Origin of the sequence: Enterococcus spodopteracolus (assembly GCF_030441955.1) — a bacterium.
GTDB classification, from domain to species: Bacteria; Bacillota; Bacilli; order Lactobacillales; family Enterococcaceae; genus Enterococcus_B; species Enterococcus_B spodopteracolus.
Map to the genome: position 1 here is coordinate 288,357 of NZ_JARJHD010000001.1, position 332,464 is coordinate 620,820.

Annotated in this window: 311 protein-coding genes, 3 tRNA genes, 8 pseudogenes, 4 riboswitches and 3 other annotated features (1 of these 329 running past the window's edge); of the genes and pseudogenes, 266 read left to right on the forward strand and 56 right to left on the reverse strand. The window is 38.9% G+C overall.

What is annotated here, in order from left to right:
* The 16 genes from P3R27_RS01350 to P3R27_RS01425 all read left to right on the forward strand — a co-directional run.
* Nucleotides 1–781 carry the 3' portion of an MFS transporter gene (locus tag P3R27_RS01350; protein ID WP_301356840.1) on the forward strand. 413 nt of this gene lie to the left of the window's left edge, so the window shows 781 of its 1,194 coding nt (coding positions 414–1,194); the start codon falls outside the window, past its left edge; its stop codon occupies nucleotides 779–781.
* 301 nt (nucleotides 782–1,082) lie between these two features.
* Complete coding sequence (locus tag P3R27_RS01355; protein ID WP_034686794.1) at nucleotides 1,083–1,412, forward strand: nucleotide pyrophosphohydrolase; 330 nt, start codon at nucleotides 1,083–1,085, stop codon at nucleotides 1,410–1,412.
* A 28-nt stretch (nucleotides 1,413–1,440) separates the two neighbouring features.
* On the forward strand, nucleotides 1,441–2,154 hold the full coding sequence (locus P3R27_RS01360) for a class A sortase (RefSeq protein WP_034686792.1): 714 nt from the start codon (nucleotides 1,441–1,443) through the stop codon (nucleotides 2,152–2,154).
* 593 nt (nucleotides 2,155–2,747) lie between these two features.
* Complete coding sequence (gene licT / locus P3R27_RS01365; protein ID WP_034686789.1) at nucleotides 2,748–3,596, forward strand: BglG family transcription antiterminator LicT; 849 nt, start codon at nucleotides 2,748–2,750, stop codon at nucleotides 3,594–3,596.
* A 117-nt stretch (nucleotides 3,597–3,713) separates the two neighbouring features.
* Nucleotides 3,714–5,585, forward strand: a complete 1,872-nt coding sequence (locus P3R27_RS01370; protein WP_034686786.1) for a beta-glucoside-specific PTS transporter subunit IIABC — start codon at nucleotides 3,714–3,716, stop codon at nucleotides 5,583–5,585.
* Nucleotides 5,586–5,601: 16 nt separating this feature from the next.
* Nucleotides 5,602–7,047, forward strand: coding sequence for a glycoside hydrolase family 1 protein (locus P3R27_RS01375; RefSeq protein ID WP_126134266.1), 1,446 nt, complete (start codon nucleotides 5,602–5,604; stop codon nucleotides 7,045–7,047).
* Between the two features lie 289 nt (nucleotides 7,048–7,336).
* Nucleotides 7,337–8,038 carry a GntR family transcriptional regulator gene (locus tag P3R27_RS01380; RefSeq protein WP_010734698.1) on the forward strand — a complete coding sequence of 234 codons (702 nt, stop codon included), beginning with the start codon at nucleotides 7,337–7,339 and terminating at the stop codon, nucleotides 8,036–8,038.
* 278 nt (nucleotides 8,039–8,316) lie between these two features.
* The gene (locus P3R27_RS01385) at nucleotides 8,317–9,651 is read left to right on the forward strand and encodes a PTS sugar transporter subunit IIC (RefSeq protein ID WP_034686778.1); all 1,335 of its coding nucleotides are present in this window, start codon (nucleotides 8,317–8,319) and stop codon (nucleotides 9,649–9,651) included.
* 24 nt (nucleotides 9,652–9,675) lie between these two features.
* Nucleotides 9,676–10,764 (forward strand): DUF871 domain-containing protein, encoded by a 1,089-nt coding sequence (locus tag P3R27_RS01390; RefSeq protein ID WP_034686776.1) that lies wholly within the window; start codon nucleotides 9,676–9,678, stop codon nucleotides 10,762–10,764.
* A gap of 9 nt (nucleotides 10,765–10,773) precedes the next feature.
* Nucleotides 10,774–11,886, forward strand: a complete 1,113-nt coding sequence (locus tag P3R27_RS01395) for an amidohydrolase/deacetylase family metallohydrolase (protein ID WP_034686774.1) — start codon at nucleotides 10,774–10,776, stop codon at nucleotides 11,884–11,886.
* Nucleotides 11,870–12,970, forward strand: a complete 1,101-nt coding sequence (locus tag P3R27_RS01400; RefSeq protein ID WP_034686773.1) for a DgaE family pyridoxal phosphate-dependent ammonia lyase — start codon at nucleotides 11,870–11,872, stop codon at nucleotides 12,968–12,970. Before P3R27_RS01395 ends, P3R27_RS01400 begins: the two co-directional genes overlap by 17 nt.
* A gap of 5 nt (nucleotides 12,971–12,975) precedes the next feature.
* A complete protein-coding gene (gene dagF, locus P3R27_RS01405) occupies nucleotides 12,976–13,725 on the forward strand; it encodes a 2-dehydro-3-deoxy-phosphogluconate aldolase (protein WP_034686772.1) in 750 nt (249 codons plus the stop codon).
* Between the two features lie 2 nt (nucleotides 13,726–13,727).
* Nucleotides 13,728–14,735, forward strand: a complete 1,008-nt coding sequence (locus P3R27_RS01410) for a sugar kinase (protein ID WP_034686761.1) — start codon at nucleotides 13,728–13,730, stop codon at nucleotides 14,733–14,735.
* Between the two features lie 835 nt (nucleotides 14,736–15,570).
* Nucleotides 15,571–16,146, forward strand: a complete 576-nt coding sequence (locus P3R27_RS01415) for an LOG family protein (RefSeq protein ID WP_034686759.1) — start codon at nucleotides 15,571–15,573, stop codon at nucleotides 16,144–16,146.
* Nucleotides 16,146–16,586 carry a nucleoside 2-deoxyribosyltransferase gene (locus tag P3R27_RS01420; RefSeq protein WP_034686757.1) on the forward strand — a complete coding sequence of 147 codons (441 nt, stop codon included), beginning with the start codon at nucleotides 16,146–16,148 and terminating at the stop codon, nucleotides 16,584–16,586. The genes P3R27_RS01415 and P3R27_RS01420 overlap by 1 nt, the downstream gene beginning before the upstream one ends.
* Before the next feature lie 16 nt (nucleotides 16,587–16,602).
* Nucleotides 16,603–17,319, forward strand: coding sequence for a deoxynucleoside kinase (locus P3R27_RS01425; RefSeq protein ID WP_034686754.1), 717 nt, complete (start codon nucleotides 16,603–16,605; stop codon nucleotides 17,317–17,319).
* 186 nt (nucleotides 17,320–17,505) lie between these two features.
* Here P3R27_RS01425 and P3R27_RS01430 read toward each other — a convergent pair whose 3' ends face one another.
* The gene (locus P3R27_RS01430) at nucleotides 17,506–17,667 is read right to left on the reverse strand and encodes a hypothetical protein (protein ID WP_164546247.1); all 162 of its coding nucleotides are present in this window, start codon (nucleotides 17,665–17,667) and stop codon (nucleotides 17,506–17,508) included.
* 352 nt (nucleotides 17,668–18,019) lie between these two features.
* On the reverse strand, nucleotides 18,020–18,436 hold the full coding sequence (locus tag P3R27_RS01435; protein WP_034686752.1) for a hypothetical protein: 417 nt from the start codon (nucleotides 18,434–18,436) through the stop codon (nucleotides 18,020–18,022).
* 298 nt (nucleotides 18,437–18,734) lie between these two features.
* Here P3R27_RS01435 and P3R27_RS01440 point away from each other — a divergent pair, with 298 nt between their 5' ends.
* From P3R27_RS01440 to P3R27_RS01455, 4 genes are all read left to right on the forward strand, one after another.
* Entirely contained in the window at nucleotides 18,735–20,129 is a 1,395-nt protein-coding gene (locus P3R27_RS01440) for a glycoside hydrolase family 1 protein (protein WP_034686750.1), read from the forward strand.
* Between the two features lie 192 nt (nucleotides 20,130–20,321).
* Nucleotides 20,322–20,870, forward strand: a complete 549-nt coding sequence (locus P3R27_RS01445) for a hypothetical protein (RefSeq protein ID WP_126134265.1) — start codon at nucleotides 20,322–20,324, stop codon at nucleotides 20,868–20,870.
* Between the two features lie 312 nt (nucleotides 20,871–21,182).
* A complete protein-coding gene (locus P3R27_RS01450) occupies nucleotides 21,183–23,261 on the forward strand; it encodes an LTA synthase family protein (protein ID WP_126134264.1) in 2,079 nt (692 codons plus the stop codon).
* 485 nt (nucleotides 23,262–23,746) lie between these two features.
* The gene (locus tag P3R27_RS01455) at nucleotides 23,747–24,613 is read left to right on the forward strand and encodes a helix-turn-helix domain-containing protein (RefSeq protein ID WP_126134263.1); all 867 of its coding nucleotides are present in this window, start codon (nucleotides 23,747–23,749) and stop codon (nucleotides 24,611–24,613) included.
* 179 nt (nucleotides 24,614–24,792) lie between these two features.
* On the opposite strand, the gene ndk is transcribed toward P3R27_RS01455, so the two are convergent.
* Entirely contained in the window at nucleotides 24,793–25,227 is a 435-nt protein-coding gene (gene ndk, locus P3R27_RS01460) for a nucleoside-diphosphate kinase (RefSeq protein WP_126134262.1), read from the reverse strand.
* A gap of 143 nt (nucleotides 25,228–25,370) precedes the next feature.
* Nucleotides 25,371–25,543, forward strand: a riboswitch (M-box (ykoK) riboswitch).
* 343 nt (nucleotides 25,544–25,886) lie between these two features.
* Between ndk and mgtA the strand changes: the two genes are divergently transcribed.
* From mgtA to nhaC, 15 genes are all read left to right on the forward strand, one after another.
* Nucleotides 25,887–28,535 (forward strand): magnesium-translocating P-type ATPase, encoded by a 2,649-nt coding sequence (gene mgtA / locus P3R27_RS01465; protein ID WP_034686742.1) that lies wholly within the window; start codon nucleotides 25,887–25,889, stop codon nucleotides 28,533–28,535.
* A 1,349-nt stretch (nucleotides 28,536–29,884) separates the two neighbouring features.
* The gene (locus P3R27_RS01470; protein ID WP_080693128.1) at nucleotides 29,885–34,729 is read left to right on the forward strand and encodes a beta strand repeat-containing protein; all 4,845 of its coding nucleotides are present in this window, start codon (nucleotides 29,885–29,887) and stop codon (nucleotides 34,727–34,729) included.
* Between the two features lie 31 nt (nucleotides 34,730–34,760).
* Nucleotides 34,761–35,144, forward strand: coding sequence for an EF2685/EF0750 family sortase-dependent surface protein (locus P3R27_RS01475; protein WP_034686737.1), 384 nt, complete (start codon nucleotides 34,761–34,763; stop codon nucleotides 35,142–35,144).
* Nucleotides 35,141–35,866, forward strand: a complete 726-nt coding sequence (locus P3R27_RS01480; RefSeq protein WP_034686735.1) for a WxL domain-containing protein — start codon at nucleotides 35,141–35,143, stop codon at nucleotides 35,864–35,866. Before P3R27_RS01475 ends, P3R27_RS01480 begins: the two co-directional genes overlap by 4 nt.
* A gap of 38 nt (nucleotides 35,867–35,904) precedes the next feature.
* The gene (locus P3R27_RS01485) at nucleotides 35,905–36,693 is read left to right on the forward strand and encodes a WxL domain-containing protein (protein ID WP_034686733.1); all 789 of its coding nucleotides are present in this window, start codon (nucleotides 35,905–35,907) and stop codon (nucleotides 36,691–36,693) included.
* A 17-nt stretch (nucleotides 36,694–36,710) separates the two neighbouring features.
* Nucleotides 36,711–37,448, forward strand: coding sequence for a WxL domain-containing protein (locus P3R27_RS01490; RefSeq protein WP_034687207.1), 738 nt, complete (start codon nucleotides 36,711–36,713; stop codon nucleotides 37,446–37,448).
* Nucleotides 37,449–37,603: 155 nt separating this feature from the next.
* Entirely contained in the window at nucleotides 37,604–38,695 is a 1,092-nt protein-coding gene (locus P3R27_RS01495; RefSeq protein ID WP_034686731.1) for a WxLIP family cell surface protein, read from the forward strand.
* A gap of 121 nt (nucleotides 38,696–38,816) precedes the next feature.
* On the forward strand, nucleotides 38,817–39,380 hold the full coding sequence (locus tag P3R27_RS01500; protein ID WP_034686728.1) for a hypothetical protein: 564 nt from the start codon (nucleotides 38,817–38,819) through the stop codon (nucleotides 39,378–39,380).
* Nucleotides 39,358–40,830, forward strand: a complete 1,473-nt coding sequence (locus P3R27_RS01505) for a helix-turn-helix domain-containing protein (RefSeq protein ID WP_126134261.1) — start codon at nucleotides 39,358–39,360, stop codon at nucleotides 40,828–40,830. Before P3R27_RS01500 ends, P3R27_RS01505 begins: the two co-directional genes overlap by 23 nt.
* 113 nt (nucleotides 40,831–40,943) lie before the next feature.
* Entirely contained in the window at nucleotides 40,944–41,618 is a 675-nt protein-coding gene (locus P3R27_RS01510; protein WP_126134260.1) for an HAD family hydrolase, read from the forward strand.
* 123 nt (nucleotides 41,619–41,741) lie between these two features.
* Nucleotides 41,742–41,976, forward strand: a binding site (T-box leader).
* Nucleotides 41,977–42,013: 37 nt separating this feature from the next.
* Nucleotides 42,014–42,253: a binding site (T-box leader), on the forward strand.
* Between the two features lie 62 nt (nucleotides 42,254–42,315).
* Entirely contained in the window at nucleotides 42,316–43,389 is a 1,074-nt protein-coding gene (locus P3R27_RS01515) for a methionine ABC transporter ATP-binding protein (RefSeq protein WP_034686722.1), read from the forward strand.
* A 1-nt stretch (nucleotide 43,390) separates the two neighbouring features.
* Nucleotides 43,391–44,071, forward strand: a complete 681-nt coding sequence (locus tag P3R27_RS01520) for a methionine ABC transporter permease (protein WP_034686720.1) — start codon at nucleotides 43,391–43,393, stop codon at nucleotides 44,069–44,071.
* 15 nt (nucleotides 44,072–44,086) lie between these two features.
* Nucleotides 44,087–44,926 carry a MetQ/NlpA family ABC transporter substrate-binding protein gene (locus tag P3R27_RS01525; protein ID WP_034686718.1) on the forward strand — a complete coding sequence of 280 codons (840 nt, stop codon included), beginning with the start codon at nucleotides 44,087–44,089 and terminating at the stop codon, nucleotides 44,924–44,926.
* A gap of 23 nt (nucleotides 44,927–44,949) precedes the next feature.
* Entirely contained in the window at nucleotides 44,950–46,155 is a 1,206-nt protein-coding gene (locus P3R27_RS01530; RefSeq protein WP_034686716.1) for a M20 family metallopeptidase, read from the forward strand.
* A gap of 407 nt (nucleotides 46,156–46,562) precedes the next feature.
* The gene (gene nhaC / locus P3R27_RS01535) at nucleotides 46,563–47,975 is read left to right on the forward strand and encodes a Na+/H+ antiporter NhaC (RefSeq protein ID WP_034686714.1); all 1,413 of its coding nucleotides are present in this window, start codon (nucleotides 46,563–46,565) and stop codon (nucleotides 47,973–47,975) included.
* A 72-nt stretch (nucleotides 47,976–48,047) separates the two neighbouring features.
* Here the strand turns inward: nhaC and P3R27_RS01540 are convergent, their stop codons facing one another.
* Together P3R27_RS01540 and P3R27_RS01545 are read right to left on the reverse strand one after the other, a co-directional pair.
* Entirely contained in the window at nucleotides 48,048–48,491 is a 444-nt protein-coding gene (locus P3R27_RS01540; RefSeq protein WP_034686711.1) for a DUF305 domain-containing protein, read from the reverse strand.
* A 200-nt stretch (nucleotides 48,492–48,691) separates the two neighbouring features.
* The gene (locus P3R27_RS01545) at nucleotides 48,692–50,056 is read right to left on the reverse strand and encodes an amino acid permease (protein ID WP_034686709.1); all 1,365 of its coding nucleotides are present in this window, start codon (nucleotides 50,054–50,056) and stop codon (nucleotides 48,692–48,694) included.
* A 295-nt stretch (nucleotides 50,057–50,351) separates the two neighbouring features.
* On the opposite strand from P3R27_RS01545, the gene P3R27_RS01550 reads away from it, so the two are divergent.
* The 12 genes and pseudogenes from P3R27_RS01550 (at nucleotide 50,352) to P3R27_RS01605 (ending at nucleotide 62,456) form a co-directional block, all read left to right on the forward strand.
* Complete coding sequence (locus tag P3R27_RS01550) at nucleotides 50,352–51,242, forward strand: WaaS/CpsH family glycosyltransferase (RefSeq protein WP_034686707.1); 891 nt, start codon at nucleotides 50,352–50,354, stop codon at nucleotides 51,240–51,242.
* Nucleotides 51,243–51,301: 59 nt separating this feature from the next.
* Nucleotides 51,302–52,402 (forward strand): glycerate kinase family protein, encoded by a 1,101-nt coding sequence (locus P3R27_RS01555; protein WP_034686705.1) that lies wholly within the window; start codon nucleotides 51,302–51,304, stop codon nucleotides 52,400–52,402.
* Nucleotides 52,403–52,653: 251 nt separating this feature from the next.
* Entirely contained in the window at nucleotides 52,654–54,168 is a 1,515-nt protein-coding gene (locus P3R27_RS01560) for an Lsa family ABC-F type ribosomal protection protein (RefSeq protein WP_301356802.1), read from the forward strand.
* 104 nt (nucleotides 54,169–54,272) lie between these two features.
* On the forward strand, nucleotides 54,273–54,800 hold the full coding sequence (locus P3R27_RS01565; RefSeq protein WP_034686702.1) for a histidine phosphatase family protein: 528 nt from the start codon (nucleotides 54,273–54,275) through the stop codon (nucleotides 54,798–54,800).
* 157 nt (nucleotides 54,801–54,957) lie between these two features.
* Complete coding sequence (locus tag P3R27_RS01570) at nucleotides 54,958–55,539, forward strand: polymer-forming cytoskeletal protein (RefSeq protein ID WP_019723609.1); 582 nt, start codon at nucleotides 54,958–54,960, stop codon at nucleotides 55,537–55,539.
* Between the two features lie 171 nt (nucleotides 55,540–55,710).
* Nucleotides 55,711–56,274: a hypothetical protein gene (locus tag P3R27_RS01575; RefSeq protein ID WP_080693127.1), complete on the forward strand. Its 564-nt coding sequence runs from the start codon at nucleotides 55,711–55,713 to the stop codon at nucleotides 56,272–56,274.
* Between the two features lie 29 nt (nucleotides 56,275–56,303).
* Nucleotides 56,304–57,629, forward strand: a pseudogene (locus P3R27_RS01580) (Tle-like phospholipase domain-containing protein).
* 16 nt (nucleotides 57,630–57,645) lie between these two features.
* Nucleotides 57,646–57,834, forward strand: coding sequence for a hypothetical protein (locus P3R27_RS01585; protein ID WP_034686697.1), 189 nt, complete (start codon nucleotides 57,646–57,648; stop codon nucleotides 57,832–57,834).
* A 135-nt stretch (nucleotides 57,835–57,969) separates the two neighbouring features.
* Nucleotides 57,970–58,242 (forward strand): hypothetical protein, encoded by a 273-nt coding sequence (locus P3R27_RS01590; RefSeq protein ID WP_034686695.1) that lies wholly within the window; start codon nucleotides 57,970–57,972, stop codon nucleotides 58,240–58,242.
* A 269-nt stretch (nucleotides 58,243–58,511) separates the two neighbouring features.
* On the forward strand, nucleotides 58,512–59,579 hold the full coding sequence (locus P3R27_RS01595; protein ID WP_034686693.1) for a DUF871 domain-containing protein: 1,068 nt from the start codon (nucleotides 58,512–58,514) through the stop codon (nucleotides 59,577–59,579).
* Nucleotides 59,576–60,469, forward strand: a complete 894-nt coding sequence (gene murQ / locus P3R27_RS01600) for an N-acetylmuramic acid 6-phosphate etherase (RefSeq protein ID WP_126134259.1) — start codon at nucleotides 59,576–59,578, stop codon at nucleotides 60,467–60,469. The genes P3R27_RS01595 and murQ overlap by 4 nt, the downstream gene beginning before the upstream one ends.
* A 13-nt stretch (nucleotides 60,470–60,482) precedes the next feature.
* Nucleotides 60,483–62,456: a glucose PTS transporter subunit IIA gene (locus P3R27_RS01605; RefSeq protein WP_126134258.1), complete on the forward strand. Its 1,974-nt coding sequence runs from the start codon at nucleotides 60,483–60,485 to the stop codon at nucleotides 62,454–62,456.
* A 36-nt stretch (nucleotides 62,457–62,492) separates the two neighbouring features.
* Here P3R27_RS01605 and nrdI read toward each other — a convergent pair whose 3' ends face one another.
* Entirely contained in the window at nucleotides 62,493–62,942 is a 450-nt protein-coding gene (gene nrdI / locus P3R27_RS01610) for a class Ib ribonucleoside-diphosphate reductase assembly flavoprotein NrdI (RefSeq protein WP_034690749.1), read from the reverse strand.
* Nucleotides 62,943–63,150: 208 nt separating this feature from the next.
* Between nrdI and P3R27_RS01615 the strand changes: the two genes are divergently transcribed.
* The 7 genes from P3R27_RS01615 to P3R27_RS01645 all read left to right on the forward strand — a co-directional run bounded on the left by P3R27_RS01615 (nucleotide 63,151) and on the right by P3R27_RS01645 (nucleotide 70,170).
* Nucleotides 63,151–64,575, forward strand: coding sequence for a basic amino acid/polyamine antiporter (locus P3R27_RS01615; RefSeq protein ID WP_034690746.1), 1,425 nt, complete (start codon nucleotides 63,151–63,153; stop codon nucleotides 64,573–64,575).
* Between the two features lie 343 nt (nucleotides 64,576–64,918).
* Nucleotides 64,919–65,710, forward strand: coding sequence for a TraX family protein (locus P3R27_RS01620; protein WP_271525105.1), 792 nt, complete (start codon nucleotides 64,919–64,921; stop codon nucleotides 65,708–65,710).
* A gap of 408 nt (nucleotides 65,711–66,118) precedes the next feature.
* Nucleotides 66,119–66,805 (forward strand): DUF969 domain-containing protein, encoded by a 687-nt coding sequence (locus P3R27_RS01625; protein WP_023520114.1) that lies wholly within the window; start codon nucleotides 66,119–66,121, stop codon nucleotides 66,803–66,805.
* Nucleotides 66,806–66,815: 10 nt separating this feature from the next.
* Nucleotides 66,816–67,760, forward strand: a complete 945-nt coding sequence (locus tag P3R27_RS01630) for a DUF979 domain-containing protein (protein ID WP_034690753.1) — start codon at nucleotides 66,816–66,818, stop codon at nucleotides 67,758–67,760.
* A 249-nt stretch (nucleotides 67,761–68,009) separates the two neighbouring features.
* Nucleotides 68,010–68,654, forward strand: coding sequence for a pyroglutamyl-peptidase I (gene pcp / locus P3R27_RS01635; protein WP_010734749.1), 645 nt, complete (start codon nucleotides 68,010–68,012; stop codon nucleotides 68,652–68,654).
* Nucleotides 68,655–68,682: 28 nt separating this feature from the next.
* Nucleotides 68,683–68,823, forward strand: a complete 141-nt coding sequence (locus tag P3R27_RS01640; RefSeq protein WP_161633747.1) for a hypothetical protein — start codon at nucleotides 68,683–68,685, stop codon at nucleotides 68,821–68,823.
* Nucleotides 68,824–68,904: 81 nt separating this feature from the next.
* Nucleotides 68,905–70,170: a hypothetical protein gene (locus tag P3R27_RS01645; RefSeq protein ID WP_034690739.1), complete on the forward strand. Its 1,266-nt coding sequence runs from the start codon at nucleotides 68,905–68,907 to the stop codon at nucleotides 70,168–70,170.
* Nucleotides 70,171–70,317: 147 nt separating this feature from the next.
* On the opposite strand, the gene pnuC is transcribed toward P3R27_RS01645, so the two are convergent.
* The gene (gene pnuC / locus P3R27_RS01650) at nucleotides 70,318–71,064 is read right to left on the reverse strand and encodes a nicotinamide riboside transporter PnuC (protein WP_010734751.1); all 747 of its coding nucleotides are present in this window, start codon (nucleotides 71,062–71,064) and stop codon (nucleotides 70,318–70,320) included.
* Nucleotides 71,065–71,342: 278 nt separating this feature from the next.
* Between pnuC and gloA2 the strand changes: the two genes are divergently transcribed.
* From gloA2 to P3R27_RS01675, 5 genes are all read left to right on the forward strand, one after another.
* Nucleotides 71,343–71,723, forward strand: a complete 381-nt coding sequence (gloA2, locus tag P3R27_RS01655; protein WP_034690737.1) for an SMU1112c/YaeR family gloxylase I-like metalloprotein — start codon at nucleotides 71,343–71,345, stop codon at nucleotides 71,721–71,723.
* Between the two features lie 91 nt (nucleotides 71,724–71,814).
* The gene (locus tag P3R27_RS01660; RefSeq protein WP_034690735.1) at nucleotides 71,815–72,324 is read left to right on the forward strand and encodes a hypothetical protein; all 510 of its coding nucleotides are present in this window, start codon (nucleotides 71,815–71,817) and stop codon (nucleotides 72,322–72,324) included.
* Nucleotides 72,325–72,404: 80 nt separating this feature from the next.
* Nucleotides 72,405–72,584, forward strand: a complete 180-nt coding sequence (locus tag P3R27_RS01665) for a hypothetical protein (protein ID WP_034690733.1) — start codon at nucleotides 72,405–72,407, stop codon at nucleotides 72,582–72,584.
* A gap of 53 nt (nucleotides 72,585–72,637) precedes the next feature.
* Complete coding sequence (locus P3R27_RS01670) at nucleotides 72,638–73,204, forward strand: GNAT family N-acetyltransferase (protein ID WP_034690731.1); 567 nt, start codon at nucleotides 72,638–72,640, stop codon at nucleotides 73,202–73,204.
* A 284-nt stretch (nucleotides 73,205–73,488) separates the two neighbouring features.
* Nucleotides 73,489–75,249, forward strand: a complete 1,761-nt coding sequence (locus P3R27_RS01675; protein ID WP_301399052.1) for a hypothetical protein — start codon at nucleotides 73,489–73,491, stop codon at nucleotides 75,247–75,249.
* Between the two features lie 41 nt (nucleotides 75,250–75,290).
* Here the strand turns inward: P3R27_RS01675 and P3R27_RS01680 are convergent, their stop codons facing one another.
* Together P3R27_RS01680 and P3R27_RS01685 are read right to left on the reverse strand one after the other, a co-directional pair.
* Complete coding sequence (locus tag P3R27_RS01680) at nucleotides 75,291–75,806, reverse strand: LURP-one-related/scramblase family protein (RefSeq protein WP_034690260.1); 516 nt, start codon at nucleotides 75,804–75,806, stop codon at nucleotides 75,291–75,293.
* Between the two features lie 26 nt (nucleotides 75,807–75,832).
* Nucleotides 75,833–76,702, reverse strand: coding sequence for a Cof-type HAD-IIB family hydrolase (locus P3R27_RS01685; RefSeq protein ID WP_034690263.1), 870 nt, complete (start codon nucleotides 76,700–76,702; stop codon nucleotides 75,833–75,835).
* 123 nt (nucleotides 76,703–76,825) lie between these two features.
* On the opposite strand from P3R27_RS01685, the gene P3R27_RS01690 reads away from it, so the two are divergent.
* The 4 genes and pseudogenes from P3R27_RS01690 to P3R27_RS01705 form a co-directional block, all read left to right on the forward strand.
* Nucleotides 76,826–77,506 (forward strand): uracil-DNA glycosylase, encoded by a 681-nt coding sequence (locus tag P3R27_RS01690; protein WP_034690265.1) that lies wholly within the window; start codon nucleotides 76,826–76,828, stop codon nucleotides 77,504–77,506.
* A 155-nt stretch (nucleotides 77,507–77,661) separates the two neighbouring features.
* The gene (pta, locus tag P3R27_RS01695; protein WP_010734762.1) at nucleotides 77,662–78,642 is read left to right on the forward strand and encodes a phosphate acetyltransferase; all 981 of its coding nucleotides are present in this window, start codon (nucleotides 77,662–77,664) and stop codon (nucleotides 78,640–78,642) included.
* A gap of 114 nt (nucleotides 78,643–78,756) precedes the next feature.
* A complete protein-coding gene (gene tsaE, locus P3R27_RS01700; protein WP_034690267.1) occupies nucleotides 78,757–79,230 on the forward strand; it encodes a tRNA (adenosine(37)-N6)-threonylcarbamoyltransferase complex ATPase subunit type 1 TsaE in 474 nt (157 codons plus the stop codon).
* A 112-nt stretch (nucleotides 79,231–79,342) separates the two neighbouring features.
* Nucleotides 79,343–79,750: pseudogene (locus tag P3R27_RS01705) on the forward strand (GNAT family N-acetyltransferase); the annotation flags it as partial.
* Nucleotides 79,751–79,881: 131 nt separating this feature from the next.
* On the opposite strand, the gene P3R27_RS01710 reads toward P3R27_RS01705, so the two are convergent.
* Together P3R27_RS01710 and P3R27_RS01715 are read right to left on the reverse strand one after the other, a co-directional pair.
* Nucleotides 79,882–80,415, reverse strand: a complete 534-nt coding sequence (locus tag P3R27_RS01710; RefSeq protein WP_034690269.1) for a 3'-5' exonuclease — start codon at nucleotides 80,413–80,415, stop codon at nucleotides 79,882–79,884.
* Between the two features lie 153 nt (nucleotides 80,416–80,568).
* Complete coding sequence (locus P3R27_RS01715; protein ID WP_034690270.1) at nucleotides 80,569–81,321, reverse strand: exodeoxyribonuclease III; 753 nt, start codon at nucleotides 81,319–81,321, stop codon at nucleotides 80,569–80,571.
* 105 nt (nucleotides 81,322–81,426) lie between these two features.
* On the opposite strand from P3R27_RS01715, the gene P3R27_RS01720 reads away from it, so the two are divergent.
* The 3 genes from P3R27_RS01720 (at nucleotide 81,427) to P3R27_RS01730 (ending at nucleotide 83,917) form a co-directional block, all read left to right on the forward strand.
* A complete protein-coding gene (locus P3R27_RS01720) occupies nucleotides 81,427–82,347 on the forward strand; it encodes a Gfo/Idh/MocA family protein (RefSeq protein WP_034690271.1) in 921 nt (306 codons plus the stop codon).
* A 70-nt stretch (nucleotides 82,348–82,417) separates the two neighbouring features.
* Entirely contained in the window at nucleotides 82,418–83,323 is a 906-nt protein-coding gene (gene murB / locus P3R27_RS01725; RefSeq protein WP_034690272.1) for a UDP-N-acetylmuramate dehydrogenase, read from the forward strand.
* 18 nt (nucleotides 83,324–83,341) lie between these two features.
* Nucleotides 83,342–83,917 (forward strand): GNAT family N-acetyltransferase, encoded by a 576-nt coding sequence (locus P3R27_RS01730; RefSeq protein WP_301356781.1) that lies wholly within the window; start codon nucleotides 83,342–83,344, stop codon nucleotides 83,915–83,917.
* Nucleotides 83,918–84,739: 822 nt separating this feature from the next.
* On the opposite strand, the gene P3R27_RS01735 is transcribed toward P3R27_RS01730, so the two are convergent.
* On the reverse strand, nucleotides 84,740–85,597 hold the full coding sequence (locus tag P3R27_RS01735; protein WP_034690275.1) for a DUF2238 domain-containing protein: 858 nt from the start codon (nucleotides 85,595–85,597) through the stop codon (nucleotides 84,740–84,742).
* A 280-nt stretch (nucleotides 85,598–85,877) separates the two neighbouring features.
* Here P3R27_RS01735 and P3R27_RS01740 point away from each other — a divergent pair, with 280 nt between their 5' ends.
* Nucleotides 85,878–87,389, forward strand: a complete 1,512-nt coding sequence (locus P3R27_RS01740) for a flavocytochrome c (RefSeq protein WP_034690277.1) — start codon at nucleotides 85,878–85,880, stop codon at nucleotides 87,387–87,389.
* Nucleotides 87,390–87,439: 50 nt separating this feature from the next.
* On the opposite strand, the gene P3R27_RS01745 is transcribed toward P3R27_RS01740, so the two are convergent.
* The 6 genes from P3R27_RS01745 to P3R27_RS01770 form a co-directional block, all read right to left on the reverse strand.
* Complete coding sequence (locus P3R27_RS01745) at nucleotides 87,440–88,426, reverse strand: NAD(P)H-quinone oxidoreductase (RefSeq protein ID WP_034690281.1); 987 nt, start codon at nucleotides 88,424–88,426, stop codon at nucleotides 87,440–87,442.
* A 2-nt stretch (nucleotides 88,427–88,428) separates the two neighbouring features.
* The gene (locus P3R27_RS01750; protein WP_271525864.1) at nucleotides 88,429–89,079 is read right to left on the reverse strand and encodes an SDR family oxidoreductase; all 651 of its coding nucleotides are present in this window, start codon (nucleotides 89,077–89,079) and stop codon (nucleotides 88,429–88,431) included.
* Between the two features lie 143 nt (nucleotides 89,080–89,222).
* Nucleotides 89,223–89,837, reverse strand: coding sequence for an ECF transporter S component (locus tag P3R27_RS01755; protein ID WP_301356780.1), 615 nt, complete (start codon nucleotides 89,835–89,837; stop codon nucleotides 89,223–89,225).
* Between the two features lie 16 nt (nucleotides 89,838–89,853).
* Nucleotides 89,854–90,405 carry a phosphopantothenoylcysteine decarboxylase gene (coaC, locus tag P3R27_RS01760; RefSeq protein WP_034690286.1) on the reverse strand — a complete coding sequence of 184 codons (552 nt, stop codon included), beginning with the start codon at nucleotides 90,403–90,405 and terminating at the stop codon, nucleotides 89,854–89,856.
* 13 nt (nucleotides 90,406–90,418) lie between these two features.
* Nucleotides 90,419–91,147, reverse strand: a complete 729-nt coding sequence (locus tag P3R27_RS01765; protein WP_034690289.1) for a phosphopantothenate--cysteine ligase — start codon at nucleotides 91,145–91,147, stop codon at nucleotides 90,419–90,421.
* On the reverse strand, nucleotides 91,144–92,133 hold the full coding sequence (locus tag P3R27_RS01770; RefSeq protein WP_126134255.1) for an acrylyl-CoA reductase family protein: 990 nt from the start codon (nucleotides 92,131–92,133) through the stop codon (nucleotides 91,144–91,146). The genes P3R27_RS01765 and P3R27_RS01770 overlap by 4 nt, the downstream gene beginning before the upstream one ends.
* Nucleotides 92,134–92,364: 231 nt before the next feature.
* Here P3R27_RS01770 and P3R27_RS01775 point away from each other — a divergent pair, with 231 nt between their 5' ends.
* From P3R27_RS01775 to rhaM, 8 genes and pseudogenes are all read left to right on the forward strand, one after another.
* Complete coding sequence (locus P3R27_RS01775) at nucleotides 92,365–92,907, forward strand: helix-turn-helix domain-containing protein (protein ID WP_019723760.1); 543 nt, start codon at nucleotides 92,365–92,367, stop codon at nucleotides 92,905–92,907.
* Nucleotides 92,908–92,924: 17 nt separating this feature from the next.
* Nucleotides 92,925–94,010 carry an ABC transporter ATP-binding protein gene (locus P3R27_RS01780; protein WP_034690297.1) on the forward strand — a complete coding sequence of 362 codons (1,086 nt, stop codon included), beginning with the start codon at nucleotides 92,925–92,927 and terminating at the stop codon, nucleotides 94,008–94,010.
* 11 nt (nucleotides 94,011–94,021) lie between these two features.
* Entirely contained in the window at nucleotides 94,022–94,828 is an 807-nt protein-coding gene (locus P3R27_RS01785; RefSeq protein WP_034690298.1) for an ABC transporter permease, read from the forward strand.
* Nucleotides 94,825–95,655, forward strand: coding sequence for an ABC transporter permease (locus P3R27_RS01790; protein ID WP_126134254.1), 831 nt, complete (start codon nucleotides 94,825–94,827; stop codon nucleotides 95,653–95,655). Before P3R27_RS01785 ends, P3R27_RS01790 begins: the two co-directional genes overlap by 4 nt.
* The gene (locus P3R27_RS01795) at nucleotides 95,652–96,725 is read left to right on the forward strand and encodes an ABC transporter substrate-binding protein (protein WP_034690299.1); all 1,074 of its coding nucleotides are present in this window, start codon (nucleotides 95,652–95,654) and stop codon (nucleotides 96,723–96,725) included. Before P3R27_RS01790 ends, P3R27_RS01795 begins: the two co-directional genes overlap by 4 nt.
* Before the next feature lie 232 nt (nucleotides 96,726–96,957).
* Nucleotides 96,958–98,324, forward strand: a pseudogene (locus P3R27_RS01800) (IS1182 family transposase).
* 174 nt (nucleotides 98,325–98,498) lie between these two features.
* On the forward strand, nucleotides 98,499–99,533 hold the full coding sequence (locus P3R27_RS01805) for a hypothetical protein (protein ID WP_034690300.1): 1,035 nt from the start codon (nucleotides 98,499–98,501) through the stop codon (nucleotides 99,531–99,533).
* A gap of 403 nt (nucleotides 99,534–99,936) precedes the next feature.
* The gene (rhaM, locus tag P3R27_RS01810) at nucleotides 99,937–100,260 is read left to right on the forward strand and encodes an L-rhamnose mutarotase (RefSeq protein ID WP_034690301.1); all 324 of its coding nucleotides are present in this window, start codon (nucleotides 99,937–99,939) and stop codon (nucleotides 100,258–100,260) included.
* A gap of 72 nt (nucleotides 100,261–100,332) precedes the next feature.
* Here rhaM and P3R27_RS01815 read toward each other — a convergent pair whose 3' ends face one another.
* Complete coding sequence (locus tag P3R27_RS01815; RefSeq protein ID WP_126134253.1) at nucleotides 100,333–102,273, reverse strand: ABC-F family ATP-binding cassette domain-containing protein; 1,941 nt, start codon at nucleotides 102,271–102,273, stop codon at nucleotides 100,333–100,335.
* Between the two features lie 215 nt (nucleotides 102,274–102,488).
* Here P3R27_RS01815 and P3R27_RS01820 point away from each other — a divergent pair, with 215 nt between their 5' ends.
* Both P3R27_RS01820 and P3R27_RS01825 read left to right on the forward strand, forming a co-directional pair.
* On the forward strand, nucleotides 102,489–103,145 hold the full coding sequence (locus P3R27_RS01820) for a redox-sensing transcriptional repressor Rex (RefSeq protein WP_010734798.1): 657 nt from the start codon (nucleotides 102,489–102,491) through the stop codon (nucleotides 103,143–103,145).
* Nucleotides 103,146–103,397: 252 nt separating this feature from the next.
* Entirely contained in the window at nucleotides 103,398–105,641 is a 2,244-nt protein-coding gene (locus P3R27_RS01825; protein ID WP_271525858.1) for an ATP-binding cassette domain-containing protein, read from the forward strand.
* 53 nt (nucleotides 105,642–105,694) lie between these two features.
* Here P3R27_RS01825 and P3R27_RS01830 read toward each other — a convergent pair whose 3' ends face one another.
* The gene (locus P3R27_RS01830) at nucleotides 105,695–106,045 is read right to left on the reverse strand and encodes a thioredoxin family protein (protein ID WP_126134252.1); all 351 of its coding nucleotides are present in this window, start codon (nucleotides 106,043–106,045) and stop codon (nucleotides 105,695–105,697) included.
* Nucleotides 106,046–106,324: 279 nt separating this feature from the next.
* On the opposite strand from P3R27_RS01830, the gene P3R27_RS01835 reads away from it, so the two are divergent.
* Entirely contained in the window at nucleotides 106,325–107,242 is a 918-nt protein-coding gene (locus P3R27_RS01835) for a permease (RefSeq protein ID WP_271525855.1), read from the forward strand.
* A gap of 10 nt (nucleotides 107,243–107,252) precedes the next feature.
* Nucleotides 107,253–108,092 (forward strand): TIGR03943 family putative permease subunit, encoded by an 840-nt coding sequence (locus P3R27_RS01840; RefSeq protein WP_034690814.1) that lies wholly within the window; start codon nucleotides 107,253–107,255, stop codon nucleotides 108,090–108,092.
* Between the two features lie 158 nt (nucleotides 108,093–108,250).
* Here the strand turns inward: P3R27_RS01840 and P3R27_RS01845 are convergent, their stop codons facing one another.
* Nucleotides 108,251–108,724 carry a threonine/serine exporter family protein gene (locus P3R27_RS01845; RefSeq protein ID WP_010734803.1) on the reverse strand — a complete coding sequence of 158 codons (474 nt, stop codon included), beginning with the start codon at nucleotides 108,722–108,724 and terminating at the stop codon, nucleotides 108,251–108,253.
* Between the two features lie 15 nt (nucleotides 108,725–108,739).
* On the reverse strand, nucleotides 108,740–109,492 hold the full coding sequence (locus P3R27_RS01850) for a threonine/serine exporter family protein (RefSeq protein ID WP_126134251.1): 753 nt from the start codon (nucleotides 109,490–109,492) through the stop codon (nucleotides 108,740–108,742).
* 198 nt (nucleotides 109,493–109,690) lie between these two features.
* Here P3R27_RS01850 and P3R27_RS01855 point away from each other — a divergent pair, with 198 nt between their 5' ends.
* The 8 genes from P3R27_RS01855 to P3R27_RS01890 all read left to right on the forward strand — a co-directional run bounded on the left by P3R27_RS01855 (nucleotide 109,691) and on the right by P3R27_RS01890 (nucleotide 113,326).
* Nucleotides 109,691–110,080 (forward strand): TetR/AcrR family transcriptional regulator, encoded by a 390-nt coding sequence (locus tag P3R27_RS01855; RefSeq protein ID WP_034690806.1) that lies wholly within the window; start codon nucleotides 109,691–109,693, stop codon nucleotides 110,078–110,080.
* A gap of 3 nt (nucleotides 110,081–110,083) precedes the next feature.
* A complete protein-coding gene (locus P3R27_RS01860; RefSeq protein ID WP_126134250.1) occupies nucleotides 110,084–110,464 on the forward strand; it encodes a hypothetical protein in 381 nt (126 codons plus the stop codon).
* A gap of 283 nt (nucleotides 110,465–110,747) precedes the next feature.
* Entirely contained in the window at nucleotides 110,748–111,467 is a 720-nt protein-coding gene (locus P3R27_RS01865) for a DNA/RNA non-specific endonuclease (protein ID WP_126134249.1), read from the forward strand.
* Nucleotides 111,468–111,725: 258 nt separating this feature from the next.
* Complete coding sequence (locus P3R27_RS01870; RefSeq protein ID WP_002290885.1) at nucleotides 111,726–111,992, forward strand: IreB family regulatory phosphoprotein; 267 nt, start codon at nucleotides 111,726–111,728, stop codon at nucleotides 111,990–111,992.
* The gene (ruvX, locus tag P3R27_RS01875) at nucleotides 111,989–112,420 is read left to right on the forward strand and encodes a Holliday junction resolvase RuvX (protein ID WP_034690801.1); all 432 of its coding nucleotides are present in this window, start codon (nucleotides 111,989–111,991) and stop codon (nucleotides 112,418–112,420) included. The genes P3R27_RS01870 and ruvX overlap by 4 nt, the downstream gene beginning before the upstream one ends.
* 21 nt (nucleotides 112,421–112,441) lie before the next feature.
* Nucleotides 112,442–112,747: a DUF1292 domain-containing protein gene (locus P3R27_RS01880; RefSeq protein WP_010734809.1), complete on the forward strand. Its 306-nt coding sequence runs from the start codon at nucleotides 112,442–112,444 to the stop codon at nucleotides 112,745–112,747.
* Between the two features lie 252 nt (nucleotides 112,748–112,999).
* The gene (locus P3R27_RS01885) at nucleotides 113,000–113,176 is read left to right on the forward strand and encodes a hypothetical protein (protein WP_164546246.1); all 177 of its coding nucleotides are present in this window, start codon (nucleotides 113,000–113,002) and stop codon (nucleotides 113,174–113,176) included.
* Nucleotides 113,177–113,326, forward strand: coding sequence for a GNAT family N-acetyltransferase (locus P3R27_RS01890; RefSeq protein WP_164546245.1), 150 nt, complete (start codon nucleotides 113,177–113,179; stop codon nucleotides 113,324–113,326).
* Nucleotides 113,327–113,389: 63 nt separating this feature from the next.
* Here P3R27_RS01890 and P3R27_RS01895 read toward each other — a convergent pair whose 3' ends face one another.
* From P3R27_RS01895 to P3R27_RS01905, 3 genes are all read right to left on the reverse strand, one after another.
* On the reverse strand, nucleotides 113,390–114,712 hold the full coding sequence (locus P3R27_RS01895) for a 2-hydroxycarboxylate transporter family protein (RefSeq protein WP_301356779.1): 1,323 nt from the start codon (nucleotides 114,710–114,712) through the stop codon (nucleotides 113,390–113,392).
* 238 nt (nucleotides 114,713–114,950) lie between these two features.
* Nucleotides 114,951–116,591, reverse strand: coding sequence for a malolactic enzyme (locus P3R27_RS01900; RefSeq protein WP_034687550.1), 1,641 nt, complete (start codon nucleotides 116,589–116,591; stop codon nucleotides 114,951–114,953).
* A gap of 205 nt (nucleotides 116,592–116,796) precedes the next feature.
* Nucleotides 116,797–118,191, reverse strand: coding sequence for an aminotransferase-like domain-containing protein (locus P3R27_RS01905; RefSeq protein WP_126134436.1), 1,395 nt, complete (start codon nucleotides 118,189–118,191; stop codon nucleotides 116,797–116,799).
* 92 nt (nucleotides 118,192–118,283) lie between these two features.
* On the opposite strand from P3R27_RS01905, the gene P3R27_RS01910 reads away from it, so the two are divergent.
* The gene (locus tag P3R27_RS01910) at nucleotides 118,284–119,243 is read left to right on the forward strand and encodes an ornithine cyclodeaminase family protein (protein WP_126134247.1); all 960 of its coding nucleotides are present in this window, start codon (nucleotides 118,284–118,286) and stop codon (nucleotides 119,241–119,243) included.
* A 7-nt stretch (nucleotides 119,244–119,250) separates the two neighbouring features.
* Nucleotides 119,251–120,033 (forward strand): PhzF family phenazine biosynthesis protein, encoded by a 783-nt coding sequence (locus tag P3R27_RS01915; protein ID WP_034687545.1) that lies wholly within the window; start codon nucleotides 119,251–119,253, stop codon nucleotides 120,031–120,033.
* A gap of 202 nt (nucleotides 120,034–120,235) precedes the next feature.
* On the opposite strand, the gene P3R27_RS01920 is transcribed toward P3R27_RS01915, so the two are convergent.
* Complete coding sequence (locus tag P3R27_RS01920) at nucleotides 120,236–121,339, reverse strand: alpha-hydroxy-acid oxidizing protein (RefSeq protein ID WP_301356778.1); 1,104 nt, start codon at nucleotides 121,337–121,339, stop codon at nucleotides 120,236–120,238.
* Nucleotides 121,340–121,572: 233 nt separating this feature from the next.
* The gene (locus P3R27_RS01925; RefSeq protein ID WP_034687541.1) at nucleotides 121,573–122,340 is read right to left on the reverse strand and encodes a DeoR/GlpR family DNA-binding transcription regulator; all 768 of its coding nucleotides are present in this window, start codon (nucleotides 122,338–122,340) and stop codon (nucleotides 121,573–121,575) included.
* 169 nt (nucleotides 122,341–122,509) lie between these two features.
* Here P3R27_RS01925 and ulaG point away from each other — a divergent pair, with 169 nt between their 5' ends.
* The 14 genes from ulaG to P3R27_RS01995 all read left to right on the forward strand — a co-directional run bounded on the left by ulaG (nucleotide 122,510) and on the right by P3R27_RS01995 (nucleotide 135,012).
* Nucleotides 122,510–123,571, forward strand: a complete 1,062-nt coding sequence (gene ulaG / locus P3R27_RS01930; protein WP_284592152.1) for an L-ascorbate 6-phosphate lactonase — start codon at nucleotides 122,510–122,512, stop codon at nucleotides 123,569–123,571.
* Nucleotides 123,572–123,742: 171 nt separating this feature from the next.
* On the forward strand, nucleotides 123,743–124,198 hold the full coding sequence (locus tag P3R27_RS01935) for a PTS sugar transporter subunit IIA (protein WP_034687539.1): 456 nt from the start codon (nucleotides 123,743–123,745) through the stop codon (nucleotides 124,196–124,198).
* Between the two features lie 170 nt (nucleotides 124,199–124,368).
* The gene (ulaA, locus tag P3R27_RS01940) at nucleotides 124,369–125,859 is read left to right on the forward strand and encodes a PTS ascorbate transporter subunit IIC (RefSeq protein ID WP_034687537.1); all 1,491 of its coding nucleotides are present in this window, start codon (nucleotides 124,369–124,371) and stop codon (nucleotides 125,857–125,859) included.
* A gap of 15 nt (nucleotides 125,860–125,874) precedes the next feature.
* Nucleotides 125,875–126,186, forward strand: a complete 312-nt coding sequence (locus tag P3R27_RS01945; protein ID WP_019722445.1) for a PTS sugar transporter subunit IIB — start codon at nucleotides 125,875–125,877, stop codon at nucleotides 126,184–126,186.
* Complete coding sequence (locus P3R27_RS01950) at nucleotides 126,187–126,828, forward strand: 3-keto-L-gulonate-6-phosphate decarboxylase UlaD (RefSeq protein ID WP_010734823.1); 642 nt, start codon at nucleotides 126,187–126,189, stop codon at nucleotides 126,826–126,828.
* A gap of 1 nt (nucleotide 126,829) precedes the next feature.
* Nucleotides 126,830–127,681: an L-ribulose-5-phosphate 3-epimerase gene (locus P3R27_RS01955; RefSeq protein WP_126134245.1), complete on the forward strand. Its 852-nt coding sequence runs from the start codon at nucleotides 126,830–126,832 to the stop codon at nucleotides 127,679–127,681.
* 171 nt (nucleotides 127,682–127,852) lie between these two features.
* Nucleotides 127,853–128,923, forward strand: a complete 1,071-nt coding sequence (locus P3R27_RS01960; RefSeq protein ID WP_301356789.1) for an ABC transporter permease — start codon at nucleotides 127,853–127,855, stop codon at nucleotides 128,921–128,923.
* A gap of 15 nt (nucleotides 128,924–128,938) precedes the next feature.
* A complete protein-coding gene (locus tag P3R27_RS01965; RefSeq protein WP_034687532.1) occupies nucleotides 128,939–129,607 on the forward strand; it encodes an ABC transporter ATP-binding protein in 669 nt (222 codons plus the stop codon).
* A gap of 17 nt (nucleotides 129,608–129,624) precedes the next feature.
* Nucleotides 129,625–130,200: a TetR/AcrR family transcriptional regulator gene (locus P3R27_RS01970; RefSeq protein WP_034687530.1), complete on the forward strand. Its 576-nt coding sequence runs from the start codon at nucleotides 129,625–129,627 to the stop codon at nucleotides 130,198–130,200.
* Nucleotides 130,201–130,731: 531 nt separating this feature from the next.
* Nucleotides 130,732–133,320 (forward strand): glycosyl hydrolase family 18 protein, encoded by a 2,589-nt coding sequence (locus P3R27_RS01975; RefSeq protein WP_034687528.1) that lies wholly within the window; start codon nucleotides 130,732–130,734, stop codon nucleotides 133,318–133,320.
* A gap of 343 nt (nucleotides 133,321–133,663) precedes the next feature.
* The gene (locus tag P3R27_RS01980) at nucleotides 133,664–133,837 is read left to right on the forward strand and encodes a hypothetical protein (RefSeq protein ID WP_235186284.1); all 174 of its coding nucleotides are present in this window, start codon (nucleotides 133,664–133,666) and stop codon (nucleotides 133,835–133,837) included.
* Between the two features lie 54 nt (nucleotides 133,838–133,891).
* A complete protein-coding gene (locus P3R27_RS01985) occupies nucleotides 133,892–134,038 on the forward strand; it encodes a glycosyl hydrolase family 18 protein (protein ID WP_235186283.1) in 147 nt (48 codons plus the stop codon).
* 45 nt (nucleotides 134,039–134,083) lie between these two features.
* Complete coding sequence (locus P3R27_RS01990) at nucleotides 134,084–134,368, forward strand: hypothetical protein (RefSeq protein ID WP_235186282.1); 285 nt, start codon at nucleotides 134,084–134,086, stop codon at nucleotides 134,366–134,368.
* Between the two features lie 281 nt (nucleotides 134,369–134,649).
* Nucleotides 134,650–135,012, forward strand: a complete 363-nt coding sequence (locus P3R27_RS01995; RefSeq protein WP_241234770.1) for a carbohydrate-binding protein — start codon at nucleotides 134,650–134,652, stop codon at nucleotides 135,010–135,012.
* Between the two features lie 127 nt (nucleotides 135,013–135,139).
* Here P3R27_RS01995 and P3R27_RS02000 read toward each other — a convergent pair whose 3' ends face one another.
* Entirely contained in the window at nucleotides 135,140–136,042 is a 903-nt protein-coding gene (locus P3R27_RS02000; protein WP_034687526.1) for an N-acetylmuramoyl-L-alanine amidase family protein, read from the reverse strand.
* Between the two features lie 81 nt (nucleotides 136,043–136,123).
* Entirely contained in the window at nucleotides 136,124–137,038 is a 915-nt protein-coding gene (gene rnhC / locus P3R27_RS02005; RefSeq protein ID WP_034687524.1) for a ribonuclease HIII, read from the reverse strand.
* 205 nt (nucleotides 137,039–137,243) lie between these two features.
* On the opposite strand from rnhC, the gene zapA reads away from it, so the two are divergent.
* From zapA to P3R27_RS02045, 8 genes are all read left to right on the forward strand, one after another.
* Nucleotides 137,244–137,678, forward strand: coding sequence for a cell division protein ZapA (gene zapA, locus P3R27_RS02010; RefSeq protein WP_034687522.1), 435 nt, complete (start codon nucleotides 137,244–137,246; stop codon nucleotides 137,676–137,678).
* A 29-nt stretch (nucleotides 137,679–137,707) separates the two neighbouring features.
* Nucleotides 137,708–138,256 (forward strand): CvpA family protein, encoded by a 549-nt coding sequence (locus P3R27_RS02015; protein ID WP_010734833.1) that lies wholly within the window; start codon nucleotides 137,708–137,710, stop codon nucleotides 138,254–138,256.
* A 109-nt stretch (nucleotides 138,257–138,365) separates the two neighbouring features.
* Nucleotides 138,366–140,726, forward strand: a complete 2,361-nt coding sequence (locus P3R27_RS02020; RefSeq protein WP_271526029.1) for an endonuclease MutS2 — start codon at nucleotides 138,366–138,368, stop codon at nucleotides 140,724–140,726.
* Nucleotides 140,727–140,811: 85 nt separating this feature from the next.
* Nucleotides 140,812–141,126 (forward strand): thioredoxin, encoded by a 315-nt coding sequence (gene trxA, locus P3R27_RS02025; protein ID WP_010734835.1) that lies wholly within the window; start codon nucleotides 140,812–140,814, stop codon nucleotides 141,124–141,126.
* 266 nt (nucleotides 141,127–141,392) lie between these two features.
* Complete coding sequence (gene uvrC, locus P3R27_RS02030) at nucleotides 141,393–143,171, forward strand: excinuclease ABC subunit UvrC (RefSeq protein WP_126134243.1); 1,779 nt, start codon at nucleotides 141,393–141,395, stop codon at nucleotides 143,169–143,171.
* Nucleotides 143,172–143,314: 143 nt separating this feature from the next.
* Nucleotides 143,315–144,214, forward strand: a complete 900-nt coding sequence (locus P3R27_RS02035; protein WP_034687515.1) for an ABC transporter ATP-binding protein — start codon at nucleotides 143,315–143,317, stop codon at nucleotides 144,212–144,214.
* Complete coding sequence (locus P3R27_RS02040) at nucleotides 144,207–145,469, forward strand: ABC transporter permease (RefSeq protein ID WP_010734838.1); 1,263 nt, start codon at nucleotides 144,207–144,209, stop codon at nucleotides 145,467–145,469. The genes P3R27_RS02035 and P3R27_RS02040 overlap by 8 nt, the downstream gene beginning before the upstream one ends.
* Before the next feature lie 253 nt (nucleotides 145,470–145,722).
* Entirely contained in the window at nucleotides 145,723–147,621 is a 1,899-nt protein-coding gene (locus P3R27_RS02045) for a fructose-bisphosphatase class III (RefSeq protein ID WP_034687513.1), read from the forward strand.
* 96 nt (nucleotides 147,622–147,717) lie between these two features.
* On the opposite strand, the gene P3R27_RS02050 is transcribed toward P3R27_RS02045, so the two are convergent.
* Nucleotides 147,718–148,437 carry a gamma-glutamyl-gamma-aminobutyrate hydrolase family protein gene (locus P3R27_RS02050; RefSeq protein WP_284592153.1) on the reverse strand — a complete coding sequence of 240 codons (720 nt, stop codon included), beginning with the start codon at nucleotides 148,435–148,437 and terminating at the stop codon, nucleotides 147,718–147,720.
* Between the two features lie 218 nt (nucleotides 148,438–148,655).
* Nucleotides 148,656–148,703, forward strand: a sequence feature (sodium ion sensor (DUF1646 type); this cis-regulatory element may regulate processes involved in with the transportation of sodium ions).
* A gap of 108 nt (nucleotides 148,704–148,811) precedes the next feature.
* Between P3R27_RS02050 and P3R27_RS02055 the strand changes: the two genes are divergently transcribed.
* From P3R27_RS02055 to P3R27_RS02100, 10 genes are all read left to right on the forward strand, one after another.
* Nucleotides 148,812–149,135 carry a hypothetical protein gene (locus tag P3R27_RS02055; RefSeq protein ID WP_034687508.1) on the forward strand — a complete coding sequence of 108 codons (324 nt, stop codon included), beginning with the start codon at nucleotides 148,812–148,814 and terminating at the stop codon, nucleotides 149,133–149,135.
* A complete protein-coding gene (locus tag P3R27_RS02060) occupies nucleotides 149,122–151,116 on the forward strand; it encodes a V-type ATP synthase subunit I (protein WP_034687506.1) in 1,995 nt (664 codons plus the stop codon). Before P3R27_RS02055 ends, P3R27_RS02060 begins: the two co-directional genes overlap by 14 nt.
* A gap of 23 nt (nucleotides 151,117–151,139) precedes the next feature.
* Nucleotides 151,140–151,610: a V-type ATP synthase subunit K gene (locus P3R27_RS02065; protein WP_010734843.1), complete on the forward strand. Its 471-nt coding sequence runs from the start codon at nucleotides 151,140–151,142 to the stop codon at nucleotides 151,608–151,610.
* A 16-nt stretch (nucleotides 151,611–151,626) separates the two neighbouring features.
* Nucleotides 151,627–152,211 (forward strand): V-type ATP synthase subunit E, encoded by a 585-nt coding sequence (locus tag P3R27_RS02070; RefSeq protein WP_126134242.1) that lies wholly within the window; start codon nucleotides 151,627–151,629, stop codon nucleotides 152,209–152,211.
* 14 nt (nucleotides 152,212–152,225) lie between these two features.
* Nucleotides 152,226–153,212: a V-type ATPase subunit gene (locus P3R27_RS02075; RefSeq protein ID WP_034687500.1), complete on the forward strand. Its 987-nt coding sequence runs from the start codon at nucleotides 152,226–152,228 to the stop codon at nucleotides 153,210–153,212.
* Nucleotides 153,202–153,513, forward strand: coding sequence for a V-type ATP synthase subunit F (locus tag P3R27_RS02080; protein ID WP_034687498.1), 312 nt, complete (start codon nucleotides 153,202–153,204; stop codon nucleotides 153,511–153,513). Before P3R27_RS02075 ends, P3R27_RS02080 begins: the two co-directional genes overlap by 11 nt.
* A 20-nt stretch (nucleotides 153,514–153,533) precedes the next feature.
* On the forward strand, nucleotides 153,534–155,315 hold the full coding sequence (locus P3R27_RS02085) for a V-type ATP synthase subunit A (RefSeq protein ID WP_126134241.1): 1,782 nt from the start codon (nucleotides 153,534–153,536) through the stop codon (nucleotides 155,313–155,315).
* Nucleotides 155,308–156,684, forward strand: coding sequence for a V-type ATP synthase subunit B (locus tag P3R27_RS02090; protein ID WP_301356788.1), 1,377 nt, complete (start codon nucleotides 155,308–155,310; stop codon nucleotides 156,682–156,684). Before P3R27_RS02085 ends, P3R27_RS02090 begins: the two co-directional genes overlap by 8 nt.
* Before the next feature lie 7 nt (nucleotides 156,685–156,691).
* Entirely contained in the window at nucleotides 156,692–157,327 is a 636-nt protein-coding gene (locus P3R27_RS02095; RefSeq protein WP_104871768.1) for a V-type ATP synthase subunit D, read from the forward strand.
* Between the two features lie 374 nt (nucleotides 157,328–157,701).
* Nucleotides 157,702–159,048, forward strand: a complete 1,347-nt coding sequence (locus P3R27_RS02100; RefSeq protein ID WP_126134240.1) for a TrkH family potassium uptake protein — start codon at nucleotides 157,702–157,704, stop codon at nucleotides 159,046–159,048.
* Between the two features lie 81 nt (nucleotides 159,049–159,129).
* Here P3R27_RS02100 and gloA read toward each other — a convergent pair whose 3' ends face one another.
* The gene (gene gloA / locus P3R27_RS02105) at nucleotides 159,130–159,504 is read right to left on the reverse strand and encodes a lactoylglutathione lyase (RefSeq protein ID WP_010734851.1); all 375 of its coding nucleotides are present in this window, start codon (nucleotides 159,502–159,504) and stop codon (nucleotides 159,130–159,132) included.
* Nucleotides 159,505–159,637: 133 nt separating this feature from the next.
* On the opposite strand from gloA, the gene P3R27_RS02110 reads away from it, so the two are divergent.
* A complete protein-coding gene (locus P3R27_RS02110) occupies nucleotides 159,638–160,081 on the forward strand; it encodes an NUDIX hydrolase (protein WP_126134239.1) in 444 nt (147 codons plus the stop codon).
* A gap of 69 nt (nucleotides 160,082–160,150) precedes the next feature.
* Here the strand turns inward: P3R27_RS02110 and yidA are convergent, their stop codons facing one another.
* From yidA to P3R27_RS02125, 3 genes are read right to left on the reverse strand one after another with little or no spacing between them, the layout of a single operon-like run.
* A complete protein-coding gene (yidA, locus tag P3R27_RS02115; protein ID WP_010734853.1) occupies nucleotides 160,151–160,960 on the reverse strand; it encodes a sugar-phosphatase in 810 nt (269 codons plus the stop codon).
* Between the two features lie 14 nt (nucleotides 160,961–160,974).
* Nucleotides 160,975–162,345, reverse strand: a complete 1,371-nt coding sequence (locus P3R27_RS02120; RefSeq protein WP_034687487.1) for an HD domain-containing protein — start codon at nucleotides 162,343–162,345, stop codon at nucleotides 160,975–160,977.
* Nucleotides 162,329–163,162: a lipoate--protein ligase family protein gene (locus P3R27_RS02125; protein ID WP_034687485.1), complete on the reverse strand. Its 834-nt coding sequence runs from the start codon at nucleotides 163,160–163,162 to the stop codon at nucleotides 162,329–162,331. Before P3R27_RS02125 ends, P3R27_RS02120 begins: the two co-directional genes overlap by 17 nt.
* A 253-nt stretch (nucleotides 163,163–163,415) precedes the next feature.
* Between P3R27_RS02125 and P3R27_RS02130 the strand changes: the two genes are divergently transcribed.
* The 5 genes from P3R27_RS02130 (at nucleotide 163,416) to P3R27_RS02150 (ending at nucleotide 166,035) form a co-directional block, all read left to right on the forward strand.
* Entirely contained in the window at nucleotides 163,416–163,847 is a 432-nt protein-coding gene (locus tag P3R27_RS02130; protein WP_034687484.1) for a YwiB family protein, read from the forward strand.
* Between the two features lie 76 nt (nucleotides 163,848–163,923).
* On the forward strand, nucleotides 163,924–164,538 hold the full coding sequence (gene rpoE / locus P3R27_RS02135; protein WP_034687482.1) for a DNA-directed RNA polymerase subunit delta: 615 nt from the start codon (nucleotides 163,924–163,926) through the stop codon (nucleotides 164,536–164,538).
* A 238-nt stretch (nucleotides 164,539–164,776) separates the two neighbouring features.
* Nucleotides 164,777–165,220 (forward strand): hypothetical protein, encoded by a 444-nt coding sequence (locus tag P3R27_RS02140; RefSeq protein WP_235186280.1) that lies wholly within the window; start codon nucleotides 164,777–164,779, stop codon nucleotides 165,218–165,220.
* Nucleotides 165,221–165,504: 284 nt separating this feature from the next.
* On the forward strand, nucleotides 165,505–165,744 hold the full coding sequence (locus P3R27_RS02145) for a hypothetical protein (RefSeq protein WP_235186279.1): 240 nt from the start codon (nucleotides 165,505–165,507) through the stop codon (nucleotides 165,742–165,744).
* A gap of 3 nt (nucleotides 165,745–165,747) precedes the next feature.
* Nucleotides 165,748–166,035 (forward strand): hypothetical protein, encoded by a 288-nt coding sequence (locus P3R27_RS02150; RefSeq protein ID WP_235186274.1) that lies wholly within the window; start codon nucleotides 165,748–165,750, stop codon nucleotides 166,033–166,035.
* A gap of 206 nt (nucleotides 166,036–166,241) precedes the next feature.
* On the opposite strand, the gene P3R27_RS02155 is transcribed toward P3R27_RS02150, so the two are convergent.
* Nucleotides 166,242–166,313, reverse strand: a tRNA-Arg gene (locus P3R27_RS02155).
* 59 nt (nucleotides 166,314–166,372) lie between these two features.
* Here P3R27_RS02155 and rpoN point away from each other — a divergent pair.
* The 9 genes from rpoN to P3R27_RS02200 all read left to right on the forward strand — a co-directional run bounded on the left by rpoN (nucleotide 166,373) and on the right by P3R27_RS02200 (nucleotide 178,013).
* Nucleotides 166,373–167,701, forward strand: a complete 1,329-nt coding sequence (gene rpoN / locus P3R27_RS02160) for an RNA polymerase factor sigma-54 (protein WP_126134238.1) — start codon at nucleotides 166,373–166,375, stop codon at nucleotides 167,699–167,701.
* Between the two features lie 152 nt (nucleotides 167,702–167,853).
* Nucleotides 167,854–168,945, forward strand: a complete 1,092-nt coding sequence (locus P3R27_RS02165; RefSeq protein WP_200868945.1) for a sugar-binding transcriptional regulator — start codon at nucleotides 167,854–167,856, stop codon at nucleotides 168,943–168,945.
* A gap of 40 nt (nucleotides 168,946–168,985) precedes the next feature.
* Nucleotides 168,986–169,987, forward strand: coding sequence for a type I glyceraldehyde-3-phosphate dehydrogenase (gene gap / locus P3R27_RS02170; protein ID WP_034687475.1), 1,002 nt, complete (start codon nucleotides 168,986–168,988; stop codon nucleotides 169,985–169,987).
* A gap of 105 nt (nucleotides 169,988–170,092) precedes the next feature.
* The gene (locus P3R27_RS02175) at nucleotides 170,093–171,283 is read left to right on the forward strand and encodes a phosphoglycerate kinase (protein WP_034687474.1); all 1,191 of its coding nucleotides are present in this window, start codon (nucleotides 170,093–170,095) and stop codon (nucleotides 171,281–171,283) included.
* 94 nt (nucleotides 171,284–171,377) lie between these two features.
* Nucleotides 171,378–172,133 carry a triose-phosphate isomerase gene (tpiA, locus tag P3R27_RS02180; RefSeq protein WP_019723102.1) on the forward strand — a complete coding sequence of 252 codons (756 nt, stop codon included), beginning with the start codon at nucleotides 171,378–171,380 and terminating at the stop codon, nucleotides 172,131–172,133.
* Between the two features lie 116 nt (nucleotides 172,134–172,249).
* Nucleotides 172,250–173,548, forward strand: a complete 1,299-nt coding sequence (gene eno, locus P3R27_RS02185) for a phosphopyruvate hydratase (RefSeq protein WP_010734865.1) — start codon at nucleotides 172,250–172,252, stop codon at nucleotides 173,546–173,548.
* 689 nt (nucleotides 173,549–174,237) lie between these two features.
* Nucleotides 174,238–174,732 (forward strand): hypothetical protein, encoded by a 495-nt coding sequence (locus tag P3R27_RS02190; RefSeq protein ID WP_034687472.1) that lies wholly within the window; start codon nucleotides 174,238–174,240, stop codon nucleotides 174,730–174,732.
* Nucleotides 174,733–175,276: 544 nt separating this feature from the next.
* Nucleotides 175,277–176,740, forward strand: a complete 1,464-nt coding sequence (locus P3R27_RS02195; protein ID WP_126134237.1) for a helix-turn-helix domain-containing protein — start codon at nucleotides 175,277–175,279, stop codon at nucleotides 176,738–176,740.
* 205 nt (nucleotides 176,741–176,945) lie between these two features.
* A complete protein-coding gene (locus tag P3R27_RS02200) occupies nucleotides 176,946–178,013 on the forward strand; it encodes a WxL protein peptidoglycan domain-containing protein (RefSeq protein WP_034687467.1) in 1,068 nt (355 codons plus the stop codon).
* A gap of 46 nt (nucleotides 178,014–178,059) precedes the next feature.
* Here the strand turns inward: P3R27_RS02200 and P3R27_RS02205 are convergent.
* Nucleotides 178,060–178,468 (reverse strand): annotated as a pseudogene (locus P3R27_RS02205) (hypothetical protein).
* A 644-nt stretch (nucleotides 178,469–179,112) separates the two neighbouring features.
* Between P3R27_RS02205 and P3R27_RS02210 the strand changes: the two are divergent.
* From P3R27_RS02210 to P3R27_RS02230, 5 genes are all read left to right on the forward strand, one after another.
* Nucleotides 179,113–179,505: a hypothetical protein gene (locus tag P3R27_RS02210; protein ID WP_241234769.1), complete on the forward strand. Its 393-nt coding sequence runs from the start codon at nucleotides 179,113–179,115 to the stop codon at nucleotides 179,503–179,505.
* Nucleotides 179,498–181,072: a lipase family protein gene (locus tag P3R27_RS02215; RefSeq protein ID WP_126134236.1), complete on the forward strand. Its 1,575-nt coding sequence runs from the start codon at nucleotides 179,498–179,500 to the stop codon at nucleotides 181,070–181,072. The genes P3R27_RS02210 and P3R27_RS02215 overlap by 8 nt, the downstream gene beginning before the upstream one ends.
* A gap of 13 nt (nucleotides 181,073–181,085) precedes the next feature.
* On the forward strand, nucleotides 181,086–181,379 hold the full coding sequence (locus P3R27_RS02220) for a hypothetical protein (RefSeq protein ID WP_034687461.1): 294 nt from the start codon (nucleotides 181,086–181,088) through the stop codon (nucleotides 181,377–181,379).
* A gap of 3 nt (nucleotides 181,380–181,382) precedes the next feature.
* Complete coding sequence (locus P3R27_RS02225) at nucleotides 181,383–181,709, forward strand: hypothetical protein (RefSeq protein ID WP_301356517.1); 327 nt, start codon at nucleotides 181,383–181,385, stop codon at nucleotides 181,707–181,709.
* 99 nt (nucleotides 181,710–181,808) lie between these two features.
* Complete coding sequence (locus tag P3R27_RS02230) at nucleotides 181,809–182,426, forward strand: sugar O-acetyltransferase (protein WP_034687457.1); 618 nt, start codon at nucleotides 181,809–181,811, stop codon at nucleotides 182,424–182,426.
* A gap of 167 nt (nucleotides 182,427–182,593) precedes the next feature.
* On the opposite strand, the gene P3R27_RS02235 is transcribed toward P3R27_RS02230, so the two are convergent.
* Together P3R27_RS02235 and P3R27_RS02240 are read right to left on the reverse strand one after the other, a co-directional pair.
* Complete coding sequence (locus P3R27_RS02235) at nucleotides 182,594–183,172, reverse strand: ECF transporter S component (protein ID WP_034687455.1); 579 nt, start codon at nucleotides 183,170–183,172, stop codon at nucleotides 182,594–182,596.
* Between the two features lie 6 nt (nucleotides 183,173–183,178).
* Nucleotides 183,179–184,153 carry a nucleoside hydrolase gene (locus P3R27_RS02240; protein WP_126134235.1) on the reverse strand — a complete coding sequence of 325 codons (975 nt, stop codon included), beginning with the start codon at nucleotides 184,151–184,153 and terminating at the stop codon, nucleotides 183,179–183,181.
* 23 nt (nucleotides 184,154–184,176) lie between these two features.
* Nucleotides 184,177–184,221, reverse strand: a riboswitch (PreQ1 riboswitch).
* Nucleotides 184,222–184,506: 285 nt separating this feature from the next.
* Here P3R27_RS02240 and P3R27_RS02245 point away from each other — a divergent pair.
* From P3R27_RS02245 to P3R27_RS02360, 24 genes are all read left to right on the forward strand, one after another.
* Complete coding sequence (locus P3R27_RS02245) at nucleotides 184,507–185,478, forward strand: alpha/beta hydrolase (RefSeq protein WP_034687452.1); 972 nt, start codon at nucleotides 184,507–184,509, stop codon at nucleotides 185,476–185,478.
* 91 nt (nucleotides 185,479–185,569) lie between these two features.
* Nucleotides 185,570–185,845 carry a GNAT family N-acetyltransferase gene (locus tag P3R27_RS02250; RefSeq protein WP_034687450.1) on the forward strand — a complete coding sequence of 92 codons (276 nt, stop codon included), beginning with the start codon at nucleotides 185,570–185,572 and terminating at the stop codon, nucleotides 185,843–185,845.
* A 200-nt stretch (nucleotides 185,846–186,045) separates the two neighbouring features.
* Nucleotides 186,046–186,282: a preprotein translocase subunit SecG gene (gene secG, locus P3R27_RS02255; RefSeq protein WP_010734881.1), complete on the forward strand. Its 237-nt coding sequence runs from the start codon at nucleotides 186,046–186,048 to the stop codon at nucleotides 186,280–186,282.
* Nucleotides 186,283–186,485: 203 nt separating this feature from the next.
* Entirely contained in the window at nucleotides 186,486–187,232 is a 747-nt protein-coding gene (locus P3R27_RS02260; RefSeq protein WP_034687447.1) for an alpha/beta hydrolase, read from the forward strand.
* Nucleotides 187,233–187,234: 2 nt separating this feature from the next.
* Nucleotides 187,235–189,598 (forward strand): ribonuclease R, encoded by a 2,364-nt coding sequence (gene rnr / locus P3R27_RS02265; protein WP_126134234.1) that lies wholly within the window; start codon nucleotides 187,235–187,237, stop codon nucleotides 189,596–189,598.
* 33 nt (nucleotides 189,599–189,631) lie between these two features.
* Entirely contained in the window at nucleotides 189,632–190,096 is a 465-nt protein-coding gene (gene smpB / locus P3R27_RS02270) for an SsrA-binding protein SmpB (protein ID WP_010734884.1), read from the forward strand.
* A 301-nt stretch (nucleotides 190,097–190,397) separates the two neighbouring features.
* The gene (gene atpB / locus P3R27_RS02275; protein ID WP_010734885.1) at nucleotides 190,398–191,117 is read left to right on the forward strand and encodes a F0F1 ATP synthase subunit A; all 720 of its coding nucleotides are present in this window, start codon (nucleotides 190,398–190,400) and stop codon (nucleotides 191,115–191,117) included.
* Nucleotides 191,118–191,165: 48 nt separating this feature from the next.
* Nucleotides 191,166–191,381 carry an ATP synthase F0 subunit C gene (gene atpE, locus P3R27_RS02280; protein WP_010734886.1) on the forward strand — a complete coding sequence of 72 codons (216 nt, stop codon included), beginning with the start codon at nucleotides 191,166–191,168 and terminating at the stop codon, nucleotides 191,379–191,381.
* Nucleotides 191,382–191,482: 101 nt separating this feature from the next.
* Nucleotides 191,483–192,007, forward strand: a complete 525-nt coding sequence (gene atpF, locus P3R27_RS02285; RefSeq protein ID WP_010734887.1) for a F0F1 ATP synthase subunit B — start codon at nucleotides 191,483–191,485, stop codon at nucleotides 192,005–192,007.
* Complete coding sequence (atpH, locus tag P3R27_RS02290) at nucleotides 191,994–192,536, forward strand: ATP synthase F1 subunit delta (RefSeq protein WP_034687442.1); 543 nt, start codon at nucleotides 191,994–191,996, stop codon at nucleotides 192,534–192,536. The genes atpF and atpH overlap by 14 nt, the downstream gene beginning before the upstream one ends.
* A 22-nt stretch (nucleotides 192,537–192,558) precedes the next feature.
* Nucleotides 192,559–194,115 (forward strand): F0F1 ATP synthase subunit alpha, encoded by a 1,557-nt coding sequence (gene atpA, locus P3R27_RS02295; protein WP_010734889.1) that lies wholly within the window; start codon nucleotides 192,559–192,561, stop codon nucleotides 194,113–194,115.
* A 13-nt stretch (nucleotides 194,116–194,128) separates the two neighbouring features.
* Nucleotides 194,129–195,031, forward strand: coding sequence for a F0F1 ATP synthase subunit gamma (locus P3R27_RS02300; protein ID WP_010734890.1), 903 nt, complete (start codon nucleotides 194,129–194,131; stop codon nucleotides 195,029–195,031).
* Nucleotides 195,032–195,053: 22 nt separating this feature from the next.
* Complete coding sequence (atpD, locus tag P3R27_RS02305; protein WP_034687440.1) at nucleotides 195,054–196,460, forward strand: F0F1 ATP synthase subunit beta; 1,407 nt, start codon at nucleotides 195,054–195,056, stop codon at nucleotides 196,458–196,460.
* 13 nt (nucleotides 196,461–196,473) lie between these two features.
* On the forward strand, nucleotides 196,474–196,896 hold the full coding sequence (locus P3R27_RS02310; protein WP_010734892.1) for a F0F1 ATP synthase subunit epsilon: 423 nt from the start codon (nucleotides 196,474–196,476) through the stop codon (nucleotides 196,894–196,896).
* Nucleotides 196,897–197,301: 405 nt separating this feature from the next.
* On the forward strand, nucleotides 197,302–197,532 hold the full coding sequence (locus tag P3R27_RS02315; RefSeq protein ID WP_301356519.1) for a DUF1146 family protein: 231 nt from the start codon (nucleotides 197,302–197,304) through the stop codon (nucleotides 197,530–197,532).
* A gap of 95 nt (nucleotides 197,533–197,627) precedes the next feature.
* Complete coding sequence (murA, locus tag P3R27_RS02320; RefSeq protein ID WP_034687438.1) at nucleotides 197,628–198,929, forward strand: UDP-N-acetylglucosamine 1-carboxyvinyltransferase; 1,302 nt, start codon at nucleotides 197,628–197,630, stop codon at nucleotides 198,927–198,929.
* A 14-nt stretch (nucleotides 198,930–198,943) separates the two neighbouring features.
* Nucleotides 198,944–199,120, forward strand: a complete 177-nt coding sequence (locus P3R27_RS02325; RefSeq protein ID WP_080693132.1) for a DNA-directed RNA polymerase subunit beta — start codon at nucleotides 198,944–198,946, stop codon at nucleotides 199,118–199,120.
* A gap of 212 nt (nucleotides 199,121–199,332) precedes the next feature.
* Nucleotides 199,333–199,608 (forward strand): membrane protein insertion efficiency factor YidD, encoded by a 276-nt coding sequence (gene yidD, locus P3R27_RS02330; RefSeq protein ID WP_034687566.1) that lies wholly within the window; start codon nucleotides 199,333–199,335, stop codon nucleotides 199,606–199,608.
* Between the two features lie 32 nt (nucleotides 199,609–199,640).
* The gene (locus P3R27_RS02335; protein ID WP_034687436.1) at nucleotides 199,641–200,090 is read left to right on the forward strand and encodes a GNAT family N-acetyltransferase; all 450 of its coding nucleotides are present in this window, start codon (nucleotides 199,641–199,643) and stop codon (nucleotides 200,088–200,090) included.
* 65 nt (nucleotides 200,091–200,155) lie between these two features.
* Nucleotides 200,156–201,040, forward strand: coding sequence for an ROK family protein (locus tag P3R27_RS02340; RefSeq protein ID WP_126134233.1), 885 nt, complete (start codon nucleotides 200,156–200,158; stop codon nucleotides 201,038–201,040).
* 74 nt (nucleotides 201,041–201,114) lie between these two features.
* Nucleotides 201,115–201,348: a DUF2969 domain-containing protein gene (locus P3R27_RS02345; RefSeq protein WP_010734899.1), complete on the forward strand. Its 234-nt coding sequence runs from the start codon at nucleotides 201,115–201,117 to the stop codon at nucleotides 201,346–201,348.
* Nucleotides 201,349–201,435: 87 nt separating this feature from the next.
* A tRNA-Tyr gene (locus P3R27_RS02350) sits at nucleotides 201,436–201,516 on the forward strand.
* Nucleotides 201,517–201,522: 6 nt separating this feature from the next.
* A tRNA-Gln gene (locus P3R27_RS02355) sits at nucleotides 201,523–201,594 on the forward strand.
* Nucleotides 201,595–201,710: 116 nt separating this feature from the next.
* Complete coding sequence (locus tag P3R27_RS02360; protein WP_010734900.1) at nucleotides 201,711–201,881, forward strand: hypothetical protein; 171 nt, start codon at nucleotides 201,711–201,713, stop codon at nucleotides 201,879–201,881.
* Nucleotides 201,882–201,933: 52 nt separating this feature from the next.
* On the opposite strand, the gene P3R27_RS02365 is transcribed toward P3R27_RS02360, so the two are convergent.
* Nucleotides 201,934–202,542: a TetR/AcrR family transcriptional regulator gene (locus P3R27_RS02365; protein WP_126134232.1), complete on the reverse strand. Its 609-nt coding sequence runs from the start codon at nucleotides 202,540–202,542 to the stop codon at nucleotides 201,934–201,936.
* A gap of 173 nt (nucleotides 202,543–202,715) precedes the next feature.
* Here P3R27_RS02365 and P3R27_RS02370 point away from each other — a divergent pair, with 173 nt between their 5' ends.
* A complete protein-coding gene (locus tag P3R27_RS02370; protein ID WP_284592221.1) occupies nucleotides 202,716–206,945 on the forward strand; it encodes a 2-hydroxyacyl-CoA dehydratase in 4,230 nt (1,409 codons plus the stop codon).
* Between the two features lie 237 nt (nucleotides 206,946–207,182).
* Nucleotides 207,183–207,890, forward strand: a complete 708-nt coding sequence (locus tag P3R27_RS02375; protein WP_034687427.1) for a GntR family transcriptional regulator — start codon at nucleotides 207,183–207,185, stop codon at nucleotides 207,888–207,890.
* A gap of 84 nt (nucleotides 207,891–207,974) precedes the next feature.
* Here P3R27_RS02375 and P3R27_RS02380 read toward each other — a convergent pair whose 3' ends face one another.
* Entirely contained in the window at nucleotides 207,975–208,619 is a 645-nt protein-coding gene (locus tag P3R27_RS02380; protein WP_034687564.1) for a YigZ family protein, read from the reverse strand.
* 131 nt (nucleotides 208,620–208,750) lie between these two features.
* Here P3R27_RS02380 and P3R27_RS02385 point away from each other — a divergent pair, with 131 nt between their 5' ends.
* From P3R27_RS02385 to P3R27_RS02515, 27 genes are all read left to right on the forward strand, one after another.
* Complete coding sequence (locus P3R27_RS02385) at nucleotides 208,751–209,041, forward strand: DUF7662 domain-containing protein (RefSeq protein ID WP_034687426.1); 291 nt, start codon at nucleotides 208,751–208,753, stop codon at nucleotides 209,039–209,041.
* Between the two features lie 254 nt (nucleotides 209,042–209,295).
* Nucleotides 209,296–210,621, forward strand: a complete 1,326-nt coding sequence (locus P3R27_RS02390) for a DEAD/DEAH box helicase (protein ID WP_126134435.1) — start codon at nucleotides 209,296–209,298, stop codon at nucleotides 210,619–210,621.
* Entirely contained in the window at nucleotides 210,602–211,303 is a 702-nt protein-coding gene (locus P3R27_RS02395; protein ID WP_034687423.1) for a ComF family protein, read from the forward strand. Before P3R27_RS02390 ends, P3R27_RS02395 begins: the two co-directional genes overlap by 20 nt.
* Nucleotides 211,304–211,439: 136 nt before the next feature.
* Nucleotides 211,440–211,991, forward strand: a complete 552-nt coding sequence (gene hpf, locus P3R27_RS02400; protein ID WP_010734910.1) for a ribosome hibernation-promoting factor, HPF/YfiA family — start codon at nucleotides 211,440–211,442, stop codon at nucleotides 211,989–211,991.
* A 217-nt stretch (nucleotides 211,992–212,208) separates the two neighbouring features.
* Nucleotides 212,209–214,743: a preprotein translocase subunit SecA gene (secA, locus tag P3R27_RS02405; protein WP_034687421.1), complete on the forward strand. Its 2,535-nt coding sequence runs from the start codon at nucleotides 212,209–212,211 to the stop codon at nucleotides 214,741–214,743.
* Nucleotides 214,744–215,125: 382 nt separating this feature from the next.
* Nucleotides 215,126–216,224 (forward strand): peptide chain release factor 2 gene (gene prfB, locus P3R27_RS02410; RefSeq protein WP_206437464.1). Its coding sequence is split into 2 segments (ribosomal slippage): nucleotides 215,126–215,197 and nucleotides 215,199–216,224, totalling 1,098 coding nucleotides; the frame shifts between segments, so codons are not numbered across the junction.
* Nucleotides 216,225–216,334: 110 nt separating this feature from the next.
* Nucleotides 216,335–217,021, forward strand: a complete 687-nt coding sequence (ftsE, locus tag P3R27_RS02415; RefSeq protein ID WP_010734913.1) for a cell division ATP-binding protein FtsE — start codon at nucleotides 216,335–216,337, stop codon at nucleotides 217,019–217,021.
* On the forward strand, nucleotides 217,014–217,898 hold the full coding sequence (gene ftsX / locus P3R27_RS02420; RefSeq protein WP_284592157.1) for a permease-like cell division protein FtsX: 885 nt from the start codon (nucleotides 217,014–217,016) through the stop codon (nucleotides 217,896–217,898). Before ftsE ends, ftsX begins: the two co-directional genes overlap by 8 nt.
* A 224-nt stretch (nucleotides 217,899–218,122) precedes the next feature.
* A complete protein-coding gene (gene cls / locus P3R27_RS02425; protein ID WP_126134230.1) occupies nucleotides 218,123–219,571 on the forward strand; it encodes a cardiolipin synthase in 1,449 nt (482 codons plus the stop codon).
* A gap of 346 nt (nucleotides 219,572–219,917) precedes the next feature.
* Nucleotides 219,918–220,772, forward strand: coding sequence for a phosphate ABC transporter substrate-binding protein PstS (locus tag P3R27_RS02430; RefSeq protein ID WP_034687412.1), 855 nt, complete (start codon nucleotides 219,918–219,920; stop codon nucleotides 220,770–220,772).
* Nucleotides 220,773–220,887: 115 nt separating this feature from the next.
* Entirely contained in the window at nucleotides 220,888–221,808 is a 921-nt protein-coding gene (gene pstC, locus P3R27_RS02435) for a phosphate ABC transporter permease subunit PstC (protein WP_034687410.1), read from the forward strand.
* Nucleotides 221,808–222,692: a phosphate ABC transporter permease PstA gene (pstA, locus tag P3R27_RS02440; protein ID WP_010734918.1), complete on the forward strand. Its 885-nt coding sequence runs from the start codon at nucleotides 221,808–221,810 to the stop codon at nucleotides 222,690–222,692. The genes pstC and pstA overlap by 1 nt, the downstream gene beginning before the upstream one ends.
* A gap of 14 nt (nucleotides 222,693–222,706) precedes the next feature.
* Nucleotides 222,707–223,513, forward strand: a complete 807-nt coding sequence (pstB, locus tag P3R27_RS02445; RefSeq protein ID WP_034687407.1) for a phosphate ABC transporter ATP-binding protein PstB — start codon at nucleotides 222,707–222,709, stop codon at nucleotides 223,511–223,513.
* Nucleotides 223,514–223,528: 15 nt separating this feature from the next.
* A complete protein-coding gene (gene pstB, locus P3R27_RS02450) occupies nucleotides 223,529–224,287 on the forward strand; it encodes a phosphate ABC transporter ATP-binding protein PstB (protein ID WP_010734920.1) in 759 nt (252 codons plus the stop codon).
* 12 nt (nucleotides 224,288–224,299) lie between these two features.
* On the forward strand, nucleotides 224,300–224,986 hold the full coding sequence (gene phoU / locus P3R27_RS02455) for a phosphate signaling complex protein PhoU (RefSeq protein WP_010734921.1): 687 nt from the start codon (nucleotides 224,300–224,302) through the stop codon (nucleotides 224,984–224,986).
* Nucleotides 224,987–225,332: 346 nt separating this feature from the next.
* Nucleotides 225,333–226,379 (forward strand): YibE/F family protein, encoded by a 1,047-nt coding sequence (locus P3R27_RS02460; RefSeq protein ID WP_034687401.1) that lies wholly within the window; start codon nucleotides 225,333–225,335, stop codon nucleotides 226,377–226,379.
* Nucleotides 226,379–227,137 (forward strand): YibE/F family protein, encoded by a 759-nt coding sequence (locus P3R27_RS02465; RefSeq protein WP_034687399.1) that lies wholly within the window; start codon nucleotides 226,379–226,381, stop codon nucleotides 227,135–227,137. The genes P3R27_RS02460 and P3R27_RS02465 overlap by 1 nt, the downstream gene beginning before the upstream one ends.
* A 111-nt stretch (nucleotides 227,138–227,248) precedes the next feature.
* Nucleotides 227,249–228,820 carry a daptomycin-sensing surface protein LiaX gene (liaX, locus tag P3R27_RS02470; RefSeq protein WP_126134228.1) on the forward strand — a complete coding sequence of 524 codons (1,572 nt, stop codon included), beginning with the start codon at nucleotides 227,249–227,251 and terminating at the stop codon, nucleotides 228,818–228,820.
* A gap of 153 nt (nucleotides 228,821–228,973) precedes the next feature.
* On the forward strand, nucleotides 228,974–229,279 hold the full coding sequence (locus P3R27_RS02475) for a PspC domain-containing protein (protein ID WP_010734926.1): 306 nt from the start codon (nucleotides 228,974–228,976) through the stop codon (nucleotides 229,277–229,279).
* A complete protein-coding gene (locus tag P3R27_RS02480; RefSeq protein ID WP_010734927.1) occupies nucleotides 229,279–229,635 on the forward strand; it encodes a phage holin family protein in 357 nt (118 codons plus the stop codon). The genes P3R27_RS02475 and P3R27_RS02480 overlap by 1 nt, the downstream gene beginning before the upstream one ends.
* A gap of 228 nt (nucleotides 229,636–229,863) precedes the next feature.
* On the forward strand, nucleotides 229,864–230,802 hold the full coding sequence (gene hprK, locus P3R27_RS02485) for an HPr(Ser) kinase/phosphatase (RefSeq protein WP_010734928.1): 939 nt from the start codon (nucleotides 229,864–229,866) through the stop codon (nucleotides 230,800–230,802).
* A gap of 14 nt (nucleotides 230,803–230,816) precedes the next feature.
* Nucleotides 230,817–231,647, forward strand: a complete 831-nt coding sequence (gene lgt / locus P3R27_RS02490; RefSeq protein ID WP_034687395.1) for a prolipoprotein diacylglyceryl transferase — start codon at nucleotides 230,817–230,819, stop codon at nucleotides 231,645–231,647.
* Nucleotides 231,648–231,690: 43 nt separating this feature from the next.
* Entirely contained in the window at nucleotides 231,691–232,704 is a 1,014-nt protein-coding gene (locus P3R27_RS02495; RefSeq protein WP_126134227.1) for an NAD(P)H-dependent glycerol-3-phosphate dehydrogenase, read from the forward strand.
* Nucleotides 232,705–232,726: 22 nt separating this feature from the next.
* Nucleotides 232,727–233,659 carry a UTP--glucose-1-phosphate uridylyltransferase GalU gene (galU, locus tag P3R27_RS02500; protein ID WP_034687391.1) on the forward strand — a complete coding sequence of 311 codons (933 nt, stop codon included), beginning with the start codon at nucleotides 232,727–232,729 and terminating at the stop codon, nucleotides 233,657–233,659.
* Between the two features lie 125 nt (nucleotides 233,660–233,784).
* Nucleotides 233,785–234,228 carry a DUF948 domain-containing protein gene (locus P3R27_RS02505; RefSeq protein WP_071866768.1) on the forward strand — a complete coding sequence of 148 codons (444 nt, stop codon included), beginning with the start codon at nucleotides 233,785–233,787 and terminating at the stop codon, nucleotides 234,226–234,228.
* Between the two features lie 2 nt (nucleotides 234,229–234,230).
* Complete coding sequence (locus P3R27_RS02510) at nucleotides 234,231–234,794, forward strand: YtxH domain-containing protein (RefSeq protein WP_126134226.1); 564 nt, start codon at nucleotides 234,231–234,233, stop codon at nucleotides 234,792–234,794.
* Between the two features lie 94 nt (nucleotides 234,795–234,888).
* A complete protein-coding gene (locus P3R27_RS02515) occupies nucleotides 234,889–235,329 on the forward strand; it encodes a GNAT family N-acetyltransferase (protein WP_301356494.1) in 441 nt (146 codons plus the stop codon).
* Between the two features lie 216 nt (nucleotides 235,330–235,545).
* Here the strand turns inward: P3R27_RS02515 and P3R27_RS02520 are convergent, their stop codons facing one another.
* On the reverse strand, nucleotides 235,546–236,649 hold the full coding sequence (locus P3R27_RS02520; protein ID WP_126134225.1) for an aminopeptidase P family protein: 1,104 nt from the start codon (nucleotides 236,647–236,649) through the stop codon (nucleotides 235,546–235,548).
* 213 nt (nucleotides 236,650–236,862) lie between these two features.
* Between P3R27_RS02520 and ccpA the strand changes: the two genes are divergently transcribed.
* Nucleotides 236,863–237,864, forward strand: a complete 1,002-nt coding sequence (ccpA, locus tag P3R27_RS02525) for a catabolite control protein A (protein ID WP_023520019.1) — start codon at nucleotides 236,863–236,865, stop codon at nucleotides 237,862–237,864.
* A gap of 217 nt (nucleotides 237,865–238,081) precedes the next feature.
* Here ccpA and P3R27_RS02530 read toward each other — a convergent pair whose 3' ends face one another.
* Nucleotides 238,082–240,427, reverse strand: a complete 2,346-nt coding sequence (locus P3R27_RS02530) for a transglycosylase domain-containing protein (protein WP_284592158.1) — start codon at nucleotides 240,425–240,427, stop codon at nucleotides 238,082–238,084.
* A 261-nt stretch (nucleotides 240,428–240,688) separates the two neighbouring features.
* On the opposite strand from P3R27_RS02530, the gene P3R27_RS02535 reads away from it, so the two are divergent.
* The 4 genes and pseudogenes from P3R27_RS02535 to P3R27_RS02550 all read left to right on the forward strand — a co-directional run bounded on the left by P3R27_RS02535 (nucleotide 240,689) and on the right by P3R27_RS02550 (nucleotide 243,974).
* Nucleotides 240,689–241,588, forward strand: a complete 900-nt coding sequence (locus P3R27_RS02535) for a deoxyribonuclease IV (RefSeq protein ID WP_301356492.1) — start codon at nucleotides 240,689–240,691, stop codon at nucleotides 241,586–241,588.
* Between the two features lie 328 nt (nucleotides 241,589–241,916).
* A pseudogene (locus P3R27_RS02540) lies at nucleotides 241,917–242,325 on the forward strand (MerR family transcriptional regulator).
* A gap of 74 nt (nucleotides 242,326–242,399) precedes the next feature.
* Nucleotides 242,400–242,524: pseudogene (locus P3R27_RS02545) on the forward strand (aldo/keto reductase); the annotation flags it as partial.
* A gap of 157 nt (nucleotides 242,525–242,681) precedes the next feature.
* Nucleotides 242,682–243,974: pseudogene (locus tag P3R27_RS02550) on the forward strand (MFS transporter).
* 83 nt (nucleotides 243,975–244,057) lie between these two features.
* Here the strand turns inward: P3R27_RS02550 and P3R27_RS02555 are convergent.
* Complete coding sequence (locus P3R27_RS02555) at nucleotides 244,058–245,620, reverse strand: Nramp family divalent metal transporter (RefSeq protein WP_034687375.1); 1,563 nt, start codon at nucleotides 245,618–245,620, stop codon at nucleotides 244,058–244,060.
* Between the two features lie 244 nt (nucleotides 245,621–245,864).
* Here P3R27_RS02555 and P3R27_RS02560 point away from each other — a divergent pair, with 244 nt between their 5' ends.
* The 5 genes from P3R27_RS02560 (at nucleotide 245,865) to P3R27_RS02580 (ending at nucleotide 253,117) form a co-directional block, all read left to right on the forward strand.
* Nucleotides 245,865–246,089 carry a YneF family protein gene (locus P3R27_RS02560; RefSeq protein ID WP_010734944.1) on the forward strand — a complete coding sequence of 75 codons (225 nt, stop codon included), beginning with the start codon at nucleotides 245,865–245,867 and terminating at the stop codon, nucleotides 246,087–246,089.
* A gap of 214 nt (nucleotides 246,090–246,303) precedes the next feature.
* Nucleotides 246,304–248,055: an ABC transporter ATP-binding protein gene (locus P3R27_RS02565; RefSeq protein WP_126134223.1), complete on the forward strand. Its 1,752-nt coding sequence runs from the start codon at nucleotides 246,304–246,306 to the stop codon at nucleotides 248,053–248,055.
* Nucleotides 248,055–249,833 (forward strand): ABC transporter ATP-binding protein, encoded by a 1,779-nt coding sequence (locus P3R27_RS02570; protein ID WP_034687370.1) that lies wholly within the window; start codon nucleotides 248,055–248,057, stop codon nucleotides 249,831–249,833. Before P3R27_RS02565 ends, P3R27_RS02570 begins: the two co-directional genes overlap by 1 nt.
* 449 nt (nucleotides 249,834–250,282) lie before the next feature.
* Nucleotides 250,283–251,140 (forward strand): BglG family transcription antiterminator LicT, encoded by an 858-nt coding sequence (gene licT / locus P3R27_RS02575; protein WP_301356491.1) that lies wholly within the window; start codon nucleotides 250,283–250,285, stop codon nucleotides 251,138–251,140.
* A gap of 90 nt (nucleotides 251,141–251,230) precedes the next feature.
* A complete protein-coding gene (locus tag P3R27_RS02580) occupies nucleotides 251,231–253,117 on the forward strand; it encodes a beta-glucoside-specific PTS transporter subunit IIABC (protein ID WP_301356490.1) in 1,887 nt (628 codons plus the stop codon).
* Nucleotides 253,118–253,363: 246 nt separating this feature from the next.
* On the opposite strand, the gene P3R27_RS02585 is transcribed toward P3R27_RS02580, so the two are convergent.
* A complete protein-coding gene (locus P3R27_RS02585; RefSeq protein WP_034687367.1) occupies nucleotides 253,364–254,269 on the reverse strand; it encodes a MurR/RpiR family transcriptional regulator in 906 nt (301 codons plus the stop codon).
* 305 nt (nucleotides 254,270–254,574) lie between these two features.
* Here P3R27_RS02585 and P3R27_RS02590 point away from each other — a divergent pair, with 305 nt between their 5' ends.
* The 5 genes from P3R27_RS02590 to P3R27_RS02610 all read left to right on the forward strand — a co-directional run bounded on the left by P3R27_RS02590 (nucleotide 254,575) and on the right by P3R27_RS02610 (nucleotide 260,846).
* On the forward strand, nucleotides 254,575–255,975 hold the full coding sequence (locus P3R27_RS02590; RefSeq protein ID WP_034687366.1) for a 6-phospho-beta-glucosidase: 1,401 nt from the start codon (nucleotides 254,575–254,577) through the stop codon (nucleotides 255,973–255,975).
* Between the two features lie 5 nt (nucleotides 255,976–255,980).
* A complete protein-coding gene (locus P3R27_RS02595; RefSeq protein ID WP_019724140.1) occupies nucleotides 255,981–257,414 on the forward strand; it encodes a 6-phospho-beta-glucosidase in 1,434 nt (477 codons plus the stop codon).
* Between the two features lie 143 nt (nucleotides 257,415–257,557).
* Complete coding sequence (gene trxB / locus P3R27_RS02600) at nucleotides 257,558–258,493, forward strand: thioredoxin-disulfide reductase (protein WP_034687362.1); 936 nt, start codon at nucleotides 257,558–257,560, stop codon at nucleotides 258,491–258,493.
* Between the two features lie 260 nt (nucleotides 258,494–258,753).
* Nucleotides 258,754–260,481, forward strand: a complete 1,728-nt coding sequence (locus P3R27_RS02605; RefSeq protein ID WP_126134221.1) for a phospho-sugar mutase — start codon at nucleotides 258,754–258,756, stop codon at nucleotides 260,479–260,481.
* Between the two features lie 65 nt (nucleotides 260,482–260,546).
* A complete protein-coding gene (locus P3R27_RS02610) occupies nucleotides 260,547–260,846 on the forward strand; it encodes an ArsR/SmtB family transcription factor (protein WP_034687357.1) in 300 nt (99 codons plus the stop codon).
* 83 nt (nucleotides 260,847–260,929) lie between these two features.
* On the opposite strand, the gene P3R27_RS02615 is transcribed toward P3R27_RS02610, so the two are convergent.
* Nucleotides 260,930–261,787 carry a pyruvate, water dikinase regulatory protein gene (locus tag P3R27_RS02615; protein WP_034687355.1) on the reverse strand — a complete coding sequence of 286 codons (858 nt, stop codon included), beginning with the start codon at nucleotides 261,785–261,787 and terminating at the stop codon, nucleotides 260,930–260,932.
* A 91-nt stretch (nucleotides 261,788–261,878) separates the two neighbouring features.
* On the opposite strand from P3R27_RS02615, the gene P3R27_RS02620 reads away from it, so the two are divergent.
* The 11 genes from P3R27_RS02620 (at nucleotide 261,879) to glyS (ending at nucleotide 273,011) form a co-directional block, all read left to right on the forward strand.
* Nucleotides 261,879–262,307 carry a Fur family transcriptional regulator gene (locus tag P3R27_RS02620; RefSeq protein WP_034687353.1) on the forward strand — a complete coding sequence of 143 codons (429 nt, stop codon included), beginning with the start codon at nucleotides 261,879–261,881 and terminating at the stop codon, nucleotides 262,305–262,307.
* 164 nt (nucleotides 262,308–262,471) lie between these two features.
* The gene (gene rpsU, locus P3R27_RS02625; protein ID WP_002356740.1) at nucleotides 262,472–262,648 is read left to right on the forward strand and encodes a 30S ribosomal protein S21; all 177 of its coding nucleotides are present in this window, start codon (nucleotides 262,472–262,474) and stop codon (nucleotides 262,646–262,648) included.
* Nucleotides 262,649–262,674: 26 nt separating this feature from the next.
* Nucleotides 262,675–263,121: a GatB/YqeY domain-containing protein gene (locus P3R27_RS02630; protein WP_301355966.1), complete on the forward strand. Its 447-nt coding sequence runs from the start codon at nucleotides 262,675–262,677 to the stop codon at nucleotides 263,119–263,121.
* Between the two features lie 333 nt (nucleotides 263,122–263,454).
* Nucleotides 263,455–264,426: a PhoH family protein gene (locus P3R27_RS02635; protein ID WP_010734958.1), complete on the forward strand. Its 972-nt coding sequence runs from the start codon at nucleotides 263,455–263,457 to the stop codon at nucleotides 264,424–264,426.
* Between the two features lie 21 nt (nucleotides 264,427–264,447).
* Nucleotides 264,448–266,637 carry an HD family phosphohydrolase gene (locus P3R27_RS02640; RefSeq protein WP_034687352.1) on the forward strand — a complete coding sequence of 730 codons (2,190 nt, stop codon included), beginning with the start codon at nucleotides 264,448–264,450 and terminating at the stop codon, nucleotides 266,635–266,637.
* 20 nt (nucleotides 266,638–266,657) lie between these two features.
* On the forward strand, nucleotides 266,658–267,134 hold the full coding sequence (gene ybeY / locus P3R27_RS02645; RefSeq protein ID WP_010734960.1) for an rRNA maturation RNase YbeY: 477 nt from the start codon (nucleotides 266,658–266,660) through the stop codon (nucleotides 267,132–267,134).
* On the forward strand, nucleotides 267,118–267,522 hold the full coding sequence (locus tag P3R27_RS02650) for a diacylglycerol kinase family protein (RefSeq protein WP_200868949.1): 405 nt from the start codon (nucleotides 267,118–267,120) through the stop codon (nucleotides 267,520–267,522). The genes ybeY and P3R27_RS02650 overlap by 17 nt, the downstream gene beginning before the upstream one ends.
* Before the next feature lie 17 nt (nucleotides 267,523–267,539).
* The gene (gene era / locus P3R27_RS02655; protein ID WP_010734962.1) at nucleotides 267,540–268,439 is read left to right on the forward strand and encodes a GTPase Era; all 900 of its coding nucleotides are present in this window, start codon (nucleotides 267,540–267,542) and stop codon (nucleotides 268,437–268,439) included.
* Nucleotides 268,440–268,842: 403 nt separating this feature from the next.
* Entirely contained in the window at nucleotides 268,843–269,646 is an 804-nt protein-coding gene (gene recO / locus P3R27_RS02660) for a DNA repair protein RecO (RefSeq protein WP_019724240.1), read from the forward strand.
* 376 nt (nucleotides 269,647–270,022) lie between these two features.
* Entirely contained in the window at nucleotides 270,023–270,940 is a 918-nt protein-coding gene (gene glyQ, locus P3R27_RS02665; RefSeq protein ID WP_126134220.1) for a glycine--tRNA ligase subunit alpha, read from the forward strand.
* Nucleotide 270,941: 1 nt separating this feature from the next.
* A complete protein-coding gene (glyS, locus tag P3R27_RS02670; protein ID WP_301355952.1) occupies nucleotides 270,942–273,011 on the forward strand; it encodes a glycine--tRNA ligase subunit beta in 2,070 nt (689 codons plus the stop codon).
* Nucleotides 273,012–273,071: 60 nt separating this feature from the next.
* Here glyS and yidC read toward each other — a convergent pair whose 3' ends face one another.
* Nucleotides 273,072–274,010, reverse strand: coding sequence for a membrane protein insertase YidC (gene yidC, locus P3R27_RS02675; protein ID WP_034687341.1), 939 nt, complete (start codon nucleotides 274,008–274,010; stop codon nucleotides 273,072–273,074).
* Nucleotides 274,011–274,229: 219 nt separating this feature from the next.
* On the reverse strand, nucleotides 274,230–274,505 hold the full coding sequence (locus P3R27_RS02680; protein WP_034687338.1) for an acylphosphatase: 276 nt from the start codon (nucleotides 274,503–274,505) through the stop codon (nucleotides 274,230–274,232).
* A 108-nt stretch (nucleotides 274,506–274,613) separates the two neighbouring features.
* Here P3R27_RS02680 and P3R27_RS02685 point away from each other — a divergent pair, with 108 nt between their 5' ends.
* From P3R27_RS02685 to P3R27_RS02700, 4 genes are all read left to right on the forward strand, one after another.
* Nucleotides 274,614–275,375 (forward strand): TrmH family RNA methyltransferase, encoded by a 762-nt coding sequence (locus P3R27_RS02685; RefSeq protein WP_126134219.1) that lies wholly within the window; start codon nucleotides 274,614–274,616, stop codon nucleotides 275,373–275,375.
* 123 nt (nucleotides 275,376–275,498) lie between these two features.
* Nucleotides 275,499–276,002, forward strand: a complete 504-nt coding sequence (locus P3R27_RS02690) for an HD domain-containing protein (protein ID WP_010734969.1) — start codon at nucleotides 275,499–275,501, stop codon at nucleotides 276,000–276,002.
* 277 nt (nucleotides 276,003–276,279) lie between these two features.
* On the forward strand, nucleotides 276,280–276,936 hold the full coding sequence (locus P3R27_RS02695) for a FusB/FusC family EF-G-binding protein (RefSeq protein WP_034687562.1): 657 nt from the start codon (nucleotides 276,280–276,282) through the stop codon (nucleotides 276,934–276,936).
* Between the two features lie 40 nt (nucleotides 276,937–276,976).
* Nucleotides 276,977–277,044, forward strand: a riboswitch (Fluoride riboswitch).
* Nucleotides 277,045–277,093: 49 nt separating this feature from the next.
* On the forward strand, nucleotides 277,094–278,350 hold the full coding sequence (locus tag P3R27_RS02700) for a voltage-gated chloride channel family protein (protein ID WP_034687333.1): 1,257 nt from the start codon (nucleotides 277,094–277,096) through the stop codon (nucleotides 278,348–278,350).
* 51 nt (nucleotides 278,351–278,401) lie between these two features.
* Here P3R27_RS02700 and P3R27_RS02705 read toward each other — a convergent pair whose 3' ends face one another.
* Together P3R27_RS02705 and P3R27_RS02710 are read right to left on the reverse strand one after the other, a co-directional pair.
* Entirely contained in the window at nucleotides 278,402–279,604 is a 1,203-nt protein-coding gene (locus P3R27_RS02705; RefSeq protein WP_126134218.1) for a YdcF family protein, read from the reverse strand.
* A gap of 323 nt (nucleotides 279,605–279,927) precedes the next feature.
* Nucleotides 279,928–281,235, reverse strand: a complete 1,308-nt coding sequence (locus P3R27_RS02710; RefSeq protein ID WP_126134217.1) for a serine hydrolase — start codon at nucleotides 281,233–281,235, stop codon at nucleotides 279,928–279,930.
* Between the two features lie 476 nt (nucleotides 281,236–281,711).
* On the opposite strand from P3R27_RS02710, the gene P3R27_RS02715 reads away from it, so the two are divergent.
* From P3R27_RS02715 to P3R27_RS02755, 9 genes are all read left to right on the forward strand, one after another.
* The gene (locus P3R27_RS02715; protein ID WP_034687326.1) at nucleotides 281,712–282,818 is read left to right on the forward strand and encodes a baeRF6 domain-containing protein; all 1,107 of its coding nucleotides are present in this window, start codon (nucleotides 281,712–281,714) and stop codon (nucleotides 282,816–282,818) included.
* Between the two features lie 375 nt (nucleotides 282,819–283,193).
* Nucleotides 283,194–283,394 carry a cold-shock protein gene (locus P3R27_RS02720; protein WP_005875554.1) on the forward strand — a complete coding sequence of 67 codons (201 nt, stop codon included), beginning with the start codon at nucleotides 283,194–283,196 and terminating at the stop codon, nucleotides 283,392–283,394.
* 275 nt (nucleotides 283,395–283,669) lie between these two features.
* Nucleotides 283,670–286,459: a helicase C-terminal domain-containing protein gene (locus P3R27_RS02725; RefSeq protein ID WP_206437480.1), complete on the forward strand. Its 2,790-nt coding sequence runs from the start codon at nucleotides 283,670–283,672 to the stop codon at nucleotides 286,457–286,459.
* 68 nt (nucleotides 286,460–286,527) lie between these two features.
* Nucleotides 286,528–287,031, forward strand: a complete 504-nt coding sequence (locus P3R27_RS02730; RefSeq protein WP_034687322.1) for a cell wall elongation regulator TseB-like domain-containing protein — start codon at nucleotides 286,528–286,530, stop codon at nucleotides 287,029–287,031.
* A 26-nt stretch (nucleotides 287,032–287,057) separates the two neighbouring features.
* Nucleotides 287,058–288,251, forward strand: coding sequence for a pyridoxal phosphate-dependent aminotransferase (locus P3R27_RS02735; protein ID WP_301355928.1), 1,194 nt, complete (start codon nucleotides 287,058–287,060; stop codon nucleotides 288,249–288,251).
* A 30-nt stretch (nucleotides 288,252–288,281) separates the two neighbouring features.
* Complete coding sequence (asnS, locus tag P3R27_RS02740; protein WP_301355926.1) at nucleotides 288,282–289,580, forward strand: asparagine--tRNA ligase; 1,299 nt, start codon at nucleotides 288,282–288,284, stop codon at nucleotides 289,578–289,580.
* Between the two features lie 159 nt (nucleotides 289,581–289,739).
* Nucleotides 289,740–290,375 (forward strand): SGNH/GDSL hydrolase family protein, encoded by a 636-nt coding sequence (locus P3R27_RS02745; RefSeq protein WP_126134214.1) that lies wholly within the window; start codon nucleotides 289,740–289,742, stop codon nucleotides 290,373–290,375.
* Complete coding sequence (locus tag P3R27_RS02750; RefSeq protein WP_034687313.1) at nucleotides 290,372–290,716, forward strand: hypothetical protein; 345 nt, start codon at nucleotides 290,372–290,374, stop codon at nucleotides 290,714–290,716. The genes P3R27_RS02745 and P3R27_RS02750 overlap by 4 nt, the downstream gene beginning before the upstream one ends.
* Nucleotides 290,717–290,749: 33 nt before the next feature.
* The gene (locus P3R27_RS02755; protein ID WP_034687310.1) at nucleotides 290,750–291,109 is read left to right on the forward strand and encodes a YccF domain-containing protein; all 360 of its coding nucleotides are present in this window, start codon (nucleotides 290,750–290,752) and stop codon (nucleotides 291,107–291,109) included.
* Nucleotides 291,110–291,179: 70 nt separating this feature from the next.
* Here the strand turns inward: P3R27_RS02755 and P3R27_RS02760 are convergent, their stop codons facing one another.
* Complete coding sequence (locus tag P3R27_RS02760; protein ID WP_241234768.1) at nucleotides 291,180–291,722, reverse strand: hypothetical protein; 543 nt, start codon at nucleotides 291,720–291,722, stop codon at nucleotides 291,180–291,182.
* A gap of 355 nt (nucleotides 291,723–292,077) precedes the next feature.
* Here P3R27_RS02760 and P3R27_RS02765 point away from each other — a divergent pair, with 355 nt between their 5' ends.
* The 12 genes from P3R27_RS02765 (at nucleotide 292,078) to P3R27_RS02820 (ending at nucleotide 308,888) form a co-directional block, all read left to right on the forward strand.
* Nucleotides 292,078–294,159, forward strand: coding sequence for a heavy metal translocating P-type ATPase (locus tag P3R27_RS02765; protein ID WP_284592160.1), 2,082 nt, complete (start codon nucleotides 292,078–292,080; stop codon nucleotides 294,157–294,159).
* 298 nt (nucleotides 294,160–294,457) lie between these two features.
* Entirely contained in the window at nucleotides 294,458–295,921 is a 1,464-nt protein-coding gene (locus P3R27_RS02770; protein ID WP_010734986.1) for an APC family permease, read from the forward strand.
* 102 nt (nucleotides 295,922–296,023) lie between these two features.
* Entirely contained in the window at nucleotides 296,024–296,557 is a 534-nt protein-coding gene (locus P3R27_RS02775) for a P-loop NTPase family protein (protein ID WP_301355918.1), read from the forward strand.
* Nucleotides 296,558–296,632: 75 nt separating this feature from the next.
* Entirely contained in the window at nucleotides 296,633–297,073 is a 441-nt protein-coding gene (locus P3R27_RS02780; protein WP_034687306.1) for a CopY/TcrY family copper transport repressor, read from the forward strand.
* Nucleotides 297,074–297,086: 13 nt separating this feature from the next.
* A complete protein-coding gene (copZ, locus tag P3R27_RS02785) occupies nucleotides 297,087–297,296 on the forward strand; it encodes a copper chaperone CopZ (RefSeq protein ID WP_034687305.1) in 210 nt (69 codons plus the stop codon).
* Entirely contained in the window at nucleotides 297,297–299,480 is a 2,184-nt protein-coding gene (locus tag P3R27_RS02790) for a heavy metal translocating P-type ATPase (protein ID WP_034687304.1), read from the forward strand.
* 55 nt (nucleotides 299,481–299,535) lie between these two features.
* A complete protein-coding gene (gene copB, locus P3R27_RS02795; RefSeq protein WP_404830953.1) occupies nucleotides 299,536–301,671 on the forward strand; it encodes a copper/silver-translocating P-type ATPase CopB in 2,136 nt (711 codons plus the stop codon).
* 386 nt (nucleotides 301,672–302,057) lie between these two features.
* Nucleotides 302,058–303,380, forward strand: a complete 1,323-nt coding sequence (locus P3R27_RS02800) for a hypothetical protein (protein ID WP_034687303.1) — start codon at nucleotides 302,058–302,060, stop codon at nucleotides 303,378–303,380.
* 42 nt (nucleotides 303,381–303,422) lie between these two features.
* Nucleotides 303,423–304,004 carry a prevent-host-death protein gene (locus P3R27_RS02805; protein ID WP_034687302.1) on the forward strand — a complete coding sequence of 194 codons (582 nt, stop codon included), beginning with the start codon at nucleotides 303,423–303,425 and terminating at the stop codon, nucleotides 304,002–304,004.
* Nucleotides 304,005–304,714: 710 nt separating this feature from the next.
* Nucleotides 304,715–305,185 carry a hypothetical protein gene (locus P3R27_RS02810; protein ID WP_034687300.1) on the forward strand — a complete coding sequence of 157 codons (471 nt, stop codon included), beginning with the start codon at nucleotides 304,715–304,717 and terminating at the stop codon, nucleotides 305,183–305,185.
* Between the two features lie 141 nt (nucleotides 305,186–305,326).
* Nucleotides 305,327–306,211, forward strand: coding sequence for a phosphate ABC transporter substrate-binding protein PstS family protein (locus P3R27_RS02815; RefSeq protein ID WP_034687299.1), 885 nt, complete (start codon nucleotides 305,327–305,329; stop codon nucleotides 306,209–306,211).
* A 223-nt stretch (nucleotides 306,212–306,434) separates the two neighbouring features.
* A complete protein-coding gene (locus tag P3R27_RS02820) occupies nucleotides 306,435–308,888 on the forward strand; it encodes a cation-translocating P-type ATPase (protein ID WP_126134211.1) in 2,454 nt (817 codons plus the stop codon).
* A gap of 100 nt (nucleotides 308,889–308,988) precedes the next feature.
* On the opposite strand, the gene P3R27_RS02825 is transcribed toward P3R27_RS02820, so the two are convergent.
* Nucleotides 308,989–310,731: a sensor histidine kinase gene (locus P3R27_RS02825; protein ID WP_034687294.1), complete on the reverse strand. Its 1,743-nt coding sequence runs from the start codon at nucleotides 310,729–310,731 to the stop codon at nucleotides 308,989–308,991.
* The gene (locus P3R27_RS02830; RefSeq protein WP_010734999.1) at nucleotides 310,728–311,432 is read right to left on the reverse strand and encodes a response regulator transcription factor; all 705 of its coding nucleotides are present in this window, start codon (nucleotides 311,430–311,432) and stop codon (nucleotides 310,728–310,730) included. Before P3R27_RS02830 ends, P3R27_RS02825 begins: the two co-directional genes overlap by 4 nt.
* Before the next feature lie 127 nt (nucleotides 311,433–311,559).
* On the opposite strand from P3R27_RS02830, the gene P3R27_RS02835 reads away from it, so the two are divergent.
* From P3R27_RS02835 to P3R27_RS02855, 5 genes are all read left to right on the forward strand, one after another.
* Complete coding sequence (locus P3R27_RS02835; protein ID WP_034687292.1) at nucleotides 311,560–312,012, forward strand: 2-thiouracil desulfurase family protein; 453 nt, start codon at nucleotides 311,560–311,562, stop codon at nucleotides 312,010–312,012.
* A 10-nt stretch (nucleotides 312,013–312,022) separates the two neighbouring features.
* Nucleotides 312,023–312,361 carry a putative DNA-binding protein gene (locus P3R27_RS02840; protein ID WP_010735001.1) on the forward strand — a complete coding sequence of 113 codons (339 nt, stop codon included), beginning with the start codon at nucleotides 312,023–312,025 and terminating at the stop codon, nucleotides 312,359–312,361.
* 20 nt (nucleotides 312,362–312,381) lie between these two features.
* On the forward strand, nucleotides 312,382–313,800 hold the full coding sequence (ffh, locus tag P3R27_RS02845; RefSeq protein WP_077151125.1) for a signal recognition particle protein: 1,419 nt from the start codon (nucleotides 312,382–312,384) through the stop codon (nucleotides 313,798–313,800).
* Nucleotides 313,801–313,896: 96 nt separating this feature from the next.
* Nucleotides 313,897–314,460 (forward strand): DNA-3-methyladenine glycosylase I, encoded by a 564-nt coding sequence (locus tag P3R27_RS02850; protein WP_126134210.1) that lies wholly within the window; start codon nucleotides 313,897–313,899, stop codon nucleotides 314,458–314,460.
* A 14-nt stretch (nucleotides 314,461–314,474) separates the two neighbouring features.
* Nucleotides 314,475–315,008, forward strand: coding sequence for a dihydrofolate reductase family protein (locus P3R27_RS02855; RefSeq protein ID WP_126134209.1), 534 nt, complete (start codon nucleotides 314,475–314,477; stop codon nucleotides 315,006–315,008).
* Nucleotides 315,009–315,073: 65 nt separating this feature from the next.
* On the opposite strand, the gene P3R27_RS02860 is transcribed toward P3R27_RS02855, so the two are convergent.
* Nucleotides 315,074–315,628, reverse strand: a complete 555-nt coding sequence (locus P3R27_RS02860) for an NADPH-dependent FMN reductase (RefSeq protein WP_019722768.1) — start codon at nucleotides 315,626–315,628, stop codon at nucleotides 315,074–315,076.
* A gap of 317 nt (nucleotides 315,629–315,945) precedes the next feature.
* Here P3R27_RS02860 and rpsP point away from each other — a divergent pair, with 317 nt between their 5' ends.
* The 6 genes from rpsP (at nucleotide 315,946) to rplS (ending at nucleotide 319,271) form a co-directional block, all read left to right on the forward strand.
* Nucleotides 315,946–316,221 carry a 30S ribosomal protein S16 gene (gene rpsP / locus P3R27_RS02865; RefSeq protein ID WP_010735006.1) on the forward strand — a complete coding sequence of 92 codons (276 nt, stop codon included), beginning with the start codon at nucleotides 315,946–315,948 and terminating at the stop codon, nucleotides 316,219–316,221.
* An 11-nt stretch (nucleotides 316,222–316,232) separates the two neighbouring features.
* Nucleotides 316,233–316,481 (forward strand): KH domain-containing protein, encoded by a 249-nt coding sequence (locus P3R27_RS02870; RefSeq protein WP_010735007.1) that lies wholly within the window; start codon nucleotides 316,233–316,235, stop codon nucleotides 316,479–316,481.
* Between the two features lie 104 nt (nucleotides 316,482–316,585).
* Nucleotides 316,586–317,401, forward strand: coding sequence for a hypothetical protein (locus P3R27_RS02875; protein WP_301355894.1), 816 nt, complete (start codon nucleotides 316,586–316,588; stop codon nucleotides 317,399–317,401).
* Nucleotides 317,402–317,526: 125 nt separating this feature from the next.
* Entirely contained in the window at nucleotides 317,527–318,051 is a 525-nt protein-coding gene (gene rimM, locus P3R27_RS02880; RefSeq protein ID WP_010735009.1) for a ribosome maturation factor RimM, read from the forward strand.
* Nucleotides 318,041–318,778 carry a tRNA (guanosine(37)-N1)-methyltransferase TrmD gene (trmD, locus tag P3R27_RS02885; RefSeq protein WP_200868947.1) on the forward strand — a complete coding sequence of 246 codons (738 nt, stop codon included), beginning with the start codon at nucleotides 318,041–318,043 and terminating at the stop codon, nucleotides 318,776–318,778. The genes rimM and trmD overlap by 11 nt, the downstream gene beginning before the upstream one ends.
* A 145-nt stretch (nucleotides 318,779–318,923) precedes the next feature.
* Nucleotides 318,924–319,271, forward strand: coding sequence for a 50S ribosomal protein L19 (rplS, locus tag P3R27_RS02890; protein ID WP_002286913.1), 348 nt, complete (start codon nucleotides 318,924–318,926; stop codon nucleotides 319,269–319,271).
* A gap of 151 nt (nucleotides 319,272–319,422) precedes the next feature.
* Here rplS and thiE read toward each other — a convergent pair whose 3' ends face one another.
* Genes thiE through thiD form a run of 3 tightly spaced genes read right to left on the reverse strand, consistent with a single transcriptional unit; the run spans nucleotide 319,423 to nucleotide 321,675 of the window.
* On the reverse strand, nucleotides 319,423–320,064 hold the full coding sequence (gene thiE / locus P3R27_RS02895) for a thiamine phosphate synthase (protein ID WP_034687276.1): 642 nt from the start codon (nucleotides 320,062–320,064) through the stop codon (nucleotides 319,423–319,425).
* On the reverse strand, nucleotides 320,054–320,866 hold the full coding sequence (thiM, locus tag P3R27_RS02900) for a hydroxyethylthiazole kinase (RefSeq protein WP_301355872.1): 813 nt from the start codon (nucleotides 320,864–320,866) through the stop codon (nucleotides 320,054–320,056). The genes thiE and thiM overlap by 11 nt, the downstream gene beginning before the upstream one ends.
* Nucleotides 320,867–320,871: 5 nt before the next feature.
* Nucleotides 320,872–321,675 (reverse strand): bifunctional hydroxymethylpyrimidine kinase/phosphomethylpyrimidine kinase, encoded by an 804-nt coding sequence (thiD, locus tag P3R27_RS02905; protein WP_271526064.1) that lies wholly within the window; start codon nucleotides 321,673–321,675, stop codon nucleotides 320,872–320,874.
* Between the two features lie 76 nt (nucleotides 321,676–321,751).
* Nucleotides 321,752–321,849, reverse strand: a riboswitch (TPP riboswitch).
* Nucleotides 321,850–322,075: 226 nt separating this feature from the next.
* Between thiD and P3R27_RS02910 the strand changes: the two genes are divergently transcribed.
* The 10 genes and pseudogenes from P3R27_RS02910 to P3R27_RS02955 form a co-directional block, all read left to right on the forward strand.
* Complete coding sequence (locus tag P3R27_RS02910; RefSeq protein ID WP_034687268.1) at nucleotides 322,076–322,273, forward strand: hypothetical protein; 198 nt, start codon at nucleotides 322,076–322,078, stop codon at nucleotides 322,271–322,273.
* A 163-nt stretch (nucleotides 322,274–322,436) separates the two neighbouring features.
* On the forward strand, nucleotides 322,437–323,237 hold the full coding sequence (locus P3R27_RS02915) for an SDR family oxidoreductase (protein WP_034687265.1): 801 nt from the start codon (nucleotides 322,437–322,439) through the stop codon (nucleotides 323,235–323,237).
* Nucleotides 323,238–323,253: 16 nt separating this feature from the next.
* Nucleotides 323,254–325,110, forward strand: coding sequence for a BglG family transcription antiterminator (locus tag P3R27_RS02920; RefSeq protein ID WP_301355865.1), 1,857 nt, complete (start codon nucleotides 323,254–323,256; stop codon nucleotides 325,108–325,110).
* The gene (locus tag P3R27_RS02925; RefSeq protein WP_034687261.1) at nucleotides 325,107–325,589 is read left to right on the forward strand and encodes a transcriptional regulator GutM; all 483 of its coding nucleotides are present in this window, start codon (nucleotides 325,107–325,109) and stop codon (nucleotides 325,587–325,589) included. The genes P3R27_RS02920 and P3R27_RS02925 overlap by 4 nt, the downstream gene beginning before the upstream one ends.
* A complete protein-coding gene (gene srlA / locus P3R27_RS02930; protein WP_019723990.1) occupies nucleotides 325,589–326,143 on the forward strand; it encodes a PTS glucitol/sorbitol transporter subunit IIC in 555 nt (184 codons plus the stop codon). The genes P3R27_RS02925 and srlA overlap by 1 nt, the downstream gene beginning before the upstream one ends.
* A gap of 15 nt (nucleotides 326,144–326,158) precedes the next feature.
* Nucleotides 326,159–327,166, forward strand: a complete 1,008-nt coding sequence (srlE, locus tag P3R27_RS02935; RefSeq protein WP_301355858.1) for a PTS glucitol/sorbitol transporter subunit IIB — start codon at nucleotides 326,159–326,161, stop codon at nucleotides 327,164–327,166.
* A gap of 16 nt (nucleotides 327,167–327,182) precedes the next feature.
* On the forward strand, nucleotides 327,183–327,539 hold the full coding sequence (locus tag P3R27_RS02940; protein WP_034687255.1) for a PTS glucitol/sorbitol transporter subunit IIA: 357 nt from the start codon (nucleotides 327,183–327,185) through the stop codon (nucleotides 327,537–327,539).
* A gap of 37 nt (nucleotides 327,540–327,576) precedes the next feature.
* Nucleotides 327,577–328,266 (forward strand): fructose-6-phosphate aldolase, encoded by a 690-nt coding sequence (locus P3R27_RS02945; RefSeq protein WP_034687252.1) that lies wholly within the window; start codon nucleotides 327,577–327,579, stop codon nucleotides 328,264–328,266.
* Nucleotides 328,267–328,735: 469 nt separating this feature from the next.
* On the forward strand, nucleotides 328,736–330,187 hold the full coding sequence (locus P3R27_RS02950; RefSeq protein ID WP_301355852.1) for an FAD-dependent oxidoreductase: 1,452 nt from the start codon (nucleotides 328,736–328,738) through the stop codon (nucleotides 330,185–330,187).
* A pseudogene (locus P3R27_RS02955) lies at nucleotides 330,153–332,464 on the forward strand (DUF4573 domain-containing protein); the annotation flags it as partial. The gene P3R27_RS02950 and the pseudogene P3R27_RS02955, both read left to right, overlap by 35 nt.

The following is a 332,464-nucleotide window of genomic DNA, read 5'->3' on the forward strand; positions in this document are numbered from 1 at the left end:
CGGCGCACAAGTTGGTGCAGCTTTGGCCGCCATCTTAGCAGCAGTGATCATTCCTTTGTTTGGCTGGAAAATGCTTTATGTCATCGGTGTCTTGCCGGTCTTGATGGTTTTGTTTATTCGAAGAGGGCTAAAAGAACCAGAGGCATTTGAAGAAACAAAAGAAACTGGGAAAAAGACAAAGCTGAGTCATTTGTTCCAAACGAAACGCATGGCATGGCAAACGACAGGTCTTAGTCTGATGGTTACTGTACAGATTGCTGGTTATTTCGGCTTGATGAATTGGTTGCCTTCAATCATGCAAGCACAATTAGGTCTATCAGTATCGGGTTCCTCTTTATGGATGATCAGCACGATTTTGGGGATGTCATTAGGGATGATGACGTTTGGGATCATCATGGATAAAGTTGGTCCAACCCTCGCATTTGGTTTGTTCCTGATTTGTTCCTCTTTATCTGTCTTTTTACTCGTACTTGCACACAGTCAATGGAGCTTAATTGCAGCAGCAGTAGTTGTAGGTTATTTCATCAACGGAATGTATGGTGGGTATGGAGCAATTATCAGTAGTTTGTATCCAACAGAGATCCGTGCGACGGCGAATAACTTTATCATGAACCTAGGTCGAGCAGTCGGTGGTTTTTCATCGATCGCGATTGGATTTCTAATGGATCATTATAGTTTGACGGCTGTTATTCTATTTCTAAGTGGAATTTATTTAATCAGTTTACTTGTCTTGATGACTTTATCAGGAGTAAGAGATCTGAAAACAAGTTTACAACAATAGTAAATAGATCAAAGCAATTATCTAACATATGATTAAATTGAGGCTGTGACAGAAGCGTTTGTTCTAAGTAGGAGAAGACGAATGTCACAGCCCCAGTTTTACATAAAGCACCGACCAACCAATCCAAACTACGAACTTAGCGTGGATGAGAAGTAAATGATTCTTTCCCTTGATTGAAAACCGGCGATAAGATATTTCTTTTTTCTGAAAAATAGAACAGATTATTAAAATAAGTATAAACTATTTTCTCGCTAAACATGGTATGATTAATGTGACTTGATTTAAAATTAGGAGAAGATCAATGGAAAAAAGCATGGAAAAAATCAATCAGTTTAGAGATGATCGCAATTGGCGACAATTTCATAATGAAAAAGATTTAGCAATTTCGATTTCTTTAGAAGCTTCAGAATTATTAGAGTTATTCCAATGGAAGCAACCAGAAGAAGTGACAACCACTCAGCTTGAACGAATCAAAGAAGAACTAGCAGATGTGTTGATATACTCTTATATGATGGCCGACAATCTAAATTTAGATATCGATACGATGATTGAGGAAAAATTAGAAAAAAACAATCAGAAATATCCAGTAGAAAAAAGTAAAAACAACAAAGTAAAATATACGGAGCTATGATAGATAGTGCAAGAGTGGAGGAAGATACATGAAAAAAAAAGGAAGAGTCAAAAAGTGGCTGGTCAATTTTTTATTGTTTCTACTATTAATAGTAGGATTAGCCTTGATCTTTAATGAACAGATCAAAGATTTTTTTGTTAAAAATACGGGAGATGCGTACGCTATTTCTAATGTGACTCGTGATGATATTGTCAAAAATAATCAAAAAGAGGCAAACTTTGACTTTGATTCAGTTGAATCAATGAGTTCAGAAGCGGTGTTAAGAGCCCAATTGAATCGACCGGAGCTACCAGTCATTGGAAGTATCGCCGTCCCTTCCGTCTCGATCAATTTACCGATTTTTAGAGGGTTGGATAATGCAAACTTATTGTACGGTGCCGGAACATTGGATCCAGATCAAGAAATGGGGAAAGGAAACTATGCCTTAGCAAGTCACCGTGCCAACAATCCCGAATTACTTTTTACTCCGTTAGAAAATCTAAACTTAGGTGATAAAATCTATATCGTCGATTTGGAAAACGTCTACACGTACAAAGCGACATTCAAAGAAAAAGTCGCCCCTTCGGCAACAGAATTATTGAACATCGAAGAAGGAAAAGAATTGATCACCTTGATCACTTGTGGGGATATGGACGCCATTACACGCCTAGTCGTCCAAGGAGAACTCGAAAGCATCACACCAATGAAAGAAGCCACCCAAGAAATGAAAAATGCCTTTGACATGCCAACGAGAACGTTTTAGAAGAGGTTGTGAAAAAGCCGTTCAGCTCCAAGTAATAAGGGCCTCCCTGAGAAAATAGTTTTCTATATTTTCTCAGGGAGGCCCTTATTATCGTAGGAGTTGGCTTTTGAACACCATTTGTCAAGGTTGTGAAAGCAGCGATTAGCACTAAGGCATAAGACAGAAAAATTGAAAATGGCTTTTTCATTTTTGATTTTTTTGGCTTATGATCGAAGTGTTGCTTCTTGAACACCGTTTATGGTGGTTGTGAGAAAAACGTTCTAATCTAAGCAGTATGATAGAACAAAGCTTTTCATATTCTGATCATCAACATCACAATAGAGAAAAAAGGATAGAAATGGCTCGTTCATTTTCATCCTTTTTTGTTACTCTCATCGCATGTATATTGGATTCAGTGTTACAAAATACTAAAAGTTCTTCTCCTTTTGAAAAAATAAAAACGATGAAAAGGGTTGCATAGCGAATGTAACAGTGATATAGTAAATGTAGTTAAGCAATGGATTGTTACTGTTCGGCAGGCAAAACCAGAATTCAGCTAGTAATTACGGGCGGATTCTAGGTTTTTTTATTTTTTAGTTGGGAGGTCGATGTAGATGGTCATAGAAAAAGTTTTGAATAATAATGTCGTCATCTCAAAAAATGAATTAGGCGAAGAAATCATCTGCATGGGAAAAGGTCTTGCTTTTCAAAAAAAATCAGGCGATACGATCTCTGAAGAATCGATCCAAAAAGAATTTGTGCTAAAAGATTCTTTTACTACGCATCAGTTCCAACAATTGATGGCAGATGTCCCATTAGAAGAGGTCGAGCTTGTGAAGCAGATCGTCGACCTTGCCGAAGAACAATTAAACATCCAATTATCGCCAAACATCTATTTGACACTGACCGACCATATCCATTATGCGATCAGTCGAGCAAAGGAAAACATCGAATTACCGAATCCTTTATTATTTGAAACAAAAAAGTTTTATCCTAAAGAATATCGAGCAGCCAAACAAGCCCTTCAACTTGTTGAAGAAAAGCTCGGTGTGACCTTACCAATGGATGAAGCAGGCTTCATAGCCTTTCATTTCGTCAATAGTGAGCAAGGAAATGGCGACATGCAAGTAACGATGGCGGCAACGAAAATGGTGCGAGATATCCTAAGTATCATCAGTAAATTTTTCGGCATCGCCTTTGACGAAGATTCCTTGAATTATCAACGGATCATCACACATTTACAATTTTTCACACAACGATACTTAAAAGATGAAGCTTCAGATGAGAAAGATGAATTTCTTTATGCGCTTGTCCAAGGAAAATATCCAAAAGCGTTTCGCTGTGTGGAACGGATCAATGAGTATCTTGTACAAACGCAACAAAAAGAGATGGGACCAGGGGAACAAATCTACCTGACGATCCACATCCAACGTGTAGTAACAGAAAAACAAACCCAATCATAAGGATTGTTACTGGATCAAGCAGGCAAAACCTAGATTGAAAATATGGACACGTCTAATCACGTGACCGTTTTTTCAATCTAGGTTTTTTATTTTATCAAAAAGAAAGAAGGAAAGAATATGGATAATCAAGCAGTAGGACGGAGAGTCTGGGAAGCCGTAGGTGGAGAAAAAAATGTCAATAGTTTAGTGCATTGTGCGACAAGATTACGTTTCAAATTGAAAGATGAATCGATTGCCGATACGCAGAAATTAAAAAATGACCCCGATGTCATCCAAGTCGTTCAAAGTGGCGGCCAGTATCAAGTCGTTATCGGCAGTAATGTGTCGGATGTCTACCAGGCGATTGTTGATGAGCAAGGGTTAGGAGAAGGTGCAGGAGCGGATAGTGAGGATACAAGTAAAAACCCTCTAAATCGCTTGATCGATATTATTTCAAGTATTTTCACACCGTTTTTAGGTGCAATGGCAGCTGCGGGGATATTGAAAGGTTTCTTATCCCTTGCATCAGTACTAGGTTGGTTGACAGCTGATAGCGGAGCTTATCAAATCTTGTTTGCAGCAGCAGACGGGGTCTTTACTTTCCTACCAGTGATGCTAGCTTTTACAGCTGCAAAGAAATTCAAGACTAATCAGTTTTTATCGGTAGCGATCGCTATGGCGCTAGTCTATCCAGCAATCACACAGTTAGCAGGTTCAGGATCGGCAGTAGACTTTTTTGGTCTACCAGTGATCTTGTCTCAATCAGGCTATACTTCTTCTGTTATTCCAATCATCTTAGCCGTTTGGGTACAAAGTAAGTTTGAGCCACTTGTGAAGAAAGTTATTCCACAATTTTTACAAATGATTTTTGTGCCAATGATTGTCTTGTTAGTTATGGTGCCTTTGACTTTCTTAGTATTAGGGCCAATTGGAACCGTTATCGGTAATGCCTTAGGTGGGTTGTTCAATTCGATTTATAGCTTTAGTCCATTAGTTGCTGGAGTCATCATGGGTAGCATGTGGCAAGTGTTGGTTATGTTCGGGATGCACTGGGGCTTTGTGCCAATCATCTTCTTGAATATCGAACAATATGGCTTTGATGTTTTGATGCCAATGCTTTTACCAGCAATATTGGCACAAGGTGGTGCAGCATTAGGTGTGGCTTTACGTACGAAAGATTCAAAATTACGCTCATTAGGAATTTCTTCAATGATTACTTCGTTCTTTGGAATCACTGAACCGACTGTTTACGGTGTGACTTTACCTTTGAAAAAACCATTTATCGTTGCCTGTATTTCCGGTGGGATCGGTGGAGGCATCATCGGGTTTGCTGGCGTAAAAGCATTCTCTAGTGGTTTGATCAGTTTACTGACCATCCCAACATTTATCAGTACCGATCCAGCACTGGAATCAAGTGTAATCATGGCGATCATCGGTACAGCAGTTGCTTTTGTTCTTGGTTTTGTCGGTACTTACTTGATTGGTTTTGATGAAGAAGTACAAGATGAAAAATTAGAAGCAACAGAAACTACCACAGGGGATACGATCAGCACAGCACGTCACAATTTGAAAAGTCCATTGACTGGAAAAGTCTTACCACTGACAGAAGTACCAGATAAAGTCTTCTCTTCTGGAGCAATGGGAAAAGGGATTGCGATTGATCCTGAGAAGGGTGAATTAGTTGCTCCGGCAGATGGCGAAATCACGACGATTTTCCCAACAGGTCATGCAGTTGGTTTGACAACCACAGATGGTGTAGAGATTTTGATGCATATCGGAATGGATACTGTCGAATTAAATGGTGAAGGATTTGCAACATTTGTCAAACAAGGAGACAAAGTAAAAGCAGGTGACTTGCTTGTCCGCTTTGATATTGAGAAAATAAAAGCAGCAGGCTATAGCGTGGTCACTCCTGTGATCGTAACGAATACCGATCAATTTGCAGATGTGTTAGAACTTGATCAACAAGAAATTATTGCTAATGAAGATTTTCTGGCAATTGTAAAATAAAAGGAGGAAAACAAACATGACAGCACGATTCAAAAAAGACTTTTTATGGGGTGGCGCAACAGCTGCCAATCAATTAGAAGGTGCTTTCGACCGCGATGGGAAAGGCTTATCTGTCGCCGATGCTATGCCTGGTGGTAAACAACGTTTTGCAATCATCGGGAGTGAAGAATTTGATTGGACGATCGATGAGGAGAAATACCTTTACCCCAATCATCGTGGAATCGAACATTACGATCACTTCAAAGAAGATATTGCTTTATTTGCAGAAATGGGCTTTAAAAGTTATCGTTTCTCCATTGCTTGGACACGAATTTTCCCTCAAGGTGATGAGCAAACACCAAATGAAGCGGGCTTAGCTTTTTATGATGAACTGATCGATACGTGCTTGAGCTATGACATCGAGCCAGTCATTACGATTTCTCATTATGAAATGCCATTACACTTAGCAAAAGAATACGGTGGGTGGAAAAACCGTCAGTTGATTGAGTTTTATGAACGTTTTGCTCGTACAGTGTTAGAACGTTACAGCAGCAAAGTGAAGTATTGGATGACGTTCAATGAGATCAATTCAGCTTTCCATTTCCCAGCATTGAGTCAAGGATTGGTCAAAAGCAATGGCGCAAGTGATTACCAAAATATTTTTCAAGCATGGCATAATCAGTTTGTCGCTAGCAGCAAAGCGGTGAAGATCGCACATGAGTTGCGCTCGGATATCCAAGTAGGCTGTATGATCATTTATGCAACGACCTATAGTATTGATGCAAATCCGATCAATCAAGTGGCTACATTGATCCAAAATCAAGAGTTCAACTTCTTCTGTACAGATGTGCAAGTTCGTGGCGAATATCCAGCCTATACAGCACGTACGTATAAGAAATATGGAGTTGACGCAGCAAAACTAGAACAAACAGAAGAAGATTTCCAATTATTAAAAGAGTATCCAGTGGATTATATCGGGTTTAGTTACTATATGTCATCAGCTATCGATGAAATCAATCCAGATGCCGATACATCGAATGGAAACCTACTAGGCGGCGTGAAGAATCCATTCCTTGAAGCAAGTGAGTGGGGCTGGCAAATCGACCCTGAAGGATTGCGCGTGGCGTTGAATGAATTATATAACCGCTATGAAAAACCACTGTTTATTGTTGAAAATGGCCTGGGTGCGATCGATAAAGTGGAAGAAGATGGCTCAATCAATGATGATTATCGTATCGATTACTTGCGTCGTCATATCGAAGCAATGGCTGATGCAGTTGCTGATGGGGTCGATTTGATGGGCTACACACCATGGGGCTGTATCGATTTAGTTAGCGCATCTACAGGAGAAATGAGTAAACGCTATGGATTTATTTATGTCGACCTTGATGATGAAGGGAATGGGACTTTAGCACGTACCAAGAAAAAATCTTTTGACTGGTACAAGGCAGTCATTAAAACGAACGGCGAAGAATTAGGATAAATAACGACTGGGCCATTTTTGTAGAAAGGCCTTTCACCACAAAAGTCCTTACAAATTTAATGATTGTTTGAAATTTCTGATAAAATTCTCCTTGTTTTTATAATCAGTAATTATGTTATTAAAACAAGGGTATAACAAAGGTACGAAAAAAGTAGGGTAATAAGCTTAGATGTTTTGTTATATCTAAGCTTATTATTTGTACATAGGTAGACCAATTATCAATATTTCTATTCTTTTTTTTGTTTATTTATGTTATTCTCTTACTAACATAAAGGTGAAAGGTGAAGCTATGAAAAGAACGCGTGTATTATATTTAGAAGTAGCAGACAAGATCAAAGAGGATATTTTTTCAGGAAAGTATCCGGTGGGGAGTATGCTACCGACTGAAAATGAGTTAGAAGAATTGTTCCAAGTGAGTAAAATCACTGTGCGAAAAGCTATCGAGTTATTAGCCACAGATGAATATGTCGAAAAGAAAAGTGGTCGGGGAACGACAGTATTAAGCAATCGTCCTTACAATCGTTTATCTAAAGCCGAAAGTTTTACTCAGATCTTAAAAGATTCCCAATACGAGGTTCGCAAAGAAACGATTGGTTTAGAAAAAATCAGTATCAAAAAAGATCATCCATTATATTCGATGTTTGGTTCAGCTGCGGTATGCTTCAAGCGTTTGTATTATTTAAATGACCAACCATATATCTATTTTGTTCACTATTTACCAAAAGACATGAATAAAATGAAACAAAAAGAATTTGATAAAGAATCTTTATATCGGTTGCTCACACAGAATAATCACATTATCGACTCTTTTTCAGATGACTTTTCTGCCACGTTTTTAACAGATGAAGAAAAAGCACTATTAAAGACGACTTCAGAAATCGGTATCAAGCGTGTACGTCGATCAACGACGGAAGATCGAGAAGTGGTCGAGTATTCAGAGGCAATTTATCATACGGATCTACATCCTTATCATATCAACTACGAAACATAGACAATCGCAATGAGGTCGGGGCAGAAGTGTGTAGCCTCGAGAAACAAGGCGTCATCCATGAAAATTGTTCTTCAAATTTTTGTGGATGGCGCCTTGTTTCTCGAAGAGGTTACTTCTGTTCCCGCCGTTTATTCGGTTTCAGGAGGTGGGAGAGGCCGATTGTCTCAGTCTCTTTTTGTCAGAATAATCATATATTTTAATGAAAATGTTTACATTATATCATTAATATGTTATCTTTTATTTAAACATTATAATGTTTTGGTAAGGGGGAATAACAAATGGATAAATTTGTAGGGTTGATCGAACAAAAAATCATGCCTGTTGCGAATCGGATTGGTACACAGCGTCACATGACAGCGATTCGAAAAGGAATCATTGCGACGATGCCATTAACGATCGTTGGTTCATTTTTTACGATATTATTGAACATCCCGATTGCGTCGGTCGCGGCAGTCATTGAACCATATCGTGCAATTTTAGATATCCCATTTCGATATACAGTGGGGATCTTAGCTTTATATGCCACATTTGGGATTGCCTCTTCATTAGCAAAGAGCTATCGTTTAGATTCATTAACTGCCGGTATTTTAGCCTTGATGTCCTTTCTGATCGTAGCTGCGCCACCAACTCAAGTGTTGGAAGATCTTGAAGGAATAACCGCTGGACGCTATATCAATATTGCGAATCTTGGTTCAGGTTCTTTATTTGGGGCAATCGTAACAGCAATTTTGTCTGTTGAGATCTATCGTTTCTTTATTGAAAAGAAAATCACGATAAAAATGCCAGATGGTGTGCCGCCAGAAGTGACGAATTCTTTTGTCGCATTGATCCCAGGAGCAGTGATCTTGATTTTCTTTTGGGTCATCCGACATTTGCTTGGCTTTGACTTGAATGGTTTCTTGAGTCAATTGTTGATGCCACTTAAAGGCGTGTTAGCAGGGAACAGTTTATTTGGTGGACTACTTACGGTTTTCTTGATTTGTTTCTTCTGGGTATTAGGGATTCATGGACCAGCTATCATGGGACCGGTGATTCGTCCGTTTTGGGATATCTCGATTGCTGAAAATATTGACGCATTCAATGCAGGAACCAATGCACATGATATGCCAAATATCTTTACAGAACAATTTTTACAATGGTTTGTCTGGATCGGTGGGGCAGGTACGACACTTGCATTAGTCGTACTGTTCATGTTCTCCAAATCCAAGTATCTGAAAAGCTTAGGACGTCTGTCGATCCTTCCTGGTTTGTTCAATATCAATGAACCAATGATTTTTGGGGCACCAATCGTCATGAATCCAGTATTGGGTATCCCATTTATTGTCGCACCCTTAGTAACGACAACGATTTCTTATGTCCTTACGGTAAGTGGTTTAGTGCCAATGATGGTCGCACGGTTGCCTTTCGCGATACCAGCGCCACTTGCGGCTTGGATGAGTACCAATTGGAGTGTCGCTGCGGGTGTCTTAGTCGTGTTCAACTTCTTTATCACTTTGGCGATCTATTATCCATTCTTCAAAGTATTTGAAAAACAACAGCTGGCACAGGAGAGAGAAGAAGAACAAGCAGAACAAGCCTCTGTCCAGATCACAGATGGTATCACGAACGAGTAAATAGAAAAGAAAGCAGGAGTTAATATGAAACGTTCACTAGGAATCTCTCTTTATCCTGATCACAGCAATCCGCAAGAAGATCGTGCTTATCTCGAAATGGCACATAAATATGGGTTTACTCGAATTTTTATGAGCATGTTAGAAGTGACTGAGGAAACAGAACAAATCAAACAGAAATTTCAGCAATTGATCGAATATGCTTCATCACTTGGGTTTGAAACGATTTTAGATGTCGCACCATCGATTTTCGAACAGTTGAATATTTCATATGATGACATGAGTTTTTTTCATGAACTAGGTGCAGATGGGATTCGTTTAGATTTAGGATTTGATGGCAGAAAAGAAGCGCTACTGACTTACAATCCTTACCAGTTAGCAATTGAATTGAATATGAGTAATGATGTGGCTTATTTAGAAAATATTTTGAGCCATCAAGCGAATACCCCGTTTTTATACGGGTGTCATAATTTTTATCCTCAAGCAGGAACTGGACTTCCTTATGAATTTTTTGAAACATGCAGTCGCCGATTTAAACGCCAAGGCATCCGTACTGCCGCTTTTATTACTTCTCAAACGGGCACAATCGGTCCTTGGGATGTAAACGATGGCTTGCCAACATTGGAAATGCATCGCCAGTTAGGCGTCGTTCCAGCGGCTAAACATTTATTTGCGACTAACCTTATTGATGATGTCATTATCGGCAATGCGTATGCTTCGGAAGAAGAGTTGCAAGCATTAGGTGCAGTTGATCGATACCAAACTGTTTTTGCTATTGAGTTTCTTCCTCAGACCCATGAAGTCGAACGAGGAATTGTTTTGAACGAGCAACACGTTCGCAGAGGGGATATCACGTCGCAAGTGATCCGTTCGACAGAAGTGAGAAAAATGTATCAAGCAGATGCTAATCCTCCCCATGACAATGAAGAAATGTTTCAAGTGGGAGATGTCGTCATTGGAAATGATTGCTTTGGGAAATATAAGAATGAGTTACAGATCGTATTAACGCCACATCAAGATCCAAGAAAAAATAAAGTGGGTGCCATTGTTGCGGATGAACAACTGTTACTATCTTTCGTCCACCCTTGGTCAAAATTCAAATTTAAAGAAAAGTAGGCGTTTGTCATGTTTGATTTAATTATAAGAAAAGGTCAGGAGTTAGGCAAAGAACCTGTTGATATCGCTGTGAAGAACGGTAAGATTGTCTTGATCAGTAAGCACATCGAAGAATCTGGGAAACAAGAACTGGTACTTTCAGATGAACAGTATCTCTCCGCAGGGTGGATCGATGATCATGTCCATTGTTTTGAAGAAATGACATTATATTACGACTATCCCGATGAAATTGGTGTAGATAAAGGGGTAACAACGGTCATTGATGCTGGAACGACAGGTGCGGAAAATATCCACACATTTTATGAACATGCAAAGCAAGCAAAGACAAATGTTTTTGCTTTATTGAATATTTCAAAATGGGGGATTGTGGAACAAGATGAGTTGGCAGATTTATCAAAAATCCAAACGGATCTGGTTCATCAAAAACTAACAGAATTGCCTGATTTTATTGTAGGGTTAAAAGCTCGGATGAGTAAAACAGTCGTGGGTAAAAATGGGATTACGCCTTTAAAGTTAGCAAAAGAAATCCAAAAGCAAAATGCTGGATTACCACTAATGGTCCATATCGGTTCTGCGCCTCCACGTTTAGATGAAATTTTAGCGCAGATGGGAAAGAATGATGTGATGACCCATTGTTTCAATGGAAAGCCTAATGGCATCATTGATCCAGTGACCAATGAAATCAAATCCTTCGTCAAACAAGCCATTGCTGATGGTGTGGTGTTCGACATCGGTCATGGGACTGATAGTTTCAACTTTGACGTGGCAGAAACTGCGCTCCATGCGGGAATCAAAACCGATTCGATCAGCACAGATATCTATATCAGAAATCGTAAAAATGGTCCGGTATATGATTTAGCAACGACGATGGAGAAACTCTACGTTATCGGTTATTCTTGGCAAGAAATTCTTGAAAAAGTGACCAGCGCACCAGCGAGACAGTTCAACCTAGCGACAAAAGGCAATATCAAAGAAGGCTTTGATGCAGACTTTACGATTTATAAGTTTCTCGATCAAGAAAAACAATTGACGGACTCGAATGGCAATATACGAACGACCACACAGCAAATTATTCCTGTAAGCGTTATTATTGGGGGTGTCAGTTATGACTGTGAATCATGAGAAATTTGGCTTGAATGAAGTGATCAATGCTTCTGGTCGAATGACGGTCTTAGGCGTGTCCACCGTGAGCGAATCGGTGTTAGAAGCCCAGCGTTTTGGGGGCGAACATTTTTTTGAAATGGCTGAATTGATGAAGAAAACCGGTGCATACTTGGCAAAACAATTAGAAGTAGACGATGTTCAAATCGTTTCTTCCGCATCTGCTGGAATCGCTCAATCCGTTGCTGCGGTGATCGGTCAAGGATCGATGTACCATGTGCATCACCCTTATGACGAAACAATCAAACGCAGAGAAATCATTTTACCTAAAGGTCATAATGTCGATTATGGTGTGCCAGTGGAATTAATGATCCAACAAGGAGGAGGGCATGTCATTGAGGCAGGGTATGCCAACCAATGTACACCCAACCACATCGAGGCGATGATCACCGAGCAAACAGCAGGTATTTTGTACATCAAAAGTCATCATACCGTACAGAAAAGTATGTTGGAGGTGGCAGAAGCGGTAACAGTGGCTAATCACTACGAACTGCCTTTGATCGTTGATGCAGCAGCCGAAGAAGACTTACTTAAATATACCGCATTAGGCGCTGATCTAGTGATCTATTCAGGTGCCAAAGCGATTGAAGGTCCAAGTGCAGGGATGGTGATTGGTAAAGATCCGTTCGTTTCTTGGGTTCGTCTGCAATCACAAGGCATTGGTCGATCGATGAAGATCGGCAAAGAAAATGTTTTAGGATTTGTCCAAGCAGTCGACGATTATTTGATACATGGTAGCGAATCAGGTGAATCGATGAAAAAAAGAGTTCAGCCATTTGTCGAAGCACTTGAAAAGTTGCCAGGTATCAGGGCTAAAGTCGTCCAAGATCCTGCTGGGCGAGAAATCTATCGTGCCAGTATCCAAGTCGTTACAGGCTCTGCCAGGACGATCATCGAGCAGCTAAAAGCAAAAGCCCCAGTCATTTATACCAGAGAGTACCAAGCGAACAATGGGATCATTGAGTTCGATATTCGCTCAGTGACGCAAAAAGAGATGGAACAAATCATCCAACGTTTAAATGAAATCTTACAACCAAAGGAGTAATCATGATGTCATTGACCCCAAATTATCTTGAAGATAGAATCTGTTTGAATGTGCTAGCCAATTCTGTCGAAAATGCAAAAAAATGTTATGAAGAAGCCGAAGGGCATATCTTACTAGGTGTTTTGTCTAAAAATTATCCAAGTGATGATGCAGCTATCACAGACATGAAAAAATACCAAGAAGCAACAAATAATGCCTTATCGATCGGCTTAGGTGCCGGCGATCCAAAGCAAAGCCAGATGGTGACTCGCTTGGCGAAAGTATTACAACCCCAACATGTCAACCAAGTTTTCACAGGTGTTGGCGCTTCTCGTGCGGTCTTAGGACAGTCAGACACGATCGTCAATGGTTTAGTTTCTCCAACTGGAAAAGAAGGATACGTCAATCTTGCCACTGGTCCTTTAAGTAGCCAAGGCCCTGCTGCGATGGTACCGATCGAAACAGCCATTCGTTTGTTACAGGATATGGGTGGAAGCTCGATCAAATATTTTCCAATGAAGGGATTAGCGCATAAGAAAGAATATGAAGCTGTTGCAGCAGCTTGTGCAGCGTTTGATTTTTATTTAGAGCCAACGGGTGGAATCGATTTGACGAATTTTGAAGAAATCGTTCAGATCGCATTAGATGCAGGAGTCAAAAAAATTATCCCTCACGTCTATAGTTCGATCATTGATCCAGAGACAGGTGATACTCGACCAGAGGAAGTCCGTCAGTTGTTGGATATGATGAAAAAATTAGTGAGAACAGGTGAGTGACCATGAAAATCGGTGCATTTGGTGAAGTGATGTTGAGGCTGACACCCCCTGAATATCTGATGTTGGAACAAACGCACACTTTGCGTATGGCATATACTGGAACAGGTGTGAATCTAGTTGGTAATCTAGCACATTTTGGAGTAGAAAGTTACTTGTTGACGGCACTACCAGCCAATCGTTTGGGGGATGCAGCGTTAGCTAATTTGAAGAGTTTAGGTATCAATACCTCCTATGTCATTCAAAAAGAACGACATATCGGTACTTATTTTGCTGAGATGGGCTATGGAATCAGACCAACAGAAATTACCTATCAAAATCGTAAAAATAGTTCTTTTGGTTTAGCGACAGTGGCTGATTATACCATCGAGGACTTTATCGAAACAGTTGATTTAGTCCACATCTGTGGCATCAGTTTGAGTTTAAATGAGCATTCCGCGGAAGTGGCGCTTGCTGTAGCAAAAACAGCGCATAGAAAAGGAAAAAAAGTTTGTTTTGATTTTAATTTTCGTCCGAGTCTAAACCAAGAGCCAGATAAAAAAAGAGTGATGAAAGAACGTTATCAAGAAATACTGCCCTATTGCACGATCATCTTTGGTTCTGTTCGTGATTTGTCTGAATTATTAGAGAGGCCGATCGACCTTTCCAGTCGTTCTGCCAAGATTCGCTCGTTCCAAGAATTTTTAAGTGATTATCAAATCGATTGGTTTGCTGGTACGACACGGCAAGCAACCAGTGAAAAGAAACAACTAAGTGGCTATCTGATGTCTTCGACAGAATGGATCGAAACAGAAGCGTATCCACTGGATAGTTTAGATCGTATTGGAGCAGGTGATGCCTTTGCTGCGGGGATTTTATTAGGCTATAGTGAGGATTGGTCATTGGATCGAACCGTTCAATTTGCATTAGGTAATTCACGCTTAGCCCACACGATACAAGGGGATGTGCCACTCACGACTAGAAAGCAAGTGGACCAATTATTGACGCATCCATTGATAGATTTAAACCGATAACTAAAGTTATACAAAAAACTGGGGCAAAAATGGTACAGTTTTTTGTAGCTTTTCAGATTTGCTTGACTCTCAATCTAGGAATCAGTATCATAAATGGCAGATAGAAACAGTCAAATAAAAAAGGCCCCCCAATTTTTAGTGGCAGCTAAAAATTGAGGGCTTGAGTAGTCAACGCATTGACCAATCAAGTTTGCCATAGTCAATGGAAACCATCGACCGAGTTCATTGTATCGAATCTTAAAGGAGATTGCTAGCTTTTTTGTCGATTAAATGAATAAAATGTATGGGCTTTTATTTACTGTGCCAAAAGAGGAGGGACAATCGTTCCCTCTTCTTTTTTTGTCCAACACGTATACCCAAGGACGATTGATCAAACTATAAGTCTGAAAGAACAAGTAATGATCCACAACATCGTTTATTGCTTTTTTTTATGCTTCCTTATCAATGATCAAGGCAAGTCATGCGTTTTGACCTCATGGATCGTTTGACTGTTTTCTATCTTCTATCGGATCAGCCGTTGAGAATTTGTTGATCGATATAAATAAAAATAACAAAAGAAATAAAATGGATTTCTTTCTTCAACAGAAGTCAAATGTTATTCGTAAGAAAGTCGAAAGAAAGAGAATATCACAAAGTAAGACCATACTTTTTTTAGTTTTTAGTTATTTAAAAAATAGTATTAAAACATAATTCATTGAAATGTTACCCGAAGACAAAACACTATATATAGTGTTTTTTGTTTTGTATAACACTAAAATATAACTAAATCTAGTCTTTTATTTTAAAAAAACAAGAGTAGAATAAAGGTAGATCGATTAGTAAGGATGTGTTTTTTTTGAAGTTGACTATTTTTTGCGGTTCACGTTCTGGGCAAGATCAGAAGTATATTCTGTTAGCTGAAACGATTGGAAAATATATGGCAGAAAAACAAATTGAATTGGTTTATGGTGGATCAGATTCAGGTATCATGGGTGTTTTTAGTCGCACGATCTTACAAAATGGCGGACAAGTAACAGGGATCTATCCAGTCGGGCTGTTTTCTGCAGAATTACCAAAAACAGATGTTACCACGTTTATACCAACGGAAACGATCGATAAACGTAAGGAACTACTATTCGAAAAAGGAGAAGCAGTGCTGGTCTTTCCTGGAGGACTAGGTACACTCGAAGAATTTTCGCAACTACTCTCCTGGATGGCGATCGGCCTGATACCAGAAAAACCTATTGGTATCCTTGATGTTCATGGGTATTATTCAGGATTGAAAGAATTGATTGGGAATTTCGCGAGAGAAGGATTTATGGCTGAGAAATGGCTCAACCATCTTTATTTTTCAAATGATCCTTTTGAGCTGATCAATCAATTATGTGCAACAGAAAAACAAACGAAATCAATGATGCAGGAGATTAAATAATGAGTTATATTTATTTAGCAGGACCATTCTTTTCAGATGAACAAATCGAGCGGATTGCTCAGGTTGAAACGGCATTGACTGCCAATCCAACGGTGGATAGTTTCTACTCACCAAGACACCATCAACACAGTAATTATGAGATGTTTAGTGGCGGATGGGCGCAAGAAGTCTACGAGAGAGACATGAAAGAACTTGCCTCGGCAGAGCAAGTTGTAGCAATCCTAGACTTTGAACATCAGACGATCGATCCTGGCACTGCCTATGAATTAGGTGTCGCCACAGTGATGGACAAACCGATCATCATTTTTCAAGAAGAAACGGTACCAACTAATTTGATGATCACTCAAAGTTTACATTCATATGTAAAAACGTTCGAAGCAATCCAAGTATATGATTTTAAGATGTTACCCAAAAGTACTTATAAAGGCGAATATTTATAGAATGAGAAGGGATTAGATGTCAGTGATATTGATTTCAGGAACAATTGGCGCAGGAAAGAGTAGTTTGACCGATATGCTTGCCAAAAAGATTGATTCAACACCATTTTATGAAAATGTAGAGGACAATGAGGTACTACCTTTGTTTTACTCGAATCCAGAGCAATATGCGTTTTTATTACAGATCTTCTTTTTGAATAAACGATTTTTAGCGATGAAAAATGCACTGAACCATGATGATAACGTATTGGATCGTTCGATTTATGAAGACAGTTTATTGTTTCATCTAAATGCTGATTTGGGTCGTGTGTCAGACATTGAAGTCCGACAATACGATAACCTCTTAGATACGATGCTTCATGAATTAGATGATGTTGCACCTAAAAAAAGACCCGATTTACTCGTGCATATCAAAGTCTCTCTTGATACGATGTTGGCACGAATCAAAAAACGTGGACGAGACTATGAACAATTGGATAGTGATGAAACGCTTTATCAGTATTACCGCTCATTGAATGAACGGTATGATCAATGGTACGAAGACTTTGATGTTTGTCCAAAAATCCAAATAGATGGTGATGCCTTTGATTTTGTTGAAAGACCTGAAGATGCACAAGTCGTGATAGAGCAGATCCAAGCAAAATTAGCTGAATTAGAAGAACAGCAGTCTGGAAGTTACTATACAGACAATCAACATGCTAAAGGGCAGCAATTAGATTCGTCAGGTGCTATGTAAGACAAAAGCAAAATTCGCTTATTGTTTTCAAACTAGAACCGAATAAACAGTGGAGATAAAGTTTCCTCTTCAAAAAAAGGCAACAACTACAAAAAGTGGAAGAATGATTTTTGTAGTTATTGCCTTATTTTTAGAGACTAAACACTTCGGTTCCGCGCTCTATTTTTAATTATTTGTTTCTTTATTCTACTTTTCTCGGCTTGTAAAAAACTCAAAAGGTTGATTCGAACCCTCGATCATTTTATGGCAATGGTCACAAAAATTGACTCTTCCTTGGTCGTTGATCTCTGTGTGTACATTTTGATTCGTCGTACAGGTACAGTAATCTTGAGTATTTGCTGTCTGCATAATCTTTCTCCTTAGTATATCAAGTGCTTCTTTACTATAGCAGAAACACAGGATAGAAACAAAATTAATTAAGAAAACTTAGAATTTTTAGCGATGAGCATGTGTCAAAAAATTGACTCATCATTTTGAGCTTTCATAGTGAAAAACGGCTAAAAGATGCACGATCTAATGAAAAGAAACATGAGTGGGACAGCATATTCTAAAACTGAATAAACGTCGCAATAGAAGTAATCACTTCGAAAAATAAGGCGCCATCCACAAAAATTAGAAGAACAATTTTCGTGGATGGCGCCTTATTTTTCGAGATTAAACATTTCTGTTTCGACTGCTGCTTTTATGTTATGCACTCAAACTATAACGTATAGATATTACCTTCTTCATCTTCTATACGAAAATTACCGATTTTTCTAAAATGAAAAGTCTGAGTCGAACCGTCTTTTTTACCAACGATCGTATACTCCTCATTTTCAGTTGTGATCTTGATATCGGTTAACACGATTTTCTCTGGAGTCGTGCTTGCTGTATCAGTTTCAGACTCAGCATATGTTCGTGTCCATTCCATCGTGTCATCTTTAAATTTGATCTCTGCATTGGCAAGGTCCATGTTTTTTCGGACCTTCAGTGTATAGGTGCTATTTACTATATCAGATTTATCCGCCTGAAAAGTGGTCGTATTCGTTGTTTCTTCCGTTGAGTGATTTGATTGATTACAGCCAGAAAAAGCGAATAAGGCAAAAATCAACGTAAAGTAAATCAATGTTTTTTTCAAAATAATGCCCCCAGTAGATTGGATAAAGTGATTATACCATTGAATCCAGCAACATGAAATAAATGGCTACAAAAAGTAAGTTTTTGTAGCCATTGGTGTTTCAGAGTGGTCCTATGAGAAGTTTTCTGGAAAGTAAATATTTTTAGTCTCGTGGGTTCTATTTTATTATTTACCCTAATTGGTCTAGTCTTTTTTGGGAAAACGGTTTATAATAATGGTTGTAAGTGAAGAAAACGTTTGCTATATTGTGATGTGCGACATAAAAAACTTAAATGAAAAGAATCAACGAGGTGCAAAAATGACAACATATCAATTTCCAGAAAAATTTTGGTGGGGCTCTGCAGCAAGTGGACCACAAACAGAAGGACGGATACCTGGAGATCATAAAGGAGACAATATTTTCGATTATTGGTTTTCCAAAGAGCCAGAAAAATTCTTTGATCAAGTCGGTCCGGAAAAAGCATCACAAGTCTATACAAAATATAAAGAAGATGTCCAGTTGATGAAACAAACCGGACATAATTCATTTCGGACATCTATTCAATGGAGTCGCTTGATTCCAGATGAAACAGGTGCAGTCAATCCCCAAGCAGTCGCATTTTACAATAGTTATTTTGATGAACTGATTGCACATGGTATTGAGCCATTTGTTAACTTGTATCATTTCGATATGCCGATGTACCTTCAAGAAAAAGGTGGTTGGTTAGCTCGTGAAACTGTCGAAGCTTATGAAACGTATGCCAAAACTTGTTTTGAATTATTTGGAACAAAGGTAAAAAAATGGTTCACGCATAATGAACCAATCGTTCCTGTCGAGGCTGGTTATTTATATCGTTGGCATTATCCTGAAGAGTCGGATATGAAAAAAGCAGTTCAAGTTGGTTATCACGAGGCATTATCTTCTGCTTTAGCTATCAAAGCCTATCATGAAACAAAACAAGACGGTAAAATCGGAATCATCTTAAATTTAACACCTAGTTATCCAAGAAATGAGAACGATCCTGCCGATGTGAAAGCTGCGCAAATCGCCGATGCCTTTTTCAATCGCTCATTTTTAGATCCCGCTGTGAAAGGAGAATTTCCACAAGAATTGATCGATATCGTAACCGAGCTAGATCTTCTTCCGGACATGCAGGAAGAAGATCTAGCAATTATCAAAAATAATACGGTGGATCTTTTAGGAATCAATTATTATCAGCCACGCCGTGTCAAAGCCAAAGAAACAGCAGTCGATACAACAAATGGCCCGATGCCCGAAGATTACTTTGATAACTATGAAATGCCGGGACGTAAAATGAATCCTTATCGCGGGTGGGAGATTTATGAAAAAGGTATTTACGATATCTTAATCAATGTTCGAGACAACTACGGCAATATCGACTGTTTTATCTCAGAAAACGGTATGGGGGTTGAAAATGAAGCCCGCTTTATTGAAGCTGACGGAATGATCCATGATGATTATCGCATCGAATTTGTCCAAGAACACTTAAAATATGTGCATCAAGCCATTGAAGAAGGTGCGAACTGCTTAGGGTATCACATGTGGACGTGTATGGATAACTGGTCATGGACGAATGCGTATAAAAATCGCTATGGCTTTATTTCAGTCGATCTAGCTAATGGCAAACGGACGATCAAAAAATCTGGCTACTGGTTCAAAGAAGTAGCTGATACAAGTAGTTTTTCTGTTTGATTAGAAATTTGTTCTTTTTTGAAATTTTTTAATTTAAAAAATGATCCCGAGATGCACGATGATCTCGGGATTTTCACTTTTATACATCATCGGTATGTGTTATTTTTTATCTTTTTCTTTAATTTCTTCGCTTAAAGTTTCATTTTTTGTATATAATAGAATAGGTAAATTTGAATGGGAGTGGAAGAAGGTATGCGAAAAAAAAGGCCTTTTCTTCTCTTTTGGTTAATTGGCTTTTTTATAATACTTATGTTATCCGCAGTATTTTCTGGTAAAATGACCGCTGATCTTGCGCACAAAGAACCAGAAACAACCATTGCAAATAAAGCTTCAGTAGATGAATTCAAAAAAGAATTTTCAACCTATTGGTGGGCGGACTACGAAGTTGTAGCGAACTACGAAAAGGGAGAACTAGAGATTTATCTGCCAAAAGACAAGGAAAAAAATCAATTCATCAATGTGAATGATGTATTAAGTGCCATTTCAATCAGGCAAGTCCAACACGGGGACAAGCACTTGAGCGTGCTGCTTTTGACCGAAGATAAAGAGAAAGTCGCACGATTAAAAAATGGAAAGGTATCTTCTAGTTATTCTGACAAAGTAGACCCAGAGATGGTCAATCAACGCTTGACTGAATGGCGGAAAACGACAGAAGAAATCCAAGAAATAACTGAAACCACCGCCTCTTCATCCGAAGAGACGTCCAATACGACTAATTCTAGTGTAGTAACTGGACCGTAACAGCGACAAGCGCATAAACAAGTGAAAAAAGTTCACATTTTCTAACGTAAAAATACTGAGATCAGCTCGTTGAAGAGTTGGCGCAAGAAATGTTCAACTCTGATCAATAAGACGGAATCTAGGCAAATTAAGACAATTTGCCTAGATTCCGTCTTATTTTCGAAGTAGTTACTTTCCAGAAAGTAGAAAAGCAACTATAGAACACCAGTGATTAATTTATAAAAAAGAGTAAAAAAACAGATTTTTTTAGCAAAAACTAAATGTTTAGGAGCAAAATAGACAGGAACAATAATTTAGAGAGAAGTGGTGACTTTGACACAACTAAAAAAAATTGGCCAACATCAAGTACTCATCGTTTTGATTGCTGGCTTTTTCTTTTGGATGAAAACGATTTTTGCCTACTATACTGATTTTTCTTTAGGCGTAGAAGGAAGCATCCAAACGTTTATTTTATGGATCAATCCAATAGCGACAACGCTATTATTTTTTGGTATTTCTTTGTATTTTAAGAAAGTCAGAACAAGTTTGATCGTTTTATTTATCATCGATTTTTTAAATACGTTATTGCTATATTTGAATATTATTTTCTATCGTGAGTTCACAGATTTCATTACCGTTAAATCAGCACTAGGTTTCTCCAAGGTTTCCCAAGGATTATCTGGTAGCTCTTTTTCTTTGATGAAGCCTCATGATATCCTTTATTGGATCGATATCGCCGTCTTTGCTTTTCTGCTGATTCGCGTATTTATAAAAAAGGTACCATTGAAAGCTCCTGCAGTACGTAAGCCGGTGGCGATTGCGGTGACTTGTTTGTCTGCTTTGATCTTCTCTGGGAATCTGGCAATGAGTGAGGCGAATCGCCCTCAATTATTGCAACGGACATTCGATCGTTCTTATATTGTCAAATATCTTGGACTTGATGCCTATACGATCTATGATGGGATAAAAACAGGGATTACTAGTAGTGTTAGAGCGCATGCAAGTAGCAATGGCTTAGATGAAGTCCTCGATTATACAAAATCTCATTACGCTGCTCCTGATCCAGAGATGTTTGGACTTGCAAAAGGGAGAAATGTGATCGTATTGCATTTGGAAAGTTTTCAACAATTTTTGATCAATATGAAAGTAGATGGACAAGAAGTCACTCCTTTTTTAAATAGTCTCTTTACCAATCAGGGAACAATCAGTTTTGATAACTTTTTCCATGAAGTTGGGCAAGGGAAAACCAGTGATGCTGAGAACATGTTGGAAACCGGGACGTTTGGGTTGCCTCAAGGTTCGTTGTTTACAGAATTAGGTTCAGATAATGTGTTCCAAGCTGCTCCAGCCATCTTGGATCAGACACAAGGCTATACCAGTGCGGTTTTTCATGGGAATGTCGGTAGTTTCTGGAATCGTGATCATGTATACAAAAATCTAGGGTATGATAATTTCTTTGATCGCTCATATTTCGATGAATCAGATGAGATGCTTGGCTATGGTATTTTAGATAAAAATCTATTTCGAGAATCCGCAAATTATCTCGAACATTTGCAACAACCATTTTATGCGAAGTTTCTTTCTGTCACGAATCACACACCTTATTATACAGATGACAAAAACTTTGATTTTCCTTCGCTGAATACAGGAAATAGTACCGTTGATAATTATGTGCGAACGGCCCATTATTTAGACCAGTCTCTCAAACAGTTTTTTACTTATTTGAAAGCTTCTGGGATTTATGACCATTCGATGTTCGTGATTTACGGGGATCATTTTGGTATCTCAAATACAGACAATAAAGACCTTGCTTCAGCACTAGGAAAAGATCCAGAAACATGGGGCGATTTTGACAACGCACAGATGCAAAGAGTACCACTGATGTTCCATATCCCAGGTTATACAAAAGGAACAGTCAAACATGAGTATGGTGGTGAAATCGATGTTTTACCAACGTTACTCCATTTATTAGGAATCGAGGACAAAAATTATATCCATTTTGGTACAGATTTACTTTCACCTCAACATGATCAAGTCGTGGCATTTAGAAATGGGAATTTTGTCGCGCCGGATTACACCGTACTAGGTGGAAAAATCTATGATACAAAAACAGGGGCATTACTTGAAGAAAACCAAGCAGCGGAACAAAAAGTCGCACAAGAACAAAATCAGGTAAAAACAGCTTTGAGTCTTTCTGATAAACTCAATCAAGAAAATCTCTTGCGATTCTATGTGCCAAATGGATTTACGACGATCGACCCTGCAAAGTATGACTATAAGAATCAAGTACAACGGAATCAACAAATTGAAAAAGACAAAGGTGCAGCCTCAACAAGTGTCTATTCTAAAAATCATGATCAAACAACAACCAATCTATACCCTGTAGAGGATGAATTGGCGGACAAACCATAAACATGGCTAGATGTCGGTGAAGGAGCAAGCTAGCTGAAGGCTTCTTTCACAACCGATGATAAACGGTGTTCGAAAGCCAGTTCCTTCAATATTAAGTCAAAACTTGAAAAAACATAGAAAGCTATTTTCTCAAGTTTCGTCTTAATATTCGGAGCTGAACGGCTTTCTCACAACCTTGATCAACGGTGTTCAAGTAGCTGACCTTCAACACTAAACTGAAAAATCAAAAAATATGGGGAGCTATTTTCTGTTTTTTCAGTTTGCTGTTCAGGTCAAAGCGCTTCTTTCACAACCTTACTAAACTTCTAAAAAAGTTGTAATTTCATTTTTTAGAAGTTTTTTTATTGTTCTTCAAATATTTTTTTTATTTATGCGTACTTAATTAGTGAATGCAATAAATATTTCGATAGTTATTTCTCTTTTTCGATTGTTGTTCTGACGAAGAGGATCTTATTGGAAAATGCACACACTAAAGGAGGCATATTATGCACGATGGAGAATTGATCAAAAAATTACGGGTAAGTCGCAAGTTGACACAGTCACAATTAGCAGAGGGGATCTGTTCAAAAACTTCGCTTGTGGGGATCGAGAATCGTACGATCAAAAAAATTTCTTTTTTAACACTGATGGCATTCCTTGATCGGTTGAATATCACACTTACTGAATACGAATCGCTACGAAATCAAGTGGAAGAACCACGGAAAACGAGAAAAACACGTAATCTTTTGAATAAAGTTCAGGAGGATGATTTTGATCCCTACAAAGAAATCGCCGACAATCGCAAGCAATTTAAGCGAACGGCTGATCTTTACTATCTCGTACTGAATATACATATGTATTGGAAATCAAGTGTGAAGCCAGATATCCAATTGGAATTTTTGGGATATGAGATACGAATGATCGAAGATTACTTTATGAAATTGAAAGAATTTGGCCGATATGAACTAGACTTATTAGCAGAGTTCCCCTTTATTTTCAGCGATTCCTTTATCGAAAACAATTATTTGAAAATTAAAAAAAGAATGCGTAAAGCAATGAAGTCAGGTTATGACCAGTGTTTGTTTCTTTTTTTAAAGAATTTGACTGTCTATTATATCGACAAAAGAAGATATAAAAAAGCACGAAGCATCAATGAAGATATGTATCGTTGTTTAGGTTTGAAATCAAAGACAGCAGTCATTTACGAGAGTTTGATGTCCGATTATTATCGTCGATTGATCGCCACAGCATTAGGGGAACCCATCAAAAAAGAGGAGTTTGAGACACTATTTGCAGTGATCGAGTATACCTTAGGTAAAGAAGAGCGAGATGAATTAGAAGAAAAACTATTGTCTATCCAAGCACAACGCTAGAGATTTGGTGAAAGCGGCTATTTAGTGGGCATTGACTTAATACAAAAGGAAAACCAGTCCCTCTAGTATTGAGTCAATCCTCTCACTAAACGTGTGGAGCATGACCTCGAACCGAAGGACTGGCAGATCAATAAGATAATCAAAAATTTATGCACTCAAAAAGTCAGTGAGCAAAAAAATCATTTTTTCGCAGCTTCTACTTTCTTTGTATCGAATGGCGGAAAGAAACGTGTGATCTCAGTATTGGCTGCATCTCGTGAATCCGAAGCGTGAATGATATTTTCTGTACCAGGTAAGGCAAAATCGCCTCGGATCGTCCCAGGAACAGCATCCGCTGCTTTTGTTGCACCGACCATTTTGCGTACGAGATCGATCACATCTTCACCTGTTAATACCAGATAGACGACTGGACCAGAAGTCATATAGTCGATCAAGTCATCGAAAAAGCTTCGATTAGATAGATGTTGATAGTGTTCTTTTGCTAGTTTTTCAGTCATCGTCGCGAATTTCATTTCAGCGATTGCGAATCCTTTTTCTTCAAAACGCTGGATGATTCGGCCAATCAAATGACGTCTTACCCCATCAGGTTTGATAATAACAAGTGTACGTTCCATATCCTTCACTCCGATCTGTTGTGATAAGTTCATTATACCTAGAGAAAGAAAACATGACAAACGAATCCCATATAGTTTCAATTTTTTTGAAAATGTGTTTGACATTCCAGCCAATAGTTGTTACATTAGGTGAGGAAAAACTGAATAAGATTTGTTAGGTGAGGCTCCTATACAAACATAGGCTACTGCCCAAAAATGTCGAGAGACGCCAATGGGTAGAACAGGAATTGTCGAGATAAGGCTTTTCATAAGGTAGCTAAAAGCTCTTTTGCTTTTTACGTTGTATAGTGCCAAAACTCAACGAGTAGATCATCCATGCTTTTTTTTGTGCACTTTTTTGACCTTTCGCTGAGTTTTGGCGAAAGGTTTTTTGTTTCTCACCGATCTGTTTTTTCAAATAAAAAGGTGTTAGAGGGTGATCAAGTTGGGAAGTTGAAGTATCCAGTAGTCGGCCAAGAAAGTAATTTAAGTAAACGAAAGGAGATGAGAACAAATGGATGAAAGTCCGGTGTACAAGGAGACAAAGCGTTGGTATGTTGAGACTATTATCTATCTGTTCTCAGCGCCTTTGAAACACTCTGTCTCCGTTGATTAGATAAACGATCAAGCGCACAGCAGATATCAGTGTGTGTTTGGTAAGATCAAAGGAGGAACATGAGATGGAAAAAAAGAAAGAAACAAAACAAGTCTACGCTGGTTTTGCTAGTAAAAATAAGCAACAGTTATTTGACTTATTTCAAACAACACAAAAAGGCTTGTCTTCAGAACAAGTTGAAAATTTAAGAGAAGCTTATGGAAATAACAGTATTTCATATGGAAAGAAAACGCCGTTTATTGTGGAAGTGATCAAGGCGTTTATCACCCCTTTTACATTAGTATTGATTGCTTTAGGAATTATTTCTTTTATCACCGAGTATCTATTAGCTGCTCCAGCAGATAAAGATTTGTTTGGTGTAATCATTATTTTTGCCATGGTGTTAGTCAGTGGCACGATGACCTTGATCCAATCCGTACGTTCGAACCAAGCTGCTGAAAAGTTGAAATCATTGGTGAAAGTAACAGCTGCCGTAAAACGAGATGGTGGATACAAAGAAATTCCTATGGAAGAGATCGTTTGTGGCGATCAAGTTCGTTTGTCAGCTGGTGATATGATCCCAGCAGACATGCGGTTGCTCTCTGCCAAAGATTTATTTATCTCACAAGCGGCATTAACGGGTGAAAGCTATCCTGTTGAAAAGCATGCAACTGTGTGCTCTGGAAGAACACAAAGTGAAACGAGTTATGAAAATATTGCATTCATGGGAAGTAATGTGATTAGTGGTAGTGCAGAAGGTATCATCATCTCTGTTGGAAATGACACGATGTTTGGACATGTGGCACAAAACTTGTCACAAAAACCTGTAAAAACAAGCTTTGAATTAGGCATCCAAAAAACATCAATGTTGTTAATCAAATTTATGGCATTGATGGCACCAACTGTGATCGTTATCAATGGATTCACAAAAGGTGATTGGTTAGAAGCATTCTTGTTTGGCTTATCAGTCGCTGTTGGATTAACGCCAGAAATGCTACCGATGATCGTTACAACAAATCTGGTCAAAGGTGCCAGTGCTATGGCGAAAAAAGGAACAGTCATCAAAAATTTGAACGCCATTCAAAATTTTGGTGCGATCGATGTCCTTTGTACAGACAAAACAGGTACATTGACTCAAGATAAGATTATTTTAGAATATCACATGGATTGTGAAGGAAAAGAAAATGACCGAGTATTGCGCCATGCGTACTTGAATAGTTACTACCAAACTGGATTAAAAAATCTTTTAGATGTTGCCATTATCGACGAAGCAGTTGAGACGTTAGATACAGAGAAGATTCGTTATCAAAAAGTAGATGAGATCCCCTTTGATTTTGAACGTAGAAGAATGAGTGTCGTGGTGGCTGACCCAGCTGGAAAAACGCAAATGATCACAAAGGGTGCGATCGAAGAAATGTTAAGTATCTCTTCATACATCGACCTTGGCGGTGAAGTCAAACCATTGACTACTGAACAAAGAGAAACAGTTTTGGCGAAAGTGAAGGACTTGAATGAAGATGGTTTGCGTGTGATCGGTGTCGCGCAAAAAACGAATCCAAGTGTGGTTGGAGAATTTTCAGTAAAAGATGAGTCAGAAATGGTCTTGATTGGCTATCTTGCTTTCCTTGATCCACCAAAAGAAACAACCAAACAAGCCTTGAAAGCTTTGAAAGATCATGGTGTTGCTGTCAAAGTATTGACTGGTGACAACGAGTTGGTCACACGCTCTGTTTGCCGACAAGTAGGCTTACAAATTAATGAATTGATCACTGGCGAGAAAATCGCTGAGATGTCTGATAAGGAATTAGGAAAAGTTGCTGAGGCACATGATGTCTTTGTCAAATTGAATCCACAACAAAAAGCACGATTAACCACTGCCTTACGTAACAATGGTCACACAGTAGGCTTTTTAGGCGATGGCATCAACGATGCACCAGCAATGAAAGTAGCAGATATCGGTATTTCAGTAGATACAGCAGTAGATATTGCGAAAGAATCAGCGGATGTTATCTTGTTAGAAAAAGATTTGATGATTTTAGAAAAAGGATTATTGTCAGGTAGAGAGACTTTCGGCAATATTATGAAATACATCAAAGCGACAGCTAGTTCAAACTTTGGCAATATGTTTTCTGTCTTGGTAGCTAGTACATTCCTTCCATTTTTACCTATGCTACCGTTACAAATTTTATTTTTAAATTTGATTTATGATGTATCTTGTATCTCTTTGCCATGGGATAGAATGGATAAAGAATATTTACATGAACCAAAAAAATGGGAAGCATCAAGTATTGGCAAATTTATGGTGTACTTCGGACCAACGAGTTCCGTTTTTGACATCACGACCTATCTATTGATGTACTTTGTGATTTGTCCAGCAGTAGTTGGTGGGAGTTACCATACATTGACTGGCTCACAACAAGTTCTATTTATCGCATTGTTCCATGCTGGTTGGTTTGTTGAATCTTTATGGACGCAAACCTTAGTGTTACATGCGTTACGGACACCTAAAGTGCCTTTCTTGCAAAGTAATGCCACTTTTATTATGTTTTCAATTACAACATTAGGTATTCTAGTAGGTTCTGTTCTCCCCTTTACTAATTTTGGTGAAGAACTAGGATTGTTACCATTACCTGGTAACTATTGGATTTGGTTGATCGTGACAGTTATCGCTTATTTAGGATTAGTTACATTCATGAAAAAAATCTATATCAATAAATTTGGCGAACTATTGTAAGAGAAAGTCTTTTCTGCACTTTAGTACGAGGGATTTGAGCATCCTTCGGATACGATTTCAATAAAAAATCATGAATCATTTGCATGATTCACTTATACTATAAAATTTTTGCGAATCATTGCATAGTAACATCAATAATCAAATACTGATAGATTAGGTAGTGTAAATGCCTAATCTATTTTTTATTTGGGTTAGTACAAAAGTCGAGCGTTCTCAGAAGTTATATTTAAATATAACGGAAACAAGCGTTATACAATATATTTGAACGATTGTGGAAAAGCAATCTATTATTATCTGTTGTTGGTTATTGTATTGTTTAAACGAAGAAAATCAACGATTCAATGAAGGAACAAAATGCTTGATTTAAAAACGTAAAATAGCCATAAACCATTGATATAGCAACAAGATCAAACATTGAATCAAATGGATTATTTGTGTCATGCCTTTACTTGTAACGAGATAAGGGGGCGAAGGAAGATCAATTGAAATAATCCAACGGGGAAATACTCTTGATAAACACGATCATAAGAGTATGTGGGGAATCGAAGCTTCAATAGAAGTGGGAATGATATATTGTCGTAGTTACTCTAAATAGATTTAATTGAATAAATAATTATTAGTGAGAGTAGTTGGGGTCACGGTCACGAATAATTGCACTATCGTTTATAAAAATAGCTGTTTGTTTAGATCGGTAGCTAATAATGTTGAGACAGGTAGATAAAATATTTGTTACAAAGGTTTGAGTTGAAAATAGTGGAGTCTAAAATTGATCATTTAAGGTCGAAACGTAAGTGTCCAAACAAAATAAGCCATCATTCATGAAAAATTGTATTTTACAAATTTTTATGAATGATGGTTTATTTATGATAAATGGTGTTTGGAAATAGGATGTATTCATTTTTGAAGGGATTACGCATGATCATTCGATGAGTATAAACAAAAAATAAGATTATAATGCAAAACTCGAAATAAAAAAACAACAAAACGCACTCGAAAAAATAGCCGTTAAAAAAAATGACAGGTTCTTTACTATATTATAATTCATGAAAATTTCATTTTTTTTTCATGTTAGAAAATTAAATAAGCAGAAAATAGTCGATAAAGCGAATTAGTAACACATAATTAACGTTGATATACCAGCTCTTTTTTACTTTCAATTGAATTTTAAGAAATCACTTGTTATTTTTAAAAGTCAAATAATATGCTCTAATAAAAATTAAACGTTTTTCAGTAATAAAGAAATTTTTTTTAAAAATAACTGGATTTAACATTATACAATACAAAAAGAATCAAGCAATAATAATTATCAATAAGTTAATTTTGTTGTATGAAGCAGAAGGGAAGATAAGATGAAAAAAAAATTTGTTATGTGTGTTGTCGCAATGCTTCTTTTTTCAGGAATAACTTCTCCGTTGTCAACCGTCGTACAGGCAGTGGATACTGAAAATGACTCAGTCACTCAATCACCTACAACTCAAACAGAAGAGTCGAATGATCCATCCATGCAAAGTAAAGAGACAGTCACACAGACAACAGAATCAGTAAAAGAGGAGGTGAAACAGTCAGAGGCGCAGACACAAGAATCGACGACTGAAGAAAAACACTTTACTTTAACTTTTATGACAGATAGCACTCATTTATTCGAATCAGGAGCAGAAGTTAAAGAACTGAAAGTTAAAGAAAACGAAAAATTAGCAAGTAGTGATATCCCGAGTTTTGTGAACGAGCAATCATTGAACGGTTGGGAAGTTGAAGGCAAACTCTATACGAATGAAGAAATCAGCCAATTAACAGTGACGAAGGATCTACAACTAAAAGCAGTATTTAAACAACAGGCATTCCGCTCTTTGAGAAGTATAGATGCTTCGATCAAAGATACGATTGCTACAGCGGATAAGACGAAAGTACTTGTTGTACCAAATCCCACAGATAGCACGCAAGCTTACCAAACATATGCTGCATCAGATGCCGGAGTAAAAGCGGCATTAAATGATTTGTATCATACGGGCAATATGCAAGATTACGTCATGTATATTGGATCAAACGTCACATTAACAGCTGCAACAGTCGCTAACAATATTCCAAGTACGGTCGATGCAACTAACGCTACGTTTGCCTCATTAAAAGATAAAGTAAATAAACTAGTGATCACCGGCCATTCAGATGATCCAATCACACAAGATTTAACGGTACCATCTGGTGCAAAAACACTTGCTTTTACAGCGAATGCTTACTTTGGTTCAACGATTACTTTACGAAATATTAGCTATACCGGCTCTTATTTCTATATGAATGGGCACAGCTTGAATTTGAATGGGGGAGCAAACGGTAACGGTATTTCAATTTATGGTGGAACAAATTCAGGAGATGTCGTAGGGAATCCGGTAATCACCATCAATACGACAGGTTCTTATACATGGAATATCTTTGGTGGTAATCAAAATGGTGGCACGCTGAAAGGGAATACGAGTATCGTTATCAACAATACGAATAATGGGGGAATCAATACATTAGCAGGAGGAGCTAATATTGGTACCGTTGATGGAAACGTCTCTACGATTATCAATAATACGGGTGGACGAATCACGAATTTGTACGGTGGTGGAAATGGAACCAGTCCGACAAATACAGCAAATGTTACGGGAACTGTATCTACAACTATCGGGGTTACAAATAGTGCAACAGGGTTTCAATTAAGTACCTTTTATGGTGGTGTCATCTACGGGAATATTGGTGGAAAAGTAACCAATAATATTTCAGGTTATGGTCGGTGGTATGGCAATGGCGAACGATTTATCGGGGGGTCATCTCGAGGAAATATCGGAACCAATCGTTCAACTGACGGAATCGAAACCAATTTGGATAGTAGTTTATACACTGCTGGACGGGCAGAATTTGAAGGCGGAAATCGTTATACTGGTACGGTTACTGGGAATATCACGAATACGATCAAAGCTGGAACCCAATCTGCTGGTGGAATCAATGATTTCAATGGCGGAGCTGGCAATAACGTTGTTAAATTCAATAAAAGTGGGATTGGGGCATCAAATGAAACAACCTATGATGCGTATACACCACAACAAAGAGCTGACTTAGCTAAAGCTGCGGCAGAGTTCAAAGTCTTCGGCAATATCACCTCAAGATTAGTCAGTGGTTCGTTTAATAATTCTTCTAACTATTCAACAGCAGCAGGTCGCGGTGGCTACATCGAAGGCAACACAACGATTGAAGTTGGAACGGCTAATGCAGATGGTTCAATCGGCGGAGCTGGCTTTGCCTATTCCGGATCAATGCCAACCGATTTAGCCTATTCGACCACGAAGAAGAATCGTGGGGAAGCTTCTGGTTGGGACGTTGTAGGTGGAGGTGGTTATCCTGCTTCAAATGATACATGGGATATCTACATTAAAGGAGATACCAAAACAGTTTTGAATAATACGATTGCACGTTGGACGTATGGTGGTTCTTATTCAGGGGTTATTGAAGGAAATAGTTCTAACACGCTGAATGGCGGGATCGCAGATACATTGGAAGGTACTGGCTATAATGGAGCACGCGTATATGGCAACGGACAAACGACTGTCTATAATGGGCAAGTAGACTGGTTTTTATCTGGTGGCGGTTGGAATGATGCTAAAGATGTAGGCAATGTTGGCGTCACAGTCCATGAAGGAGTCATCAATGCTTCTATGGGTGCATCCTATGGCGCAAGTGCTGGACATACTGTCACTGGAAATTCAGATAATCGCATCTATGGTGGGAACTTCTCTGGGACTCCACGAACTGGTTCTAATGGCTTTTCTGGTGGTATCACAAACTATGGGTCACTACTTGGAAATGCTAGTTTACTCATTGATTTGCGAAACTATGACGGTGAATTCAAGTTACCAGGTAACACGTATATCACAGGTGGACGACCGTATGGACAAAATACGAATTTGGGCACATCTACAGACAATACGATTACGTTGAATATCTTTACCAAACCAGGTGTGGATTCATTAAATGGTGCGAGCATTTATGGGGATGGTGGTAGTAATGCTGCGTACACCAAAAATGGCTCGATCCAGATGAATATCCAAGCGGAGGGTTCTAGTATTGGTAATCTGTATGCTACACAGTATTCCAATATCAGCAGTGGGAAAATTTTGCGTAATGTTACTGCTAATGTTCAAGGAGCTGTCAGCATCAACGGTTTATCCGGTGGTGCAGCCAGTGATAACTTTACGAATGCGATTGCTAATGCCAGTATCAACAAAGTCGTGTTCAATTTTGGTGAAAATGTCGATGGCACGAACAAGTATCAAACAGATCCACTCAACCTTACTGGCTTAGGAATCGTCAATTTTACTGAATTAAATGTCACGAACGGATTAAAGTTGATGGCAAATGGCGGAAATATCAAAAATGGTTTATCTGCGACTGCTGCCAATCATGCAACAACCTATCATTCATTTGGGAGCATCCATCTGTCAAAAAATGCTGGGATCGGCGTTTCAACTTCTAGTAACTTAATTTCAGCAGCGAAGTTAACTATTGAGGATGAAGCCACTTTAGAAACGCTTCCTGGAACAGGAAAAGTCAATATTTCAGATGTCGAGTTTCCTGATCCTGCAAAAGATGAATTAGTCTGGATCAAGTCAACTACTGGAGATTCAGCAACGCAAGTAGACAGTACCGGTACATGGTTCGGTGCAAATAAAGCCTATCAAGTTTTAACAATCAATCCAACGATTGCCAATGCAACAAAGCTAACACCTTTGAATTTCAGAGGAACTGAAAAATCAACTGGTAAAAGCTTCATCGGGGATAACGATGTCTCAAAATCCGGTAGTGGTTATGGTATCGCCATACCTGGTTCAGTTATCGATTATGAAGTAGAAAATCCTGGGATCGCTCAAGGCGAAGGAAGTATTTTTCATAACGTCAGTGAAGTGAAAGAAGGAAATGCACCATTAGTATTGAATGCTTGGGGAACAGAAACTGCAGGTACAAAAGTTCAAAAAGGACGCTTGGTAATTCCATCAGGAAAAGGTATCACACCAAAATTGAGCTTTGAGCCCGAAACACAAGCAACTGGTTCATGGTTGTACCAAGCAGAAATCATCAGTTCTAAAAAAGGAGATACTCCGATAACAATTGCTGAACAAAAGGATTCTTCAACGATCAATTGGCAATCACCAGATAGCGAATACAGTTATGAAGTCAAAGTAAAGTATTCGAATGCAGCTGAGCTTTCTGCTAAAAATGTGATCATTTCTGAAAAAGAAGCACAAGATTTACTAGATAAACAAGCGATTTTATCATTGATGGAGGCGAAGGGACGTCCATTCTTTACGGATTCGATCACCGCTGATGTGATGGACGGGATCAAGCAACCACTAGCAGCAGATGAAGTTTCCAGAAAACATGTCATTGATTACAAAGTCGGTACGACTGGGAATGAAAAGGAACAACAAGTAAACTTGATTGTTGTAAAAAATGAAGCAACGATTTCGACGGATCGCAGTTTTGCAGTCTATGCAAAAGATGTTCGGATGAGTTTAGCTGATGCCAATGCGTTGACGTCTCAACGAGAGTTGAATCAACGAACACTGGCACAAGTGATCTTAGCCGATGGCAGTGCGAATCAAGAACCAACGTTGGCAGACGCAACGTTTTCAGCAATCAAGGATACGACAGAAGCGGAAGTTTTAAAAAATGTTTCAACAACGTATAGCTATCAACTAAATGGAGTAACAACTGAAAAAACAATCAATGTAGCAATTACAGGTACATTAGAGCTTAAAGAAGTACCAAATGCGATGAATTTCGAGACGCAAAAAGTTAAGACAACGACTCAAACGTATTGGCCATTGATCGAAGGTAATTTGATCGTGAAAGATACAAGAGGTTCCGAACGAAATAGCTGGCAATTGACAGTCACTGAAAGACAACCTTTGACTTCGGGGACAACCCAACTTTCTAATACACTTTCGTTTACAGATGGTACAAAAAATACAGTACTCGGCCCCAATGCAGTGATCGTGGAAGAGAAGACCCTAACGACAAATGGTGAATATCTTGTCAATCAAGAGTGGGGACAAACGAACAACAAAGGAATCAAGTTAACTGTTCCTCCGGAAAAACAAAAAGTCGGAAGTTATCAAGGGACATTATCATGGTCATTGGTTGCAGCCCCTGGTAATCCATAGAAAACACGACGATAGAGAATAGGTGGGAAAGATGAAGAAAAAAAGGTGGAAGATCCTTGTGTTGTTAGGACTTCTTTTAACTCAAACGCCAATTGCTTTAGCCGATGAAGAGCAATCGTTCAAAAGTGAGGGTGTCACAGGATTTTATGGCACCTATGAATATCCTGAAGCAGGAAGTAGCAGTTCCGAAGAAGGAGTGGATGAGCCAACTTCCCCCAGCTTTACTAAAGAGGATCAAATGTCCTCTAAAAAAAATGGAGCAACTGTGGAACAGCAAGAGGCGATACAAGGGGATAGCAAACAGTTACCAAAAACTGGAGAATACAGGAGTAAACAATTTACGATTATTGGAAGTTTCCTTCTTTTGATCGTGTTGATAATTATTGTTATAAAAAGGAGAAGAAAAGAAAAATGAAAAAGACAACGTTGTTAACAACTGGAATTATTTTATTTAGTACACTAATGGGAACAAGCACAGTATTTGCTGCGGATGAAACTGCAAGCTATGAGACAAATGGTGTGATCGCTTTTGAAGCAGATACCGATCCAACAAACCCGGTTGATCCAACTGATCCAACAAGTCCAGTAGAACCAGTGGATCCAACTGATCCAAATGGACCAAATCCAGGGACGAACGGACCGTTATCAATTGATTTTGCTTCAAGCTTCCAATTTGGGAAACAAAAAATTACTACAGTTACAAAAGATTACTATGCGCAAGTCCAAACATTTGCAAATGGTACAGATGGACCAAACTACGTACAAGTAACAGACAAACGTGGAACACAAGAAGGATGGAGCTTATCTGTCAAGCAAGATACGCAATTCAAAACTGCCGCAGCTGAAGAGTTATCAGGTGCAGTACTATCCTTAAGTAACGGTGCAAGTGCATCGATTATGGATGATCAATACAAACCAGATCTAGTAGCACAAAACACATTGACTCCTGGAAGCGAATCAGTCTTGATGACTGCTGATGCGGGTAAAGGTATGGGAACTTGGATCTACAAATTTGGTACGGATGCCACACAAGGCGCAACTGCTGTAAAACTTAACGTGCCAGGTAAAACGGTCAAATTAGCGAAAGAGTATAGCACTACATTGACATGGAGCCTTAAATCTACGCCAGCACCATAAAAGAAAAAGATAGAAAATGAATCACTTTGGGGGATCATATGAAAAAAACAGTAAGTGGTTTAATGATCATTAGTCTTTTGACAGGAGTGACGGTTACCGTTCAAGCAGTCGATCAAGCAAAGTATGCAAGTAACGGTACGGTCAATTTTATACCTGATACGGAACCAATCGATCCAGTCAATCCAATCGACCCTGATCCAGACAAACCGGTTCATCCAACTAATCCAGATGGAACAGACCCAGAGCCAGGTACAAAAGGGCCATTATCGATCGACTTTGCTTCAAGCTTTGATTTCGGTATGAATAAGATATCGAATAAAACAGAAACCTATTATGCCAAAGCACAGACTTATGTAAATGACGATGGCACATTTTCGGATCTAGTCACACCCGATTATGTCCAAGTGTCTGATCACCGAGGAAATAATGCTGGTTGGACATTGAAAGTATGTCAAAACGGTCAATTTAAGAACGATGACACATTAAACAAAACGTTGACTGGCGCGGTAATCGAATTGCAAGATCCGGTAGTGAAATCAAATGCAGAGGGTGTAGCTGCACCGACTGCGATCACTGAAATCACCTTAGATCCAAACGGTGCAGAATCGATTGTACTAAGTGCAGGACAAGATGCAGGTTCTGGCACGTGGATCGAAGCATGGGGGGATAAAGTGGAGACAATCACAATGAAAGATCAAAAAAATAAAGACGTATCCTCAATGGTTACAAAAAGTGTTTCATTGACCATCCCAGGTAAAACGCCGAAAGATGCAGTCACGTACTCAACAACATTAACTTGGAATCTATCTGATACACCAGGAAATTAAGAATGGAGAAAATAAAAATGAAAAAATCACAAATGATCTTATTATCAACAATGTTATTAGGTGGAGTATTCAGCACAGTTAGCGTAGCAGCAGCTGATGGTGGAGAGTATACTTCAAACGGAGTCATCAATTATGTGCCAAATACAGAGACGACTGATCCAGTTGATCCACTTGATCCAGAACAACCAGTGACGCCAGTTGATCCAACAAATCCTGATGGTAAGCCAAATCCAGGTACAAATGGACCATTGTCGATCGACTTTGCTTCAAGTCTAGTTTTCGGTGAACAAAAAATCACGTCTAAAACGCAAACTTACTATGCTGCAGCGCAAAAATATAAGAATGCAAGTGATGTTGAAAAAGAAGGACCAAACTTTGTTCAAGTATCTGACAATCGTGGAACTGAAACAGGTTGGACATTGAAAGTAAAACAAAATGCACAATTCAAAACAGCGGAAGACCAAGAATTGACAGGTGCAAAAATCACATTATCAAATGGTAATGTCGTGACTGGTTCACAATCAGCAAAACCAACTGGCGTTGCAACTTTCAGCTTAGATCCAAGTGGTAGTGAATCATTGGTGATGAGTGCGAAAAATGGTGAAGGTGCTGGAACGTATTTGATGGATTGGGGAAATTCAGTGGATACTGCGAAAAATAGTATTGCACTAGAAGTACCAGGTTCAACGACAAAATACGCAAAAGCTTACCAAACAACGTTCACTTGGACGTTAACAGATGCACCAGGAAACTAATCGAATACAATCTGGTCAAGGCAAGAGTGAAAGAACTTTTTGTCTTGACTTAAAAAAAATTGGTGCAACGCAGTGATATTAGTTACCTTTGAAGGGATAGAACACTTCTGTCATAGCCTCGCCAACATCTAATTTATCAGGGAGTTAAAAATATTATGAAAAAAAGATTTATTCTTATTGTCAGCCTCATGGTTGCCATACTAAGTATGGTCCCAGTCCAATCAACTTTTGCATCAGAATTTAATTTTGCGGTTACCCCAGTGATTCCCGAAAATCAAATTGATAAAGAAAAAACATATTTCGATCTATTGATGGAACCTGACAAACAACAAACAATCGAAGTCCAATTACGCAATGACACAGACAACGACATCACGATTGAAACCACGATTAACAGTGCAACAACTAATTTGAATGGTGTGGTGGAGTATGGTGAAAATAAAATTGAACCCGATAATAGTTTAGTTTACAATTTAAAAGATTATGCGAAAGCAGAGCCAGAAGTGACGTTGCCAAAACATGCGGAAGTGACAGTGCCAATCACAGTCACTATGCCAGCAGAAAAATTTGATGGTGTCATGGCAGGTGGAATCACTTTTAAAGAAAAAACGGCTGACACACAGGACTCTTCTTCCGAAGATAAAGGATTAGCCATCAAAAATGAGTACTCTTACGTAGTGGCATTATTGATTCGTCAAAATATGACAGCGATCAAACCTGATCTCAAAGCAACGAAAGTGGAACCCGCACAAGTCAATGCGAGAAATGTGATCAATGTTCATTTGCAAAATCCTCAAGCGGTTTACTTGAATCAATTGGATGTAGCAACAACGATCACGAAAAAAGGATCAGCTGAAGTGCTGTACGAAAGCCAAGCCGAAAGTATGCAAATGGCGCCAAATTCTCACTTTGCCTACCCTATTTCTTTAAATGGTGAAAAGTTGGAAGCAGGCAAGTATACGATGAAGATGACTGCTTACGGCGAAAAAGCTGAAGATGGGGAATACAAGGTCAAAACTTCTAATGGCTCTGACGAGACCTATAAATATAAATGGGAATTTGAAAAAGACTTTGAAATCAAAGGCGAAGTTGCTAGGGAATTAAACGATAAAGATGTGACGATTGAACAAGACAATACTTGGATCTATCTATTATTCGGTGTCCTATTATTATTGCTTCTTTTACTTCTATTTATTTTTTGGAAAAGAAAAAAACAAAAAGATGAAGATGAATCTGAAGATAAATAATATCAATCCCTGATAAAAAAACGTCTGACTGATCAAATAAATAAGATCAGTCAGACAATTTTTGCTTGGAAACGTATGGTTTCACTTACTTAAAATGTCTAATCAAAAAAGGGTGAGAAAAGTGAAAAGACAAAAAATCGCTATATTAGGAACACTTTTGTTTGCGGCAGTCTATTTTGAATCTTCCATCTATATATATGCAGAAACAATCATTTATGATCCGTTGAATCCAACAGAAGAAATCCAAATTCAACCAGTTACTCCCCAACGTCCTGTACCGGATGGGAAAGAAGCAGAGGGGGAACACACCGAACAATCACAAGATCCTGCAATTATAAATAACGAAAAGCAGAAAGTTGAAGAACAACCACAAGCCGAATTACCGTATCAAGATTCTTCAATTCCTAAAAAAAAGCGGCCAAACAAAACAAGATTATTAGATCACCAGGGCGATATTATTAGCCAAATTGCTAGTACATCACGTAAAATAACCCTAGATGATGATTTTTTTTCTGATGATCACTTTCATAACCAAGTGATGTTGCCACAGTCGAGTGGTTCTGGCTCTGCTAGTTCAGATAATAGTCAGATGGCAGCAATGAGCTACTTATTTTCAGGTACGATACTCTATGGAGAAAAACCAGAAGGTAGAGGAAATCAAAATGTTCAAACTATTTTTAGATAAGCCAGCACAACGAAAGTTAGAGTTGCTACGTTATTTAGAAACAAAGCCACTTTTAATTGAAAATCATGAAAAAGTGCTAGAAGAATTGGATATCTCTTATTTTTTGCTGAATAAGTCAATGGAAGAATTGTCACATGATTTTTTGGAATATGGGCTAACGGATGAATTTCAACTATTTTTCGAAGGAAATAACGTTCGACTGATTGAGAGTGGTCGAGGGAATTCGACAATTTTAGGTGAAATGTATGTCCGTCATTCCTTTGGTTTTTTGATGCTACAAGAAATATTTTTTGAAACGTTCGAATCTGTCAATGACTATGCGATCAAGAATTATATCAGTCATCCCCTCGTCTACCAAAAGCTAAAAGACATGCGTACGAGATTAGCAGATAAAGAACTTACAGTCACAAAAAAATTCTTACTAAGTGGGGAAGAAGGCTCTGTACGTGGATTGGTGACGTTTTATTTCACCAAATTATACGGACGGGCTTATTCGGTTTATCCAACAGAGATCACAAAGCAAGTAGAAGAATTGATTCGATTCCTTGAACCGAAATTCGCTGCTTCTTTTACAGGTTTTAGTGAAACAAAACTCCAACATTTTCTTTCAGTCAGCTTGATTCGAATAAAGCAAGGTTGGCGAATGTCTGAGAATAAAAAAAGTCAATTGACATTCAATAAAAAAATGTTAGAAACAAATGATTTCTTTCGAAGCATACTTTCTTGGCTTGAAAAAGAGTCAAAGATTGCTACGGAAAAAGAGCTATTTAGCGAAGCGCAACAGATTTTTGCTTATCTTGTTGTCGAAGGAGCAATCAATGAGCCGGAACTTATTGAGGGAGTGAAACTAAAGGAAATACTTGTCTTGAATGACTTATTTCTTGAAGAACTTGGGCAAGCATTTATTCTTTCAGAAAATCAACTAAAAGAAATCAGAAGACAGCTGACGGTCTTGCATTTGAAGATCAAATATTTCAAAGAAGAAAATATTGATGACAATAACAACCTGGATGTCACTTATTTTTATGAAATGTATCCAGAATATTTTTTGTTTTGCAGAGATTACATTAAAAAACAAAAAAAGAACAAGCAAATTTGGCTCGCAAAAGAATTTTTATTTTTTAATTATGTGTTAGTGATGATGGATATATTACCCATCGATCAACAATTGAAACCGCTGCGTATTTGCATTGATTTTTCCTTTGGGCCACAATTTAATGCGTTGATCAAAAATAATATCCAAAAAATCTCTGACTTGAATATCATTTACCAAACGAAGGCCGATGATGAAACAGATCTACTCTTGACAGATAAAGAAATTTGTTCTTTTGGAGAAATGTTCCAAATCATTTGGTTAGTTCCTCCAAGGGCGGTCGATTGGGCTAATTTTACAAATCAATTATTAAAGATTCGTAGAAATAAAATAACTAAAATGAATCCGAATAATTGAGTACGGAGGGTGAGTGTGATTACCACTCATAACAAAAATGCTTGAGATCCCATTGGTTTGAATGAAAAAACATGATACACTACAGATATTGTTTTTTGAAAGGATCAGTGGATATGAAGGGTGCAATATTTGACTTAGATGGACTATTAGTTGATACAGAAAGAACTTATCGTGACGGTTGGCTATGGGGATTCAAGCAATTCGACATCGAAATACCTCAAGAAATCGTTGATACATGGGGTGGGAAAAATTGGAAACAAAGCTATGATTTGTTGATCAAAATGGCGGGAACACCGGAGATGGTACAAAAGGTTCGCGAAAAACGAGAAGAATATTTTTATCAACAACTGCATAGTGGCGCTATCCAATTAAAACCTCATGCAAAAGAAGTATTGAAAGAATTGAATGACCAAAAACTCATTCTTGGCCTAGCAACGACGACGGTAACAAAACGAGCAAGCAATATTTTGGATCAATTTTCTTTGAAGCCTTATTTTCATACATATACCTTTGGGGATGAAGTGTCTGAAAATAAACCTTCACCAATTCCTTATCTAACTGCGCTAGAGCGGTCGGGATTGACAGCGTCAGAAGCCTTTGCAGTGGAAGATTCTTTGGTTGGTGCGACCTCCGCATCACGAGCAGGAATGGGTGTTGTTCTGATTCCAGATTCAAGCTTTGATCGGGCTTATACCGAAAGAGAAAAAGCAGATTTATCGATCTTAGCAGAAGGTACCGATCTTTTGATCGTGTTGGAGATGTTAGAAAAACAAAAAGGAAAAAAATAAGCGGCTGGAAATCCAGTGCCACCAACGATTTTTTTATTTATCAACCGACTGAGTGCTTATTTTTTTAAATTTCTTGCTTGACTTTTTGTTTTCACTTAGATAAAGTGTTCTCAACAACAAAATATGGATTCGTTGATAAGGAAAGTAAACTTGGAAACTTCAAAGAGAGGCTCTGGTTGGTGGAAAGAGTCAAGTAAGAAAAGTTGAAAAATGGCCTTGGAGAATAACTTGTCGATAAGTAGGCAAGTTCGGAAATGTCTGACCGTTAAAACAGACAACCAATTTCTCGTCAAGAGATGTTGGATCAAGGGAAGGAAACTTCCGAATAAAGGTGGTACCACGATACGTCGTCCTTTTATCAGTAGATTTATGCTGATAAAAGGATTTTTTTTATATTTTTTGCGTTGAAATAGTAAGTACAAATACAAAAACCTTTAACAGAGAGCTTCGGTAGCTGAGAAGAAGCAAGGCGGCATGTTTGGAAAATGGCTATTGAGCAATTCACCCCGAGCAATATTGTGAGACGGTGACGGTCGCAACCGTTAACTTGCTAGAGTATGTTTGTACTCGAAGAGGAGTTACATGTAAGTGTAACTTGAACATGAGGTGGTAACACGCAAAAAGGCGTCCTCAAGAAAGTGATGAGTCATTTTCTTGAGGATGCCTTTTTTATCGTCAAACTGAAGGAGGAGTAAAAATGATTGAATTACAAGCAATAAATGTTTCTTTCCAACAAAAAGAAAAGACGATCCAGGCAGTGAAACAGGTGGATCTATCGATTGCTAAAGGGGATGTTTACGGGATCGTAGGTTATTCAGGTGCTGGGAAAAGTACGCTGGTTCGTGTCATGAACCTGTTACAAAAACCAACAAGTGGCAAAGTCATCATCAATGGAACAGAGCTAGGAAAACTATCCCCGAAAGAATTACGAAAAGAACGAAAATCGATCGGGATGATTTTTCAACATTTCCACCTAATGGAAAGTCGCACGATTTTTGACAACGTCGATTTCTCGTTGAAATATACGAAAAAATCGAAACAGGAGCGTCGTCAAAAAGTTAATGAGCTTCTAACATTAGTCGGGTTAGAAGAAAAAGCTACTGCTTATCCAAAACAACTTTCAGGAGGACAAAAGCAAAGAGTTGCTATCGCTCGTGCACTAGCCAGTGATCCGCAAGTATTACTTTGTGATGAGGCAACGAGTGCCTTAGATCCAAAAACGACCCATCAGATTTTAGCTTTATTGAAAAAACTGAACCAGCAATTAGGATTGACGATCGTTTTGATCACACATGAGATGCAAGTCGTTAAAGAAATTTGCAACAAAGTAGCTGTGATGGAAAACGGGGAAGTGATCGAACAGGGAAGTAGTGTTCAGATTTTCAGTGCACCAAAAGAAGTTTTGACACAAGATTTTATCCGAACAGCCACCCACGTTGACCAAGCATTAGAAACGATTCGCTCGCATCGTGCTTTTGCAGATCAGTTGACCAATAAATGGTTAGTGGAATTGAGTTATGTGGGCACACAAACGAATGAACCGTTGATCGCACAACTTTATAGCAAATACCAAGTCAGTGCGAATATTTTATACGGCAATGTAGAACTATTACAAGAAACCCCATTAGGACGATTGATCGTTACTTTATCAGGAGAGATCCATCAACGAGAAAAAGCCCTGGCTTACCTTATTGAATCCGGTGTACAAGCAACGATTTTACAAAAAAATGGCGCAAGTAAGGAAATGAAAGTGATTCAAGGAGGACGCTGATATGACCCATTTCTTAGAAACCTACTTACCCAATGTCTATTTGATACCCGATGAATTTATTGAAGCGACGAAACAAACGTTGTATATGTCTTTTTGGACCGCGTTGATCGGAGGCGCGATCGGTCTTGGTTTTGGGATCGTATTGGTTGTGACACGGCCCCAAGGATTGCTTGAAAATCGCTTGCTTTATGAGGTGCTAGACAAAGTCATCAATGTTGTCCGCTCGATTCCCTTTATCATTTTACTTTCTTTACTGGCATTGACAACTCGCTTTTTAGTCGGTACTACGATCGGTGCGAAAGCTGCTTTAGTCCCTTTGATCTTTGGTGTTGTGCCATTTTTCGCTCGACAAGTGGAAAATGCGTTGTTAGAAGTAGATCCTGGAGTAATTGAAGCGGCCGAATCAATGGGAACCAGTCCATTAGGGATCGTTTTTAGAGTCTATTTGATCGAAGGCTTGCCAGGAATCATTCGTGTCTCTGCATTGACGATCATCAATGTCATTGGTTTGACTGCCATGGCAGGAGCGGTTGGGGCAGGAGGATTAGGGAACCTAGCTATTTCTCGTGGCTACAATCGTTTTCAAACAGACGTGACCATCGTTGCGACATTGTTGATCTTGATTCTTGTTTTTTTAAGTCAATGGATCAGCAACTTATTGATCAAAAAAATATCACATTAAACTGGAGGAATCATCATGAAAAAATTCATTCGTTATACAGTACTCGCTTTTGTTGCACTTATTTGGTTGGCTGGCTGTAGCCAAGGAAATGCCGAAACAGACACAAACAAACAAACGACAGTAAAACTTGGGATCATTGGAGAGGACACTGACGTTTGGGATGATGTCAAAGCACGTTTAGCAAAAGAAGACATTGACTTAGAATACGTGAAATTTACCGACTATAATCAACCGAATGCTGCATTAGCGGATGGCTCGATCGACCTCAATGCTTTTCAACATCAATTCTTTTTAGACAATTACAATACGGAACACGGAACGGATCTAGTCTCGATCGGAAACACAGTGAATGCCCCCTTAGGGATCTATTCCAATACGATCCAATCCATTGATGATATCAAGGATGGCGCAAAAGTAGCTATTCCTAATGACGTCACAAATGGTGGACGGGCGTTGCTATTGCTACAAACAGCTGGTTTGATCAAAGTTGATTCAGCGAAAGGCCAAACGCCGACTACTTCAGATATCACTGAAAATACAAAAAACCTAGACATCTCTGAACTGGATGCCTCACAAACAGCTCGTGCATTGAATGACGTTGATCTTTCAGTGATCAATAGTGGTGTGGCAGTCGATGCAGGATTGAACCCAACGAGTGATGCCATCTTTTTAGAACCTGTCGATGACAGCGCGAGACCATATGTCAACATCATTGTAGCAAGAAAAGAAGATGAAAATAACGAAATCTATCAAAAAATCGTTGACACCTATCAAACGGAAGAAACAGCAAAAGTGATTGAAGAAACATCAAAAGGATCAAGCGTACCTGCCTGGGAAACATTTGGTAAAAAATAAAAAGCAAACTGGAGGAAGCCAATATGACAACATCTACTTTAACAACACATTCTTTTAAGGAAGCAATCCAGCAACGATTAGCTGAATATCAAGCATTAGCACTAGATATCCATGACCATCCTGAGGTAAGTAATTATGAGTTTTATTCCTCAGATACCTTGATCAAACAATTAGAAAAAGAAGGATTTTCTGTCACAAAAGATGTTGCTGGTCATCGAACAGGATTTGATGCTCGTTACGCTTCAGGAAAACCAGGACCAACGATTGCTTTTTTAGCAGAATTTGACGCTTTACCAGGTATTGGTCACGCTTGTGGTCATAACTTGTTTGGCACCTATTCTATATTAGCCGCAAGTGTTTTACGTGAGCGCATCACTGAGATTGGTGGAGAGATTCGTGTCTATGGTACTCCTGGAGAAGAGGGAGGCGAAAACGGTTCGGCAAAAGGAAGTTTTGTCCGAGAAGGTTTTTTTGAAGATGTAGACGCTGCACTATGTGTCCATCCCGCATATCGTTACGGCAAAACGACAGAATCATTAGCGAATGATCCGGTGGATATCAAATTTCATGGTGTTGCTTCCCATGCAGCTGCCGCACCAGATAAAGGAGTGAATGCCTTAGAAGCGTTGATTCAAGTGTTTAATGGAATCAATGCGTTGCGCCTGCAATTGCCAAAAGACGTCAATATCCATGGCATCGTTACGGATGGTGGAGTTGCTGCGAATGTGATTCCTGAATATGCAGCGGGTCGCTTTTACTTACGAGCAAAAAATCGTCAGACATTGAATGAAGTGTATCAAAAAGTCGAAAATATTGTGAAAGGTGCGGCTTTGAGTACGGGAACAAGTTATGAATTTGGGTTGTTCCAAAATTCTGTCGATGACGTGATCGTGACACCTTCATTTGATGCGCTGTTCTTCAGCCATGCGAATGCAGCAGGTGTACCTGATGAAGAAATTGAAACAAAAGAACAGACAAGTCTAGGTTCTTCTGATGTTGGTAACGTGAGTCATGTGATTCCGACGATTCAACCAACTGTCTCGATTTCTGATGAATATATCGCCGGTCATTCTGAAGAATTTAAAGCAGCTGCTCGCAGTGAAAAAGGACTAGCTTCGATTGCAATTGCTGCTGAACTATTGGCAAATACTGCGTTAGATCTATTTGAAAAGCCAGAACTTCTAGATAAAATAAAGCAGGAGCATCAAGCAATCCTTGCAAAAAAATAACGGTAAATGATGGATGGGTGAAAGGTCTAAATCGTGATGAATCAAAACATTTTTTTTCAGAAAAAATACATTTAGATTGACAAAATGGATAGATGCAGGTAAACTTCATGAAAGTTCACTTTTCACCCAGTAGTAGTTTTGGTGTTCTGTTCAGAAAGTCGGTGGTTGCTGCGAACCGACCAAGCCAATTCTATGAATTACAGGAAAAGTTTTAACAATTAAATCATTCAAATCAAAGTGAAAAACAGATCTGTTTTTAATTAAGGTGGTACCGCGGAGAAATTCGTCCTTAGTTGAAAACAGATCTTTTTGTCTTTTTTAGGGAGGAAACGCAGATGAATTGTGGCGGAGTCATTCGATATCGAAGCTTTTTTAAGACGTAACAAACTTAAAAAAGGAGAATGGATATGGAAAAAATAAAAAAACCTAGTTTTATAGAAGCAGTGAGTGTGTTAATAATTATTGTTGCAACGATAGCAGCCGGAGTAGTTGGCTTTAAGATTTCACCGAATATTGCAATTTTGATTGCTATTGGTATGGTCATGGTCTACGCAGTAGTGAAGAAACAGCCAACCGATCGATTACATGAAGGAATCATCAATGGACTCAAACCGGGGATCATCCCGATCTTTATCTTTATTTTAGTCGGCGCATTGATTGCGGTCTGGATCCAAGCTGGCATCATTCCAACGTTGATGGTCTATGGCTTTAAAATCATTAGTGTTCCCTGGTTTGTGCCTTCAGTTTTTGTTGTATGTGCCATTGTCGGCAGTGCAGTCGGTAGTGCCTTTACCGTCATGTCAACCATCGGTATCGCCTTTTTCGGTATCGGCACAACGTTGGGATTGAACCCCGCATTAGTTGTCGGTGCCATTGTTTCTGGAGCCGTTTTTGGAGATAAGATGTCGCCATTATCTGAATCGACAAATCTGGCAGCAGCAATTGTTGATGCGGATCTATTTAAACATATCAAACATATGATGTGGTCAACACTTCCGGCATTTATTGTTTCTTTGATTTTGTTTGCATTTTTAGGACATACAGATAAAGGTGCTAGCTTGACAGAAATCCAAAATGTAACAACTATTTTAGAAAACAACTTTACGATTTCAATCTGGTCTCTAATCCCTTTATTCTTGATGCTAGTTTGTGCTTGGAAAAAAGTTCCAGCAATCTTAACGATCCTGTTGAATATTGCCGTAGCAGTTGGAATGATTTTTATCCAAGATCCAAGCACTTCCTTCTCAGAACTAGCGACAGTCCTTGAATCTGGTTTTCTATCTGAAACAGGAAACGCGCAAATCGATGCGTTACTTAGCCGCGGTGGGATCGAAAGTATGATGCCTACAGTTTCCTTGATTATTCTGACGCTTTCATTAGGCGGGTTATTGATCGAATTTGGCTTGATCTCTACAGTCATGGAAGTGGTATCGAAGAAAATGACGACGACACCTAAACTGATTTTTACGACATTAATGACAAGTATTGGTGTCAATCTGTTTATCGGTGAACAGTTCTTATCTGTGATCTTACCTGGAAATGCGTTCAAAGAAACATACAAAAAAGCAGGACTTGATTCAACTGTTTTGAGTCGTACCTTAGAAGATGGAGGGACAGTCATCAATTACCTTATTCCTTGGGGGATTGCCGGTAGTTTTGTTGCCAGCACGTTTGGAATACCAACGATGACCTACTTACCATTTGTATTTTTCAGTTTACTTTCTCCCGTTTTTTCGATGGTCAGTGCGATTACTGGTTTAGGTATTGCAAAAGATCAAGAAAAAAATGAAACATTGAACGTTGTGAAAGATACGCTATAAAAAAATCAAAAAAAACAGTCACCAGTATAATCAGGCGGCTGTTTTTTTTTGACAGGAATCATTATTTATACATCAATCCAATCGATCAATCAATTCCTTCATTTCATCGATTTCTTTTTCTTGTGCTTCAATGATTTTTTCTGCTAATTTTTTGACCTCAGGATCTTCTATATCGGCACGTTTACTCGTTAAAATAGCAATCGAATGATGAGGGATCATTGCTTTCATCCATGCCACATCACCAACTGTTTTCTGGCTACGGACCATGAACAATGAACCGCCAAACACCAATAAGCTGATCGTCAAGATTGCGATATTCAGCTTTTTATGTTCATACATCTTCCACATGAAAAGTAACATGATGATTGCCATCACAGCACCCATCATCAAGGCCATAAAGACCCGTGTACGACTAAAAAAGACATGTTCAATCGAATAAACATTCAGATACATCATTCCAAACATTATAATCGTTGAAACAATAATCATTAATAAAAATTTCCCATACTTTTTCATAAATATAACCCCTTTATACTTTGTTACAAGACTATCATCTCAGCAAAAAATACATAAAGCAAATGAAGTGCATAGCAAAATGATCGAGCAAATTTTTTAGCTGCGATGCTTATAAAAAGCCAGGAATATTAAAAATCAAGTGAATGACTTTCAATATTCTTGGCTCGTTTATGGGGAAGGTTTAATCATGAGTTAGATGTTCAAATAGAAGAGAAGGGTTCATTATCTATGACAAAGACATCCTTTTTCTTTTGATAGCTAAAGAAAATACCAGCATATAGTAGAGCCGTTAGTAGGGTCACCCCTATTGAATTTGTCATAAGGATCCCAATCAAAATCAAGGTCAATGCAACTAAAGCAAATAGATTGAAGCTTTTTGCTTTCCAAGTGCCTTTCTTTAATGCCAAACGAAAGGCAGCAGCACTGATCATCAACCAGATCACAAGTACCGTATAGGAAAGGGAACCAGCTAAATAACTAAAGAGTTTATCACCAACGAAATAGGAAAGAATGACACCTAGATATAGCACGCTAGTACAAAATAATACAGCACGTTGTGGCACATAGTGCTTGTTCAACTTTGCCAGTTTCTTGGCGGTGCCTTTTTTGTCTTTCAAACGGAAAAACAATAGACGAGAAGAAGCATAAACGCCAGAATTGATCGATGAAAAGAGTGCCAAGACAATGACGAAGTTCACGATATCACTAGCAAAAGGGATATTCATCTGTTCAAAAACTAAGACAAAAGGACTGACCGATGAGCCGGCTAAAGTATTCCAGGGGAAAAGAATCAGTAACAAGAAAAGTGGGATAATATAGAAGGAAACGATTCGTCCCATGACTCCTTTAATGGCTTTTGGTATAGCTTTTTTTGGATCATCTGCTTCACTAACGGTAATGGCAATCAGTTCCGAACCACCATATGAATAGATAACGACAAGTAATGAACTAACGACCCCTTTTAATCCATGTGGGGTAAAGCCACCGTGATCAGTCAATTGACTTAATGTAGGAAAAATACCAGTTCCTAACATTTGTTGTCCGACGAGATATAACCCGAAAAGAATCATCAAGATAATGACACTGATCTTCGCAAAAGCCAACCAATATTCGGTTTCAGCAAACAAGCGGACAGAATAAAGATTGATCAGAGTCGTTAAAATAGCTAAAAGTAAGATGAAACACCATGCAGGTACATGCGGAAACCATAATTGTAAGAAGGAAGCTGCTGCTACAGCCTCAGCGATGATATTGATCATCCACATGGAATAATAGACCCAGTCGACGAAGTCCGCAGAATGATTACCTAAATAAGGGCGAATCAAGCCAGATAATCCATGTTGGGTATCCCCACCATCTAAAACTAACTTACCTAGACCACTCATAACAATAAATAAAATACCACCACCAATCAAGAAGGCAATAAGGACCGCTGGACCGGCGATGCCAATGGCTTCGCCACTTCCTTTGAATAAACCAGCACCAATTGCACCACCCAAAGCAAGCATCGTGATGTGTCTGGAGCTTAGCTGTTTTTTTAATTTTGTTTGTTCTGTACTTTCCATCAAAAACCCTCTTTTCTAAAAACATGAATGAAAACACAAATAGGTTATAAAATAATATTCTCTATAATAACAAATTGTCTGATAATTACAACTATTCTGAAATCTTTTTTGTAATTTTTAATGAAACAATCATAGAACTCTTATCAGTTTCGATAATTGTTGTTATATTTCTATCAAAAATAACTTGAAACGAAAGCGTTTCATTCGCTTTTTCCTTTCATACAGGGCTATTATTAGAGGAAACCCACAATTAATCGGTTTGATTTGAGTAAGAAAAAATAAGGAGTTGATAAATATGAGCCAACACGAACGATTGCTTATAGCGAAAAATAAGGCGTTATATTTTTTCCCATACGTGCAAACAATGGACGTCATTTCAGCAAAAGATTTGATGGATGATTCCTTTATGTCAGCGTTCCAACAGCAACTCGATCAATATAAACTAATTATTTTTTTAGATTATGGTTTTGATGTGGCATTTGCTTCTCGTATTCGACCGTACACAAATGCGAAGATCATTCTCTTCTTTTGGAACCATTTTAAAGAAGAACACCTTCAATTATTGAAGAAAGCAGAAGCAGAACCAGCAATTGATGACATTTACCATTTTGATATTTTAGAAGCAAAAGAGTTAGGGATTAAACACAATAGTTCTTTTTATTCAAAAGAGATGGAATTACCAAAAGCTGAAGTCACGACTGATCTGTTCTTTGGAGCAACTGATAACGGCAGAAAACAACGAGCAGATGATTATCAAGCCGCATTTGAACAGTTAGGTATTTCAACAAACTTTTATATTTTACCAAGTCGTGGAAATGATCAAGAAGGGTATCTGACCTATACAGAATATTTGCAAAAGACGAATGGTTCGACAGGCATTTTGGAATTATTGCGAGAAGGTCAAAGTGGTGTGACTTTACGAACATTTGAATCTATTTTCTTCCAAAAAAAATTAGTCACTGATAATAAAGCGATTTCTGGATATCGTTTCTACAATCCACAAAATATTTTCTTGTTGGAAGAAAGGAATTTGGTTGAACTTCCTGCCTTCTTAAATAGCCCTTATCAAACCGTCGATCGTGAGATCATCGAATTTTTTGATGTAGAAAATTGGTCACAGCGGTTTATCGATTATGATCCTGAAGTATTTTCTATCTATGAATATAGCGGTATTGAAGCACGTTAGATATAATGTAGTGAAAGAAAAACACGTTGTTCAATCATCACAAAAAAAGGAGTCTCAGAATGAAATTACTTGCAGCAATCGATTCGTTTAAAGGTAGCGCATCGTCTATTGAACTCAACCAAGCAGCATTGCAAGGCTGGGGGGAGGCGGAACAAACAGTCAATCAACCCATCGCTGATGGTGGCGAAGGAACTGCTGAAGTAATTTACGCTACTTTAGGCGGTGAATGGCGAACACTTTTTTGTCCGGATTTGCTCTTTCGGAAAAAAGCATGTCGTTATTTACTGACACAAAAAAAGAACCGTAAGTTAGCCATCATTGAATCGACGGAAGTCATTGGTTTGGACTTGTTGACCGAACCGACAGATCAAACGATCCGGTTAGCTTCAAGTTTTGGTTTAGGAGAGTTGATCAAAGATGCTTTGAATCAGCAGGTAGACGAAGTTATCGTAACATTAGGTGGTAGCGGTTGTTCTGATGGAGGCTTGGGTTTATTGCAGTCATTAGGGGCGAAACTAAATGGCGTTACAGAAGGGAATCCATTGTTATCCATCGAGACAATCGACGTCTCTCAATTAGAGCGTATCGAGCAACGATTGACGATCGCAGCGGACGTTACGAGTCCTTACATTGGCAAACAAGGTGCGACTCAATTGTTTGGGAAACAAAAAGGCGGTTCACCAGAGACACTAGCATTTTTGGAAGCCCAAGCAGAAAAGGTCGTTGAACAAATCAAAGAAAGCACAGCAATTGATTTGAATAAACTCGCTGGCAGTGGCGCAGCTGGTGGAATCGGAGGCGCTCTAGCCATTGTCGGGGCTACGATGAAAGCAGGTTTTATGACTGTCTCTGAGTTAGTAGACTTAGAGGATAAAATCAAATCATCTGAGCTCGTGATCACAGGAGAAGGCCGGATCGATCAACAGACAATTCATGGGAAAGTGCCTTATGGTGTGGCTTCTTTGGCAAAAAAACACAACAAAAAAGTTGTAGCGATCTGTGGGGGTCGGGAAAAAGATTTAGGTGAATTAATGACGATTCTTCCTAGTGTATTTAGTATCCAAACTGGCCCAACTTCTCTTGATAAGGCATTGGATCATCAAGAAACACTAGAGAACGTCAGACTACTTTCACAGGCAATCAGTGGCTTGTTTCGATAATTTATTGGTTGACAGTCTTAAAACACCTATGGTAACCTAGTGGCAAATAAAGACAAAGTGAGGGATCCGCGCATTGAAAAAGTAAGTCAATTTGTTGAAGCTGCATTTTAGCTATACCTTGTTCGTTCAAGGGGATAGTATGCAGATTTTCAGAATTGGCTGCTTTCAATGAGTGGGTCTCTTTTTGTACTCATCTTCTTTGACCAGTTCTGAAAATAGGACTGGTCTTTTTTATAACGAGGTGAAGATAAATGTCTAAAATCGAAATCAAACAATTGACGTTTGGCTATGACAGCCAAGACAATCTGTTATTCGATCAAGCAAACCTAAATATTGATTCCACATGGAAATTAGGACTGATTGGTCGAAATGGTCGTGGCAAAACGACGTTATTAACTATTTTGCAAAACAAACTACCTTATCAAGGACAAGTGACCCATCAACAAGAATTTGTTTATTTTCCACAACAGGTCAGGGAAACGAATCGACTGACCTATGATATGTTGTTAGAAGTTTCAGATTGTGAGTTATGGGAGATCGAGCGTGAGCTGATGTTGATGCAGGCAGATCCGGAAATTCTCTGGCGCCCTTACGATTCCCTTTCCGGCGGAGAAAAAACAAAAGTATTGCTGGCTCTCTTATTTACCGATGAGCAGCATTTCCCACTGATTGACGAACCAACAAATCACTTAGATGTGATTGGGCGTCAGCAAGTAGCTGAATACCTGAATAAGAAAAAACAAGGGTTTATTGTTGTCAGTCATGATCGTCAGTTTATTGATGAAGTCGTTGACCATCTTTTGGTCATCGAAAAAAGTCAATTAGTGATCTATCAAGGAAATTATTCCGTCTACGAAGAACAAAAGCGTAGAAAAGATGAATTTGAGTTAGCACAAAACCAAAAAATCAAAAAAGAAGTCGGACGTTTGAAAAAAACCGCAGCTGAAAAAGCGGAGTGGGCTAACTCTCGAGAAGGAGACAAAACAAAAAAACGTGTTGGCTTTATTGATACCGAAGCACGGCGTGTCAATCGTGGCGCAATTGGAGCGGATGCTGCTCGTACAATGAAACGTTCAAAAGCGATCGTCAATCGGATGGAAACTCAAATTAGTGAGAAAGAGAAATTACTGAAAGATCTAGAGTCGATCGATTCACTGAAAATGTGCCCAAATCAGTCGCATCATAAACGCTTATTGACAGTAGAAAATCTACAATTAGGCTATGAAGAGATGTTATTCGATCCTATCAGCTTTAGCATCGAGCAACAAGAGTGTGTGGCAATAACTGGACCTAATGGCAGTGGTAAATCATCGATCATCCAGTGTTTACTTGGGGGATTTACTGGTCAATCCAAGGGGGCTGTCACACGTTCGGCAACAATCAGTATTAGTTATGTTCGCCAAAACTATGAAGATAACACCGGAACCTTAACAGATTTTGCGCAAAAGAATCAGCTAGACTTGGAACTCTTTTTAAATAATCTTCGTAAATTAGGAATGGAAAGAAACGTGTTTCATACCTCCATTGAAAACATGAGTATGGGGCAAAGAAAAAAAGTGGAATTAGCCAAATCATTTGCACAATCCGCAGATCTTTATATCTGGGATGAGCCATTGAATTATCTGGACGTGTTCAATCAAGAACAAATCGAGCAGCTTTTAGTACAAGTCAAACCAGCGATGTTGATCGTCGACCATGACCAGCGGTTCTTAGAAAAAGTCGCAACGAAAAGAATCGACTTGAGAAGAAGAGAAACACACATTTGAATCACTAAGGCTAATCGAACGTCGTCGACTCCAAGCAGATGATCCATTTGGACTGAAGTTGTATGATAAAATTGAAAGAGCATAAAATAAAGGAGAGTTATCTAATGTTATATATTACTAGACATGGCGAAACGACTTGGAATGCTCAAGGCTTAGTTTGTGGCCATGCAGACATCGAATTAACAGAAAAAGGTAAACAACAAGCAGAAAAACTCGCTGAAAAAGTTGCAAACTTGGAAATACCGATCACCAAGATCATCCATTCCCCTTTGCAACGCGCAAGAGATACGGCACAAGCGGTAGCCAAAAAAGTCAATCTACCTATGACAGTGGATGAACGACTGATCGAGATGGATTTTGGGGATTATGATGGGCGTCCTAGCGAAGACGAAAACTTTCAACGTGTACGCCAAAATTTTGCGGTACGTTTTCCAAATGGGGAATCGGTTTTAGATGTGTATGCACGGATCACCCCTTTATTGAAAGAGTGCTTAGAAGATGAAGACAATGTCTACTTGCTTGTTTGCCATAATGCACTGATCCGAATCATCAATGCCTATTTTCATCCGATGCCAAACGACACATTCTTTGACTTTTTTGTTGAAAATACGGAATTAGTTACCTTTGATTAGCTGTTTTTATTCTTGGCGTAAAAAGAATAACTGTAGAGGATGTTATCATAAATTTTCTACTATATAAAATATTTTTTCTTTTCATGAAGATTATTTCACATAAGTACGCTTTCATGGTATAATTTCATAGGAATACAAAAAGAGAGGAAGAAATTTAATGTTATCAAAAAAATTATCTTTATTAGGTTTAACAGCAACAGCACTTTTGGCTTTAGGAGCTTGTGGTGCTGACAACAATGATTCATCTAATTCTAGTTCAGCTTCATCAACAACAGAAGTAAGTACAACAGAAAGTTCGGCAGATGTTGTATCAACAGCTTCAATCAGTGATGATCCAGCTGTTTTAGAAAAAGCAATGTCAGCTGACGGTAACTGGATCGTTGCAGCAACAGGTGATGTGACATTCTCAAATGATGTAACTATCGCAGGCGAATTCCATGACAAAGATGATGCAAGTGCAGACATCTACCGCAAAATTGCTTTGTACTCACAAGACGATGACCGTAACGTAACTGCTGAATACACAATCACTGTTCCAACATTGATCGTTGAATCAGAAAACACAAATATCGTTCACGGAACAATCAAAGGTGACGTACTTGTAAAAGCGAACGGCTTTGTATTAGACGGAGCAAAAGTAGAGGGTAACGTAACATTTGAAAAACAAGAATACCAAGATTCAGCAAAACTTGACGAAAACGACGCATCAGTAACAGGCGACGTAACAGTTAGCGAATAATCTTATAGTCATAAAGACATCTAAAGCAGAAATCCTTCTGTTTTAGATGTTTTTTTTCATTAAAAAACATCAGATATCAATCCTTAGTGATACGACCATAGGCATAGTGAGAAGTTTTACATAAAAACAATTGAGTGAAAAAACGTATATAACAAAAAAGAGAGTAACCCTATGATAGAAAATAATATGGGGGAACAGATATTCATAGATAAAGGAGGGTATATGAAAAAACGGCTTTTGCTAGGTGTATTAGTAGTAATTATTTTAGGAGGAATTGGAGGAAAAATGTATATGGATAAAAGAGAAGGAGATCGTCAAGAATTGTTGGAAATACAGAAAGATTTGGCGAATTATGTATACAATAACTATCGGTTATATACAACCAATGTTGAGGAAACTGATAGGTTTACACAAGAATATAGTAATGGGGATTTGACAACAGAAGAATATGTAGAAAAAGTTGTAAGTGTTAGGAAATATATAAATATAAACAAAATAGAATTTACTGGATATTCGATTAGTCCGATGAATTCATTAGTCATCTATTTCACAGTTAATGATGTTTATCAAGAAGAAGTAGGGCTAAACACAAGATCTGCTGAAACAGATAAGTTTATTTATAGAATAGCTAGTGGCAGAGATAATGGGCCTTATTTTATAGATGAAAAAAACGAAAAACAGGAAATCGGTATCTCAGAGGATCAAATAATCTATTATACCGGGGGAATAAATTAATGGATTAAAATAGATACTTATCTGAATTTATTTATAAATTAGAGAGTGGCGAAGTTAAATATGGTAATAGACCTCTTGGAACAGATCATATCATTATAGGTACTGTGAATACCAATAAAGACAAAATCGCTAATGAATCCCAGCCAAAGAAAAACAGTATGCAGGCAATGGTAGTAGCAGAAATTAAAGATGAATTCAAAAAACTTAATGATAATGATTTAAGAAAAGTTCCCGGCTTCCCCGATTCCGTCATCACCAAAAACCTTACGATTGCCTATGCTGGCACGAATTCGCTCAAAGATTGGCATACTAACCTTGAGGAAATTGGTCGAAGTAATAAACACTCAAATGGTGCATTTGCTTCTGCCTTGAACTATGCCCGTGAAATTGAAAAGCAGTATCCCAAATCAGATGGCTATACGATCTCAACGACTGGGCACTCGTTAGGTGGCGCTAAAGCACTTTTTGTCGCAGCAATCAATGGTTATGATAGTGTGACGTACGGCGCGGCAGGACCAGGGCTTGCACAAGCCTTATTCGATAATCACAACGGTACCCTGATCAATATCTACGACACTTCGGATGTCGTCACGAGTGGGCTTGTGACCGGTGGAAAAGGAATGTTGCCAATCCATAGTTTTGGGATTGATAACCTAGGGTGGCAAACAGTAGGGCATTCATTGGATCAATTCAGGGTTGATAAAGAAGGAAATTATATCGATAAGCATGGACAGATCATCGTATACGTCGATGGCAATGGGGGGATCTTGTTAGCCCCAACTTTGTGGCAACAAACACTTTTGGAAAACGAAGCAATGATCAAACTACTAGCAGTCAGTGGCGAGCATACGCTAGATGAAATCAAGCGTTTGAAAGAAGAAAATGAGTGGCTCAAGGTTCAAGTCAAAGAATTCTTGACATTAAAAGAGTTACGTAAGAAGCTGACTGCAAGTGGTGGCGGACTTTCTCGGTCAGAAAGAATTTATTTAGAAGATAGCCAAGCATTAGCTGTCGTACAGATCGCAGCAAGTAAATTTGATGAGGCGATGAGCAATGTTCGCGTGATTTACCAAAGCGGGATCATGGAGTTGGAAGAGTTATGGAATGACTGGTTGGGAAGAATACGCAATTATACGCCACATTTGACGTACAACGAGGTAATTGAAACATTAGCCGAAGTTAATTGTACAAAATGAGAGATTGTCGATGAGCCAACACAGGAATTTAGAGATAAGATCTGCCAGATCGATCAGATGTCGGAACAGTTTCAAACGCTCGCCGCTGAAATCACCCGAAAAATCAATGAAATGGTGGCACGTGACAAAGAATTAGCGAATCAATTGTTTGGGGTATAAAAGGAGGAGAGGAAAATTGAGTCAGGAAATACAGCTTTATGAAACATATCAAGCAACGAAACGAAGGTTATCAGAGCAAGAAGAAGCATTGCTTGCAACAGAAAGAAAAGTCCATGAGCTAGCGGAAGCAACTTACAAAGATCTCCGATTGATTTTGCGCTCTTTTTCTGAACCCAAGTGGACTTTGACTATGGACGTATCATGATTTCTCGTTTAGAAGAGGATCTGTCGACGGAATTGCGCCATCAACGAAAGAAAATCCAGCTTGACCTAGAAGATAACGAGCAGGTCTATCGTAAGAAACTGGCACAATTGGATTAAAAAGAATGGAGGTTTTGAGATGTTTGAAATGATTGAAACGATTGATCAATGGTGGGAGAAATATCAGAAAGATATGGAGAAATGCTTCACTCGTTCACTTGGAATCGCGCTGAAAAGTGAGAAGGGATTGAAAATAAGAACGACAAATCAATCTGTGAAGAATGAGACAAATAGAGCAAAACGCACGATTTCTTCAGCAGGTACAGGATTGAAGGAGGCGCTTAAAGGTCAATTCGGCAATAAAGTTTCATTAGCATTAGTTGAACAAGAAAAAGTCTTAGAAAAAGGTTAGTCAAAGAAACACAAAAAACTTATTCTTACATAAATTGATGAAAGGATGCTGTCAGAACTGATCAACTGAATAATCTACAAAAGCCGAAAATAGGTTGGACTATTTTTGGTTTTTTTTGTATTGACTACTTAGATGAATTCATGGATTAGGTTTTTTACACCTCCAAGAAATGAAATTTAATATATTTAATATTTATGTTGAAAAATTATTTCATAAGAAGTATAATCAATTTATGAATGAATGCGGATACATGGTAAGGGGGACAGTACATGTTTGGTTTTTCTGTATTTATGAATCAAGAGTTGTCTGAAGAAACAAAAACGTATATCCATGAAATGGCGGAGAAGGGATTTATTGGCATCTTTACATCCATGCATATTCCAGAAGATGATCCTTCAGCTTATAAAAGGCGTTTGACGGAACTTGGCCAAGAAGCAAAAGCAACCGGATTAGAGTTGATGGTAGATATATCGGGTAAGGCATTAGAGTTGGCAGGGTTCTCCTTAGAAAATCTTGAGCCATTAAAAGAGATTGGTGTGACAGGTCTGCGGATGGATTATCACCTGTCGAACCAACAGATTGCGAAGTGGTCTCATCAATTGAAAATCAGTTTGAATGCAAGCACGATCACTGAACAAGATGTACAAGAATTAAAAGAAGCAGGTGCTGATTTTACTCAGATGGAAGCTTGGCACAATTATTATCCGCGCCCAGAAACAGGGTTAGACAAATCGTGGTACCAAAGAAAAAATCAATGGTTAGCAGAACAAGGATTTACGATTCAAGGATTTGTACCAGGAGATGAAGTGTTGAGAGGGCCTTTATACAAAGGACTTCCAACATTGGAGGAACATCGTTACCAACATCCTTTGGCAGCAGCGCTAGACTTAGCTTCATGTGGAACTGATCTGATCTATATTGGTGACGGTGGGCTATCGCTGACCACGCAGGAACAATTTTCGTATTATAAAGAAACGGGTGGTATCTTATTGCATGTGACATTGTTGGACCCAACATTTGGACCAATCATTTTAGGTACACATACGAATCGACAAGATGAAGCTAAAGCTGTGGTACGTAGTGCAGACGCACGATTTAGAGAAATCCCTCCTATTCCTGCTCGACTAACAGATGAACGGAAAACAGGTACGGTCACGTTAGATAATGAAGCGTATCTTCGCTATATGGGTGAAATCCAACTAATGAAAGAAGATTTACCAGCAGATGAAAAAGTCAATTGTGTGGCACGAGTAATCTCGGTTGATTTGCCATTGATCCAACAAATCCATGCAGGAATGATTTATAAATTTAAATGTAAAGAAGGAATTGAGAAATGACGATTGATTTAGATAAATTAACAACGGAACGTAGAAATCAAAAGACATTTGGTTTGGATGAGATGAGTGTTTCTGAAGCCGCTCGCTTGATGAACCAAGAAGATCATGAAGTGGCAGCAGCTGTCGCAAAAGAACTATCAAGTATTGAACCAGTGATTGAAGCCGCGATTGTTTCTTTCAAAAAAAATGGACGCTTGATCTACATGGGCGCTGGCACAAGTGGACGATTGGGTGTGCTGGATGCAGCCGAGTGTGTTCCTACATTTGGTGTAGAGCCTGAAATGGTCGTTGGTTTGATTGCAGGTGGTGAAGCGGCTATGACTGTCGCAGTTGAAGGTGCAGAGGATTCACTTGAGTTAGGGAAAGAAGATTTGATCCAGTTGGATTTGACGGAAAATGATTTGGTTGTAGGTATCGCTGCTAGCGGTCGCACACCTTATGTGATTGGTGGCTTAGACTATGCTCGTTCAATCGGCGCAAAGACAGCAACGATTTCTTGTAACAAAGAGGCTGAGATCAGTCAACATGCTGATTTTCCTATTGAGGTAGATGCCGGACCAGAATTTTTAACAGGTTCGACACGTTTAAAATCTGGAACTGCACAGAAATTGATTTTAAATATGATTTCTACAATCAGTATGATCGGTATCGGAAAAGTATTCAATAATCTAATGGTCGATGTCAAGCCAACAAATGACAAATTAGTCGAACGTTCAAAGCGAATCATCATGGAAGCAACAGAAGTGGATTATGAAACAGCAGAAAAATACTTTTATGAAGCGGAACAAAATGTTAAACTAGCGATCGTTATGTTATTGACGAATAGTGACAAAGAGACAGCAAAAAGAAAACTAGCTGAGGCAGACGGCTTTGTAAAACGAACGTTGTAAGGGGGAAAAGAAAATGGCAAAAAATGAATTGACTTTGACAGAACTGGCAAAACAAATTTATGCTGGGGCTGGTGGCATGGGCAACGTAGACAGCGTTGTCCATTGCATGACACGGGTTCGAATGAAGGTCATTGATGAATCGTTGGTCGACGTAGCGAAATTGAAAGCGATACCGGGCGTGTTAGGGGTAGTTGAGGATGAACAGTTACAAGTAATCATCGGACCAGGGAAAGTAAACAAAGTCGCACAAGAAATGGTTGACCAAGCAGGAGTCAAACTAGGTGAAAAAATTCCTGGAACCCCTAATGCTACAACTGGTTTATCAGGGAAAGACAAGGTCAACGAACGTGCCCAAGAGATGAAGAACGCACAAAAATCAAAACAAAAACCCTCAAAAATCAAATCGATTTTAAAAGATATCTCGAATATATTTGTCCCAATGATACCAGCTTTTGTTGGTACAGGGATCGTTGCAGGAATCGCTGCGGTATTGACAAACCTTGTCACTGCGGGAACTATTGACGGGGCGTCATGGCAACAGTACATCGATATCATGAACATTCTTAAAAATGGGATGTTTAGTTATCTTGTCATCTATACTGGGATCAATGCCGCTCAAGTATTTGGTGCAACGCCAACACTGGGTGGAGTGATCGGTGCGGTTGTCATGTTGACGGGGATGAATCTGGAAGCTCCTTTGACAAACCTGTTTACTGGGACACCACTTGCTGCCGGACAAGGTGGGATCATCGGTGTGATTTTTGCGGTCTGGTTGCTTTCGATCGTTGAAAAGAAATTACACAAAATCGTTCCTGATGCAGTAGACATCATTGTGACACCAACACTTTCATTGATTGCCATCGGGTTGATCGAGATTTTCTTGATCATGCCATTAGCTGGTTTTATCTCGGATGGTATGGTAGGAGGGATCAATTGGGTACTTAGTGTGGGTGGCGCCTTCTCAGGATTTGTATTAGGTACATTATTCTTACCGATGGTCATGTTTGGTCTGCATCAAATATTGACTCCGATCCATGTGCAAATGATCGATGAAACAGGACGTACATTATTATTGCCTATTTTAGCAATGGCAGGAGCTGGACAAGTTGGTGCTGCGCTTGCTTTATGGGTACGTTGTAAGAAAGACAAAGAACTGACTGAAATGATCAAAGGTGCGCTACCTGTAGGGATTTTAGGGATTGGTGAACCATTGATCTATGGTGTAACATTGCCTTTAGGTCGTCCATTCATTACTGCTTGTATTGGAGGCGGTATCGGTGGTGCGGTGATCGGCTTGATCGGGAATATTGGGGCCATTGCTATTGGACCTTCTGGCGCAGCGTTGATTCCTTTGATTTCAGATGGCAAATGGTTTGGCTACGTCCTTGGATTATTAGCTGCTTATGCGGGCGGATTTTTAGCTACTTTCTTTTTCGGAATTCCTAAAGAACAATTAGCGAAAGAAGAATTAGCAGAAGAAGCACCTGTTTATACAGTATCAAGTACTGGTTCAACAAATCAAACACAAGCCGTGCAATTATGTGCAGTAGCAGATGGTACAGTGCAATCAATCGAACAAGCGAGTGATCCTGTATTTGCTCAAAAGATGATGGGCGAAGGGTATTTTGTTGAACCAACGAATGGTCATATCTATGCGCCAACTTCTGGGATCATCAGCTCTATTTTCCCAACGAAACATGCCATCGGATTAACAACAGCTGATGGGTTAGAGATATTAATCCACATGGGAGTCAATACTGTGGAACTAGGTGGAACACCATTTGATATAAAAGTGAGTGAAGGACAAGTTGTCACAAAAGATACGATGATAGCGGACGTAGATCTAGCTGCAATCAAAGAGGCAGGAAAAGAAACTGCTATGATGGTACTCCTGACAAATATGGAACATGTCTTAACGTTTGTTTTAACACATACAGGTGAAGCAACAGCAAAAACACCCGTGATGGATGTTGAAAGTGTAAAATAATAAAAAGCGCAAAATCCTTTGATTTTGCGCTTTTTATTAAGCTCTATATCGTTGAACTAAGGCATGGTAGATTCTTTCAACATCTATTGGTGTGCCACGTAATTCATAATCTTCTATCATAGGAAAGCCGAATTGTTCAGCATATTGTTTCGCTGTCAAACAATATTGATAGTTAAAGTTTTTATTTCCGCTACCGACAACACCAAGACAAAGCGCATGATTTTCTTGATATTCCAAGTATTCTCGCATGGTTTCTGTCAAAATCTCTTGGTCACCACTGTCAATGCCATTGCCTCCTTCTAGATAGGTTGGCACAAACACAAAGAAAGATGTGGTTTCTTTTTCAAAATCGCTATTCTCATGGATCTCTTTCAGGTGGACTAAGGGAAGTGAAGCATCTTTTTCATGTTGTTCCACAGCAAATGCTGCTAATTTTTTGACGAATCCTCGGGTATTACCAGAAATTGAGATATATAAGATATTCATGATATCGTCCTCCAATCATTCTTATCCAGTATAGCATTTTTTTGTTTTTTGGGTAGAGAAGAAGAGGAAGAGAAGCGGTCGCTTTCCTTGTATAATTAGAAAAAAATAGTTACAATTAAATTTCAATTAGAATTTTTTAGAAAAAAATAAATGAAACGAAGTTTTGCTATACTTTGCATAAAAGCGGTTTATTTTGGAGGATGCGTACATGGACACAGAGCAACAGAAAAAAGGTATTGGATTGATCCCACTAGCGGCCTTAGTGATTGGATCAGCGATTGGAGGTGGCGTTTTCGGTATTATGACCGACATCTCAGGATCGGCTGGTGGCCCAGCACTGTTCAGCTGGGTATTAGTTGGGACGTCCATGATGATGCTCTCTTTGTCAATCAATAATATCAATAAGAAACGTCCAGAATTAGAAGGTGGTATTTTTAGTTATGCCGAAGCTGGCTTTGGTCGATTTTCGGGATTCATCAGTGGGTGGGGCTATTGGCTGACCTGCTGGTTAGGAAACGTGGCATTTGCTACGCTATTGATGAGTGCGTTGGGCTATTTCTTTCCAGTATTCGATGGGGGACAAAATGTCGCCTCGGTCATCGTCAGTACTATATTTTTATGGGGATATGCTTGGCTCGTCAATCGAGGAGTTGAAAATGCCAGTTACGTCAATGCAATCGTGACAATTTGTAAATTAGTTCCGCTATTTTTATTTATTATTGTTGCTATCAGCACGTTCTCATTGCAACAATTCATCAATAATTTTTCAAGTGATATCATCTTGAATGCCAATGGCCAGCCGATTCCTTTCTCAAGTCAAATCCTAAGTTGTATCATGGTGATGCTTTGGGTATTTGTTGGAATTGAAGGTGCATCTGTGGTTGGTTCACGAGCAAAGAAAAAATCAGATGTCGGAAAAGCCACGATCTTAGGAATTTTTGGATTGATCGTGATCTATGTTTTAGTTTCGATGTTGCCTTACGGTACAATGACGATGGAAGAGCTCCAAACTATCCAAACGCAGCCAGCAATGGGCTATGTGTTTGAGATGATGGTTGGTAAATGGGGAGCTGTCGTGATCAATGGTGGACTGATCATTTCCTTGGTCGGTGTATGGTTATCTTGGACGATTTTACCCATTGAAACGATGCGCAATATGGCAGATGACGGCTTATTGCCAGCGCGTTGGGGGAAAGTCAATAAAAAGGGCGCACCGACATATGCAATCGTATTAACGACTTTATGTACAAATATCTTTTTGCTTTCGCTACTGTTTACAGATAGTGCCTATAACTTTGCTTATACCCTTGGAACAGCAGCGATTTTCTTTACGTGGTTGTTCTTAGGATTATATCAAATGAAACTATCTTATCAAAGAAAAGAATGGGTCCAATTCTTGGTTGGCTCATTAGCAAGTGCTTTTCAAATCTGGGCAATGCTATTTGTTGCTTTCAATGAAGTGATGCTCGTTCTTGTATTATTTTTACCAGGTATCTTATTTTACCTCAAAGCAAGAAAAGAAAAACAGCAAGCTGTTCCACAGACAAAACTTGATTATTTATTGCTTTCGTTAGTCTCGATTTTTGGAGTAGCGGCATTGGCATTATTTACAACTGGGGTATTGCATTTATAAAACTCATAAAAGTTGAAAACCATTCTTTTGTATCACCCTAAAGCATCTAAGAGATCGACCCGATTCAGGTCATTTCTTAGGTGTTTTTTCATATTGCCTGTTCGCCGTTTCTTCGATGAAAACGATACGTGACTTTCTCGCAACGTTTTTCCGCGATTGTTCGTTTCATTTCAGTGAAAAGGAATGTTTACGTTGTCACATTTTGACACATTGAGGCAGATATTGTTTTAATGATGATCCAAACAAACAATTTTGTAAGAGAAAAGGTTGAGAGAAAGATGGTCGAAATAGGTGGCGATTGGCTATACTTATTTCTTGAGGCATAAAAAAATGGAGGGAATATATGAGAGTGAAAGGGTTGACGAGCTATCAATTAAAATGGATAGCAATTGTTTTTATGGTCGTTGATCATATCAACAGTTATTTCGGGATGCAATTGGGGTTGCCAAGTTGGGTCTCGTGGTTGGGACGTTTTGTTGCGCCATTATTTGTATTTTTATTAGTTGAAGGTTTCAAGTATACGCATAGTAAATATCAGTATGCGAAACGATTAGGAATAGCTGCATTCGTAGTAGCGATTGGAAATATCATCTATCATTTATTAACAGGAAATTACATCAATGAATATAATCATCAGCCAAACTATTATTTATTTTTAGGTCCACATAATATCTTTTTGACATTATTTTTGCTGTTTTGTTTGATGTGGCTTCTTTCTACAATAAAAGGAAAAACACTTTGGAAAAAAGGAATGCTCGTAGCAGTAGCACTTTTATTGGTCATGATCACGATTGCTTTTTCAGAAGGTGGTCTGTATTTAGTTCCAATGTTGTTGCTGATGTATTTCTTCCGCGAGAAAAAAGAACGAGGGAAATTGATTCTAGGTATTTTTGTTTATACGCTGATTTTATTTTGTCTAGCAATTTTAACCTACACACAAATGCCTGATTATCAATCATTGTATCAATTTTTAACGTTTGATAATGAATTTATGATGGTCACCGTCATCCCATTTATCATACTTTATAATGGAAAACTAGGTGGAACCGGACGCGCATTCGACAAATACTTTTTTTACTTGTTTTATCCGTTACATCTGTGGATCATTTATTTGATTCTTTCTTTTATTCATTAAGAAACAAATGAGGCGAGATCTGGACAGAAGTGTTCAGCCTCAAGAAATAAGGCACCAACCACAAAAATTATTCTTCAAATTCTTGTGGATGGTGCCTTGTTTTTTGAAGAGATTCCTTCAGTTCCTGTCGTTTATTCGATTTTAGGGGAGAGGACTAATGTCCCAAACATGTCTCATTTGTTTTTAGGTTTTGTTTCAAACATTACAGTTTTGATCCCTTAGCTAGAGGCAAAGAAGGTTATGTAGTTCAAGAAAATTGGCAGTATAAATAAGAATTCAAGTCATTTGTTGTTATAGAATTGACAGAATTTTTGAAATATATTATTTTTTTTGTAAGAATTCTCTATATTTTCAATCAATTTTATTTTATAATGAAAAAATATCATGTAATTTTTAGGAGGAAAACAGATGGAAAATTATCTTAGCCTTTTAGGCGTACTGATTGTTATTCTTGGTTTTGCTTTCAAGTTAGATTCGATCTTGATCGTTATGGTTGCGTTAGTCGTGACCGCATTTACTGGTGGATTAGGACTTGAAGGTATGCTGGAAACTTTAGGTACAAGTTTTGTAAATAACCGAGGAATGGCAATTTTTATTATTATTATGTTAGCAACTGGTACGTTAGAACGCAATGGTCTGAAGGAATCTGCTGCAACGTTGATCAAACGTTTCAAGAAGGTATCCGCTGGAATGATCATCGATATTTATGGTGTTTTCCGAATGATCTTTGCAGCTTTCAATGTCAGCTTTGGTGGGGTGGCCGGCTTTGTACGTCCAATCATCATGCCAATGGCGTTAGGTACCGTTGAATCAAAAGGATTAACCGTCAATCCGGAACATGAAGAGGAATTAAAAGGAATGTCTTCAGCAATGGAAAATATTTGTTGGTTCTTTGGTCAAGTACTATTTATCGGTGGAGCCGGTGCTTTATTAGTACAATCCACATTAAAAGACTTAGGCTACGAGGTAACTCTTGGTCAGTTGGCATTGGTGCAAATACCAGTCGCAATCACAGCTCTAGTCGTGGCGAGTGTCTATTTTTATCTAAAAGAAAAGAAATTAGCGAAGAAATACTATTCAGGAAAGGAGAAATAAGATGGATTTTTTGAACTTTTTTACAAATTCTGAAATATTGTTAAGTGAAAAATTATTGGAAATCTTATATATCTTGATGGGATTAGTCTTGATTTATACGGGCCTTCGTAATGCCTTTGATAAGAGTAACCCTCATCGATTTGGTTCTGCCTTTTTCTGGACAGTTTTAGGAGTCGTGATTTCTGCTGGACGTTGGATATCTCCAACTTACAACGGAATCTTGATTTTCGCGATGACGATCCCAGCAATCACAAAAAGGGTAAGTAAAGGTGCAAGTCGTTTGCCATCAAAAGAATACATGGAAAAAATGTCAGATAAATTAGGGATGAAAATCTTTATTCCGGCATTGAGTATTGGGATCTTTGCCATTTTATTCGCACTATTCACTGATTTAGGTGCTTTAGTCGGTGTAGGTGTTGGGGTATTTGTAGCAATGTTGATCTTGATGTTCTTTTCAAGAGATAATCGCCCAACGACTTTCTTGGATGATGCTTCAGACATGTTAGGTACAGTCGGTCCTTTAAGTATGTTACCGATGCTCTTAGCTTCGTTAGGTGCGGTCTTCACGAGTGCAGGTGTTGGTACCGTGATTTCTAGTGCTGTCGGTACGATCGTTCCAGAAGGAAATGTCAATATTGGTATCATCATCTATGCGCTAGGCATGGTTCTATTTACAGTGATCATGGGGAATGCTTTTGCGGCAATCACCGTCATGACAGTCGGAATCGGTGCGCCTTTTGTCTTTAGTCAAGGGGCTAATCCAGCATTGATCGGTATGGTCGCGTTGACATGCGGTTTCTGTGGGACGTTGTTGACACCGATGGCTGCTAACTTTAACGTAGTACCAGTGGCGATGTTAGAAATGAAAGATAAATACGGCGTGATCAAGAATCAACTATTTGTTGCTGTATTCATGCTGGTTTTCCAAATCGTCTATATGATTTTATTTAAATAGTATCTTGAGCGAAAAAGAATCAATGATTTCCATAAAATATGGAGAAGATTGATTCTTTTTCTGAACAGCTAAGCATTTCATTATTGACTATTTTTTGTTAAAATAGATAGACACTGAGTCCTTCTAATAAGAATGACTCACTGAAAGTACTAAATACACGCGTGAGAAACAATCAAATTTTAATGTTTAGATAGATCTTTGAAGGATGAATGGGACGCATCATTTTATAGAATAATGGAGGAATGAAAAATGAAAGTACTCGTAACTGGTTTTGATCCATTTGGTGGAGATAAAGTAAATCCTGCCTATGAAGCAGTCAAAAAAATGCCGTCTGAGATTGCCGGTGCAGAAATCATCAAATTAGAAGTTCCCACTGTTTTTGGTAAAAGTGGTCAAGTCGTAAAAGAAGCAATCCAAGAACATCAACCTGAAATCGTGATTTGTGTTGGTCAAGCAGGTGGACGTTCAGCGATTTCTTTTGAACGTGTAGCAATCAATCTAGCTGAAGCACGTATTGCAGATAATGAAGGCAACCAGCCCTTTGATACGCCGTTAGAAGCAGACGGCCCAGCTGCTTACTTTACTTCATTACCAATCAAAGCAATGACAAAAAATGTACACGAACATGGTTTACCAGCCTATATTTCTTATACAGCTGGTACGTTTGTATGCAACGACATCATGTATCGATTATTACACTTGATTGAAACAGAGTTCCCAACGATTCGTGGAGGCTTTATCCATGTGCCATTCTCACCAGATCAAGTCATCGATCGCCCTGTAGGGACACCGGCAATGTCACTTGATGATATTGCGGCTTCATTGACTTATGCGGTAGAAGCAGCAGTAAACAACAAAGAAGATATTTCAGGTAACGCAGGAACAACTCACTGAGAGTTTGCTGAAGCGAAGCAAGTGGTAGATGAGATCTAGGACAATCGTTATCTTGTGCCCCTACAACCAGATAAATGGTGTTCCAGAAGCTGACCTCCAACAGCAAGTGCAAGACCCTGCTGTCACACCCGCAGCTTCACGTATGAAAAAAGCGAAAAGCCGAAAATAGCTCACATTATTTTCGGCTTTTTTGTTGCTCTTTGAACGTATTTATTTTTACTCTCTTAATTTAGAAAGGCAGGTGAAAGGTATGAATGAAAGTTGGCAAGCAATTTTTGACGAATGGTTCCCAAAAGAAATCAAGCAACACTACCCAATAAAAATCTCCAAACAATATACAAGTAGCCAACGATGGGAAATCTATGAACGATTGACGAAACAACAACGAGTTGTCATGGATCAACATCGTCGTTATTTGATCCACTCGCAGTTTTTGGAAGAAAACTATTTAGCAGCAACGGATTGGATTTTTTCCGACTTTAAGATCAATCCATTTTATCGCACATCACGCAGACAACAAAAACTTTATTGTGAATGTGGCCGTGAACTGAAAGTCCAATATATCGTTCGTTCCCCTAAAACGGGGAAGGAATTAAAACTAGGGATCAATCATTTTGCAGAACACTTGCACGTTAGTCCAACAGTTGCAGCGTCGATCAATCAGGGAATGACTAAAGTGGATCTAGCGCTGGATGAGATCCTCTGGCTGAAACAACAAAATATTGCCTTTCCTGAACGACTATGGCAAGAATATTGTCTAATGTTGTATCATAATCGCCGACTGAAACAACCGATTTTACCAGATAAAAAGCGAACTACACGAATCGCCGAATTTCGTCATGCCCAGTTACCGATTTATCTGGCAGACTATCAAGCAATGGAAAAGTACATCCAACAAGTTAGCTATCAGGCAAAAGAAAAGCCGAAAAAAATCCTTGAGAAAAAATCATTATTTGAGGATTTTTCAGAAGATTTGACTAAAGACGTTGAAGCGTTCTTGACTAATTATCAACTATTTCTCCAAAAAGATTGGTCGTCTGTTTCAATGGTTGAGACAAGCCAACCATCTGTCGCTTTTTTTGCAGAGTTTATCGCTAGTCTGCGAGAAGGATCGAAGAATGAAGCTGTAGACGTCGATCAATTAGCAAAAGAACAGCGTTTTATCCAACCGCAAATTTATCATTTTGTTTGGCAACAATATCAGCGTTATGGATTTACAACTGGCTTTTTCGACAGTATCCCTCGGGTGATGAGAAATGGTTTTTTAAAGATTTTACGTAAAGAACGCGAAGAAAAACAGCAAGCTACAACAAAAACTGTGACAGAAACTGAATGGCAAGAACTTGCAAAGAAAATCAAAAAACAATCCGTCGCCTCTTTGCTCCAAGAATATGAACAAGCAGACTATGTATTTACTTCAGAACAACAGCTTGCATTAAAAAAGTTCCAAGAATTGGAATCAGTGATACAAACGCTGGATGAAGACATTAGAATGTTGCTCAAGGATTTGATTTAGGTGACTCGAATCGCTGAGAGAATCTTGGTATGATGATACCTAGAAATAAGTGAGGAAAGTCCCAGCCTATTTTGGGTGACTTTCTCGCTTTAGTAAGAGGTTTGAAAACAAACCAATTTCTAGTACAAGGTTATTTAGTGTTTTCCATCAAGAAACATGGTGCGAAAAATATTCTGCTTCCATACGCTGCATTCGCGCTCTTTCTTTTTTGTTGTACCAAGGAGAGACAGTAAAGGCTAATAAATCATTGATCAAGTAAACAGAGCTATTGATAAACATCGCTAAACTAGCAGACCCATGGGTATAGGAAACATACCATAAGACCATTTGTGCAAGACCAGAAGCAAGCCACCAATAATACTGATTGTTGTAGCGAAGGAAGCTAATGATTCCGGCAGAAAGACTGATCGAAAAAGCAATGGCATCGATCCAAGGACGAGGGTCGTCTGTATACGTACCAATCAAATAACCTGAAATCAAGTAAACGAAAACAGTCCCGGTTAATGCAATCAACCAACTTTTCCCACTAAATTCTCGAATTTTAGAAGCCATATTATGATTCCATTCTTTACTTAATAAAACTGGGATATCCAATGTGACCATATAAGCAATTTGTTCGCCGATACTTAAATAGTTTTTGGCAGAAAAGCCAACAACGATAAAACAAATAGCAGAGAGAATTCCTAGAATACCGTTGACTGATTTAGCGGCATTGATTGATAAAATACATAACACCCCTAGATTTGTCCCGATAAAAGTAATGATCGACAACCAAGTGATTGGCTGATTCACAAGTGTCATGACTTGGCAACCTAGGCTAAAATAGAATAGATAATAATTTTGTTGTGGCCAGCCTTTCAATTGATGAATCAAAAATCTGAAATAATTACTCATAATAAAAAACCCCTTAAAACACAATATATAGTGCTTTCTTATTTTTAGAGACACAAATTATTGTATTCCTTTTAAAATTTATTTCTAGTCTTTCATTTAAAAAAAATATATGTTATTATTCGATTTTATTGTTTTCTGAGAAACATTTACTTTCAAATGATGAAAAGTAAGAGGCCATTTGATGTGGTCTCTCTTTTTTTGTGCAGCGGGAGAAAAATCTTTGCTATGTTTAAAAGTACTGATAAGATAAAGGAAACAAAAAGATTGGAAGTGTGAGAATGAATTTAACAACCGTTCACCATGTTGCGATCATTGTGTCGGATTATCAAAAGTCACGTGCTTTTTATGTTGATTTGCTAGGTTTTGAAGTTATTCGTGAAAATTATCGAGAAGACCGTGGCGATTATAAGTTAGATTTAAAACTAGGAGATATGGAGCTTGAGATTTTCGGCATCAAAGATGCACCTAAAAGACCGAGCTATCCAGAAGCTTGTGGTTTGAGGCACTTAGCATTCAAAGTGGAACATATCGAAGAAACAGTCGCGGAATTACAAGAATTGGGGATTGAAACTGAACCAGTCCGTATCGATACCTTTACAGGCGAAAAAATGACTTTCTTTTTTGATCCAGACGGATTGCCGTTGGAGTTACACGAATAAAGGTAACAAATTTGTCACTTTTTCTTTCGTTCATTCGATTTTTTTCTTTCCTATTTCTTGTTATTCTAGTAAAAAACGGGGAGAGAATGGAATGAAAAAAATAATCATTGCAGCATCGATTGCTATCATTGTTAGCTTAGCGGCTTCGTTAGGACTATTGGATGCAAACTTTTCTTTTGATGACATCAGTGACCAAGAATATCAAATCTCATTGCAAAAGGCAGTGTCTATTTTGCGAGATGAGTACCATGAAGAGAAAGTCAGTCGTATCCAGTTCAACCAATTAGACGAAGACCAAAGTAATAAAAAGATGTATGAATATATTTTTTATACTCCCAATCGAGTGATCACAGTGAATCCAATCTCAGGAAAGACGATGGTTGTTGATAAAAGCCGAAACGAACCAGGGCAATTCTTTCACTTGAAAACGATCCATCAAGTAAAACATCCACAGGCAGCAATGAAAGAAGCAGTCCATAAAGTCGGGAAGCATCACGGGAAAGCAAAAAGTTGGGAAATCACGACAAAAAGTGGTCAATTGTATTATTGTGTAGCCGTTGATGGACCGAAACGTTTAGAAGATGTACTGATCAGTGCTTGAAAGAGAAGTGGTTTCACTTCTCTTTTTTTCTAGATAAGAGTAAGCTAAAAGTGTAAAACAAAGAAGGGATTGAGGGAATCATGCAAAAAATGGTTTGTCCAAACTGTGGGAAAAAATTCACTTATGAAGAAGTAAATCATATCGTTGAACACGTAAAAAAAGAGATGCCGATCGTTTGCCCCTACTGTCGTTTTGAAGCAAAAGCAATCGTTTCAAATGGTTATTTCGTGACACAAAAAATTGAAGATTATTTGAATTAGCTGTTTTGCTCTGAGATTTCATTATGGTAAAATGAAAAAAAGGAGTGTCAGAAATGATTCGTAATGCAAAAAAAGAAGATGCGGCAGCTATCGCTCCGCTTATTTTAGTTATATTGAAAGATATGGATCTACCGTTTCTTTTAAAGTACGGTGAAGAAAAAACATTAGAAGTCTTGGAAGAAGCTATTACAGACCCAGACTATCGTTACAGCTATACAAGAGGGATCGTTGATGAGCGAGAAGGCAAGGTAGCAGGAATCGTTTACGGTTATACAGATGAAGAAGAACCAATCATCGACCAACCGTTAGAAAAAATCTTACAAAAGCATGGCATTTATGAGCAAGTAAAAATGTTTACGGATAGAGAAACATTCCCTGATGAATGGTATTTAGATTCTATCTGTGTTTCAGAAGAATTTAGAGGACAAGGAATCGGTTCCTCTTTGTTAGAAGCCTTGCCACCAATCGTCAAAAAACAAAACCGCGATGTCATTGGACTAAGTTGCGATAAGCAAAACCCGCAAGCTAGAAAATTGTACGAGCGCCATGGGTTCACAGTAATTGGGGAACGAACGATCAGTGGACATCTGTATGATCATATGCAAAAGAAAATCATCTAGTGAGTTTTTATTGCTCAATCAAGCTTACCAGATTAACAAAATGCAGGCATACCTGAAAAGGTGTGTCTTTTTTTATTAATAAAAAAGTGAGGAATATCACATAATCCAAAAATAATTGTGAAAGAACATAAATACTATGCGTTATGGTAAATGAGGAATGTATGAATTAATGTAATTTTTCTATATAATTTCAGAAAAATGTGTATTTTATCGATTTTCAGGTATATACTTACGAGTGTTTTTATGTTATTAAATTTCATATATCGAAGAAAAGAGATGAAAAAATGTTCAAAAACAAAATTATGAATCTTTCTCTAATATCTGTTTTGTTTCTCCATTTGTTTTTTCCACTCCAAGCAATGGCTGAGACATTTCTTCCACAAGATCCAGGAAGTGTTTATGATGATTTGACGGGTGATTATGGAGTTTTAGGGATTGCTTCTCAGTTCCACGTGTTCGCAAAAGAAAAAACGACCATCAATGCGCATACAGAGGGGAATGTAGCAACGGGTGTCCTATCAGCAACGAATAACTTCGGTACATCGATCAGTACAGGGGATTTAAATAAAGAGATCAATTATGCACAATCCGTTAAGACAATTATTAGCTCAGCAGAAACCGCGGCTTCAGATAAACGATCGAATAAATTTATTGTGGGATCAAACAATGTGATCACGACGGAAAATGATAAGATAGTGGTCAATGGAACAAAGTTGGATCACTTGTCAGTGGATGAGTTCTATCAAGATCGAGAAGATGCTCAATATATTGATTTCAACAAAGAGTTTGAAAATTTAATGCTGACATCCAATATGTTGATGTCGTTAGATCCATTAAAAACATATACGCCAGATGATTTCCCTGATATGAATAATCGTGTGATTGACTGTACAAATCTGGTTGGGGATCAGCCCTATGTCATCAATGTTACTGCTTCTGTTCTGGCAAAGAATACCCCTTTACGAATCAACAATCCTCAGGAAAAAGTACTTGTAATCAATGTTGTAGATGCACCGACTAATTTTTCGGTACAATCCCAAATCCAATATAATAAACGTTCCAATCATCAAACAGAAGATTTTTCTGATGCCAATATTTCTTGGAATTTTGGTAATCTAACAGAAAATCTAGAAATCAATGCGCCTTTCCAAGGGACGATTATTGCACCTTGTACGGATATTACAGTCAATCAAAGTCAAGATGGAACGATCATAGGGAAAAATGTGATCTTGAATGCTACAACAAATCGTTGGGACCCAAATGAATTTTTTACTGAAACCAATACGCATGATGACACGACGGATACAATAAGTAGCAGTACAGCACCAAGCACGAGCGAAAGCAGTACAGCACCAAGCACAAGTGAAAGCAGTACAGCACCAAGCACAAGTGAAAGCAGTACAGCACCAAGCACAAGTGAAAGCAGTACAGCACCAAGCACAAGTGAAAGCAGTACAGCACCAAGCACAAGTGAAAGCAGTACAGCACCAAGCACAAATGAAAGCAGTACAGCACCAAGCACAAGTGAAAGCAGTACAGAAGCAAGCACAAATGAAAGCAGTACAGCACCAAGCACAAGTGAAAGCAGTACAGCACCAAGCACAAATGAAAGCAGTACAGAAGCAAGCACAAATGAAAGCAGTACAGCACCAAGCACAAGTGAAAGGATTGCAGAAGCAAGCACGAGTGAAAGCAGTACCTATCCAGGTGAAAATGGAAAGCAATCAGATACAAGTACCACAACAAGTAGTTCTAGTAGTATTTCATCAACAAACGAGTCTGACAAGCCTATTATCACTGGAGATGGGACAGTTGAAAGCGATGGATCAGGTATGATGCAAATGAACGATAGACGTGAAAATAAAGTAGCGCTAGCCGTTGAATCAAACACCAATAATGATGATCCGTCCATCAAGAATGAACAATCACAGAATCAACAGCTTTTCCCTCAAACAAATGGGGAAAGAAATAATTGGTGGATCATGGTAGGTGCAGTACTTATCTATGTAGTGACACTTCTTTTCTATAGAAGAAAACAAGTGTAAAAGAAAAAACGAGCGCAAGTTGATTTCTTGCGTTCGTTATTTTAGTTGACATCAAAGCGATAAGAAAGAGGTGTTTCTTTGTCTTTGTTTTTTCGATAGAGCCAGTAATCAAGGACAGCAGCGATACAGATACAGATAGGTGCATTTTCTTCACAAGGGATATCAAGAACATAATAATCACCGGTAAAGAGGGTTGCTTTGTCCATTTCCATGATTGGTTCATTGAAATGATGGATCTGATAACGATGGTTATAGATATCTCCTTGAACAGTCCAATGTAATCGCCGAATATAATAAAAATCTCCTGGCCAATTGAAAATCTTTTGCATCGTACCGACTTTTTCGAAATCTTTGTAAAGTTCAAAGCGTGTCCCAAATGTCAGACTGATTTGTTTGATATGAGCGACTAGATCTCCATTCATGGCATAAAGAGATAAAGCATCGCCTTTCGTTCCCCAGCGGCCGACCATCAAAAAAAGTGATTGGCCTTTTTCGTCTTTGACGATCGTCCGGGTTGCACGACTCAGCTGTTTTTCCTGAATGAAAAATTCTGACATATTTGTTCCCTTCTTTCTTCAAACAACTATAAATTTTCGTTGATTGCGCGTAAGATGGCTTTGCCAACACCCGATTCAAGATTCGTGTCTGTTAAGTATTTAGCGTAATCTTTGACTTCGATCTCTGCATTTCCCATAGCGAAACTAACGCCGGCGGTTTGCAACATGCTGACATCATTGAAATTATCACCGATCGTCATGACTTCATCTAAAGTGATCCCTCGTTCATGAGCGACATGAGCAACTGCGATTCCTTTTTGAGCATTTTTATGGTTGACTTCAAGATTATTTTGACCAGAAGAGGTCACTGCCAGTTCGCCTAAATTACTGATTTCTTTCCCTACAGGGCCTAGAATCCGAGGACCTTCAGTATGGAAACAGATGATTTTTAGGACTTCAAGTTTATCATCAAGTAGTAATTCGCGAATGCTATCAACATAAGTGATGTGTAAGAGTTCAAGATTGGCTGACGCCATGGCGATCGCCATTTTATAAGTCAAATGGGGCATATGGGTCGCAATGGAAGAAGCAAAGCTTTCGATTCTTTTTGGTTGGCTTTCCGAATACAATCCTTGGTTTGTCGCTACCTCGTAATAAATACCATTTGCATCTAAAATATCCATGACTGTCATGGCTTGGGGACTTGGAATTGGCACTGTAAAAAGCGACTTACCGGACCTGTCAAAAACTTGCGCGCCATTCAAAGTGATCATCGCACAATCGATTCCTGCTTCATCTAAGGCTGCTCGTGCTTCTTGTGCGTTACGTCCAGTAGCGACCATAAATTCAATACCCAACTCATTTGCCATGCGGATTGCTTCAGTATTTTCTGATGAGATACTCATATGTGCATCGAGTAAAGTGCCGTCCATATCAGAGGCAATTAATTTGATCATGTGATTACCGTTCCTTTCCTTTTCTCCCTCCTAGTTTAACATACTAATGCGAGATAAGATGGAAGATTTTAACTTGTTAACAAATTATTTGTGAGTTATTCTGGAAAATAGGAGGTGGGAAATTTGAAGAAAATCATCCACAATAGTTGGCAAGAATTACTAGCTGATGAATTTGAAAAAGATTATTATCAGCAATTGAGAATATTTTTAAAAAATGAGTATGCAACTCAAAAAATCCATCCGGATATGTATCATGTTTATGAAGCATTAGAGCTGACTCCCTATGAAGAAGTCAAAGTCGTGATTCTAGGACAAGACCCTTATCATGGAGCAAATCAAGCGCATGGCCTTTCTTTTTCCGTACAACCAGGAGTGAAAACACCACCGTCTCTAGTCAATATCTACAAAGAATTGAAGAATGACTTAGGGATCGAACCAGTTTCTCATGGGAATTTAGTGACTTGGGCCGAACAAGGTGTGCTGCTGTTGAATACGGTACTAACTGTCAGAGAAGGGCAAGCTTATTCTCATCGCGGAAAAGGCTGGGAACAATTGACGGATGCGATCATAGAGAAGCTGAATGAACGAGAAAAACCGATCGTATTTATTCTTTGGGGCAAACCTGCACAAGAAAAGATGAAAATGATCGATAAAAGTCGACACATTATAATAACAGCTCCACATCCAAGCCCATTATCGGCACATCGTGGTTTTTTTGGCTCAAAACCATTTTCCAAAACGAATGATGCATTGCTTGCTCTGGGTGAAACACCAATTGATTGGCAACTACCTAAAACAGTGTAGTGTTACAGCGCTTTCCTGTTATAGTGCAGTTTTTCCAGGCTATGTGAAAAACTTAATTATTATCCATTATTTGACTGATACAGAAATTTAAAACTGTTTTTTTTTTTGATAATAGTGTATCATGGTAGTTAATAATAATAACTGGGGGTCATTTTGTGGAATTGTTTGATAGTTTAAGATTTAAAATTGTACGTCGCGGCATCAAAATCGTGTTTCCAGAAGCAACGGATGCAAGAATTTTAGGAGCAGCAGCACGTTTAAAAGCAGAAGAATTAGTTGAACCGATTTTGATCGGTAGCAAAGAAGAAATTGAAGCAGCAGCAAATGCACGTGGTATCCAAACCTCTAACTTCACGATCATCAATCCAAATGATTATGAAAAATGGGATGAAATGGTCGAAGCTTTTGTTGAACGCCGTAATGGAAAAGCAACAAAAGAACAAGCAGAAAAAATCTTAAAAGATGTCAATTACTTTGGAACAATGCTTACATATATGGGCATTGCTGATGGTATGGTTTCTGGAGCGATCCATTCAACCGGAGATACAGTACGTCCAGCACTACAAATCATCAAAACAAAACCAGGTGTAAGTCGTACAAGTGGTGCTATGATCATGGTTCGCGGTAGAGATCAAGAAAAATATGTCTTTTCTGACTGTGCGATCAACGTGAATCCAAACGCACAAGAATTAGCTGAAATTGCTGTGGAATCAGCAAAAACAGCTGAACTATTCGATATCGATCCAAAAATCGCATTGATGAGCTTTTCAACAAAAGGTTCTGCAGCAGCTCCTGAAGTAGATAAAGTGGTTGAAGCAACAAGAATCGCGAAAGAATTAGCACCTCAATATACGATCGATGGCGAATTACAATTTGATGCTTCTTACGTTCCAGCAGTCGCACAATTGAAAGCCCCAGATTCTAAAGTGGCAGGTCAAGCAACAGTCTTTGTCTTCCCTGAATTACAATCAGGGAACATTGGCTACAAGATCGCTCAACGTTTTGGTAACTTTGAAGCAATCGGACCAATCTTACAAGGATTGAACAAACCAGTAAGTGACCTTTCTCGTGGTGCTAATGAAGAAGATGTCTACAAATTAGCAATCATTACAGGTGCACAAACATTGTTAGATTAATCGAACAGTAGATCTAAAAAGAAAAGGGCTAGGGAGCTGAGGATTCCTGACTCTTTTCTTTTTTTTTGTTGGATTACACGTTATACTGACAAAAAAGAATGAGGAGAAATGATGATGATTGAATTAACAAGTGTGGCGATGACTGACCAATTAGCAGAAATCATTGGAAAAGTCGCTCATCCGGGAGATAATCTAGTGTTGACTGGCGATCTAGGCGCTGGTAAAACGACTTTGACAAAAGGCATCGCAAAAGGATTAGGCATCGTTCAAATGATCAAGAGTCCGACCTATACGATCATTCGGGAATATACACAAGGAAAAATGCCTTTGTACCATATGGATATCTATCGTGTCGCTGCTAGTGGAGCTGATTTGGGATTAGATGAATATTTTGAAGGTGATGGACTTTCGGTCATTGAGTGGGGAAATCTATTAGAAGATGCTTTACCTGAAGATTATTTGGAACTGATAATTGAGAAAAGTGATACAGAATCAGAAAAAAGGTATGTGAAATTCCAATCATACGGGCCGAATAGTCAAGAGTTTGAAAAACGTATTTATGAAGCATGGGCGGATTCTCATGGCTAATGATGTTGAACTTACGTTAAGAGAAGCGGAGAAATCAGATGCTCAAGGATTGTTAGTGATGCTACGCTAAGCGAGACAAGAAACGGATTATTTTGTTGTTGAGGAGCGTTCACTTAATAAAAGTCAAGAGGTACTTTCAACTGAATTGTCTCGAATAAAAGAAAGTGCAGAACACTTATTATTTTTAGCCTGTGAAAAAAAACAGGTGGTAGGTGTTGTTTCTGTTGCGCCCAAACCTGGCTTGCCCCGACATGGCGAAATAGGGGTCAGTATCTTGAAAGAATATTGGGGAATGGGGTTAGGTACGATTCTTTTAGATGAGGCAATCATTTGGGCTACAGAAAATGTGCGATTTAATACGTTGGTTCTTGATGGATTGGCGGTCAATCAACGAGCCATCCATCTTTATCAAAAAATGGGGTTTCAAGAGGAAACCCAAAGTGTTGACTCTTCGAGAAGACAGGGTCAATCATTGGCGATAATCAAGATGAAACGAACGATTGAGCATGAAATAAACTGATTTCAAAAATAAAGAACCTGAAAAGTAGTTGTCCACTTTTCAGGTTCTTTACTTATCGTCATCGTTGATTCTTTCGTACAAGGGAATCAACAAATAGAAATGAAAAAATTAGCTTATTTTAGCTAATTGAACTATTTCACTGTGACTAATTTTTTCAATGGGTCTGTTCCAAAATATTTTTCTTGATATAACAAGATTTCCGCACATGCTCGACTATCTTCTAACGCATCATGGTGATTTTTCAACGTGATATCCAAATTTTCACAAACTGTATTCAAGCGATGATTTGGCATCTCCGGAAACAAGCGGCGGCTTGTTTTGACGGTACACAATGAGAGATAGTTCGGTTGAGGCAACTGATAATAATCTAAACAACCAGCCAATACTTTTGTATCAAATGCGGCGTTATGCGCAACGACTAAACGGTTTTTTTGGAAATACTTTTCGATTTTCTGCCAAACATCTGGAAATTTAGGTGCCAAGCGGACATCTTCAGGATGGATCCCATGGATTTGGATATTGCGCCAGAAAAATGGCGTTTCTGGTTGGATCAAAGTATAAAATTCATCGACAATCTGACTGTTCTCCACTTTGACAAGGGCTAAGGAACACGCGCTATGAGATTGGTGGTTGGCAGTTTCAAAGTCCATCGCGATAAAATTCATTTTCAAATAAGCCTCCTTTAAAAAATAAACCATAACATAGATTCGTAAGAAAAGAAATAGCTTTTTCAGACTATGTATCAAGTAAACATGGTGCCAGTTAAGGATCAAGGGAAGAAAATCGGGACAACCCAATTTCTTCCCTTGCTATCCTTACTATTCGATAATTAATTCGACAGGGCAGTGGTCACTACCTAGAATCGATGTATGGATTTTTGCATCAACCAAACGAGGTATCAAATCTTCACTCGTCAAGAAATAATCGATACGCCAACCTGCATTGTTTTTTCGAGCATTGAAACGATAACTCCACCAAGAGTAGACATCTTCTAACTCTGGATAGAAGTAACGGAAAGTATCCACAAAACCATTATCAAGTAAATGAGACAATGCGTTTCGTTCTTCGATCGAGAAACCGGCACTTTTTTGATTCGTTTTCCAATTCTTCAAATCGATGTTTTCATGGGCGACGTTTAGATCCCCACAAACGATCACCGATTTTTGTTTTTTCAACTCTTCTAAATAATCATAAAAAGCAGATTCCCATTCTAAACGGTAATCGAGACGTTTCAATTCATTTTGTGAATTTGGTGTATAGCAAGTGACTAAGTAAAATTCAGGGTATTCTAATGTGATCAAACGTCCTTCTTGATCATGAACATCTATACCCATTCCGTATGAAACGTTCAATGCGGGTTCTTTGGCGAAGATCGCTGTACCTGAATAGCCTTTTTTGACCGCATAATTCCAATATTGATGGTAACCTGGTAAATCCAATTCGATTTGACCTTCTTGTAGCTTTGTTTCTTGCAGACAGAAAAAATCTGCATCAAATGCCTTAAATGTTTCTAGAAAATTTTTGTTGACAATGGCTCTTAACCCGTTCACATTCCACGAAATCAGTTTCAAAAAAACACGCTCCTTTTTCTATCAAGTCTGTGCGATTATATTGTACCTCATTTTTATTAAAAATAGTGTAAGATAAGAGTAATAACAGATAACAGGAGGGAAACCATGAAAATTGGCGTAGTAGGAGTAGGTAACATTGCCGAAAAAGCATATTTACCTACATATGCAGAGAAACAAGGAATGGTTGATTTTTATTTTGCGACACGTAATCAGGTAACGAAAGATCGTTTGAAGAAAACCTATGGATTTGCTCATTTGTATGAGTCGATTGATGACTTAATTGAAGAGGAAATCGAAGCATGTATGATCCATGCGGCAACAAGCGTTCATTTTCAATTAGCTAAAAAATGTTTGGAACATAATATCCATGTTTATATCGACAAGCCTTTAAGTGTCGACCTAAAAGAAATCCAAGAGTTACAAGAATTGGCAGAACAACATCAAGCGATTTTAATGGTGGGCTTCAACCGACGATTCGCCCCAATGGTCGAAGAATTAAAAGCGATTCCAGAAAAACGGTTGATCCAGTTACAAAAAAATCGCATTGCGGCAAAAGAAACGACTGCTTTTGTCATTTACGATCTATTCCTACATTTGGTGGACACGGCTGTTTATTTATTAGACGAACCAGTAATCAAAACAACTTCTCATATCCGAGAAAAGGAAGGATTTATGGAAGTAGCGATGTTGCAACTTGAAACTGCGAACCAAATGGCGATTGTGACGATGGATCTTGGAAGTGGTGCGAATACTGAAACCTATCAAGTGACGAGCAAACAAGGAACCTATGAATTGAGTGATCTGACAGAATTAGTCATCCGTAAACCAGATACGGTGGAAATAAAGAAATTTGGTGATTGGGAAACAACGCTGAGCAAACGTGGTTTTGTGCCAATGGTTGAACGATTTTTTGAAGAAATCCAACAACCGACGCTAAATAATGAAAAGTTAAAACAAACCAATATTTATGAGAGCCATGCACTTTGTGAGGAGATGCTGAATAATCTTTATCGTCATCAGATTTGAGCAAAACTGGCAAGATTGTTTTAAGCGTGATAGAATGATGGGGACGTTTGAAAAGAAAGGAAAGTCCTCAGTGAATAAAGAAGATATCGTTAAAGAAAATCCAGAGTTGAATCTGTTGCTTGATGAACCGCTATGTCATTATACATTTACCAAAACCGGTGGACCGGTAGATGTTTTAGCTTTTCCCAAAACCAAATCAGAAGTCAAACAGTTAGTTGATTATTGTCGAGAAAACCAAGTGCCATGGTTGGTATTAGGAAATGCAAGTAACTTGATCGTCCAAGATGGTGGAATACGCGGCGTGGTCATCATGTTGACAGAGATGAACCAGATCAGCGTTGAAGGCACGATGGTGATTGCAGAAGCAGGTGCGAAACTGATCGATACGACGTATGCAGCCTTAGCAGAATCTTTGACAGGATTCGAATTTGCCTGTGGGATTCCTGGAAGTATCGGCGGTGCCGTCTACATGAATGCAGGAGCTTATGGTGGGGAGATCAAAGACGTGTTTGCAGAAGTCGACTTATTATTAAGTGATGGGACGATCCAAACTCTGTCAAATGAAGAAATGGCCTTTTCTTATCGCCATAGTGAATTACAGAAGATGGATGCCATCGTCTTAGAAGCTCGTTTCCAATTAACACCTGGTGATCATGAGATGATCAAAGGTCGGATGGACGAATTGACGGAATTGCGTGAAGCAAAACAACCATTGGAATACCCTTCATGCGGTAGTGTCTTCAAACGACCTGAAGGACACTTCACAGGACAACTGATCCAAGAAGCAGGCTTACAAGGTTTGAAATGGGGCGGCGCACAGATTTCGGAAAAACATGCCGGCTTCATCGTCAATATCGATCATGCAACAGCAACTGATTATACAGAGTTGATTGCTCATATCCAAGAGGTGATCAAAGAGAAGTTTGATGTCACATTAGAAACAGAAGTACGGATCATTGGTGAAAAAAGAAGTTAAAGGAAAGTAGGTGGCGTGATGTTAGATAAGCAATTGCCCTATGCAGAGATTTGGATGACACGCCCACTCAATGAAGAATTGCCTTCTTATCCCTTGAATCAGCAGTATCGCTTTGAAAAGTATCAACCAGGAGCAGAGCAGGATTGGGCAATCATTGAAACAGCAGTCGATGAATTTGACTCTGTGGAGGAAGCACTGGCTTACTTTGACCAAGCTTTTGCCCCATATCCAGAAGAGCTGGTAAAGCGCATGTATTTTGTGGTCAACGAACAAGCTGAACGCATTGCCACATGCACTGCCTGGTGGAAGCTGCGTGAGAAAGAATATCCGCTTTTTCATTGGTTAGCGGTCGAGCCAGAACATCAAGGAAAAGGGATCGCCAGAAGTTTGACGATTGAAGTGCTCCGTTGTTTTCAGCAAATAACGACACAAAGCCCAATCTATTTACACACACAGACATGGAGTCACCCAGCGATCAAACTTTATCAAAGTTTAGGTTTCACATTCATCCCTGAGAAATTTGATGGTAGTGAAAATCCTGATTATAAAATGGTGATGGATGTTTTATCATCGAAAATTAAAAAAGACACCTAAAAATAGGTGGTGACAGAAGTATTCAGCTCCGAGAAATAAGCCGTGAAAACCGAAAATTGTTTTTCAAATTTTTGGGTTTCACGGCTTATTTCTGACGGATCTGGCTTGCGAATACCGTATACACGATATTAAGGATAGAAACAAAAAGAAATTTTATTTTTGTTCCAAACGCTTCAAATTGCTTCAATGTTAGAGAATTATTAGGTTGATCACTAAGCGAGAAATCCTTCAATAAGATATTAAAGGTATTAATTCATATACCAACGTTATTTAAATATCAAGAAATAATAGGCCAACTTAGAAAGAGGTTTGTGTGTATAATCCTGTTAATAAAAAAACAACAAATCGTCCAGATGATTTAGTTATAAGAGTCAATTAGATACTCGAGATAGTTGAATCACCAAAAAATGCAAGGTGTTTTGCTAAAATACTACAAAAATTTCGCATGGAAAAGAACCTCACGTTCATTACTTGTCCATTTCCAGCGTAAAATAGCTTATTAGGATTCCAAGCAGGTATTTCTGCCAAATCTAGCAATTTATCCTAATCGTTCGAATGATTTAGGCCATTCATTAGATAAATATGTCAATCATTGTTTTTGTGACTGGTTTACAACAGACAAAAAAACAGAACTTCAAAAGATTATGGCTATTGATCCTACAAAACAAAAAAAGGTGGGACAGAAGTGTTTGGTCACGAGAAATAAGGTGTAATCCCCAAAAATTACTCTTTGAATTTCTGGGGATTACACCTTATTTCTGACTATTATTGCTTATGGTCCAGCCGTTTATTTGGGCTTGAGGTCAAAAACAAAAATCAATTTTACTTTTTCTCTAGATACTCTTTTTTGTTTCCAGCAGTATCCATCCTTGTGGTCACACCTTTTTTTCTAGGAATGAAGTTCCGGATGAACGTAAATTTCCGATAATCGTTTCGTGTATAAAGATAGCCGAAAACGCTGAAGACGAGGGCTCCGATAAAATTGACGAATAAATCTTTCATCGTATCTAAAATTCCGATGTCCAAGTACCCATCTGTCATGACATACTCTTTGGTTTTGCCATGCTCGTCTTTATATGTGACGGTTGTTTGTTGGATATCTTTGATCTTATATACGGTGTTGCCATCCTCACTTAATTTGACACTGTTGATCTGATCAACATAGTTATCTTTTTGCATGTCCATCTGCAAGACTTGATCCGCAGAGAATTCGATAAATTCCCAAAAAACTCCCACGGTCATGGAAAAACAAAAAGAGACTAGAGCGACTAGTAATGGTGTCAGATTCATTGTTTTCGTGTTTTTGTTCAAGAGATAGACAAGAGAAAAACCGACACCACCTGCTAGAAAGCCGCTTAGTGCGTGTAACGCTGTGTCCCATAGTGAAAAGTAGCCATAAAAGTCACTTAATTCACCCAAGACAGTGGCACTGAAAATAAAGGATAAGATGATGATTTCCAGTGTGTTAGGGATTTGGATCTTTAGTAATTTTTCTAGTAAATAGGGGATTTCAAACAATAATAAAGTTAATAATAAGAGCATGATATTCCCCATGTTCCGGTCGATCAATTGATCGACGAGCATGACCACCACAATGATACGTAAAATGATGTAAATTGCATGAGTGACCTTCCCAGCAGACTTACTCCCTTTTGAAAAAAAATGTTTGATAAATTTCATAAATGAGCTCCTTCGTGTTTCATATCGATTATACTTGTCTCAAGAAAAAACCCCAAATCTTCTGTTTGGATCAAAAAAAAATTTTTTTTTGCCTGACTATTTATTCAAGAAACTCGACTATTTTTCGATAGTTACTAACGAAAACTTGAAAAATTTGGAATATTTATGGTTATTTATAAAAGAGGGGGATAACAGTAGTACGGAAAATGTAAATTGTTGGTTGAATTTGTGAATGCTATCACTTATGATGGGGTAAGTGTTAAATTTTAGGAGGACAACTATGAAGAAAACAATTAAAGGGTTACTGACAGTTACAGCAATTTTTGCCTTAGGTGCCTGTACGCCTGATGAAAAAGAATCTGCATCCAGTAGCTCTTCCACAAAAGAATCAACAGAAGTATCATCCGGAGCATCTGCTCAAACTTACACAAATCCAGCTGAGATGAAAGAAGAATATGATTTGATCATCGTTGGCGGAGGAGGAGCTGGTATGGCAGCTGCAATCGAAGCAAAAGATGCAGGCTTGAATCCAGTCATTTTTGAAAAAATGCCAGTTGCTGGTGGAAATACATTAAAATCTTCAAGTGGAATGAACGCATCTGAAACAAAATTCCAAGAAGAAGAAGGTATCACTGATTCGAATGACGCCTTTTATGAAGAAACATTAGCAGGTGCGAATGGCACAAATGATAAAGAAATGTTACGCTATTTTGTCGATCATTCGGCTGCTGCAATCGAGTGGTTAGATGAAAATGGCATTAAATTAGATAACTTGACGATCACTGGTGGAATGAGCGAAAGACGAACACATCGCCCTTCTGATGGTTCTGCTATTGGTGGCTATTTAGTCGATGGGTTATTACGAAATGTCCACGAACGCCAAATCCCGATTTTTGTAAATACTGAAGTGACAGATATTCAAAAAACGGGAGATACAGTCAACCAAGTAACAGTCCAAGTACAAGGAGAAGAACCAAAAGAAATCACTGGTAAGGCTGTAGTTGTTACAACTGGTGGATTCGGTGCGAGTGAGGAATACATCCAAACTTACCGTCCAGATCTGGAAGGATATGTAACGACGAATCAAGTGGGATCAACAGGCGATGGTATCAAGATGATTGAAAAATTAGGCGGTCAAACGGTCGATATGGATAAGATCCAGATCCATCCAACGGTTCAACAAGACGAAGGATTCTTGATCGGGGAAGTGGTTCGTGGTGAAGGAGCGATCTTAGTCGATCAAGATGGCGAGCGTTTCGTCAACGAAATGAATACACGAGACAAAGTATCAGCTGCAATCACTGCATTGCCAGAAAAATCTGCTTATTTGATTTTTGACCAAGGGGTACGCGATCGCGCAACAGCCATTGAGTTTTATGATGAAAAAGGTTATGTCACTGCAGGTGAGACGATTGAAGAATTGGCAGAGAAAATCAACTTACCAGCAGAAACATTAGCACAAACAGTCACAACTTGGAACGAAGAAGTTGCCAATCAAGACGATACAGCATTTGGTCGTACGACAGCAATGGAGCATGATCTGTCTAAACCAAACTACTATGCGATCAAAATCGCACCTGGTATCCACTATACGATGGGTGGAATCAAAATCAATACGAACACAGAAGTTGTGGATAAAGACGGACAACCGATCACTGGACTTTACGCGGCAGGTGAAGTCACTGGTGGCTTACACGGTGAAAACCGCATTGGCGGAAACTCTGTAGCGGAAATCATTATTTTTGGACGTCAAGCAGGACAACAAGCAGCAAAATTTGTCTCTGCACAATAATAGAAATGATATAAAAAGAGAACCTAAGGCTCATGCCCTAGGTTCTCTTTTTAAGATTCACTGACTGTCAAAATAATTTTTCCAACGTTTTTGTTGGCTTCCATATATTCATGGGCTTCTTTTACTTCTGATAATGGAAAGGTTCGATCAATGATTGGACGGATCGCTCCGGTTTCAAAATAAGGATCGATATTTTTCATAAACTCTTGAGTCAGTTTTGCTTTGTATTCATCACTTCTTGGTGTCAATAGCGTGCCAATCAATTGGATTCTTTTTTGTAGCAAAACTCTTAAATCAAGAGACTCGACTGTGGTGCCTCCTAGTGTGCCAATCAAGACCCAGCGACCATCTACAGCAATCGATGCCAGATTTCTTTCCCAATAAGAGGCACCGATGAAATCTAAGATGACATCAACGCCATTCCCATCAGTGATCTTTTTTACTTCATTCGCGAAATCTTGCGTTTTATAGTTGATTACTTCATCTGCGCCTAATTCTTGGCAGAAGGCTAACTTTTCAGCTGAACCTGCGGTAACGATGATGCGTGCTTGCGAATATTGTTTGGCTAATTGGATTGCTGCAGTACCAACACCACTTGCACCAGCATGGATCAAGACAGTCTCATTTTTTTGGAGTTTTCCTAACCAGTACAAGGTTTGATAGGCAGTCAAGAAAACTTCAGCGATACCAGCGGCTAATACGTAGTCAAGGGAATCCGGCAAGAGGATTGCTCGATCTGCTGGGATTACGGCATATTCTGCATAGCCACCTAAATTCACTAGACCATAGACTCTCGTTCCAGTTGAAAACTCAGAACGGTCACTTGCGTTTTCAATGACTTCACCAGCAACCTCTACACCTAAGATAGGGTAAGGCGCTTGGAGTACAGTATTTTCGCGACGCATGATATCCGTACGATTGACCGCAGCGGTATGGACTTTTAACAATAACTCCCCAGCTTTTGGAATAGGTCTAGGGACATCCACTTCCGTCAAAACATCTGCTGAACCGGGATGTTTCATAGAGATTCCACGCATGATCAAGCCTCCTCAACAAGTTGTTTGATGGCATCCAATACTGTAGCCGATCCTTCAGATAGAACAACAGTTGTTTTTGAGATGTTTGGTTGATCCACTAACGCTGCTAAAACTTCTGCTACCGTTTTTCTTGTAATCGATTGAGCTGGTTTTTCGTCTGGTTTGGTCAATTGGATCGAAGTGACCTCATCGTCGTTCGTCAAAGCTACAGGTTGTAGTATGACATAATCTAATGATGTCTGATTTTTCAACCATTCGTCTGCATAGTATTTGGTAATATAATAATCAGTCATTGACTCAGGCCATTTTTCACGGTTATCCGCAAAAGCTGCACTGATCATCAAATAACGAGAGATATTTGCTTGCTCTGCTGCAATCATTGTTTTGATTGCGCCGTCTAAATCAACTTGTAAAAGATTTTTTCCTTGAGAACCAGCAGCAAAGATGACGAGTTCACTCTCTTGGAAGGCTTCCGCCATTTTTTCTGAAGACCAAGTTAAATCAAAGGGAACATAGGCGATATTTTCTTCATCATAAATCGCTTGGTTGGCAACATCTCGTACACCCGCGTAAACTTGATGTTCGGTTGTTCCGAGTTTTTGGATCAAATGACGCCCAATTTGTCCGTTTGCTCCTACTACAAAAATATTCATTTTCTTCATCCTTTCGCTACATATCTGTATCCATCATGGTAACACCAAAAGATAAAAAATTCAGGACTAAACACTTATCAACAAAAAAACCAAAAAAGAGCGAGCATACCGCATCACTCTTTTTTGGTTTTTTAATCTGATCATTAACGAATCATTCGTAGTAAAACGGTAGATACCGCAGCTGTGACTAAACCAGCGACGATTGCTTCTGGTACCCCACTAGTAAAGATGACCGCTAAAACTGCTGAATAGACTGCATTGATATTTGTCCCAAGAACCTGTGCATAATCTTGTTGGAATAGAAAATAAATCAAGTTCATCACTAAGATCGTATTGGTCAGAGAACCAGCAATCCCTGCGAGAAACAATGAGAGCGGACTAACTTTGTTTTTTGTCAATCGCTGTATTCCTTTATAAACGAAATAAGGAACAACACCGATCAAGATTCTAGGTATCAAGGCAATGATCAAGGCTTTCCAGCTTCCTTGATCTGTGCCGATCACCGGAATAAACGGTGAGAAAACAAAAGACAACGCTGTTGGTATGAACGTACTGCGAATCAGACTGATCAAACCAAATGTTCCACCGAGAAAGGCACCTAGCCGAGGGCCTAAAATAATTGAAGCGACGATGACAGGGATATGCATCGTTGTTGGGTTAATCGGCCCAATCGGAATAAATCCGAGAGGCGTGATAGCGAGTAAGATCATAATTGCTAAAAACATAGCAGTTAAAGTAAAGTTTTTGGTATTTTTCATCATAACTCCTTAGATACTAGACCGACCTCTGATTCAGCAGAAGTGTGACTTGGTCGATAATGATTTGGTTATCCGCTAAAGCACCTTTTCCGTAATCGCCACAAGCTAAGAGGGATTCTCTAGGTTCAATCTCTTGATAACCAATTTCTTTTAGCGTCGTTAAATTTCTTTGATTGATCGGATGTTGGTACATATTAGTATTCATCGCCGGTGCAATCAATTTTGGTGTTTCCGGTAAAAGTGCCATGGCAACAGTCGATAAGAGATCATCCGCTAGACCATTCGCTAACTTGCCGATAATATTTGCGGTGGCTGGTGCAATCAAAAACAAGTCTGCTTGTTTGGCTAGCTCGATATGGTTGATGACTGAAGGATCATTTTCTTGCATGACATCTGTATGGACAGCACGCTTAGAGAGGGATTGCAATGTTAAAGGTGTAATAAATTTAGTACTACTTTTTGTCATGATGACATCGACTTGATAGCCGAGTTTGACTAGTTGATTTGTGATATCTGCACTTTTATAAGCGGAAATACTGCCAGATACGCCTAATAGGATTTTTTTCATCGTGAATTCCTCCTTATTTTAGAATCGCGGTAACGATACATGTTGCAATCTCTTGCTTGGTATCGGCTTCTATGACTTCTCCATTTTTAGATAATAAATAGCCATGGTGGTGTGTTTCACTGACTTGAGTCAAGTCGTTGGCCAAAACATAATCGGTTTGATTGGTGATCAAACTTTTTTTAGCTACGTCCAATAAGTGTTCTTTCGAGACATCGACTAATAATTTAAAACCAACGATGACAGCATTGGGTTGCCATTGGCGTAACAAACCAATAATCTTCGGTGTTTTCTTCAAGGTCAAAAAGAGATAGTCCGTATCAGATGAAATCTTGGCTTCTTTACTAGCGGTTCGTTCTGTTTTTGCCAACCATGAAGACAGTGAACCAGGAGTCAATGCCTCTTTACTTAACTGCTCAGCAAACTGTTGTTCAGAAAGACTGAAAGCTGGCGTGAAATCACTGACAGCCATGCTATGGATAATGGCATCATAAATATTATTTTGCATCAATCGTTCTAACGTATCCAGTAAATCTTGTGTAGAATCGATGAGATGGATCGTCAAAAGTTTAGAAGGAGTAGGTGTTACAGCAGATCGTGTCGTCACGTAGTCGATCGTCACAGTTTCGTGAGCAAGAAAAGCTTCTGCGATGGCTTGACCTAATCGTCCAGTCGAGTGATTCGTGATCGAACGGACTTGGTCGATTCGTTCGCTTGTGCCACCAGCAGTGATCAATACCTTCATATTTTTTCACCTACATTGACAAGTGTTCTTCCTTGGTGTGTCCCATCAAGGATTTTTTGGGTTGTTTCTTCCAATTGCTCTAAGGTGATCTCATTGACGACTAAATGATCAGTTACAGATAGGTCTGCTAGTTGTTGCCAGATATTCAAGCGTTTTTCATGAGGAACATTGACTGAATCAATCCCGATCAACTGGATATTCCGTAGAATAAAAGGTAAAACAGTCGTTGTCAATTTGATACCACTTGCGTTGCCACATAGTGCAGCAGCTCCGTCATAAGCGATCAAAGGGAGTAACCGAGTGAGTTGTTCACCCCCAACAGTATCGATCACATAATCGACTTGTTGTTTATCTAAAGGTTTATTTTTTTCTGGTAGAAAGGCTTCTGGATGAACGACTTGAGTTGCCCCTAGTTTCTGTAGCCAAATTTTTGCTTCTTCTTTGCGGGAAAACGCGATGATTTGTTGAAAGCCCATTTTATGCAACATAGCAATTGCCACACTACCCACTCCGCCAGAGGCACCAGTGACGATCACTTTATCCTCTGCTTTCATTCCTTGGGTAAGTAAAGCATTCACGCAAAGTGCAGCAGTCAAACCAGCGGTGCCTAAAACCATTGCTTGACGTAGGGTCATCGTTTCTGGAAGAGGGATAAGCCAATCCCCGGTTACTTTCTGGTAAGCGCTATAGCCACCAGGTTGACTAACACCCAACCCATAGCCGGTTGCTAAAACTTGATCTCCTGGTTGCAATCGTTTGTCCAAGCTTTTCATGACGACACCAGAAAAATCAATTCCGGGAGTCATTGGATAGTGACGGATCACTTGACCATGTTCACTACAAGCTAACGCATCTTTATAATTGACATCTGAGTATGCGATTTTTACCCAAACTTCATTATTAGTCAGCTCAGGAAATTCTTTGTCAACGATGCTTGTATGAAAAGTAGGCTCGTTGTTTACTTGAAACTGTTTGAATGTATTCATTAGATAGAAGGTACTCCTTTCGAAATTTTCCTTAATCATACCATAAAGCGTTTCATTTTCTAGTAGTTTGCTGATTAATTTCTTCAAAAAAAAAAGTTGAGATAACCGAAAAAGTACAAAGAAAATTCAAGCAAAAGGGTTGTTTTTTCAGCGGAAATTTGTATACTAATACAGATGGTAGTAAACTTGGAGTTTACTATTAGAAAACTTCGCATAGGGGGACAGTGATAAATGGAAATTGGTGAGAAGTTACGAAATCTACGCATCCAAAAAAATTTGACGCAAGAAGAATTAGGGGAGCGAACGGATTTATCTAAAGGCTATATCTCACAACTTGAACGGGATTTAAGTTCACCATCGATGGAAACATTTTTCTCTATTCTTGAAGTATTGGGCGTCACCCCAGAAGCATTTTTTCATCAAGAAACACCCAACCTTCAAATCGTTTATACGAAAGAAGATCGTACCGTCTATTACGATGAGGAAAATGGGTACGAACTGGAATGGTTAGTGACAGATTCCAATGAAAAAGAAATGGAACCAGTTTTATTGACATTCGATACAGCCGGTGAATATAAAACCTTTGAACCTTCACTTTCAGAGACATTTATTTTTGTCTTAGAAGGAGAGATCGCGTTAAGCTTGGGTGAGCGAGAGTATGTAGCAAAAAAAGGACAATCGATGTACTATCAGGCAACGACACACCATCAATTACGCAATCATCAAAACAAACAAACTAAGGTATTGATCGTCGCAACCGAATCATACTTGTAATATAGGGGGCAGAAAAAGTGGGAAAACCAATCATATCATTCGATCAAGTCGTAAAAAGCTATGATGATGAAACAATTTTGAAGAATGTCAGTTTTGAGATCGAACAAGGGAAATTTTATACATTGTTGGGGCCTTCTGGTTGTGGGAAAACAACGATTTTACGAATCATTGCAGGATTTACGGAAGCAACCGAAGGAGATATTTATTTTGAAGGAAAGCGCCTAAACGATCTACCGGCGAATAAGCGCCAAGTCAATACGGTTTTCCAAGATTACGCCTTATTTCCTCATATGAATGTATTTGATAATGTTGCATTTGGATTGAAAATTAAAAAAATGCCTAAATCAGAAATCGAAAAAAAAGTCAAAGACGCATTACGTATGGTGCAATTACCTGGGTATGAAACGCGGGAAATCAGCGAGATGTCAGGGGGACAGCGCCAACGGGTAGCCATCGCGCGAGCCATCGTCAATGAGCCGAAAGTCTTGTTATTGGATGAACCGTTATCAGCTTTGGATCTGAAGCTACGTACCGATATGCAATATGAGTTGCGCGAACTACAACAACGTTTAGGGATCACCTTTATTTTTGTGACACATGATCAAGAAGAAGCGTTAGCAATGAGTGATGAGATTTTTGTGATGAACAAAGGAAAAATCGTCCAAAGTGGTACTCCTGTGGATATTTATGATGAACCAATCAATCATTTTGTGGCAGATTTTGTTGGTGAAAGCAATATCGTTAATGGAGTGATGATTGAAGATAATTTGGTTGAGTTTGTTGGCAAACAATTTGAGTGTGTCGATGGTGGGATGCGCGTCAATGAACCAGTTGAAGTCGTCCTTCGTCCAGAAGATTTGACGATCACTTCACCGGACAAAGGAAAATTAGTCGTGACAGTGGACACTCAACTATTCCGTGGTGTCCATTATGAGATCATTTGCTATGATGAGCAACAAAATGAATGGATGGTCCACTCAACGAAAAAAGCGCGTGAAGGGAGTCAAGTCGGCTTAGCCTTTGAACCAGAAGACATCCACGTTATGCGTTTCAATGAGTCAGAAGAAGACTTCGATGCACGTTTGGAAAGCTACGAAGAATAGGGGGAGAGAATATGAGAACAATGCGTAGGATCTATTCCATCCCTTATGTTTTGTGGCTTGGATTATTTGTGATCGCGCCTGTTTTGATGATCATCTATCAATCTTTTTTTGATATGAGTGGTCAGTTTACATTAAGCAATTATGCTGCGTACTTTACTTCAGGAACTTACATCGCCATGACGATCAATTCGGTATGGTATGCGTTCTTGATTACATTATTCACATTGATGATCAGCTACCCAACAGCTTATTTTTTAACGAAATTGAAACATAAGCAATTATGGTTGATGTTGATCATATTACCGACATGGGTCAATTTATTGTTGAAGGCATATGCCTTTATAGGGATTTTCAGTATCAATGGAAGTGTCAACCACTTTTTCGAGTTTGTCGGCATTGGCCCGCAACAGATTTTATTTACTGATTTTAGCTTCTTATTCGTAGCGACATATATCGAGATTCCTTTCATGATCATGCCGATTTTTAACGCTTTAGAAGAAATGAATCCTTCGTTATTGAGTGCTAGCAAAGATCTAGGAGCAAGTAATTTTGAAACCTTTCGCCGAGTGATTTTTCCTTTGTCGTTGAATGGTGTGAAAAGTGGGGTACAAGCAGTTTTCATTCCCTCACTATCCCTTTTCATGTTGACCCGTTTGATTGGCGGAAATCGAGTGATCACGCTAGGTACAGCAATCGAACAGCATTTCTTAGTGACGCAAAATTGGGGCATGGGTTCAACGATCGGTGTGATTTTGATCATCGCGATGTTCGTTGTGATGTTACTAACTGGTGAGAAGAAAAAAGGAGGTCGCTCATGAGAAAAAAATTCAAATGGTCGTATCTCTATCTAACAGTTGTTTTTCTATTATTGTATTTACCGATTTTTTATTTGATTTTTTATTCCTTCAATGAAGGCGGAACGATGAACAGCTTTACCGGCTTTACTTGGGAGAATTATCAAGCGGTATTTGAGGATACACGACTGATCATCATCGTATTGAATACATTTATGCTGGCGTTCTTATCGGCTTTGATTGCAACGATCATCGGGACATTTGGCGCGATGGGGATCTATTACACGAAAAAACGTCAAGCACGAACGGCGCTATTGAGCATGAACAATATTTTACTTGTTTCTCCCGATGTGATCATCGGTGCGAGTTTTTTGATTTTCTTTACCTTAATCGGCTTTGGGTTAGGCTTTCAAAGTGTTTTGCTTTCCCATATCGCTTTTAGTATCCCAATCGTTGTTTTGATGGTCTTACCAAAATTGCAGGAAATGAACGATTCGATGGTGGATGCAGCGAGAGATTTAGGGGCGAATAATTTCCAAGTAGTAAAAAATATCATTTTACCGTTTTTATCTCCAGGAATCATTGCCGGCTATTTCATGGCATTCACGTATTCTTTGGACGATTTTGCGGTCACTTTCTTTGTGACAGGGAACGGCTTTACTACTTTATCCGTTGAAATCTATTCAAGAGCGCGGCAAGGAATCAGCTTAGAGATCAACGCATTGAGCGCACTTGTCTTCCTATTCTCGATGGTATTAGTGATCGGTTACTACTTTATTAGTAAAAAAAACCGACCAAAACGATTGAAAAAAAATCGCCGCAACCGTGAGGAGGTGGCTCGTTTACGATGAAAAAATTACAGTCTTTGCTGATCGGTATTATCTTGATCATTGGTGTATTGCTTGTCAGTGTTCGACAATTAGAAAAAGCGAGCGGAATGAGTGGAGCGAAAATCGTGACCATTTATAACTGGGGAGACTACATCGATCCTAGTTTGATCACGAAGTTTGAACAAGAATCCGGTTATAAAGTCAATTACGAAACATTTGACTCGAATGAAGCAATGTTTACCAAGATCCAACAGGGCGGAACCAATTATGATATTGCTATTCCTAGTGAATACATGATCCAAAAAATGATTGAAGAACAACTTGTCATGCCTTTAGATCATAGTAAGATCAGAGGCTTGAACAATATCGATGATCGCTTCTTGGATTTGGATTTCGATCCTGATAATAAATATTCGATTCCTTATTTCTGGGGAACACTGGGTATCGTGTATAACGATAAAGTGTTCGATGAAGAAGCAATCAAGCACTGGGATGACCTTTGGAAACCAGAATTGAAAGACAGCTTGATGTTGATTGATGGAGCAAGAGAAGTGATGGGCCTATCTTTGAATAGTTTAGGGTATTCTTTGAATAGCAAAGACATGACCGAACTGAACGAAGCAGCTCAAAAATTGAATAAAATGACGCCAAATGTCAAAGCAATCGTTGCAGATGAGATCAAAATGTATATGATCAACGAAGAGGCATCAGTAGCTGTGACTTTCTCAGGTGAAGCAGCAGATATGATGTATGAAAATGAACATTTACATTATGTGATCCCAACCGAAGGCTCAAATCTTTGGTTTGATAACATCGTCATACCAAAAACAGCTAAAAACCAAGAAGGCGCCTATGATTTCATCAACTTCATGCTCGATCCGGAGAATGCCGCACAAAACGCAGAATATATCGGCTACTCCACACCAAATAAAGCTGCCAAAGCTTTGCTACCAAAAGAAATCTCCGAAGATGAACAATTTTATCCATCTGATGAAACGATTTCGCATCTTGAAGTTTACGAAAATCTCGGTTCGGAATACTTAGGAATCTATAATGATTTATTCTTAGAGTTTAAGATGTATCGGAAATGATAGGAAAACTCAAGGAACAAAAACCACTGTTTTCGTACTTTTGAACGCTCAGTTTTCCAAATTTCTACCAAGAGCGCCTTTTTAGGTGCTCTCAGACTGTAGACAAACTCCTAAATTTGGAGTGTTGTTTGCAGTTTTTTTGTTTTATACTATTGTATAAACTATTTTGGGAGTGATTCTAATAATGAGAAAACAATCGATTGAAGGTAGAAATCAATTTGCTATGTAAACAATTGATGATCTTGTACCTAAAGATACTTAGTTCGAAAGATTGATGCTGCAATTCAGTTTGATTTCATTTATCCCATTGTAGAATTACGTATTCGACCTATGGTCGTCTCAGTATTGATCCAGTGGTCTTAATTAAATTAATATTTATCCAATATTTATTTGGTATCCGTTCGATGAGACAGACCATTAAAGATGTTGAAAAAAATGTTGCTTATCGTTGGTTCTTAGGTGATTCATTCGAGGATCCTATCCCGCATTTCCCTACTTTTGGTAAAAACTATGTTCGAATATTTAGAGAAACAACTTTATTTGAAGATATTTTCTTTCATATTCTAGAACAAGCTGTAAAAGCTGACTTCGTTACGGAAGACAACCTTTATATTGATTCTACTCATATTAAGGCAAATGCTAATAAACATAAGTTCACAAAAGAAATGATCTATGGTCAAGCTAAAGCTTATTAAGATGAATTAGAAGATGAAATAAAGAAAGAACGTATTGCTGTAGAAAAACATCCTTTTACGTGGACACAGAAAGTGAGTTGAGTCTTCAAAAAATAAGTCATTCAGATCCAGAAAGTGGCTACTATGTTAAAGATGAACGAGAAAAACAATTTGTTTATTCCGCGCATACTTCCTGTGAAGATAACGGTTTTATCTTATCTACATTAATTACACAAGGAAATGGACATGAGAGCCAAGTCGCAATCGATCTGGTTAAACAGTCGAAAAGAGCTTTTCCAAATATAAAGCGCGTTGTCGCTGATGCAGGATATAAGACACCTAAATTTGTTCATTTTCTGTCACACACTCTACCCGATTCTTCCATATACTGTACCTCATGGAGTAAAAGGAATGTTTCATAAAAAAGACTTTGTTTTTGATTCCTATTTTGACTGCTATTTATGCCCCAATAATCAACCGTTGTTATTTTCAACTATCACTCGTGATGGTTATCGAACCTATAAATCAAATCCAAAATTATGTAGGAGTTGTCCATTACTTGAAAACTGTATTTTGAGTACAAAACATCAAAAAATAGTAACTCGACATGTTTGGGCGGATCTTATGGATGAACTTGAACACCAACGCCATAAGGCGTTGAATAGAGAAATTTATAAAAAGAGAAAATAAACCATTGAACGAATAGTTGCAGATGCAAAAGAAAAGCATGGTATGCATTGGACGAAATATCGAGGTCTTGAAAAAATCGCCACGCACTCGATGCTTACGTTTGCTACCATGAATTTAAAAAAACTAGCCACATGCTATGGAAAGCAAAAAAGCCTATGGCTTTTTATTTCAAATTTCTACAATGACTAACAAAAAGAGTTGGCAATTAAGCCACTCCTTTTTGTCTACAGTCTGACAACAGATCATTCCAAAGTAATTCTTTGGAATGATCTGTTATTTATATTAAAAGGATGGGCTATTTTTAACGAAATTTTTAAGTCTTTTTTTTCAATTCTCAGAAAAGATGGGCGAGCGGAACGCTTTTCAAACTGTATACTCATTTTAGCAACTAGAAAATAGGAGGGATACTATGGGAATCAGCCAACGTATCAGGAAAATATTGAATCAAACTCAAGAATCAGCCGTCACTACTGAAAGTCAAGAACCTTCTTTAGACCAATTTGATGAAAATATCAGAGGTGAATTAGCAAAGTATCTAAAACGTCAAATACCTAGAGTTATGACATCAAGCAAGAAGGCTGCTATTGAACGTCTGCAGCATGCACAATCAATTGCAATATCCTGTGAAAAAAAAGATCAAAATGTGTTAGCCACTCAAATGACCGAGTACTTTAAAGATAATTTCTACTTAACCGATTATCTGCATGTCTGGTTAAATATCGATAAGGAAAAGCTCCAAAAATTCGAGGAGCAGAAAAGCCGAATAATAGAAGCAAATGATAATGCAGATATTTTCACACGATTGATTGAGTCATTAAAAGAAACGATCGTTACACGAAAAGAAATCCTTCTTATCTGCTTGGATAAACCGGAATTTAATCGAAAGCTAAACGATGAAGCAAGAGTGGAAGTAATTGAACGAGTAAAAACGGGCTACTTTAATCTTGATCCAATGCTCGAAAAATATATGGAAGAGAAAGATAAGCAAGAAGTCTCTGCACAAATAATGAATTCAAAGGGAGAGCTAATCCAACATCCCCTAACTGAAATGGCATTAAAAATAAATGACCCAATTCAACAAGAAGCTAGGACTAGAAGAATCGGGATACTTGAACCTCTAAATCGGAAGATAACGATCATGGAAAAGCCATTAACTAAAGACCAGCTAAACAAACATAATCCATTATCGTCAAAGATTGCTGTGAGCAAAGAGAGTGCAAACAAAAATAATAAAAAAGTAACTATAAAAGCAAATCGGAAAATAACCGTTTATCTAAATAACTGGAAATCACCGAAGAGTAGAAGACGATTCGTCTTTATTCGACGACAAATAAGAAAGCTTAATTTCAAAAATCGCCAGAAAATCAGTCTTTTAGTACAGCAAGCAAAAGCGGACAAAAAAGCGAGTAAAAAAGTAGGTGATTATTTTGGGTACCACCGTTAAGCCTACTAGCAAATGTCTAAAAGGTCTCATATTGAGTGATTTCTTTATTGGTAAACAACTGCAACGATAGCCGTTTTACTTTTTCTTAAAGAATTATCCTAACAAAAGACAAATATTATAGTGAAAATTCTTCAAACTTTTCTTCTATTCTATATACATACCAACCAACAACCCTATACTTTTTCATTTTTACTCCTCAAGTAAAAATAAACTCCTAGACCGCGGCTACCCACCGCGGTCGCTTTTTTGTTCTATAATGAATTCCTGTGAATCTGCCACCGTTATCCTTAGATTTTGCTATTGTAAACGCTTGCTTTAAGTTAGAAAATAAAGAAGTAAGTAAGAACCAAAAGATAATTGCTAGGATCGAGCAGATCGAACAATCAGTGAAAGGGGAATAAAGATGATCAAAAAAGCAGTAAAAATGAAGTTGTACCCAGGATACGAAGCAGAGTACCTCAAAAGACACAATGAATTGTGGCCGGAGATGCGTGAAATGTTGGCTGAACATGGTGCGCGCTCTTATTCGATTTTTCTTGATCCAGAAATAAATACTCTTTTTGGGTATTTAGAGATTGAAGATGAAGAAAAATGGCGGCATGTATCAGAAACAGAAATCAATCAAAAGTGGTGGGTGTTCATGGAAGATCTGATGGAAACAAATCCAGACCATTCGCCAGTAACTGTCGAATTGAAACATGTTTTCGATTTATATCAACAAGTCTAGAGTAAAACCGCTGAAAGCAGGATATAAAGCCAGCTTTCAGCGGTTTTGTTTAAAAGGGTGACAGGAGCGAGTCTATTGATTATTTTCGATTTCTTCTAACTCAAGACTCAAGTTTTCCCATTCAGACAACTTTTCTTCTTGTAGTTGATGTGCTTCATCAAGCGCTTGATTTAATTCATTCAATTTGACATGATCATCTAATACAGCAGGAGAGACCATCTGTTGTTCGAGTTCTTCCACTGTTTCTTCTAGTTGAGCCATATCTTCTTCGATTTGCGTGATTTTACGTTGCAAGCTCCGCATCATTTTTTGTTGTTCTTTGCTTTGTAAGTAAGTGGACTTGTTGGTTGAAATCGTGCTGATTTCAGGTTGTTCAGCTGCTAACAGTTCCGCAATTTCTTCTTCTTCTTTTTTCTTTTCTAAATAATAATCATAGTCCCCCAAGTAGACTTTGCTTCCGTTTTCTGAGAGTTCAATGACTTTAGTGGCGATACGATTGATGAAGTAGCGGTCATGGGAGACAAAGAGCAATGTTCCTTCATAGTCGATCAATGCATTTTCCAACACTTCTTTATTGTCGATATCTAAGTGGTTGGTGGGCTCATCTAAAATCAAAAAGTTCTCTTGATTCATTGCTAGCTTAGCTAACGCGACACGCGCCTTCTCTCCACCACTTAACAAGGGAATCGTTTTTTCAACGTCTTCACCAGAAAACAAAAAAGCGCCTAAAATCGAACGGATATCTTTTTCTGGAACGGTTGGATGTTCATCCCACAATTCAGCTAGAATCGTTTTATTGGTGTGGAGCTCCGCTTGTCCTTGGTCGTAATAACCAATGCTGACATTCGTACCAAGTGTTTCTTTTCCGCGGATGAAAGGCAGCTGTTGAATAATCGATTTTAGTAAAGTGGATTTGCCGATTCCATTTGGTCCCACTAAAGCGATTGCTTCTTGACGACGGATATCCAAGTTGATTGGTTCAGATAAGATGGTGCCGTCATAGCCAATAGCGGCATCTTCTACTTGTAACACAACATTTCCCGAAGGTTTCGCCACATTGAAGAGAAAATGTGCTTGTTTCTCATCTCCTTGTGGACGGTCTAAACGTTCCATTTTTTCTAGTGCCTTTCGACGGCTTTGGGCACGCTTTGTCGTTGACGCACGGACAAGATTTCTGGCAACAAAATCTTCGAGTTTATTGATTTCTGTTTGTTGTTTTTCATAGGCTTTCCAATCAGAAGCTAATTGTTCAGCTTTCATATCTAAATATCTGGAATAATTTCCTTTATAGTGACGCATCTTTTTCCGACTTAGTTCATATACCTCAGTCGCCACTTTATCCAAGAAATAACGGTCATGGGAGACAATTAGAAGGGCACCGGTATAACTTTGCAAATAGTTTTCCAACCAAGCAAGGGTTTCGATGTCCAAGTGGTTCGTTGGCTCATCCAGGATCAAGATATCTGGATGTTGTAAAAGCATCCTCGCTAAAGCTAATCTTGTTTTTTGACCACCAGATAACGTATCGATTCTTTGTTCGTAAAACGATGGATCAAATTTGAATCCATGTAATACAGAGCGAATTTCATTTTCATAACTATAACCGTTCTTATCAGAAAAATCATGCTGCAATTTATCATATTCTTTCAATAAGGCTTGATAAGCCGGCGTGTCAGGGGTGCCTTCACTGATAAATACTTCAAGGTCACGCATCCGCTGTTCCATCAAGCGTACCTCTTCAAATGCTTTTAGCATCTCATTCCAGACGGTTTCAGTTGAATCTAATCCTGTATCTTGGGCCAAATAACCAAGGGTAGCTGTTTTATTTTTTGCGATATTACCTAAATCAGGCGCTTCAATGCCAGCAATGATTTTTAATAATGTCGATTTACCGGCGCCGTTACGTCCAACTAAAGCGATACGTGCGCCCGTTTGGATCTCTAAGTGGATATTTTCAAATAAAATCTCAGCGCCAAAATGGCGAGCGATTTGATTGGCTTGTAATAGTATCATCGAATCCTCTTTTCTACTTTGTGAATTATCCTAGAATTTCATGGACTTTTTCTATTGTAGTCTACCACAAATTCATAGTTACTGCGAGGTTCTGAGAAGCTAGGAAAATGAGAATAAGAATAAAAATTCACAATATACAAGCAACGAAATTGATTTTTTTGTGTAAGTACTGATATGATGTATAAATCGAGAAGAAATACAGTGGAGGTAATGAAGTGAAAGACCATGTAATTCCAAAGGCAACCGCAAAACGCCTGCCTTTATATTATCGTTATTTAAGAATCTTGAATAATGCAGGTAAGAAAAAAGTTTCATCAACTGAACTAAGTGAAGCAGTCCAAGTAGATAGTGCGACGATCCGTCGTGATTTTTCCTATTTCGGCGAACTAGGAAAACGTGGTTACGGTTATGATGTAGAGGACTTGATGCATTTCTTTGCAAAAACCTTGAATGATGACCAATTAACGAACGTTGCATTGATCGGGGTCGGTAATCTAGGAAGTGCCTTGTTGAAATATAAGTTTCACCAAAGTAATAGTATCCGTGTTAGCTGCGCTTTTGATGTGAACCCAGAAATCGTGGGTCGGATCGTTGATGGTATCCCTGTTTATCCAATGGATGACATGATCGAACAAATCAAGATCCAACAAATCGAAGTGGCAATCTTAACGATACCTGCCGAAAAAGCACAAGAAGTCGTGAATCGTTTGACAGAAGCTGGTGTCAAAGGGATATTAAACTTTACATCTGCTCGGCTAAATGCACCATCCGAAGTATTGATCCAAAATGTCGATTTGACGAACGAGTTACAAACGTTGATCTACTTCTTGCATTCCGATGCATCCTTGCACGAGCATGACGACAACGAATAACCGGAAATAAAGAAGAGTTAAACGTTCAATGACAAACTATTTTTCTGTTCACCAGAAAAAATAGTTTGTTTTTTTATGATCTTTTTTAGAAATGGATTAAAGTAAGAAACGTTTTTCTTCGTTGGCGTCTATTCAATTAGGAGACTGATAGATAAATAACTGAAAGCTTCGATATTTATTATAGTGATACATAGTTTCTGTGTTATAATAATACTTCACCAAAAAAATCGAGGGAACACGGGAGGATCAGTAATGCAGGAATATATCAAGATACATAATGCCAGACAAAATAATCTAAAAGGGTTTGATTTACAAATCCCAAAAAGAAAGATCACGATTTTTACAGGTGTCTCCGGTTCGGGAAAATCTTCCATCGTTTTTGATACGATTGCCCAAGAAGCGGGAAGACAGCTCAATGAAAATTTCTCTAAATTTGTGCAGAATTTCTTACCGAAGTATAGTCAGCCAGAAGCAGATGCCATCGACAATTTATCTATGGCAGTCGTTGTAGATCAAAGCCGTTTAGGTGGAAATTCGCGTTCAACACTAGGAACGATCACAGATATCAATCCACTGATCCGCTTGCTTTTCTCTCGTATTGGCACTCCCCATTTAGGCCCCGCCTGGAATTTCTCATTCAATGATCCTCACGGCATGTGTCCAGCGTGTGAAGGGATTGGTCGGATCGTTGGATTGAATCTAGACAAAGCGTTAGATTTAGAAAAATCGTTGAATGAAGGAGCGATTTTACTTCCAGGCTACAAAGCAGGATCTTGGTTATTGAAGTCTTTCACGAACACAGGTTTTTTTGACAATGATAAGCCATTAAAGGACTATTCAACAGAAGAAATGGAAAAGTTCTTGTATGCTTCAGGAGAAAAAATCGATTCGTTGTATATGGAAGGGATGAGTTCGACCTATGAGGGATTAGTGGCACGTTTCAATCGTTCCAATATCAAAGGGGGCAATGAGAGCTCTGCCGCGACCCAGAAAAAAATCGTAGCGTTCATGGATGAACAAAGGTGTCCAGAATGTCAGGGAAAACGATTCAATCAAAAGGTTTTGGGCTGCAAGATCAACGGATATTCAATCGCAGATTTCTTAGCGATGCAACTGGATGAACTATTAGAAATCTTACCGGGGATCACAGATGAAATGATCCAACCAGTGTTGAGAAATCTCCAATCACGACTACAAGATCTGATCAATATTGGGTTGGATTACGTTTCCTTAGATCGCGAGACAGCGACTTTATCTGGAGGAGAAAGCCAACGAGTGAAAATGGTCAGGCACTTATCTTCTAGTTTAAATGACGTCATTTATATCTTCGATGAGCCTAGTATTGGGTTGCATCCACGAGATGTTCATCGGTTAAATGAACTATTGATCAAATTGCGTGATAAAGGAAACACGGTCATTGTTGTCGAACATGATCCAGATGTTATCAAAGTAGCAGATCATATCATTGACGTTGGACCCAAAGCAGGAAAAAATGGTGGGTATATCACCTATGAAGGTAGTTATGAGGGGTTACTGTCTTCAGATACATTGACAGGAAAAGCTTTTGGACAAATGATAGATTTCAAACAGGAACCAAGAAAAACAGATAGGTTTATTGAAACCTCAAAATCGACATTGCATAATCTTAAAAATACTTCTCTCAGAGTACCATTAGGTGTTTTTACAGTAGTTACCGGAGTAGCTGGTTCAGGAAAGAGCAGTTTAGTGAACAGCGTGTTTGCGAAAGAGTATCCGGAAGCAATCAATATCGATCAGTCAGCTGTTGCAGGGAATATTCGTTCCAACCCAGCGACTTATTCAGGGATCATGAACGATATCCGCAAGGTCTTCTCGTTGGAAAATAATGTTTCTGCCGGACTGTTCTCTTATAATTCAGAAGGGGCATGTGAAATTTGTAAAGGACATGGTCATATCAAAATGGAATTATCTTTTATGGATTCTGTAGAGGTTCTTTGCCAAGCCTGTGGCGGTAAACGATTCAAAGAAGAAGTTTATCAATACAAATTAAAAGAGAAATCGATCGATGAAGTACTAGCGATGAGTGTGACTGAAGCGATGGCATTTTTTGAAGAAAGATCGATTCAACGAAAACTGAAACAAATTTTAGAAGTAGGGCTAGGATATATGACGTTGGGACAACCGTTAAATACATTGTCAGGAGGAGAATGTCAACGGTTGAAACTGGCGAAAGAATTAAGTAAAAAAGGCAATATCTACATTATGGACGAACCAACAACCGGTTTACACATGGCAGACATCAAAAGTATCTTGGCAATCATTGAACGGTTGGTCAATAAAGGAAATACGGTCATCGTCATTGAACATAATCTGGAAATCATGAAGGCGGCAGATTGGTTGATCGATGTAGGGATCGATGGGGGCATTCGTGGTGGCGAGATCCTTTATGAAGGAACACCAGCAAAAATCGGAACTTGTGAACACTCAATCACCGCTCGTTATTTTACGGGAGTTTAACTAAAAAAATCGACAAGTCATTCGTTTGTGGAAAATGACTTGTCGATTTTTTTCTATTGATTAAATAAAGTATCGTAGCTGATTGGATCACTTGATTCATTCAATTGATCCAATCGCTTTGTCAGTTGTTCAAACTGAATAAAGCGGGCTTGTCGCCCGACTTCTTTCCCGAAATGGAAGAGTAAGATCACTGGGGCAGTATATGCTTGGAAGGTGCCAGCTACTTCCGGCACCTCGAAGGCATCTAAATGATACGCTGGGAAAGTATAATGAGTTAATAATTGTTCCAATTTTGGCACTACTGCATGACAAACACTACAATGGGGTGTAGAAATCGCAATCACGACAGTCGGTTCTTCTTGGATAGTTTTTAAGACTTCAGTTAAATCATGGGTTTCTTTCATGGTGATAACTCCTTAAGGTTGCTTCTAGCACATCGCTAATTCGATGGTGAAAAAGTATTCAGTCGTATACAGATAGAAAAAAGGCAAATGACTCTCTTATTTTTTACCTGAATCTTCATCTTAGCTGTGCTAAAAGTAAATCTATATGACGGAGATGTCAATAAAAAAGCTTTTTTTGATTTCTTAAACTTATGAAAAAAATTTAAGCTTTCTTGTATTTTATTGAAGAAAAGCGTATATTGATGGGCGAATGAAGTTCAAATGACAAGGAGAAATTATATGTTTTCGTTTATTCCAAATTCGGTATTGCAGATGGGAACGATTTTTTTATCGATCGTTATCGAAGCCTTGCCGTTTGTTTTATTGGGATGTATCATCTCAGGTGCTTTACAAGTATTTTTGACCCCCGAACGTGTCAAACGATGGTTACCTAAAAATCGTTTTTTATCGATTATTGTTGGGTCTATTCTAGGTTTTTTCTTTCCTTCATGTGAATGTGGGATCGTTCCGATCGTTCATCAGTTTGTAAAAAAAGGGGTTCCTGTACACACCGCATTTGCATTTATGCTCACTGCGCCAATCATTAATCCAGTCGTGATCTTTTCAACTTTTATTGCATTTGGCAATACTTGGAAAATGGCGGGGCTGCGTATGTTAGGGAGTTTTATTGTCGCACTGATCGTAGGTGTCTGGTTGGCCTATATCCAAAAAGGCAGAATCTTGAAGTCTTCATTTGATTCAGCGATGGTTGAGCCTAGCTCCCATATACATGAGCATGAGGAAGCAATCGCACCACAGAAATGGGGACATCGAATCATCCATGTCTTGACTCACTCCATCGATGAGTTCTTCGATACGGGCCGATATTTGATCATTGGGGGGGGGATTGCTGCAGGGATGCAAACCTATTTACCTACGAGAGTGATGTTGACGTTAGGTTCGACAAAGCTATTAGCCATTTTGATCATGCTAGTATTGGCATTCACGATGTCTCTTTGTTCCGAAGCGGATGCGTTTATTGGCTCCTCTTTGTTGAGTCTTTTTGGAACAGCACCGGTGGTTGCTTTCTTAGTTTTTGGACCAATGGTGGATATCAAAAACCTATTGATGATGAAACGTTATTTCAACACACGCTTCATCGTTTCATTGATCGGGCTGATCGCCTTAAGTGTTATCGGCTTTACACTATTTATTTAGGAGGAGAAACATGCTGCGATTTTTGATTTTATCCGGTTATTTTGAAATGATGATGTATCTTCAAGTCTCAGGGCGTTTAGATCAATACATCAATGTCCATTATCGTTATTTGGCAGTATTATCCATGGTCTTATCTGCCTTACTAGCCTTAGTTCAGTTGTATCTTTGGGTAAAAGCAGATGGACAAAAAGGAGTCCATGAGTCCCATGATTCTCATGATCACGGATTATCAAAACCGTATCAGCGTTGGATTGCTTATCTCTTATTAGCCTTGCCGATCGTTGTAGGAACACTGTTTCCGACGGTTAGTTTAAACACAACGATCGTGGAAGCGAAAGGGTTCAACTTTCCATTAAGCAAAGAATCTGTCGGTGATCCACAAGTGCAAACGCAATATTTGAAACCAGATACGAGTATTTATTTCAATAAATCTGACTATCAAGATCAAATGAATGAGTTAAAAGATAAATACGAAGATGAACAAATGATTGCGATCACAGACGATAATTATTTAGAGATCATGGAATTGATCTACAACTATCCAAGCGAATTCATTGGTAAGAAAGTCTCTTATGAAGGTTTTGTCTATCAGTCGAAAAATGACAAGGCTACTGATACCTTTCTCTTTCGATTTGGGATCATCCACTGTGTTGCTGATTCAGGCGTCTTTGGTTTGTTGACGCATCTGCCAGAAGGAATGACTGTGAAAAATGATGACTGGTACAAAGTCGAAGGGACGATCCAAACCGATTTTTATCAACCTTTCAAGCGAGAGATTCCTTCAGTCGTAGTGACGAAAGTAGAAAAAATCACTGCTCCTGAAAATCAATATGTGTATCGGGCATTTTAAATGAACGAAATAAAGTTGTAGTCATGTACAATATAAACAAAAAAGTGATAAGAGATGAAATTCTTACGAGTTTCATCTCTTATCACTTTTTTCATTAAAGGTTACAAGAATCCCACAGTATGATTGCTCTGTACAAAAAAGATCAAAGCGAGAAACGCTCATTTTTTCTTTCTTCTCTTCAATACAATCGCTTCACGTTTCAGTTTAAAACTACGGATATTGTGGTTGAATACTTCTGATATTACTAGACCTAAGGCAATCGCTCCAGCGATCATGATCGCTTGAACAGTGAAAAATGCCGCATCTTGATAAGCACCTGTAACTAAACTGCGAACAGCTTGATAGGCTAATCCTCCAGGAACCAATGGTACCATACCGGGGATATTGAAAATCGTGACGGGCATTTTTAGTTGTTTAGAAAAAAGATCACTAGCAAACGCAACGCCTAATGAACCTAGTAATGAACCTAAAGCTGCACCGCCACCCATAGCTAGACACAACCAATAGATCATCCAACCTACGGCACCAGCTAAACCACACCAAACTAAGGCTTTCCTTGGCACATTAGTGATGATTGCAAAGGCAGCGGTTGCTAAAAAGCTAAAAGAAAATTGAATCAATACATGCCACATGGATAAATTCCTTTCTTAGTAGAAGATTTGAAAGATAAAGGCGATTGCAAAACCAATCATCGCCGCAGTCATCATCGCTTCTGCTCCACGAGAAACACCAGAAACGTAGTGCCCCGCTAATAGATCACGAATCGCGTTGGTGATTTGAACACCAGGAACCAACGGCATAACACAACCAATGATGATCAAATCCTGATTGAGACCGATTCCTAAACGCACACTTAAAATAGCGGCTATGCCGATAATCAAAGAGGAAAGGAATTCAGCTAAAAACTTGATTCTAAAAAAACGTAAACTGCACAGATAAACAATGTAGCCCACTCCCCCAATCGACAATGTGATCGGTAAATCTTTCAATTCGCCACCAAATAAAATCATGATCGTTCCGCTAATGATAGCAGCGCTGATGATTTGTAGCCATACTGGGAACATCCGGCGGTCTTTCTCAACTTCTTGTAATGCGCTATATAGTTCTTCCAAAGTCAATTCATTGGCAACATATTTTCTTGAAAGGTTATTGACCTTGACTACTCTTTCTAAATTGATCGTTCGATTGGTGATTTGTTCCATGCGGATCGTCGAAGTCCGATCAAATCCGATAAATAGTCCTGTTTGGGTCACGTAGCTAACTAAGCGATAATTTCCAGAAGCAGAAGCGATCCGACTCATCGTATCTTCTACACGGTACATCTCTGCATTACTTTCCGTCATTATTTTTCCCGCCAATAAACAGGTATTAAGCAATAAATCTAAATCTTTTTCTGGCATGGCATTTTCTCCAATAGTTGTTTTCTTGTATTTATTTTACTACAAACAAATTGGAAAACGTAGAAAAAGAAAACTTGAATCTCAAAAATAAGCAGTGAAAGGTAAAATAAGATCCAAGTGTTCAATCAACATTTTAAATAAATCAAGCTTTCTAGTTAATTATTGACCAATCGTTCAATAATATGGCATAATCAAGTTATGGGAAGAACGAGAGAATTTAATGAAGAGAAAGTTTTATTAGAATCGGCCAAAGTTTTTGCCAAAAATGGGTATGCAGGGACGTCGATTAGTCAATTGGTAAAAGCGACTGGTTTGCTTCGAGGAAGTTTATACTCTGCTTATTATAGTAAAGCTGGTTTATTTACGACTTGCTTTAACTATATAGCTGAATATGAAGTGACTGATAATGGGTTATTGATTGATTTGTTAATCATTGCATTACTAGAACGTACGGCGGATGACAACGAGGTAAAAAGGATCGCGCAGAAAGTAATCGCTGCTTTAGAGCAGAAAAACGTGGCTTCGATTGAAACGATCATTGCTGATCGAATCATGCATCGGGCGAATCTTACGGACAGGGGGAAGTAGAAAATGGCTAAAGTTGAAATCCAAAATGATCGATTGATTATCAGTATGGAGGGCGTACGAAAACTGTGGGCATTGAAAAATGAAATATCCACACCATTATCCAATGTATTAGGCGCAACTGTGGATGCCGATGTCTGGGAAGATACACCGAAATTTGGCGAAAAAAGAATGGGTGTTGATGCCTATGGATATTATTTTGCCGGAACATTCGTCCAAGATTCAGATAAGGTTTTTTATGATCTCAAAAGAAAAGAAAACGGAGTCGTTATCACACTCAAAGATGAAGAATTCAATCGTCTCATCATTGGAGTAGAAGACCCACAAGCAACAGTCGAAATGATTGAACAGGCAATGAACAAAGCAAGCTTTGTAAAAGAAACTTGAAATAAGAATAGATGTTGAGAGCCTAATTGTCCGATCAAAAAAAGTATTCACTTGGTGATAGAATTGATAAGAAGATCAATCGAATAGAGTGATGAAGTTTTAGTAACAACCTAGATTTCCTTTCACGTGGAAATTTAGGTTGTTTATTTTAGGAAATAGACTGAAAATGCGTATATAATTTTTGAAGAAGGAATTGTTGAAAGAATTTAAATACTTCTTTATTTAAAAAAAGGGGAACGTATGTTAAGATTTATGGAGTTCGACTGAATAAAGGAGTAGATACATGAACAAAAAAACAACAAAAACAATCATAGGTGTCGCAGTTGCTCTTTTAGCAGGTGCATTAGGAATTTCAACGACGCAAAAAGAGTCTGATCTCGTTCAACAGCTGACAGGTCTATTTGATTCTAAACCTCAAGTCTCACAAGTGGCGAATGTTCCAGAATACGACGGCATGCACCAAGAAATCGAAATCAATCAAAATAAACCGACTTTTACAAAAGAAGAACTGAGCTTAGAAAAAGGAACATGGGAAAGTTATTCCGATATCGATCGATTGAATCGTGTAGGTCAAGCCAATGCCATGTTAGGAAAAAAGATGTTTCCTAAAGAAAAACGTGAGTCTCTTTATATCGATCCGACAGGTTGGAAACAAAAAAAATTGAGTGACGGACAATGGCTTTATAATCGAAGCCACTTGATAGGTTTTCAGCTAACTGGTCAAAACAATAACATCAAAAATTTGATGACAGGGACTCGTTCGTTGAATACCCCTCATATGCTGGCACATGAAAACGATATTGCAGCATACATCAAAGAAACCAATCATCACGTTCGCTATCGGGTAACACCACATTTTGAAGGAGAAGAACTAGTAGCACGAGGTGTTCAATTAGAAGCCCAAAGCATTGAAGATAACCAAATCTCATTCAATGTATTTATCTATAATGTGCAAGACGGTTATACGATCAACTATCACACGGGGCAAGCAAAGAAAACATGATCCATAGGCGTTCGTTATTTGAATATTTTGTGAATTTTTTGAAAAAACAGAGAAAAGACTTATTTTTGATTAAATATCACGTATACTGTAAGAAAGTGTACTCATAAATGTTGGAATCGATACAATCAAATAAGAAATCATTATTATTTTTATATTTCCAGCGAAGTTGGAATATTTATTTGTAGTTTTACCACATTTCGAGTAAAATAAAGGGTGTAGAGGGTAATTTGACTACCCTGCGGAAAGAGGTGTAGAATCATGGGTTTTACAGATGAAACCGTACGTTTTGGTTTTGATGATAGTCGTAAAAAAGAAGTCAGCGAAACATTAGCGATCGTTTATCGGGCTTTGGAAGAAAAAGGCTACAATCCAATCAACCAGATTGTGGGCTACTTGCTTTCTGGAGACCCGGCCTACATTCCTCGTTATCGTGATGCAAGGAATCTGATCCGTCGTCATGAACGCGATGAAATCATGGAAGTGATCGTCAAAGACTATCTCTCAAATCATGGAGTGAATCTATGAGAGTGATGGGCTTGGATGTTGGCTCAAAGACTGTAGGTGTCGCTGTTAGTGATCCTTTTGGCTGGACTGCACAAGGCGTAGAGATCATTCGTATCAATGAAGATAAAGAAGAATTTGGATTTGAACGATTGGCAGAACTGGTCAAACAGTACGAAGTAGATCGTTTTGTTGTAGGTTTGCCGAAAAACATGAATAATTCAATCGGTCCGAGAGCAGAAAGCTCAATGGCTTATGGAGAAAAGATCAAAGAAATGTTTTCTCTACCAGTCGACTATCAAGATGAACGACTGACTACCGTACAAGCAGAACGCATGTTGGTCGAACAGGCAAATACGTCAAGAGCAAAAAGAAAAAAAGTCATCGATAAGCTTGCTGCGGTGATGATTTTACAAAATTATTTAGATGGTTCGGGAAAACAACTATTTTAAAAAATGAAAAGAGGGGTTCTAATGGCAGAACACAATCATACACATGATCATGAAGGACATGAACATATCACATTGGTCGATGATCAAGGAAATGAAACATTATACGAAATCTTGTTAACAGTCGATGGACAAGAAGAATTTGGTCGTAACTACGTATTGCTTTATCCAGCCGGCGTACCGGAAGATGAAGATGTAGAATTACAAGCCTATGCCTACGTTGAAAACGAAGACGGAACAGAAGGCGAATTAGAACAAATCGAAACAGATGCTGAATGGGATATGATCGAAGAGGTCTTCAATACATTCATGGCGGAAGAAGAAGAATAGGATTAAAATAGCGGAGAAACCTTGAAATGACAAGGTTTCTCTTTTTTATCATTCTTTTAATCAAGAAATTGACCATGTTTATTTCCATAGAACAAATCATACTATCCTTAGCATAGTACATAACCTTAGAGATGAAAGGAAGAACAAAATGGTAAGAACTGCTTGAATGGAGGATGCAGAAACCATAAATAAGCTAAATAAGGAAGAACTAGGGGATGAGATGCCACTTTCGGAAACAACGGAGCCATTAAAATGCATCTTGGCACAGCCAGAGATCTATGTCTTGGTGTTTATGAGGAAGAAGGGACGAGGAAAGTATTAGGATATGTCCATACCCAAAAGTATGCAACATTGTTAAGTCCAACGTTGATCAATATTTTAGCATTAGCAGTTTCTTCAAAAGCGCAACATCAAGGAATTGTCAGATGATTGATGGAGAGTGTTGAGAAGCAAGGAAAAAAACGTGGCTACTTTGATGTTCGACTAAACTCTGGCAAACATCGAAACGAAGCACACCGTTTTTATGAACGTATCGACTATCATTCAACCAAATGGCAAAAACAATTTCTAAATGAATGATGAAGGTCATCACAAAAAAACTTCTCGAATAATGATCGAGAAGTTTTTTTACATTTATTCGAATTAAGAAAATAGTTGCATCAAAAATCCGGAAATGATCAAGACGATCGCTCCACCTAAACGATTGCCCATTTGAGCAAAAGCAATCAACTCCATGCGGTTTGCTGCGGATAAGACGGCAACATTTCCTGTGCCACCCATTGAATTGTTACATAATCCTGCTGTAATCGTTGATTCGATCGGATAAAGTCCAAATAGACGACCAACAAATGCTGAGACAAGTGAGATGACGATGACACTTGTTAAGCAGAGTACGACGAATTGCCATGTTAAAGCAGAAGCTAAAACATTCAAGTTCAATAAAGCAATCCCGATACCTGCTAAAACAGCTGCCGTTAAGTTTTTAACAATCAAGTTATTGAACATGATCGCTGCATCTTCGTAGTATTCAGGAAGAACATTGGTGATTTTACAGATGACCACAATAATGATCATGAAAGCATAAGCATGAACTTTTGGTACAAAGAAATTACAGATTTGCCCAAGAATAAAGAATGTGATCGAGACCATTAAACCAACACCTAATTGAGGGATAGAAGGTTTCACATTGCGTGGTTTGCCGTCACCTAGATCGCCTTTTTCCATCAGTTTCCCATTACCATTCAATTTTGGCATGGATTGTCCAGCACGAGCCACTAAAGCGGCTCCGATAATGGCTAGCACGTTTGTCATTGCAGTTGCAGGAATCAAACGTGAAATAATGGCAGAAGCATCTGTTCCTAAGACGTTTGCATAAATAGTTGATAGTGGAACAGCGCCAGCACCTACACCACCAGCCATGGCAGGTAAAGAAATGTATAATACGGAATTAGCGAAGCCATTCCCAATCAACATTCCCACAAGTCCAACTGCAAAAAATGAAACAACCATAGAAATAAGTGCAACAGGGATAAAACGAACGGAAGCCTTCATCAATAATTTGCGGTTCATTCCTAGAATACTTCCGGTAATCAAAGCAGCGATATAAAAGTCTAAAAAGCCCATATTATTAACAAAGTTTTCAGTTGATTTCACAACATAATCAGGTAAAATACCAAAGGTTGCGATAGCTGCGGAAGCGAAGATCGCAAAAACAGAGGCACCACCTAAATAACTTTTGACGATTGGGATTTTTGTCCCGATAAAATGGAATAGATTCCCAAAAATGACGAGTACGGCGATAGGACCGATCATATTTGTTGGTAATTTACCTAATGCCATCGCAATGATCAAAACGAGAACCATGATCAAATAGATAGGTAAACTGACCCCACTGATTTTTGTTTCCCAAAAACCTTCTTTGTTTGTCTTAACGACTGTAGAAGTCGTTTGTTCTTGATGTAACATCCTTACAGATCCTTTCCTTGATTAACGTAAGAGGAGTTCCCTATTAGTTGGAAAATAATTTAAAGCTATTCCTCAACTCGCTCCAGTATTTCTTAGCAAAAAACACCCCTTGGATCAATTCGTTGAAATGAACGAATGATCCAAGGCCTCGATGTTTACCATACGTATTTTTACTTTAAGTCTCGTTTTGCTCAGAACTGTTTTAGTAACGAATTATTGTGAAAGAGACTAGTGTGAGTTAAGCTTCTAAATCTTGATATTCAGGCACCCATTTAGCTGCTTCGACAGCTGCTTTAATGTCAGTGATTTCTTCACGGTTCAATTGTTGATCCACGACAGATTGAGCGACTGTTTCAGCAATCGTTTGTGAGAATTCAGTGATTCTTGCAACAGGTGGTAAAATAGCTGCCCCTGGTTTTGTGACATCAACGATCCCACCTAATGCACGACTTGCTTGTGAGATGATCTCAGCGTTGACACGAGTAGCTGTTGAAGCAATCAAGCCAAGTCCTAATCCTGGATACATCAATGCGTTGTTTGCTTGTCCGATTTGATAAGTCACGCCATTGTATTCCACATCATCCGCAGGGATACCTGTTCCGACTAATGCTTTTCCATCTGTCCATTCAATCAAATCTTTTGCTTTTGCTTCTGCTAATTTTGTTGGGTTAGACAAAGGCATGATGATTGGTCGTGGTGTATGGCTAGCCATTTCTTTGACGATTTCTTCTGTGAATGCTCCTGGTTGAGTAGATGTACCAATCATGATTGTTGGGTGAATTGCTTTGACAACAGCTTCTAAATTAGTCAATTCTTCACTATTGGCAAATTCTGAACGTTTACGTGCAAAAGGAATTTGTCCAGGCGTCAAGCCTTCAGTATCTTCGAACAATAGTCCTTGTTTATCCACTTGATAGAAGTGTTTACGTGCTTCTTCTTCTGGTACACCTTGACGGATCATTTCATCTAATAAGATATTCGCAATGCCGACTCCAGCCGTTCCCGCTCCAAATGTTAGGATCGTTTGATCTTTCAAAGATTCACCAGAAATATTCAATCCGCCAAGTACGCCAGCTAGTACGACGATCCCTGTTCCTTGGATGTCATCATTGAATGTTGTGATTTTGTCTTCATATTTTTCTAAGATCGTTGCGGCATTGCCACGACCAAAGTCTTCCCAGTGTAACAATAATTCAGGAAACAGCTCTGTAGCGGATGAAACAAATTGGTCGATGAATTCATAGTAAGACTCACCTTCGACACGTGCGTGTTTGTTTCCTAGATATAACGGATTATTCAATAACTCTTCATTGTTTGTACCAGCATCGATCGATACAGGTAATACTTGCGCTGGATTGATACCAGCAGCTGCAGTATAAACCATTAGTTTTCCAATTGCGATGTCAACGCCATTGACTCCCCAGTCACCCATACCAAGGATTCCTTCTGCATCTGTAACAACGATCAAGCGAATATCACGACCAGCTGCGGCGTTTTTCAAGCTTTCTTTGATCAATTCTGGTTCATCGATCGAAAGAAATGCAGCATCTTGTGGTTTTAAGAAAATTTCATTGTATTGTTCGATTGCATCTGCAACTACTGGATCATATACTACCGGCATAAATTCTACTAAATGTTGTCCCATCAATTTATAGAAAAGTGTGCGGTTTGTATTGAATAAGTTCATTAAGAAAATACGTTTTTCTAAATCAGTTTGTTTGCTTAGGTATTGGCCATATGCTTGCACAGATTGTTGTTCTAATGTTTGGACTGTGCTAGGAAGCATTCCGGTAATCCCATATTTTTTACGTTCTTCTTTTGTAAAAGCTGTTCCTTTATTTAAAAATGGATCATTTAGTAAGTTTAACCCTGTTAGCATGAATGATTCCTCCTAAGTTTTAATACATACGAAGTATAGGATTCACTAAGGGCTATAGTCAAAATAGGTAGTTGTGATAAATTTTATTTATATGACGAAAGAAAAAAGAGGAGCCTATGATTAAAAATAGGCTCCTCTTCGATGGGGTTCGAGTAGTTAAAAACAAAAAGAATGAGTTGGATCGTTTTGATTTTTATGTGATAAGTCACCGTTGAAAGTACACGATTTCTTTCTTGACGATTTCAAGTCCTTTCGTTAATACTTCTAATGGATTAGAGGATAAAGCAATTCGAATAAAAGGATCATGTTGCGGTTGTGTCGTAAAACGATGTGAATGATAGACACGAATCCCTTTATTTAAAAAAGCTTGTTCAATCGTTTCTGGAGACAGATCATTTCGAACAGGGAGATTTCGATAAAAAGGAAGTGGATTAGTCGGTCGAGGCAAGTTGAAAAGTGTATCGAATCGTTCATTTGCTTGTTTTGTATAGTTGGATTTTGTTTCGAGTATGTCCTGTGCGGTTTCTGAACATAAGATTTGCATGACAATCTCAGCATCTAAACTTGAGGTTTTGACATTGATATTGAAAATCGCCTGTTGGATGTTTTGTTTGTACTTTGCGGGAAATACTAGAAAAGCAACACGCATGCCTGCACAAATAAACTTGGTCATTCCGGCAAGATAAATGGTTTGTTCAGGAAGTAACTGCTGGAATGAGGGAAAGGGTGTTTTTTGATTATAGGTAGTCAAAAAAGAATGGATGTCGTCTTCGATCACGATCAATTGTTGCTTTGTAATGACTTCTTTTAGCTGTTGTCTCCGTTTTACAGATAGTTGAAACCCAATAGGATTGTTACATGAAGGCATCAGAAAAATACCGTGGATTTCTTTTTTCCGACATTCTTGTTCAAGTAATTCGGGAAGCATACCCTCCGCATCAAAATCAATCGGCACGATTTCCATATGGTAAAGGTGAGCAAGCTCAATGAAATTCGAATAAGTATAGCGATCGACTGCCAAACGATCTCCTGGAGAAAACAAAGCAGCTAGCGTGATCGCCAAGCCGTTTTGGACACCTGAAACAATAGCAATCTGTTCCCTTGAAGCATAGACACCTTGTGTTTCCAACCATTTTTTGGCAATCGTCAATTGATAGGTTGTCCCTAATGGTTCACGGTAGCTAAGAAGTCCGTTAGTCGCATGATTTTGTGAAACAGCTTGAATAAAAGGAGTGATCATTTCGTTGCATTCATCAAATGAACTGACTAACCCAAAATCAATGACATGATCAGGTACTTGATCAGAAGAAATAGTGATGGAGGTAAACGCATTTGGGGAAACAAATGTCCCACTCCCGATACTTGTATAGAGTAACCCTTTTTCTAGACCCAACTTATAAGCTTGACCAACTGTTGTGAAATTGATGTCTAAGAAGTCAGCTAGTTCTCTTTGGGAAGGTAACCTTGTATTTTTTTGTAATTTATTTGATAAGATGTCAGCTTCTAACTGCGTGACAAGTGATTGGTAGATTGGGCGATGTAACTTTTTTTTATCTGGACGCCAAGTCAGTGGATAATTCTCATAAGAGTTGATCGACATACTCGTTCCTTCTTTCAAAAATTGTATTCCATACAATTATATCATTGAATGTATTGTTTTCGGACGCTAGTATAGAAAAAAGGAGGAGAAATATGCAAATCATCGATAGTCAAGAAGTCAACACCCATTTTAGTTTTAAAGAAGCAATCAAAGTAATGGAACAGTGTTTTGGAGATTTTCAAATGGGAAAGATTTCTCAAGAGAAGCGAATGGTCCAACAATTACCAGATGGCGAGAAACAAAATGTGTTTGCGATGATGCCCGCTTATTTGGGAAGAAATCGGTATTTTGGTTCAAAAATCATCACGGCTTTTCCAAGCAATCACAAACAAAACCTACCATCACATTTAGGTGAAATCATACTCTTCGATTCAAAAAACGGGCAACCCGTCGCGATGATCGATGCGAATGCCGTGACTTGGATACGAACAGCAGCAGTTTCAGCATTAGCAACAGATTACCTAGCAAAGCCATCAGCAGATACACTCACATTGATTGGAACTGGACAACAAGCAGTTTCACATCTAGCCGCAATTACCTGTGTCCGAAAGATTCACCGTGTGTATGTCTATGATTTAGATGAAACACGACGAAAACAATTTATCCTAGAACAGCAAAATAATTATCCAAAACTGCGTTTTATTGATTGTTCGACATTAGTTGAAGCAACTATGGAAGCAGATATTATCTGTACTTTAACACCTAGTAAACATGCTTTTTTATCAAAAAAAGAGGTGAAATCTGGCGCACATATCAATGCAATCGGAACATTTACACCAGATACCCGTGAATTAACAAGTGATTTGATGGCCTCTGGACAACTGTATGTAGATGATTACCAAGCGGTCAAAAGGGAAAGTGGCGACTATTTGATTCCCTTGTCAGAAGGGAAAATTGATCAGACAAACCTCCTCGGTTCTCTAGGTGAATTAGTCACCCATCAGAAAACAGGGCGTACAGAAGAACGAGTGATCACGATCTTTGATGCAGTTGGCTTAGCAGTGGAAGATTTATGTTGTGCCGAATATATTTATCAAAAAGTAAAGGAGTAGTTTATAAATGAATTTACCCTATTATGTAGTTGACGCCTTCACCAATGAAGTGTTCAAAGGAAATCCTGCTGCGGTCTTTGTGTTAGATGAATGGCTACCTGATGATACCATGCAAAAAATCGCCATCGAAAATAACCTATCCGAAACCGCCTTTACCGTTAGAAAAGAGAAAGGTTATGAATTACGTTGGTTTACCCCTGATCGTGAAATCGACTTATGTGGTCATGCGACTTTGGCAACCGCATTTGTATTGTTCCACTTTTATGGTATCAGTGAATCCAAGATTTCATTTTCAACACAAAGTGGGAACCTATTTGTCACAAAAAAAGAGCAAAAATATGCGATGGATTTTCCAAGTATTTTACCGCAACCAATTGCTATATTACCAGAATATGAACAAGCAATCGGCAAAAAAATAAAAGAGGCTTATCTGGCAAGGGACTTATTTTTTGTTTTGGAAGACGAAGAGACAGTGGCAAAGCTAACGCCTGATTATACTGCAATGAGGGAATTAGAAGAAGGCGTCGGCGTGATTGTCACAGCTGAAGGAAAGAACGAAGATTTTGTTTCTAGGACCTTTTTCCCAAAACTAACGATCAATGAAGATCCAGTGTGTGGCTCGGCACATGCGAATTTGATTCCTTACTGGGCACAAAAGCTTGGAAAGGATGACTTGGTTGCTCAACAACTTTCTGCCAGAGGGGGGGGCTTGACTTGCGAGTGGTTAGGTGAACGCGTGATGATCAGTGGCGAAGCAACCTTGTTTGCACAAGGTGAAGCGTACATTTAGAAAATCCATCCAAACAGGTAGTATATAGAGTGCAATAAATAGCATACAGTTCTGAAAAATAAGCCAGAAGCCCCGAAATTTGTTCAAATTTTTGGGGCTTCTGACTTATTTTTAAAGGCTTTTTTTGATGTTCGTTTATTTGGATTCAAAAGTGCGAGATAACTATGGGAACTGTACTTGTTTTATTTGAGATTTTCTCAATTTAGAAGAAACGATTTTCCCGTAATGTCACATTTTTGATATCTTCGATGGTTTGTGTCCCAGCTAATTGCATGACCATTTCTAATTCTTTTTTGAAGAAGTCGAATACTTGTTTGATACCTGTACTTCCACCGAGAGCTAAACCGTAAATGGCAGGACGACCGATCGCGACTAAATCGGCACCAGAAGCGATGGCTTTAAAGACATGCTGACCACGACGAACACCACTATCAAAGATGATAGGGACACGTTTGTCGACGGCTTCTGCTACATATTTCAAAGAATCAAAGGCTGCTGGCCCACCATCTAATTGACGACCGCCATGATTCGATACCCAGATGCCATTTGCTCCCGCATCTAATGAACGATAAACATCGTCTTCTGATTGCACACCTTTTACATAAACGGGTAAGTCAGAATGAGTAGCAATAAATTCCACATCTTTTGGACTTAACTTTTGTTTGGAGGATTTATAAACTGCGTCCATCGTTTGTCCGACCCCTGATTGATAGGCTTGAACGATCGGCATTGGCAAAGGAAAAGTGAAACCATTGCGAAGGTCGTTTTCTCGATTACCACCAACGGTTGCATCAGCTGTCAAAACGATTGCTTTTGCGCCATTACGTTTGGCCATCTCAAGAATATCTAAATTGATCCCATTGTCTTTACTCATGTAAAACTGGAACCATTGTGGTGCGTCTGGCCCACCGGCCTCGCGGATTTCTTCTAATGTACATGAAGCGTAAGAACTCGCCGTATAAATCGTATGAAAATCGGCAACTCCTTTAGCTGAAGCTTTTTCTGCATGTGTATGAGCTAAACCATGAGCTGCAATAGGCGCCATAATGATTGGCGCAGTTAATGTTTCTTGGTCAAAGCAAGTCGTTGTATCTGGAATTTCTACGTCTTTTAAAACATGAGGAATAATCAATTGATGATTGAATGATTGCACGTTTTCTTGATACGTAAAGAGATCTCCAGCGCCACTACTGATATAGCCATATCCGCCAGTAGGAATCACTTGAGCTGCCGCCATTTCTAGATCTTCTGTATTGATAAAACTGATTTGCCCTTCTTGTGAGCCAGCTTGATAAATCATTTCCATAAAACAAACCTTCTTTCGTAGTATCGATCAATAACTAATATTAAATTTGTCAGCGGTTACATTTTTTATACTACGCCTTGTTTTTAAAACAGGCAAATAATCTGTTTTATTTTATTTAACTGAACAAAGAGTTACTGCTATGCAAGAGTATAATCACGCTTTGAATACTTAACTAAAGGAAGAAAATCGAATGATAGCTGTTTTTTATCTGTTAGCAATTTTGGTGATTTTTTTTACAAACTTACTCGAATAACAGTGACACCTCGTTGTTCGATTTTTTTGGCAAGTTTAGGTGAACAATGCTGATCGGTGATCAAATAATCAAAGGCTGAGATATCGGCAATCTTAAACTGTGAAGTCCGGCCAATCTTACGATGGTCTGCAACAAGGATACGACATTTGATACTCTTTTTGATCATCCATTCGTTGATTTTAGATTCGTTTAAAATTTTTGTCGTCACACCATTCTCTAAATCTATTCCGCTACATCCAATAATACAGACATCTGCATTCATATCTGCTAATGTGCGAGCGGCAATATCTCCCACCAAGATTTCTTTCGGTACGCGTAATTCGCCACCAGTGAGAATATACGTATAATTTCCTTGTCTGACACAAGAAACGACCTTTAAATTATTCGTTACGACAGTGACGTGATTAGATTCTAAATAATCGAGTGTAGCTAATGCAGTGGAACTTGAATTGATAAATACTGTGGCATAGTCTCCAATATATTGACTAGCACAACGAGCAATTTGATGTTTGATCCATGTTGGTCCTGAAAGATCGAAATTTGTTTGATTGTCATAATTGAAGAGACAATAGCCATGTTCACGAATAATCTCATTTTTTTCTTCTAATAATCTAAGGTCTCGACGAATGGTGCTGAGTGATACGTGAAGCTTTTCAGACAGTTCAATCGTGGTCATTTGTGTGTACCGTTGTAATAGATCAAGAATTTCATTACGTCTTTTTTTAATCGTCAACAGAGAATTTTTCATTGTTATCCTTCCTTTTCAATCAATTTTTCTCTATATGACTAATTATAACTAAACGAGCATAAAAAAATGGAAACGATCACATAAAGTAATAACAGTCATATAAAGCTATTCCAATCATTTTGATAGCGCTTTATCATTTGTATATACCTAAAAAAGAGGAGGATGGCACATGAATATAACAGAAGTAACAAAGGAAAGTTGGTTGCGTTCGACTTTTCCAGAATGGGGAACCTATCTGAACGAAGAAATCGAAATGGAACAAGTAAAAGAAAAAAGCGTATCTATCTGGTGGCTAGGATGTACAGGTATATGGCTAAAGTCAAATGAAGGTACAAATATCCTTTGTGACTTATGGTGTGGGACAGGAAAACGAACACACGGGAATGGACAGATGAAAAAAGGCCACCAGATGATGCGTATGAGCGGTACAGAAAAGATGCAACCGAATTTACGAACGCAACCTTTTGTGATCGATCCATTTGCAATCAAAAATGTGGATGCATTAGTGGTGACACATATCCATTCCGATCATCTGGATATCCACACTGCCGCTGCTGTTCATCAAAATTGTCCGGAGGCTCTATTTATTGGCCCCAAAGCAGTAGTGGAAACATGGCTCTCTTGGGGGATACCAAAAGAAAAGACCCAAGTAGTCAAACCCGGCGATATCGCTTTGATCAATGAAGTAGAGATCGTTGCGCTGGAAGCCTTTGATCGGACGGCACTGATCACACATGATGATCCTCATGTGCAATTAAAAGATCAGTTACCACAAGAAATGGATACGATCGCTGTCAATTATCTTTTCAAAACATCAGGAGGGACGATCTACCATGCAGGGGATTCGCATTATTCCAACCTCTTTGCCAAACATGGCAATGAACATCAAATTGATGTTTGTCTAGGTGCATATGGTGAAAATCCGCGTGGTATCACTGATAAGATGACCGCCAGTGATTTGTTGAGAATGGCAGAATCGTTAAGAGCTCAAGTAGTGATCCCAGTCCATTATGATATTTGGTCAAATTTTATGGCTGACCCTAGCGAGATCACTCAATTATGGCGCATGAAAAAAGATCGATTGGCTTATCAGTTTTCCCCTTATATTTGGCAAGTGGGGGGGAAATATACGTATCCAGATAATAGACAAGACTTGGCATTCAATTTCGATCGTGGCTTCCATGATGTCTTCGCCCAAGAAAATGATACGCCGTTTCCATCATTTTTGTAGGAGCCCAAGAGATATATGACAATAAATCAGCTGAACTGAGAATTTTATAACGAAAAGCAAAAGCGAGGAGGGAGAACGTATCAAAGCAAGGGAACGTAAGACAAAGTCATCTCTTGATAAGGATGCGCTATTGTCAAACAACGGGTTGCCTGCTTGATACTGTTTGTAAATATGTTGAGATATTTCTATGAGAATGACTTAGTCAATTATGTAGAAACTACGATAAATGATTGGCGAGTAGCAATCGAGGAGAGCAGTCGTCACTTATTAGAAAAAAGAATCATTGATCATATATATGTAGAAGAAATGATCCGCAATGTCGAAGAACATGGGGCATATATCCTGATCGCCCCGCACGTTGCGATGCCTCATGCCATGCAAGGTGGCTCACATGTTTTCGATACGACGATTTCATTTACCAAAATGAACGTGCCAGTTCCCTTTGAAGAAGGGGCAAAGTCTGCCAGCCTTTTCTTCACCTTAGCAGCTAAAGAGCCAAAGCAGCACTTAGAAAATATTCAATCATTATCAGAATTACTGATGCAAGATGGGTTGATCGAAGAATTACTTGCGACAGAAACAATCGAAGATTATCAAAGGATCATGGACAAATACGAGCCAATATAGGTAAAAGTAGTCTTTTGCTTGCTAGTTATGGTCAGTGAGGACCATAACTAGCAAGCAAATAGATACAAAAGATAAAAAAATACGATGTAAGGGAGGGAGTCCGTTTACATGAAAACCATGATATCTGGCATCTTTTGAGGATTTGTTCTGGTTTTTGGTAACGGAAAAATATGGGAGCTATCTTGATGGAGATATGGACGTATTTTGCGACAAATATTTTAACGCAGCCGGCTTATTTGATCGGTTTGATTGTTTTATTAGGGTATCTACTTCTTGGCCGACCATTATACGAATGTATAGCTGGATTTTTGAAAGCCACTGTAGGTTATCTGATTTTAGCTGTTGGTTCAGGTGGATTAGTAAACAATTTCCGACCGATCTTAGTTGGTTTGAAAGATCGCTTTGATCTTGAGGCGATGGTGACTGATCCTTATTTTGGCCAAAATGCTGTAGATGCAGGATTGATGGAGACTTTTGGGCGAACATTCAGTGATGTGATGATTTTATTATTGATTGCATTTGTGTTGAATATCCTGTTAGTTCGTTTTCAAAAATATACGAAGTTGCGAGCTGTTTTTACGACAGGAAATGTCCAGATCCAGCAAGCAGCTACAGCTTTTTGGATCTTACTTTTCTGTTTTCCTGAATTAGGAAGAGTAGAAGTATTAGTATTTATGGGAATCATTTTAGGGTGTTACTGGGCAGTTGCTTCTAATTTAACTGTTGGTGTGACACAAGAATTGACAGACGGAGCTGGTTTTGCGATTGCGCACCAACAGATGTTTGGAGTGTACCTATTTTCTACTTTAGCAAAGTGGTGGCAAAAGAGTAGTCGTAAAAAAAGTGGGAATAGAAAAGTTGATAAAAAGCTTGAAGATATGGAGCTTCCGGGTTTCTTATCCATTTTCAACGAAAATATGGTGGCGACTTCTTTATTGATGCTGTTCTTCTTTGGCATCATCTTATTAGTATTAGGACAGGAGTACTTGATTGAGGCAGAATTTATGGTGGCAGGCCAAAGTTTTCTATTCTACGTACTGACCACTTCTTTGAATTTTGCTGTGTATTTAGCCATTTTACAACTTGGTGTCCGGACCTTTGTGGACGAGTTGACACAATCTTTCCAAGGAATCTCAAATACTATTTTACCAGGAGCTGTGCCAGGGATCGATGTGGCTGCAACTTTTGGCTTTGGATCACCAAATGCAGTCACGATCGGGTTTTTATTTGGTGCATTAGGACAATTCTTGATGATCATCTTATTGATCGTCTTCCGATCACCAACGATCGTGATCGCTGGATTTATCCCACTATTTTTTGACAATGCGGTCATCGCTGTGTTCTCAAATAATCGTGGTGGATTCAAGGCAGCATGTTTGTTCCCTTTTTTATCTGGGCTGATCCAAGTCGGTGGTTCTGCAATCTTTGCGACATGGATCGGGTTATCTAGTTACGGAGGGTATATTGGTATGTTTGATTGGGCGACTGCTTGGCCAGTCTTTACTGTTTTGATGAAATTTTTTGGTTATGCTGGTGTTGCACTAGTGGTCGTCGGTTTGTTGCTAATTCCGCAACTACAATATCGAAAAAATCCAGAAGGATATTTTTTGATTGTGGAGGATTATCAAAAATATAAAGAGAAGTTTGGAGACAGTAATTAATAGGAGGGAAAGTAAATGAGAATTTTAGTTTCATGTGCCAATGGTTCTGGTACAAGTTTAATGATGATGCGTAGTGTAGAAAAGGCAATGAGAGAATTAAATATTACAGTGAGTAAAATCCATCATTGCCCGATCTCTGAAGGAAAAAGTTCAGCCAGTCAATATGATGTTGTCTTTACGCCACTCAATTTTATGCCGATGTTCATGCAAGCAATTGAGCGAGGTGTGACGGTCGTGGGGATCAAAAATGTGATGTCACCTACTGAAATCTGTGAGAAATTCAAAGAAACAACAATGTACAAAGAATTGAAATCAAAGGAGAATTAGATGAAACGACCAAAATTACAAATTGCTCTGGATCATAACACGTTAGCGTCTGCGTTGGCAGATGTGAAAAAAATAGGAGAAATCGTCGATGTGATCGAAGTAGGCACCATTCTTTGTCTTCAAGAAGGAAGCAAACCAATCGAATGTATGAGAAAAATGTTTCCAGAAAAAACGATCGTTGCGGATACAAAATGTGCTGACGCAGGAGAAACTGTGGCTGGGAATGTAGCGCAGGCTGGAGCAGATTTCATGACAGTGATCTGCTGTGCCTCTCTTGCTACCATGCAAGCCGCACAAAAGAAAGTCAAAGCGCTTCAAGTAGAACTATACGGAGAATGGACGATGGAACAAGCAAAAAAATGGCGAGAAATTGGGATTTCTCAGGTCGTCTATCATCAAAGTAGGGATGCCTTGTTAGCTGGAGAAGTTTGGGGAGAAAAGGATCTGAAGCTAGTCCAACAATTGATCGATTTAGGTTTTCAAGTATCAGTAACTGGTGGGCTGTCAATTTCAACGTTAGCCTTGTTCCAAGGGATGCCGATCTTTCATTTTATTGTCGGTCGAGGATTGACGGCGTGTGCAGATCCTATCATACAAGCTCAAGCATTCCAAAAGGAGATCAAGCGACTGTGGGGAGAATGAGATGACGAGAATCGGACTTTATGAAAAGGCACTGCCTAGCGGATGGTCGTGGCAAGAGCGGTTAGATGCAGTAAAAGAATTGGGGTTTGATTTTCTGGAAATATCGATTGACGAAAGCCAGGAACGATTGGCTCGTTTAGATTGGACGAATGAACAAATCGCTGAGTTAAAGGAAGCGATAGCGATTTCGGGGATTGCTATCCATTCGCTTTGTTTAAGTGGGCATCGGCGTTTTCCATTCGGCTCAGTAGATATCAAAAAACAAGAAAAAGCCTTATCTATGATGAAAAAAGCGATACAGCTTGCGTATCAGTTAGGCATCAGGATCATACAAGTGGCGGGATACGATGTATACTATGAAAAAAAATCAATAGAGACAAGAGAAGCGTTTATCAGAGGATTGCGTACCAGTATCAAAGAGGCAGCACAGTTTGGGATAATCTTGTCGATTGAAGTTATGGATGACCCATTTATGAATTCCATTCGTAAATTCATGGAGATAAAAAAACAACTCCCTTCTCCTTATTTACAAGTTTATCCTGACTTAGGAAATCTATCAGCGTGGCCAGAAAATAATGTGGCGATTGAACTTGAACAAGGCATCGAATATATTACTTCGATCCACCTAAAAGATACGCAACCAGTAACAGCTAGTAGTAAAGGTAAGTTTAGAGACGTTCCGTTCGGTCAAGGTTGTGTGGATTTTTCTGGCTTATTTAAAACATTGAAACGTGTAAATTACGACGGACCATTCTTGATTGAAATGTGGAGTGGTCAGGATAAGGATTATGAAAGTCAGATTTTACAAGCGAAAGAATATCTATTGCCAAAGTTAAAAGAATCGGGATTTTAACCTCACTTTTTTTGGTGAAACTTGTAAATAAACGATTGACATATTCCATATTGAATATAATCAACTCAATTATTTTTTCTTTAATTGATTATTCTGAGCAGATTATTCCTCTAAAAATTTATCAAGTGATAATATATATTTATCAGTTGATAAATTTTTAGGGGGAATTTTATGTTTTTAGCATTAAATGAAATCATTCATTCAAAATTACGCTATGCCTTAGTGACAGGTGTCATGTTTCTAATTGCGTACCTTGTCTTTTTTTTGACAGGATTAGCCTATGGGTTGGCACAAGACAATCGAACTGCTGTAGATAAATGGGAGGCAGATACCATTGTTTTATCAAAAGATGCCAATACAAACTTAGGGATGTCGATGATCACGAAAAAGATGGCAGAAGAAGTGAAAGGTGATCAAGTCGCTTATTTAGCTCAAACACCTGGAGTAGTCACGAGTCCAGATCGTCCAGATGCTGATAAAGTCAATGTTAGTTTTTTTGGAATCGATCAAAACCAATTCATCATGCCGAATATCGTGGAAGGAGAAGAATTCCAGTCAAATGATGAAGCAGTCGGTGATATCAGTTTAAAAGAAGAATATGGCTTAGATATTGGAGATACGATCAAATTATCAGGAAGCGACAAGACATTTAAACTGACTGGATTTACTGAGAATGCCAAATTCAATGTCTCTCCTGTCGTCTATACAACGATCAATGCGTACCAAGAGATACGATTTGAGAAACAAGATGCAACTGATAATGCTCGTATCAATGCAGTGGTCGTGCGAGGAGATGTGGATAGCTTACCGGATGATCTAGAGAAAATCAGTATTTCGACATTCATTAATGAACTACCAGGGTACAATGCACAAGTATTGACGTTTGGTTTCATGATCGGCTTTTTGATTGTGATTGCAGCAATCGTGATCGGCATTTTCATCTATGTATTGACCATGCAAAAGATCAATATTTTTGGTGTACTGAAAGCCCAAGGCGTTACTGGTGGATTTATTGCACGTTCAGTAGTTGCACAAACGTTCTTACTTTCCTTTTTCGGTGTCGCTCTTGGATTGTTTGGAACGTTCGTTACATCACTTGTTCTACCAGATGCTGTACCATTCCAAAGTAACTGGTTGTTTTTCGGTGTGATTAGTGTAATGATGTTGATCGTTGCTATTTTAGGGGCGATTTTCTCTGTTAGAACGATCGTAAAAATTGATCCATTAAAAGCAATCGGATAGAAAGGAGAATGGGAAATGAAAGCAATTGAATTTATAGATGTTGAAAAAAGTTTTAAAGATGGTGATCAAACCGTCCAAGCATTGAAAAAAACAAATGTCAGTGTCGATAAAGGGGAGTTTGTCGCAATCATTGGACCATCTGGTTCTGGAAAGAGTACCTTCTTAACGATTGCAGGCGGTTTACAGACACCAAATAAAGGAACCGTCAAGATCAATGGAGAAGATTTCAGTGAACAACCGGAGAAAAAACGAGTAAAATTACGGTTTAAGGAAATCGGATTTATTCTTCAAGCTTCCAATCTAGTTCCATTTTTGACCGTCAAAAAACAATTGGTACTAGTCGATAAGATCAAGCATGAAAATCGACAAGAGGAGGCAAAAGAATTATTCCAACAACTTGGGGTGGATAAACTCCTTAATAAGTATCCAGAAGATCTTTCGGGTGGTGAACGACAAAGAGTGGCAATTGCTCGAGCGCTATATAACGATCCATCAATTATTTTGGCAGATGAGCCAACAGCTAGCTTGGATTCAGAAAAAGCAGTAGAAGTTGTAGATATTTTAGCGAAAGAATCCAAGGAAAAAAATAAAGCAATCATAATGGTCACTCATGATACCCGACTTATTGACAGATGTGATAAAGTATTTATGATAGAAGATGGTGTCTTTCGAGAAAAAAAATAAGTCAGAGGGTGTAAAAGTTGGTCCATCGATACAATAAAGATACACAAGAGAAAATTTTAAAAGAAGCCAATCGTTTGTTTATGTCAAAAGGTTATCAAGGAACTTCAACACGTGAGATTGCTAAAAATGCTGGAATCACGCAACCAAATCTTTATCATTACTTTAGCGATAAAGAAAAATTATATTGTGCAGTCTTAGAAGAGCATTTGAGTACTGTAGGCACAGACTTAAGAGCAATCTTAGAAGAGAACAAACTTGATTTTAAACAATCTTTGACTAAAATGACGAAGTATCTGATCGATACCCATCTCTTAGACCTATTTATGATGCACCATGATTTAAAATCAAACCTTTCTGCCGAGACACGAAATCATCTTTTTACCTTGTGGAAAAAAAGTTATCGTGAACCATTTGAAGTGATTTTTTCGACAAATCAATCTTTGATGCGCACTCATGTTACGACAGAAATTGCTGCAAAGCACTTTTTTCTTCTGTTAGCACCATATATCACCGAATCTTCTAATTCACTTGAAAACCCATTTAGTGTGGAACGACTGATCGATTTATACCTTCATGGTGTGGTAGCTGATTAAATACGGTGATGACAGAAGTGTCCAGCTCCGAGAAAAAAGCCGAGAAACCCAAAATTGTTTTTCAAATTTTGGGTTTCTCGGCTTTTTATCAAGGAGTCACTTCTGGAACATCGTTTATTTGATTTTTAAGATTAGAAACAAAAATGAATTTAATTTCTTGTCCTCTACACTTTTTTTGTTATTCTATTTTCTCTGATTGTTATTTTTTAATTAAAATAATGAGGGATATTTAATTTTTTTGGCAATTGAGAAAAAGAGGTGAAAAGCAAGTGATATAAAGATTTTTAATAATAACAATTATAAATTAGATAGATAACCAAAGTGATTTAATTTGTTTTTTTAATAATTTTAGGAAAACGGTTGAAAAAGCCATTTTCAGGTGATAATATTCTGTTAGCAACAAAAGTTTCACTGAGTTTAACTCACTATTTTAGAGAAATAGAGGGGGGATGAATAACATATTTTCGTATTTATTTTGTTACATAATTGTTTTTTGAAAAGTGAATAGTGTAAAAAGGGGAGAATTTAAAAATGAAAAGTGTTAAAAAAATTGGGTTGGCAGCAATGTTATTTTCTTCTGTTGTCTCAACGGCGCTTCCGACAATTGGGGAATTGTCTATCGTCAATGCAGAAGAAATCCAACAAACAGAACAACAAGCAACTTATAGAAACGTAATGTACTATGGTGACTGGTCGATTTGGGGCGGCGAAGGTAACTTTTATCCAAAAGATATCCCGGCTGATCAATTGACACACTTGAATTTTGCCTTTTTAGATTTTGATAGTAACGGCGAATTAGTCTTTACTGATACAGACGCAGCGACTGGTGCACCTGTAGGATTACCTGGTGTACAATGGAACTCTGCTAGTTCTGGCATCTTAAATGCGATTCAAGATTTACGTGGGAAAAATCCAAACATGAAAATTGGTGTTTCATTAGGTGGTTGGTCTAAATCAGGAGATTTCTCTGAAGTAGCAGCAAACCCGACGAAACGTAAGAACCTTGCAGAGAATGTAGCAAAATTTATTAAATATACAAATATGGACTTTGTCGATGTTGACTGGGAATTCCCGGCAGATGTACGTCAACCAGACCTAGTGGATAACGTAAATGATGAAGGAACGCCAAATGCAAAACCTGAAGATAAAGATAATTACATAAAATTATTAGATGAAATTCGTGAAATAATTGATAAACAAGGCGAAGAATTAGGAAAAACATATGAACTGTCTGTTGCATTACCAGCAGCTCAAGGTAAATTAAATTCAGGTATTGACGTGAAACGATTATTTGATGTTGTCGATTTCGCAAACATCATGACTTATGATTTAACTGGTGCATGGTCAGATACAAGTGGTCACCATTCAGCACTTTACGGGAATCCAGCTGATCCTAATTATGATGAAGGCTTCTCAGTGGATCAAACAGTACAGTACCTACGTGAGAAAGGTGCGGCATCAGAAAAAATCGTTATCGGGGCAGCATTCTATACTCGTGGATGGGACGAAGTGGCAAAAGGAGATAATGCAGAGACACCGGGATTATTCCAAAAAGCAGAATTATCAAGTCAAGATGCCGATCAAACACCAAGTTATGGAGCGAAAAACAAAAATCCATTAAAAGTAGGCGACGGTGGACGTGCTAGTGGTATATGGCCATACCGTGATATTGAAACATTACTTGGTGATACATCTGGATTGAAAGAATATTGGGATGATGTAGCGAAAGCACCATTTATGTATAGTGAAACAACTGGTGAATTCTTTACTTACGAAAATAAAAAATCAGTGACTTATAAAGCTGAATATGTAAAAGAAAACCAACTTGGTGGAATTATTTCATGGCAACAATCACAAGATAAAGAAACAACTGGGACAAAACGTGATGAGTTGACCAATACAATCAAACAAGGACTGTTTGCCAGCGAGAAACTTCCAGAATTTGAGATCAAAAGCACCCCATTAAATGTAGATGTTGAAATCTCAACGTATACACAGTATGGCGTTAGTGGGTACGATGTTAAAATTACCAATAATGAAAAAGTGGAAGAAACTTCTTCTGTACTGAAATTAGTTGAATTTTCACAAGAAACAATCAAATTACCTAAATTGGTGATCCCAATGGCGACAAACGAAAAACTGGGCGCTGGTGATTACCAAGCAGGTACTGTAACAAATGTGGATGGCGCTGCAATCATTGATTTGTCTTCTGTATATGATGGCAAAGAAATCGCACCAGGGGCATCTTATGAGTTCAGATTGAGTTCAAGTGCTGGTGAGGCAGATGTCGCTGTCGACAATATCGACTCAATCACTTTGAGCCAAAGAATTGGTGACGAAGGTATCGAAATCAACAAACAAGTAATTTTTGGTGAAGGTTCAACAACTGAACCAGGAACACCGGATACAGAAGCACCATCAGTACCAACAGATCTTACGGCTTCTACGATTGGCGAAACAAATATTTCCTTATCATGGGCAAAATCAACAGATGATAAAGCAGTAAAAGGATATTACATTTTCCGCGATGGCAAACAAGTAGGACAATCATCCACAACTTCATTTACTGATGCTGGGTTAACGGCGGATACAGAATATTCATATACAGTAAAAGCGTTTGATGCAGCAGGAAATGTTTCAGAAGAAAGTAAAGTATTAGTGGTTAAAACGTTAGAAAAAGCACCAGTAGATACAGAAGCACCTTCAATTCCTTTAGACTTGAAAGCTTCAACGATCGGTGAGAAAAATGCTTCATTGACTTGGACTCGTTCAACAGATAATGTTGCAGTAGCGGGATACTATGTTTTCCGTGATGGCAAACAAGTGGGACAATCAGCTACAGCTTCATTTGCTGATACTGGTTTAATACCGAATACAGAATATTCATATACAGTAAAAGCATTTGATGCAGCAGGAAATGTTTCAGAAGAAAGCAAAGCATTAGTTGTCACAACTTTAGAAGAAACAACTCCGCCAGCTGAAGGCGAATGGGATGCTAACAAAGTCTATGATTTGGGTGATGTAGTAACTCATAAAGGTAATACGTATCGTGCGAAATGGTGGACACAAGGTGATGAGCCGGGAACTGAACCATGGGGTCCGTGGGAACTAATCGGTTAATTTAAATAAAAAAAGAACAGGGCAGCTTGCCTTGTTCTTTTTTTATAATGTTATTCTGTCGTCGTTATTTATCTTATTTGCTCGAATTTACCGAAAAAAACATGTTAGTTAAAAAATAAACAAAACCACATGGATTAAAAATAACTTGGAACGTGATGGATGTATTCGGTTGCAATTAGTTTCATTATAAAAATTGAATGCTGAATTTATATTTGTAAGACATTTACAATTAAAATTCAGCTGATTTCTAATTTTTAAGGAGTGATAAAATAACTTTAATCTGTGATTTGGGCACGCTTGTTTTTTCTGTAAAAAAACTGAGAAAAAAGGAGATGAGATTGATATGAAAAGAATTAAGAGTATTAGTTTAGTTGCTTTTCTATTTTCTTCGATTATTGCAATGACTTTACTAGCATTTAATGAGTCGCCAGAAGTCTATGCTGAAGAGGTGCGAGAAATTCAGGTCGCGCCTTATCGCAATGTCATGTACTATGGCGATTGGTCGATTTGGTGTTGAGAAGGAAATTTCTATCCTACAGATATTCCAGATCTGATTAGTGTAACAAGTGGATTGACTGAGTACTGGGATGATGTAGCGAAGGGTCCTTATATGTATAGTACAGAAACTGACGAATTTTTTAGTTTTGATAATGTACGTTCGATTGGTTATAAAACACAATACATACAAGAAGAACAATTAGGCGGTGTGATTTCTTAGATGCAATCATAAGACAAAGAAACGACAAGTATAAAATGTGATGAATTGACGAATGCGATCAAAGAAGGATTATTTGGGAATACGCCATTACCACAGCACGAAAATGTTAGCACACCGTTAGATATCTCTTTAGATAGCACGCCTTATACAGAGAATGATGTAAGCAGGTACAAAATCACTTTGGAAAATGATGAAACATTGACAGAAACGTCTACTATAGTAAGCGCTGTTGAAGCTGCCCAGAAAACAGTCAAATTGCCTAAACTTATGCTGGAGTTGAATAGTAATGAAACGTTAACTTCTGGTAACTTCAAGGAAAGGGGGATGTGACTACCACGAACGGCATGGTAACTGTCGATCTAGCCACCGTTTGTGATGGCAGAGAACTTACTCCAAGAGCTTCTTATGATTTCTGATTACAATCTACTACGTCACAGGTTTCGGTTGATCATATTGACACGATCACTTTAAGTCAACGAATTGGAACTAGCGGTATTGAGATCAATCACCAAGTAATCTTTGGTGTAGAAGCGCCAGACCCATCAGATGTTGAAGCACCGTCAATTCCAACAAATGTTGCAGCAACAACGATCAAAGCTACAGAAGTGGCGTTGAACTGGACGGTTTCAATTGATCATCAGCGAGTAGCAGGTTATTTTGTTTACCGTGATGGTCAATTAGTAGGGCAAACAAGAAGGCCATCATTTACAGATACGGGATTAACACCTGATACACAGTATACGTATAATGTAAAAGCATTCGATGCCTCAAACAATGTTTCGGCAGCTAGTCAACCAGTGATCGTTCAAACCTTGGAAGACAGTATGCCTGGATATGCGGTATGGGATGCATCAATAGTCTATCTTATGGGAGATAAAGTCACTCATTTAGGAAATACGTATTGGGCGAAATGGTGGACACAAGGCGATGAAACTGGTACTCAGCAACGGGGACCATGGGAACTGATCAATTAGATCGTTTAAATATAAACAGATTCAGCGGTGGCCATTTACTGACAACTAGTTGCTGATGAAATTGAAGAACCTTGTTGGGCTTGATGAAATATCAATACCTAACGAGGTTCTTGCGTTTAGAAAAAAATTACTGATTAAAATAAGTGAGCAGCGCTTGTGTGATCGATTGCGCCAACTGTTGTTGATAATTAACAGTAGTCAATGTAGCTAAGTCTTCGTCATTATTCATATAGCCCATTTCGATCAAGAGGGAGGGTTGAAGGTTTTCTCTTAACACCTGATAGTTCCCTGTAGCAGTTCCACGAGATGTAATGGGCAGATCCTCCAGTTTTTCAGAAACAGTTTCCGCTAGACGTTGCTCACTATTGTAATAATAATAAGTGGTTGTACCAGTTGCTTCATTGGCCGATTCAGTCGAATCAGCATGTAAGCTGATAAAAAGGTCAGCTGCTTTTTCTTCGCTAAATGCACAAATGTCATCTAATGAAATGTAGGCATCTGTTTCATGTGTCAAATAAACCGTTGCGCCAGCGGCTTCTAAACTCGTTTGTAACTGTTTTGCGGCAGCGAGTGTCACTGTCTTTTCTTCTGTATGTCCATCTGTGCTAAGTGCGCCTGTATCGTCGCCTCCGTGTCCAGGATCTAGTACGATCACCGCTTCTGATAGGTCACTCGGTAGCTCTTGTGTCGAGCGAGTCAGTGATGAGCCATCCGTAAGTGATAAATAGCCAATTTCACCATCATTCGTGGTAATTTTGTAGGCGTTGGCTGTAGTTGAAAGAAGCGTAGCCAGTTCACCAGCATTGACGGAAATAAGCGGTTCACTTAATGACGAGTCTGCATACAATGTGGCATCTTCTTTTCCAATTTTTATGAGGGTCTCTGAAGGAGAATCAGTTGTTTGTATGATGCTAGAGACACTGTTGCTTGTCTGTTGTTTCGCATCTGTTTCTTGATTGCTAAGATCAAATTTGAAAAGGGCAATGGGCCCGATCATACATATAAAAATAATAATTCGCATTTTTTTCATCGTTTCACCTCTTGAACATGAGGATAAACAACAAAACTTAAATCGAACTTAAAGAAAAGTGGAACAAGCTAAAACGGATAGTTAGTTGACTAATTTTTTGGCTTTTTCTGTGTTCGCAAAATGCAATTTTGCATAGTTTGCTAACAAAGCTTCGCCCCCTTTTTTTAAAATCGTTGCAGCGACTTGGTCGGATTTTGTACCTGCACCAGAAGGCAGCGTGAGACCAAGTTCAGCAGATTCTTTGTCCAACTCTTCTAAAAAGCTTGCGCGACTAATGATCGAAGCGGCAGCAACAGCTAAATGATATTGTTCACCTTTGGTAACAAAGTAGAGTTTTTCGGTGAGTTGATTTTTTTCTAAACGAGCGTATTTTTTAAAGTTGGCTTCCGGTGTGAACTGGTCGATCAAAATAGCATCCGGCTTGACTGGTGCTATTTTTTGTAACAATAAGTGGATAGCTTGATTGTGTAAAGCGACCTTCATTCTCACTGCATTATAAGTAGGTTGGATCTCATTGTATTTTTTTGGTGGCAAAACCAGTAATTGATATGGGATCGTGTTCTTTAATACTTTGGCTAATTGAATGATATGTCCATCTTTTAATTCTTTTGAATCTTTGACGCCTAACGTGCGTAATTCTTTCAATTGTGTTTGATCGACATAGGCAGCACAAACAGTCAGTGGGCCAAAGTAACTACCGTTGCCGACTTCGTCACTCCCTAAAACAGATAGTGTTTGTAGATCTTTGGGTAAGGAAGAAGAATTAGTTTGTGTCGAATTTTTTGCTGCAAGTGGGTTTCCCCATTTCGCTGCTTCTTGTTCGGCGCCGGTGCCTTGAAACATCACTTTTCCAGAAGTATAGGCAGTGATCGTTGTGCCATTTTTTTTTGCTGAAAAAAGAGTATATGGAATCGGTTTTTGTACTAGAAATGGACGATACGCCTCTTTCATCTTACTTATTTGATTTTTCGTTACTTTTAAGATAATGTTACTCATGTTTTCCTCCTGTTGCGATCCAGTCGCAAGAAAACTTGTATTTGACTAGATCCAGCTAATTTGAAATCAATGCACACATAGCATTTTTGCAAAGTTTATCATATAATAGTAAAGTATTTATAATGAAGTTTTTCGTGTACGGTTAATTGCTTAACTATATGGTACACTAGTTAATATTTTTGGCAATAGGAGGAGACAGATTCATATGGCACATGAAAAAACACGCTATAAAGCGGTGATTGCGGATCAAACGTATACTATTATCGGGCAAGAATCAAAACAGCATATGGATATGGTCACAAAATTAATCAATGAACAATTAGCTGAACTGAAAGAATTGTCCCCTCAATTAGGCAATGAACAAGCAGCTATTTTATTAGCAGTCAATGCATTTTCCGATCAATTGAAAAGACAGGAAAAAAATTTGAATTTAATAAAAGAAGTCACAGAACTGAAACAAAAAATGGTGAGATTCACAGAAATGGAAAATCGGATCAAACGAATCGAAGCAATTGAAAATGAAGCACGAGCAGTATTGAAAGAAAATGGAAGTGACCATGAAATCAAAAATCATGTGGAAGCACAGCAGATTCTAAATGAAAAACGAAAAGGTCAAATCAAACAAAGATCTTCGAATTGATACTATTATAGAAGAGAAAGGAAGAATGTATGCTTAGTCTTTTGATTTTATTTATTTTGCTGATTGCATTTTTTTCTGGAGCCAGTCGTGGTTTTGCGCTACAGGGAATTTATCTAGTTGGCTATTTTGTCTCATTTCTAGCAGCACAAACCTATTACAAAACATTAGCCAATCATCTGCAATTATATATTCCTTATCCTGCGGTAACAGCCAATTCTAACTTAGTTTTTTTTGATCAAGCTTTTTCATTTAAACTAGATGAAGCATTTTATGCAGGGGTGGCTTTCTTGATCATTTTATTTGTTGGTTGGCTAGTCACACGATTCATTGGGGTATTCGCTCATGGGTTGACGTTTATTCCTGTACTAAAGCAATTAGACTGGGTGGCTGGCGGGGTTTTATCCGTGATCATCACCTATATTTCGTTGGTTCTAGTTTTACGTTTACTGACATTTATTCCGGTGGGATTTATCCAAAACCAATTTAGTGGCAATAATCTTGCAACTTTTATGGTTGAACGAACACCTATTTTAGCAAATAAAATATATGATCTATGGGTGACACAAGTGATTAACTAAGTAAGAGATGATTTCTTGTCAATGACAGAGGCTATGAAGATGTTGGTTAGTCTTGAAGACTGCTTAGCCATCTATCGGCCTCTTTTTTAGTGAAAGTAAGGTGAAAAAAATGAACAAACGCATTCTAGAAACATTAGAGTTTGAAAAAGTAAAACTACAAGTACGACAGTTTGTGATCACAGCACAAGGGCAAGAAGAATTAGCCCAGCTTGTGCCAGTGAATGAAGCAGAGACGATCAGATATTGGTTGGAAGAAACAGAAGATGGTCTAAAAGTCCAACGATTGCGTGGCGGTATCCCAATCCCCAAATTAGAGAATATCCGTCCGCATATGAAACGCATCGAAATCGGTGCTGACCTTAATGGGGTCGAGCTAGCACAAGTTTCTCGTGTCTTATCAACTACTAGTGAGTTGCGACGTTTTATTGATGATTTAGCAGATAGCGAGATTGAGTTTGAGCGTCTTTATTTTTGGACAGATCAATTAGTCGCTATCCCATCCTTGAGTCGTCGTTTGAAAGAAGCAATCGACGATGATGGACGAGTGACGGATGATGCCTCTCCAGAGTTGAAGACGATCCGCCATAATATCCGTAGAAGTGAACAAGCAGTCAGAGAACAATTAGATGGGATCGTTCGTGGGAAAAATGCCAAATACCTAAGCGATGCCATCATTACGATGAGAAACGACCGCTATGTTATTCCAGTAAAACAAGAATATCGTGGTTTGTTTGGTGGAGTCGTCCATGATCAAAGTTCTTCGGGACAAACACTATTCGTTGAACCAAAACAAGTCGTGGAGTTGAACAATCGCTTGCGTCAATATCAAATTGCTGAACGCAATGAGATCCAACGTATTCTAAGTGAGTTGTCGGCGGAGTTGGTTCCTCATCGTCAAGAAATCATCCACAATGCGTATGTCATTGGAAAAATGGACTTGATGAATGCGAAAGCACGCTTTGGGAAAGAACTAAAGGCAATCGTACCGACGATCAGTACAGAAAATATCGTTGATTTGAAGCAAGCCAGACACCCATTGATCGATCAAGAAAAAGTCGTGCCAAATGATATTTCGATTGGAGAAAACTATCAGGCAATCGTCATTACTGGACCAAATACTGGTGGGAAAACCATCACGTTGAAAACATTGGGCTTATTGCAATTGATGGGGCAAGCAGGGTTACCGATCCCGGCGGATGAAGAAAGTCAGATCGGGATCTTTGAAGATATTTTTGCTGATATCGGAGATGAACAATCGATTGAACAAAGTTTATCGACCTTCTCCTCACATATGACAAATACCGTGGATATCCTTTCCAAAGTCAATGAAAAAAGCTTAGTTTTATTTGACGAATTAGGTGCGGGGACTGATCCTCAAGAAGGAGCAGCGCTAGCAATTGCTATTTTAGATGATCTAGGAAAGAAATCTGCCTATGTGATGGCAACAACACATTATCCTGAATTGAAAGTCTATGGTTACAATCGCTCGAATACCATCAATGCGAGTATGGAGTTCAACGTTGACACCCTTAGCCCCACTTATCGCTTGTTGATCGGCGTGCCAGGTAGAAGTAATGCCTTTGAGATTTCAAGTCGTTTAGGATTAGACAACCAAGTCATTGATGAAGCCAAGCAATTGATGAACGATGAAAGTCAAGACTTGAATGAAATGATCACTGATTTAGAGAATCGTCGAAAAATGGCAGAAACAGAATATTTAGAGATGCGTCATTATGTCGATGAAGCGCAACGTCTGTACAATGATTTAAAAGAAGCATATAGCTACTTCTTTGAAGAGCGCGAACAAGAAATGGCGAAAGCCAAACAAAAAGCCAATGCACTTGTCTCTGAAGCAGAAGAAAAGGCAGAAAAAATCATCGCAGATATTCGCAATTTACAAAAACAAGTGGGGCAAGGTACGGTCAAAGAGCATCAATTGATCGATGCCAAATCACAGTTAGCCAACTTGCATCAAGAAGAACAATTAAAGAAAAATAAAGTCTTGAAAAAAGCGAAAGAACAGAAAACATTGAAACCAGGTGACGAAGTACTCGTGACGACTTATGGGCAACGTGGAACATTGTTGCGCAAAAATGGTAACCAATGGCAAGTGGAAATCGGTATCTTGAAGATGAACGTTTCGGAAAGTGAATTGACACCGATCGCTCCTCAAAAAGAACCACAACAACGAGTGATCCATACGGTTCGCTCAGATGCTCATTCCACCGTCTCCAACCAGCTTGATCTTCGAGGGAAACGTTATGAAGAAGCATTAAATGAAGTCGATCTATATTTAGATGCGGCAATTTTGGCTGGCTACCCTCAAGTGACGATCGTTCATGGAAAAGGCACAGGCGCCCTAAGAACTGGGATTACCGATTATTTAAAAAATCATCGTAGTGTCAAGAGCTTCGATTTTGCTCCTGGAAATCAAGGGGGTAATGGTGCGACAATTGTTAAATTTAAATAAAGCTTACTAAAGGTAAGCAAATAGCTCGAATGTAGGTACCAATAGTGCTATACTTAGAGTAGACTAATAAATGGAGGTCTTTGATATGGCTCAAGTAATTACAGATGCAACATTCAACGAAGAAACAGATAAAGGGTTAGTTTTAATCGACTTTTGGGCAACTTGGTGTGGACCTTGTCGAATGCAAGCGCCAATTTTAGACCAGTTAGAAGAAGAATATGACGAAGACGAATTCAGAATCGTGAAGATGGATGTTGATGAAAATCCTGAAACACCACAACAATTTGGGATCATGAGTATTCCAACATTACTTTTGAAAAAAGACGGCGAAGTAGTAGAAAAAGCAATCGGTGTTCAATCAAAAGATCAATTACGTCAAATGATTGCCCAACACTTATAAGATTAAGTAATTAACACATCAGACTGAGACAACAATCATATGGATTGCTGTCTCGGTTTTTTTGCGACTAATGAAGTCATGAAACTGTATAGAGAAGTGGTACAAAACAGTCACAGATGAAGAGAATAGTATCTATTTTTGGAGACAAGATACTTAAAAATTTATACAATAAACCGCGCAAACTTTTTCTTATGTCTCTTCGCTTGATACTTCTATCTCAACCTCTGTTATAATAGCGATATCAGAAATATAAAGGAGCAGTCACCATGAATGAACGAATAAAAAATAAACTTGCATTACTTCCTGATCAGCCTGGCTGCTATTTGATGAAAGACAAAAACGGCACGATCATTTATGTAGGAAAAGCCAAAGTCTTGAAAAATCGTGTGCGTTCCTATTTTACTGGAAGTCATAACACGAAAACGGAGCGATTAGTCAGTGAGATCGAGGACTTTGAATACATTGTGACAGAATCCAACATTGAAGCATTACTGCTAGAAATCAATCTGATCAAAAAGAATGATCCAAAATACAATATTATGTTAAAGGATGATAAAACTTATCCTTTTTTAAAAATCACGAATGAAAAATATCCTCGTTTGGTGATCACTCGTAAAGTATTAAAAGACAAAGCCTTTTATTTTGGGCCTTACCCGGATGTTGGGGCTGCGAATGAAACAAAAAAGATTTTAGATCGTTTATTCCCTTTACGAAAGTGTAAACCAACTCAGACAAAAGAACCTTGTCTTTATTACCATTTAGGTCAATGCTTATGTCCCTACTATTTTGATGTAGATCCAGCGGAATATACAAGTATCGTGAATGAAGTCAAACGCTTTTTGAATGGTGGTCATGAGACGATCGAAGCGGAGATCAAAGAGAAAATGGCTAATGCTGCAGAAAATATGGAATTTGAAAAAGCAGCAGAGTATCGTGATCAAATCAGAGCCATTGAAACGATCATGACAAGACAAAAAATGACAAACACTGATTTGATTGATCGAGATGTGTTTGGTTATGCCATTGATAAAGGCTGGATGTGTGTCCAAGTATTCTTTGTACGTCAAGGAAAGCTGATCGAACGAGATGTATCGATCATTCCTTTTTATAATGAAGCAGAAGAAGATTTCTTAACCTATATCGGACAGTTTTATCAAGAAAATGAACATTTCATTCCAAAAGAAGTGGTGATCCCTGATACGATTGACCAACCGAGTGTTGAGGCGTTGTTAGCGACGAAGGTCATCCAGCCAAAACGTGGTGAGAAGAAAAAGTTAGTGGAACTGGCCAATAAAAATGCAAGGGTGGCATTGAACGAACGATTTGATTTGATCGTTAGGAAACAAGAACGAACAATCGGAGCGATCGAGCGCCTTGGTAATGCGATGAACATTCCAGCACCCATCCGGATCGAGTCTTTTGATAACTCTAATATCATGGGAACCGATCCCGTAGCGGCGATGGTGGTATTCATCGATGGAAAACCAGCAAAAAAAGAATACCGTAAATACAAAATCAAAACGGTCGTTGGACCGGACGACTATGCTTCGATGAGAGAAGTCATCTACCGCCGCTATGCACGTGTGATACGAGAAGAACTGCCATTGCCTGATCTGATTTTAATCGATGGGGGGAAAGGGCAAGTCGATGTAGCGAAGGATGTATTAGAAAATCAATTAGGTATCGATATCCCCGTCGCTGGAATGGCTAAGAATGATAAGCATAAAACCAATGAGTTGTTATTTGGGAATGAATTAAAAGTGGTTCCGCTCGAACGAAATTCACCAGAATTCTTTTTATTGCAACGTATCCAAGACGAAGTACATCGCTTTGCAATAACGTTTCATCGTCAGTTACGTAGTAAAAATAGTTTTGCGTCGCGCTTAGATGAAATTGAAGGATTAGGACCAAAACGAAAAAAAATGTTGTTGAAAGAGTTCAAATCGTTAAAAAACATCACCGCTGCGTCAATTGAGGAGTTACAAGAAATTGGTCTACCAAAAAATGTCGCACAAAATGTTTTCGATAAACTGCATAAAAATTGAACTGAGGGCGCTTTACAAAACCTGTAAAGTGTCCTATCATTTTCATATGTACAATAAAAAACAATAACATAAGTTCTTATGTATAAGTTATTTTCATATCGTACAGTAAAGGATCGAGGAATTTAGGATGAAGGAGTGAGAAAATGCTAGAAGTAAAGGATTTGGTTAAGACATTTGGCAGTTATACAGCTGTTGATCATGTTTCTTTTCAAATACCTGATGGGAAAATCATGGGATTGATTGGGCAAAACGGTGCAGGAAAAACAACGACTTTTCGTTTGATTTTAGATTTTTTGACGCAAGATCAAGGAGAAGTACTATGGAACGGCCATCATTTGAGTGAAAAAGATTATGATATCATTGGGTATTTACCTGAAGAACGAGGGCTTTATCCCAAGGTATCGATTCAAGAACAGTTGATCTATTTTGCTGCATTACGGGGAAAAACAAAAAAAGAAATTGAACCTAAGATCGATTTTTGGATGGAAAAATTTCAAGTAAAAGGAAAAAAAACAGATAAAGTTAAGTCCTTGTCAAAAGGAAATCAACAAAAGGTACAACTGATTGCAACACTGATCCATGAACCTAAGTTGATTATTCTAGATGAACCTTTTAGTGGATTGGATCCAGTGAATGCTGAGCTACTCAAAGATGGAATCATCGAACTGAAGAAAAACGGCTCATGTGTCATTTTTTCTAGTCACAACATGGATAATGTTGAAAAGATTTGTGACCACTTGATCATGCTTCGAAATGGTAAGATGGTACTAAATGGGAAAGTCCACGAGATTCGAGAAGCATTTGGACGAACAAAGCTATTTTTGGAGTCTGGATTGTCACAACAAGAAATAGAGGGAATTGCTGGGGTCAATAAAGTGATCCTTCGGGAGGATCAATCATTGGAAATCACGTTGGATCATCCAGATGTAGGAAAAGAGATCTTTACCCGTGCAACACAATTTGGCTATATTCCAATGTTCAATCAACAACCGCCTACTTTAGAAGAAATCTTCAAGATGAAAGCAGGTGAGCTACATGGGTAAATTTTGGATCATCACGAAAGATGTCTATTTGAAAAATGTCAAATCGATTTCTTTTATTATTATGATATTAGTCCCGTTTGTCTTGATGGGTGTGATTTATTTAGCAGGTAATTTTGCTCAACAAAACAGTGAAACAGATAAAATCGGCGTGATTGCTGAAGACCAACAAATCACTGATTATTTGAGTCAATCCGATATGGGGGATTTCCACTTTGAAGCTTTTTCATCGGAGGATGAAGCCAAAAGTAAGTTATCTGACGAAAAGATCGATGCATACATGGTAGTCACGACAGATAATGGAGAAGTATCTGGAGAATTATTTAGTGAAAACTCATTAGGCCAAGCAACACAACTGTTGATCCAACAGCAGTTGACTGGTTTACAGTCGATGATGCGGGCAAGTAGCTTAGGAATTTCTCCTGAAGAAGTGGCTGCATTAAGTCAACCGGCTGGATTTTCACGACAAAAAGTTAGTTTTGACGCAAATGGTGAAATGACGATAGGAGAAGATAACTCAGCTGTTCAATATGCAGTCAGTTATGTCGCAACGATCATTCTATTCATCATCATCTTGACGTATGCACAGATCATCGCTCAAGAGATTGCTTCAGAAAAAGGGACAAGAATCATGGAAGTGATCTTGTCTAGTACCACTGCACAAAAACATTTTTATGGAAAACTAACAGGAGTTCTGCTAGTGGCAGTCACTCAAATGGCTTTATACGGTATCATTTTTGCTGTAGGATTCAACCAGTTCAAAGATATGGAAATCGTTAAAAGTGTACTGGATGGGATTTCTTTGGATAGTATTTTCGGGCCATTCTTATGGTATTCTTTACTATTTATGTTCTTTGGGATTTTGATCTACGCCGTGTTAGCTGCCTTATGTGGCTCACTGGTCAACAAAGCCGAAGATACAGCAAAAGCGATTTTACCAGTGACGTACCTTTCTTTAGGTGGTTATATGTTAGGATTGATCCTTGGTGCATCTGATCCGAATAATATCGTGATCCGCATCACTTCATACATTCCATTCCTATCTTCATATATCATGCCGATCCGCTTGGCAAATGAAACGGTTGAAATAAGTGGCGTTTTGATTTCTTTGATCGTCCTAGTGATCATCACATTCGTATTGATGTTCATGTCCGCAAATATGTACAAATCAAACGTGCTTGTTTACAGTGAAGGTGGTATTTGGACGTCATTGAAACAATCGATTTCAATCATGAGAAATGAACGCAAAAAGAAATAAATGTTGAAGTTGTAACAGAAATGTTCAACAATGAGAAATAAGCCGAGACACTCGAAAATTGTTCTTCAACTTTCGGGTGTCTCGGCTTATTTTCGTAAGAGCTGCTTTTAGACGTATACCTAGAGCGCTTTTGTTTGATTCAAAAAATTCACGATTTTATATGTACCTATTTTTTATTTATCAAAGTAATTTTGTTGTAAATATCCATTATGTATCCTATAATTTTAGGTATACCAATTTTGGAGGCGTTTGGATGGATCAATATTTAGAATTATTGTCAGAAAAATTCCCAACAAAAGAAGAAGTCATTACGGAGATCATCAACTTAGAAGCAATCCTACAACTACCAAAAGGAACCGAATTATTTTTAAGTGATATCCATGGAGAGTTTCCAGCATTTGATCATATATTGAGAAATGGTTCAGGGAATCTACGAGAGAAAATCAAAGATTTATTTCGAGAATGTTTAAGTGAAGAAGAGATGAAACGATTAACGATTTTTGTTGCATATCCGGAATACGCATTAGCGACTGACTGGTACAAAAAACAAGACAAAACAACGTTGATCCATCAATTGATCGAGTTACTGCGATTCACTTCTGTTAAGTATACGAGATCAAAAGTAAGAAAAGCCTTACCTAAAGAATATAGTTATATCATTGAGGAATTATTGTATGTCGATGATCGTGTGCAAGGGAAAAAATCTTATGTGAGTAAAATCGTTGATCAGTTGCTTGAGATGAATGAAGAAGAGCGCTTTTTAAAAAAGTTAGCGCAGACGATTCAACGAATGGTAATCGATCATGTCCACGTGGTCGGAGACATCTTTGATCGGGGGACACAAGCCGCCAAAGTGATGGACCGCTTGATGGAGATCCATTCAATCGATATCCAATGGGGCAATCATGATATTTTATGGCTGGGAGCATATTGTGGCTCGGAAACTTGTTTGTTGACCTTATTGCGTATCGCTGCGCGGTATAATTATTTATTCGAGTTGGAAAAAGAGTACGCGTTGAATCTGCGTTCCCTTTGTTCGTTTGCGACAGAAACTTATCAGACAAACCCTTTGTTTACACCTAAGAATAGCCAAGACGCAACGGAACGCGAGAGAGAAGAGATGGAGAAAATCCATCAAGCGCTTGTGATCATGCAATTCAAACTAGAATCGCAATTGCTGAAACGACGACCAGAATTTGAGATGGCGGAACGGGATATGTTAGCGAATATCGATTATGAAAAAAATGAGTTATTTCTGGATGGTCAAAAGTATACGATCCATCACCCATGTTTCCAGACGATTTCTGCGCAGGAACCGGATCGTTTAACGGCAGACGAACGACGAGTGATCGATATGTTGCTGTATTCTTTTCAACATTCACTCCGGATGCAAAAACATATGGATTTCCTTTTAGAAAAAGGTAGGATGTATCTCGTCACGAACCAAAGTATCTTATTTCATGGCTGTATGCCAGTAGATGAACATGGTGAGTTTCTAAGTTTTAAACTTGGGAGTGAGACGTATCAAGGGAAACAATTGATGGCATTTTTTGAAGAACAGATTCGTGAAAGTGCTAAATCACTGAAGAAAAAAGAAGACTTAGCGACTGATTTGATTTGGTATGCATGGAGTGGACCTTACTCGCCGTTGTTTGGTAAAAGTAAGATGGCTACGTTTGAGCGTTATTATTTAGCAGAAAAAGAAACGCATGTGGAAGTCAGCAATGCTTACTATCGATTACGAGACAAAGAATGGTTAAGTCAAAAAGTGAGGCGTGAGTTCGGTGTACCTGTTTATGGTTCAGTGATCATCAATGGACATACACCAGTCAAAGTGAAAAAAGGGGAGTCACCAATCAAAGCGGACGGAACAGTTTTCGTGATTGACGGTGGTTTATCAAAGGCCTATCAAAGAACAACAGGTATTGCAGGGTATTCGTTGCTATGCAACTCTTATGGCTTTCAAATTGTGACCCACTACCCATTTTTAGGCATCGAGGAACAATTTGAAACAGCCAATGGCTTGGCAGAAGTTAAAAAGGTCATTGATCAACAGTTGCCACGAAAATTAAATCGTGATACGACAAAAGGGAGCGAATTGCAGCGACAAATCCAGCAATTGAAACAGCTGCTTGAGTATCGTAGAAGGTAACTGCTGGTTGATGTGCCTTGCATAAAATGAATGAAAGCCCGTCTAGCCGAAACAACATGTTCCTGCTAGACGGGCTTTTCATTTCGTTTGTAACAATCATAACGATTGTACAAAATAATCAAATAATTTTTGATCGAGTGGATTTTTTTGATGAATAAGCTCAGGATGCCATTGAACACCCAGTATTCGTTGGTCGGATCCTTTACTTTCAACAGCTTCCACCAATCCATCAGGAGAATACGCTGTTGCTTTTAGTGTGGGAGCAAGATCTCTGATTGCTTGGTGATGATAAGAATTTACAAAATAAGAAGTAGGTAATACTTCGTGGAGTATACTATCTGGTTCGACTGTGATTTCATGCGTAGCAAATTGTGGGGGGGTTGGTTGTTGTTCATGTTTCACTGACCAATTTGGATATAACGTAAGGTCTTGGTAAAGATTCCCTCCTAACGTTACATTCAATAATTGCATCCCACGACACACAGCTAAGATCGGTTTATTTTGTTTTAATGCTTCATTGATCAACGCCTGTTCAAATAGATCCCGATTCAGGTTTGTTTCTGTCAATTTAGGGTGAGGCGCTTCATTGTAGAGCGAAGGACTGATATCCTGACCACCAGCAAGGAGTAGCTTATCGACGAGCTGAATGTAGTCACGAGCGCTTTCTGTGGAAGAAATAGGGAAAAGCAAAGGCAAGCCCCCTGCTTGCTGTACCGCATCAACAAAACCTTGCGGGGTGTAAGTGACTTGATTTCCTTGAAATGTTTCTGTAGCCCGCAGTAATTGATTGGCCGCGATACCAATTTTTTGATGCATACGATTTCCTCCATTCATAAACTATTTCTATTTTAGCAATAGTTTAAAAAAAATTAAAATATTTGTTTTGGAAAACGTACGTAATTATATAATAGGTAGAATGTTTATCTAAAGTTGCTCATTTACTGTCAGTTGTGAACTTTCTGAAAGGAAAAAGGGATCTGTTAGTTGAAATTTTATCTGAATTTGTTATACTTATAAGTAAGAAATATATAAATGGTTGGGCGCAAGCTTCAAGGATCTAGTTCTTCAAGGGGTGAGAAGAACATTTTTTTGAAAGTGCCTAGATTATCTGAAGTTATTTTTAGAGGGACATACTTTCAATGAAAAAAGAAAGGATGTCCCTCTTTTTTTAGAGAAAGGAAGTGGGGAATATGCTAGAAGCCTTGGAAAAAATCAAACAAGCTGAAAAAGAAAATGAACAAGCGATGAAAAAGCTTCAGCAAGAGTTAAAAGATTATAAAGAAGCAAAAGATGTCGAATTGGATCAATTTCGTGCAAGTCAAAAACAACATTTGGAACAGTTGTTTGAAGAAAAAAAACGAGCGGAAAAGCAAAAAGCTATTGCTGAAAAAAATAAATTGAACGAAGATGCTAGACGATTGCAATCCATCGTAAAAGAACAATATGAGAAGCAACGTCAGCAAGCAGTTGACGCGATCATTGAAAGGGTGAAAGAAACCTATGGCCGTCACTAAGATGGAAAAAGTGACTCTTATTTCCGATAAACAAAATCAGGATGCCTTATTACAAGCAATCCAAGGTATCCAAAATGTAGAGATTCGCGATCTTTTTCAAGAAACGACAAATAATCAATGGGTGGATACTTATTTTCCTAAGGCAGCGATTTTCGAAAAAGAACCGATCGTCAATGCGCTTACTAGTCGGATCATGCAAACAAGAGAAGCTGTTCAATTCATTGATCATCATGGGGACAAACAACAAAAGAAACAACACCTCAAACGAAGAGAAGTGACCTTGCAGGAACTAGAAGCAAATTATTCGGAAGAAGATTTTACGAAGCGTTTAACTGAAATATTAGACTTAAAGAAACAATGGGAAACATTGGCAGAACAACGAGAACAACTGTCAGAGCAGGAAGACTGGTTGACACATTGGGCAAATCTGGATTTTATGCCGCAAAGCTTTAGTAGTCACCAAACAACAGTTGAGATGGGAACGATCAGTGTTGCTAATGCGACAGAATTTAGAGAAGCATTAGCAAAAGTTCCAGAGGTCTATGTGGAAGAAGTCAGTGAAACAGATCACTTCGTTTACTTGACTTACGTGGTGCTCAAAAATTCAGCATCTATTGTCGATGAGATTGCTACTCGTTATGGTTTTGTCAAAGAAGCATATCCTTATGAGCAAACGCCAAAAGAACAGCTACAGAAAATCAAGCAAGAGTTGCAAGCTTGTTACGAAGCACAAAAACAATTAGCAATCAAAATCGGTCGCTGTAGCAGTTACATCCAAGAATTGGAATGGGCAGAAGAAATCCTATTGGCAATGGCAGAACGAGAAGCAGTGAAGGATCGGTTTGTCATGGCGCCTTACCTGATCGTTCTCCAAGGATGGGTCGGCGAGGACGAAAAGCAAGAATTGATCCAGCAGGTAGAAAATACGTTGTCTGCTGATGAAGTCTTTCTTAGCTTTGAAGCGCCCACCGAAGAAGAGATCGATCAAGAAGTACCAACGAAATTGAAGAACCATCCAATAGTGGCACCTTTTGAAATGCTGACGGAAATGTATAGTTTACCTAAGTATCATGAAATTGATCCGACACCATGGATGACGCCATTTTATCTTGTCTTTTTCGGGATGATGGTGGCTGATATTGGTTATGGTTTACTCATGCTTATAGGCGCAATCATTGCGCGAAAATTGTTGGTATTGCCTCGAGGAATGCAGCGATTTGCTAAGTTTTTCGAAATCTTAGCGATTCCGTCAATCATCTGGGGATTTATTTATAGTTCCTTCTTTGGACAAGCGTTACCGACCGAAGTATTAGGTATCCACTTACCCTTCCCATTGTTGTCTACAACAGATGATGTCAATACGATTTTAGTCTTGTCTGTCATTTTTGGGCTTATCCAAATCTTAGTCGGATTGTTTCTTGCAGCGAAAGAGCATATCAAGCGCAAAGATTACGTGGATGCGATCAATGATGGATTTGCCTGGCAAGGGATTTTAGTGGGAGTCGTCCTTATATTGCTTGGTAGTATGATTCTTAAAAACCCGATTTTTGTTTATCTAGGTGCAGGATTAGCGATTTTATCAGCGCTATGTATTTTGGTCATTCCGATTTTCCAATCTTCATCTAAAGCCAAAGGTGCTGCAAAAGGAGCCTATAATTTGTATGGTTTGACTGGTTATATCGGTGATCTAGTGAGTTATACACGATTGATGGCTTTGGGGATCTCTGGTGGGAGTATCGGCGCTGCCTTCAATATGTTGGTTGCTTTCATGCCGCCAGCCGCACGTTTTAGTGTCGGGATCTTATTGATCATCGCTTTACATGCATTGAATATGTTCTTGACCTTGCTTAGTGCCTACGTGCATGGCGCGAGATTACAATATGTCGAATTTTTCGGCAAGTTTTATTCCGGAGGCGGACGGGCCTTCGATCCACTGAAAACAGCGGAAAAATATGTCAATATCAATCATAAGAAAAAGTAAAAAAATTGGAGGAATTTTAAAAAATGATGGATTACTTAATTGCTCAAAATGGTGGAATGGTGTTTGCGGTATTAGCGATGGCAACGGCCACGATCTTTTCAGGGATCGGATCAGCGAAAGGTGTGGGGATGACCGGTGAAGCCGCAGCTGCATTGACGACAAGTCAACCGGAGAAATTCGGACAAGCGTTGATTTTACAATTACTTCCCGGAACACAGGGACTTTATGGATTCGTAATCGCCTTCTTGATCTTTATCAATTTAAATGCAGATATGTCGGTTGTGCAAGGGCTGAATTTTTTAGGCGCATCTTTACCAATCGCCTTTACAGGTTTGTTTTCTGGGATTGCTCAGGGGAAAGTATCTGCTGCAGGTATCCAGATCTTAGCGAAAAAACCAGAACACGCAACTAAAGGAATTATCTTTGCCGCAATGGTTGAAACTTATGCAATCTTAGGCTTCGTTATTTCTTTCTTATTAGTATTGAATGCTTAAACAAGGAGGAAAAACAATGAACGCCATTGATAATATCATTCGTCAAATGAATGAAACAGCTGAAGCAGAACGAGCGGCGTTTGAAAAAGCAGAACGTGAAAAAATCGATCAGCAGTTCAAAATCGAGCGTGCGCGTTTAGAAGCAGACAATGAAAAGCAAAAATCGAAAGAGCTTGAAGAAATCGAAAAGAGTTACCGTCAATTAAGAAATCGCCAACAGGTGGAAGTGCGTCAAGCAACACTCAATGAAAAACAAGAATTTTTACATCGTTTGTTTGCTGAAGCACGTCAAGAATTAGAAAATTGGCCAGGAGAAGATCAACTTGCCATCATGTTCAAAATGGTACAGAATTTATCCTTATCTGGTGATGTTACTTTATTAGCCGGAGAAAAATCTGCTGCCATTTTAACTAATGAAGTAGTGACAAAGTGGAATCAACAGTTACCTTTTACCTTGCATCTAAGCGATCGAAGGATTGCCAAAGAAGCAGGATTTTTGATTGATGACCAAGGTGTACAATACAACTTGGTCTATAGTGATCTAGTACAAGAAGTGCAAGAACAAATGCGCTTTGAAATTGCGAAACAACTATTCGAGTAAGGAGGGATCGATGAATGGATTATCATGAATTAAATCCCTTGATTCGTGGAAGAGAATTAGAACTTTTATCAAAAGAAGACTTTGATCGCATGATCCAGGCGAAATCATTAGACGCATTAGGCGAAATGTTAAAGACAACGATTTATCATCCTTATATCTACGAAGGTTTTGAACGGGACTTTGAGGAAAATCTGTTGGCTGAATCGGGCAAACTATTTACCTGGTTGAAAGAGTCGGCGCCAGAACCTGAAGTCGTTTGGATCTATACGATGCGTTATACGTTCCATAATTTAAAAGTCCTGACAAAAGCTGAGATGACGGGCAAAAATCTGGATCACCTGTACCGTAACGATGGTTTTTATTCATGCGAAGCGTTAAAGCAAGCAATCCATACACAAGCCTCTACAGAATTGCCTTCGCAGTTGATGGATAGTATTCGTGAAGTCCATGAATATTGCGAAGAATCCTCTGTGTTACAAGGAATCGATGTTATCTATGATCGCTATTTCTTGACAGAGCAACGCCGTCTTGGAGAGAAACTTGGGTATCCGGAATTACTGGAAGAAATCATTGCGTTTATTGATTTGACTAATATCACGACGATGGCACGCGGTATCTTGCAACAACGATCCAGCGGATTTATGACCGCAGTACTTTCAAGTTCTGGCAGTATCCCGAAAGAAACGTTTTTGAGTTTCGTCAAAAGCGAGTTGGATACCTATTTGAACTTTCTGCAAACAACAGATTATCGTCAATTGATCGAACCTGCGATCCATGAAGGAGAACTAGATTTTGTTCGATTAGAACAAATCAAAGACGATTACTTATCTTCGCTGTATGAAGCCGCACAAACGCAGGCTTTTGGCCCGTTGCCTTTACTTGCTTTCTTGAATGCAAAAGAAATTGAGAGTAAAAATCTTCGGTTATTAGTGATCGGTAAGAAAAATCACTTTGACAATGAAACAATCAGAGAAAGGGTGAGACAAGTCTATGACGCATAAAATCGGTGTCGTTGGCGACAAAGATTCTGTTTTACCATTTAAGTTATTTGGGTTTGATGTGCACTATGCGACAGAGCCACAAGAAGTGAGGCGCGCAATCGAACAAATGGCAAAAAGCGCCTATGGAGTGATCTATGTCACAGAACAATCGGCGACGATGACACCTGAGACGATTGAACGTTACAAAGAATCGATGACGCCAGCAATTGTCCTAATCCCTAGCCATCAAGGAACGATGGGGATCGGCGTAGCAGAAATCCAAAAGAGTGTGGAAAAAGCAGTTGGACAAAATATCTTATAGAATGTAAAGGAGATAGTGCATTGCAAATTGGAAAAATCATAAAAGTCTCCGGCCCTCTCGTGATGGCAAAAAATATGTCAGATGCAAGTATCCAAGATATGTGCTTAGTGGGAGAGCTAGGAGTCATCGGTGAAATCATTGAGATGCGCGGAGATGTCGCATCGATACAAGTATACGAAGAAACTTCAGGGATCGGTCCTGGTGAGCCCGTTCGTTCAACAGGTGAAGCGTTATCTGTTGAGTTAGCACCTGGGATCATTTCACAAATGTTTGATGGGATCCAACGGCCATTGGATACGTTCATGGAGATCACGCAAAGCAACTTTTTAAGTCGTGGTGTCCAATTACCAGCGTTAGACCATGAAAAAAAATGGTGGTTTGAAGCAACTGCTGAAGTCGGGCAAGAAGTCAGTACTGGAGATGTTCTAGGTGTGGTGGATGAAACAAAGATCATCCGACACAAAATCATGGTACCTCATGGTGTCAAAGGAAAAATCAAAAAAATCGAAGCGGGATCATTTACGATCGATGAAGTGGTTTGTGTCATCGAAACAGAAGATGATTTGCGAGAATTGACGATGTTGCAAAAATGGCCTGTTAGACGTAGTCGTCCGATCAAAGCAAAATTGAATCCGGACGCGCCAATGATCACGGGGCAACGTGTTATCGATACCTTTTTCCCAGTGACAAAAGGCGGAGCTGCCGCTGTACCTGGCCCTTTTGGAGCTGGTAAAACAGTTGTCCAGCACCAAATTGCTAAATGGGCAGATGTCGATATGGTCGTTTATGTTGGTTGTGGTGAACGTGGTAATGAGATGACGGACGTATTGAATGAGTTTCCAGAATTGATTGATCCTAATACAGGTGAATCATTGATGGAACGTACCGTATTAATTGCCAATACATCAAATATGCCAGTAGCCGCACGGGAAGCATCAATCTATACAGGGATCACTATTGCGGAATATTTCCGAGATATGGGGTATGATGTGGCGATTATGGCAGATTCGACCTCTCGTTGGGCAGAGGCATTGCGAGAAATGAGTGGACGTTTAGAAGAAATGCCTGGTGATGAAGGCTATCCTGCATATTTAGGTTCTCGTTTAGCAGAATACTATGAACGTTCAGGACGTGTCATTGCTTTAGGTAGTGACGAACGTGAAGGAAGCATTACAGCGATCAGTGCGGTCTCACCATCTGGTGGAGATGTTTCTGAACCAGTGACTCAAAATACGTTGCGTGTTGTGAAAGTATTCTGGGGATTAGATTCCAGTCTGGCGCAGAAGCGTCATTTTCCATCCATCAATTGGATTCAAAGCTATTCTCTTTATTCGTCAGAAGTAGGACGTTATATGGATCAGATCCTACAAGAGAATTGGGCAGAGATGGTGGCAGAAGGAATGCGTATCTTGCAACAAGAAGAGCAATTGAATGAAATCGTGCGTCTTGTTGGTGTCGATTCCCTTTCAGATAATGATCGCTTGACGCTTGAAGTAGCAAAATCCATTCGTGAAGATTACTTACAACAAAATGCGTTTGATGAGGTGGATACATTTACTTCTAGAGAAAAACAATTCAAGATGTTGAAATTGATCCTATCTTTTGGTGAAGAAGCACGCCAGGCGATTTCATTAGGTGCTTATCTCAGTGAGATCATGAAAGGAACTGTGGGATTGAGAGAACGAATCGGTCGTAGTAAATTCGTGCCAGAAACAGAATTAGAGAAATTAGATGAAATCCAAGCGAATATCAAACCAACGATCCAAGCAATCGTTTCAGAAGGAGGAATGACCGATGATTAAAGAATATCGAACAATTGGTGAAGTGGTCGGTCCTTTGATGGCGGTCGAGAAAGTCGCTGGGGTGAAATATGAAGAATTGATCGAAGTTCGTATGCAAAATGGCGAGATTCGTCGTGGACAAGTACTTGAAGTACAAGAAGACAAAGCGATGGTCCAAATTTTTGAAGGAACTAGTGGGATCAATCTTAGAGATTCAACGGTCCGCTTTTTAGGGCATCCATTAGAGTTGGGGGTTTCTGAAGACATGATCGGTCGCGTATTTGACGGATTAGGTCGTCCAAAAGACAATGGGCCAGAAATCCTACCAGAAAAATACTTGGACATCAATGGAGAAGTGATCAACCCGGTGGCTCGTGATTATCCTGATGAGTTTATCCAAACAGGTATCTCAGCAATCGATCACCTGAACACTTTGGTCAGAGGACAAAAATTGCCGGTATTTTCCGGCTCTGGTTTGCCACACAAAGAATTAGCTGCTCAAATTGCGAGACAAGCGACGGTATTAGACTCTTCTGATGATTTTGCAGTTGTTTTTGCTGCCATAGGAATCACCTTTGAAGAAGCAGAATTCTTTATGAAAGACTTCCGTCAGACGGGAGCAATCGATCGTTCGGTGATGTTCATGAACTTAGCAAATGACCCAGCCATCGAACGAATCGCAACGCCTCGTATGGCATTGACCGCGGCTGAATATCTCGCCTATGAAAAAGGGATGCACGTGTTAGTCATCATGACAGATATGACTAACTACGCCGAAGCATTACGAGAAATCTCTGCTGCCCGTCGTGAAGTGCCTGGTCGTCGTGGCTATCCAGGGTATCTTTATACGAATTTAGCAACTTTATATGAACGTGCTGGTCGAATTCGAGGATTAAAGGGTTCTGTGACACAAATCCCGATCTTGACCATGCCAGAAGATGATAAGACACATCCGATCCCTGATTTGACTGGCTATATCACAGAAGGACAAATCATTTTGACGAGGGAATTGTATAAGAGCGGCATCCAACCACCGATCGATGTCCTACCTTCGCTTTCACGTTTGAAAGATAAAGGGACAGGTGAAGGGAAAACTAGAAAAGATCATGCAGCGACGATGAACCAATTATTTGCGGCGTATGCCCAAGGCAAACAAGCAAAAGAATTAGCTGTTGTCTTAGGGGAATCGGCGTTGTCAGACGTGGACAAAATCTATGCTAAGTTTGCGGAACGTTTTGAAAAAGAATATGTCAATCAAGGTTTTTATACCAACCGCTCGATCACTGAAACGCTGGATCTAGGATGGGAACTTTTAGCCATGCTTCCACGAACAGAATTAAAACGGATCAAAGACGATCTGCTTGACCAGTACCTGCCAGAAGGGGAGTGAGTGTCTGATGGTTCGATTAAATGTTAATCCGACACGAATGGAATTGACACGACTCAAAAAACAATTGACAACTGCAACAAGAGGACACAAATTGTTGAAGGATAAGCAGGATGAATTGATGCGTCAATTCATCCTACTGATCCGTAAGAACAATGAACTGCGCCAAATAGTGGAAAAAGAAATGACAGCAGCTATGAGCGATTTTGTCCTTGCGAAAGCTTCATTACCTGAAGCCTTCATTGATGAATTGTTTGTACTACCGGCTGAAAATGTCGAGTTAGCTGTTATCGAAAAAAACATCATGAGCGTCAAAGTACCGATCATGAATTTTGAATATGACGAACAGCTAGGCGAAGCACCGGTGGATTATGGCTATTTGAATTCCAATGCAGAATTAGACCGTTCGATCGATCGTTTTACCTCATTTCTGCCTAAACTCCTTGAGTTGACAGAGATCGAAAAAACCTGTCAACTCATGGCCGGTGAGATCGAAAAAACACGGCGCAGAGTGAATGCGTTAGAGTACATGACGATCCCACAACTAGAAGAAACGATCTATTATATCAAGATGAAGTTAGAAGAAAATGAACGTGCGGAAGTGACTCGCTTGATCAAAGTGAAAAATATGGGGAACGCTGATTAGCTAAGCCATCCGAGCAAATTAGTCACGTTGTTCGTTCATTCGAGCTACAGTTCTAAGCTCCGAAGAATAGGCCATAAATGTCGTAAATTATCTTTAACTAATTTCGGACGTTTATGGCTTCTTATCAGGAGTTTTTTCTTTTTGTAGAACTTATTTGAGCGTTTCTATTGTTTGTTCAAAAGCATGTGTATCAAACGAACAGGTATAAAGGAGGAAAAAGACTCAAATTCTTTGCTGGAAGAAGAAAAACAGGGTAAGATAAGGGATGAAAAGAGAGCGAGCGTTTGGCGGACTTACTTTTACATCCGTGAGAGCAATAGCTACTTCATTTGTTCGTTGCGAAGGTAGCTAACGGTCTTAGAGGAGTGATTCGAATGAAACAGAGGATAACAAAACAACTGTCACCAGTTCAATTGATTGCTGTTGGCTTTTTTCTTTTGATCTTAGTTGGTGGCAGTTTACTTACTTTGCCTTTCTTTAGTAAAAGTGGCGAACCGACGAATTATATTGATGCATTATTTACTGCAACTTCAGCCGTCTGTGTCACTGGCTTGACTACGTTGAACACTGCGGCGCATTGGAATGAAGCCGGTCAGTTTCTGATCATGGTTTTGATCGAGATCGGTGGTTTAGGTTTTATGATGATCCCCATTATTTTCTTTGCAGTAGCGAAGAAAAAAGTCAGTTTTAGTATGCGGATCTTACTGAAAGAAGCATTGAATCTTGAAATCATGTCAGGTGTTATGAGTTTGATGCTCTATATCTTGAAATTCGCAATGGTCATCCAAGGGCTGGGAGCACTTGCCTTGAGTTTTACATTTGTACCGACTTACGGATGGACAAAAGGGATTTGGTACAGCATCTTCCATGCCGTATCAAGTTTTTGTAATGCTGGATTTGATTTGTTAGGGGATAGCTTAGCAAATGATCAGCCAAACATCTATCTCTTAATGGTGGTCTCTGCACTGATCATTGCTGGAGGATTAGGTTTTATTGTTTGGCGGGATCTACTTAGTTATCATAAAGTAAAGAAAATCACTCTTCACTCAAAAATTGCATTGATTGTCACTGGCGGCTTATTGGTGGGTGGTTTTATCGTCTTTTTCTTTACCGAACAAAATGCGATCCATCTAGTTGAAGGAACTTATCTTGAACGTTTAGCAAATACGTTCTTCCTGAGTGTCACACCAAGAACAGCTGGTTACTACTCCATCGACTATTTACAAATGAGTCATGCCGGCTTGATGTTGACAATGATCTTGATGTATATCGGTGGAACATCAGGTTCAACAGCTGGTGGGTTAAAGACCACTACTTTGGGCATCTTATTGATTCAAATGCATGCGACATTTAATGGGAAAACTAGAGCTGAAGCTTTTGGACGAACGATTCGCCCAGCAGCAGTACTTCGCGCACTGACGTTGTTTTTCGTTACATTGTCTTTATGTATGTTGGCGATCATGGTCTTGTCGGTGACTGAGACGATCCCAGAAACTTCAGGCATCGAATATATTGCTTTTGAAGTGTTCTCAGCGTTTGGAACAGTTGGTTTGACAATGGGGTTGACACCAGATCTGACAGAAGTCGGCAAACTGCTCATCATGTCATTGATGTATATCGGACGTGTAGGGATTTTAACCGTCTTTTTCTCTATCCTTGTAAAAGGAAATCAAGTAGGGACGAAGTACAAATATCCAGAAGAGAGCGTATTGATCGGTTAATAGTAAGAGGTTTTAAGAACAAAAAAACAGAGGAAGTTGACACACGGTGTTCACATCCTCTGTTTTTTAGTGTTGCTCTATTTATTTTGTACGAATGACTTCGATTTTGTAACCATCAGGATCGACAACGAAGTAATAAGACGGAGCTGTTCCTGGCAGTCCTTTCAAGTCAGTCACGTTGAAGCCTGCTGCTTGATGTTTTTCATGAAGTGCTTCTAAGTCTTCAACTGAAATAGCGATATGACCGTAACCGTTTCCTAAATCATAGCCTTCATGATCATAGTTGTAAGTTAACTCTAATTCGTAATCGTCTCCTGGTAAAGTCAAATAAACCAGCGTAAACTTGTTTTCTGGAAAATCGCGGCGACGACTTTCTTCAAAGCCGAATGCTGTTTGATAGAATTTTAAAGAAGCGTCAAGATCTTTGACACGGACGCAAGTATGAGCCATTTTCATAAGTATATCTTCCTTTCTATTTTACCTTTTCCACATTATCATATCAAAAATTTCAAGTACGCTATGGGTTTGTGCTTGTTTATGAGAAAACTCTCATGTAGAATAGAAAGAAAAAGATGAAGGGACAATACCTATGGAAAACCCAATGTTTGGCGAAAAAGACGAGTCTGCAAATTACCAAGACCGTTACGCAGCGTATATCATTGTCGAAACACATGGGAAAATCGCAATGATCGAAGCGCCAAATGGTGCCTTTTTTTTGCCAGGCGGTGAAAAAGAGGGACAGGAAACAAATGAAGAAGCGATTTCTCGTGAATTACTGGAGGAAATGGGGATCAGCGCAGAGATTGCTTGTTATCTAGGAGAAGCAGCGGAATATTTTTACTCAAACCATCGAAAAACTTACTTCCACAATCCTGGCTATTTTTATGTAGCAAAGAGTTGGCAAAAGATAGGGGAACCGACCGAAAAAGACCAATTGATCTGGTGGGTCACTCCTGAAACGGCCTTAGAAAAATTAAAACGAGGAAGTCATCGTTGGGCAGTGGAAAAATGGCTAGCGATGAAGCAAAATTGAACAAAAAACAGCTCATAAGAAAGAGCCGATACCTCGGTCTTCGAAATGAGCTGTTTTTATTCATTACTTTTACAAGACATATTTTTTGATTGCTTCGGCCACACCGTGTTCATCGTTAGTTGCAGTAACCACATTAGCTGCTTCTTTTATCAACGGAACGGCATTTCCCATCGCCACGCCTAATCCAGCGTATTCGATCATCGACAAATCATTTTCGTTGTCACCGATCGCCATGATTTCCTCTTGTTTGATTCCTAGATGTTGGGCTAAGTTAGCAACAGCAGCGCCTTTACTAGCTTCTTTGTTCAAGATTTCAAAGTAGAAAGGTGAACTCTTGACAGTCGTATATTTTTCGCGGAAAGTTTGTGGTAAACGAGCGATGGCAGCATCTAGGATCGCTGGTTCATCGATCATCATCATCTTCACGATACTCATATCAGGTGTCATTTCATCAGCTGTCCGATATTTCAATGGCATGTTGACTAAAAAAGCTTCATGGACAGTATAGGGACTGATATCACGATTCGTTGTATAGATTGTTTGATCATCGATCGAATGCAAATGACTTCCCACACGTCTGGCCATGACTTCGATCTCCAAGAAATCTTCATAAGTCAAGCCATGACGAGCAATGATTTTACCGGATTTTGTTTGCTGGACTAATGCACCGTTATAAGTGATCACATAATCGTTGTCTTGGTATAATCCCAATTCATTCAATTGGTTTTTGACTCCTGGAAGCGGACGACCTGTACATAGTACGATCGCCACGTTTTTTTCCACAGCGCTTGCAATTGCTTCTTTTACTTCTTGTGTGATTTCTCTTTTTTCGTTTAAAAGGGTACCATCGATATCGATAGCGACTAATTTGATAGACATAACATTCTCCTTAGTTAGTTTATTTCTTCAATCAATGCGCCATTATGGATATGACGCGCAAATTCTTGGTAGGTTTCATCAAAAAGATCATAGTGATTACGCAAGGTAGGATCGACCATTTCTTTCGGAAAGAAGAAGCGTTCATCTCCTTGTTCTTGCCCTGCGAGTGCAGCAACTAATTGACTGACCTCTGATAATTCTATCAAAGTTCCGTCATTTCGCAAGATTTCGATTTGTGTGCGATGTCTGCCTTCTTCTGGACGGTAAAAATCATAAGGCAGGTCATAGCTTGAATTGATGGCTGTATAATAGTTTGGATTGTAGCCAACTTTTTCGACCAAAGAGGTCAATTCAGCAATCAGTGGTGACTGACGATCACCAGAAAACATCGCTGATTTCAATGGTTTACGATTTAAGAAGCGTTTGGCTAAGTCACTAAGGATTGGATCAGATGAATCCGTCCATTGACTGAAACACGTATTTAAGACGCCATCATCCAGCTTTAAGTACTCATCTAAACTAAATGTGCCATCTAAAAATGGCAACAGTAACTGTGAATGACGTGCAAAACTATCATCATTTTGGTGATAAAGTTCATGGGCACGATGCAGCAGATGCTCTAAGACGACTTCCATTCCCCGAGAAACTGGATGAAAGTATACTTGGACATACATCTGATAGCGACTGACGATATAATCCTCTACTGCGTGCATCCCATTCATGGAAAAGGCGATTCCACCTTGATAGGGGCGAATCACACGCAAAATCCTTGTCAAATCGAACGTACCATATTCTGTACCTGTAAAGTAGGCATCGCGTAAAAGGTAATCCATGCGATCGGCATCGATTTGGCTAGAAATCATTTGGACGACTTGTGGATTTGGATACGTTTTTTGGATCACACTAGCCACTTTCTCAGGAAAACCTTCTTCGACACGATTCAAAATCTGATAGACTTCCGTTTCTGGCGAAGTAATGATCTCTACAGTGATTGCTTCATGATTGGTCTGGAAAATATGTTCAAAGGTATGTGAATAAGGCCCATGGCCAATATCATGGAGTAAGGCAGCACACAAAGTGACTAAACGTTCACGATCATCCCAACCAGAAGGACCAATTTTTTCTATTGAGAAATTTCTTGAAAAAATATCACAGATGCGTCGGGAGATTTCATATACACCGAGTGAATGAGTGAAACGGCTATGTTCTGCGCCATGGAAAGTAAATGACGAAGTGCCGAGTTGCTTGATCCGCCGTAATCGCTGGACTTCTTTCGAATTGATCAAGTCTAAGATCACTTGATGTTGCACGTGGATGTAGTTATGCACCGGATCTCTAAAGACTTTTTCCATCGGTAACATTTTATATTTATAAGGTGTTGTCATAAGCCAGCTCCTTTAGTGCATTTCGTTGGTTCATGCGCTCGATTTGTGTTTGCCACTTATCTGGTAAGACATTGGCTTCTTGCCAAGCGTCAGAGTCCATTGAAATACTTGTTGGATACATTGTATCAAATGCCTTGATAAACGAATCTTTTACTTGAACGATAGTCAAGGACGTATCGAATAATTCCTCTAATGTCGCCATACTTGTTGGTCTAACGGCAGGGTAGCCATCAGTACCAAATTGTTCTTTCAATGCTTGTTGATAAAATCGTCGCATCAACTCGCCACGTCTTTCTTGGTCGCCATTCACGCTAAGATACATCATGACTGAAATCCCGTTTTTGATTCGACGTTGGGCAATCCCCGCAAATTTTTTACCGTCAATACTAAGATCATATGTACCTGGACAGTATGAGTCTTTGATTTCATAGGCTTTTATTTTGTCTGCGTAAACAGGAAAAGCTTGGCGAGTCAAAGCGAGCATTTTTTCGTAGCCTTCATCGATCGAGATTTTGTTCTCATCTTCTTGTGGGAAAATCAACGAGATATTCAAAATCCCTCGGTCTGAAACGACACCTAGTCCACCGGCATTGCGGATCACCGGTGTAAATCCTGCATCTTGGATAGCCTTTATCCCATCAGCTAAAAAGGATGTCCGAGTATCTTTCATACCAAGAATAACTGTCTGTTGATATTGCCAAAAATGCAGAAAAGTTTGTTGCTTTTTTTTCGAATTCTCTGTTAAAATATCCGTTAAAGCAAACGGAGAAAAATCATTTGTGTGATAGACTTCTTGATCCAAAATAATGGATGTCATGTACTCAGCTCCTAGTTAAATCTGTTTGAGCAGGGGTGCTTTACATACCTTTAATTCAAACTTAGGTGGGACGAGAGGATCATATCACAGCCCCCAAATTGTTAGAATATATAGGAGTATCACGCCCACTTCCTTCATTATACTCCAAAATATTAAAGAAGAGAGGAAAAAAGTTATCCGCTCTTTAGACCTGTCGGTTGACAAATCAGTGGAAAGTGGGAACAATGTAGCTATGAGAAAAGGAGAATGTCAAATGGAACGATCTGGATTACCGATTTCGATACAATTACGTACAAAAGTGAAACAACAAGGAGAGCAACAAGATTTTTATTTTGATCTGAAAGGACAGATGGTCAAAATTGGCGATACCTTATACATACGCTATAAAGAGATCCAAGAAGGACAGGAAGAAGTTCCTGTCACGATTAAGATCATGCCGGATGGGCACGTTCAATTGATTCGTGCTGGTGAAATGCGTATGCGTTTGAAATTTGCCTATCGTGAGCGCTTGGAGACACATTATCGTACCCCTTACGGAATGATCCAAGTCGATACATTCACGAAGGAATTACACGTCAGTCTAAAAGATCGACCAACCGCTGGCAAAGTCATGATTGAGTACGATTTATTCATGGGTGTAGAAAAAATAGGTGAATATGAGATGGTCTTAGATTTTACTGCATAAAATAGCAAAGAAACGTTTGATTTTTTACCTGTGATTTTGTATGATAAGGAGTAGACTGTGAAAGGACGTGTCCTGATTGGAAATTAGTGTATTTGAAGGTGCAAACAAAAACGAATTATCAATGATCGAAGTCGCACACGCGATCTTAGAGCAGCGTGGTGATGTGATGGACTTTTCTGATTTAGCAAATGAGATCCAAACTTATCTTGGCAAATCAGATAGTGACATTCGTGATTCACTCGCACAATTTTATACTGACTTAAATATTGACGGTAGCTTTATTTCATTAGGCGACAATCGTTGGGGCTTGCGTTCATGGTACGCCATCGATTCGATCGATGAAGAAGTCAACCATGGAATCGACGAAGAAGACGAGGATACACCACGTCGTCGTAAACGCAAAAAAGTCAATGCCTTTATCAATGATGACGAAGATGCCATCGATTATAATGATGACGACCCAGAAGATACTGATTTGTCTGAGGAAGACGATGATGATCTATTTGAAGACGAAGATGACGATGATGAAGAAATCGCTGCATACAACTCTGACTTACAAGAAATCGGTGCGGATACTGGTGATGATGAAGAAGAAATCCCAGGGAACATTGAAGAAGATCTAAGCATTATCGAAGACGATGATGACGAAGAAGATGAAGAGTTCGAAGACGAAGATTTCCCAGAAGAGTAAGTGAGGGAAACCACATAAAACTGCAAGTTACTGATAAAAGTAACCTTGCAGTTTTTTTTTGTCTTTCAACAAAAGAAGAAAGTCGTACAGAGTAAAGCAGAACGTCAACTAGAAAACCAAAAGTGCTGTCTTAGTGTTGAAGTTATACTTTTGTGACTTCTAGAAATGATTTAGAAAAAAGCATCACGTGATGTCAGCGAATCTTTTTTCATTTGCTGTAAAAAAGAGTATGATGAAAGTGAAACCGAGACAGGACAATCAAATACAAAAGGAGACGATCGATATGTTAGATGATCAATTAAAATGTCCCAATTGTCAGACCAAATTCTATTATAATGAAGTACGTCACATTGTGAAGCATCGAGAAAAAGAAATGCCGATCCGCTGTCCTGAATGCAATGAAGTAGTCAAACGGAAACTTTCTCATGGCTATTTCGTGACATACAAAGAAACAGATTTTTCAAAGTTGGATCAGGAAGTGGAGGAAACTCCGAAGCAATACAAAAGCTTGAAAACCGGTGCGGTGATCAGTGCAGATGAATACCGAGAAATGATTGAACGTCATGATTTATCTTTAAACGGACCAATGAGTTCGGAACTAATGGGTGGTATGAACTATTTTATTGAAAATGAAGCATTGAATAACGAAGAAAGTTACGAAGATTACGTCCCTTATGATTGACAAAAAATGAAAGAGCATGGGACATTAGTCCTCTTATACTGCTTGAAATCGTTTAAATAGCAGGAATAGAAGTAACTGGTTTGGAAATAAAGCCACTAACCACAAAAATTTGAAGAAACATTTATGTGGTTAGTGGCTTTATTTCGCTAGGCTAAACACTGCTGTTGAGATCTCTTGAGGAAACAGGTGATGTATTAAGTAAGAAAATAAAAAACTCTTTGTTTCATTGGCTATTTCCGATTAAGATTATGGACGGAAGAATAACAAATAAATAGGAGTAATCAATGAAAAAGTCAATACGAATAAAAGTAATCGGTTTTCTTGTGATTTTACTTGGGTTGTTTTTCTTGGTCCATTCATCACCACAAGAGCAAACCTCTTTAAATCTTTCCACGCAAAATGAAAAAAATACATATCGTACATTATCCAGTAAGTTGGACTTTCAGCAACAGCTTCGTGTCATTTCGAGAGAATATCAACTAACCGAAGAAGAAGCTAAAAAACAGCTCGGCTATACTGGGTAAATGGTGCAAAGCGCAATACATAATGGAGCAATCCACCGTGTCTTTTCTCAAAACATAACTGTCAATCGAGTGTACCAACCAAGTTTATTGTTATACTGTGAAACGAGTGAAGGTGGAAATTTCCGAGCAATCAAGTCGATTTTAGTCGTCCAACTGAGAGCAAACAACCAAGGTTTAGAGAAACATTTTTCAGGAGATGTCTTTGTTTATTTGGAAGACCCTAACCGGCTATTTTATATCGTCAATGGCGATTTTTACGATAAAAAAACAGCCGCTTTAAGAAACGGTTAAACGCTTCGTCAAGGTGATGGAGTGACAGAGCGCTATAATCCTGGACCTTTAACGAATCATTTCTACTCTAGTTACATAGAAGATTGGTTTACTTTTTGAAATCCCATGAAGAGATCAAAAAAAGCAGTTTTCCTAGATAGGAAAACCGCTTTTTTCTTAGAATTTTGAAAGCAAAATCCTTGCAAATATGCTAAGATAACAATAGACGCGTCCTGAGGGAATCGAACCCCCGTCTCAAGAACCGGAATCTTACGTGATATCCACTACACTAAGGACGCAAGCACTGCAACAATTGTATCGAAATCAAAAATAAATTACAAGGGGAATGGACAAAAAAATGAAATTTGAACAAAATTTTTCACAAAAACAACAACAAACACAAAAACTTGCCATGACACAACAGCTCCAACAGTCCATCCAAGTCTTGCAGTATAACAGCGAAGAGCTACTGGCTTTTGTTGAAAATCAGGCATTGGAAAACCCCTTAGTAGAAGTGATCGAACCGGATTGGCAACCCGATTACCAAAAACGTAATGCCAGTTATGAGGGAGAAGAAACGAGCTACTTGAATCAAATCCCTGATACAACAGGCTCTCTGTTTGAATCGTTGATCGAACAAGTCCATTTGAATTACCGAGATACTTTTTTACGTAAGTTGATTTTATATTTGATTGAATATATCGACCTGAATGGTTTTTTGACTATTTCTTTAGAAGACGCCATCCAACAAACGAATGCGACGCCGATCCAAATGCTTGACGCATTGACGTTGATCCAGCAGTTAGAGCCAGCAGGTGTTGGGGCGCGAAGTTTACAAGAATGTTTGATGTTACAAACTGAACGAGACGATTATGCTCCCGAATTGGCTTACATTGTCTTGGAAGAATGGTTTGATCAATTAGTCGAACGCAAATGGAAAGAGATCGCCCAACATTTTGCAATTCCATTAAGCGATGTACAACGGATCTTTGACTATATCCAAACCCTTAGTCCAAGCCCTGGACGAGTCTTTGACCATAGTAGCGGTTTGTATATCATCCCCGATGTTAAAGTTGTCGTAACAGATGAAGAAGTCCAAGTCATCTCAAATCGAGGCAACCAACCGAATGTACGTTTTCAAGAAGCTTATTTTCAACAGATGCAAAAAAAAGCAGATAAAGAGACTCAAGCCTATTTGAAAGAACGAAAACAAGAATTTGAGTGGCTGCAAAAAACGATTTTGCAACGTGGTGATACGATCATGCGCGTGGCGCAAATCATTGTTTCTCGGCAAAAAGAATTCTTTACAAATGTCGCACGACCGATCCGCCCATTGACCTTAAAAGAGGTTGCAGAAGAAATCGACGTCCACGAATCAACGGTCAGTCGAGCAGTCAATGGCAAGTATCTTGAAACCGATTTTGGTGTCTTCGAATTGAAAAAGTTCTTTACGACGAGACTCCAACCTACAAATGCAGAGAGTACTGAAGATCTATCAGCAGATACCGCAAAGAAAAAAGTCCAAGAACTAGTGGATGCGGAAGATAAAAGCAAACCATTATCTGACCAAAAATTAGTAGAACTACTGAAAAATGACAAAATTTCGATTTCTCGACGAACAGTCGCTAAATATCGTGACTTGTTAGGAATCCCTAGTTCATCGAAAAGAAAACGGTATGATAAATAATTGAACAGGAGACTGGAAGAATCTTAAACATTTTTCTAGTCTTTTTTTGTTGATAAATACGGACAAAACTGTTAGACTATGTCATGTGAGGTTGAGATTTTCCTAGTAGAAAACATGCAGGTTGGAAAGTCCGATTTATTTTTTTAGATCACATGGGTCGTTTGGAGTCTACATTGGACGAAAAATGTCCAGCTAAGGAGATCGCTATGTTAGATGAATTGAAACTGATTGAAGCTGTTGCGCCAGACATCATGGATGTTTTGCAAGAACGCTATAAGATTTTGCGCAATATTTACTGGATGCAGCCAATTGGTCGTCGTAGTTTATCGGAAAGCATGGGCATGACCGAACGTGTTTTACGAACTGAAACGGATTTGCTCAAACAACTTGAACTGATCAACGCCTCTAAAAGTGGTATGACGCTGACAAAAAAAGGTGAAGAAGTCTATCAAAGCCTCGAAAGCTTTATGGACCAACTTTTAGGAATGCATCAGATTGAAATGAAACTATCTGAGTATTTTGGTAATCAGCGCTGTATCGTTGTTTCTGGAAACAGTGAACAACAACCAAAAGTAGCAGATGCTTTTGGCGAAGCCTTAGACGAATCTTTAAACCTATTACTTCCAGAAGGTGACAATATCATTGCAGTCATGGGAGGAACAACGATGGCGATCGTCGCAGAGCAACTGACCAGCTTAGAAAATAGTAAACGCCATAACTTGTTTGTACCCGCAAGAGGTGGGATCGGTGAGGCGATTACTGTACAAGCGAACTCAGTCAGTGCTAGAATGGCTACAAAGGCAAATGGAAAACACCGAGCATTATATGTGCCGGAACAATTAAGCTTGGCTACTTACAATTCACTACTCAATGAGCCGTCTATACAAGAAGTGTTAAACTTGATAAGTGAGGCAAATTGTGTTATTCATAGTATTGGACGGGCGTTGCACATGGCAGCGCGACGAAAAATGAATGAAGAAGAATTGCTGATGTTGAAACAAGCCAATGCCGTTGCGGAATCTTTTGGCTATTTCTTCAATGAAAAAGGAGAAGTTGTTTATAAAGTCCCACGAATCGGTATCGAATTAAAAGACTTAGCCAAGGTCCCGATCATTCTTGCAGTTGCAGGAGGGAAAGCCAAAGCCAAAGCAATTCGAGCGTATATGAATAATGCACCAAAACAAACGTGGCTCATCACAGATGAAGCCGCTGCTAATGAGATTTTAAAAGGGGTATCCCTTTAAAATAAATATTTTTTTGATTTTCATAAGGAGGAAATCTTAAATGACAGTTAAAGTAGGTATTAATGGTTTTGGACGTATTGGACGTCTAGCGTTCCGTCGTATCCAAGATGTAGATGGAATCGAAGTAGTAGCAATCAACGATTTGACAGATGCTAAAATGTTGGCACACTTGTTAAAATACGATACAACTCAAGGACGTTTCAACGGAACAGTTGAAGTTCACGAAGGTTCATTCAACGTAAACGGAAAAGAAGTTAAAGTATTAGCTAACCGTAACCCTGAAGAATTACCTTGGGGCGAGCTAGGCGTAGACATCGTTCTAGAATGTACTGGTTTCTTCACTTCAAAATCAGCTGCTGAAAAACATTTAACAGCTGGTGCTAAACGTGTTGTTATCTCAGCTCCTGGTGGAAATGATGTACCAACAATCGTTTACAACACAAACCATGAAACATTAACTGGTAAAGAAACAGTTATCTCTGGTGCTTCATGTACAACTAACTGTTTAGCACCTATGGCTAAAACATTGAACGACAAATTTGGTGTGGTTGAAGGATTAATGACAACTATCCACGCTTACACAGGTGACCAAATGACTCTTGACGGACCTCATCCTAAAGGTGACTTCCGCCGTGCACGCGCTGCTGCTGCAAACATCGTTCCTAACTCAACAGGTGCTGCTAAAGCAATTGGTTTAGTAATCCCTGAATTGAACGGAAAATTAGACGGAGCTGCTCAACGTGTACCAGTCGCAACTGGTTCATTAACAGAATTAGTTACAGTTCTTGATAAAAACGTAACAGTTGATGAAGTAAATGCAGCAATGAAAGAAGCAGCAAACGAATCATACGGTTACAACACAGACGAAATCGTTTCTTCAGATATCGTTGGTATGACTTACGGTTCATTATTTGATGCTACTCAAACAAAAGTAATGACTGTTGGCGACAAACAATTGGTTAAAACTGTTGCTTGGTACGACAACGAAATGTCATACACTGCACAATTAGTACGTACTTTAGAATACTTCGCTAACTTATAAGATAAAGCGTACAAGTGTAACCTATATCCATGTACACTTAAAAGCGGGGAAGCAATCGCGCTTCTCCGCTTTTTTTGATAAGATGTTTATTTAGGAGGAAATCAAATGGCTAAGAAAACAGTCAAAGATATTGATTTAAAAGATAAAAAAGTCCTTGTCCGTGTTGACTTCAATGTTCCTTTGAAAGACGGCGTCATTACTGATGATACACGTATCAAAGCGGCATTGCCAACAATCAATTACGTGTTGGAACAAGGCGGAAAAGCGATTCTTTTCTCTCACCTTGGACGTGTAAAAACAGAAGAAGATAAAGAAGGAAAATCTTTAGCACCAGTTGCGAAACGTTTAGGCGAATTGCTAGGTAAAGAAGTAACTTTTGTTCCTGAAACTCGTGGTTCAGAATTGGAAAAAGCAATTGCTGACATGAAAGATGGCGACGTAGTTGTTTTTGAAAACACTCGTTTTGAAGACATCGACGGCAAAAAAGAAAGCAAAAATGATGCTGATCTAGGTAAATACTGGGCTTCTTTAGGCGATGTATTCGTCAATGATGCATTTGGTACAGCTCACCGCGCGCACGCTTCTAACGTAGGGATCGCTTCAACAGGTATCCCAACAGTTGCTGGATTCTTAATGGATAAAGAAATCAAGTTCATCGGCGAAGCTGTTGAAGAACCAAAACGTCCGATGATCGCGATCTTAGGTGGAGCGAAAGTTTCAGATAAAATCGGTGTTATCGAAAACTTGATTCCTAAAGCAGACAAAATCTTGATCGGCGGCGGAATGACTTACACATTCTACGAAGCAAAAGGCATCAAGATCGGTAACTCTTTAGTTGAAGCGGATAAAGTAGCTTTAGCAAAAGAATTGATCGAAAAAGCTGGCGACAAATTAGTTTTACCGATCGACAACGTTTGTGCGCCTGAATTTTCAAATGATGTGGAAACACAAGTCATCGAAGGCGACATTCCTGAAGGCTTGATGGCATTAGACATCGGCCCTGCTTCTGTTAAACTATTTGCTGATACATTGCAAGGAGCGAAAACAGTTGTATGGAATGGACCAATGGGGGTATTCGAAATGAGTAACTTCGCTAAAGGTACGATCGGTGTTTGTGAAGCAATCGCTAACCTTGAAGGTGCTACAACAATCATCGGTGGCGGTGACTCTGCAGCAGCTGCGGAACAATTAGGTTTTGCAGATAAATTCACCCACATCTCAACAGGTGGCGGTGCAAGTTTAGAATTGCTTGAAGGAAAAGAATTACCTGGCCTAGCTGCAATCAACGACAAATAAGCATAAAATCAACGAATAAATAAAATGGTGAGAGGACCATCTACAGATTGCTTAAATCTGTAGTCCTCTTATATTCTGAATAGGAGTGCATATCATGCGTAAACCAATTATCGCTGGTAACTGGAAAATGAACAAAACTGCATCTGAAGCAAAAGATTTTGCAGAAGCAGTAAAAAACAAGATCCCTTCAAATGATAAAGTAGATTCAGTTATTGGATCTCCTGCCTTATTTTTACAAGAATTAATGGCTTCAGCTGAAGGTACAGAATTGAAAATTGCTGCACAAAACTCTTACTGGGAAAACTCAGGTGCATTCACTGGTGAAACATCACCAGCAGCTTTAGCTGATCTAGGTGTACAATATGTGATCATCGGTCACTCTGAGCGTCGTGAATATTTCCACGAAACTGACGAAGATATCAACAAAAAAGCGAAAGCAATCTTCGCAAACGGTATGATCCCAATTCTTTGCTGTGGCGAGTCATTAGAAACATATGAAGCAGGCAAAACTGCTGAGTGGATCGAAGGACAAATCACTGCTGGTCTTGAAGGCTTAACAGAAGGTCAAGTAAGTAATCTAGTTATTGCTTACGAACCAATCTGGGCAATCGGCACAGGTAAATCAGCAGATGCTGAAATCGCTGACGAAATCTGTGGCGTGGTACGTCAAACAGTTGAAAAACTTTACGGCAAAGAGGTATCAGAAGCAGTTCGTATCCAATACGGTGGTTCTGTAAAACCTGAGAACATTGCTGAATATATGGCAAAAGAAAATGTGGATGGCGCATTAGTTGGCGGAGCTAGCTTAGAAGCGGATTCATTCTTAGCATTACTTGATGCTGTAAAATAATTATTGAAAATTTGTGAAAAATGCAAGAAATGTTTGCACAAAGACACAAAATTAACTAAAATCGTATATGAGGGAAATCCCTTAGGAAAAAACCAAACTCAAAGGAGAGACAAAACATGTCAATTATTACTGATGTTTACGCTCGCGAGATTCTAGACTCACGCGGTAACCCAACAATCGAAGTAGAAGTATACACAGAAAGCGGTGCTTTCGGCCGTGGAATGGTTCCTTCAGGTGCTTCAACTGGTGAATACGAAGCAGTTGAATTACGTGACGGAGACAAATCTCGTTATGGCGGTAAAGGTGTAATCAAAGCTGTTGACAACGTAAACAACATCATTGCTGAAGCAATCATTGGCTACGATGTACGTGACCAAATGGCTATCGACAAAGCAATGATCGCTTTAGACGGAACTCCTAACAAAGGTAAATTAGGTGCAAACGCTATTCTTGGTGTTTCAATTGCTGTTGCTCGTGCAGCTGCTGACTACCTAGAAGTACCTTTATACCACTACCTAGGCGGATTCAACACAAAAGTATTACCAACTCCAATGATGAACATCATCAACGGTGGATCACATGCGGATAACTCAATCGACTTCCAAGAATTCATGATCATGCCTGTTGGCGCGCCAACATTCAAAGAAGCACTACGTATGGGTGCAGAAGTATTCCATGCATTAGCTGCAATCTTGAAATCTCGTGGATTAGCAACTTCAGTTGGTGACGAAGGTGGATTCGCTCCTAACCTTGGTTCAAACGAAGAAGGTTTCGAAGTAATCATCGAAGCAATCGAAAAAGCTGGCTATGTTCCTGGTAAAGACGTTGTTCTTGCAATGGACGCTGCTTCTTCAGAATTCTACGACAAAGAAAAAGGTGTTTACGTATTAGCTGATTCAGGCGAAGGCGAAAAAACAACTGACGAAATGATCAAATTCTACGAAGAATTAGTATCTAAATACCCAATCATCTCTATTGAAGATGGATTAGACGAAAACGACTGGGATGGATTCAAGAAATTGACAGAAGTTCTAGGCGACAAAGTTCAATTAGTGGGTGACGACTTGTTCGTAACAAACACTGAAAAACTTGCTGAAGGTATCGAAAAAGGAATTGCTAACTCAATCCTTATCAAAGTTAACCAAATCGGTACTTTGACAGAAACTTTCGAAGCAATCGAAATGGCTAAAGAAGCTGGTTACACTGCAGTAGTTTCTCACCGTTCTGGTGAAACAGAAGATTCAACAATCTCTGATATTGCAGTTGCAACAAATGCTGGCCAAATCAAAACAGGTTCTCTATCACGTACTGACCGTGTTGCGAAATACAACCAATTATTACGTATCGAAGACCAACTTGGTGAAGTTGCAGAGTACAAAGGTTTGAAATCTTTCTACAACTTAAAAAACAAATAATTAAATGAATGTAAAAATCCCCTTCTTATGTCAATGATATAAGTGGGGGATTTTTTTAGGCAAAAAATCGATTAATTAGCTTTAATCATGCTGTTCTTAATTCATCACGTCTTTATCATGGATGATGAAAACGAGACGATTGAGAACAAGAATGGACCTCCTAGAAACTTGAAGATCGACAACTATGTGGGCTTTCTTTTTATTAGATAGTGTGTTATAGTCTATGGATTATCTAAACGACGAACGATTCCGAAGAATTTCTTCTTTATCATCTGCTTCTCTTACTTCCTCAATTTAACCACCAACCCTTTTGACGTCATCATCATCTGTTGCCATATAAACAAAACCCGCATAGTGTTCAGTTCCAATATAAATAAGTTTATTTTTGATGAATGCAAGAGAATAAGTTATCGTGGAAATTTTTTTGATTACCGGACATGGATTTATTTGAAATATCACGCCTAAAAGGTTTAATAACTCTGATCAAAGGATAAATAGGGAGCTTTTATAGAGGTAAGGAGTGAGCCTAGTCTCTCTTTCCGGACAAGTTTCTATCATGTAGCAAAGAACGTTGTGTAAGATTATCCTGTTTTTAAAAAAAGAGTGGAATGTTCGGATAAACCCTATGAGGGAATTTAATGTAAACTGATTTTGTGAAAAAAATATTAAATTCCGGAGGCTATCCAACAATGAAAAAAAAAGTATCCACAATAGTTATGCTCTCAACTTTGTTGTTAGTAGGTAGTAACCCAAGCTTAGTAAACGCATCCGAGGCAGTCAGTGAAAAACAAATACCGATTGAAGTCCAAGATGGAAAACTAGCTATCACTTTCAATGAAGGAACAACGGACAAAGTCGATTTCAAATTATCTGATTTTGACTTAAATTCAGATATGCGTAAACAAACGAAGGTCTTAAAAGCGATAGCTACAGTAAATAATACAAAATCTGAAGATGTTTTTGTGAATATTTTTGCAAAACTTGACCAATATGGAAATGGACTAGACATTCAACCTTCAAACCCACATCTTCAAGCACAACAGGTAATGCGCATGAGTTCGGTACAGATCGAAAAAGATTTTGATGTCATTTTAGATGCAAATGATTACGTATGGAGATCAAACAGAGATGATAGCGCCAAAATCATCTTGACAGCACAAGAAGTAAATAATCCTTGGGGATAATACTCCCGAATAAAAAATAGTTATTTTCAGTTGTGAAAGGCTTGTCAGGTATAAAGAGTTAAGTGTGCGGAGATTGACAGAATAAGATGGATTATAATAGAGAATACGTACATCTATCCGTCTGTCCTATAGAATATTCAAAGAAGAAATGCTGATCCAATCAATGAAAACTACTCTTGTTGATTGCCTGATCAGTGTTCCTTCTTTTATTCTTTCGTGTAGTTGCAAGCTTCTGCTGTGGCTGGTTGGTCCATCAGATTTATGAATCTAGTAGTGCAAACAGAGAAAATTTTAATCAATAGAAATTTATTAGAAATAAGTGAAGGGGTTTAGAGAATAATTCCGTAAAAAGACAAATATACATGATCAAAGCTTCACTACCTTAGTAATCAAGTCAAAATGTACAGGCCAGACCAATACAACAGCCATGCAAGTTGAACTAGGAGACATCGGTATAGTTCGCTAAAAATAAAAAATGAAACATTCTGACTAAATGAATTCTTCTTAGTATAGAATCCTCTAAAAATGAAGGTTGGTAGAAGAAATGGAATATATAATGGATACGTTTAGTAGCCGTTACTTAACAAAAAAGCAAAACGAAATGTTGCAACTGTTTAAGGTTCTAGTGACAGAAAAATATTTGTCATTGAATAGATTAAGTGAGCGATTAAACTTAACGATGTATCAAACGAAAATATTACTGATTGAACTCGAAGAAAACTTTGAACAATTGAATTTCACATTTTCATCTTTCTTTTTACTAGAAAAAGGAACGATTGGTTTAATCGAAGGCGTTAATCAGGAATTGTTGCTTCAAGTATTTGTCAATTTGAAAAAAAAGTTTTTTAATGAATCACCTTATTTTCAATTATTGCTCTATCTCTTGAAACACCGAAAAACTCGTGTAGTCGATATTTCCGAAAAGTTGATGTTTAGTAAGTCTTATAGTTATAAATTGATCAGCAGACTGAAAGATATCTTTCATTATCAAAAAATACCAATAACTATTAATAGTAATTTTGAATCAATTTCTTTGGAAGGAAATGAGATGTCTATCAGAACATATCATTACCTTGTACAAATCATGGCCTATAATGTTTTCGCAGATAGCCAAACAAGAGTGAATATTGACCTAGTAGGTGGACACTACGAGAGGTTGAAGACGACAAAAGCAAAGCATGACATTCTATTCTCGATACTTGAAAATGCTGTGTCACGTGGGTATATCATACAAGATTTGGACAAAACAGCAATAGAACTATTCGCTGATATGAAAGAGCTGTATGAAGAGGACTCGCTAACAAAGTTGATACCAACCCGAAACATGGAAGATAGAGAAAAAGAAGTTGCATTCTTTTATTTTTGTAGACAACTTCTCATCCCTGAAACGACAAGCAAGCAGGACAAGATAGTCTTAGGCAAAAAATTCAAAGAGCATAGACATAACGAAATCGTTGATTTTTCTATGAATGTCGTCGAAACATTTTCAGAAACATATAAGATAAGTTCCGATGTGGAACATGTGATTTTATATGAAAGTGTCATCAATAGTTGGGCATACAAAAATATTTATTTCGAGAATTTAAAAGGAGTGGCTAATCAAAATAGTCCCAATAGTAGAATCCATGAAGTGAAGCAGCTACTATTGGAAATAGTCAAAAACAGGAATTTTCAAGTTGGCGATAGACAAATATTTGCGAACAAGTTAGCACATATTCTTTCGTATTATTTACCTATCCAAAACAATGAAAGAGTGACTATTGCTATATCGATGTTGCATCATCCGGAATATGTACCAGTTATCGAAAGTAAATTACTAACGATATTTAATAAAAAAATCATTCATTTCACTTCTGACTTTACTGATGCAGATATTTTAGTGTCTGATGGGATTGTGTACCACGAAGAGTCCCAAGATTTTGCTTTTTTTAGAGACATTCACAATAAGGATCATTGGGACAATTTAAACGCGATTGTCCAAGCAAGAATTATCTTAAAGCTAGAGTAATGAATTTAATAAATATAAATAATAAAAAAATCTCGAAGGAAACTTATCCTTTTCAAATTGATCAGGGAAAAGTAAAACATTCTGATGAATCAAAATACAAAGTATGATGATAGGATAAATATTGTTGTGAAAAAGAGGAATAAGAATATCAAGAACAAAATATAGAGATTTAAGATACTTGATAAGTAAATGAATAGGAGAAATAATGACAAAAAATAGCCAAGCCAAAGAATACAAGTTAGTTGACTTCTGTTCGCTTATTTTCGTTTTATTGATGGGATGTTTTTTTTACATACAACCAGTAGAGGCGTCCGAGGAAGATACTGCATCGATCCTAGTGGATGTGCAACCCAAAGAATATGAGATCAGAGAAAGTTATCTGCAGTTTACTCCAGAACTTAATAAGAATTATGAGTTCACTGCTACGATTACAAATATAGGTGACAAGGACTTAGATGTTACTGTCTATCCATCGGTTGCTATATCAACGATGGGAAGTGTCACTTATGTTGAAAATACAGAAAATCTTTTAGATGAAAAGTATGACTTTAGTAAATACGTGAAGATAGCTAATGCTAATGGCGAACTAGAAGACGGAAAAATCAAAGTTGAAGCGAAACAAAGTGAAACGATAGCGATTTTGATCAATGTGACTGAGGAACTTGATGGAGAAGTTTTAGGTGGGGTGAATTTCTCTCAAACATTAAGTGAAGAAAGTCATGAAGATGCTATAGATATCGTTCATATCTATGAGAAAGTAATCCTATTTCATCTTAAGATGGATGAACTAGAGGGGGAAAAAGAACAAACTTATGATGAGTTTGAGTTTGTGAGCTCACAGGATGTGATAAGGCTTGATTACTATATAGCCAATAATGATCCTGCAGTAACTTTTGCGGAAAGCGGCTCATGCAAAGTAATCAATCCAAACGGGGATATCATTTCTGAAGGAGAAATTGAAGAGAGCTCAATTGCATTGACTCCAATGACTAAAACAAAACTAAATCTACCGTTAGTTCGTGATGCAGAATTGATGTTTGGAGAATATCAGTTTATTCTAACTGTTGATGGCAAAGAAAAAGTAACTAAATTTAATTATACAAAAGAAGAACTGGAAGGATTGATAGAGGAAACAGGAGGTTCAAACAAGATTATCGTCAATCAAGGCAGTAATATCTGGATGATCGGTTTGTTGCTTGTTTTTTCTACTCTGTTGATCATCACAAGTGTAATATTTTATCTTAAATATAAGAAAACGAGAATCGACAGCTAAGGCTTCGATTCTCGTTTTACATTTCAGCCAGATGATTTTTGAAAAATTATGTGGTTTCTTTAGTAGGTAAAAGTCCGAATGTATAAATGATTAACAATGTCAGAAAAGAAATTCCAGTACCAACAAAGCCAAAACACATATCAATAAGATCAGGTGTGTTTATGAATCCGAAGACAGTTTCGCATAGCGTATTTACTACGAGTAAGAGGAAAGAAAATATAATTACATAATTGAATTGTATCCCCATCAATAACCAAAAATATGGAATCAAACCTAAAATCAAGCTAATTGAAAAGTTTGAGATATGAAGATGAAAATCAGGATAGATAGAGGTGAAAATCATAATATTCCAATACTTTGATAAATACATGAATGAGCCAATAGCAATCACCACAAGATAAAAAAATAGAAGTCCATAACTTGGGTAAAAATTTAAAAGCGAGTTGGTTTTTCATGATAGGTCACTTCCGAATGATGTTTGAGTAATGAATATGAATATAGTGAGTTTTAATATGTATATAATGGCTTTTTATTATTAAAAAGAGGCGGTCAACTTCATTATAGCCGATTTACTTTATTATGTAATACACCAAACAAGAGATACGTGAAGTAAAGGACACATCCATATCTGGTATCGTCCACAAAACAAACAATCCTTTATTCTTTGTGATTTTTCAAAATAAACAGAGACTCTTCTGAATGATCGTAGTAATTTGCGTTTAATTTAAGCTCCCTATTAAAGTTGTTTTTTCGAACCATCGTTACTAGCATCAGGCTAAAACCTAACATTCCTAAAATAATAGAACCAACTACTAGTCTTGTTTTTCTTAGCATAGTTATCCTCTCCCAGTAGAATGATTTGACGAAGTAAGCATTTTTTTATGAGCGTATAAGACTAAAATTAACCGTATACGACGTATATGCTCCTTATCCAGTAAATTTTAATTTAAATAGGCAAAAATTACGTATAGTAATAATGAACGAAGCAGATGAGTAAACAGTAGTACAAGTAGAAAATACTAGCAAGTATTGATGTGCTGACAGAATATACACAAAAAGTATCCGAGAATTTGAAGAGTAAGGAATGAGGGATAATCAATTGGGAAAGAAAAAATGGCTGATTCTAGTAAGTATAGGTGTATTATTAGTTCTTTTGATGACGATAGGAGTGGATAAAATGAGCGAACCACCAGAAAAAGAAAGACAAATTGCTTTTTTGAAAGAACACGAAAATAAAATGACTGAGTATGTGAAATCTCAAAACCCAAAAATTCAAAGTGTTAAGTATGAATGGGATAGTGTGAAAGTCGCTGATATAGGAAATGGTACACCTAGGGGCGCTGGAAAATTAATGACCATTAATGGGAGATTTAATGATATTAAGGAGTCAAACTTTATATTAAGTTTCGGAGTAGATGAAAAAAATATGCCTAAACTTGATACAATAGGGCTTTTAAGCTCATTATATGTAGGAGGAATGATTTATGAGTAATTTAGAGAGTTTTGATAATATTTTTGCTGGCCTAGCAGAAAGTGCTTATAATAATCGTCCCAATTCTTTTACAAGTTACCAAAATAAAGAGAGAGTAATAAAATTTGACTTCTCCAAAGATAAAAAAATTAATGGAAAGTTAACAAAAGGGGGAAAAGAGTTACCCAACAACGGTGTGGTCTACCTCCAACCCGATACCACCGTCAAAACAGTCAAGGAGCTAGGAAACATACGAGTGCCGAAAGTAAACGGAGGCTATGAAGTGCAGAGCTATGTGAAAAACACATACAAGCAAGGTCTTTTGACGGATGAGAAAGCTGGGTTCAATGCTTATTATGTGACAGACACGCCTAAATTGTCGATAGAGACTAAACATACTTATTTTGTTACTAGAGGCAGTGATGGTATTTCTTCAAGTAATTTGAATCTCAATGACTGGTGGCATAATAATCAGGCATTTATAACAAAAAATGCCTATATTCCACAGGCAAAATTAGCAAATCAAGCTATGCACCAGAAGATAACGGAAATGACCACACAAGCACTTAATGCCACAATGTCTGTCACAGGTCATTCTTTGGGAACGATGGTGTCGATTCAGGCTGTGGCGAATCTCCCTGAAAAAGATATTGCTAAAATCGACAAAGTAGTTTTGTTTCAAGGACCTGATGCGCGTGAAAGTATTAATAGAATGTCGGAACAGGCACAAAAAAATATCCAGGAGTTGGAAGAGCAGGGGAAAATCGACTATTATGTCAATGCTGTTGATATTGTTTCCATGTTGAACAGAAATAAGCCTGGGCTAGATGAGATCGGGAATGTTCGTTACTTATTACCTAAATCTTTTAACACGACGTTTGATATGGAAGATCAAAACGGCTCTAGCCACGACTTTGGACAGTTTCAAATAAATCCTGATGGAACACTTCAGGAAGCTAATTTAAAGGAACATGGCTACATTTTTGCTGCGGGGGTAAAGGTTTCCCAATTGATAGATAAATATTTGAAACGTGTAGTAAAAGAAAAACCAGAAGGTGGGTTATCTTTTACAGAAGTCATAAAATTATTGCTCTCTGGAGAGTATAAAGATTTTGAAAAAGAATATGCCAAGATTATTGCAGAGACAAAAGTTGCTAGTGAATGGAACGAGACGGTCAACGAATTACATAAAAGAATTTCTCATGCTTCAGGTTCAAAAAAAATCAGTTTACAATCGGAATTAGTTCAATCGATCATCCAAAAGGCGAAAAATATAGGGGAAGAGTACGAGACCATCTTTAAAAATGCCCAAAAAGAATTCGAAGATGAGATTACGGCAACAGCGAAAGAACTATTAGATGGTGTTGGAATGATAAGAAACTATTTGACTTATTGGGAAGTACAAGAGATGGTTTCCCCATATGGAAAAAATAATTTATGGGACAGCGGACAAGCCTCATTAAATACGAATCAAGTGAAACAATATAAAGAGAAGCTGGAGGAGTTTAGTAATAAACTAGCGATAGTAGCAAATCATCTTACAGAGTATGACAGACAGGCAGGAAATATTTTGTTCAAAAACAAGTGAAAGGAGTTTATCTATGGAAAATAGAGAATTACAAGAATTTCTAGAAAGACTTGGACAAGAACAAAAGGAACGGGAACGAGTAGCCATACAAGCGCTGATTCTGGCAAAGGAAAGTCGCATCATTCAGACCAAGTTAACTTCAATCGAATTCCTAAAAGAGATCTCAGAAGGAATGTATCAACAAACAAATAGTATCTTACCGTCTACTTTGAAAGGCGCTTTAGAAGGGAAAAGTGCCGTTGCAGCAGAACAGTATGTCAAACAAATGAAACAACCAACATTGGTCACACCTGTGAAAAGGGGGTAAAGAATGGGGACAGTAGAGAAACAACATAAACTACAAAATTTAGAGGAGCAATTCTATCAAAACAAACGTCAAATACACCGTCAACAAGAAGAAATCAATCATCAGTTAGTAAACTTTAGGAGAGAAACAGATCAATTGGTACAAAAAATCATGTATTTGACGAAGAATGAACATTGGGATAGCCGACAATTCTATCATCAAATGGAGGCAATCAATCGTAACCTGATCCATACGGCTCAAAACTATGCACGACAATTAGAAGAAAAAGAGCAAGAATTAACAAGCTCCTATCGAAAAGAGATAGAGCGAATTCACGAAACCGATTACTAGAAAAACACTGTCACGATCTTTCACAAATCTCTCATCCTTATAGAAAATAGACTCTCTGTTATAATACATGTAAGCAAATAAGATAATAGGGGGAGAAAGATGAGCGAAAATGATGTGAAACAGATAACCAATACAGGTTTACCATACGATGATATGGACTCTAAAGTAGTACACGCAAGAAATCATGCATTGAGACAATGCAGGAGATACAATTTTCTCGTGAATTCAGAAAATCATTATAAATACCCCATTTTACGGGCACTATTCGCTTCAATGGGTGAGAATGTCTATATCGAGTCGAATTTTCAATGTGAGTTTGGATTCAACATTTCTATAGGAAATAATGTTTATTTGAACCATGATATGATCATTCTTGATTGTCATGAGGTGACGATCGGAAATGATGTCTATGTAGGGCCGAGAGTTGGTTTGTATGCAGCCAATCATGCAGAAGATCCGTTGGAACGTGCCGATCATGTCGTTTATGCGAAGCCGATCCATATTGGCGATAAAGTTTGGTTAGGAGCGGGAGTCCATGTTCTTCAAGGGGTGACGATTGGTGCAAATAGCATCATTGGGGCAGGAAGTGTGGTAACAAAAGATATACCAGAAAATGTGATTGCTGCGGGGAATCCGTGTAAAGTGATCCGACCGATCACGTATAAAGATCGAGAAAAAAATATTAAAGTCCAGGATAGTGCCTTGTTGATGGAATGATAGGATGCTGGATTTAGGAAAGTTTCTTTCAGTCAAACAAGAGACAAAACCTTTTGGATAACAAACAATACCCGAACGATGGATCAATTCCTTCTCATAGAGATGATAGAAATTGATTCGACGTTCGGGTATTTGCATTTAGTGATTAGCTATAGTACAAATACTCATCAACGATTTCTTGTCTTTGCCACTACTTGGTTTGGTAATTTCAACACAACAAGTGAAACGACAAGGACCGATAGCAGCCGATCTAAATAATCTGTCGCTGCTTGAACAATCGTGACACTTACAGCTTGGTTTAGTCCTAATCCGTAAAGAAGTTGGACAATGGTACTTGAACCTGATGAAGTGATACCACCAAATAATTGGATCGTGATAATCGATGATAGTATGGTTCCAGGCGCTGAAAGGACAAACGTCCATGCGAATAATGAAAGTTTACTCTTCAAACCTTGCGCCTGTAATTTCTGTGGTAAAATCAACCCCGCTAATAACCCAGTAATGATTTGTATCGGGGAATAATACAAAGAGAACATATCCATCGTCACGCCACTAAGTAAGCTACTACTCAATCCTGTTAAAACCCCAGGAATTGGTCCAAGTAAGGCACCTGCAAAAATCGTACCGATCGAATCAAGATAAATCGGTAAACGGAGCCATAAAGCAATCGTTCCACCGAGAAAGTTGATTCCGATACTTAGTGCCATGATTGTGATCATTCTTGTCGTGATTTTCTTTTGTGCCATCTTTTTTCATCCTATCTTTAATCTTTCCAGATCATTTTTTATCAATTCTTCTTGTGCATGTAAAAGAACGGCTAAAAACTTCCGGAAAAAAAGAGAGGTGTCAACATCTGTCATGATTAGACTGTTTGGTTTTTTCTGCCAAAAATCATAACGATCAACCAAGGTTTGTCCGCGGCTGATGCCTTGTGTTTCAACAGCAGTATAGCTAGTGAATCCTTGGCACAATTGTTCATCGATGAAATACGCAACGGCCAAAGGATCATTGATGACACAACCTAGGACGCGTTCTTGCTGCCAATGAAAGTCAAAGTAAAAGCGTGTGATTGCTTTTAAATAGTTGCCTTCTTCGGGCGCAAGTTGGCAACAATATTCTAGGATCGTTGGTGTAAATACGATTTCTCGTGTCACGTCTAAACCGACCATCTCGATCATTTGACCAAGATGTTTAAATACATAAGCTGCGGCATCAGGGTCACACCAGTAATTGTATTCTGCTACAGGTGAACAATTGCCGTGGCTTTTATACGTGCCACCCATCGAAACAAATCGATCCATGTTTTTTCCTATTTGTGGATTCTGTTGTAAAGCAGAAGCGACATTTGTTAGCGGCCCTAACGCAATCACTGAAGTATCTTTTTGTTCAGCAAAATAACTCGCTAAAAAATCAACAGCGTGAATCGTTTCGGCTTGCTTGTCTGTTTCTAATGGGAAGTTCGTTTCCCCTAGACCGTCCATGCCGTGAGTATCTTGAGCGCTGATAAATGGCATGTTGAGTGGTGTTGCAGAACCTTGATAAACAGGGATGTCTAAACGGTCACAACGTTCCAAACAACGGATCACATTTTCAGTTCCCAAATGTACAGGGACGTTCCCACAAACGGTGGTGATTGCGACAACTTCGATTTCTGGTGATTTTAATGCAAACAATAGCGCTAATGTATCATCGATACCGGGATCGCAATCAATAATAACTTTTCGCATTATTTCCAATCTCCTTTCTTTAGAGACACTTAGTTTTTTATCCTGGGAAGTTTCCGAACCAGTCCAAGGGGTCAACCCTTGATTCCAATGCACGGCATTAGTATACTTATTTTTATGGAGAATGTAAATGTTATACAAACAATTCATTTTTTCTTATGAGTGTTAGCAGTAAGAAGAGAAGATCATTATAGGGAACGATAGGTTTAAAATTACAGCAAGTCAATGGTTCCTCGTCTGTCTCTTTGATAGAAAGTGGTACAATAGAAATGAACGTTGAAATACGTGTGTGAAAACTAGAGCACCATTTAACATACTTGATTTTTTAATTTCGATCACCAAGTAGAAAGTGTGGGATGCAAGTGATTGTTTTTTATAGTTTATTAATGATGTTATTAATGATCGGTAGTTATCATTTTATTGCTTATCTGTACGCAAAGAAGTTGATCAAAACTGGATTACAACGTGGTTATGCTTGGTATGAAGAGACAGGGCATCAACTCATGGACCCTGCCTCTTTGACGACAGTTGAAGAGCAACGCCAACGTTTAGAAGATCTAGCAGAAGATTTTTGGCAACAAGGAGAACCCATAATGACCAAAAGTCAAGAGGGGTTAAAATTGAAGGGTAGAATATTCTCTGCTTATTCGAACAAAGGTAAATGGGTAGTCTGTGTCCATGACTATCGCAGCACAGGAAAAAAAGACATGTCTTATATCGGAAAAAAGTATGCAGAAAAAGGCTTCAATGTATTGATCCCTGATTTGCGTGCCCATGGGGAAAGTGAAGGGGAGATCATTGGGATGGGCTGGTTGGACCGATTAGATCTGATACTCTGGATCAATGAGATCTTGCAACGAGAGCCAGAGGCTAAGATCATCTTACATGGAGGCTCAATGGGTGCTTCTACGATCATGATGGCTAGTGGAGAGAAATTGCCGAGTGCTGTCAAAGGATTAATTCTTGATAGTGGCTTTGTATCCGTTTATTCAGAATTTCGTTATATGTTAAGCAAATTGACAGTTTTTCCAAAAAAAATCATTATGCGACATGCAAATCGTTACGCACAAAAATATGCAGGCTATTCTTTGAAACAGGCATCAGCAACGAGACAGTTAGGGAGCAATCATTTACCCGTTCTGATCATCCATGGTGAACATGATCATTTTGTTCCGATGGAAGCAGCTTATACGATCCAAAATGCAACGGCAGGAGATAAAGCCTTACTGCTAGTGCCTGGAGCAGAACATTTAGAAGCAGTCAGTAAAGATCCAGAGACCTACTGGACAGTGATTTTTTCATTCATTGAGCAAAGAGTGGGTCTATAAGTAAAAATGTTTGTTTGAAAAAAATAGGACTGTTAAAATTTAAGTTGAATAAAGAAATTGTTCGTTAGTTTAGGGTTGGGAGAGTGAAATGATGGAAATCAAAGAAGAAAAGAATCGCTTAGTGTTATTGGACGATGAACAAAGTGAAATAGGAGAAATGACGTGGTCTGATGCTGGTCCTGATATTATGATCATTGATCATACATTTGTTGATCCTGCATTTCGTGGACAGAAATTAGCAGAAAAATTGGTTGCTACAGGAGTGGAAGTAGCCCGACGTACTGGCAGAAAAGTGATTCCGTTATGTCCCTACGCAAAAGCGGAGTTTGAGAGAAAAGTTGAATATCATGATGTTTGGCGTAAATAAGCGCCAATGGTTAGCAAATAAGCATTGATTTTAGATGAGGATACAGGGGGAGCGTTTGTCATAGAACATGCAAAAAAATCGATGTGAAAAAGCCTAGAAATGTTCTTTAAAACATCGGCCATCTTATGAAACACTGTTGTCACAAGACGTGTTATGTGATAAAGTTAGAAGGACGATATTTTGAGAAAGGAGGCTGTTTGATGTATAATATTATTTTAGGGATCGTCATTGTCATCTCGATTATGATGGTCATTGCGATCATGATGCAACCAAGCAAACAAAATAGTGCAGCAAGTGCATTTACAGGTGGCGCAGATCAATTATTCGGAAAGCAAAAAGCACGTGGATTTGAAGCAGTAATGCAACGCTCGACAGCTGTTATGGGCGCTGTATGGATGATTCTGTTATTCGTACTTGCATTTTTATCTTCTAAATAAATCGTTCGAAACCAATGATCAGAAGTGATCATTTGCTTCATTTAGATTTTTGAGGAAACACGGATGGTTCATCGATTGTTCAAAAAAATAGAAGGTCTGGGAAACGAAATGCTCCCAGACCTTTTTTGTTGAATAGAAAAAGAACCATTATATAAGAAGGTATTTGCTAACTATGGTAAAATAAGGCTAATGAGGTGAATAAAATGAAAAGTCTACCACAACCTATTTATGAAAAACATGGGAAGCGTGCAATCCTCTTATTGCATGCGTATTCAGGTAGTCCAAATGATGTACGGATGTTAGCCCGTTTTTTAGAGAAATCAAACTATTCGGTCTATGCCCCAATGTTTACAGGACATGGCACGCTTGCTCCAAATGAAATCTTAGAACAGGACGCTGAGACGTGGTGGCAAGACACGAAACAAGCGATCCAGTTTCTCAACGATGAAGGATTTTCTGACATCGCCGTATTAGGATTGTCGATGGGCGGCATTTTTGCCGTTCGATCATTATCAGAATATTCGATGATAGGAGGCGGATTTTTTTGTTCGCCAATTTCTCCAGTAGAAAATCATGTGCCGGAGAATTTTGAGAATTATGTACGCCAGGTCTTGAAAATTGCTGGTGAATCGGAGTCGATGATCGAACAAAAAGTCGAAAGCTTTCGGCCACGAGTACAGCAACAATTAACAGATATTCAAGAACAAGCAGCAATAACAGAAAGTAAGTTATCAGATATCCAAAAACCAGTATTCATGGCTCAAGCGGGTCAAGATGAAATGATTGATCCTTATGGTGTCTACGAGACAGCAAAAAAACTTACGCAAACTGACATTTCCTTACACTGGTATCCAGAAAGTAAGCATGTGATCACAGTAGGAATAGCAAGAAAAGTGTTTGAAAAGGATGTATTGGATTTTCTAGAGAACTTACCTTGGAATGAGGAATAATAATGACAAAAGAAACATTAAAAGAAAAAATCATTTTCTTTATTGAAAGCAGTCGTAAGAAAAGTTTTTCGATGGAAGAAATCGCTGAAGGTCTTGGCTTTCAAAAAAGCGAAGATTTTAAATTACTAGTGCAAACCATCGCACAGATGGAAAGAGAACAAAGTATCGTATTTACCAAAAAAGGAAAAATCAAACTGCCACTTCAACCTATTTTGATTGAAGGAACGTTCCGCGCAAATGAGCGAGGATTTGGGTTTGTCACGATCGATCCTGAAGAAGATGATGTGTATATCCCCAAAGAAGCGACTGGCTATGCGATGGACGGAGATACTGTTGCAATCGATATCGTCAAAACGGCGGATGCCTTTTCGGATCGTGGAGCCGAAGGAAAGGTCGTTGAGATTCGTCAACGCGCAACCACACAAATTGCCGGAGAGTTCATCGCCTATACAGAAGATGAAATGGCAGAAACGGATCTTTATGGAGTAGTCATTCCAAAAGATAAAAAAATGAATCAATTCAAAGTGTACGCCGCAGCAGAAGGTGTCCGTCCAGTAGATGGAAGTATCGTGCTGATCGAATTGACCCATTATCCAGAAAAAAGTTATGCAACGAGTTTAGAAGGAATCATCAAACAAGTCATTGGCCATAAGAATGATCCCGGCATGGATATTTTATCGATTGTCGTAGCCAATGGGATACCGCCCCAGTTTCCGGATGATGTTTTAAGCGAAGCAGATGCTGTACCGGATAGTATCAGCGACAAAGATTTGATTGGTCGCAGGGATTTACGTGACCAATTAATCGTAACGATCGATGGCGAAGATGCCAAAGATTTAGATGATGCAGTCACAGTTAGAAAGTTAGATAATGGAAATTACTTTTTAGGCGTCCACATTGCTGATGTTTCATACTATGTGACAGAAGGCAGTCAATTAGATCGTGAAGCCTATGAACGTGGAACGAGTGTGTATTTGACTGATCGTGTGATTCCGATGATCCCGCAACGTTTATCAAATGGTATTTGTTCGCTGAATCCTAAGGTTCCTCGTTTAACGATGAGTTGTGAAATGGAGATCGACCCAACAGGGAAAATCGTTTCTCATGAGATTTTTCCAAGTGTGATCCAAACAACAGAGCGAATGACTTATACAGCAGTCAATCAGATCTTAGAAGAGCAAGACGAAAAAACGATGGCTCGCTACGAATCATTGGTTCCTATGTTTCAAGCGATGAGTGAGTTGCATGAGATCTTAGAGACGATGCGTATTCGTCGTGGTGCGATCTCTTTTGAAGATCGGGAAGCCAAAATCATGGTTGATCCAGACGGTCACCCTCATGATATCCTCTTGCGGAGTCGTGGTGTAGGAGAACGTTTGATTGAATCCTTTATGTTAGCAGCCAATGAAACGGTAGCAGAACATTACTCACGTGCGAATTTCCCTTTTATTTATCGTATCCATGAGCAACCAAAAGAAGAGAAAATGCAACGATTCTTTGATTTTGCATCTGCTTTAGGAATTTTAGTCAAAGGAACGAAGGGCACGATCACACCTAAGGACTTACAAAAAGTGATCGAAGATGTTGAAGAAAAACCGGAGTCAGCAGTGATCAATACCATGTTGTTAAGAAGTATGCAACAAGCACGCTATTCTGAGGATAATTTTGGTCATTACGGATTAGCAGCAGAGTACTATACACATTTCACCTCACCGATCCGTCGTTATCCAGACTTGATCGTGCATCGTTTGATTCGTTCATATGGTCAAGATCCAAGTGAAAGCAATCAGACGCATTGGGAAAATGCACTGCCTGATATTGCCGATCATAGCTCGAAAATGGAGCGACGTGCAGTTGAAACAGAACGTGAAGTGGACTCAATGAAGAAAGCCGAGTTTATGATGGATAAAGTGGGAGAAGAATTTGATGGGATCATCAGCTCTGTGGTGAAATTCGGGTTATTCATCGAACTTCCAAATACAGTAGAAGGTTTGATCCATATCAATGAATTGAAACAAGATTATTTCCACTACATTGAAAACCATCTAGCGCTCGTTGGTGAGCGGACAGGATTAACCTTCAAGATCGGACAAAAAGTACGGGTAAAAGTAGTCAAGGCTGATCCTACTGAGCGAGCGATTGATTTCGAATTAGTCTCCGCAGAGGAATTGGCACCGTTAGAAGCGCCAAAAGGAAGAAGAAAAGAAGCGAATAGAGGTTCTTCAAAACATTCAAATGGACGGCAAACGGACAAGAAAAAACGTCCGAAAAAAGCCGATAGTAAATATGGTCCAAAAAAAGGAAAAGGGAAAAAAGGGAAAAAACCTTTTTACAAAGGCGTCACCAAGAAGAAAAAGAAAAAATAAATAAAAAATGAAAATGAATTGGGGGAATGTCCAATGCCAAAAGGCGAGGGAAAACTGATTGCGCAAAATAAAAAAGCTCGCCATGATTATTCGATCATCGACACAATGGAAGCAGGAATGGTTTTACAAGGTACAGAGATCAAATCTATTCGCAATAGTCGTATCAACTTAAAAGATGGATTTGTTCGTGTGAGAAACGGCGAAGCTTTTTTGCATAATGTCCATGTCAGCCCTTATGAACAAGGGAATATCTTTAATCATGATCCACTAAGAACTAGAAAATTATTATTGCATAAAAAGCAAATTGCGCGTTTATTGAATGAAACAAAAAATACCGGAATCACGATTGTTCCATTGAAAGTCTATATCCGAGACGGCTATGCGAAAGTCTTGATCGGATTGGCCAAAGGGAAAAAATCGTATGATAAGCGAGAAGATCTGAAGCGAAAAGATGTGGATCGACAAATTGATCGTACATTAAAAAATTTCTCTAGATAATTTCATTATCCTTTTTCGCATATTCGGTGCTTTTAGATTTACTTAATGATAAAATTTGTTAGCATTTAATCTGATGAAACATGATTATCACAGGTTTTTTCTGAGTTTCCAGGCATCATATCATCCATGTTTTTGATGATTTTTAGACTGAAATAAAAAAGTGTCTAATTTTCATGAAAATACTTTGAAATTTCTATTTCGTGGTGGTATGATACCGTTTGGTTAGAAAACGATAAAGAAAAACCAGATACACACATGAAATTGATTTTATGTGAAATTCGGGGAAAAGAGGTGAAATGGATTGGATGAACGCTCGCTAACGTTTCACATTGGACCGGTTTGGTTTGATGGAACTGTTTGTTTGATGGTGTTGTTAACTTGTTTGATCGTTTTCTTTTTAGTTTACTTCTTTACAAGAAATCTAAAGATGAAGCCAACTGGAAAGCAAAATGCACTTGAATGGGTCATTGATTTTACACGAGGGATCGTGACAGATAATGTGCCTAGAAAAGAATTGAATAATTTTCATTTATTGGCATTTACCTTGTTTCTCTTCGTTTTTGTTGCGAACAATATCGGATTAGTTACAAAAATCGTCTTACCTAGCGAAACGACACTTTGGAAAAGTCCGACAGCAGACCCGTTTGTAACTTTAACATTGGCATTTATTATGATCACACTTACTCATCTATTCGGGGTGAAGAAGCTCGGCTTCAAAGGATACTTTGTCAACTCGTTCCTAAAACCTTATAGTTTTATGTTTCCAATGAAGGTGATCGAAGAGTTCACAAACTTGTTAACACTTGCTTTACGTCTTTATGGGAATATTTATGCGGGAGAAGTATTGCTAACTTTAATCGCAAAAATGATGACAAGCTTAGGCTGGTTCTCATTGCCTTTAGCAATTCCGTTAGAGATGGTTTGGATCGCGTTCTCATTATTTATCGGAAGCATCCAAGCATTTGTCTTTGTCACTTTATCAATGGTATATATGAGTCACAAAATTGAAGTAGAAGAGTAAAACAACTAGATTTAATTACTATTTAAACTATTTAGGAGGAAGTAAATTATGAATTATATCGCAGCAGCAATCGCAATCTTAGGGGCAGCTATCGGAGCTGGTTACGGTAATGGTCAAGTAATTTCTAAAACAATCGAATCAATGGCACGCCAACCTGAAATGTCAGGTCAATTACGTACAACGATGTTTATTGGGGTAGCCTTAGTCGAAGCCGTTCCTATTCTAGGTGTTGTTATCGCCTTGATCCTAGTTTTTGGTGTGTAATAAAAATGCTCAGGTTGCGCGATAGTCAAAGAAGCTATCTACTATTTTATTAAATACGCAATCTAAGAAAACTGGATTCTCAGAGAAAGGAAGGCTAACCTATGCTGAATCAATTGGCAATTGCAGAAGTTGGCAATCCGATGTTAGGTAATATCATCGTTGTCAGCGGCTCATTTTTGATATTAATGGTCCTATTAAAACACTTTGCGTGGGGACCGATCAGCGATATTTTGAAAAAACGTGAAGATAAGATCGCCAATGATTTAGATTCTGCAGAACAATCTCGCATCAAATCAGCAAAATTAGAACAAGAACGTGAGCAACAATTGTTGGCTTCTCGCTCTGATGCTGCGGATATCATCAAACATGCGAAAGAAAGTGGAGAATTAAGCCGCCAAAATATTTTGAAGGAGACGCAAGAAGAAGTTGCTCGTCTAAAAAGTAAAGCCCAATCGGATATCACGATGGAACGTGATACGGCCTTGAACTCAGTCAAAGACGATGTAGCAGAACTTTCTCTTCAAATCGCGGAAAAAATCTTGAATAAAGAATTATCTCCAGAAATGCACGAATCTTTAATCAATCAATATATCGAAGGTCTAGGTTCGTCAAATGAAACTAGATAAATACACAGTAGGTAGACGTTACGGAAAAGCATTATTTGAACTGGCGATCGATTCAAATAATACAGAAGAAATTTACCAAGAACTTCTTAGTCTACGTAATATCTATGCTGATGTTCCTGAATTAGGGAGTGTCCTTAGTGATGTTCGATTGGAACCGCATGAAAAGCGATTGATCATGGACAAATTAGTCAGTGGTTATCAAGGAATCGTAAAAAACTTTTTAGAAGTCGTGTTCATGTACAATCGGATGAACGATCTACCTTTGATGATCGATGAATATGAACATCGTTACAATGAAAATAATGGTTTGTTACTAGGAAGTGTGACTACAGCAGTCCCACTTTCAGCGGAACAATTGACTAGACTTGAAGAAAATGTCGCTAAAACAATGAACTATCAAACGGTCGAATTGAAGCAACAAGTTGATTCTACGATCATTGGTGGGGCAATTGTAGAAGCAGATCATCAAGTGATCGACGGAAGCATTCGGACGCAGTTGGAAAAATTGCGTAATCAATTAAATAGATAGTACAAAGAGGTAGGTGAATCGAATGGCTATCAAAGCAGAAGAAATTAGTGCCTTGATTAAAGAACAAATTGAACATTATGAAAACGTGCTTTCAGTCGAAGAAATCGGTACAGTCACTTATGTTGGTGACGGAATCGCACGTGCGCATGGACTTGAAAATGCCATGAGTGGTGAACTACTTGAATTTTCGAACGGTTCATATGGTATGGCACAAAACTTGGAATCAAATGATGTCGGAATCATTATCTTAGGTGATTTTGAATCCATTCGTGAAGGGGATAAAGTAAAACGCACAGGAAAGATCATGGAAGTACCTGTAGGGGACGCAATGATCGGACGTGTCGTCAATCCTTTAGGACAACCCATTGATGGGCTAGGAGAAATCGTGACGGACAAAACACGTCCAGTTGAAGCGATGGCACCTGGTGTTATGCAACGTAAATCAGTCAACGAACCAATGCAAACAGGGTTGAAAGCAATCGATGCGTTAGTACCGATCGGACGTGGACAACGTGAATTAGTTATCGGTGACCGTAAAACAGGGAAAACATCGATTGCAATCGATACAATCATCAACCAAAAAGGTCAAGATATGATTTGTATCTATGTGGCCATTGGACAAAAAGATTCAACGGTACGTACACAAGTAGAAACATTGAAAAAATATGGCGCAATGGATTATACGATCGTAGTCAATGCGGGAGCTTCTCAACCTGCACCATTGCTATACATCGCACCTTATGCTGGAACAGCTATGGGTGAAGAATTCATGTATAACGGCAAACATGTATTGATCATTTTTGATGATCTATCTAAACAAGCTGTTGCCTATCGTGAGCTTTCTTTATTACTTCGTCGACCACCAGGCCGCGAAGCCTATCCAGGGGATGTTTTCTACTTGCACTCACGTTTGTTAGAACGTGCAGCAAAATTAAGTGATGATCTAGGTGGAGGGTCAATGACTGCCTTACCATTTGTTGAAACACAAGCTGGGGATATCTCTGCTTATATTCCAACAAACGTCATTTCAATCACTGATGGACAAATCTTCTTAGAAAGTGATTTGTTCTATGCAGGAACTCGTCCAGCCGTAGATGCAGGGTTATCAGTTTCTCGTGTTGGTGGTTCAGCACAGATCAAAGCAATGAAAAAAGTTGCCGGAACATTGCGTCTAGACTTAGCAAGTTACCGTGAATTAGAAGCATTTACGCAATTTGGTTCTGATTTAGATGCGGCGACACAAGCGAAATTGAATCGTGGTCGTCGTACAGTAGAAATCTTGAAGCAAAAATTACATGCACCTCTTGCAGTGGAAAAACAAGTAGTCATCTTATATGCATTGACACACGGTTACTTAGACAGTATCCCTGTAGATAGCATCTTAGATTTTGAACATGAATTATTTGAATATCTTGAGACAAATCATGCAGATCTCTTTGAAACGATCCGTACAACGAAAGATCTTCCTGAAGAAGAAGCGTTGAACCAAGCAATTCAAGAGTACAAAGATATCTTTATGGCAACAAAAGGAAATAATTCTTCAACAGAAGATAAATTGAAATCCATTCAAAATGCATAGTGAGGTGAGATGAATGGGCGCTTCATTAAATGAAATCAAGACACGAATCGCGTCAACGAAAAAAACGAGCCAAATCACTCGTGCCATGCAAATGGTCTCAGCCTCTAAATTGACAAAATCTGAAGCTTCTTCACAGAAATTCCAGATTTATGCCAATAAGGTGAGAGAAATCGTTACGCATCTAACAGCAACACAATTAACTGACATTGCTTCGGCTAATCCAAGAGGAGATGTCAATTATAATAGTATGCTGATCAGTCGACCAGTTAAAAAAACCGGTTATATCGTGATCACAGCTGATGGTGGGTTAGTCGGTGGCTACAATAGTTCCATATTGAAACAAACCATGTCCATCTTGGAAGAAGACCATCAATCACCAGATGAATATGTCATGATCGCCATTGGTGGTACCGGAGCGGATTTCTTTAAAGCTCGTGACATCAACTTAGCGTATGAACTGCGCAATTTGTCTGATCAACCTAGCTTTGATGAGGTTCGTAAAATCGTGAATATGGCAACGACCATGTATCAAAATGAAGTATTTGACGAATTGTATGTATGTTATAACCATCATATCAATTCATTGACTAGTCAATTTCGTGTAGAAAAAATGTTACCTATTTCAGATTTAGATCCGGGAGAAGCGAAAAGCTTTGAGCAAGAATATATTTTTGAACCTTCAAAAGAAGAAATCTTGACTCAATTGTTGCCGCAATATGCCGAAAGTTTGATTTATGGTGCGATCGTTGATGCGAAAACGGCAGAACATGCCGCGGGAATGACTGCAATGAAAACCGCAACAGATAATGCTGCGAACATCATCGATGATCTGACGGTTTCTTATAACCGTGCAAGACAAGGGGCGATCACCCAAGAAATTACCGAAATTGTTGCCGGAGCATCGGCACTAGAATAGCAAGGAGATTGGAGGAAAAAAGATGAGTTCAGGCAAGATTGTTCAAGTAATCGGTCCCGTTGTCGACGTGGAATTTTCTTTAGACCAATCCTTACCAGATATCAACAACGCATTCGTTGTTTATAAAAATGATGAGCAAAAATCAAAAGTTGTTCTTGAAGCAGCATTAGAATTAGGTGACGGTGTGATCCGTACGATCGCAATGGAATCGACGGATGGACTACAACGTGGAATGGAAGTCATCGACACAGGTAAAGCGATCTCTGTACCAGTTGGAACAGAAACATTAGGTCGTGTGTTCAACGTGCTAGGTGAAACAATCGATTTGGAAGCACCGTTTCCAGAAGATGCACAAAGAAGCGAGATCCACAAGAAAGCACCAAATTTTGATGAATTAAGCACAAGTACAGAGATTCTTGAAACTGGGATCAAAGTCATTGACTTATTAGCACCTTATTTGAAAGGTGGGAAAGTTGGATTGTTTGGGGGTGCCGGTGTTGGTAAAACCGTACTGATCCAAGAATTGATCCATAATATCGCCCAAGAACATGGGGGAATCTCAGTGTTTACCGGTGTTGGTGAACGTACCCGTGAAGGAAACGATCTGTATTACGAAATGAAAGATTCAGGCGTAATCGAAAAAACAGCGATGGTGTTTGGACAAATGAATGAGCCACCAGGTGCTCGTATGCGTGTCGCACTAACTGGATTGACGATTGCGGAATATTTCCGTGATGTCGAAGGACAAGACGTGCTTTTATTTATTGATAATATTTTCCGGTTCACCCAAGCAGGTTCGGAAGTATCTGCCTTATTAGGACGTATGCCATCAGCGGTTGGTTATCAACCAACCTTAGCGACTGAAATGGGACAACTCCAAGAACGGATCACTTCAACGAAAAAAGGTTCGATCACGTCGATCCAAGCAATCTACGTGCCAGCAGATGACTATACTGACCCAGCGCCAGCAACGACATTTGCCCATTTAGATGCAACGACAAACTTGGAACGTAAATTGACCGAACAAGGGATCTATCCAGCCGTTGACCCACTTGCTTCTTCATCAAGTGCGTTATCTCCTGAAATCGTAGGAGAAGAACACTACAAAGTAGCGACTGAAGTCCAACATGTATTACAACGTTACCGTGAATTACAAGACATCATCGCTATTTTAGGGATGGATGAATTATCAGATCAAGAAAAAATATTGGTTTCACGCGCTCGTCGAATCCAATTCTTCTTATCGCAAAACTTCAATGTAGCTGAACAATTCACAGGTCTTCCAGGTTCTTACGTACCAGTTGAAGAAACTGTCAAAGGCTTCCGTGAGATTCTTGAAGGTAAATACGATGACCTTCCTGAAGAAGCATTCCGCAGTGTCGGCCGAATCGAAGACGTTGTCGAAAAAGCGAAAAAACTAGGCTACTAGAAAGGGGTGCCCCATGGATCAATATTTAACTGTTAATGTGGTTACTCCCGATGGTTTAGTTTATGATCACCATGCGGCAATCGTTGTTGCACGAACTACTGCTGGTGAACTTGGTATTTTACCGCAACATGCGCCCATCATCGTGCCTTTAACAATTGATGAAGTTCGTGTGAAACGGACAGATTCAGATACACACGTTGACTGGATCGCTGTGAACGGTGGCATCATGGAAGTTCGCGATAACTTAGTTTCAATCGTTGCAGATAGTGCGGAACGTGAACGAGATATCGACGTAACTCGAGCAGAACGTGCAAAACAACGTGCTGAACGCCAAATCGAAGAAGCCAAACAAAAAGAGGATAAGAATGAACTGAAACGAGCAACTGTTGCGTTACACCGCGCAGTGAACCGTATCAATGTATCAAAACATAAGTGATTACTATAATTGACAATTAATTGAATTATGGAGGGAGAACCACTCCCAAAAGAAGAGATCGGGACAAACACTTAGGGGTGCTAATGCAGCCACGTGTGTTTTCCGATCTCTTCTTTTTTAATAAACGGTCAACAGTAAGGATACGGAAGGACATAGATTTACTATACCATGTTAAAATTTTGCGATTTTTTCTATTAATGTAGTGTCTTTTCTTTGTCATTCATTGTTAGGATAAAATTTATTTTTTTAGTGTAAAGAAATGATATTTTTCATCCATTTTTCAGAGTTTGTCAAGAAAATTACAGAGATTTATCATTTTTACAACCAATAATTTCTACTTTTATAAATTTTATGGTATCATCAGTGTGTTAGTTATAAAAAACATTTGTTAGAAAGGGCGTAATGATGAAAGTATATGGTATTGATGCAATCATTCGGATCGTTAGTCATTTGGCATTTATTTACTTAGCCTTTTGGTCTTTGCGTTCTTTACGCGTTGACGCTTTTTTTCGTTCAATGCATACGACACAAATTAGAATGGCAATTGTCCTTTTTTCAATTTTTTTAGGGTATACAGCGAGCAGTTTTTTCTTAGAGATCATTGCGCTATGTCGAAATCTTTTCGTCAGCCTATAATTTTAAAAAAAGGTACTATTTTAAAACAAGAAGTGATATAATAAAAAAGATTTTGAGCGAATGTATACTCAACGGATTTTTTTGGGGGGAACAACATGGAAGAGATCATCGTAAAAGGTGGCAATCAATTAAAAGGAACAGTAAAGATCGAAGGAGCAAAGAATGCGGTATTGCCGATTTTAGCCGCAAGTTTATTGGCTGAAGAAGGAACGACCGTTTTAGATAATGTGCCAATTCTTTCTGACGTGTTCACTATGAATCAAGTGATCCGTCATTTGAACGTAGATGTAGCGTTTGATGAAGAGAATAATCGTGTGACACTTGATGCATCGAGAGAATTAGAAATTGAAGCACCTTATGAATACGTAAGCCAAATGCGTGCGTCAATCGTTGTGATGGGACCATTATTGGCTAGAAATGGTCATGCCAAAGTTGCAATGCCTGGTGGATGTGCGATTGGAAAACGTCCGATTGATTTACACCTAAAAGGTTTTCAAGCCTTGGGTGCAAAAATCATTCAAAAGAATGGTTATATCGAAGCAATCGCCGATCAACTGATCGGAAATACGATCTATTTAGATTTTCCAAGTGTTGGTGCGACACAAAACATCATGATGGCTGCTGTCAAAGCAAAAGGCACGACGATCATTGAAAACGTCGCACGTGAACCTGAAATCGTTGATTTAGCGAATATCTTAAATAAAATGGGTGCGAATGTTTATGGCGCTGGTACAGAAACGATGCGTATCGAAGGCGTTGATCATTTGCATGCAGTCAACCATTCAATCGTCCAAGACCGTATCGAAGCCGGTACTTTCATGGTAGCAGCAGCGATGACTGAAGGCAATCTATTGATCGCTGATGCGATTTCTGAGCATAATCGTCCATTGATCTCTAAATTGATCGAAATGGGTGCAACGATCACTGAAGAAGACGGTGGCGTTCGTGTCATCGGACCAAAACATATTTTACCAACAGATGTAAAAACAATGCCACATCCTGGTTTCCCAACGGATATGCAAGCACAAATGACTGCTATCCAGTTGGTTGCAGAAGGTACAAGTGTTGTGACTGAAACAGTCTTTGAGAACCGTTTCCAACATCTTGAAGAAATGCGCAGAATGAATGCCCATGTAAAAATCGATGGCAACATTGCGATCATGGATGGTAATCACGAATTACAAGGTGCTGAAGTCTATGCAACAGATCTAAGAGCAGCAGCAGCGCTCGTATTAGCTGGTTTGAAAGCAAATGGAATCACACGCGTTCGTAACCTGAAATATTTAGATCGTGGCTATTATAATTTCCATATTAAATTGCAACAATTAGGTGCAGATGTGGAACGTGTAAGCGTGGAAGAAACACCAATCGAAAAAACACCACAAACAATCGCTTAAGGATGTGACGAGAGATGACGAATCCACGCTATATTTTGATAAGTTTGGTAAAAATTTTAGCTGTCATTTTACTTGTACTCCTATTATTCATCATTGGAACAATGATCGGATATGGTTTGATTGGCGGTGGAAGTCCATTCAAGGTCTTTCAACCGAGCTTATGGTTGCATATCTTCGATTTCTTTAGTTAAGTGTGTAAATTAGGTAACAGATAAGATAAAAAGAGGTTGTGGCAAAAGCGTACAGCTCCGAGAAATAAGCGCCAAAATCCGAAAATAGCTTTTCATATTTTTGGGTTTTGGCGCTTATTTCTGTAGGAGTTGCTTTTAGAACACCGTTTATCCGGGTATAGGGGATGGTAAGTGGATGTATGACCAATCCTCTTTTTTATGGAGATGAAAATATGAAAAAGATTTTAATTTATTTAGTTCGAGGATACCAGCGTTTTATTTCACCTGCGTTCCCACCAAGTTGTCGGTATTATCCAACTTGTTCCAATTACATGATCCAAGCCATCCAAGTACATGGTGCGCTCAAAGGAACTCTAATGGGAACAGCACGCATCTTTCGTTGTCACCCATTTGTGAAAGGCGGTATCGATTATGTGCCTCGTAACTTTCGTTTGACACGTAATAAAGAAGATCAAACGATGCCAGACTATAAAAAATACAAAAAATAGAGTCATTGATTTTTATAAGATGGGAGGAAGCAATGTTTCAACAATTGAACAAAAGTGACTTACCATGGGCGTTACTACTAGAAGCGGATCCTGATAAAGACAAAGTGATCGCTTATGTGACTAATGGCGATGGATTTATCTGGAAAGAGCATGATGAAGTGATTGGTGTGCTTGTTTATGAAATCAGAGAAACGGAATGTGAGATCATGAATGTTTCTGTTGCTGATGCGCATCAAGGAAGAGGAATCGGTGGCAAGCTGATTGACCATGCACTCGAACAGTTTAGCAAAGAATGCAAACAACTAACAAAAATATTAATCCGTACAGGAAGTATTACGAATCCAGCGTTATACCTCTATCAAAAGAAAGGATTTAAAGAAGTATCAAGGGAAAAGGATTACTTCATCAATAACTACCCAGAACCAATCTATGAAGAAGGAATACTTCTGAGAGATCAAGTCACTTTAGCCAAAGAATTATAGAATGAAAAGAAAGCGTTTCATAATGAAAGTAATGATGAAAAACTATCGAGGAGGAACAAATAATTATGGGGATTTTAGCATTCGATTTTGGCGGTTCAGCTGTCAAATATGGTTATTGGGAACAAGAAACACTAACACATAAAGGTCAGTTCACAACACCAGCTACATGGAAAGAAATGAAAGCGCAATTATCATCGGTATTCCAGCAATTATCACAAGAAGTAGCAATCAGTGGGGTCGCCTTTAGTGCACCAGGTGTTGTGAACAGCCAACGACAAGTGATTGAAGGTATCAGCGCGATCCCTTATATCCATGGATTTGATATTTATACTGAATTAACGGAATTGTTTGGTCTGCCAGTTGCTATGGAAAATGATGCGAATTGTGCGGGAATGGCTGAGTTTTATGAAGGTGCTGCTCGTGGCTATCAAAATGTTGCTTTTGTAGTGATTGGTACAGGCGTAGGTGGTGCGATGTTCACTAATGGTGAATTGAATAAAGGCGCTCATCTTTATGGCGGAGAATTTGGGTTGATGTTTCTTAATGGAGAGCATACATTCAGTACATTAGGAACGGCAGTCCAAATGGCGTGGCGGTACTGTGAACGCAAAGGATTAGATAAAAATACCTTTAGTGGAAAAGAAGTCTTTGAATTAGCAGAAAATGGTGATCCTCTCGCACAAGAAGAAGTTGAATCTTTTTATGATTATTTAACAAAAGGGTTATTTAGTATTCAATTTTCTTTTGATCCAGAAGTGATCGTATTGGGTGGCGGAATTTCTGCAAAAGAGGGATTACTGACAGAAATCAATCAACGGATGAAAAAATTGACGAGCCATTTTGGGTTGAATGATTTTGATCCATTAATCACCCTGTGTGAGTATCGCAATGATGCGAACCTGATAGGGGCAGCGGCAAATTATCTAGCGCAACAAGAAGTAAGAAAATAAATTATCAAATAGAAGGCGCGCAGTGAATGTTTTCTGCCGTTAAATGTGATAAACTATTGAAGAGGTGGGAAATAATGTCAAAAAAGAATAAAGATATTGAAGTGCGTACCGAAGAGATCAAAAAAACGATCAAAGGGAACACATATGAGGTAACGCAGTTATTTATTGGTAAAAAAATGATCGGTGAAATTTTAGCGTATGGACCAAAAGAATTTGAGATTTTCTTGGGAGAAGAAGACTTTGGCAAAGAAAAAAGTCTTGAAAATGCGATAGAAACAGTGATTCGTCATTGGAATTTACACGAATAAAAAAATATCAAAAAAATTTTCAATAAAGGGTTGCAATCACTTGGAAAATTAGGTATTATAACTAAGTCAGGTTGATACAAACCTTTCGGAGGAGTAGCGAAGTGGCTAAACGCGACGGACTGTAAATCCGTTCCTTAGGGTTCAGTGGTTCGAATCCACTCTCCTCCATTTCATTGGGGTATAGCCAAGCGGTAAGGCAAGGGACTTTGACTCCCTCATGCGTTGGTTCGAATCCAGCTACCCCAGTTCCTAGAGTGATCAGTTGCAGATCACTCTTTTTTTTGTGTAAAACATCTTGTTTCTTGCTGATTTTGCTATTATAGGCTAGAGTAGATATAAGAAGAAAAAAGGAGGCGGCACAAATGAAGTGGAAACAAAAAGTAGATGAAACCGCAGAAAAGATTTACGATATGATCAAATCGGAGAAGTACAATGTAGAGATCCATGTACCGAAAAAATCAGAAAAATTTGTCCAAATCAAAGCGAAACGTCCAACAAACCATACCAAAAAATGGTTGTCTAAAAATCGTTAAGAATAACAAAAGCTCTGAAGTTCACATAATCTTGTGTTCTTCAGAGCTTTTGTTATTTTTCAATCTCGATTCCTAAGACGGTCAAGTGACCATTTCCTACTAATTTGATGACTAAAGTAGCTAACTGCTGTGGTGTCATCTCGGTTTCACTAGTGACCCACCAATGTAAAGTACCGGTAAAAATGGCAGTTATGTATTCTGTGATAAAGTCAATAGGTACTTCTAGTTCGTTCTCTGTGATTTTTAAACGATCAAAGATAGTGGCGTATTTTTCTGATAAGAAAATTTTCAACTTTTTCCTGAAAAACTCGATCGAAGTGCCGTCTAAAGTCGTAATAAATATGGCTTTGTTCTCAACCACCAATTGGTAAATTTGAGTTAAGGCGCGGTTGACCCGTTTCAGCTTCAATTTATTACCTTCCATCAAGGGTTCCAAATCTAAAATCGAGGTAAATGTCTGGATAGCGATATGGAATAAATGCTCATAAAGATCTTGTTTATCTTTGAAATGAGCATAAAATGTTGCACGATTGATCATTGCTTCATCGGCGATTTCTTGGATCGTGATCCGCTCCATACTTTTTGTTTCTAATAAACGTAAGAACGCTTCAATAATCATTTTATTGGTACGTTTCACTCGAAGATCGTTTTTCTTCATCATAAAAATCTCCTCACTTTTGGTCGACAAATCGCACATAATTGTTGTTTATCTCACAAACTGACGATTATTGCTTATTGCAATCGCTCTAAATCGTTTTAGAATAGATATATGTAGTATAACAGACGGTTTGTTCAATGTTCAACAAAGCGTCTTTTTAAGAAGGTGGCGAGATGATGAAAATGTACGGAGGTATCGATGTAGGTTCAACGACAGTAAAATTAGTGATTCTTGATAAACATGGTGAAACTCTTTTTGCTAAATACGAACGACATTATGCAGATATCAGAAAAGCAACCATCAATATATTAGAAGAAGCCAAAACAACCTTACAAGATCAGGGGATTGCTTTTGCCATCACTGGTTCTGGCGGTATGGGCTTAGCGGAACATCTACAATTACCTTTTATCCAAGAAGTGATTGCATGTACAAAAACGATCGAAGAAAGGATTCCCGAAACAGATGTAGCAATTGAATTAGGGGGAGAAGATGCTAAAATCACTTTTTTTGGTTCTTCTTTAGAACAACGCATGAATGGTAGCTGTGCGGGAGGGACAGGCGCATTTATTGATCAGATGGCCGCACTATTGAAAACCGATGCAAATGGGTTGAATGAACTAGCCAAAGCATACCAACAGCTTTATCCGATTGCCTCTCGCTGTGGTGTATTTGCTAAAACGGATGTACAACCACTGATCAACGAAGGAGCGGCGAAAGCTGATATCGCTGCTAGTATTTTTCAAGCCGTCGTCAATCAAACGATCGCTGGTTTAGCAGCAGGCAGAAAGATCAAAGGAAAGGTCGCCTTTTTAGGTGGCCCACTTTACTTTATGTCCGAATTGCGCCAACGCTTTATTGAAACGCTTAGTCTATCGACAGAAGAAGTGATTTTTCCAGAAAATCCGCAACTATTCGTAGCATTAGGAGCAGCTTATCACGCAAAAGCTTCAAAGGAAAAAACACTCAGTGAATTAGTCCAGAAATTGAAAAGCCAAGAGCAAGAGTTGCTTCATCCATCTCGTTCTTTAGCGCCACTGTTTCAGAACGATCAAGAGTTAGCTGATTTTCGTAGACGACACGAAAAAGCGAAGGTGCAAGAACGTGCGCTAGCTACCCATCAGGGGGGGACTTTCCTAGGTATTGATGCTGGTTCGACAACGACGAAGGTCACCTTGATCAATCAATCAGGAGAGCTATTATTCTCATTTTATGGAAACAATGAAGGACAGCCTTTAGAAACAACCATCAACGTATTGAAAAATATGTATCAGCAAATGCCCAAAGACTGCTTTATCGGTAAAGCGGTAGTGACTGGGTATGGTGAAGCGTTGATCAAGAGTGCGTTGAAAATCGATATTGGTGAAGTCGAAACGATGGCGCATTATAAAGCAGCAAATTTTTTTCAACCAGGTGTCGATTTTATTTTAGATATTGGCGGACAAGACATGAAGGCAATGACGATCAAGGACAGCGCATTGTCTTCGATTCAATTGAACGAAGCCTGTTCTTCAGGTTGTGGTTCATTTATCGAAACATTTGCTAAGTCATTAGGTTATGGAATCCGAGATTTTGCGGTTGCTGCTATTTCAGCTAAGAACCCTGTGGACTTAGGTTCCAGATGTACGGTCTTCATGAATTCAAAGGTCAAGCAGGTCCAAAAAGAAGGCGCTTCTGTTGGGGACATCTCAGCTGGTCTGTCTTATTCTGTGATCAAAAATGCGATCTACAAAGTGATCAAAATCAGAAACCCAGAAGATTTAGGCAATAAGATCGTGTGCCAAGGTGGAACCTTTTATAACGATGCAGTCTTGCGAGCATTTGAAACAATCAGTGGAAGAGAAGTTGTTCGTCCTTCTATCTCAGGATTGATGGGTGCATACGGCGCTTCTTTGATTGCTTTGGAAGAATATCAAAAAGGGGAAATAAGTGAAGTACTCTCATTTGAAGAATTGACTCAGTTGACGACAGAAAAAGAATTGACGCACTGTGGGTTGTGTGAGAATAATTGCTTATTGACGGTCACTTTATTTTCTGATGGTCGGAAATTGATTTCTGGTAATCGTTGTGAACGTGGGGCACAGATCAAAATCAAAAAAGCCGATCAAAAAATCAATTTAGTGGCTGAAAAATCTCGACAATTATTCCGTTACCGTCCATTACGAAAAACAGAAGCTGTCAACGGGGAAATCGGGATTCCAAGAGTATTGAATATGTATGAAAACTTTCCACTTTGGCAGACTTTCTTTCGTGCTTTAGGCTTTCGAGTTGTCTTATCCCCTCGTTCGAGTAAGAAAATCTACGAACAAGGGATCGACACGATTTCAAGCGATACCGTCTGCTATCCAGCGAAACTGGTGCATGGCCATATCCAGTCACTGATCGATGCTGGTGTTCCCTGCATTTTTTATCCGGGCGTGATCTTTGAGCAAAAGGAGAACAATCAAGCGGACAATCATTTTAATTGTCCCATCGTTCAAAGTTATCCAGATGTCATCAAAAATAATGTCGATGCAATTCGGGAAGGACGGATTGATTACCGTCAGCCGTTTTTGAATCTAGCGAACGAAGCATCAGTGGCAAAGACGTTACACCAAACATTTTCTGATTATGGATTTTCAGAAGAGCAAATAAAAGAAGCCTTACACCAAGGATATGAAGCATTAGCCGATTTTAAAAAAGAAATTCAGCAAAAAGGAGAAGAAACCTTAAGGATGCTACATCAGAACAATGAACGTGGCATCGTTCTTGCAGGTCGCCCTTACCATCTAGATCCGGAAATCAATCATGGGATTGCAGAATTGATCACACAAGAAGGCTTCCATGTCTTGACAGAAGATAGCATTGCTCATCTAGGAGATGTGGGGCAATTACGCGTAGTGAATCAATGGGTCTATCAATCAAGATTATATGCTGCCGCCCGAGTCGTCGCCAAATCTAAGGAATTAGAATTAGTGCAATTAAACTCTTTCGGGTGTGGTATCGATGCGGTGACAACTGATCAAGTGGAAGAAATCATGGGGCAATATGGCAAGTTATACACTGTACTAAAAATCGATGAAGGTGCAAATTTAGGTGCCATCAGGATACGCTTGCGCTCATTAAAAGCGGCAGTCGATGCACGAACCAAACAACAATTTCACCCAACAAAACGATTTCTTATACCAGATAAAATCACTTTTACCAAAGAAATGAAGAAAACACATACCTTGTTATTACCTATGTTGAGTCCTATCCATCAATCTGGTTTAGTTGATGTTGCTCTAAAAGCCTCGGGATATCAAGTCGTTTGTTTGCCAAGAGAAAGTGGAAATGCGAATGATGTTGGGTTAAAGTACGTCAACAATGACGCGTGTTATCCAGCAATCATCTCAATTGGGCAAATAGTCGAGGCATTGGAAAGTGGCACATATGACTTAAATCATACCAGCGTGATGATGACCCAAACAGGAGGTGGATGCCGAGCGACTAATTATATCCCACTGCTTCGAAAGGCGCTTGATGAAGCTGGTTTCCCACAGATACCTGTGGTTTCTGTGTCTTTCGGCAATCAAGGGGTAGAATCTTCTCCTGGTTTTACGTTCACATTGCCATTGTTGAAACGCTTAGCTGTTGCTTTTTTATATGGCGATCTTTTTGAACGGGTCGTTTACCGTACTCGACCATATGAGATAGAAAAAGGCACGATTGATGCAATGCACCATCAATGGCTTGAACGAGTGGAACGCAATGTCAAAAATGGTTCTTTGACAAATTTCAATCGAAATATGGTGAAAATCATCCATGCTTTTGACACGGTTCCGCTAACGAACCAAACGAGACCTAAAGTAGGGATTGTTGGAGAGATCCTAGTCAAGTATTCACCTACAGCCAATAATGATATCGTCCGATTATTAGAAGAAGAAGGAGCTGAAGTCGTTGTTCCTGATATCATGGGCTTTATGAATTATTCGCTATACAACCAAATCTGGAAATATGAACATTTAGGTCATTCGAAAAAAAGCAAATGGGTCGCGCAGTTTCTTATCCGCTTGATTGAATATGTTGTAAAGCCAATGGATAAAGCATTAAGGAAATCACAACGCTTTGATGGAATAACACCAATTCATCAATTAGCAGAGGAAGCAAGCCAGATTTTATCAATTGGTAATCAGACCGGTGAAGGCTGGTTTTTAACCGGTGAGATGATTGAATTGTTGGAAAATGATGTGCCTAATATCGTTTGTATGCAACCATTTGGCTGTCTACCGAATCATGTTGTAGGCAAAGGGGTATTCAAAGAGCTTCGTCATCGTTACCCAAAAGCCAACATTACTGCAATCGATTATGACCCAGGTACGTCTGTCGTCAATCAATTGAATCGAATCCGTTTGATGATGGCAACGGCCATGAAAACACTGGATCAATGATTAGTTGGGTAAACTTGAGCCAGCCTTTTTGATTCTGTCGTTTCCGAGCAAGAATAGTAAGAGCTTGTTACTTTAATTACTTATTTGAATAAGAGTGAATGATCATAGTTCTCTATCCAAACGCTATTATGTCGTAGGGCGAGGCAGTGGAATGAACAGCATGGTGGGCTCTTTTTTGTTGAGAATTAGGTATATACCAGTTATAATAAAATAGAAATGAAAGGACGGATAGATGTTATGTCGAATCAATTACCGGTATATATACAAATTCACGATCAAATCAAAAGTGAAATCGAGCAAGGCGTTTGGAAAATCGGAGATCGTCTTCCTTCAGAAAGAGAATTAGCCATCAAATTCAATGTTAGTCGTATGACTTTAAGACAAGCGATCCAAAACTTAGCCGATGAAGGAATCCTTGAAAGAAAAATTGGATCAGGTACGTACGTAGCACGAGAAAAGGTCCAAGAAAAAATGTCTGGTGCAACCAGTTTCACCGAAATTATGGAATCACAAAATCGTGTGCCATCCAGTCGAACGGTTTCTTATTTTCTCACGTCACCAAGTTCGAGTGAAATGGAGAAATTGCAATTAACAAAAGATGATACCATCTTACGAATGGAACGGATTCGTTTTGCTGATGATATCCCTATTTGCTTTGAGATTGCGAGTATTCCGCAAAAAATCATCGATGGATACAGCAAAGCAGAAATTACGGAGTCATTGTACCGAACACTCGAAGAAAAAAGAGGAAACAAGATCGGTGCGGCGAAACAAACAATTTCAGCAGTCTTAGCTTCAGAAAAAATTGCTGAATATTTAGAGGTCAAGCGAGGAGATGCTGTTTTACGTTTAAGGCAGATTTCTTACTTTGAAGATGGTACGCCATTTGAATATGTACGCACCCAATATGTCGGCGACCGCTTTGAGTTTTATTTAGAAAGATGATCGTTCATATCGAATAAAAAGACCAGAGAATAGTCATCGGCATAGCTGCCTTCTATTCTTTGGTCTTTTTCTATATGATCAGACTCATTCTCTTGTTTGAATGAGTTGTTCATGATAAGAAACAGCTCCTTCAGTAAATGTCACTTGACCGCTCAAAAGTTCAATGATTGCTTCTTGGAAAGCAGAGACCTCTTTTTCATTGATCATGCAAACAACGATGACTTTTTCTGTATAGCGGATTTCTTTCACATTCACCTGCTGAAGTGCCAAGTAGTTTTCTATTTTTCCTAGTTGGGGATAGGCAATATGAATCGATAGTTCTTGTTGCAATGTCCCCTCAACGATGCCAATTTCTTGTAATGCGTGGGAAACCGAATGCGCATATGCACGAATCAAGCCGCCTGCACCTAACTTGATCCCGCCGAAATAACGAGTCACAACAGCTGCAACATTGATTAGTTCATTTTTTTTGATTACTTCTAGCATCGGCACGCCAGCAGTTCCACTCGGTTCACCATCATCGCTACTTCGTTGAATCTCATTTTTTTCACCAATCACAAACGCACTGCAATTATGATTGGCTTTCCAATGTTCTTTTTTTGTTTCTTGGATAAATTGTTTTGCTTCTTCTTCTGTTTCAACTCGTTTAAGTGAGCAGATAAAACGTGATTTTTTTATTTCAAGCTCACTTTGACCATTTTCTTTGATCGTGTAATAACGTTCTAACATCTGTTTCACTACTTTCATTGTTTGTTCTCGTCTCTTTTCAAGTATAGAGAATTTTTTTCTGCATGACAATTATGTTAATAGTTGCTTAACGAAGGGAATATGGGATAATAAAGAAAAGTGAGGTGCGTAACATGAAAGAACGAGTCAAAAAGTATGATGCTATCACTCATTATCTAAAGACAAATGGTGGCTCTCAAATCACGCTGACATTTACTCAAATCGATGAGTTGCTTTTTCCAAGTAGTGCTTTGCCCCGTTCTGCACGAGAAAATACCGATTGGTGGGCGAACGACTATAAACATCCTGAAAAAGGCGCCTATGGCTGGATCAATGCTGGCTATGAAGTGGTGGTCATCAATTTAGAAAAAGAATTTATCGTATTCAATCAATTAGTCAAATCCAGTTGGTTATTTGACGAATAACTATTTTTCTAGCTGTTGATCCGATCTCTCGATTCAAGTCCAAATTTAGGTCTAGCTACATATACCAGTATGATCTGAGTCCGAAAGTTTCTGTTAAAGAAATGGCTTGCTGACTCAGTTTCATACTTTTTTTTCATTGAAATCATCGCGTTCGTCCGCTTATTATTTGATTTTCTAATTGGATCAATCCGATTGATTCTGCATGGAGGATTTCCTTTTTGGCGTATCTATTTTGCGAAGGGAGAGAAGTGCATATGCAAGCGGAAGATTTTTTTGGGAGACGATTATTAACTAAAGAAGTATATGGGAATGAACATTCTTATGAAGAATTGAACTATGAAGTGGTAGATGCAGTCACAGTCAAAAAAAAGCAGCTTTATTGCAATCGTTGCAGTCAAACTACCCCTTTGCAAACAGCAAGGCTCAATGCGTCTACCTACTACTGTCCCCACTGTCTGTTTTTGGGGCGTTGCGATACCCAGCAACAGCTCTACTTATTCGAACAACCAAATGGAAAGAAGCGTCATATAAAACACTGTTGGGAAGGCCGATTAACAACACTACAACAGCGGATTTCGGATGATCTATGTGAACGATCGGGTGAGCATTTGGTTTGGGCAGTGACCGGCTCAGGCAAGACGGAGATGCTTTACGCCAGTATCCGAACGACCTTAGCTAAAGGTGGGAGAGTGGCTATCGCCTCACCAAGGATCGACGTTTGCCAGGAATTATACCTACGACTTAGCAAGGTCTTCCCAGAAGAAACGATCCGCCTGCTCCATGGGAAATCAGACGAACCTGATCGCTATGGTTCTTTAGTGATTTGTACGACGCATCAATTGTATCGTTTTTACCGAGCATTTGCTCTTTTAGTCGTAGATGAAGTGGATGCTTTTCCATTTGTGGGGGACCAAGGGTTAGCTTATGCAGTGAAAACCGTACTACAAAGAAATGGCCAACTGATATATTTAAGTGCGACACCCGATAACCAGTTATTGAAAAAAAGCCGAACAGCTATAAGTGTTCATCAGTTGGCTTTACGCTTTCATCAACGATTATTGCCAGAACCGAAATTGCTTTTTTGGAATCAGTGGTCAAATCGCTGTTTGCACCCAAAAAAGAATCAACGATTGTGTCGCTTGATCCAAGAGCTAGTTAAAGAAAACCATGTGCTATTGTTTTGCCCGAGTATCTCTTTAATGGAGCAATTGGAGAAACAATTAAAAAAACAATTGTCTTTTCGTATGACATCCGCCTCTTCAAAAGATGAAGCACGTAGTAGCAAAGTTCAAAATATGAGAGAGCAACATTACGATGTATTTTTGACCACGATGATCTTAGAGCGTGGGGTGACTTTTGAACGGATCTCAGTCATTGTTTTAGGCGCCGACCATCCGGTATTCAGCAAATCATCACTGGTCCAAATTGCTGGACGTGCCGATCGAAAGGGAGGATTCACCAATAGTCAGGTCTATTTTTTCTATGAAGAAAAGACACGTGCTATCGCAAAAGCCTGTAAAGAAATCAAACAAATGAATAAAAAAGGAAAAGAGCAACGAGATGAGATGCGTATACTGTAAGAAAATATTTAGTAGAAATATAACAATTAGTGAATTGCTTGGACTGAAAAAAATAGCGAGACGTTGCCAGGAATGTCAATTCTTATTTCAACGAATACAACAGGAGAGTAGCCATCAGTGCGAAGGCTGCCAAAAAGTATGGACGAAACAGGCTATTGATCAACATGACTATTGCCGAGATTGCTTGCATTGGCGTACGCGTTATCCTAACTATCGTTGTTGTCATCGTGCGTTCTTCCGCTATGATCAAGCGTTCCGTACTTGGCTCAAACAATATAAATTCATGGGGGATATCTTGCTGGCACATACATTCAGCTCAGAGTTACAAGAATTACGAAAACAATACAAGTCGTTTGTTTTTTGTCCGATCCCATTGTCTACAGAAAGGATCAGCGAAAGGGGATTTAATCAAGTGAGTGAACTATTGAGAGCTGCTGGGCTTCCTTTTCAAGAATTGCTGATTAGAGAAAAACACCATACACCGCAATCTAAAAAAACAAGAGAGCAACGTTTGATTACGACCCAACCATTTGTTTATCAGCCATCTACACCTAAAATCAAAGGGGAAAATATCTTACTGATCGATGATGTTTATACGACGGGCCAGACGATGTTCCATGCAGCGACCTGCCTATTGGCGCAGTCACCCAATAAAGTACAGACGTTCTCACTTGCTAGATAAGCTTTTTGTAGAAACGGCCGTAAAATGACAGCGATTTAGTTTGCAAATGCTTACGAGTTCGATATAATAGAAGTAAGAAGAGGGAAAGAGTGGTCCTTCTCCTTCTTGATTGTGGTAGATGAAAGGGGTAGTTTTTATGTTTAGATATAATGTACGCGGCGAAAATATCGAAGTAACTGAAGCGATTCGTGACTACGTAGAGAAAAAAGTAGGAAAATTAGAACGTTATTTCAGCGATGCTCCCGATGCTACGGCGCATGTGAATTTAAAAGTTTATACTGAAAAAACAGCAAAAGTGGAAGTTACAATTCCATTACCTTATCTCGTATTACGTGCCGAAGAAACTTCACCAGATCTATATGCAAGTATTGATTTGGTTGTTGATAAATTGGAACGTCAAATCCGCAAATTCAAAACAAAAATCAATCGTAAATCTCGTGAAACTGGTTTGAATACAGCAAATGCGGCGGTTATGTTCAATAATGAAGACGAAGAAGAAAATGAGTCTGAATTAGATATCGTGCGCACAAAACGCTTGTCATTGAAACCAATGGACAGCGAAGAAGCTGTTTTACAAATGAATATGTTAGGCCATAACTTTTTCATCTTTGAAGATGCAGAAACGAATGGTACAAGCATTGTTTACCGTCGTAAAGATGGCAAATATGGATTGATTGAAACTGATTGATAAATAACGAAATAATAACATGAAAAAAACTTGCAGTGGTCTCTAATGACTACTGCAAGCTTTTTTTTCGGATTGAATAGATAAAAAAGAATATGAAATAATTATGAAGATATCACTTTAATTGTCTTAAGTTATTTCATTTATCCACAACTAATGATAAAATAAGAAACAGAGTCTACATAGTTTGGATATTATATAAAAGGAGATTAAACAACGCATGGCCAATTTTATTCGTTCGATTATCGAAAATGATAAGAAAGAACTAAAACGTTTAGAAAGTATTGTAAAAAAAATCGAAGCTCATGCTGATGATATGGCAGCATTAACAGATGAACAATTACAAGCAAAGACAACAGAATTTAAAGAAAGATATAAAAAAGGGGAAACATTAGATCAACTTTTACCAGAAGCTTTCGCAGTAGTTCGCGAAGCAGCAAAACGCGTATTAGGGTTGTACCCTTACCCTGTGCAGTTGATGGGGGGGATCGTCCTTCATGATGGGAATATTCCAGAGATGCGTACCGGTGAAGGGAAAACCTTGACTGCTACGATGCCTGTTTATTTAAATGCTTTGACAGGAGAAGGCGTTCATGTAGTTACTGTCAATGAATACTTGTCTACTCGTGACTCCAATGAGATGGGTGAGTTATACAACTTCTTAGGTTTGACAGTTGGCTTGAATATCAATTCAAAATCAGCAGATGAAAAACGTGAGGCCTACAATTGTGACATTACGTATAGTACAAACAACGAGCTAGGGTTTGACTATTTGAGAGACAACATGGTCGTTTATCGCCATCAAATGGTCCAACGTCCATTGAACTATGCGATCGTCGATGAAGTCGATTCGATCTTGATCGATGAAGCAAGAACGCCATTGATCATTTCTGGACAAGCAGAAAAGTCAACTGCGTTATATACGCGTGCGGATAACTTTGTCAAACGATTGAAAGAAGAAGAAGATTATAAAATCGATGTTCAATCAAAAACGATCAGTTTGACTGAAGCGGGAATTGAAAAAGCGGAAGAAACTTTTGGTTTAGATAACTTATATGATATCGAAAATTCTGCTTTAACGCATCATATCGATCAATCATTACGCGCAAACTATATCATGATTTTAGATATTGACTATGTGGTCCAAGATGGAAAAGTAATGATCGTTGACCAATTTACTGGTCGTATCATGGATGGACGCCGTTATTCTGATGGCTTGCACCAAGCGATTGAAGCCAAAGAAGGCGTGGAGATCGAAGATGAAACAAAAACGATGGCATCGATCACATTCCAAAACTATTTCCGTATGTATAAGAAATTATCTGGTATGACAGGGACAGCGAAGACAGAAGAAGAAGAGTTTAGAGAAATCTACAACATCCAAGTCATTCAAATCCCTACAAATCGTCCGGTCATTCGTGATGATCGTCCAGATTTGTTATATCCGACATTGACAAGCAAGTTCAATGCAGTCGTTCAAGATATCAAAGATCGTTACCGTAAAGGACAACCTGTTCTTGTAGGTACTGTCGCTGTTGAAACGTCTGAATTACTTTCTGATTTATTGAACCGAGAACGCGTGCCTCATGAAGTACTAAATGCCAAAAACCACTTTAAAGAAGCCGAGATCATCATGAATGCTGGTCAAAAAGGAGCAGTTACGATTGCAACAAACATGGCTGGTCGTGGTACGGATATCAAGTTAGGTCTAGGTGTTCGTGAGTTGGGTGGATTAGCCGTTATTGGTACAGAACGTCACGAATCAAGACGTATCGATAACCAGTTACGTGGACGTGCAGGTCGTCAAGGAGATCCAGGGATGTCACAATTCTACTTGTCTCTTGAAGATGACTTGATGAAACGATTCGGTTCAGAGCGAATCAAAGCCTTCTTGGAACGCATGAAGATCGGTGAAGAGGATGCAGTGATCCAAAGTAAGATGTTGTCGAAACAAGTTGAATCTGCGCAAAAACGTGTAGAAGGAAACAACTACGACACACGTAAAAACGTTCTTCAATACGATGATGTGATGCGTGAACAACGTGAAGTCATCTATAAACAACGTCAAGATGTAATCATGGAGGAAACAAGTCTATCTGAACCATTGATGAATATGGTCAAACGAACGATCAGTCGAGTAGTAGATGCACATACTCAACTTGAAAAGGAAAACTGGAACCTTGAAGGGATCGTTGACTTTGCTGGTAGTACACTGGTTCATGAAGACAGTATTTCATTGGCTGATCTAGAAGGCAAGACACCACAACAAATCAAAGATTTCTTAAATGAAAAAGCACAAGAAATCTTTAATACGAAAGCTTCACAACTAAATGGTCCTGAGCAATTACTTGAGTTTGAAAAAGTCGTGATCTTACGTGTTGTTGATTCAAAATGGACAGACCACATCGATGCAATGGATCAATTACGTCAATCGATCGGACTACGTGCTTATGGACAAAACAATCCACTTGTCGAATATCAAACAGAAGGCTATAAAATGTTTGAAGACATGATTGGTGCAATCGAATACGAAGTAACACGTATCTTTATGAAAGCGGAGATCCGTCAAAACGTCCAACGTGAACAAGTGTCTCAAGGGCAGCCTGTTCAACCAACAGAAGGCGGTGCAAAAGAAAACAGTCGATTGAATGTGAAATCACAGCCTGTCAGCGTCAATAAAGTTGGTCGTAATGACCCTTGCCCATGTGGCAGTGGTAAAAAATTCAAAAATTGTCATGGTAAGAATGAGATGTAATCTTTCCTGTTGAAAGAAATCGTTCATACGGAACAATAAGATTTGATCAATTCAGAAAAGGAACTCACCTCATATGAGAGTGATCGTTCCTTTTCACAAACTAAAATAGATAGGGAATCTTAAAGCATTATTTTTTGTTTTATGACTTCCCTGAGGTCAAGAAGTGCTGAGCCTCAAGAAATAAGGTGGAATCCGCAAAAATCGTTCGTTGAATTTTTGTGGATTCCACCTTATTTCCGAAGAGGTGACTTTTGGGACACACTTACCATTAAGAACGGAATGAAAAAGGAACGTGGCGAGCTTGTCGCATCTTATTCTTTCTGTTCGTTCAAGATTCTGGTAGACTAAATAATGAAGATTAGATAGAAAGAAGGAAATCGAAATGGAAATTTCTGAAATTCGAAACCTCCTAACCGAAATGCAAGAGAAAGTCACAAGTTTTAGGGGGTCTCTTTGACTTAGATCAGCTGGAAGAAGATATTGCTGAAGCAGAAGCAAAAATGGCTGAACCCGGTTTTTGGGATGATAGTGAAGCTGCACAAAAAGTGATCAATGAAAATAATGCAAACAAAGAAACCTATGATCAGTTCAATGAACTCGCACAAGAGTTAGAAGAACTAGAATTGATGGTGGAAATGTTACAAGAAGAGCCAGATGCGCAAATGCAAGAAGAAGCACAAGAGCGAATCAGTGCGTTAGCTGAAAAGATGACGACTTACGAATTAGCCATGTTACTAGACGGATCTTATGACCGCAATAACGCCATCGTCGAGCTACATCCGGGTGCTGGGGGAACAGAATCTCAAGACTGGGGAAGTATGTTGCTACGAATGTACACCCGTTGGTCAGAGCAACACAACTACCAAGTGGAAATGTTAGATTACCAAGCTGGTGATGAAGCTGGAATCAAAAGTGTGACATTATTGATCAAAGGGCATAATGCTTATGGTTATTTGAAATCAGAAAAAGGCGTTCACCGTCTTGTTCGGATCTCGCCATTTGATTCGGCGAAACGCCGACATACGTCATTTTGTTCGGTCGATGTCATGCCAGAATTAGATGACATGATCGACATCGAGGTCAATCCTGATGATTTGAAGATCGACACTTACCGAGCAAGTGGAGCGGGTGGACAGCATATCAATAAAACAGAGTCTGCTGTACGGATCACGCATTTGCCAACAGGAACGGTCGTTGCCAGTCAGGCACAACGCTCACAATTAAAAAACCGTGAACAAGCGATGGGGATGCTGAAAGCGAAACTTTATCAATTGGAAGTTGAAAAGAAAGAACAAGAAGCAGCTGCATTACGTGGGGAACAAATGGAAATCGGTTGGGGATCACAGATCCGTTCTTATGTTTTCCATCCTTATTCGATGGTCAAAGATCATCGGACCAATGTGGAAACTGGAAATGTTCAAGCGGTGATGGATGGCGAGTTAGACCCATTCATCGATGGCTATTTAAAAATGCATATATAGTATGCTTACGATTAGTAGTAAATTGAAATAAAATTGTAAGATTTCGAAAGCAAGCTGAAACATTCCCATGCTATAATGACTAAAGACTGAAAAGATATGGAGAGAACGCCATGATTGAAATGAAGGATGTAATGAAGAAGTACTCAAATGGTACCACAGCTATCCGAAATCTCTCGATCGTCATTGACCAAGGAGAGTTTGTTTATGTAGTAGGACCATCTGGTGCTGGTAAATCTACATTCATCAAATTGATGTACCGAGAAGAAAAAGCAACGAAAGGAACGTTGAACGTTGCTGGCCATGATCTGATAAATATCAAGGATCGTGAAGTACCTTATTTACGTAGAGAAATTGGAGTAGTTTTCCAAGACTATAAATTATTACCTCGAAAAACTGTATATGAAAATGTCGCGTATGCGATGCAAGTCATCGGTAGAAAACCTCGTGACATAAAAAAACGTGTCATGGAAGTTTTAGACTTAGTCGGCTTGAAACACAAAGTACGTGTTTTCCCGAGTGAATTGTCAGGTGGGGAACAACAACGTGTTTCGATTGCTCGAGCAATCGTGAATACACCAAAAGTATTGATTGCAGATGAACCGACAGGAAACTTAGACCCAGAAAACTCATGGGAAATCATGAAGTTATTGGATCGGATCAATGCGCAAGGAACCACTGTTGTTATGGCTACACATAACAGTACGATCGTTAATACAATTCGTCACCGCGTAATCGCCATTGAAAATGGCCGGATTATTCGTGACCAAGCGGAAGGGGAATATGGATACGATGATTAGAACCTTTTTCCGCCATTTATTAGAAAGTATCAAAAGTTTAAAACGAAACGGTTGGATGACCATCGCATCGATCAGTGCAGTGACGATCACACTGACTTTGGTCGGTGTATTTATGGCAATTATCATGAATGCGACTAAATTAGCCGAAGACATCGAAGGTAACGTAGATGTTTCTGTGTTCGTTGATATCGGGACGAATGAGAAAGATATGAAAACACTCGAAAAAGAATTGAATGAACTTGAACACGTCAACAAAGTTGAATTTTCAAGTAAAGACCAAGAATTAAAGAAAATCCAGGATCAAATGGGTGATTCTTGGAGTTTGTTTGAGGGAGACGGCAATCCGTTATACGATGTATACGTTGTAACAACGACACAACCTTCTTATACTAAAGAAGTTTCTGAAGAAGCGGCGAAGTTGAAAAATGTTTTCCGTTCGGATTATGGTGGCACTTCGTCTGACCGAATCTTTGATATTGCTGCGGCAGTGCGTACATGGGGATTAGCAACAGCTGCCTTGCTATTGTTTGTCGCGATGTTCTTGATCTCAAATACGATTCGTATCACGATCATTTCACGTCAAAGAGAGATCCAGATCATGCGTTTAGTTGGTGCCAAGAATGGCTATATCCGTTGGCCTTTCTTCCTTGAAGGAGGTTGGATCGGCTTGATTGGAGCCATTATTCCTGTATTGATCCTCACATTTGGGTATCAGGAAATCTACAGATTACTCAACCCAACCTTGTTGCGTTCAAATTACTCATTGATACAGCCACAGGATATCGTTTGGAAAATCGATGCGTTGATGGCCGGTATTGGTGTCATTATTGGTTCATTAGGTTCGATTATTTCAATGAGAAGATTCTTGAAATTTTAGACAAAGATATGAAGCAGACCAGTGGGAGCGATCCTGCTGGTTTTTTTTACAAAAATTTTCATTCTCGAAAAATCTATTTTATAGAAAAATAAACTTACTCTTTCCTGTCTATCTATAGTATTCTTAGGAAGCCGGTTTTTCTGGTAGACAAATCAGTGGTTTTTCTTTACTTTAAAAAACAACTTCGCTATCCTAAGGAGGATAGCCGGATAAGAGGTGAGGCAATGGATATTATTTTTGACAATTTTTCGACGATCTTACTGCTTACGAATACATTATTATCTTTAGTGATCGTTTTTACCGAAAGAAAAGAAACTGCTCAAACTTGGGCATGGTTACTTGTATTGACTTTTATCCCGATCCTAGGTTTTTTCCTTTATATTTTCTTTGGACGTGGGATTTCCAAAGATAAGATATTTGATTTGAAGATTCAGGGAAAGGTCGGTAAGAACTTAGAGATTGAAGAGGATCGACAGGCATTGATGCGGGGATTATACCCACATCCTCCGACTGGACAAGTGGATGTCAAACAGTTGATTTATATACTAACTGTTGGAGAAAGCACGCTGTATACCACAAACAATGACGTTACGTTGTTCACCGATGGAAGAGAGAAGTTTGATCGTTTGATCGAGGACATTGACCAGGCAACTGATCATATCCATCTACAATATTACATTTATCGTAGTGATAGCTTAGGGATCGAAGTGTGCGCAGCATTAACTTCTGCTGCTCGCAGAGGGGTACAAGTAAGAGTTTTACTGGATGCGTGGGGATCGACAGAAGTTTCAACCAAGTTTTTCCATGAGTTAAAAGAAGCTGGTGGAGAAGTTGCTTTCTTTTTTCCGCTTTTTGTTCCTTATCTGAACCCGCGAATCAATTATCGGAATCATCGAAAGATCGTAGTGATTGATGGGAAAATTGGTTATACAGGTGGATTCAATGTGGGAAATGAGTATTTAGGTCTCGTGCAAAAATTTGGTTACTGGCGAGATAATCATTTGCGTATCTATGGTGAAGGAGTCTATGCGCTACAAAATCGTTTTTTGATGGATTGGAATTCTCAACATACAAAAGAAGTACACTATGCGGCGCGCTTTTTCCCAAGTATTGCATCAACCGGTGAGATTGCCTTACAGGTCGTGACGAGTGGACCAGATTCAGAACATGAACAAATCAAAATGACGTACCTTAAAATGATCTCACTGGCCAAGCGGGAAATCTTGATCCAAACGCCTTATTATATTCCAGATGAATCAATCCACGAAGCTTTAAAATTGGCATTGTTATCCGGTGTGAAGGTCCATTTGCAGATCCCCAATAAACCAGATCACCCATTAGTTTATTGGGCAACGTATTCTTTTGCTGCTGAATTGATCGAATATGGTGCTGTCATTGAAACTTATGAAAATGGATTTATTCATGCGAAGACAATGATCATCGATAGCGGAATCGTTTCCGTAGGTTCAGCAAATATCGACGTTCGTTCTTTCCGTTTAGATTTTGAGGTCAATACACTGATCTATGATGAACGGCTCGCAACTCAAGTGCGAGGAGCATTTTTTGAAGATGCAAAAGTTTCTGAGCGTTTGACAAAAGAACGTTACGAGGCTCGGGGTTGGATGATCAAGCTAAAAGAGGGATTGGCTCGACTTGTTTCGCCACTCTTGTAAAAAACTGAACAAAAAAGGACATGAAATAGACTCATAAGAGCAGATTTTCATGTCCTTTTCTATCGGGGCCATTTCTGTAGTTTTATTACAAGAAATGGAGAAAGCGTCTCGCAAGAGCGGGAATTAACTTTTGGGGTATTTCTTGTTTTTTGGGGAAAGCAAGAAATAAGTTAATGCTTGCTTGGTACAGAGACACATTTCAATGCCAGTATAGCATAGAAAAATTTATTGAGATAGTATTTTTTTGATTAAATTAAATTATTTGTTATTTAATAAAATTAATTGATTTTCAAGTAATAGTGAAAATGTTAAAATGAAAATACTTTAGGATTGAAGGAGATTTCTAATGAAAAAATTACGATTATTAATACCAATGATAGCACTATTTATAACAATGTCTGGGTGTTCAAACCTGGTCGACCAAGGAGAATCGATCACAGCGGTGGGATCATCCGCTTTACAACCTTTAGTTGAAACGGTTGCTGAGACATATCAATCAGAAAATCCCGGCAGATTTATCAATGTACAAGGTGGCGGAAGTGGTACTGGTTTATCGCAAGTCCAATCAGGCGCTGTTGAGATCGGTAATTCTGATTTGTTTGCAGAGGAGAAATCAGGGATCGATGCGTCTGCACTGATCGACCATCGAGTAGCAGTAGTGGGCATTACACCAATTGTCAACAAAGAAGTCGGCATCGACAACATTTCGATGGAAGATTTGAAAAAAGTATTTACTGGTGAACTGACGAACTGGAAACAACTAGGTGGGAAAGATCAGCCAATCGTGATTTTGAACCGTGCAGCAGGTAGTGGAACGAGAGCAACTTTTGAAAAATGGGTCTTAGACGGCGAAACAGCGATTCGTTCCCAAGAACAAGATTCTAGTGGAATGGTCCGTCAAATCGTTGCTGACACGCCAGGAGCAATCAGCTATGTCGCATTCTCTTATGTATCAAAAGATGTGGATACACTGAAAATCGACGGAGTCGAGCCAACAGACGAGAACGTCACAACAAATGATTGGACGATTTGGGCTTATGAGCATATGTATACGCGAAAAGAGACAAGTCAATTAACGAAAGACTTTTTAGCTTATATCTTATCAGATGAAGTGCAAAAAAATATCGTTGGAGAGTTGGGTTATATTCCAGTGTCGAGTATGAAAGTTGAACGCGATTGGGAAGGTAATGTGGTGAATTAACCATCTTTACACAAAATTTACAAAGTTAGCACAAAATTTACATGTTATTAAAATCAAATTGATATTCGCTTAGTAGACTGTATAGGTATGTTAAAGGACCAAGGAGGAATCATCTGTGGAAGATGTAAAAAAAGCACTAGTAACTAAATCCAAGCGCTCGAAAATGGAACAACGTGGAAAGTTTATCAGCTTTTTATGTATTGCATTGATTGTAGTGGTTGTTTTAGCAATATTTTATTTTGTTGCCAGCAAAGGGTTAGCGACCTTTTTTGTTGATAAAATCAATGTTTTCGATTTCTTATTTGGAACAAATTGGAATCCGAGCGCACTAGGGCCGGATGGAAAACCAATGGTAGGAGCTTTACCAATGATCGCGGGTTCGTTTATCGTTACTTTTTTATCTGCGATCATTGCAACACCTTTTGCCATCGGAGCAGCTGTGTTCATGACAGAAATCTCTCCGAAAAACGGAACAAAGATTTTACAACCGGTCATTGAACTACTTGTAGGTATTCCTTCAGTTGTTTATGGGTTTATCGGTCTATCCGTCATCGTTCCATTTATTCGTGGCATTTTTGGCGGAACTGGTTTTGGTATTTTAGCCGGAACATTTGTGTTGTTCGTAATGATCTTACCAACGGTTACGACGATGACAGTCGATGCGTTAAAAGCCGTACCAAGACACTATCGTGAAGCTTCTCTTGCATTGGGAGCAACGAGATGGCAAACCACGTATAAAGTAGTCTTACGCGCAGCAATTCCAGGAATCTTGACAGCTATCGTCTTTGGGATGGCTCGTGCCTTTGGTGAAGCCTTAGCGATCCAAATGGTTATCGGGAATGCGGCATTGATGCCAACAAGCTTTACCACCCCAGCTGCAACACTGACATCGATCTTAACGATGGGTATCGGAAATACGATCATGGGTACCGTTGAAAACAACGTGTTGTGGTCTCTAGCCTTGATCCTACTCTTGATGTCATTATTCTTTAATATCGTTATCCGCTTGATTGGTAAGAAGGGAGAATTGAAATAATGAATGCAAAACGTTCTGATAAAATAGCAACAGGTGTCTTATATGTGATTTCAGGCATCATCGTCCTGATCCTCGCTGCGTTGCTTCTTTATATCTTAGTTCGCGGTATTCCACATATCTCTTGGGCATTTTTGACTGAACCGTCAAAAGCGTATCAAACTGGCGGAGGGATCGGAATCCAATTATTCAACTCGATCTATTTACTGATTATCACAATGATCATCAGTTTTCCGATTTCACTGGGTGCAGGAATCTACTTGTCTGAGTATGCAGGTAAAAACTGGTTGACAGATGTTATCCGCACATCCATTGAGATTCTTAGCTCATTACCTTCTGTTGTTGTCGGTCTTTTTGGTTTCTTGGTTTTCGTTATCCAATTCCAATATGGGTTCTCGATCATTTCAGGTGCCTTGGCATTAACCGTATTCAACTTGCCTTTATTGACTCGGACAGTCGAAGAATCTTTACAAGCTGTTCATTACACACAACGTGAAGCTGGTTTAGCTCTAGGATTGTCTCGTTGGGAAACAGTACTTCGTGTCGTTGTTCCTGAAGCGACACCAGGTATTTTGACGGGGGTCATCTTGAGTTCTGGTCGTATTTTCGGTGAGGCTGCAGCGTTGATCTATACCGCTGGTCAAAGTGCGCCAGCCTTAGATTTTACTAACTGGAATCCATTTAGCATTTCCAGCCCGATCGGTATCTTCCGACAAGCTGAAACACTAGCTGTCCACATTTGGAAAATCAATACAGAAGGAACGATGCCCGATGGGGTTTCCGTTTCGGCAGGAGCTTCTGCAGTATTGATCATCGCTGTGTTACTATTCAACTTTGGTGCACGAGCAATTGGAAAACGTCTGCACCGTAAAATGACTTCAGCTTAAGGAGAAGAAGCAGAATGAAAGAATATAATATGAATGAAACCAACATCATCAAAATGGGCGCTGAAAAAGATATCGCGCTATATACAGATGATTTGCATGTATGGTATGGCGATAACGAAGCCATTAAAGGTGTCAATCTTGAATTTGAAAAGAATAAAGTCACTGCATTGATCGGACCATCAGGGTGCGGGAAGTCCACTTATCTACGTTCATTGAATCGAATGAACGATGGGATCGCAAACACGAAGATCACTGGAAAGATCATGTACAAAGAAGTCGATGTCAATGCACCACAAATCGACGTTTACGAAATGCGTAAACGAATCGGCATGGTGTTCCAACGTCCGAATCCTTTTAGTAAATCAATCTATGACAATATTACGTTTGCCTTGAAACAGCATGGGGAGAAAAACAAACAAAAACTAGATGAGATCGTCGAAACTAGTTTGAAGCAAGCGGCATTATGGGATCAAGTCAAAGATAGTTTGAATAAAAGTGCTTTGGCGTTATCAGGTGGACAACAGCAACGTCTTTGTATCGCTCGTGCAATCGCGATGAAACCAGATATTTTATTGCTTGATGAACCAGCGAGTGCGTTAGACCCGATTTCTACTGGGACTGTCGAAGAAACGTTAGTCAACTTAAAAGAAGATTATACGATTATTATTGTGACTCACAATATGCAACAAGCTGCCCGAATCAGCGATTATACTGCGTTCTTCTATCTTGGAAATGTGATCGAGTATGACAAGACGAATAAGATATTTACTAGACCTAAGATTCAGGCAACTGAAGACTATGTGTCCGGTCATTTTGGTTAAGACGGAGGACTTGCTATGACAAAAGAAATTATCTCATCAAAAGATCTTCATCTGTATTATGGGGAAAAAGAAGCCTTGAAAGGCATTGATCTAAGTTTCAATAAAGGCGAGATCACTGCAATGATCGGACCATCTGGTTGTGGGAAATCTACTTATTTACGTTCATTGAATCGTATGAATGATTTGATTCCAGGTGTAACGATCACTGGTAGTGTCGTTTACAAGGGCAATGATATCTACAGTCCTAAAACGGATATCGTTGGACTACGTAAAGAAATCGGTATGGTGTTCCAACAACCAAATCCTTTTCCATTTTCAATCTATGAAAATGTCATTTATGGATTGAAAATCAAAGGTGAAAAAGACAAAAAAGTGTTAGACCAAGTAGTAGAAGAGAGCTTGAAAGCAGCATCTGTTTGGGAAGATGTCAAAGATAAATTGCATAAAAGTGCGTTGTCTTTATCAGGTGGACAACAACAGCGAGTGTGTATTGCTCGCGTGTTAGCTGTCAATCCAGAAATTATTTTATTAGATGAGCCAACTAGTGCCTTAGATCCAGTCTCTACTGGTAAAATAGAAAGTATGTTATTAGAGTTAAGAGAACGTTATACGATGATCATCGTGACTCACAATATGTCACAAGCATCACGTATCTCAGACAAAACAGCTTTCTTCTTAGATGGCAATTTGATCGAGTTCAACAATACGAAAAAAATATTTATGAATCCTGATAAAAAAGAAACGGAAGATTATATCTCAGGACGATTCGGATAAGGAGGAAAGAGGATGTTACGAACACAATTTGAAGAAGAACTATTGAACCTTCATAATCAATTTTACGAAATGGGAATGATGGTTAGTAATGCCGTGCATAAATCAGTGCGCTCTTATACAAAACACGACAAAGTTCTTGCAAAAGAAGTAATTGAAAATGACATTACAATCAATGATATGGAAACACGATTAGAGAAAAAAAGTTTTGAAATGATTGCTTTGCAACAACCGGTGACAACTGATCTACGAACGATCATCACAGTCATGAAAGCAAGTTCAGATTTAGAGCGTATGGCTGACCACGCAGTATCAATCGCCAAGTCAACGATTCGTCTTAAAGGAGAAACAAGAATTCCTGAAATCGAAAAAGAAATCTCTGATATGTCTGATTATGTCAAAAAAATGGTAGATAATGTCTTAGTCGCTTACGTTAAAACAGATGAAAAGGACGCACGTACGATTGCAAACATGGATCATCGTGTGAATGAATCCTTCAATCGGATCTACAATGCAACGATCAAAAATATGCAAGCAAACCCCGAAACTGTTATCAGTGGAACGGACTATGTCAACGTAGCAAGTTATTTAGAGCGGATCGGTGATTACGTAACAAATATCTGTGAGTGGATCGTGTATCTAGCTACAGGTAAAATCACTGAGTTGAACACAAATCATAACGAAGAGACTAATCAAAGATAAAAATCATTCGCTGATTTTTGTCAAATGCTGATCAGTATTTCTGAGAAATAAGCGCCAACTTCCGAAAAGAGAGATATATTTTTGGAAGTTGGCTTTTTTATTAATTATAGAAGACAAATATTTGAGATTTGGCGATGATTCATTATTTATTGTTATCCATTTCATAAATTTTAAGGATCGGGTACATTAGATATCCTGTTCCTTCTAAAAACGAATAGACGGTGTTCAAGAAGCTGACCTTCTACACTAAGCTAAAAAATTGTAAAATATGAAAAACTATTTTTCAATTTTCTTTCTTACTGCTCAGATCAAGTCACTTCTTTCACAACCTCAGAAAGGAAGGCGTATGCAGAAAAAAAATCGATTATTGATCAAATGTTTGATTCTTTGTAGTTGTTTTGTGGCCGCATGGGCAATCCAACATGCCACTGAATGGTACGAAGACCCAATCATGCAAGTACAGCAAGTATCGCTAGAAAATGAACAACAAGTAATCAAAGGAGAATTGATGAATACGCAAGCGAAAGGAACAGAACTCACTCTGTTTATTCCGCACCAAGAAAATCAGATCGAACATGCAAAAGCTAAGACGAATCAACTTTATCTCATACGTAAAATCGGGGATGAATGGCAGATACTCAGTAAAAAGAATGACGGCTGGTTATTCCTTTTTACAAGTTTATTTATCTGTGCGCTCTTATTCGTAGGCGGAAAAGCAGGCATATTCACTTTGATCAGTGTAGGACTCAATCTCTTGTTATTGATTTTACTTCTTCAGGGTTTCACGCAGATCCAAGGGATATCTTTGGTGATGACGAGCATTCTTTTTGTCTTACTAGGAACGATCATTTGCGTTTTTGCCTTAGATGGTTGGCAACAAGGTGGACTGATAAAAATCGTCGCAACAATGACGAGTGTAGGTGTAGCGTTTCTAATTTGTTTGTTCGCAATGGATTATTTGAACGATCAAGGATTACGTTATGAGGAAATGAGTTACTTGACTCGACCGTATCGTTCCGTTTTTTTAGCTAGTTTATTAGTCGGGATGACAGGTGGGGTATTGGATACAGTTGTCACAGTCACGACAACTTTAGATGAGTTGCTGAGTAAACAACCAAAAATAACGATGAAACGATTGTGGCAATCTGGTCAAATGGTAGGACAAGATGTGATTGGCTCAATGACGAATATCTTACTATTCGTATACGTCAGTGGGACGATCCCGATGTTACTTGTTTACTTTAACAATGGTTGGCCTTTGAGAGATGCGGTTGAGCTACATCTCTCGTTGGAATTGCTACGTGTGATCAGCGGAAGTCTAGGCATTGTCCTTTCGATTCCCATTACACTTTTATGCTATTTAAGCCATTTGAAGTATCGGAGGGCGATTTGATGAATGTACTTTTGCTCTTAGCGCTTCTCTTAGTGCTATTGATTTTACTGGTTGGTGGGAAAAATGGGCTCTATACGATTTTAGGTCTGTTCATCAACATCCTATTGTTTTTCCTTCTATTGCTCCTCTATCATTTTCGGTTGCCAATATTACCAAGTGCCATCGTGATATTTTTATTGATCACTAGTGTCACATTGTTTTTTGTTAATGGCTACAATCTCAAGATGAAAGCAGCTTTTCTTAGTGTATTACTTTTTTTAGTAGTTTTCTTAGTGGTGACGCCGCTTCTTTCTGAATTAGCGATCCAAGGGTTTACAAGGGTTGAATTAGATGAACTAACAGGGTTCGATTTACATGTACCTCTGGATTTTTTCGCATTGACGCGCGCAATTTTATTGATCAGTGTGAGTGGAGCCGTATTAGATGCAAGTGTGTCCGTCGCTAGTGCGACGTATGAAGTATATCTCACAGATCCATTACAAAGCTATCGGGAATTAGTAAAATCGAGTATACGGATCGGCAGAAAAATTTTAGCTACAACAGTAACGACCTTGGTTTTTGCTTTTATGGGAAATTGTTTAGCTCTGATATTATGGTTCATTGATCTAGAATTGTCTTTTGGCCAGTTGATCAATGAAAAAACTTTTGTTTTGGAGTATGTAACTGTAGTGGTCACGACAAGTGCAGCGATCCTTGTTTTACCGATAACGTCAGTCATTTCTTCAATTTTATTTACTCGACAGAAAAAATCATCCTAAGAATGAGAGAAAGTTACAACTTAAGTCCTATGACTTTTTCTTCAAATCATTGCATAATATGTATGTAAGGAAAAGCTTGCAAACAATTTTTGCTATAAGGAGGCAATTTCCATGAAAGAAAGAGAACGTATTTTAGAATTAGTTAAAAAAGGCATCCTTTCAACTGAAGAAGGTTTAGACCTATTGGAGAGTATGGCAACTGAAAAAGATGAAAAGCAAATCGCAAAAGAGGCAGATCGTGTACATGCTGATCGTAAAGAAAAAGATGAAGCAAGTCGTTTGATCGATGAACTTGAAAATGGCAAAGCTGAACGTGAAGCAGTGAAACCAGATCCAAGACAAAAAGAACAAGAAGACAAAGAGAATCTAGAAAAAATCTTAGATGAATTGGCGACTGAAGCGAATAAAACTTCTGCTCACTTAGATGAAGTCAACGCAAAACTTTTTGAAAATAAAATTGCACGCAATGAAAAACAGGAAACATTGATGCAATTGAATACAAAAGAAGAGTTGGATCAACTAACAGAAGAAGAATTGACACAACGTCAACAACTGGAGCAAGAAGTCAAAGAACTTGAAGCAGCCGGTGATCTTTTATCTGAAGAGCGTATCAAGCTTGAAGCTGAATTAAAGGATATCCGTAAAAACCAATGGTCTGAGAAAAAAGACACCTTTGCTGAGAAATTTGACTTGCCAGAGGATTGGAAAGAACAAGCAAATGACACATTGAACCAAGTCGGCGAAAAAATGACTGAAGCTGGGAGTCAACTAGGTAAATTCTTAAAGAAAACCTTCCAAAATGTTTCCGTAACAGTGAATGACAATATGGAATGGAAAGATGTCAGCTTACGAGTACCTGGGATCGCCACAACTAAATTTGAACACGAATTTTACTATAGCGCGCCACAAGCAAGTATTATCGACATCAAAGCGGCTAATGGGAATGTCACCTTGAAAACTTGGGATAGCGAAGACGTAAAAGTCGAAGCGAAAATCAAGCTTTATGGAAAAATGGGTGCAGAGCCATATGAAGCTTTTGCTGAACGCAGTCAAATCGAAGTCAATGATGAACACATTTCTTTCCAAATCCCGAACAAACGTGTACGTGCCGATTTAGTCTTCTACTTACCAAAACGCACGTATGACCATACAGCAATCAAATTCCTCAATGGTAATATTGTAGTTGAAGACTTAGATGTAAAAGATATTTACATGAAATCAACAAACGGTAATATCTTGGTTGAGCAAATGGCTGCAACGATGCTTGAGATTGGTGGAGTCAACGGAAATATCGATGTCCGTAATGGAGATATTTTAGATTCAATCATTGAAACAGTCAATGGTACAGTTACTTTTGGCGCAACACCAGAAAACTTAGCGATCTCATTGGTCAATGGGGATGTTCGTCTGACAGTGAAAGAAGATCGTTTGAAGAAAATCGAAGCAAGCTCAGTTAATGGTAACGTCAAAGTTGCATTGCCAACAACTATCGGTATGGACGGTCACGCAAAAACAAGTCTCGGTAGTATCAATAGTCGGCTGTCTGATTATGAAGTGATCCGTGAAAAGAAAGAGCGCACGAATCAAATGTTAGAATTCCGTCGCCTTTCTGAAAATGAAATGGCGAAAATTGAATTATCTACTACAACAGGTAGTATCTATTTAAAAGATACAGATAAATAATTTTTTCGCTTCGACCTTCTGAAAGAGGAAGACGAAGCGAAAATCATACTTATAAGAAACAAACAATCGGTTTATTATTTCAATAAATCTTCCGAAGTAAGATTGTTTTAGCATCTTTCTTCAATTAAAATAGTAGAACAGAGGTGAAAGAAAGTGAAAAAAAAGTTGACAAAATCAAATAAAAATATTGTATTGACTGGTACTTTAGCTGGGATTGCTGAATATCTTGGGATTGATCCAACAGTTGTTCGTGTCATTTACGTCTTCTTAAGTTTAGTTGCATTCGGAAGCCCAATTATTTTATACATTCTGTTGGCTTTACTCGTGCCTTCAGGAAAGAATAATCAACGTCGTTATGGACATGACAACGACTATTATCAAAAAAACAACTACAGAGAACAAACGAATAAACGAAAAGAGGCAGAGAAAATCAACGATGACGAATGGAGTGACTTTTAATGTCTTATCTTCAACGTATTGTTGTTAGTACGCTGACGTTTATCTCTCTGGCAGTTATTTTTCCAAATATGATATTTGTGAATAGTATTTGGACCGCAGTCGTGGCAAGTTTTGTTCTTTCTGTGCTGAATCTATTAGTCAAGCCATTCATTATGTTTTTATCGATCCCCTTTACCTTGTTGACGTTTGGATTATTCACTTTTGTGATCAACGCATTGATTTTACAAATGACCTCCTTCTTTGTCGGAGCAGCTAATTTTAGCTTTTCGTCATTTGGATCAGCAATAATGATTGCAGTGATCATGTCATTCGTAAATATCATCGTTAGCAATCGTAATATGAACAGGAATCGTTAGAAAACAATGCAAAGGACAATAAAGCACATTCAAATAAGTGGAAAGAGGAGGTGGCAATTGTCGCTTCCTCTTCTTATTTGCAAAGAGATGATAGCGATTTCTTGATCGGCGCTTGCCAAAAAAACGAGTGTAATGAAAAGGATATCCCTTGTTTTTTTTATTGGTAGTACTTTTACCGATAGAATGATAAAATAAAAGAGAACAGTTTAATAGAAATGAGGTATACGAATGGCAGAAATGGTAAAAGTTAGCCAATTAGTAGAAAAACTATCATTAGAAATCGTCACTGGTGACGAGCAAAGTCTAAATCGTGTCATCGTAACTGGTGATATCTCCAGACCTGGACTGGAATTGACCGGTTATTTTAATTATTATTCCCATGACCGACTACAGTTATTTGGGAGTAAAGAAATCAGCTTTGCAGAACGGATGATGCCGGAAGAGCGTTTGATGATCATGCGTCGTTTATGCAGTGAAGACATGCCAGCCTTTATCATCTCTAGAGGTTTAGCTGCACCAGAAGAAATGATTCAAGCAGCAAATGAACATGGCATGGCCGTTTTGCGTTCGCCGATCTCAACCTCACGTTTGCTTGGTGAGTTATCAAGTTATTTAGATGGACGATTAGCACCTAGGACTAGTGTTCACGGCGTCTTAGTCGATGTCTATGGACTAGGTGTCTTGATCCAAGGAGATAGTGGCATTGGAAAGAGTGAAACAGCGTTAGAACTGATCAAAAGAGGCCATCGATTAATTGCAGATGATCGAGTGGATGTGTATCAACAAGATGAGCTAACTGTTATTGGAGAGCCACCAAAAATCCTTGAACATTTGATTGAGATTCGCGGAATCGGGATCATTGATGTGATGAATCTTTTTGGGGCCAGTGCAGTCAGAGGATCGATGCAAGTCCAATTAGCTGTCTACTTAGAAGCTTGGGCAAAAGAGAAAAAATACGATCGTTTAGGGTCTGAAGATACTTCTGTTGAAATTGCGGAAGTAGGTATTCCCCAAATCAAAATACCTGTGAAAACTGGACGAAATGTCGCAATCATCATTGAAGTTGCTGCGATGAATTTCCGTGCGAAAACGATGGGGTTCGATGCAACGAAGACATTTGAAGAAAGATTGAGCCGTTTGATCGAAGAAAATTCAAACGGACAATAGCTAGGAGTGAAAGTATGATTGCACAAATCAACCGGGTCGCTTTTGACCTTTTAGGAGTTCCTATTTACTGGTATGCATTGATCATTGTTTCAGGCATTATTATCGCCATGTGGTTAAGCAGTCGAGAAGCAGTAAGGGTAGGAATGAAAGCAGAAGACGTAACTGACTTTATGTTATGGGGATTACCGCTATCGATCATTGGCGCACGCTTGTATTACATCTTGTTCGATTTACCACAGTATATTGCAAATCCGATCCAAATATTCAATATCCGTTCAGGCGGCCTAGCGATTTATGGTGGTCTGATTGCAGGCGGTATCACATTATATTTTTACACGAAATATCACTTCATTGATGTCTGGACGTTCTTGGACATTGCTGCACCTAGTGTTTTATTAGCACAAGCAATTGGACGCTGGGGAAATTTCATGAACCATGAAGCATTTGGACCAGATACAACAAGGAGTTTCTTAGAAAGTCTATATTTACCGAATTTTATTATTGATAATATGTATATCGATGGGATCTATCGACAACCAACTTTCCTTTATGAATCAATATGGAGCCTTATAGGCGTGATCCTCCTCTTATTACTAAGGAAAAAAACACATCTTTTGAAAAAAGGGGAAATCGCACTGATTTACTTGATATGGTATAGTTTTGGTCGTTTCTTCATCGAAGGAATGAGAACGGATAGTCTTTACTTTTTAGATACAATCCGTGTGTCACAGCTTTTATCTGCTGTGCTATTCATTGGAGCAATCGTTCTATTCATCTGGCGTCGAAAAAAAGGCAACTTACCAGATTACGACCGATCTTTAGGAAAAAATCAATTCATTATCTAAAGTCCAAGTCGAAAAAAATGAAAAAATTTGCAGGAGTGGTAAAATGAAATATAGGGTAGCGGTTTTAGGTGCTGGCTCGTGGGGAACAGCATTAGCACAAGTGCTTGCTGAAAATGGTCATGACGTTCGACTCTGGAGTCACCGTGCCTCACAGGTTAATGAAATCAACCAAAAGCATACCAATGAGCGTTATTTACCAAAACACCAATTGCCCAAAACGATCATCGCATACTCGGACATGGCGAAGGCTGTTTCTGATGTAGATGCTGTTTTGTTTGTTGTACCGACTAAGGCGATTCGTTCTGTATGTCAAGAACTCGTTGAGGTTTTGCAAACAAAACCAGTGATCATCCATGCAAGTAAAGGCTTAGAACAAGGAACACACAAGCGGATCTCAGAAGTCCTAGCAGAAGAGATCCCAGCAGAAAAGAGACAAGCAATTGCTGTTTTATCGGGTCCAAGTCACGCAGAAGAAGTGGCTCGTCACGATATTACGACGATCACTGCTGCAAGTACGGAGACAGATGCTGCTAAATTTGTTCAAACACTATTTTTGAATCATTATTTCCGAATCTATACGAATCCTGATGTCATTGGGGTTGAAATGGGTGCCGCTTTAAAAAACATTATCGCAATCGGTGCAGGTGCAATCCATGGCTTAGGTTTTGGGGATAATGCAAAGGCAGCTATCATGACAAGAGGATTAGCAGAAATCAGCCGCTTAGGTGTTGCTATGGGAGCAAATCCGTTGACCTTCATCGGACTGAGCGGTGTCGGTGATTTGATTGTCACTTGTACAAGTATCCACTCGAGAAATTGGCGTACCGGTAATCTGCTTGGACAAGGCCATGAATTAAGCGAAGTCTTGAATAATATGGGCATGGTCGTGGAAGGTGTCCAGACAACACGAGTCGCTAAAGAGTTAGCTGAGACCATGGGGATCGAGATGCCGATCACTCAAACGATTTATGAAGTGCTATATGAGCACAAGAACATAAATGAAGCAGCGACAGAGATCATGTTGCGCGATGGCAAAAAAGAGAATGAATTTCACTAACATTTTTAAGGGAGAGAAAAAAATGAAAGTAAAAAAAGCAGTGATTCCAGCAGCAGGTTTAGGAACAAGATTTTTACCTGCAACAAAAGCGATGGCAAAAGAAATGTTGCCGATCGTTGATAAACCAACGATTCAATTTATCGTAGAAGAAGCGTTAAAATCAGGGATTGAAGACATTTTGATCGTCACAGGTAAAGCAAAACGCCCAATTGAAGATCATTTTGACTCAAATATCGAATTAGAAACGAACTTAGGCGAAAAAGGAAAAACTGAATTACTAAAATTAGTGGAAGAAACAACGGATGTAAACCTTCATTTTATTCGTCAATCGCATCCTAAAGGGTTAGGACACGCTGTGTTGCAAGCAAGAGCATTCATCGGAAATGAACCGTTTGTTGTCATGTTAGGCGATGACATCATGGAAGATGAAATCCCATTGACACAACAACTGATCGACGATTATGAGCGTACACATGCATCAACAATCGCCGTGATGCAAGTACCACACAAAGATACCTCTAAATATGGAATCATCAATCCAGGAGAAGAATTAGAAGACGGCTTATTCAATGTCAAAGATTTTGTTGAAAAGCCTGAACCAAGTAAAGCACCAAGTGATTTAGCAATTATTGGACGCTATTTATTGACACCCGAAATCTTTGATGTCTTAGCAGAGCAAAAACCAGGTGCAGGTAATGAGATCCAATTGACCGATGCAATCGATACATTGAATAAGACACAACGCGTATTCGCACGTAAATTTACGGGTAAACGTTACGATGTCGGCGACAAATTTGGTTTTATGAAAACAAGCATCGAATATGGGTTGACACATCCAGAAGTGGGTGGACCGTTAAGAGAATATATTCTAACATTAGGTAAGTCTTTAGCAGCAGAGACGCCTTCATCTTTCAATCAATCAACAGAAACTTCTGAACCAACTAACAAAAAGTAAACAAGCGAGATGCTTCAGCTGCTGATCAAAATGTAGGTAGTTGAAGCTTTTTGCTATTTTTTATTTGTTTAAAAAATATGAAAATGCTATCCTTATAGCAAGGAAGAGGAGAAGGAGGCTTGATTATGACAGTTGGAGAAATTGCTGGCTTGATTGCAGCAATTGCTTTTGCAATACTTGTGGTCTTTCTAGTACGTGTATTGATTCGATTAGCAAAAACGATTGAAAAAGCAGAGCAAACAGTAACAGAAGCAAACACAACGATTGAAGTCGTTACAAAAGATGTTGATCTTTTATCGAGACAAGTCGAGGGCTTGTTAGTGAAAAGCAACGAATTATTGAATGATATCAACGGAAAAGTAGCAACAATCGATCCTTTATTTACAGCTGTCGCTGATTTGAGCGAGAGTGTATCAGAATTGAATTCTTCAAGCAAACACATCGTTACAAAAGTCGGTGGCATCGGTAAAACAACAGCAAAAGCAACTGTTGCCAGCAAAGTCGGTGGGACTGCGGTGAAATTCTTTAAACACAAAAAAACAACAACAGATACGACAGGAGGAAAATAATCATGGCAAAAAAAGGTGGATTTTTACTAGGTGCAGTGATTGGTGGTACAGCCGCAGCAGTGGCAGCATTGCTACTTGCACCAAAATCAGGTAAAGAATTACGGGATGAATTAGCAGCACAAGCGGATGATTTTCTAGATATGGCTTCTGATTATACAGAGATGGCAAAAGAAAAATCAACTGAATTGACAAGTATCGCAAAAGACAAAGCGCAAGATCTTTCACAACAAGCAGGCAATCTAGCTGGTAATGTAAAACAAACAGTCTCAGACGCAACAGCAGATGCAGGAGATGAATCAGAAGATATTTTAGTGACCTTGAAAGAACAATCAGCTGATTTATCTGATCGTTTCAAAAAATCTGCCGCTGATTTAGGCGACACAGCCACAGCTGCGAAAGAAGACATCATGATCGACATCAAAGATACAGCAGATCAAGCAGGTAGTACTGTAAAAGAAGGCATTGACGAGGCTAAACCAATAACTGAAGATGCAAAAATCTTGTCTGAAATGGCAAAAGAAGATGCAGCTACTGCGAAAGAAGATCTAAAAGATACATTTAAATAAGCAACACTAAAAAGTGAGCAAGAAAAGGCACGATCAGGAAACAACCTGATTCGTGTCCTTTTTTCTCTAATCTTACGTGGAGAGGATATTGTAAATGATTGAGATCAAGAAAAGCGAATCCGAAGAAACAGAAAAGAAAATCATTGGTCTACTGAAAGAACAATATATGCAATCATTTTCTACAAATGAGCACTTAACAATTCAAACCATTTCAATCAGTGCATCTAAGGATGAGAAGTGGATCGGTGGCGCAGTGGCATCTTTATTTGGAAATACCTTGCATCTATCATTGCTTGGCGTAGATCAATCGTACCGTCACGAAGGCATCGGATCACGATTAATAGAAGCGGTTCAACAAACAGCATTAGAATATCAATGCTTATATATGACTGTCAATACACAAGATTATCAAGCTAGAGAGTTTTACGAAAGTCACGGCTTTGAAGTGTTTGCTTCGGTGGAAAATATGCCTTTTGTTGGCACAACGAAATTCTATTTAAAGAAACAAATAGTAAATGAACAGGCAACTAACTGATATCAGAAAAAGCAACTAAAAATAAGCGATAACCCGAAAAGAGTTTCTACTTTGGGGTTATCGCTTATTTACAGGTCAAAACGTTTTTTTCACAACCTCGACAAACGGTGTTCAAGAAGCTGACCTTCAACATTAAGCTGAGAAATCAAAAAATATAGAAAGCTATTTTCTGATTTCCCAGCTTACTGCTCAGGTCAAAACGCTTCTTTCACAACCTTACTCCACTACTAATAATTCTTTTGGTGTTGTTGTAAATGGGATACAACCGTCACTTGTGACATAGACGCAATCTTCAATTCTTACGCCTACTTGATCAGGGATATAAATACCTGGTTCTAATGAGAAGCACATGCCTTCTTCGATCACTAGATCATTGCCTGCAACTAGTGAGGGATATTCATGAACAGTTGTACCAATACCATGACCTAGACGATGATTGAAGTATTCGCCGTAGCCGTAGCTTTCAATGACGTTACGTGCGACTTGATCAAGTTCAGCGGCTGTGACGCCTGGACGAACAGCTTCTTGGGCTGCTAATTGAGCTTCAAGCGTGATTTGGTAGATTTTCTCTTGAAATTCTGTCGGTGTTTGGTAGGCAACTGTTCGTGTCGCATCACTACAATAGCCATCCCATACGACACCTAGATCGAACAAGACAAGTTCATTTGGTTGGATCGTGGTACTTCCAGGTGTTCCATGAGGGCTTGCTGCATTTGTCCCCGCTAAAACTAGCGTGTCAAAAGACATTTGAGATACCCCTTGTTTTTTTAGTTGATATTCGATTTCAGCAATAATCGCTTGTTCCGTTACGCCTTCTTTGATGGAGTGAAAACCGATCTCAAAAGCTACATCTGCCCACTTTCCTGCCGCAATCAATTGCTCTTTTTCTTTTGTTGTTTTGATCAATTGCAGACGTTGGATGACCGGAGTCAGGTCAGCAAATCGGACGCTGCTTGTCATTTGTTGCGATAACGCGTCAAAGCGATCAACCGTCAACGCATTTTTTTCGATTCCGATCGTTTTTATTTGTGGATAACGGGTGCGGATCTCTTGCCCGATCAATAGCCAAGGATCTTCATTATCAAGATAACCTCGGACATCATAGGCCCAAGGACTATTTTGTGCATCTTCTACTTCTAACGCTGGTGTAAACAAGAAAGGATCTTGGTCAAGTGGAAGAAACAGAGCTAGTACACGTTCGTGGGGTTCACTTTCATAACCAGCAAAATAGGCGATATGACCTGGATCACTGATATAAGCAAGATCGATTTCTTTTTGAGCCATCCATTGGCGTAATTCATTGATTTTTTCAAGATTCATTTGGACATCCTTCTTTCGCATTTATGGCATGTTTCGATAATTCATTGTACCACTCTTGTAAAAAAAGACCAATTGACTAAAAGTGAAAAAGGTGATTTTTTTCATGAAAACGCTAGTAAAACGGTTGCAATTTCTGTCAATCTTTGATATTCTGTTTTAGAAATGTAAATCGTATTTTCAGAAAAGATATAAAAATAGAATAGGAGAACAACGATGGAAAAACAAACTATCACTATTTATGACGTAGCGAGAGAGGCAAATGTTTCGATGGCTACTGTTTCACGTGTTGTCAACGGGAATCCAAATGTAAAACCAGCTACAAGAAAAAAAGTATTGGAAGTCATTGACCGCTTAGATTATCGCCCAAATGCTGTAGCTCGTGGTCTTGCAAGTAAAAAAACAACGACGGTTGGAGTCATCATCCCAGATGTCAGCAATATGTTCTTTGCTTCATTAGCACGTGGGATCGATGATGTGGCAACGATGTACAAATACAATATCATTTTGGCAAATTCAGACGGAAATGACCAAAAAGAAGTCAACGTACTGAACAATCTTTTAGCCAAACAAGTTGACGGTGTGATTTTCATGGGGCATCATATCACAGATGAAATCCGTGGTGAATTCTCACGTTCAAAAACTCCAGTTGTCTTAGCTGGTTCGATCGATCCCGACGAACAAGTAGGAAGTGTCAACATCGACTATACTTCAGCGACAAAAGATGCAGTGACTAAATTAGCTAAAAACGGCAATAAAAAAATTGCCTTTGTAAGTGGTGCATTGATTGACCCGATTAATGGCCAAAACCGTTTGAAAGGCTACAAAGAAGCGTTGAAAGAAAATGGACTGACTTATAGTGAAGGTTTGATCTTTGAATCAAGCTATAATTTTAGAGATGGCTTGTCATTAGTAGAACGTATCCATAATAGTGGAGCAACTGCTGTTTATGTGACGGATGATGAACTAGCAATCGGTATTTTAGATGGCTTGATTGACCGTGGTGTCAAAGTACCAGAAGAATTTGAGATCATCACAAGCAACAATTCTTTATTGACTGAAGTTGCTCGCCCACGCTTGACAAGTATTACGCAACCATTATATGACTTGGGTGCGGTATCAATGCGTCTATTGACAAAAATGATGAACAAAGAAGAAGTAGAAGAAAAAACAATCATCTTACCATATGGAATTGAAGAAAAAGGTTCAACGAAATAAATCGATTGAGATAAACATCCAGCGATTGATCGAATAAAACGATAACTAAAAGTAGCTGAAATGACAAAGAATAGTCGTTTCAGCTACTTTTTTGTGGAAATAGCAGGGTCAAAGCTTCACCAAAGATAAGTAAAAACAAAAATGAGCCAGATCTTGATATCATTTATCAAGATCCGACTCATTTTTTGAGAAAAAGTAGTGGACTCAGATTGTTTTGTTAATCGTCGTCTTTGTCATCCTCTTTGTTCTGTGGATTTTCACGTTCGAATGTTCCGACAGTATTCCAGTAATCTTTGTAATTTTCATCCGTTCCACCTACACCAAATTTGAAGGTGCTTTTTTCAGGACCATTTTTTGCCCAAAGTGACTCGACAGTTTTGCTAGGTGTATTGATCGATCTTCGGTCCACGGTCACTTTTCCAGGTAATTGTCCTGTAAAGGCAGAAACGTCTTCTTTCTTCACATCAGAAGCAAGTGTGAATTTCTGATCGGTACCAAAAATCGTTGGGTTTACTTGATACACTTGATTGATTAAATTCGCTAAATATTTGGATGAACGTAATCTTGCTTGGGCATCCATTCCGGTATTATCATCGTGTCCTGCCCAACTACTGATCGTGACAGAAGGGGTCGAGACAACTAACCATGAATCTCGGTAATCATTCGTTGAACCAGTTTTACCGATCCAGTCCGCTTGCCCTAAGCTGCCATTGAGACTAGTGATATCATCTTTGAATGGTGTGGTGATTTTTTCATTGATAACGCTACGCAACATATCATTGACGATCGAAGCGGCGGCTTCGGAAAAGACACGCACTGGTTTAACTTCGTGTTGATAAATCACATTCCCATCGTTGTCAGTGATCGCATCAATGATATACGCTTGCTGGAATTCACCATTATTTGCTAATGCCTGGAAGCCGTTGGTTTGTTGAAGAGTGGTGACATCGACTGTTCCCAGTGGGGCCGATTCAACACCCCAGTTGGCATTTGCAGGATAGTTCATTTTTGATAGATACGTTTCGTAGGCGTATTGTTTTGAGCCGCCATTGTTCAAAACATCTTGATATAAATGGTAAGCAGGGATATTGTTCGACCATTCCAATGATTCACGAACCGTTTGGAAGGTATTTGATCCTTTATTCGTCGCATTGACGATGTCTTCTCCGGCATTTGAGCCTTCTTGCCAAGTAGTTGCATAGTCAGAAACACGTGATTCTGAACCAACTAAGCCCATATCGATCGCTGGGCCATAAACCAACATCGGCTTGATCGATGAGCCGGCTTGTCTTTGAGTATCAAAAGCATGATTATTTTGGTTCAGCGCATAATTACGACCACCGACAAATCCATAAACTCGACCGGTTTTATTATCCATCAGAACGTTACCAGTCTCAACAGGAGTGCCTTTTCCGTCATCAAGTAAGTAACCATAATTAGCAACACCTGCTTGCATCGCATCATAGATGCCTTTGTCGATCGTTGAATGAATCGTATAGCCTTGATTTTGAATCGTTTGTTCTGCACGTTGATAGTAAGCATTGTAGACGTCTGTATCGGATAGATCTGCGTTATCTTTTTCTCCCAATTGTCTAGCAATGATATCGGTCGCGGCATTCATGATCGTGTAATATAAGAAGTCACGGTCAGTTTGTTCTGCCACTTGTTGACCTAAGAAATCTTTTGTTAAGTCATAGGCTTTTGCTTCTTCATATTGTTCTTTTGTGATTTGGTGTTCACGGTACATGCTAAATAGCACGATGTCTTTTCTTTCTAAGCCGGTAGTAAGGTCTTCTTTCAATGCACCTGTATTGGTATAAGGGCTATAAGTAATCGGACTTTGTGGCAAACCTGCGATAAATGCCGCTTGTGGCAAGGATAAATCGCTCGCATTGACTCCGAAAATCCCTTGCGCAGCTTCTTGGACACCGGCAATATTTTGGCCTTTATTGTTTCTTCCGAAAGGTGAAACATTCAAATAAGTGGAGATGATTTCGTCTTTAGTAAAATGTTTCTCGACTTGTGCAGCCAATAGAATCTCATTTGCTTTACGCTTAAAGGTTGTTTCATCGGTCAAGATCTGTTGCTTGACTAACTGCTGGGTCAGTGTTGATCCTCCAGATGAGCCGATCCCAGTTGCTTCAGAGAAAAGTGCTCGGATCACCGCTTTAGGAACATAGCCTTTATGTTCTTCAAAATATTCATCCTCTGTGCTGATGATCGCAGATTTTAAATAAGGCGACATTTGATCTGAAGGGACAGTTGTCCGCATTAAATCAGTTTGGATCGTCGAGATCTCTGTATTATCGGCATAAACAAGTTTTGATGTTTCAGTTATATTGCCTAACTCAGATTGTAACTCAGATTTGGAAGGTAGCTTTGTATCTTCAACTAGATACGCAAAATAGCCGGCACCAACTCCCATACCTAATGCAGCGAATAGAATGATAAGAACCATGATAAAAACGGTTAATGATTGAAAAACGCGAAAAATGACCTTAGGAACAAACCACTTTTCTTTTGTTTGTCGTGCTTGTTTTCTTCGTGTATTATTACGTGGCAAAGGTTTCACCTCAACTAATGGTTTTATTTCGCTAATTATAGCAAATAATAGAACAAAAAAACAGACATGGCTTTTTTTGTGTCCTTTTTGACCTTTGGTTTTGAGAAAACATTAAAAATACTTCTAGTTATTTTGTATCTGCTCGGATCATTGGACAGATTTCAAACTTTTCTTTCAAATCCGTTTCAGTTAAGATAAAAGAAGAGTGAACAAATCCATTCACTGAGTGACTAGCCGAGAGGGCTTTATAGGAGGAGTACGATGTTATTAGGTTCACATGTCAGTATGAGCGGTAAAAAGATGTTACTAGGTGCTGCAGAAGAAGCAGCCAGCTATGGTGCTTCTACCTTTATGATCTATACGGGTGCACCACAAAATACCCGTAGAAAACCAATTGAAGAAATGAATATTGAAGCTGGAAAACAATATATGGAAGAAAATGGACTGAAGAATCTAGTGGTCCATGCACCGTATATCATTAATTTAGGCAATACAACGAAACCAGAGATGTTTCCATTTGCTGTGCAATTTTTAAGAGAAGAAATCGTTCGAGCGGAAGCATTAGGAGCAACTCAGATCACATTGCACCCAGGCGCACATGTCGGTGCTGGAGCAGAGGCAGGGATCGCAAGGATCATTGAAGGGCTAAATGAAGTCTTGACGAAAGAACAGACCGCACAAATCGCCTTAGAGACAATGGCAGGAAAAGGCACAGAAATCGGCCGAACGTTCGAAGAGTTGGCACAGATCATCGAGGGAGTGACGTTGAATGAAAAGCTATCAGTCACCTTTGATACATGCCACACGAACGATGCCGGCTATGATGTAGCGAATGATTTTTATGGCGTCATTGAAACGTTTGATAAAGTGATTGGTTTAGATCGCTTAAAAGTACTACACATCAATGATTCAAAAAATCCACAAGGTTCACATAAAGACCGCCATGCCAATATCGGCTTTGGTACGATCGGTTTTGATGCATTGAATAAAATCGTCCATGAACCAATGTTCAAAGATGTTTCAAAGATTCTTGAAACACCATATGTCGGAAAAGATAAAAAATTGGCTTATGCCCCTTATGGAAAAGAAATTGCGATGTTCAAAGCTGAAACCTTCGATCCAGAAGTATTCCCGGAATTATTAGCAGATGTAGAAGGCTAAGTCAGTCGTATTTTTTGTAAGATAAATACATGTTTAAGAGCAACTGACAAAGGAGGTCGGGACACAAGTGTTCAGCCTCGCGAAATAAAGTGCCATCCACGAAATTTGTTCTTCCAATTTTTGTGGGTGACGCCTTATTTTTTGAAGAAGTTGCTTCTGTTCTCGTTGTTCACTTGATTTTAAATCAAAAGGATAAGGTTATGTTTATTTTGAAAGAAACGGATAATAAAAGAAAACCAATCAAATAAAGAAAATTTGTTGATTATCATTTGCCTTGGAGTTGACTTTAGGGTTTATGATAACCTATATAGAAGTGGAGGGTGATGGAATAAATATCAAAAAAACAGCTGACATGTTTGATTTTAGTGTGGATACGCTCCGTTACTATGAACGTGTAGGAGTCATACCGCCGGTTAGTTGTAATGAGAGTGGATATCGGGATTACATAACAAATGACCTAAATTGGATTTACTTAGCAAAAAAATTTACGTAATGCGGGTTTATCTGTAGAATCTCTCATTGAAGTTGCTCACTTGGCTCAATTACGTGATGCACAAAAGTGGAAAAAGCGCAAAAGCAGATTTTAGTTGATCAGTTAGAAGAACTAGAGGAGATGCAGGAAGTGAGAGAATTGCTGGTTGATAAGATCGAAACGTATGATGAACTTTATTGCGAAGTTCAAGGCTGGGGAAATGACTTCAGATAAAGTCGAAAAATTATGGGTTCAAAAAAAGTAAAAATTTTTTTCTTGCTATGGATCTAACTTCAAGGTTTAGGATAGAAAAGGTAAAGAAGAAAAGGAGGAAATAATATCAACGCAATCAAATTGAACAATGGTGTAGAGATACCTTAACAATGGGATTTGGACCACTAGAAGAAACAGTAGAAGCGGTTTATCAAGCCATCAAAGCAGGATATCAGTTGATCGACACAGCATGACCATGTGCACCACAACAAGTGGAATGGTTTATGGAGAGAATGTTGGCTACAGAAAAATGATAGATGACTATTGATTTGTGAAAGGGATAAAAGCTTAAAACAATCGAATGTGAAAGGACGAAACAATAAAAGCAATAGAAAGAAGTTAGGGAATTTGAAGAAAGAAAAATCTGGTGTCATTTTACCAATTACTTTATTATCCTATTTTTTGATTTTAATGGATAATTCTATTATTTTTACTAGTTCTATGCAGATAGGAGAAAGTTTAGCTTTATCTGCAAGAGCATTTTCATGGGTATCCAGTGCATATACGCATACTTTTGGTGGTTTTTTACTATTAAGTGGTCGCCTTTCTGATTGATTCGGAAGAAAAAGATTCTTTTAGTTGGTTTATTTATTTTTGGGATAAGTTCATTGCTTATTGGATTATCACAAACAGCAGAAATGTTGATCATGATGGGTGGTGTCCAAGGAGTAGGTAGTTCCATCATTGCTCCGACATCTTTAGCATTGCTCATGGATGCTTATCAAAATAATATGAGGCAACGTGCGATCTCTTATTATGGAGCAACTGCGGGAATTTGTTCAAGTATTGGTTTGTTAGTTGGTTGGGGATTGCCTAGCTTGATTTCTTGGCGCGCTGGTTTCTTGATAAATGTGCCATTTACTCTTTTGCTAGTGGTTTTAACATTGAAATATGTGAGTCCTTCGGAACGTCGAAGGAAACGTATTGATTATTTAGGAAGTTTATTATCGATCCTCGGACTGATAGGAATCATCTACGGTCTTACTGAAGGGAAAAGCAACTTTTTATTAATTGATATCCTATTTTTTGGTTTGTTTATTTTCTGGGAGCGAAGGACTTCTTCGCCAATGCTTCCTCTCGGATTTGTTAAAAATAAGATACGTTCTGGTGCCTATGCTACTCGTCTCTTATTTATGATGGTGATGCTGCCATTTTGGTTCTTTTTACCTCAAATGATGCAAAGTCAATATGGATTTTCAGCGTTACAATCAGGATTTGCTTTTCTACCACTAAAGATAGTTGATTTTATTATTGCGATGCAGTTGCCGAGAATGACTACACGATTTGAAAATAATAGGATATTGTTTGTTGAAGAAATAATACTAGCAATAGGGTTGATTTTACTAGCGGTTTCGAACCCGTTTAATGGTTATTGGCAAACGATCTTTGTTCCTATGATGATCCTTGGATTAGGACAAGGAATGATTTTAGCGCCAGTGACATCTGCTGGTATCTATGAAGCACCTGACGAATTAGCAGGTATCGCAAGTAGTTTGACGAATACCATGCACCAGTGGACCAATTGGTTTGTCATTGATTGTCTCGACTACTACTAATTTTCAGACTGGAATCTGGTGGATGGTTGTTTTTACGATCATAGCTATTGTCGTGGTAGTTATTTATCTTCATGATGAAAAATAGAACTGTCTAATTTAGTAACCACAAAAAAGAAGTAAAGGTCAAAACCTATGCTTCTTTTTTGTCCTGCTTAGAGGGTGAATAACTCACGACAACTCTTGTAAACGCTGTTCATAGCGTTTATTTCCCTTATAAAGATCAACGATCGTCCAAGCGAGTAAGGCGAGTACAGCAATAATGATGATATAGGCAACTTGATCAGCAAAGGCAATCGTCGAGCTAGAAGCTTGATCACCGAAGAAAGCTTCAATTTGTCCTGGGAGTCCACGTAAGTTTAGATACGTCAAACTGATAACGGAAAACCAGCCGAGTACTTTGACGATCAGAGAATTCTTGAAACGATTGCCCATTTCTGCTTGACTGTTGGTCATCATCAATAAAGGAATCATTGAAAAAGGCAAGGCAAAAGCTAAGAATACTTGGGACTCATTCATTAGATTATTAAGTGCTGTATGTTCTTCGATCGTGCCTTTAGAACTAGTGAACAAGACACAAAGTAGCACAGGGATGACGGATAATAGTCGAGTTACTAAACGGCGTAACCAGATCGGCATGCGCATATGGATAAAGCCTTCCATAATGACTTGTCCAGTCAATGTACCGGTAATCGTTGAATTTTGACCAGAAGCAAGAAGTGCTACTGCAAATAAGGTTGATAAAATGCCTGATTTTGCTACGGCGATCAAGACACCGTTACTCATGGCAGATGGATCAGAAAGTGCTTCATACAAACCAAAGAAAGAGGGATCTTGAACTGCACCAGTTTTAAAGACGGCAACCCCCATGATCAAAAGAAGTGCATTGACAACGAAAGCCATCGTTAATTGAATATTGGAATCCCATGTCGAGAAACGAACCGCTCTTGCAATATCTTCTGGATCTTTTCGATCGATCTCACGGGTTTGGGAAACAGCAGAGTGCAAATAGAGATTGTGGGGCATCACAGTTGCACCAATGATCCCTAAAGCTCCAGTCAATGGAGTCTCTCCACCGATTTTTGGTTCTTCAGCAAATGTTTGGCTATTAGGAATAAAGCCTTTGAATAGACTGCTCCAGTCAGGATTTGAAAGCGCCACTTGGTAGACAAAGACAAATAGAATAACGAAAATCAAACAGACAACTAACGCTTCAATTTTACGAAAACCGATCTTTGTCAAAAGAAGCAAGACAAAGACATCCAAGACGGTAATAAAGACAGCAATTGCCAACGGAATATCAAATAATAAATATAGAGCAATCGCTGCACCAATGACTTCAGCGATATCTGTCGCCATGATCGCTAATTCGGTCAAGATCCAAAGAATGACCCCTAACGTTTTACTCGTACGAGCACGAATCGCCTGTGCTAGATCCATTTGGCTGACGATCCCAAGTTTGGCAGCCATATATTGTAGTAACATAGCAATCAAGCTGGACATCAGAATAACTGACATCAGTAAGTATTGGAAATTTTGGCCACCGGTGATCGATGTTGACCAATTACCTGGGTCCATATAGCCGACTGCTACGAGTGCGCCAGGTCCGGAATAGGCAAGTAAGGTGCGGAAGAAACTTTTTCCTTTTGGTACTTTGACCGTACCGTTTACTTCTGAAAGGGATAACCCATTAGTGTGTTCAATCCATTTATGTTTATTCTCGTGATTATTCAAATGAAAACCACCCTTCTATTTCTTTTCGAATTCATTCTACACCCAGAGACGAAAAAATAAAAGAAAAAAATTCGGCTAACCTAAAAATTAAATGTGGCTCGCTTTCTAAATAGGTGTTTTTGTATAATCATGAAATAAAAATGACTTTTTTTACATATTCTTAAGAAAACGCCTTTCTTTTTTTTGTAAGTTTTAGTAAAATGAATCATTGAGAGCAATTAGGAAAAGGAAAGGAGAGATTTACATGGTATCAAACGGAATCGTTGTACTTATTGCAGTTATTGCATTGTTAATCGGCGCAGTCGGTGGATTCTTTCTTGCGCGTAAATATATGAAAGATTACTTAGAAAAAAATCCTCCCGTTAATGAGGAAATGTTAAGATCAATGATGATGTCTATGGGGCAAAAACCATCTGAAAAGAAAATTCGTCAGATGATGCAGCAGATGAAGAACCAAGGGAAGAAGTAGGTTCTTATTCGACAACATCAAAAAGCGGGCTGATTGATTTCAGCTCGCTTTTTTCTTTTTCTCAATTTGAGAAAAGCGCATTCATACCGATCAATGATTATTTTTTATAAATTGTATGACGATCATATTTTTTCGATTGTGATCAACGATATCTGAGGATGTAATTCAACCTCGGAAATAAATGGAATTTTTAGGAGTTAGAAGGAGGAAATATATGTCGATTTTCAGAAAATTGGGTTGGTTTTTTAAACAAGAGAAGAAGCACTATTTGATTGGCGTATTTTCTTTGTTCGCAGTGGCATTAGTGCAGTTGATCCCACCTAAAGTCATCGGGATCATTATCGATGAAATCGCCGATCAAAATATCTCGATGCAAATCATTGCATTGTGGATAGGTGTATTGATCATTGCAGCTTTTTTGCAATATCTTTTTCGCTATATTTGGCGAATGAACATTTGGGGCAGCGCAGCTAGGCTTGAAAAAGAATTACGCCAGCGTCTATTTGCTCATTTTACGCGAATGGATAGTTTGTTCTATCAAAAATACCGGACGGGTGACTTGATGGCTCATGCAACAAATGATTTGAACGCGATTCAAAATGTGGCTGGTGCAGGAATTTTAACATTTGCAGATTCAGTGATCACTGGAGGAACGACGATCATTGCGATGGTTCTATTCGTCGATTGGCGTTTAACTTTGATTGCGTTGATCCCATTGCCATTATTAGCAGTTACTTCAAGGATCTTAGGCTCAAAATTACATGATGCGTTTCGTGATTCACAAGAAGCCTTTTCAAGTATCAACGATAAAACGCAAGAAAGTATCACAGGTGTCAAAGTCATCAAAACTTTTGGTCAAGAAAAACAAGACTTGGAAGATTTCCAAGAAAAGATCGATGATGCGATTGAGAAAAATAAGCGAGTAAACTTTTTAGATGCGCTTTTTGATCCATTCATCACATTGATCATTGGCTTGTCATATGTGGCGACAATTATTTTAGGTGGAAGTTATGTCTTGGATGGTACGATCTCAATTGGACAGATGGTTTCCTTTATCAGTTATATCGGCATGCTTGTCTGGCCGATGTTTGCGATTGGGCGTCTGTTCAATGTACTAGAGAGAGGGAATGCTTCGTATGATCGTGTCAATGAACTATTGCATGAGAAAACACATATCGTCGAAAAAGTAGGAGCAGAAATGACACCAGCAAAAGGTGAGTTGAATGTGGCAATCACACAATTTACCTATCCAGACGATGAACAGCCAGCATTAGAACACATCAAATTTGCGATCAATGAAGGTGATACGTTAGGTATCGTTGGTAAAACAGGTGCCGGTAAGACCACGATCATCAAATTATTGATGCGTGAGTATGACCATTATCAAGGAGAAATCAAATTTGGCGGACGAACGATCAGAGATTACTCACTAGATGCCTTGTTGCGCTCGATTGGTTATGTGCCACAAGATCATTTCTTGTTTTCGATGACGATCCTAGATAATATTCGCTTCTCCAATCCACAGAAATCACCAGAAGAAGTGGAAGAAGCAGCGGAATTGTCGTATATCAACAAAGAAATCAAAGGACTGCCAGAAGGGTACCAGACAATGGTCGGTGAACGTGGGGTCTCCCTTTCTGGTGGACAGAAGCAACGGTTGTCGATTGCTCGTGCATTGATCCAAAGTCCCGAATTATTGATTTTGGATGACGCATTATCCGCTGTTGATGCTAAGACAGAAGAAGCAATCTTACGTAACCTTAAAGCAGAACGGAAAAACAAAACAACGATCATTGCGGCTCATCGTTTAAGTAGTGTCATGCACGCCAATGAAATCATCGTCATCGATCATGGTCGGATCATTGAACGTGGCACACATCAAGAGTTGTTAGCTCTTGGTGGTTGGTACGAACAAATGTGGCAGAAACAACAATTAGAAGCAAAAATTGAAGGAGGTGGCGAATAATGGAAGATCAATATCAGTCGGAATGGTCAAAATCCATGACCTATAAAGAACAAGCTTCGATCATTAAACGGTTGATGCAATTTGCTAAACCCTTTCGCTCGACATTCATCATTGCGATTTTATTTGCTTTAGTATTATCAGTCATCAATGTGCTATTGCCAAGGATCATCCAAACATTCATGGATGATCATTTGGCGAAGCAGTCAGCAACGACACAAGTCATCCTTTTCTTTGCAGGGCTTTATCTATTTGGGGTCATTATCAAAAGTATCATTTGGTTTTTCCAATGGTATTTATATTCGATGGCTTCATTGAAGACCTACCAGCATATCCGGGTGAAGTTATTTGAGAAACTGCATACGTTAGGTATGCGTTATTTTGATCAAACACCTGCAGGATCAACCGTTTCTCGTGTGACGAATGATACTGAAACCTTGTTTGAATTTTGGTATGTTTTTCTGATGGTTTTAACAGGTATTTTTGCGGTCGTCTCGTCATTTATCGCGATGTTCCAGATCAATGAGAAAATTGCGTTATGGTGTCTGGTCTTCTTGCCAATACTTGGTATAGTGATTTGGTATTACCAAAAATTCAGTTCAAGGATCTATCGCAATATGCGGGAACGCTTGAGTCAATTGAACACAAAATTGAATGAATCGATTTCTGGGATGCGGATCATCCAACAATTTCGTCAAGAATCGCGTTTAGCAAAAGAATTTGAGAAAGTCAATGAAGAGTATCTGGCGACTCGCTATGCCATGATCAAGACAAATTCGATTCTTTTGAGTCCAATCATCAGTTTTTTATATGCTTTAGCAATTGCCTTGACTTTGACGTTGTTCGGACTTGATGCGTTACATTCGCCAGTTGAAGTCGGTTTGATCTTTGCTTTCACCACCTATGTTCAAGGATTCTTTAATCCGATGTCACAAATGATGGACTTTTTGAGTGTGTTTACGGACGGAACAGTCGCAGGAAGTCGTATTTTGAAAATCATGGATACGGAAGAATATGCACCACAGCAAAAGGAATCAGCGGATCGGGCGATCACTGCTGGAAAAATCGAATTTCGCAATGTCAGTTTCTCTTATGATGGAAAAAACAATGTATTGAACAATATTTCATTTGTTGCTAATCCAGGAGAAACTGTCGCTTTAGTCGGACATACAGGAAGTGGAAAAAGTTCGATCATCAATGTGTTGATGCGTTTTTATGAGTTTTATGAAGGACAGATCTTGATTGATGACCATGACATTCGGGAATATCCGATCGCTGAATTACGCAATAAAATGGGTCTAGTACTACAGGATGCGTTCTTATTTTATGGGGATATCGCTGGAAACATCCGGATGATGAATCCCGAAATCACAGATGAACAAATACGCGAAGCCGCTGAGTTTGTCCAAGCGAATCAGTTCATCGAAGATTTACCGAAAGGGTATCATTCTAAAGTGATTGAAAGAGGGGCAAGCTATTCAAGTGGGCAACGCCAATTGATCACGTTTGCTAGAACGATTGTAACGGATCCTAAAATCTTGGTTCTGGATGAAGCAACTGCGAATATCGATACAGAAACAGAAGTGTTGATCCAAGAAGGACTTGCGAAGATGCGTCAAGGTCGGACAACGATTGCCATCGCCCATCGTCTGTCAACGATTCGCGATGCAGAGTTGATCCTCGTATTAGATAACGGACATATCGTGGAGCGCGGGAATCATGAGACACTTTTAGCCAAAGAAGGGCTATACGCAGATATGTACAAATTACAAAGTGAGTAACAGGGAAGAATAAAGGTATCTGTTTTTGAAACACTTGTATCGTAAACCGTGATAAAAATAGTTAGCCTCCACTCATAAGTCTTGAATCCCCAAAAACGTGCCAAATTTTGAGGATCAAGGCTTATTTTTTATGATTTGATTGACAGCAGTGGGATTCAAATCATAAACAGTCAGTCGGCTATTCTTACTGTCTGATTAATAGCTGTTCTGGGGGAGTGGTAGTTTCCATGTTAACGTGAAATAATTTTTTTAATAAATTATAGAAATAATAAAAAAGAAAGCGTTGACATTTTAAAATTGTTTCGCTACTATGAAGAAAAGAACATACTGTTGGATAGTGATTGCATCACGCAAGCTAAACCTAATCAGTCACCATGAATCGATTCCATGGCCGACTTTTTGGGTTTTTTTGTTTTTTTTAGGAGTGACAATCATAGAAAGGGGATATTATGCGGATTGAAAAAATTCTAAATAATAATGTCGTTGTCACAAGGGACAAATTAAATCGAGAAATGATCGTTATGGGAAAAGGATTAGCATTCAAAAAAAAGATTGGTGATGCTATTTTAGAAGCGGGTGTGGATAAAGAATTTCATTTGACAGATGATCGACTGTCGAGGCATTTTCAAAAATTAGCGGAGGATATTCCGATGGAATACCTCGAACTCTCCTATGAGATCATCGAGTATACGAAAGAAAAGTTAGATGTGACATTGAATGAATCCATTTATATTTCATTGAACGATCATTTATACAATGCGATCAAACGTTATAAAACCGGCGTTGGATTACCGAATGTTTTATTATATGATATCAAGCAATTATTTCCGAGAGAATACCAAATAGGTAAAAAAACGATTGAAAGAGTCCATCATAAATATGGATTTGATTTATCCGAAAATGAAGCTGGATTCATTGCCCTTCATTTAGTCAATGCACAATCAGAACAAGATAGTATGAACAATATGTACCAGTTTACGAAAACCATTCAGGATATTTTGAATATCGTTCGCTATTATTATCAGACACCCTTTGATGAAGAATCGATTTATTTTTTCCGATTTGTCACGCATCTTCGTTTTTTTCTTAGCCGTGTGATGAACACGTCCCTTACCCAAGAAGGTGAGGTCGAGGAAGAGCTGATCCAGATGATCCAGCGAAAATACCAAACGGCTTCTGGCTGCGTGGACAAAATCGCTTTATTCTTACAGGAAACATTTAATTATCATATGTCAGACGATGAAATTGTCTACTTAACGATCCATCTGGCTCGTTTGGCAGATAATAATCATTTAAAAAATCACTAAAAGGAGGGTCGTGGGTTCAACGAATGAGTACCAAAGGATAGTGACATTGAGTTGGCTAAACCTTCAATCAAACAATTGGAGGAAAAGAACATGGGAAAATACCAAGATTTAGCAAAAGAAATAGTGAAATATATTGGCGGAAAAGAAAATATCAGTACTTTGACGCACTGTGTGACTCGCTTGCGTTTTCGGTTAAAAGACGAAAGTAAAGCAGATGACGAGACATTGAAGAATATGGATGGTGTCGTGACCGTCATGAAAAGCGGTGGGCAATACCAAGTAGTCATTGGTAATCATGTACCAGACGTATATGCAGATGTATTAAGCGTAGCAGGGATTTCAGAGGATGCGGAATTAGCCCCTGCGAAAGGCAATATATTTAATCGTTTGATCGATATTTTAAGTGGTTGTTTCCAGCCCTTTTTAGGAGCTTTAGCAGCTGCCGGGATGGTCAAAGGATTGAATGCATTATTTATCTTTTTAGGATTCTATGAACAGACTTCCGGAACTTATATCATGTTAAATGGGATCGGTGATTCGATCTTTTATTTCATGCCAGTTATTTTAGGGTATACAGCAGCTAAAAAATTCAAATTGAATCCAATGGTCGGCATCGTGATCGGTGCAGCCCTTGTCTATCCGACCGTGCAAGGGCCGGCATTACAAAGGGGATTTGAAGCAGCAAATCAAGGAGCCTCTGCGCCATTAAGTCTCTTGGGTTTACCTGCATATGAAAGTTTCTTGGGGATTCCTTGGGTTGGTGCTTCTTATACATCGAGCGTCGTTCCTGTTATCTTTATCATTGCTTTTGCCGGACAAGTCCAAAAATTTGCGAAGAAGATCGTTCCAACAGTTGTTCAAACGTTCGTTGTGCCGTTTATGGTCTTATTGATTGCTCTACCGATTGGCTTTTTGGTGATTGGTCCAATCGTTAGCTTATTAACAGAGTGGTTGAGTGCAGGTTTCCAAGCATTGATGGATTTTTCACCAGCATTATATGGTGGGGTTCTAGGCTTCTTCTGGCAAGTATTAGTTATCTTCGGTCTACATTGGAGTATCATTCCTTTGGCGATCATGCAGTTGGCACAAAATGGCTCAAGTCAAATGCTTGTAGGTGTTTTTGGGGCAAGTTTTGCACAAACCGCCGTTGTATTAGCAATGTACTTCAAGTTTAAAGACAAGAAAATGAAAGCCTTATGTATGCCTGCGTTTATCTCCGGAATTTTTGGTGTCACAGAACCAGCAATCTATGGAATCACGCTCCCTAAAAAAATGCCGTTCATCTATTCAATGATCGGTGGCTCACTTTCTGGTATCTTTCTTATGATGAGCGGTACGACCGGCTACACAATGGGCGGCTTAGGTATTTTTGGGGTTGTCAACTTTATCAGCGGAAGTGATGCAAGTGGAATGTACAATGCGTTTATTGGCATCGCGATCGCTGCAGTCGTTGGGTTTACTTTGACTTTCTTATTCTGGAAAGATACGGAAGAAGTAGTACCTGAGAAAAAAGAAAGTAAAATCAAAGAAATCGTCAAAACACCGATCCAAGGAGGTATTGCATCTTTAAGCGAAGCAAAAGACCAAGCATTTGCTAAAGGTGCATTAGGACGAGGAATCTTGATCTATCCAGAAAAAGGAGAAGTCGTTGCACCATTTGATGGAACAGTGATGACCTTATTCCCTTCAAAACATGCTATCGGTTTAGTTTCTGAAAGTGGATTAGAACTATTGATCCATGTTGGGTTAGATACTGTACAATTGCAAGGGAAACATTTTGAGTCTTTTGTGAAACAAGGGGATAAAGTGAAACAAGGAGACGTCTTATTGCGATTTAATATCAATGCGATCGAAAGCGCAGGCTATAGTGTAGAAACCCCTGTCATTATTACTAATTCAGCAGATTACCTCGATATCGTCGAGAATCAATCGAAGATCGTGACGAATGGGGATGAGTTAATCACAGCGTTGACTTGATGAGTTCAAAGCCTTTAAGATCAAGGTTTTAGAAAGTTAGCTTAGTATTAAAAAGCATTTTTCCACAGGAGAATGTTTCTAAGTACCAGATTCCCAAAAAAGTCGTAACATCCGAGGGTTTCCTCTCATATTTTGGATGTTACGGCTTATTTTCTTAGAAGTTCAGCTATTTAATTAGAGAGTAGATTTCAAGGAGCAACTTTGTTCTAAATGAATCTCTCTTATCGTTCCCGCTATAAAAGTAGACTAATCGCCATCTGCGATTGAATCGGTAAATAGTTCTTCTTTCATAATGGATGAACTGATCTGCCGTGTATCGACTTTTTGCCCGACTTCGATCAAATAATCGAGGTTCTCACGATAATGTTCAGCAAAGACACAACTATATAAAACATCCAACAAATAGGAGATCGACGTATTGATCGTGAAACTACTGATTTTTGAGTACAATCGTTCACGTGTGGTCAGTCGCAATACCACATCGCTCGCTGTGGACAAACTTGACTCACCGATGCTCGTCAACGATAAAATCGGAACATTTTTTTCTTTCAAAATCTCAGCAGTCCGAAGCATCATCTGATTTTCTCCCGTATAAGAGATCAAGATCGCACAGTTTTCAGGCTGACAATTGTAGGCATCGTAATAAGACTCACCAGAAGTTGGCACGATGGTCACTTCTTGTTTGATTCGATTCATTTTCAATTTGAATGATTGAGCGATCAATGTGTTAGTGTCACTCGAAAATAATATGATTTTATTCGATCGCAGCAGAAGTTGTTTTGCTTGTTGGAGATCGTCGTGCATCAATAAGGATAACGTATCTTGGATCGTCATACGTTCAAGTGCCGCAATCCGATTGGCAATCGTCATGATGCCTTCATTTTCGGAAAAAGGGAGATTGGCGTCCACTTCTTGAAAGTTTCCTTGCAGATATTCTGTTTCAGCGATGAACGCATCTCTAAAATCCACCCAACCATGAAAGCCCATTTTTTTGGCGATCCGAATCAAAGTCGAAGGATGGACATAGCAAGTTTCAGCAATTTGTTGAATCGTTCGATCAGCCAGAGTTGTTTCATTGGCTTGGAGAAAACGGATGACTTCTCTTTCTGAAGGTGAAAAGTTGATTTGTTTGAGCTTTTCCTTTAATAGCATAATTCGATCCTCTTTTTTACGTTTTTTGTTAAAAGTATGTAAAATAATTGTAAACGGTATTATATGGTGTGTCAATGAAACAAATAAAAGAGAAGTGATTCCTTTACTAACTTATTTTGATTAAAAAATTAGGATTTATTTGGTTTTTTTCATTATTTTTCTTTTTGTTATGCGCAATAAATTTACAAAAAATTGCAAGAATATCGATCATTTTGTAAATGGTTATTCAAATTCATCAAAAAGTATTGTGACTTTTATTTACAAAAATGATAATAGAGTTGTAAAAAAGACGAAGGAGTGAGTGTATGAATCAAGGAATCAAGATCGCGACAATTGGTGGCGGAAGTAGTTACACACCGGAACTAATGGAAGGATTCATCAAACGTTACGATGAATTGCCGATTCGTGAAATCTGGTTAGTCGATATCGAAGCTGGGCGTGAAAAACTAGCGATCGTCAGTGAAATGGCCCAACGGATGTGGGATGCTTCTCCATATGACGTGAAAATCTATGCTACCTTAGATCGCGAAGAAGCATTGAAAGATGCGGACTTTGTCACTACACAATTTCGAGTCGGTCAATTGGATGCTCGTGTAAAAGACGAACGTATTCCAGCGTACTACGGCATGTTGGGCCAAGAAACCAATGGAGCTGGGGGGATGTTCAAAGCATTTCGTACGATCCCAGTCATTTTAGCAGTAGTGGAAGACATGAAACGCCTTTGTCCGAACGCTTGGTTGATCAATTTTGCTAATCCAAGCGGTATGGTGACAGAAGCAGTCGTTCGTTATGGGAAATGGAACAAAGTGATTGGATTGTGCAATGTTCCAGTAATGGCAATGATGACAGAGCCAGTCATGATCAGTGAAAAGAAAGAAGAGTTGATTTATAAATTTGCTGGGCTGAACCATTTTCATTGGCACAAAGTAGCGGATGCAAAAGGAAATGATCGTACGGAGGATTTGATCGAACAACTTTATGCGGAAGATAACGGGTTGCCAAAAAACATATTCGATGTGCCATTCTTTAGAGAACAACTAGATCAAATGAAAATGATTCCTTGTGGCTATCACCGCTATTACTATCGTGAAGAAGAAATGTTGGAGCATGCGTTGGAAGAATACCACACGATCGGAACGCGAGCACAACAAGTCAAACAAACAGAAGCGGAATTGTTTGAGCTATACAAAGATCCGCAACTCGATCATAAACCCGAACAATTACAACAACGAGGCGGTGCCTATTATTCGGATGCCGCGTGTGAAACGATTGCTTCGATCTATGGCAATAAAGAAACTCAAATCGTTGTCTCAACGAAAAACAATGGGGCCGTGCCTGATCTACCAGCAGACTGTGTCGTTGAAGTAACAGCGTATGTAGGCGCGCAAGGAGCAAGAAGTGTTGCTTTTGGTTCATTACCTACAGCGGAACGTGGCTGGTTACAAGTGATGAAAAATATGGAGTTGTTGACAATCGAAGCAGCTGTCACAGGTGATTACGGGACAGCGTTACAAGCATTTACGATCAACCCATTAGTTCGTTCTGGTAAAACAGCAAAACGTATGATGGATGAATTATTTATTGCTCATCAAGAGTATTTACCACAATTTAAAGAAGCCATCGATCGTCTAACAGCAGAAGGCATCGAAGTGCAAGATGAATTAGCAAGAAAATTGTCAGAAAAACGTGTAGTGGAAGGAGTATAACAACGATGGGATTTAGAAAAGACTTTTTATGGGGTGGCGCAACAGCTGCCAATCAATGTGAAGGTGGATACGACGAAGGCGGGCGCGGCTTAGCTAACGTAGATGTCGTGCCGATTGGTCCAGATCGTTTTCCAGTGATTACCGGTCAACAAAAAATGTTTGAGTTTGATGACGAACATTTTTATCCAGCAAAAGAAGCCATCGATATGTACCATCACTATAAAGAAGATATTGCCTTATTTGCAGAAATGGGCTTTAAAACTTACCGTCTATCGATTGCCTGGAGCCGTATTTTTCCATTAGGTGATGAGAAAGAGCCAAACGAAGAAGGGTTGAAATTCTATGAAGATGTCTTTAAAGAATGTCAAAAGTATGGAATCGAACCCTTAGTAACGATTACTCATTTTGACTGCCCAATGCATCTAGTCAAAGAATATGGGGCATGGCGTTCGCGTGAATTAGTCGGATTCTATGAAAATCTTTGCCACGTGATCTTTAACCGCTACAAAGGATTAGTAAAATACTGGTTGACTTTTAATGAGATCAACATGATTTTACATGCACCGTTCATGGGGGCTGGCTTGTATTTTGAAGAAGGCGACAATGTAGAGCAAGTCAAATATCAAGCAGCTCATCATGAGTTACTAGCGAGTGCGATTGCCACAAAAATCGCGCATGAAGTCGACCCTGAGAATAAAGTCGGTTGTATGTTAGCTGCAGGGGCTTATTATCCTTATTCATGTAAACCAGAAGATGTCTGGGCATCACGCCAAGCAGATCGTGAAAACTACTTCTTTATCGATGTGCAGTCAAGAGGAGAATACCCAGCATATGCACTAAAAGAAATGGAACGCCAAGGCATCGAGATCAAAATGGAACCAGGAGACCTAGAATTATTGAAACAACATACCGTTGATTTTATTTCATTCTCTTATTATTCTTCTCGTGTTTCAACAACCGATCCAAAACTATTAGAACAAACCGCAGGAAATATCTTTGAATCAACGAAAAACCCTTATTTAGAAGCAAGCGAATGGGGCTGGCAAATTGATCCATTAGGTTTACGGGTAACCTTGAATGATATTTATGATCGTTATCAAAAACCATTGTTTATTGTCGAAAATGGTTTGGGAGCGGTAGATACTCCGGATGAGAATGGCTATGTAGAAGATGACTATCGCATTTCATATCTTGCTTCACACATCCAAGCGATGAAAGATGCAGTCGAATTAGATGGTGTTGATCTTTTAGGTTATACGACTTGGGGATGTATCGATCTAGTTTCTGCTGGAACTGGTGAAATGAAGAAACGCTATGGTTTTATCTACGTTGATCGTGACAATGAAGGTAATGGTACATTGAAACGAACAAAGAAAAAATCATTTGATTGGTATAAACAAGTGATTGCTTCGAATGGTGAAAATCTAGCGAACAAATAGGATAGAATAAGAATGTCTATTGTTTTTGTCTATCGATTTCGAGTATAATATATCTATTCGAAACTCGTAGGCAAAACAATAGACTTTTTGTGTGATTGGCTGTAAAGTAGGCTTACTTGATTTTAAAACGGAGGAATCTACATATGTATGATGTAATCGTAATTGGCGCAGGACCTGCTGGCATGACCGCTGCTTTGTATGCTTCACGATCAAACTTATCAGTAGCAATGATCGAACAAGGGGCACCTGGTGGGCAAATGAACAACACCGCAGAAGTAGAAAATTATCCTGGATTTGATTCGATCATGGGTCCAGACCTTGCGTATAAAATGTATGAAGGTGTTTCACGATTTGGAACTGAAAATGTCTACGGTATTGTCCAAGATATCAAAGATCATGGCAACTATAAAGAAGTCATCTGTGAAGACAAAAGTTACGAAGCGAAAACAGTCATCATTGCAACTGGTTGTATCCATCGTAAATTAGGGGTACCAGGCGAAGAAGAATATGCTGGACGTGGTGTTTCTTACTGCGCGGTTTGTGACGGTGCATTTTTCCGTAACAAACGCTTAGTCGTGATCGGTGGTGGCGATTCTGCGGTAGAAGAAGCTGTGTATTTGACACAATTTGCTTCAGAAGTCGTTATCGTTCATCGTCGTGATGAGCTAAGAGCGCAAAAAATCATCCAAGATCGCGCATTTGCGAACGAAAAAATCTCATTTGTTTGGGATACGATCACTGATGAGATCATCGGAAATGATATGGTCGTTACTGGTGTCAAAGGGCACAACGCAAAAACAGGGGAAGAAATCGAATTAGCAGCTGACGGTGTGTTCATCTACGTTGGACTAGATCCATTAACTGAACCTTTCCGCAAAGCCGGACTCACGAATGCTGCTGGCTGGATTCCAACAGATCAAGATATGCGTACGAATATGCCTGGTGTGTTTGCTATTGGCGATGTACGAGAAAAAGATCTACGCCAAATCACCACAGCAGTAGGCGATGGCGGGATTGCTGGGCAACAAGTGTATAAATACTTGGAAGCTTTAGAAGAAATGCCAAACGCTCAAGGATAACTAATGATTTAAAAAATGAAAGATGTCTGGGACATTAGTCCTCTTGTACCACCTAAAATCGAATAAACGGCGGGAACAGAAGTAACCTCTTCGGAAATAAGGCGCCATCCACACAAATTTGAAGAAAATTTTCGTGGATGGCGCCTTATTTCTCGAGGCTGATTACTTCTTTCCCGACCTCTTTTTCTTATGCTTTGCTATCTAAAAAGAGAATGCTATACTTAGAAAGGAACATATTTTTAGAAAGAGGTGTCAGCTTCATGTCTTGGAAACAAGTTTACGAGCAATGGGCAACTGAAGAATCATTAGAAGAAAATTTAAAAAAACAATTAAAAGAATTAAGTGAAAATCCTGAAAAATTAGAAGATGCGTTCTACGCACCTTTGGAATTTGGTACAGCAGGAATGCGCGGGATCTTAGGACCTGGAATCAATCGAATGAACATCTATACTGTACGTCAAGCAACAGAAGGGCTTGCACAATTTATGGATGAACAAGGAGCAGAAACAAAAAAACGTGGAGTAGCGATCGCTTATGATTCACGTCACCAATCGCCAGAATTTGCGATGGAAGCGGCAAAAACTTTAGCACAACATGGTATTCCATCTTTTGTATTTGAAAGCTTACGACCAACCCCAGAGCTTTCATTTGCGGTTCGTCATCTTAACGCATTCGCTGGGATCATGGTTACAGCTTCTCATAATCCAGCGGCATATAATGGCTATAAAGTCTATGGCGAAGATGGTGGACAAATGCCGCCTGCTGATGCAGACGCATTGACAAAATATGTACGAAACATCAGCAATCCATTAAAAGTAGAAGTTTTAGCAGAAGAACAAGCAAAAAATAGTGATTTGATCACGATCATCGGTGAAGAAATCGACCAAGCGTACTTGGAAGAAATCAAAGCAGTGACGATCAATCATGAATTAGTAGAAACGTTAGGGAAAGAATTGAAGCTAGTCTTCACGCCGTTACACGGAACAGGCAAAATGTTAGGTGAGCGTGCGTTGACTCAAGCGGGATTTGAACAATTTGTCTTGGTTCCTGAGCAAGCAGTCGCTGACCCAGACTTCACCACAGTCAAATCACCAAATCCAGAAGAACACTCTGCTTTTGAATATGCAATCCGTTTAGGCGAAAAAGAAGGTGCAGATCTATTGATTGCTACTGATCCAGATGCTGATCGTCTAGGTGCAGCTGTACGTTTGCCAGACGGTTCATACAAAGTATTGACAGGAAATCAAATCGGCGCTTTGCTTGTCCAATATATCCTGGAAGCTCATCAAGAAAAAGGAACACTGCCAGAAAATGCAGCGGTCTTGAAATCAATCGTTTCAAGTGAACTACCGACCGCAATCGCTAGACATTATGGTGTAGAAATGATGAACGTCTTGACTGGTTTCAAATTTATTGCTGAAAAAATCCAACAATTTGAAGAAACAAAGGCGCATACATTCATGTTTGGTTTTGAAGAAAGCTACGGTTATTTAGTCAAACCATTCGTTCGTGATAAAGACGCGATTCAAGCACTATTATTATTAGCAGAAGTTGCTGCATTTTATAAAAAACAAGATAAGACCCTTTATGATGGGTTACAATCGATTTTTGAAACGTATGGCTATTATGCAGAAAAAACAATCTCAGTCACAATGAGTGGTCAAGAAGGTTCAGCGAAAATTGCTGCACTGATGGAGAAATTCAGAAAAGATGCACCAACTGAATTTGCCGGAGAAAAAGTGTTAAAAACAGAAGATTTCAAGGCACTAACAAAAACAGATGCCCAAGGAAATGTAGAAAAACTAACGACTCCACCTTCAGATGTATTGAAATATACACTAGAAGAAGACGGTTGGATCGCGATCCGTCCTTCTGGAACGGAACCAAAAATCAAATTTTATATTGGTGTCAAAGGTGATTCAAACGAAGCAGCACAAGAAAAAATTGCTGCGCTTGAAGCTAGCATCAAATCAATGACAGAAGAATAAACAGTTGAGACTGACGAAAAAAGTGGTACACTTTAGTAGTCAGTCTTTTTTTGGAGGTGAATCGTTTGTCGGGGAATCAAAACATTCAAGTAGAAAAAGTGAGTCAATTATTCAAGGTATTAAGTGATCCGACACGTTTGAATATTTTACTTTATTTAAAAGATGGTGAAAAAAATGTGACGTCGATCAGTCAATCTGTTCAAATGGAACAATCAGCTGTGTCTCATCAATTACGGTTGTTACGTGAAAACCATGTGGTGAAATCACGACGTGAGGGAAAAACGATCCTTTACAGTTTGGATGACTTTCATGTATTAGATATTTTAGAACAAACGATCAAACATGTAGAGCATCAAAAAAATTAACTAAAGTCATTAAAAAAAGGATTTGAAAGACGCTGATGCGCCGATCAAACCCTTTTTTTATTATTTTAAAAGATCAGAAATCTCTATTTTTCTTCCGAAGTTTCTGTGCCGTAATAGCTATGGTCTTCTAGCTCTAACTCATTCAATATCAATGAAGCCGTTTCTTCAATGGAAAGAGAAGCAACATTGATGACGACACACCCTAATTTTTCATAAAGTTCATTGGCAAATTCCAATTCTGCACGAATTTTTTCGATATCGGAGTACGCAGTATCTGGATTAAGACCATAGGAACGCATGCGTTCTTTACGAATGTTATTTAAAATATCAGGATTATTTGTTAATCCAACAATCTTCTTCGGATCGATTTCCCACAACTGTTTAGGGATATGTGCTTGAGGTATCAGTGGAAGATTCGCTACTTTTAAATTTTTATTTGCTAAAAACAAACTTAACGGTGTTTTAGAAGTTCTGGAAACACCAAGTAAGACGACATCGGCTTCCAAAAAACCTCGAGGATCTTTTCCGTCGTCATATTTCACCGCAAACTCCATCGCTTTGATCCGTTTGAAATAATTTTCATTCAATAAGTGAAGTGCCCCTGGTTGACGTGTCGGTTTGATGCCAGTCAAGCGCTCGATTTCTGCAATTGGCGGAGTCAATACATCAAAGCTGTATAAGTTGTTTTTTTGACAAAATTCATTTGTTAAATCCACCAATTCTTGGTTGATCAATGTATGAAGAACTAATGCTTGTTCTGACAATGCATCATTTAGTGCGCGTTGCAACGTCTCTGGATCAGTCACAAATGTTCGTCGAAATAAACTAAATTCGATTGATGGATATTGCGCCATTGTGGCTTGGGCTAATTTTGTTGCTGTTTCACCTGCAGAGTCGGAAATGACAAAAAAGGTGACGACTTCATTTGATTCGGCAGTCATAAATAAAAAACCTCGCTTGCTTTTTTTTTAGGTTTATTATACCATACTCAAGTGTACATACTTCGTAATCATTTTGATTTGGGGGATAATGATGAATAAACAAACATTGATCGAACAATCTTTAGAAACATTGAAAAATAACGGGTTCAAATACACAAAAAAGCGAGAAGCATTACTCGCATATTTAATCAAACGAAATCGTTACGTCTCTGCAAAAGAAGTCTTTGACTATATGAGTCAGGAATTTAAAGGAGTCAGCTATGATACGATCTATCGTAATTTACATGACTTTTCAGAGTTAGATCTTTTGGAAGAAACGGATTTAAATGGAGAAATGAAATTCCGTTTTCATTGTTGTCAAGGCGAGATTGGGCATCATCACCACTTCATATGTACCGTTTGTGGGATGACAAAAGAAATCCATATGTGTCCAATGAATTATTTTGAAGAACAACTCAGTGGGTGTACCATTGAAGGGCATCGCTTTGAGATATTTGGTCGCTGTGAGAGCTGTCAATAATAATTTCCAATAAAATAACAGGTGATTATTTAAAAAAATCATAAGAATCTCTTGACGGTCAAAACTGCTTTAGCTATAATGTTTATAGAACAGTCTTGTTTCTTGAGATTAATATTTCAATAACAATTACGGTTACTTTTTAAGCTCGGAGGGAGGGAATTAATATGTCAAAAACAGTCGTTCGCAAAAACGAATCACTTGACGATGCTCTTCGTCGCTTCAAACGTTCCGTGTCAAAAGCGGGTACTTTACAAGAATCTCGTAAACGTGAATTCTACGAAAAACCAAGTGTAAAGCGTAAGAAAAAATCTGAAGCAGCTAGAAAACGCAAAAAATTCTAGTTCTTTGATGAATTGGAGTTGGTAGTGTGTCACTACTAAGTAGATTGAACGATGACATGAAGACAGCGATGAAAGCTAAAGATAAAGAATCTTTACAGGTGATTCGTATGATCAAGTCATCTATACAAAACGAGCAAATTAAAGAAGGTCACGACTTGACAGAAGAAGAAGAACTAACAGTGTTGTCTCGCGAAATGAAACAACGCCGTGATTCTTTGCATGAATTCGAGGAAGCTGGACGTGACGATTTAGCTGAAAAAGTGAAAAGTGAAATTGTGATAGTCGAAAAGTATATGCCAGAGCAACTTTCTGAAGAAGAAATTCGACAACTTGTTCAAGATGCGATCACGCAAACAGGTGCTTCATCTGCAAAACAATTTGGTAAAGTCATGGGAGTTATCATGCCTAAAGTCAAAGGAAAAGCAGATGGAAATCAAGTAAACGCTATCGTAAAAGAACTATTGCAGTCTTGATCTTAGCAAATGAAACTACGGACGCGAAAGTGTCCGTAGTTTTTTTGTGTTCATTAAAAGAATAGTTTTTTGATCAATATTTTTTTGTTTAAAAACGTTTGTTGTTACTTGGTAAAAGATTCATAGATTAAAATAAATTGGGCAACTACTGTTCAAAGACAGGTATCTCTGATAGTTACTAAATGATTAGGTTGTTTTAGTTGAAGAGCGTTTTGTCTCAGTAATCCAAATGAAAACTTTTTTCTCAAGTCGTCTCATTTTATTCGCTATATAGTTTTTCATGATTATGGTAGAATAGGTAAGAACGATTTGAAATAAAGGAGATGTCTATTTTTGACAGAAGCGTCTAGTTCTTTGGATATTAGATTAACAGCAACTGATGATATCAGTATGCTTTTAGGATCACATGATAAACATATCAAACTGATCGAAGAAACAACTGAAACGACGATCCACACAAGAGGTGAAGTGATCCAGATCATCGGGGAAGAAACCGATATTTCTTTGGCTGCTTCCGTAATCCGAACGTTACAAGAATTGATCAAACGAGGGATCCATATCAGTATGCCTGATGTGGTCACTGCCTTGAAAATGGCTCAAAAAGGGACATTGGATTATTTTGTTGAGATGTATGAACAAGAGATCGTCAAAGATCGCAATGGCAAACCGATCCGTGTCAAAAACAGTGGACAAAAAAAATACGTCGATTCTGTCGCCAAACATGATGTGGTCTTTGGCGTAGGACCAGCTGGTACTGGGAAAACATTTTTGGCTGTCGTATTAGCGATTGCTGCCTTAAAAAAAGGTGAAGTCCAAAAAATCATCTTGACTCGTCCAGCCGTCGAAGCAGGTGAAAATCTTGGATTCTTACCTGGAGATCTGAAGGAAAAAGTCGATCCATATTTACGACCAGTTTATGATGCACTGTACCAAATTTTTGGGTTGGATCATACCAATCGTTTGATGGAACGAGGAATCATCGAGATTGCACCACTTGCTTATATGCGTGGTAGAACACTAGATGATGCCTTTGTGATTTTGGATGAGGCGCAAAACACAACAGTCGCTCAAATGAAAATGTTTTTGACTCGACTTGGCTATCAGTCAAAAATGATCGTCAATGGGGACACGAGCCAAATCGATTTACCAAAAGGGACAATGAGTGGATTGATCCATGCAGAACGAACACTCAAACAAATCAAAAAAATCGATTTTGTGAATTTTGAAGCTAGTGATGTCGTTCGTCACCCTGTCGTGGCAGAAATCATCAAAGCTTATGAAAAAGCGGATCTTCATCAAGAATAGCTTTTTTAGGAGGATTACCACATGTTGAACAAAATATTGCAGCAGCTTCAAGCGAAATTAGGGAAAGCTGCAGCTCCATTTCTCTTATTGCTTTTCTTTCTTTTGATGTGTGGGATCACGTTTAGCAGCGTGAAGCAAAAGCCCAATGATTTTAGAGAGGGACAAGTAGCGGAAGAAAGTATCCGTGCCAATAAAACGATTGAGAACACGGAAGAAACTGAACAAAAAAGGAAATTAGCAGCTGAAGCAGTGACACCTGAGTACACCTACCAAAGTGACCTTGCTTCGGAACAAGATCGTCGGATCAATCAACTGTTTGTTTTGATCAGTCGTGCGAATGACACAATCGACAAACAGTACGAAGAAAAAGTCAGTAAGGCAAAAGAAGATGAAAATGTACCAAAGCCAACAGTAGAAGAACGGATAGCCGCATTGAAACGAATATTCGAAAGTTCAAATGCGGATGATGTCGCGTTCTACCAAAAATTACCAAATAGTTTTTACTCAACAATCATGAATATGTCAGAAAGCGAGATCACGACGGTTCGTGATGAAAGTTTGAAATTGATCGACGAACAAATGAGTAAGCAAGTTCGAGAAAGTGATTTAGATAATTTTAAACAAGAAGCAAATGATAAGATCCAGTATTTGAATGTTTCGGCAGAACAACAAGAAATGATCCGCTATTTAGTCGATCAGGGCATTGTTGTGAATGATGTGCTAAATGAAAAACGAACAGAAGAGTTGAAGCAAGAGGCACGTGACTCTATCCAACCCGTCATGATTTTCCAAGGGGAAATCATTGTTCGTGAAGGGAATCAAATCGATGCAACTGCTATGAAAAAATTAGAGTTGTTAGGTTTGACGAGTCAATCTACTTCGATTTTTCCTCTTGTCGCTATGATTCTAGCGGTATTATTGCAAATTGGTGTGTTATTCTACAATTCACTACAGTATAAAGATCTATTCAAACGAACAGAGTATATTCTTTTCTACGTAACAGCGATGTCCATTAGTATTTTATTGATGAAATTTTTCCAAGTCTTTCAAACAGAACAAGCGACATATATTCCGTTACTTTACCCAGCAGCGTTTGTACCGCTTGTCTTAAACTTTTTCTTGAATCGAAGAGCGGGTATCATGGCTGCCTTGTTCCAAGCGGTTTCAGCGCTATTCATTTTTTACAATTCAATTGGTACGAATTTCTTGACTGTGATTTTGGTCTCGTACCTATTTGCCGGCTTTTTAGCAGCGATTTTAAAACGGCAACGTATTTCAGAACAATGGTTCCCAGCAATCATGTGGGTCGTTGTGTTTCCGTTATTGATGGATGTCGTTTTAGTGGTTTATCAAGGCATGAGCTTTAGTGATGGTACCACTTGGTTAACACTTGTATGTGGCTTTATGGGCGCATTTTTATCCTATTTACTGACGATTGGTCTGCATCCCTATATTGAGCTATTAGTGAATGACGACAGTGTGATCGTCCTAAATGAATTGAGTAACCCGAACCATCCATTATTGAAGCAATTGCTAGAAGAAGCACCGGGAACTTATCATCATAGTATGATGGTTGCAAATCTGAGTGCGAATGCAGTTGCTGAAATCGGTGGGCGTTCGTTGTTGACACGTGTGGCTTGTTATTATCATGACATCGGCAAAATCAAACATGCCAGCTTTTTCGTAGAGAACTTACCTTCTGGTGCGGAAAATCCCCATAACTTTTTACTTCCTGAAGATAGTAAACAAATTATTTTTGGGCATGTGACTGACGGTGCAAAGATTTTAGAAGAGTACGATATGCCACAAATGGTGATCGATATCTGTAAGCAACATCATGGGACAACTTTGATGCGTTATTTCTATATCAAAGCAAAAGAACGTAATCCCGAAGTTACAGAGGAACAATTCCGTTACCCTGGGCCTAGACCGCAAACACGGGAAGCTGGGATCGTCAATATTGCGGATAGTTGCGAAGCCGCTGTGCGAGCGATGGATCATCCAACCAGTGAAAAAATCGAAGCTTTTGTGCATAATTTGATTGAAGAACGGATTTCTGATGGTCAGCTTGATGATAGTGGATTGACACTCAAAGAAATCCGCAAAGTTGAAAAATCTCTTGTTAGTGGATTGAGCAGTACCTTCCACTCAAGGATCAAATACCCTAAGATGAAGTCTGAAGCAGAAAAAATGAAACAAGAAAAAGAATAGCAAGAAGGAAGCGATGACTAATGGATATTACATTTATCGATGAAACAAACACTGTATCTGAAACGAAAATCAAAGAAATTGAAGAATTGCTTCAATTTGCGGCAAAAAAACTTTCTTTATCAGATGAGACGGAAATGTCGGTGACCTTCATGGATAATCCGTCTATCCAAGAAATCAATCGTACGTACCGTGGCAAAGACGCACCAACAGATGTGATCAGTTTTGCGTTAGAAGATGAAGGTGAAGACGAGATCCCAGTGATTTTTGAAGAGGACGATGAGCCAATGCCTCGTGTATTGGGAGATATCATGATCTCAATCGATCGGGCAAAAGAACAAGCTGAAGAATATGGTCACTCCTATGATCGCGAACTAGGCTTCTTAGCCGTCCATGGATTTTTACACATCAACGGCTACGACCATATGACACCTGAAGATGAAGCGGAAATGTTTGGCTTACAGAAAGAGATTTTAGATGCTTATGGACTTAAAAGATAAAAGAGAAGAACAAAAAGTAGATAAAAACAAACATTTTTTGATGTCCCTGGAGTTTGCTTTACAAGGAGTCAAAACCGTTTTTGATGAAGAACGAAATATGAAGAAACATGTGGCTCTTGGGATCATTGCTCTGATCATGGGGTTCATCTTTCAATTGGATCGAATGGAGTGGCTATGGTTGCTCCTTTCAGTCTTTCTCGTATGGATCGTCGAAATCATGAACACTGTGTTTGAGAATGTAGTGGATATGTTCACAGACTTCCATTTTCATCCCATTGGAAAAAAAATCAAAGATATGGCAGCTGGGGCAGTGTTAATGACTGCTTGCTTTGCTGTAATCGTTGGGATCATCTTATTTGGTCCAAAAATCTATCAACTGTTTTTTTAATTAAAAGGAGAGTAATTATGTCAGAACATAAATCTGGATTTGTAGCAATCGTCGGACGACCAAATGTTGGTAAATCGACGTTGCTCAATCGGATCGTTGGTCAAAAAATCGCGATCATGAGTGATAAAGCGCAAACGACAAGAAATAAGATCCAAGGAGTATATACGACTCCTGAAGCACAATTGATCTTTATTGATACACCAGGAATCCATAAACCCAAACATCGTTTAGGCGATTTTATGGTAGAAACAGCTTATAGTGCCTTACGTGAAGTCGATGCAGTATTGTTCATGATCAGCGCCGATCAAAAAAGAGGAAAAGGCGACGATTTCATTATCGAACGCTTGAAAAATGTCCAATCACCGGTGTATTTAGTGATCAATAAGATCGACAAAGTCCACCCAGATGAGTTGTTAGGAATCATTGAAGATTATTCCTCGCAAATGGAGTTTGCTCAAGTTGTTCCAATCTCTGCGACAGAAGGAAACAATGTCGAACGTTTGATGGAGGTCTTAGTGGACGAAATGCCTGAAGGCCCTCAATATTTCCCAGACGATCAAGTCACTGACCATCCGGAGTATTTTATCGTTTCTGAATTAATCCGGGAAAAAGTCTTGTTTTTGACACGAGATGAAGTACCCCATTCAGTCGCAGTAGTCATCGATACGATGAAACGTAATGAGAATAATAAAATCCATATCCAAGCTACGATCATCGTGGAGCGTGATAGTCAAAAAGGGATCATTATCGGTAAGGGCGGTAAGATGCTGAAAGACATTGGAACAAAAGCACGAAGAGACATTGAAAATCTATTAGGAGACAAAGTCTTTCTAGAACTCTGGGTCAAAGTCCAAAAAGACTGGCGAGACAAACGAGTCTATTTACAAGACTTTGGTTATCGTCAAGACGAGTATTAAACAAGGTTGTGAGAAAGCCGGTCAGCTCCGAATAGTAAGGCGGAACGTGGGAAAATAGCTTTCCATATTTTTTCACGTTTCGAGTTACTATTGACGGAGCTGTCTTTCGAACACCGTTTATCATAGGTAGTGAAAGAAGCGGTCAGTACTGAGTAATAAGTCAGGAAAATCGAAAATGGCTTTTTCATTTTTGATTTTATTGGCTTGTTATTGAAGAGTTGCTCTTGAACACCGGTTATCCAGTTATAGAAGTTAGAGGACAACTAAGTCATGGAAGCAATGAAGCGTCTGGAATCAAAGTAATAGTTACTTTTGTCTCGACTTCACGGATGCTCGAATGGCTTTTTCCTTCTTTTCGATATATAAAGAAGCAATCTACGTTAAAGTCAGAGGAGGGGTGACGATGAGTCAGCTTGCAGAATCAAAAGGAATCATCCTTTCTAGTCGCAACTATAAGGAAAAAGATAAATTAGTCAAGATATTTACAGAATCGGCCGGAAAAATGATGTTTTATGTCAAGGGGATCCATCGTCAAAATCAACCGATTGCACCCGCATTGTTGCCTTTTACGGAAGCAATTTATATTGGTCATTTTCATAATGAAGGTTTGTCCTTTGTGAACAGTGTAAAAGATGTCCACTCGTTTCGTAAGATACAAGAAGATATTTTTCTTAGCGGTTACGGGACTTATTTGTTGAACTTAGTGGATGCGGCAATCGAGGATCGGCAATATGATCCGAATCTATTTCAATTTACACACCAAGCTTTGCAACGCATGGATCAAGGAGATGACCCAGAGATCATTACGAATATTTTTGAGATCCAATTATTGCAACGTTTTGGGATCTCTCCGGTTTGGACCCACTGTGCAGTGTGTGGAAAGACGCAAGGAAAATTTGATTATTCATCCAAGTATGGTGGCGTCTTATGTGAAAATCACTGGGAGTTAGATCATCATCGGTATCACGCGGACCCACGTGCAGTTCACTTCGTGCGGCTCTTCTCAGCAATCTCGTATGATCGCATCAGCGGGATCGACCTCAAAGAAGAAACCAAACAAAAGATTCGCCAATTGATTGATCTGTTATATGAAGAATACGTGGGCATCCATTTGAAAAGTAAAAAGTTTATTGATCAAATGAAAAGTTGGGAACATATCATGAAACCGACCAATGAGGCAACGAAGGAAAATCCTGCAGAAGAATAAAAAATCATTTGAAATAATGTTTTTTTTTCAAAAATATTTGACAAAGTACTTGGTTAACGTCTATTATAAAGCCTAGATAGTAACTATTGTTTTTTCAATAGACGAATGTCATTTATGAAGGGATATTCAATAATCACATACGTACGATGATCAAGATCAGTAGAAAATCAAGTGGCACAAGCGAGTTCGGGAGAGTGTGAGCCGAATGCTAACGGTTTTTGAAGAGGCACTTGTGAGTACGATCAACGAAGCTGCCGAGTCGCTCGGAAGTAGGGTGGAACCGCGAAGATATTCGTCCCTATGTTTGTTTACGCAAACATAGGGACTTTTTTTGGTACTATTTTTGATTCTTGGTTAAGATGAGAGGGGTAATTATATGAGTAAGAAGCAAACAATTCAAGAAATGATTTTGACATTACAAAAATTTTGGTCATCGAACGGTTGTATGCTGATGCAAGCATACGATACAGAAAAAGGGGCAGGTACAATGAGCCCTTACACGTTTTTACGAGCAATCGGTCCAGAACCTTGGAATGCCGCTTACGTTGAGCCATCACGTCGACCAGCTGATGGTCGTTATGGTGAGAATCCTAACCGGTTATATCAACATCATCAATTCCAAGTGGTGATGAAGCCATCACCAGAAAATATCCAAGAACTTTACTTGGAAAGCTTGCGTTTGTTAGGGATCGATCCGTTGGAACATGATATCCGCTTTGTTGAGGACAACTGGGAAAATCCTTCGATGGGGTGTGCCGGTGTTGGTTGGGAAGTCTGGTTAGATGGCATGGAAATCACGCAATTTACGTACTTCCAACAAGTCGGCGGTTTGCCATGTAAACCAGTCACATCAGAAATCACTTATGGATTAGAGCGCTTAGCTTCTTATATCCAAGAAGTGGAAAGTGTGTATGATCTTGAATGGTCAGCAGGTGTCAAATATGGCGAGATCTTCAAACAGCCTGAATACGAACACTCAAAATATTCATTTGAAGTGAGTGATCAAGAATTATTATTAAGTAATTTTGATCGCTTTGAAAAAGAAGCGAAACGTTGTATTGAAGAAAATCTGGTCCATCCAGCATATGATTACATTTTAAAATGTAGTCACACCTTCAATTTATTAGATGCTCGTGGTGCAGTATCTGTGACTGAACGTGCTGGCTACTTGGCTCGCATTCGTAACATGGCGAAATCTGTGGCGAAAATCTTTGTTGCAGAACGTGAAAAACTTGGATTCCCATTGCTGAATGATCAATCAGAAAATCCAACGACTGTTAAGGAAGGTGAATAAGATGGCAAAGGACTTATTATTAGAAATTGGTTTGGAAGAAATGCCAGCGCATGTTGTGACACCAAGCATGAAACAATTAGAAGAAAAAACAGTAGCGTTTTTAACGGACAATCAATTGACCTACGAGGCACTCGAAACATTCTCGACTCCGAGACGTTTGGCGATCAAAGTAACAAATGTGCCAGAACGTCAGGCTGACAGTGAAGAAGAAGTGAAAGGTCCAGCAAAAAAAATCGCATTAGATGCTGAAGGCAACTGGTCTAAAGCAGCTCAAGGATTTGTTCGTGGGCAAGGATTGACGACAGACGATATCACCTTCCGAGAAATCAAAGGTGTGGAATATGTTTATGTGACGAAATATACTCAAGGTAAACCGGCAATCGAAGTCTTGACAGGATTGATCGATGTTATTAAAAGCATGACATTCCCTGTGACAATGCACTGGTCTTCCTTTGACTTTGAATATATTCGCCCCATTCATTGGATCGTGGCACTATTTGGAGAAGAAGTGATCCCGTTTGAATTTTTGGATGTGAAAACTGGACGTACTTCTCGTGGGCATCGTTTCTTAGGTGAAGATGTGACAGTTGCTCATCCAGCAGAATATGAAGAAAAGCTATCTGAACAATTTGTAGTTGCTTCGCCACAAAAGAGAAGAGCAATGATCATGGAACAAGCGACTCAATTATCAACAAAAAATGATTGGCACATCGATTTTGATGAAGACCTACTTGAAGAAGTCAATAATCTAGTGGAGTATCCAACTGTCTTTGCTGGTGATTTTGAAGAAAAATATCTATCTGTACCGGAAGAAGTACTCGTGACTTCCATGAAGGAACACCAACGTTATTTTGATGTACGAAATGCTGAAGGCCAGCTATTACCACATTTTATTGCTGTGCGAAATGGCGATCGTGTGAAGCTGGATAATGTCATTCGTGGGAACCAAAAAGTACTGACTGCGCGTTTAGAAGATGCGGAATTCTTTTACAATGAGGATAAAAAATTCCCAATCGAACATTATGTCAATAAGTTGAAATCAGTGACTTTCCATGAAAAGATCGGTAGTATTTATGAAAAAATGCAACGTGTGCAAGTGATTGCATCTGTTATCGGTAAATCTGTCGGTTTATCGGGGGAAGAACGAGATGCATTACAACGTGCCGGCGAAATCTATAAATTTGACCTAGTGACGAACATGGTTGGAGAATTTCCAGAACTTCAAGGAATCATGGGTGAAAAATATGCGTTGTTGCATGGAGAAGATCCAGCAGTTGCGACAGCGATCCGTGAACATTATTTACCGATCGCTAGTGAAGGTGAATTGCCAGAAACGACGATTGGTGCAGTCTTAGCCATTGCCGATAAATTAGATAGTATTTTCTCTTTCTTCACTGTAGGGATGGTGCCAAGTGGTTCAAACGACCCTTACGCATTACGTCGTCAAGCATATGGGATCGTTCGGATCATTGAAGCAAAACAATGGGCTTTCCCATTGGCACAATTACAACAAGAAGTGAATGTTGCAATCAATGAAAATCAAGAGCGTTTCGGGTTAGCTTTCGTTCAAGGAACTGATGTGATCGACTTTATCAAAGGACGTTTACGCCAACGATTGATGAAAAAAGCCATTCGCCACGATGTGATCGATGCTGTCTTGAATGCGAAGGAAAGTAATTTGACAACCGTTTTTGCAGCTGCACGTCTGTTGAAGGAACGTTTGCAAGATGAAAACTTCAAACCATCGATGGAAGCTTTGACGCGTGTGATGAACCTAGCGAAAAAAGCCGAAGGAACAACGAATGAGATTGATCCAAGCTTGTTTGAAAATGAAGCAGAGCAAGCATTGTATGAAGCAGTTGAGAAAGTGAAAGCTCAGTTTGCGGAACGTACACTTAAAGAGAACTATGAGCAATTAGTCAGCTTAAGACCAGTTATCGATCAGTATTTTGATCAAACGATGGTCATGGTCGAAGATGAAGTTGTCCGTAATAACCGTTTAGCACAGTTGCAACAAATTGCTGACATGGCATTAAGTATTGCTAGTCTGGATCAAATCATTACAAAATAAAAATGATCAAGTGAAAGCTTGAAACGAAAAAAGGTTTGGGATGCGAACATCCCAAACCTTTTATTTTTTACGTTGCTGTTTACCGGCATTTCGACCGTTAGCATTTTTCTTGGTGGCTTGTGTATTGATTTTTTTTGTTGTTTTCGTTGTTTGTTCAGGTGTCACATCTTTGCGAGGTGTCACGACTTGTTTCGGTGGATTTTGTTTCAATTCTTCTGCGACCTGAGCTTTTAATCGTGGCTTCATGATCACATTGGTGATAAATGTTTGTAGACAACTAAAGATACCACCGACTACCCAGTAAAGGGTCACTCCTGCAGGCGCACTGATTGACATAAAGACGATCATCGCAGGTGAAACGATCAACATAGTGCGCATGGTTTTTTTCTGTTCTTCAGGAATACCGATCGTTGAGATATACCCTTGGATAAGGTAAGCAATCCCGGCAATCGCAACTAAGAGCAAACTTGGATTCCCTAAATCGATGCCATAAAAAGTCGATTCACGGATACCTTCTGTATAGCGAGCAGTGAAGTACAGCGCTGAGAAGATCGGCATTTGGATCAATAAAGGTAAACAACCGATTCCTCCTGTCATACTTAACCCATTTTCGCGATACACTTGTTGCATCTCTGCTTGTGCAGCCATTTGTTCTTCACGTGTCGTCGCCGCTTTTAGTTTTTCTTGGGCGGCACTGACCTGAGGTTTCAATGCTTGCATTTTTTCAGATTGGATCATTGTCTTTTTCGATTGACTAATTCCTAAAGGTAAAATGATGATTCGGACGATCACAGTCATCAAGATAACAGCCCAACCGTATGACCAGTTGAAATTCTGCACGAGATATGTAATCGCTTGTCCCATAGGTTGTACTAATACACGATAGACGATTCCAGATGTATCAGGGTTTCCTTCAGCATCCATTCTGACACAACCAGATAAGAAAAGTAAGAGTGTTACAAGACCAGAACCTAGTAACCAATTTTTCCATTTATTCATAAAATACTTCCTCTATTAAAATTTTTACACAAGCTTAACTATACTAAAAATATGAGAATAATTCAATGAACTTCATAGAAAATTCAAATAATTGCCTGAAGTTTAGCCGATCATGCGAGGGACAGGGAAGAGCACATAAAAGAACAGAGAATTGAAACGACCATCTTCCAGTAGATGGCAACAACGACTTTCTTCATATGTGCTTTCAAGAAGAAACATTTAGCCAATCACATCAAATTTCTTTCGTTCTTCCATCATCGGATGTTCTTGCAAGTCGACATATTGGACACGACCACTGGGACTAGGTGATTGCTTGACTTCTTTGATGAACTGATCGATGGTTTCCTCCTCACCAGCGGCTTCGATCGTCACCGAACCATCTTCTTCGTTTTTAACTGTTCCTGTCACACCCAATTGATCAGCGACTATTTTTGTCATATAACGAAAACCTACACCTTGGACACGCCCTTGAACATTCATTTTAACTTTTTTCATTTGAAGCACCACTCTTTCCTCTATTTGATAAATTTATGATAACGATTTTTTATAAAACTAACAAGCCCAACGATTGATTCCATGCTATAATGAAGTGAGGTGGAAAACGTGAAAAAAATTCAATCAGCAAAAAATCCTAGAATCAAAGAAATAAAAAAATTACATAAAAAGAAGCACCGCGAAGAAGTACAGGAGTACCTGCTTGAAGGGTTTCACTTGATCGAAGAAGCTGTGAATGCCAAAGTCATACCTAAAGAGATTTTTTTGACAGAACGAGGCTGGTCAGAATGGGGGACATGGGTCGAACAACACGCATTGGATTGCTTTTTAGTCACTGATGAGGTGATGGCGGTGATCTCTGATCTACCAACACCACAAGGAATCGTGGCAGTGATGCCGCTAGAAGTTAGCCAGGTGTCAATAGATACAGGAGGCTGGTTGCTTTTAGACAATGTCCAAGATCCTGGAAATGTCGGAACGATGATCCGAACAGCAGATGCGTTTGGTTTAGCAGGTGTGATCTTAGGGAAAGGCTCAGCTGATATTTATAGCACCAAAGTTTTAAGAAGTATGCAGGGAAGCAATTACCATTTACCAGTTATCTCACAAGAGTTAGACACGTTCATTCCTGAATTGAAAGAAAAAGGATTTGCGATATACGGAACAGAACTCAATGAAGAAGCTGTTTCTCTTCCAACCGTCGTACCAACAAAAAATTATACGATCATTATGGGAAATGAAGGGCAAGGTGTGCGATCAGAATTATTGGCGCTAACTGATAAAAATATCTATATCCCAATGAATGGCCATGCCGAGTCATTGAATGTCGGCGTAGCTACAGGCATATTGTTGTACCATCTTTCTTCTTGATTAAGGAACTATTAAGCTTTTTGGATTTTTAATCAACCTCACTAGAATATTCCGAATATGAATGATATACTATGTACAATTTCAACGATAAATGAAATTCAAAAAGGTGGCAGATCGAAAATTATGACAGAAAAATGGCGTGAAGACGAAGAATACATGTCTTATATCGAAGATCTATTAGAAACAGAAGCAGTACAAAAATTAGCTGATTATATCCAACATGTACATTCGACAAGATTGGAACACTCGATCAGTGTTTCTTATTACAGTTACAAATTAGCAAAAAAATGGGGTGGAGATGCAAGAGCCACTGCACGTGCAGGACTTTTACATGACCTATTCTATTATGACTGGCGTACAACAAAATTTGATGAAGGCACACATGCGTATGTGCATCCTAGGATCGCTGTGAAAAATGCAGAAAAGATTACTGAACTTTCTGATTTAGAGCGCGACATCATCTTGAAACATATGTGGGGGGCAACGATCGCTCCACCAAAATACAAAGAAAGCTATATTGTGACATTTGTTGATAAGTATTGTGCAGTGAAAGAAGCGGCGCAACCAGTAACGGATACAATGAAACAAAAATGGCAACGATATTTTGGAAAAGAACAGTCGATCTAACTATTTGACCAGCTGAACGGAAACAGTCGAAGGTCCCGATCATGGGAAACCTTTGACTGTTTTTTTGTGCGAAAGTAGTTGACGAAATAAGATTTATAAGGTTAACTCTTTAATAGGTGAATGTACATAGATGAAAAAAGCATAAGGGGGGTGATGAGATGCGATATGTATCTTATTTAGCAGAGTTAAAGGACTTCAGTTATTAAGCTTACTTTGTTGAAGGACTCTTTTTTCTTCAAAGTAGCTACTTTTGAAAGAAGAAAGGACTCAAAAAATCATGGAAACAACAATCAAAACGTATCAATATTTCTTTATCAAACGAGAAATCGAGCAACTCTTAAATGTCTATCATTCAGTGAATGATAAAAAAACTGTCGCAACCGTTCAAGCATTAGCCACAGAACGAATCAATGAGGTAGTAGAAAATGATCCACAAGTAACTGCCTTACTTGCACCATTTGTGAAGCAAGTTATGGACACAAACTTGAAAAAAGAAAAAGCGACAGAATTGCTCGAACGTTTAAAAGAACATGTTGCGCCATTCAAGCAACCATCAAAAATCCAAGTGGAAAAAATATTCCGAAAAGTGAAAAAGTTGAAACAACCAGATTGGCAAACATTGGATCTTAAAGAGCATACTTATGTGGGCTGGAATGATCCAGGAACACAGAAGAAATATCTGCTTTATTATGCAGATGAGCGGCTACAAGGTGTCCATGGCACACTTTCTCCAACGATCATCAAAGGAGTATGCGCGATTTGTCATAAGACTTCGAGTGTTTCGATGTTTCTTTCTACGACAAAGTCAGGATCAGATGGCACGTATACTAAAAAAGGAAATTACATTTGTCATGATAGTGATCAGTGCAATCAACAACTAGTAAAGCTAGCACCATTTTATGAATTTACAGACATCGTGAAGAAAGAAAAATAGCGCCATTGTTTTTCTTGAGAATGTATGATAAAATTTTTGTAAATGAATAGGTGATGGTGTTCGCCTTTAAATGTCGATCGATAGATGACTAATGACGCCTACTAAAAATCGGGGAATCCGTTTTTAGTAGGCTTTTTTTGTGGGGAGGAATAGAAAAATGGATCAACGGTTAATTAGTCCATTCAAAATAGGGACATATATGGTGAAATGGTTAGTGATCACTGCTTGTTTAGGCATACTAATGGGAGGACTTTCCGCTTTTTTTCTAAATAGCTTGACCGTGGTGACGAATTTACGAGAAGCACATACTTGGTTATTGTATCTATTACCAGTCAGTGGGGCATTATTTGCTTTTCTTTATCAACGATACGGCGGAAATGCCAGTCGTGGGAATAATCTGGTTATCGATCAAGGGAATGGTGGGGAAGAAAAAATCCCACTCCGATTGATTCCTTTAACGCTTTTCGGTACGATCACGACGCATCTCTTTGGCGGTTCTGTCGGTCGAGAAGGAACAGCAGTCCAAATGGGTGGCGCTTTAGCTGAAAATCTAGCAAGGGGATTAAAATTGAGTCCTATCGAGCGAGAGGTGCTGGTCATCAGTGGAATCAGTGCAGGATTTAGTTCAGTGTTTGGGACACCTTTAGCAGGCACATTGTTTGGACTTGAAGTACTAGCAATTGGAAAGATGCGAACAGAAGCAATCTTTCCCAGTTTTTTTGCTGCTTTATTTGCTAACTTCGTAACGGAAAGCATTGGCGTCACACATATCCATTATAAGATGGGGGAAATTCCAGGGTGGAGTCCTGCACTCTTTGGCAAACTGATGGTGGCGGGTATCGCTTTTGGGATTATTGGTTGGGTTTTTAGTCGGTCCATCGTCTTTTTGAAAAAGTGGTATCTAAAATGGTTCAAACATCCAATCACTAGAAATTTTATAGGTGGAGGAATTGTCGTAGTTGCGGCACTGATTTTACAAACACAACGCTACTTAGGTCTTAGCTTGCCTTTATTGCAAGATGCGTTTGCCGGAAAGGCACACGCCTATGATTTTATCGGTAAGTTAGGATTTACTGTCCTTTCTCTAGGCGCTGGCTATCAAGGTGGGGAAGTGACCCCTTTGTTTGAGATTGGCGCAACTCTAGGGGCAACTTTAGCGCCGATCTTGCATGTTTCGATTCCTTTTCTAGCTGCATTAGGATTTATCGGTGTATTTTCTGGAGCGACGAATACACCAATTGCATGTTTTGTCATGGGCATCGAATTATTTGGAGGAGAAGCAGCTAGTTTCTTTTTTATGATTTGTTTGATCAGTTTCATGTGTTCGGGAAATAACGGAATCTATTCCGCACAAAAAGTAATGATCAAAAAAGGGATTTTATTTTTACCAATGAAAAAAGATCAGAGAGAATAGTTTACTGATTGAAAGAAAAAAAGAAGTTGCATGAATCGCAACTTCTTTTTTTTAGACAATAAGTGTGATCAAAGCTAACAATCCAGTCAGGCCAAGGATGATACCACATACGATCATGTGACGTTTTTTATGTAACATCAAGATCGCGATATATTCTCTAAGAAAAGCATTCGGCAAATAATAAAAGGCTGTTTTTGCACCAATGCCATTGGCTTTTAACTGTGCTTGCTTCGCAAAGAGTCCTGCACGGAAAATGTGGTAATTGTTTGAACTGAAAATCGCACGATAAGCGCCACCGCCAGATTCACGATCCATCAATTCTTTGGAGAAACGCATATTTTCTAAAGTGGTTGTTGAATTTGTTTCAACTAAAATGTCCCGCTCCGGAATCCCTTTTTCTAAGGCATAGTTTTTCATGGCAATTGCTTCTGGTAATTTTTCGTCTGCACCTTGACCACCAGACATCAAAAGAATCGGTGGATTGAGCGTAGCATGACTCTGAGCCCAATAAAAAGCAATTGCTTTGTCGATCCGTTTGGCTAGGAGAGGAGAAACACGTTCCCCGTTAATCAGGCCTGCGCCTAACACAATAATATAATTCTGGTTATAACGTGGTCGGTTGAACTGATATAAGAAAGAGACAGTCATAAAATTATAGAAGACAATAAACAGATAAATCAAGATGACTGCTATACCAGAAAGAAGAACATTGATCCACGCTGGTAAGTAGTTGATTAAAAATACAGTGGCGATTAAATATAGCGTTAAGGCAATCCCTAGCAGTAAAGTCAAAAGATTAGCTAGTGAACGTGATTCTCTTTTTAAGACGATGATGCCATTCCAAATGAGAAAAACGACTAAAATATATATACCAAATAGTAAAATCAATAAAGCTGGTACTGCAATCAAAGCAAAAATCCCACCAATAAAGATATTCTGCGTCTCAAAAAGTAAGAGTAATAAATAAGCGCCAAAACTAATCAAAAATAAATTGAAGATTAAACCATTCAGTAGTCGCCTTTTTTCGGTAAAGTAAAAAAAAGCAAAGATACTGAAAAAAGCGAGAGGGATCAAGAAATAAAAACTCGCATAAAAAATCTCTAATACAATGAAGTACGTAAGCATCATTGTAAATGTCCAAGTACCACAATAAAAGAATAGCGCGGGATCTTTTTGTTTCCTGCGCCAGATGATGATCCCAACCATCCCTATGATATAGAGAATCGAAAAAATCAAATCTCTTGTTAAATTCATAATACCAACTCCTTTTTCTAATCGTGGAGTCATCACTGCGAATGAAAAGGAAACAGCTGATTAGCAGACTAGTGATGATTATTCAAGTGTTACTCGCCCCTCATAGACCAACCCTACAAGTAACAATCTACCATCTACAGTATAACGAAAAATTTGCAAAAATGCTTTTATAAATAGAGAAAAAATAGAAAATACATTTATTTTCTGTAAGCATCAGAAAAATACCCAAACAGTAAAGGTTGGTGGCGTCTCGTCGATTCGTGAAGAAGAGCCAGCATTTACTGCTTGGGTAAGTAGTGGGTTTAACTATTTGGAATTTTTATTTAGAATAGATTACTGAAAAAATTAGTGACATTGCGCCAGCCAATCACAAAGATATTAGCTTTTTCAACCGAACTAGCAGTGATGATATCTGTGCTTGGAGAGGCACCATCTTCTAAGTAACCTAATTGATCATCGGCTAAAGTGATAGTGGCTGTGCCAACCTTTGTGCCTCTAACGATCGGTGCTTCAAGTTCATTATCTTTTACTTTTGTCTCATCGATCTTAGGTGTGATCGTCAATTGACCCGTATCCATATCATTTCTGACCCAGACACTGACTGGGCTTTTTAATACGACATTGACAGAAGTTTCTTTTCCGTTTTTCACATCGATCGATTTGAGTGAAGGAATGCTTGCGTTTGCTTTGCCGATTTCTTTGACTGACCAGTTATCATAGCAATAATCCATCAAGCGAGCCGTCTCGGTGAACCGAACGCTTGGGTTTTGCTCATGACCTTCAGCATTCAATATGACTGTAATGATGCGTTTGCCGTCTCGTTCGATGGTACCGACAAAACAAGCACCAGCAAAATCAGTTGTTCCAGTTTTTAGCCCATCAACGCCTTCTTTGAAGTTGATAAAACCAGGAAGCATCCAATTCCAATTGACCATTTCAACCGGGGATTGTGTGTTTTCGCCAAACATTTTTGTTGTAGTGCTCGTCACTTCTAGTACCTCAGGAAAATCGAGTAACAGGTGACGTGCGATGATCGCTACGTCTTTTGCGGACATTTGATTTTCCTCTGCTTCGCCAGTGCCTTCTGGACGATTTGCACCGAGGTAAACATTGTTTAATCCAGAAACATTGACGATCGTTGCATTTTCAATGCCCCATTCTTTTAACTGGTCATTCATGACAGTCAGAAATGCTGTTTCACTACCAGAGATCTTTTCAGCTAAAGCGACCATTGATGCGTTGGCTGATTGGATAAAGGCAGAGTCAAAAAGTTCTTTTACAGTATAGGTATTCTCCTTATGTAAGGGAACATTCGATAAATTAGGTGCAATGCTTAATGTTTCAGCATAATCGGAGATGGCCACTTCATCATCCCAGGATAATTTTCCTTCTTTGACTTGGTCGAGTACGATGTACAACCCGATGATTTTTGAGATTGACGCGATCCCCATTGTTTTTTCTCCGTCTTGGTCGTATAAAATTTTTCCACTTGTTGCGTCCACAGCAAATGCTGCTTGGGAATTCACAGAAAATGCTTCATCTGCCTGTACGGATAAAGTTGGCACGAATGATCCTAACGTCAAAAGAAGCGTTGCCAACAGTAAAGCGAAATATTTTTTCTTAGTGCCCATGTCCAATCTCCTTGTTTTCTAATTTGATTTGCTACAAATTAAAATTTTATCAGAGAGTGTGCGTAGTTTCAATCTTTCTGAAAAAAACTTTAGATAAACCAAACGAACACAAGAGGATAGTTAGCGTTGATTCTTTTTGACTCGTACAGGTTGAGCCTCGGGTTCATTTAGACGAAAGGCAGTGAATACAAGTAGAGCAGTCATACATAGTAAACTAAATATCATCAATAATTGCATAAAAACACCTCGATTTCTACTTTTCTTTATGTTATCAGTTAGGTATGAATAATTTCGCTGTGAAATGTAACGAATCATTGATGAAATTTTGAAGAATAGTTGAAGAAAACAATCCTTAGTCAGAGATGATATTGTAAACGTTTTTTTGTCTAGGGACCATTTTGTTTTATGGATAAAAATGGTTGTGGTAGACTTTAGTTAGTAGTATTGAAGAAATGATTTTTAGGAGGGGTACGTTTATGGCGAAAAAGGATAGAGAGTTACTGTCACAACTGACTTCAGAAGGTGTCAAAGGACCATTTATTACTATTATGCTAAACACTCACGTTGCACATCAAGATGTGGAAAAAGATCAGATCAAATTCAAGAACTTTGCAAAAGAAGCAAAAAAACGTTTTGAAAAGAAATATGCGGAGCATGATTGGTCGAATTTTCAAAAAAAAATCGATCAACTACTAGAAGATGCTTCATTTTGGCGCAGTGCCACTGCGAGTGTCGCGGTGATTTTGTCTCCTGAAAGTACGATTGTTCATCGTTTGAGCATTGCAGTAGATGATCAATATTATGTAAGTGACCTACCTTATTTATTAGCGATCATTAAAAATGGACATTTTAACTACTCTTATTATTTACTGGGATTGAATCGTGATTCAATGAAGCTTTACGAAGTAAGCAACAAACAAGTAAAAGAAGTTGATCTACCCGAAGGAGCACCTACAGATGTGGTGACAGCTTTAGGATCTGAGTTGACAGGTGGAGGTATCAACTACTCGTCAAATGGTAGTGAAGGCTCAACATTCCATGGGGTGAATCCTAAAGACGAAGAAGTTGAAATTGACTGGATCAATTATTATCAAGCGGTCGATGAATTTCTTAAAGACAGCTTGGATAATCCTGAAAAATGGCCTGTGTACTTGTATGCTTTACCTGAAAATCAAACAATGTTCAAAAAAGTGGCGAAAAACCCTTATTACCGTTCAGATGTTGCGATCTCAGCTTCACCTGCCCAATTATCTTTAAAAGATATCGAAGCAGGTGCGAAGAAACTTTCGGATGAACTGGCAGCGAAGGAAGCAAGTAGCTACAATCAATTGTTAGATAAAAAATTCTTGGATCAACTAGTGGACATCGTGCCAGCAGCGAAAGAGGGAAAGATTTCTCACTTATTTATCGCAACCTCTAATCTAGCTGACGGATTTGGTGAAGACCCAGAAACAGAGTACGACCGTCGACAAGTGTTGAATCAACTAGCTGACGACGTGATCACCAATGGTGGACAAGTCTTTATCTTGGATCAAAAAGATGCGCCTGACGAAAAGAGTTTGACCGCGATATTGCGTTATTAGTCTCTAGGAACAGTACCTAGAAACGATTGATCATCCATTTAATAAGAGAGAAAAAGTCATGCAGATCATTTATATGATTGCTTGGCTTTTTCTTATTTCTAAGGGGGAAAGATCAGAAAATCAGCAGGTTGAAAAGTGAATTTTTTTTAAGCACAAATTAAAAACGTTCGTTTTTTTTGGAGAAATAAGCAAAAGAATGAAAAAAAAATAAAAAAATATCAAAATTTACTAGCTAAACTGTAATTAATGTGCTACAATAACTATGTAGTTTTTGTTCGGTAATCTTGGTAGTTTGTTTCAAATAAACATCTTCCAGATATTCACCATTCAAGTAATTGCAAAATATGTGTTTGATACACAAGGAGGATTTTTATTATGGAAACAGGTACAGTGAAATGGTTTAACTCAGAAAAAGGTTTCGGTTTCATTACAGCAGAAAATGGCAACGATGTATTCGTTCATTTCTCAGCTATCCAAGGTGATGGATTCAAAACTTTAGAAGAAGGCCAAACAGTAAACTTTGATGTTGAAGAAGGTCAACGTGGCCCTCAAGCAACTAACGTTGTTAAAGCTTAATTAACCCACTACTAAATAAAAGCTCAGTCTGCTAATCCCTAGCGGTCTGGGCTTTTTTGTGTTTTTTTTCATATGCTCTGATTCTCTACACCTAAGAACATCGCCTAGCATGGTTGGATGAGTGATAACGAAGAAGGAGGGGAGTGAATTTACTGTTTCTCTCAGTAGCAAATATGACAACAGATGTATGCTTTAGGTTGATTTCCTAAGAATTTTCAAGTGATTTGTAGTATAATTTCAAAAGAAGACTAGAGGGAAGAGAAGAGGAAGATATGTTGAAACCGAAAACCTATGCAGTCGTCGATATTGAAACGACTGGGACAAATCCAAAAGAAGATCGCATTATCCAATTTGGATGTGTCATGATCGAAGATGGGCGGATCACCTCTCGTTATTCGATGGATATCAACCCTGGGCGAAAAATCTCCAAACAGATCCAGCATTTAACAGGGATCACCAATCAACGTGTCCATCGTTCACCCTATTTTGAAGATGTAGCACAAACGATTTACAACCTTCTAGCGGATACCATCTTCGTGGCGCATAATATTTATTTTGATTATCAGTTTTTGAACCATGAATTGACTCGCTGTGGCGTACCTAAATTAAATATTCCGGGAATCGATACAGTCGAGTTGGCCCAGATATTTTTGCCGACCGAACCGAGCTTTCGTTTAGCTGATTTGTCAGAAAGTCTGGGTTTTATCCACGATAATCCCCATCAGGCAGATAGTGATGCGGAAGTGACAGCACAGTTGCTCTTGCTGATTGAAGAACGGATGCGTCAGTTACCTTTAGTGACGCTTGAACAGATCGTGAAACTGAGCAATCATACAGGGATGGATACCAGATTATTCATCGAACAAATCACCAACGAACTGAGAAAGCAGCCACCACCTTTATCAGATGAACTGGAAATCATCGAGGGAATCGCCTTACAAAAAAAAGAAGTCGAACTATTTTCAGAAGTTTACTATGGCCATAAAGATTATCCAAGAAAAAAACAAGCGAAAGAAAAAATATTTGGAAAAACGTTGATGTATCGTAAAGAACAAAATCGTCTGATGAATGTTGTCTACGATCATTTTACCAAAGATGAATCAAAAAATTTGATGATCGAAGCAGCGACTGGTATGGGCAAGACGATTGGCTATCTATTGCCTCTTAGCTATCTGGCCACACCGGAGAAGCCGGCAGTGATCAGTACGGTATCGCTTGTTTTACAAGAGCAGATCATGGAAAAAGATATTCCTTTGTTGAATCAATTATTCGACCAACCGATCCAAGCGACGATTATCAAAAGCTACCGCCATTATCTCGATTTGCAACGATTTAAAGCCACACTCCTTGAGCCAAAGGAGCAAAAACAATATGCACTCTATCAAATGACAGTTCTTGTCTGGCTGACGCAGACAAAAACAGGAGATTTAGATGAGTTACATCTAACGAATTTGAATCATGCTTTTTTTGCAGATGTTTCGCATCGCGGGCTTGACTTTTTAGCGAAAAAACAAGCGTTCTATGAACAAGATTTTATTCGATTTTTGCATCGACAAATCAAGCAAAGTAACTTCTTGATCGTCAACCATGCTTTTTTAGTCCAAGAAACACAAAGAAAGCTGCCGTTGTTGCCTAAAAGTCCTTATTTATTGATCGATGAAGCGCATCATTTGCCTGAGATTGCTGAAAAAGTCAATGATCGACGATTCAGTTTGAGCTATTTTAACAAGGAAGTACAATTATTCGAAGAACCTGATCGTTTGTTCGATCGCTTCAAAGGCTATCTTCCAGCCAATCATGAGGGCCAGCGCTGGCTTGATATCTACAAAGAAGAGTTGTCTGCGCTTCGTGAGGCACAGCTTTGTTTAGCTGAAGGTTTACTTGAGATCATACCTCAACAAAAAAGACAAACTTACGCCGAAGAAGTCATGATCACAAAAGAGGACTTGGATAATTTATCTTTTGAAGCAAGTACAGCCATTGACCATCTTCATCTTTTTTACCAAGAAATAAAGGAATTGCAGTACAGGATCCGTTCAGGCTTAGAGGTGCTTCAAGAAAGTTGGACAAAGCGAATGCGTGTCGATCTTGCAAGTTTGTATACTTTGTTTGATCGTTTAAATCAACAAGCAAGTTTTATGGAAGAGTGGTTGGAGAATTGGCAAGAAAGTTTAGTCCATTGGTTTGTTCCGGGTGTCACCCCTCAGCAGACAATGTTCCATCTCCACGATTTCACTGCCGCACTGATTCCCAATACAGTTTGGTATCAGCGCTATGAACGGATTTTATATATAGGAGGGACATTGAAAGTGGGGCCAGATCGCCAATATTTGGCGAAACGATTAGGAATTGAAGGGGCTCCGCTGAAAGTCATTGCCTCTCCTTATGATTATGAAAAACAAGCACGGATCTTCGTACCAAAAGAAGCACCAGAGATCAATCAATTAAGTGGTACAGCGTATGTCGACTATCTAACGGATGTGTTATACCAGTTGATCAGACAAGAAAAAAGACCGATCCTGGTTTTGTTTACTTCTCATGATGTTTTACAAAAGGTGTATCAACGAATGCATTTGACAATGCTTGAACAAGGAAGAGAGATTTTAGCTCAAGGGATCGGTGGCAGTCGTGAGAAACTATTGAAACGTTTTGTTCTTTCTGATATGAGCGTGCTATTCGGTGCAGATAGTTTTTGGGAAGGCGTCGACCTGCCAGGAGATGCGTTACAACTAGTCGTCATTACGCGGCTGCCATTCGATCATCCAAAACGTCCAATGGTCAAAGCGAGAAATGCATATTTGGAATCGGAAGGCATCAACCCTTTTTACCAAGAATCCTTACCAAAGGCAGCACTGAAGGTCAGACAAGCTTTAGGTCGCTTGATTCGTTCGGAAACGGACAAAGGTGTTTTGCTGATTTTAGATCGACGTTTGGTGACCGCAAAATATGGCGCGAGGATCATTCATGCCTTGCCTAAAAAGATGCCTGTCCAAGAGGCGCCTTTTGAACAAATTTGTAACGATATCCATGATTTCTTAAACAAAAACGAAGAAATTAAGCCATAATCGAGGACTATTTTCACCTCGAAATCTGTTATAATGGACATCAATGAAAAAAGAAGGAGCGACAGTCCTTGAAGAATCAGATAAACAAAGAACATACGATCAATCGCATCTTGCTGGGCTTGATCATCGCTTTATTAGCAGTAATCGTGATCAGCACTATTTTTTATCTGCGTGCGACACGCCCAATGACGCAAGCGAAACAAGAGGCGACAAAACTAGCTGAACAATATGCAAATCTTGAGGAAGTGGACCAATTCTATTGGTTTACTCGGGAAGCCACTTATTTTTCATTAACAGGCCAAAACGATAAAGGACAAGATATTGCAGTAATCATACCTAAATCGGGTGAGCGTGTGAAAGTATTAGAACAAAAAGCAGGCTTGACCGAAGAAGCTGCCCGACAAGAAATCAGCAAACAGCATCCCGATCAACAAGTGGAAAAAGCTTCTTTAGGGATGTACAAAGAGGAACCGGTATGGGAAGTCATTACCAAAACATCAGATGACCAGTTGAATTATTATTTACTTTCTTTTAAAACGGGAGAGGAAGTCAAAGTCATTAGCGGGGTATAGAAAAGACGGATGAAAGGATAGATTGGATGAAACAGTCAAAAAGAGTGGAACGCTTAGAGCCTTCCATAACACTAGCAACTGCAGCAAAAGCAAAGGCACTGAAAGCACAAGGGAAAGACATTATCAGTTTGACCGTAGGAGAACCTGATTTTGCTACACCTGAAAATATCCAAGAAGCAGCGATCGCAGCCATCAAGAATGGAAAAGCAAGCTATTATACGCCAACAGCGGGTATTCCAGAATTAAGACAGGCAATCGTTTCGTATCTGGAAACCTATTATGGCTTGACTTACGATGCTTCTCAGACGATTGTGACAGACGGGGCGAAATTTGCTCTCTATGCCTTATTCCAAACAATCCTAGATCCAAAAGATGAAGTTATCATTCCAGTACCTTATTGGGTAAGCTATGGTGAACAAGTCAAGTTAGCAGAAGGTGTCCCTGTTTTTGTCACTGGTCAAGAAGTCAATGATTTCAAAGTGACCCTCGAACAATTGGAACAAGCACGTTCTTCCAAGACAAAAGCAGTCATCATCAACTCTCCTTCTAATCCGACAGGGATGATCTACACAAAAGAAGAAGTACAAGTTATAGGTGAATGGGCAGTAAAAAACGATATTTTAATAGTTGCTGATGATATTTATGGCCGATTAGTTTATAATGACAATGAGTTTACTCCAATTGCAACGATTTCAAAAGCAATACGTGAACAGACGATAATCATCAACGGTGTATCAAAAACCTATGCAATGACAGGCTGGCGTATCGGATATGCAGTCGGCGATCAAAAAATCATTGATGGGATGATTGCGATTGCGTCACAATCAACTAGTAACCCAACTGCAGTCAGTCAATATGCGGCTGTCGAAGCATTACAAGGGGAACAAGATACCGTTGAAGAGATGCGCAAAGCATTTGAAGAACGTCTAGACATCGTATTTCCGCTTGTTGCTGATTTGCCCGGGGTGTCGGTCAAAAGACCACAAGGCGCATTTTACTTGTTTCCGAATGTGAAAGAAACGTTAGCGATATGTGGCTATGAACAAGTGACGCCGTGGGTCGAAGATTTACTAGAAGAAGCAGGGGTTGCTCTGGTTACAGGTGAAGGTTTCGGCGCACCGGAAAATGTTCGTTTGAGTTATGCGGCGAATCTAGCAACGTTAGAAGAAGGAATCCGACGAATCCAACGTTTTATTGAGAGTAAAAGTCAAAACGAATAGAAATTATTATAGGACAAAGGAGAATTTTACGTGGAACAAATTCAAATCATCGATTCAAAAAAACATGTAGGCGAAACAGTAACGATCGGTGCTTGGGTCGCTAATAAGCGTTCAAGTGGGAAAATCGCCTTTTTACAATTACGAGATGGGACAGCATTCTTCCAAGGAGTTGTCGTAAAAAGCGAAGTGCCTGAGGAAGTTTTCCAAATGGCAAAAAATCTTTCTCAAGAAACATCGATCCTTGTGACAGGTGAGATTCGTGAAGATAGCCGTTCTAAATTTGGCTATGAGATCGGGATCACGAACATTGAAGTAGTGAGTGAAAGTCATGATTATCCAATCACACCAAAAGAACATGGAACAGATTTCTTGATGGATCATCGTCATTTATGGTTACGCTCTTCTCGCCAACATGCAGTGATGCAGATTCGAAATGAAATCATCCGTGCAACCTACGAATTTTTCAACAACAACCAATTTGTTAAAATCGATCCACCGATCTTGACTGGCTCTGCTCCAGAAGGAACCACCGATCTATTTGAGACGAACTACTTTGATCAAAAAGCATATCTGTCACAAAGTGGTCAATTGTATATGGAAGCTGCTGCAATGGCATTTGGTAAAGTATTTTCATTTGGACCAACTTTCCGTGCTGAAAAATCAAAAACACGTCGTCATTTGATCGAATTTTGGATGATCGAACCTGAAATGGCGTTCACGCATCAAGAAGAAAGCTTAGAAGTACAAGAACAATACGTTGCTTTCTTAGTTCAAAGTGTATTAGATAACTGCGAGTATGCTTTAGATGTCTTAGAACGTGATAAAGAAAAATTAAAAACTTATACTAAATTACCTTTCCCACGTATCACATATGATGATGCCATCGAGCTATTGAAGAAAAATGGCTTTGACGATATCGAGTGGGGCGATGATTTCGGTTCACCACACGAAACGTTCATTGCGAATTCGTTTGAACAACCTGTCTTTATCTTGAACTATCCAAAAGCGATCAAACCATTCTACATGAAACCACATCCAACAAGAGAAGATGTCGTGATTTGTGCAGATATGATCGCACCTGAAGGATATGGCGAGATCATCGGCGGAAGTGAACGTGCGACTGACTATGATTTCTTACTTGAACAAATCAAGAATCATGGCTTAGACGAAAATGAATACTCATGGTACTTAGATCTACGTAAATACGGATCTGTTCCACATTCTGGTTTCGGCTTAGGCTTAGAACGTACAGTGACTTGGATCTCAGGGATCGATCATGTACGTGAAGCCATTCCATTCCCACGTTTGTTAAATCGTATTTACCCATAAAAAATAAGACGCGTTCCACGAAAATCGTTCATCGCATTTTCGTGGAACGCATTTTTTTAAGAAGTTGTTATAAAATCACTATTGTTCCAATTCCTTCTTTCTTTGGCTAGATGTGTGTGGGATAATAACATAAAAGTGGCATAGAAAGTAGGATGTGTGATGGAACAACGACTTTTATTCATTGGTGACAGTATCACAGATGCGGGTAGAGGAACTGGCGATCTCGGTCATGGCTATGCACTGTTAACAGCAGCAAAATTGGCTGCGAGTGATCCAGAAAACACGTGGACATTTGTCAATCGCGGAATTGGCGGAAATAAGTTAGCGGACCTTAAGAAGCGCTGGCAAGCAGACTGCATCGATTTGAAACCGGATATCGTTTCGATTTTGATCGGTATCAATGATACATGGCACAATGTAGGCGAGCCTGCAGCATTTGCGACAAAAGAATCTTTTGCGCGTTTTGAAGCAGATTATCGGTATTTACTTGGTCGTTTAGTGGAAAGTGACATCAAAAAAATCGTCTTGATGGAACCATTTGTTTTGCCCGAGCCTGACGATCGGAGAAGTTGGCGTAGTGATCTTGATCCAAAGATCCACTTGATTCGTCAAATAGCAAAAGAGTATCAAGCAGTTTTTGTCCCGTTAGATGGAACGTTGAATTCTTTAGGCATTTCATATGGCTATGAGAAATACACAGGGGATGATGGTGTCCATCCGACACTACTGGGTCATGAAACGATCGCCAATATTTGGATAGAAACGGTCAAAAAAAGAAAAGAGTGGTTTGAATGATCATTCGTCCAGCAACCGAAGCAGATCTACCAATGATCAATACGTTGATCAGGCAACAAGCAAATCGATTCTTGGAGGAACTAACGTTGCCAGATATAAACGATCCATTGAATATATCGTTTATAGCAGCACACGATGACGCAGAAAAACAAATGATTTTCGCTTTTGGACAAGCGAGACAAATCGAAACGACTGAAGCAGATCAGCAAGCATGTGAACTAGTTCAAACGATTTTTGCAGCAGTCGATCAAGAAAGAACAGTAGCCGCTCAGTTTATAGAGCTGTGGTTATTAGAAGCAAAAAAACGTAAAATCAAGAGAGTCGATTTCAATGTTTTTTAACGTAAGGCTCTTATTAGAATGGAGAAAGAAACAATGAGTTGTATTGGAAATATTATTTGGTTTATTTTTGGTGGTTTACTCGGAGGACTTAGTTGGGCGGCAGCAGGTGTATTATGGTGTATCACAATTGTTGGTATTCCGGTCGGGCTACAATGTTTCAAACTAGCTTCTTTATCGTTTGCACCCTTTGGAAAAGAAGTCATTTATACAAACAATGGCGTGTCTTTGATCGTCAATATCATTTGGTTGATCGTGTCAGGGTTGCCGATTGCTTTAGGTCATGTCATCAGTGGGATTTTACTTTGTATCACGATCATTGGTATTCCTTTCGCAAAGCAATCCTTCAAACTAGCACGCCTAGCGTTGATGCCATTTGGGGCAGAAATCGTTTAAATAGTCACTAATATAAAAGTAACTCTCTTGTACAGTTGGTTGTCTGTCCAAAGAGTTACTTTTTTTACACTTAGCGAGTGATATCTGTATGTTTTTTAGGTATTTGCTTACTCAAAAAATGCGCTTTGTTGGTTGTGTCTACTACGCGATGATTAAAATTCGCTGGTATAAGGGACGTTTGTGTTGGAGAAGTTGGAAGTGGCACGTCTGTGGCATTATTTTTAGAGGTCTGTCTATCAGAAAACATCCTATCTTTGACTGTTCCCCCAAACCGCTGACTCTTGACTTTTACTTTTTGGCGAAAGCCCTCTTTTAATGGTTGGTCCGTTCCATCGATGATTGCGTTGATGTGAGCATCCAATGGTTTCAATCGTCTGGAATTATCATAAAAAAAATGATAATAATAAGGTGCGACCTCGATGGATTGATTTTTTACAAATTTTTTAGGTGTTTTAGGATCTTCGTAGACTTTCAATAACCTTGTATTAATAGAGTAAGAGGGAATGATGACAAAGCTAGTTGGATCATCCTCTCTTAAATTTTCAATGATGGGCTGAACATCTCTTTTTTTCCCATCATCATAGTCAATCGTATGTTTAAAAGAGTGCTTCAAGTCATTTTTTTCTCTGTTTCAATAAAAAAGGAAGCTTGATCATTTTAATCAATTTTGAAAATTTTCTTTTCCTTTCTTTCCGACTATTTTGAAGTTGGCAGCTTTTCCTAGTCGCAAAGATGGTATTGATCGTTGAAATCAATCATGTATTTCCTCCTTTATTTTCTATTGTAAAAGTTTATCATTCGTCACTTTTACCTAAGAAACTTCATTTACATCTTAAAGAAATAATGACTCTCTCCCAAACGATACTTCAACCATGATCTGTTATTACTATGATTTGACATATGAATAATTGTTCATGTATAATAACTTATGAAGAGATAGTCATATGTTTAGTGAGGAGGGACTTGAAATGAAAAGTTATCAATTAGAAGGTTTGGATTGCGCAAATTGTGCGATGAAAATCGAAAAAAAAGTACAAGCAATACCCGGCGTAAAAGAAGCATCGGTCAATTTTGCAACTGGGAAAATGATGATCGATGCAGATAAAGCTGTCATAGAAGCGATTGAAAAACAAGCAACAGAAGAAATCCATCAATTAGAACCAGATGTCAAAGTAATTGAAGTGAAAAATCAGACAAGTAAAAATCATGAACCAGAAAAAGAAAATAAAACAGCATTGTTACGTATCGTCATAGCGTCAATTAGCTTACTTTTATTGTTTTTATGGAAGCCTGCTGAGCCAATTCGTTTCATTACTTTTTTCGCCATTTTTGTTCTCATCGGCTTTGATGTTATTAAGCAAGCGTTCGTCAATATTCGTAAAGGACAAGTGTTTGATGAAAACTTTTTAATGTCGATTGCAACGATCGGTGCAATGATGATCGGTGAATATCCAGAAGCAGTTGCTGTCATGCTATTTTATCAAATCGGTGAGTATTTCCAACATTTTGCGGTCGATCAGTCTCGTCGGTCAATTCGTGAGTTGATGGCGATTCGACCGGAAATTGCTCATGTGATCACTGAAATCGGCTTGGTAAATAAGCAACCAGAAGAAGTGCAGATCGGTGAGTCAGTCATGGTCAAACCGGGTGAAAGAATTCCTTTGGACGGAACGATTTTGAAGGGACAATCCCTCGTAGATACATCTGCATTAACAGGAGAATCATTGCCTAAAGAAGTGATGAGTGGTGAAAATGTATTAAGTGGTTTTATCAATAAGACCCATCCTTTAACCATCGAAGTTAAAAAGAACTATGAAAATTCGACAATCAGCAAATTATTAGAACTGGTGGAGACAGCAAGCAGTAAAAAGGCACCTGCTGAAAAATTTATCACTAAGTTTGCTCGTTACTATACGCCGATCGTCGTTGCTTTAGCTGTTCTTTTAGCAACTGTCCCACCCTTACTTTATGGAGGAGATTTTTCTGAATGGATTTATCGAGCATTGACATTTCTAGTGATTTCTTGTCCATGTGCATTAGTCATTTCTGTTCCACTTAGTTTTTTCGGAGGAATCGGTGGAGCTAGTAAACGGGGGATACTTGTAAAAGGTGGAAATTATCTAGAACTTTTAGCTCGTACAGAAACAGTGGTATTTGACAAAACAGGGACCCTAACAAAGGGGGATTTTGCCGTACAAAAAGTTATTTCTAACATTGACGAGAAAGTATTTATCAAATATGTGGCGAGTCTAGAAAATGTGTCGACACATCCAATCGCCAAGGCGGTCATGGATACCTATAGTGGCCCGTTATATGAAATTGAAGACCCTGCAGAAATCGCTGGAGAAGGAATCAACGCACAGGTTAAAGGACAAGAGGTACTTGTCGGAAATCAAAAATTATTGGCTCGCTATGGAGTCGAGCAACCAGAGAATCATGAAATAGGAACATTGATCTATTTAGCGATTGACAGTCAGCTCATGGGGTATTTAGTTATTGCGGATACGATCAAACCAGATGCAACTTTTGCTATCGAGACATTGAAAGAAGTCGGCGTCAAAAAGACAGTGATGTTGACAGGTGATGCTCAAAAGATTGCAGAACAAGTTGCAAAAGAGATAAGGGTCGATACATTCTATAGTGAACTGCTTCCAGAAGATAAGGTAGAAAAATTAGAAGCATTGATGAGCGAAACGACTCAGAAAACTGCATTTGTAGGTGATGGGATCAATGATGCACCGGTATTAGCTCGAGCAGATGTGGGAATCGCCATGGGTGGTTTAGGCAGTGATGCAGCCATTGAAGCAGCCGATGTTGTCATCATGAACGATGAGCCATCAAAACTTGCAGAGGCGATTCAAATTTCAAGAAAGACGTTGAAAATCGTCAAGCAAAATATTGCATTTGCTATTGGAGTAAAAGTAATCGTATTGATTCTCGGAGCTATTGGCTTTGCTTCTATGGGAAACGCAGTCTTTGCCGATGTGGGTGTGACCCTGATAGCAGTTTTAAACGCCATGCGTGGATTATCTGTCAAAAAAGTCAAATAAACAGTCAAAAAAGCACCGTTAAACCACAGAAATCATTTATTTGAGGACTGTGGTTTTTTTGTGATTAAAATAACTGCAAGTTTTTAACTGTTCTGAAAATTCCAAAATAGTTAGAAAATAATTCTTGTTTATGCGCCTTTAAATTAGGTTTTTGGGGATAAAATGAAAAATAAATGTAAAAACAATGTGTTTTACCTAAAATAATCCACAATTAAAATAACGAAGTGTTGTAAACATTATGAAAATTGAATATGATAGTCAATGAATAATTATTAAATATTTATAAAGGAGAAATCAGATGAACGAAAAACAACTGCGCTGGTTTACAGTAGCGTTGATTGCATTCAACATGGTCTGGGGTATGGGAAATGTCGTCAATAACTACGCGCAACAAGGAATCTCAGTAATCACTTCATGGTTATTGATCCTAGCTATTTATTTTATCCCCTATGCACTGATCGTCGGTCAATTAGGATCAGCATTCAAAGATAGTAAAGGGGGCGTTAGTTCTTGGGTAGAAAACACTACTTCGAATAAACGCTTAGCTTATTATGCTGCCTGGACATATTGGGTCGTGCACATTCCATACTTAGCACAAAAACCACAAGCGATTTTGATTGCAGCTGGTTGGGCAGTTCAAGGAAATGGCGATATCGTCAATACGATGTCTGTCCAAATGGTCGCAGTGATCTCATTGATCATTTTCTTAGCTTTCTTGTATCTATCAACAAAAGGCTTATCAACGTTGAAAGTTATCGGTGGTTTAGCAGGTACAGCGATGTTCGTCATGTCATTATTATTCATTTTACTTGCTGTTACTGCGCCATTCATCAATCCAACGATGGAATTTGCGACAGCAAATATGAACCAAGTCAAAACGTACATTCCTAAATTTGACTTTAGTTACTTTACGACTGTTTCGATGTTAGTCTTTGCTGTAGGAGGCGCTGAGAAAATCTCTCCTTATGTTAATTCTACACGTAACCCGGCAAAAGAATTTCCAAAAGGGATGATCTTTTTAGCAGCGATGGTCGGTATCTGTGCTGTTTTAGGTTCTGTGGCAATGGGTATGTTATTTGCAAGTGACAATATTCCTAAAGATTTAATGGCAAATGGTGCGTACAGTGCCTTCCAAATCTTAGGTAATTATTATGGTATCGGTAATGCGTTGATGATCATCTATGCATTGACGAATATGGTCGGTCAAATTTCTGCTTTGGCATTTTCTATTGATGCGCCATTGAAGATCTTGTTAGCCGATGCAGATCCAGAATTTGTACCAAGTTGGTTACGTAAACGTAATCGTAAAGGAACGTTGGTCAATGGTTACATGTTAACTGGTATCTTAGTCGGTATCATCATTCTATTACCGATTATTGGTATCAAAGATATGAATGAATTAGTTAAATGGTTGACGAACTTAAATTCAGTCGTTATGCCAATGCGTTACTTGTGGGTATTCCTAGCCTATATGATGTTGAACAAAGCATACAAAAAATTCACCTCAGAATATAAGTTCGTGAAAAATCCTAAAGTTGGATTCATCTTTGGTGCTTGGTGTTTTGCTTTCACTGCGTTTGCATGTATTTTGGGAATGGTACCAAAAGTGGAATACGCTGCTGATCCACAAGCTTGGTGGTTCCAATTGATTTCTAATATCGTCACACCAATCATTTTGATTTTATTAGGTATGATCTTACCAGCAATCGCACGTCGTGATAATAAGAAAAATCCATTGAAAGAACCAGTTTCTCAACTTTAAAATAAGATATGACCGAATCAATCCAACGATTGGTTCGGTCTTTTTTTGCGTTATTAAGAATAAAAGGTAAAATAAAAAGATGACCATTTGGAGGAGGACAAGATGAAAATAATGATTATTGGACAGTCGGGTGCAGGTAAATCCACACTTGCAAGAAGCTTACAAGTAACGACAGGAAGCCCACTTTTAGCTCTTGATCGATTGTGGTTAGCAACGGACTATGGAAAAGCTGCCAAGCAGTGGTTGTTAAAAGAACAAGAAAAATTTATGGTTGAAAACAAGGAATGGATTATTGAAGGCAATTATCTATCGATTGCAAAAGATAGAATTAAACAGGCTGACTTGATCCTGTTACTTCGCTTGCCGAGACATATCGCGATGTATCGTGTGATCAAACGTTCGATCAAACGAAAATTAGATAAAAGTACCCGTCCAGATGTTCCAGAAGAATTTATAGAAAAATTCGACAAAGAATATTGGGACTTTTTACTTTTTGTTTGGCGTTTCAAGAAAGAAAGGGAACCCTTGGCAATCAAAAAAATCTATGAACAAGGAGCAGAAGGAAAATTAGTCATTTTGAATGGTTCACGACAGCAAAAAAAATTCCTAGAGCAATGGCTAAGTAAAAGTAGTTGACACGTTTCGTTTACAAGTGTAATCTATATTTAGAATTTAAGTTTACGTTTGTAAACGAAAAGGAGAGTGATACATATGGAAGAAGTGAAAAAACCAATCAAAATCAGTGACTCAGAATGGGAAATCATGCGTGTCGTCTGGACATTAGGTGACACCACAGCTCAGGAAATCACACAGATCCTTTCTGAATCAATGGGCTGGAAAGCAGCAACAGTCAAAACGTTATTAGGACGACTTGTTAAAAAAGAAGCGATTTGGACAGAACAAGAAGGAAAAAAATTCATTTATCACCCAGCAGTGTCTGAAACGGAAACTGTACAAAGTGCTGCTGAAAATCTATTCTCACATATTTGCGCCAAAAAAATCGGCGAGACGATTGCAGATCTTGTCTCAGAAGCAACTTTAACACAAGCAGATATTGACCAAATCATGGCAGAATTAAAGAAAAAAGAGCCAGTAACAAATATCCAGTGCAATTGCATTCCAGGACAATGTCATTGCCATCAAAACAACTAGGAGGAAACCAGGGATGAAAACAAAAGTAACAATCAAAGGAATGAGCTGTAAACATTGCGTTGCAAGAGTGGAAGAAACGGTCAATGCGCTACCGGGTGTAAAAAAAATCAATGTCAACTTAAAAAAAGAGATTGGAACTGTGTCATTAGATGAAACAGTGATTCAATCATCTACGATATGTCAAGTAATCAATGATTTAGGCTATCAAGCAGAGGTGATTTAAATGGAGTATCCAGCTAAAAAAGACACACTCGTGATTACTGGAATGACTTGTGCCAATTGTGCTGCACGAATCGAAAAAGAGTTGAATGAACAGCCCGGTGTATTATCTGCAACTGTTAATCTGGCAACAGAAAAAGCGACGATTAATTATCAGGAAGTATCAATTGAAGAACTGATCCAGAGTGTTGAAACCATTGGTTATGGTGCGATTTTATATGATGAGGCCCATAAGCAAAAAATTGCAGAAGAGAAGCAAACTTATTTAACAAAGATGAAGCGAGATGTCATCATAGGTGCTATCTTGACGCTTCCTATGATGATCGCGATGATTGCAATGATGTTAGGTTTTCACGGAACACTTGTCCATTTTTTTCATGATCCATGGGTCCAACTGATTTTAGCAATTCCTGTCCAATTTTATATTGGTTGGCGCTTTTATGAAGGAGCGTATCATGCCATCAAAACAAACGCACCCAATATGGATGTGTTAGTGGCAATCGGTACGACCGCCGCATTTGCGCTTAGTGTATATAATGGTTTTTTCAGTATGCATTCATCGGACTTATATTTTGAAAGTAGCAATATGATCATCACGTTGATTTTGTTAGGGAAATATTTGGAACACACAGCCAAAAGTAAAACCGGCGATGCCATCAAGCAGTTGATGTCTCTTCAGAAAAAAACAGCACAGGTCATAAAAAATGGTGAAGAAAAGACCATACCAATCGAGGAAGTAGAGATTGGGGATATTTTACTCGTCCGACCGGGAGAACAAATCCCAACAGATGGGAAAGTCATCAAAGGGAATAGTGCGATCGATGAAGGAATGTTGACGGGAGAAAGCGTGCCAGTTGAGAAAAAAATGGGGGATCTACTCTTCGGTGGAACCATCAATTCTACAGGGATTCTTGAAATGACGGTGACCCAAGTAGGAAAAGGAACTGTCCTCTCACAAATCATCCAAATGGTGGAAGATGCCCAAGGAAGTAAAGCACCGATCCAAAAAATTGCTGATAAGATTTCTGGTATTTTCGTACCTATCGTTTTAGTCATTGCTTTCTTTACCTTAATAGTCACTGGACTCATCAGTGGCAACTGGGAACTGGCAGTGATCCATAGTGTTTCAGTGCTGGTTATTGCTTGTCCTTGTGCGTTAGGCCTAGCGACACCAACTGCAATCATGGTTGGTACAGGATTAGGCGCACGAAAGGGTATTTTGATCAAAGGTGGCGAGGCATTAGAAGCTGCGACACATCTAGATACGATTCTTTTAGATAAAACTGGTACGATCACACAAGGTAAACCAGTGGTCACAGATATTATCGGTGACGAAGAAGTATTAACGATCGCCACCACATTAGAGCAAGGCTCAGAGCATCCTTTAGGTAAAGCCATTGTGACTTATGGAAAAGAACAGGAGACCACGACTTTGCCTGTGGTTCAAGCAAAAGCACATCCGGGTGCTGGGATCAGCGGGGTAATAAATGAAAAATCTTATTTTATTGGTACGAGAAAACGACTAGTGGAGCTGAACGTTTCATTTGAAGCGTATCAAGAACAAGCGTTACAATTAGAACGACAAGGAAAAACCGTGATGTTTCTTGCAGATGACAGACAGGTATTGGGGATGATCGCTGTGGCTGATCAGATCAAAGAACACGCACAATCAGCGATCCAACAATTACAAGCCCAAGGATTGGCAGTTTATATGGTCACAGGGGACAATCAATCAGTTGCAACGACGATTGGACATGAAGTTGGTATTCCAAAAGAACACATCTTTGCTGAAGTATTACCTGATGAAAAAGCAGGATATGTCGAAAAATTGCAAAAAGAAGGAAAACAAGTGGGAATGGTCGGTGATGGTATCAATGATGCCCCCGCTTTGGCTTTAGCAAATGTCGGTATCGCCATGGGAAATGGCACCGATATCGCCATGGAAACAGCAGATGTAACGTTAATGAATAGTCAACTCTCGTCGATTGGACAAACGATCGAACTTTCAAGTGTGACCTTGAAAAAAATCAAACAAAACTTATTTTGGGCATTTATTTATAACACAATTGGCATTCCGTTTGCTGCGTTTGGCTTATTGAATCCAATCATTGCCGGAGGAGCGATGGCCTTTAGCTCAATCAGTGTGTTACTCAATTCATTAAGTCTAAACCAAAAAATGAAGAAATAAACGGTTCAACAAAGGAAAGGACAGAATGAAAATGAACGAGCAAAAAAAACAAACGATGCACGAGCATCATCATGATGAAATGAAGCAACAAACGAACATGACACACCATAAAATGGATCATACGAATATGGACCATACAAAAATGAATCTCGAGAGCATGGCACATGAGTATCACTCAATGGATCATAGTTCCATGGATCATCATGACCATATGAGCGGCGGGATGGATCATTCGATGCACATGGGGAATTTTAAACAAAAATTTTGGTTGTCATTGTTGTTAGCGATTCCGATCATCTTATTTTCTCCCATGATGGGCATGGAATTTTCCTTTCAAGTGACTTTCCCTGGCTCTGATTGGCTCGTCTTGATTCTAGCGACCATCTTGTTCATCTATGGCGGACAACCCTTTTTAAGTGGCGCTAAAATGGAATTGAAACAAAAAAGTCCAGCAATGATGACCTTGATTGCTATGGGGATCAGTGTGGCCTATGTTTATAGTGTCTATTCTTTTATCGCAAATCTTATCAATCCACATACTCATGTGATGGACTTCTTCTGGGAATTGGCGACGTTGATCGTCATCATGTTATTAGGGCACTGGATCGAAATGAGTGCCGTTTCTAATGCAAGTAATGCGTTACAAAAATTAGCAGAATTATTACCTGAAACGGTCAAACGATTACGAACAGATGGGACAGAAGAGACAATTTCTTTAAAAGAGGTCAAAGAGGGCGATCATTTAATCGTTCGAGCAGGAGATAAAATGCCAACGGATGGGAAGATCCTGAAAGGTGAAACAATCGTGGACGAATCTGCCGTAACTGGCGAGTCCAGAGGGGTCAAGAAGCAAACATCTGATCCAGTGATCGGGGGTTCGATCAATGGAGACGGCACTATTGAGATCGAAGTGACTGGAACTGGTGAAAATAGCTATTTAGCCAAAGTCATGGATATGGTCCGTCAAGCACAAGGTGAAAAGTCAAAACTAGAATCTTTGTCTGACAAAGTAGCAAAATGGTTGTTTTATGTCGCATTGATCGCCGGTCTATCGGCATTTGTTGTGTGGCTCTTTTTAACCGATTTACCAACTGCTTTAGAACGGATGGTCACCGTCTTCATTATTGCCTGTCCCCATGCATTAGGTTTGGCGATTCCTTTAGTTGTTGCACGTTCGACGTCGATTGCGGCTAAAAATGGGCTGTTGCTCAAAAGTCGTCGCGCCTTAGAACAAGCCAATGAGTTAGATGTCATCATGCTGGATAAAACAGGTACGTTGACGGAAGGGAAATTCACCGTCACTGGTATCGAAAGCTTAGACGATGATTATCCTCAAGAAGAACTATTGAAATATCTAGGTGCCTTAGAGGCGAACGCCAATCATCCGTTAGCCATTGGGATCATGCGTTATTTGAAGGAACAAAATATTTCTCCTTATCAAGCTGAGAATCAAAAGAATCTTTCAGGGGTTGGCTTAACTGGAACAGTAGCAGATAAAAATGTAAAAGTAGTCAATGAAAAAGAAATCAAACGTTTAGGACTTAAAATTGCAAAAGAACGACTAACTCCTTACGAAGAACAAGGGAATACAGTCAGTTTTCTATTGATCGATGATCGTTTAGTGGGATTAGTGGCTTTAGGCGACATCATCAAAGTAGAAGCAAAAACCTTTATTCAAAGACTCAAAGAAAGAAATATCACTCCGGTGATGTTGACTGGTGACAATCTACATGCAACAGAAGAGGTCGCACAATACTTAGGTATCGAAGAGTATTATGGCGGACTTTTACCAAATGACAAGGAAGATATCGTCAAACGTTATCAGGAACAGGGGAATAAAGTCATTATGGTCGGTGATGGAATCAACGACGCCCCAAGTTTAGCACGTGCGACGATCGGGATGGCGATTGGAGCAGGAACCGATATTGCGATCGACTCAGCGGATGTGGTTTTGATCAACAGTGATCCAAAAGATATCTTGCATTTCTTAGATCTAGCCAAACAAACGAGAAAGAAAATGATCCAAAACCTATGGTGGGGAGCTGGTTACAACATTCTTGCCATTCCTTTAGCAGCAGGTATTCTTGCACCAATCGGGATTTTGTTAAGCCCAGCGATTGGAGCTGTCTTGATGTCATTGAGTACCGTAGTTGTAGCACTGAATGCGTTGACGTTGAAGATCAAAGAATGATCATTTTTAGTAAATAATTATGGAATAAAGAGTGAAACGACGATGTCAATACGGTCGGGACAGAAGTGTTCAGTCTCAAGAAATAAGGCGTCAGCCACGAAAATTGTTTTTCAAATTTTTGTGGCTGGCGCCTTATTTACGAAGAAGTTACTTCTGTTCCTGTTGTTTATCCGGTTTTAGGTGATGGGAGAGAACGAAGGTCCCACTTTTTTTGTCGTTGGTATGATTTACACAAACGAGAGACGTTGGTTTAATTTCTGGTTAATTTTGTAAATTAGTAAAATAATAAAAATAAAAAATATTTCTTTGCGTACTTTATATAAGAGACATTTTCAGAGTATTGATGAACCACTCTGGAAAAACTATTGATAGAGTGAGGTTAAGCAATGAATTGGCAAACATTACTAACAAAAAATGCACAGAATATCTTTTTACTGATCAACCAAATGAAAGATTTGGCATGGAAGAAAAGCGACTTAGCCAAAAGGATGGATGTCGATGTCAAAACGATCGATCGTTATTTGAAGCGATTGAAATCAGAGGATTATCCCTTAGAATTAGCGTATGACAAAAAAGAAGTCCAACTGGTCTACCACCAAGCATACAATGAACCATTTCTTTTGTTTGAATTTTTGATTCGATCGGATTCGTTCTGTTTATTACGGGATCTGATTTTACAAAGGGAATACTCCTTCGAATACGATCGTTCCGCACAAGAGCGATTAAAAAAATGGTTAGGGGATTATCATCTTTCTTTTTCCTACAAAAAGCGGCAAATCTATGGTTCTGAACGAAAAATCAGATATTTACTTTTTTGTTTTCTCAAAGAGTTCCCAACTTTTTTTAAGGAAGACCATGAGCAAACATTTTCAGAACTATTCATCCAACTTCTAGATCATCGTGCCAAACATACAGATATTGAGATTTTTACAAATCATCAATTGTTCTTCTATGAGATTTTTCCAGAACTACTCTTTCGCTCTGAACAAAAGCTTCCGACTAAAGAAAAGAATTATCGGGCTATCTTGCGCCTGAATAGCCATTTGATCACAGACAAGCGGTGGGAAAGGATCGAAAAAACCTCCGTCTATCAAAAATTATCGATCGTTACTGAAAAATTAGATTCATTATTTTGGTTGACGAATGATTTTGAAAGTTCCAACAAAAAGAACATAACAAGAGTACTATTCCAAGAGTGGTTAAAGTATTCAATAGGTCTTCATGATCGCTTTATCTATGAAGAAGCTGTTGCCTACCAAGCATTAGCAGACACGATCCCTAATTTTATTGAAAAATCAAACCAATTTCGTATCGCTTTGCAACAAGCTTTGTTTCAGCCAACAACCGATTGGGCAAGGATGTTGCTGAAATTATTAAATGAACGAGGCTATCTGGAGATGTATGCACCGGAAGTAAAAATCGTGTTCTTTTTTCGCTATGATCATGAAGAAGCTAGACGACTTGCAGCCATTTTAGATAAAACGTTACGTCATCGCAAACGCACATCGATCCACGTATGTACCAGGAGTAAGCCACCTAGTTATGCTCAACTTGTCATCACAGACCACTTTTTTTCTGCTAGTCTCACTAACGATCAGAAAACTTATTTTTATCAAGATTCACTTGGAATCGAAAAACTATTATCAGACATCGATTATTGGATCAACACAAAAATAACTTTTACGAGTAAACGAATCATCGAACGCTAGAATATGCTATAATGGACTGGAAAAACAAAGGAGGAAAATCCATTGGAATTAAAGAAATTAGAAGTACCTACATCTTCGATTACAGAAGTGAAAAGATCGCCGATGGATGTGTTTGACCAAGCTAGAAAAGCTGAAACAGGCGTATATATTTTTAATCGTGAAAAAGTTGCTGGTGTGATGTTGACCCAAGAGCAATATGAGACGTTGTTGCAAGAATTAGCCACGCTTCGCCAACTCGTTACGACAGAAACAGAAGAAGCAAAAACAAATGGAACTGAGACAAACGAACCATTCACAAAAAATCGCACGGCCATCGTATCCACTTCTGAATCGTTAGATGAATTGGTCAGCGCCTTAAAACAATATTTAGTTACAGGTGTGTCTATCTCTGCTAAAAATCTTGATGAACGAATGGTGGCATTAGGATTCATTACGAAGAAAACTGGTTTTGGCGGGGTTGTTGATATGCTCAATGAATTAACAGAAACGGGTAAAATCAATTACCAATTAAGGAAAAAACCAAATGGTAAAATCGTGATCGCAGAAATCATCGGTGAACAAGATAGTCAATCTCAACTATTCGATAAGCTGATCATCAAAAAAATCTATTTACATGAAATATAAAAAACTACGAAGTGTTGCCTTGACTGCTTCGCCAAATATCGAACCTTGGCCAAAAAGAAATATAAAAATAAAAGTAGAGCCCTCTAACGACCGCTAACCGTCTCTGGGTGCTTTACTTTTATTTTGCTATCTAAAAAAGTGAACGCTTATTTTACTTGCTTACGCGAATAGGCAAATATACTTCCCCAAATGATTCCTAATAATTGTGGAAATAAGTAAATACCAGTGAGTAGTAAGATGATCTGTTCAGGGGAAAAGGATGATATAAAAAATGCCATTCAGTACATTTAGCAAAACATAAATAAGAGGTGATCGTAGAACAAAGATTGCCAAGATCCAATGTTCCTAAACGATTGGCTCGTCTCAACGTAAAACCAAGAAAAAAAGCCCAAAATATCAATAGTATAAATAGGATGACTGAATGATAGTAATAATCTAAAAGTAGAGCGAGATAAAAATAAGGCACACACATCGATAAGTAGATTGTATTTTTTATGTAGAATAATTGCAAAGGTACATTCCTCCAAGTCAGTTCTCCTTGGTTTTTATTGTAAAATCAAACAATTAATAATCCATTCTTTTTAGAAATATTCTGAATAAAATGAATAAACTCTCATTGCTTTATTCTTAAAAAACTAGTCTTTCCCCTCAGATTTTTTAGAGAAATAGCATATAGTATGATAGATGGAGTGTCTTTTGGGAGGTTTTGTATGAAAAAGAGAATAAAACTAGAACAATTGTATTTGTTTCTTTGGTTTTCCCCAATTTTTCTTTTGCCTTTTACATGGGTGAATGCAGTAGTACAAGGTGCCGAGATTCTTGGCATCATCAATGGAAGTGGCTTTATTATTTCCAAAAATTTTCCGACATTGACCCTTTTTTATTTTTTGATCAGTGTGAATTTGATCGTTTCAAAAACATTTATAAAAAAGTATAATTGGCATTTGATCCAGTTTTCTTCTATGCTGGTCTTTACATCTTATTTTTCGATATTACCGAGGATCATCATCGGTCCGAATGGATTAAGTGAAAGTGGACTAAAAGATACAAGCTATTCTGCGATGTATTTTTTGACCATCAAACCTTGTTTTTATGTAGCGATTGCTTCCTTTGCGTTAGCAGTTGGCCTATTCTATTATACAGAGATCCGTGAACAATCCTTACTTATAGAAAAGATTTAGTTTTTTGTAGGACGTCCATTTTCGGACGTTTTTTTGTTTTACGATATATTTACACAACTTAACAATAACTTTACATATTCAATATCTAGGATTTACAGTACCCTGATACAATCAATTTGTAACTAAGAAAGGGGCATATAAATGAAAAAAGTTTTATTTTCTTTAGGAGTATTAGGTTTTATCTTAGCTGGATGTGGTTCTGGTTCAGGAAGTACGGATGGATCAGCAAGCAACTCGGCTAGTTCAGATAATCAAGTAAAAATCGTAGCGGTCGGTTCAACCGCTTTGCAACCTTTAGTTGATGCTGCACAAGAAATGTTTACACAAGATAACCCCAACTATCAGATTTCTGTTCAAGGTGGCGGAAGTGGAACTGGTCTTAGTCAAGTAGCGTCAGGTGCTGTAACAATCGGAAACTCTGATGTATTTGCAGAACAAAGAGATGGAATCGATGCAAGTAAATTGGTAGACCATCGTGTAGCAGTTGTTGGAATGGCACCAATCGTAAATAAAGATACAGGCGTTGAAGATATTACAAAAGAACAATTGATCGACATCTTCACTGGTAAGATCACTAACTGGAGTGAACTAGGCGGAGCAGATCAAGAAATCAACGTCATCAACCGTGCAAACGGAAGTGGCACTCGTGCAACCTTTGAATACTGGGCATTAGATGGCGCTGTACCAATACAATCTCAAGAACAAGATTCATCAGGAACAGTTCGTCAAATCGTTTCACAAACACCAGGCGCGATCAGCTATTTAGCTTTCTCTTATTTAGATGATTCTACTCAAGCGTTGAAAATCAACGGTGTAGAACCAACTCCTGAAAATATCTCAGACAATAGCTGGGAAATCTGGTCTTATGAGCATATGTATACAAATGGCGAACCAGAACCAGAAGTGAAGAAGTTCTTAGACTTCATGATGACTGATGCCGTTCAAGAAGGACCAGTTAAAGATTTAGGCTACCTACCAATCAGTATGATGAAAGTTGAGCGTGACGCAGAAGGTAATTTATCATAAGATTGAATCCATCTTTCAATCACATGTTTATTCATAACGACTACCATAGATCATTAAGCTTAGTTCCTCGCTGAGGATCTAAGCTTTTTTAGTTTGTTGTCCACTCTACGTTTTTGTTTTTTTCATATGACAGTTTTGAAAGAAGAATATCAGTTATATCTGAGGATTTATTGGACGAAATGACGTATGGTTAAAGAGTAGAAAAAAAGTTGAGGGATTAGTTATGAGAAGAAAAGATAAACAGCGAGAAAAACAGATACAGCAAATGTTGGCACAATTAGAACGCATTGATCCTAACAAAAATGAAGGGCTGACAGACACACAGGTACAAGAAAGAATACGTGTTGGCGCTGTCAATCAAGCAACGAGTTCTACATTTAAAACGAATAAGCAAATCGTGATGGAGAATGCCTTTACTTATTTCAATCTGATTTTTTTAGTCTTAGCGATTCTTTTATGTGTCGTCAACTCCTATAAAAATTTGACTTTTTTACCTGTCATATTGGCAAATACGGGCATTGCAATCTATCAAGAGATTCATTCCAAGAAAATTTTAGATCAGTTGAGCATGTTACATGCCGCAACAGTCAAAGTATTACGGAATGGTCAAGAACAGAAGATAACTATCGAAGAGTTAGTTCTAGATGATCTCGTCATTCTAAAAACAGGAGACCAGATCCCTGCAGATGGAAAGATCATAGACGGTAATCTACAAGTGAATGAAGCGCTATTGACTGGTGAAGCGGATGAGATAAGTAAGGGAATCGGCGACGAATTAATGTCGGGAAGCTTCATCGTCGCGGGTAATGCGAAGGTTCAGTTGACACGAGTCGGCAATGAATCTTATATTGCCAAATTAACGATGCAGGCAAAAGAAATGGGGACAGGAGAACAATCAGAGATGATTGCTTCGTTAGATAGGATCATCAAATGGGTAGGGATCATCATTATCCCCATTGGATTGACCTTATTTTCTCAAAGCTATTTTTACAATGGCAATACGTTGAGGGAAAGTATTGTTTCGATGGAAGCTGCGTTGATCGGTATGATTCCTGAAGGACTGTACCTACTAACGACGATTGCTTTAGCAATGAGTGCGACACGCTTAGCGAAACAACAAGTGTTGCTTCATGACATGAAAAGTATTGAGACGTTAGCACGAGTGGACGTATTATGTGTCGATAAAACAGGAACAATCACTGAAAATGCGATGGACGTTCAACGTGTGCTGATTTCTGAGAATTCTTTAGCAAAACAAACAGCAGATCAGTTAGATGAATTACTTGGTGACTACGCACAGGCAATCGAAGCTGACAATGAAACGATGCAAGCAATCAAAAATTACTTTACGAAGCATTCTGACAGGGAGGCAACAGCAAGTTTACCCTTTTCTTCTGTGAGAAAATATAGCAGCGTGACATTTGCGGATAAAACGTATGTCCTTGGAGCACCAGAAATGGTCTTGCGTGAAGCGTTCACAAATTATGCCTCTGAATTTAGCGCTTATACGGATCAAGGCTATCGTGTATTAGTTTTTGGTGAATACCAAGGGGTACTGTCACAAGAAGACTTGGAAGAAGCCGTTATCCCGTTAGGTTATTTATTGATTGCTAATCCGATTCGTCAAGAAGCGAAAGCGACGTTTAATTACTTTAAGAAACAAGAAGTTGCTATCAAAGTGATTTCTGGAGATAACCCAGCGACAGTTTCTCATGTTGCAACACAAGCAGGTATTTCAAACGCGGAGCAATATGTGGATGTCTCCTCGTTAAGGGAAGAAGAATTTCCAGAAGCAATGGAAAAATATACCGTCTTTGGCCGTGTCAAACCAGAACAAAAAAAGGAATTTGTCCGTTTACTAAAAGAGAAGCATACAGTGGCGATGACTGGGGATGGTGTAAATGATATCTTAGCGATGAAAGAAGCCGATTGTAGTATTGCGATGGCATCAGGGAATGAAGCGACGATGCAAGCTGCACAAGTGGTCTTGTTGGAATCAGATTTTTCTAAAATGCCAGAGATTGTTGGCGAAGGCCGGCGTGTCGTAAACAATATCGAACGGTCTGCCAGTCTTTTTTTAGTAAAAAATATTTTTTCATTCTTACTGTCTGTTTTTTCTGTTCTTTTTGCATTCACTTATCCATTAGAACCTTCACAAATCACATTGATTAGTTTATTTACGATCGGGTTACCTTCCTTTTTATTAGCATTGGAAGAAAATGAAAACCGAATCGAAGGCCGATTCATTGAGAACGTCTTGGAAAAAGCCATTCCGGGTGGTTTGACCGATATGATGGTGGTAGGCGCTTTAGTCGTGGGTGGTTCAATTTTAAATCTGAACAAAACCGATACGTCGACAGCCTCAACTATGTTGCTGATCGTTGTTGGCTTTTTAGTCCTTTATAAAATCTGTCAACCATTGAATCAATTTCGAACACGGATCATGCTATTTTGTGCAAGTGGAATCGTCTTTTCTGTTGTCTTCTTGCATAAACTATTTTCAATATCAGCCATTTCTCCAGTGTCTATCTTAATGGTGGTCATGCTCTTTTTCGCAGCAGAATCCATCTTTCGTCAGTTGACCTTTTTCGTGGAAAAATATTTGCATTTAGGTAAGATCGATACGACACGTACGAAAAAACGTTGGAGAAAAGTATTTCCATTTTTCAAGAAGTGAGCGAAGACTTGTTGGGTACAAAGAGATAGCGTCAGCCTCCTAAAACAGAAATGTTCTTGGAGGTTGACGCTTATTTCATTTATACCTATCTGGTTCACGATTAATTGATTTTAGGGATCATCACAATAAAGGTAGAGCCAATACCAGGATGACTTTCGATTTCCACTGTACCATGAAGTAAATTCACGTATTCTTTCACGATCGACAATCCTAATCCTGTACCACCTGAATGGCGACTACGCGCTTTATCTACACGATAAAAACGTTCAAAGATGCGTTCTTGATCTTCGCGATCGATACCAATACCAAAATCTTGTACAGAGAAAATCAGCTGATCGTGGCTTTCGTAGCGAATGATGATCTCACTTTCTTCTTTTGAATATTGGATCGCATTTTCAAACAAGTTTTTGATGATCGGGTAAAGCAAATCAGGATGTGTCGTAAAGGCAGTATTTTCTCCAATCAATTTGATCGTCAACTGTTTTTTCCGAATCATTGGTTGATAGCTTTGGATCACCTGTTGGAAATAAGGCTCCATATAGATCGTTTGGGTTTCATGTAAACTCTCTTCGTCTTTTGATAACTGAATAATTTCTCGGATCAGCTTATCTAAACGAATCGCATCTTTTTGCATGATCAATAGAAATTCAGTCAGTGTGTCGGGATCTTCTTTTGCACCGTCCAGTAAAGTCTCAGTAAACCCGATCAAAGAAGTGACAGGTGTTTTTAATTCATGTGAGACATTGCCGACAAAATCTTTTTGCATTTTTTCTAAATGTCTAACTTTTGTCAGATCATAAGCAACACCTAAAATTTGTCCAGTATCCTCTGAACTATTGAAATAACGCAAGCTGATATCCAATGTTTGCGTACCGTCAGCAATCGTGACTTCTTGATGAACGATTGGTTCAGTCGGAGAAACTTGATGGATCAATTGGATCAATTTTGGTTCGCGGATCACTTCTGTGTAATGTTGATTTTCTTGATAGTCTTTCACACCTAGATGGACTTGCATTTTTGGATTAAGCAAGCGCAGTGTGGCATTGGAGTCAATCAGAAAGACACCGATCATCAATTCATTCAACAAGCTGTATAATTGCTCTTCCGTCGTCGTATAGGCGCGATACATTTTGGTCATCTGTTCACTCAAGCCATTGATCGTCTGATATAATTCTTCCCATTGATCAGAAGTCTGCATAATGATCTCCGTTTGTTCCGGGTTCTTGACCATCTTTTTCAAAACAGGAATCACTGTTTTGAGTGGTTGGTTCCGTTGGTAAATCAGATAGTAGATCATAAATGTCAATAAAAGAAAGAAAACCAAGAAGAAACCGAATACCCAACGGCGAAAACTTTCCGTTCGAGGAAGAAAGCCACTTGTAGGTTCAGCGATGCGAATGATCGCTACCAATTTCCCATTGACTTTGATAGGCAAGGCGACATAAAGTAATTCTTCGTTCAATGTCGTACTCTGACGAAGCGAAGTGCCAAGCGTACTGCCTTCTAAGATCGCTTTGATTTCCGGACGTGTTTTTCTTTGTTCATGCAGAGAGGATTCTTCCGTGTCATAAATGATCGTGCCAGTTTGATCGATCAATGTCACTCGTTCATTGGATTGATGGACAAAATCATCCAGAACTGCTTTATTACTAGCAGAAGCTGGATTCTCGACATCTAGTTGACGAGCCAATAACTGCGCTTTTTTAGTCAAATAACTTTCTTGCTGTTCGATGATCTGTTGTTGGAAATAATGGGAGATGATCTGCCATCCACCAAAAAATAAGCCAAGTAACAAGACGAGAAAAAATAAGCGCTCGGAGAATTTTTTCCATTGGTTTTTCATCGTTTTGGTTCCTGGAATTTATATCCAAAGCCCCGAACAGTCAGTAAATATTTAGGATGTTTCGGATCACGCTCGATTTTTTCACGTAAATGACTGACATGGACATCAACAATGCGACTTTGTCCAGAAAAATCAAAATTCCAGATACGATCCAACAGTGTATCTCGGTCGATCACTCGATCTTTGCGTTTCATGAAATAAACAAGCAACTCAAATTCTTTCGGCGTGAGTTCGATCGGTTGGTCCTCAATCGTCACTTGATAATTCGTCAAGTCGGCTTTGATTTGTCCAATTGATAAGTATTCTGGTTCTGCCTCATCAGATTGAGTTTTACGCGGCTCGATTCGACGAAAGATGGCTTTCATCCGCGCAAGGACTTCCCGAGGACTGAAGGGTTTCGTCAAATAATCATCCGCACCGATCTCCAGTCCGATGATTCGATCGACTTGATCATCTTTAGCTGTTAGGATCAATATAGGTGTGTCATTTTTTTCTTGACGAAGTTTTTGTGTGATCGCGATACCATCGATCGAAGGAAGCATCACATCTAAAATAATGAAATCATATGAATGTTCTAATGCAAGATCAAGACCTTCTTGACCATCTGCAGCACTGGTTACTTTATATCCTTCTTTTTCAAGATTGAATGTCAGTAATGTTACAATTGAGGGTTCGTCATCAACAACTAGTACTTTTTTCATAAATTCTCCTTTTGATAAATTTCATCTCCTTTATTTTAGCACAGAATCGGAGGCAAGGACTATTTAACCAGCTAAATAAATGGTATAATATAAAAGCAATTTGCTCAGCTAAAGGAGAAAATGTCCGATGATTGGTATCAGTGCTTGTTTAGGTGGCGTCTCATGTCGCTATGATGGCCGGGAACAAACAATCCCTGCCTTAAAAAAACTCGTGACAGAAGGTCAAGCAATCATGATCTGTCCAGAAGTAGCAGGAGGTTTGCCCATTCCAAGAGAACCAGCAGAAATCGTTGGTGGTGATGGGTTTGATGTCTGGGATCATCAGGCAAAGGTCATGACGATCTCTGGAGAAGATGTCACAGAAGCCTATAAAAAAGGTGCGATCAATGCTTATCAAGTTCTAAAGGAAAAGCAGATCTCAACGTTGATCTTAAAAGCAAATAGTCCTTCCTGCGGCTCGTCAACTATCTATGATGGTAGTTTCACTGGTAGTCTGAAAGAAGGCATTGGTGTAGCCACCGCCTATTTTCTCCAACAAAAAATCAGTGTCTGCTCAGAAGAAGAGTGGATGGATCAATGAGGTGAGTTGAATGGAAATTGAGAAAACCAATCGGATGAATGCTCTTTTTGAATTTTATTCGACACTGTTGACTGAGAAACAAATGAATTATATGGAATTATATTATGCAGATGATTTTTCACTTGGAGAAATCGCTGAAGAATATGAAGTCAGTCGCCAAGCAGTTTATGATAATATCAAACGTACGAGCAAGATCTTGGAGAATTACGAAAAAAAACTCCACCTTTTTTCTGATTATGTCGTTCGTGAACAGTTGTTGACAGAATTGACGAACTATATCAATGAACAGTATCCTGAAGATCAAACGCTGCAAGGATACATCAAAAAAATTCAAGAAATCGAAGAATAACAAAAAGGAATGAATAAAATATGGCATTTGAAAGCTTAACTGAACGCCTACAACAGGCGATGTCAAAGTTACGAAAAAAAGGAAAAGTCTCTGAAGCTGACGTCAAGGAAATGATGCGCGAGATCCGTCTTGCGCTATTAGAAGCCGATGTCAACTTACAAGTAGTCAAAGACTTTACAAAACGTGTGCGCGAACGGGCAGTTGGAGCAGAAGTGCTTGATAGTCTTTCTCCAGCACAACAAATCGTAAAGATCGTGGATGAAGAGTTAACGATCACTCTGGGGTCTGAAACAGTTGAATTGACTAAATCACCTAAAATCCCGACTGTCATCATGATGGCTGGTTTGCAAGGGGCAGGTAAAACAACGTTTACTGGTAAATTAGCGAATTATTTAAAGAAAAATGAAAATGCTCGTCCCTTATTGATTGCAGGTGACGTGTACCGTCCTGCTGCCATCGACCAGTTAAAAGTTTTAGGACAGCAATTGGATGTTCCGGTTTTTGATATGGGAACAGATGTGAGTCCTGTAGAAATCGTTCGTCAAGGGATGGAACTTGCAAAAGAAAAGAAAAATGATTACGTATTGATCGATACAGCTGGTCGTTTACACATTGATGAAACATTGATGGATGAATTAAAACAAATCAAAGACTTGACACAACCTAACGAAATCTTACTCGTTGTCGATGCGATGACTGGTCAAGATGCCGTCAACGTTGCGGATAGCTTCAATCAACAATTAGGGATCACAGGGGTCGTCATCACAAAATTAGATGGAGACACACGTGGGGGAGCGGCGCTATCAATTCGTTCAGTGACAGGTGCACCGATCAAGTTCATCGGTTCTGGTGAAAAGCTGACTGACTTAGAAGTCTTCCATCCAGATCGCATGGCAAGTCGTATCCTTGGTATGGGGGATATGTTGACGCTGATTGAAAAAGCGCAACAAGACTATGATGAGAAAAAAGCAGAAGAGCTTGCGCAAAAAATGCGTGAGAACTCATTTGACTTCAATGATTTCATTGAACAATTGGATCAAGTCATGGGTATGGGCCCAATCGAAGACTTATTAAAAATGATCCCAGGAATGAATCAAATGCCAGGAATCGAAAATATCAAAGTTGATCCGAAAGATGTTGAGCGTAAAAAAGCAATGGTTTATTCGATGACACCTGCAGAACGTGAAAACCCAGACCTATTGAATCCAAGCCGTCGACGCAGAATTGCTGCTGGTTCAGGAAACAGTGTAGTGGAAGTCAATCGTATGATCAAACAATTCAAAGAATCCCGTAAGATGATGCAACAAATGTCTAAAGGGGACATGAATATTCCTGGCACGGACCAAATGTTCGGTACCGGTGTCAAAGGTAAGCTAGGAAAAATGGCGATGAATCGCATGATGAAGAAAAACAAAAAGAAAAAGAAGAAAAAGAAATAAATAGTAATCAAGTGCAAAAAAACTTCGAAGACGTATTTAATTTTGTCTTCGGAGTTTTTTCATACATTGTTTGAAAATCCTAAAAGGAGTGAGTCGATGCAACGCTGTCCATGGAGTGAATCAACTGAAATGATGCGTGAGTACCATGATACGATTTGGGGGGTACCTGAATATGAGGACCAACGATTGTACCGTAAATTAATGCTTGATATCAATCAAGCAGGTCTCAGCTGGCAAACGATCTTGAATAAAAGCCAAGCTTTTGATGAAGCTTACGACCAGTTTGAACTCGAAAAAGTCGCTAGCTATACTGACGAAAAAATCGCAGAATTGATGAGAAACAAAGGAATCATCCGCAATCGCCGGAAAATTGAAGCGGCAATCGCTAACGCACAAGCTATTTTAGCCATGCAATCAACCGGACTGAGTTTTTCTGATTACCTCTGGTCCTTTGTCAATGGCGAAGTCGTGATCGGAAACTATCAAGACCAAAATGAAGTGCCAACTACTAGTGAACTCTCTGATCGCCTCTCGAAGGACTTGAAAAAACACGGCTTCAAATTTATTGGAAGTACGACCATTTATGCCTTTTTAGAAGCGGTAGGGATCATCAACGATCACCTGACCACTTGTTTTCGCCACCAGGAAATCAAACGCTAAAGGAGAAGGATAATATGTCTAAGCTCTTTTTTTACGGAGCAATCAGTATGGATGGCTATCTAGCAACAACTAATGATGACTTACAATGGCTCTTCGATACGCCTACTGGGGAAAAAACAACCTATGATGCATTTTATCAAACCATCGATACAACGATCATGGGCAGAAAAACGTATCAAGAAGCCAAAAAATATTTAGATACAGCCAAGATCTATCCAGAAAAAACCAATTATGTCTTTTCAACAGACAAAGAATTGAAGTTGGAGGATGCTAGGGTCGTTCACGAACATCCTGTAAGCTTTCTCAAGGGGTTGAAGGAATCAAGTGAACAAAGGATCTGGGTAGTTGGTGGCGGTAGTTTGCTCAAACCAATCATTGAACAGCAACTGATTGATGAATGGTACATTCAAATTGCGCCTGTATTACTCGGAAAAGGGATTCGTCTTTTTCAAGAAGGAGATTATGTACAGCGGTATCAATTGGTGGACACGAAACGCTTTGGTGAGTTCATCGAGCTTCACTATCGCAAAGAAGAGCATAAAGAATAGTAGGTCACACAAAAAACCACGAAACAACATGCTGTTTCGTGGTTTTTTGTAAAATTAGCAAGACACTAAGCGTTCAATTTTCCAGCGAAATCTAGATACGCATCTAAAATCGTTTGGAAGAAATCAACGGTTCCTTGGATAATATTGCCATCTTCATCAAGTAAGTTAGTGATATTTCCGATATACGCTTCTGGTTGTTGTAATGTTGGGACATTTAAAAAGACTAATGATTGACGTAAGTGATGATTTGCGCCAAAACCACCGACTCCACCAGGAGAAGCAGTGACCACTAAACCAGGTTTTTTATCCCACACACTTTGACCATAAGGACGAGAACCAACATCCAAGGCATTTTTCAATACAGCTGGCACTGAGCGGTTGTACTCAGGAGTTACAAAGATCACGCCGTCTAGATCTTTGACTTCTTCACGGAAACGTGTCCATTCTGCAGGTGTTTGCTCAGGTGTTTCGATATCTTCGTTATAAAAAGGAAGGTCATCGATTTTTACAAATACGCTCTCGTATCCTTCCGGTAATAAGTCCGCAAAAGTTTCTGCAACTTTCTTATTGTATGAATCTTTTCTTAAACTTCCGATGAAAAAACCAATTTTTTTTGTCATAAAACAATTCCTCCTTCAATCTTTCTATATTTATCTTACAAAAAATAAGTAAACTGAGCAAATAAAAACACTTGGGTTATTTTAATGTGTGATCGAAAACATAAGAAATGCTTATGGATAGGGGATTTATAAGCTTCCTATGTTCAACCTTGATGATTCAAAAAAGTAAGAAGAAATCCTTAGAAAAGGACACTAACTATTTAGAGAAAGAATAAAAATAGAAAAAAATCAGACTGTAAAGAAAAAAAGCTTTACAGGGTAAAAAAAAACTGGTACACTACATCTTGTGAATAAAACAATGGAGGTGGAAATATATAATGGCAGTTAAAATCCGTTTAAAACGTATGGGTTCTAAAAAGAGTCCTTTTTACCGTATCGTCGTAGCTGATTCACGTTCTCCTCGTGATGGACGTTTCATCGAAACTGTAGGTACTTACAACCCTTTGAAAGACCCTGCAGAAGTAGTTTTAAAAGAAGATTTAGTACTTGACTGGTTATCAAAAGGTGCACAACCTTCAGATACAGTACGTAACATCCTTTCAAAAGAAGGCGTTATGAAAAAACATCATGAAGCTAAATTCTCAAAGAAATAAGGTGACCGGATATGAAAGATTTAAGCGACTTAGTCTTAACAATCGTTCGTCCGTTAGTTACTTATCCTGATCAAGTCCAGCTAGAAGTCGTTGAGTCGGAAGATTTTTACGAATACAATCTAACTGTGGCTCCCGAAGATATCGGTCGTATCATCGGTAAACAAGGACGCGTTGCGAAAGCAATCCGCACGATCGTTTACGGAGTACGAATCAATGCACCGAAAAAAGTGCGTTTGAATATCATCGACAATAAAGAATAAACTGTTTCGTTTTCGCGAAACAGTTTTTTTGTGTTCTTTAGAGATCATATTTGGCAAAAACAGGTACAAAGCGTATCCTTAATACTAAGAGAGGAGTGTTTCGAATGAAAAAAATAGGTTTGATCAGCTTATTCGCAGTTGCTTTACTCGGTGCCTGTCAATCACCAAGTGAAACGAGTCAAGAAACGACAAATGAAACAGTTCGTACGACAGAAACCAGTACTTCAACGGAAGAGATAGGGTCATCTTCCGTAAGTAGCAATGAGACAGCCTCATCAGCTGAAACAAGTACGAGTACGCAAGAAAATTCGACGCAAACTGCCTTTGAGCAATTGCAAAAAGAGTATCCAGACACACCGATGCCCAAAGAGATCCCAGTTGGGTCATCTAACTTGAACATCGCAGCAACGATGACAAAACAAGGCTTTTCTGTCTTATACTATCAATCAAAACAAGCGCTACCACTAAACGACGCTTCATTGAACCAATCAGAACCAATCGCTTCTTACCTTTATCAAGATGACTTTGCATCTTCCCAAGAAACACTGAACACGATTCAGCCATTTACGGTCGATACTGGAGGAAGACAAGTCGATCTCGGTTATAACATTGTCGGTTATCAACAAGGTGCTGCTGGTTCTTCGATTCTTGAATGGCAAGAAGGAAATTGGCGGTTACGAATACGTGCCAGCAATATTGATGGACAAGATCCTGTACCTTTGGCCAAACAGATCGTGACTTACTTGGAGTCTGCCCGATTACCTGCACCGGAAAAAGTCGGAACGATCGAAATCAATATGGCCGATGGCACGAATCAAAATACTCGAATCATTTGGCAAAAACCAACCACTGTCTATACGATCACGAATCAAGATTCGATGAATGCATTAAAAATGGCTGTTTCCATGGAACAACAATAAAAGAAGACTAGAATTGCCAAGAACCGCATGCTAAAATAGACAGGAAACGATAGAACACTCTGAGTCCAAAAGTAAATCGTGACCAAGCAGAGTGACAAGAATCATGAAAGAAATGAGGACAAAAGTTGACTGAATATCTAAACGTTGGCAAGATTGTCAATACCCAAGGAATCAAAGGCGAAGTCCGTGTCATCTCAACCACAGATTTCCCTGAAGAACGTTACAAAAAAGGTGAAGTTTTGACACTCTTCCAAGAAGGAAAAGCTCCTGTAGAATTGACTGTAAAGAGTCACCGCAAACACAAAAACTTTGATTTACTCAGCTTTGAGAATCATCCTTCCATCAATGATGTTGAAAAATACCGTGATGGTATCTTACGTGTATCAAAAGAAAACTTAGTTGAATTGACAGAAAATGAATATTACTACCATGAAATCATTGGCTTGAAGGTCATTGATGAAAACGAAAAAGAACTAGGAAAGATCAAAGAGATTTTATCTCCAGGCGCAAATGACGTTTGGGTCATCCAACGACCAAAGAAAAAAGATGCATTGATCCCATATATCGATTCCGTCGTTCAAGAAGTCGATCTTGAAAATGGGTTGGTTCGTGTGACATTATTAGAAGGATTGATCGATGATGAAGATTGATGTATTGACTCTGTTTCCACGAATGTTTGAAGGCCCGATGGGGGAATCAATCATCGGTAAAGCAGTAGCAAAAGAATTACTAGAAATCAATGTTTCTAATTTCCGTGAGTATTCGGATAACAAACACCAAACGGTCGATGATTATCCATATGGTGGTGGGGCAGGGATGTTATTGAAAGTCCAACCCATCTATGACAATATCAAAGCTATCGAAGAAAAACATCCAGAGACCAAAAAACGGGTGATTTTACTTGATCCGGCTGGTAAACCATTCAATCAAAAAATGGCAGAAGAATTTTCGGAAGAAGAACATCTGATCTTTATTTGTGGACACTACGAAGGCTATGATGAGCGCATCCGCTCGCTCGTAACAGATGAAGTCTCATTGGGAGATTATGTACTGACTGGTGGGGAGTTAGGTGCCATGGTCATGATTGATGCGACGGTTCGACTATTGCCAGATGTTTTAGGTAACCAGACATCTGCCCAAACAGACTCGCATTCTACTGGTTTACTGGAACACCCACAATATACAAGACCAGCAGAATTCAAAGACATGAAAGTACCAGAAGTATTGACCAATGGTAACCATAAATTGATTGAAGAATGGCAACTAAAAGAATCCTTACGCCGGACATATCTTCGACGGCCAGACATGTTAGAAAAATTAGACATGACACCACAAATGGAAAAAATGCTAGTGGAGATCCAAAAAGAAGAAGCTTGAGTTGCAACAAATAAATAAAAAATTTCTTTACACTCACCATAGAATATGATAGTATTCTATGGTGAGTGTAAAAACACTTAACTATTACGATATTCCGCTGTGAGAAATTACTCATAAGAATGTTTGGAATAAGGAGAAGAAAACAATGAATCCATTAATCGAAGAATTAACAAAAGAACAACTACGTTCTGACATTCCAGCTTTCCGCCCTGGTGACACTGTACGTGTTCATGCGAAAGTTGTCGAAGGTACTCGTGAACGTATCCAGTTATTTGAAGGTGTTGTAATCAAACGCCGTGGTGCTGGAATCAGCGAAACTTATACAGTACGTAAAGTTTCTAACGGTGTAGGCGTTGAGCGTACATTCCCATTGCACACACCACGTGTTGCAAAAATCGAAGTTGTACGTTACGGTAAAGTACGTCGTGCGAAATTGTACTACCTACGTGCATTACACGGAAAAGCAGCTCGTATCAAAGAAATCCGTCGTTAATTTCTTATTATCAGACAGAGAAAGAACCCTTGAATTTTCAAGGGTTCTTTTTTTTGCTTTACGACAAGTAGGGTTCGTGAATTTAAATTAAATGAATATCATCGAGGATCAATCGAAAGGTAAATCCCCCTTTTTAATGGTGGTTATGATTTTACTGTTTTTTGATAAACGTATTGATTTGTACAGCAAGTTCTTTAGTTGCTTTTTTGATTTCTTCTTTTGCTAAGATTGCTGAAACCACAGCAAAGCCTTGGACAGGGAAGGTTTTGAATTCTGCAATCGTTTGTTCATTGAGCCCACCGATCAAAACAACAGGAATCGAAACGTGTTGAAGGATCTTCTTGAGTTCTTTTTTTGATACGATGACGGCATCTGTTTTAGTAGAGGTTGGCAACATCGTCCCTACACCTAAATAATCTGCCCCCAATTGTTCAGCGGAAATTGCTTGTTCGAGTGTTTGAACGGAAGCACCGATGATTTTTTCAGGTCCAATCATTTTTCTCACCACAGCCATAGGAAGATCTGTTTGGCCGATATGAACACCGTCTGCATCACAAGCTAACGCAATGTCTACTCGATCGTTGATGATCAATGGAACATTATATAGTTTAGCTAATCGTTTTAATGCGATCGCTTCCTCATAGAAATCTCGTGAGTTGGCTTTTTTTTCTCTCAACTGTAAGATGGTAATACCTCCTTCAAGGGCTTGTTGCACTGCTTCTTGGAGGGACTTTTTTTTCAGCAGTGACTGATCGGTCACTAGGTATAAGGAATAGTCGATGTCATTTTTCAAGATAGTTTCCTCGCAGTAGTAATGTTTCCCTATTAATGCGGCTGATTTCATCAATCAATGCGATCCGAAAACTTCCCGTACCAGCTGTTTGTTCCAACGCAAGCTCACCAGCAATTCCCATGGTAAGAACGGCTGTGGTTGTGGCGTGAAAAAGATGTTCAGGAGAACCTCCACAAAAGCTAGCAATCAATGAAGTGAGCATACAGACAGTGCCAGTGATCCGACTCATTTCAGGACAACCATTGTGCACTAATATTTTACGCCGCCCATTAGAAATCACATCTGTCGCACCGGTGATCACTACAATACAATTGTGAGCGATTGCTAATTGATCAGCAATCCGTTGGGCTTCTTCAATGGAGCTTGCATCATTTGCCGAGGCATCGACACCTTTCGTCGTGCTTGCGATTCCTGCTAAAAAGCGGATTTCTGAAATATTGCCACGAATCACTGCACATTTTAGGTTTTCCATGATCGTTTTCGCTGTCTGATTACGAAACTGTGAAGCCCCTGCACCGACTGGATCAAAAATAATCGGACTGCTTTTTTCTTTGGCTGTTTGCCCAGCTAAAAGCATCGAAGCTACGGTACGTTCATTTAAAGTCCCCATGTTTAGTACCAATGCCTGTGACATTGCTGTGATTTCCGCTACCTCTAACGCATCATCAGCCATGATGGGTGAACCACCGATCGCAAGTGTAACATTCGCACAATCACTGACCGTTACATAGTTCGTGATATGGTGGACCAAAGGATTTTTCATACGGACTGTTTCTACAGCTGTTTTTAAAAATGTATTCATTGACTTTATTCCTCCTTAAGACCATTGCGATAGAGTGAATAGAAATGATTGGTTGGGCCATGACCTTCGCCCAATTCTAGTGAATGTGCGATTGCAGTAGTAATATATTTTTTTGCCTTGGAAATTGCTTGGTCTAATGGTACGCCCAAAGCGAGTTGTGAGGCAATCGCTGAAGAGAAGGTACAACCAGTGCCATGGGTGTTTTTTGTGGCGATTCGTTCAGACGTATAGGAGTAAATAGTTTTCCCATCATACAATATATCAGTGGCTTCACCTGAGCGATGGCCTCCTTTGATCAAAACTGCAGCGTGACATGTTTCATAAATGGCTTTTGCTGCTCGTTCCATTTCTTCCAGAGAAGTAATCGATCGATCTGCAATTTTTTCTGCTTCTGGAATATTTGGGGTGATTAAAGTAGCTAATGGTAAGACGTTTTTGATCAATGTGTCGATTGCTTGTGGCTCCATTAAGGCATCGCCATTTTTTGCATACATCACAGGATCTAGTACAATATTTTTAGGTTGCCATTCCTGTAGACTGCTTGCGACAGCTAACATCGTATCTGCACACGACAACATACCGATTTTAACTGCATCAGGATAGATGTCCTCGAAAACAGCTGTCATCTGTTCATTGATAATTGTTGGTGCGATGTTTTGGTATGAGATCACACGAGCGGTATTTTCAGCAACTACTGAGGTGATCACAGACATTCCATAAACACCATGAGAGGCAAATGTTTTTAAATCGGCTTGGATACCGGCACCCCCGCTACAGTCTGAACCGGCAATAGTTAGTACTTTTTTCATCAGATTCCTCCTTAAAATAGAAAAAAGACATTCTTCCCGTATAGAAGAATGCCTTGATTGTTTCGATTTCGCATCAACAAAAAGGACATTTGCTCCCTACGCTGGTATCAACCAACAGGTTCAAAGGGTCAGGTTTTACCTTCTCAACGCGATAACGTCCCCCTGCAAACAAAATCATATTTAGTTACGAACCAATAATATCTGAAAAAAGCAGAAGATTCAAGTTTTACAGGAGCAAGCCTACACTGAGTAGCTAAAAGCAACAGTTTACTTTCTCTCGAAGTAGCGTTCTTATATGAATTGCTAGTGCGTTTCTCAAGATTGTATACTAAAGAAAAACGATAGAATATTCTAAGTGTACTATGCAATAGATCAAAGCCAAACTTTTGGAGGGAATCTCATGACAGAGTTAAGTAATCTACCGAATGTAGGAAAAGTATTAGAAGAAAATTTACGAAAGATTGTTATGACAACGGAAGACAATTTAAAGAAAAGGAAACGGAACAGATATTTTTTGAAATTCGTCAAAAGATGGACAGTGGCGACTGTCTGCATATGCTATATGGAATCGAAGGAGCGAGAAAAGGCAAGCCTATAAAAGCTTTAACAAAAGAGGGGATAGAAAAAGTTAAAGCAATTAGCATCACTCATAAAAAGACATTAAGTCAGATTTTTTTTGGGAATTCAAAAAAAGTCTGACTTAATTATTTTCTTCTACGTAGCTATACTGAAAGCGTAAACAAAAAAAGGGGTGATAGCTTATGACAAATTGGCTGAACATTGAGGGGAAAACGATTATTGTAACCGGAGGATCTTCTGGTATCGGGAAATGTATCGTCGAAAGTCTATTGGAGCAACATGTCAATGTAGCAAATTTTGATATTAAAGATTCGACACTTAAACATCAACGATTATTATATGTAAAAACCAATATAACATTACGACAAGAAGTAGAAGCTGGAGTGACAAAAGTAAAGGATCACTTTGGTACGATAGATGGTTTGGTCAACAATGCAGGCATCAACATTCCACGCTTATTAGTGGATAAAAAGCAAGCGCATGGGAGATATGAATTATCCGAGGAAGTATTTGACAAAATCATCGCAATTAATCAAAAAGGATTGTATTTGATGACTCAAGCAGTAAGTAGAATCTTAGTTGCTAAAGGAGAAGGAGTAATCATCAATATGTCTTCTGAATCAGGACTTGAAGGTTCAGAGGGGCAAAGTGCTTATGCGGCAACGAAAGCCGCTGTCAACAGCTTTACTCGATCTTGGGCAAAAGAGTTAGGAAAATCAAATGTTCGGGTAATAGGGATTGCCCCAGGAATCATGGAGGAAACCGGATTACGCACATTTTCTTATGAAGAAGCCTTGGCCTATACTCGTGGCATCACGATTGGAGAGCTTAGAGCAGGTTATGCCAAAACGAGCACGATTCCATTAGGTCGAAGCGGGAAATTACAAGAAGTCGCTGACTTAGTTAGTTACTATCTATCTGATCGTTCGAGTTATATCACTGGAGTAACCACAAATGTGGCCGGAGGAAAAACTAGAGGATAAAAAGTGGGGGAAGTAAATGACGGTGGTGAACAGATGGTATCAAATTTTACAATTACTGGTTACCCACAAAGAAATGAGGATCGGCAGTTTGAAACAACAGCTGAATACAAGTACGCAAACGGTTAAAACCAGCATTGAATCTTTAAACGAAGAATTGATTGGAATTGCAGAAATCGTTCAACATAAGAATGATTTTCATATCGAAATTGAAAATTTTGAAAAATTTGATTTGATAATGAACGGCAGTTTGAAGCGGAAGAGTGATTTTAATTCTTGCAGTAAAAGAGTTTTCTTTATCGTCAAGAAGCTGATCGAGCAAAAAGGTTTTTTGCTGATCGATGATCTGTCAGAAGCATTAGGGGTCAGCCGAAGTACTGTTGTCAAAGATCTACGAGTGATGAAAAAACTGATTTCCTCTTTTAATGTCGAAGTGATTGGAACGCCGAATCGTGGACTGCGTATGCGTGGAGAAGAACTGGATCTACGACTGTTACACCTTCATTATGTACAAGAATATTTTGCTGAACGTCCATTACGAGAACGCACACAAGATTTTGTAGAACACTTAGTTCAAAAATTTAATTTACCTAAAAATCAGGGGCTTCTTTTGAAAAAAACGATTTCTATTACAATGAAACGACTCCTTAAAGGAAATATACTGGTAGAGTTGCCAAATGAATATATGGACCTTATGACGAGTCATCCTGCTTTTGTCGAATTGATCCATCATTTGGAATATGAATATAGCATCACACTAAGCCAAACAGAACAAGCTTTTCTCAGTTTTCCTCTTAATATAAGTGCTATTGCTGGCATGGATAAGTCTACTATTGATGAGCAAAAAATCGAACAGTTATTTCAACAAATGATAGAGAAAATCCATAAAAATTTACTAGTAGAATTTGATGAAACCTTCTTAGTTCATGAAATAAAAGAACACTTCATTTACATGATCAATCGATTGATTTTTCGAATAGAGCTTCAAGATCTGTTCAATGGTGAAATCGAATCCCAATATCCTCTAGCCTATGAACTGGCAAAAATTGGTCTTCAGCAGATTGGGGAGCAATTACAACGAGTGGCTCCAACTGTTGAAATCAGCTATATCGCTTTTTATTTTGAACTTGCATTGAGGAAACAAACCAGTAACAACGAACACAAAGAAATTGCGATCGTCTGTAATACCGGAAAAGGAACAGCTTTGATTATTCGCCGTCAATTGGAACGGATTTTGGGTCCTCAAATCAGCATGGTCCATTTTTCTGAGGAGGAGTATCAGCAGGAAGACTTAGACCGATATTTTGCTGTTTTTACAACTATTCCTCTGAAAAATGTAAAGAAACATACGCCAATCATTCGATTGATCAATCTATTCAACGAAACTTGGTTGCAAGAAGAGTGGCGTAAAGCAGAAAAGTTGAGAGCCGCAAATGTTCATCATTTAAAATTAGATTTTGAGATTTTAAATGAAAAGAAACCCTACAAACAAAATCTTGATCATATGCTTGAATCTCTTGAGAGCAAAGGTTTAGTCGATCAAGAATTTAAGGAACAATTGTTTATTAGAGAAAAGTTAAAAAGTACGATTTTTGAATATGGCATTGCTTTTCCTCATGCCATCAATAAAAAATCTGCTGAAATTATTTTATCAGTGGGTATCTTTAGGAAAGGGATCTCCACGATCAATGGACAAGTGCAAGTCGTCTTGTTGTTAGCCATTCCACAAGATCTAACGATGGAAAAAGAATTGCTAAAACTATATGATCAGCTTTTTGCTGTTATTGGCGATCCTGGATTTAGAAGTGAACTATGTCGTTTGGATGATTTAGTTGAGTTACGAAATTGGATGATACGAAAGGGGTTCATAACATGAATTTCATATATATATTCGGCGCATTTGCACTTGTTGCTTACGGACTGCAAGTGTTATTTGGAATGAAACAAATTAAGCACTTTAATCAAATCTATCTAGAAATGCGCAGAAAAGGGAAGGTGGCTATCGGTCGTCGATCCGGAAAAATCAAAGCAGGAACGATCGTCATGTTTGCTATTGATCATAAAGGGATCATTATTGATGCGCGAAAGATGCAGGGCGTGACTGTTCTAGCAAAATTTCGTCTATTGCCACAATATATTGGAACAGATATCCACTACATCGACAGCTATCATCCATTGGTGCGAACAGAAAATAAATTGGTGCAACAAGCAATGGCAAATGCCAGAGAAATCTATTTGCGAGTAGAATTAGGCAATTATCAAGAAGAATTGCCACCTTCCCCACTTACGATGCTTGGCATTCAATTCAGTTTATGGAAAAAACAATACCTATCAAGAAAAAGGAGTGTTGAATAATGGAATATATCACAAAATTTGCGGAGGGCTTCATCGGTTTATTTGAAACGGGTGCGGAAACTTTTATATCTTGGATGACTGGTATCGTCCCTGTAGTGTTGATCCTAATGGTAGCCATGAATACACTGATTGCTTTCTTAGGTGAAGAACGAGTAACTAAAGTTGCCAAACTATCAACGAAGAATCCCGTCACAAGATATTTGATCTTACCTTTTTTATCTGCCTTTATGTTGGGAAATCCGATGTCTTTTACAATGGCTCGCTTTTTGCCTGAATATTACAAGCCAAGCTATTATGCTTCTCAAGCACAATTTTGTCATACGAGCAATGGCGTCTTTCCACACATCAATCCGGGTGAATTATTTGTTTGGTTAGGAATCGCCCAAGGAATCACAACCTTAGGATTAAATTCAATGGAATTAGCTGTGCGTTATATGTTTGTCGGTATTCTTATGAATTTTATTGGTGGTTGGGTGACAGATTTTACCACCGCATATGTTTGTAAACAACAAGGGGTTACTCTAAGTAAAACTGTAGAAACAGCGACAGAATAAGGAGGAAGTGGGAAAATGAGCTATCACAGTATTCGAATTGTAAGAGGAACTGGTGGGTTCGGAGGACCATTAGTGATCACACCAACAGAAGAAAAACACAAATTCATTTATATTACTGGCGGGGGAGAAAAACCAGCAATCGTCGATAAAATTGCTGAATTGACAGGCATGGATGCAGTCAATGGCTTTAAAACTTCTATCCCAGACAATGAAATCGTTCTAGCGATCGTTGATTGCGGGGGGACGTTGCGTTGTGGGATCTATCCAAAAAAAGGAATACCTACGATCAATGTCGTACCAACGGGAAAAAGCGGACCATTAGCACAATACATTACAGAAGACATTTATGTATCGGCAGTAGGGGTCAATCAAATCACACTGACGACTGAAGAAAGCACAATCGGTCAATCTGTCAACATAGAAAATAAGCGTGCACCAGTACGTGAATATAAATACGATACAAGCAAAAAAATTACTGAACAAAAAGCTGAACAGCAGAATTTTATTGCCAAAATCGGCATGGGTGCAGGAAAAGTAGTGGCCACTTTTAATCAGTCCGCACGCGAAGGTGTACAGACGATGATCAATACGGTCATTCCATTCATGGCATTTGTTTCTTTGTTGATCGGGATCATACAAGGATCTGGTATCGGTAATTTCTTTGCCAATATCATGGCACCTTTAGCAGGAAATATTTGGGGGTTGATGATCATCGGTTTTATCTGTTCCTTGCCGTTTCTTTCACCATTATTAGGACCTGGGGCAGTAATCAGTCAAGTCATTGGGACACTGATCGGGGTAGAGATCGGAAAAGGCAATATTCCACCACAACTCGCTTTACCTGCGTTATTTGCAATCAATACTCAAAATGCTTGTGATTTCATCCCTGTCGGACTAGGCTTAGAAGAAGCAGAGGCTGAAACAGTAGAGGTTGGCGTGCCTTCCGTTTTATATTCACGCTTTTTAAACGGTGTACCTAGGGTGTTAGTCGCATGGATAGCAAGCTTTGGAATGTATAGTTGAATCTAGGAGGAAAAAAATGTTAGTTTATTCAACAAAAGTCACTTCGATTGGCGCAGAAGCTACGCTCTTTAAAGAAGAGAAGATCGTGATACTATTTGGAAAAGATGCTCCGGATATGCTATCAGCCTATTGTTACAATATTGAACTTCAGCCAATCCACGGAGAGATCAAAGTAGGACAACAGTTGTTCGTCGATGAGACAAGCTATCGCATCACGTCTGTCGGAAATTTGGTCAATGATAATCTAAAAGATCTTGGACATATCACAATTAAATTTGATGGAGCGGTGATACCTGAACTTCCAGGTACTTTATATGTCGAAGGAAAAGAAATCGTTGAGATTGGTATCAAGACTAAAATCAGTATTAAGTAAAATACAGAGCAACAGATCTGTTGAAAGGACGAATGAAATGGAATTCATGTTAGATACGATAAATATTGAGAAAATTAGTTATTATCAATCGTTCCTCCCGCTATCTGGAGTAACGTCGAATCCTTCAATCATCAAAAAAGAAGGAAAGATCGATTTGTTTGCTCACTTGAAAGAAATCAAGCAGCTCATTGGAAAAGCAAGTTTACATGTACAAGTAGTTGGAGAAACAACGAAGGAAATCTTAACTGATGCCCAAGTAATCATGGATCACCTTGGTAAGGATATCTTCATTAAAGTACCAGTGAACGAACCAGGACTGGCTGCCATTAAACAATTGAAAGCCAAAGGAGTACATGTCACTGCTACCGCTATCTACTCTGAGATGCAAGGATACTTAGCAATTGCTGCAGGTGCCGATTATGTGGCACCTTATTATAACCGTATGGAAAATCTGAATATCGATGCTGTTGCTATTATCAAAGCATTATCAATGGAAATCGAACGAACGCAATCTCAGAGCAAGATCTTAGCTGCTAGTTTTAAAAATGTTGCACAAGTCAATCATACTTGTCGTCAAGGGGCGCACAGTATTACTGCGTCACCAGATATTTTTGCACAAGTTTTCGATATGCCTTCCATTCATAAGGCAGTGACAGATTTTAAGAAAGATTGGGAAGAGACATTCGAGGTCGAAGATGTGAAAGCATTAGGAGAGTCAGAGCAATAAGTTCTTCCAAATAAAAAGAATAAAGAGTCAATAGAATGGTTGGTCTATCCGTTCTATGACTCTTTTTAAATAACGTCATATTTATAATATCCATCCATAATCAAATAGTCACCGTGTAATTAAACCAACAATGGAATGGGAACTTCATATGTTTATATACATATAGTTGATATCGTAAAAAATGATTTTTTTATGCAATTCCACAAATGAGCATATCTACTTTATGACTGGATGTTTACGTAAAAAATGAACGGTTTATTTCATCCGTTGAAGCAAGAATGATTACATTATTTTCTGTACCGATTTTGTTAAATAGGAGTGGGAATAACTGTTTTAGTTGACCATTAGTAAATAGACCTTTATAACTGACAACTAGTCTTTCTAAGTGATATAATTTGTATAAATAGTAGATTAAAAATAATCGTATGTATATTTTAAAGTAGGCTTTTATTAACGAAGGAGGCAGTTGATGAGGATCATAATTGTTGGAGGAAACCACGCGGGGATTGCCGCAGCACTTCGTATTCGTGAGGAATATCCAGACGATGAAGTAATCGTATTTGAAAAAAAAGATGAAATAACATTTGTATCCCAAACAATTCCATTGTTTTTGATGGGACATCAAGATATCCACTCCCAAGCAAATTATGCAACACCGCATGAAATTATTGCTCAAGGAGTGGATTTGCGCATTCAAAAAGAAGTAACCAACATCGATGCGAAAAAGATGACGTTGAATTTTAGAAATGTTTTAAGTCAACATGAGCACGAAATATCTTATGATCGATTGATCATGGCTGTGGGTTCGTATCCCAATCTTCCTCCAACTGGCGGAAAACTGAATGAGACACTTTTTCTTCTGAAAGAGCGTAAAGATGCTGAAGCAATTGAAAAATTTATATCAGAAGCCCATCATGCGGTAGTGATTGGCGCTGGACTGGTCGGTGTAGAGATTGCTCGTATCTTAGCCCAACGAAAAATGAAAGTCACTTTGATCCAGTCAAATGCAAGAATTCTTGACAAAAATTTGGATGAGAATGCCGCAATCGAAGTAGAGAAACAACTAGAAGAAGAAGGTATCCAACTATTACTAGGTACTAGAGTGACAAGCTACCATACAATTGATAAAAAAATCTGGAGTCGTCCTAAAATCGAAGTTCAAACTTTTTCTGATTTAACTATCCGTGCAGATGGCGTCTTTGTTTCTGTTGGCTTCCGACCAAATTCGTTCTTATTAGCTGGACAAGTCGAAACCGGTGACCGTGGAGCCATCGTCGTTGATAAGTACATGTATACAACAGATGATTCGATATTAGCGGTAGGGGATTGCTCTACGACTTATATGGACTTGACTAAAGAAAATATTTATAATCCTCATGCTTCCGATGCGTTTCGTCAAGGGCTGATCGCTGCTGTCAATATCCACGAGAAAAAGCAAGAAGTAGCAATGACTACTGGAACTTATAAATTCAATATGGATGGATTTACCATTGCGAATACAGGAATCACACTCAATCAAGCAAAAAAATTCGGATATGATGCAGAAGAGGTACATTATCAGAATCGTTATCTAGAGCGTGGTGGTCAGTTTGTACATGAATCAATCGTTAAATATTCACCAATTGATAAAGATAAAAAAAATCATTATTCAAGTATTTATCTTGTATATGAAAAGCAAACTAAAAAAATCTTAGGATTGCAGGTTTTAGGAACAGTTGATATTTCTCAATATGTCAATATCATCAGTTTAGCCATCCAAAAAAATGTGACTGTGCCAGAAATTGAATTTACAGATTTCTTTTTTGAACATGGCTACAAGAATCCTCTAGGTTTCACAAAAATATTAGCCTCTTTAGTTAGGGAAAAAGAAAGAGAGAGTGGTCATGATGGCAAAGAAGAAAGATCAATTGAAATTAAATAAACCAGATAAAGAGATGTCAAAAAAACAAAAGCGAATGATTGAAGCTGGCGCACTGTTGACAGTAGGTACTGGTGCATTTATCGGTGGCGTCACGATTCCAAATCTTTCTGCCTCTGCAGACAGTTCCTCTTTGTCCGAAAAGCGACTTGTTGAAGATGAGACCATCCAAGATATTGAACATACTTCTGTGGATGAATTGAATCAATCCTTACAAAAAGGTCAAAGTAGCAGTGTGAAGACAAATACTGGCTTTGTAGCTAAGCTAATGGATCAACTACCAAGTAAAGAAAAACTTTCTTCTATGTATGAAGGAGAAGGGATTAAAGTCAGTGATAGTCATACAGCATATGATATCCAACAAATTCTAGGAATCAAAGATGCGGACGTTTATTACCAAACTTCTACTTTATCTACAAGTGATGCGCAAGTAATGAAAATATCAAGCTATCGGCAATTGATCCAAGCAAATCCTAATGTGAAGGTAACTTCACAAGATAATTATAAAACGGTCTCTCCTCATTTATATGAATCCAAAGAAAAGGCTTATGAAGATTCTGCAAACTGGAAAGATTCAAAAGTAGTTGCAAGTACGAGAGAAAAATCCTTAAGTTTCTCATCTAAATCAAAACCTGAAAGCACCAACTTTACCGCGGATGATGGTGCAGTATTAGGAAATATGAAAATCGATACAGGCTTTTCTTTGAACGTGAAAGCAGAAAATGGTCAAGGAAAATTAACGGATGAGAACAAAAGTGACTTTGAAGATGCAATGGAGAAGAATTTTTCCATCGCTTATGAAGGTAGTACCTATTATGCAGTTTATCATGATGAGTCTATTTCTACCGACCATGGTAAAAATCAAGCAGATGGTTACTTCACGTTTTCTTCGTCGACACATGGATTGCCTTTAGAGATCAGTGGTCATTACTTGGTCTCACCTGTCCAGTTCGGTAGTACAGTCGACAGCTTGAAAACGTCTTTATCCTTGCACGGTGTACGGAGTTTTGAGAACACCGATTCTTGGTTAAATACAGATGAATCCAATATCAATGTAAAAGTAAATTTCGTTGATCAATTAGCGGATGAAAATACAACTTACTATGAAATCCAAGCAAAAGATCAAGTGATCGAGTCATTGAAATATGAATATGTGACCGTTAGTTTAGATGAGCAAAAAGCCACTGATCCAACTACAGTATACGCAGATGAGATGTCGATGCCAACGTATAGTGGTTCTCAATCAGGTATTAGTCCTGGGGGAGCAGTTGATGGTAATCTTGCCGAAGACGCAGCTGGGTTAGCAGGATGGAATCAGATAGCAACGTTTTCTGGTGGCGGGTATGGCGGACACACGATTACAGCGAATTCGGCAGTAACTGTGAAAACAGGATATCTTTCTCAGACAAACTTTTCTTCAGTTATAAGTACGGTCAATATAACAGTAGACGGTGTGCCTTATAATCAGTTTGTTGCTCAACCAATCATGGTCAATGGGGTTCAGCATGCTGGCTATTTAACCGGAGCAAATGGAAGTGGCAGTGATTTTACGATCGTTGTGAAAGATACGAACTTTAATATCTACCAAATTGGTGGAGAGTTTGCTTATATTTCTTCATCAATGAAGGATATAGCTTCACCAGATGCAACAATACCGGATGCAACTAATCCACAAGTTACCCCAGGAACAGGCACGCCAGAGGTAGACCCAGGTAAAGGTGGTGACACTAATCCAGAAACAGGCACACCAGAAGTCGATCCAGGCACAGGCGGTGAAACTGATCCAGAAACAGGAACGCCAGAGATAGACCCGGGTACAGGCGGAGAGACTGATCCTGATAAAGGAACGCCAGAGATAGACCCAGGTACAGGCGGAGAGACAGATCCGGGAACAGGCACACCAGAAGTCGACCCAGGTACAGGCGGCGGAGAGACAGATCCGGGAACAGGCACACCAGAAGTCGAATCAGGCACAGGCGGTGATACTGATCCAGAAACAGGCACACCAGAAGTCGACCCAGGTACAGTCGGCGGAGAGACAGATCCGGGAACAGGCACACCAAAAGTCGAACCAGGTACAGGCGGCGGAGAGACAGATCCGGGAACAGGCACGCCAGAAGTCGAACCAGGTACAGTCGGCGAAACTGATCCAAGTACAACAACCCCGGAAGTCAATCCAGGTACAGTCGGTGAAACTGATCCAGGAACAGGAACGCCAGAGATAGACCCAGGTACAGGCGGAGAGACTGGTCCTGATACAGGAACGCCAGAGATAGACCC

What these genes read in the sequence shown, in the direction of transcription:
- P3R27_RS02595 (WP_019724140.1), top strand. Translation starts at nt 255,981, where the DNA reads ATGGGATTTAGAAAAGACTTTTTATGGGGTGGCGCAACAGCTGCCAAT.
- P3R27_RS01865 (WP_126134249.1), top strand. Translation starts at nt 110,748, where the DNA reads ATGAACAAAAAAACAACAAAAACAATCATAGGTGTCGCAGTTGCTCTT.
- P3R27_RS02535 (WP_301356492.1), top strand. Translation starts at nt 240,689, where the DNA reads ATGTTATTAGGTTCACATGTCAGTATGAGCGGTAAAAAGATGTTACTA.
- P3R27_RS01495 (WP_034686731.1), top strand. Translation starts at nt 37,604, where the DNA reads ATGAAAAAAAGATTTATTCTTATTGTCAGCCTCATGGTTGCCATACTA.
- P3R27_RS01790 (WP_126134254.1), top strand. Translation starts at nt 94,825, where the DNA reads ATGAGAAAAAAATTCAAATGGTCGTATCTCTATCTAACAGTTGTTTTT.
- eno (WP_010734865.1), top strand. Translation starts at nt 172,250, where the DNA reads ATGTCAATTATTACTGATGTTTACGCTCGCGAGATTCTAGACTCACGC.
- P3R27_RS01980 (WP_235186284.1), top strand. Translation starts at nt 133,664, where the DNA reads ATGAAAAGAATTAAGAGTATTAGTTTAGTTGCTTTTCTATTTTCTTCG.
- P3R27_RS02695 (WP_034687562.1), top strand. Translation starts at nt 276,280, where the DNA reads ATGGAAACAACAATCAAAACGTATCAATATTTCTTTATCAAACGAGAA.
- P3R27_RS02465 (WP_034687399.1), top strand. Translation starts at nt 226,379, where the DNA reads ATGAATGTACTTTTGCTCTTAGCGCTTCTCTTAGTGCTATTGATTTTA.
- P3R27_RS02565 (WP_126134223.1), top strand. Translation starts at nt 246,304, where the DNA reads ATGTCGATTTTCAGAAAATTGGGTTGGTTTTTTAAACAAGAGAAGAAG.
- P3R27_RS01860 (WP_126134250.1), top strand. Translation starts at nt 110,084, where the DNA reads ATGGCTAAAGTTGAAATCCAAAATGATCGATTGATTATCAGTATGGAG.
- P3R27_RS01920 (WP_301356778.1), bottom strand. Translation starts at nt 121,339, where the DNA reads ATGGAAATGATTTATCAAGCTGGCTCACAAGAAGGGCAAATCAGTTTT.
- P3R27_RS01475 (WP_034686737.1), top strand. Translation starts at nt 34,761, where the DNA reads ATGAAGAAAAAAAGGTGGAAGATCCTTGTGTTGTTAGGACTTCTTTTA.
- P3R27_RS02165 (WP_200868945.1), top strand. Translation starts at nt 167,854, where the DNA reads ATGGGTCGTTTGGAGTCTACATTGGACGAAAAATGTCCAGCTAAGGAG.
- P3R27_RS01775 (WP_019723760.1), top strand. Translation starts at nt 92,365, where the DNA reads ATGGAAATTGGTGAGAAGTTACGAAATCTACGCATCCAAAAAAATTTG.
- P3R27_RS02830 (WP_010734999.1), bottom strand. Translation starts at nt 311,432, where the DNA reads ATGAAAAAAGTACTAGTTGTTGATGACGAACCCTCAATTGTAACATTA.
- P3R27_RS02365 (WP_126134232.1), bottom strand. Translation starts at nt 202,542, where the DNA reads ATGATGAAGAAAAACGATCTTCGAGTGAAACGTACCAATAAAATGATT.
- P3R27_RS01880 (WP_010734809.1), top strand. Translation starts at nt 112,442, where the DNA reads ATGGCAGAACACAATCATACACATGATCATGAAGGACATGAACATATC.
- P3R27_RS02560 (WP_010734944.1), top strand. Translation starts at nt 245,865, where the DNA reads ATGGTATCAAACGGAATCGTTGTACTTATTGCAGTTATTGCATTGTTA.
- P3R27_RS02050 (WP_284592153.1), bottom strand. Translation starts at nt 148,437, where the DNA reads ATGCATCAAAAAATTGGTATCGCGGCCAATCAATTACTGCGGGCTACA.
- P3R27_RS02340 (WP_126134233.1), top strand. Translation starts at nt 200,156, where the DNA reads ATGGGGATTTTAGCATTCGATTTTGGCGGTTCAGCTGTCAAATATGGT.
- murQ (WP_126134259.1), top strand. Translation starts at nt 59,576, where the DNA reads ATGACGATTGATTTAGATAAATTAACAACGGAACGTAGAAATCAAAAG.
- P3R27_RS02840 (WP_010735001.1), top strand. Translation starts at nt 312,023, where the DNA reads ATGGAAATTGAGAAAACCAATCGGATGAATGCTCTTTTTGAATTTTAT.
- galU (WP_034687391.1), top strand. Translation starts at nt 232,727, where the DNA reads ATGAAAGTAAAAAAAGCAGTGATTCCAGCAGCAGGTTTAGGAACAAGA.
- P3R27_RS01515 (WP_034686722.1), top strand. Translation starts at nt 42,316, where the DNA reads ATGATTGAATTACAAGCAATAAATGTTTCTTTCCAACAAAAAGAAAAG.
- P3R27_RS02235 (WP_034687455.1), bottom strand. Translation starts at nt 183,172, where the DNA reads ATGGCACAAAAGAAAATCACGACAAGAATGATCACAATCATGGCACTA.
- P3R27_RS01680 (WP_034690260.1), bottom strand. Translation starts at nt 75,806, where the DNA reads ATGTCAGAATTTTTCATTCAGGAAAAACAGCTGAGTCGTGCAACCCGG.
- P3R27_RS02780 (WP_034687306.1), top strand. Translation starts at nt 296,633, where the DNA reads ATGGAAGAAGTGAAAAAACCAATCAAAATCAGTGACTCAGAATGGGAA.
- ndk (WP_126134262.1), bottom strand. Translation starts at nt 25,227, where the DNA reads ATGGAACGTACACTTGTTATTATCAAACCTGATGGGGTAAGACGTCAT.
- murA (WP_034687438.1), top strand. Translation starts at nt 197,628, where the DNA reads ATGGAAGAGATCATCGTAAAAGGTGGCAATCAATTAAAAGGAACAGTA.
- P3R27_RS02705 (WP_126134218.1), bottom strand. Translation starts at nt 279,604, where the DNA reads ATGAATTTAACAAGAGATTTGATTTTTTCGATTCTCTATATCATAGGG.
- P3R27_RS02755 (WP_034687310.1), top strand. Translation starts at nt 290,750, where the DNA reads ATGAGTTGTATTGGAAATATTATTTGGTTTATTTTTGGTGGTTTACTC.
- P3R27_RS02045 (WP_034687513.1), top strand. Translation starts at nt 145,723, where the DNA reads ATGGATCAATATTTAGAATTATTGTCAGAAAAATTCCCAACAAAAGAA.
- P3R27_RS01755 (WP_301356780.1), bottom strand. Translation starts at nt 89,837, where the DNA reads ATGAAAAATACCAAAAACTTTACTTTAACTGCTATGTTTTTAGCAATT.
- P3R27_RS02510 (WP_126134226.1), top strand. Translation starts at nt 234,231, where the DNA reads ATGGCAAAAAAAGGTGGATTTTTACTAGGTGCAGTGATTGGTGGTACA.
- P3R27_RS01720 (WP_034690271.1), top strand. Translation starts at nt 81,427, where the DNA reads ATGAAAATTGGCGTAGTAGGAGTAGGTAACATTGCCGAAAAAGCATAT.
- nrdI (WP_034690749.1), bottom strand. Translation starts at nt 62,942, where the DNA reads ATGAATATCTTATATATCTCAATTTCTGGTAATACCCGAGGATTCGTC.
- P3R27_RS02940 (WP_034687255.1), top strand. Translation starts at nt 327,183, where the DNA reads ATGTTAGTTTATTCAACAAAAGTCACTTCGATTGGCGCAGAAGCTACG.
- secG (WP_010734881.1), top strand. Translation starts at nt 186,046, where the DNA reads ATGTATAATATTATTTTAGGGATCGTCATTGTCATCTCGATTATGATG.
- dagF (WP_034686772.1), top strand. Translation starts at nt 12,976, where the DNA reads ATGTCATTGACCCCAAATTATCTTGAAGATAGAATCTGTTTGAATGTG.
- recO (WP_019724240.1), top strand. Translation starts at nt 268,843, where the DNA reads ATGAGTCAGCTTGCAGAATCAAAAGGAATCATCCTTTCTAGTCGCAAC.
- P3R27_RS01965 (WP_034687532.1), top strand. Translation starts at nt 128,939, where the DNA reads ATGAAAGCAATTGAATTTATAGATGTTGAAAAAAGTTTTAAAGATGGT.
- P3R27_RS01355 (WP_034686794.1), top strand. Translation starts at nt 1,083, where the DNA reads ATGGAAAAAAGCATGGAAAAAATCAATCAGTTTAGAGATGATCGCAAT.
- P3R27_RS02145 (WP_235186279.1), top strand. Translation starts at nt 165,505, where the DNA reads ATGAAAAAGTCAATACGAATAAAAGTAATCGGTTTTCTTGTGATTTTA.
- rnhC (WP_034687524.1), bottom strand. Translation starts at nt 137,038, where the DNA reads ATGAGTAACATTATCTTAAAAGTAACGAAAAATCAAATAAGTAAGATG.
- P3R27_RS02735 (WP_301355928.1), top strand. Translation starts at nt 287,058, where the DNA reads ATGAAACAGTCAAAAAGAGTGGAACGCTTAGAGCCTTCCATAACACTA.
- P3R27_RS02090 (WP_301356788.1), top strand. Translation starts at nt 155,308, where the DNA reads ATGATTAAAGAATATCGAACAATTGGTGAAGTGGTCGGTCCTTTGATG.
- P3R27_RS02820 (WP_126134211.1), top strand. Translation starts at nt 306,435, where the DNA reads ATGAGAAGAAAAGATAAACAGCGAGAAAAACAGATACAGCAAATGTTG.
- ulaA (WP_034687537.1), top strand. Translation starts at nt 124,369, where the DNA reads ATGGGAGCTATCTTGATGGAGATATGGACGTATTTTGCGACAAATATT.
- nhaC (WP_034686714.1), top strand. Translation starts at nt 46,563, where the DNA reads ATGGAAAAAATAAAAAAACCTAGTTTTATAGAAGCAGTGAGTGTGTTA.
- ruvX (WP_034690801.1), top strand. Translation starts at nt 111,989, where the DNA reads ATGAGAGTGATGGGCTTGGATGTTGGCTCAAAGACTGTAGGTGTCGCT.
- P3R27_RS01605 (WP_126134258.1), top strand. Translation starts at nt 60,483, where the DNA reads ATGGCAAAAAATGAATTGACTTTGACAGAACTGGCAAAACAAATTTAT.
- uvrC (WP_126134243.1), top strand. Translation starts at nt 141,393, where the DNA reads ATGAATGAACGAATAAAAAATAAACTTGCATTACTTCCTGATCAGCCT.
- P3R27_RS01975 (WP_034687528.1), top strand. Translation starts at nt 130,732, where the DNA reads ATGAAAAGTGTTAAAAAAATTGGGTTGGCAGCAATGTTATTTTCTTCT.
- P3R27_RS01645 (WP_034690739.1), top strand. Translation starts at nt 68,905, where the DNA reads ATGAATGAAAGTTGGCAAGCAATTTTTGACGAATGGTTCCCAAAAGAA.
- P3R27_RS01945 (WP_019722445.1), top strand. Translation starts at nt 125,875, where the DNA reads ATGAGAATTTTAGTTTCATGTGCCAATGGTTCTGGTACAAGTTTAATG.
- P3R27_RS02370 (WP_284592221.1), top strand. Translation starts at nt 202,716, where the DNA reads ATGAAAATGTACGGAGGTATCGATGTAGGTTCAACGACAGTAAAATTA.
- P3R27_RS02200 (WP_034687467.1), top strand. Translation starts at nt 176,946, where the DNA reads ATGACAAAAAATAGCCAAGCCAAAGAATACAAGTTAGTTGACTTCTGT.
- P3R27_RS02195 (WP_126134237.1), top strand. Translation starts at nt 175,277, where the DNA reads ATGGAATATATAATGGATACGTTTAGTAGCCGTTACTTAACAAAAAAG.
- P3R27_RS01745 (WP_034690281.1), bottom strand. Translation starts at nt 88,426, where the DNA reads ATGCGTGGAATCTCTATGAAACATCCCGGTTCAGCAGATGTTTTGACG.
- P3R27_RS02925 (WP_034687261.1), top strand. Translation starts at nt 325,107, where the DNA reads ATGAATTTCATATATATATTCGGCGCATTTGCACTTGTTGCTTACGGA.
- P3R27_RS01740 (WP_034690277.1), top strand. Translation starts at nt 85,878, where the DNA reads ATGAAGAAAACAATTAAAGGGTTACTGACAGTTACAGCAATTTTTGCC.
- licT (WP_034686789.1), top strand. Translation starts at nt 2,748, where the DNA reads ATGGTCATAGAAAAAGTTTTGAATAATAATGTCGTCATCTCAAAAAAT.
- ybeY (WP_010734960.1), top strand. Translation starts at nt 266,658, where the DNA reads ATGGATATTACATTTATCGATGAAACAAACACTGTATCTGAAACGAAA.
- P3R27_RS01735 (WP_034690275.1), bottom strand. Translation starts at nt 85,597, where the DNA reads ATGAAATTTATCAAACATTTTTTTTCAAAAGGGAGTAAGTCTGCTGGG.
- P3R27_RS01620 (WP_271525105.1), top strand. Translation starts at nt 64,919, where the DNA reads ATGAGAGTGAAAGGGTTGACGAGCTATCAATTAAAATGGATAGCAATT.
- P3R27_RS02260 (WP_034687447.1), top strand. Translation starts at nt 186,486, where the DNA reads ATGAAAAGTCTACCACAACCTATTTATGAAAAACATGGGAAGCGTGCA.
- P3R27_RS02375 (WP_034687427.1), top strand. Translation starts at nt 207,183, where the DNA reads ATGTCGAATCAATTACCGGTATATATACAAATTCACGATCAAATCAAA.
- trxA (WP_010734835.1), top strand. Translation starts at nt 140,812, where the DNA reads ATGGCTCAAGTAATTACAGATGCAACATTCAACGAAGAAACAGATAAA.
- lgt (WP_034687395.1), top strand. Translation starts at nt 230,817, where the DNA reads ATGATTGCACAAATCAACCGGGTCGCTTTTGACCTTTTAGGAGTTCCT.
- P3R27_RS02815 (WP_034687299.1), top strand. Translation starts at nt 305,327, where the DNA reads ATGAAAAAAGTTTTATTTTCTTTAGGAGTATTAGGTTTTATCTTAGCT.
- P3R27_RS02590 (WP_034687366.1), top strand. Translation starts at nt 254,575, where the DNA reads ATGAATCAAGGAATCAAGATCGCGACAATTGGTGGCGGAAGTAGTTAC.
- P3R27_RS01575 (WP_080693127.1), top strand. Translation starts at nt 55,711, where the DNA reads ATGATAGAAAATAATATGGGGGAACAGATATTCATAGATAAAGGAGGG.
- tpiA (WP_019723102.1), top strand. Translation starts at nt 171,378, where the DNA reads ATGCGTAAACCAATTATCGCTGGTAACTGGAAAATGAACAAAACTGCA.
- P3R27_RS02310 (WP_010734892.1), top strand. Translation starts at nt 196,474, where the DNA reads ATGGATCAATATTTAACTGTTAATGTGGTTACTCCCGATGGTTTAGTT.
- zapA (WP_034687522.1), top strand. Translation starts at nt 137,244, where the DNA reads ATGGCACATGAAAAAACACGCTATAAAGCGGTGATTGCGGATCAAACG.
- P3R27_RS02080 (WP_034687498.1), top strand. Translation starts at nt 153,202, where the DNA reads ATGACGCATAAAATCGGTGTCGTTGGCGACAAAGATTCTGTTTTACCA.
- P3R27_RS02175 (WP_034687474.1), top strand. Translation starts at nt 170,093, where the DNA reads ATGGCTAAGAAAACAGTCAAAGATATTGATTTAAAAGATAAAAAAGTC.
- P3R27_RS02710 (WP_126134217.1), bottom strand. Translation starts at nt 281,235, where the DNA reads ATGGGCACTAAGAAAAAATATTTCGCTTTACTGTTGGCAACGCTTCTT.
- ulaG (WP_284592152.1), top strand. Translation starts at nt 122,510, where the DNA reads ATGAATATAACAGAAGTAACAAAGGAAAGTTGGTTGCGTTCGACTTTT.
- P3R27_RS01545 (WP_034686709.1), bottom strand. Translation starts at nt 50,056, where the DNA reads ATGGAAAGTACAGAACAAACAAAATTAAAAAAACAGCTAAGCTCCAGA.
- P3R27_RS02860 (WP_019722768.1), bottom strand. Translation starts at nt 315,628, where the DNA reads ATGACAAAAAAAATTGGTTTTTTCATCGGAAGTTTAAGAAAAGATTCA.
- P3R27_RS01730 (WP_301356781.1), top strand. Translation starts at nt 83,342, where the DNA reads ATGTTAGATAAGCAATTGCCCTATGCAGAGATTTGGATGACACGCCCA.
- phoU (WP_010734921.1), top strand. Translation starts at nt 224,300, where the DNA reads ATGTTACGAACACAATTTGAAGAAGAACTATTGAACCTTCATAATCAA.
- P3R27_RS01480 (WP_034686735.1), top strand. Translation starts at nt 35,141, where the DNA reads ATGAAAAAGACAACGTTGTTAACAACTGGAATTATTTTATTTAGTACA.
- ftsX (WP_284592157.1), top strand. Translation starts at nt 217,014, where the DNA reads ATGATTAGAACCTTTTTCCGCCATTTATTAGAAAGTATCAAAAGTTTA.
- rnr (WP_126134234.1), top strand. Translation starts at nt 187,235, where the DNA reads ATGACAAAAGAAACATTAAAAGAAAAAATCATTTTCTTTATTGAAAGC.
- P3R27_RS01395 (WP_034686774.1), top strand. Translation starts at nt 10,774, where the DNA reads ATGTTTGATTTAATTATAAGAAAAGGTCAGGAGTTAGGCAAAGAACCT.
- P3R27_RS02505 (WP_071866768.1), top strand. Translation starts at nt 233,785, where the DNA reads ATGACAGTTGGAGAAATTGCTGGCTTGATTGCAGCAATTGCTTTTGCA.
- rpoN (WP_126134238.1), top strand. Translation starts at nt 166,373, where the DNA reads ATGAAATTTGAACAAAATTTTTCACAAAAACAACAACAAACACAAAAA.
- P3R27_RS02060 (WP_034687506.1), top strand. Translation starts at nt 149,122, where the DNA reads ATGGCCGTCACTAAGATGGAAAAAGTGACTCTTATTTCCGATAAACAA.
- P3R27_RS02055 (WP_034687508.1), top strand. Translation starts at nt 148,812, where the DNA reads ATGCTAGAAGCCTTGGAAAAAATCAAACAAGCTGAAAAAGAAAATGAA.
- P3R27_RS01900 (WP_034687550.1), bottom strand. Translation starts at nt 116,591, where the DNA reads ATGCTAACAGGGTTAAACTTACTAAATGATCCATTTTTAAATAAAGGA.
- P3R27_RS02850 (WP_126134210.1), top strand. Translation starts at nt 313,897, where the DNA reads ATGCAACGCTGTCCATGGAGTGAATCAACTGAAATGATGCGTGAGTAC.
- P3R27_RS01530 (WP_034686716.1), top strand. Translation starts at nt 44,950, where the DNA reads ATGACAACATCTACTTTAACAACACATTCTTTTAAGGAAGCAATCCAG.
- P3R27_RS02640 (WP_034687352.1), top strand. Translation starts at nt 264,448, where the DNA reads ATGTTGAACAAAATATTGCAGCAGCTTCAAGCGAAATTAGGGAAAGCT.
- P3R27_RS02750 (WP_034687313.1), top strand. Translation starts at nt 290,372, where the DNA reads ATGATCATTCGTCCAGCAACCGAAGCAGATCTACCAATGATCAATACG.
- cls (WP_126134230.1), top strand. Translation starts at nt 218,123, where the DNA reads ATGGATATTATTTTTGACAATTTTTCGACGATCTTACTGCTTACGAAT.
- P3R27_RS02395 (WP_034687423.1), top strand. Translation starts at nt 210,602, where the DNA reads ATGAGATGCGTATACTGTAAGAAAATATTTAGTAGAAATATAACAATT.
- thiD (WP_271526064.1), bottom strand. Translation starts at nt 321,675, where the DNA reads ATGAAAAAAGTACTAACTATTGCCGGTTCAGACTGTAGCGGGGGTGCC.
- P3R27_RS01490 (WP_034687207.1), top strand. Translation starts at nt 36,711, where the DNA reads ATGAAAAAATCACAAATGATCTTATTATCAACAATGTTATTAGGTGGA.
- P3R27_RS02915 (WP_034687265.1), top strand. Translation starts at nt 322,437, where the DNA reads ATGACAAATTGGCTGAACATTGAGGGGAAAACGATTATTGTAACCGGA.
- coaC (WP_034690286.1), bottom strand. Translation starts at nt 90,405, where the DNA reads ATGAAAAAAATCCTATTAGGCGTATCTGGCAGTATTTCCGCTTATAAA.
- P3R27_RS01795 (WP_034690299.1), top strand. Translation starts at nt 95,652, where the DNA reads ATGAAAAAATTACAGTCTTTGCTGATCGGTATTATCTTGATCATTGGT.
- gap (WP_034687475.1), top strand. Translation starts at nt 168,986, where the DNA reads ATGACAGTTAAAGTAGGTATTAATGGTTTTGGACGTATTGGACGTCTA.
- P3R27_RS01445 (WP_126134265.1), top strand. Translation starts at nt 20,322, where the DNA reads ATGCGAAAAAAAAGGCCTTTTCTTCTCTTTTGGTTAATTGGCTTTTTT.
- P3R27_RS02790 (WP_034687304.1), top strand. Translation starts at nt 297,297, where the DNA reads ATGGAGTATCCAGCTAAAAAAGACACACTCGTGATTACTGGAATGACT.
- P3R27_RS02835 (WP_034687292.1), top strand. Translation starts at nt 311,560, where the DNA reads ATGATTGGTATCAGTGCTTGTTTAGGTGGCGTCTCATGTCGCTATGAT.
- P3R27_RS02765 (WP_284592160.1), top strand. Translation starts at nt 292,078, where the DNA reads ATGAAAAGTTATCAATTAGAAGGTTTGGATTGCGCAAATTGTGCGATG.
- P3R27_RS01955 (WP_126134245.1), top strand. Translation starts at nt 126,830, where the DNA reads ATGACGAGAATCGGACTTTATGAAAAGGCACTGCCTAGCGGATGGTCG.
- P3R27_RS02385 (WP_034687426.1), top strand. Translation starts at nt 208,751, where the DNA reads ATGAAAGAACGAGTCAAAAAGTATGATGCTATCACTCATTATCTAAAG.
- P3R27_RS01685 (WP_034690263.1), bottom strand. Translation starts at nt 76,702, where the DNA reads ATGATCAAATTAATTGCCTCTGATATGGACGGCACTTTACTCGATGCA.
- P3R27_RS01470 (WP_080693128.1), top strand. Translation starts at nt 29,885, where the DNA reads ATGAAAAAAAAATTTGTTATGTGTGTTGTCGCAATGCTTCTTTTTTCA.
- P3R27_RS02325 (WP_080693132.1), top strand. Translation starts at nt 198,944, where the DNA reads ATGACGAATCCACGCTATATTTTGATAAGTTTGGTAAAAATTTTAGCT.
- P3R27_RS02035 (WP_034687515.1), top strand. Translation starts at nt 143,315, where the DNA reads ATGCTAGAAGTAAAGGATTTGGTTAAGACATTTGGCAGTTATACAGCT.
- P3R27_RS02250 (WP_034687450.1), top strand. Translation starts at nt 185,570, where the DNA reads ATGGAAATCAAAGAAGAAAAGAATCGCTTAGTGTTATTGGACGATGAA.
- yidD (WP_034687566.1), top strand. Translation starts at nt 199,333, where the DNA reads ATGAAAAAGATTTTAATTTATTTAGTTCGAGGATACCAGCGTTTTATT.
- P3R27_RS01765 (WP_034690289.1), bottom strand. Translation starts at nt 91,147, where the DNA reads ATGAAGGTATTGATCACTGCTGGTGGCACAAGCGAACGAATCGACCAA.
- P3R27_RS02390 (WP_126134435.1), top strand. Translation starts at nt 209,296, where the DNA reads ATGCAAGCGGAAGATTTTTTTGGGAGACGATTATTAACTAAAGAAGTA.
- hprK (WP_010734928.1), top strand. Translation starts at nt 229,864, where the DNA reads ATGGCAGAAATGGTAAAAGTTAGCCAATTAGTAGAAAAACTATCATTA.
- P3R27_RS01660 (WP_034690735.1), top strand. Translation starts at nt 71,815, where the DNA reads ATGAAAAAAATAATCATTGCAGCATCGATTGCTATCATTGTTAGCTTA.
- P3R27_RS01785 (WP_034690298.1), top strand. Translation starts at nt 94,022, where the DNA reads ATGAGAACAATGCGTAGGATCTATTCCATCCCTTATGTTTTGTGGCTT.
- P3R27_RS02950 (WP_301355852.1), top strand. Translation starts at nt 328,736, where the DNA reads ATGAGGATCATAATTGTTGGAGGAAACCACGCGGGGATTGCCGCAGCA.
- P3R27_RS01560 (WP_301356802.1), top strand. Translation starts at nt 52,654, where the DNA reads ATGTCTAAAATCGAAATCAAACAATTGACGTTTGGCTATGACAGCCAA.
- P3R27_RS01565 (WP_034686702.1), top strand. Translation starts at nt 54,273, where the DNA reads ATGTTATATATTACTAGACATGGCGAAACGACTTGGAATGCTCAAGGC.
- P3R27_RS01815 (WP_126134253.1), bottom strand. Translation starts at nt 102,273, where the DNA reads ATGATACTATTACAAGCCAATCAAATCGCTCGCCATTTTGGCGCTGAG.
- P3R27_RS02245 (WP_034687452.1), top strand. Translation starts at nt 184,507, where the DNA reads ATGCAAGTGATTGTTTTTTATAGTTTATTAATGATGTTATTAATGATC.
- P3R27_RS01375 (WP_126134266.1), top strand. Translation starts at nt 5,602, where the DNA reads ATGACAGCACGATTCAAAAAAGACTTTTTATGGGGTGGCGCAACAGCT.
- P3R27_RS02650 (WP_200868949.1), top strand. Translation starts at nt 267,118, where the DNA reads ATGGACTTAAAAGATAAAAGAGAAGAACAAAAAGTAGATAAAAACAAA.
- P3R27_RS02100 (WP_126134240.1), top strand. Translation starts at nt 157,702, where the DNA reads ATGAAACAGAGGATAACAAAACAACTGTCACCAGTTCAATTGATTGCT.
- P3R27_RS01905 (WP_126134436.1), bottom strand. Translation starts at nt 118,191, where the DNA reads ATGTCGATCAACTCTTATGAGAATTATCCACTGACTTGGCGTCCAGAT.
- P3R27_RS02070 (WP_126134242.1), top strand. Translation starts at nt 151,627, where the DNA reads ATGAACGCCATTGATAATATCATTCGTCAAATGAATGAAACAGCTGAA.
- P3R27_RS01520 (WP_034686720.1), top strand. Translation starts at nt 43,391, where the DNA reads ATGACCCATTTCTTAGAAACCTACTTACCCAATGTCTATTTGATACCC.
- P3R27_RS01370 (WP_034686786.1), top strand. Translation starts at nt 3,714, where the DNA reads ATGGATAATCAAGCAGTAGGACGGAGAGTCTGGGAAGCCGTAGGTGGA.
- P3R27_RS01885 (WP_164546246.1), top strand. Translation starts at nt 113,000, where the DNA reads ATGCATCTTGGCACAGCCAGAGATCTATGTCTTGGTGTTTATGAGGAA.
- glyS (WP_301355952.1), top strand. Translation starts at nt 270,942, where the DNA reads ATGGCAAAGGACTTATTATTAGAAATTGGTTTGGAAGAAATGCCAGCG.
- P3R27_RS02910 (WP_034687268.1), top strand. Translation starts at nt 322,076, where the DNA reads ATGACAGAGTTAAGTAATCTACCGAATGTAGGAAAAGTATTAGAAGAA.
- trxB (WP_034687362.1), top strand. Translation starts at nt 257,558, where the DNA reads ATGTATGATGTAATCGTAATTGGCGCAGGACCTGCTGGCATGACCGCT.
- P3R27_RS01805 (WP_034690300.1), top strand. Translation starts at nt 98,499, where the DNA reads ATGGGAATCAGCCAACGTATCAGGAAAATATTGAATCAAACTCAAGAA.
- P3R27_RS01835 (WP_271525855.1), top strand. Translation starts at nt 106,325, where the DNA reads ATGTTTTCGTTTATTCCAAATTCGGTATTGCAGATGGGAACGATTTTT.
- P3R27_RS02775 (WP_301355918.1), top strand. Translation starts at nt 296,024, where the DNA reads ATGAAAATAATGATTATTGGACAGTCGGGTGCAGGTAAATCCACACTT.
- P3R27_RS01710 (WP_034690269.1), bottom strand. Translation starts at nt 80,415, where the DNA reads ATGAATTTTATCGCGATGGACTTTGAAACTGCCAACCACCAATCTCAT.
- P3R27_RS02810 (WP_034687300.1), top strand. Translation starts at nt 304,715, where the DNA reads ATGAAAAAGAGAATAAAACTAGAACAATTGTATTTGTTTCTTTGGTTT.
- P3R27_RS02875 (WP_301355894.1), top strand. Translation starts at nt 316,586, where the DNA reads ATGAAAAAAATAGGTTTGATCAGCTTATTCGCAGTTGCTTTACTCGGT.
- srlE (WP_301355858.1), top strand. Translation starts at nt 326,159, where the DNA reads ATGAGCTATCACAGTATTCGAATTGTAAGAGGAACTGGTGGGTTCGGA.
- P3R27_RS02300 (WP_010734890.1), top strand. Translation starts at nt 194,129, where the DNA reads ATGGGCGCTTCATTAAATGAAATCAAGACACGAATCGCGTCAACGAAA.
- P3R27_RS01845 (WP_010734803.1), bottom strand. Translation starts at nt 108,724, where the DNA reads ATGTGGCATGTATTGATTCAATTTTCTTTTAGCTTTTTAGCAACCGCT.
- P3R27_RS02515 (WP_301356494.1), top strand. Translation starts at nt 234,889, where the DNA reads ATGATTGAGATCAAGAAAAGCGAATCCGAAGAAACAGAAAAGAAAATC.
- rplS (WP_002286913.1), top strand. Translation starts at nt 318,924, where the DNA reads ATGAATCCATTAATCGAAGAATTAACAAAAGAACAACTACGTTCTGAC.
- P3R27_RS02240 (WP_126134235.1), bottom strand. Translation starts at nt 184,153, where the DNA reads ATGCGAAAAGTTATTATTGATTGCGATCCCGGTATCGATGATACATTA.
- P3R27_RS01420 (WP_034686757.1), top strand. Translation starts at nt 16,146, where the DNA reads ATGAGTTATATTTATTTAGCAGGACCATTCTTTTCAGATGAACAAATC.
- pstA (WP_010734918.1), top strand. Translation starts at nt 221,808, where the DNA reads ATGAATGCAAAACGTTCTGATAAAATAGCAACAGGTGTCTTATATGTG.
- P3R27_RS02130 (WP_034687484.1), top strand. Translation starts at nt 163,416, where the DNA reads ATGGAACGATCTGGATTACCGATTTCGATACAATTACGTACAAAAGTG.
- P3R27_RS02745 (WP_126134214.1), top strand. Translation starts at nt 289,740, where the DNA reads ATGGAACAACGACTTTTATTCATTGGTGACAGTATCACAGATGCGGGT.
- P3R27_RS02125 (WP_034687485.1), bottom strand. Translation starts at nt 163,162, where the DNA reads ATGACATCCATTATTTTGGATCAAGAAGTCTATCACACAAATGATTTT.
- atpF (WP_010734887.1), top strand. Translation starts at nt 191,483, where the DNA reads ATGCTGAATCAATTGGCAATTGCAGAAGTTGGCAATCCGATGTTAGGT.
- P3R27_RS01850 (WP_126134251.1), bottom strand. Translation starts at nt 109,492, where the DNA reads ATGCCAGAAAAAGATTTAGATTTATTGCTTAATACCTGTTTATTGGCG.
- copB (WP_404830953.1), top strand. Translation starts at nt 299,536, where the DNA reads ATGCACGAGCATCATCATGATGAAATGAAGCAACAAACGAACATGACA.
- P3R27_RS02225 (WP_301356517.1), top strand. Translation starts at nt 181,383, where the DNA reads ATGGGGACAGTAGAGAAACAACATAAACTACAAAATTTAGAGGAGCAA.
- rhaM (WP_034690301.1), top strand. Translation starts at nt 99,937, where the DNA reads ATGATCAAAAAAGCAGTAAAAATGAAGTTGTACCCAGGATACGAAGCA.
- P3R27_RS02380 (WP_034687564.1), bottom strand. Translation starts at nt 208,619, where the DNA reads ATGTTAGAACGTTATTACACGATCAAAGAAAATGGTCAAAGTGAGCTT.
- P3R27_RS02020 (WP_271526029.1), top strand. Translation starts at nt 138,366, where the DNA reads ATGAACAAACGCATTCTAGAAACATTAGAGTTTGAAAAAGTAAAACTA.
- pstB (WP_010734920.1), top strand. Translation starts at nt 223,529, where the DNA reads ATGACAAAAGAAATTATCTCATCAAAAGATCTTCATCTGTATTATGGG.
- P3R27_RS02520 (WP_126134225.1), bottom strand. Translation starts at nt 236,649, where the DNA reads ATGAATCTTGAAAAAATCAATGAATTACGCCAATGGATGGCTCAAAAA.
- trmD (WP_200868947.1), top strand. Translation starts at nt 318,041, where the DNA reads ATGAAGATTGATGTATTGACTCTGTTTCCACGAATGTTTGAAGGCCCG.
- P3R27_RS02015 (WP_010734833.1), top strand. Translation starts at nt 137,708, where the DNA reads ATGCTTAGTCTTTTGATTTTATTTATTTTGCTGATTGCATTTTTTTCT.
- secA (WP_034687421.1), top strand. Translation starts at nt 212,209, where the DNA reads ATGGCCAATTTTATTCGTTCGATTATCGAAAATGATAAGAAAGAACTA.
- P3R27_RS01390 (WP_034686776.1), top strand. Translation starts at nt 9,676, where the DNA reads ATGAAACGTTCACTAGGAATCTCTCTTTATCCTGATCACAGCAATCCG.
- P3R27_RS01640 (WP_161633747.1), top strand. Translation starts at nt 68,683, where the DNA reads ATGAGATCTAGGACAATCGTTATCTTGTGCCCCTACAACCAGATAAAT.
- thiM (WP_301355872.1), bottom strand. Translation starts at nt 320,866, where the DNA reads ATGAATACATTTTTAAAAACAGCTGTAGAAACAGTCCGTATGAAAAAT.
- liaX (WP_126134228.1), top strand. Translation starts at nt 227,249, where the DNA reads ATGAAAGAAAGAGAACGTATTTTAGAATTAGTTAAAAAAGGCATCCTT.
- P3R27_RS01855 (WP_034690806.1), top strand. Translation starts at nt 109,691, where the DNA reads ATGGGAAGAACGAGAGAATTTAATGAAGAGAAAGTTTTATTAGAATCG.
- rpsP (WP_010735006.1), top strand. Translation starts at nt 315,946, where the DNA reads ATGGCAGTTAAAATCCGTTTAAAACGTATGGGTTCTAAAAAGAGTCCT.
- P3R27_RS01625 (WP_023520114.1), top strand. Translation starts at nt 66,119, where the DNA reads ATGGAAAATTATCTTAGCCTTTTAGGCGTACTGATTGTTATTCTTGGT.
- pstB (WP_034687407.1), top strand. Translation starts at nt 222,707, where the DNA reads ATGAAAGAATATAATATGAATGAAACCAACATCATCAAAATGGGCGCT.
- ftsE (WP_010734913.1), top strand. Translation starts at nt 216,335, where the DNA reads ATGATTGAAATGAAGGATGTAATGAAGAAGTACTCAAATGGTACCACA.
- P3R27_RS02345 (WP_010734899.1), top strand. Translation starts at nt 201,115, where the DNA reads ATGTCAAAAAAGAATAAAGATATTGAAGTGCGTACCGAAGAGATCAAA.
- srlA (WP_019723990.1), top strand. Translation starts at nt 325,589, where the DNA reads ATGGAATATATCACAAAATTTGCGGAGGGCTTCATCGGTTTATTTGAA.
- P3R27_RS01570 (WP_019723609.1), top strand. Translation starts at nt 54,958, where the DNA reads ATGTTATCAAAAAAATTATCTTTATTAGGTTTAACAGCAACAGCACTT.
- P3R27_RS02945 (WP_034687252.1), top strand. Translation starts at nt 327,577, where the DNA reads ATGGAATTCATGTTAGATACGATAAATATTGAGAAAATTAGTTATTAT.
- P3R27_RS01440 (WP_034686750.1), top strand. Translation starts at nt 18,735, where the DNA reads ATGACAACATATCAATTTCCAGAAAAATTTTGGTGGGGCTCTGCAGCA.
- mgtA (WP_034686742.1), top strand. Translation starts at nt 25,887, where the DNA reads ATGGAAAAAAAGAAAGAAACAAAACAAGTCTACGCTGGTTTTGCTAGT.
- P3R27_RS02620 (WP_034687353.1), top strand. Translation starts at nt 261,879, where the DNA reads ATGAATAAACAAACATTGATCGAACAATCTTTAGAAACATTGAAAAAT.
- P3R27_RS02075 (WP_034687500.1), top strand. Translation starts at nt 152,226, where the DNA reads ATGGATTATCATGAATTAAATCCCTTGATTCGTGGAAGAGAATTAGAA.
- P3R27_RS01935 (WP_034687539.1), top strand. Translation starts at nt 123,743, where the DNA reads ATGTTGAGATATTTCTATGAGAATGACTTAGTCAATTATGTAGAAACT.
- glyQ (WP_126134220.1), top strand. Translation starts at nt 270,023, where the DNA reads ATGAGTAAGAAGCAAACAATTCAAGAAATGATTTTGACATTACAAAAA.
- copZ (WP_034687305.1), top strand. Translation starts at nt 297,087, where the DNA reads ATGAAAACAAAAGTAACAATCAAAGGAATGAGCTGTAAACATTGCGTT.
- P3R27_RS01410 (WP_034686761.1), top strand. Translation starts at nt 13,728, where the DNA reads ATGAAAATCGGTGCATTTGGTGAAGTGATGTTGAGGCTGACACCCCCT.
- P3R27_RS01615 (WP_034690746.1), top strand. Translation starts at nt 63,151, where the DNA reads ATGGACACAGAGCAACAGAAAAAAGGTATTGGATTGATCCCACTAGCG.
- P3R27_RS01360 (WP_034686792.1), top strand. Translation starts at nt 1,441, where the DNA reads ATGAAAAAAAAAGGAAGAGTCAAAAAGTGGCTGGTCAATTTTTTATTG.
- P3R27_RS01770 (WP_126134255.1), bottom strand. Translation starts at nt 92,133, where the DNA reads ATGAATACATTCAAACAGTTTCAAGTAAACAACGAGCCTACTTTTCAT.
- P3R27_RS02720 (WP_005875554.1), top strand. Translation starts at nt 283,194, where the DNA reads ATGGAAACAGGTACAGTGAAATGGTTTAACTCAGAAAAAGGTTTCGGT.
- P3R27_RS02770 (WP_010734986.1), top strand. Translation starts at nt 294,458, where the DNA reads ATGAACGAAAAACAACTGCGCTGGTTTACAGTAGCGTTGATTGCATTC.
- P3R27_RS01485 (WP_034686733.1), top strand. Translation starts at nt 35,905, where the DNA reads ATGAAAAAAACAGTAAGTGGTTTAATGATCATTAGTCTTTTGACAGGA.
- gloA (WP_010734851.1), bottom strand. Translation starts at nt 159,504, where the DNA reads ATGAAAATGGCTCATACTTGCGTCCGTGTCAAAGATCTTGACGCTTCT.
- P3R27_RS01400 (WP_034686773.1), top strand. Translation starts at nt 11,870, where the DNA reads ATGACTGTGAATCATGAGAAATTTGGCTTGAATGAAGTGATCAATGCT.
- P3R27_RS02040 (WP_010734838.1), top strand. Translation starts at nt 144,207, where the DNA reads ATGGGTAAATTTTGGATCATCACGAAAGATGTCTATTTGAAAAATGTC.
- atpA (WP_010734889.1), top strand. Translation starts at nt 192,559, where the DNA reads ATGGCTATCAAAGCAGAAGAAATTAGTGCCTTGATTAAAGAACAAATT.
- P3R27_RS02480 (WP_010734927.1), top strand. Translation starts at nt 229,279, where the DNA reads ATGTCTTATCTTCAACGTATTGTTGTTAGTACGCTGACGTTTATCTCT.
- tsaE (WP_034690267.1), top strand. Translation starts at nt 78,757, where the DNA reads ATGATTGAATTAACAAGTGTGGCGATGACTGACCAATTAGCAGAAATC.
- P3R27_RS02690 (WP_010734969.1), top strand. Translation starts at nt 275,499, where the DNA reads ATGACAGAAAAATGGCGTGAAGACGAAGAATACATGTCTTATATCGAA.
- P3R27_RS02315 (WP_301356519.1), top strand. Translation starts at nt 197,302, where the DNA reads ATGAAAGTATATGGTATTGATGCAATCATTCGGATCGTTAGTCATTTG.
- licT (WP_301356491.1), top strand. Translation starts at nt 250,283, where the DNA reads ATGCGGATTGAAAAAATTCTAAATAATAATGTCGTTGTCACAAGGGAC.
- atpD (WP_034687440.1), top strand. Translation starts at nt 195,054, where the DNA reads ATGAGTTCAGGCAAGATTGTTCAAGTAATCGGTCCCGTTGTCGACGTG.
- P3R27_RS02360 (WP_010734900.1), top strand. Translation starts at nt 201,711, where the DNA reads ATGAAGTGGAAACAAAAAGTAGATGAAACCGCAGAAAAGATTTACGAT.
- P3R27_RS01510 (WP_126134260.1), top strand. Translation starts at nt 40,944, where the DNA reads ATGAAGGGTGCAATATTTGACTTAGATGGACTATTAGTTGATACAGAA.
- P3R27_RS02870 (WP_010735007.1), top strand. Translation starts at nt 316,233, where the DNA reads ATGAAAGATTTAAGCGACTTAGTCTTAACAATCGTTCGTCCGTTAGTT.
- P3R27_RS01590 (WP_034686695.1), top strand. Translation starts at nt 57,970, where the DNA reads ATGTTTGAAATGATTGAAACGATTGATCAATGGTGGGAGAAATATCAG.
- P3R27_RS01505 (WP_126134261.1), top strand. Translation starts at nt 39,358, where the DNA reads ATGTTCAAACTATTTTTAGATAAGCCAGCACAACGAAAGTTAGAGTTG.
- P3R27_RS02215 (WP_126134236.1), top strand. Translation starts at nt 179,498, where the DNA reads ATGAGTAATTTAGAGAGTTTTGATAATATTTTTGCTGGCCTAGCAGAA.
- atpH (WP_034687442.1), top strand. Translation starts at nt 191,994, where the DNA reads ATGAAACTAGATAAATACACAGTAGGTAGACGTTACGGAAAAGCATTA.
- P3R27_RS02825 (WP_034687294.1), bottom strand. Translation starts at nt 310,731, where the DNA reads ATGAAAAACCAATGGAAAAAATTCTCCGAGCGCTTATTTTTTCTCGTC.
- P3R27_RS02680 (WP_034687338.1), bottom strand. Translation starts at nt 274,505, where the DNA reads ATGAAAAAAGTTAAAATGAATGTTCAAGGGCGTGTCCAAGGTGTAGGT.
- pnuC (WP_010734751.1), bottom strand. Translation starts at nt 71,064, where the DNA reads ATGAGTAATTATTTCAGATTTTTGATTCATCAATTGAAAGGCTGGCCA.
- P3R27_RS01825 (WP_271525858.1), top strand. Translation starts at nt 103,398, where the DNA reads ATGCAGGAATATATCAAGATACATAATGCCAGACAAAATAATCTAAAA.
- P3R27_RS01380 (WP_010734698.1), top strand. Translation starts at nt 7,337, where the DNA reads ATGAAAAGAACGCGTGTATTATATTTAGAAGTAGCAGACAAGATCAAA.
- rpsU (WP_002356740.1), top strand. Translation starts at nt 262,472, where the DNA reads ATGTCAAAAACAGTCGTTCGCAAAAACGAATCACTTGACGATGCTCTT.
- P3R27_RS01525 (WP_034686718.1), top strand. Translation starts at nt 44,087, where the DNA reads ATGAAAAAATTCATTCGTTATACAGTACTCGCTTTTGTTGCACTTATT.
- P3R27_RS01915 (WP_034687545.1), top strand. Translation starts at nt 119,251, where the DNA reads ATGAATTTACCCTATTATGTAGTTGACGCCTTCACCAATGAAGTGTTC.
- P3R27_RS02800 (WP_034687303.1), top strand. Translation starts at nt 302,058, where the DNA reads ATGAATTGGCAAACATTACTAACAAAAAATGCACAGAATATCTTTTTA.
- pcp (WP_010734749.1), top strand. Translation starts at nt 68,010, where the DNA reads ATGAAAGTACTCGTAACTGGTTTTGATCCATTTGGTGGAGATAAAGTA.
- hpf (WP_010734910.1), top strand. Translation starts at nt 211,440, where the DNA reads ATGTTTAGATATAATGTACGCGGCGAAAATATCGAAGTAACTGAAGCG.
- P3R27_RS01385 (WP_034686778.1), top strand. Translation starts at nt 8,317, where the DNA reads ATGGATAAATTTGTAGGGTTGATCGAACAAAAAATCATGCCTGTTGCG.
- yidC (WP_034687341.1), bottom strand. Translation starts at nt 274,010, where the DNA reads ATGAATAAATGGAAAAATTGGTTACTAGGTTCTGGTCTTGTAACACTC.
- P3R27_RS01750 (WP_271525864.1), bottom strand. Translation starts at nt 89,079, where the DNA reads ATGAATATTTTTGTAGTAGGAGCAAACGGACAAATTGGGCGTCATTTG.
- P3R27_RS01960 (WP_301356789.1), top strand. Translation starts at nt 127,853, where the DNA reads ATGTTTTTAGCATTAAATGAAATCATTCATTCAAAATTACGCTATGCC.
- P3R27_RS02700 (WP_034687333.1), top strand. Translation starts at nt 277,094, where the DNA reads ATGGATCAACGGTTAATTAGTCCATTCAAAATAGGGACATATATGGTG.
- yidA (WP_010734853.1), bottom strand. Translation starts at nt 160,960, where the DNA reads ATGTCTATCAAATTAGTCGCTATCGATATCGATGGTACCCTTTTAAAC.
- P3R27_RS02220 (WP_034687461.1), top strand. Translation starts at nt 181,086, where the DNA reads ATGGAAAATAGAGAATTACAAGAATTTCTAGAAAGACTTGGACAAGAA.
- P3R27_RS01430 (WP_164546247.1), bottom strand. Translation starts at nt 17,667, where the DNA reads ATGCAGACAGCAAATACTCAAGATTACTGTACCTGTACGACGAATCAA.
- P3R27_RS01555 (WP_034686705.1), top strand. Translation starts at nt 51,302, where the DNA reads ATGAAATTACTTGCAGCAATCGATTCGTTTAAAGGTAGCGCATCGTCT.
- P3R27_RS01455 (WP_126134263.1), top strand. Translation starts at nt 23,747, where the DNA reads ATGCACGATGGAGAATTGATCAAAAAATTACGGGTAAGTCGCAAGTTG.
- P3R27_RS02335 (WP_034687436.1), top strand. Translation starts at nt 199,641, where the DNA reads ATGTTTCAACAATTGAACAAAAGTGACTTACCATGGGCGTTACTACTA.
- P3R27_RS01870 (WP_002290885.1), top strand. Translation starts at nt 111,726, where the DNA reads ATGGGTTTTACAGATGAAACCGTACGTTTTGGTTTTGATGATAGTCGT.
- P3R27_RS02920 (WP_301355865.1), top strand. Translation starts at nt 323,254, where the DNA reads ATGACGGTGGTGAACAGATGGTATCAAATTTTACAATTACTGGTTACC.
- P3R27_RS02495 (WP_126134227.1), top strand. Translation starts at nt 231,691, where the DNA reads ATGAAATATAGGGTAGCGGTTTTAGGTGCTGGCTCGTGGGGAACAGCA.
- smpB (WP_010734884.1), top strand. Translation starts at nt 189,632, where the DNA reads ATGCCAAAAGGCGAGGGAAAACTGATTGCGCAAAATAAAAAAGCTCGC.
- P3R27_RS02605 (WP_126134221.1), top strand. Translation starts at nt 258,754, where the DNA reads ATGTCTTGGAAACAAGTTTACGAGCAATGGGCAACTGAAGAATCATTA.
- P3R27_RS01830 (WP_126134252.1), bottom strand. Translation starts at nt 106,045, where the DNA reads ATGAAAGAAACCCATGATTTAACTGAAGTCTTAAAAACTATCCAAGAA.
- P3R27_RS01665 (WP_034690733.1), top strand. Translation starts at nt 72,405, where the DNA reads ATGCAAAAAATGGTTTGTCCAAACTGTGGGAAAAAATTCACTTATGAA.
- P3R27_RS02120 (WP_034687487.1), bottom strand. Translation starts at nt 162,345, where the DNA reads ATGACAACACCTTATAAATATAAAATGTTACCGATGGAAAAAGTCTTT.
- P3R27_RS02000 (WP_034687526.1), bottom strand. Translation starts at nt 136,042, where the DNA reads ATGAAAAAAATGCGAATTATTATTTTTATATGTATGATCGGGCCCATT.
- P3R27_RS01950 (WP_010734823.1), top strand. Translation starts at nt 126,187, where the DNA reads ATGAAACGACCAAAATTACAAATTGCTCTGGATCATAACACGTTAGCG.
- P3R27_RS02715 (WP_034687326.1), top strand. Translation starts at nt 281,712, where the DNA reads ATGGCGAAAAAGGATAGAGAGTTACTGTCACAACTGACTTCAGAAGGT.
- P3R27_RS02230 (WP_034687457.1), top strand. Translation starts at nt 181,809, where the DNA reads ATGAGCGAAAATGATGTGAAACAGATAACCAATACAGGTTTACCATAC.
- P3R27_RS02190 (WP_034687472.1), top strand. Translation starts at nt 174,238, where the DNA reads ATGAAAAAAAAAGTATCCACAATAGTTATGCTCTCAACTTTGTTGTTA.
- gloA2 (WP_034690737.1), top strand. Translation starts at nt 71,343, where the DNA reads ATGAATTTAACAACCGTTCACCATGTTGCGATCATTGTGTCGGATTAT.
- ccpA (WP_023520019.1), top strand. Translation starts at nt 236,863, where the DNA reads ATGGAAAAACAAACTATCACTATTTATGACGTAGCGAGAGAGGCAAAT.
- atpE (WP_010734886.1), top strand. Translation starts at nt 191,166, where the DNA reads ATGAATTATATCGCAGCAGCAATCGCAATCTTAGGGGCAGCTATCGGA.
- P3R27_RS02855 (WP_126134209.1), top strand. Translation starts at nt 314,475, where the DNA reads ATGTCTAAGCTCTTTTTTTACGGAGCAATCAGTATGGATGGCTATCTA.
- P3R27_RS01895 (WP_301356779.1), bottom strand. Translation starts at nt 114,712, where the DNA reads ATGTTACATCAAGAACAAACGACTTCTACAGTCGTTAAGACAAACAAA.
- P3R27_RS01910 (WP_126134247.1), top strand. Translation starts at nt 118,284, where the DNA reads ATGCAAATCATCGATAGTCAAGAAGTCAACACCCATTTTAGTTTTAAA.
- P3R27_RS01540 (WP_034686711.1), bottom strand. Translation starts at nt 48,491, where the DNA reads ATGAAAAAGTATGGGAAATTTTTATTAATGATTATTGTTTCAACGATT.
- P3R27_RS02585 (WP_034687367.1), bottom strand. Translation starts at nt 254,269, where the DNA reads ATGCTATTAAAGGAAAAGCTCAAACAAATCAACTTTTCACCTTCAGAA.
- P3R27_RS02580 (WP_301356490.1), top strand. Translation starts at nt 251,231, where the DNA reads ATGGGAAAATACCAAGATTTAGCAAAAGAAATAGTGAAATATATTGGC.
- P3R27_RS02430 (WP_034687412.1), top strand. Translation starts at nt 219,918, where the DNA reads ATGAAAAAATTACGATTATTAATACCAATGATAGCACTATTTATAACA.
- P3R27_RS01550 (WP_034686707.1), top strand. Translation starts at nt 50,352, where the DNA reads ATGAGCCAACACGAACGATTGCTTATAGCGAAAAATAAGGCGTTATAT.
- P3R27_RS02110 (WP_126134239.1), top strand. Translation starts at nt 159,638, where the DNA reads ATGGAAAACCCAATGTTTGGCGAAAAAGACGAGTCTGCAAATTACCAA.
- P3R27_RS02065 (WP_010734843.1), top strand. Translation starts at nt 151,140, where the DNA reads ATGATGGATTACTTAATTGCTCAAAATGGTGGAATGGTGTTTGCGGTA.
- P3R27_RS02570 (WP_034687370.1), top strand. Translation starts at nt 248,055, where the DNA reads ATGGAAGATCAATATCAGTCGGAATGGTCAAAATCCATGACCTATAAA.
- P3R27_RS01840 (WP_034690814.1), top strand. Translation starts at nt 107,253, where the DNA reads ATGCTGCGATTTTTGATTTTATCCGGTTATTTTGAAATGATGATGTAT.
- P3R27_RS01425 (WP_034686754.1), top strand. Translation starts at nt 16,603, where the DNA reads ATGTCAGTGATATTGATTTCAGGAACAATTGGCGCAGGAAAGAGTAGT.
- P3R27_RS01675 (WP_301399052.1), top strand. Translation starts at nt 73,489, where the DNA reads ATGTTCAAAAACAAAATTATGAATCTTTCTCTAATATCTGTTTTGTTT.
- P3R27_RS01670 (WP_034690731.1), top strand. Translation starts at nt 72,638, where the DNA reads ATGATTCGTAATGCAAAAAAAGAAGATGCGGCAGCTATCGCTCCGCTT.
- P3R27_RS01595 (WP_034686693.1), top strand. Translation starts at nt 58,512, where the DNA reads ATGTTTGGTTTTTCTGTATTTATGAATCAAGAGTTGTCTGAAGAAACA.
- P3R27_RS02615 (WP_034687355.1), bottom strand. Translation starts at nt 261,787, where the DNA reads ATGACTGCCGAATCAAATGAAGTCGTCACCTTTTTTGTCATTTCCGAC.
- P3R27_RS02095 (WP_104871768.1), top strand. Translation starts at nt 156,692, where the DNA reads ATGGTTCGATTAAATGTTAATCCGACACGAATGGAATTGACACGACTC.
- P3R27_RS02460 (WP_034687401.1), top strand. Translation starts at nt 225,333, where the DNA reads ATGCAGAAAAAAAATCGATTATTGATCAAATGTTTGATTCTTTGTAGT.
- ffh (WP_077151125.1), top strand. Translation starts at nt 312,382, where the DNA reads ATGGCATTTGAAAGCTTAACTGAACGCCTACAACAGGCGATGTCAAAG.
- P3R27_RS01925 (WP_034687541.1), bottom strand. Translation starts at nt 122,340, where the DNA reads ATGAAAAATTCTCTGTTGACGATTAAAAAAAGACGTAATGAAATTCTT.
- era (WP_010734962.1), top strand. Translation starts at nt 267,540, where the DNA reads ATGTCAGAACATAAATCTGGATTTGTAGCAATCGTCGGACGACCAAAT.